This is a genomic window from Billgrantia antri (assembly GCF_019430905.1).
Classification (GTDB): domain Bacteria; phylum Pseudomonadota; class Gammaproteobacteria; order Pseudomonadales; family Halomonadaceae; genus Halomonas; species Halomonas antri.
Map to the genome: position 1 here is coordinate 346,793 of NZ_JAHYCA010000001.1, position 451,269 is coordinate 798,061.

The 451,269-nt window shown below is 64.3% G+C and carries 415 protein-coding genes, 1 tRNA gene, 6 pseudogenes, 1 riboswitch and 1 other annotated feature (2 of these 424 only partly in view); of the genes and pseudogenes, 196 read left to right on the forward strand and 226 right to left on the reverse strand.

Features of this window, described 5'->3' with window-relative positions; genetic code table 11:
• The 5 genes from KPL81_RS01585 to KPL81_RS01605 form a co-directional block, all read right to left on the reverse strand.
• Nucleotides 1-44 carry the start of an NAD-dependent succinate-semialdehyde dehydrogenase gene (locus KPL81_RS01585; protein WP_219790413.1) on the reverse strand. It extends 1,456 nt beyond the left edge of the window, so only the first 44 of its 1,500 coding nucleotides appear in the window; its start codon is at nucleotides 42-44; its stop codon lies off the left edge, out of view.
• Between the two features lie 192 nt (nucleotides 45-236).
• Entirely contained in the window at nucleotides 237-3,041 is a 2,805-nt protein-coding gene (locus tag KPL81_RS01590) for an aminotransferase class I/II-fold pyridoxal phosphate-dependent enzyme (protein ID WP_240549004.1), read from the reverse strand.
• Nucleotides 3,042-3,081: 40 nt separating this feature from the next.
• Nucleotides 3,082-4,065 (reverse strand): C45 family autoproteolytic acyltransferase/hydrolase, encoded by a 984-nt coding sequence (locus tag KPL81_RS01595; protein WP_219790798.1) that lies wholly within the window; start codon nucleotides 4,063-4,065, stop codon nucleotides 3,082-3,084.
• Nucleotides 4,066-4,106: 41 nt separating this feature from the next.
• The gene (locus tag KPL81_RS01600; RefSeq protein ID WP_209473647.1) at nucleotides 4,107-5,579 is read right to left on the reverse strand and encodes a biotin carboxylase; all 1,473 of its coding nucleotides are present in this window, start codon (nucleotides 5,577-5,579) and stop codon (nucleotides 4,107-4,109) included.
• A gap of 136 nt (nucleotides 5,580-5,715) precedes the next feature.
• On the reverse strand, nucleotides 5,716-6,585 hold the full coding sequence (locus KPL81_RS01605; RefSeq protein WP_219790414.1) for a carbon-nitrogen hydrolase family protein: 870 nt from the start codon (nucleotides 6,583-6,585) through the stop codon (nucleotides 5,716-5,718).
• 648 nt (nucleotides 6,586-7,233) lie between these two features.
• Between KPL81_RS01605 and KPL81_RS01610 the strand changes: the two genes are divergently transcribed.
• The 6 genes from KPL81_RS01610 (at nucleotide 7,234) to KPL81_RS01635 (ending at nucleotide 13,899) form a co-directional block, all read left to right on the forward strand.
• A complete protein-coding gene (locus tag KPL81_RS01610) occupies nucleotides 7,234-8,316 on the forward strand; it encodes a coiled-coil domain-containing protein (RefSeq protein WP_209473649.1) in 1,083 nt (360 codons plus the stop codon).
• 129 nt (nucleotides 8,317-8,445) lie between these two features.
• Nucleotides 8,446-9,567, forward strand: a complete 1,122-nt coding sequence (locus tag KPL81_RS01615) for a hypothetical protein (protein WP_219790415.1) — start codon at nucleotides 8,446-8,448, stop codon at nucleotides 9,565-9,567.
• 67 nt (nucleotides 9,568-9,634) lie between these two features.
• Nucleotides 9,635-11,575 (forward strand): AAA family ATPase, encoded by a 1,941-nt coding sequence (locus KPL81_RS01620; protein ID WP_209473651.1) that lies wholly within the window; start codon nucleotides 9,635-9,637, stop codon nucleotides 11,573-11,575.
• On the forward strand, nucleotides 11,572-12,924 hold the full coding sequence (locus KPL81_RS01625; RefSeq protein ID WP_219790416.1) for a DUF6638 family protein: 1,353 nt from the start codon (nucleotides 11,572-11,574) through the stop codon (nucleotides 12,922-12,924). The genes KPL81_RS01620 and KPL81_RS01625 overlap by 4 nt, the downstream gene beginning before the upstream one ends.
• Nucleotides 12,925-12,974: 50 nt before the next feature.
• Nucleotides 12,975-13,241 (forward strand): hypothetical protein, encoded by a 267-nt coding sequence (locus tag KPL81_RS01630; protein ID WP_219790417.1) that lies wholly within the window; start codon nucleotides 12,975-12,977, stop codon nucleotides 13,239-13,241.
• Nucleotides 13,242-13,251: 10 nt separating this feature from the next.
• Nucleotides 13,252-13,899: a DUF1523 family protein gene (locus KPL81_RS01635; protein ID WP_276314012.1), complete on the forward strand. Its 648-nt coding sequence runs from the start codon at nucleotides 13,252-13,254 to the stop codon at nucleotides 13,897-13,899.
• Nucleotides 13,900-13,989: 90 nt separating this feature from the next.
• Here the strand turns inward: KPL81_RS01635 and KPL81_RS01640 are convergent, their stop codons facing one another.
• The 3 genes from KPL81_RS01640 to doeA all read right to left on the reverse strand — a co-directional run bounded on the left by KPL81_RS01640 (nucleotide 13,990) and on the right by doeA (nucleotide 16,839).
• Nucleotides 13,990-14,469, reverse strand: a complete 480-nt coding sequence (locus KPL81_RS01640; RefSeq protein ID WP_209473655.1) for an Lrp/AsnC family transcriptional regulator — start codon at nucleotides 14,467-14,469, stop codon at nucleotides 13,990-13,992.
• Between the two features lie 41 nt (nucleotides 14,470-14,510).
• On the reverse strand, nucleotides 14,511-15,524 hold the full coding sequence (gene doeB / locus KPL81_RS01645) for a N(2)-acetyl-L-2,4-diaminobutanoate deacetylase DoeB (protein WP_219790419.1): 1,014 nt from the start codon (nucleotides 15,522-15,524) through the stop codon (nucleotides 14,511-14,513).
• Nucleotides 15,525-15,639: 115 nt separating this feature from the next.
• On the reverse strand, nucleotides 15,640-16,839 hold the full coding sequence (gene doeA, locus KPL81_RS01650) for an ectoine hydrolase DoeA (RefSeq protein WP_209473657.1): 1,200 nt from the start codon (nucleotides 16,837-16,839) through the stop codon (nucleotides 15,640-15,642).
• A gap of 215 nt (nucleotides 16,840-17,054) precedes the next feature.
• Between doeA and ehuR the strand changes: the two genes are divergently transcribed.
• Nucleotides 17,055-18,461, forward strand: a complete 1,407-nt coding sequence (gene ehuR, locus KPL81_RS01655) for a MocR-like ectoine utilization transcription factor EhuR (RefSeq protein WP_219790420.1) — start codon at nucleotides 17,055-17,057, stop codon at nucleotides 18,459-18,461.
• Between the two features lie 46 nt (nucleotides 18,462-18,507).
• Nucleotides 18,508-19,443, forward strand: coding sequence for a 2-hydroxyacid dehydrogenase (locus KPL81_RS01660; protein WP_219790421.1), 936 nt, complete (start codon nucleotides 18,508-18,510; stop codon nucleotides 19,441-19,443).
• 74 nt (nucleotides 19,444-19,517) lie between these two features.
• Here KPL81_RS01660 and KPL81_RS01665 read toward each other — a convergent pair whose 3' ends face one another.
• Nucleotides 19,518-21,512: a methyl-accepting chemotaxis protein gene (locus KPL81_RS01665; protein WP_240549005.1), complete on the reverse strand. Its 1,995-nt coding sequence runs from the start codon at nucleotides 21,510-21,512 to the stop codon at nucleotides 19,518-19,520.
• A 399-nt stretch (nucleotides 21,513-21,911) separates the two neighbouring features.
• Between KPL81_RS01665 and KPL81_RS01670 the strand changes: the two genes are divergently transcribed.
• The 11 genes from KPL81_RS01670 (at nucleotide 21,912) to KPL81_RS01720 (ending at nucleotide 33,962) form a co-directional block, all read left to right on the forward strand.
• Nucleotides 21,912-22,601: a hypothetical protein gene (locus KPL81_RS01670; RefSeq protein ID WP_219790422.1), complete on the forward strand. Its 690-nt coding sequence runs from the start codon at nucleotides 21,912-21,914 to the stop codon at nucleotides 22,599-22,601.
• Nucleotides 22,602-22,698: 97 nt separating this feature from the next.
• Nucleotides 22,699-23,625, forward strand: a complete 927-nt coding sequence (locus tag KPL81_RS01675; protein WP_209473661.1) for a LysO family transporter — start codon at nucleotides 22,699-22,701, stop codon at nucleotides 23,623-23,625.
• Between the two features lie 184 nt (nucleotides 23,626-23,809).
• Nucleotides 23,810-25,075: an ABC transporter substrate-binding protein gene (locus tag KPL81_RS01680; RefSeq protein WP_209473662.1), complete on the forward strand. Its 1,266-nt coding sequence runs from the start codon at nucleotides 23,810-23,812 to the stop codon at nucleotides 25,073-25,075.
• Between the two features lie 16 nt (nucleotides 25,076-25,091).
• Nucleotides 25,092-26,069, forward strand: a complete 978-nt coding sequence (locus KPL81_RS01685) for a carbohydrate ABC transporter permease (RefSeq protein ID WP_219790423.1) — start codon at nucleotides 25,092-25,094, stop codon at nucleotides 26,067-26,069.
• The gene (locus KPL81_RS01690) at nucleotides 26,069-26,911 is read left to right on the forward strand and encodes a carbohydrate ABC transporter permease (RefSeq protein ID WP_209473664.1); all 843 of its coding nucleotides are present in this window, start codon (nucleotides 26,069-26,071) and stop codon (nucleotides 26,909-26,911) included. The genes KPL81_RS01685 and KPL81_RS01690 overlap by 1 nt, the downstream gene beginning before the upstream one ends.
• 91 nt (nucleotides 26,912-27,002) lie before the next feature.
• Nucleotides 27,003-28,613, forward strand: a complete 1,611-nt coding sequence (locus KPL81_RS01695) for an alpha-glucosidase family protein (protein ID WP_219790424.1) — start codon at nucleotides 27,003-27,005, stop codon at nucleotides 28,611-28,613.
• 90 nt (nucleotides 28,614-28,703) lie between these two features.
• The gene (locus KPL81_RS01700) at nucleotides 28,704-29,810 is read left to right on the forward strand and encodes an ABC transporter ATP-binding protein (RefSeq protein ID WP_219790425.1); all 1,107 of its coding nucleotides are present in this window, start codon (nucleotides 28,704-28,706) and stop codon (nucleotides 29,808-29,810) included.
• Between the two features lie 94 nt (nucleotides 29,811-29,904).
• Nucleotides 29,905-30,960 carry a LacI family DNA-binding transcriptional regulator gene (locus KPL81_RS01705; RefSeq protein WP_219790426.1) on the forward strand — a complete coding sequence of 352 codons (1,056 nt, stop codon included), beginning with the start codon at nucleotides 29,905-29,907 and terminating at the stop codon, nucleotides 30,958-30,960.
• Nucleotides 30,961-31,075: 115 nt separating this feature from the next.
• Nucleotides 31,076-32,500: an ATP-binding protein gene (locus tag KPL81_RS01710; protein ID WP_209473667.1), complete on the forward strand. Its 1,425-nt coding sequence runs from the start codon at nucleotides 31,076-31,078 to the stop codon at nucleotides 32,498-32,500.
• A 12-nt stretch (nucleotides 32,501-32,512) separates the two neighbouring features.
• Nucleotides 32,513-33,232: a response regulator gene (locus tag KPL81_RS01715; protein WP_219790427.1), complete on the forward strand. Its 720-nt coding sequence runs from the start codon at nucleotides 32,513-32,515 to the stop codon at nucleotides 33,230-33,232.
• A gap of 85 nt (nucleotides 33,233-33,317) precedes the next feature.
• Complete coding sequence (locus tag KPL81_RS01720) at nucleotides 33,318-33,962, forward strand: hypothetical protein (RefSeq protein ID WP_219790428.1); 645 nt, start codon at nucleotides 33,318-33,320, stop codon at nucleotides 33,960-33,962.
• A gap of 83 nt (nucleotides 33,963-34,045) precedes the next feature.
• Here KPL81_RS01720 and KPL81_RS01725 read toward each other — a convergent pair whose 3' ends face one another.
• From KPL81_RS01725 to KPL81_RS01735, 3 genes are all read right to left on the reverse strand, one after another.
• The gene (locus tag KPL81_RS01725; protein WP_219790429.1) at nucleotides 34,046-35,365 is read right to left on the reverse strand and encodes a TRAP transporter large permease; all 1,320 of its coding nucleotides are present in this window, start codon (nucleotides 35,363-35,365) and stop codon (nucleotides 34,046-34,048) included.
• The gene (locus KPL81_RS01730; RefSeq protein ID WP_240549049.1) at nucleotides 35,362-35,958 is read right to left on the reverse strand and encodes a TRAP transporter small permease subunit; all 597 of its coding nucleotides are present in this window, start codon (nucleotides 35,956-35,958) and stop codon (nucleotides 35,362-35,364) included. Before KPL81_RS01730 ends, KPL81_RS01725 begins: the two co-directional genes overlap by 4 nt.
• A gap of 109 nt (nucleotides 35,959-36,067) precedes the next feature.
• Nucleotides 36,068-37,291: a TRAP transporter substrate-binding protein gene (locus KPL81_RS01735; protein WP_219790430.1), complete on the reverse strand. Its 1,224-nt coding sequence runs from the start codon at nucleotides 37,289-37,291 to the stop codon at nucleotides 36,068-36,070.
• Nucleotides 37,292-37,770: 479 nt separating this feature from the next.
• On the opposite strand from KPL81_RS01735, the gene betT reads away from it, so the two are divergent.
• Together betT and dauA are read left to right on the forward strand one after the other, a co-directional pair.
• Nucleotides 37,771-39,819 carry a choline BCCT transporter BetT gene (betT, locus tag KPL81_RS01740; protein WP_219790431.1) on the forward strand — a complete coding sequence of 683 codons (2,049 nt, stop codon included), beginning with the start codon at nucleotides 37,771-37,773 and terminating at the stop codon, nucleotides 39,817-39,819.
• A 158-nt stretch (nucleotides 39,820-39,977) separates the two neighbouring features.
• The gene (gene dauA / locus KPL81_RS01745) at nucleotides 39,978-41,723 is read left to right on the forward strand and encodes a C4-dicarboxylic acid transporter DauA (protein ID WP_219790432.1); all 1,746 of its coding nucleotides are present in this window, start codon (nucleotides 39,978-39,980) and stop codon (nucleotides 41,721-41,723) included.
• Nucleotides 41,724-41,730: 7 nt separating this feature from the next.
• Here the strand turns inward: dauA and KPL81_RS01750 are convergent, their stop codons facing one another.
• The 8 genes from KPL81_RS01750 to pedF all read right to left on the reverse strand — a co-directional run bounded on the left by KPL81_RS01750 (nucleotide 41,731) and on the right by pedF (nucleotide 50,376).
• Nucleotides 41,731-42,150: a secondary thiamine-phosphate synthase enzyme YjbQ gene (locus KPL81_RS01750; protein ID WP_219790433.1), complete on the reverse strand. Its 420-nt coding sequence runs from the start codon at nucleotides 42,148-42,150 to the stop codon at nucleotides 41,731-41,733.
• Nucleotides 42,151-42,299: 149 nt separating this feature from the next.
• Complete coding sequence (gene adhP, locus KPL81_RS01755) at nucleotides 42,300-43,328, reverse strand: alcohol dehydrogenase AdhP (RefSeq protein ID WP_219790434.1); 1,029 nt, start codon at nucleotides 43,326-43,328, stop codon at nucleotides 42,300-42,302.
• Between the two features lie 163 nt (nucleotides 43,329-43,491).
• Nucleotides 43,492-45,012 (reverse strand): acetaldehyde dehydrogenase ExaC, encoded by a 1,521-nt coding sequence (exaC, locus tag KPL81_RS01760; RefSeq protein WP_219790435.1) that lies wholly within the window; start codon nucleotides 45,010-45,012, stop codon nucleotides 43,492-43,494.
• 268 nt (nucleotides 45,013-45,280) lie between these two features.
• On the reverse strand, nucleotides 45,281-47,050 hold the full coding sequence (locus KPL81_RS01765) for a PQQ-dependent methanol/ethanol family dehydrogenase (RefSeq protein WP_219790436.1): 1,770 nt from the start codon (nucleotides 47,048-47,050) through the stop codon (nucleotides 45,281-45,283).
• Between the two features lie 205 nt (nucleotides 47,051-47,255).
• Nucleotides 47,256-48,173: a quinoprotein relay system zinc metallohydrolase 1 gene (locus tag KPL81_RS01770; protein WP_219790437.1), complete on the reverse strand. Its 918-nt coding sequence runs from the start codon at nucleotides 48,171-48,173 to the stop codon at nucleotides 47,256-47,258.
• 23 nt (nucleotides 48,174-48,196) lie between these two features.
• On the reverse strand, nucleotides 48,197-48,967 hold the full coding sequence (locus KPL81_RS01775) for a quinoprotein dehydrogenase-associated SoxYZ-like carrier (RefSeq protein WP_219790438.1): 771 nt from the start codon (nucleotides 48,965-48,967) through the stop codon (nucleotides 48,197-48,199).
• Nucleotide 48,968: 1 nt separating this feature from the next.
• On the reverse strand, nucleotides 48,969-49,895 hold the full coding sequence (locus KPL81_RS01780) for a substrate-binding periplasmic protein (protein WP_240549006.1): 927 nt from the start codon (nucleotides 49,893-49,895) through the stop codon (nucleotides 48,969-48,971).
• A 43-nt stretch (nucleotides 49,896-49,938) separates the two neighbouring features.
• Entirely contained in the window at nucleotides 49,939-50,376 is a 438-nt protein-coding gene (gene pedF, locus KPL81_RS01785) for a cytochrome c-550 PedF (RefSeq protein WP_219790439.1), read from the reverse strand.
• A 267-nt stretch (nucleotides 50,377-50,643) separates the two neighbouring features.
• Here pedF and KPL81_RS01790 point away from each other — a divergent pair, with 267 nt between their 5' ends.
• The 4 genes from KPL81_RS01790 (at nucleotide 50,644) to KPL81_RS01805 (ending at nucleotide 54,427) form a co-directional block, all read left to right on the forward strand.
• Nucleotides 50,644-51,813 carry an ABC transporter substrate-binding protein gene (locus KPL81_RS01790; protein WP_219790440.1) on the forward strand — a complete coding sequence of 390 codons (1,170 nt, stop codon included), beginning with the start codon at nucleotides 50,644-50,646 and terminating at the stop codon, nucleotides 51,811-51,813.
• A gap of 75 nt (nucleotides 51,814-51,888) precedes the next feature.
• The gene (locus KPL81_RS01795) at nucleotides 51,889-52,857 is read left to right on the forward strand and encodes a YVTN family beta-propeller repeat protein (RefSeq protein WP_219790441.1); all 969 of its coding nucleotides are present in this window, start codon (nucleotides 51,889-51,891) and stop codon (nucleotides 52,855-52,857) included.
• Nucleotides 52,854-53,630 (forward strand): ABC transporter ATP-binding protein, encoded by a 777-nt coding sequence (locus KPL81_RS01800; protein WP_240549007.1) that lies wholly within the window; start codon nucleotides 52,854-52,856, stop codon nucleotides 53,628-53,630. The genes KPL81_RS01795 and KPL81_RS01800 overlap by 4 nt, the downstream gene beginning before the upstream one ends.
• Nucleotides 53,630-54,427, forward strand: a complete 798-nt coding sequence (locus KPL81_RS01805; protein ID WP_219790442.1) for an ABC transporter permease — start codon at nucleotides 53,630-53,632, stop codon at nucleotides 54,425-54,427. Before KPL81_RS01800 ends, KPL81_RS01805 begins: the two co-directional genes overlap by 1 nt.
• On the opposite strand, the gene KPL81_RS01810 is transcribed toward KPL81_RS01805, so the two are convergent.
• The 9 genes from KPL81_RS01810 to KPL81_RS01850 form a co-directional block, all read right to left on the reverse strand.
• Nucleotides 54,424-55,371, reverse strand: coding sequence for a beta/alpha barrel domain-containing protein (locus tag KPL81_RS01810; RefSeq protein ID WP_219790443.1), 948 nt, complete (start codon nucleotides 55,369-55,371; stop codon nucleotides 54,424-54,426). The genes KPL81_RS01805 and KPL81_RS01810 overlap by 4 nt on opposite strands.
• 5 nt (nucleotides 55,372-55,376) lie before the next feature.
• Nucleotides 55,377-56,486: a 3-phosphoserine/phosphohydroxythreonine transaminase gene (gene serC / locus KPL81_RS01815; RefSeq protein WP_209473690.1), complete on the reverse strand. Its 1,110-nt coding sequence runs from the start codon at nucleotides 56,484-56,486 to the stop codon at nucleotides 55,377-55,379.
• 10 nt (nucleotides 56,487-56,496) lie between these two features.
• Entirely contained in the window at nucleotides 56,497-57,000 is a 504-nt protein-coding gene (locus KPL81_RS01820; protein ID WP_209473691.1) for a urate hydroxylase PuuD, read from the reverse strand.
• A 103-nt stretch (nucleotides 57,001-57,103) separates the two neighbouring features.
• Nucleotides 57,104-58,246: a pyrroloquinoline quinone biosynthesis protein PqqE gene (gene pqqE, locus KPL81_RS01825; RefSeq protein WP_219790444.1), complete on the reverse strand. Its 1,143-nt coding sequence runs from the start codon at nucleotides 58,244-58,246 to the stop codon at nucleotides 57,104-57,106.
• Nucleotides 58,209-58,508 (reverse strand): pyrroloquinoline quinone biosynthesis peptide chaperone PqqD, encoded by a 300-nt coding sequence (gene pqqD / locus KPL81_RS01830; protein WP_219790445.1) that lies wholly within the window; start codon nucleotides 58,506-58,508, stop codon nucleotides 58,209-58,211. The genes pqqE (KPL81_RS01825) and pqqD (KPL81_RS01830) overlap by 38 nt, the downstream gene beginning before the upstream one ends.
• Before the next feature lie 100 nt (nucleotides 58,509-58,608).
• Entirely contained in the window at nucleotides 58,609-58,683 is a 75-nt protein-coding gene (pqqA, locus tag KPL81_RS20860; RefSeq protein ID WP_114477445.1) for a pyrroloquinoline quinone precursor peptide PqqA, read from the reverse strand.
• 255 nt (nucleotides 58,684-58,938) lie between these two features.
• Complete coding sequence (locus KPL81_RS01840; protein WP_219790446.1) at nucleotides 58,939-59,607, reverse strand: ABC transporter ATP-binding protein; 669 nt, start codon at nucleotides 59,605-59,607, stop codon at nucleotides 58,939-58,941.
• On the reverse strand, nucleotides 59,600-60,364 hold the full coding sequence (locus tag KPL81_RS01845; RefSeq protein ID WP_209473695.1) for an ABC transporter permease: 765 nt from the start codon (nucleotides 60,362-60,364) through the stop codon (nucleotides 59,600-59,602). Before KPL81_RS01845 ends, KPL81_RS01840 begins: the two co-directional genes overlap by 8 nt.
• The gene (locus KPL81_RS01850) at nucleotides 60,361-61,386 is read right to left on the reverse strand and encodes an ABC transporter substrate-binding protein (protein ID WP_219790447.1); all 1,026 of its coding nucleotides are present in this window, start codon (nucleotides 61,384-61,386) and stop codon (nucleotides 60,361-60,363) included. Before KPL81_RS01850 ends, KPL81_RS01845 begins: the two co-directional genes overlap by 4 nt.
• A 137-nt stretch (nucleotides 61,387-61,523) precedes the next feature.
• On the opposite strand from KPL81_RS01850, the gene KPL81_RS01855 reads away from it, so the two are divergent.
• The gene (locus KPL81_RS01855) at nucleotides 61,524-62,120 is read left to right on the forward strand and encodes a rhodanese-like domain-containing protein (protein ID WP_209473697.1); all 597 of its coding nucleotides are present in this window, start codon (nucleotides 61,524-61,526) and stop codon (nucleotides 62,118-62,120) included.
• A gap of 52 nt (nucleotides 62,121-62,172) precedes the next feature.
• Nucleotides 62,173-62,853, forward strand: a complete 681-nt coding sequence (locus KPL81_RS01860) for a response regulator (protein WP_209473698.1) — start codon at nucleotides 62,173-62,175, stop codon at nucleotides 62,851-62,853.
• Here the strand turns inward: KPL81_RS01860 and KPL81_RS01865 are convergent.
• The 13 genes from KPL81_RS01865 to KPL81_RS01925 form a co-directional block, all read right to left on the reverse strand.
• Entirely contained in the window at nucleotides 62,813-65,383 is a 2,571-nt protein-coding gene (locus KPL81_RS01865; RefSeq protein WP_209473699.1) for a hybrid sensor histidine kinase/response regulator, read from the reverse strand. The two genes, KPL81_RS01860 and KPL81_RS01865, sit on opposite strands and share 41 nt — an antisense overlap.
• Nucleotides 65,370-66,569, reverse strand: a complete 1,200-nt coding sequence (nosP, locus tag KPL81_RS01870) for a nitric oxide-sensing protein NosP (protein ID WP_219790448.1) — start codon at nucleotides 66,567-66,569, stop codon at nucleotides 65,370-65,372. Before nosP ends, KPL81_RS01865 begins: the two co-directional genes overlap by 14 nt.
• A 110-nt stretch (nucleotides 66,570-66,679) precedes the next feature.
• Complete coding sequence (locus KPL81_RS01875; RefSeq protein ID WP_240549008.1) at nucleotides 66,680-67,828, reverse strand: porin; 1,149 nt, start codon at nucleotides 67,826-67,828, stop codon at nucleotides 66,680-66,682.
• Nucleotides 67,829-68,003: 175 nt separating this feature from the next.
• Nucleotides 68,004-69,737, reverse strand: a complete 1,734-nt coding sequence (locus KPL81_RS01880) for a PAS domain-containing hybrid sensor histidine kinase/response regulator (RefSeq protein WP_219790449.1) — start codon at nucleotides 69,735-69,737, stop codon at nucleotides 68,004-68,006.
• Nucleotides 69,738-69,753: 16 nt separating this feature from the next.
• Nucleotides 69,754-70,917, reverse strand: coding sequence for an alcohol dehydrogenase-like regulatory protein ErcA (ercA, locus tag KPL81_RS01885; RefSeq protein WP_219790450.1), 1,164 nt, complete (start codon nucleotides 70,915-70,917; stop codon nucleotides 69,754-69,756).
• A gap of 120 nt (nucleotides 70,918-71,037) precedes the next feature.
• Nucleotides 71,038-72,192, reverse strand: coding sequence for a pyrroloquinoline quinone biosynthesis protein PqqE (pqqE, locus tag KPL81_RS01890; RefSeq protein ID WP_219790451.1), 1,155 nt, complete (start codon nucleotides 72,190-72,192; stop codon nucleotides 71,038-71,040).
• Nucleotides 72,185-72,460, reverse strand: coding sequence for a pyrroloquinoline quinone biosynthesis peptide chaperone PqqD (gene pqqD / locus KPL81_RS01895; RefSeq protein ID WP_209473705.1), 276 nt, complete (start codon nucleotides 72,458-72,460; stop codon nucleotides 72,185-72,187). The genes pqqE (KPL81_RS01890) and pqqD (KPL81_RS01895) overlap by 8 nt, the downstream gene beginning before the upstream one ends.
• Nucleotides 72,457-73,224 (reverse strand): pyrroloquinoline-quinone synthase PqqC, encoded by a 768-nt coding sequence (pqqC, locus tag KPL81_RS01900; protein ID WP_219790452.1) that lies wholly within the window; start codon nucleotides 73,222-73,224, stop codon nucleotides 72,457-72,459. Before pqqC ends, pqqD (KPL81_RS01895) begins: the two co-directional genes overlap by 4 nt.
• A 57-nt stretch (nucleotides 73,225-73,281) precedes the next feature.
• Complete coding sequence (pqqB, locus tag KPL81_RS01905; protein ID WP_219790453.1) at nucleotides 73,282-74,211, reverse strand: pyrroloquinoline quinone biosynthesis protein PqqB; 930 nt, start codon at nucleotides 74,209-74,211, stop codon at nucleotides 73,282-73,284.
• Nucleotides 74,212-74,283: 72 nt separating this feature from the next.
• Complete coding sequence (pqqA, locus tag KPL81_RS01910; protein ID WP_209478690.1) at nucleotides 74,284-74,355, reverse strand: pyrroloquinoline quinone precursor peptide PqqA; 72 nt, start codon at nucleotides 74,353-74,355, stop codon at nucleotides 74,284-74,286.
• Between the two features lie 198 nt (nucleotides 74,356-74,553).
• Nucleotides 74,554-76,737 (reverse strand): ATP-binding protein, encoded by a 2,184-nt coding sequence (locus tag KPL81_RS01915; protein ID WP_219790454.1) that lies wholly within the window; start codon nucleotides 76,735-76,737, stop codon nucleotides 74,554-74,556.
• 27 nt (nucleotides 76,738-76,764) lie between these two features.
• Complete coding sequence (locus tag KPL81_RS01920; protein WP_240549009.1) at nucleotides 76,765-77,304, reverse strand: putative pterin-binding protein; 540 nt, start codon at nucleotides 77,302-77,304, stop codon at nucleotides 76,765-76,767.
• A gap of 94 nt (nucleotides 77,305-77,398) precedes the next feature.
• A complete protein-coding gene (locus KPL81_RS01925; RefSeq protein WP_209473709.1) occupies nucleotides 77,399-78,211 on the reverse strand; it encodes a DUF2189 domain-containing protein in 813 nt (270 codons plus the stop codon).
• Between the two features lie 237 nt (nucleotides 78,212-78,448).
• On the opposite strand from KPL81_RS01925, the gene KPL81_RS01930 reads away from it, so the two are divergent.
• Complete coding sequence (locus tag KPL81_RS01930) at nucleotides 78,449-78,820, forward strand: c-type cytochrome (RefSeq protein WP_219790455.1); 372 nt, start codon at nucleotides 78,449-78,451, stop codon at nucleotides 78,818-78,820.
• Between the two features lie 10 nt (nucleotides 78,821-78,830).
• Complete coding sequence (locus tag KPL81_RS01935) at nucleotides 78,831-80,147, forward strand: NAD(P)/FAD-dependent oxidoreductase (RefSeq protein WP_219790456.1); 1,317 nt, start codon at nucleotides 78,831-78,833, stop codon at nucleotides 80,145-80,147.
• Between the two features lie 17 nt (nucleotides 80,148-80,164).
• Here KPL81_RS01935 and KPL81_RS01940 read toward each other — a convergent pair whose 3' ends face one another.
• From KPL81_RS01940 to KPL81_RS01960, 5 genes are all read right to left on the reverse strand, one after another.
• Nucleotides 80,165-80,593, reverse strand: a complete 429-nt coding sequence (locus tag KPL81_RS01940; protein ID WP_219790457.1) for a universal stress protein — start codon at nucleotides 80,591-80,593, stop codon at nucleotides 80,165-80,167.
• A 12-nt stretch (nucleotides 80,594-80,605) separates the two neighbouring features.
• On the reverse strand, nucleotides 80,606-83,203 hold the full coding sequence (locus tag KPL81_RS01945; protein WP_219790803.1) for a TRAP transporter permease: 2,598 nt from the start codon (nucleotides 83,201-83,203) through the stop codon (nucleotides 80,606-80,608).
• Nucleotides 83,204-83,331: 128 nt separating this feature from the next.
• Nucleotides 83,332-84,312 (reverse strand): TAXI family TRAP transporter solute-binding subunit, encoded by a 981-nt coding sequence (locus KPL81_RS01950; RefSeq protein WP_209473713.1) that lies wholly within the window; start codon nucleotides 84,310-84,312, stop codon nucleotides 83,332-83,334.
• Nucleotides 84,313-84,594: 282 nt separating this feature from the next.
• Nucleotides 84,595-85,983, reverse strand: a complete 1,389-nt coding sequence (locus tag KPL81_RS01955; protein ID WP_219790458.1) for a KamA family radical SAM protein — start codon at nucleotides 85,981-85,983, stop codon at nucleotides 84,595-84,597.
• Between the two features lie 211 nt (nucleotides 85,984-86,194).
• Entirely contained in the window at nucleotides 86,195-86,425 is a 231-nt protein-coding gene (locus KPL81_RS01960) for a DUF2798 domain-containing protein (protein WP_209473715.1), read from the reverse strand.
• A 153-nt stretch (nucleotides 86,426-86,578) separates the two neighbouring features.
• On the opposite strand from KPL81_RS01960, the gene KPL81_RS01965 reads away from it, so the two are divergent.
• Nucleotides 86,579-87,094 (forward strand): macro domain-containing protein, encoded by a 516-nt coding sequence (locus KPL81_RS01965; protein ID WP_219790459.1) that lies wholly within the window; start codon nucleotides 86,579-86,581, stop codon nucleotides 87,092-87,094.
• Here the strand turns inward: KPL81_RS01965 and KPL81_RS01970 are convergent.
• The 3 genes from KPL81_RS01970 to KPL81_RS01980 form a co-directional block, all read right to left on the reverse strand.
• Entirely contained in the window at nucleotides 87,082-88,386 is a 1,305-nt protein-coding gene (locus KPL81_RS01970; RefSeq protein WP_219790460.1) for a TRAP transporter large permease, read from the reverse strand. The two genes, KPL81_RS01965 and KPL81_RS01970, sit on opposite strands and share 13 nt — an antisense overlap.
• A complete protein-coding gene (locus KPL81_RS01975; RefSeq protein ID WP_209473718.1) occupies nucleotides 88,376-88,855 on the reverse strand; it encodes a TRAP transporter small permease in 480 nt (159 codons plus the stop codon). The genes KPL81_RS01970 and KPL81_RS01975 overlap by 11 nt, the downstream gene beginning before the upstream one ends.
• 70 nt (nucleotides 88,856-88,925) lie before the next feature.
• A complete protein-coding gene (locus tag KPL81_RS01980; RefSeq protein ID WP_219790461.1) occupies nucleotides 88,926-89,936 on the reverse strand; it encodes a DctP family TRAP transporter solute-binding subunit in 1,011 nt (336 codons plus the stop codon).
• A gap of 191 nt (nucleotides 89,937-90,127) precedes the next feature.
• Here KPL81_RS01980 and KPL81_RS01985 point away from each other — a divergent pair, with 191 nt between their 5' ends.
• A complete protein-coding gene (locus tag KPL81_RS01985; RefSeq protein WP_219790462.1) occupies nucleotides 90,128-90,985 on the forward strand; it encodes a DMT family transporter in 858 nt (285 codons plus the stop codon).
• Here KPL81_RS01985 and KPL81_RS01990 read toward each other — a convergent pair.
• From KPL81_RS01990 to puuE, 10 genes are all read right to left on the reverse strand, one after another.
• Entirely contained in the window at nucleotides 90,974-91,480 is a 507-nt protein-coding gene (locus KPL81_RS01990; protein WP_219790463.1) for a DUF192 domain-containing protein, read from the reverse strand. The two genes, KPL81_RS01985 and KPL81_RS01990, sit on opposite strands and share 12 nt — an antisense overlap.
• A 4-nt stretch (nucleotides 91,481-91,484) precedes the next feature.
• Nucleotides 91,485-92,234: a GntR family transcriptional regulator gene (locus KPL81_RS01995; RefSeq protein WP_219790464.1), complete on the reverse strand. Its 750-nt coding sequence runs from the start codon at nucleotides 92,232-92,234 to the stop codon at nucleotides 91,485-91,487.
• Nucleotides 92,235-92,339: 105 nt separating this feature from the next.
• A complete protein-coding gene (gene pyk / locus KPL81_RS02000) occupies nucleotides 92,340-93,827 on the reverse strand; it encodes a pyruvate kinase (RefSeq protein ID WP_219790465.1) in 1,488 nt (495 codons plus the stop codon).
• A complete protein-coding gene (locus KPL81_RS02005) occupies nucleotides 93,824-95,128 on the reverse strand; it encodes a glycerate kinase type-2 family protein (protein WP_219790466.1) in 1,305 nt (434 codons plus the stop codon). The genes pyk and KPL81_RS02005 overlap by 4 nt, the downstream gene beginning before the upstream one ends.
• 220 nt (nucleotides 95,129-95,348) lie before the next feature.
• Nucleotides 95,349-96,362, reverse strand: coding sequence for a 2-hydroxy-3-oxopropionate reductase (locus KPL81_RS02010; protein WP_338035582.1), 1,014 nt, complete (start codon nucleotides 96,360-96,362; stop codon nucleotides 95,349-95,351).
• Between the two features lie 100 nt (nucleotides 96,363-96,462).
• Nucleotides 96,463-97,236, reverse strand: a complete 774-nt coding sequence (gene hyi, locus KPL81_RS02015; protein ID WP_219790468.1) for a hydroxypyruvate isomerase — start codon at nucleotides 97,234-97,236, stop codon at nucleotides 96,463-96,465.
• Between the two features lie 79 nt (nucleotides 97,237-97,315).
• Complete coding sequence (gcl, locus tag KPL81_RS02020; RefSeq protein WP_219790469.1) at nucleotides 97,316-99,091, reverse strand: glyoxylate carboligase; 1,776 nt, start codon at nucleotides 99,089-99,091, stop codon at nucleotides 97,316-97,318.
• Nucleotides 99,092-99,265: 174 nt separating this feature from the next.
• Nucleotides 99,266-99,751, reverse strand: a complete 486-nt coding sequence (locus KPL81_RS02025) for an ureidoglycolate lyase (RefSeq protein WP_209473727.1) — start codon at nucleotides 99,749-99,751, stop codon at nucleotides 99,266-99,268.
• Between the two features lie 202 nt (nucleotides 99,752-99,953).
• Nucleotides 99,954-100,787: a bifunctional allantoicase/(S)-ureidoglycine aminohydrolase gene (locus KPL81_RS02030; RefSeq protein ID WP_219790470.1), complete on the reverse strand. Its 834-nt coding sequence runs from the start codon at nucleotides 100,785-100,787 to the stop codon at nucleotides 99,954-99,956.
• A gap of 180 nt (nucleotides 100,788-100,967) precedes the next feature.
• Nucleotides 100,968-101,900, reverse strand: coding sequence for an allantoinase PuuE (gene puuE, locus KPL81_RS02035; protein WP_219790471.1), 933 nt, complete (start codon nucleotides 101,898-101,900; stop codon nucleotides 100,968-100,970).
• A 571-nt stretch (nucleotides 101,901-102,471) separates the two neighbouring features.
• On the opposite strand from puuE, the gene KPL81_RS02040 reads away from it, so the two are divergent.
• The 3 genes from KPL81_RS02040 to KPL81_RS02050 all read left to right on the forward strand — a co-directional run bounded on the left by KPL81_RS02040 (nucleotide 102,472) and on the right by KPL81_RS02050 (nucleotide 106,248).
• Complete coding sequence (locus KPL81_RS02040) at nucleotides 102,472-103,218, forward strand: aspartate/glutamate racemase family protein (protein ID WP_209473730.1); 747 nt, start codon at nucleotides 102,472-102,474, stop codon at nucleotides 103,216-103,218.
• A 119-nt stretch (nucleotides 103,219-103,337) separates the two neighbouring features.
• Nucleotides 103,338-104,714 (forward strand): NCS1 family transporter, encoded by a 1,377-nt coding sequence (locus KPL81_RS02045; protein ID WP_240549010.1) that lies wholly within the window; start codon nucleotides 103,338-103,340, stop codon nucleotides 104,712-104,714.
• 76 nt (nucleotides 104,715-104,790) lie between these two features.
• Nucleotides 104,791-106,248, forward strand: coding sequence for an NCS1 family nucleobase:cation symporter-1 (locus tag KPL81_RS02050; RefSeq protein WP_219790472.1), 1,458 nt, complete (start codon nucleotides 104,791-104,793; stop codon nucleotides 106,246-106,248).
• A 136-nt stretch (nucleotides 106,249-106,384) separates the two neighbouring features.
• On the opposite strand, the gene KPL81_RS02055 is transcribed toward KPL81_RS02050, so the two are convergent.
• From KPL81_RS02055 to uraH, 3 genes are all read right to left on the reverse strand, one after another.
• Nucleotides 106,385-107,131, reverse strand: a complete 747-nt coding sequence (locus KPL81_RS02055; protein ID WP_219790473.1) for a GntR family transcriptional regulator — start codon at nucleotides 107,129-107,131, stop codon at nucleotides 106,385-106,387.
• Between the two features lie 122 nt (nucleotides 107,132-107,253).
• Complete coding sequence (locus tag KPL81_RS02060) at nucleotides 107,254-108,456, reverse strand: urate hydroxylase PuuD (protein WP_219790474.1); 1,203 nt, start codon at nucleotides 108,454-108,456, stop codon at nucleotides 107,254-107,256.
• 79 nt (nucleotides 108,457-108,535) lie between these two features.
• A complete protein-coding gene (gene uraH / locus KPL81_RS02065; protein ID WP_219790475.1) occupies nucleotides 108,536-108,889 on the reverse strand; it encodes a hydroxyisourate hydrolase in 354 nt (117 codons plus the stop codon).
• A 192-nt stretch (nucleotides 108,890-109,081) separates the two neighbouring features.
• On the opposite strand from uraH, the gene uraD reads away from it, so the two are divergent.
• Complete coding sequence (uraD, locus tag KPL81_RS02070; RefSeq protein WP_219790476.1) at nucleotides 109,082-109,606, forward strand: 2-oxo-4-hydroxy-4-carboxy-5-ureidoimidazoline decarboxylase; 525 nt, start codon at nucleotides 109,082-109,084, stop codon at nucleotides 109,604-109,606.
• Between the two features lie 130 nt (nucleotides 109,607-109,736).
• Here uraD and KPL81_RS02075 read toward each other — a convergent pair whose 3' ends face one another.
• Nucleotides 109,737-111,401, reverse strand: a complete 1,665-nt coding sequence (locus KPL81_RS02075) for a methyl-accepting chemotaxis protein (RefSeq protein WP_219790477.1) — start codon at nucleotides 111,399-111,401, stop codon at nucleotides 109,737-109,739.
• Between the two features lie 419 nt (nucleotides 111,402-111,820).
• Here KPL81_RS02075 and KPL81_RS02080 point away from each other — a divergent pair, with 419 nt between their 5' ends.
• A complete protein-coding gene (locus tag KPL81_RS02080) occupies nucleotides 111,821-113,212 on the forward strand; it encodes a uracil-xanthine permease family protein (RefSeq protein WP_219790478.1) in 1,392 nt (463 codons plus the stop codon).
• A gap of 186 nt (nucleotides 113,213-113,398) precedes the next feature.
• Here the strand turns inward: KPL81_RS02080 and KPL81_RS02085 are convergent, their stop codons facing one another.
• Both KPL81_RS02085 and KPL81_RS02090 read right to left on the reverse strand, forming a co-directional pair.
• Entirely contained in the window at nucleotides 113,399-114,250 is an 852-nt protein-coding gene (locus KPL81_RS02085) for an outer membrane protein OmpK (RefSeq protein WP_219790479.1), read from the reverse strand.
• A 110-nt stretch (nucleotides 114,251-114,360) separates the two neighbouring features.
• Nucleotides 114,361-115,779 carry a uracil-xanthine permease family protein gene (locus tag KPL81_RS02090; RefSeq protein WP_219790480.1) on the reverse strand — a complete coding sequence of 473 codons (1,419 nt, stop codon included), beginning with the start codon at nucleotides 115,777-115,779 and terminating at the stop codon, nucleotides 114,361-114,363.
• 315 nt (nucleotides 115,780-116,094) lie between these two features.
• On the opposite strand from KPL81_RS02090, the gene KPL81_RS02095 reads away from it, so the two are divergent.
• Nucleotides 116,095-116,706, forward strand: coding sequence for a phosphoribosyltransferase (locus KPL81_RS02095; protein ID WP_219790481.1), 612 nt, complete (start codon nucleotides 116,095-116,097; stop codon nucleotides 116,704-116,706).
• A 94-nt stretch (nucleotides 116,707-116,800) separates the two neighbouring features.
• Here the strand turns inward: KPL81_RS02095 and KPL81_RS02100 are convergent, their stop codons facing one another.
• Both KPL81_RS02100 and KPL81_RS02105 read right to left on the reverse strand, forming a co-directional pair.
• Nucleotides 116,801-117,154, reverse strand: a complete 354-nt coding sequence (locus KPL81_RS02100) for a phasin family protein (RefSeq protein ID WP_209473740.1) — start codon at nucleotides 117,152-117,154, stop codon at nucleotides 116,801-116,803.
• A gap of 119 nt (nucleotides 117,155-117,273) precedes the next feature.
• Entirely contained in the window at nucleotides 117,274-117,981 is a 708-nt protein-coding gene (locus KPL81_RS02105; protein ID WP_209473741.1) for a glutathione S-transferase N-terminal domain-containing protein, read from the reverse strand.
• Nucleotides 117,982-118,342: 361 nt separating this feature from the next.
• Between KPL81_RS02105 and KPL81_RS02110 the strand changes: the two genes are divergently transcribed.
• A complete protein-coding gene (locus tag KPL81_RS02110; protein WP_219790482.1) occupies nucleotides 118,343-120,046 on the forward strand; it encodes an L-lactate permease in 1,704 nt (567 codons plus the stop codon).
• A gap of 33 nt (nucleotides 120,047-120,079) precedes the next feature.
• Here KPL81_RS02110 and KPL81_RS02115 read toward each other — a convergent pair whose 3' ends face one another.
• A complete protein-coding gene (locus KPL81_RS02115) occupies nucleotides 120,080-120,592 on the reverse strand; it encodes an FCD domain-containing protein (protein WP_338035583.1) in 513 nt (170 codons plus the stop codon).
• 97 nt (nucleotides 120,593-120,689) lie between these two features.
• Nucleotides 120,690-120,911 (reverse strand): annotated as a pseudogene (locus KPL81_RS20815) (GntR family transcriptional regulator); the annotation flags it as partial.
• Between the two features lie 145 nt (nucleotides 120,912-121,056).
• Between KPL81_RS20815 and glcD the strand changes: the two are divergent.
• From glcD to KPL81_RS02140, 5 genes are all read left to right on the forward strand, one after another.
• Nucleotides 121,057-122,553, forward strand: coding sequence for a glycolate oxidase subunit GlcD (glcD, locus tag KPL81_RS02120; RefSeq protein ID WP_209473744.1), 1,497 nt, complete (start codon nucleotides 121,057-121,059; stop codon nucleotides 122,551-122,553).
• Between the two features lie 12 nt (nucleotides 122,554-122,565).
• Nucleotides 122,566-123,657 carry a glycolate oxidase subunit GlcE gene (gene glcE / locus KPL81_RS02125; RefSeq protein WP_219790483.1) on the forward strand — a complete coding sequence of 364 codons (1,092 nt, stop codon included), beginning with the start codon at nucleotides 122,566-122,568 and terminating at the stop codon, nucleotides 123,655-123,657.
• An 18-nt stretch (nucleotides 123,658-123,675) separates the two neighbouring features.
• Complete coding sequence (gene glcF, locus KPL81_RS02130; protein ID WP_219790484.1) at nucleotides 123,676-124,923, forward strand: glycolate oxidase subunit GlcF; 1,248 nt, start codon at nucleotides 123,676-123,678, stop codon at nucleotides 124,921-124,923.
• A 186-nt stretch (nucleotides 124,924-125,109) separates the two neighbouring features.
• Complete coding sequence (locus KPL81_RS02135) at nucleotides 125,110-125,511, forward strand: GlcG/HbpS family heme-binding protein (RefSeq protein ID WP_219790485.1); 402 nt, start codon at nucleotides 125,110-125,112, stop codon at nucleotides 125,509-125,511.
• Nucleotides 125,512-125,729: 218 nt separating this feature from the next.
• Nucleotides 125,730-125,981, forward strand: coding sequence for a hypothetical protein (locus tag KPL81_RS02140; protein WP_219790486.1), 252 nt, complete (start codon nucleotides 125,730-125,732; stop codon nucleotides 125,979-125,981).
• A gap of 54 nt (nucleotides 125,982-126,035) precedes the next feature.
• Here the strand turns inward: KPL81_RS02140 and KPL81_RS02145 are convergent, their stop codons facing one another.
• Entirely contained in the window at nucleotides 126,036-126,950 is a 915-nt protein-coding gene (locus KPL81_RS02145; protein WP_219790487.1) for a choline sulfate utilization transcriptional regulator, read from the reverse strand.
• A gap of 137 nt (nucleotides 126,951-127,087) precedes the next feature.
• Here KPL81_RS02145 and betC point away from each other — a divergent pair, with 137 nt between their 5' ends.
• The 7 genes from betC (at nucleotide 127,088) to KPL81_RS02180 (ending at nucleotide 135,354) form a co-directional block, all read left to right on the forward strand.
• The gene (betC, locus tag KPL81_RS02150) at nucleotides 127,088-128,614 is read left to right on the forward strand and encodes a choline-sulfatase (RefSeq protein ID WP_219790488.1); all 1,527 of its coding nucleotides are present in this window, start codon (nucleotides 127,088-127,090) and stop codon (nucleotides 128,612-128,614) included.
• A gap of 2 nt (nucleotides 128,615-128,616) precedes the next feature.
• Nucleotides 128,617-130,287 (forward strand): SulP family inorganic anion transporter, encoded by a 1,671-nt coding sequence (locus KPL81_RS02155; protein WP_240549011.1) that lies wholly within the window; start codon nucleotides 128,617-128,619, stop codon nucleotides 130,285-130,287.
• A gap of 129 nt (nucleotides 130,288-130,416) precedes the next feature.
• Nucleotides 130,417-132,066, forward strand: coding sequence for a BCCT family transporter (locus KPL81_RS02160; protein ID WP_240549012.1), 1,650 nt, complete (start codon nucleotides 130,417-130,419; stop codon nucleotides 132,064-132,066).
• A gap of 138 nt (nucleotides 132,067-132,204) precedes the next feature.
• Nucleotides 132,205-132,471: a DksA/TraR family C4-type zinc finger protein gene (locus tag KPL81_RS02165; RefSeq protein WP_209473751.1), complete on the forward strand. Its 267-nt coding sequence runs from the start codon at nucleotides 132,205-132,207 to the stop codon at nucleotides 132,469-132,471.
• Nucleotides 132,472-132,591: 120 nt separating this feature from the next.
• Nucleotides 132,592-133,491: a DMT family transporter gene (locus tag KPL81_RS02170; RefSeq protein ID WP_209473752.1), complete on the forward strand. Its 900-nt coding sequence runs from the start codon at nucleotides 132,592-132,594 to the stop codon at nucleotides 133,489-133,491.
• Nucleotides 133,488-134,069, forward strand: a complete 582-nt coding sequence (locus tag KPL81_RS02175; RefSeq protein ID WP_219790489.1) for a gamma-glutamylcyclotransferase — start codon at nucleotides 133,488-133,490, stop codon at nucleotides 134,067-134,069. Before KPL81_RS02170 ends, KPL81_RS02175 begins: the two co-directional genes overlap by 4 nt.
• Before the next feature lie 115 nt (nucleotides 134,070-134,184).
• Entirely contained in the window at nucleotides 134,185-135,354 is a 1,170-nt protein-coding gene (locus KPL81_RS02180) for a GGDEF domain-containing protein (protein ID WP_240549013.1), read from the forward strand.
• Nucleotides 135,355-135,419: 65 nt separating this feature from the next.
• Here KPL81_RS02180 and KPL81_RS02185 read toward each other — a convergent pair whose 3' ends face one another.
• From KPL81_RS02185 to KPL81_RS02205, 5 genes are all read right to left on the reverse strand, one after another.
• On the reverse strand, nucleotides 135,420-136,187 hold the full coding sequence (locus tag KPL81_RS02185) for a glutaredoxin family protein (RefSeq protein WP_219790491.1): 768 nt from the start codon (nucleotides 136,185-136,187) through the stop codon (nucleotides 135,420-135,422).
• 53 nt (nucleotides 136,188-136,240) lie between these two features.
• Nucleotides 136,241-137,083, reverse strand: a complete 843-nt coding sequence (locus KPL81_RS02190; RefSeq protein ID WP_219790492.1) for a carbohydrate ABC transporter permease — start codon at nucleotides 137,081-137,083, stop codon at nucleotides 136,241-136,243.
• A complete protein-coding gene (locus KPL81_RS02195) occupies nucleotides 137,080-137,967 on the reverse strand; it encodes a carbohydrate ABC transporter permease (RefSeq protein WP_219790493.1) in 888 nt (295 codons plus the stop codon). The genes KPL81_RS02190 and KPL81_RS02195 overlap by 4 nt, the downstream gene beginning before the upstream one ends.
• Before the next feature lie 187 nt (nucleotides 137,968-138,154).
• A complete protein-coding gene (locus tag KPL81_RS02200; RefSeq protein WP_219790494.1) occupies nucleotides 138,155-139,474 on the reverse strand; it encodes an ABC transporter substrate-binding protein in 1,320 nt (439 codons plus the stop codon).
• A complete protein-coding gene (locus tag KPL81_RS02205) occupies nucleotides 139,471-140,757 on the reverse strand; it encodes an ABC transporter ATP-binding protein (RefSeq protein ID WP_219790495.1) in 1,287 nt (428 codons plus the stop codon). Before KPL81_RS02205 ends, KPL81_RS02200 begins: the two co-directional genes overlap by 4 nt.
• A gap of 205 nt (nucleotides 140,758-140,962) precedes the next feature.
• On the opposite strand from KPL81_RS02205, the gene KPL81_RS02210 reads away from it, so the two are divergent.
• The 3 genes from KPL81_RS02210 (at nucleotide 140,963) to KPL81_RS02220 (ending at nucleotide 144,197) form a co-directional block, all read left to right on the forward strand.
• A complete protein-coding gene (locus tag KPL81_RS02210) occupies nucleotides 140,963-142,534 on the forward strand; it encodes a bifunctional GNAT family N-acetyltransferase/carbon-nitrogen hydrolase family protein (RefSeq protein WP_209473760.1) in 1,572 nt (523 codons plus the stop codon).
• A 4-nt stretch (nucleotides 142,535-142,538) separates the two neighbouring features.
• Entirely contained in the window at nucleotides 142,539-143,351 is an 813-nt protein-coding gene (locus KPL81_RS02215) for a M90 family metallopeptidase (RefSeq protein ID WP_219790496.1), read from the forward strand.
• Between the two features lie 162 nt (nucleotides 143,352-143,513).
• Nucleotides 143,514-144,197 carry a TVP38/TMEM64 family protein gene (locus tag KPL81_RS02220; RefSeq protein ID WP_219790497.1) on the forward strand — a complete coding sequence of 228 codons (684 nt, stop codon included), beginning with the start codon at nucleotides 143,514-143,516 and terminating at the stop codon, nucleotides 144,195-144,197.
• 4 nt (nucleotides 144,198-144,201) lie between these two features.
• Here the strand turns inward: KPL81_RS02220 and KPL81_RS02225 are convergent, their stop codons facing one another.
• A complete protein-coding gene (locus KPL81_RS02225) occupies nucleotides 144,202-145,527 on the reverse strand; it encodes a glycosyltransferase (protein ID WP_219790498.1) in 1,326 nt (441 codons plus the stop codon).
• Nucleotides 145,528-145,550: 23 nt separating this feature from the next.
• A complete protein-coding gene (locus tag KPL81_RS02230; protein ID WP_219790499.1) occupies nucleotides 145,551-146,480 on the reverse strand; it encodes a LysR family transcriptional regulator in 930 nt (309 codons plus the stop codon).
• 112 nt (nucleotides 146,481-146,592) lie between these two features.
• Between KPL81_RS02230 and KPL81_RS02235 the strand changes: the two genes are divergently transcribed.
• Nucleotides 146,593-147,666 carry a tartrate dehydrogenase gene (locus tag KPL81_RS02235; protein ID WP_219790500.1) on the forward strand — a complete coding sequence of 358 codons (1,074 nt, stop codon included), beginning with the start codon at nucleotides 146,593-146,595 and terminating at the stop codon, nucleotides 147,664-147,666.
• Nucleotides 147,667-147,851: 185 nt separating this feature from the next.
• Nucleotides 147,852-148,652 carry a PRC-barrel domain-containing protein gene (locus tag KPL81_RS02240; protein ID WP_219790501.1) on the forward strand — a complete coding sequence of 267 codons (801 nt, stop codon included), beginning with the start codon at nucleotides 147,852-147,854 and terminating at the stop codon, nucleotides 148,650-148,652.
• 96 nt (nucleotides 148,653-148,748) lie between these two features.
• On the opposite strand, the gene wrbA is transcribed toward KPL81_RS02240, so the two are convergent.
• Both wrbA and KPL81_RS02250 read right to left on the reverse strand, forming a co-directional pair.
• Nucleotides 148,749-149,345 (reverse strand): NAD(P)H:quinone oxidoreductase, encoded by a 597-nt coding sequence (wrbA, locus tag KPL81_RS02245; RefSeq protein WP_219790502.1) that lies wholly within the window; start codon nucleotides 149,343-149,345, stop codon nucleotides 148,749-148,751.
• A gap of 114 nt (nucleotides 149,346-149,459) precedes the next feature.
• On the reverse strand, nucleotides 149,460-150,359 hold the full coding sequence (locus KPL81_RS02250) for an SAM-dependent methyltransferase (RefSeq protein ID WP_219790503.1): 900 nt from the start codon (nucleotides 150,357-150,359) through the stop codon (nucleotides 149,460-149,462).
• Between the two features lie 202 nt (nucleotides 150,360-150,561).
• Between KPL81_RS02250 and astE the strand changes: the two genes are divergently transcribed.
• From astE to iadA, 7 genes are all read left to right on the forward strand, one after another.
• Complete coding sequence (gene astE, locus KPL81_RS02255) at nucleotides 150,562-151,557, forward strand: succinylglutamate desuccinylase (protein WP_219790504.1); 996 nt, start codon at nucleotides 150,562-150,564, stop codon at nucleotides 151,555-151,557.
• Between the two features lie 222 nt (nucleotides 151,558-151,779).
• Entirely contained in the window at nucleotides 151,780-152,550 is a 771-nt protein-coding gene (locus KPL81_RS02260) for an ABC transporter ATP-binding protein (RefSeq protein WP_219790505.1), read from the forward strand.
• Between the two features lie 11 nt (nucleotides 152,551-152,561).
• The gene (locus KPL81_RS02265) at nucleotides 152,562-153,263 is read left to right on the forward strand and encodes an ABC transporter permease (RefSeq protein ID WP_219790506.1); all 702 of its coding nucleotides are present in this window, start codon (nucleotides 152,562-152,564) and stop codon (nucleotides 153,261-153,263) included.
• 1 nt (nucleotide 153,264) lies between these two features.
• Nucleotides 153,265-153,999 (forward strand): ABC transporter permease, encoded by a 735-nt coding sequence (locus tag KPL81_RS02270; RefSeq protein WP_219790507.1) that lies wholly within the window; start codon nucleotides 153,265-153,267, stop codon nucleotides 153,997-153,999.
• A gap of 120 nt (nucleotides 154,000-154,119) precedes the next feature.
• On the forward strand, nucleotides 154,120-154,887 hold the full coding sequence (locus KPL81_RS02275) for a transporter substrate-binding domain-containing protein (RefSeq protein WP_219790508.1): 768 nt from the start codon (nucleotides 154,120-154,122) through the stop codon (nucleotides 154,885-154,887).
• Between the two features lie 358 nt (nucleotides 154,888-155,245).
• Nucleotides 155,246-156,031, forward strand: a complete 786-nt coding sequence (locus KPL81_RS02280; RefSeq protein WP_219790509.1) for a transporter substrate-binding domain-containing protein — start codon at nucleotides 155,246-155,248, stop codon at nucleotides 156,029-156,031.
• A gap of 63 nt (nucleotides 156,032-156,094) precedes the next feature.
• Nucleotides 156,095-157,243 (forward strand): beta-aspartyl-peptidase, encoded by a 1,149-nt coding sequence (iadA, locus tag KPL81_RS02285; protein ID WP_219790510.1) that lies wholly within the window; start codon nucleotides 156,095-156,097, stop codon nucleotides 157,241-157,243.
• Between the two features lie 18 nt (nucleotides 157,244-157,261).
• Here iadA and cadR read toward each other — a convergent pair whose 3' ends face one another.
• Complete coding sequence (gene cadR / locus KPL81_RS02290; protein WP_209473778.1) at nucleotides 157,262-157,717, reverse strand: Cd(II)/Pb(II)-responsive transcriptional regulator; 456 nt, start codon at nucleotides 157,715-157,717, stop codon at nucleotides 157,262-157,264.
• Between the two features lie 84 nt (nucleotides 157,718-157,801).
• Between cadR and KPL81_RS02295 the strand changes: the two genes are divergently transcribed.
• Together KPL81_RS02295 and KPL81_RS02300 are read left to right on the forward strand one after the other, a co-directional pair.
• A complete protein-coding gene (locus KPL81_RS02295) occupies nucleotides 157,802-160,033 on the forward strand; it encodes a heavy metal translocating P-type ATPase (protein ID WP_219790511.1) in 2,232 nt (743 codons plus the stop codon).
• 95 nt (nucleotides 160,034-160,128) lie between these two features.
• On the forward strand, nucleotides 160,129-161,736 hold the full coding sequence (locus tag KPL81_RS02300) for a gamma-glutamyltransferase family protein (RefSeq protein WP_219790512.1): 1,608 nt from the start codon (nucleotides 160,129-160,131) through the stop codon (nucleotides 161,734-161,736).
• Between the two features lie 77 nt (nucleotides 161,737-161,813).
• Here the strand turns inward: KPL81_RS02300 and KPL81_RS02305 are convergent, their stop codons facing one another.
• The gene (locus KPL81_RS02305) at nucleotides 161,814-163,016 is read right to left on the reverse strand and encodes a cation:proton antiporter (RefSeq protein ID WP_219790513.1); all 1,203 of its coding nucleotides are present in this window, start codon (nucleotides 163,014-163,016) and stop codon (nucleotides 161,814-161,816) included.
• 163 nt (nucleotides 163,017-163,179) lie between these two features.
• Between KPL81_RS02305 and KPL81_RS02310 the strand changes: the two genes are divergently transcribed.
• On the forward strand, nucleotides 163,180-164,430 hold the full coding sequence (locus tag KPL81_RS02310; RefSeq protein ID WP_219790514.1) for an NAD(P)/FAD-dependent oxidoreductase: 1,251 nt from the start codon (nucleotides 163,180-163,182) through the stop codon (nucleotides 164,428-164,430).
• A 19-nt stretch (nucleotides 164,431-164,449) separates the two neighbouring features.
• Here KPL81_RS02310 and KPL81_RS02315 read toward each other — a convergent pair whose 3' ends face one another.
• The 8 genes from KPL81_RS02315 to KPL81_RS02350 form a co-directional block, all read right to left on the reverse strand.
• Nucleotides 164,450-165,169, reverse strand: coding sequence for a glutamine amidotransferase-related protein (locus KPL81_RS02315; protein ID WP_219790515.1), 720 nt, complete (start codon nucleotides 165,167-165,169; stop codon nucleotides 164,450-164,452).
• Nucleotides 165,170-165,268: 99 nt separating this feature from the next.
• Nucleotides 165,269-166,450 carry an iron-containing alcohol dehydrogenase gene (locus tag KPL81_RS02320; protein ID WP_219790516.1) on the reverse strand — a complete coding sequence of 394 codons (1,182 nt, stop codon included), beginning with the start codon at nucleotides 166,448-166,450 and terminating at the stop codon, nucleotides 165,269-165,271.
• Between the two features lie 19 nt (nucleotides 166,451-166,469).
• The gene (locus tag KPL81_RS02325; RefSeq protein WP_219790517.1) at nucleotides 166,470-167,855 is read right to left on the reverse strand and encodes an aldehyde dehydrogenase family protein; all 1,386 of its coding nucleotides are present in this window, start codon (nucleotides 167,853-167,855) and stop codon (nucleotides 166,470-166,472) included.
• Between the two features lie 164 nt (nucleotides 167,856-168,019).
• Nucleotides 168,020-169,399, reverse strand: coding sequence for a glutamine synthetase family protein (locus KPL81_RS02330; RefSeq protein ID WP_219790518.1), 1,380 nt, complete (start codon nucleotides 169,397-169,399; stop codon nucleotides 168,020-168,022).
• Nucleotides 169,400-169,512: 113 nt separating this feature from the next.
• Nucleotides 169,513-170,571 carry a TRAP transporter substrate-binding protein gene (locus tag KPL81_RS02335; RefSeq protein ID WP_209473787.1) on the reverse strand — a complete coding sequence of 353 codons (1,059 nt, stop codon included), beginning with the start codon at nucleotides 170,569-170,571 and terminating at the stop codon, nucleotides 169,513-169,515.
• Nucleotides 170,572-170,650: 79 nt separating this feature from the next.
• The gene (locus tag KPL81_RS02340; protein ID WP_219790519.1) at nucleotides 170,651-171,973 is read right to left on the reverse strand and encodes a TRAP transporter large permease; all 1,323 of its coding nucleotides are present in this window, start codon (nucleotides 171,971-171,973) and stop codon (nucleotides 170,651-170,653) included.
• Entirely contained in the window at nucleotides 171,970-172,497 is a 528-nt protein-coding gene (locus KPL81_RS02345) for a TRAP transporter small permease subunit (protein WP_219790520.1), read from the reverse strand. Before KPL81_RS02345 ends, KPL81_RS02340 begins: the two co-directional genes overlap by 4 nt.
• 180 nt (nucleotides 172,498-172,677) lie before the next feature.
• Nucleotides 172,678-173,661, reverse strand: coding sequence for a LysR family transcriptional regulator (locus tag KPL81_RS02350; protein WP_240549014.1), 984 nt, complete (start codon nucleotides 173,659-173,661; stop codon nucleotides 172,678-172,680).
• A 69-nt stretch (nucleotides 173,662-173,730) separates the two neighbouring features.
• On the opposite strand from KPL81_RS02350, the gene KPL81_RS02355 reads away from it, so the two are divergent.
• The gene (locus KPL81_RS02355) at nucleotides 173,731-174,531 is read left to right on the forward strand and encodes a TraX family protein (protein ID WP_219790521.1); all 801 of its coding nucleotides are present in this window, start codon (nucleotides 173,731-173,733) and stop codon (nucleotides 174,529-174,531) included.
• Nucleotides 174,532-174,537: 6 nt separating this feature from the next.
• Here KPL81_RS02355 and KPL81_RS02360 read toward each other — a convergent pair whose 3' ends face one another.
• Nucleotides 174,538-176,877, reverse strand: a complete 2,340-nt coding sequence (locus KPL81_RS02360) for a putative bifunctional diguanylate cyclase/phosphodiesterase (RefSeq protein ID WP_219790522.1) — start codon at nucleotides 176,875-176,877, stop codon at nucleotides 174,538-174,540.
• Nucleotides 176,878-177,075: 198 nt separating this feature from the next.
• Between KPL81_RS02360 and KPL81_RS02365 the strand changes: the two genes are divergently transcribed.
• On the forward strand, nucleotides 177,076-179,097 hold the full coding sequence (locus tag KPL81_RS02365) for a PhoX family protein (RefSeq protein ID WP_219790523.1): 2,022 nt from the start codon (nucleotides 177,076-177,078) through the stop codon (nucleotides 179,095-179,097).
• Between the two features lie 104 nt (nucleotides 179,098-179,201).
• Here the strand turns inward: KPL81_RS02365 and KPL81_RS02370 are convergent, their stop codons facing one another.
• The 5 genes from KPL81_RS02370 to KPL81_RS02390 all read right to left on the reverse strand — a co-directional run bounded on the left by KPL81_RS02370 (nucleotide 179,202) and on the right by KPL81_RS02390 (nucleotide 184,499).
• Nucleotides 179,202-180,341: a 5-(carboxyamino)imidazole ribonucleotide synthase gene (locus KPL81_RS02370; RefSeq protein ID WP_219790524.1), complete on the reverse strand. Its 1,140-nt coding sequence runs from the start codon at nucleotides 180,339-180,341 to the stop codon at nucleotides 179,202-179,204.
• 10 nt (nucleotides 180,342-180,351) lie between these two features.
• Complete coding sequence (gene purE / locus KPL81_RS02375; RefSeq protein WP_219790525.1) at nucleotides 180,352-180,861, reverse strand: 5-(carboxyamino)imidazole ribonucleotide mutase; 510 nt, start codon at nucleotides 180,859-180,861, stop codon at nucleotides 180,352-180,354.
• 118 nt (nucleotides 180,862-180,979) lie between these two features.
• Nucleotides 180,980-182,998 (reverse strand): TRAP transporter permease, encoded by a 2,019-nt coding sequence (locus KPL81_RS02380; RefSeq protein ID WP_219790526.1) that lies wholly within the window; start codon nucleotides 182,996-182,998, stop codon nucleotides 180,980-180,982.
• 10 nt (nucleotides 182,999-183,008) lie between these two features.
• Nucleotides 183,009-183,533 carry a DUF1850 domain-containing protein gene (locus KPL81_RS02385; RefSeq protein WP_240549015.1) on the reverse strand — a complete coding sequence of 175 codons (525 nt, stop codon included), beginning with the start codon at nucleotides 183,531-183,533 and terminating at the stop codon, nucleotides 183,009-183,011.
• A 6-nt stretch (nucleotides 183,534-183,539) separates the two neighbouring features.
• Complete coding sequence (locus KPL81_RS02390; protein ID WP_209473796.1) at nucleotides 183,540-184,499, reverse strand: TAXI family TRAP transporter solute-binding subunit; 960 nt, start codon at nucleotides 184,497-184,499, stop codon at nucleotides 183,540-183,542.
• Nucleotides 184,500-184,780: 281 nt separating this feature from the next.
• Here KPL81_RS02390 and KPL81_RS20695 point away from each other — a divergent pair, with 281 nt between their 5' ends.
• From KPL81_RS20695 to KPL81_RS02410, 4 genes are all read left to right on the forward strand, one after another.
• Complete coding sequence (locus KPL81_RS20695) at nucleotides 184,781-185,062, forward strand: XRE family transcriptional regulator (RefSeq protein ID WP_209473797.1); 282 nt, start codon at nucleotides 184,781-184,783, stop codon at nucleotides 185,060-185,062.
• Nucleotides 185,063-185,317: 255 nt separating this feature from the next.
• Nucleotides 185,318-186,094: a sulfate reduction electron transfer complex DsrMKJOP subunit DsrO gene (dsrO, locus tag KPL81_RS02400; RefSeq protein ID WP_219790527.1), complete on the forward strand. Its 777-nt coding sequence runs from the start codon at nucleotides 185,318-185,320 to the stop codon at nucleotides 186,092-186,094.
• The gene (gene nrfD / locus KPL81_RS02405) at nucleotides 186,078-187,286 is read left to right on the forward strand and encodes an NrfD/PsrC family molybdoenzyme membrane anchor subunit (RefSeq protein WP_219790528.1); all 1,209 of its coding nucleotides are present in this window, start codon (nucleotides 186,078-186,080) and stop codon (nucleotides 187,284-187,286) included. Before dsrO ends, nrfD begins: the two co-directional genes overlap by 17 nt.
• A complete protein-coding gene (locus tag KPL81_RS02410; RefSeq protein ID WP_219790529.1) occupies nucleotides 187,279-190,380 on the forward strand; it encodes a molybdopterin-dependent oxidoreductase in 3,102 nt (1,033 codons plus the stop codon). Before nrfD ends, KPL81_RS02410 begins: the two co-directional genes overlap by 8 nt.
• An 87-nt stretch (nucleotides 190,381-190,467) precedes the next feature.
• Here the strand turns inward: KPL81_RS02410 and KPL81_RS02415 are convergent, their stop codons facing one another.
• The 4 genes from KPL81_RS02415 to KPL81_RS02430 form a co-directional block, all read right to left on the reverse strand.
• Complete coding sequence (locus KPL81_RS02415) at nucleotides 190,468-190,656, reverse strand: hypothetical protein (protein ID WP_219790530.1); 189 nt, start codon at nucleotides 190,654-190,656, stop codon at nucleotides 190,468-190,470.
• A gap of 104 nt (nucleotides 190,657-190,760) precedes the next feature.
• Nucleotides 190,761-192,446: a dihydroxy-acid dehydratase gene (ilvD, locus tag KPL81_RS02420; protein WP_219790531.1), complete on the reverse strand. Its 1,686-nt coding sequence runs from the start codon at nucleotides 192,444-192,446 to the stop codon at nucleotides 190,761-190,763.
• A gap of 105 nt (nucleotides 192,447-192,551) precedes the next feature.
• The gene (locus KPL81_RS02425; RefSeq protein ID WP_219790532.1) at nucleotides 192,552-193,994 is read right to left on the reverse strand and encodes an APC family permease; all 1,443 of its coding nucleotides are present in this window, start codon (nucleotides 193,992-193,994) and stop codon (nucleotides 192,552-192,554) included.
• A 200-nt stretch (nucleotides 193,995-194,194) separates the two neighbouring features.
• A complete protein-coding gene (locus KPL81_RS02430) occupies nucleotides 194,195-195,583 on the reverse strand; it encodes a sodium:solute symporter family transporter (protein WP_219790533.1) in 1,389 nt (462 codons plus the stop codon).
• Nucleotides 195,573-195,681, reverse strand: a riboswitch (TPP riboswitch). It overlaps the preceding gene by 11 nt.
• 116 nt (nucleotides 195,682-195,797) lie before the next feature.
• Between KPL81_RS02430 and KPL81_RS02435 the strand changes: the two genes are divergently transcribed.
• Entirely contained in the window at nucleotides 195,798-196,466 is a 669-nt protein-coding gene (locus tag KPL81_RS02435; protein ID WP_219790534.1) for a hypothetical protein, read from the forward strand.
• Nucleotides 196,467-196,475: 9 nt separating this feature from the next.
• Here the strand turns inward: KPL81_RS02435 and KPL81_RS02440 are convergent, their stop codons facing one another.
• From KPL81_RS02440 to KPL81_RS02450, 3 genes are all read right to left on the reverse strand, one after another.
• Nucleotides 196,476-197,066: a peroxidase-related enzyme gene (locus tag KPL81_RS02440; RefSeq protein WP_219790535.1), complete on the reverse strand. Its 591-nt coding sequence runs from the start codon at nucleotides 197,064-197,066 to the stop codon at nucleotides 196,476-196,478.
• Between the two features lie 90 nt (nucleotides 197,067-197,156).
• The gene (locus KPL81_RS02445; protein ID WP_219790536.1) at nucleotides 197,157-199,007 is read right to left on the reverse strand and encodes a sensor domain-containing diguanylate cyclase; all 1,851 of its coding nucleotides are present in this window, start codon (nucleotides 199,005-199,007) and stop codon (nucleotides 197,157-197,159) included.
• A gap of 144 nt (nucleotides 199,008-199,151) precedes the next feature.
• The gene (locus KPL81_RS02450) at nucleotides 199,152-200,651 is read right to left on the reverse strand and encodes a CoA-acylating methylmalonate-semialdehyde dehydrogenase (protein ID WP_219790537.1); all 1,500 of its coding nucleotides are present in this window, start codon (nucleotides 200,649-200,651) and stop codon (nucleotides 199,152-199,154) included.
• Nucleotides 200,652-200,838: 187 nt separating this feature from the next.
• On the opposite strand from KPL81_RS02450, the gene KPL81_RS02455 reads away from it, so the two are divergent.
• On the forward strand, nucleotides 200,839-201,783 hold the full coding sequence (locus tag KPL81_RS02455) for a LysR family transcriptional regulator (protein WP_219790538.1): 945 nt from the start codon (nucleotides 200,839-200,841) through the stop codon (nucleotides 201,781-201,783).
• On the opposite strand, the gene KPL81_RS02460 is transcribed toward KPL81_RS02455, so the two are convergent.
• The 3 genes from KPL81_RS02460 to kynA form a co-directional block, all read right to left on the reverse strand.
• The gene (locus KPL81_RS02460) at nucleotides 201,757-203,667 is read right to left on the reverse strand and encodes a sensor domain-containing diguanylate cyclase (protein WP_338035584.1); all 1,911 of its coding nucleotides are present in this window, start codon (nucleotides 203,665-203,667) and stop codon (nucleotides 201,757-201,759) included. The genes KPL81_RS02455 and KPL81_RS02460 overlap by 27 nt on opposite strands.
• Before the next feature lie 344 nt (nucleotides 203,668-204,011).
• A complete protein-coding gene (gene kynU, locus KPL81_RS02465; protein WP_219790539.1) occupies nucleotides 204,012-205,259 on the reverse strand; it encodes a kynureninase in 1,248 nt (415 codons plus the stop codon).
• Nucleotides 205,256-206,128, reverse strand: a complete 873-nt coding sequence (kynA, locus tag KPL81_RS02470) for a tryptophan 2,3-dioxygenase (RefSeq protein WP_219790540.1) — start codon at nucleotides 206,126-206,128, stop codon at nucleotides 205,256-205,258. The genes kynU and kynA overlap by 4 nt, the downstream gene beginning before the upstream one ends.
• 141 nt (nucleotides 206,129-206,269) lie before the next feature.
• Here kynA and KPL81_RS02475 point away from each other — a divergent pair, with 141 nt between their 5' ends.
• On the forward strand, nucleotides 206,270-207,172 hold the full coding sequence (locus tag KPL81_RS02475) for a LysR family transcriptional regulator (RefSeq protein ID WP_219790541.1): 903 nt from the start codon (nucleotides 206,270-206,272) through the stop codon (nucleotides 207,170-207,172).
• Nucleotides 207,173-207,175: 3 nt separating this feature from the next.
• Here the strand turns inward: KPL81_RS02475 and KPL81_RS02480 are convergent, their stop codons facing one another.
• Both KPL81_RS02480 and KPL81_RS02485 read right to left on the reverse strand, forming a co-directional pair.
• Nucleotides 207,176-208,654, reverse strand: a complete 1,479-nt coding sequence (locus KPL81_RS02480) for a protein adenylyltransferase SelO (RefSeq protein ID WP_219790542.1) — start codon at nucleotides 208,652-208,654, stop codon at nucleotides 207,176-207,178.
• 89 nt (nucleotides 208,655-208,743) lie between these two features.
• Nucleotides 208,744-209,427: a GntR family transcriptional regulator gene (locus KPL81_RS02485; protein ID WP_219790543.1), complete on the reverse strand. Its 684-nt coding sequence runs from the start codon at nucleotides 209,425-209,427 to the stop codon at nucleotides 208,744-208,746.
• Nucleotides 209,428-209,596: 169 nt separating this feature from the next.
• Here KPL81_RS02485 and dctP point away from each other — a divergent pair, with 169 nt between their 5' ends.
• The 6 genes from dctP to KPL81_RS02515 all read left to right on the forward strand — a co-directional run bounded on the left by dctP (nucleotide 209,597) and on the right by KPL81_RS02515 (nucleotide 216,456).
• On the forward strand, nucleotides 209,597-210,592 hold the full coding sequence (gene dctP, locus KPL81_RS02490; protein ID WP_219790544.1) for a TRAP transporter substrate-binding protein DctP: 996 nt from the start codon (nucleotides 209,597-209,599) through the stop codon (nucleotides 210,590-210,592).
• 65 nt (nucleotides 210,593-210,657) lie between these two features.
• Nucleotides 210,658-211,179 carry a TRAP transporter small permease subunit gene (locus tag KPL81_RS02495; RefSeq protein WP_219790545.1) on the forward strand — a complete coding sequence of 174 codons (522 nt, stop codon included), beginning with the start codon at nucleotides 210,658-210,660 and terminating at the stop codon, nucleotides 211,177-211,179.
• 1 nt (nucleotide 211,180) lies between these two features.
• Nucleotides 211,181-212,515: a TRAP transporter large permease gene (locus tag KPL81_RS02500; protein ID WP_209473813.1), complete on the forward strand. Its 1,335-nt coding sequence runs from the start codon at nucleotides 211,181-211,183 to the stop codon at nucleotides 212,513-212,515.
• 13 nt (nucleotides 212,516-212,528) lie between these two features.
• Complete coding sequence (locus KPL81_RS02505) at nucleotides 212,529-213,893, forward strand: malonyl-CoA decarboxylase (protein ID WP_219790546.1); 1,365 nt, start codon at nucleotides 212,529-212,531, stop codon at nucleotides 213,891-213,893.
• Complete coding sequence (locus KPL81_RS02510) at nucleotides 213,890-215,407, forward strand: malonate--CoA ligase (protein ID WP_219790547.1); 1,518 nt, start codon at nucleotides 213,890-213,892, stop codon at nucleotides 215,405-215,407. The genes KPL81_RS02505 and KPL81_RS02510 overlap by 4 nt, the downstream gene beginning before the upstream one ends.
• A gap of 125 nt (nucleotides 215,408-215,532) precedes the next feature.
• Nucleotides 215,533-216,456: a siderophore-interacting protein gene (locus KPL81_RS02515; RefSeq protein WP_219790548.1), complete on the forward strand. Its 924-nt coding sequence runs from the start codon at nucleotides 215,533-215,535 to the stop codon at nucleotides 216,454-216,456.
• 12 nt (nucleotides 216,457-216,468) lie between these two features.
• Here KPL81_RS02515 and KPL81_RS02520 read toward each other — a convergent pair whose 3' ends face one another.
• On the reverse strand, nucleotides 216,469-218,607 hold the full coding sequence (locus KPL81_RS02520) for a methyl-accepting chemotaxis protein (RefSeq protein ID WP_219790549.1): 2,139 nt from the start codon (nucleotides 218,605-218,607) through the stop codon (nucleotides 216,469-216,471).
• Between the two features lie 223 nt (nucleotides 218,608-218,830).
• On the opposite strand from KPL81_RS02520, the gene KPL81_RS02525 reads away from it, so the two are divergent.
• From KPL81_RS02525 to KPL81_RS02535, 3 genes are all read left to right on the forward strand, one after another.
• Nucleotides 218,831-219,433: a 2-hydroxychromene-2-carboxylate isomerase gene (locus KPL81_RS02525; RefSeq protein ID WP_219790550.1), complete on the forward strand. Its 603-nt coding sequence runs from the start codon at nucleotides 218,831-218,833 to the stop codon at nucleotides 219,431-219,433.
• 177 nt (nucleotides 219,434-219,610) lie between these two features.
• On the forward strand, nucleotides 219,611-219,892 hold the full coding sequence (locus tag KPL81_RS02530) for an EF-hand domain-containing protein (protein WP_219790551.1): 282 nt from the start codon (nucleotides 219,611-219,613) through the stop codon (nucleotides 219,890-219,892).
• A gap of 214 nt (nucleotides 219,893-220,106) precedes the next feature.
• A complete protein-coding gene (locus KPL81_RS02535) occupies nucleotides 220,107-220,646 on the forward strand; it encodes a helix-turn-helix domain-containing protein (RefSeq protein WP_219790552.1) in 540 nt (179 codons plus the stop codon).
• A 35-nt stretch (nucleotides 220,647-220,681) separates the two neighbouring features.
• Here KPL81_RS02535 and KPL81_RS02540 read toward each other — a convergent pair whose 3' ends face one another.
• Nucleotides 220,682-221,296, reverse strand: a complete 615-nt coding sequence (locus KPL81_RS02540) for a flavin reductase family protein (RefSeq protein WP_209473820.1) — start codon at nucleotides 221,294-221,296, stop codon at nucleotides 220,682-220,684.
• A gap of 58 nt (nucleotides 221,297-221,354) precedes the next feature.
• The gene (locus KPL81_RS02545) at nucleotides 221,355-222,299 is read right to left on the reverse strand and encodes an AraC family transcriptional regulator (RefSeq protein ID WP_240549017.1); all 945 of its coding nucleotides are present in this window, start codon (nucleotides 222,297-222,299) and stop codon (nucleotides 221,355-221,357) included.
• Between the two features lie 242 nt (nucleotides 222,300-222,541).
• Here KPL81_RS02545 and KPL81_RS02550 point away from each other — a divergent pair, with 242 nt between their 5' ends.
• Together KPL81_RS02550 and KPL81_RS02555 are read left to right on the forward strand one after the other, a co-directional pair.
• Nucleotides 222,542-223,264, forward strand: a complete 723-nt coding sequence (locus KPL81_RS02550) for an SDR family oxidoreductase (RefSeq protein ID WP_219790553.1) — start codon at nucleotides 222,542-222,544, stop codon at nucleotides 223,262-223,264.
• Between the two features lie 68 nt (nucleotides 223,265-223,332).
• A complete protein-coding gene (locus KPL81_RS02555) occupies nucleotides 223,333-223,605 on the forward strand; it encodes an EF-hand domain-containing protein (protein ID WP_219790554.1) in 273 nt (90 codons plus the stop codon).
• A 111-nt stretch (nucleotides 223,606-223,716) separates the two neighbouring features.
• Here the strand turns inward: KPL81_RS02555 and KPL81_RS02560 are convergent, their stop codons facing one another.
• The gene (locus tag KPL81_RS02560) at nucleotides 223,717-224,709 is read right to left on the reverse strand and encodes a 5'-nucleotidase (protein WP_240549018.1); all 993 of its coding nucleotides are present in this window, start codon (nucleotides 224,707-224,709) and stop codon (nucleotides 223,717-223,719) included.
• A gap of 170 nt (nucleotides 224,710-224,879) precedes the next feature.
• On the opposite strand from KPL81_RS02560, the gene recC reads away from it, so the two are divergent.
• Nucleotides 224,880-228,473 carry an exodeoxyribonuclease V subunit gamma gene (gene recC, locus KPL81_RS02565; protein ID WP_219790555.1) on the forward strand — a complete coding sequence of 1,198 codons (3,594 nt, stop codon included), beginning with the start codon at nucleotides 224,880-224,882 and terminating at the stop codon, nucleotides 228,471-228,473.
• Between the two features lie 9 nt (nucleotides 228,474-228,482).
• Here the strand turns inward: recC and KPL81_RS02570 are convergent, their stop codons facing one another.
• Nucleotides 228,483-229,391, reverse strand: coding sequence for a polyprenyl synthetase family protein (locus tag KPL81_RS02570; RefSeq protein ID WP_219790556.1), 909 nt, complete (start codon nucleotides 229,389-229,391; stop codon nucleotides 228,483-228,485).
• A gap of 189 nt (nucleotides 229,392-229,580) precedes the next feature.
• Here KPL81_RS02570 and fni point away from each other — a divergent pair, with 189 nt between their 5' ends.
• From fni to crtB, 5 genes are read left to right on the forward strand one after another with little or no spacing between them, the layout of a single operon-like run.
• Nucleotides 229,581-230,627 carry a type 2 isopentenyl-diphosphate Delta-isomerase gene (gene fni, locus KPL81_RS02575; protein ID WP_219790557.1) on the forward strand — a complete coding sequence of 349 codons (1,047 nt, stop codon included), beginning with the start codon at nucleotides 229,581-229,583 and terminating at the stop codon, nucleotides 230,625-230,627.
• Nucleotide 230,628: 1 nt separating this feature from the next.
• A complete protein-coding gene (locus KPL81_RS02580) occupies nucleotides 230,629-231,888 on the forward strand; it encodes a glycosyltransferase (protein WP_219790558.1) in 1,260 nt (419 codons plus the stop codon).
• Nucleotides 231,885-233,102 (forward strand): lycopene beta-cyclase CrtY, encoded by a 1,218-nt coding sequence (crtY, locus tag KPL81_RS02585; RefSeq protein ID WP_219790559.1) that lies wholly within the window; start codon nucleotides 231,885-231,887, stop codon nucleotides 233,100-233,102. Before KPL81_RS02580 ends, crtY begins: the two co-directional genes overlap by 4 nt.
• Nucleotides 233,099-234,586, forward strand: a complete 1,488-nt coding sequence (locus KPL81_RS02590; protein WP_219790560.1) for a phytoene desaturase — start codon at nucleotides 233,099-233,101, stop codon at nucleotides 234,584-234,586. Before crtY ends, KPL81_RS02590 begins: the two co-directional genes overlap by 4 nt.
• Nucleotides 234,583-235,518: a 15-cis-phytoene synthase CrtB gene (gene crtB, locus KPL81_RS02595; protein ID WP_219790561.1), complete on the forward strand. Its 936-nt coding sequence runs from the start codon at nucleotides 234,583-234,585 to the stop codon at nucleotides 235,516-235,518. The genes KPL81_RS02590 and crtB overlap by 4 nt, the downstream gene beginning before the upstream one ends.
• On the opposite strand, the gene KPL81_RS02600 is transcribed toward crtB, so the two are convergent.
• Entirely contained in the window at nucleotides 235,457-236,008 is a 552-nt protein-coding gene (locus KPL81_RS02600; RefSeq protein ID WP_219790562.1) for a sterol desaturase family protein, read from the reverse strand. The two genes, crtB and KPL81_RS02600, sit on opposite strands and share 62 nt — an antisense overlap.
• Entirely contained in the window at nucleotides 236,005-236,472 is a 468-nt protein-coding gene (locus tag KPL81_RS02605; RefSeq protein WP_219790563.1) for an FAD/FMN-containing dehydrogenase, read from the reverse strand. The genes KPL81_RS02600 and KPL81_RS02605 overlap by 4 nt, the downstream gene beginning before the upstream one ends.
• A 192-nt stretch (nucleotides 236,473-236,664) precedes the next feature.
• Here KPL81_RS02605 and recB point away from each other — a divergent pair, with 192 nt between their 5' ends.
• From recB to KPL81_RS02620, 3 genes are all read left to right on the forward strand, one after another.
• A complete protein-coding gene (gene recB / locus KPL81_RS02610) occupies nucleotides 236,665-240,594 on the forward strand; it encodes an exodeoxyribonuclease V subunit beta (RefSeq protein WP_219790564.1) in 3,930 nt (1,309 codons plus the stop codon).
• Entirely contained in the window at nucleotides 240,591-242,948 is a 2,358-nt protein-coding gene (gene recD / locus KPL81_RS02615; RefSeq protein ID WP_219790565.1) for an exodeoxyribonuclease V subunit alpha, read from the forward strand. Before recB ends, recD begins: the two co-directional genes overlap by 4 nt.
• 208 nt (nucleotides 242,949-243,156) lie before the next feature.
• On the forward strand, nucleotides 243,157-243,912 hold the full coding sequence (locus tag KPL81_RS02620) for a phosphatase PAP2 family protein (protein ID WP_219790566.1): 756 nt from the start codon (nucleotides 243,157-243,159) through the stop codon (nucleotides 243,910-243,912).
• A 220-nt stretch (nucleotides 243,913-244,132) separates the two neighbouring features.
• On the opposite strand, the gene KPL81_RS02625 is transcribed toward KPL81_RS02620, so the two are convergent.
• From KPL81_RS02625 to KPL81_RS02645, 5 genes and pseudogenes are all read right to left on the reverse strand, one after another.
• Nucleotides 244,133-244,771, reverse strand: a complete 639-nt coding sequence (locus KPL81_RS02625; RefSeq protein ID WP_219790567.1) for a hypothetical protein — start codon at nucleotides 244,769-244,771, stop codon at nucleotides 244,133-244,135.
• Between the two features lie 317 nt (nucleotides 244,772-245,088).
• Nucleotides 245,089-248,799, reverse strand: coding sequence for an NACHT domain-containing protein (locus KPL81_RS02630; protein ID WP_219790568.1), 3,711 nt, complete (start codon nucleotides 248,797-248,799; stop codon nucleotides 245,089-245,091).
• Between the two features lie 62 nt (nucleotides 248,800-248,861).
• Nucleotides 248,862-249,143 (reverse strand): dsDNA nuclease domain-containing protein, encoded by a 282-nt coding sequence (locus KPL81_RS02635; protein WP_219790569.1) that lies wholly within the window; start codon nucleotides 249,141-249,143, stop codon nucleotides 248,862-248,864.
• Between the two features lie 482 nt (nucleotides 249,144-249,625).
• Nucleotides 249,626-250,480, reverse strand: coding sequence for a DUF6544 family protein (locus tag KPL81_RS02640; protein WP_219790570.1), 855 nt, complete (start codon nucleotides 250,478-250,480; stop codon nucleotides 249,626-249,628).
• 98 nt (nucleotides 250,481-250,578) lie between these two features.
• Nucleotides 250,579-250,976, reverse strand: a pseudogene (locus KPL81_RS02645) (GFA family protein).
• Between the two features lie 125 nt (nucleotides 250,977-251,101).
• Between KPL81_RS02645 and KPL81_RS02650 the strand changes: the two are divergent.
• The 3 genes from KPL81_RS02650 (at nucleotide 251,102) to KPL81_RS02660 (ending at nucleotide 252,854) form a co-directional block, all read left to right on the forward strand.
• Entirely contained in the window at nucleotides 251,102-251,755 is a 654-nt protein-coding gene (locus tag KPL81_RS02650) for a DsbA family oxidoreductase (protein WP_219790571.1), read from the forward strand.
• 85 nt (nucleotides 251,756-251,840) lie between these two features.
• Complete coding sequence (hmuQ, locus tag KPL81_RS02655; protein WP_167113393.1) at nucleotides 251,841-252,173, forward strand: heme-degrading protein HmuQ; 333 nt, start codon at nucleotides 251,841-251,843, stop codon at nucleotides 252,171-252,173.
• A 27-nt stretch (nucleotides 252,174-252,200) separates the two neighbouring features.
• Entirely contained in the window at nucleotides 252,201-252,854 is a 654-nt protein-coding gene (locus KPL81_RS02660; protein ID WP_219790572.1) for a 5'-methylthioadenosine/S-adenosylhomocysteine nucleosidase, read from the forward strand.
• An 11-nt stretch (nucleotides 252,855-252,865) separates the two neighbouring features.
• Here the strand turns inward: KPL81_RS02660 and KPL81_RS02665 are convergent, their stop codons facing one another.
• Complete coding sequence (locus tag KPL81_RS02665) at nucleotides 252,866-254,122, reverse strand: MFS transporter (protein WP_219790573.1); 1,257 nt, start codon at nucleotides 254,120-254,122, stop codon at nucleotides 252,866-252,868.
• 107 nt (nucleotides 254,123-254,229) lie between these two features.
• Between KPL81_RS02665 and KPL81_RS02670 the strand changes: the two genes are divergently transcribed.
• Complete coding sequence (locus tag KPL81_RS02670; protein WP_219790574.1) at nucleotides 254,230-254,676, forward strand: winged helix-turn-helix transcriptional regulator; 447 nt, start codon at nucleotides 254,230-254,232, stop codon at nucleotides 254,674-254,676.
• A gap of 78 nt (nucleotides 254,677-254,754) precedes the next feature.
• Here the strand turns inward: KPL81_RS02670 and trxC are convergent, their stop codons facing one another.
• From trxC to KPL81_RS02690, 4 genes are all read right to left on the reverse strand, one after another.
• A complete protein-coding gene (gene trxC / locus KPL81_RS02675) occupies nucleotides 254,755-255,201 on the reverse strand; it encodes a thioredoxin TrxC (RefSeq protein ID WP_219790575.1) in 447 nt (148 codons plus the stop codon).
• Nucleotides 255,202-255,322: 121 nt separating this feature from the next.
• Nucleotides 255,323-256,198 (reverse strand): amidohydrolase family protein, encoded by an 876-nt coding sequence (locus KPL81_RS02680; RefSeq protein WP_219790576.1) that lies wholly within the window; start codon nucleotides 256,196-256,198, stop codon nucleotides 255,323-255,325.
• 60 nt (nucleotides 256,199-256,258) lie between these two features.
• Nucleotides 256,259-256,657: a RidA family protein gene (locus tag KPL81_RS02685; protein WP_219790577.1), complete on the reverse strand. Its 399-nt coding sequence runs from the start codon at nucleotides 256,655-256,657 to the stop codon at nucleotides 256,259-256,261.
• A gap of 16 nt (nucleotides 256,658-256,673) precedes the next feature.
• Nucleotides 256,674-257,636, reverse strand: coding sequence for a Bug family tripartite tricarboxylate transporter substrate binding protein (locus KPL81_RS02690; protein ID WP_219790578.1), 963 nt, complete (start codon nucleotides 257,634-257,636; stop codon nucleotides 256,674-256,676).
• Between the two features lie 392 nt (nucleotides 257,637-258,028).
• Between KPL81_RS02690 and KPL81_RS02695 the strand changes: the two genes are divergently transcribed.
• Genes KPL81_RS02695 through KPL81_RS02730 form a run of 8 tightly spaced genes read left to right on the forward strand, consistent with a single transcriptional unit; the run spans nucleotide 258,029 to nucleotide 264,548 of the window.
• Nucleotides 258,029-258,613, forward strand: a complete 585-nt coding sequence (locus KPL81_RS02695; RefSeq protein WP_219790579.1) for a flavin reductase family protein — start codon at nucleotides 258,029-258,031, stop codon at nucleotides 258,611-258,613.
• Entirely contained in the window at nucleotides 258,610-259,458 is an 849-nt protein-coding gene (locus tag KPL81_RS02700; protein WP_219790580.1) for an IclR family transcriptional regulator, read from the forward strand. The genes KPL81_RS02695 and KPL81_RS02700 overlap by 4 nt, the downstream gene beginning before the upstream one ends.
• Nucleotides 259,459-259,479: 21 nt before the next feature.
• Complete coding sequence (locus KPL81_RS02705; protein ID WP_219790581.1) at nucleotides 259,480-260,166, forward strand: fumarylacetoacetate hydrolase family protein; 687 nt, start codon at nucleotides 259,480-259,482, stop codon at nucleotides 260,164-260,166.
• Nucleotides 260,163-260,909, forward strand: coding sequence for a fumarylacetoacetate hydrolase family protein (locus KPL81_RS02710; protein ID WP_219790582.1), 747 nt, complete (start codon nucleotides 260,163-260,165; stop codon nucleotides 260,907-260,909). The genes KPL81_RS02705 and KPL81_RS02710 overlap by 4 nt, the downstream gene beginning before the upstream one ends.
• A complete protein-coding gene (gene hpaH, locus KPL81_RS02715) occupies nucleotides 260,909-261,712 on the forward strand; it encodes a 2-oxo-hept-4-ene-1,7-dioate hydratase (protein ID WP_219790583.1) in 804 nt (267 codons plus the stop codon). Before KPL81_RS02710 ends, hpaH begins: the two co-directional genes overlap by 1 nt.
• Before the next feature lie 10 nt (nucleotides 261,713-261,722).
• Entirely contained in the window at nucleotides 261,723-262,526 is an 804-nt protein-coding gene (gene hpaI / locus KPL81_RS02720) for a 4-hydroxy-2-oxoheptanedioate aldolase (RefSeq protein ID WP_219790584.1), read from the forward strand.
• 47 nt (nucleotides 262,527-262,573) lie between these two features.
• The gene (locus KPL81_RS02725; protein WP_219790585.1) at nucleotides 262,574-263,017 is read left to right on the forward strand and encodes a tripartite tricarboxylate transporter TctB family protein; all 444 of its coding nucleotides are present in this window, start codon (nucleotides 262,574-262,576) and stop codon (nucleotides 263,015-263,017) included.
• A gap of 4 nt (nucleotides 263,018-263,021) precedes the next feature.
• Nucleotides 263,022-264,548: a tripartite tricarboxylate transporter permease gene (locus KPL81_RS02730; RefSeq protein WP_219790586.1), complete on the forward strand. Its 1,527-nt coding sequence runs from the start codon at nucleotides 263,022-263,024 to the stop codon at nucleotides 264,546-264,548.
• A 54-nt stretch (nucleotides 264,549-264,602) separates the two neighbouring features.
• Here the strand turns inward: KPL81_RS02730 and KPL81_RS02735 are convergent, their stop codons facing one another.
• A complete protein-coding gene (locus tag KPL81_RS02735) occupies nucleotides 264,603-265,634 on the reverse strand; it encodes an Acg family FMN-binding oxidoreductase (RefSeq protein WP_219790587.1) in 1,032 nt (343 codons plus the stop codon).
• A gap of 206 nt (nucleotides 265,635-265,840) precedes the next feature.
• Between KPL81_RS02735 and KPL81_RS02740 the strand changes: the two genes are divergently transcribed.
• The 4 genes from KPL81_RS02740 (at nucleotide 265,841) to KPL81_RS02755 (ending at nucleotide 268,791) form a co-directional block, all read left to right on the forward strand.
• Nucleotides 265,841-266,329, forward strand: a complete 489-nt coding sequence (locus KPL81_RS02740) for a pyridoxamine 5'-phosphate oxidase family protein (protein WP_219790588.1) — start codon at nucleotides 265,841-265,843, stop codon at nucleotides 266,327-266,329.
• 181 nt (nucleotides 266,330-266,510) lie between these two features.
• On the forward strand, nucleotides 266,511-266,846 hold the full coding sequence (locus KPL81_RS02745) for a hypothetical protein (protein WP_219790589.1): 336 nt from the start codon (nucleotides 266,511-266,513) through the stop codon (nucleotides 266,844-266,846).
• A gap of 197 nt (nucleotides 266,847-267,043) precedes the next feature.
• Nucleotides 267,044-267,610, forward strand: coding sequence for a TetR/AcrR family transcriptional regulator (locus tag KPL81_RS02750; RefSeq protein ID WP_219790590.1), 567 nt, complete (start codon nucleotides 267,044-267,046; stop codon nucleotides 267,608-267,610).
• A complete protein-coding gene (locus KPL81_RS02755; protein ID WP_219790591.1) occupies nucleotides 267,607-268,791 on the forward strand; it encodes an MFS transporter in 1,185 nt (394 codons plus the stop codon). The genes KPL81_RS02750 and KPL81_RS02755 overlap by 4 nt, the downstream gene beginning before the upstream one ends.
• Here KPL81_RS02755 and KPL81_RS02760 read toward each other — a convergent pair whose 3' ends face one another.
• The 3 genes from KPL81_RS02760 to nfsA all read right to left on the reverse strand — a co-directional run bounded on the left by KPL81_RS02760 (nucleotide 268,792) and on the right by nfsA (nucleotide 270,145).
• Nucleotides 268,792-269,007, reverse strand: coding sequence for a hypervirulence associated TUDOR domain-containing protein (locus tag KPL81_RS02760; RefSeq protein WP_219790592.1), 216 nt, complete (start codon nucleotides 269,005-269,007; stop codon nucleotides 268,792-268,794).
• A gap of 65 nt (nucleotides 269,008-269,072) precedes the next feature.
• Nucleotides 269,073-269,414 carry a DUF427 domain-containing protein gene (locus KPL81_RS02765; protein ID WP_219790593.1) on the reverse strand — a complete coding sequence of 114 codons (342 nt, stop codon included), beginning with the start codon at nucleotides 269,412-269,414 and terminating at the stop codon, nucleotides 269,073-269,075.
• A complete protein-coding gene (gene nfsA / locus KPL81_RS02770) occupies nucleotides 269,414-270,145 on the reverse strand; it encodes an oxygen-insensitive NADPH nitroreductase (protein ID WP_219790594.1) in 732 nt (243 codons plus the stop codon). Before nfsA ends, KPL81_RS02765 begins: the two co-directional genes overlap by 1 nt.
• A 155-nt stretch (nucleotides 270,146-270,300) precedes the next feature.
• On the opposite strand from nfsA, the gene KPL81_RS02775 reads away from it, so the two are divergent.
• Nucleotides 270,301-270,690, forward strand: coding sequence for a GFA family protein (locus KPL81_RS02775; protein ID WP_219790595.1), 390 nt, complete (start codon nucleotides 270,301-270,303; stop codon nucleotides 270,688-270,690).
• A 47-nt stretch (nucleotides 270,691-270,737) separates the two neighbouring features.
• On the opposite strand, the gene KPL81_RS02780 is transcribed toward KPL81_RS02775, so the two are convergent.
• A complete protein-coding gene (locus KPL81_RS02780) occupies nucleotides 270,738-271,643 on the reverse strand; it encodes a LysR family transcriptional regulator (protein ID WP_219790596.1) in 906 nt (301 codons plus the stop codon).
• Nucleotides 271,644-271,814: 171 nt separating this feature from the next.
• Here KPL81_RS02780 and KPL81_RS20700 point away from each other — a divergent pair.
• Nucleotides 271,815-271,946: pseudogene (locus KPL81_RS20700) on the forward strand (SDR family oxidoreductase); the annotation flags it as partial.
• 115 nt (nucleotides 271,947-272,061) lie between these two features.
• Entirely contained in the window at nucleotides 272,062-272,604 is a 543-nt protein-coding gene (locus KPL81_RS02785; protein ID WP_338035588.1) for an SDR family NAD(P)-dependent oxidoreductase, read from the forward strand.
• Nucleotides 272,605-272,687: 83 nt separating this feature from the next.
• On the opposite strand, the gene KPL81_RS02790 is transcribed toward KPL81_RS02785, so the two are convergent.
• The 4 genes from KPL81_RS02790 to KPL81_RS02805 form a co-directional block, all read right to left on the reverse strand.
• Nucleotides 272,688-273,152, reverse strand: a complete 465-nt coding sequence (locus tag KPL81_RS02790; RefSeq protein WP_219790597.1) for a DUF2846 domain-containing protein — start codon at nucleotides 273,150-273,152, stop codon at nucleotides 272,688-272,690.
• Nucleotides 273,153-273,468: 316 nt separating this feature from the next.
• Entirely contained in the window at nucleotides 273,469-274,092 is a 624-nt protein-coding gene (locus tag KPL81_RS02795) for a LysE family translocator (protein ID WP_240549019.1), read from the reverse strand.
• A gap of 55 nt (nucleotides 274,093-274,147) precedes the next feature.
• Complete coding sequence (locus KPL81_RS02800; protein WP_219790598.1) at nucleotides 274,148-274,978, reverse strand: AraC family transcriptional regulator; 831 nt, start codon at nucleotides 274,976-274,978, stop codon at nucleotides 274,148-274,150.
• Nucleotides 274,979-275,091: 113 nt separating this feature from the next.
• Complete coding sequence (locus KPL81_RS02805; protein ID WP_209473859.1) at nucleotides 275,092-275,667, reverse strand: nucleoside deaminase; 576 nt, start codon at nucleotides 275,665-275,667, stop codon at nucleotides 275,092-275,094.
• A 99-nt stretch (nucleotides 275,668-275,766) separates the two neighbouring features.
• On the opposite strand from KPL81_RS02805, the gene KPL81_RS02810 reads away from it, so the two are divergent.
• Nucleotides 275,767-276,300 (forward strand): YgjV family protein, encoded by a 534-nt coding sequence (locus KPL81_RS02810; protein WP_219790599.1) that lies wholly within the window; start codon nucleotides 275,767-275,769, stop codon nucleotides 276,298-276,300.
• Between the two features lie 113 nt (nucleotides 276,301-276,413).
• Nucleotides 276,414-276,881 (forward strand): bacterioferritin, encoded by a 468-nt coding sequence (bfr, locus tag KPL81_RS02815; RefSeq protein WP_209473861.1) that lies wholly within the window; start codon nucleotides 276,414-276,416, stop codon nucleotides 276,879-276,881.
• A gap of 57 nt (nucleotides 276,882-276,938) precedes the next feature.
• On the opposite strand, the gene KPL81_RS02820 is transcribed toward bfr, so the two are convergent.
• Entirely contained in the window at nucleotides 276,939-277,304 is a 366-nt protein-coding gene (locus KPL81_RS02820; RefSeq protein WP_219790600.1) for a YciI family protein, read from the reverse strand.
• A gap of 153 nt (nucleotides 277,305-277,457) precedes the next feature.
• Between KPL81_RS02820 and KPL81_RS02825 the strand changes: the two genes are divergently transcribed.
• From KPL81_RS02825 to KPL81_RS02850, 6 genes are all read left to right on the forward strand, one after another.
• Nucleotides 277,458-277,877 (forward strand): VOC family protein, encoded by a 420-nt coding sequence (locus KPL81_RS02825; RefSeq protein ID WP_219790601.1) that lies wholly within the window; start codon nucleotides 277,458-277,460, stop codon nucleotides 277,875-277,877.
• Between the two features lie 32 nt (nucleotides 277,878-277,909).
• Entirely contained in the window at nucleotides 277,910-278,380 is a 471-nt protein-coding gene (locus tag KPL81_RS02830) for an anthrone oxygenase family protein (protein ID WP_219790602.1), read from the forward strand.
• Nucleotides 278,381-278,501: 121 nt separating this feature from the next.
• The gene (locus tag KPL81_RS02835; protein ID WP_219790603.1) at nucleotides 278,502-278,984 is read left to right on the forward strand and encodes a YbaK/EbsC family protein; all 483 of its coding nucleotides are present in this window, start codon (nucleotides 278,502-278,504) and stop codon (nucleotides 278,982-278,984) included.
• 97 nt (nucleotides 278,985-279,081) lie between these two features.
• Nucleotides 279,082-280,473, forward strand: coding sequence for a YfcC family protein (locus KPL81_RS02840; protein WP_219790604.1), 1,392 nt, complete (start codon nucleotides 279,082-279,084; stop codon nucleotides 280,471-280,473).
• A gap of 8 nt (nucleotides 280,474-280,481) precedes the next feature.
• Nucleotides 280,482-281,183, forward strand: coding sequence for a DUF1028 domain-containing protein (locus KPL81_RS02845; RefSeq protein ID WP_219790605.1), 702 nt, complete (start codon nucleotides 280,482-280,484; stop codon nucleotides 281,181-281,183).
• A gap of 15 nt (nucleotides 281,184-281,198) precedes the next feature.
• Nucleotides 281,199-282,458, forward strand: a complete 1,260-nt coding sequence (locus tag KPL81_RS02850; RefSeq protein ID WP_219790606.1) for a M20 family metallo-hydrolase — start codon at nucleotides 281,199-281,201, stop codon at nucleotides 282,456-282,458.
• A 19-nt stretch (nucleotides 282,459-282,477) separates the two neighbouring features.
• Here KPL81_RS02850 and KPL81_RS02855 read toward each other — a convergent pair whose 3' ends face one another.
• From KPL81_RS02855 to KPL81_RS02870, 4 genes are all read right to left on the reverse strand, one after another.
• Complete coding sequence (locus KPL81_RS02855; protein WP_219790607.1) at nucleotides 282,478-283,224, reverse strand: FadR/GntR family transcriptional regulator; 747 nt, start codon at nucleotides 283,222-283,224, stop codon at nucleotides 282,478-282,480.
• Between the two features lie 89 nt (nucleotides 283,225-283,313).
• On the reverse strand, nucleotides 283,314-284,294 hold the full coding sequence (locus tag KPL81_RS02860; RefSeq protein ID WP_219790608.1) for a lysylphosphatidylglycerol synthase domain-containing protein: 981 nt from the start codon (nucleotides 284,292-284,294) through the stop codon (nucleotides 283,314-283,316).
• Nucleotides 284,295-284,312: 18 nt separating this feature from the next.
• A complete protein-coding gene (gene clsB / locus KPL81_RS02865; RefSeq protein WP_219790609.1) occupies nucleotides 284,313-285,512 on the reverse strand; it encodes a cardiolipin synthase ClsB in 1,200 nt (399 codons plus the stop codon).
• Complete coding sequence (locus KPL81_RS02870; RefSeq protein ID WP_422674093.1) at nucleotides 285,509-286,327, reverse strand: endonuclease/exonuclease/phosphatase family protein; 819 nt, start codon at nucleotides 286,325-286,327, stop codon at nucleotides 285,509-285,511. Before KPL81_RS02870 ends, clsB begins: the two co-directional genes overlap by 4 nt.
• A 143-nt stretch (nucleotides 286,328-286,470) precedes the next feature.
• Here KPL81_RS02870 and KPL81_RS02875 point away from each other — a divergent pair, with 143 nt between their 5' ends.
• Nucleotides 286,471-286,683, forward strand: a complete 213-nt coding sequence (locus tag KPL81_RS02875) for a DUF3820 family protein (RefSeq protein ID WP_219790610.1) — start codon at nucleotides 286,471-286,473, stop codon at nucleotides 286,681-286,683.
• On the opposite strand, the gene KPL81_RS02880 is transcribed toward KPL81_RS02875, so the two are convergent.
• The 5 genes from KPL81_RS02880 to KPL81_RS02900 all read right to left on the reverse strand — a co-directional run bounded on the left by KPL81_RS02880 (nucleotide 286,678) and on the right by KPL81_RS02900 (nucleotide 289,878).
• Nucleotides 286,678-287,034: a hypothetical protein gene (locus tag KPL81_RS02880; RefSeq protein WP_219790611.1), complete on the reverse strand. Its 357-nt coding sequence runs from the start codon at nucleotides 287,032-287,034 to the stop codon at nucleotides 286,678-286,680. The genes KPL81_RS02875 and KPL81_RS02880 overlap by 6 nt on opposite strands.
• On the reverse strand, nucleotides 287,031-288,323 hold the full coding sequence (locus tag KPL81_RS02885) for a M20/M25/M40 family metallo-hydrolase (protein ID WP_219790612.1): 1,293 nt from the start codon (nucleotides 288,321-288,323) through the stop codon (nucleotides 287,031-287,033). The genes KPL81_RS02880 and KPL81_RS02885 overlap by 4 nt, the downstream gene beginning before the upstream one ends.
• 175 nt (nucleotides 288,324-288,498) lie before the next feature.
• Complete coding sequence (locus KPL81_RS02890; RefSeq protein ID WP_219790613.1) at nucleotides 288,499-288,954, reverse strand: PRC-barrel domain-containing protein; 456 nt, start codon at nucleotides 288,952-288,954, stop codon at nucleotides 288,499-288,501.
• Complete coding sequence (locus KPL81_RS02895) at nucleotides 288,951-289,451, reverse strand: DUF3618 domain-containing protein (RefSeq protein WP_219790614.1); 501 nt, start codon at nucleotides 289,449-289,451, stop codon at nucleotides 288,951-288,953. Before KPL81_RS02895 ends, KPL81_RS02890 begins: the two co-directional genes overlap by 4 nt.
• Before the next feature lie 100 nt (nucleotides 289,452-289,551).
• Nucleotides 289,552-289,878: a thioredoxin family protein gene (locus tag KPL81_RS02900; RefSeq protein WP_209473875.1), complete on the reverse strand. Its 327-nt coding sequence runs from the start codon at nucleotides 289,876-289,878 to the stop codon at nucleotides 289,552-289,554.
• A gap of 155 nt (nucleotides 289,879-290,033) precedes the next feature.
• On the opposite strand from KPL81_RS02900, the gene KPL81_RS02905 reads away from it, so the two are divergent.
• Nucleotides 290,034-290,810: a DUF1499 domain-containing protein gene (locus KPL81_RS02905; protein ID WP_219790615.1), complete on the forward strand. Its 777-nt coding sequence runs from the start codon at nucleotides 290,034-290,036 to the stop codon at nucleotides 290,808-290,810.
• A 113-nt stretch (nucleotides 290,811-290,923) separates the two neighbouring features.
• Here the strand turns inward: KPL81_RS02905 and blaOXA are convergent, their stop codons facing one another.
• Entirely contained in the window at nucleotides 290,924-291,712 is a 789-nt protein-coding gene (gene blaOXA, locus KPL81_RS02910; protein ID WP_219790810.1) for a class D beta-lactamase, read from the reverse strand.
• A gap of 161 nt (nucleotides 291,713-291,873) precedes the next feature.
• Between blaOXA and KPL81_RS02915 the strand changes: the two genes are divergently transcribed.
• Nucleotides 291,874-292,767 (forward strand): LysR family transcriptional regulator, encoded by an 894-nt coding sequence (locus tag KPL81_RS02915; RefSeq protein ID WP_219790616.1) that lies wholly within the window; start codon nucleotides 291,874-291,876, stop codon nucleotides 292,765-292,767.
• A gap of 11 nt (nucleotides 292,768-292,778) precedes the next feature.
• Here the strand turns inward: KPL81_RS02915 and KPL81_RS02920 are convergent, their stop codons facing one another.
• Complete coding sequence (locus KPL81_RS02920) at nucleotides 292,779-293,411, reverse strand: SDR family oxidoreductase (protein ID WP_219790617.1); 633 nt, start codon at nucleotides 293,409-293,411, stop codon at nucleotides 292,779-292,781.
• Nucleotides 293,412-293,551: 140 nt separating this feature from the next.
• Between KPL81_RS02920 and arfB the strand changes: the two genes are divergently transcribed.
• Both arfB and KPL81_RS02930 read left to right on the forward strand, forming a co-directional pair.
• On the forward strand, nucleotides 293,552-293,965 hold the full coding sequence (gene arfB / locus KPL81_RS02925) for an alternative ribosome rescue aminoacyl-tRNA hydrolase ArfB (protein WP_219790618.1): 414 nt from the start codon (nucleotides 293,552-293,554) through the stop codon (nucleotides 293,963-293,965).
• A gap of 57 nt (nucleotides 293,966-294,022) precedes the next feature.
• Entirely contained in the window at nucleotides 294,023-295,027 is a 1,005-nt protein-coding gene (locus tag KPL81_RS02930) for an ion transporter (protein WP_219790619.1), read from the forward strand.
• 16 nt (nucleotides 295,028-295,043) lie between these two features.
• Here the strand turns inward: KPL81_RS02930 and KPL81_RS02935 are convergent, their stop codons facing one another.
• The gene (locus KPL81_RS02935; RefSeq protein WP_209473881.1) at nucleotides 295,044-296,087 is read right to left on the reverse strand and encodes a proline racemase family protein; all 1,044 of its coding nucleotides are present in this window, start codon (nucleotides 296,085-296,087) and stop codon (nucleotides 295,044-295,046) included.
• Nucleotides 296,084-297,250 carry an alcohol dehydrogenase catalytic domain-containing protein gene (locus KPL81_RS02940; protein WP_219790811.1) on the reverse strand — a complete coding sequence of 389 codons (1,167 nt, stop codon included), beginning with the start codon at nucleotides 297,248-297,250 and terminating at the stop codon, nucleotides 296,084-296,086. Before KPL81_RS02940 ends, KPL81_RS02935 begins: the two co-directional genes overlap by 4 nt.
• Nucleotides 297,251-297,671: 421 nt before the next feature.
• On the opposite strand from KPL81_RS02940, the gene KPL81_RS02945 reads away from it, so the two are divergent.
• Complete coding sequence (locus KPL81_RS02945) at nucleotides 297,672-298,598, forward strand: diacylglycerol/lipid kinase family protein (RefSeq protein WP_219790620.1); 927 nt, start codon at nucleotides 297,672-297,674, stop codon at nucleotides 298,596-298,598.
• On the opposite strand, the gene KPL81_RS02950 is transcribed toward KPL81_RS02945, so the two are convergent.
• Together KPL81_RS02950 and KPL81_RS02955 are read right to left on the reverse strand one after the other, a co-directional pair.
• The gene (locus KPL81_RS02950) at nucleotides 298,595-299,083 is read right to left on the reverse strand and encodes a metallophosphoesterase family protein (protein ID WP_219790621.1); all 489 of its coding nucleotides are present in this window, start codon (nucleotides 299,081-299,083) and stop codon (nucleotides 298,595-298,597) included. The two genes, KPL81_RS02945 and KPL81_RS02950, sit on opposite strands and share 4 nt — an antisense overlap.
• A gap of 138 nt (nucleotides 299,084-299,221) precedes the next feature.
• Nucleotides 299,222-299,644 carry a CBS domain-containing protein gene (locus KPL81_RS02955; RefSeq protein ID WP_219790622.1) on the reverse strand — a complete coding sequence of 141 codons (423 nt, stop codon included), beginning with the start codon at nucleotides 299,642-299,644 and terminating at the stop codon, nucleotides 299,222-299,224.
• A 239-nt stretch (nucleotides 299,645-299,883) separates the two neighbouring features.
• On the opposite strand from KPL81_RS02955, the gene KPL81_RS02960 reads away from it, so the two are divergent.
• The gene (locus KPL81_RS02960; protein WP_219790623.1) at nucleotides 299,884-301,440 is read left to right on the forward strand and encodes an alpha/beta fold hydrolase; all 1,557 of its coding nucleotides are present in this window, start codon (nucleotides 299,884-299,886) and stop codon (nucleotides 301,438-301,440) included.
• Nucleotides 301,441-301,694: 254 nt separating this feature from the next.
• Nucleotides 301,695-305,327, forward strand: coding sequence for a S41 family peptidase (locus KPL81_RS02965; protein ID WP_219790624.1), 3,633 nt, complete (start codon nucleotides 301,695-301,697; stop codon nucleotides 305,325-305,327).
• A gap of 11 nt (nucleotides 305,328-305,338) precedes the next feature.
• Here KPL81_RS02965 and KPL81_RS02970 read toward each other — a convergent pair whose 3' ends face one another.
• Nucleotides 305,339-305,662, reverse strand: a complete 324-nt coding sequence (locus KPL81_RS02970) for an antibiotic biosynthesis monooxygenase family protein (protein WP_219790625.1) — start codon at nucleotides 305,660-305,662, stop codon at nucleotides 305,339-305,341.
• Between the two features lie 111 nt (nucleotides 305,663-305,773).
• On the opposite strand from KPL81_RS02970, the gene KPL81_RS02975 reads away from it, so the two are divergent.
• Nucleotides 305,774-306,931 carry an MFS transporter gene (locus tag KPL81_RS02975; protein ID WP_219790626.1) on the forward strand — a complete coding sequence of 386 codons (1,158 nt, stop codon included), beginning with the start codon at nucleotides 305,774-305,776 and terminating at the stop codon, nucleotides 306,929-306,931.
• A gap of 6 nt (nucleotides 306,932-306,937) precedes the next feature.
• Here KPL81_RS02975 and KPL81_RS02980 read toward each other — a convergent pair whose 3' ends face one another.
• On the reverse strand, nucleotides 306,938-308,170 hold the full coding sequence (locus KPL81_RS02980) for a DUF3422 domain-containing protein (RefSeq protein ID WP_219790627.1): 1,233 nt from the start codon (nucleotides 308,168-308,170) through the stop codon (nucleotides 306,938-306,940).
• Between the two features lie 94 nt (nucleotides 308,171-308,264).
• Complete coding sequence (locus KPL81_RS02985; RefSeq protein ID WP_219790628.1) at nucleotides 308,265-309,188, reverse strand: alpha/beta hydrolase; 924 nt, start codon at nucleotides 309,186-309,188, stop codon at nucleotides 308,265-308,267.
• 129 nt (nucleotides 309,189-309,317) lie between these two features.
• Between KPL81_RS02985 and KPL81_RS02990 the strand changes: the two genes are divergently transcribed.
• A complete protein-coding gene (locus KPL81_RS02990) occupies nucleotides 309,318-310,379 on the forward strand; it encodes an acyltransferase family protein (protein WP_219790629.1) in 1,062 nt (353 codons plus the stop codon).
• A gap of 64 nt (nucleotides 310,380-310,443) precedes the next feature.
• Here KPL81_RS02990 and KPL81_RS02995 read toward each other — a convergent pair whose 3' ends face one another.
• The gene (locus KPL81_RS02995; protein WP_219790630.1) at nucleotides 310,444-311,163 is read right to left on the reverse strand and encodes a DUF3581 domain-containing protein; all 720 of its coding nucleotides are present in this window, start codon (nucleotides 311,161-311,163) and stop codon (nucleotides 310,444-310,446) included.
• A 456-nt stretch (nucleotides 311,164-311,619) separates the two neighbouring features.
• Between KPL81_RS02995 and KPL81_RS03000 the strand changes: the two genes are divergently transcribed.
• From KPL81_RS03000 to KPL81_RS03015, 4 genes are all read left to right on the forward strand, one after another.
• Nucleotides 311,620-312,054, forward strand: a complete 435-nt coding sequence (locus KPL81_RS03000) for a type 2 periplasmic-binding domain-containing protein (protein WP_209473896.1) — start codon at nucleotides 311,620-311,622, stop codon at nucleotides 312,052-312,054.
• A 73-nt stretch (nucleotides 312,055-312,127) separates the two neighbouring features.
• Nucleotides 312,128-313,222, forward strand: coding sequence for a hypothetical protein (locus KPL81_RS03005; RefSeq protein ID WP_240549021.1), 1,095 nt, complete (start codon nucleotides 312,128-312,130; stop codon nucleotides 313,220-313,222).
• 45 nt (nucleotides 313,223-313,267) lie between these two features.
• A complete protein-coding gene (locus KPL81_RS03010; RefSeq protein ID WP_219790632.1) occupies nucleotides 313,268-316,105 on the forward strand; it encodes a bifunctional diguanylate cyclase/phosphodiesterase in 2,838 nt (945 codons plus the stop codon).
• Entirely contained in the window at nucleotides 316,086-316,886 is an 801-nt protein-coding gene (locus tag KPL81_RS03015; RefSeq protein ID WP_219790633.1) for a PEP-CTERM/exosortase system-associated acyltransferase, read from the forward strand. The genes KPL81_RS03010 and KPL81_RS03015 overlap by 20 nt, the downstream gene beginning before the upstream one ends.
• On the opposite strand, the gene KPL81_RS03020 is transcribed toward KPL81_RS03015, so the two are convergent.
• Genes KPL81_RS03020 through KPL81_RS03030 form a run of 3 tightly spaced genes read right to left on the reverse strand, consistent with a single transcriptional unit; the run spans nucleotide 316,829 to nucleotide 319,420 of the window.
• Nucleotides 316,829-318,013, reverse strand: coding sequence for a DUF3541 domain-containing protein (locus KPL81_RS03020; RefSeq protein ID WP_219790634.1), 1,185 nt, complete (start codon nucleotides 318,011-318,013; stop codon nucleotides 316,829-316,831). The genes KPL81_RS03015 and KPL81_RS03020 overlap by 58 nt on opposite strands.
• A gap of 1 nt (nucleotide 318,014) precedes the next feature.
• A complete protein-coding gene (locus tag KPL81_RS03025) occupies nucleotides 318,015-318,785 on the reverse strand; it encodes a trimeric intracellular cation channel family protein (protein ID WP_219790635.1) in 771 nt (256 codons plus the stop codon).
• A 50-nt stretch (nucleotides 318,786-318,835) separates the two neighbouring features.
• Nucleotides 318,836-319,420, reverse strand: a complete 585-nt coding sequence (locus tag KPL81_RS03030; protein ID WP_338035586.1) for a helix-turn-helix domain-containing protein — start codon at nucleotides 319,418-319,420, stop codon at nucleotides 318,836-318,838.
• Between the two features lie 213 nt (nucleotides 319,421-319,633).
• Here KPL81_RS03030 and tdh point away from each other — a divergent pair, with 213 nt between their 5' ends.
• The 5 genes from tdh to ugpC all read left to right on the forward strand — a co-directional run bounded on the left by tdh (nucleotide 319,634) and on the right by ugpC (nucleotide 327,621).
• Nucleotides 319,634-320,662 (forward strand): L-threonine 3-dehydrogenase, encoded by a 1,029-nt coding sequence (gene tdh, locus KPL81_RS03035; protein WP_219790636.1) that lies wholly within the window; start codon nucleotides 319,634-319,636, stop codon nucleotides 320,660-320,662.
• A gap of 1 nt (nucleotide 320,663) precedes the next feature.
• Nucleotides 320,664-321,854 (forward strand): glycine C-acetyltransferase, encoded by a 1,191-nt coding sequence (gene kbl, locus KPL81_RS03040; RefSeq protein WP_209473908.1) that lies wholly within the window; start codon nucleotides 320,664-320,666, stop codon nucleotides 321,852-321,854.
• Nucleotides 321,855-321,999: 145 nt separating this feature from the next.
• On the forward strand, nucleotides 322,000-324,705 hold the full coding sequence (gene malT / locus KPL81_RS03045; protein WP_219790637.1) for an HTH-type transcriptional regulator MalT: 2,706 nt from the start codon (nucleotides 322,000-322,002) through the stop codon (nucleotides 324,703-324,705).
• A gap of 136 nt (nucleotides 324,706-324,841) precedes the next feature.
• Nucleotides 324,842-326,518: an alpha-amylase family glycosyl hydrolase gene (locus KPL81_RS03050; protein WP_219790638.1), complete on the forward strand. Its 1,677-nt coding sequence runs from the start codon at nucleotides 324,842-324,844 to the stop codon at nucleotides 326,516-326,518.
• A complete protein-coding gene (gene ugpC / locus KPL81_RS03055; protein ID WP_219790639.1) occupies nucleotides 326,506-327,621 on the forward strand; it encodes a sn-glycerol-3-phosphate ABC transporter ATP-binding protein UgpC in 1,116 nt (371 codons plus the stop codon). Before KPL81_RS03050 ends, ugpC begins: the two co-directional genes overlap by 13 nt.
• Nucleotides 327,622-327,662: 41 nt before the next feature.
• Here the strand turns inward: ugpC and KPL81_RS03060 are convergent, their stop codons facing one another.
• The 8 genes from KPL81_RS03060 to copM form a co-directional block, all read right to left on the reverse strand.
• On the reverse strand, nucleotides 327,663-328,898 hold the full coding sequence (locus KPL81_RS03060; protein ID WP_219790640.1) for a WD40 repeat domain-containing protein: 1,236 nt from the start codon (nucleotides 328,896-328,898) through the stop codon (nucleotides 327,663-327,665).
• Nucleotides 328,882-330,774, reverse strand: coding sequence for a hypothetical protein (locus KPL81_RS03065; protein ID WP_219790641.1), 1,893 nt, complete (start codon nucleotides 330,772-330,774; stop codon nucleotides 328,882-328,884). The genes KPL81_RS03060 and KPL81_RS03065 overlap by 17 nt, the downstream gene beginning before the upstream one ends.
• Nucleotides 330,771-331,574 (reverse strand): DUF4123 domain-containing protein, encoded by an 804-nt coding sequence (locus KPL81_RS03070; RefSeq protein WP_219790642.1) that lies wholly within the window; start codon nucleotides 331,572-331,574, stop codon nucleotides 330,771-330,773. Before KPL81_RS03070 ends, KPL81_RS03065 begins: the two co-directional genes overlap by 4 nt.
• Nucleotides 331,565-333,718, reverse strand: coding sequence for a type VI secretion system Vgr family protein (locus tag KPL81_RS03075; protein WP_219790643.1), 2,154 nt, complete (start codon nucleotides 333,716-333,718; stop codon nucleotides 331,565-331,567). The genes KPL81_RS03070 and KPL81_RS03075 overlap by 10 nt, the downstream gene beginning before the upstream one ends.
• 157 nt (nucleotides 333,719-333,875) lie before the next feature.
• Nucleotides 333,876-334,766, reverse strand: coding sequence for a maltose ABC transporter permease MalG (gene malG, locus KPL81_RS03080; protein ID WP_219790644.1), 891 nt, complete (start codon nucleotides 334,764-334,766; stop codon nucleotides 333,876-333,878).
• Between the two features lie 20 nt (nucleotides 334,767-334,786).
• Nucleotides 334,787-336,400 carry a maltose ABC transporter permease MalF gene (gene malF, locus KPL81_RS03085; RefSeq protein WP_219790645.1) on the reverse strand — a complete coding sequence of 538 codons (1,614 nt, stop codon included), beginning with the start codon at nucleotides 336,398-336,400 and terminating at the stop codon, nucleotides 334,787-334,789.
• 62 nt (nucleotides 336,401-336,462) lie between these two features.
• Complete coding sequence (malE, locus tag KPL81_RS03090) at nucleotides 336,463-337,650, reverse strand: maltose/maltodextrin ABC transporter substrate-binding protein MalE (protein ID WP_219790646.1); 1,188 nt, start codon at nucleotides 337,648-337,650, stop codon at nucleotides 336,463-336,465.
• Between the two features lie 223 nt (nucleotides 337,651-337,873).
• Nucleotides 337,874-338,437: a CopM family metallochaperone gene (gene copM / locus KPL81_RS03095; protein ID WP_219790647.1), complete on the reverse strand. Its 564-nt coding sequence runs from the start codon at nucleotides 338,435-338,437 to the stop codon at nucleotides 337,874-337,876.
• Nucleotides 338,438-338,531: 94 nt separating this feature from the next.
• On the opposite strand from copM, the gene KPL81_RS03100 reads away from it, so the two are divergent.
• Both KPL81_RS03100 and KPL81_RS03105 read left to right on the forward strand, forming a co-directional pair.
• Complete coding sequence (locus tag KPL81_RS03100; protein WP_219790648.1) at nucleotides 338,532-338,981, forward strand: NfeD family protein; 450 nt, start codon at nucleotides 338,532-338,534, stop codon at nucleotides 338,979-338,981.
• A gap of 75 nt (nucleotides 338,982-339,056) precedes the next feature.
• Nucleotides 339,057-340,106 carry an SPFH domain-containing protein gene (locus tag KPL81_RS03105; RefSeq protein ID WP_209473951.1) on the forward strand — a complete coding sequence of 350 codons (1,050 nt, stop codon included), beginning with the start codon at nucleotides 339,057-339,059 and terminating at the stop codon, nucleotides 340,104-340,106.
• Here the strand turns inward: KPL81_RS03105 and zapE are convergent.
• On the reverse strand, nucleotides 340,103-341,239 hold the full coding sequence (zapE, locus tag KPL81_RS03110) for a cell division protein ZapE (protein ID WP_219790649.1): 1,137 nt from the start codon (nucleotides 341,237-341,239) through the stop codon (nucleotides 340,103-340,105). The genes KPL81_RS03105 and zapE overlap by 4 nt on opposite strands.
• Nucleotides 341,236-341,712: a GNAT family N-acetyltransferase gene (locus tag KPL81_RS03115; RefSeq protein ID WP_219790650.1), complete on the reverse strand. Its 477-nt coding sequence runs from the start codon at nucleotides 341,710-341,712 to the stop codon at nucleotides 341,236-341,238. The genes zapE and KPL81_RS03115 overlap by 4 nt, the downstream gene beginning before the upstream one ends.
• Before the next feature lie 168 nt (nucleotides 341,713-341,880).
• Between KPL81_RS03115 and KPL81_RS03120 the strand changes: the two genes are divergently transcribed.
• Nucleotides 341,881-342,900 carry an SDR family oxidoreductase gene (locus tag KPL81_RS03120; protein ID WP_219790651.1) on the forward strand — a complete coding sequence of 340 codons (1,020 nt, stop codon included), beginning with the start codon at nucleotides 341,881-341,883 and terminating at the stop codon, nucleotides 342,898-342,900.
• Between the two features lie 31 nt (nucleotides 342,901-342,931).
• On the opposite strand, the gene astB is transcribed toward KPL81_RS03120, so the two are convergent.
• The 8 genes from astB to fabV all read right to left on the reverse strand — a co-directional run bounded on the left by astB (nucleotide 342,932) and on the right by fabV (nucleotide 351,879).
• Nucleotides 342,932-344,299 carry an N-succinylarginine dihydrolase gene (astB, locus tag KPL81_RS03125; RefSeq protein ID WP_219790652.1) on the reverse strand — a complete coding sequence of 456 codons (1,368 nt, stop codon included), beginning with the start codon at nucleotides 344,297-344,299 and terminating at the stop codon, nucleotides 342,932-342,934.
• A complete protein-coding gene (gene astD, locus KPL81_RS03130) occupies nucleotides 344,296-345,765 on the reverse strand; it encodes a succinylglutamate-semialdehyde dehydrogenase (protein ID WP_219790653.1) in 1,470 nt (489 codons plus the stop codon). Before astD ends, astB begins: the two co-directional genes overlap by 4 nt.
• Complete coding sequence (gene astA, locus KPL81_RS03135) at nucleotides 345,762-346,808, reverse strand: arginine N-succinyltransferase (RefSeq protein WP_209473963.1); 1,047 nt, start codon at nucleotides 346,806-346,808, stop codon at nucleotides 345,762-345,764. Before astA ends, astD begins: the two co-directional genes overlap by 4 nt.
• Nucleotides 346,808-347,881, reverse strand: a complete 1,074-nt coding sequence (locus tag KPL81_RS03140; RefSeq protein ID WP_209473965.1) for an arginine N-succinyltransferase — start codon at nucleotides 347,879-347,881, stop codon at nucleotides 346,808-346,810. Before KPL81_RS03140 ends, astA begins: the two co-directional genes overlap by 1 nt.
• A gap of 53 nt (nucleotides 347,882-347,934) precedes the next feature.
• Nucleotides 347,935-349,149, reverse strand: coding sequence for an aspartate aminotransferase family protein (locus KPL81_RS03145; RefSeq protein ID WP_219790654.1), 1,215 nt, complete (start codon nucleotides 349,147-349,149; stop codon nucleotides 347,935-347,937).
• Between the two features lie 150 nt (nucleotides 349,150-349,299).
• A complete protein-coding gene (locus KPL81_RS03150) occupies nucleotides 349,300-350,274 on the reverse strand; it encodes a GlxA family transcriptional regulator (RefSeq protein ID WP_219790655.1) in 975 nt (324 codons plus the stop codon).
• 142 nt (nucleotides 350,275-350,416) lie between these two features.
• Nucleotides 350,417-350,626, reverse strand: coding sequence for a hypothetical protein (locus KPL81_RS03155; RefSeq protein WP_209473971.1), 210 nt, complete (start codon nucleotides 350,624-350,626; stop codon nucleotides 350,417-350,419).
• A gap of 56 nt (nucleotides 350,627-350,682) precedes the next feature.
• Nucleotides 350,683-351,879 (reverse strand): enoyl-ACP reductase FabV, encoded by a 1,197-nt coding sequence (fabV, locus tag KPL81_RS03160; protein ID WP_219790656.1) that lies wholly within the window; start codon nucleotides 351,877-351,879, stop codon nucleotides 350,683-350,685.
• 163 nt (nucleotides 351,880-352,042) lie between these two features.
• Here fabV and KPL81_RS03165 point away from each other — a divergent pair, with 163 nt between their 5' ends.
• Nucleotides 352,043-352,435 (forward strand): DUF7079 family protein, encoded by a 393-nt coding sequence (locus tag KPL81_RS03165; RefSeq protein WP_219790657.1) that lies wholly within the window; start codon nucleotides 352,043-352,045, stop codon nucleotides 352,433-352,435.
• 40 nt (nucleotides 352,436-352,475) lie between these two features.
• Here KPL81_RS03165 and KPL81_RS03170 read toward each other — a convergent pair whose 3' ends face one another.
• Complete coding sequence (locus KPL81_RS03170) at nucleotides 352,476-352,970, reverse strand: glutathione peroxidase (RefSeq protein WP_209473976.1); 495 nt, start codon at nucleotides 352,968-352,970, stop codon at nucleotides 352,476-352,478.
• A 219-nt stretch (nucleotides 352,971-353,189) separates the two neighbouring features.
• On the opposite strand from KPL81_RS03170, the gene KPL81_RS03175 reads away from it, so the two are divergent.
• Nucleotides 353,190-354,842, forward strand: a complete 1,653-nt coding sequence (locus KPL81_RS03175; RefSeq protein ID WP_219790658.1) for an isovaleryl-CoA dehydrogenase — start codon at nucleotides 353,190-353,192, stop codon at nucleotides 354,840-354,842.
• Here KPL81_RS03175 and KPL81_RS03180 read toward each other — a convergent pair.
• From KPL81_RS03180 to KPL81_RS03195, 4 genes are all read right to left on the reverse strand, one after another.
• Nucleotides 354,782-356,020, reverse strand: coding sequence for an EAL domain-containing response regulator (locus tag KPL81_RS03180; RefSeq protein WP_219790659.1), 1,239 nt, complete (start codon nucleotides 356,018-356,020; stop codon nucleotides 354,782-354,784). The genes KPL81_RS03175 and KPL81_RS03180 overlap by 61 nt on opposite strands.
• 80 nt (nucleotides 356,021-356,100) lie before the next feature.
• Nucleotides 356,101-356,718, reverse strand: a complete 618-nt coding sequence (locus KPL81_RS03185; protein ID WP_219790660.1) for a LysE family translocator — start codon at nucleotides 356,716-356,718, stop codon at nucleotides 356,101-356,103.
• 37 nt (nucleotides 356,719-356,755) lie between these two features.
• Entirely contained in the window at nucleotides 356,756-357,169 is a 414-nt protein-coding gene (gene rnk / locus KPL81_RS03190) for a nucleoside diphosphate kinase regulator (protein WP_219790661.1), read from the reverse strand.
• Between the two features lie 158 nt (nucleotides 357,170-357,327).
• A complete protein-coding gene (locus tag KPL81_RS03195; RefSeq protein WP_209473986.1) occupies nucleotides 357,328-357,486 on the reverse strand; it encodes a hypothetical protein in 159 nt (52 codons plus the stop codon).
• 150 nt (nucleotides 357,487-357,636) lie between these two features.
• Here KPL81_RS03195 and KPL81_RS03200 point away from each other — a divergent pair, with 150 nt between their 5' ends.
• The gene (locus tag KPL81_RS03200) at nucleotides 357,637-358,026 is read left to right on the forward strand and encodes a YkvA family protein (protein ID WP_219790662.1); all 390 of its coding nucleotides are present in this window, start codon (nucleotides 357,637-357,639) and stop codon (nucleotides 358,024-358,026) included.
• 704 nt (nucleotides 358,027-358,730) lie between these two features.
• Here KPL81_RS03200 and KPL81_RS20550 read toward each other — a convergent pair.
• From KPL81_RS20550 to KPL81_RS03225, 3 genes and pseudogenes are all read right to left on the reverse strand, one after another.
• Nucleotides 358,731-359,486, reverse strand: a pseudogene (locus KPL81_RS20550) (IS3 family transposase); the annotation flags it as partial.
• Nucleotides 359,096-359,212: a sequence feature (AL1L pseudoknot), on the reverse strand. (Overlaps the previous pseudogene by 117 nt.)
• Before the next feature lie 49 nt (nucleotides 359,487-359,535).
• Nucleotides 359,536-359,882 (reverse strand): annotated as a pseudogene (locus KPL81_RS03220) (type I glyceraldehyde-3-phosphate dehydrogenase); the annotation flags it as partial.
• Between the two features lie 26 nt (nucleotides 359,883-359,908).
• Nucleotides 359,909-360,334 carry an arsenate reductase ArsC gene (locus tag KPL81_RS03225; protein ID WP_219790666.1) on the reverse strand — a complete coding sequence of 142 codons (426 nt, stop codon included), beginning with the start codon at nucleotides 360,332-360,334 and terminating at the stop codon, nucleotides 359,909-359,911.
• Between the two features lie 132 nt (nucleotides 360,335-360,466).
• Between KPL81_RS03225 and KPL81_RS03230 the strand changes: the two genes are divergently transcribed.
• From KPL81_RS03230 to KPL81_RS03255, 6 genes are all read left to right on the forward strand, one after another.
• Nucleotides 360,467-360,817 (forward strand): ArsR/SmtB family transcription factor, encoded by a 351-nt coding sequence (locus KPL81_RS03230; protein WP_219790667.1) that lies wholly within the window; start codon nucleotides 360,467-360,469, stop codon nucleotides 360,815-360,817.
• 6 nt (nucleotides 360,818-360,823) lie between these two features.
• Nucleotides 360,824-361,237 carry an arsenate reductase (glutaredoxin) gene (arsC, locus tag KPL81_RS03235; RefSeq protein WP_219790668.1) on the forward strand — a complete coding sequence of 138 codons (414 nt, stop codon included), beginning with the start codon at nucleotides 360,824-360,826 and terminating at the stop codon, nucleotides 361,235-361,237.
• A gap of 11 nt (nucleotides 361,238-361,248) precedes the next feature.
• Complete coding sequence (arsH, locus tag KPL81_RS03240) at nucleotides 361,249-361,962, forward strand: arsenical resistance protein ArsH (protein ID WP_219790813.1); 714 nt, start codon at nucleotides 361,249-361,251, stop codon at nucleotides 361,960-361,962.
• 13 nt (nucleotides 361,963-361,975) lie between these two features.
• Nucleotides 361,976-363,043 (forward strand): ACR3 family arsenite efflux transporter, encoded by a 1,068-nt coding sequence (arsB, locus tag KPL81_RS03245; protein ID WP_219790669.1) that lies wholly within the window; start codon nucleotides 361,976-361,978, stop codon nucleotides 363,041-363,043.
• Between the two features lie 666 nt (nucleotides 363,044-363,709).
• A complete protein-coding gene (locus tag KPL81_RS03250) occupies nucleotides 363,710-364,789 on the forward strand; it encodes a PDC sensor domain-containing protein (protein ID WP_219790670.1) in 1,080 nt (359 codons plus the stop codon).
• Nucleotides 364,790-364,819: 30 nt separating this feature from the next.
• A complete protein-coding gene (locus tag KPL81_RS03255) occupies nucleotides 364,820-365,857 on the forward strand; it encodes a GGDEF domain-containing protein (protein ID WP_219790671.1) in 1,038 nt (345 codons plus the stop codon).
• Nucleotides 365,858-365,960: 103 nt separating this feature from the next.
• Here the strand turns inward: KPL81_RS03255 and KPL81_RS03260 are convergent, their stop codons facing one another.
• The 5 genes from KPL81_RS03260 to KPL81_RS03280 all read right to left on the reverse strand — a co-directional run bounded on the left by KPL81_RS03260 (nucleotide 365,961) and on the right by KPL81_RS03280 (nucleotide 371,044).
• On the reverse strand, nucleotides 365,961-366,101 hold the full coding sequence (locus KPL81_RS03260; RefSeq protein WP_219790672.1) for a hypothetical protein: 141 nt from the start codon (nucleotides 366,099-366,101) through the stop codon (nucleotides 365,961-365,963).
• A gap of 1,043 nt (nucleotides 366,102-367,144) precedes the next feature.
• Nucleotides 367,145-367,840: a FadR/GntR family transcriptional regulator gene (locus KPL81_RS03265; protein ID WP_219790673.1), complete on the reverse strand. Its 696-nt coding sequence runs from the start codon at nucleotides 367,838-367,840 to the stop codon at nucleotides 367,145-367,147.
• A 163-nt stretch (nucleotides 367,841-368,003) separates the two neighbouring features.
• Nucleotides 368,004-369,521, reverse strand: coding sequence for a tripartite tricarboxylate transporter permease (locus KPL81_RS03270; RefSeq protein WP_240549022.1), 1,518 nt, complete (start codon nucleotides 369,519-369,521; stop codon nucleotides 368,004-368,006).
• Entirely contained in the window at nucleotides 369,521-369,991 is a 471-nt protein-coding gene (locus tag KPL81_RS03275) for a tripartite tricarboxylate transporter TctB family protein (RefSeq protein ID WP_219790674.1), read from the reverse strand. The genes KPL81_RS03270 and KPL81_RS03275 overlap by 1 nt, the downstream gene beginning before the upstream one ends.
• Nucleotides 369,992-370,078: 87 nt before the next feature.
• Nucleotides 370,079-371,044 carry a Bug family tripartite tricarboxylate transporter substrate binding protein gene (locus KPL81_RS03280; RefSeq protein ID WP_219790675.1) on the reverse strand — a complete coding sequence of 322 codons (966 nt, stop codon included), beginning with the start codon at nucleotides 371,042-371,044 and terminating at the stop codon, nucleotides 370,079-370,081.
• 449 nt (nucleotides 371,045-371,493) lie between these two features.
• Between KPL81_RS03280 and KPL81_RS03285 the strand changes: the two genes are divergently transcribed.
• Both KPL81_RS03285 and KPL81_RS03290 read left to right on the forward strand, forming a co-directional pair.
• Nucleotides 371,494-372,270, forward strand: coding sequence for an SDR family NAD(P)-dependent oxidoreductase (locus KPL81_RS03285; protein ID WP_219790676.1), 777 nt, complete (start codon nucleotides 371,494-371,496; stop codon nucleotides 372,268-372,270).
• 209 nt (nucleotides 372,271-372,479) lie between these two features.
• Nucleotides 372,480-374,060, forward strand: a complete 1,581-nt coding sequence (locus KPL81_RS03290; RefSeq protein WP_219790677.1) for an aldehyde dehydrogenase (NADP(+)) — start codon at nucleotides 372,480-372,482, stop codon at nucleotides 374,058-374,060.
• 523 nt (nucleotides 374,061-374,583) lie between these two features.
• Here the strand turns inward: KPL81_RS03290 and KPL81_RS03295 are convergent.
• The 10 genes and pseudogenes from KPL81_RS03295 to KPL81_RS20555 form a co-directional block, all read right to left on the reverse strand.
• On the reverse strand, nucleotides 374,584-376,110 hold the full coding sequence (locus KPL81_RS03295) for a tripartite tricarboxylate transporter permease (protein WP_219790678.1): 1,527 nt from the start codon (nucleotides 376,108-376,110) through the stop codon (nucleotides 374,584-374,586).
• Nucleotides 376,111-376,172: 62 nt separating this feature from the next.
• Nucleotides 376,173-376,694 carry a tripartite tricarboxylate transporter TctB family protein gene (locus KPL81_RS03300; RefSeq protein WP_219790679.1) on the reverse strand — a complete coding sequence of 174 codons (522 nt, stop codon included), beginning with the start codon at nucleotides 376,692-376,694 and terminating at the stop codon, nucleotides 376,173-376,175.
• A gap of 181 nt (nucleotides 376,695-376,875) precedes the next feature.
• Entirely contained in the window at nucleotides 376,876-377,883 is a 1,008-nt protein-coding gene (locus KPL81_RS03305) for a Bug family tripartite tricarboxylate transporter substrate binding protein (RefSeq protein WP_219790680.1), read from the reverse strand.
• Between the two features lie 53 nt (nucleotides 377,884-377,936).
• Nucleotides 377,937-378,683, reverse strand: coding sequence for a ribonuclease activity regulator RraA (locus KPL81_RS03310; RefSeq protein WP_219790681.1), 747 nt, complete (start codon nucleotides 378,681-378,683; stop codon nucleotides 377,937-377,939).
• A gap of 584 nt (nucleotides 378,684-379,267) precedes the next feature.
• A pseudogene (locus tag KPL81_RS03315) lies at nucleotides 379,268-379,705 on the reverse strand (JAB domain-containing protein).
• Between the two features lie 11 nt (nucleotides 379,706-379,716).
• A complete protein-coding gene (locus KPL81_RS03320; protein WP_219790682.1) occupies nucleotides 379,717-380,328 on the reverse strand; it encodes a lambda exonuclease family protein in 612 nt (203 codons plus the stop codon).
• A gap of 113 nt (nucleotides 380,329-380,441) precedes the next feature.
• Nucleotides 380,442-381,230: an ERF family protein gene (locus KPL81_RS03325; RefSeq protein ID WP_219790683.1), complete on the reverse strand. Its 789-nt coding sequence runs from the start codon at nucleotides 381,228-381,230 to the stop codon at nucleotides 380,442-380,444.
• Nucleotides 381,231-381,241: 11 nt separating this feature from the next.
• Nucleotides 381,242-381,427, reverse strand: coding sequence for a hypothetical protein (locus tag KPL81_RS03330; RefSeq protein ID WP_219790684.1), 186 nt, complete (start codon nucleotides 381,425-381,427; stop codon nucleotides 381,242-381,244).
• Nucleotides 381,428-381,540: 113 nt separating this feature from the next.
• Nucleotides 381,541-382,509: a DUF932 domain-containing protein gene (locus KPL81_RS03335; protein WP_219790685.1), complete on the reverse strand. Its 969-nt coding sequence runs from the start codon at nucleotides 382,507-382,509 to the stop codon at nucleotides 381,541-381,543.
• A 104-nt stretch (nucleotides 382,510-382,613) separates the two neighbouring features.
• On the reverse strand, nucleotides 382,614-382,793 hold the full coding sequence (locus KPL81_RS20555; RefSeq protein WP_240549024.1) for a hypothetical protein: 180 nt from the start codon (nucleotides 382,791-382,793) through the stop codon (nucleotides 382,614-382,616).
• A gap of 609 nt (nucleotides 382,794-383,402) precedes the next feature.
• On the opposite strand from KPL81_RS20555, the gene KPL81_RS03345 reads away from it, so the two are divergent.
• Complete coding sequence (locus tag KPL81_RS03345; protein ID WP_219790687.1) at nucleotides 383,403-384,089, forward strand: YagK/YfjJ domain-containing protein; 687 nt, start codon at nucleotides 383,403-383,405, stop codon at nucleotides 384,087-384,089.
• Nucleotides 384,090-384,271: 182 nt separating this feature from the next.
• The gene (locus KPL81_RS03350; protein ID WP_219790688.1) at nucleotides 384,272-384,625 is read left to right on the forward strand and encodes a helix-turn-helix domain-containing protein; all 354 of its coding nucleotides are present in this window, start codon (nucleotides 384,272-384,274) and stop codon (nucleotides 384,623-384,625) included.
• A 111-nt stretch (nucleotides 384,626-384,736) separates the two neighbouring features.
• Here KPL81_RS03350 and KPL81_RS03355 read toward each other — a convergent pair whose 3' ends face one another.
• Both KPL81_RS03355 and KPL81_RS03360 read right to left on the reverse strand, forming a co-directional pair.
• The gene (locus KPL81_RS03355; RefSeq protein WP_219790689.1) at nucleotides 384,737-386,293 is read right to left on the reverse strand and encodes a hypothetical protein; all 1,557 of its coding nucleotides are present in this window, start codon (nucleotides 386,291-386,293) and stop codon (nucleotides 384,737-384,739) included.
• Between the two features lie 237 nt (nucleotides 386,294-386,530).
• Nucleotides 386,531-387,136: a hypothetical protein gene (locus KPL81_RS03360; RefSeq protein ID WP_219790690.1), complete on the reverse strand. Its 606-nt coding sequence runs from the start codon at nucleotides 387,134-387,136 to the stop codon at nucleotides 386,531-386,533.
• 364 nt (nucleotides 387,137-387,500) lie between these two features.
• Between KPL81_RS03360 and KPL81_RS20865 the strand changes: the two genes are divergently transcribed.
• From KPL81_RS20865 to KPL81_RS03375, 3 genes are all read left to right on the forward strand, one after another.
• Nucleotides 387,501-387,839, forward strand: coding sequence for a helix-turn-helix domain-containing protein (locus tag KPL81_RS20865; RefSeq protein ID WP_219790691.1), 339 nt, complete (start codon nucleotides 387,501-387,503; stop codon nucleotides 387,837-387,839).
• Nucleotides 387,840-387,865: 26 nt separating this feature from the next.
• A complete protein-coding gene (locus KPL81_RS03370; RefSeq protein ID WP_219790692.1) occupies nucleotides 387,866-388,705 on the forward strand; it encodes a tyrosine-type recombinase/integrase in 840 nt (279 codons plus the stop codon).
• Between the two features lie 848 nt (nucleotides 388,706-389,553).
• The gene (locus KPL81_RS03375) at nucleotides 389,554-390,357 is read left to right on the forward strand and encodes a hypothetical protein (RefSeq protein ID WP_219790693.1); all 804 of its coding nucleotides are present in this window, start codon (nucleotides 389,554-389,556) and stop codon (nucleotides 390,355-390,357) included.
• A gap of 290 nt (nucleotides 390,358-390,647) precedes the next feature.
• Here the strand turns inward: KPL81_RS03375 and KPL81_RS03380 are convergent, their stop codons facing one another.
• From KPL81_RS03380 to KPL81_RS03435, 12 genes are all read right to left on the reverse strand, one after another.
• Nucleotides 390,648-391,286 (reverse strand): DUF2569 family protein, encoded by a 639-nt coding sequence (locus KPL81_RS03380; protein ID WP_276314016.1) that lies wholly within the window; start codon nucleotides 391,284-391,286, stop codon nucleotides 390,648-390,650.
• 473 nt (nucleotides 391,287-391,759) lie between these two features.
• Nucleotides 391,760-392,239 (reverse strand): hypothetical protein, encoded by a 480-nt coding sequence (locus KPL81_RS03385; RefSeq protein WP_219790695.1) that lies wholly within the window; start codon nucleotides 392,237-392,239, stop codon nucleotides 391,760-391,762.
• Nucleotides 392,240-392,256: 17 nt separating this feature from the next.
• Complete coding sequence (locus tag KPL81_RS03390; RefSeq protein WP_219790696.1) at nucleotides 392,257-392,541, reverse strand: anaphase-promoting complex subunit 10 family protein; 285 nt, start codon at nucleotides 392,539-392,541, stop codon at nucleotides 392,257-392,259.
• A complete protein-coding gene (locus KPL81_RS03395) occupies nucleotides 392,534-393,472 on the reverse strand; it encodes a hypothetical protein (protein ID WP_219790697.1) in 939 nt (312 codons plus the stop codon). Before KPL81_RS03395 ends, KPL81_RS03390 begins: the two co-directional genes overlap by 8 nt.
• Nucleotides 393,469-394,977, reverse strand: coding sequence for a YfjI family protein (locus tag KPL81_RS03400; protein ID WP_219790698.1), 1,509 nt, complete (start codon nucleotides 394,975-394,977; stop codon nucleotides 393,469-393,471). The genes KPL81_RS03395 and KPL81_RS03400 overlap by 4 nt, the downstream gene beginning before the upstream one ends.
• A complete protein-coding gene (locus tag KPL81_RS03405) occupies nucleotides 394,974-395,933 on the reverse strand; it encodes a toprim domain-containing protein (protein ID WP_219790699.1) in 960 nt (319 codons plus the stop codon). Before KPL81_RS03405 ends, KPL81_RS03400 begins: the two co-directional genes overlap by 4 nt.
• Before the next feature lie 101 nt (nucleotides 395,934-396,034).
• Entirely contained in the window at nucleotides 396,035-396,334 is a 300-nt protein-coding gene (locus KPL81_RS03410) for a hypothetical protein (protein WP_219790700.1), read from the reverse strand.
• Complete coding sequence (locus tag KPL81_RS03415) at nucleotides 396,331-396,735, reverse strand: hypothetical protein (protein WP_219790701.1); 405 nt, start codon at nucleotides 396,733-396,735, stop codon at nucleotides 396,331-396,333. The genes KPL81_RS03410 and KPL81_RS03415 overlap by 4 nt, the downstream gene beginning before the upstream one ends.
• Before the next feature lie 272 nt (nucleotides 396,736-397,007).
• Entirely contained in the window at nucleotides 397,008-397,202 is a 195-nt protein-coding gene (locus KPL81_RS03420) for a helix-turn-helix transcriptional regulator (protein WP_219790702.1), read from the reverse strand.
• A gap of 106 nt (nucleotides 397,203-397,308) precedes the next feature.
• Nucleotides 397,309-398,010: a hypothetical protein gene (locus KPL81_RS03425; protein WP_219790703.1), complete on the reverse strand. Its 702-nt coding sequence runs from the start codon at nucleotides 398,008-398,010 to the stop codon at nucleotides 397,309-397,311.
• A 107-nt stretch (nucleotides 398,011-398,117) separates the two neighbouring features.
• Complete coding sequence (locus KPL81_RS03430) at nucleotides 398,118-399,401, reverse strand: tyrosine-type recombinase/integrase (protein ID WP_219790704.1); 1,284 nt, start codon at nucleotides 399,399-399,401, stop codon at nucleotides 398,118-398,120.
• A gap of 101 nt (nucleotides 399,402-399,502) precedes the next feature.
• Nucleotides 399,503-399,589 (reverse strand) — tRNA-Leu (locus KPL81_RS03435).
• Nucleotides 399,590-399,727: 138 nt separating this feature from the next.
• On the opposite strand from KPL81_RS03435, the gene queA reads away from it, so the two are divergent.
• The 5 genes from queA (at nucleotide 399,728) to secF (ending at nucleotide 405,340) form a co-directional block, all read left to right on the forward strand.
• Nucleotides 399,728-400,768, forward strand: coding sequence for a tRNA preQ1(34) S-adenosylmethionine ribosyltransferase-isomerase QueA (gene queA, locus KPL81_RS03440; protein WP_219790705.1), 1,041 nt, complete (start codon nucleotides 399,728-399,730; stop codon nucleotides 400,766-400,768).
• A gap of 84 nt (nucleotides 400,769-400,852) precedes the next feature.
• Nucleotides 400,853-401,971, forward strand: coding sequence for a tRNA guanosine(34) transglycosylase Tgt (gene tgt, locus KPL81_RS03445; RefSeq protein WP_209478706.1), 1,119 nt, complete (start codon nucleotides 400,853-400,855; stop codon nucleotides 401,969-401,971).
• 92 nt (nucleotides 401,972-402,063) lie between these two features.
• Complete coding sequence (yajC, locus tag KPL81_RS03450; RefSeq protein ID WP_197448524.1) at nucleotides 402,064-402,393, forward strand: preprotein translocase subunit YajC; 330 nt, start codon at nucleotides 402,064-402,066, stop codon at nucleotides 402,391-402,393.
• Nucleotides 402,394-402,543: 150 nt separating this feature from the next.
• Complete coding sequence (gene secD / locus KPL81_RS03455; protein ID WP_219790706.1) at nucleotides 402,544-404,394, forward strand: protein translocase subunit SecD; 1,851 nt, start codon at nucleotides 402,544-402,546, stop codon at nucleotides 404,392-404,394.
• 22 nt (nucleotides 404,395-404,416) lie between these two features.
• Nucleotides 404,417-405,340 carry a protein translocase subunit SecF gene (gene secF / locus KPL81_RS03460; RefSeq protein WP_219790707.1) on the forward strand — a complete coding sequence of 308 codons (924 nt, stop codon included), beginning with the start codon at nucleotides 404,417-404,419 and terminating at the stop codon, nucleotides 405,338-405,340.
• A 113-nt stretch (nucleotides 405,341-405,453) separates the two neighbouring features.
• Here the strand turns inward: secF and KPL81_RS03465 are convergent, their stop codons facing one another.
• Entirely contained in the window at nucleotides 405,454-406,248 is a 795-nt protein-coding gene (locus tag KPL81_RS03465) for an inositol monophosphatase family protein (protein ID WP_209473996.1), read from the reverse strand.
• A gap of 194 nt (nucleotides 406,249-406,442) precedes the next feature.
• On the opposite strand from KPL81_RS03465, the gene trmJ reads away from it, so the two are divergent.
• The 15 genes from trmJ (at nucleotide 406,443) to KPL81_RS03540 (ending at nucleotide 420,661) form a co-directional block, all read left to right on the forward strand.
• Entirely contained in the window at nucleotides 406,443-407,261 is an 819-nt protein-coding gene (gene trmJ, locus KPL81_RS03470; protein ID WP_240549025.1) for a tRNA (cytosine(32)/uridine(32)-2'-O)-methyltransferase TrmJ, read from the forward strand.
• Nucleotides 407,262-407,362: 101 nt separating this feature from the next.
• On the forward strand, nucleotides 407,363-408,220 hold the full coding sequence (gene cysE / locus KPL81_RS03475; RefSeq protein ID WP_219790708.1) for a serine O-acetyltransferase: 858 nt from the start codon (nucleotides 407,363-407,365) through the stop codon (nucleotides 408,218-408,220).
• A gap of 131 nt (nucleotides 408,221-408,351) precedes the next feature.
• Entirely contained in the window at nucleotides 408,352-408,822 is a 471-nt protein-coding gene (gene iscR / locus KPL81_RS03480; RefSeq protein ID WP_209474000.1) for a Fe-S cluster assembly transcriptional regulator IscR, read from the forward strand.
• 38 nt (nucleotides 408,823-408,860) lie between these two features.
• A complete protein-coding gene (locus KPL81_RS03485; protein WP_219790709.1) occupies nucleotides 408,861-410,009 on the forward strand; it encodes an aminotransferase class V-fold PLP-dependent enzyme in 1,149 nt (382 codons plus the stop codon).
• Nucleotides 410,010-410,045: 36 nt separating this feature from the next.
• A complete protein-coding gene (locus KPL81_RS03490; RefSeq protein WP_209474004.1) occupies nucleotides 410,046-410,372 on the forward strand; it encodes a HesB/IscA family protein in 327 nt (108 codons plus the stop codon).
• A 346-nt stretch (nucleotides 410,373-410,718) separates the two neighbouring features.
• Nucleotides 410,719-411,144 (forward strand): nucleoside-diphosphate kinase, encoded by a 426-nt coding sequence (gene ndk, locus KPL81_RS03495; protein WP_209474006.1) that lies wholly within the window; start codon nucleotides 410,719-410,721, stop codon nucleotides 411,142-411,144.
• A gap of 76 nt (nucleotides 411,145-411,220) precedes the next feature.
• Nucleotides 411,221-412,345, forward strand: coding sequence for a dual-specificity RNA methyltransferase RlmN (gene rlmN, locus KPL81_RS03500; protein ID WP_209474008.1), 1,125 nt, complete (start codon nucleotides 411,221-411,223; stop codon nucleotides 412,343-412,345).
• 133 nt (nucleotides 412,346-412,478) lie between these two features.
• Nucleotides 412,479-413,204: a type IV pilus biogenesis/stability protein PilW gene (pilW, locus tag KPL81_RS03505; protein WP_219790710.1), complete on the forward strand. Its 726-nt coding sequence runs from the start codon at nucleotides 412,479-412,481 to the stop codon at nucleotides 413,202-413,204.
• 30 nt (nucleotides 413,205-413,234) lie between these two features.
• A complete protein-coding gene (locus KPL81_RS03510) occupies nucleotides 413,235-414,212 on the forward strand; it encodes a RodZ domain-containing protein (RefSeq protein WP_219790711.1) in 978 nt (325 codons plus the stop codon).
• Nucleotides 414,213-414,217: 5 nt separating this feature from the next.
• Nucleotides 414,218-415,333: a flavodoxin-dependent (E)-4-hydroxy-3-methylbut-2-enyl-diphosphate synthase gene (gene ispG, locus KPL81_RS03515; protein WP_219790712.1), complete on the forward strand. Its 1,116-nt coding sequence runs from the start codon at nucleotides 414,218-414,220 to the stop codon at nucleotides 415,331-415,333.
• Nucleotides 415,334-415,361: 28 nt separating this feature from the next.
• A complete protein-coding gene (gene hisS, locus KPL81_RS03520) occupies nucleotides 415,362-416,669 on the forward strand; it encodes a histidine--tRNA ligase (protein WP_276314018.1) in 1,308 nt (435 codons plus the stop codon).
• A gap of 35 nt (nucleotides 416,670-416,704) precedes the next feature.
• Nucleotides 416,705-417,349, forward strand: a complete 645-nt coding sequence (locus tag KPL81_RS03525) for a YfgM family protein (protein WP_219790713.1) — start codon at nucleotides 416,705-416,707, stop codon at nucleotides 417,347-417,349.
• Nucleotides 417,346-418,512 carry an outer membrane protein assembly factor BamB gene (gene bamB, locus KPL81_RS03530; RefSeq protein WP_219790714.1) on the forward strand — a complete coding sequence of 389 codons (1,167 nt, stop codon included), beginning with the start codon at nucleotides 417,346-417,348 and terminating at the stop codon, nucleotides 418,510-418,512. Before KPL81_RS03525 ends, bamB begins: the two co-directional genes overlap by 4 nt.
• On the forward strand, nucleotides 418,509-419,912 hold the full coding sequence (der, locus tag KPL81_RS03535; protein WP_219790715.1) for a ribosome biogenesis GTPase Der: 1,404 nt from the start codon (nucleotides 418,509-418,511) through the stop codon (nucleotides 419,910-419,912). The genes bamB and der overlap by 4 nt, the downstream gene beginning before the upstream one ends.
• Before the next feature lie 110 nt (nucleotides 419,913-420,022).
• On the forward strand, nucleotides 420,023-420,661 hold the full coding sequence (locus KPL81_RS03540; protein WP_240549026.1) for a hypothetical protein: 639 nt from the start codon (nucleotides 420,023-420,025) through the stop codon (nucleotides 420,659-420,661).
• On the opposite strand, the gene KPL81_RS03545 is transcribed toward KPL81_RS03540, so the two are convergent.
• The gene (locus tag KPL81_RS03545; RefSeq protein WP_219790716.1) at nucleotides 420,662-421,531 is read right to left on the reverse strand and encodes an ATP-binding protein; all 870 of its coding nucleotides are present in this window, start codon (nucleotides 421,529-421,531) and stop codon (nucleotides 420,662-420,664) included.
• A 120-nt stretch (nucleotides 421,532-421,651) separates the two neighbouring features.
• Between KPL81_RS03545 and KPL81_RS03550 the strand changes: the two genes are divergently transcribed.
• Together KPL81_RS03550 and KPL81_RS03555 are read left to right on the forward strand one after the other, a co-directional pair.
• Nucleotides 421,652-422,452 (forward strand): M48 family metallopeptidase, encoded by an 801-nt coding sequence (locus KPL81_RS03550; protein WP_209474023.1) that lies wholly within the window; start codon nucleotides 421,652-421,654, stop codon nucleotides 422,450-422,452.
• Nucleotides 422,453-422,462: 10 nt separating this feature from the next.
• Nucleotides 422,463-422,723: a hypothetical protein gene (locus KPL81_RS03555; protein WP_219790717.1), complete on the forward strand. Its 261-nt coding sequence runs from the start codon at nucleotides 422,463-422,465 to the stop codon at nucleotides 422,721-422,723.
• A 3-nt stretch (nucleotides 422,724-422,726) separates the two neighbouring features.
• Here the strand turns inward: KPL81_RS03555 and aroE are convergent, their stop codons facing one another.
• From aroE to KPL81_RS03580, 5 genes are all read right to left on the reverse strand, one after another.
• Nucleotides 422,727-423,539 carry a shikimate dehydrogenase gene (gene aroE / locus KPL81_RS03560; RefSeq protein WP_219790718.1) on the reverse strand — a complete coding sequence of 271 codons (813 nt, stop codon included), beginning with the start codon at nucleotides 423,537-423,539 and terminating at the stop codon, nucleotides 422,727-422,729.
• Entirely contained in the window at nucleotides 423,536-424,465 is a 930-nt protein-coding gene (gene hemF / locus KPL81_RS03565; RefSeq protein ID WP_219790719.1) for an oxygen-dependent coproporphyrinogen oxidase, read from the reverse strand. Before hemF ends, aroE begins: the two co-directional genes overlap by 4 nt.
• Before the next feature lie 63 nt (nucleotides 424,466-424,528).
• Nucleotides 424,529-425,086 (reverse strand): L-threonylcarbamoyladenylate synthase type 1 TsaC, encoded by a 558-nt coding sequence (gene tsaC / locus KPL81_RS03570; RefSeq protein ID WP_209474031.1) that lies wholly within the window; start codon nucleotides 425,084-425,086, stop codon nucleotides 424,529-424,531.
• A gap of 78 nt (nucleotides 425,087-425,164) precedes the next feature.
• Nucleotides 425,165-426,220: a DNA-processing protein DprA gene (gene dprA, locus KPL81_RS03575; RefSeq protein ID WP_219790817.1), complete on the reverse strand. Its 1,056-nt coding sequence runs from the start codon at nucleotides 426,218-426,220 to the stop codon at nucleotides 425,165-425,167.
• Nucleotides 426,221-426,279: 59 nt separating this feature from the next.
• Nucleotides 426,280-427,383 carry a LysM peptidoglycan-binding domain-containing protein gene (locus KPL81_RS03580; protein WP_209474033.1) on the reverse strand — a complete coding sequence of 368 codons (1,104 nt, stop codon included), beginning with the start codon at nucleotides 427,381-427,383 and terminating at the stop codon, nucleotides 426,280-426,282.
• A 181-nt stretch (nucleotides 427,384-427,564) separates the two neighbouring features.
• Between KPL81_RS03580 and def the strand changes: the two genes are divergently transcribed.
• The 7 genes from def to KPL81_RS03615 all read left to right on the forward strand — a co-directional run bounded on the left by def (nucleotide 427,565) and on the right by KPL81_RS03615 (nucleotide 435,079).
• A complete protein-coding gene (gene def, locus KPL81_RS03585; protein ID WP_219790720.1) occupies nucleotides 427,565-428,077 on the forward strand; it encodes a peptide deformylase in 513 nt (170 codons plus the stop codon).
• Between the two features lie 101 nt (nucleotides 428,078-428,178).
• Nucleotides 428,179-429,165 carry a methionyl-tRNA formyltransferase gene (fmt, locus tag KPL81_RS03590; protein WP_219790721.1) on the forward strand — a complete coding sequence of 329 codons (987 nt, stop codon included), beginning with the start codon at nucleotides 428,179-428,181 and terminating at the stop codon, nucleotides 429,163-429,165.
• Nucleotides 429,165-430,514, forward strand: a complete 1,350-nt coding sequence (gene rsmB, locus KPL81_RS03595) for a 16S rRNA (cytosine(967)-C(5))-methyltransferase RsmB (protein WP_209474039.1) — start codon at nucleotides 429,165-429,167, stop codon at nucleotides 430,512-430,514. The genes fmt and rsmB overlap by 1 nt, the downstream gene beginning before the upstream one ends.
• Nucleotides 430,515-430,556: 42 nt before the next feature.
• A complete protein-coding gene (locus KPL81_RS03600; RefSeq protein WP_149328065.1) occupies nucleotides 430,557-430,763 on the forward strand; it encodes a dodecin in 207 nt (68 codons plus the stop codon).
• Between the two features lie 113 nt (nucleotides 430,764-430,876).
• Entirely contained in the window at nucleotides 430,877-432,250 is a 1,374-nt protein-coding gene (gene trkA, locus KPL81_RS03605; protein ID WP_209474041.1) for a Trk system potassium transporter TrkA, read from the forward strand.
• Between the two features lie 43 nt (nucleotides 432,251-432,293).
• Nucleotides 432,294-433,742, forward strand: coding sequence for a TrkH family potassium uptake protein (locus KPL81_RS03610; protein ID WP_219790722.1), 1,449 nt, complete (start codon nucleotides 432,294-432,296; stop codon nucleotides 433,740-433,742).
• Nucleotides 433,743-433,840: 98 nt separating this feature from the next.
• A complete protein-coding gene (locus KPL81_RS03615; protein ID WP_219790723.1) occupies nucleotides 433,841-435,079 on the forward strand; it encodes a TraB/GumN family protein in 1,239 nt (412 codons plus the stop codon).
• A 21-nt stretch (nucleotides 435,080-435,100) separates the two neighbouring features.
• On the opposite strand, the gene KPL81_RS03620 is transcribed toward KPL81_RS03615, so the two are convergent.
• Nucleotides 435,101-436,120, reverse strand: coding sequence for an alpha/beta hydrolase family protein (locus KPL81_RS03620; protein WP_219790724.1), 1,020 nt, complete (start codon nucleotides 436,118-436,120; stop codon nucleotides 435,101-435,103).
• A 139-nt stretch (nucleotides 436,121-436,259) separates the two neighbouring features.
• On the opposite strand from KPL81_RS03620, the gene KPL81_RS03625 reads away from it, so the two are divergent.
• Nucleotides 436,260-437,264: a helix-turn-helix domain-containing protein gene (locus tag KPL81_RS03625; protein ID WP_219790725.1), complete on the forward strand. Its 1,005-nt coding sequence runs from the start codon at nucleotides 436,260-436,262 to the stop codon at nucleotides 437,262-437,264.
• A gap of 77 nt (nucleotides 437,265-437,341) precedes the next feature.
• Here KPL81_RS03625 and KPL81_RS03630 read toward each other — a convergent pair whose 3' ends face one another.
• A complete protein-coding gene (locus tag KPL81_RS03630) occupies nucleotides 437,342-437,767 on the reverse strand; it encodes a transcriptional regulator (RefSeq protein WP_219790726.1) in 426 nt (141 codons plus the stop codon).
• Between the two features lie 182 nt (nucleotides 437,768-437,949).
• Here KPL81_RS03630 and KPL81_RS03635 point away from each other — a divergent pair, with 182 nt between their 5' ends.
• Nucleotides 437,950-439,353, forward strand: a complete 1,404-nt coding sequence (locus KPL81_RS03635; protein ID WP_219790727.1) for a sensor domain-containing diguanylate cyclase — start codon at nucleotides 437,950-437,952, stop codon at nucleotides 439,351-439,353.
• A gap of 6 nt (nucleotides 439,354-439,359) precedes the next feature.
• Here the strand turns inward: KPL81_RS03635 and KPL81_RS03640 are convergent, their stop codons facing one another.
• The 3 genes from KPL81_RS03640 to aceK are packed head-to-tail and all read right to left on the reverse strand — an operon-like array spanning nucleotide 439,360 to nucleotide 442,711.
• Nucleotides 439,360-440,160 (reverse strand): tRNA-uridine aminocarboxypropyltransferase, encoded by an 801-nt coding sequence (locus KPL81_RS03640; protein ID WP_219790728.1) that lies wholly within the window; start codon nucleotides 440,158-440,160, stop codon nucleotides 439,360-439,362.
• A 49-nt stretch (nucleotides 440,161-440,209) separates the two neighbouring features.
• The gene (locus KPL81_RS03645) at nucleotides 440,210-440,944 is read right to left on the reverse strand and encodes an SIR2 family NAD-dependent protein deacylase (protein WP_209474051.1); all 735 of its coding nucleotides are present in this window, start codon (nucleotides 440,942-440,944) and stop codon (nucleotides 440,210-440,212) included.
• A 21-nt stretch (nucleotides 440,945-440,965) separates the two neighbouring features.
• Nucleotides 440,966-442,711, reverse strand: coding sequence for a bifunctional isocitrate dehydrogenase kinase/phosphatase (gene aceK / locus KPL81_RS03650; RefSeq protein ID WP_209474053.1), 1,746 nt, complete (start codon nucleotides 442,709-442,711; stop codon nucleotides 440,966-440,968).
• 186 nt (nucleotides 442,712-442,897) lie between these two features.
• Between aceK and KPL81_RS03655 the strand changes: the two genes are divergently transcribed.
• Together KPL81_RS03655 and KPL81_RS03660 are read left to right on the forward strand one after the other, a co-directional pair.
• Nucleotides 442,898-444,061 (forward strand): glycosyltransferase family 4 protein, encoded by a 1,164-nt coding sequence (locus KPL81_RS03655; protein WP_219790729.1) that lies wholly within the window; start codon nucleotides 442,898-442,900, stop codon nucleotides 444,059-444,061.
• Nucleotides 444,033-444,575: a phosphatase PAP2 family protein gene (locus KPL81_RS03660; protein WP_209474056.1), complete on the forward strand. Its 543-nt coding sequence runs from the start codon at nucleotides 444,033-444,035 to the stop codon at nucleotides 444,573-444,575. The genes KPL81_RS03655 and KPL81_RS03660 overlap by 29 nt, the downstream gene beginning before the upstream one ends.
• Nucleotides 444,576-444,577: 2 nt before the next feature.
• Here KPL81_RS03660 and KPL81_RS03665 read toward each other — a convergent pair whose 3' ends face one another.
• Nucleotides 444,578-445,243 (reverse strand): SDR family oxidoreductase, encoded by a 666-nt coding sequence (locus tag KPL81_RS03665; RefSeq protein WP_219790730.1) that lies wholly within the window; start codon nucleotides 445,241-445,243, stop codon nucleotides 444,578-444,580.
• 177 nt (nucleotides 445,244-445,420) lie between these two features.
• Between KPL81_RS03665 and KPL81_RS03670 the strand changes: the two genes are divergently transcribed.
• Complete coding sequence (locus KPL81_RS03670; RefSeq protein WP_219790731.1) at nucleotides 445,421-446,839, forward strand: hypothetical protein; 1,419 nt, start codon at nucleotides 445,421-445,423, stop codon at nucleotides 446,837-446,839.
• A 26-nt stretch (nucleotides 446,840-446,865) separates the two neighbouring features.
• Here the strand turns inward: KPL81_RS03670 and KPL81_RS03675 are convergent, their stop codons facing one another.
• The gene (locus KPL81_RS03675) at nucleotides 446,866-448,608 is read right to left on the reverse strand and encodes a bifunctional diguanylate cyclase/phosphodiesterase (protein ID WP_219790732.1); all 1,743 of its coding nucleotides are present in this window, start codon (nucleotides 448,606-448,608) and stop codon (nucleotides 446,866-446,868) included.
• A gap of 210 nt (nucleotides 448,609-448,818) precedes the next feature.
• Here KPL81_RS03675 and KPL81_RS03680 point away from each other — a divergent pair, with 210 nt between their 5' ends.
• The 3 genes from KPL81_RS03680 to tcdA form a co-directional block, all read left to right on the forward strand.
• Entirely contained in the window at nucleotides 448,819-450,117 is a 1,299-nt protein-coding gene (locus KPL81_RS03680; RefSeq protein ID WP_209474063.1) for a Glu/Leu/Phe/Val family dehydrogenase, read from the forward strand.
• Nucleotides 450,118-450,197: 80 nt separating this feature from the next.
• A complete protein-coding gene (locus KPL81_RS03685; protein ID WP_219790818.1) occupies nucleotides 450,198-450,965 on the forward strand; it encodes a pseudouridine synthase in 768 nt (255 codons plus the stop codon).
• A gap of 28 nt (nucleotides 450,966-450,993) precedes the next feature.
• Nucleotides 450,994-451,269, forward strand: partial view of a tRNA cyclic N6-threonylcarbamoyladenosine(37) synthase TcdA gene (gene tcdA, locus KPL81_RS03690; RefSeq protein ID WP_219790733.1) — the 5' end (the start) only. 564 nt of this gene lie beyond the right edge of the window; only the first 276 of its 840 coding nucleotides appear in the window; it begins with the start codon at nucleotides 450,994-450,996; the stop codon falls past the right edge of the window.

The following is a 451,269-nucleotide window of genomic DNA, read 5'->3' on the forward strand; positions in this document are numbered from 1 at the left end:
TCGTCGAGCATGGTGGACAGTGTATTGGTCAGCTTCATGTTCATGCGGCACCTCCCCTGATCTCGGCTCCCTCATCGACGGCGCCGAGCGTGGCAAAAACGAGTGAGCAGCCCGTGGCTGCTCGATGGGTACAGGGTAAGGGCAAAACCAGGGCGGGACTTTTCGTTAGCCCACGGGACGTATGCGCTTTTTTTTGTCCTCCATGGGTAAGTTGCGTTTTTTTCTGTGCACGGCGCTCACGTCTCTGGCGGTGCTGCCAGGGCCTCCTCGGTGAATACGATCAGGCCCAGTTCGGGCCGGTAACCATGGATCTCCTTGACGTCGAGCGCCTGCAGGAAATGCAGGATCTCCTCGCTGATCACTTGCCCCGGCACCAGCACCGGGAAGCCCGGCGGATAGGGAATCACGAAGCTCGCCGAGACCACGTCACGGCCGGCACGCATCTCGGCCTGGAGTTCGCCGTTGTCGAAGCGCAGGTACTCGGTGTTCTCCTCGTCGTAGCTTAGGAAGTAGGCGCGGCGAATGTCGCCCTCGGGCGTCTCGCTGCACTGGCGGAAGGCGTCGTGGAAGCGACTGAAGTCGGGCAGCGGTGGCAATTCACGAGTCAGCGAATGAACCCGGCGCTCGATGATCTTGCGCTCGGGGCGGCTGCTCTCCTCCCAGCGGTACTCGAACTCCTTGGCCAGCTTGATCAGCACGTCGAGCAGATAGGCAATGGAACCTCGGGTGGTACCGATGTTGGTCATGAACAGCACGGTATTGCGCGAGGTCTTGTTGATCTGGATGCCGTACTTGTTCATCAGGTACTCGTTCTTGAACGCATCGCCATCCACGCCGGTATTGCCGATGGCGATGGTCACCCGGGTGGGATCGACCACGAACTCGTCCCGTGCCCAGGCCTCCTCCATCTGGTTCCAGCCGGTTACCGGGTCGTAGTAGGACTCGACTCCCGACTCGCGGTACTCGGCGGGCACCATGTCGATGTTCTTGAGCACGCGGAAGTACTTCTGCAGCAGCGGATGGGTGTAGAGCTGTTCGCGCAGCGACAGCGCCGCCTCCACCTGGGCGTGGACCAGCTCGAACCCTTCCATCTCGGCCTGCATGCGCCCCACGTCCAGCGAGGCGAGGATCTGGTAGTTGGGCGAGGTCGAGGTGTGGGTCATGTAGGCCTCGTGGAACGGGGCCTCGACGCGCTGGCGGAACTCCTGGTCGTAGACGTGGATCATCGAGCCCTGACGCAGCGAGGTCAGGGTCTTGTGGGTGGAGTGGGTGGCATAGGTGCGAATACGCACCGTATCCGGGTCGGGCAGCAGCCGCTGTTCGAGCCAGGTAGCATCGTCATCGGGGTCGAGCGCGTCGAATGCCTCCTTCCACGCCGCATACTCCTCGCGGTAGGCCTCGCTACGGTAGCGGTCGCGCAGGGTGCGGGCAGCATGCATGGCGGTGCGCGGTCGGTAGGTGGGGTTGAAGGTGGCGAAGGCGAACCACGCCTCGTCCCACAGGAACACCAGGTCGGGCTTGATCGCCAGGCACTCCTCCATCATCCGGCGCACGTTGTAGACCACGCCGTCGAAGGTGCAATTGGTCAGCAGCAGCATCTTGACCCGGTCGAGTTCGCCTGCACGCTTGTAGGCGAGCAAAGTCTTCTTGATTTCGCGCAGCGGCACCGCGCCATACATGGAGTAGTCGTTGAGCGGATAGGAATCCAAATAGTTGACGTGGGCGCCGGCCAGTACCATGCCGTAGTGGTGCGACTTGTGGCAGTCGCGGTCGATCAGCACGATGTCGCGCGGCTTGATCAGCGCCTGCACCACGATCTTGTTGGCAGTGGACGTGCCGTTGGTGACGAAGTAGCTCTGGCGCGCGCCGAAGGCCCGGGCGGCGTACTCCTGGGCCTTCTTGATCGGTCCATAGGGCTGCAGCAGCGAGTCGAGCCCACCGGAGGTCGCCGAGGTCTCGGCGAGGAAGATGTTGATGCCGTAGAAGTCGATCATGTGGCCCGCCCAGTGCGAGCGGGTTACCGACTTGCCCCGCGAGATGGGCATCGCATGGAATACCCCGGTGGGCTTCTTGCTGTATTCGCGCAGGGCATCGAAGAACGGCGTGCGGTAGCGGCTGTCGATGGCCCGCAGGATGGTGTGATGCTGCTCGATGTAGTCGGTTTCGCGGTAGAAGATGCGGTTGAAGTGGCGAATGTCGCGACTCGCCGTGGCCTCCACGTCGCCGCTGGTGACCAGGAACTGGTCGATCTCGGGGCGCAGTTCATGGATCATCGAACTGAGCAGAATGCTGCGCTCCGCCTCCGACTGGTGCTCCAGCTCCTGCTCCGAGAGTCCCTCCAGGTAATTGCGCAGGGCGCTGAGGTTGTACTTGGACTTGTAGGGAAACTCGTAGCGGATCAAGCAGGCCTGGATGTTGGGATTGACCAGCACCGCGATCAGCGCGTCCTCGAAGCTGCGCACCGTGACCACGTCGTAGACGAAGCGGTCCTCCGGCCGGCGCAGGCTGTGGAACGCCTCGCGCACCACCTCCTCTTCCTGGGCCGAGAGGTTGTCGACTATCAGCAGCTCGAAGTAGGGCTGCGCCGAACTGTTGGAGGCCGGGTGGCCGTGGCGCAGCTGCGCCAGAGCGTCGAGGGTCTCGAGATCCTCGGCGTCGGCATCGGTCTCGCTGAGATCGACGTGACGCCGCCGGTAGGATTCACTGATCAGCGCCCGCACCAGGCGCTTGACCACCTTCTCCAGCAGCACGTACTCCTCGCGGTCGAACAGCGACCAGAGATGGCGAAAGTCCTCCTTGGAGGGAAAGGCATGATAATCCTCGATGATCTCGAGCCGCGTCAGCTTGACGTCGATCGCCTTGACCAGGTTGCGCACACGGCTCTCGTCGCTGAGCCGCACCAGTTGCCCCAGGTCGCGCTTCAGCGCGTTCCAGGTATCGGCGCGAAGCTGGGAGATCTTGTGATAGAAGCCCAGCGCAGTATAGGGCGTTTCGGTATGGCTGCTCTCGTGCATGGCGACACCCCTTCTATCGTTGTTCATTGTCGTTCTTCCAGCGTCGGCTCGCGGCCGCCCACACCGGCTATCTGGGGCCGTAACGAACCCTCAGTTGCCTTTCGGGGAAGTGCTCGAAGGACAGGTCGAGGGTCTCGCCCGGCCAGCGATAGCTCACCCGTCCCGTCACCGGCCAGTAGGCCGCGGTATAGATGGTCCCCAGCCCTCGCGTATAGTCGCGGCGGAACAGCGGGGGTGCGGCAAAAGCCTCGAGCAGGCGCGCCTCGGTGGTGGCCTCGTCATCCACCAGGATTGATAGCTGGCGCTCGCGGATCAGGGTCTCCGAAGCCAGTGCGTGGGCGTACCACTCGATCCTCTTCTGATGGTTGGTGGCCACCGGCACCCGGCGGATGCTGGCCCGACGATCGGGGGCGATCATCGCCGTGACGTAGCGCCCTGCGGCGTCGGTCAGGGTGATGTTGTAGGCCATGTGGGTGGGCACACGGGCCAGCACCTCGGCGGCATGGGGTACGTCATCGCAGAACTCCAGCAGGTAGCGCAGGATGATGGGGGCGCCGAAGCCTTCGCCTACCGCCTTGCGCCCGCCGAAGGCCAGCGATACGGCGAGGCCATGCTCGTTCATGCCGTCCAGCACCCCCCACAGGCAATCAGTCATGGCGATCACGCCGCGCCCGTTCCAGCGGGTATGCAGGACGGTGCCCTCGCACAGTTCCGGCGGGTAGTCGTAGTTGCGTGCCAGCAGGGGCGCGCCGGGACGTGCCAGTACCGCCTGGGAACAGCCGGTGATGTAGGGCGGCGGCTGGTAGAGGCTGAGAAAGCGCGCCGCCAGGTCGCCCCCGCCGGCCAGTTCGCAAAGAGCCCGGTAAGTCTCGAGCAACTCCGGCATGTGCCGGCGCAGGGCGTTGTAGCAGCTCAGGTAAGCCGGCCGTTCACGCTCGCCCTCGGCCAGGTACCATGCCTCGTAGGCCGGCCAGTGGTAGTCGAACAGCGACTGCCACTTGGGCCCCGGCAACGCCTCCTGCAGGGTACGGAATACCAGCGTTTTCTCCATTTCCACCTGCCGCGCCTCGTAATGCCCTGCTACCCCGATGTTCACAGGATCTTGAAATTGCCGCCGCCGATGGCGTGGGTCACGGCGACCTCCTCTACCGCCGGGTCCTGCAGCGGCTGGCCGGCGTATTCGCCGCGAATGCCCTCGATCCAGGCCTTGGCACGCTCGGTAAGCTGGAAATCGTCATCCATCAGGCGGCCGCGAGTGATCAAAATGCCCAGGTCGGCGCCTTCGTAGCGAAAATCGCCCGGCCCGCTGATGCGCAGGAAGAAGGCTTCACGCTCATTCTCTGCGGCATGGGGGTGGTAACTGTAGTGGTCGTAGCCGATCTTGCCATCCTCGGCCATACGCCAGACACCGGTGCGCGGCGCCTGGGTCAGCAGGTCGACGCTTTCGTCGGTGTGCTTGATCACCAGTTGGCTCCAGCTGTCGACGCTCTCGGGATGCGACCAGCGCTCGTTGATCTCCTCGATGTCCAGCTCGAAGTCGACCTCCGAGAATTCCAGTAGGTGAAAGAGGAACAGCGGGATATCGGAGTGGGCGAAGGCCGCCACGTTGGTCAGCGAACTGGCGCCGGTGACGCGAGGGTTGAGCTCGCCCAGGTAAACCTCGCCGTTGTCCATGTCGATGAGGAAGTCGAGCTCGAAGTAGCCGCGATAGCCCTCCTCGCGCAGCGCCTCGCCGAACTTGAAGGTGTACTCGCGCGCCTTGTCGCGGACCTCCTGGCTGAAGGCGCCGGCGAACATTTCGTTGCCGCACCAGCCGCCCTTGTAGGGTGTCAGCGACTTGAAGCCGACCAGTTCGGTCATCAGCGGACCGACCACGGTGCCGCAGCGGGTGGCACAGGCCTCGATCGCCGAGCCGCGGCAGTTGATGCGCTTCATGATCTTGACCTCGGGTTCGGCCTCGATCTCCTCGGCATGCTTGTAGTAGTCGTCCTCGCTGGCGATGAAGAAGGTGGTGTGCCCGGAGTCGCCGTAGGCAGTCTGCACCACCAGGTCGTCGCCCAGTTCCTTGCTGACCTCGAGCAGCTCCCGGTAGCTGCCGACCTTGGCCAGCACGTTGGGCACGCTGGGCACCCCGGCCTTGTTGCCGATACGCACCGTCTCGATCTTGTTGTCCATGCGGCTGCGCAGCGCCGCCGGCGGGAAGGCGACGCGCAGGCCAAGCTGCCGGCAGATCTCCTCGGTGTGCTCATCGAACATCAGGAAGGCGGCCACCCCGGCGTTTTCGCCATCGGCGCGCGACTGGATGAAGTCGATGACCTCCTTGTGCTCGAGCAGGTAGTTGTTGATGTCCTCGATACTCTCGAAGTCGCGCGGGAACTTCTCCTTGGGCACGAAGACGTTGCGCTGCTGACCGTCGAAGCAGTCGATGTAGTTGATGTGGCGAAAGCTACCCACCCAGTCACCGATGCCGAGCAGGTTGAAGTTGGTGGCGGAAATAAAGTAGACCGGCTCCTTGTTGTTGCGGAAATGGCGACGCACATCGGCAATGCTGGTGATCTTGTTCATTGTTGTCGCTCCATCGATGGCGGAAGGGGTGGCAGCGGCGCGCCTCGGGCGAGCCGCTGACGGGAGGGAGCCCCGAGGCCGGAAGAATCGTTGCATCAAGCGAATCAGGAACTCCCGCATGGCGGCCTCCTAGTGGTCAATACTCCTCGATATCGGTGCGCTGCGGTTTGGCCAGCGGCCCCAGACCGGCCAGGAACGGCGTGGGCCCCTGCTCGAAGCGGTAGACGGAGAAGTCCACTTGGCGGTCGCGAAAGCTCTTGAGCGGCTGCCCCAGGCCACGCAGGCCGGTTTCGCGCTCGCGCCGCACACGGCTGAAATCCACCTCGATGGGCATGATCTCCTCGCCGGAGCCAGCCTGGTGGATGACATCCCCCGAAGGCCCCACCACGATCGAGCGGCCATTGCCGATGGCACCCGCGCCGTTGATGTCGAAGAAGTAGCACTGATTGACCGCGGCGTTGGTCCGGGCGATGGAGAGTTCGATGTCGCGGTCGATGGTATCGGTCATGGTCGGGTGGAGGATGACCTCGGCACCCATCGCTGCGAGCGTCCGGGTAGTCTCGGGAAACCACATGTCGTAGCAGATCGACACGCCGAAGCGGCCGACGTTGGGTACGTCGAACAGCACGAACTCGCTGCCGCTCTCCACGCCCGCCTCGTAGGGGCGAAAGGGAAACATCTTGCGATAGCGCGCCACTACCTGGCCGCTTGGGTCGATCACCGACAGGGTGTTGTAGATACCGTGCTCGGTGCGCTCGAACATCGAACCGGGAATCAGCCAGATACGGTACTGCTCGGCAAGCTGGCAGAAGAATTGCTCGACATGGCTCGGCAGCGGGTGGGCATGGTGCGGCGAGGCACCCAACGCCATCAGCTCGCTGAACAGGACCATCTGCACCTGGGGGAAGCGGCTCATCAGCACGTCGACCCGGTGGCGCATGGCCTCGGTATTGTCACCGTGATGCAGGGCCTGCATCTGCACCCCGGCGATGGTGAAGTAGGACATGGGCATCTCTCTGCGTCAGGCGATCTCGTCTCAGGGCGCTAATCAACTCGTCCGGCACCACGATGACGTGCCGGAAGATCGCCCGGCCAGGTGAACTCCTGTTCACCCTCGCCTTTAGCTTATGCCATGGATGCCGCCGGCGTATCAACGTTGAGTTCGCGTTGGCTGCCTTGCAGCGCCCGCCTTAGGGGCCTTCCACCGCAGCCAGCGGCATATGCCTCCCTTCACAAGGGTTGCACCACTGGCGCCAAGCTTCTGCCTATGTCGATGGGGGTTTCTGTCGCCTCACGACTGCGAGCGAATCGCCTGCGTCGGCTCGCTCCGTCACGTACGACATGGCTGCCATTCGTGTACGTCAAACAGGAATGTTTCTGTAAGACATTAGCCATAAACGTGTAAGCCAAACCGACCTGCACAGGTCAGGGGGCACAATCCCCCCACCCCGTTGCGGAGCAGCAAGGCGAAATGTCGCTATCTGCCGGCATTCTCAGGCGCGCAAAGGTGCCTGACATCGGCGCTCGGCGCCCACATCGGGGTGGCGTTTCCGCCTCCCTGAAACACAACGTTACGATTTGACACCGAATCGAAAGCCCCCTAAATAAGCCGCTCTCCAGGTGACCGTTCATTCGTCTTTAAAGGAAAGGAAGCATGAGTTCCTCGCAGTTCGACAAGCTGATTCAGGAATCCGAAGAGAAGGTCAGGGACTCACGGGCCAAGATCGCCGCCGTCACTTCGCGTATGGAGACGGCACGCAACAAGATCGAAGCGGGCGAAGATGCCAGCATCGATATCGAGAACGCGACCCTCGACGACGTTCAAGCGCATGCCGAGCTGATGAACGCCAATATCGCCGAACTCATCATGGGACTGGATGACACCACGGCGGCCTTCTCGAAAGACTTCGACGACATGCGTGGCAAGACCGGCTGGGAGAGCTTCGTCAGCTTGTTCAGCAAAGGCAAATCGGAGTCGATGCGCCAGGAGCGCATTCGCACCGCCAACATCGATGACAAGCTGCAGGATCTGATCTCGAAATCCGACGTGATCGTCAAGCTGCTGCAGGAACAGCTCGAAGCGCTGGAGGAACAGCGTGAGAGAGTGCAGCAGAACCTGGCAGCGACCCTGGATGACAGGGAGGCGACGGTACACGAGCTGGAAGCCGTGCGCGCCGACATCCTGGCGCTGGACCCCAGGATCGTCGAGCTCGAGAACCGCATTGCCGTCGAACAGGATGCCGCCGGCAGGGCCAAGCTGGAAACCGAGCTGGCCGAGGTCAACGAGACGTACAACGCCATGGTCCAGGAGGAGCAGGTCAAGATCGCCAAGTCGCAGACCCTGGAGCGCTATGTCGAGAAGGGCAAGACCTGGGTCGACAGCCTGCAGAACCAGGCGGCAACGCAGATGGTGCTGATCAACAAGCTGCAGACCGACACCCAGCAGCGCGTGGTGCTCTACGATGCCCTGACCAAGTCGCTCAAGACGGCCCAGCAGCAGGAAGTCGCCCATCGCATCAATGAAATCGGGGTAGAAACCGACAAGGAAGCCCAGACCGCCATGGCGGCGATCGGCACCGCAACCAATCAGCGCATGGCCGATATGCTCGAAGCCCATGAAGGTCACATGGTGTATTCCCGCGACGTACTCGAGAAGAAGGCCAAGGCGGACGAGCGCTTTGCCCGTCGATTCTCTGCCATCGTCGAGAAGCACGACAAGAACCTCTACGGCGGCTGATAGCCGGCACTCCAAACCGCGCCCCTACAGGCAACGACTCCCGACCCCTGGCGGCGCCCGCACCGGTGGTCGGGCTTCATGAACGTCCGGGGAGTCAGAGCGGCCCGCTGCAACCGGAGAGAGACATCGATGACGGATCCTAGTCTGGAGCATGGCGAACTGACCGATCCCTTTGCCTCGCGACGCTATTTCCGCAAATTCAAGCAGATCCTCCAGCACCTGAGACGAGTCGCCGCCGCCATGCATTCGGAGGGCCGGCTCGACAAGGTCGAGGTGAGGTTACTGACTCGCTACCTGGCACAGCTCAACTACAGCTTCCAGGCACTGAGCATGAAGTATCTCTTGGCCGGACAGGAGGGTGGGCGCCTGTCCCACAGCCTGAAGGTGGACAGGAGCGACAGTGGTTTCCCGCTGGCGCTGGAGCTGCTGCATATGGCAAACGATGCCCAGCAAGCCCAGAAACATCTGTCCCATCTACCCTCCGCCGGCAAGCTCAAGGAGCAGATGGTTCGCGCCATCCTCAGCGAGCGCAAGACGCCGACTCGGCTGCAACATGCCCTGTCCCAACGGCTCTATTACGAGGAGCTGCTCAAGGGCGAGCTGTTCTGGGCCCAGAATCACCCTGAGTGCGAATGGCTCGGCAATACCGGCGCGGGCCGTCGCCGGTTCATGCTCCATTGGGCCGCCTACGACAGCCAGATCAATCTGCCGGTGATCTATCTGGCCGACGTCGAGGACAGCGGCAAGACCGCCCTGCCCCAGGATCTCGTTCGCTGGCTGGACGTGCAGGAGCACCTGATGGCCCAGTCCCTGGCCGGCTTGAAGCTGCTCACCATTGCCCGCGGTTTCGATGAGGATTTTCACTGCCTGCATCCCAAGCGACTGCTGCGCTTCCACGTGGGGCCGATGTATTCCTCGGCCTATACCGAGCAAGCCGGCCCGCTGCGCCGCGTGCTGGAGGACGCCCGTGCCGGCGAAGGACAGGATTGGGTGCTGGCCTGGACCATGGAAGCGCTGGAAAGCGAGGACGTTCGCGACGAGAGAGTCGGCTGGTTCAACAAGGTGGAGCGCGAGGTCTTCGCCCTGGATCCCTTCGGCGGACGCGGGGCCGACACCGGCGCCACTCGAACCGAGCGGGCGATCATCCTGCCCCAGCGCCCCTTTCAGGCGCTGGCCGAGCTCGCTCCGCCCGGCTTCTCGGACGTGCATAAGTTCGTGGTCAACCCCAACGGACAGGTATTGAGCTATTGAGCTTGCGTGAAGGCCAAGCAAGCCGGTGATACGACAAGGGGCAGGATCGCCCCGAAGTGAGGATGCCATGAGTTTTACCAGCGATCAGATGGAGCTTCGTGAAGAGGAGATCCGCAAGCATTACGTTGCCGCCACGGCCATGCTGGAAGGGATCGACCATACCCCGCGCATTGCCAGGCCACAGGTCGATGCCGCGGATCCGGAGCGTTCCCCGGGAGTTGGTCGCACCCGCCGCTTTCGTTCCACCACGCCGGGGCTGGTGACTCGCACCACGGCCCGCCCAGAGGGCGTTCACCTGCGCGCCCGGGTCGAGGCAGCAGACGATGACGACCCGCTGATGACGCCTCTGCAGGCCACCGCCTTGCACCTGCTGCGTCGGGCACTTGCCACTGCCCTGGCAATGGGCGAAACCTACTCCGTGGGTTCGGGCCTGGCCGAGCTGAAGCGGGCCAATCTGTCCGGCACCCTGGACACCGCCCGCAAGGCCGAATTCACGCAGCTTCTGGCCGCCGAAGCCTTGACCGTGCTGCATGTCTTCGCCAACGCCACCGCCTTCCTGCTGGCGCCCCATGCCGGGGAAGTTCAGGTCGAAATCGGCGAGGTCGAGGAAGTGCTGACCGACAACGCCCAGCTTGCGCTGCATGGGGCGCTATGGGAGCTGGACCAGAAGCTGGCGCTGCATGCCGCTGACGATGCCAGGCTGATCGCGACCCTTTCCGCTTTCGCCGAACAGGCCATGGAGAAGGTCGCTCTACGCGCCCAGAACGCGCCTCGGCTGGCGCCCTTCACCGACGCCGCCTGGCGCGTCGAGGCCGACGACCTGACCCTGCGCGGCTTCGAGCCGGCGACCAAGGCGAGATCCACCACCTTCACCATGGCGTTCAAGAAACCCCACGAGGTGGTCGGCAACCACATCGCCAAGTACCAGGCGCTGCGCCTGGCCAAGATGCTGATGGCCTATGACTTCGACCGCCGCCTTAACCCTTTCGCCGACATGGGCGGGTTCATCTTCACCTTCATGGGCGACGGCAAGCCGGGAACGGGCAAGACCACCCTGATCCAGATGATGGCGGGCCTGCTGCACGACTATTGTCAGGTGGCCGGATACCCCTTTCGCTACCAGAACTTCGGCATCGACAACATCGACAGCTATCAGGGCAAGTCGGGCCAGAACGCCAAGGCTTTCATCGATGCCGTGATGGACCCCGGTGTGATCGGCTTCGGCACCGTGGACGATATCGACCAGATCGCCGGCAAGCGCGGCGACCGCCAGTCGTCTGCCGGCCAGCAGGAAGTCACCGCCGTGCTCATGGATGCCTTCGCCGGGGCCAACACCCTGGTCCGGGGCAACTGCACCTTCGGCATGTTCTCCAACTACCCCGAGAACGTCGACGACGCGCTGCGCCAGCGCTCGGGCGCCCGCTTCCTGGTGGATGGACCCCAGACCCGGGAGGACTATATCGACGTGCTGCACCTGTTGCTGGGCAGCAATCACCAGATTGCCCTGGGCGAGCACGATCTGTATGCCGCGCAGGAAATCAGGCAAGCCGTGGCCCGCTCCTTCGAGTCCCACAATCGCCCGCAGGAGGAGGCCTTGCTGGCAGTGTTCGACCGCGTGCACTCCCGAATCGGCGAACTCGACACCATTGCCAAGCTCGGCACCTACCTGAAGGCGATCCAGGAAACCGACGAGCGCTTCACCGGTCGCGCGATCAAGAACATCACCGATGCGGTAAAGGTACGCTCGATGGATTTCGAGCTGCCCGACGAGTGGATGGAGAACCCTGAACTGTTCCTGTTCCAGGATTACGACACCAAGGCGGCCATGATCGCCGAGCTGAGAGTCCCCATTACCACCGAAATGGTACTCCAGGAGATCAACCGCTACGCCGACAGCGAGTTCCGCTATGCCGGCAAGTCGGACGAGGCAGCGATCGAGGCCATGGTACGCGACCTCGGCCGCCAGGCGGAGGCCAAGCGCCGCTACCTGGAGGAGCGCACGGCATGAAGCGCCTGATCGAGAAGGGCCTGATGTTCGGCAATCTCTTTGCCGTCGACTCACCGGCCCTGGTCGAGCGTTACAACCGAGCCCTGCGACACCTGACGGGCTTGGCTACCGCCTTGACCGAGTTTCACCTCGACATCTCCGGCTACTCGCCCGAGATCGGCGACGAGCTCGACGATCACCACTACCTGAATCACGGCGGCGTGAATCGACAGTTCATCCTGCTCTCGACCGAGCAGAGGCACTGCCCTCTGCTCAATGCCGAATTCTCCACCAGCCGCGACATCCTGCGCCGTTTCATCGAGGCCAACGAGCAGCAGCTTTTCGCCCTCACGGCCACGGACGCGGTGGCCGGCGAGCTGGAGAACTCGGTGCTCGCGGTGTCTACCCCCGAGCACCTGTTCGATATCCGGCGTATCGTCGTCGAAGCCGACACGACCGCCGGCACCCTCGCCCACGCGGAGCGCCTGGAGGCGCTGATCGAGCGCTTCATGGGCGAGGAAGACGCCTGGCTCGACGAAGCCCTGATCGGCGAAATGGTGGAGACGGCCAAGCTTACCGGCGACATCACGCGCAATCCGGTGCGCCTGCGGCATGTGGCGTTCGAGCAGAAGAATTTCTGGACGGCGCATTTCGGCGGGCTCTACCTGTTCCAGGACGTCAAGCGCTCGGCCCTCATCGCCAGCACCAGCAAGCCGGTGGGAAGACTGCCCCTCAACGCCAACCTCAGCCTCGGCGACCGCAAGGGGATCGCCAGATTCCTCAGGGACAACCAGCTCGCCGAGCCCATCGTCAAGCGTCACGGGGCCGACGAGGTCGCGATCCTGCGCCAGAAGATGGACTTCATCATCGCCGACGCCCTGGCCAACGATAGCGTTGACCTTACCGACCTGTCGCGCTCCGACATGCGCCGCCTCGCCGCCCGCTACGCCGATAGCCTTCCCAAGGAGTACGAGGGCCTCGCCGCCATGGTCCGCTGGGCCGAGACGCGAGGGGCAAGGCCCAAGATCGGCCTGGAGCACCCGAGCTATTTCTACCTGCTGCGGGCCACGGACAGCCCTGACCGGGATCTGGTCAACATGCTCCTGGCCGAGCTGACGGTGCTGGACGTTCGTCAACTGTTCATCTGCCACAAGGAGGCGTTCTACCGTCACTACCGTACCTGGCCCGAGACCAAGAAAGCCTATGTGGCTGATTTGCTGGCGCGGGAATACGCCATGGACAAGGCCGGGGCTCGCGCCTACCTGTTCGGCGACGAACCCGACATGAACGGTGGCGTCCCCACGACCGGCCTTGGTGCGAGAGCCGGGATCCGCGACGACGCCCTGGGCCAGGACACGCAATTCGCATGATAGGCAGGCCTGGTCGAAACCCTGACAGCGTCGCGCGAGGATTCCGCTAGATGTTCGCCTTCCTGCGGCTCGTGCTTACCTTCGTCGTCATCCTGGCACTGCTCTACGCTGCGCTCTCGCTGCATATGCGCCTGCGCTACCGCGCCAGGCTCAGGCGTCACCTGGACGCGCAACATGCAGACGGCGACCGGGCCTTGTTGTTTCGGGAAGGCATGCAGCGATACGACCGCTCCTTCCAGCGCAAGCTGACCCACCTGGCCTATGTCCTGCCGCCGAGCGCCATCCTGCTCATCATCTACGTCATCAACTTCCTGTGAGGGACCCGCGATGGTCTACGTGAAATGGTTGTTCTGGATCATGTTATTGGCCCTCCTCGGTGCCTTCCTCCACTACAGCCTGCCCCAGTACGATGTCGTGCGCATCGTCAATACCTACGAGAAGCGCCAGGATCTCGACGACTGGACGCGCATTTTCTGGGCGGATCCGGACGAGCAGTCCAGGCGACTGGTCAATCGTGACGTGCAGTTCATCCAGGCTGTGCGTCCCGATGGCCGCACCATCGTCTACCGCAACGAAGACACCGGCTGGGGCTGGCCGCCCTACTTCAAGTTCGACACCGCCAACCTCTATACCGAAGCCAGCGATCTCGTCTCCACCAAGGCCGACCCGAAGTGGGTCGCCATCATGCACTTCGGCTGGCGCAACATCTTCCTGTCGATCTTTCCCAATGCCATTTCCATCACGCCGGTGGAAGGGCCCGAGGACAAGCCCTTCAATTGGTTCACCAGCGTCTTCCTGGTCGGGATGGCCCTATTCGCAGGCTACGTCTACTTGCGCTGGCGCCGGTTTCGTCGCAACCGGCTCGATCCCGTGCTGGAAGGTGTCGAGGAAGGCCTGAATGCCGCCAGCGGCGCCATCTCGGCAAGGCGGAGCCGCCTCCAGGCCTGGCTCGACACCTGGAAGGCGAAGAAGTAGGCGATCGATGAAAAAGGGGCGGCGCTACGGCGCCGCCCCATGGGCTTGGGCGAGGAGACTGCCGGCGCCGGGCTTGGCCCAGCGCAAGCGTTAGAACGCCTGGACGTCGCCCCGCCCCAGGCCGGGAGAGGGACGCTTGACCGTCTTGGTCACGATGTAGGTGAAATAGCGCTCGATGCCGGCGTCGGAGGTCAGCCAGTCGTCGATCAGCCGCTGGTAGGCGTCCACGGAATCGGCCTCGACCTTGAGCAGGTAGTCGACCCCGCCGCCCACCGCCACGCACTCGGTGACCTCGGGGGTCTCGTGGACCAGCGCTTCGAAGCAGGCAAAGCTTTCGGCATTATGCTGCTTGAGTTCGATCTGCACCCATACCGGGGTGCGCTTGACCAACGCCTGGGGGTTGAGTCGGGCACTGTAGCCCTCGATGATGCCTGCCTTCTCCAGCCGCCGAACCCGCTCCCAGCACGGGCTGACCGAGAGGTTGATCGCCTCGGCCAGCCTCGACTTGGTGATGCGTCCGTCGCGGGACAGGATCTCGAGTATCTTCAGGTCATAGCGATCAAGTTTCATCGTTTTCTCGTTTCATTCAATCGGACGCTGCCAGATCGCCTTCAGCCCAGCGAATCCACGACCTCGGCGATCACCGCAATGGTGTCGCCCATGTTGACCAGGGCCGGGAAACGCCGCGCGGCCAGAATGCCGTCGCGGCCCGCTCGGTACTCCACCGGGGCACTGCCGCTGCGCGTCATGTCGTAGATGCGGGCGATGACCTGCCCCTTCTCCACCCTGTCGCCCAGCGCCAGGGTCAGCTCGAGCAGGCCACTGTGCTCGCTCTGCACGTAGCAACTGGCATCGGGCATATCGAGGAAGACCTGAGGCTCGTCGGGCATCGCGACTTCGCCTTCGATGAGCCCGAAGTGAATCAGGAAGTTGCGCACGCCTCGTTCGGTAATGGCCAGGCTTTCGGGCGTCGAGGTGCCGCCTCCGCCCAGCTCGGTGGCGACGAATACCTTGCCCTGGCTCTCCACCGCAGTATCGAACAGCGCCGCCGCGTCGAGCTCGAACATCATCATGGCATAGGGTGCGCCGAAGGCCTTGGCCCCCTCCAGCGCCTGGCGCTGCTGCTCGGGGTCGTCGAGCACGTGGGAGGCTCCGAAGGGAATGATGTCCAGGGTGCGCCCACCGGAGTGCAGGTCGAGTACCACGTCGCACATCGGTACCAGGCCACGGGTGAAGTAGTCGGCAATCTTCTCGGTCACCGTACCGTCGGGGTCGCCGGGAAAGCTGCGGTTGAGATTGCCGCCATCCATCGGCGAGGTGCGCTTGCCGGCCATGGCCGCCGGCACGTTCATCATCGGCACGATTATCACGCGCCCATGCACCTCCTCGGCGCTCAGCTCACTGGTGAGCTTCATCAACGCGGTGATGCCCTCGTACTCGTCGCCGTGGTTGCCGCCGGTGAGCAGCGCCGTGGGGCCCTCGCCGTTCTTGACCACGGTGACCGGAATCATCACCGCCCCCCAGGCCGACTCGTCGGTGGAGATCGGCAGCTTGAGGAAGCCGTGCTGGACGCCGTCGGCATCGAAATCCACGGTGGCGCTGATCGGGCTGGGTCGTTTGGTCATGTTCCTGGAACTCCTTGTACTATGGGCAACTGCTCGGGGCTACTCCGGCAACAAACCTATTTCCTTCCTGGACTTGTCCCCGGCGCCCCTCGCTACAGCAGCTGTCGCTTGTTACTCATCGCACAAACAGCTGGCGCGGGAAGCTGGCCAGCGATTCGCAACCGGTTTCGGTGATCAATATGCTCTCGGTAATCTCGAGCCCCCACTCGTCCTGCCACATACCCGGCATGAAATGGAAAGTCATGCCGGGCTCGAGAATGGTCTCGTCCGAGGGACGCAGGCTCATGGTGCGCTCGCCCCAGTCGGGCGGATAGCTGATACCGATGGGGTAGCCGCAGCGTGCCCCGCCGCGGTCGAAGCCGTACTTGTCCATCGCGGCACCCAGCGCCATGGCGATATCGGCCGTGCGATTGCCCGGCTTGGCGACGGCCAGACCGTTCTCGATCCCCTCGAGCAGCGCCGACTCGGCGCGCACGAACTCCGCCGGCGGCCGACCCAGAAACACGGTGCGCGACATGGGCGCGTGGTAGCGCTTGTAGACGCCGGCAATCTCGAAGAAAGTGCCTTCGCCCTCGAGGAAGGGCGTGTCGTCCCAGGTCAGGTGCGGCGCGGCAGCATCCTTGCCGGTGGGCAGCATGGGCACGATGGCAGGATAGTCGCCGCCGTGAACCCGGCCCTGCGGGTCGACCCAGCCCTCGATGCCGACCCGGTAGATCTCGGAGACCAGCTTGCTCTTCGGCAGCCCCGGCTCGATCACCTCGAGGATGCGCGAGTGCATGCCCTCGACGATCTTGCCGGCCACACGCATGTAGGCAATCTCCTGGGGCGACTTGATCGCGCGACACCAGTTGACCAGTGAGTTGGCATCCATGAAGCGCGCATGGGGCAGCTCGCGCAGCAGGCTCTGGTAGGCCTTGGCCGAAAAATAGTAGTTGTCCATCTCCAGCCCCACGACCCCTTCGTGCCAGCCGCGATCGGGCATGATCGACTGCGCCAGGTAGTCCATCGGATGCATGTCCGGATTCTGGACGTAGTAGTCAGGGTAGTAGGTGATGTTATCGGGATCGATCCAGCAGGTGCGCAGCGCCCCATTGGCATCCATGCGCCGTCCGTACCACACCGGCTCTCCCTCCAGCCCAACCAGCACGCACTGGTGTACGTAGAAGGACCAGCCATCGTAACCGGTCAACCAGGCCATGTTGGAGGGATCGCTGATCACCAGCACGTCGATTCCGCGGCTGGCCATTTCGGCACGCACCTTCCATAGCCGGCTTGCGTATTCTTCACGAGTGAAGGACAGGGATACCTGAGTCATGAGGCCACTCGCCATCGAATCACCAAGAGCCAGCCATCTCCAAGGGGAGAAGGCCGGGCCAAAGGGGTAGTCGGTCATTCGTCGGTCGGGAAAGAGGACCGTTGCCGTAGATTGTCATGAATCACTCTAATGAAAAGCATGACAATTCCAGGCCAATGCCGCTAAGCTGATAGTAGCACTCCCCCTTGGCTGGCGGTCAAAGGCTTTATTGAATCATGACAATTGATCTAACTCCGTACCTGACGGAGAAAGGCCCCAAGTATCTCGCCATCGCACGAGCGCTCTCTGAAGCGGTGCGTCAAGGCGAGCTCGCCCCCGGCACCCGCCTGCCGCCTCACCGTCAGCTCGCCGAGAACCTGGGAGTCAGCGTACAGACCGTGTCGCGGGCCTATGCCCAGGCCGAGAAGATGGGCCTGGTACAGGCCAGGATCGGCAGCGGCACTTGGATCAATGCGCTGGACGATGCGCGGGAGTCGGCTTACCTGCGTGGGCACGAGGCACGCCAGGAGAGCCCCCTCATCGACCTGTCGATCGCTCACCCGGTGTGCACGCCGAGCCACCATCTGCGCTTCCGCCAGGTGCTCGCGGAACTGGCCGAGCAGGCCAGCCCCGAGGTGATCACCGCCTGCCGGCCGATTGCCGGACTCGCGCATCAGCGCGAGCGCGCCAGCCACTGGCTGCACTCCCGCCTGCACGTCCCCGGCGACCTCGACGACCGGATCCTCTGCAACGGCGCCGCCCATGGCCTGATGCTGGCGATCTCGAGCGTGGTGCAGCATGGCGACCTCGTGCTGACCGAGGCGCTGACCGATCACGGCCTGATCGCCTTGTCGCGCACCCTGGGCTTCCAGCTTCGCGGCATCGCCATCGATCACGAGGGCATCGTGCCCGAGGCCCTGGACCTGGCCTGCCAGCGCTTCAAGCCGCGCGCGCTCTACCTGACACCGACTCAGCTCAATCCTACCGGGGCGACCATGAGCGAGGCGCGCCGGGACGCCGTGGCCGAGGTCCTGGCCCGTCATCGGGTATGGTTGATCGAGGACGACGTGCACGCCCTGCTGGAAGCGCCGGGCTTCACGCCGGTGACGGCGCGCATCCCACAATTGAGCTTTCATGTCACCAGCCTGACCAAGGTGACCGTGCCGGGCCTGCGCGCCGGCTATCTCACCGTGCCGCGCGGCCAGCTGCATCACGTGCTGCCTCGCATGCGCGCCACGACCTGGATGGCCACCTCGCTGGTGTTCGAAATCGCCGATCGCTGGCTGGCCGACGGCACCGTCGAAGCCATGGCCGGCGAGCAGCGCCGACTGCTCGGCGAACGTCAGCAACTCATTCGCCATCGGCTCGGTCACCATGCCCTGGAGTCGCGCCCCACCAGCCTGCATGTGTGGGTATCGCTGCCTGACGCCTGGCGCGCCGAAGAGTTGCAGCAACAGGCCGAGCAGGAGGGGCTGGCAATCACCACCGCGGTACCGTTCATGGTCGAGCGAACCCCGCCGCCACGGCGCATCCGCGTCAGCATCGGAGCCGAACAGGACTTCGCCCGCTTCGAGGAGGGGGTCAAGCGCCTGGGCGTGCTGCTCGACGAGGCACCGCCGCCCATGATGCAGATCGTCTACTGAGCGATCCGGGATCGAAAGCCAAATGGATCGCAAGAGAGGAACCAACATGCGCATACTGCTGCACATCGACGACATCGAGGCCTGGCGCGACGCGCTGGCCGAACGCCTGCCCGAGGCCGAGATCGTCACCGCCGACGACCCCGCCGAACGGCGCCGTAACGCCGACTACCTGGCGGTGTGGAAACCATCGGAGACGCTGCTCGCCGAGCAGACCCGTGCCCGCGGCATCGTCAACCTGGGGGCCGGCGTCGATGCCCTGCTCAACAATCCCGCCCTCCCCCGGGACGTGCCCATCGTCAAGCTGCGCGATGCCGGCATGAGTGAACTGATCGGCGACTACGTACGCTATGGCGTCCTGCATTTCCAGCGCGACTTCGACCGCTATCGTCGTCGGCAGGCCCAGCGGATGTGGCATGAGTATCCTCTCGTGGACAAGCGCGACTGGCCGGTCGGTGTGCTGGGTCTCGGTGCCATCGGCGCCAAGGTGGCTGCCATGGTCGCCGCCGACGGCTTTCCCGTGCACGGCTGGAGCCGCTCGCCCAAGTCGCTCGATGGAATCACCTGCCATCACGGCGACGCAGGCCTCGCCGAACTGCTCGGCCGGGTGCGAACCCTGGTGCTGCTGCTGCCGGGCACGCGCTCGACCCGACATATCGTCGATGCCGAGGCACTGAGCGCCCTGCCCGAGGGTGCCAGCCTGATCAACCCCGGTCGCGGCAGCCTGATCGATGAAGTGGCGCTGCTCGACGCCCTGGGGGAAGGCGAGTCCGAAGGCCGGCTGCGCGGGGCGCTGCTCGACGCCTTTGCCGAGGAACCCCTGCCTACCGACAGTCCGCTATGGTGCCATCCGCGCATCTGGGTGACGCCGCACATGGCCGGCCCCACACCGCTGGGCGAAGCCGTCGACCAGGTGGTCGAGGCGATCCGCGCCCTCGAGGCCGGCGACGAGGTGGAAACGGTCGACCCCGAAGCGGGCTACTGACGGGTTCGGCCTATGGCAGATAGCGCAGCGGCGGGCCTCGGCCCGCCGCTGTTCTCCACTACCGTCGCCATTTCTCAGGCCGGCTGCGGCAGGCGCCTGACCTCCCGGCAGTTGAGTACCGCGACGTCCACGATGTCGTCCCGCTCATGCTCCAAGGCCGCGCTGACGCGGAAACGCGCGATCAACCGAGCCATCTCGCCGGCCTGATCGTCGAGCGAGCGGCTGGAGGTCGCCACCTGCTCGACCAGTGCCGCGTTCTGCTGCGTGGTGGCCTCCAGTTGGCTGACCGCCTGGTTGATCTGCTCGATGCCCGCAGACTGCTCGATGCCGGCCGATGAGATCTCTGCCACCAGGTCGGCCACCCGACGAACGTCGCGAGAAATTGCCATCAGCGCTTCCGAAGTCTGCCCCACCAGCCCATTGCCGGTTGCCACTCGCTGGGACGTGTTGTCGATCAGTTGACGAATCCGTTCGGCCTCCTCCGCACTGCGGCTGGCCAGCTTGCGCACCTCGCCAGCCACCACGGCGAAACCTCGGCCGTGCTCGCCGGCGCGCGCTGCTTCCACCGATGCGTTGAGCGCCAGCAGGTTGGTCTGGAAGGCGATACCGTCGATAGCCTCGACGATGGCGGTGACCTGCCGGTTGGCCTCGAAGATCTGCTGCATGGCCTGGCGCGCCTCTTCGGCAACCCGACTGGCCTGCTCGGCTTGAGTGACGGCCTGCTCGCTCATGGCACTGGCCTGGCGGGCATTGTCGGCCGACTGACGCACGGTAGAGGTCATCTGCTCCATGCTGGTGGCGGTTTCCACCAGCGAGGCGGATTGCTCCTCGGTACGACTCGCCAGGTCCTCGTTGCCCTGCGCGATCTCGCTGCTGGCCGAGCCGACGCCGCGCGCGCCCTGCTGGATCGAGGCCACCAGCGCTTCCATGCTGGCGGTGGAAACGTTGAAGGCGCGGTAGAGCTGGGAGAGTTCATCGGAGCCTGGCTCGGCCAGGCGCTGGGTCAGGTCACCGCCACGCGATTCGATCCGAGCCAGGGCAAGACGCAGCGGCCCTACCATGCTGCGCACCAGAACGATGGAGAGCAGGATGGCCATCACGATGGCCAGCGCCGCCAGTCCGGCGAAAGTGGCTAGTTCCAAACGCGCCTCTGCCGCCAGCGCTGCGGCACGCACCTGCACGGACTCGGCCAGCGCGAGCTCGACCTCGCGCATCCGCTCCAGCTTCCCGGTCTGGGCTTCGAACCAACGCTCGGGCTGGATGCCATAGCCACCTTCGATGCCCTGGCGCATGGCAATCTGGCGCATCATGTACAGTTGGCCATGTGCCTCGTGCTCCGTGGTGGCGGCGCGATAGCGCGTGGCGATGTTCGTATCCGCCTGGACGGTGAAGTTCTCCTCGAACGCCTCCTCCTGGCCCAGCAGGCGCAGGAACCGATAGTAGACGTCGGGTGACATGCGGTTGGCGGCAAAGGCGCTGGCAAGTAGCGCCCGTTCGATGCCGGCACTCTCCTTGATCTCGAGCAGGGCGTAGTAGGCCCCCAGGTGGCGGGACAGTTCCCCGGCGTTACCGAGCCCCCCAAGCCTGCCCACGATCTCGGCCAGTCGCGCATTGATCTCGGTGTAGAAGTCGAGTGCCGACAGGTTGTCGATGGCCAGCTCATCGACCTTGCGACGCATGGCGGCGATCTCGCCCAGCAGCGCCTCGACCTCTTCCTGCCGCTGCGCAATGCCGGCGTCGCCGCTGTCGGCCAGCCCCTCACGGAGGGTGCGGTAACCGGCCAACTGCTCGTCGACCCTGGTGCGTTGGGCCATGAGGCGCTCGCCGAACGTTTCGCCACGGCTGCCTATGAAGCCGACCGAAAGGCCACGCTCGACCTGGAGTTCATGCAGGACGCCCCCCAGTTGGGCCGCCAGCCCGGCAAAGCGGTCGACCTGTTGCATGTCGTCGGTCAGCCGCTGGCGCTCCATGATGCCACCGGTCGCCAGCCAGACGATGACACAAAGCGGAAACGCCAGTGCCAGCATGAATTTGCGTGACACCGGAATACGGTGAAGAAGGTTTTTCATGTTCATGATTCCTGCCGAACTCAGTGATATCGGACGGTCGGGACGTGGCTGGCGTAGCTGAGCCGTTGTAGTTGTGATATCCGTCGGCCTTGTTGCTAATGCGCTGTATCAGCAATCGCGTAACGCTTTTTCGGCCATGGAGAGCGAAGCTTTAGATCGTCTCTTCGGGGTTTTGCCGAATGTTGATCGGGATCACGCTTTCGTTGCCGTGCCCGACTCGCGATAACGATTGAGCGCCGGATAACGGCATCGGGTGGCAAGGCCGATCTGGCCATAGTGGAAACGCACACAGGCGCGGCTTGGCGGCATCAACCGTGAAACAACCGTGCATCGTGGAACCTGCTGGCCTTTGTCGGGCTCACAGCTACTGTCGCCCTTCAGCCCAGCGGTACCCCCGACATGCACCAACCCCTGCGAGCCATCGTGCTTCTGCCCTTTCTCGTCCTGATGCTGGCCGGAAAGGTCGTTGCCACTCCTGCCGCCGTGCCGCAATTCCAAGCCCTGCTGCAGCCGTTCCATGCCAGCTATCGGCTGGAGGTGAAGGGCTGGCCCAATGCCACCATCGAGCATCAGTTGAGCCGTGAGAGCGGTCATTGGCAGAGCCACATGCAGGCCGCCATCGCCGTGGCCCGCGGCAACGAGCGCAGCCGCTTCATTGTCACCCCGGAGGGCGTGCGTTCGGTGAACTACTCGAGCGGCTACTCGCTGTTGGGCGTGGGGGACGACTACCGCCTGGACAGCAGCGAACTGGCCAGGCTGCCCGATCGCCAGGCGGCCCTGGTAGAACTCTCGCGCCGCGCCTTGAACGGTGGCTGTGAGGCGACGCTCTGCCGCCTGGTCTATCTGGATCACCGCGGCCGCGAGGAAGTCCTCGACTACCGCCTACTGGAGCCGGAACGGTTGACTCTCCCCATCGGCGAGTTCGAGGCGGTCAGGATAGAAGTGAACGATCCGGAAAAGCCCGAGAGGTCGATGTTGTTCCATTTCCATCCCCAATACCCGGGGCTATTGCTGGGCGTGGACTACCTTCGTGACGGTGAGCGCAAGAGCCGTCTCACGCTCACCTCGCTGAAAATCGAGCCTCGTTGAACGTGGCCTGAAGACGCTGACACCGGCGCAACGCGCAAAAGCCTGATAAAGTTGGCGGCTTTCGCCGCCATGGGCGGCCTCGGTGAAGGGAATCGCGATGCTTTCCGGGCTTTTGATCGTACTGCTGCCACTGCTGCTCGGCTATCTGGTGCCGGTACGCCACAACGGCGTGATGAACGGCATCAACCGAGGCGTCAACGCATCGGTCTACGTGATTCTACTGCTGATGGGCATCAGCCTGGCAGGTCTCGACGAGCTCGGCCGCGAACTGTCGCACATGGGCAGTCAGGCGCTCAGGCTGTTCGCGGTCATCACTGCCTGTAACCTGGTCGCATTGTGGTGGCTATCGCGACGCCTGGGGCTACGCATGGGTCACTCGCCGGTGGTGGCTAACGCCCCCACGACAAAGCTGGCCGCACTGCTCGGCTCACTGTCGCTGGTCGCCATCGTGGCCGGCGGCGTGCTCCTCGGACTCGCGCTCGCCTGGTTGGGGGGAGACATGATCTTCCTGCATGCCGAGCAGTGGGCCGAATGGGTGCTCTACGCCCTGCTGGCGCTAATCGGCTGCCAGCTGCGCAACTCGGGGATGCCACTGAAGCAGATCCTGCTCAATCGCCACGGTCTGGCGATTGCCTCGGTCCTGGCTGTCAGCTCGCTGGTTGGCGGCCTGCTCGCCGCGCCTCTGCTCTCGTTGCGCTGGCAGGAAGGGCTGGCAATGGCCTCAGGCTTCGGCTGGTACTCGCTTTCGGGCATTCTGGTCGGCGATCGACTCGGTCCGGTGCTCGGTGGGGTGGCCTTCTTCAATGACCTGACCCGCGAACTGCTCGCCTTTCTTCTCATTCCCATGACGATCCACCGCCATGCGCCGCTCGCCATCGGCTATGGCGGTGCCACCTCAATGGACTTCACGCTACCGGTGATCCAGCAGCATGGTGGCGTGGCATGCGTGCCCATGGCCGTGGTCAGCGGTTTCCTTCTCTCGTTGCTGTCGCCGCCGCTGATCCTGTTCTTCCTGTCGCTTTAGGGTGTGTTCGCGGCCTCGGCTATGCTGAGATGAGCTCCATGACGTCGCTCCTTTAGCCAAAAGTCTAGGTTGATCTCGCATCGAAGAAACGGCTAACTGGGCGCCGGACAACTTAATCGTTTAAGTTTCTCCAGAAACCACTCAAACCAGGTCTCGATAACAACAAGCCGACAAGGATTTCCTCATGTTCAAGAAGTCGTTGATCCCGACCCTCGTCGTCGCCGGAGCCGCCAGCCTCAGCCATGCCCAGGCCGCCGACCTGACCATCTCCTGCGGCGCCGTCGGCGCCGAGCTGCAGCTGTGCCAGCAAGGCGTGGAGGCGTGGGAGGAGCAGACCGGTCATAGCGTCGACGTGGTCTCGACGCCCAACTCCTCTACCGAGCGCCTGTCGCTCTACCAGCAGATTCTCTCCGCCAATTCCACCGATATCGACATCATGCAGATCGACGTGGTGTGGCCGGGTCTGCTCGCCAACCACCTGCTCGATCTTCGCGAGGTGCTGGGCGAAGACGTCGGCGAGGGGCATTTCTCCGCCATCATCGAGAACAACACCATCGACGGTCGCCTGGTAGCCATGCCCTGGTTCACCGATGCCGGCGTACTCTACTACCGTGCCGACCTGCTCGAGCAGTACGGCCACGAGCCGCCCCAGACCTGGGAGGAACTCACCGAGATCGCGCGCGAGATCCAGAACGCCGAGCGCGAAGCGGGCAACGACCGCATGCACGGCTTCGTGTTCCAGGGACGCGCCTATGAGGGGCTGACCTGCAACGCCCTGGAGTGGGTGGCCAGCCACGGCGGCGGCACCATCGTCGATGCCGACGGCGAGGTCACCATCGACAACCCGCAAGCGGCCGCGGCTCTCGATCGCGCCGCCACCTGGATCGGCGACATTGCTCCCGACGGCGTGCTCAACTACACCGAGGAGGAGGCCCGCGGCGTGTTCCAGGGCGGCAATGCCGTATTCATGCGCAACTGGCCCTATGCCTGGGCGCTGGCCCAGAGCGACGGCAGCGAGGTGCGCGGCAAGGTCGGCGTGACCCAGTTGCCGCACAGCGGTGAAGGCAGCAGTGCAGCCACCCTGGGCGGCTGGAACCTGGCGGTCTCCAAGTACAGCGAAAACGCTGAGCTCGCCGCCGAGCTGGTGGCCTTCCTCGCCGGCGAGCAGGAGCAGAAGCGACGCGCCATCGAAGGCGCCTACAATCCGACCCTCGAATCGCTCTACCAGGATGAGGAGGTGCTCGAGGCGGTGCCCTTTTTCGGCGAACTCTATGACACCTTCGTCAATGCCGTGGCGCGCCCGTCGGCTCCCACCGGCGACGCTTACGGCCGCGTCAGCAACGCCTTCTTCAGCGCCACCCACGACGTGCTCTCCGGCAACAGGAGCGGCGAGCAGGCGGTGAGCGACCTCGACCGCGAGCTGGCCCGCCTCAAGCGCCGCAACTGGTAACCCCCTGGAGCCCGAGATGTCGACTCCCGTGACCGAAAGCGCGCCGATCCCGGCGCGCCCCCTGCCGGCCAGTTATCGCAGCACCAAGGTGCGCCGCCAGCGAGTCAGGGCCGCCTGGTATTTCCTGGCGCCGATGCTGGTGACGCTGGCCATGGTGGCCGGCTGGCCGCTGCTGCGTACCTTCTACTTCAGCTTCACCGACGCCTCGCTGTCGGACATGGGCGATACCCTGTTCATCGGGCTGGAGAATTACCTGATCTATGACGACGGCCGCTGGTTCGGTGTGCTGGCCGACCCCGCTTGGTGGCAGGCGGTGTGGAACACGGTCTACTTCTCGGTGGTCTCGGTGTCGCTGGAAGTGGTGTTCGGCGTCATCGTGGCATTGATCCTCAACGCCGAGTTCAAGGGTCGCACCCTGGTGCGGGCCGCGGTGCTGATCCCCTGGGCGATTCCCACCATCGTCTCGGCACAGATGTGGGCGTGGATGCTCAACGACCAGTTCGGCATCATCAACCATCTGCTCATGGGCGCGGGGCTGATCGACAGCCCCATCGCCTGGACCGCCGATGCCAGCTACTCGATGTGGGCGGTGATCATGGTCGACGTGTGGAAGACCACGCCGTTCGTCGCCCTGCTGGTGCTGGCCGCGCTGCAGATGCTGCCCAAGGACTGCTACGAGGCCGCCGAAGTCGACGGCATCCATCCACTCAAGGTGTTCTTCCGCGTCACTCTGCCGCTGATCACTCCGGCGCTGATGGTGGCGGTGATCTTCCGCCTGCTCGATGCCCTGCGCGTATTCGACGTGATCTACGTGCTGACCTCCAACTCCACCAGCACCATGTCGATGTCGATCTACGCCCGCCAGCAACTGGTGGAGTTCCAGGACGTGGGCTACGGCAGCGCCGCCTCGACCCTGCTGTTCCTGGTCATCGCCCTGGCCACCGTCGCCTATCTCTATCTGGGCCGCAAGCAACTGCAACTGGGAGGTGAGTGATGAGCTCGCGCCAGCTTTCCAAACTCACTGCACGCTTCGGCTTCTGGCTGCTGGTGGCGCTGGTCGTGGTGATGGCGGTGTTTCCGTTCTACTACGCGATCAAGACCTCCTTCACGCCTTCCGGCGACCTGTTCCAGGTCGAGCTGTGGCCGACGCGGGCGACACTCGCCAACTACCTGCAGATCTTCTCCCAGCGCAGCTTCCTGCAGGCGATCTTCAATTCGGTCGTGGTGGCCACCAGCGTGGTATTCATCGCCCTATTGCTCGGCATCACCGCCTCCTACGCGCTGGGCCGGGTGCGCTTTCGCGGGCGCACCACGGTGCTGCTGGTCATCCTCGGCGTCTCCATGTTCCCGCAGGTGGCGGTGCTGTCGGGGCTGTTCGAGGTGATCCGCGCACTCAACCTGTACAACAACCCGGGCGGATTGATCCTGAGCTACACCATCTTCACCCTGCCTTTCACCGTATGGGTGCTGACCACCTTCATGCGCCAGCTGCCCATGGAGCTCGAGGAGGCCGCGATCATGGACGGCGCGACGCCCTGGATCACCATTACCCGGGTCTTCCTGCCGTTGATGTGGCCGGCCATGGCGACCACCGGATTGCTCGCCTTCATCGCCGCCTGGAACGAGTTCCTCTTCGCCCTGACCTTTACCCTGACCGACAGCCAGCGCACGGTACCGGTGGCCATCGCCCTGCTCTCCGGTGGCAGCGCCTACGAGCTGCCCTGGGGGCCGATCATGGCCGCCTCGGTAGTGGTCACGGTGCCATTGGTGGTGCTGGTGATCATCTTCCAGCGGCGCATCGTCTCGGGGCTGACCGCCGGCGCGGTGAAGGGATAACGACTCGATGGAACCCGGCGTGCAGCACATTGTCCACGCCGTCTCGACCGGACGAACACCGTATAAACCGAGGCCTGACCAAGGGAAAACCATGCAAGACAACACCTTCTGGTGGCGCGGCGGCGTCATCTACCAGATCTACCCGCGCAGCTTCATGGACAGCAACGGCGACGGCGTCGGCGATCTGCCCGGGGTGACCGAGCGGCTCGAGTACGTCGCTTCGCTCGGCGTGGACGGCATCTGGCTGTCGCCCTTCTTCACCTCGCCGATGCGCGACTTCGGCTACGACATCAGCGACTACCGCGACGTCGATCCGCTGTTCGGCACGCTCGGCGACTTCAAGCGGCTGCTGGAGCGCGCCCATGCGCTGGGTCTCAAGGTGATCATAGACCAGGTCATCAGCCACACCTCGGACCAGCACCCCTGGTTCCAGGAGAGCCGCATGACCCGCGGCAACCCGCGGGCCGAGTGGTACGTGTGGGCCGACCCCAACCCCGACGGCACGCCGCCCAACAACTGGCTGTCGATCTTCGGCGGGCCGGCGTGGACCTTCGACAGTCGGCGCCAGCAGTACTACCTGCACAACTTCCTGTCGAGCCAGCCGGACCTCAACTTCCATAACCCCGAGGTGCGCACCGCCCAGCTCGACAACATGCGTTTCTGGCTGGAGATGGGGGTCGACGGCTTCCGCCTCGACACGGTGAACTTCTATTTCCACGACCAGCACCTGCGCAGCAATCCGGCGCTGACCATCGATGCCACCCGCACCATGGGCGCGCCCAAGGAGAACCCCTACACCTGGCAGCGCCATGTGTACGACATCAGCCGCCCCGAGAACGTCGACTTCCTGCGTGAACTGCGCGCCCTGATGGATGAGTACCCCGGTACCACCACGGTAGGCGAGATAGGCGACGACACGCCGCTCGAGCGCATGGCCGAGTACACCTCGGGCGGCGACAAGCTGCATATGGCCTACACCTTCGATCTGCTCAACTCGCCGCGCTCGCCGGCCTACATTCGCGACGTGCTGCAGCGCTTCCAGCAGTTCGCCGGCGATGCCTGGCCGTGCTGGGCGCTGTCCAACCACGACGTAGTGCGCAGCGCCACGCGCTGGGGCAGCGAGGAGTGTGCCTTCGCCTATCCGCGGGTGGCGCTAGCGCTGCTGTTCTCGCTGCGCGGCAGCGTGTGCCTCTACCAGGGCGAGGAGCTCGGCCTGCCCGAGGCCGACGTGCCCTTCGAGCGCATCCAGGACCCCTACGGCCTGCCTTTGTGGCCCGACTTCAAGGGCCGCGACGGCTGCCGCACGCCGATGCCGTGGGACGACACGCCGCTGGCCGGCTTCTCGACCATCGAGCCGTGGCTGCCGGTGGCCGAAGCGCACCTGCCGCTGTCGGTAGCCCGCCAGCAGGCCGATGCCGAGTCGATGCTCAACGCCACGCGGCGCCTGCTGCGCTTCCGCCACCAGCACCCGGCGCTGTTCGACGGCGACATGGAACTGCTCGAGCTGGGCGAGGCGCTGGTCGCCTTCATCCGCCAGCGGGGCAGCGACAGGTTGCTGTGCGTGTTCAACCTCACCGGCCAGCCCCAGACCGCGACGCTCCCCGAGGTACGCGAAGCGCTGGAGCACCACGGCTTCCAGTACGAAGTCAGCGGCGGCACGCTGCACCTGCCGCCGTATCAGGCGGCCTATTTCCGCCTCTAAAAAATGGCTGCGCTTCGCTCGCCGATTTTTAGACAAGTGGCAACGTCTTGAACAACAATGACCGGCCGAGTACGGCCGAGGATGGGTCAAATGGCAAGCGTCACCCTCGACAAGATCAACAAGGTCTTCGGTAGCACCCACATCATCAAGGACGTGGACCTGGCGATCGGTGAAGGCGAGTTCGTCGTCTTCGTCGGCCCCTCCGGGTGCGGCAAGTCGACCCTGCTGCGCCTGATCGCCGGGCTGGAGTCGATCACCGACGGCGAACTCTCCATCGGCGACCAGGTGGTCAACGAGCTGCCGCCGCGGGAGCGCGGCGTGGGCATGGTGTTCCAGTCCTACGCCCTTTACCCGCACATGACGGTCTACGAGAACATGGCCTTCGGTCTCAAGCTGGCCAAGACTGCCAAGGAGACCGTGCACGAACGGGTCATGGCCACCGCCCGCATCCTGCAGCTCGAAGAGCTACTCGAGCGCAAGCCCAAGGCGCTCTCCGGCGGCCAACGGCAGCGAGTCGCCATGGGCCGCGCCATGGCCCGCGAACCGCGCATTCTGCTGTTCGACGAACCGCTCTCCAATCTCGACGCCTCGTTGCGGGTGCAGATGCGCAACGAGATCGCCCGGCTGCACAAGCGGCTCGGCTCGACCATGGTCTACGTCACCCACGATCAGGTCGAGGCGATGACGCTGGCCGACAAGATCGTGGTACTCAACGGCGGCCGCGTGGAACAGGTGGGCAGCCCCCAGGAGCTCTACCAGCGCCCGGCTACCAAGTTCGTTGCCGGCTTCATCGGCTCGCCGACGATGAACTTCCTGCCCGCGCGGCTGGTCGGTGCCGATACCCACGGCTGCCGCGTCAGCGCCGCCGGGCTGGACGAGCTGGCGCTGCCTCAGGACGCCTCGGGTCACGCCCAGGGCGATGGTCTGACGCTGGGCATACGCCCCGAGCACCTGCGGCTCACCGAGACCCAGAGCAGCGAAGGCTTCGAGATCGTCAACGTCGAGTACCTGGGCAACGAGGTCTACGTCTACCTCGACCCCAAGGAGGGCGACACCTTGCTGATCCAGCGCGGCGAGGCTCCCACGCCATGGTCAGTGGGCCAGCGGGTGGCGCTGGCGCCCGACCCCGAGCATGTCCATCTGTTCGATGCCGGCGACCGAGCCCTGCCGGTCAGCCCGGCACGTGCCGCCGCCTGACACCGCGGCATCGACACGAAAAGCGGCGATAGGACTGTCCCGGCCATGACCGGGACGGTATCCTTGGGTCAGTCTCATTAGCAGGGAAACCAACGTGTCGCCACCGGTCCGTCGCATCACCCTCAAGGATCTGGCTCGCGAGCTCGGCGTCTCCACCGCCACCGTCTCCAATGCCTTCAACCGGCCGGACCAGCTCTCGCCCAACCTGCGCGAGCGCATCCTTGCCGAGGCCAAGCGGCTGGGCTATCGCGGCCCTGACGCCAAGGCGCGCAGCCTGCGCACCGGGCGCTCGCGGATCATCGCGGTGATCCTCGCCGAGAGTCTCACCTATAGCCTCAACGACGCCGTCTCCAGCGAATTTCTCTCGGGCGTTGCCGAAGTGCTCGACACCCAGGGGCATACCCTGCTGCTGCTCTCGGCGCGCCAGGCCAAGTGTCAGCTGGTCGACTCGGCGAGCATGGCCGACGGCTTCATCGTCTACGGCCTGATGCCCTCGGACGAACTGTTCGATTCGCTGCCGCTCGACGCCTCGCTGGTGGCCGTCGATTTCAACGTCTCGGGTCACCCCTCGGTGCACGTCGACAACGAGCCGGCCAGCCTGGCGATCGCCGACCATGCCCTGACGGCGACGCCTCGCCGACGCCCCGCCATCGTCAACCTGCGCCTCACCCGCGAGCCCTGCAACGGTCGCATCGCCCCCGGCTATACCCTGCTGCCGGCCGAGCGCACCATTACCCGTTCGCGTCTGTCCGGTTTCCACCGCGCCCTGGAGAAGCACGGTTTCGCCACCGGGCAGGTACCGATGTGGAACGTCGAGGAAAATACCTTCGAGGTCTGTGCCCCGGTGATCGAGGAGATCCTCGACCTCCCCGAGAACGAGCGTCCCGACCTGCTGCTGTGCATGTCCGACCGCATCGCCCTGACCGCGCTGACGCTGGCAGAGAGTCGGGGTTTGCGCATTCCCGAGGACATTTGCCTGATCGGCTTCGACGGCATTGCCGAAGGCCAGTACCGGGCGCCTCGCCTGACTACGGTGCGCCAGGAGAGCGGCGAGAAGGGGCGCCTGGCGGCACGCATGATCCTCGGCCTCGAGCCTGGCCAATCGCGCCTGCTGGGCACCGAGCTGCTGCTCGGCGAAACCTGCCCCTGAGCCGTCTTTGACCTCGCTTGCACACTGCTTGCACTCTCCGTGACCATTGGTTGCATCGCCCTGCGCGATGCTGCCTCGCAGGCACGTTTCACAACGCCACTCAGGAGCCGACACGATGAGGCCACGCCTGCCTCGCCCCCCTTTTTCGCACCTGGGCGTCAAGCTGTTCGTCATCATCCTGTCGGTCAACGTGGTAATCGCCGGGCTGGTGTTCCTGGCAGTCTCGCGCAGCCTCGACCGCGGCTTTCTCGACTATCTCGAGACCACCCAGGCCAACCGCGCCGAGACCCTGGCCGATGGCCTGGGCCAGGAGTGGGCGCGCCGCGGCGGCTGGCAGTGGCTGCGCAACTCACCGCCGGCCTGGGAGCGCCTGGTGCGCCAGCAGCTGTGGCCGGGTGAGCGCCCGCCACACGGCATCGAGCGCCGCCTGGGCGATGCCCGCGACTTCGTGCTGCACGATGCCGAGGGGCTGCCGGTGATCGGCCTACCCCCCGACGACCGCGAGATAGCCGCCGAACTGCACTGGCTGCCCATCGAGTACCAGGGCCAGAGAGTCGGCACCCTGGGCTATCGCCCGCCACAGCAGTTGATGGCACGCATGGACCGTATCTTCCTTTCTCGCCAGCAGCGCAACCTGGGCATCATCGTCGCCGCCCTGGGCCTAGCCTCGCTGCTGCTGGCCGGCGGACTGGCCTGGTGGCTGGGGCGCCGCACCCGCAGCATGGCGCTGGCGACCCGACACCTGATCGAGGGCGACTACAGCGCGCGACTGCCGGAGCGTGGCCGTGACGAACTCTCTCGCCTGGCGCGCGATTTCAACATGTTGGCCGCAACGCTCGAGGCCAGTCGCGAGGCGCGCAGCCGCTGGGTTTCCGACATCGCCCACGAGTTGCGCACCCCGCTGGCGGTATTGCGCGGTGAGATCGAGGCCATGCAGGACGGCATTCGTCCGCTCGATCAGGACAATCTTCACTCGCTGGCGCAGGAGGTAGGACAGCTGGAGCGCCTGGTGGCCGACCTGCGATTGCTCTCGCAGAGCGATGCCGGGGCACTCGAAGTACAGCTCGCACCGCTCGACCTGGCGGCGAGCCTCTCCTCGCGTCTCGAAGAGGCGGGTGGCTGGCTTGACGACTGCGGTATGGCCGTGTCCACCGACATCCAGGGGCCGGCCTGGATTCGTGGTGACGCCCGGCGGCTGCGCCAGCTGTGGACCAATCTGCTCGACAACAGCTGTGCCTACACCACTTCCCCCGGGCTGCTCGAAGTTCGCCTGGAACAGGCGCATAACCGGGTAAGCGTGATCTGGCAGGACAGCCCGCCGGGCGTGCCCGAGGCGGCACTCGGCCGGCTCACCGAGCGGCTCTACCGGGTCGAGGGCTCGCGCAGCCGGGCCAGCGGCGGCAGTGGCCTTGGGCTCTCCATCGCCAGCGCCCTGGTCAAGAGCCATGGCGGCACCATGCAGGCCTCCGCCTCCCCGCTGGGTGGGTTATGCTGGACCCTCGAGTTTCCTGCCCTCGATGCCGAAGAACGAACCCGATGAGGAAAGGCACCCATGCACGACTTCGACACCCCGCGTGACACCCTGCTGATCGTCGAGGACGAGCCCAAGATCGCCCGTCTGGTTGCCGACTACCTGGAGGGCAGCGGTTTCTCCACCCGGCATATCGACCACGGCGACCAGGTCCTGCCCTGGCTGCAGAAGCAGCACCTCGACGAGCAGTTGCCGTCGCTGGTACTGCTCGACCTCATGTTGCCCGGCATCGACGGCCTCACCCTTTGCCGCGAGGTTCGCCAGCGCTGGCCCGGTGTGGCGATCATCATGTTGACGGCGCGAGTCGAGGAAGTCGACCGCCTGCTGGGCCTCGAACTCGGCGCCGACGACTATATCTGCAAGCCGTTCAGCCCTCGCGAGGTGGTCGCCCGAGTCAAGGCGGTATTGCGCCGCAGCCAGGCGCTGCGCGATCCCGCCTCGATCAGCGGCAGCCAGCTCGAGCTCGACGACGAGGGCTGGCGGGCGCTGGCCGACGGCCAGGACCTAGGCCTGACCGCTGTGGAGTACCAGTTGCTCAAGGTGATGATGCAGTCTCCGGGACGCATCTTCACCCGCGACCAGTTGATGGATCGCATGTACCGCGACCATCGCATCGTCTCCGAGCGCACCGTCGACAGCCACGTCAAGAAACTGCGGCGCAAGATCGCCGATATCTGGCCCGAGCGCGAGATCATCCGCTCGGTCTATGGGGTCGGTTACAAGTACCAGCCGGAGGAATGACCCCGGTTCTTCCACGATTGCTGCAAGTTGATTGCACAGCGACGTACGACACTGCCAGCATCCCCAATGCAATGGAGTGACCGAAATGCGCCGTCCCATTACCCGTAATCTGCTGATTCCCGCCTTGCTTGCCGTAGCCATCGCCCCCCTGTCGCTGGCTACGATGGCCGCTCCCGGCCAGGGCGAAGGCGGCTGGCACGAGCAGCGCCACGAGCGCTTCGAGGAGCGCCGCCAGGAACTGTTCGAGCACGCCGGCCTCGACGAGGAGACCCGCAGTGCCCTGGAAGAAGCCCACAGTGAACACATGCAGGCGCTGCGTGAGCTGCACGAACGGCACCGTGAGCGCATGGACGAGATCCTCGACGAGGAGCAGCGTGAAGCCCTGCGCGAGGCCAAGCGCGACATGCACCAGGAGAGGCACGGCGAGCGCCATCAGGGTATGCAGGAGCGCCTGACCACCCTGGTCGACAGTTGGGAACTCTCGGACGAGGAGCGTGAGCGGCTGACCGAGCTGCGCGAAACCCTGTATGCCGACATGCAGGAGCTGCGCAATCAGGAATTCGACTCACGTGCAGAACGCCGTGAGGCATGGCAAGCGCTGCGTGCCGGGCATCGGGAAGCCCTCGGCGAGGTGCTCACCGATGAGCAGATCGCCGCCCTCGAAGCCTTCATGCAGCCCCGCCACCCCCACGGGCACGGCAAGCATCACGGCGAACGCCACCGCGGATGAGCGATGGCCAAGGCGGTGAAACGCAGCGGGCCCGGCATTGCGCCGGGCCCGCTGCGTTCCGTGTGATGGGCGTCGAGAAAGACTCAGTTATAGAGCACCCCCGGCAACCAGAACACGATGCCCGGCACCATGTAGAGGATGAACATGGCGACGAACACCATCAGCAGGAACGGCGCGATGCCGATGAAGATGTCGCCCAGTTGTATGCCCTTGGGCGCAATGCCCTTGAGGTAGAAGGCCGACATGGCCATGGGCGGCGTGAGGAACGAGGTCTGGATGTTGAGCGCCACCAGTACGCCGAAGAACAGCGGATCGATGCCGAACATGTGCAGTAGCGGCAGGAAGATCGGCACGAAGATGATGATGATCTCGGTCCATTCCAGCGGCCAGCCGAGCAGAAAGATCATCAACTGCGCCAGCAGCAGGAACTGCAACGGCGTTAGCGACAGACCGCTGATCCAGTGTTCGATCAGCGAGTGTCCGTCCAGTAGCGAGAACACCGAGGAGAAGATCCACGAGCCGACGAATAGCCAGCACACCATGGCGCTGGTGCGGGCGGTAAGAAACACTGCCTCGCGCAGCCGGGCGAAGGTCAACTGCCGGTAGGCCGCGGCCAGTACGATAGCCCCCAGTGCGCCGATGCCGGCCGCCTCATGGGGGGTGGCCAGGCCGAACAGAATGGCACCGAGCACCGCCATGATCAGCACGAACAGTGGTATGAAGGAGGTCAAAAGCCCCCAGTAGACCTCCTTTAGCGGCACGTCGAGGCTCTCCGGCGGCAACTTGGGGGCCACCTTGGGATTGACCATGGCCCGCCCCATCACGTAGAGGATGTAGAGCCCCGCCAGCAGCAGTCCCGGGATCAGTGCCGCGGCATAGAGGCGCACCACCGAGACCCCCGCCATTGCCCCGTAGAGAATCAGCATGATGCTCGGTGGTATCAGAATGCCGAGACAACCCCCGGCACAGATAACCCCACTCGACATGCGCTTGTCGTAGCCGGCATTGAGCATCGCCGGCAGCGCCAGCAGCCCCATCAGTGTTACCACTGCACCGACGATGCCGGTGGCGGTGGCGAACAGCGCGCAGGTGATCAGGCTAGCCACGGCGAGCGAGGCCGGCATGCCGCGTGCGGCGAGCTGCAGGCTGGAGAAGAGGCGGTCGAGGATGTTGGCCCGTTCCACCATGTAGCCCATGAACAGGAACAGCGGCACGGCGATCAGCACATCGTTGGACATGACGCCGTAGGCACGCTGCACCAGCAACGGGAAGATGATGTCGCCGATGGCGAAGTAGCCGAAGCCGATGCCCATGGCGATCAGCGTGAAGGCGATGGGGAAGCCGAGCATGATCAGGATGACCAGCATGCCCAGCATCATGATACCGATTTGCGGTTCGCTCATGGCTGCTTGTCTCCTGGCTCCTGCTGGGCGGTCTTGATCTCGGCCTCCTTGTTGACGGGAATATCGATCTCCTCGACATCCTCAAGGCGTAGCGGCCACTTGCCATGCCTGAGGCACAGGAAGCAGCGCGTCACCTCGGCCATGCCCTGAATCGCCAGGAAGGTGGCGCACGCCGGTATGACGAACTTGTAGGGCCAGATCGGCGGTCCGCCCGGGGTGAAGGAGCTGTGCTCGTCCTGGCGAAACGAGACGCTGAAGAAGTCCCAGCCGCTCCACACCAGCGCCAGGATGCCGGGATAGAAGAACAGCAGGTAGAGCGCCAACTCGACGCCCGCCTGCCAGCGCGGCGAGAAGTAGCGCGACACCACGTCGGCACGCACATGGGCGTTGTGCGCCAACGCGTAGGCCCCGCTCATCATGAACAGCGTGCCGTAGAGCATGTAGCTGGTGTCGTAGGCCCAGGTGGTCGGCGCTCCCAGGGCGTAGCGCATGAAGACCTCATAGCTCACCACGAAGGTCAGCAGCAGGATCGCCCAGGCGAAAGCCTTGCCCACCCACGTGCTGAGATGGTCGATGAAGAACACGAAACGCATGATCACCTCTCACCTCCACGCGCCACCCACGGGATGGCGCGGCACGGACTCGAACCCGGCAGCATCCTGCACCGGGATAACAGGGTGCCGGGCCCGCAGGCCCGGCGGCTTACAGGATGGTCGAGGTGTCGGTCGGCTCCTTGCCGAAGAAGTGGCGGTACGCCGGCGTCTTGGGTGCCGTCCCTTCGAGATGCCAGCCGACCACGCGCTCGCAGTACTCGCGCTGATGGTCGATGACCTTCTTGAAGAAGGGGTCCTGGGACTCGTTCTCGATCACCGTATTCCACGCATCGAGCTGCGCCTGAAGCACCGAGTCGGGGGTGATGTAGGTCTGTACCCCCTGCTCCTCACGCATGGCCTGCAGATCCTTCGGGTAGCGCTCCATGGCCTTCCAGTACATCTCGGAGGAAGCCGCCTTGGCGGCGTACTGCAGGATGGCCTGGAACTCCTCCGGCAGGCTGTCGTGCTTGGTCTTGTTGAAGATGATCTCGAAAGCCTCGCAGTCCTGGTGGTAGCTGCGCAGCATCCAGGTCTTGCTGACGTCGGGGAAGCCGAGCAGGCGATCCGAGGATGGATTGTTGAACTCGGCACCGTCGAGCAGGCCACGATCCATGGCCGGCACGATATCCCCACCGCCCATGATGGTCACCGCCGCGCCGAACTCACGCATCAGGTCGGCGGCCAGGCCCACGGTGCGATACTTGAGCCCGCGCAGATCTTCGGCGCTGGCGATGGGTTCCTTGAACCAGCCCAGCGCCTGGGTCGGCATGGGACCGGTCTGGTAGCCCACCAGCGGCAGCTCGAGGTTGGCGAGCAGCTCGTTGTAGAGCTCCATGCCACCGCTGTTCCAGAACCAGGCAAGAAACTGATGAGCATCCCAACCAAAGGGCGGCGGCGTGCCGAACAGCGAGAAGGCCTTGTGCTTGCCGTACCAGTAGGCCGTCACGCCATGGCCGCCATCTAGCGCCCCGGAGATGACCGCATCCTGCAGCTGCAGCGCGCCCACCACGGCACCGGCCGGTAGCAGGTTAAGCCGCAGCCGGCCGCCCGACATCTCGTTGACGATGCGTACATAATCGGCGGCGAACTCGTGGAAGATGTCCTGGTTGGGCCAGGTGCTCTGGAAGCGCAGCGTGGTGGTCTGGGCCACGGCAATGCTGGGAAAGCCCACTGCGGCGGCGGCACCGGCCCCCACCGCCGCCGCCGACCCGGTGAGGAAGCGGCGCCGCGAAGTGCGGGTGGACGGGTTGTCGGTGGAGTTGCTGTTGCTGTCGCTGTCGCTGGCGCTTTGCCCATCGGCCTGGGCCATGGGCGTGTTCTTGTCATGAACCATCGGATACTCCAGAAACGATTGTCGTTGTACTTCTGGCTGCCTGAACCGGCACAGGCCGATCACGCAGTCGTCCCGAAAGCCTCCCTGTCAGGTGCTGACACAGCGTGCTCTCTCCCTGAAGCGCAGTCGGCTATATCAGGTATAGCTTGGGTAAGCGCAGGCGCAAGCGCCGCTTCCTATGTTCTATTAACGTTGTTGCCGAATCTGTTAACGCAGGGTTGAAGGGCAAAGGTAAAGTGCGTATTTTATTTGAACGTTCATTCAAAAAAACAAAGAACGGCTTCCCGCCGGAGTCGTCAGTCCTGACGCCATCCCAGACACACGTGGCCGTGTCCCTACATGACCGTGAATGGCTGCGTCAGGCCTGAAAACACTGGGTTATCTTCAGGCGTGCTTTCGATTGCGAGGAACAATCCTCAGCGCGTCTCGGCAAGGAATCGGCGGGAAGGGTCATTCATCCCTGAAAGGAGCACGCCTGCATGGCGCATAACCTACCCCTTACCGAGCGACGCGACCGACTCAACCCTGTGGTGTTCCACGGTTCGGTCGCCGGGATCCTGGTCTTCCTCGTGCTCACCATGAGCTTTACCGAACAAGCCGGCGCCTTCTTCGACGCCGGCCTGGCCTGGGTCAGCGAGACCTTCGGCTGGTATTACATGCTGGCGGTACTGGCCTACCTCGTCTTCGTCGTCGCCATCGGCATGTCACGCTTCGGCCGGATCCGCCTGGGCCCGGATCACTCGCGGCCCGAGTTCTCGACGCTGTCGTGGGCGGCGATGCTGTTCGCCGCCGGCATCGGTATCGACCTGCTGTTCTTCAGCGTCGCCGAACCGGTGGCTCACTACTTGGCACCACCGGACCTCACCCCCGAAAGCCAGGAGGCAATGCGCTACGCCGTGGTGCAGACCTTCATGCACTGGGGGCTGTCAGGCTGGGGGCTCTACGTGCTGATGGGCATGGCCCTGGCCTACTTCAGCTACCGCCATCGCCTGCCGCTGGCGATCCGCAGCGCGCTCTACCCGCTGCTCGGCAAGCGAATTCACGGCCCCATCGGCAATGCCGTGGACATCACCGCCGTCATTTCCACCGTGTTCGGCATCGCCACCAGCCTCGGCATCGGCGTGATGCAACTCAACTACGGTCTGAACTACATGTTCGACGTGCCCGAGAGCCTCTCGGTCCAGGTGATCCTGATCGTGCTGGTGATCGTGCTCGCCACCATCTCGGTGGTCAGTGGCGTGGAGAAGGGCATACGTCGACTGTCGGAGTTCAACATGCTGTTGGCGCTGGCCTTGCTGCTGTTCGTGCTGTTCCAGGGCCACACCCTGCGGCTGCTCGACATGGCGGTCAACAACGCCGGCGACTACTTCACGAGCTTCGTCGCCAAGAGCTTCGACACCTACGCCTTCGCCGGTGAAGGCGCCAACGAGTGGAAGATGTGGTGGACGATCTTCTTCTGGGGCTGGTGGATCGCCTGGACGCCGTTCGTCGGCCTGTTCCTGGCACGCATTTCGCGTGGGCGTACCATTCGCCAGTTCGTTGCCGGCGCGCTGTTCATCCCACTGGCCTTCATGATGGTGTGGATGTCGGTATTCGGAAACAGCGGCATCGAACTGGTCGCCAACCAGGGCGTTGCCGAACTCGGCGAGCAGGCGCTGAACACGCCGCAGACCACCATGTACACGCTGCTCGAATACTACCCCTGGGTCGGCGTCACCGCCGCCGTGGTGACCGTGCTGGGCATCGTGTTCTTCGTCACCTCGGCGGATTCCGGCGCGCTGGTGCTGGCGAACTTCACCTCGATTCTCTCCGACGTGAACCATGACGCGCCGATCAGGCTGCGCATCTTCTGGTCGGCGGTAATCGGCCTGGTCACCGTCGCTCTGCTGATGGCCGGGGGGCTCAACGCCTTGCAGAGTGCGGTGGTGATCACCGCCCTGCCCTTCTCGCTGGTGATCTTCGCCATCATGGTCGGCATGTACAAGGCGCTCAAGCTGGAAGGCAGCAAGGCCGAGGCGCGCCGCCGCATCGCCGGTACCGCCCCAGGCGGCGACTGGCGCGAGCGCCTCGATCGCGCCCTCGACGTCTCCAACCGTGCCGGCGCCGCCGCCACCATCGAGCATGCCATTCGCCCGGCGCTGACGCAGTTCGCTCAGGAACTCGAGAGCCGTGGCCAGGAGGCCAACGTGACCGAGGAACAACTGGAGGGCGAATCGCTCCCCAGCCTGACCCTGCAGGTGGACCTGGAGAATGCGGCGAGCTTCGTCTATCAGGTATGCCCGCATCGTATGCGCACGCCGAGCTTCCTGCCGGCGGACGACGACTATTACCTGCGGCTCGACGTCTACCTCGCCGAAGGCGGCCAGGAGAAGGATCTCAACGGCTTCACCCGCGGCCAGGTGATCGCCGACGTGCTCTCGGAATACGAGCGCCACCTGCACTTCCTGGCCCTGACCGACCAGGGCGGCAACGTGCAGGCGATGCCGGGAGCGGTAGGCGAACCGCCACTCGACGCCAGCCCGGCCTGATCGAGCATTCTCCCTCGCCACGGCGGCATCCTTCGGGTGTCGCCGTTTTGTTTGCAAGCGCAGACAGTTTACGGGCATGGCCTAGACCTTGGCCGGCTTGTGGCGCCGCAATATGCAGGAGTAACGTCATCGTTACCTTGCTTCCATTCGGTACCGCCATGGCTCGCTCACGACGTTCCACCCGCTACCGGCCCCCGCTGCCCGGCAGTGCCCTGCTTGCCGCCTGGCGCCAAGGCTATGGCCTGGCCGAACTCAAGCGCGACCTGCTGGCCGGGTTGACCATCGGCATCGTCGCGGTGCCGCTCTCCATGGCATTGGCCATCGCCACCGGCGTGCCGCCCCAGCACGGGCTATACACCGCGATGGTGGCGGGTGCCGTCATCGCGCTGACCGGCGGCTCGCGGTTCAATATCTCCGGCCCCACCGCCGCCTTCGTGGTGATCCTGTTTCCCATCGTCGCCAGTCATGGCCTCGGCGGGCTGCTGATCGCCACTCTGATGGCCGGCCTGATCCTGGTGGCGCTGGGGCTGGCCCGGCTGGGCAACCTGATCCAGTTCGTGCCCTATCCGGTGGTGCTCGGCTTCACCGCCGGCATCGCCGTGGTGATCGCCCTGTTGCAACTGCCCGACTTCCTGGGGCTCGAGAGCGTCGCGCTGGGCGACAGCACGCTGCACAACCTGGCGGCCATCGTCCGTGCCTTGCCCTCGCTGGCGCCTGCCGAGCTCGGCGTCGGGCTGCTCACGCTGGCCACGCTGATCCTGTGGCCACGCCTGAAGCTGCCGCTGCCGGCGCCGCTGGTCGGCCTGACGGTGGGCACGCTGGCAGCGCTCGCCGTGGCACCACTGGGCGTGGAGATCGAGACCATCGCCTCGCGCTTCAGTTGGGAATACCAGGGTCAGGTTGGAAGCGGCATCCCGCCCTTCGCGCCCGAGCTTTTGTTGCCCTGGCGCCTGCCGGGAGCGGACGGGGCACCGCTCAGCGTGAGTTTCGCCCTGATTCGCGAGCTGCTCGGCCCGGCGCTGGCCATCGCCATGCTGGCGGCCATCGAATCGCTGCTCTGCGCGGTGGTGGCCGACGGCCTGACCCGCACCCGCCATGACCCCAACGCCGAGCTTATCGGCCAGGGGTTGGGCAACATGGCCGCCCCCTTCTTCGGCGGCATCACTGCCACCGCGGCGCTGGCACGTACGGCCACCAACATCCGCAGCGGCGCAGTCTCGCCGCTGGCGGCGGTCGTGCACGCGCTGGTGGTGCTGTTGGCAGTGGTGGCGCTGGCCGGCGTGCTCGCCCTGGTGCCAATGGCAGCGCTGGCCGCGCTGCTGTTCGTCATCGCCTGGAACATGAGCGAGGCGCGCCACTTCATGCATATCCTGAAGAGCGCGCCAGGCAGCGACGTGGCGATACTGGTGATCTGTTTCCTGCTCACGGTGGTGTTCGACATGGTATTGGCAGTGGCGGTGGGCATCGGCCTCGCTGCGGCGCTGTTCATTCGCCGCATGGCCCACCTGACCCACGCCCGACGCCTCGAGCCGGGTGGTGACGATGCTAGCCACGACCTGCCGCGCCAGGTGGCGCTCTATGACGTCAACGGCCCGCTGTTCTTCGGCGCGGCGGAGAAGGCCGTTTCCTCGCTGAGAGTGGTCGATCCCGAGGTCCGCGTGGTGATGCTCGACATGCGCGACGTACCGAGCCTGGACGCAACGGCCATCGTTGCCCTGCAGTCGCTGGTCGAGGAGCTGGGCACGCGCCAGGTGGGGCTGATTTTCGTCGGCATGCCGCCGCGCATGGTACTCAAGCTCAAGCGTGCCGGTGTCAAACGCCAGGCCGGCCGGCTAGCCGCCGTACGTCAGCCGGCTCAGGCCCGGCGGCTGGCACAGCGTTGGCTGGCCGCAGCGACTACCTGATGCCGAGCTACTCGCCCTGAAGCGTGGCGATCAACCGCCGCGACCCGCCATGTTCGCGATGCTCGCCGAGCCAGATACCCTGCCAGGTACCCAGCGCCAGGCGACCGTTGCGCACCGCCAGGGTAAGCTGGGTGCCAAGCAGGCTGGCGCAGACGTGCGCCGGCATGTCGTCGGGCCCCTCCAGGGTGTGGCGAAAATAGGGCAGGTCCCCCGGGATGCGCTCGCGCAGAAAGGCGTCGAGGTCGTGGCGCACATCCGGGTCGGCGTTCTCGTTGAGGGTCAGCGAGGCCGAGGTATGCAGCAGCTGCAGGTGTAGCAGGCCGACCTCTACCTCACGCAACTTATCCAGCGCTCCAGCGATCTCGTCGGTGATCAGATGAAAGCCGCGCGAACGCGGCGCCAGGCGCAGTTCCTGCTGATGCCACATGGCGTTTTCCCTCGTCGTGCAGACAACGGTTCAGTATAAGCGACCATGCTAGTGGTTCAGCCGGCCCCGTCCCAAGTCGGACATAAAAAAAGCGCGACCTGGGTCGCGCCTGAAAGCCGCCAGCGATTGACGACGAGAGAGCATTCGTTTCAGCCGGCCAGGTCGAGCACCACCCGGCCTTCGATCTTGCCTTCGTGAAGACGCTGGAAGACGTCGTTGATGTTCTCCAGACGGTCGGTGCTTACCGTGGCCTTGACCTTGCCTTCACCGGCGAAGTCCAGCGACTCCTGCAGGTCCTGGCGGGTACCGACGATGGAGCCACGCACGGTGATACCGTTGAGCACGGTCTCGAAGATAGGCAATGGAAAATTACCGGGGGGCAGGCCGTTGAGCGAAATGGTGCCGCCACGGCGCACCATCCCCTGGGCCTGCTCGAAGGCCTTGGGAGACACCGCCGTGACCAGCACGCCGTGGGCACCGCCAATGGCTTGCTTGAGATAGGCCACCGGGTCGGTCTTGGCCGCATTGACCGTGACGCTAGCCCCCAGTCGTTCGGCCAGCGCCAGCTTGGCATCGTCGATATCGACGGCGGCGACGTTGAGGCCCATGGCCTTGGCGTACTGCACCGCCATATGTCCGAGACCACCGATGCCCGAGATCACCACCCACTGGCCAGGCCGGGTATCGGTGACCTTGAGCCCCTTGTAGACGGTAACGCCCGCACACAGCACCGGAGCGATCTCGACGAAGCCCACGTTATCTGGCAGATGGCCGGCGTAGTCTGCCACTGCCAGGGTGTAGTCGGCGAAGCCGCCGTTGACTGAGTAGCCGGTGTTCTGCTGCGATTCGCACAGGGTCTCCCAGCCTCCCAGGCAGTGCTCGCAGTGGCCACAGGCGGAGTGCAACCAGGGCACACCAATACGATCACCTTCCTTGACGTGTTTGACGCCGGCACCGACGGCGGCCACATGGCCCACGCCCTCGTGGCCGGGGATGAAAGGCGGGCTGGGCTTGACCGGCCAGTCACCGTGGGCGGCGTGCAGGTCGGTATGGCACACCCCCGAAGCGGCGATCTTGACCAGCACCTCGCCGGGACCGGGCCGCGGCACCTCGACCTCCTCGATGGCAAGCGGCTCACCGAACTTGCGTACCACGGCGGCTTTCATCGTCTTGTCCATTGCCTTGCTCTCCTTATCTATCCTGTCGTGCCAGGCGGCAGGCTGCCGACCGACGGAATCAATGTAATCGCCAGGGCCTGGAGTGGTTGGCCACTCTCTAGAAAGGGGACAGAAAGCCGCCCGACAGGGGCCGGGCGGCAGGGGTGGTTCAGAACAGGCTGGCTCAGAAGAAGCCGAGCGGGTTGATGTCGTAGCTCACCAGCAGGTTCTTGGTCTGCTGGTAGTGCTCGAGCGCGACCTTGTGGGTTTCGCGACCGACGCCGGACTTCTTGTAGCCACCGAAGGCGGCATGCGCCGGGTACTGATGGTAGCAGTTGGTCCACACGCGGCCGGCCTGGATGCCGCGACCCATGCGGAAGGCGACGTTGATGTCGCGGCTCCACACGCCGGCGCCGAGGCCGAACTCGGTGTCATTGGCGATGGCCAGCGCCTCTTCTTCGTCCTTGAAGGTGGTCACCGCCACCACCGGGCCGAAGATCTCCTCCTGGAACACGCGCATCTTGTTGTTGCCCTTGAGCAGCGTCGGCTGGATGTAGTAGCCCTTGTCGTAGGCCGGGTCGAAGCTCTCCTTGTCGCCGCCGGTGAGGAACTCGGCGCCCTCCTCGCGAGCGATGTCCATGTAGGACATGATCTTGTCGAACTGTTCCTGGGAGGCCTGGGCACCGACCTGGACATCGGTATCCAGCGGATTGCCGCGCTTGATCTTCTGCACCCGCTCCATGACCTTGGCCATGAAGGTGTCGTAGATACTCTCCTGGATCAGTGCCCGTGATGGGCAGGTGCAGACCTCACCCTGGTTGAAGAAGGCCAGTACCAACCCTTCCGCCGCCTTCTCGATGAAGGCCGGCTCGGCATCCATGATGTCGGCGAAGTAGATGTTGGGCGACTTGCCGCCCAGCTCCACGGTAGAGGGAATGATGTTGTCGGCTGCACACTTGAGGATGTGCGCGCCCACCGGGGTGGAGCCGGTGAAGGCAATCTTGGCGATGCGCTTGCTGGTGGCCAGGGCCTGGCCCGCTTCAGCGCCGTAGCCGTTGACCACGTTGACCACGCCCGGCGGCAACAGGTCGCCGATCAGCTTCATCAGCTCGAGCACCGAGGCCGGGGTCTGCTCGGCGGGCTTGAGCACCACGCAGTTGCCGGCGGCCAGCGCCGGGGCCAGCTTCCATACCGCCATCAGCAGCGGGAAGTTCCACGGGATGATCTGCCCCACCACGCCCAGCGGCTCGTGGAAGTGATAGGAGACGGTATTGGCGTCGATGTCTGCCGCTGTGCCCTCCTGGGCGCGGATGCAGCCGGCGAAGTAGCGGAAGTGGTCGACGGCCAGGGGCAGATCGGCGTTGAGCGTCTCGCGTACCGCCTTGCCGTTGTCCCAGGTCTCGGCCACGGCCAGCATCTCGAGGTTCTGCTCGATGCGGTCGGCGATCTTGAGCAGGATGTTGCTGCGCTCGGTGGCGGAGGTCTTGCCCCAGGCGGGAGCGGCGGCATGGGCGGCGTCCAGCGCCTTTTCGATGTCCTCGGCGGTGGAGCGGGGAATCTGGCAGAACGCCTCGCCGTTGACCGGGCTGACGTTGTCGAAGTATTGCCCCTTTACCGGCGGTACGAACTCCCCACCGATGTAGTTGCCGTAGCGCGATTCGAAGGAAACGACGGAACCGGGCTGACCGGGATTGGCATAGATCATGATGGATGCTCCTGGGTTGCGTTGTCGTTGCTCTGTGGTGGCAGAAGGCAGCGCTGGCTGACAACTGCGCGATCACCGAATGCTTTTTCCTGCCTGGTGTCCCCCTGCTTTGCTGATCCGGTGCGCCAGTGGTTCCCGTTGGCGTAACCGACCTCAGTTCGCAGTGTAGATAACCTTGGGGGGTGTGCCTTATCCTTCGTTGGGGGTGTTGAAGAGGGTCTTTGGTCGTAGTCTGCCAGGCCCGCATGGAGCCCGGCAGGCTCATGGGTCACTGCGCGCCGTTTTCGCTAGGCAGTTTGAAGGTCCACAACATGCCGCCCTGGTTGAAGTCCTTGACCACCTTGGCGACTTCGCCGCCCCACAGCGGCACCGCCCCGCCCCAGCCCGAGGCAACGGAGACGTACTGCTCGCCGTCCATCTCCCAGGTAATCGGCGTGCCGACCACGCCCGAGCCGGTGTTGAAGCGATACAGCTCCTCGCCGGTGCGGGCGTCGAACGCCTTCAGGTAGCCCTCGGGCGTGCCGGTGAAGACCAGGTTGCCGGCGGTCGTCATCACCCCGCCCCACAGCGGTGCGCGGTTTTCGTGGCGCCAGACCTCCTCGCCGGTGCTCGGATCGATCGCCCGCAGTACCCCGATGAACTCCTCGTTGGCCGGCTTGATGGTGAAACCGGCGCCGAGGTAGGCCGCGCCCCGCTTGTAGGAGACCGGCTCGTTCCAGATATCCATGGACCACTCGTTGGAGGGCACGTAGAATAGACCGGTAGTCTGGTTGTAGGCCATCGGCATCCAGTTCTTGCCACCGAGGAAGGCCGGGCGCGCCAGCACCGGCTCGCCCTTATCCTCCTCGGTAGCGGCAGGATCGCCCGGACGCCCGCCTTCGGTATAGATCGGCCGACCGTTCTCGTCGAGCCCCTCGGCCCAGGTGATCTCGTCGACGAAGGGGAAGCCGCGGATGAAGCTGCCGTCGGTGCGATCGAGCACATAGAAGAAGCCGTTGCGGTCAGCGGTTGCTGCCGCCCTGACCAGCTCGCCGTTCTGCTCGTAATCGAACGAAATCAGTTCGTTGACCCCATCGTAATCCCAGCCATCGTTGGGGGTGGTCTGGAAATGCCACTTGATGCTGCCGTCGTTGGGATCGATCGCCAGGCGCGACGAGGAGAACAGGTTGTCGCCGGGGCGCAGGTGAGAGTTCCAGGGCGCCGGGTTGCCGGTGCCGAAGAACAGCGTATCGGTATCAGGGTCATAGGTGCCTCCCAACCAGGTGGCGGCCCCGCCGGTCTCCCACATGTCCCCGGGCCAGGTAAGCCCCGCCTCGCCCCCCGAGATACCGTTCTCGACGGCTTCGCCGTCCTGGTAGACGTAGCCCATATGGCCTTCGACGGTGGGCCGCGTCCACAGCAGGTCGCCGGTTCGGGGGTCGTAGGCTTCGACCTTGCCGACGATGCCGAACTCGCCACCGGAAACGCCGGTGATCAGCTTGCCGTTGACGATGATCGGCGCCGCGGTGATCGAGTAGCCTTCCTGGTAGTCGGCGACCTGCTTGACCCATACGACCTTGCCGGTGTCCTTGTTCAGGGCGACGAGCTTGGCGTCCAGAGTGCCGAAGATGAACAGGTCGTCGTACAGCGCACCGCCGCGGTTCACCACATCGCAGCAAGGCATGATGCCGTCGGGCAGGCGCGCGTCGTACTGCCAGATTTCCTCGCCGGTACGGGCATCGATCGCATAGGCGCGCGAATAGGAGGCCGTGACGTACATGACCCCATCCTTGATCATCGGCTGGGACTCCTGACCGCGCATCTTCTCGCTGCCGAACGAGAACGCCCATACCGGCTGCAGCGATTGGACATTGTCAGCATTGAGCTGGTCGAGGCTGCTGTAACGCTGGCCTTGAAGGCCCATGCCATAGGTCACCACGTCGTCGACGGTGGCATGGTCGTTGAGGATGTCCTGGTCGGTTACCGCCTGGGCGCCGAGAGAGACTGCCATGGCCAGGGTGCCAAGGGTAAATCGTGTGCTGATCGAGCGATATGTCATGGTTGTATTCTCGCTTCTCTTGTCATGCGTTTTTGCCGAAGGCCGTAAGGCCTTTCCAACCCTTTCGTCATTCTTGGCGGGCGTTGAACGATCAACAATGAACCTCTTGGACGACTTCCTTCGTCCCTTGGTAGTAAGACCTGCGCTTACGAAAAAACCGCAGCCATGCTGCGGTCGTCACGTCATTAGAGAACCATGTCGGGACTCATTCGAGGAGCATGAGAGCGGCCTTCTCGTAAGCTGGATAGAGGTGCGTCACCGTTCTGGTCAGCTCGTAGCGACTCCCTTCCAGCGCATCGAACCGAGATGGTATGTCCATTGCAGTGACTTCCGTCATACTCCATCCCTCGGACGCCGCACGGGTCAATGCTTCGTCCAGCCAGGCGAGATAATCACGCGTCTGCTGCAGCGCCATATTGCCCATGCTGGGCGCGCCGTGACCTGGCACCAGCCAGCGGAAAGGCAGCGCTTCCAGCAGCTCGAGATCCTCTATCCAGGTTGTCAGACCGGGGCTCTGCGGTGTAGTCAATGCTCGGTCATGAAATACGAGATCGGCGGCAAAAAGAACCTTGCTCTCCTCATCGAAGACCACCAGGTCGGAGCCAGTATGGCCGGTAAATTCGAGCAGATGCAGGCGACGGTTTCCCACTTCCCACTCGCCGGGGTGCAGGGTCTTTTCCGGCATGATGATCTCGGTGCCGCGCATCCAGTCACCGACGAGGCGATACATGTTGTCGGCGAACGCCTCACCGTCCCGTCGCAGCAATTCTTTAGCCGTATCGAGCATGTAAAGGGTATCGGGATCAAAGGCCTGGTTGCCGAAGACATGATCGGGATGGTGGTGAGTCAGCAGGACATGAGTGATGGGTTCATGCGTAGTACCCTCGATCAGACGTTTTAGCGCTTCGCCGTAGCGTCTCGAGGGCCCCGTGTCGATGACCACTACCCCGGCCCCGGTCTCGAGAAAGGCGGTATTGACGATGTTGCCCCCGTTCTCGCGCGAGAAGTTCTCCGTGCTGCCCTCCACGACCCATACGCCTGGCTCGATCTCCATGGCTTCCAGGGCATAGTCCGTCCCAGCCTGTGCCGTGGCACACGCCAGGCCAACAAGTATCGGAGCCATGAGCCGCGATAAGAAATGTCGCATCATCCTGTCTCCCCCTCGAGGCGTCGTTCGAAGACGTTGCCGTGGTTGTCGCGCATCCACAGCCGGGGGGCAGCCAGCGGATGCGGCAACTCGAAGACAAACATCGGGTTTTCGGCGGCGGACTCGGACAGCATCAGTCGCAGAAGGAGTTCGTCTTCTCCCCCATCGCGCAGCTCCACTTGCTCGATGAAGAAGGCCGGGATGTTATCGACCATGCCGGAATCCATGGGATGCATGACGCTGGTCTTGTAGCGAAGATGATCGCCACGCGAAAAAGCACGGCCGCGGATCGTGCCAAAGCTGCGCTCCCAGTCGGGGTTGGCTGCCGTCAGGCTGGGTGCCGTACAGCCGCCTCCCGCGGCATCCACATGGGCGCTGGCGACGTGCCAGATGCCCTCGTCGTCCTGCACGGCGGCTCGCACCGTCGTCGCCTGCTGGACCCGGAAGTTCAACGCAATGAGCCGGAGCGGAGTGACACCGGGCTCGTAGGTGAACAAATGCGGTACCGGATTGAGATCGACCCAGGCGATGATCCGCTGCGGCCGGTGGGGAAAGTTCGCCAGGTCCAGCGTGAGCGGAACCTGCGCGGAGTCCTCGGCGAAAGCGGGCACCTGAAGATCGATGCGTGCGTCGTGACGCACCTGGACATCGGCACCCAGGTAGCGCTCGAGATTGTACTCCCACATGGGAGAGCCGAAGGGGTCGGCCGGCACCCCGGCGTGGGCCTGGAGGCCTGCCCACAGCAACACCAGCAGCCACCAACGACTCATGTCACGTCTCCTCGTCCATTTCCAGGATGCCGTCGTAGTAAGCAGGCACGCTGTAGCGCAGTCCGTGACGGGCGAAGATATCGGCGATCTCCCCCTCGCGCACCATGCGGTCGACGATCGCCTCGATCACATGCCCCAGCTCGCGATGGGTATGCTTGACCGCCATGCCGACATCCCAGCTCTGCTTCACCAGCCCAGGGAAGCCATTGGTGGCCGATCGGAAGGGCCGATCGGCGTGGCGCGCCAGCTGATGGTCGATCTCGGCGCGGGTGCTCATGACGGCATGCACGCGGCCCTCGAGCATGGCGTCGAAGGCACGTTCAACGTTGCGGAAATGCTGCGTGCTGTCGCGCAGGGAACCGCCGAACGCTGAGCTGAGGTAGGTGTCGGGCAGCGTATCGATCTCCACGCCGATGGGGTGGTACTGGAATACCGCCATCGTCCTTACCGCGTCGAGGGCCTCGGCATCATGGGCGATCTGCCAGTGCTCCTGCTGATAGGGGCCGAACATCACCACCTGGTCGTTGACCACCTCGCCTGTGGAATCGCGCATGTAGGCAAAGCGGCGGTCGTAGGGCACCCGCAGCATGACGTCGGCGATACGCCGTTTCGCCAGGTAATGTCCCTTCCAGACGTTATTGCGCAGATCGTCTTCCAGGGTCTCGTCCGGAGTGATCCAGTGCACGCGGAACTCTACACCCAATTCTTCGGCGATACGTTGGCCGATCGCCACATCGACGCCTGCAGGTTCGCCGTTCTCGAGGTAGGAGTAAGGGGGAAAGTCGCGATAGAGCCCGACATTGAGGTAGCCCGACTCGACGACGATATCGTAGGTCCGCTCCGGCGGGCGATCGAGGACAGCGTCGCTCGCCTGGGCGAGCGAACTCAGTGTCATCAGCAGCATTAACCACCAGTAAATCGCGTTCATGGCGCCTCCCTCATTGGCGAGAACACACGCCCCTTCCTAGCGCCTATTCCTTGACCGATTCGACGTAGGTCTTGATCGCCCAGATGGCGTTCTGATCGAGATTGTTCTTGAACGAAGGCATCCCCTTGTCGGTACCGTTACGCACGCGCCCGATGAAGTACTCATCGTCCCACTCCTCGAGTTCACGCAGATCGGGCGTCAACCCGCCAGACATTGCCTGGATGCCGTGGCAGACGGCACAATTGCCGGCATAGCCGCTCTCCCCGACCCTGACCGCTTCGTCATAAAACTCGCCATGCTCGTTGCCGGGCCGGAAGGGGTTCTGGCTCAGCGGCTCCGCCCCCAGTTCAGGCAAGCTGCCGGTATCGACCTCCTGCGGTGTCACGTCGCCGTGCCCCATGGCGACGACCGACAGGCTGTAGAACCCGAGCGCAATGCCGGTTCGAGTAATGCGGTTTCTGAGCAGGCTAGTGGCTTTCATTTCGGTCGCCTCCGGCTTGGAATTGTTGAACGCTTGGGGTCGCCTTTTCGCTGCGAGCTTGGCGAGTCTGATCCAAGTCTAGGAAGCCGCCTCGACCCGAGGAATGGCACTTTCGGCCGCGAAAACCACTTCCTTGGTAGTAGCCATCCCCCTCTGAGACCTAGGGCATAGTGCTTTGGTACCGCCTCATTGCGACCATGGAAATATTCTTCCCCCTGCCCGGCTTGCCTAAGGTCAGGGGGATGGAATTCCACCGGGGAGCGGCCCATGTCCAACCACGCCAAGCGACTCGCCCTTGCCCTCATCTGCTGGCTGGCCCTGCCCGGTGCGGCCACGGCCCTGGATGTACGCATCGGCTATGTGCAATGGGTTCCGGACGCCGGCCCCGTGCTGTCCAACGTAACCCCCGAGCCCGAGGATGCCGGCCTGCGCGGCGCCGAGCTCGCCATCGACGACAACAATGCCAGTGGGCGCTTTCTCGACCAGCACTACGTCCTGGAGTCGCACATGGCCGAGAGCGAGGAGCAGGCGCACGCCGCCTTCGAGCGGATGCTCGAGTCGGGAATCGAGCTGTTCGTGCTGCGGGTACCTGCCGAGACGCTGCTTGCCATGGCCGACACGGCCGCCGAGCGGGCGCTGCTCTTCAACGCCGGTGCCAAGGAGGACACCCTGCGTACCGGCGATTGCCGCGCCAACATGCTGCACACCCAAACGAGCTTCGCCATGCTCACCGACGCCCTCGCCCAGTGGCTCAACCTGCGGCGCTGGCAGCAGGCGTTTCTCATTACCGGGCCGACCGATGACGACCGCGCCTGGGCGGATGCCTTTCGCCGTTCGGCGGCACGCTTCGGCGTCGAACTCGTCGCCGACAAGACCTGGACCTTCGACGCCGACCTGCGGCGCACGGCATCGCGCGAGCTGCCGCTGTTCACCCAGGCGAGTGACTACGACGTGGTGGTCGTCGCCGATACACGCGGCGATTTCGGCGAGTACGTACCCTTCAACACCTGGCTGCCACGCCCCGTGGTGGGCACACAGGGCATGATGCCGGTGGCCTGGCACCGGGTGGTGGAGAGCTGGGGTGCCGCCCAGCTGCAGAACCGCTTTCGCGAACTGGCCGGGCGCGACATGAACGGTGACGACTATGCCGCCTGGGCGGGTGTGCGCTCGGTGGGCACGGCGGTCACCGAACTCGGCGTAGCCGAGCACGGGACACTCCGCGACGCCATCCTCTCCGAGGATTTCCAGCTGGCCGCCTTCAAGGGTCGCCGCCTTGGCTATCGCCCATGGAACGGCCAGCTGCGTCAGCCGATTACGCTGGTTCATCCGCAGGGCCTGGTGATTACCGCTCCCATCGAGGGCTTTCTGCACCCGGTCACCGATCTCGACTCCCTGGGCTACGACGCTGCCGAGAGCGACTGTCGCATCCACCCTTGAGAGCGGCGCCCCTGCCCCGAATCTGGTCGGGACGACGTTAGACGCTAGCCACAATGAACAACAAGGAAACCGACGATGAAGACTCTGCTTCGCACCGCCCTGGCCTCGACGCTGTTGGTCCTCGCCTCCCCCGCCCTGGCCGGACTGGCTTACGTCTCCAACGAGAAGGACAACAGCATCTCGGTGATCGATACCGAATCGCTCGAGGTGGTCGAGACGATACCGGTCGGCAAGCGCCCTCGCGGCATCCTGCTCTCTCAGGACCATACCAAGCTCTATATCTGTGCCAGCGACGACGACACCGTGCAGATCCTCGATCTCGAGACCCACGAGATCATCGACACCCTGCCCTCGGGTGAGGATCCCGAGCAGTTTGCGCTGCACCCCAACGACCGCTGGCTGTTCATCGCCAACGAGGACGACGCCATCGTCACCGTGGTCGACGTGCCGACCAAGGAGGTGCTGGCCCAGATCGATGTCGGCATCGAGCCGGAGGGCATGGCGGTCAGCCCCGACGGCCGCTGGGCGGTGAATACCAGCGAGACCACCAGCATGCTGCACTGGATCGACACCGAGGACTTCACGATCAAGAAGAACATGGTGGTCGGCCAGCGCCCCCGTCACGTGGAATTCAGCGACGACGGCAAGGTGGCCTGGGCCTCGGCCGAGATCGGCGGCACGGTCCATGTGATCGACGTGGAAGCGCTGGAAGAGATCGCCACGCTCGACTTCGCCATTCGTGGCGTCAACCAGGACAAGGTGCAGCCGGTGGGCGTCGCGCTCACCTCCGATGGCCGCTACGCCTTCGTCGCGCTTGGCCCTGCCAACCACGTCGCGGTGGTCGATGCTCAGACTCTTGAGGTACTCGACTATCTGCTGGTGGGGCGTCGCGTCTGGCAGCTCGCCTTCAATGAGGACGAGAGCCTGCTCTTCACCACCAACGGCATCAGCGGCGACGTCTCGGTGATCGATGTCGAGCAGTTGGCCGTGACGCGCTCCATCGAGGTTGGCCGCTACCCCTGGGGCGTGGTCGTCACGCCATGAACACGTCTATCCAGGCCCCTCATGCACCGATGCTCGAGATCGACGAGGTCGAGCACCGCTACGGAGCCCGCTGCGCCCTCGCCGGGGTGAGCTTTGCCCTGGCTCGCGGTGGCTTTCACGCCCTGCTCGGACCCAACGGGGCCGGCAAGAGTACGCTGATCGGGCTGATGACCGGCCTGCTGCGCGGTCAGGCCGGCGAGATTCGCATCGACGGCCATTCGCTGAATCGTGATCCTCGCCGGGTACGGCGTCAGTTGGGCGTGGTGTTTCAGCAGCCGACGCTGGATCTCGACCTCAGCGTACGCCAGAACCTGCTCTATCACGCCTCGCTGCATGGGCTGGGGCGGCGACTCGCACGCCAGCGCTGCGACCGCGAACTGGCGCGCCAGGGGCTCGAGGCGCGCGCCGGCGAGCGGGTGCGCCAGCTCAACGGCGGTCACCGACGCCGGCTCGAAATCGCCCGGGCCCTGCTCCACGAGCCTGCGCTGCTGGTGCTCGACGAAGCCAGCGTCGGACTGGACGCCGCCAGCCGTCAGGCGCTCAACGAGCATGTGCGCGCACTGTGCCGCGAGCGCGGCATGACGGTACTGTGGACGACCCACCTGCTCGACGAGATCGCCCCCGACGACAACGTGGTGATGCTGTGCGCCGGCAGCGTGGTGGCCTCCGGCCGCGCCGACGCGCTGTGCCGCCGCACCGAAAGCCGCACCCTGCAGGACGCCTTCCGTCGCCTGACGACCCTGCAGGACATCCCCGCAGAGGAGCGCTGCTGATGCTTGCCGCCTACTGGCACTGCTTCCTCGGCGTCGGCGGCCGCGAGTGGCGCCGCTTCGTCCAGCAGCGCACGCGCTTCTTCAGCGCTCTGGTGCGTCCCTTGCTGTGGCTGGTGGTGTTCGCCGCCGGCTTCCGCGCCGTATTGGGCATCTCGATCATGGAGCCCTACGGCACCTATATCGTCTATGAGGTCTACATCACCCCCGGGCTGTGCTGCATGATCCTGCTGTTCAACGGCATGCAGGGCTCGCTGTCGATGGTCTACGACCGCGAGATGGGCAGCATGAAGGTGCTCTTGATGAGCCCGCTGTCGCGGCCCTTCCTGCTGCTGTGCAAGGTGCTGGCGATCTCGCTGGTGTCGCTGGTCCAGGTCTACGCCTTTCTCGCCATCGCCTGGGGCTATGGCATCCGCCCGCCGCTGGTCGGCCTGGCCACGGCGATGCCGGCGCTGCTACTGGTGGCGATGATGCTCGGCAGCCTGGGCCTGGTACTGGCCAACGCCGTGCGCCAGCTGGAGAACTTCGCCGGGGTGATGAACTTCGTGATCTTCCCGCTGTTCTTTCTCTCCTCGGCGCTCTATCCGCTATGGAAGATGCAGGAGGCAGGCCCTTGGCTCTATTGGCTGTGCGCCAACAACCCCTTCACCCATGGCGTGGAGCTGGTGCGCTTCGCCCTCTACGGTAGGCTGGCGCTCGAGCCGCTGCTGTGGTGCCTGGGGCTAACGGTGCTGTTCGCCAGCGTCGCGGTATTCACCTTCAACCTGCAGCGCGGTCAGGGCCTGGCACGTCCGGGTTAAGCGCGCCCAGGGGCGGCATTGCCCAGAGCACGAGCGACCCATGGCCCCTCATAGACCAGCGCATCATGCAGTTGTACCAGCATAGCGCCGGCATCCAGACGCGCCGTGACGTGCTCGGCCGTGGCGATACCGCCCACCGAGATCAGCGGCAACCGGCCGTCCAGCAACTCAGCGGCCTGGGCCACCTGATGGCACGCTTGGCGCTGTCGCTCCGGCAGGCGCCAGTCGGCATAGCGCTGCAGCGTCGCCGGCGGCCCGGCATCGCATGCCAGGATCAGCCCCTCGAAGCCCAGCGCTTCCAGGTGTTTCACGATGGGCGGCGGTGCCGTCGCTTCACGCTCCATGCGCAGCTTTATCGCCAGCGGTACCCAGTTGCCGCTGCAGTCCGCCAGCCGCCGCTGCTGCCCTTTCAGCGAACCCAGCAGCCGCTGCAGCTCGCCCAGTCGGGAGGGGCACAGCAATGCCGCGGCCTGGGGACTGCCGAGATTGACGGCGACATAGTCGGCGTGACGCCATGCCTCGCGCAGGCCGGCCAGCAGGTCGTCGAGCGCGTGAGTCGTCGATGTGCGTGGCCCCAGGCCGACGTTGATGCCCAGGACGGCGTCGCCCGCCGACGGGGGATGGCACAAAGCGGCTCCCGCATGCGGCGACCACGAGCCGATCTCGATACAGCCGAAGCCCAGCGCCGCCGCCCGGCGTCCCAGCCGCCCCCGGCGGTCGAAGCCGGCGGCGATACCCAACGGATTGGGAAACGCCAAGCCCATGGCCTTTACCGGCGCCGGCGGATCGCCATCGCCGCCAGCGGGCCGGCCCGCTCGCACGGGCGGGCTGCCCAGGCGAGCGGCCCAATGCACACGCGCCTGAGCGATGCCGCGGCCCAGGCGCGGCGCTTGCCGCATCAGCGCGGCCATCAGCCACCGGGGCAGGTCACGATCGCGAGGCAAGGCGGCTAACCGCAGCGCCTTCGCGCACGTCCATGGCGTGCGGCGAAGGTCTCCATGAAGGCGATCAGCGCATCGACACCCGCTTCGGACATGGCGTTGTAGAGGCTGGCGCGCAGACCGCCCACGGCGGGGTGGCCCTGCAGGTTGAGCAGGCCCTGGCAGCGCGCCTGCTCGACGAACTCAGCGGTCAGTGTCGGCACGGCAAGGTGGAAGCAGACGTTCATGCGTGAGCGATCGGCCACCTGCCGGTCGCAGGCGTAGAAGTCGCTGGCATCGATGTAGCTATAAAGCGCCTCGCTCTTGCGCCGATTGCGTGCGGCCATCGCCTTCAGCCCACCTTGCGAGCGCAGCCAGCGAAAGACCAGCCCGGCCAGGTAGATCGCCTGGATCGGCGGCGTATTGAAGCGGTTGTCGCTGTCGATTTGGACGCGATAGCTGAGCGCGGCGGGACACGCCGGCCATGCCGTTTGCAGCAGATCGTCGCGGATGATGACGAGGGTCAGCCCCGCCGGCCCGACGTTCTTCTGAGCGCCGGCATAGATCACACCGAAGCGCTCGACATCAAGTGGGCGGGAGAGGAAGTCGGAGGTCATGTCGGCCACCAGCGGCACGCCCCGCGTGTCGGGCAGGCGGTGGTAGGCCAGTCCATCGGCGGTCTCGTTGCTGGTGATGTGGCAATACCCTGCCTGGGGGTCGAGCTGCCAGTACCGGCGGCACGGCAGCCGGCTATAGCCGTGCTGGGCGCCGCTGGCGGCCACGTTGACCGACACGTAGCGCCGGGCCTCGGCGATCGCCTTGCGCGACCAGTGGCCCGTATCGACGTAGTCCGCGCGGCCGTCCGGCGGGAGCAGGTTCATCGGCAACAGCGAGAACTGGGTCGACGCCCCGCCGGGCAGGAACAGCACATGGTAGTGCGGGGGTAGCTCGAGCAGCTCACGCAGGTCGCGCCGTGCCTGGTCAGCGATATTCTGAAACTCAGCTCCCGTGAACGGCATCTCGAGTATCGACATGCCGCTGCGGCGGCAGTCGAGCAGCTCCCGCTGGGCCTCGAGCAGCACCTCCCGCGGCATCACGCCGGGGCCCGCAGCGAAATTGTAGACCGATGAGGCGTGCATCGCGGCGCGCCTAGAAGAACTGCAGGCCATGCCCACTGGCCAGCATCAGGAACAGCAGCGGCATCGACAGAATGGTGTTGGTCCGCGACGACAGGAAAGTGATGCGCGAACAGCGCACCCGTTCTTCCATCGGCGCGGGCACGAAGCCAAGTACCTTCTTCTGGTGCGGCCAAAGCACCAGCCACAGGTTGAGCAGCATCAGCGTGCCGATCCAGGCGCCCATGCCGATCACCGCCAGCGGCCCCTGCAGCAGCAGCGCGTCCGGCAGCCAGCCGCGATACCACAGCATGCCCATCCCAGTGGCCCAGACCACGATCGAGGCATAGCGGAAGGTACCGTGCTCGCGCTGCATCCGCGCTTCCAGGTCGGCGCTGCGTGATGGCTCGTCGTGCTCCATACCGAGCGGCCTGAAGGTCGGCTGCTTTACCACGTTGGCGTAGTTGTGTCCGATCCAGACGAGGGCGAACAGCAGGTGCAGCCAGCGCAGTATAAAGTCAAGAATCGAAGCGAGCATGACGGGCTCCTGGACTAGACCATCGTGCGCAGCAGCAGATACAGCGCGGCTGTCAGCGTGATGCCGGCGGACAGCGTGCCGGCCAGCGAATCGTGGGGCAGCCTCATGCGCCACCGCCCCCGGATGCCAACCCGCCCTGGCGAGCGATCAGCGTCCCCGACCCTGCCTTTGCGGCCTGGGCCCGTTCGACGGCCTCCTGAATCACGTGGTGATGCGGTGACCTGCTGCAGGCAGGGTCGGCGTTGGCGGCGTCGCCGGTGAGCAGCAGCGCCTGGCAGCGGCAGCCGCCGAAGTCGTGCTCGCGCTCGTCACAGCTGCGGCAGGGCTCCTTCATCCACTCGGCGCCCCGGTACTTGCGGAAGGTGGGCGACTCCCGCCACAGCCATTCGAGGCTGTGCTCGCGCACGGTGGGGAAATCCAGCGTCTCGAGGGTGCGCGCCTGGGAGCAAGGCAGCGCCGCGCCATCCGGCGCAATGGTCAGGTGGATCGAGCCCCAGCCGTTCATGCACGCCTTGGGGCGGCCTTCGTAGTAGTCGGGAATGACGAAGAAGATGGTCATCGTGTCCCCCAGCCGCCGGCGCGCCTTGGCGACCTCGGCTTCGGCCCAGGCCAGTTCCTCGCGGGTGGGCAGCAATTCGTCACGGTTGAGCAGGGCCCAGTTGTAGTACTGGACATTGGCCAGCTCCAGGTATTCCATGCCCAACGAGCTGGCCAGCTCGATGATCTCGGGAATCTGCGCGATGTTGTGGCGGGTGATCGGTACGTTGAGCACCATGGGAAAGCCGTGGGCCTTGATCTCGCGCGCCATGGCCAGCTTGCGATCGAAGCTGTCCACCCCGGCGAGCCAGTTCGCCGTCTGCCGGTCGCTGGACTGAAAGCCCAATTGGATATGCTTGAGCCCCGCCTCCTTGAGCGCCGCCAGGCGGCGTGAGGTCAGGCCGATCCCCGAGGTAATCAGGTTGGTGTAGTAGCCCAGTTCGTTGGCCTCGGCCACCAACGTCTCGAGGTCCTTGCGCAGCGTGGGCTCGCCGCCCGAGAAGCCGATCTGCATCGCCCCCAGGTCACGGGCCTCACGCATCACCCGCTTCCACTCGGCGGTGCTCAGCTCCTCCTCGCCGTAGCGCTCGAAATCCACCGGATTGCTGCAGAAAACGCACTTGAGCGGGCATCGATAGGTGAGTTCCAGCAAGACCCAGATGGGCTTGCCCTCACCGTCGAGGCTCGGCACGGATCCAACCCTTGGCATGGGCCACCTCCAGAAACTTGACGACGCCCTCGGCAACGGCATCGCGCTTGGCGTCATAGCATGTGGCGAGCGCATCGATCATCGCCGTCACGGTGGTATCGCCGTCGCAATGCGCGAGGATACTGCCACCGGTCTCGTTCAGCTTGACGATGCCTTCGGGATACAGCAGGACGTGAGCATCCTGGGACGCTTCCCAGCGAAAGAGGAACGTCGGGTGGATCGAATAGCAGGCCGCCATGTCGATGTTCGTTTGGTCAGTCATCGTCTCCCCCCCCCCCGCCCTTTGCTTTGTTTGATCTTGCGGCGTGCCCGCTTCGTCTCGGAAAGCGGGAGTGGCGCCTGCCATTCCCGCCCGGTCTCGATCAGCGAACGTAGACGTAGGCCGTCACTTCAAAGCCCAGACGCAAGTCGCAGAATGCCGGATCAACCCATTGCATGGCGCACCTCCCGTGATGCGGTTCATTGACTGCAACGACAGTGTTGCCTTACCGAGGCTAGGCGGGTCGCCAGGCTGTCGAAATGGCACTTTGGCCGCGACCGGATACTCCTTTCGTACTGATTTTCCAGAATTTTTTTGAAAATCACGGCACTTCGAGACAAGATTGACGATGCTCAAGATTGTCTGTCCCGGGCACTTTCATCCCAGTGATTTTGCACGGGGAATGGCGCACCTTTCGGGGCCGATACCGACGTCAGATGGCTTCGGCCAGCCGTGACAATGTCTGCACTACCGCGGCCCGATCGTCGGCATGTTCGAGCCTCTCGTCCCAGCGCAACTGCGCCGGGCAGCCATCTAGATACCAGACCCTGTTGGCCAGGCGCGCCGCATCCTGAGCATCATGCGTCACGCAGATCATCGCCATCTGCGGTCGCTGCTCCAGCAGCGCCGCGAGACAATCGCGCAGCGACTGGGCGCGGCGCGTGTCGAGCGACGCGAAGGGTTCGTCGAGCAGTAGCAGGTCGGGTTCGACGGCCAGACAACGTGCCAGCGCCGCCCGGCGCGCCATGCCCAGCGAGAGTTGATCCGGCAGGTAGTCGCCGTGACCGGCCAGGTCGACCCGGTCCAGCAGCGAGTCGACGTCATCCGGCGCGGCACCGACCAGCATCAGGTTCTGGCGCAGCGTGCGCCACGGCAGCAGCCGGTGCTCCTGGAACAGGTAACCGACCCGCAGCGTCGCGTCGCGCCTCACGCCGTTTCCTGAGGATGGCACGCCCAAGCCGGCGATCAGATTGAGCAGCGTGGTCTTGCCGCTGCCCGAGGGGCCCAGCAGGCAGATGCGCTCGCCTGCGGTGACTCGTAGGGAGAGGCGGCCTAGGATCGCCCGTGGCGTGCCGTGATAGGCGACGTCCAGCTCAAGCATGGTGCGGCTCCCCGACTCTGCGCCAGCGCGAGGAGCGACGCTCCAGTGGGCGCAGTACCACCTGTTCGACCAGTTGCACTACGGCAATGAACGCCAGACTGTAGGCCAGGATGGTGGCCACATCGAAGACCTGGAAGGCCATGTGCAACTGGAACCCGACCCCGTCGGAGCGGCCGAGCAACTCCACCACCAGCACGATCTTCCACACCAGCGCCAGGCCGCTGCGGGCCGCCGCCATCAGGTAGGGGGCCAGTTGCGGCAGCCACACGTGTACCAGGCGCCTGCCACGGCCGAAACGGTAGATATCCGCCATCTGCTCGAGGCGCACGTCGAGGCTGCGCGCCCCCTCGCGTACCATGACCGCCACGTTGGGCACCTTGTTGATCACCACCGCCAGCACTGCCGCGGCCTCGATCAGGCCGAACCATACGTAGAGCAGGATGATGGTGACCAGGGCCGGCAAGTTGAGCAGCGCCACGAGCAGCGGGTCGAGCAGGTCGTCGGCGAGCCGGCTGCGTCCCATCCAGACCCCGAGCAGCGTGCCCAGGGCCATCGCCAGGAAGAAGCTGATGACCACTCGCCGCAACGTCACGCCCAGGTGATGCCAGAGCTCACCTGTTCGCTGCGCCTGCCACAGGGTATCGAACACGGCTCCGGGTGTGGGCAGCAGAGCGCTGTCCAGCAGCCCGGCGACCAGCCACCAGGCGAGCAGCAGCGTCGGCAGACCGACCCAGCCGGCCAGCGCGCGGACGCTCACGGCGTCTCCGTTCGCGCAGCATGACGGTAGAAGAGTCGGGACGGCAGCAGCCGCTGCGCGTCGGCCCCGGCCAGTTGCAGCAGCGCCTGGAGATCGGCGATACGCCGCTCGTCGAGCGGTGCGGGCACGCCGTCGAGAAAGCCGCGGCGAAACGCCTCGAATTCGGCATCGCTCTCTACGCGCATCAGCGGACGCAGCTCGTCCCAATGGGACTCGCTCTCCGCCAGCGAGCGCTTGGTCTCGGTCAGGGCTGCGGCGAAGCGGTCCAGCAGCGCCCGGTTAGCGCGAACCCAGCTTTCCTGGAACACATAGCCCAGCACCGGCAGGTCGCGCTCGAGCGCCAGGGCATCGAGCAGGCCCGCCATCGGCATCAGCCGGCGAGCCTCGCCTGAGGCCTCGAGCCGCGCGGCGAAGTGCCAGTAGGTCACCAGCGCATCGATGCGCCCTCGACGCAGCGCTTCGCTGAGCAGCGGCGGCGCCGCGTACTGCACTTCGGCCTCCCGCTCCAGCTCGAGGCCGCGCTCGGCCGCCACCCGGCGCAGCAGGATCCAGCCCTTGCTGTCGGGCCCGCCGGCCACGCCGATGCGCTTTCCACGCAGCCCCTCCAGCGAGTCGATGGCCGAATCCGGCGCCACCAGAATGGCCCCGATCTGCGAGGAGAACGGCAGGAAGAGATATGGCTCGCCCTGCTCGAAACGCGCCTGGACCCAGAGCAGGTCGGCAACGGCTCCCGCCACCTCGCCACTGGCAAGCGCAATGCGCGAAGCCGGCAGATGCGGCACCAGGCGCACCTCGAGCTCGAAGCCGGCCTGCCGGTCCAGGCCCTGACGCTGCATGTGCTCGAGCTCCCAGTGGGCGGTGCCCGACTGCAGCACGCTGAGCCGCAGCGTCGGCAGTGGCTCGGCGTTCACGGGCGGGCTGCCGAGCAGCCACGGGCCGAGACCGAGCCCGATCGCGAGCACGATTCGACAGAGGGCATGGCGCAGCGCGTGCGGCCACAAGGCGTGAGTACGTATCGTCATGCCGCCACGATACGAAGGGCATGGCGACCCCAGAATAGTACCTTGGTACCTGCCACGTTGAGACAATGGTGGCATTCCCTGGCGCGCAATACCTGTCGTTCAATGAGAGCAACATAACAATACGTCGAGGTGCATCCATGGCATTCAGGATCCTCCTCGCGCTGACGATGCTGGCCGGCGCCTTCGCCGTCTGCAGCACGAGCCTGGCGGACGACGACCAGAACGACGTTGGCGAGCCTCTGTTCAATGCCGATGGCTATCGCGTCGACCGCTACCGGAGCCCCACTCCGTCGCATCTCGAAGGCGCCGAGATACTCGATACCGCGTCCCTGGCCCAGGCCCTGGCGAGCCCAGCCCCACCACTGCTGATCGATGTCTACAACCTGCCCTGGCGGGGAGATCGCTTCGTCGCCAGCCAGCCCCACGCCTCGCTGCCGGGCGCCATCTGGCTACCCAACACCGGCCTCGGCGAATTGTCGCCGGCATGGCAGCAATATTTCCTGCACCATCTGACCCGGCTCACCCGCGACGACGGGCAGCGTATGCTGGTGTTCCTCTGTCGCAGCGATTGCTGGCTGTCGTGGAACGCTGCACGCCGCGCGCTGGCACATGGCTTCGACCATGTCGGCTGGTATCCGCACGGCGTGGACGGCTGGGAAGCCGCGGGGCAGCCGCTGGAGGCGGCCGAGCCCGCGGCGCCGGTATCCGCCCTTGCCGGGCATGACGGACCGTGACGCGCCCCTGGCGCCTGTTTACCATGACAACGACAACTCTCGGGGCCTGCCCATGTACAAGCTGCTGATCGCCGACGATCATCCTCTCTTTCGCGAAGCCATCTGCCGCGTGATCCGCGACGGCTTCGAGGACGCCGAGGTACTCGAAACCGAGGACCTCGAATCGACGCTGGTGCTGGCACAAGAGCAGGAGGACATCGACCTGATCCTGCTCGACCTCAACATGCCGGGCGTGCACGGCCTCTCCGGGCTGATCCAGCTGCGCAACGAGGCTCCGACCATTCCGGTGGTGATCATCTCGGCGGAACAGGAGAAGCAGGTGATCCTGCAGGCGGTCACCTACGGCGCGGTCGGCTTCATCACCAAGTCGTCGCCGCGCGAGCAGATGACCCAGGCCATCGCCCAGATCCTGGAGGGCAACATCTACCTGCCCTCGGACATCATCCGCGCCAGCGGCGGCTCATCGCGTCCCGCCCGCGGCGAACCGACGGTGACCTCACGCCAGCTGGAAACGCTGACGCGCAAGCAGCTGCAGGTGCTCGAGCACATGACCCGAGGCGAGTCCAACAAGATGATCGCCTACCACCTGGAGATCGCCGAGACCACCGTCAAGGCACATGTTTCGGCGATCCTGCGCAAGCTCGGCGTGCACAACCGGGTCCAGGCCATTCTCTCGGCCAGCGACATCGACTTCAGTGTCTATCACAAGCGTGCTCCGCGACTAGACGACTGAGCGCCACGCGCAGCTTGAGCGGCTTGACCGGCTTGTGCAGCAGGGCATAGCCGAGTTCACGCATGCGCTGCTTGAGTTCGTGGCTGTGGTTGGCGGTAATCGCCATGACCGGCAGCGGCTCGCGGCGCCGGGCATTGATGCGCTCGGCCAGCGCCAGGCCGGTGTCGCCGTCGTCGAGGTGGTAGTCGACGATCAGCACGTCGGCCGGCGTCTCGCCCGGCACCACCTGAGCCGCCAGGGCGGCCTCGCTGTCGGCCACGCACACCTCGCAACCCCAGCGCGACAGCAGCACGCGCATCGCCTCGCAGATGTCGGCGTCGTTATCGACCACCCAGATGCGCTTGCCCTCCAGCACCGCCTCGTCGGCGACCGTCGTCGCCAATTCGGTCGGCCGGCGGCGTGGCGCCAGCTCCGCATAGGGCAGCAGCACGCTGAAGCACGAACCGCGACCGGCGACCGACGCCACCCCCAGCGGATGTTCGAGCATGCGCGAGATCTTGTCGGCGATTGCCAGTCCCAGCCCCAGGCCGCGATCCTGTCGCCGCCCGGCAGCGTGGGAGCGACGGAATTCCTGAAAGATCGCTCCCAGTTCCTCCTTCTCGATGCCCAGGCCGGTATCGCCCACGACGATCTCGAGTCCCGTCGCGCGGCGTCGGCAGCCGAGCAGAATGCGCCCCTCACCGGTATAGCGAATGGCATTGGACAGAAAGTTGCGCAGCACCCGCGTGAGCAGCTGGATGTCGCTGCGCACCACGGCGCGGCTCGGTACGTAGTGGAACGCGAGCCCCTCGCTGGCGGCCACCTGACGATATTCGCGGGCCAGCCCGTCGAGCAGCTCCGCCACCGCGAAGGCGTCCGGGTCGGGTGTTACCACCCCCGCGTCGAGCTTGGAGATGTCCACCAGGGTGCCGAGCAGGCTCTCGACGTCCTTGAGCGAACGCCCCGCCTGCTCGATCAGCTCGTGATGCTCGGGCGCCACGTCCTGCTCGCCCAGCGCGCCGATGAACAGCCGGGCGGCATTGAGCGGCTGCAGCAGATCATGGCTGACCGCAGCGAGGAACTTGGTCTTGGAGAGGTTGGCCGCTTCTGCCTCCGCCTTGGCCTCGCGCAGGCGCTGCTCGATCGCCGCGCGTTCTGCTATCTCCTCGCGTAGCTGGCCGTTGACCTGCGTCAGCTCGCCGGTGCGCTCGCGCACGCGCTGCTCCAGGTTCTGGTAGGCCTGATGCAGGGCCTCGGCGGTGCGTCGGCGCTCGGTGATGTCGCGAATCAGCACGAATAGCCCGATCACCTCGCCGTCGCCGTCGAAATGGGGAACATAGGCGCGCAGCAGCACCCGTCGCTCGCCGCTGCCGCTGACCTCAGGGAACTCGAAGGAGACGCTCTCGCCGGCCAGCGCGCGGGTCAGGTAAGGGCGCAGCTTGGCGCAGTGCTCGGCACTGTGCAGGGCGTCGAGCTCGCCGCCCAGCAACAGGTCGCGCGGCCAGCCGTACCACTCCTCGTAGACGCGATTGGTGAAGACGTAGCGCAGGTCGCGATCGAGGTAAGCGATCATCGCCGGCAGCTCGTCGGTGATGGTGCGAATCCAGTGCTCCCGCTCGCGCAGCGTCTCGGCATGGCGAATGCGTTCGGTGACGTCGGTAAAGGTCAGCACCTGACCGCCGCCGGGCATGGCATGCCCGCGCACCTCCACCACGCGACCGTCGCCGAGATGCCGTTCGCAGGCCTGCGTCACACCGCGAGCATCGCCGGCATCGATCAGTTCGCTGCGGTGACACAGCGCCTCCAGGTCGTGCGGCACCTCTAGCGCCAGCAGGCCGGTCAGTTCACGGAAGCGCTGGTTGCACATCTCGAGTAAGCCACTCTCGGCAACCACCGCTACGCCCTGCGACAGGCTATCCATGGTGGCCTGCAGCAGTCGGGTCTTCTGCGCCAGGGCATGCTCGCGCTGGGCGTGCTCGTGACGCTTGAGTTCGGTAATGTCGACGTAGAGGAACACCCGGCCGCCGCCACGGGTGGGCCGCTGGTGAACTTGCACCCAGCGATCGTTGTGCAGGCGGTAGATCGTGCGTCGGTCGCGATGGCCGAGCTGCTCGCTGATCACCAGTCCCGAGCTCAGCGCCAGACGGCGCAGGTCCTCGAGCTGCATGCCCTGGCGGATGCGGATCCCCGCCGGACGCCAGAACTCGGCGAAGCGGCTGTTGTAGCGCAGAATGCGCTGGTCGGCATCGAACAGCACGAAGGCGTCGGTGATGCTCTCGATGGCATCGGCCAGGTACTGACCGGCGGCTTCCGCCCGCTCGCGCGCCTCGGCCAGCAGGCGGTTGCTGGCGCGCAGCTCGTGGGTGGTCTGGTTGAGCGCCTGGGTGCGCTCGCGTACCTGCTCGGCGAGCAGCACGGCATGCTCGAAGGCGGCGTAGGGCGCGCTGCGCGGCAGGTTGCTGGCTTCGACGCGCTCGATCAGTGCCGCATTGATGCGCTTGAGCTTGGCGATCTCGCGTTCCAGCGCCTGCTCGCGCTCAGCGGGATCCATTGCTCCGGCGCAGCTGGCCGATGACGACGCCGGTGAAGGTCTGGTTGAGGTGCATGCCATTGCACTGCTCTCCGTAGGTGTTGAATCCCACCACGCGATAGTCGCGCAGCAGCGCCGAAGCGGCGTCGCCGATGCCGTCGGCCTCGATCTCCAGGCGTCGCAGGAAACAGTCGCAGCCGATCACCAGGCGCGGCGGCCCCAAGCGCTCGCGGATCTCATCCAGCGCCGCGCGAAGGTCGTCGAGTATGGGCGCGGCACGCATGGCCGTCAGCACGATGCCGTTCTCCACGGCGCAGTAGAAGCTCAGGCTGAGATCCTCGTTGACCCGCTGGATCGAGCGTACGTAGGCATGGTCGTGCAGACGCACCGCCAGCGGATGGCGGGCGAAGGTCTCCTCATCGAGCTCGTCGACCCGGCACCCCACCAGGCGCGCGTACTCTTCCGCGGCCGGTTCGGCATTGAGCTCGATGACCCGGCGATGCTCGCGGTCCGCCGCGGTGACCACCAGCTTGTCGTCGAGCGGGCGCAGGTGATGGGTGGTGAAGACCTCGAAATCGAGCGTGGTGTTGATCATGATCACCACGGCAGCACCGGTGCGAAAGCGTCCGTTGCCGTAGACATGGGTACCGGAAAGGCGGTTGTCGTCGCCAGCGCTGCCGCCGAAGTGCGGGATGCTGCCGAGCGCCGCATTGAGCGTCGCCAGCACGCGCTCCTCACTGGCCGAGAGGCCATCGAGCAGGGTCAGGGCGAAGGTATGCCCCTTGATCGGAGCGATGCCCGCCTGCCGACAGCGTTCGAGGAGACCGTCGGTGAGCTGCTGCGCGGCGAGCAGCGAGACCTGGTCCAGGTCGTCGAGCAGCGCATGGTCGAGGGCGAAATCGCGCTGATCGAAGCCGATGGCGGTAATGCCGCCACGACCGTAGCCGGCATCGGTGATCTCGCCGGCGGTGGTGCAACCGCACAGGGTCACGCCGCCGAAATGCTGCTCCATGGCCTGGCCGAGCGCCTCGAGGTCGTACTCCGCCGAGCAGAAGAACAGCACGCCGCCGAGACAAGGATGCAGCAGCCGGCTCGCCAGGTCCTGGGCGGCCATGTCGGGGTCGCGAGAGCCGCTGTGGGCAACCAGTACCGCCTCGTGGCGATCCGGGTTCGCGGTAACGTAGGGCGTGGGAAGTTCGATGTCCATGGGGCGCTCGCAGTGTATGGCCCCTCAAGTATAGGAAGCGCCCGGGCGCGGGGATATGCCACTTGGGTGGCGTCCTTGACGCCCAGTGGCATACCTAGGTAGTAGACGGCCTACCAGGACATGGTGACGCCCAGCGCCACGGTGTCGGTCTGCTCGACGTCACTGCCACCGTCCAGCGCGGTGATGTCGTGGCGATTGACCTCGCCGACCAGGGTCAAGTAGTCGTTGATGTCATGGAACAGCGCCAGGCCGCGCGTCTGGAACTCGAGCCCGCTCTGCTCGTCCTCGGTCTCGCCGAACGACAGCGCCACGCGGTTGGCACCGAAACGATAGCCGCCCTGCAGCAGGTAGCCGTCGCTGTCCACTTCGCGCAGCGCCGCATTGCCCACGTTGTTGGTGAAGAAGGCATTGATGCCTTTGGCATTGAACCCCGACGCGCTAAGCGTGAGGGGCCCCATGGCGGCCTGCACGCCATAGCCCAGACCGCGCGACGTCACCTCGTCCACATCGTCATCGCTGTTCTCGGACGTCTGGTACTGACCGTTCAGCCAGGTGTAGACATCGATACCCCCCAGCGTGGTTTCCCAGGTGAGCTCGGACTCGAAGCGCGGCGCTTCTTCGTAGCGGCGTCCCAGCGGGCTCTCGTCGGCGGTATGCACCGGGTCGAAGATACCCGCGGCCAGGCGCAGTCCACCGGCCTTGGGCGTACGATAGGTGATCTGGGCGGAGGGAAACGGATAGGGGTAGCCAGAGCCGATGTTGCCGAACGAGACGCCACCGAAATCCACCAGCCCCAGGGTGTCGCTGACCTGTCCATGACCGGACAGCAATTGGTCGAGGAAGATATTGGAACGGGCGAAAAGGCCGAAGTCCTTGCCCACCAGCACCTCGCCCCAGTCCCCCTCGATGGTACCGTAGAACTGACGCACATCGATGCCGGTCTCGGTACCGTTGTCGTCGCTGTCGTTGATGGTCACCCAGAAGGAGGAACGGGCCGCCAGCGTCAGCGCACCGACCTCCCGCGAGGCATTGAAGCCGATCCAGTTGGGCAAGAAGCCCATCTTGACCCGCGACTGGCGCCGGTCGAAGCGAGAGTCGGCCGCATCGACCTCGGTATTGACGTAGAAGGCATTGATGTAGCCATCGGCGCTGAAACGGGTGCTATCGCCCTCGAAGAGGGTGATCTCCGCCTGGGCGGTATGGGCAGCGGCGGCCAACACGGCGGCCAGGCCCAGCGACAATGGGGTTTGCATACGCATTTTGATTGTTCTCCCTTTTCCTTGCAGGACCACGGATTGCGGCCCCCGGGAGGGAGTATCCGGAGCGCTTTGCTTCACCTCCATGCCTCCTGGGAGGGAGGGATGACTGGCCTTGGTGGCTGATACCGAAGCCTTACGCCTCGGTACGCAAGCAGGACATTGGCGGCATGTCGCCCTATGGGTCAACTCCGCTGGAGAGCAGTTGGCTGAGCACGGCCCGCAGCTTGCCTGGGCGCAGCGGCTTGTTGAGATACGGCAGGCCAGCCGCGCGCAGGCGCTGCAGCCAGGCGTCGCTGCGCTCGGCGGTGAGAACGACCGCGGGCAGTCGTGGGTGATCCCAGTGCTCGCGCAGGCGCCACACCAGTTCGTCACCGGTCACCCCGTCATCCAGGTGCAGGTCTACCAGCAGGAGATCCGGCGGCGATACGGCGAGCGCTTCCTCGGCATCCACCGCCAGCGAACAGGTCATGCCCCAGCCTTCCAACAGCCCTTGCATGCTGGCCAGGATACTCGGCTCGTTGTCGACCACCAGCACCCGGTAGCCGCTCAGATCCGATTTGGGCAGCATAGCTGGCGCTGCCAAGCGTGGCTGGCAGCCCGGCGTGCCCAACGGTACGCGCACCGCGAAGCAGGAGCCCCGCCCGGGCCAGGAGCGTACCGTCACCTCATGCTCGAGTCGTGCGACGATGCGTTCGACGATGGCCAGGCCCAGCCCCACCCCCTTGCGGTCACGGGCGTGGCGCGATTCGACCTGGTGGAATTCGCGGAAGATCGCGTCGAGCTGATCCGCCGGGATCCCGGTGCCGCTGTCCCAGACCTCGACCCACAGCGCACCGCCGCGACGACGCGTCCCCAGCAGTACCCGGCCCTGGGGCGTATAGCGACAGGCATTGGAGAGCAGATTGCGCAATACCCTCGCCAGCAGGCGATAGTCGCTGACGACCCAGGCATCGGCAACGCAGTTACGCAGCGCGAGCCCCTGGCTGTCGGCCAGCGTGGTGAACTCCGCCGCCAGGGATTCGGTCAGTTCGCGCAGGGCGAAGGGTTCCAACTGCGGCTCGACACGGTCCTGATCGAGACGGGCGATATCCAGCAGGTCGGTCAGCAGCTCCTCGGCGCCCTCCAGCGATAGATGGATGCGCTGCGCCAGCTCCTGCACCTCGGTCTCCAGACGACGTTCGAGCAGGGTGGCGACCAGCAGGCGCGCGGCGTTCATCGGCTGCAGCAGGTCATGGCTGGCGGCGGCCAGGTAGCGATCCTTGCTGCGGTTGGCCTGCTCCGCGGCGTCACGCGCCTCGCGCAGCTCGACCTCGATGCGACGACGCTCGGCGATTTCCTGGCGCAGTTCGTCGTTGAGCCGTTCCAGCTCACGGGTACGGTCCTGGACGCGCGCCTCGAGTTGCTCGTTCAGTTGCTCGAGGCGACGCCTGGCCTGCTCGCGCTCGGTGATGTCGGCGACGAAGGCCTCCATCACCAGCTCGTCGTCCGCCGATGGCTTCTGTACCACCGTCATGGCCACCGGCACACTGCGCCCTCCCTCGCCGCGCAGGTGCGTCGTGTAGCCCACGACCCGACCTTCATCGAGCAGTCGCCGTTGCACCTCGCGGGCATCCGCGGGGTCGACGAACAGGGCCGCCAGGGTGGTACAGCGCGCCAGGGTGGTAGCAACATCGCCGTCGCCCAGCATGCATGCGAGTGCGGGGTTGGCGGCCCGCAGCCCGCCGTTCAGCGATGCCTGGAAGATGCCGTGCAGGGCATTCTCGAACAGCCACTTGTAGCGGTTGCGCTCTGCCTCGAGCTCTGACATGCGTGCCGTCAGCTCGGGGTAGTAGCTCTTGCGCGCCGACTGGCTGCCGAGACCGATCAACTCGCTGACCGAGAGTCCATCCGGGTCGGAAGGTTTCTTCAAACGGCCTCCCAAGGCGCTAGAGTGCCTCTTCGTAGACCACCGCCACGTCCCGCAGGCAGGAGCGCCGCGGGTTAGTGAGGATGCAAGGATCCTCCACGGCGTGTTCGGCCAAAAACGGCACGTCGCTGCTGCGCACTCCGGCGCTGCCCAGCGTTCCGGCGAGCCCTACCGCCCGCTTGAGTTCGACCAGATGAGCGATGAGCCGCTGCTTGATGCTCTGCTGAGATAGCCCGCGGCAATCGATGCCAAGCGTCTGCGCCACCCGAATGAAGCGCTCCGGAGCCGCCTCGAAGTTGAAGGCGACCACATGCTCGAGAAGCATCGAGTTGCACAGCCCGTGGGGCAGGTCGAGAAAACCGCCCAGGCTGTGCGACATGGCGTGTACCGCCCCCAGGATGGCATTCGAGAAGGCCAGCCCCGCCTGCATGCTGCCCAGCATCACCTGGGCTCGCAGCTCCCCGTCGTGTGGATTGTCCACCAGTGCCACGAGGTTGGCATTGATCAGGCGCATCGCCTCCAGCGCATGGCTGTCGGTCAACGGTCCGCTGCCGGTGGAGACGAAGGCCTCGATGGCGTGCACCAGCGCATCGACCCCGGTACAGGCGGTGAGGAACGGATCCATGGTCAGCGTGACCTGGGGATCGATCAGCGAGACGTCGGGCACGACCGACTTGCTGATTATCGAGAACTTCATGCGCCGCTGGGGATCGGAGATGATCGCGAACTGGGAAACGTCGGCCGAGGTGCCCGCCGTCGAAGGAATGAAGATCAGTGGCGGAATCGGCACGCGAATGGTGTCGACCCCCTCGAAGTCGAGAATGTGCCCGTCGTGGGCCACCACGATGCCGATGCCCTTGGCGCAGTCCATCGGGCTGCCACCGCCCACCGCGACGATGGCATCGCAGCCATAGTCGCGGTAGACGCGAGCCCCTGCCATGACCTCCTCGGCGCGCGGATTGGGCGACACCTGCAGGAAGCGATGACAAGGGATGCCGCAGGCGGCCAGATCGGCCTCGACCTCGGCGACCCAGCCGGCGGCCAGCACCCCCGGATCGGAAACCAGCAGGATGCGGTGCGCCCCGAAGGTCTGGGCGTAGTTGGCAACGGCATGACGAGAGCCGTCACCGAAGATGATTTCCGGAGCCACGAACTTGCGTAACTGGGCGATGCTGTTCGACATGGCGCCCGCACCTCGTTGTCGTTGTCATGGGTGTCATCGCTGAGAGTACCCGATGCCATCGGGCGCTTCCCTACATCCATGGTCTCAGCCTCATGCGCACCGGCAGAGTCGCATGACGACTCACTGGCGACAGAACACCCGCGACGCACGCACGCTGCGCTGGGTCAATTGCTCGACACGACGTTGATCGGCCTCTGCCTCGCGGCGAGCGGCCTCGACCAGGTGGTGGTCCGGCGACAGCGAGCAGACCGGATCGGTGGCGGTGGCGTCGCCGGTGAGCAGGTAGGCCTGGCAGCGGCAGCCGCCGACGTCCTGGTGGCGCTCGTCGCAGCTGCGGCAGGGTTCGCGCATCCAGCCGTCGCCGCGGTAGCGATTGAACGCGTCGCTGTCGTACCAGATCTCCCGGAGGCCCCGGTCGCGCACGTTGGGAAAACTCATCGGCAGCATGCGCGCGCTATGGCAGGGCAGCACCGCACCGTCGGGCGCCACGGTCATGAAGATCGCGCCCCAGCCGCCCATGCACGCCTTGGGCCGCTCGGCGTAGTAGTCGGGCACCACGAACAGCAAGCGCATGTCGCGGCCACGTTCGGCGAGACGCTCGCGCCAGCGTGCGGTGGTGGCCTCGGCCGTTTCGAGCTGCTCGCGGCTGGGCAGCAAGCCCTCGCGGTTGAGGTGGGCCCAGCCGTACATCTGGCAGTTGGCCAGCTCCACCGCGTCGGCGCCCAGCTCGTCGCACAGGGCGATGATCTCGTCGAGGCGGTCGATGTTGTGGCGGTGCAGCACCACGTTGAGCACCATGGGATAGCCGGCCGCCTTGACCGATCGGGCCATGGCCAATTTCTTGGCGTGGGCCTTGGGCGAGCCGGCCACCGCCGCGGCGACGTCGGGATCGGAGGCCTGCAGGCTGATCTGGATATGGTCGAGCCCGGCCGCGTGCAGCGCCTCGATGCGCGCCTCGTCGAGCCCCAGCCCGGAGGTGATCAGGTTGGTGTAGAAGCCCAGGCGGCGCGCCTCGGCCACCAGCGTCTCGAGGTCGCGCCGCACCAGCGGCTCGCCGCCGGAAAAGCCCATCTGCACGGCGCCCATGGCGCGGGCCTGGGTCAGGACATCGATCCACTCCTCGGTGGAGAGCTCCTCCTTCACCGCGGCGAAGTCGAGCGGGTTGGAGCAGTAGGCGCACTGCAGCGGGCAGCGGTAGGTCAGCTCGGCGAGCAGCCACAGCGGTTGACCGCTGCCGCTTGCCTCACCGGCCTGGGAGCGGGCGATCTCAGACATGGCGAATCCAGCCCTGTTGCATGGCGTCGACGCAGAAATCGATGACGTCCTGGGCGAGCTCTTCGCTCGACGCCTCGGGGTAGCGCCGGCTGAGCTCGTCGATCAGCGCGGCGACATCCCGTTCACCGTCGACCAATGAGAGGATCGCGCCGGCACTCTCGTTGAGCTGCACCATGCCCTCGGGATAGAGCAACACGTAGCGCTCCTGGGCCTGTTCCCACTGCAAACGCCAGCCGGGGCGTAGCGTCGGTACATCGCGTGCGTTCATGCCAGCCCCCGGTGGTACACGGCTTGGTCGGTGACGCTGTGGTAAGGCGGTCGCTCGAGCTGGTAGGCCAGGGTCATGGCATCGAGCATGCTCCACAATACGTCGAGCTTGAACTGCAGGATCTCCAGGGCGCGCTGCTGGGTTTCCACGCTGGTGCATACCGTCAGTGCCACCTCCAGCCCGTGCTCGACGTCACGCCGCGCCTCCTTCAGGCGCTTGCGGAAGTAGCCGTAGCCGGCCTCGTCGATCCAGGGGTAGTGGCCCGGCCAGGTGTCCAGCCGACTCTGATGTGCCAAGGGAGCGAACAGCTCGGTCAGCGACGAGATGGCCGCCTCCTGCCAGCTCGCCCGGCGCACGAAGTTGACGTAGGCGTCCACGGCAAACCGAACGCCCGGCAGCACATGCTGCTGGGACATCAGTTCTTCGCGGGACAACCCCACCGCTTCGCCCAGTGCCAGCCACGCCTCGATGCCGCCGGCGTCGTCATCACGACCGTCGTGGTCGAGCAGGCGCTGGATCCAGCGGCGGCGCGTGGCGGCATCGGGGCAGTTGGCCAGCAGCGCCGCGTCCTTCTGCGGAATCATCACCTGGTAGTAGAAGCGGTTGGCCACCCAGCCGCGAATCTGCTCCGGGGTGGCGCGCCCCTCGGCCATGTCGACCTGGTAGGGGTGGTGAATGTGGTAGTAGGCCCCCTTGGCCATCAGCGCCTGGCGGAAGGCCTCGGGCGACAGTGCAGCGGCGTTTGGTGTTTGAGCGACGTTCATCTCGCGCCCCCTTTGTGGTTGTTGGTAGAGGTCTGTGGCGAGGTGCTGGCCCGGTCGCTACAGGGTGAACTGCATGCCGTCATGGGCCACCTCGATGGCGTGCTGCGCGAGTACGGCGCGCTCGGCGGAGGTTTCGTCGAGGATGGGGTTGGTGTTGTTGATATGAATCAGAATGCGCCGTGTCGAAGCCGGCAAGGCATCGAGCTCTTCGATCATGCCACCCTCCCCGGCCAGCGCCAGATGACCCATTTCGCTTCCGGTGGCGTCGGTGATGCCAAGGCGTATCATCTCGTCGTCGTGCCACAGCGTGCCATCGACCAGCACGCAGTCGGCCTCGGCCATCAGCGCCCTTGCCGCGGCGCTCGGCTGCCCCAGGCCGGGGGCATAGAACAGCGTCTTGCCCGTCGACCGGTCGCGGAACAGCAGTCCCAGATTGTCGCCGGCCGCCGGTGCTCCGCGACGCGGCGAATAGGGTGGCGCATTGGAGTGCAGCGACAGGGCCGTGATGTCCAGCTGCGGGCAGCTTGGCACCTGGAAGGTGCAACTCGGCGCATCTTGGGTCATGGGAATCTCGTGCCAGGCCAGGCCACCGTTCCAGTGGGAGAGCATGGGAAACAGCGGGAACCCCTCGACCAGGTCGCCGTGAACGCTAGCGGTACACCAGACGTCCAGCGGGCAGCCCTCGCGCAGCGACAGCAGCCCGCTGACGTGATCGATCTGGGCATCCACCAGCAGCACCTCGGCGATGCCGCTGTCACGCAGGCCACGGGTCGGCCAGAGCGCCGGATGAGCATTGAGCTGCGCGCGGATATCGGGCGAGGCGTTGCACAGCAGCCAGCGCTCGCCGTCCATGCTGACGGCGATCGAGGATTGCGTTCTGGGGCGCAGGCCGGCGCGCCCCTGGCGCACCCCGCGGCAGTTGTCACAGTTGCAGTTCCACTGCGGAAAGCCGCCCCCGGCGGCCGAGCCGAGTATGAGCACCTGCATGACGTCTCCCCCCCCTCGAACAGAACGGGGCCATTCAGCCCCGTTCGCAGATGACATGATCCACAATCGAGATCAGCGATTGGCGATATACAAGGTGACCTCGAAACCGAGGCGCAGGTCGCGATAGCTGGGCTTGGTCCACATGGTGTCTCTCCTGTCGGCAGGGTGGGTGACAGCCGTGCCTTGCGGCAACGACTCGAACCCAGTAAAGCATTCAGGGAGAGTTCGGGGGGCAGTACTTTGGAGGGAGGCTGCCTCCTACATTGGCGTCAGTCGGGAAGTTGGGAGCGCACTCGCGGCAGGCGCGACGCAGACCAAGCCAGGTATCTGCGCGAGTCCCGGCTAGCGAGACTCCACGTGGGCATTCCGCCACTGCTCGAGTGCCTCGAGCGTGACGGGAATACCGGCCAGCAAGGCGCGGAGCTCGATACCCGCCTCGTGATGCTGCCCAGCATGGGCGTATCGCTCCAGGCGCTGGGCCATTGCGGCCAGCCGGCACCCGCCGACGCTGCCGGTCTCGCCCTTGATACGGTGTGCGCTTTCCTCCAATCGCGTCATGTCGCCGCACTCCCAGGCGGACCGAAGGTTGTCGATATGCTGCTGCAGTTGCTCGCGGTGGACACCGAACAGTGTATCGAGCGCCTCCGCGCCCAGTATTGCCCGCAAATCGACCAGCACGGCCTCATCCACGATACCGTCAGGCGAGTTCTCCTCCACAAGCAAAACCGGCAAGTCAGCCCTCGCTCGCCCGCCCAGGCCATGCCGAAGCGACGCCGCCAGTTCATCTCGCCGCAGCGGCTTGGTCAGGTAGTCGGTCATCCCCGCGGCCAGGCAGCGCTCGCGCTCGGCGCCCGGTCCGCCTGCGGTCATTGCCACGATCGGCACTCTGGCACTCCAGCCAGTGGCCGCCCGCAAGCGCCGGGTAGTTTCCAACCCATCCATGCCGGGCATCTGCACGTCCATGAAGATCAGATCGAAAGTCTCTCTGGCGGCCAGTGCCAGCGCCTTGCTACCGCTCTCCGCCACACGCACCTGGCAACCATGGCGCTCGAGGAGCGCTACCGCCACCTGCTGGTTCACCGGGTCGTCTTCCACCAGTAATACCCTGACACCTATCGCCGGCTCCAGCTTCGCCGGCTCGGGCGCTTCCGGCTCCTGTTCGTCGTGGGACGGCTCCAGCGGCAGCTCTAGCCAGAAACGGCTACCGCGGCCGAGATGGCTATCGACGCCGATGCTGCCCCCCATGGCCTCGGTCAGGCGTCGGCAGATGGCCAGCCCAAGCCCGGTACCGCCATAGCGCCTTGCCGTCGAGGCATCACCTTGCCGGAAGGGCTCGAAGAGCCACGCCTGCTTGTCCTCGGGTATGCCAGGGCCGGTATCGCAGACCGCCAGGCTCAGGCGTCCTTGCGCACTCACCTTGGCTTCGATACGGATCTCGCCCTGTTCGGTGAACTTGATGGCATTGGAAAGCAGGTTGAGCAGCACCTGGCGCAAGCGTGTCGGGTCGCCCATCAGCGGCTCGGGCAGGTCAGGCGACACATACGTGACCAGCTCCAGCCCCTTGGCCCTGGCGCGGGGGGTGAAGAGTTCGCAGGCATCCCTGATCAGCGCAGTCAGGCGGAAGGCGCGTCGCTCGAGTTCCAGCTTGCCCGATTCGATCTTGGAGAAGTCGAGAATGTCATTGATCAACTCGAGCAGACGCGCCGCGCTGACGTGCAGCGTGCGGGCATACTCGCGCGACTGTGCGTCGATCGGCTGGTCCAGGAGCAGATCGCTCATGCCTATGACGCCGTTGAGAGGCGTGCGAATCTCGTGGCTGACCGTGGCCAGGAATTCCGACTTCGCCTGGCTGGCGGCCTCGGCCCGACGGGCAGTGGTTTGCAGCTTGCGACTCAGAGATTCCAGCGAGCGGCGCGCCTGGGCATTGTCACGCGCCTCGCGTACCAGAAAGACGATCACCAGCATGGCGGCCAGGCTCATGGCAAGGATCAGCGCCAATAGCAGGGCGTAGAGGGTCTGCAGCACCTTGCGATCATGAGTCGCCGATTCGGCAAGATGGCCGTTGACGGCAATGATCAACTGCTCGGTCAGTCCCCCTACCCGCTCCAGCCGGTCGGACAAGACCCAGCGCTCTTCCTCTTCCAACTGCCCGATCTCTTCAAGCAGGCGATCCAGGTCATCGATACGCACGATCAGGTCGGACAGCAATCGGTCGGCCAGGGGCACCTGGGCGACCGCTCGGCTGATGTCGCCGCGCTGCAGCAGATTGACGCGGCTGTAGATCAGTTCGAAACGCAGCCTCACCGACGACAGGGAGCGCGCATTGGCCGCTTTCAAGGCCAGGTCGCTACGCAGTTGCGTAACGTCACGATCGAGTTTGTAGGCGTGCCAAGCCGCATCTTCGATCACGCTCTGGTGGAGCTGCTCCTGGCGCCAGGCTGCCAGCCCCACCACCACCAGAGCGGCCGTGAAGAAGATCAGCGCCGCCGCTGATACCAGCTTCAGGCGTAGCGGATAACGCAGCATGCGACGATGCCTCGCATCGGGCCAAGATTACGGGACATGGACGCTGCCCACATGCCACACCGAGCGGTGGCGAATGGTCTCGTTGAGCAACTCAGGGTGCTCATCGAAGGGGTAGAGGACGAACATAGGACCCAGATCACGCACGGCAATGGGCGCCCCATCACGTTTCATCGCCAGAATCACGCCGTACTGGTGAAAGTCGGCTACCGGCACCTCGGCTTCGTAATCGTTCAACGCCCGGATCCGCACATGCTCGCTGTCAACACCGGCCACTTCAAGCAGAGCCCGTAGCAATGGACCCTCGAATCGACCGACGCCCTCGGTCCAGGGCGTGCTCGTCTCGATCACGCCCTGGTCGAGCGCCATCAGCATCGCGCGGTCGAGGTGCAGCTCAGCTCCGACGTTGGGATGGTCGAGGTCGCCCGTGACCCTGAGCAGCACCTCGCCTTCCGGGGGAGGCAGGGACTCAGCCAGCGCGGCGGTCGTGATGCTGCACAGGAGTAGGCTAAGGGTCAGGACGGCGCGGCAGGGCCACAGGGCATGCATCGGTGGGGCTTCCGTATTCATGATGAAGCCCCAAGCCTACTCGAATCCCAAGAGAAGTTCAGTTCCTCAGCGGCAATGTCGAGCCGCAGGGGGCGATCCCCCTGCGGCCCCATCGTCACGGATTCCCGTCTCTCTGCTCACAGCGCACCAGATCCTCGTAGGCGTGCCAGCTGGCATGTCCCAGCACGGGCAGTATCAAGGCCAAGCCGATATAGAAGGTAAGCACGCCCACCAGGACGCATGCAGTCAGGATGAGGGCCCACAGCAGCATGGGACGAAAATTGCGTGCGACGGCACGTATACTGGCCTCGATGCCCTCCATGAAGGTCAGATCCTGATCCATCAGGGTCGGGATGGCGACCACACTGATCGTAAAGGCACCGAAAGCCAGCACGGCCCCCACCGCGGTTCCTACCGCTATCAGGCCAAGCCCGTCGGGGGTGGTCAACAGCGAAGCGTAGAGCTCCGTCGCCCCAGGCGCCTCGAAACCGAAGAAGAGCGCGAACAGCAGCGTGGCCAGGCGAATCCAGGCGAGGAAGAAGATCATCATCATCACGCCCATCATCGCCAACTGCCCGGCGTGCGGACGCCAAGCACTGAAGGCGTCACCCAGATGCGGAGCGCGGCCCTCCTCGATGGCACGACTGATACCGTAGGAACCGACCGCTACCAGCGGCCCCAGGAACATGAAGCCTGCCACCAGCGGCAGCAGCCAGTGCCACAGGCCAAGCACGATGGCACCCGCCGTGATGGCGATACTCAAACCGACCCAGAACATGCCGTAGGCGAGGCTGACGGCGGCGGCCTGGCGGAAATCCTCGAAACCGGCAAGCAACCAGGCCTTGGGCCTGTCCATGCCAATCGAGTTGATGATGATCTTGACGTTGGGAGTGGAGGGTTGTCCGGCGCTTCTTGCGGCTGCGTTCATTGTCGTACCCCGTCTGGTCGCCATGAGAAGGACGATGCGAGCGTTCTACCGGCCGGGAGGTCCGGATCACGTCTTGTTGTCTTAACGCAGTTTTAATGTAGTTGACCGAACGCAAGACTGCCGCGCGAAGTTGTCAACGCAACAGGTCGACCTGCTCAACTCATGCATGTCGTCCTCACATGAACGGGCACGCCAAAGGCGTGGTCCAACCAAGAACATGCTACTCAGGACCTGCCGATGAAACGGACTCTTCACCTGGCATCCTCGGCGCTGCTCGTTGCGCTATCGGGAGTTGCCCTCCCCTGCCTTGCCGAGGCCACCTCCTCCACCGAACGTACCGCCCTGATGGCCGACAGCTGTGCCAATTGTCACGGCACCGACGGACAGCTGATAGGCAGCGTACCGACGATTGCAGGGAGACCGGCGGCCGTTCTCGAAGCGCGGCTGCTCGCGTTCAAGCACGACGAAGCGAGCGATGCCACCATCATGGATCGCATCGCCAAGGGCTTCACCGACGACGAGCTGGCCGTACTGGCCGAGCATTTTTCCGCTATCGACCCGGAAGAAGCCGACGACACCGGGGATACCGAACCACAGCAGCAGGAGTGAGACGTACGCCATGACGCAGCATTCCCCACGTTCGGGCCTCGACCGGCGCCAGTTGATCAAGGGTCTTGGGGCCGCCTCGCTGCTGCCCCTGCTCGGCAGCGTGCCCCCTTTCACCATCGGCAATCAGCATGCCGGTCAGGTGGTCGTGGCGGGCGGAGGCTTTGGTGGCGCCACCGCCGCCAAGTATCTCAAACGGGCCAATCCCGCCATTGAAGTGATACTGGTAGAGCCCGCCGAGATCTTCCACACCTGTCCCGGCAGCAATCTGCACCTGGGCGGGTTACGCAGCATGGAGTCCATCGCCCAGGGCTATGACGAACTCAAGGATCACTATGGAGTTCGCGTGATCCATGCCAGCGTGGATGATGTCGACCCCACCGCCCATACGGCGAGACTGTCCACCGGTCGCGAGCTGAAATACGACCGTCTGATTCTCTCGCCGGGAATCGACTTCCGCTGGAGCGCGCTGGAGGGCTACGATGAGACAGCCGCCCAGCAGGTACCGCATGCATGGAAAGCCGGCGCCCAGACGGAGCTGCTGCGCTCCCAGTTACTGGCCATGGAAGAAGGCGGTACCTTCGTCATGGTCGTCCCGGCCAACCCTTACCGCTGCCCACCCGCCCCCTACGAGCGCGCCAGCCTGGTGGCCAGTTTCCTGGCCCGGTACAAGCCGAAAGCCAAGGTGCTGATTCTCGACGCCAAGGACAGCTTCTCCAAGCAGGCGCTGTTCCAGCAGGGGTGGGAGGAGCTTTATGGCGATCGCATCGAGTGGGTGGGGCATTCGGACGGCGGTCGCGCTATCCGGGTCGATGCCGCACGCCGGGAGGTCGAGACCGAGTCCGGCACCGTGCATCGGGCCGACGTGCTCAACGTGATACCGCCGCAGAAGGCCGGCACGATCGCCGAGCGTGCCGGCACGACCGACGACTCAGGCTGGGCACCAGTCAAGCCCGAGACTTTCGAGTCGCAGCACGTCGAGGATGTCTTCGTCATCGGCGACGCCGCCATTGCCGACCCGATGCCCAAGTCGGCCTTCTGTGCCAGCGCCCAGGCCAAGGTAGTGGCGGCAGCCGTTGCCGCCTCACTGGAGGCACGCCCGGCGCCGGAAGCGTACTGGACCCATGCCTGCTACAGCCTGATTGGTCCCGAGTATGCCGTCTCGGAGGCGGGCGTCTATCGCGTTCAGGACGGCGTCATTGCCGAGGTCGCAGGAGCCGGCGGCCTGAGTCCGCAGGATGCCTCCAGGACCACTCGCGCCCTGGAAGCCGAGTACGCCATCGGCTGGTACAACGCGATCTGCCAGGACACCTGGGGAACCAAGGCCTGATGTCCCGGCACGCCAGCTCAGCGCACGATCATCACCGACATCTTCGAGTGGTGCACTACGTGTTCGGCATTGGGTCCCAGCACGTAGTCGGCGAACTTGCGCTTGTTGTGCGAGGCCATGACGATCAGGTCGACCTGGAGCTTCTTGGCCGCCTTGACGATCGCCTCCCAAGGTGAGCCGTCGACGATCACCGACTGCACCTTGACGTCATCTGGCACATGCTCCTGGATGAAGCGATGCTGCGCCTGCGACAGGGCCTGGTGCGCCTTTTCCTCGAAATCGCTGGGGAAATAGGAACCGACCAGCGGCATGTGGTAATCCGGCAGCACCGTCACCACGTGCAACGAGGCACCGAAGGTACGGCACAGGGTCAGCGCCGTGGGCAGTGCCTTGGCCCAGGAGGCTTCCTCATTGAGGTCCACCGGCAACATTATCTTGTCGTACATCTTCTCCCCTCCTCAAGCTGCCTGGGCGGTCGACGGCTGCCGTTGGCGCCGCCGACGCTGCAACAGCACTACCAGGCCGAACACCAGGAAGCCCGGCAACCACATCCACTCCTTGGCCCAGCGATCCACCGGAGCCAACACCTCGACGATCTCCTGGTCGAAATCGAAGCCGAGATCTTCGGCCGTGCTGCCGAACTCGACGAAGTCGACGAGGGTTCGATCGTCTTCGGTCAACAGCTCGAGTCCCAGACGCTGCATGCGCTCTTCGGCAGTGTCGCCGCGGGGTACCGGTACCTGGATATAGGTGGTCATGGGCTCGCCGTAGGGGTTCAGGCCCTCGATCTGCACCCTGAGCTGGCTGTCTTCGTCGACATTGCCCAGGGCCTCGACGAACTGCTGCGGCGGCACCGACCGGTAGGGATCGTGAATGCGATCCATCCAGAAGCCGGGGCGGAACAGGGTGAAGGCCACCAGCAGCAGCAGCAGCGACTCGTACCAGCGACTGCGCACCAGGAAATAGCCCTGGGTGCCGGCGGCGAAGATGAGCATGGCGATCGTCGCGATGACAAAGATCACCATTCCCTGCAGCCAGTTGACCTCGATCAGCAGCAGGTCGGTATTGAAGATGAACAGGAACGGCAGCGCCGCGGTACGCAGGCTGTAGTAGAACGCCTGGAAGCCAGTGCGCAGCGGATCTCCCCCGGACACTGCGGCCGCGGCAAACGAGGCCAGCCCCACCGGTGGCGTCACGTCAGCCATGATGCCGAAGTAGAAGACGAACAGATGCACCGCGATCAGCGGCACGATCAAGCCATTCTGCTGGCCCAGTAACACGATGACGGGGGCCATCAGCGCCGACACCACGATGTAGTTGGCGGTGGTGGGCAGCCCCATGCCCAGGATCAGGCTGAGCAGGGCGGTAAACAGCAGGATCAGCAACAGGTTGCCCATGGCCAGGATCTCGACCACGTCGGCCAGTACCAGGCCCACGCCGGTTTGGGACACCGCCCCCACCACGATCCCCGCGGTCGCCGTAGCGATGCCGATGCCGATCATGTTGCGCGCACCGGCGATCAGCCCGTCCCACAGGTCGACGAAGCCCTCCTTGATGTCGGCAGCCAGGCGGCTACGGCCACGGAAAAAGGCGGTGATGGGCCGCTGGGTGAGCATGATGAAGATCATCAGCACGGTGGCCCAGAAGGCCGACAACCCCGGCGAGAGGCGCTCCACCATCAGGCACCAGACCAGCACCACCACCGGCAGGATGTAGTGCAGGCCAACCATGACCGTTGGCCGGGTCTGCGGCAGGTTGATCACCGGCGAGGCAGGGTCATCGAGTTCGAGCTCCGGATAGAATGAGCCAAGCTTGAGCAGGCCGACATAGACGACGGCCAGGATGATCCCCACTACCCAGGGCGTGGCATCGCCCAGCACCGGCTTGAGCCAACCGAGGCCATAGTACACGGCAAACGAGAGCCCCATGAGCAGCAGCAGGCCGGTCAGGAAGCCAATCGCCTTGTTGAGGAAGGGGCGCGCGGGATTGCTCGACGGCAAGCCCTTCATATTCGCCTTGAGCGCCTCGAGGTGGACGATGTAGATCAGTGCGATATAGGAGATCAGCGCCGGCAGGAAGGCATGCTTGATCACCTCCACATAGGAGATGCCGACGTATTCCACCATCAGGAAGGCCGCAGCCCCCATGACCGGCGGCATGATCTGGCCGTTCACCGAGGACGACACCTCCACCGCACCAGCCTTCTCGGCCGAGAAGCCGACCCGTTTCATCATCGGAATGGTGAAGGTACCGGTGGTCACGGTATTGGCGATGGATGAGCCGGAAATCAGCCCCGTCATGCCGGAGGCCACCACCGCGGCCTTGGCAGGCCCGCCCTTGTAGTGGCCGAGCAGCGAAAAGGCCACCTTGATGAAGTAGTTTCCTGCGCCCGCCTTGTCGAGCAGAGCCCCGAACAGCACGAACAGGAACACGAAACTGGTGGAGACGCCCAGGGCAATGCCGAATACGCCCTGAGTAGTCAGCCACTGGTGATTGATGAGCCCATAAAGGCTGACCCCACGGTGGGCCAGGATGCCCGGCATGTAGGGACCGAGCAAAGTATAGAGGATAAAGACCGAAGCCACGATCATCAGCGGTGGGCCGAGAGCGCGCCGGGTCGCTTCGAGCAGGACCAGTATACCGGTGATACCAACGATCACGTCCTGCAGGATGGGGGCGCCAGGTCGCTGGGCCAGTGCGTCGTAAAAAATGAAGATATACAGGCTGCAGAAGGCACCGACCAGGGCCAGTCCCCAGTCCGGCAGCGGAATGCGATCGCGCGGTGAGCGCTGGAACGCCGGATAGGCCAGGAAGGCCAGAAAAATGGCGAAGGCCAGGTGAATCGAGCGCGACTCGGTTGCGTTGAAGACACCGAAGCCGACCATGAAAGGCAGCGGCGAGGCGATCCAGAGCTGAAACAGCGACCAGGCGGCGGCAACGCCGACCAGCAGCCTGCCTGGCGCGCCGAGCGGCTTGCGAGCACCCGAGTCGCTCGAGGCCACCATATCCTCGAGATCCACCTCGGACTTTTGTGGATTTGTCTTTTCGTCAGTCATTACCGTCATGCCCCACGATCGCTGCAGCCCTCAAGGGCTTTGGTAGTCTGTGCAGGTCCAAACGGACGCGCGGACCCTTCAGGGTCCGCGCATCTCAGCAGAGGGACGCCTTACCCCTCAGTACCGGATCACTCGATCCAGCCACGCTCACGATAATAGCGAGCGGCACCGTCGTGCAGCGGTGCGGTCAGGCCGTCCGAGATCATTTCTTCTTCGCTGAGATTCTCGAACGCCGGGTGCAGGCGCTTGAAGCGATCGAAATTCTCGAACACCGCCTTCACGGTTTCGTAGACGATCTCTTCGTCCACTTCGGCTGAAGTCACGAAGGTGGCTGCAACGCCGAAGGTCTCGACGTCCTCGTCGTTGCCACGATACAGACCGCCGGGAATGACCGAACGGGTGTAGTAGGGATGCTCCTCGATGAGGGCATCGATCTCCTCGCCGGTCACCGGGACAAGGCGAGCGTCGATAGTGGTAGTCGCTTCCTGGATGGAGCCATTGGGATGTCCCACCACGTAGACCATGGCATCGATGTTGTTGTCGGCCAATGCCGCGGCCTGCTCGGCGGCATCGAGCTGAGAGGCCAGCGAGAAGGTGTCGGTGTCCCAACCCATCGCATCCATCACCACGTTCATGGTGTTGCGCTGGCCGGAGCCCGGGTTGCCGATGTTGACACGCTTGCCGGGGAAGTCGGTGAAGTGCTCGATGCCGGAGTCGGCGCGCGCGACCACGGTCAGCGGCTCGCCGTGCATGGTGAAGACGGCACGCATGTCTTCCCAAGCGCCGTCTGACTCGAAGTTGTCCTCGCCGTGGTAGGCGCGATACTGGACGTCGGATTGCACCACGCCCATGTCGAGCTCGCCGCTGCGCATGCCATTGACGTTGGCCACGGAGCCCCCCGTGGACGGGGCGTTACAGCGAATGTTGTGCTCGTCACTGCCGCGATTCACCATGCGGCAGACGGACTGGCCCACGACATAATAGACGCCCGTCTGGCCACCGGTACCGATGGTGATGAAGCGTTCCTGGGCCACGGCCGGCGCGGAGAACATGGCGGCGCCCAGGAGCGCTCCCGAAAAGGCTGCCGCGGAAAAAGCATGGCGTTTCATTAACACACCTCTTTGACGTTATTGGCGAGTCGTCATTGCTGACGAGCTGATCCCTGAGTTGCCAGTCGCTGACGCCACTGGCTGGCGGAAACAACCGCTCCTCTCTACTTTAGCGAAAAAAACGTCGGGATGATGGGTCTTTTTCCATTCGACTAAGTTTAGTCCGACTTTCCGTTAAGTGTGCGTTAATTCCTCATATGCATGCCCCATGAGCCCCTTAATCCTTCGCGCCGGCAAGCCCGCCGACTGGCGGAAGCAGGCGAGGCCGCTCGACGAAAGCTCTCAGGATGCCGTCATGATCAGCGCCTGCTTCTCCTCCTTCATCGCGGCGAAGCCGGCCTCGAAGAAGAACTCGCTCTCTCCCAGTGCCGGTTTCAGGTGATTGAGCCAGGTGGCGGCCTCGTCGTACCTGGCAAAGAACGGCTGCTGCACCCAGTCACTGTCACGGCCCTGGATGAAGCGCAGCACGAAGACCTTCTCGCCGCGGATCTCGGCCACACCCTGTATCTCGACCTTGCCCGGATCGGCGGACATCGACGGTCCGCGGGCGGTGCGCGCCAGCCCCGGCACCTGTTTCATCGCCTCACGGTAGATCTCCCAGGCGCGCACCAGCGGCACTTCGAAATAGTGGCGGGCGCCGGTATCGCGCTCCACGAACATGTAATAGGGGATCATGCCCAGGCGAACCTGGGTGGTCCACATGCGCGCCCACTGCTCGGCATCGTCGTTGATGTGCTTGAGCAGTGGCGCCTGGGTGCGGATTTCGGCCCCGGTGGCACGAATGCGGCGGATCGCCTCACGGCAGATGGGGGTGTCCATCTCCTTCCAGTGGTTGAAATGTGCCATGAAGGCCACATGCTTGCCGGCGACGGTCAGTTCACGAAACAGCGCCAGGATGTCTTCGGCATCCGGGTCGGTGACGAAGCGATAAGGCCAGAAGGTCAGGCTCTTGGAGCCGATGCGAATGTCCTGTACGTGGTCCAGCTCAGGCGCCATCAACCCTTCCAGATACATGCGCAGATGCTTGGCCTTCATCACCATCGGGTCGCCACCGGTCATCAACAGGTCGGTCACCTCGGTATGCTCGGCCAGGTAGCGGTGCAGGGAATCCGCCTCGCTGGAGGCGAACTTGAGATCCTTGTCGCCGACGAACTGCGCCCAGCGGAAGCAGAAGGTGCAATAGCTATGGCATACCTGTCCCTGGCTGGGGAAAAACAGCACGGTCTCGCGATACTTGTGCTGCATGCCGGGGAGCGGCTCGCCATCGAGCAATGGCAGATTGAGGTCCATCTGCCCCGCCGGGTGCGGATTGAGTTCGGCACGAATGCGCTCGATGACCGGCTTCATTTCGTCGGCGCCGGCGTCGCGGCGAACCAGTTCGGCAACCTCAGCGTAATGCTCGGGCAGCAGCATGCCGCGCTGGGGGAAAGTGAGCTGGAAGATGGGATCGGCCGGCACATCGTCCCAATCGATCAGCTCCTCGATGACGTATTCGTTGACACGAAACGGCAGCACCTGGCTGACCACCCGCATGTCGAAACGCAGGTCGTCAGGCAGACGCTGGATCGCCTCGATCTTGTCCAACTGGCGATGGGTATAGACCTTGAATTGGCGGGCCTCGATGGCCTCGACCCCAGCGTTGCCGAGATCGAGATTCACATGCTGGTTCATGTCTCCTCCTATTGTCGTGGGCCATGGCCGGCAACCCTGCATTGCGGCGCAGCAACGCCGACACGCCAAGCGGGAGTCGGCGAGCCGTGGCTTATCGGGGGGGAGCACATTGGTACCGCCTAGACAGGCGAGTTGCAAGTTTTCGCAGCCTTTTGCAACGAATGTCGCGGAAAATAGCAAAAACGTTACGCAGCGTCTCGTCCGGCCTCGTCTAGTCCTTACGCACCAGACGCCCCACCAGCCGCTGGAGGCGCGGCGCTCCGAGCAGGATGAGGGCAAAGGCTATCGGCCAGGCGATATAAAAGGCGCGCCACCAGCGTGCAAGAAACTCAGCATCGAGTCCGGTATTGACCCACGTGATGACGAAAGTCATCAGCGTCACCATGTAGATCGACATGAGCAGTGCAAAAGTCAGCGGCGCGTAGCGCGGAGCAATCGACATCGTTCGCCTCCGTCATAAGATTAATATAACCATATAACCGTAATGACATCGCTCAAATACGGCACGATGCCGCAGCTTCTCGCATGGCGGCGCGCCTTGGACATCGGCGCTTCATACCGCCACACTCAAGGCTCAGGCAAGAGGAGACCGCCCATGACAGGCCAACTGGAGTGCCGCCAGGGAGATATCGCCCGGCAGTCCGACATGGATGCCGTGGTCAATGCCGCCAACGCCGAACTGCGCCCCGGCGGGGGCGTGGCCGGCGCCCTGCACCGGATGGCCGGGCCGGAGCTGGAGCAGGCCTGCCGCCCGCTGGCGCCGATCGTGCCGGGCCAGGCGGTGCTCACCGAGGCCTTCGGCCTGCCCAACCGCTACGTCATCCACTGCCTGGGACCGGTATACGGCCGCGACACGCCGGAAGCGGAACTGCTCGCCGCCTGCTATCGCAACGCACTCGAGCTGGCCGAACGCCATGGGCTAGCCAGCGTTGCCTTCCCGGCCCTGTCGGCTGGCGCCTTCGGCTACCCCCTCGAGGAAGCGGCCCGGATCGCCCTCGCCACGGTTCGCGAGACGCTGCCGCGCTGCCCAGGCATTGAAAAGGTGCGCTTCGTGCTGTTCGATGCCGGCAGCACTCAGGTTTTCCAGCGCATCCTGGATCAGACGTTGTAGCCGAGTGTCCTCGGTAACCACAGCGCAATCTGCGGAAAGATCGCCACCAGCGCCAGGGCACTGGCCATGGCAAGTACGAACAGCAGTGCCCAGCCCAGGGTCTGCTCTAGACGGATCCTGGCAATCTCGGTGGTTACCATCAGGTTGACTGCTACCGGCGGGGTAAACTGGCCGATGGCGATGTTCATCGCCAGGAGAATGCCGAACCACACCGGGTTCCAGCCGAAGTGCTGCATCACGGGAATGAGGATCGGCATCATGATCAGATAGATCGAGATGGCATCGAGCAGCATCCCCGCCAGTAGCACCGCCAGCATGACCAGGATCAGCAGCAACGCGCCGTTGTCTGACAGGCCGATGACCCACTCCGCCAGGTGGCGGAAGGTTCCAAGCATGGTGCCGGCCCAGGCGAAGATGCCGGCCAGGGCGATGATCAGCATCACCACGCCGGAGATGACCGCCGCCTCGCCGAGCAGATTCCACAGATCGCGCAAGCCGATCTCACGGGTCAGCAACAGCCCCACCATGGCACCGTAAGCTACCGCCACCACGGCCGCCTCGGTCGGCGTGAACAGCCCCGAGCGCAGCCCGCCGAGGATCAGTACCGGAGCGAACAGCGCCGGCAGCGCCTGCTTGAAGGTCTCGCCCACTGCGAGGCGTTCAGCCCTCTCCCCGGGCGTGCCCCCCTCCCAGCCGTAGCGCCGGGAGACCACCAGCGCCGGCAGCAGTAATGCCAAGCCAGCCAGCACGCCGGGGAAGAGCCCGGCCGCGAACAGGGCCCGCAGGTCGACCCCGGGCACCACGATGGAGTAGAGAATCAACGCCACCGAGGGCGGGATCAGGATCGCCGTGGAGGCGGAAGCGGCGATCAGCGTGGCCGAAAAAGGCCTGGGGTAGCCCGCCTTGGTCATGCTCGGCAGCATCACCATGGCCACTGCCGCAGCATCCGCCGGACCGGAGCCGCTCATGCCGCCCATGATCATGCATACCAGTACCGCCACCAGGGCCAGGCCGCCGTGACGGGGACCGATCAGCGCCTGGGCGAAGCGCACCAGGCGCAGCGCCACCCCGGCTCGCTCGAAGATCAGGCCGGTGAGAATGAACAGCGGAATGGCAATCAACGGGTACTTGGCAATGCTGTTGTAGGTATTGGTACCGAGCGTGGCCAGCATTGCCGGCGAGAGGCCCGAGAGAATGCCCACCGCACCGGCCAGCGCCAGCGAAAAAGCCACCGGCACACCGGCGACCAGCAGCCCGGCGAAGGCCAGAATCATCCACAGGTCAGGGTTCATCGTCGAGCCTCCCGCGCAGGCGGTCGACGGTCTGCTGTACCAGCCGAACCAACATCGCCGTCGTCAACAGTGGCAGCCACGCCAAGTACCACCACTGGGGCAGACCGAGTCCCGGCGACAGCGATTCCCACTGGTACTCCTGCCAGGTCAACTTGGCGCCGTACCAGATGATCAAGCCCAGCACGACGGCGGTACACAAGCCCTGAAACAGGATCAGCACCCGGCGCGGCACGTCCGGCAGCGCACGCTCGAGCATCCCGATGCGGATATGGCCGTTTCGCCGCAGCGCTACCGAAGCGCCGGTGAAGGTCAACACCACCAGCAGAAACACCGAGAACTCCTCGGTAAAGGCCAGTGAGCCACCGGTCACGTAGCGCGTCACGACATTGCCCAGGCTGATCAGCGAAATGATCGCCAGCGCCAGTGCGCCCAGCCAGCGCTCCGGCCTGGCGTCGGGGGAGAATTTCATCGCAGCCTCGCGGTCACAGGCCCGGCGTCGTGGAAGACGCCGGGATCAGGCTTGTTGTACCACTAGGGTCTCAGCGCGACTCGATGGCCTCACGCGCGGCATCGACCAGTTCCTCGCCGATACGCGGGGTCCACTTTTCGTGCACGCTCTGGGTCGCGTTGACGAACGCCTGATGCTGCTCCTCGGTTAGCTCGGTGACCTCCACGCCGCGCTCTTGAATGGCGGCCAGACGCTCGCTCTCCTGCTCACGGGTCATGGCAATCTCCCACTCCCCCGCCTCGACGGCGGTCTCGCGCAGGATCGTGCGCTCCTCCTCCGAAAGCGTCTCCCAAACCTGTTGATTGACGGCGAAGACCAGCGGATCGTTCATGTAGTTCCACAGCGTCAGGTATTGCTGGCCAACCTGGTCGATACGCGCCACGTCGAACACCGAGAGCGGATTCTCCTGGCCATCCACGGCACCGGTGGTCAGCGCCGGCTTGGCATCGGCCCAGCTCATCTGGGTCGGGTCGGCACCGAGCGCGGTGAAGGTATCCTGGAACAGCGGCGAGCCGACCACGCGAATCTTCAGGCCATCGAGGTCAGCGGGCTCGTCGATCGGCCCGCGGGAGTTGGAGAGCTGGCGAAAGCCGTTCTCTCCCCAGGCTAGCGGGATCACACCGCGCGACTCGATGGCTTCGAAGATCATTTCGCCGGACGCACCGCTGGTCACGGCGTCCACGGCCGCTTCATCAGGCATGAAGAACGGCAACGAGAAGAGATTGAGTTCGGGAACCTGGGGCGACCAGTTGATGGTCGAGCCCACGGCCATGTCGATCAGCCCCGAACGCATGGCCGAGAACTCCCGTGTCTGGTCGCCGGCGACAAGCTGCGAGTTGGGGTAGACGCGCAGGGTGAGCTCTCCGCCGGTACGTTCCTCCACCAGTTCGGCCCACTTCTCCGCCGCTTGGCCCCAGGGGAACGCATCGGAGAGCACGGTGGAGACCGAGAGTTCACGCGCCTGGGCGGAGAGAGCAGCGGTCAGCACGGCGGCACCGGCAACGGCCGCGGCGATACGGGAGATACGGCTTGCTGATTTCATGGCGTGTCCTTGCGACTGAGGCCGGCTGCGATATCACCGGCCATGATTATCGTTCTGGCGGGCAGCGACGAATGTAACATCACGACTCGACATTCTACGATGTCACGCGTTGAATGGTAGCCCGTTAACGATATTGGCCGACGACGGGCACAAGACGCTACCCGGCCGAGCCAACGACATGAGGAACCACCGTGCCGCTGCGCGACCTGCTGCTTGGCCTAGCGATCGTGGCGATCTGGGCCTTGAACATCATCGTCATCAAGCTGGGCGTCACCGAGCTGCCGCCGCTGCTGCTGACGACCCTGCGTTTCATCCTGGTCGCCGTCCTGCTGGTGCCCTTTCATCCCGTGGCGCGCCACCAGCTGCCCTTCCTCGTGCTGATCTCGGCGACCTTCGGCACCCTGCACTTCGCCCTGCTGTTCATCGGCCTGGGACAGGCGGAGGCCGGCACCGGGGCACTGCTGGTGCAGATGGGCACCCCCTTTGCCACCCTGCTGGCGGTCATCTTCCTGGGCGAAAGACTGAGCGCCAAACGGCTGGCCGGCCTCGCGCTGTCGTTCGGCGGGGTGGTGGTACTCGCCGGTGGCCCCAGCCTACCTTCGCCGTTGCCCATGACATTGCTGCTGCTCAGCGCTTTCGGCTGGGCGGTCTCGCAGTTGCTGATCAAGAAAGGACCCAATCTCGCCCCCATGGCACTGGCGGGCTGGACGGCACTGTTCGCCGTGCCCCAGGTGGCGCTCGGCTCCTGGTGGTTCGAGCAGGATCAGGTGGGCGCCTTGTACACGGCTGGCTGGTTCGGCTGGGGCGCGGTGTTCTATACCGCGGTGATGTCGTCGATCGTCGCCTATGGGATGTGGTACGGCCTGCTGCGCCGTCATCCGGTGAGTCGACTGGCGCCACTGAGTCTACTGGTGCCGGCGGGCGCCGTGGTGCTTGGCATCGTACTGCTGGATGAGACCCTCAATGCGCACATCGCCGTTGGTGGGGCCATGGTCATCGCCGGAGTGGGGTTGATCGTGATTCGCTTCCGCGCGCTGCTAGGGCGTTGAGCGGCAACCGCCCTGTCGCCCGGACCAGACGATGCAGGCCCCCTCCTCGATCCCACGCGCCTCGAAGTAGCCGGCATTGACCTCCAGCGCGGCATGATAGTCGGCGCCGGCCACGGTGACCGGGCAATCATAGGGGTTGCTCGAGGTACAGGGCTGCATGGTGTGCATGGCGACGACAATTCCCTCGGCGTCGAGGAAGGCGATGTCCAGCGCAATACGGGTGCGGTACATCCAGAAGCCTGCCTGTGCTGACTGGGTCTCATCGTAGAGGAACAGCATGCCGCCATCCTCGGCGAGATGGTCCCGATCCATCAGCCCCCTGCGCCGTTCGGCTGCCGTACGTGCCAGCTCTACCTCCAACCGGTAGCTCTCATCCTCAACATGGATGACCAGTGGGGCACGCGGAAGCGCTGACGACACGTCGGCCCAGACCGGCGATTGCCAGGCCAGCAGCATCGTCAGCCCGACGACAGAAAGCATGCGCTTGGCAAGCATGACGTCACCCCCTGCTCAGGCTCATCCGGGCTCCCTCACCCTGCCCGAGGATCGCCATCAGGTCGATACGCGTCTCACGGATGGACAGGTCGAGCAATCCCTCGAGTGCCTGAAGATGCTCGTGGATGCTGCGCCTTGCGGCCTCGGCATCACCGCTGCGCAAATGGGCAAGCAGCGCCGGATGATCCTCAGCCAGGTAGCAGCTGGCGAGTCCCGCGCGCTTGTACAGGGCAATGACGATGGAAGTGCGCAGGATCAGGTCGGTGAGCATGGCGCCGAGCACGCGATTGGGTGAGTGCTCGGCGAGCAGATGATGGATGGCCAGCGAATGCTCGATGCGCGCCGGTTCGTCACCACGAGCATGGGCCTCGGCCTCACGTTCGACCAGCAGGGCGATCTCCTCCAGCAGCGTCGGAGTACTCCCCCCGGCCAGCAGTGCCGCCACCTCGCCTTCCACCAGGCGGCGGGCGGCGAAGGTCTCGCGGGTCTCTTCGATGCTGGGCGCGCGCACCCGGGCCACCTGATTGGGCTGCTGGCTGACGACATGGTCGGCAGCCAGCCGGGTCAGCGCCTTGCGCACCACCGAGCGGCTGACGCCGAAGATCTCGCCCAGCGCCACTTCCGGCAGGCGTGTACCCGGCGGCAGGCGCTGGGTCAACACGGCAGCACGCACCTTGTCGACGATGAAACGATCGCTGATCCGTCTCCCGGCGCGTGTCTCGGCGGCGATCTCGTCCTGCCAGGTCGTGCTCATGGGTCACCCTCGTCTCCCTCGTTCATGAGCTTACCTTCGCACGTTTCGCCTATCCTGGCCACACGAAAGCCAACCTTATGTATACAAAAATTCAGGTCCCGAAACTCAGGTCTCGGCGTGCCTCTCGGAGACGTCGAGTATCTTCAAGGTATTGGTACCGCCGTGGGCGTTCATGTGGTCGCCCCGGGTCAGGATGACATGATCGCCGGGTTCGGCAATGCCCTGTTCCACCAGCAGCGCCAGGGCCCGGTCGTTGAGCTCGCTGGCCGCCATCGCCGTGGTGTCGAACGGCAGCGAGACCACCCCGCGATAGAGCGCCATGCGGCGCTGGGCGATGGGGCTGTGGGCCAGCCCGACGATGGGCAGCCCCGAGCGGATGCGCGAGGCGATCAGCGGGGTATAGCCGGTGGAGGTCATGCAGGCGATGGCGGCCACCCCGGTGAGGTGGTTGGCGGCGTACATGGCGGAGAGTGCGATGGTCTCGTCGATGCGCGAGAAGCCCTCGTGGATGCGGTGGCCCGACTCCTGGGCGACGCGCTCGCGCTCGGCGCCGAGGCATACCCGGCGCATGGCCTCCAGGGTCTCCACCGGGTAGTCGCCGGCGGCGGTCTCGGCTGAGAGCATCACCGCGTCGGTGCCGTCGAGCACGGCGTTGGCGACGTCGAACACCTCGGCGCGGGTGGGCAGCGGCGAGGTAATCATCGACTCCATCATCTGCGTCGCGGTGATCACCGCGCGGTTGAGCGTGCGGGCGCGCTTGATGATGCGCTTCTGCATGCCGATCAGCTTCTCGTCGCCGATCTCCACGCCGAGGTCGCCGCGCGCCACCATCACCGCCTCGGAGGCCTCGATGATGCCGTTGAGCGTGGCGTCGTCGGCCACCGCCTCGGCGCGCTCGAGCTTGGCCACCAGGCCGATCTCGCGGCCCGCCTCGCCCAGCAGGCGCCGCGCCTCGTGCATGTCCTCGGCCGAGCGCGGGAAGGAGACGGCGAGATAATCCACGCCGATCTCGATGGCGGTCTCGAGGTCGGCCTTGTCCTTGTCGGTGAGCGCCGGGGCCGAGAGCCCGCCGCCCTGCTTGTTGATGCCCTTGTTGTTGGAGAGCTTGCCGCCGGTGACCACGGTGGTGTGGACCTGCTGGCCCTCGACCCGCTCCACCGTCAGTACCAGGCGGCCGTCGTCGAGCAGCAGGCGGTCGCCGGCGGTGACGTCGTCGGCCAGCTGGGTGTACTCGCAGCCGACGCGGCTGGCGTCGCCGGCCTCGGTGTCCATGCCCATGTCGAGGACGAAGGGCTGGCCCTCTTCGAGCACCACCGCGCCGTCGCGGAAGCGGGCGATGCGGATCTTGGGCCCCTGCAGGTCGCCCAGGGCGGCCACGCTCCTGCCCAGGCGCTCGGCGATCTGGCGCACGGCGATCAACCGGCGGCGGTGGTCGGCGGCGCTGCCGTGGGAGAAGTTGAGGCGCACCACGTCGACGCCGGTGCGGATCATTGCCTCCAGCACGCCCTCGCGGTCGCTGGCCGGCCCCAGGGTGGCGACGATCTTGGTACGGCGGATGGGGTCGTGAATGGGAGCGTGTGGCGGAAGCGTCATGGTGTCCTCGGCAAGACCAGAATGGCACGGAAGTCGTTGACATTGGTACGGGTCGGCCCGGTGACGATGAGTCGATCCAATGCCTGGAAGAAAGTATACGCGTCGTTGCGTGACAGGTAATCGGCGGGGTCGAGGCCTTGTTCCTTGGCGCGGGGCCAGTCGTCCGGCGAGAACAGCGCGCCGGCGTTGTCCTCGGAGCCATCGATGCCGTCGGTATCGATGGCCAGGGCATGGATGCCTGGAGCACCTTGCAGCGCTTCGAACAGCCCCAACAGGTACTCGACGTTGCGCCCGCCACGCCCGTCACCACGAACGGTGACGCTGGTCTCGCCGCCGGACAGGATCAGCAGTGGCGAAGCGATCTCATCGCGCGCCTCGAGTGCCATGCGCGCCTGGTCCCGCCCCAGTTCACGGGCCTCGCCCTCCAGGTCGTCGCCCAGCACACGTACCAGCACGCCTGCCTCCTCCGCCGCGTTCCTGGCGGCTTCCAGGGCGTCGCGGGCTCGCGCCAGGGTTACGCTGTCATCACGCTCAAACGCCTTGTCTTCGGGCGAGGGAGCAGAGCGATCCCGCTCGAGATGCTGGCGCACATGAGCAGGTATCGCTATCGCGTAGCGCTCGAGTACCGCCAAGGCATCGGCCGGGGTCGAACGATCCGGCAGGGTCGGCCCCGAGGCGATCTGGGTGGCCACATCGCCGGGAATGTCGGAAATCAGCCAGGTCACCACCTGGGCGGGATGTGCCGCCGCCGCGAGGCGACCGCCCTTGATCGCCGAAAGATGACGACGCACGGTGTTCATCTGCCCAATCGGCGCTCCGCAGCGCAGCAGCTCGCGGTTGATGGCCTGCTTGTCGGCAAGCGAAATGCCCTCGGCCGGCAGCGTCATCAGCGCCGAACCGCCGCCGGAGATCAGCGCGATCACGCGGTCGTCCTCACCCAGGTCCGTGACTGCCTCGAGCATGCGACGGGCCGCCTTTTCGCCCAGATCGTCAGGCATCGGGTGAGAGGCCTCCAGTACCTCGATCACGTCGCAGTCGGCACCGTGGCCATAGCGCGTGACCACCAGGCCGGTGAGCGGTGCGTTGGGACAGCGCGACTGCCAGGCGCGCTCCAGCGCCGCGGCCATGGAAGCGGCCGCCTTGCCGGCCCCCACCACCACGGTACGCCCCGCAGGCGGATCGGGAAGCAGGTCGGCGACCAGGGAATCGGGATGTACGGCGGTCACGGCCACATCGGCGAGCCGGCGCAGCCAGTCCGCCACGTCCCATTCAGGATCGAAGGATGGGAGTACAGAAGTCATTCTTGGCACACCTCGCAGGCGACAGGCTTCGACGTTAACAGCCGGAAGGGGCAGAAAAAAGCCCGACGGCGGGCGGGGTCCAGCCGGGGATCCCGCCGCCGGGTAAAGCCGTACAGGGTACGGCCGGTTGGCGAGCGCCGAACCGACGCCCGCCGGAGGGAAATTTGGCCTACCGTCTGCGCGACTGGCGGACCGAATAGCACCTCCTCGTTGGTGACTGTCAGCTACCTACCTCATGGCCGGCCAGCGACTCCAGCGCGCGCAGGATACCGGCGTGATCCCACTCCTCTCCGCCATGCGCGGCACAGGCCTGGAACAGCTGCTGGGCATTGGCGGTACCGGGCAGCGCCAGGTTGAGGCTGCGTGCCCCTTCGAGCGCCAGGTTGAGATCCTTCTGGTGCAGCTTGATCTTGAAGCCCGGGTCGAAGGTGCGCTTGAGCATGCGCTCACCGTGCACGTCGAGGATCTTCGACTGGGCCAGGCCGCCGAGCAGCGACTCGCGCACCTTGGCCACGTCGGCGCCCGCCTTCGAGGCGAACAGCAGGCCCTCGGCCACCGCCTCGATGGTGAGTGCCACCACGATCTGGTTGGCCACCTTGCAGGTCTGGCCGGCACCGTGGCCGCCGATGTGCGTGATGGTCTTGCCCATCACCTCGAGGAGCGGCTTGGCACGTGAAAAGCCCTCTTCGGTAGCGCCGACCATGATCGTCAGCGCCGCGTTGATGGCGCCGCCCTCGCCGCCGGAAACCGGCGCATCGACGTACTCACCGCCGGCTTCATGGATGCGCTTGGCGAAGCCCTGGGTGGCAATGGGCGCGATGGAGCTCATGTCGATGACCAGGGTGCCCGGCTTGAGCCCCTCGGCGACGCCGTCCTCGCCGAACAGCACCTGCTCGACGTCGGGGGTATCCGGCACCATGGTGATGACCACCTCGGCCTGCTCGGCCACGGCGCGGGGGCTGTCGAGCTCGCGCATGCCTTTCTCGGCCAAGGTGGCATCCAGCGTGCCGCGCTTGACGGTGATGAGTTCGTGGCCGGCATCCAGCAGATGCCCCGCCATGGGACGGCCCATGATGCCAAGGCCAATAAAACCGATCTTGCTCATGATGGTTCTCCTTTCAGCTTGTCTTTGACGTTTCAAACTACCCGACGGCTGTTGCAGACATCGTCGCCACTCGGGGCTGAGCCGTCGTCGGGCGGAAGGGGACCGGTCGAAGAGGAGGTCTTTTGCCATGGATGGCAAAAGTAGCGCCCAGGGATGGGTTCACAGCGCCTCCTCGCAGACCGGTCGCCGACGCCCCGCGCCCTGCTCCGTTGCCTGCTCCCGCTAGCCTCTATGACCGATCGAGCCAGCCCAGACCTTCTTGGGTTGTCGTGGCCGGCTTGTACTCGCAGCCGATCCAGCCGTCGTAGCCCAACCGGTCGAGGTGGGCGAACAGGAACGGGTAGTTGATCTCGCCGGTGCCCGGCTCGTGGCGCCCCGGGTTGTCGGCCAGCTGCACGTGGGCGATGCGCTCCAGGTGCTTCTCGATGGTCGGCGCCAGGTCGCCCTCCATGATCTGCATATGGTAGATGTCGTACTGCAGCTTGAGGTTATTGCTGCCCACCTCGTCGAAGATCGCCAGGGCCTGCTCGGTGCGGTTGAGGAAGAACCCGGGAATGTCGCGAGTATTGATCGGCTCTGCGAGCAGCAGGATGCCGGCGGCTTCGAGCTTCTCCGCAGCGTAGCGCAGGTTCTCCACCAGGGTGCGCCGCGCCTGCTCCAGGCTCACCCCCTGCGGCTGGATGCCGGCCAGGCAGTTGACCTGCTTGCAGCCGATCGCGGTGGCGTAGTCGATGGCCTTCTCCACACCGGCACGAAACTCCTCGACGCGATCCGGGTGGCAGGCGATGCCGCGCTCGCCGGCACCCCAGTCGCCCGCCGGCAGGTTGTGCAGCACCTGGGTAAGGCCGTGCTCGTCGAGACGCGCCTTGATCTCGGTGGCGGGGTAATCGTAGGGAAAGAGATATTCCACCCCCTTGAAGCCCGCCTCGGCGGCGGCCTTGAAGCGGTCGAGGAAATCCTCCTCGGTGAACAGCATGCTGAGGTTGGCGGCAAACTTGGGCATGTTGGGTCTCCCTCTATTTGTGTTGTCGAGTATGGAACGTTGCCGCGTCACCGTCCCCACGATGACGCAGCGCAAGGCGTTAGGTGAGCGCCGCGATCGAGGTCGGCGCATCCTCGCGGTTCTCGGCCAGCGCCTCGAATTCGTTGACGCCGTCGAGGTCGGTGCCCATGGCGATGTTGGTCACCCGCTCAAGAATCACCTCGACCACCACCGGTACCCGGTGCTCGGCCTTAAGCCGCTTGGCCTCTTCCAGCGCCGGGGCGATTTCCTCGGGCCGGGTGACGCGCAGCGCCTTGCAGCCCAGCCCCTCCGCCACCGAGACGTGATCGACGCCGTACTCGTTGATCTCGGGGCAGTTGATGTTTTCGAACGAGAGCTGCACGCAGTAGTCCATTTCGAAGCCGCGCTGGGCCTGACGGATCAACCCCAGGTAGGAGTTGTTCACCAGCACGTGGATATAGGGCAGCTTGAACTGGGCGCCGGCGGCGAGCTCCTCGACCATGAACTGGAAGTCGTAGTCGCCGGAAAGCGCCACCACCTCGGCGTCCGGGTCGGCCTTGCACACGCCCAGCGCGGCGGGAATGGTCCAGCCCAGCGGACCAGCCTGACCGCAGTTGATCCAGTGGCGCGGCTTGTAGACGTGCAGGAACTGGGCGCCGGCGATCTGCGACAGGCCGATGGTGCTGACGTAGCGGGTGTTCTTGCAGAACACCTTGTTCATCTCCTCGTAGACCCGCTGCGGCTTCACCGGCACGTCATCGAAGTGGGTCTTGCGCAGCAGGGTGCGCTTGCGCTCCTGGCAGGACTCGGCCCAGGCGCTGCGATTCTTGAGCGTGCCTGCCGCCTTGCGCTCGCGGGCCACCTCGACGAACAGCTCGAGAGCTGCCTTGGCGTCGGACACGATGCCGTAGTCGGGGCCGAAGATGCGACCGATCTGGGTCGGCTCGATGTCGACGTGGACGAACTTGCGCCCCTTGGTATAGGTCTCGAGGTTACCGGTATGGCGGTTGGCCCAGCGGTTACCGATACCCATCACGAAGTCGGACTCGAGCAGCGTGGCGTTACCGTAGCGATGTGAGGTCTGCAGTCCCACCATGCCGGCCATCAACGGATGGTCGTCGGCGATGCTGCCCCAACCCATCAGGGTGGGGATGACCGGCACGCCGGTAAGCTCGGCGAACTCGACCAGCAGTTCGCTGGCATCGGCATTGATGATGCCACCTCCGGCAACCAGCAGCGGACGCTCGGCTTCGTCGAGCATGGCCATGGCCTTCTCCACCTGGGCCCGTGAGGCGCAGGGCTTGTAGGCCGGCAGCGGTTCGTAGGTGTCCGGGTCGAACTCGATCTCGCTCATCTGCACGTCGATAGGCAGGTCGATCAGCACCGGGCCCGGGCGCGAGCTGCGCATCAGTTGGAAAGCCTGCTGGAAGGCGCGCGGCACCTGGGCCGGCTCCAGTACGGTCACCGCCCACTTGGTCACCGGCCCGGCGATGGCCTGGATGTCGACGGCCTGGAAGTCCTCCTTGTGCAGCTTGGCACGCGGCGCCTGGCCGGTGATGCACAGGATCGGGATGGAATCCGCGCTGGCCGAGTAGAGCCCGGTGATCATGTCGGTGCCGGCGGGGCCCGACGTGCCGATGCACACCCCGATATTACCGGCCTGGGTACGGGTATATCCCTCAGCCATGTGCGATGCCCCCTCGACGTGGCGGGCCAGCACATGGTCGACGCCACCGACCTTGCGCAGGGCAGCGTAGAACGGGTTGATGGCGGCACCGGGCACGCCGAAGGCAACGTCGATTCCCTCCTTGCGGAGCACGTGAACGGCGGCCTCTGCTGCTGTCATTCGAGCCATGACGGTTCCTCCCGTGAGTGGCGATCGGATTGTTTTTGGAAAATATTTCTGTATTACGAGATTAGGAGCCGACACGCACCGCGTCAACATTTTCTGGAAAATATTTTTATAAAATCAATAAGGCACAAAAAACCCAGGCCAAAACAGCAACCTGGGAAACTCTAGACCGAAAGCTTAGAGCGTGACGCGTATCGCCAGCGGGTACTCGTCGCAGTTATTGCCCTCGCCGCCGCGATCGACGACCAGGAACTCACCCTCCCGCTCCAGCACCGACTGGATGGCATGCCAGGTACCGGCGCGATAGTTGACACCCTGACGGCCATCGGTGACGAAGGCGCGAACCTCGGCCGGGTCGATGGTCTCGCCGGGTGGCGCCACCACGATCACGAAGCGCTCCTCGTGCAGCGGCATGAAGGCCTGGCTGCCTTGGGGGTGGCGCTCGAGGAAATCGAGCTCCAGCGGGATCGAGACCGGCTGGCTGACGAAGATGCTGATCAGCGCCCTCGCCTGCTCGCCCAGGGTCTCGACCCTGGCCAGGTCGTGGTAGCGCCGGGTACGCCCGGCGTTGATGTGAAAGTAGTCCGCCGTGCGCGTATCGATGACGTCGCCGAAGGGCGCGAAGGCCTCCGGCGTCAGCGGCTCGGCTTTGAGATCCAGCATGTCAGCCTCTCGTTTTTTCGGCAGTCGCCCATATCGCCGGGGCTGTTCCGGCGGCAGGCCTGCGAGGAAGCGCTGTGAACCCATCCCTGGGCGCTACTTTTGCCATCCCTGGCAAAAGACCTCCTCTTCGGCCTGCCCCCGGCGCCCCTCACGTCGCTGAGATTCGGAAAACTCGGTGATACTAATGCAAGTCCGCTACGCCTTAGCGAGCACCAAGCCGCAGCGCCGCGTGGCGGTTCACGTCCTTATAGAGCAGATAACGGAACGGCCCCGGCCCCCCGGCATAGCACGCCTGCGGGCAGAAGGCGCGCAGCCACATGAAGTCGCCGGCCTCGACCTCGACCCAGTCCTGATTGAGATGGTAGACCGCCTTGCCCTCGAGCACGTAGAGGCCGTGCTCCATGACGTGGGTCTCGTCGAAGGGGATCACCCCGCCGGGCTGGAAGGTGACGATGTTGACGTGCATGTCGTGGCGCACGTCGGCCGGATCGACGAAGCGAGTGGTGGCCCAGCGTCCCTCGGTATCGGGCATCTCGTTGGGCGCTATGTCGTTCTCGTTGGTGACGAACGCCTCGGGTACCTCGATGCCCTCGACGTACTCATAGGCTTTGCGCACCCAGTGGAAACGTACCGGCGCATCCGACTCGTTACGCAGCTGCCAGTGGCAGCCCGGCGGCAGGAAAGCGTAGCCGCCCGGAGTCATCTCATGGCGCTCGCCGGCAATGGTCAGGGTCATCTCGCCTTCGACCACGAACAGCACGCCTTCGGCGGCGGGGTCGAGTTCGGGACGCTCGCTGCCGCCACCCGGGCCCACTTCCATGATGTACTGCGAGAAGGTCTCGGCGAAGCCGGAGAGCGGACGCGCCAGCACCCACAGCCGGGTCTCCTCCCAGAACGGCAGGTTGCTGGTGACGATGTCGCGCATCACGCCCTTGGGAATGAAGGCGTAGGCTTCGGTGAACACTGCCCGGTCGGAGAGCAGCTGGGTCTGGGGCGGATGACCGCCGTGGGGGGCATAATAGGTGCGTTGGCTCATGAAAGTTCCTTAACGATGAAGTTGGCCAACCTTGTGGCACTCGGGGCTACCCCGGCGACAGACCTTTGAGAAGGCGCTGTGAACCCGTCCCTGGGCGCTACCTTCGCCATCCATGGCGAAGGACCTCCTCTCCGGCCTGCCCCGGCGCCCCGCATCAAGCAGTCCTGTCGGGATGCGGCGTTATCGACCCGGCGCCGGATGGTGCTCCATCCAGTGCCTGGCGATATCCACTCGGCGTGTCACCCACACCCGGTCGTGGGCCTCGATATGGTCGAGGAAGCGCTGCAGGGCGCGGAAGCGGCCGGGGCGACCGAGCAGCCGGCAGTGCATGCCCACCGAGAGCATCTTGGGCGCCTCCTCGCCTTCGGCATACAGCACGTCGAAGGCGTCGCGCAGGTAGGTGAAGAAGTGGTCGGCGGTATTGAAGCCCTGCGGCGCGGCGAAGCGCATGTCGTTGCTGTCCAGAGTGTAGGGAACGATCAGGTGGTCATGCTCGTTGCCCTGACTGTCCGCGGCACGGGTCCAGAACGGCAGGTCGTCGCCGTAGTTATCGCTGTCGTAGAGGAAGCCGCCCTCATCGAGTACCAGCCGGCGGGTATTGGGGCTGTCGCGTCCGGTGTACCACCCCTGCGGCTTCTCGCCGTAGAGACGCTGGAAGATCTCCATGGCGTGCTGCAGATGCTCGCGCTCGACGTGCTCCGGCACCTCCTGGTAATGGATCCAGCGGTAGCCGTGGCAAGCGATCTCGTGGCCCAGCTCCTTGAAGGCGTGGGCGACCTCGGGATGGCGCTCCAGCGCCATGGCCACCCCGAACACCGTCAGCGGCAGGCCACGACGCTCGAATTCCCGCAGGATGCGCCACACGCCCGCACGCGAGCCGTATTCGTAGATCGATTCCATGCTCAAGTGGCGGTCGGGAAAAGCCGGCGCGCCAATGATCTCGGAGAGGAACTGCTCGGAGCCGGCATCACCATGCAGGACGCAGTTCTCCCCACCCTCTTCATAGTTGAGCACGAACTGGACGGCGACCTTGGCTCGCCCCGGCCAGTTGGCATGAGGCGGATTGCGGCCATAGCCGATGAGATCACGGGGGTAGTCAGGGCCAACGCTCATGAGCACTTCCTCTTGTTTTTGCTGCTGTTGCGCGGCTCGGCATCGCTCTCAGCAGCCTCTCGCAACACCTAATGTATACAATAAATAAGATAGACTGTATCCCACGTAGCTGCAACCAAGCGCCGACTGTTCGTATGGTCTTTCACAGCACTTGGGTCACGCCTGCAAGATGCGCTCGCTTCTCCTTGTGCAGGCGATGGTAGAACGCACTCGCACTTTGTATACAAAAAATACCCCCACTTGCAACTGTGCTTCAAGTCCAGCTGCCCCCTGACTCTCATTCTCGCTTTCTTGCGGCTCAGACCGGGCAGGAGCGCACAGAAAATCCAACAAATTGTATACATTTGCATAGATAAATAGTCGCCACTCAATCCTTTATTATCGCAACTTCGACCTAAGTCTAGGTACAAGAAACCTCCCCCATCAAGAAAAATAAATCCTAAGTTATTGAATAAAATTGATTTTTTCAGGATCAGCCAGATGGAACGAAGTACTTGCGCCCGGTGCTTGCAGCGCCTATTTTGTGTACAAAGAGATTTTTTATTGTTCACATGAAGACTTCGGAGTTCGCATGCGCCTACGCATCATCAATCCCAACACCACGGTCGCCATGACCCGAAAGATCGGTGAAGCGGCACGGCGCGTTGCCGCCGCCGATACCACCATCGTGGCGACACAGCCGGCGGACGGCCCGGTGTCGATCGAGAGCCACTTCGACGAGGCCATCAGCGCGGTTGGCGTGGCGGAAGAAGTGCTGGCCGGAGAAAGGGATAGCACCGATGCCTACGTGATTGCCTGTTTCGGTGACCCGGGCCTGCTGGCGGCGCGCGAGCTGACCCGCGCCCCGGTAATCGGTATCGCCGAAGCGGCTTTCCACGCCGCCACCCTGATCAGCACGCGGTTCTCGGTGGTGACCACCCTCTCGCGCACCGGCATCATCGCCGAACACCTGCTGGAGCAGTACGGGTTTCGCCACCATTGTCGCCGTGTCCGCGCCGCGGAGATTCCCGTGCTGGACCTTGAGGAGAACGGTTCGGCGGCGCTTTCGCGCATCGTCGAGGAGTGCCGCCGGGCGCGCGACGAGGATGGCATCGGCGCCATCGTGTTGGGTTGCGGCGGCATGGCCGACCTGACCGACACCATTTCGCGCGAGGTCGGCCTGCCGGTGATCGAGGGCGTCACGGCCGCGGTCAAGCTGGCCGAGGCCCTCGTCGGCCTGGGACTCGGCACCAGCAAGCATGGCGACCTGGCGTTCCCGCGCCCCAAACCCTTCACAGGTCGCTTCGAGAGGTACTCGAACCTGACGCCGGAACACTGAGATTCCCTGACCAACAACGACATTCATAACAACATGCCTTGAGCACGTCTCGCCACAGAGCCCGAGAGCAGCAGCGGGCACAACCACAACACAGAGCAACGACTCGCGAGGACAGACCCATGCAACATACCAACCCACACAGCACGGCGGCCGACCCTGCCTCCTTGGCTGCCTCCGAGCCCGGCGCCTCCAAAGCGCTTGGCGAGGAGTCGCTGGCGCCCCAGAAGACCCGCATCATGGGGCGTACCTCCTACTTCCTGGCATGGTTCGGTGGCTGCGTGTCGATCGGTACGTTCGCCATGGGCTCCAGCGTGGTCGGCACCCTCAACCTGATCCAGGCAACCCTGGCCATCGCCATTGGCTGCTTCGTGATCGGCATCGCGCTGGCGATCAATGGTGCCGCCGGCTACAAGTACGGCATTCCCTTCATGGTGCAGGCACGCAGCGCCTTCGGCTTTGCCGGCACTAGGCTGCCCGGCCTGGTCCGGGCGGTGCCCGCGGTGGTGTGGTACGGCTTTCAGAGCTGGATCGGCGCCGGGGCGCTGAACATGGTCTCGGCGACCCTGTTCGGCTTCGACAACCTGGTGTTCTACTTCATCACCTTCCAGTTCCTGCAGATCGGCCTGTCGGTGATGGGCTTCCAGGGCATCAAGTGGCTGGAGAATATCGGCAGCGCCTTCATTCTCGCCTCGCTGACCTACATGTTCTATGCCACGGTGCAGCGCTACGGTGACGAACTTTCGGCCAGCCTGCTGACCATGGAAGGCTCATGGGGCATGCCGTTCTGGGGCGCCACCATGCTGTTCCTGGGCATCTACAGCACCATGATGCTCAACGTCAGCGACTACTCACGGGAGCACAAGCACGGTACCGGGCCAGGCATCCTGACTACCATCTATGCCATGTCCATTCTTCCCTGCACGCTGTTCATGGGTCTGATTGGCTACATGGTCTCCGAAGCCACCGGCACGGCCGACCCGATCCAGGTGTTCGCCAATGCCGTGGACAACACGCCGCTGCTGATGACCACGCTGCTGTTCATCGCCTTCGCCCAGGTCACTACCAACGTGCTCAACAACGTGGTGCCGCCGACCTATGTGCTGATGGATGTGTTCAAGCTGAAATTCTCCACTTCCACGGTCATCGTCGGCCTGCTGGCCTTCGCCACCTTCCCCTGGAAGCTGGTGCAGCCCGATTCCGCCGCCGGCCTGCAGCTGTTCGTGCAGACCTATTCCGCCTTCCTCGGCCCGATCTTTGCCATCCTGGTGGTCGACTATTATCTGATCCGCCGCCGTACCCTCGATCTCGGCAAGCTCTACGACGAGAACGGCCCCTACCAGGGTGTCAACAAAGCGGCGCTGGTCGCCACCGCTGTGGGCATCGTCGCGGCGTTGTCCTTCTCCGCCGTCTCCTGGTACGCCAGCCTGGTCCCGGCAGGCCTGACCTACTATCTGCTGATGAAGCACTGGGCCCCCTGCCAGCGCTTCCGCCAGTAGTTCCGCGCGCCCCTGCTTCGCCCTCCCGCTCATGGCGGGGGGGCGAACCTGCCTAATAACGACAATGGTGACGACGATGCAAGACAACGAGCTGAACATTCAGAACATCGATCCCACGCTATATAACGAGGACCTGGCCCCGCTGAAACACAAGGATCGCAGCTGGGGCGCCTTCGAGATCTTCAACGTCTGGTCCAACGACATTCAGAGCCTGTTCGGCTACACCCTGGCCGCCTCGCTGTTCCTGACCTATGGGCTCAACGGCTGGGCGGTCATGGCGGCGATCATCCTGGCAGGCTTCATCGTCATGTATCTGGTCAACCTCACCGGCAAGCCCAGCGTGAAGTACGGCATTCCCTTTCCGGTCATGGTCCGTGCCAGCATGGGCGTGCGCGGCGCCAACCTGCCGGCCATGCTGCGCGCCATCATCGGCATCTTCTGGTACGGCGTGCAGACCTACTTCGCCTCCACCGCGGTGGCACTGTTGATTACGGCATTCGTCGGTGCCGGCGATGGCAGCACCTTCCTCGGCCTCTCCGGCGTCGCCTGGGTCTCGTTCGTGATCGTCTGGCTGTTCCAGATCGCGATCTTCTGGTCCGGCATCGAGCGCATCAAGCACTTCCTCAACTGGGCGGGACCGCTGGTCTACGTGGTGATGGTGGCGCTGATGATCGTGGTCTGGTACCAGGCCGGCGACGAGCTGCTGCCCGCCATCGACACCATCTTCAGTGCCGATGGCGAGCGCAGCGGCAGCTCGGTGGCGGCCTTCCTGGCCATCGTCGGCACCATGGTGGCCTACTTCGCCGCGGTGGTGATCAACTTCGGCGACTTCACTCGCTTCGTCAGGACCGAGCGCCAGATGAAGCTCGGCAACCTGCTGGGACTGCCGCTCAATGTGGCCTTCTTCTCCTTCATCGCGCTGATCATTACCGCCGGTACCCTGGTACTTTTCGGCGAGGCACTGACCAACCCTGCGGATATCGTCGAGCGGGTCGATTCGCTGCCGCTGACCATCATCGCTGCGTTGACCTTCTTCGCCGCCACCGTCGGCATCAACCTGGTCGCCAACTTCATTCCGCCGGCCTATGATCTGGCCAATCTGTTCCCCAGCAAGATCAGTTTCAAGGTGGGCGGTCTGATCACTGCCATCGTGGCCTTCTTCGTCGGTGCGCTGTGGGTCTCGCTGATCAGCCAGATCGGCGTGCCCGGCTTCGTCAATGCGCTTGGCGCCGTCGTGGCCCCCTTCTACGGCATCATCGTGGTGGACTACTATCTGGTAAAGCGTCAGCACCTCGACATGCAGCAGCTGTTCTCCTCCGAGCCGGGCAGCGCCTACTACTACGTGAAGGGTTGGAACTCACGTGCCCTCGCGGCGTTCGGCGGCGCCGCGCTGTTCTCGGTATCCACCGTTGTCGTGCCGGCACTCTCCGGCCTTGGCGGCTACGGCTGGATGATGGGCGCCGCGCTCGGCGGCCTGTTCTATTACGGGCTGATGGCCAGCCATCGCCCCATCACGGCCACTCCCGCGGCCTGACAGGCTCGGCTTCCACACGCCCCGGCGATAGCTGGGGCGCACTACAAACGATAGCCGATGGGGGTAACCGCAACGAGAACCGCCGAAGGCAGAAGCTTCGGCGGTTCTCGTTGCGTATCGAAGGTAGCAGCGCCGCTCAGGCGCCGAAGATACGCTGCAGGTCCGGCGTGTCTTCCTCTTCCTCGACGATGGAGAGCGAGGCTTCGATGGCCTTGAGGTGTCGACTCATGAAGGCGGCAGCACGCTCGCCGTTGCCGGCGTCCAGATAACCGATCAGGTCGTCGTGATCATGGGATTCGCAGCCCAGGTGCCCCGAGCTGCCGTAGACAGCGAGAATCAGCGACGAACGTGAACAGAGCTGGCCGACGAAAGACGCCAGGGTGGCATTGCCGGAAAGCTGGGCGATACGTTCGTGGAAGGCGGCGGAAAGCTTGATCGCACGGCTCTGCTCACCCGACTTGAGCGCCTCGCGCTCGCGTCGGGCCATGTCACGCAGTTCGCGCACGTTCTCGGCGGTGATGCGACGAGCCACTTCGGGCATCAGTCCGCATTCCACCATCTGGCGCGCGTCGAAGACATCCTTGGCCTCGTCGGCGGTCGGACGGGTGACGCTGGCTCCGCGCCGCGGCGTCAGGGTGACCAACTGCTCCAGGGCCAGGCGCTGAAGAATCTTGCGAATGCCGGTGCGGCTGATGCCGAACACCTCGGCCAGGGCATCCTCGCGCAGGCGCGCTCCGGGGCGCAGGCGGTGCTCGATGATGGCATCGCTGATCGTGCGATAGATCGCCTCGTGGCGCTCCGCCCCATCGCCGTTCTTGCCCAGGCGCCGAGGCTTGGCCTTGCTCGAATCGCCCGCCTCGGCCAGGCTCTGCCGCTGGTTCATGGTCGCCCTCCTCGCATACCGTCACTGCCAATCATTGTATACGTCTTCCGCCAACTATCGAACCAGAAGCCCCCAGCACCGTCGACAAGCGGGCTGGGGGCCAGCGGATCAGCCAACGCGGTCTACTCCGACCAGGCGGCGATCGCGTCGCGCTCCTCGTCGGTCATTCCGGTCATATTGCCAAGTGGCATGTACTTGCTGGCCACGACCTCCTGGATCTTCTCGCGATGCCCCTCGATCTGCGCCGTGGTGTCGTAGATCACCCCTGCCGGCGCCGAACCGAAGCCCGCCTGGGTCGGGCTGGCCGAATGGCAGGCGACGCAGCGTGACTCGATGATGGCCTCGACCTCAGCCAAACTCGGCCCCTCGCTGCTTGCAGCCCCCTCAGACGCACTGTTGGCCGGCATGCCGATCCAGAAGGCCACGGCGATCAGCGCCGCACCGGCCACCGGGTAAGCGGGCTGGATCTTGCCGGCGTGCATCAGCACGAAGAACTGGCGAATCAGCGCACCGGCGAAGATGAACAGTGACATCAGCACCCAGGCGTATTCGTGGTTGTACACGAAGGAGTAGTGGTTGCTGATCATCAGCAGCACGACCGGCAGGGTGAAGTAGGTGTTGTGCACCGAGCGCTGCTTGCCGCGCTTGCCGTCCAGCGGATTGGGCGCCTCGCCCGCCTTCATGGCCTTCACCATGCGCCGCTGGCCGGGAATGATCCAGAAGAAGACGTTGGCCGACATGGCGGTGGCCATGACGGCACCGGTGAGCAGGAAGGCGGCACGACCGGAGAACAGGTGCACGCTGAGGTAGGACACCACGACCATCAGCACGGCGACCGCCAGGCTCAGGATCCCGTCGCGATCCATGTTGGGACTGATGCGCTTGCACATCTCGTTGTAGACGACCCAGCCCCCCAGCAGGAATGCCAGCGCCAGTATGTTGGCCTGCCAGCCGCTCAAGTCGGCGGCCCACGCCCAGTCGCTGTTGGGGTTGACCAGGTAGAAGCCCGGGTTGGCCATGTACAGCAGCACGAACAGGGCGAAGCCGGAAAGCCAGGTGGTATAGGCCTTCCAGAACGACCAGTGCAGGTCTTCCGGCAGTTTGGCGGGCGCCGTGGCGTACTTCTGGTTGTGATAGAAGCCGCCGCCATGCACGGCCCACATCTCCCCGAATACGCCCTTGTCGCGATCCTCGGCTGCCTTGGGCTTACGCAGGCCGTTGTCCAGCATCACGAAGTATATCGACTCGCCGATCCAGGCAATTGCCGCGATGACGTGAAGCCAGCGCAGCATGAAATTGACGAACTCCAGTAGGTAAGCTTGCATCTGAGGGGTCTCGATCGGTGTTGTTGTTCAGTGGCCCGGGGCCAACGCAGCGACTCTCAAGGCGAAGAGATGCCCTTTCCTAGCTGCCGCGGTAGGTGGAATAACCATACGGGGAGAGCAACAGCGGCACATGGTAGTGCTGCGAATCGTCGGCCACGCCAAAGCGCAGCGGGATGACGTCGAGGAAGCGCGGTTCGTCCGCCTGGATGCCCTGCTGGCGCAGGTAGTCACCGGCATGGAAGACCAGTTCGTATTCGCCGGCCTTGAAGTCGTCCCCTTCCAGGATGGGCGCATCGCAGCGGCCATCGTCGTTGGTCGTGACCGTCTTGAGCGGAGTGCGCTGCGCCCCCTCCAGGCGATAGACCTCAATGCGAATGCCTTCTCCGGGGCGGCCCTGGGCGGTATCCAATACGTGCGTGGTCAGTCGTCCCATTTCGTTACTCCCATCGTTAGCCCGGTAGCTGCCGGCTCCGGGTCGAGCCAATACCTGGCGGGCTTGAGCCCGCCCCTCTATCATGAAGACAGTTTTAGCTTGTTATATGGTACATTTCAAAGATTTTTTGTATACACTTTGAGTATGACACGCTACGAGCACTCTCTTGCAGCCCGACCAAGGAGGATCACGATGAACGATAAGAAACTGACGCCACGCCCCAGCACGCTCGACCGCGATGACTTCGTCACCAGCTTCGGCGACATCTACGAGCACTCACCCTGGGTGGCGGAATTGACCTGGGAACGCGGCCTGACGGATCAGCACGACACGCCGTCCGGCCTCGCCGATGCCATGGGCACAACGCTGCGCAGCGCCACGCCGGAGCGTCAGCTCGAGGTGATTCGCGCCCACCCCGACCTGGCCGGCAAGGCCGCCATTGCCGGTGAACTGACCGACGACTCCACGCGCGAGCAGGCCGGCGCCGGGCTCGATCAGTGCACCCCCGAGGAAATGGCTCGCTTCGAGCGCCTCAATGCTGCGTACAAGGACAAGTTCGGCTTTCCCTTCGTCATGGCCGTGAAGGGCAGCGACCGGCATGCCATTCTCGCGGCCTTCGTGACCCGCCTGGAAAATTCCCCCGAAGAAGAGCGCCGCACCGCCATCGAGCAGATCAACCGCATCGCCCGCTTCCGGCTCGACGACCGCGCGCGCTGACCCTCACCATGACGCCAAGACCCGTGGGGCTTCACCGCGGGTCGTGGTGTGTACGAAGTACCGCTCGCCAGCCCTCCCGAGCTGCGCCGGTGCTGCCGGACCGTCACAGCGTTAGGTACGAGTCAGCCAATCAACCAGCCGGCTGAGTGGTGAGATCCGGCAGGGCGGCACCGGCGAGGCCATGTGATGATGAGGGGGGAGCCGCATCCCCGTGGTCATGCGCTCGCGACGAATCTTGCTCGCCAAGCCGGAAGCGCTCAACGGCCGTCTGCAGATCGCCAGCCACGCCGCTCAGCTGATTGGCCGCCTCACTGGCCTGCAACACCATGGCGGCATTCTGCTGCGTCGTGTCGTCCATGTCGGACACAGCGCGATTGATCTCGTCGATGCCGGCTTCCTGCTCGCGCGAGGCATGGGCGATCTCTCCCATCAACCGGTTAACCTCGTGGATCGACTGCCGGATGGCCTCCACGGCTTCGCCGGCCTTGTCGGCGCTCGCCGTCCCCGCCCGGGTCTGCTCGACGGAATGCACGATCAGCGATCGAATTTCGGCGGAGGCGTCCGCACTGCGGGTGGCCAATTTCCTCACTTCATTGGCGACGACGGCAAAGCCTCGCCCGTGCTCACCCGCACGTGCCGCCTCGACCGAGGCGTTAAGGGCGAGAATATTGGTTTGGAAGGCGATCTGGTCAATCAGGCCGATGATGTCGGTAATGCGCTCCGCCCCTTCGCGAACCTGATGCATCTGCTCGACGAGACCGGCCACGATACTCCCGCCCTCCTCGGCCTGACCGGCGGCGCGCTCCGCCATCTGGCTCGCATCGGCGGCATTCTGGCTGTTGCTTCTCACCGTCGCCGTAATCTCCTCCATACTCGAGGCGGTCTCGGTCAGCGCAGCGGCCTGGCGCTCGGTGCGCGCCGAGAGGTCGCGATTGGCACTGACGATTCGGGATGCACCGGCATACACCTCGCCACTGCTATCCCGCATCCGTGAGACCGTGTCGCGAAGTGCGGCCTGCATGTCGTCGAGAGCGGAGAGTAGCTTGCCGATCTCGTTACTCCCCCGGCGCTCGACCACTTCGGCCAGGTTACCCTGGGCCATCTGCTGGAAATGTTCGATGACCCGCTCGAGCGGACGGATGAGGTGCTGGGTCACGCCCCAGAAGACGACCACGATCATGACGATCACACCGATGAAGACGACTATGATGGCCTTGCGCGTGACATCGACCACCCAGCCGAAGTCGCTGGCCCGTGCGGCCCCCTCCGCCTCAGCTGTACGAAAAAACCCTACCGCTGCCTGGTAGAAGTCGTCGTAAGCGGCATAAGCGACATCCCTCGAACGCGCATAATCCTCCCACCTGCCTTCGGCCAGGGCACTTAACTGGGGCTCCACGGCTCTCTCCAGCAACTGGGCAAAGCGATCCTGGACAGGCGTAATGAGCGCATCCTGCCCCGGCTGTCGCGGCAGCGATGTGAACTCCCCGAAGACCTCCGAGGCCATGGCCAAACGCTGCTGCAGGTCGTCTAACGGCTCCCTATCGACCCTCTGCCGGTTCTCCAGGGCCTGCTCATAGTGCCGTGCCATGTCGAGCCGTACGCTCTGCAACATCGAATTGGCACGGTTCAGGGTTGCCTGCTGGTTCACGTTTACCGCCTCGAACGCATCGAAGTTCCGCTGGCTATGGGTAACGGCCCACAGGCCGATGGCACTCAAGGCCACCAGCATCGTCAAGAAACCCAGCAACACCAGGAACCAACTGGCCCGCACCGTCAGGTTGTGTAGTTGTCGCATATCGATAACCCTGTATCCATTTTTTGTATACAACAATCTCTGAAAGCATACCGTACCATGCCTCGCCCAAGAGACCTTTCAACGCTGCACAAGATCGTCAGATTGTGAGAATTGAACAATAATATCAGTTATTTACCATTGAAAATATCAGCGTTGACAAGCCCATTGAGGCCAATGGTGGCCTCGCACTTCGCCTCTCTCCAGAAAGGTCTTGGCCTGACCAATCGGTCAATTAATTTCTTATAAGCCACTGTTTCAAAAGAAAAAGTAAAATAAATCCGCCCTGTACACGACAATTGTCTTTTAAAAAAACAAGCATTGTGTACATTTACTATTGACTCTGACGCACAGAGGTAAAGGCAGACCGCCAGTCCTCAACCAGGCATCCCTCCCAACAACAACGAATCGTGAGCTTGAACATGTCCACAACCCGCTCCGCACCTCATCCCCAGCGTAATCCCACACGCACCATCAATCAGGACCCTGACGCCATGCCGCCGCTGTCCAAGGCCATCCCTCTCGGCCTGCAGCACATCATGGCCATGTTCGCTGGCAACGTGACCCCACCGATCATCATTGCCGGCGTCATCGGTGCCAGCGCTGGGGAGCAGATCTTCCTGATCCAGGTGGCCCTGTTCGTGGCAGGTGTCTCGACCTTGATCCAGACCATTGGCGTCGGCCCGATTGGCGCCCGCCTGCCGATCGTCCAGGGCACGAGCTTCGGCTTCCTGCCGGTCGCCCTACCACTGGCCAAGGCCTTCGGCCTGCCCGCGGTACTCGGCGCCTCGTTCGTTGCCGGCTTGCTGCAGGTGGTACTCGGAACTTTTCTGAAGAAGATTCGACACTGGTTCTCTCCGGTGGTGACCGGCATCGTGGTACTGCTGATCGGCATCACCCTAATGCCCGTAGGTCTCAAGTACGCGGCTGGCGGCGTGGGCTCCCCTGACTTCGCTTCGCCAACGAACCTACTGCTGGCGCTGTTCGTGCTGGTCGTGTGCATTGCCGTGCACCAGTTGGGGCGCGGATTCGTCAAGGCCTCCTCGATTCTCTTCGGCCTGCTGGCCGGTTATCTGGCAGCGATTGCGCTTGGCATGGTGGACTTCACCAACCTGCGCGAGGCGAGCTGGTTCGCCCTGCCCAAACCGCTCGAATACGGTATGGAGTTCTCACTTACGGCTGTCGTCGGCATGGCGCTGATTATGTTCGTGGTGGGCCTCGAGACCATCGGCAACATTTCCGCCATCACCGCCGGCGGCGCGGGGCGTGCGGCCAAGGACCGCGAACTCTCCGGTGGCGTAATGGCCGATGGCGTGGCGACATCGTTCGCGGCGGTTTTCAACACCCTTCCCAATACGGCCTACGCTCAAAACGTCGGCTTGATCACTCTTACCGGCGTGGTCAGCCGACACGTGGTAACCATTGGCGGGTTGTTGCTCATCGCCATGGGCCTGTTCCCCAAGCTGGGCGGTCTGGTCGCTGCCATGCCCCATGCCGTGTTAGGAGGCGCCGGCATCGTCATGTTCGGCATGATCGCCTCGGCCGGCCTCAAGATCATCCAGGAGTGCGAATTGGATCAGCGGGCCATGTTGATCATCGCCGTATCGCTGAGCCTGGGCATCGGTCTGCCCGCGGTGGAGGAGATTTCCCAGACTCTGCCCGGTCAGGTCGGCCTGCTGCTCAAGTCCGGCCTGGTGCCGGCGGCTGTGGCTGCCTTGCTGCTGGATGCGCTGCTGCCCGGAAAGCCTCGCCGTCAGCGCGGTGGTGAGGAACCGGCCACCGGCGAAGCGGAGAAGACCGGCGCCGAAGTCTGATCGTCCCTTTGTCATCACGTGCCGCCGGCAAGCTGGCGGCGCACCGTCGTCTTCTATCCTCTTCTCCCGTTCGGCACCGCTCGACGACACCACGACTTGCATCACCAAACTGACCGCACCCCAGTGCTTCGAAATAAGTAGGGCCGCCTTCTGGGCGGCCCTGCTCGTTGTCGATAAATGTCTGATTTAGAAATGCCACTCCAGCTGCAGGGTGGCCGCATCGGTATCGACGCCCGGTTTGTCATGGTTGCCGAACTTGTTGCGCCAGTATTCATAGCCGACCCCGGCCCATAGGCGATTTTCCTCGCCCCATGCCAGTTGGCCCACGTCAAGCATCAGCGCCGTACGCAGCAGTTGCTCGGCCTCGGTGGCGTTGCCTTGGTAGTCCTCGCCCTTCTCGTGGTTATAGTTGTAGAAGCCTTGAAATTTCATCGGCAGCGCCCCCACGGAGAAGGGCAGCCCCCATGCCAGGTTGAGCTGGTAATAGGGGTCGAACTCGATCTCGTTGATCTCACAGAATCCCGCACCGCAGTGATTCCACTCATGGGCATAGAACAGGCTGAGATCGAGGAAGCCCTTGGGCACGTCGAATTTAAGGGTGGGGCCCGCCACCAGCATGCGCTTACGCGGAGCGAACTCGGTGTTCTTGGTGTTGAGGTCGAACCCGCCGGTTAGCCCCACCTCCTTGACCGGGCCGAAGGCCAGCGGCTCGCCGAACAGCTTGCCGAAATGAAGCTGGTGACGGTAGGTGAGGTAGGCCTCGGTGGCACCGCTCTCGCCGCCGCTGGCCGGATCGGTACTGTCCGACTGCAGCACGTCCACGTTCAGGAAGTTCTGGCCCAGTGTGTAGCCACTTACATGGGTGAACTGAAGGATGTGCTTCTCGACATCATTCGGATTGCCCGGCTCCGTGAACCGGGTGCCATAGCGATAACCGAGGAAGGTATCGCTCCAGGTGGCTGCCTGAGCCGTGCCGACCGACAGGCCGCACAGCAGCGCGACACCAGTGGCAAGACGCCAAGTCGTTCGATCATGCATGGGTAGATCCTTTGTTGTGATTATGAGGCTATAACTGAATACATTTTCCGCTTCCCATGAAAACTAAAATGTATACAGAAATAGTTTCCAAAAAAATAACGTGCTGAAGGTCAGCCACGCGGCGCCTTGCCGAGCGGTTGGCGCATCTCCTGTCGCGCCCCACAGCCAGACTCCCCCTTGTCATCGCTTGCCATCGCCTCGCGCTCGCGAGCCTCGTCGTCCAGGGTCACGTTCGGCAGCAGCAGGTTGAGCACGAAGGCGGTAATGGCGGCCACCACGATGGGTGCACCACCGACCAGGTTCTGCAGCCATTCGGGGAAGCGTTCGATCGCCGCCGGCACCTCGGCGATACCCAGGCTGAGCGCCAGTGCCAGGCCCACGATGGTCATGTTGCGGGCGGAGAGTTCGTCCTTTATCAGCAGCTTGATGCCGGTCATGGTGATCATGCCGAACACGGTGATGGTGGCTCCGCCGAGCACCGGATAAGGGATGGTGGTCATGATCGCACCGAATTTGGGGCTGAGGCCCGCCAGCAGCATGAAGCCGCCGGCCAGCGCCAGCACGAAGCGGCTGATCACCTTGGTCATGGCGACAATGCCCACGTTCTGGCTGAACGTGGAGGTAGGCAGGGCACCGAAGAAGGCGCTTGCCGTCGTGGTCAGGCCGTTGCCCAGCAAACCGCCGGTGAGTTCCCGCGTCTTCAGCTCGCGATTCATGCCACCCACGGTGGTCGCCGAGAGGTCGCCAATGGTCTGGACCGAGTTGATCACGCAGATGACCACCATGGCGGCGATTGCCGAGGCATGGAATTCCATGCTGAAGGGCATGAGCTGGGGCACCGCCACCCAACTGGCTTGGGCCACCGTACCGAAGCTGACCATCCCCAGCGCCAGCGACAGAAGATAGCCCACCAGAATCCCCACGATGATCGCCGATAGCTTGATCACCCCCCTGCCGAACTGCGAGGCGACGAGCACCGTAACCAGCGTTACCAGGCCCACGGCCCAGTTTTGCGGATCGCCGAACCCGGGAGCGTTGACGTTGCCGTTACCGGCCATGTAGCGCACCGCGATGTCGTAGAGCGACAGGCCGATCACCAGCACCACCGTGCCAGCCACCACCGGCGGAAACAGGTGGCGGATGTACTGTATGAAGTACCCCACCACCATCATGGTGATACCGCCAATCAGTTGAGCGCCGAGGATTCCCTCGATGCCGAACTGTGCGCCCACTGCGATCAGCGTAGGCACATAGGCAAAGCCCACGCCGAAGATTGCCGGCAACCGGGCACCGAATTTCCAGACGCCGTAAAGATGAAACAGCGTGCAAACGCCCGAGGCCAACACGGCAATTTGTATCAGCAAGAGCTTCTCTTCCGGCGTTGCGCCCACCACGCCCGCAATGATGATCGGTGGGGTGATGACACCGGCAATCATGGCCAGCACGTGCTGCAGCGACAAGGGTAGGGCCTTGGTCAGCGCAGGCCGCCCATGAAAGTCGAAAATCGAAGTGTTCTGAATCTTTCGCATGGATCCATCCAGTCGTTGTTGTGTTTCTGTATACGGAGAGCCGGCACCGTGATTTGTTCGAATTGCGGCCAGAGACTTTCCAGTACACGCCGAGCTAACCGCGCCCGTTGCGACTCGCATTTCCTGTCCAATCGGTCAAAAAATGTATTCCAAATCGCGCCCCAATGAGCGACAGTACATCAATTTATTGTATACAGAAATTATTTCCACCTCTTTCTCACTCCGCTCCTGATCCAGCCGCCTGGTACCGCCTCTCTCACGAGAAAGGGCCAGCTACACTGGGAGAGAATCGGCAGCGGAGGAAAGGAGAGCGACATGTTTCGTGATCGACTGGACGCGGCAGAGCTACTCGCCGAGCGCCTGTCACACCTCAAGGGTTCCAATCCGCTGGTACTCGCCATCCCTCGTGGTGGGGTTCCCATGGGGCGTCACCTGGCCGATGCCTTGGAGGGTGAACTCGACGTGGTGCTGGTACGCAAGATACGCGCCCCTGGCAGCCCCGAGTTCGCCATCGGCGCGATCAGCGAAGACGGCACCATGAAGCTCGACGAGGCTGCCTCGCACTTCTCGAAAGAGGCGATCGAGCGCGAGGCCGAGCAGCAGCGCAAGCTGCTCGAGGAGAGGCGTCGACGCTACAGCCCGGTGCGCCCGCCGATCCCACCCGAGGGCCGGATCGTGGTGATCGTCGACGACGGCAGTGCCACCGGCGCGACCATGGAAGCCGCGCTAAAGACCTTGAAGGATCGCGCCGAACGACTGATCGCCGCTCTCGGCGTAGCCTCGCCCAGCGCCGTCACACGGCTGGAGGCGATTGCCGACGAAGTGGTCTGCCTCGACGTGCCGCAGCGCTTCATGGCGGTGGGCCAGTTCTATGCCGATTTCGGCCAGGTGGAGGAAGAAGAAGTGATGGAGCTACTTGGCGAATGACGGGACTGGCAACGAGTTGGCGGACGCTACCCACGAGAAAAGGCCGCCGCCCGGAGGGCGACGGCCTTTCGATGTCAGCGGCGCACGCTGCGACTTACTTGGTCGCAGCGCTGGCGGCCTTGACGTTCTGCTCGGTCAGTTGCTGACCCTTCTGCAGGAACTCCTGGCTCAGGTCGACGACCTTCTTGGTGTCGCCCTGCAGACGCTCGCCCAGTTCCTTGACGGCTTTCTGCTGGGTCTCGAGCACCTGCTTGAGGCCCTCGGAGTCCTTGACGTCGACCCAGGCACGGGCTTGGGCCAGGCTCAGGTCGGAGTAGCTACGGAAGGCATCCAGTTGTGCCGACAGCAGCTTCTCGTAGTATTCCAGGGACAGCGAGCCATAAGCGCGCGCCGGGGCGAAGAACAGGGTTTCGAACTGCTGGGTCGCCTTGTCTTGGGTCTTGCTCATGAGACACCTCCTACGTTGCGTTGCCAAGGCAGGATTGCGCCTTGTTGCAATGCAACATAGCAGCTCTTTTTGTGCAGTGCAACATTCTTTGAGCATCCCCTTCCAATAGCTTCATCCCTTCAGCGGTAAGCCCCCTCGATATCGGTAATCCGCATCGCCTTTCGACCCAGGCCGTCATGCAGGTCGAGCATGCGCTCGATCCAGCCGTAGACCGGGTCGGCGTTGGACACCAGATCGGCTGTGGAGACCACCCTCGCCCACATGAAGCTGCCGAACACCAGATAGTCGGCCGCCGCCGGTGCCTCGCCGTCGAGGAAGTCACTCTCCTGCAGTTGGCCACGCAAAGGTGCCAGAGCGGCATCGAGCTGGGCCAGCCCCTTGGCCGGCGAGTGGAACTCCTCGAGTGTGCGGCCGAAGCGCTTCTCGCGGCTCTCGCGGAAGTAATCGCGATCCTTGGGATCGATGGCGTTGAGCAGATCCATGATGATGGTGCGCATCATGGCCGGCGCCAGCGCCCGCTCGGCGTAGTGCTTGAAGAAGCGCGCCCGGGCTTCAGCCATGTCATCACCCAGCAGGGGCGCCTCGGGATAGGTCCGGTCCAGATAGCGCAGGATCGCGTAGCTGTCGGTGATCGTCGCTTCGCCATCGACCAATACCGGCACCTTGTCGTAGTCGGCGAAGGCCAGTGCTTGCTTGTCGGTGAAGTGCCACGGGCGCATCTCCGCCTCGAGCCCCTTGTGGGCCAGCGCATAGCGTACCCGCCAGCAGTAGGGGGAAAAGCGCAACCCTTCGTCGATACCGCAGAGGTCGTAGAGAACCCGTGCCATGCATCACTCCTGAGAAATCCGTTGGTCGTCCTCGGATAGTGCCAGCCTCCCCGAGCAGATGCCAACTGGTTCAGGCTCGGCCTGGCCGTGACCGCCTTCCTGTCCATTAGTCTAATAACGAGTAAAGAAGATACTCTTATCAGCAGCAAGAAAGCCACTCTAAATCATTGATTTCAAAGAAATAAACCTGGACCACCCGGCACAGTGACAAGGCCTTCATATTGGTAAGACCAATGAACCGTGGATAGCAACTTACCAGCACTCTCCGTATCGTTGCCGCCTGGCCGGCCACGGCAGAAGCGCCACGCCGGGTGACCTTCGCCCTGCCGGACGCCAATAAGGAGACATCCGAGGAAACGTCATGACGGATACCACCCTAGCACTTCTTGCTTTCACGCCACTGATCCTGGCTGGCGTGCTGCTCATCGGTTTTCGCCTGGCGGCACGAACCGCCATGCCGATCGTCTTCGTGGTCACCGCCCTGATCGGGCTGTTCGCCTGGGAGATGAGCTTCAACCGGGTACTGGCCTCCACATTCCAAGGCCTGCTCCTGACCGTGTCGATCCTGTGGATCATCTTCGGCGCCATCCTGCTGCTAAACACGCTGAAGCACTCCGGCGGCATCGCGGCCATCCGCAACGGCTTTTCCGGGATCAGCCCCGACCGTCGCGTGCAGGCACTGATCGTCGCCTGGCTGTTCGGCTGCTTCATCGAAGGCGCCTCGGGCTTCGGCACCCCGGCGGCGGTGGCAGCCCCGCTGATGGTTGCACTGGGCTTTCCCGCCCTATCCGCCGTGGTGGTGGGCATGATGATCCAGTCCACGCCCGTCTCCTTCGGCGCGGTGGGCACCCCGATCGTGGTCGGCGTGTCCGGGGGCGTCAACATGAATGCCATCACCGAGCAGCTCGAGGCGGGCGGCTTCACCTGGCTCGAGTACTTCCGTCTGATCGCCGCGGAAGTCGCCATCGTGCATGCCATCGTCGGCATCCTGATGCCGTTGATCATGGTGGTGATCATGGTGCGCTTCTTCGGCGCCAATCGCTCCTGGAAGGAGGGGCTCTCGATCACCCCGTTCGCCCTCTTCACCGGCGTGGCCTTCGTGGTGCCTTATGCCCTGGCGGGTGTACTGCTGGGGCCGGAATTCCCCTCGATGATCGGCGCCATGGTGGGGCTTGCCATCGTCGTGCCCGCGGCACGCCGCGGCTTCCTGCTGCCCAAGGACAGTTGGGACTTCCCCGAGCGCGACGCCTGGCCGGCCGGCTGGATCGGCAAGATCGAGATCAAGATCGACGACATCGCCGGCAAGACGCCGCTCTCCACCTGGATGGGCTGGCTGCCCTACGTGCTGCTGGCGCTGTTCCTGGTGGCATCTCGCGTCATCGACCCGCTGCGTGAGGCGCTCACCGCCTTTGCCTTCGGCTGGAGCAACATCCTCGGCGAAACCGGCGTGTCCGGCAGCATCGCCCCGCTCTATCTCCCCGGCGGTATCCTGCTGATGGTGGTGCTGGTCACGGCGGTGCTGCATCGCATGCGCATCGGCGAGCTCAAGGCCGCCTTCGGCGAATCCTCACGCACCCTGCTCGGGGCCGGCTTCGTGCTGATCTTCACCATTCCCATGGTGCGCATCCTGATCAACTCCGGCGTCAACGCCGCCGACCTGGTCTCCATGCCGGTCGCCATGGCCCAGTTCGTGGCCGACAGCGTGGGCAGCGTCTACCCCTTCTTCGCCCCCGCCGTGGGTGCGCTGGGCGCCTTCATCGCCGGCTCCAATACGGTATCGAACCTGATGCTGGCCGAGTTCCAGTTCAACGTGGCCCAGCAACTCGGTCTTTCCACCGCCTTCATGGTGGCGCTGCAGGCCGTCGGAGCCGCCGCCGGCAACATGATCGCCATCCACAACGTGGTGGCGGCATCGGCCACCGTGGGCCTGCTCGGCCGCGAAGGCGAGACGATCCGCAAGACTATCCTGCCGACGCTCTACTACCTGGTATTCGCCGGCGCGATCGGCTTGATCGCCTTCTATGCACTCGGGGTGTCGGATCCGCTGATTCAGGTCGGGGGGTAATCCCCCGACGCCGCTGCCATCAGGGCAGCGGCGTCACTCCCACTCCTGCAACCGCATGGCCGAGCGCTCCAGGCGCTGATCCTCGGCCTCGATCTCTCTCAGCTCCGCTTCGATCGCCGACAGGTGATCGAGCGCGGCGCGCCGAGCTGCCTGGGGCTTGCCTCCCATCACGGCCCGGTAGAGCCGGGCGTGTTGGCGGTTGATCATCTGCCGCGGCGCCTCGCGGTGATAGAGGTTCTTCACCGAGGCGAATACCGAACTCAACAGCAGGTCGGTGAGCGACTGCAGCGTGTGCACCAGCACCGGGTTGTGCGATGCCTGGCAGATCGCCAGATGGAAGGCGTGGTCCAGGTGCGCCAGCCGCTCCACGTCGATCTCCTGTCCCGCCTCGACGTACTCGACCATCGCCTCGTAGCGACGCTGGATCAGCACCCGATCCGCCGGCGTGGCGCGCTCCGCTGCGAGACTGGCCGACTCGCCCTCCAGCAGCGAGCGCACTTCCAGCAAATCGAACAGCGTACGAGGGTGGTCGCGAAACAGGTGCATCAAGGGGCTGTCGTCCCCCCCCCGGCACCAGCGCCGCCACCACCGATCCGCGTCCTTGACGGGTGACGATGATGCCCTTGCTGCGCAGCACCCGCAGGCCCTCTCGTAGCGAGGTCCGCGAAACGCCGAGGCGATCGCACAGGCGTCGCTCGGAAGGCAGTAACTGCCCAGGGCGAAAGACGCCATCGAGTATCAACTCCTCCAGACGCGCCGCCACGGCATCGGGCGTACGCATCGGCGACAGCGGCTCACTATCCTCAAGCATGGGCTCCTCCGGCACGCAAGGCAGCGACTTGTATCCGTCGAGCGGTTGGGCCATGGTGTGACATGAAAATATTTTCCAAGATAGCTGGAAATAACTGGTAATACCAGTGGACCGGATGCTGGACAGGACGACCGGCTGGGCGCAAATTGGGCCCTGCACCAGGACAACCCTGCCGCCAAGACTCGCAACGAGGCGCTAGATGAACATCCTCTACGATGAACGACTCGACGGCCCGGCCCCCGAGCAGGACAGGGCAGCTATCCGCGACAGTCTCGCCCAGGCCATTCCGGACATGACCCTGTTGCACCGCGAGGAGGACATGCGCCCCTTCGAGTGCGATGGCCTTTCCGTCTACCGCACCCTGCCCTTGCTGGTGGCGCTACCCGACTCCCTCGACCAGGTCCAGCGCCTGCTGGTGGAGTGCCACCGCCTGGGCGTACCGGTAGTCACCCGTGGTGCCGGAACGGGGCTTTCCGCCGGCGCCCTGCCGCTCACGCATGGCGTGCTGCTGGTGATGTCGCGCTTCTCGCGCATTCTCGAGATCGACCCCGAGGCGCGTATCGCCCGGGTCGAACCCGGCGTGCGCAACCTGGCCATCTCCGAGGCGGCTTCGCCCTACGGGCTCTACTACGCGCCGGACCCCTCGTCGCAGATCGCCTGTTCGATCGGCGGCAACGTTGCCGAGAACGCCGGCGGCGTGCACTGCCTGAAGTACGGCCTCACCGTGCACAACGTGATCAAGGTCGAGATTCTCACCATCGAAGGCGAGCGCATGACGCTGGGCAGCGATGCGCTGGATGCGCCCGGCTTCGACCTGCTGGCGCTGTACAACGGCTCCGAGGGCATGCTCGGCGTGGTCACCGAAATCACCGTCAAGCTGCTGCCCAAGCCGGAGGTGGCCAAGGTGCTGATGGCCAGCTTCGATGACGTGGAGAAGGCCGGCAACGCGGTCGGCGCCATCATCGAGGCCGGCATCATCCCCGGTGGCCTGGAGATGATGGACAAGCTCGCCATCATCGCTGCCGAGGATTTCATCGGCGCCGGCTACCCGGTGGATGCCGAGGCGATCCTGCTGTGCGAGCTCGACGGTGTCGAGGCCGATGTCGACGATGACTGCGAGACCGTGCGCCGCGTGCTCGAGAACGCCGGCGCCACCGGTATCCAGCAGGCCCGCGACGACGCCGAGCGCGCCAGGTTCTGGGCCGGGCGCAAGAACGCCTTCCCCGCCGTGGGGCGCATGTCGCCCGACTACTACTGCATGGACGGCACCATCCCGCGGCGCGAGCTGGCCCGCGTGCTCAAGGGCATCAGCGACCTCTCCGAGCGCTACGGGCTCAAGGTGGCCAACGTCTTCCATGCCGGCGACGGCAACATGCACCCGCTGATCCTGTTCGACGCCAACCGCGAGGGCGAACTGGCCGTGGCCGAAGCGCTGGGTGGCGAGATCCTCGAGCTGTGCGTCAGAGTCGGGGGCACCATCACCGGCGAGCACGGGGTCGGTCGCGAAAAGATCAACCAGATGTGCGCCCAGTTCCGCCCCGACGAACTGGCCACCTTCCGCGCTACCAAGGCCGCCTTCGATCCACGCGACCTGCTCAACCCGGGCAAGAACATCCCCACCCCGGCGCGCTGCTCGGAGTTCCGCACCATCAAGAGTGCGAGTGCTGATACCGCGCCCGGCAAGTTGCAAGGCTGAACGGGAATGACCATGGCTAACACAACGCATCTCACTGACCATGATGCCAGCGCCGCCCTGGCCGAGCGCATCCGCCAGGCCGGCAGCGAGGGCACGTCGCTGCGCATCGTGGGTGGCGACACGCGCTTCTTCTATGGCCGCGAGGTGGCAGGCGAAGTGCTCTCCACCCGCGAACACCGCGGCATACGCTTCTACGACCCGGTGGAGTTGGTAGTGTCGGTGCGCGCCGGCACCCCGCTCAGCGAACTCGAAGCCACCCTGGCCAAGCATGGCCAGATGCTGCCCTTCGAGCCGCCGCGCTACGGCGAGGTCAGCACGGTCGGAGGCATGGTCGCCACGGGGCTCTCCGGTCCGCGTCGCCCCTGGGCCGGCAGCGTGCGCGACTTCGTGCTGGGCGCCCGGGTCATCAACCACGAAGGCATCGAACAGCGCTTCGGCGGCGAGGTGATGAAGAACGTCGCCGGCTACGATCTGTCGCGCCTGATGGTCGGCGCCCAGGGCACCCTGGGGCTGATCACCGAGGTCTCGTTCAAGGTGCTGCCGATGCCCGGCGCCACCCGCAGCCTGCACTTGGAGCTGCCGCTCGACGAGGCCCGCCAGCGCCTGGCCGAGTGGGGCCGCGAGCCGTTGCCGATCAGTGCCGCGGCCTGGCTCGATGGCGCCCTTCACCTGCGCCTGGAAGGCGGCCCCAGCTCGGTGGCCGCCACCCGCGCACGCATCGGTGGCGACGACCTCGAAAACGACTTCTGGGCCGCCCTGCGCGACCAGCGCCTGGCGTTCTTCCGTGCCGGCCAGGCGCCGCTGTGGCGCCTCTCGCTGCCCCACCGCACGCCAGCGCTGGACCTGCCCGGCATCGACGAGAGCCACATGATTCACGATTGGGCCGGTGCCCAGCGCTGGCTACGCGCCGAGCTGGATGCCGAGGCCGTGCGCCGGGCCTGCCAGACAGCCGGCGGCCATGCCACCTGCTACGGCCCACGTCCGACCGCGATAGAGCCCTTCGCGCCGCTTCCCGAGGTACTGATGAAATATCACCGCAACCTCAAGGCCCAGCTCGACCCCAAGGGAATCTTCAACCCCGGCCGGCTCTACGCGGCGCTCTGAGAAGCACAGGATCTCGACATGCAGACGCACTTCACCGAGGAAGCCCTCAAGCAGCCGCACATCCAGGAGGCCGACCGCGTCCTGCGCAGCTGCGTGCACTGCGGCTTCTGCAACGCCACCTGCCCTACCTACCAGTTGCTGGGCGACGAGCGCGACGGGCCACGCGGGCGCATCTACCTGATGAAGCAGATGCTGGAGAACCCGGACGACAGCGAGAACGTCACCGAGCAGACCCGCCTGCACCTGGACCGCTGCCTGACCTGTCGCAACTGCGAAACGACCTGCCCCTCGGGCGTGGAGTACCACAAGCTGCTCGACATCGGCCGCGCCGAGATCGAGCGCCGCGTGCCGCGCAGCACCGCCGACCGCGCCCAGCGCTACGTCCTGCGCAAGACCCTGGTCGAGCCCAAACGCTTCCAGGCGCTGCTCAAGCTGGGCCAGACCTTCCGCCCGCTGGTGCCCGGCAAGCTCAAGGACAAGCTGCCACCCAAGCCGGTGGATGCCGGCACGCGCCCCGACCACCAGCGTCATGCGCGGCAGATGCTGGTTCTCGAAGGCTGCGTGCAGCCGGGCCTCTCGCCCAACACCAACGCCGCCACTGCGCGGGTGCTCGACCGCCTGGGCATCGGCCTCACGCCGGTGGCCGAGGCCGGCTGCTGCGGCGCCATCGACTTTCACCTCAATGCCCAGGACGACGGCCGCGCCCGTGCACGGGCCAACATCGACGCCTGGTGGCCGCATATCGAGGCCGGCTGTGAGGCCATCGTCCAGACCGCCAGCGGCTGCGGCGCCTTCGTCAAGGAGTACGTCGACATCCTCAATGACGACCCCGCCTACGCCGACAAGGCCAGGCGGGTGAGCGAACTGGCCAAGGACCTGGTCGAGGTGCTGCGCGAAGAAGACCTGCAAGGCTTGAAAGTCGACGCGGGCCGCAGGCTGGCCTTCCACTGCCCCTGCACCCTGCAGCACGCCCAGCGGCTCGGCGGCGCGGTGGAGGGCGTGCTGGTCAAGCTCGGCTTCACCCTGACCCCGGTAGCCGACGCCCACCTCTGCTGCGGCTCGGCAGGCACCTACTCGATCACCCAGCTGGAGCTGGCCACCCAACTGCGCGACAACAAGCTCAACGCCCTTGAGGCCGGCAACCCGGAAACCATCGTCACCGCCAACATCGGCTGCCAGACCCACCTCAACGGCGCGGGGCGCACACCGGTCAGGCATTGGATAGAAGTTGTCGATGACGCATTGGCACCGCCCGTAAGCAGCTAGCTTCGTCGGGTAGCGAGTAAGAGAGCATTCAGCACCGCATCCGATGAGCGACGGGGACAAGCCAAAGCGAGGGTCTTTTGCCATGGATGGCAAAAGTAGCGCCCAAGTACGGGTTCACAGCGCCCTCGCGTGGCTTTGTCGCCGGGAAGCTCATCACCGACAACATTGCGACTCAAGGAGAGTCCCATGAAGACCAAACCCGTACTCACCCTGACCGACGTCAACGCCATCCTCGACGCGGCCCAGCAAGAAGCCGAAGCCAACGACTGGAAAGTGACCATCGCCGTGGCCGACGACGGCGGCCACCTGCTCGGCCTGCGCCGCCTCGACGGCGCCCCGGCCATGACCCCCGACATCGCCACCCAGAAAGCCCGCAGCTCGGCGCTCGGTGCCCGCGAAACCCAGGCCTTCGAGGACATGATCAACGGCGGCCGCAACGCCTTCCTCTCCGCGCCGATGCAGGGCCTGCTCGCCGGCGGCGTGCCGGTAATGGTCGAGGGCCAGATGGCCGGCACCGTGGGCGTTTCCGGCGTCAAGCCCGATCAGGACGTACAGGTCGCCAAGGCCGGCATCGCCGCCGTCGGTTGATCTCCTCTCGCCATCAATGCCATGCGCCCTGCCCGCTCACGTCGGCAGGGCGCTGTCGTTTCGGTATGAATCGCTACGGCGATCTATACTGACAGCGCCCGACCGCAGCTCCACCACCTGGCCAGCAGCCGGAGCACGACTGGGCAACTGACGCGAGGCATTCATCGGGGGCCCGGCCTGGGTAGCATCGTAGGCCGCGCCCAACGGGAGGAACCACAATGATCAAGAAACTCTTTGCCGCCCTGGTGCTGATGGCTTTCATGGCACCCGCCTGGGCGCATATGTGTCCATCGCTGTTGTCCGATATTGACCAGGCACTGGAGGATGATGCCAAGGTTTCCCAGCTCAGCGAGGACGAGCTGGCCCAGGTACGCGACCTGCGCGAGCAGGGCGAGAAATATCACAACGATGGCGACCACGACCAATCGGTAGAGGTTCTGAACCAGGCCAAAGAGATCCTTGGCGTCTGAGCTATGCCGGGCGTGAATTAACCGCGCCCGGCATTCCTCTCCCAGCAGTTCTCTTCAGACTTCCGCCTGAGCCGCACATTCCAGCACCCACTCCTGTAGCGCCCGCTTAGCTTCACCCGGCGAATCGGGGCGCGCATCAATCAGCCCATAACCCTGCGTCGAGCGCAGCATCAGCTCGTGCAGACCGACCAGCATGCCGCCGTCGAGCAGGTCGTCGACCAGGCCTCGCCAGCCCATGCCGATGCCCTGCCCGGCAATCGCCGCCTGGATCAGCAGGGTGTAGTTGTTGAAGGTCAGCTCCGACGCTTCCTGATAGTCGATGCCCGCGAGTTGTTCGAAGTAGCGCGGCCAGTCCAGCCAGCTCTGGCCCTGGTCGGCGGTCAGGGTCAGCAACGGTAACTCGACCAGCCGTTGCGGCGAGTCGATGGGCCCAGCCTGCTCTAGAAACCCCGGACTGCAGACCGGCAAGACCAGCTCCGGGAACAGCCGCGGCACCCCGGAAGCCAGGGTGCGCTCATCACAGAACAGGATGGCCACATCGACTTCCTGGGCCCGCCAGTCAAGCACGCCCTGGTTGGTCACGATACGCACATCGATATTCGGATGCCGCTCCCGAAAGTGCGGCAGCCTCGGCATCAGCCAGTAAGCCGCGAACGAGAAGTCGGTCAGGATGTTCACGTGGGGGTGGCGATGCTTGTGCTGCAAGCGATCGATTGTACGGTCGATGGTCGCGAAGCCCTCCTGCACGCTGACGAACAGCGCCTGTCCCGCCTCGGTCAGCCTCACTCCACGATAGATGCGCTCGAACAAAGGCAAGCCGAGCTGTTCTTCGAGGCTGCGAACCTGCTGGCTGACGGCCGACTGGGTCGAGCGAAGTTCACGTGCCGCGGCGGTGAAGCTCAGGTGCCGGGCAGCCGCCTCGAACACACGCAGGCTATTGGGCGAAGCCGCCCTGGCTATCCATGACATTAGTTAGGCTAATGCCTCCCATAAAAATTCATCGAGTTTACAGACAATGAGATTAGCAGGGAGACTGTTTAAAGAGCCTGCCACGGTGTGGCTCGAGCATGACATACCTGTGCGCAGCGACAAGCAAGAGAGGCCCCATGACCCGCAAGCAACCCAATATCCTGTTCCTGATGGCCGACCAAATGGCCGCATCGGCGCTGCCCATCTACGGCCATTCGCTGGTCAAGACACCCAACCTGTCGCGCCTGGCCGCCGAGGGCGTGGTGTTCGACTCCGCCTATTGCAATAGCCCGCTGTGCGCGCCCTCGCGCTTCACGCTGATGGCCGGCCAACTGCCTTCGCGTATCGGCGGTTATGACAACGCCGCCGAATTCGCCTCAGACATTCCCACCTATGCCCACTATCTGCGCGATGCCGGCTATACCACTGCGCTGTCGGGCAAGATGCACTTCTGCGGACCCGACCAGCTGCATGGCTTCGAGGAGCGCCTGACCACCGACATCTATCCGGCCGACTACGGCTGGTTCGTCGACTGGGAGAACTTCGAAATACGGCCGAGCTACTACCACAATATGTCATCGGTGATTCAGGCCGGCCCCTGCGTGCGCTCCAATCAGCTCGATTTCGACGACGAGGTCACCTTCCGCGCCAAGCGTTTCCTCTACGACTACGTGCGCAACGGCGAGCCGCGACCGTTCTGCCTGACCGTGTCGCTGACCCACCCGCATGACCCCTACACCATTCCGCAAGAATACTGGGACCGCTACGACCACGACGCCATCGACATGCCGCGCGTGCCCTACTCGCGCGAGCTGATGGATCCCCACTCCCAGCGCCTGCGTCATGTCTATCAGCTCGACGAGGACACCATCAACGACGAGCAGATCCGCAACGCGCGGCACGCCTACTACGGAGCGCTCAGCTACGTCGATGATCAGATAGGCGAGGTGTTGAAGACCTTGAAGGAGACCGGTCTCGATGAAGACACCATCATCGTGTTTTCCGGCGACCACGGCGACATGCTCGGCGAGCGCGGCCTGTGGTACAAGATGAGCTGGTTCGAGGACTCGGCACGGGTGCCGATGATCTTCCACGCTCCCGGCCGTTTCTCCCCGGGACGCGTGCGCGAGTCGGTGTCGACCATGGACCTGCTGCCGACCTTCGCCGAACTCGCCCATGACGGCGCTGCACCGGAGTACGCCGTACCCGTCGACGGGCGCAGCCTGCTGCCGCATTTGAGCGGCAACGGCGGCCACGACGAGGTGATCGGCGAATACTTCGGCGAGGGGGCCATCGCGCCGCTGCTGATGATTCGCCGCGGCCGTTACAAGTTCGTCCACTCCGCGCCTGATGCGGACCAGTTGTTCGATCTCGAGGCAGACCCACTCGAACTCGACAATCTGGCCGAGGATCCCGCCCACCTGGACCTGTGCAAGCAGTTTCGCGACGAAGTCGCCAGGCGCTGGGATTATGCGCGGCTGCACGACGAGGTAATTGCCAGCCAGCGTCGCCGCAAGCTGGTGTCGCGTGCGCTCATGAAAGGCAAGGTCACGCCCTGGGATCACCAGCCGGCATTCGATGCCAGCACCCAGTACATGCGCAACACCATCGACCTTGACGATCTCGAGCGGCGAGCACGCTTCCCGGTAGCTGCCGCCGAATAGTCATGATGACGCCACCGACCTCAATCCACCGGCACCCAGCCAGACTGCAACGCTGGTTGCCGTTTCTCGGCTGGCTGCCGCAGCAGACCCCGCGTTCGCTGCGTGACGATGCCGTTGCCGGTTTGACCGGTGCGGTGCTGGTCGTGCCTCAGGGGGTAGCCTACGCCTTGCTGGCCGGGCTGCCTCCCGAGTATGGCCTGTACGCCGCCATCGTGCCGACGATTCTGGCCGCCCTGTTCGGTTCCTCGCGATACATGATCAGCGGACCGACGGCGGCGCTGTCGATCGCGCTGTTCGCCACTCTGCAGCCCTTTGCCGAGGCGGGAAGCGGCGAGTTCATCGTCCTGGTGCTGACGCTGACCTTTCTCGCCGGTGTCTTCCAGCTCTTGCTGGGGCTGGCACGTTTGGGCGTACTGGTCGATCTCGTCTCGCACTCGGTGGTGACGGGGTTCACCGCTGGCGCCGCGCTGATCATCGCCACCAGTCAGCTACCCTACGCGCTGGGGCTTGCCCCCCTGGGAAGCAGCGGTTTTATCGCCACATGGCCACAGCTATTGGAACGGCTAGACAGTATCCGCCCCGATAGCGTGCTGCTCGCCGGATTCACGCTCGCCGCCTGCCTGGCGTTTCGGCATTGGCTGCCACGCTGGCCGGGCATGCTACTGGCACTGCTGGCCGCCTCGTTGCTGGCCGCCTGGCTCGACCCGGCGCATGCTGAGATACTGCGCATCGCGGCGATCCCCACCGGCCTGCCTCCGCTCTCGATACCAGACCTCTCGTTGGAAACGCTGCGCCTGCTGACGCCCGGCGCCATCGCCCTGGGGTTGCTGGGATTGGTCGAAGCCGCAGCGATTGCACGAGCACTGGCAGCCCGCACCGGCCAACGACTGGACAGCAATCAGGAGTTCATCGGCCAGGGACTCTCCAACATCGGCGGCGCCTTCTTCTCCGGCTATGTCTCGTCGGGGTCCTTCACTCGCTCGGGACTCAACGCCAGCGCCGGGGCCTGCTCGCCGTTGGCAGCGATTTTGTCAGCGCTGTTCCTGGTGCCGATCATGCTGCTGGCGGCACCACTGCTGCATCACGTGCCGATGTCGGCCATGGCAGGCCTGTTGCTGCTGGTCGCCGCTCGGCTGATCGACTGGCACAGCATTCATGAGGCACTGACCACCAGCCGTTCGGAGATGGCCGTCTTGCTGGTCACCTTCATCAGCACGCTGCTGTTGGCGCTGGAATTCGCCATCTATTTCGGCGTGCTCGCCTCGCTGGCTCTCTACCTGCGCCGCACTACCCGCCCGCCTGTGGTGAAAGACACGCTATCCCAGGCGCCCCAAGCGATCCAGCAGGCCGTGGAAGCGCCGAGCTGCGACGTCGTCAGGATCGATGGATCACTGTTCTTCGGTGCCTGCGAGTCGATCACCCGACGACTCGACAAGTACGACCGACCGAACCTGGTGGTCCTGGCAGCGGGCATCAACTTCATCGACCTGAGCGGCATTCACCTCCTCCAGCGCCAGGCACACCGCTGCCATGCCCGCGGTGGAAAGCTGTACCTGGCCTGGATCAAACCCGACGTGTTAGCCCGCTTGCAACGGGGCGGTCTCGTCGACAACGATCACCACGATGACAAGCCATTGGCACTGGCAATACGAAATACGAGAGGAGGCTCATGACGGATGAACCATACAGGCAGAGGAATTACCTGCAGCGGCTCCATGTTCTTCAAGGTCTGCTTATGACAGTTAATTCAATGCCCTACAATTTATAATAACTCTATATCTTATAATAAGGAGTGTTTCCCCATGACTCTATCAAGCGACTCGACGTCGCCCCCCGCACCAAGCGACATGCAGACGGACTACGTGGTCGGGCAGGACAATATTTCCGGGCGACTTGGCCCTATCGGCTTCGATATCCACAACCGTGTCTTCGTCGTATCGGCACTCGCTTCGGTCATCTTCATCGTCCTTACACTGCTGTTTCCGGAAAGGGCGGGGAGCCTGTTCCAGTCCATCGTCAGCTTCTCGACCGGGACGCTGGACTGGTATTTCATGATCGTGGTGGATTTCTTCATCCTGTTCTGTCTGGCGCTCATCGTCCTACCCTATGGCTCGGTCAGGCTGGGAGGGCCGGATGCCCGACCGGAGCACAGCTATTTATCCTGGTTTGCCATGTTGTTTACCGCTGGCATCGGCATCGGGCTGCTGTTCTTCAGTGTGCTGGAGCCGGTCTACCATGCCAACGTCTCGTTGCCATTGAGCATTCCCTCCCCTTTTGGAAGCGAGGGCGAACTGAACGCGGAGGCCATTCCCCAAGCCACCGCCCTGGGCCTGGCCGGCACTTTTCTGCACTGGGGCATCCATGGCTGGGCCGTCTATGTAGTCATGGCGTTGGCGCTTTCCCTTTTCACCTATAACAAGGGCCTGCCCTTTTCCATCCGTTCGGCGTTCTTCCCCATCCTTGGCGAACGTGTCTGGGGCTGGTGGGGTCATGTGATCGACATCCTGGCGGTATTCTCCACCCTGTTTGGCCTGGCCACGGCGCTCGGGCTCGGTGCACAGCAGGCCAATGCTGGGATGAATTTCGTCTTCGGCTTGGAGATCAGCACCACCTTCCAGGTCATCGTCATCGTGCTGGTGACGGCGGTGGCCCTGGTATCGGTCTGGCGCGGACTCGAGGGCGGCGTGAAGAAGCTCTCCGAGATCAACATGATCCTGGCCGTGCTGTTCTTCTTCTTCGTACTGTTCGCCGGCCCGACCCTGGTGGGTCTGAGCGGATTCTGGACGGGACTTTCCACCTACTTCACGGACTTCATCCCGTTATCCGCTCCCTTTGGACGTGACGATGATGCCTATCGCCAAGCCTGGTCGGTCTTCTACTGGGCCTGGTGGGTCAGTTGGGCGCCGTTCGTCGGCATGTTCATCGCCCGGGTGTCGCGTGGCCGCACGGTACGGGAGTTCGTGATCTGTGTACTGGTCATTCCCAGTCTGTTCATCTTCATCTGGATGGGCGTGTTCGGCGGCATCGCGCTCGACCAGCTCTATGCCGACCCAGCGGGCAGCCTGATCAAGGATTATGTGATTGACAATTACAGCCCTGAGCTGTCGCTGTTCGGCATGCTGAATGGACTGCCGCTGACGGGCCTGATGTCGACCCTCGGCATCACCCTGGCGTTGATCTTCTTCGTCACCTCGTCGGATTCCGGCTCCCTGGTGATCGATACCATCACCGCCGGTGGCAAGATCGACGCCCCCAGGCCCCAGCGGATGTTCTGGGCCACGGTGGAGGGCCTGATCGCCATCGTGTTGCTGCTCGGCGGCGGCCTGTCGGCGCTTCAAGCCGGGGTGACGGCGACGGCGATCCCGTTCTCCATCGTCATGCTGCTGATGTGCTACACCATCATCAAGGCGCTCAATGGCGAACTGGGCCAACTGCGCCGCAAATCCGCCTGAAGCATCCGGCACATGTGATAACGACTCGCTCCCCTGGGCTCCGTCGAGATGGGCCCCGGGGAGTGGTCCGAACCGTTCGGATGGCCCAGAATGTCAGGATGAGTAGACGGCGCCTCGAGGGCCGAAGGAGACGACATCATGGCAGGTGGCTGGTCGCGCGACGGAGCGGTGCAAGAGCAGATCGACAGCACCGTGGAGGATGCATTGCAGCGGGCACGCAGCGAGCTGCCCCGGGGCGAGAGCCTGACCCACTGCGAAGAGTGCGACGAGCCCATTCCCCAGGCCCGCCGCGAGGCCATGCCCGGCGTACGCCTGTGCATTGCCTGCCAGAGCGAGCGCGACAAGCAGCGCACCACCTACAGCGGCTACAACCGGCGTGGCAGCAAGGACAGCCAGCTGCGCTGAGCGTCGCACTCGGAAAACCTCTTAGCCTCCTTATCATTTGCACCGCTGCGACGGCTCGATATCATGGCGCCATTGCCGGCCCCGGTACCAGCGGGGCTTCTTTATGCTCATGAGGCCGCCATGCCGCTGCTCTACTTCCTGCCACCGCTGGGTGCCGTGCTGATCTGGTCAGGCAACATGACCATCAATCAGCTTACCGTCGGGGCCATCGCGCCTAGCAGTATCGCCTTCCTGCGCTGGGTACTGGCACTCGCCGTGCTCACGCCGTTCCTGCTCCCGGCCGCCTGGCGCCACCGCGATGCGCTGCGCCGCGAGTGGCCCAAGCTGGCCATACTGGGCCTGCTCGGTATGGGGCTGTGGCAGGGGCTCGCCTATATCGCCGCCGAGACCACCACCGCCACCAACATGGGCATTCTTGCCGCCATGGTACCGTTGCTAACGGTACTGCTCAGCGCCTTGATCCTGCGCGAGGCGCCCAGCCTCGGCGGTACGCTGGGCGGGCTTGTTGCCCTGTTCGGCGTGCTGGTGCTGCTGGGAAGGGGTGATCCACTTGCATTGCTCGACCTTGAAGTGGCACTCGGCGACCTGCTGATGGTGGTCGCCGCCACCTGCTACGCGCTCTACGGCGTGATGCTCAAGCGCTGGCCGTTGGGCCTGCCGCCCTGGGTGGTACTCTATGGCCAGGTGGTTTTCGCCGTGCTGTTCCTGCTGCCGCCCTACCTGATGGGGCCGATGACGCCAGTCGACGGCCATAACGTATGGCTGATCCTGTATGCCGGTATCCCTGCCTCGATCATTACGACCTTCCTGTGGATGCGCGCCATCCGTCAGATCGGCGCCAGCCAGGCCAGCATCTTCATCAACCTGATGCCGCTGTTCAGCGCGCTGATCGCCATGGCCTTCCTCGGCGAACGGATCTCGTCCTTCCACTTCATCGGCGGGACACTGGTGCTGGCCGGGGTGATCATGGCCCAGACGTTGACTCAACCACTCGTACGCAGAGCCACGCGCAGCCAATGACCCACGACACCACTCTGTTGAATCGAGAGAGGAACTTCTTCACTGACGGCGAGACACTGTGGCTGTTCGGCTACGGCTCGCTGATCTGGAAGGCCGAATTTCCCTTTCACGAGCTCCGCCCCGCCCACATCGAGGGTTGGGCCCGACGCTTCTGGCAGGGCTCTCACGACCACCGCGGCACGCCCGCAGCCCCAGGGCGTGTAGCGACCCTGGTCGAGTCGCCCGGCGCGATATGCCAAGGCATGGCCTACCGTATCGACGCCGAAACCCTGGGCCCGCTGGATGTGCGCGAGAAGAACGGTTATCTGCGTGAAAGGGTGATGCTGCACTTCCACGACGGCAGCCACGCCGAGGGATTGATCTATCTTGCAGGCGAACACAACGCCGCCTTCCTCGGCGACGCTCCGCTCGATGCCATGGCCCGGCAGATCGCCACCGCGCAGGGCCCAAGTGGCTTGAATTGCGATTACCTGCTGAAGCTTGCTGCCGCGCTGGAGGACCTCGGTGCCCAAGATGCACACGTATTTGCCTTGGTGGAGCGTGTAAAGGAGATAAAGAAGAGAGCAACAAAGAAGTAAAGTTAGGTCTTTTTTGGCCGATAACCCTTTCAGAGCACCAAGCCAAAAAATGGTGCCATCATGTGAGGGGGGGCCGGCTGTGAAAGAAACCTTGCTACAAGCCGTTGAGTTGGACTTGAGCAGGCCCTGGCATCGCTTGCGCTTCAGCCACGCCGTGGAGACACGCTTCGAAGCCGATACCTCCGTTCAGCGCGGTCGTCACTTGGTGATCGCCGGTATCATGGCGTTGGTCATCTACGACCTCTACATCATCAACGACTATGCCTTCCGCCCTGAAGCCGTGCACATTGCCGCCTGGATCCGCTTCGGCCTGATGACACCCTTGGCTCTCGCAGTGTTTTACTGCATACGCCGCGGGCTACCGTCGCTCCTGCGCGAGGCGGCGATGGCGGCCACCATCGTCGTGGCCATGCTGCTCTCCAACGTGATCTTCTTCCTGTCCAAGTCCCCCTATTCGTTTCTCGATACCTTCTCGTTCGGGTTGATCCTGCTGGTCGGCAATATCGTGCTTTCGCTGCGTTTCGCCTTTGCTGTCGGCTCGTCGCTGTTCTGCGCTCTGATCGTGGCTACGTTCGTGGTGACCTACGAGCCCATGCCAACGGAAGTGAAGATCAATACCCTCGTCGTCTTTACCTCAAGTGCGCTGTTTACATTAGTGGCCAACTTCCGCCTGGAAGCCAGCGAGCGGCAGTCCTATCTGCTGCTCCTGCGCGAGCAGTTACGCAACCAGGCCGCCCGGAAGGACAACCAGGTCTTGGCCAAGATATCGATTACCGATCCCTTGACCGGGGTCGCCAACCGACGCCATTTCGACACCATGCTGGAACAGCGCTGGGACGAAGCCATCGCCGAGAGAACAATGCTCGGCATGCTGGTCATCGATATCGACTATTTCAAGCATTACAACGACCATTATGGCCACTTGAAGGGAGACGCCTGCCTGCGCCAGGTTGCCCAGGAGATACAGAACCATATCCGCCAGGAGGATGATCTGGTGGTGCGTTATGGTGGCGAAGAATTCGTCGTGCTGCTGCCCAACGCCTCGGCTTCCTCGGCGATGCGCGCTGCCCAGCGCATCCGGCAAGGCATCGAGGCACTCGCCATTCCCCAGGCTGGCCCCGGGGTGATTACCGTCAGCGTCGGCGCAGCGGCCGTGCAACCCTCCGAAACCATGGATCCCACCATACTGCTCTCGATCGCCGACGAAGCGCTCTTCCAAGCCAAGCGGGCAGGGCGCAACCGCAGCGTACTGGCGCCGCTACAGGATGGCCCGCTGCCCGCATAAGCCATCGTGGGCCCGACGATACGACTAAGACCCAGCCGGTACGCCAAGTCGGCACCCGGCACGCCTCACAGTACGTACATGCGCAGTGGCATCCACAAGCCCATGCCGATCATGATCAGGTTCTCGGTCAGCGAGACGAACCCCAGCGGAACCTGGCTGTCGCCGCCCACGCAGGCGCACTTGAGTTCACGCTTGTCGATATAGACCGCCTTGAACACCGAGACGGCGCCCACCGTGCCGATGAACAACGCCACGGGCGCGGCCAGCCACACCAGGGCACCGGCCAGCATCAGGATGCCGGCCAGCGTCTCGGCATAAGGGTAGACGTAGCCGTAGCGCACCTGGCGCTGGGCCAGCAGGTCATAATTGAGGAACATGGTGCTGAAGCTCTCCACGTCCTTGAGCTTCTGCAGCCCCAGCAGGGTCATGGCGATGGCCACGAAGTACTCCGGCATCCTCGCGCTCACCAGCGAACCGGTCGCGGTCCAACTGACGGCCAACCCCATCAGCAGCGCCGTGGCAAACAGCGCGATCACCGGCTGGTAGGTGGTTTCGTCCTCGCCCGGCAAATCCTTGCCGAAATACTCACGCAGCTCGTCGTAGCCGCCGATGCGCTGACCGTCGATGAAGGCCTGAGGCGTCGTATCGACGTCGTGCTTCTGCTTGAACTCCTCGGTCTCCTCCCGCGTGGTCAGGTGATGGTCCTCCACCGCGAAGCCCTTGCGCTCCAGCAGGTCCTTGCTCTTGAGGCCGAAGGGGCACAGGTGCTCCTCCATCACCATGCGGTAGAGCTGGGCGTGCTTGCCCTGTTCTGCCGTCTGTCCTTGTGCCATGACATCTCTCCTTGGGTCATGCATTCACCCCAAGGGTAGTCAATTGACCTTTATCAGCGAATCCCCGCCCTGAGGAACGACTGCACGAACTGGCGCTGGAAGAGCAGGAAGGCGACCAGCAGCGGGGCGATGCTGAGCAGGGTGGCGGCGCTGACGGTGGCCCAGTTGACGCCGGTTTCCGGCGCCGAAAAGATGCCCAGTCCCACGGTCAGCGGGCGGCTGTCCACCGAGTTGGTGACCACCAGCGGCCACAGGAAGTTGTTCCAGTGGTGGCTGATCGAGACCAGGCCGTAGGCCAGGTAGGTGGGCTTGGCCAGCGGCACGTAGACCTTGAGCAGGATCGCCATCCAACCGCAGCCCTCGACCCTGGCAGCCTCCTCCAGCTCACGGGGGATGGTCTTGAAGGTCTGGCGCAGCAGGAAGATGCCGAAGGCGCTGGCAACGTACGGCAGCCCGATGCCGGTGATGGTGTCGACCAGTCCCAGACCGCTGGCGATGCGGTAGTTCTCGACGATCAGCACCTCGGGAAAGACGAACAGCTGGATCAGCACCAGCATGAACAGCACGTCGCGGCCGGGAACGGGAAAGCGGGCGAAGGCGAAGCCCGCCAGGGTGCAGACCACGAACTGTGCCAGCACCACCCCGGTCACCAGCAGGAAGGTGTTGAGGTAGTAGCGGGCGAACGGCGCCTGGACCCAGGCGTCGGAAAAGTTGTCCAGCGTCAGCGGCGCGAGCAGGTCGAAGCGCACCATGTAGGCCGGCGGGTGGAAGGCGGCCCAGACCGCATAGACGAGCGGAAAGATCCAGACGATCGCCAGTAGCCAGGCCGCCGTCGTCTCCAGGCTAGGCACTCGCCAGGCAAGGCGTCCGCGATGAGTGCTGATGGCTTGGTTCATTGATAGTGCGTCCTGCGGTCGAGCACGGTGAACTTGAGCGTGGCCACCACCGCCAGCACCAGCAGGATCACCACGGTGATGGTGGCGGCGTAGGTGCGGTCGAAGAACGAGAAGGCGTTTTCGTAGACGTAGTAGAGCAGCAGGTTGGTGGCGTTGTTGGGCCCGCCCTTGGTCAGGATGAACAGGTGATCGACCACCCGCACCGCATTGATCAGCGCGTTGATCAGCACGAACAGCGTGGTCGGCATCAGCAGCGGGAAGGTCACCCGCCAGAAGAAGCTCCAGCGGCTGGTACCCTCCAGGTCCGAGGCTTCCTTGAGTTCCGGCGGAATGCTCTGCAGCGCCGCCAGGTAGAAGATCATGAAGAAGCCGGCCTCCTTCCACACCGTCATCACGATCACCGAGGTCAGCGCAACACCGGGATCGCCCAGCCAGTTGACACCCGAAAGCCCCAGCGCTCCGAGCAGCTTGTTGAACAGGCCGATCTGCGGGGCATAGAAGAACATCCAGATATTCGCCGCGGCGATCATCGGCAGGATGGTCGGCGTAAAGTAGGCCATGCGTACCAGGCCGCGCCCCGGCAGGCGGGCGTTGACGAACAGCGCCATGCCCAGCGCCAGGGCGATGGAAGTGGGAATGGTGCCCAGTGCATAGAGCAGATTGTTGCGCGCCACTTTCCAGAATGTGGCGTCCTCGACCAGCATGGCGTAGTTCTCGAGCCCGACGAATTCAGGCGGCGCACCGCGAAAGCCGGGAAGGAAGAAGCTATTGATCAGCGTGGCCACGGTGGGCAGGTAGGCAAAGGTGCCGAGCAGCACCGCCGCCGGCAGCAGCAATAGCGCGCCATAGATCTGCATGCGTCTGTCGGCGTTGTGGATCAGCATGGCTTGCCCCTGCTTCCCTTTGCCTCTCTTTGTTGAGTCCACGAAAGGAAGCGCTGCACAAATAGGCGAGCGAGATGAAGCGCAAGGCGCACGGAGCACAGGAACCGGAGCCTATGGGGTATAGGTGAGGATTCCGAGCACCGCGCAACGCCGCGATTCGCTCGCGCAGCCATTTGTCAGTGTTTCCTCAACGTGAACGCGCGTAGCGGCGCAAGGCAGCATCGGCCTCCGCCTGGGCCTGCTTGAGCGCCTCCTCCGGCGACATCTGGCCGGTCAGCGCCGCCTGCACGGCATTGTCCAACGCCCGGCGTACGCGTCCGCCCTGGTAGGTGGCCAGCTCCGCGGTGGCGTGCTCGAGCTGGTCGCGGGCCACCGCCGCCGGCGGGAACTCCTCGACGTAGTTGCGCAGCGCCTCGGTCTCGTAGGCCGCCGGGCTCACGCCCATGTAGCCGGTCTCGATCGACCAGGCCGCGGCGCGCTCAGGATCGGTCATCCAGCGGATAAAGGTCATCGCGGCGTGCAGCTCCTCCTCGCTGGCGCCCTTGAACAGATAGAAGTTGCCACCGCCGGTGGGGCTGCCGCGCTGTTCCTTCATCGGCAGCATGGCCACGCCGAAGTCGAAGGAAGCCTCATTGCGTACTGCGGTCAGGTTGCCGGTGCTGTGCCACATCATGGCGGTCGACTCTTCGAGGAAGTTCTGGCGCAGGGTGCCCCACTCGATGGCGCCATCGGGCATCGCTTCGTGCTCCTCGGCCAGCGAGACCCAGTACTCCAGCGCCTCGATGGCGGCCGGATCGTCGAAGTAGACCTCGGTACCCTCTTCGTTCATCAGCCGGTGGCCGTTCTGGAAGGCGAAGGCTTGGAACATCCAGTAGGGATAGCCGGTCGAGGGCACCATCACGCCCCACTGCTCGCCGCCGCTGGCCTCACGCACCGCGGCAGCCATCTCGGCCATCTCCTCCCAGGTCTCGGGCGGCGTTTCGGGGTCGAGCCCGGCCGCCTCGAAGGCGTCCTTGTTCCAGTAGAGCACGATGGTCGAGCGCTGGAAGGGAATGCCGTAGGTCTGGCCGTCGATCCGCCCGTTCTCCATCAGCCCCGGATAAAAACTGTCGAGCCACTCACGCTCCTCGTCGGTCTCGATGACCTCGTCGAAGGCGATGATGGCGTCCTGTTCCAGCAGGTCGAACAAGTCGATGGAGAACAGCACCGAAAGCTGCGGCGCCTCACCCGCCTCGATCGCCGACATCGCCCGCACCCGGGTGTCGTCGTAGTTGCCGGCGTAGATGGCATTCACCGAAATGTCCGGGTGCTCGTTCTCGAACTCGGCCACCAGGCCGTCGATGACATCGGTCAAGGCACCACCCACGGCGACCGGGTAGTACATGGTCAGTTCGGTCTGCGCCTGGGCATTCAACGAGCCGGCTGCTAGTAGACCGGCTACGGTCGCTGCCCCCACTCGATTGGCCTTGGAAAGCTTGCCGAGTACCAAAGAGAAGCGTGCGTTCATCGGTTCACTCCTGAAGAGTCGTTCCCTGCATGGTTGGATGAGGCCCGGGCCTCGCCGTCTTGCACTGCCGTGGCTGCCGTCGCCCTGGCCCCGCCCGACGCAAAGCGATGGCGACCCGAAGGTGCGGCAAGGTCATGCCCTGTGATCGCCAGCCTCCGGCCGCTGCCCGCATCGAAGAAGTGCGCCGCCTCGTGCCGCCACTGCAGGCAACAGGCAGAGCCGACCGCCAACTCCGGCCTGCCTTCGAGTCGTGCGCGCAGCCGCTGGCCGCCGACCTTTAGGCTCACGATACTGTCAGCCCCCAGGTACTCGGTATCGATCACCTCGGCGGGTACGCCGGGGGCGTCGGCCGGCAGCAGGCGAATATCCTCGGGGCGGACGCCGAGCCAGTGGCCCTTGGCCTCGTGCGCCGCCACGCTGCAGTGAGGCTCGCCGTCGATCACCGCCCCGTCGGCGGCAGCGGCGAGCGTCACCAGGTTCATCGCCGGGCTGCCGATGAAGCCGGCGGCGAACGCCGTCGCCGGGCGGTCGTAGAGTTCGTCTGGCGTGCCGTCCTGCACGATGCCGCCGTCCTGCATCAGGATCACCCGGTCGCCCATGCTCATCGCCTCGACCTGATCGTGGGTGACGTAGATCACCGTCATGCCCAGGCGCTGCTGCAGCGCCTTGATCTCGCGGCGCATCTCGCCACGCAGTCGGGCGTCGAGATTCGAGAGAGGCTCGTCCATCAGGCAGATGGGATGTTCGGAGATGATCGCCCGGGCCAGGGCGACCCGCTGGCGCTGGCCGCCGGAGAGCTGGGCAGGTTTGCGCTCCAGGTAGGCCTCTAGGTCGACCAGTTGGGCGACGCGTGCCAGCCGCTCACGGCGCTCGGCCTTGGGCACCTTGCGGCTGCGCAGGCCGAAGACGATGTTGTCGGCCACGCTCAAGTGGGGAAACAGCGCGTAGGACTGAAACACCATGCTGATGCCCCGGTCGCCCGGCGGCAGATGGGTGACGTCGCGCTCGCCGATATGAATGCGCCCGGCACTGGCCTGCTCGAGGCCGGCGATCATGCGCAACGTGGTCGACTTGCCGCAGCCCGAAGGGCCGAGCAGGATGACGAACTCCCCTGGCGTCACGTCGAAGCCGATGGCGTCGACGGCCACCGTGTCGCCCCACTGCTTGCTCACGGCCTCGAGCCGGATGCGCTGGCGCTCCCTCGAACCCCTCTGTTGGCCTGCTGGCTGGTGCCGCAGGCTCGGCTCCGGGGACTGGCCCTGGTTGTTGTTGTCTGGATTCATGCTGCGTCCGCGTTGCCGGTTAAGGCATGGCATGGCTGTCATCGACTCTCCCGAACTCAGCGTAGCCGCAAATTCGACGATGTGCGGCCCATCCTGGCGTCTTCCGGTGACGGCGCAGTGACAAAATGGAGACAGAACGGTAACAATCGGCCGCTCAGCCGAGCATGCTAGAATGCGGGCTTCACCCTGATCAGGACCGAGCGCAATGTCCCTAGACGACCTGCACCTCAATCTCCGCAACCTGACGCAGGACGATTACCCGCAGCTCAAGCAGCTGATGGATGCCGTCTACGACGACATCGGCGGTGCCTGGCCGCAGCACTCCATCGACCGGCTGATTCAGGAATTCCCCGATGGCCAGATCGCCATCGAGGACGACGAGCGGCTGGTGGGCGTGGCGCTCACCGTACGGGTCGACTACGACGAGTTCTCCAACCCGCACCAGTACGACGATCTGGTGGGCAATCGCGAGATCATCCTCAACGACCCGGAAGGCGACGCCATGTACGGGCTGGACGTGCTGATCCACCCCGACTATCGCGGCTACCGCCTGGGCCGGCGCCTCTACGAGGCGCGCAAGGAACTGTGCCGCTCGCTCAATCTGCGAGCGATCCTGGCCGGGGGGCGTATCCCCAATTACCACGCGCATGCCGGGGAGCTCTCGCCCACGGAGTACATCGAACGGGTGGCGCGCAAGGAGATTCACGACCCGATCCTCTCCTTCCAGCTCGCCAACGACTTCCAGGTCAAGCGGCTGCTGCGCAAGTACTTGCCCGAGGACGAAAAATCCCAGGGCTTCGCCACCCTGCTGGAGTGGAACAACATTCTCTACGAGCCCGCCGATCGGGTGCTGGAGAACCGTCCGACCCAGGTGCGCGTGGGGGCGGTCCAGTGGCAGATGCGCGAGTGCGCCTCGGTGGAATCGGTGCTGCAGCAGGTGGAGTACTTCGTCGACGCCATCTCCAGCTACCAGAGTGACTTCGCCGTCTTTCCCGAGCTGTTCAACGCGCCCTTGATGGGGTTGCAGGACCGCGCCACCCAGCAGGACCAGCTCGCCGCCATCCGCTACCTGGCCGGCTTCACCGAGCAGTTCAAGACCGAGATGTCGCGCATGGCGGTCTCCTACAACATCAATATCGTCGCCGGCTCGATGATCGAAGTGGGCGAGGACGACCGGCTCTACAACGTCAGCTACCTGTGCCACCGCGACGGCGACGTCGAACAACAGTCGAAGCTGCACATCACGCCCCAGGAGCGCCGCGAGTGGGTGATCGAGGGCGGCGACGAGCTGCGCGTGTTCGACACCGACGCCGGGCGCGTCGGCATCCTGATCTGCTACGACGTGGAGTTTCCCGAGCTCGGCCGGCTGCTGGCCGACCAGGACATGGACATCCTCTTCGTGCCGTTCTGGACCGACACCAAGAACGGCTACCTGCGGGTACGCCACTGTGCCCAGGCGCGGGCCATCGAGAACGAATGCTACGTGGTGCTGTGCGGCAGCGTGGGCAACGTGCCGTCGATCCGCAACCTGGACATCCAGTACGCCCAGTCGTCGGTATTCACGCCCTCGGACTTCGCCTTCCCCCACGACGCGGTGCTCTCCGAGACCACGCCCAACACCGAGATGGTGATCTTCTCCGACCTAGACCTCACCCGGCTCACCGTGGTGCGCGCCGAGGGCTCGGTGACCAACCTCAAGGACCGGCGCAAGGATCTGTTCGACCTGCGCTGGCGCGATTGGTCGTGGAAATCGGGGGCACGGCAGGAAGAGAGCTGAAGCCATGTTTGGTCGCCTGCGCCGCTGGCGGGCCGAGCGCTTCGAGACCCGCCACCCGTTACCCGCTAACGCCTGGGCCGAGGCCCGCGCGCGCCTGCCGCTGCTGACCTGCCTCGGCAGCGACGAGGCCGAGCGTCTGGGGCGGCGCGCGTGGCGCTTCGTGCATGCCAAGCGGCTGAGCCTGCACCCCGAGCTGGCTTCGAGCACGCCCTTCGATGAACCCGCCCAACTGGCCCTCGCGGCCCAGGCCTGCCTGCTGACGCTGGGCTGGTCGGATGACGATCACGACGAGGCGTACAGCGGTTTTCACGAGATCCTGATCCTGCCCGAGGCCTTCCACCGCCAGGTGGAGGAGATGGATGAATTCGGCGTAATGCACGCCTATGAGGACGAGCGAGCGGGGGAGACCTCGCATCAAGGCCCGGTGGTGGTGGCCTTTCCCGACCTGATGGAGAGCGGCGACTTCAGCGGCTTCAACGTAGTGATCCACGAACTTGCCCACAAGCTCGACATGGGCAACTCGCTCGATGTCGACGGTTTCCCCCCGCTGCCGCGCGATATCAACCCAAAGGAGTGGCACCGCATCTTCACCGCGGTATGGGACGACCTGCAGGCGCACCTCGAACGTGGCGAAGCGCCGCCCATCGACGACTACGCCGCCACCCACCCCGGCGAGTGCTTCGCGGTCTGCTGCGAGCACTTCTTCACCGCCCCCGACGTGCTCGTTGGCGCCTATCCCGAGCTGTACGACCTGCTCAGGCGCTATTTTCGTCAGGACCCGCTAGGCCGCCTGCCCGACGCCACCGCCGATGCTTGAGTTCAGTGCCGCCTGCGAGCGTTTGGCATGGCCGGCGTGCCCGTCCCATAACCCGCTCGATGCCGTCGCCGACCGAGCGTCCCCGTCCCAACGACCCTTCGCATTTGGCCGCAGCCAACGGCGCGCCTATGCTGAAGCCACTCCTCCGCGCAGGCCATCCGCATGTCCCGCAAGGTTCTTCTCGCTCTCGTCGCTTTAGTGCTTCTCGCCCTGCTGGGGTTCCTGTGGCAGTGGCTGGCGGCACGCGACCTGCTCGATGCCAATACGCTGTTTGCGCTGATGCAGGGCTCGCTATCCTGGCGCGAATCTCCGTTGGCGGGAGCGGTGGTAGTGGCGGCGTTCCTCGCCGCCTCGCTGACCATGTTCCCGCTCAGCGTGCTGGTCGTCCTCGCCGGCCTGCTGTTCGGCCCCGTCTGGGGCTTCGTCTACTCCTTCGTCGGCACGCTCGCCGGCTCGGTCGTCACCTTCTGGGTGGGACGCCGGCTGGGACGCGATGCCTTGCTGCGTCATGGCGGCACGCGTCTTCAACGCCTGTCGCGCTATCTGGCCGGACGCGGCATTCGCACCATGACGCTGGTCAGCCTGCTGCCACTCGCCCCCTTCACGCTGACCAACATGATGGCCGGCGCCTTCCGCATCCGCTTTCGCGACTACATGCTGGGAACTGTCATCGGCCTGACCCCGGGACTCGCCGGCATCATTCTGCTAGGCAGCCAGCTCGGCACGCTGCTGACCGCCGAGAATCGCCGCGAGCTGGCCTGGGGAGCAGGCGGCATCGTCGTGGCCATCGTCCTGCTCTATGGGCTCAAGCGTTATGCAGAGCGACGCCGCAGGCGGCGAACCTGAGGACTCACTTGGGCGGCAGCTCCGATTCCCCCTCGCGCCGCCCCGGCCACCAGCTCGGGCGCTCCTGATCCCACTCTTCCTGGACCAGATGCTTGAGCAGCCGACCGCGGTGACGCAACATGCGCCACTCGGCGCCGAGCCGAGCGCGCATGCGGTCCCAGCCGCCTTCATCGGCATGCGTATAGGGGCCACCCTTGGCGATGGCACGCCGATAGACGGCCAGGCAGCCCTCGGCGCAGCGCGCCTCGTCCACCGCCTCCGCCATCCTGCGTGCCGCTGCCGCCATCGGCCGGTGCCGCTCGGTATCGCTCAGCTCTACCAGCGCCTGTGCCATGGCTTCGGCATCGTCCCGGGCCAGCAGGCGGCCATTGCGCTCGTCGATGATCATCTCTCTGACACCCGGCGCATCGACCGCAACCACGGGCAGCCCCGTGGCCATGGCCTCGGCGATGACCATGCCCTGCGTCTCGCTATGGGACGCGAAGGCAAAGACATCCATCGCATGGTAGGCGTCGACCAGGGTCGGGCCTTGCAGGCTGCCGGTGAAGTGTACCCGCTCGGCAATGCCCAGTTCTTCGGCCAGGTTCTGCATGGCCTCGCGGGCGTCGCCGCTGCCGACCACCAGAAAGTGCGCCTCGGGCAACCGTCTCAGGGCCCGGCCCACCGACTCGGTCAAAAACAGCAGATTCTTCTCCCGCGCCAGCCGACCGAGGTGGCCGATCACATAGCTACCCTTCGGAATGCCGAGCCGCTCGCGCCACGCCTGCGCATTCCCCGTGGCGAAACGGGCTACGTCCACACCGCTCGGCACCACCGAGATCGAGGCATTGGCCCCACGCTCGATCAGCATGTCGCGAATGCTCGCGCTGGGGGCAATCACTTCGTCGCACATGTGCGAATACTCCGTGGCCAGGGCCTTGGCGAAGCGCTGCATCAGGGGTGAGTCGCCGGGAACGTAGTGCGTGTAGTGCTCATACAGGGTGTGATGGGTGAAGACCAGCGGCAGACCGTAGGTATCGGCGACCCGGGCTGCGGTATCACCCAGCAGGAAAGGATGATGAGAATGCACCACATCGGGATCGAAGGCTTCGACCGCCTCGATGAGCTGCCCGGGGATCGGTACCGGCAGTGAAAAGTCGCTGCCGTTGAAGTGCTGCATGGCCACCACCCGCACGACATCGTCCTCGCCTAGCGGCTGACCTTCGAGGCGAGGCGCCACTATCAATACTTCATGCCCCGCTAATTGCAGTTGCGCCTTGAGACGCTGTACGGACTCGCTGACCCCGCCCACGATGGGTGCATAGGTATTGGTGAACATCAGAACGTTCAAGGAAGCAGGTCTCCTGTAGCGGCTCACTTGGCCTGTTCCGGACGACCCGGCGCAGGCACACGCCGAGGCATCTCTTGCTCAAGATAGGCAACGAAGGCACGAATGCGCGCCGGTACGTGGCGGCGCTGCTGATAGACGGCATGAAAATCGGCACGCACACCCTGCCACTCGGGCAGCAGTTCGACCAGCCGACCGCTCTCGAGGTGCCGGTGGATATCCCACCACGAGCGCAGCACGATACCACGCCCGTCGAGTGCCCACTGCACGACCGCCTCGCCATCGTTGGAAGACATGGGTCCAGCCACCTTGACCGCCTGCTCCGCTGAGCTGTCGCACTGGCGAAAGCGCCATACGGCATAGTCACTTTCGTTCTCCCGAAGCACCAGGCAGGGGTGGGCGGCAAGATCGGCAGGCACCTTCAGGTCCGGCATGTGGGCCACATAGCCGGGCGCAGCACACAGTATTCGCCGGCTGGCGAGGATGCGCCGGGCCACCAGCCGCGAGTCGGGCGGTTCGCCCACGCGAATGCCGACGTCGAAGCCCTGTTCGCCCAGGCTCAGCGGATAGTTGGAGAGTTCCAGCGTCGCCTCGACGCCCGGATGGCACGCGCAGAATGCCGACAGCAACGGCGCCACGTGGCGTCGGCCGAAGCCGAAGGTGGCATTGACCCGCAGCGGACCCGAGAGCGCCGCCTGCTGCTCGCCCAGCGCCTCCTCCAGCTCGGCCAGCTCCTCGAGGATCGACGCCCCGCGCTCCAGATAGCGCTCGCCCTCGGCGGTAAGCGACAAGCGCCGCGTGGTACGGCTGGCCAACTCCACACCCAAGCGCGCCTCGAGCTGCTTGAGCCGCTTGCTCACGGCCGACAGCGACAGCCCCAGGTCGCGCGCCGTGGCGGTCAGGCTCCCCGCACGCGCCAGTTGCTGGAAGAAGACCAGGTCGTCGAGCTGAGCCATGCCACTCTCCACTCACATTCAACAATGGCTTTCCATTCAGCCCGATTATCTCCACGAAGCCAAGGGCTAGACTGCGGCAGACACTTCCTTTCTTCTTTCAGAGGAACCGACCATGACCCAGCGTATCGCTGTGATTCCCGGCGACGGCATCGGCAACGAAGTAATGCCGGAAGGCCTGCGCGCTCTCGAAGCCGTTGCCAAGCGCTTCGACATCGACCTGGCCTTCGAGCACTTCGACTTCGCCTGCTGCGACTACTACGCCAAGCACGGCAAGATGATGCCCGACGACTGGTTCGAGCAGCTCAAGGATTTCGACGCCATCTTCTACGGCGCGGTGGGCTGGCCCGACACAGTGCCGGACCATATTTCGCTGTGGGGTTCGCTGCTGCAGTTCCGCCGCCAGTTCGACCAGTACATCAACCTGCGTCCGTGCAAGCTGCTGCCTGGGATCAAGAGCCCGCTGGCCGACCGCAAGCCCGGTGACATCGACTTCTACGTGGTGCGCGAGAACACCGAGGGCGAGTACTCCAGCGTCGGCGGCAAGATGTTCGAGGGTACCAAGCGCGAGGTAGTGATCCAGGAGACGGTGATGACCCGCCACGGCACCGACCGGGTGCTCAAGTTCGCTTTCGACCTGGCCCAGAGCCGGCCGCGGAAGAAGCTCACCTCGGCCACAAAGTCCAATGGCATCGCCATCACCATGCCATGGTGGGACGAGCGGGTCGCGGCCATGTCGGGCAACTATCCCGAGGTCAGCGTCGACAAGTTCCACATCGACATCCTCACCGCCAACTTCGTCATGCATCCCGACTGGTTCGACGTGGTGGTGGCCAGCAACCTGTTCGGCGACATCCTCTCCGACCTGGGCCCCGCCTGCACCGGTACCATCGGCGTAGCCCCCTCAGCCAATATCAATCCCGAAGGCACTTTCCCCAGCCTGTTCGAACCGGTCCACGGCAGCGCCCCGGACATCGCCGGCAAAGGCATCGCCAACCCCATCGGCCAGATCTGGTCCGGCGCCATGATGCTGGAGCATCTGGGTCACAAGGAGGCCGCCGACGCCATCGTGGCCGCCTTCGAGGCGGTACTGACGGAGGCCGACCCGGCCGTGCTGACGCCGGACATTCGCGGCCAGGGCACCACCCAGACACTGGGGCAAGCTATTGCCGAGCGGGTCGCCGGTTAGGTGCATTTCATTCACTACCACTTCGCCCGGCCAGCCATGGCATCGTGGCTGGCCGGGGCACTTACGGGTCACTGTTTGATGGCTTTACGTTACCCTCCGTAATCGCCGGCTTTTATTGTCGATTTGTCGTCTAGCCTGATCAGTGCAAGCCCACAAGGCAAGCCAATGGAGAAAGGAGAAACGGCATGAAAAGGACAGCAATTGCCATCGCGGTGGGTGCCCTGAGCACCGGTCTGAGTCATGGGCTCCTGGCACAGGAGGTCCAGGACGAGGAGACCCAGCCGCTGAACGAACAGCAGCAGATGAGCGAAGATAACGCTCAGAGCCAGTCGGGCAGCCAAGCCGAGATTCAAGTCGAGCAAGATCCCGCCGACGTGAATGTCGATCAGCAGCCGGCCGAAGTTCAGGTCGAGCAAGAGCCACCCGATGTGACCGTCGAGCAGCAGCCGCCGGAAGTTACCATCGAACAGAAGGATCCCAACGTCAGCGTGGATCAGGCCGAGCCCGATGTCACCGTCAAGAAGACAGGCGAGGCCGACGTTGAAGTCCAGCCCGCCGAAGAGGCCGAAGCAAAGCTGCGCAACCCTGACGAACAGGAGCAAGAGCAGCAGAACTCGGACCAGGCGGCTCAAGACCAGGCCTCCCAGGACCAGGCTTCGCAGGGCGATGACCTGATGAGCATGGAGGTCAGCGAGGTCAAAGGACAGGCCGTCTACAGTCAGCAGGACGAAAAGGAAATCGGTGACGTCGAGCGCGTCGTGCGCGACACCGAGAGCGGTGATGTCTCAGTCGTGATTTCCGAAGGCGGCTTCCTCGGTTTCGGCGAGGACGAGATGGGCTATCCCATCGACGAGTTGAAAGTCCGCAGCGAGGGTGAGCTGGTCGTTCAGTCCGGTGACAGCGGCGAATCCGGAGACTACGGCAGCGACCAGTATGAAGAGGTCGATGGTAGCCAGACGCTGCGCGAAGCTATGCAGAGCAACTAAGTCTGGTCCAGACAGGCTGAAACATGACCCAGCCAGCGGTCATGCCTGACAAGGCGCGGCTCATGCCGCGCCTTTTTTCGTGTCGCTCGCGGCCGCTCAGGAAGCGAGCTTGAGCGCCACGTCGGCCACGCTTCTGCCCTGCATCCTGGCCAGTTCCAGCTCGTGCTCGGTGGGCTGACGCGAGCCGTCGGGGCCGGCAAGCGTCGATGCCCCGTAGGGCGAGCCACCCTGCACGCTGGAAATGTCGAACTGCGACTCGAGCCCATAGCCGATCGGCAGGATCAACATGCCGTGGTGCGCCAGCGTGGTCCATGAGGTAAGAATGGTGGTTTCGTTGCCACCGCCGGTGCCGGTCGAGGTGAACACGCTCCCCACCTTGCCGCGCAGCGCTCCCTTGGCCCACAGGCTGCCGGTCTGGTCGAGAAAGGTACGCATCTGGCCGGTCATGTTGCCGTAGCGGGTCGGCGTGCCGAAGATCACCGCGTCGTAGTCGGCCAGCTCCTGGGGGGTGGCCTCGGGGGTATCGAAGGTCTTCCCCCCGGCCTTGGCGAAAGCCTCGGGATCCATGGTCTCGGGTACACGCTTGACCCACACTTCGGCGCCCTCCACCTGACGCACACCTTTCGCCACGGCCTTGGCCAGGGTATCGATATGGCCATACATGGAGTGGTAGAGCACGAGTACCTTGATCATCTTGCGCCTCCTTTCATGGTTGCCGTCCAAACGCCGGGATCGCCGGCGAGTGACTACAGCATAGAAAGGAACGCGCTCGAGAAAAGCGAAGCATTTCGTCCGGGGGCTACGAATCTATCGACGCACGCACCGCCAGACCCCTGAGAGCACTCGCACCTTGCCGGCGCCGAGGTTGTCGCGCAAGTTACGCCCCATCAGGACGAAATCGCTGCCAAAGAGCGATGTCGGTCCCGGCGGCGCGACGGCTTTCTGCGCTGTCTCAGCGGGACGACTCTCGCGTCGGCTGTGCTCCTGACGCCAAGCCAGGGCCGTATCAGTGATGTCCTCCACCGCGAGAGGCTCGAAGCCGGCCAGCGCCATGGCGCGCTCGAGCTGCTCTCGACTTCGCAGGTGGCTGGTGGCCTGGCTGCGCGCCCAGGGCACCGGCAGCGCCAACGGCTCGGTGTTTTCCCCGGCCACCAGCTCATGCAGCAGCACACGACCGCGCGGCGCCAGCAGACGCTGCCACTCGGCCAGCACACGCGGCACGTGGGGCATGTTCATCAGCGCATGCTGGCACCACACGACATCGACGCTTTCCGACAGCGGAACGTTGGCGGCATCGGCACACAAGAAACGCGTACGCTCGGCCAGCCCGGTGGCCGCGCTGAGCCAGCTCGCCACTTCGATGAAGGCTGGCGTGATGTCGACCCCGACCACGTCGCAACCAAACTCGGCGGCCAGCAAGCGGCTCGCACCACCGGTGCCACAGCCCACATCGAGCACCCGTTCGCCGGCGCGCAGTTCGCCCAGTATCGCCAGGGCGCGGCTAGCGCTGCGCCCGCCAAGGTGCAGCTGATCGATGCCGGCCACGTCATCGAGGCTCAGCCGATCCAAATCGCGTCCCGCGGCCCTGAACGCCACTTGCAGCCTCGCCAGCAGGGCCTCGCCTTCGCTTGCGGTAGCAGCATCGTAGTGCGCATTGAGCTGGTCGACGTAGTCGTCGAATCCCGGCTCGGCTCGATCGGTGGGCATGGTGGGCTCCTGGCGGTCATGGATATGGCTGCTGCCAGCTTAGGCTGCGCATGGCCTTGAACCCATTGGCCAAAGGTCGGCTCGCCCAGTTTCAATATCGCACCCGGGCTTTCACCAGCCCGACGTGCGATCTTGCGATGTCGCCCCGTGCGCAGGATGGTGGCCGTGGTCTCACCGTACTCACAACCGACCCGGACATCCCATGCTGTCGGAATGGATCGAACTCAGCCTGGAAAGCACCGCGCCAACGTCACGAGGCGGCAAGCTTCCCGGCGGCACCTATACCCTGCACGCGGCGGGCGTCCTTGAACTCACGCCCACCGAGTGCCGTAGCGAGGCGCATGCCTGCGTACTCTCGGCAGGGATTCACGGCAATGAAACCGCCCCCATCGAACTGCTGGGCGAGTGCCTCGCTCGCCTCGAAGCGGGCCTGCTCGCACTGGGCGCACCAGTACTGATGATCCTGGGCAACCCCGAGGCGATGCGCCGCGCCGAACGCTACGTCAATACCAATCTCAATCGCCTGTTCCGTCGCGACCTGGACGAAAGCGGCATGGAGCCGGACCGCGCCCGCCTGCTGATGCGCGCCGTGGACGATTTTTTCTCTCGTTACCCCGAGCACGAGCGCCTGCACTACGACCTGCACACGGCAATCCGTGACAGCCGCTACCCGCGCTTCGCGGTCGAGCCCTTCGCCGAGACTGCCACACGTCACGAACAGTGGCGCTGGCTGGCGGCGGCGGACATCCAGGCGGTGCTGCACCAACATCAGCACAGCTGGACCTTCTCCCACTACTCCAAGCATCATCACCAGGCTCAGGCCTTCACCCTGGAGCTGGGGCGCGCCCTGCCTTTCGGCCACAACGACCTTGCGCCACTAGCACCCATGGCACGGCTGCTCGAGGCACTGCTGGAAGGGCGCAAACCGTCAGGCGATACTCCTGAACGCATGCGTTTCTTCCGCGTAGCCCACGAGCTGATGCGTCATTCCGAGGACTTCCGGCTGTGCTTCGCCGACGACACGCCCAACTTCACTGAATTCGCGCCCGGCACGCAGCTCGCCGAGGACGCCGAGGCCGGTTCTTTTGTCGTCGAGAGCGAACCGCTCAGCGTGGTGTTCCCCAACGCTGCTGTGGAACTGGGCGCCCGTGCCGCGCTACTGGCCCGACCGGCACCAGCGCCGACTGACCCCGGATAGCTTTCAAGAACGAATATTTCCAGCGATTTTGCTACTTCAGAACAATAATCAGGAGCCTTCCAATGACACCTCCTCTCCACAATATCGACTATCGTCCCACGGCACGGACTCACCTTCCTTCTGCTGAAAGCCCTCAGGCCTGTTAGAATCGCCCCTTTTTTCGCGCCTGCCCGCTTAACCGGCCGTCGCCCCGGCGACTCGTCCCGATCTGGAGTCCGTTCCATGGCCGATACCCAAATTCCCCTCGAAGTCCGCAACATCAAGAAGCGCTTCGGCGACACCGAAGTCCTCAAGGGTCTCTCGCTCAAGGCCAACAAGGGTGACGTCATCACCCTGATCGGAGCCTCCGGCTCCGGCAAGAGCACCTTCCTGCGCTGCATGAACCTGCTCGAGCAGCCCGACGAGGGCGACCTGATCGTTCACGGCGAGGAGATTCGCTTCAAGCAAACCAGGCATGGCCGCGAGCCCGCCGACTGGAAACAGGTCGTCAGCATGCGCGCCAAGCTGTCGATGGTCTTCCAGAGCTTCAACCTGTGGGCGCACATGACGCTGCTGGAGAACATCATCGAAGCGCCGGTGCACGTGCTCGGCAAGCCGAAGAAGGAAGCCGTCGAACAGGCCCGTGCGCTGCTCGAGCGGGTCGGCCTGACCGCACGCGCCGACGCCTACCCGGCGCAGATGTCCGGTGGCCAGCAGCAGCGTGGCGCCATCGCACGGGCGCTGGCCATGGATCCGGAGGTGATGCTGTTCGACGAACCCACCTCGGCGCTCGACCCGGAGCTGGTCGGCGATGTGCTCAAGGTCATGCGCGATCTGGCCGAGGAGGGGCGCACCATGGTCGTGGTCACTCACGAGATGGGCTTCGCTCGTGACGTGTCGAGTCAGGTCGTCTACCTGCACCAGGGCGTGATCGAGGAGGCCGGGGCGCCCCAGGACGTGCTGGTCCATCCCAGTTCGCCGCGGCTCCAGCAGTTCCTGGCGCCGAAGTACTGAGGGAGAGAGTCATGCTCGATCTACAAGGCTACGGCCCGCGCCTGCTGGAAGGCGCAGGCGTCACCCTGCAGCTGGCGGTGCTCTCTTTGGCACTTGCCGTCCTGCTCGGCCTGTTGACCGCCAGCGCCAAGATGTCGCGCAGCTGGCTGCTGCATCGCACGGCCACGCTCTACACCACGGTGATTCGCGGCGTACCCGACCTGGTGCTGATGATGCTGCTGTTCTTCGGCGGCCAGATGGGGCTCAACCTGTTCACCGACATGCTCTACGATCAGTTCGGTGTGGACTGGTTCTTCAATCTCAACGCCTTCGTCGCCGGCGTGATCACCATCGGCTTCATATTCGGCGCCTACATGGGCGAGACCTTCCGCGGCGCCTTCATGGCCGTGGATGAGGGTCAGATCGAGGCGGCCAAGGCCTACGGCATGGGGTCCTGGCTATTGTTTCGGCGCATCCGCTTCCCGCTGATGATGCGCCACGCCCTGCCGGGACTCTCCAACAACTGGATGGTGCTGCTCAAGACCACCGCGCTGGTTTCTGTGATCGGCCTCACCGACATGGTGCGCGTCGCCGCCGAGGCCTCCCGCGCCACCCACGAGCCGTTCACCTTCCTGATACCCGTGGCAGCCATCTACCTGCTGATTGCCAGCGTGTCGGAGTGGATCTTCGCCCGTTTGCAGAAACGCTACGACGTCGGTTTCGGGGAGCACTGACATGGACCAACTGAATCAATGGCTCGCCGGCCTGCTGGAAGGCAACGTCATCTTCACCCCGCAGACCCTCGGCTACTACTGGACCGGGCTGGTCACCACCTCGCAGCTGGTGTTCCTGTCGCTGATCATCGGCCTGGTGCTCGCCGTGCCGCTGGCCATCGGACGCAGCTCGCGCCATCGCTGGGTCAGCCTGCCCATCTACGTCTACACCTACGTGTTCCGCGGCACGCCGCTGCTGATCCAGCTCTACATCATCTATTACGGCGTGGTATTCGTGGAGGGAATCCAGGACAGCATGTTTTGGCCGATCCTCAAGGAGGCCTTCTACCCGGCCCTGATCGCCTTCACTCTCAACACCGCCGCCTACACCACCGAGATCTTCCGTGGGGCGATCAAGGCCACGCCACGCGGCGAGATCGAAGCGGCTCGCGCCTACGGCATGTCGCAGAGCCTGACGATGCGCCGCATCGTGCTGCCCAGCGCCTTCCGCCGCGCCCTGCCGGCCTATGGCAACGAAGTGATTTTCATGCTGCATGCCAGCGCCATCGCCAGCGTGGTCACGCTGATGGACCTCACCGGTGCGGCCCGCTTCGTCTATGCGCGCTTCTATGCCCCCTTCGAGGCGTTCATCTTCGTTGCCGCGATCTATCTCTGCCTGACCTTTGCCATTCTGTATCTCTTCCGCTACCTGGAGAAGCGATTGCTGGCACATCTCAAGCCGTTGGGCGGGAACTGATCAACGTCAAACAGGCGTTGGAAAAACTGCGCTCGGGGACTTTCGGCCCCGGCGTGGCTGCGCTAAATTCAGGCGCGACGTCATCTTAACGATGCACGAACGACAACAAGGAACTGAACGATGAAAAAACTGTTGACTGTATCCCTGCTGGGCGTCGCCATCGCCGCCGGTACCGCCCAGGCCCGTGACTACGATCACGTACGCTTCGGCGTCGACGTACCCTACGAGCCGATGGAGTACCGCACGCCCGAAGGTGAGCTGACCGGTTTCGACATCGAGCTCGGCAACGCCATGTGCGAAGAGATCGGCATCACCTGCGAGTGGATCGAGCAGGAGTGGGACGGCATCATTCCCGGCCTGCTGTCACGCAAGTACGACGCCATCATGTCGTCGATGACCATCAACGACGAGCGTCGCCAGACCGTACTCTTCTCCGATCCCTACATTACCCCGCCGTCCGCCTGGTTCGCTCCCGAGACGCTCGATGTCGAGGAGCCCAGCACCGAAGCCCTCGACGGCATGAGCATCGGCGTACAGCGCGGAACCCTGCAGGACAACTACGTCACCGACATGTACGGCGACGTGGCCGATATCAGCCGCTACTCCACCGCCGACGACATGGTGCTGGACATGGAAGCCGAGCGTCTCGACATCGTCTTCCTCGACTTCCCGGTCGGCAAGTCCACCCTGCTCGACAGCGAAGAGCGCCAGTACAAGGTTGTCGGCGAGCGTATCACCGAGCCCAAGGAGTACTTCGGTGACGGCTTCGGCATCGCTTTCCGTCCGCGCGACGAGGCACTGGCCGAGCGCTTCAACGAGGCCCTGGCCACGCTGAAGGAAGACGGTACCTATGACGAGATCTACGCCCGCTACTTCGGCGGGGAGTGATCGCAGCCCCCTCTCCGGCCTGCCGGGGAGGGGGCGTACGCTTGACCGTCCAACGCGATTGTCGGAAAGTAAAACCTGTCAAAGCCATCGAATCAGGACCCCGTCCATGATCGATTCCGCCGTCCACATTCGCCAAACGCTCGAGGCCTATCGCTGTTTCTTCGACAGCTTCTACCTCAGCGAATGGTTCGACGAATAAGCCCTTCCTGCGGCCTTCCTGGCCGTATCGGCACGCCCGTGCCACCCGATGCATCACGGTCCTTGCGCCCGTGATCGCATGATCCGTTGCCGCCCGCTTGCGGCACATCCGTAACCACCGCAACACACCACAACAAACGCCTTCCCGGGAGGAAGACTCATGCGCCATATTTCTCTGATCCTGGCCGCCGGCCTGGTTGTCGGCCTGTTCACCGGTGTCGCCCAGGCCCGCGACGACGACACCATTCGCCTCGGCGTCGATGTCCCCTACGAGCCCTTCATGTTCCGCACCCCCGATGGGGAGCTGACCGGCTTCGAGATCGAGCTGGGCAACGCCGTATGCGACTACCTCGAGGCGGACTGCACCTGGGTCGAGCAGGACTGGGACGGCATCATCCCCGGCCTGCTGGCACGCAAGTACGACGCCATCATGTCATCGATGGCGATCACCGAGGAGCGCGCCCAGCAGGTGCTGTTCTCGGAACCCTACTACACCACGCCGAGCGCCTGGATCACCGCCAACGATCGTGAGATCGACATCGAAGACCGTGACAGCCTCGAAGGCATGGCGGTCGGCGTGCAGCGTGCCACCCTGCAGGACAACTACGTCTCCGAGCTCTACGGCGACATCGTCGAGATCCGCCGCTACACCAGCGCCGACGACGTGGTGACCGACCTGCGCGCCGGCCGCCTCGACCTCACCTTCATGGATTACCCCGTGGCCGAGTCCACCATCGCCATCGATACCGCGGGCAGCGACTTCAAGCGCATCAGCGGCTTCATCAAGGAACCCCAGCACATCTTCGGCCAGGGCGTGGGCGTGGCCTTCCGCCAGCGCGACCGCGAGCTGGCCGAGCGCTTCAACGAGGCGCTTGCCGCGCTCAAGGAGAACGGCACCTATGACGCCCTGATGGAGAAGTACTTCAACTACGATATCAAGCTGTAACGCGGCCTGACCCACCTGCGAACGCCGGTCTCCACCGGCGTTCGCCTTCCCTGAGGAGCCAGCATGCTGACCCTGCTGAAGAACGCCCGCCTCTACGCACCACGTGCCATGGGGCTGTGTCACCTGTTGATCGCCGACCGCCGTATCGCCGCCGTGGTAGCGGCCGATCAGGGAGCCCCCGCGAGCGGCATGGCCGTCGAGGAGATCGATCTCGAGGGCCGACGGGTGATCCCCGGGCTGGTCGACCCGCTGGTACATTTCACCGGCGGCGGCGGTGAAGGCGGCTTCGGCACGCGCACCGCCGAGCTGACGCTCGAGGATGCCCTGGCCTCCGGCGTCACCACGCTGATCGGTGCGCTGGGCACCGACGCCCTGACCCGTACCCCGGCCAACCTGCTGGGCAAGGCACGTGAGCTGGCCGCAGGCGGCTTGACCACATACTGCTATACCGGCTCCTACCAACTGCCCCCGGTCACGCTGACCGGCTCGGTGGGCAGCGACATCCTGTTCATTCCCGAATTCATCGGCGTGGGCGAGGTGGCGATCAGCGACCACCGCGGCTCACAGCCCTCCTCCTTCGAGCTGGCCCGACTGGCGTCGGAGGCGCGTACCGCGGGCATGCTGGCGGGTAAATCGGGCATCGTCTTCATCCATACTGGCGACGCCCCGTCTCATCTTGAACCACTGCGCGAGGCGGCCCGCGACAGCGCCATTCCCCTTGCCCAGTTCCTGCCGACCCATATCAACCGTACCCCGGCGCTGTTCGAGGATGGCCTGCGCTTCGCCCGCGAGGGTGGCCGCATCGACTTCACCACCAGCACCACGGCGGAACTGCTGGCGGGCGGCGAAGTGGCCGCCGCCGAGGCCGTGGCCCGCGCCCTGCAGGCCCGTGTCGAGCCGTCGCACATTACGCTGTCATCGGATGCCAACGCCTCACTACCCCGCTTCGACGATCAGCGCCGCTTCGTAGGCCTCGAACCCGGGCGGCTCGCCAGCCTGTTCGAGGTACTCGGCCAGTGTGTCGAGGAGCATGGCATTGCACTTGAGCAGGCCATCGGCATGGCCAGCACCCATGCCGCCGAGGCGCTAGGGCTACCCGCCAAGGGGCGGCTAGAGCCAGGCCGTGACGCCGACCTGCTGGTGCTGGCCGAAGGCGAATGGGCCATCGACGAGGTCTGGGCGCTGGGCCGCCGGGTGTATCACAGCGGCTGAGTCGACGAACCCTGTGCTTCAGTGGCCGTGCGGCCCCGGCACATGGCTGGGCTCGTCGTGAATGGCGGGCAGTTCGCGCGGTGCCGGCTGGGCCAGCTCCTGAAGAATGCCGCAGTGGCTGGAATCGGACTCGCCTTGGCAGCGCGAGCGTAGCGTCGCCAGTGCCTCGCGTAGCGCCTGGAGCTGTTCGATGCGTGCCTCCACGTGGGCCAGGTGGTCGTCGATCAGGCCGTTTACGGCGTTGCAGGGCTGGCGCGGGCGATCGTGGTAGTCGAGCAGGGTGCGGATCTCGTCCAACGTCATGTCCAGTGTGCGGCAATGCCGGATGAAGCGCAGCCGCTCGGCATGGGGCTCGGCATAGAGCCGGTAATTGGCGCTCGAACGGGCAGGCTCGGGCAACAGCCCCTCGCGTTCGTAGTAGCGGATCGTTTCCACCGGGCAGCCCGTGCGGTTGGCAAGCTCGCCGATCTTCATTGCATGCCTCCTCAAATAACCGCTTGACCCTGTAGTGACTACAGGGTGTGTCATTACCATAACCGATGACACGGAGCCTTTGCCATGGCAGAACGATCCTGCTGCTCGAGCTGCAACCCAGCCGATACCGCCACAGTCCCGCCAAAGCGGGGCGCCCCCTCTCCTGATGCTCCCTACCCTGATGCCCAGTCGCTGCGCCTGCGCATCGAGGCGATGTGCTGCCCCACCGAGGAAGGGCTGTTGCGCCGGGCACTCGAAGACATGCCGGGCATCGAGCGGCTCGATTTCGACCTGATCGGCCGCAAGCTCACCGTGCACCATCGGGATGTCGGCGAGGAGGCCATTCGGCGCCGAATCGCCGCCACCGGCATGACCGCCGAGCGCGATGACCCAACCCAGCGCACGGCGCCGGCTGCAAGCGACGAGGAACCGTGGTGGAAGATCGGCGCCGCCGCCGCCCTCGCCCTCGCGGCCGAGGCCAGCCACTGGCTGTCGCTGGCCGAGCCCTGGCTCGCCGCTGCGCTGGCGCTGGCGGCCATCGCCCTGGTCGGGCTGCCCACCTGGAAGAAGGGCTTCATCGCCCTGCGCCATCGTACCCTCAACATCAATGCCCTGATGAGCGTGGCGGTGACCGGCGCGCTGCTGATCGGCCAATGGGCCGAAGCGGCCATGGTGCTGGTACTGTTCACCCTTGCCGAGCGCATCGAGGCACGCTCGCTGGGCCGGGCGCGCAACGCCATTCGCGAGCTGCTCGACCTGGCGCCGGAGCGCGCCAGCGTACAGCAACCGGATGGCAGCTTCCGCGCCCTCCCGGCCGCCGAGGTCGCCATCGACAGCCTGGTACGCGTGCGTCCCGGCGAGCGCCTGGCGCTGGACGGCAACGTGGCCGAGGGTCACCCGGCGCTGGACGAATCGCCCATCACCGGCGAAAGCCTGCCGGTGGACAAGACACCGGGCGACGCCGTATTCGCCGGTAGCGTCAACCAGGGCAGCGAGTTCCTCTATCGCACCAGCAGAGCGGCGAGCGACACTACCCTGGCCCGCATCATCTACACCGTGGAGCAGGCCCAGGCCAGCCGCGCGCCCACCCAGCGCTTCATCGACCGCTTCGCCGCCGTCTACACCCCAGCGGTGTTCGGTATCGCCCTGCTGGTGGCGATCACCTGGCCTTGGCTGTTCGGCATCGGCTGGTTCGAAGGCACTTACCGCGCCCTGGTCCTGCTGGTGATAGCTTGCCCCTGCGCGCTGGTGATCTCAACCCCGGTAACCATCGTCAGCGGCCTGGCCGCCGCCGCCCGCTCCGGCATCCTCATCAAGGGCGGCAACGTGCTCGAGCAGGGCTACCGGCTGACCACCCTCGCCTTCGACAAGACCGGCACTCTGACCCGGGGCCGACCCTCGCAGCGTGCCTGGCACCCGCTCGATCCGAAGCTGGACGAGCCGGCACGAGCCAGGCTACGCGCCCTGGCGGCAGGGCTCGCCGGGCGCTCGTCGCACCCGGTGTCGGCGGCCCTGGCCCGCGCCGCCGAGGCGGATGGCGTCACACCAGAAGAAGTGAGCGACGTTGAGGAGCTACCCGGCCGCGGCGTGATTGCCCGCCTGGGCAGGCACAAGTTCTGGCTCGGCAACCGTCGGCTGATGCAACAGTTCGCGACGCTGGACGAGACATTCGCGGCCCATCTGGCCGAGCATGAAGAGCGCGGTGAAACCCTGGTGATTCTGGGCGACGAGACCCGCCCGCTGGCACTTTTCGCCGTCGGCGACCCGCTGCGCGAGGAGAGCCGCGAAGCCATCGAGGCGCTGCACCGCCTGGGCGTGACCACGCTGATGCTGAGCGGTGACAACCCGACGAGCGTGGCCGCCGTGGCTGCCCAGGCCGGCATCGACGAGGCCCACGGTTCGCTGCTGCCCGAGGACAAGCTGGCGATGATCGAGGCGCGCACCAAGCAAGGCCCGGTTGGCATGGTCGGCGACGGCATCAACGACGCCCCGGCACTGGCCCGCGCCGACATCGGCTTCGCCATGGGGGCGCTCGGCAGCGATGCTGCCATCGAGACCGCCGATGTGGCGCTGATGGACGACGATCCTCGCCGCCTGGCCGACTTCCTGCGCCTGTCGCGGCGCACGCGCTCGCTGCTGATGCAGAATATCGCCATCGCCCTGGGCCTCAAGGCGGTGTTCATGGCACTTGCCTTCAGCGGCCACGCCACCTTGTGGATGGCGGTGTTCGCCGACATGGGCGCCAGCCTGATCGTGGTGGCCAATGGCCTGCGCCTGCTGCGCAGGGACGAGCAGCCAGCTCCGTCACGCGCGTGATGCGCCAACACTGGGTGTCGTCAGCCACGAAGGGAACCGTAAAATGCAACGACTGCAGGCCCAGAGCCCGGCCAAGCATTCCAAGGAGCCTTTTCATGAAGTACGACGCCCACCATTATCCCAGTGCCTCACGCCGCATGGTCACGTTCGGTAGCCGCGGCATGGTCGCTACTTCACAAGCGCTCGGGTCACAGGTGGGCATGCAGATCTTGCAGCAGGGCGGCAATGCCGTGGACGCTGCCATTGCCGTCGCCGCGGCCCTCACCGTCGTGGAGCCGACCTCCAACGGTCTGGGCAGCGACGCCTTCGCCATCGTCTGGATCAACGGCAAGCTGCATGGGTTGAACGCCAGCGGACCGGCCCCCCGGGCAGCGACCATCGAAGCGATCAGGGCACAGGGGCATGAGAGGATACCCGATCATGGCCTGCTACCCGTCACCGTGCCCGGCGCACCGGCCGCCTGGGTCGCCCTTTCCGAGCGCTTCGGCAAGCTGTCCTTCGTCGACCTCTTGGCCCCAGCCATCGCCATCGCGGAAAGCGGCTTCCCCGTCTCGCCTGTCGTCAGCCAGCTGTGGGAGGAAGCTTTCGCAGACTACCGTCGCTACGACGATGACGTGTTCAAGCCCTGGTTCGCTACCTTCGCCCCCAAGGATCGCGCCCCTCGGCCTGGCGAACTCTGGACGGCACCCGATCACGCCAGCACGCTGCGCGCCATTGCCGAGAGCCATGGCCGGGCGTTCTACCAGGGCGAGCTGGCCGAGCGCATCGACGCCTTCATGCGGGAGCATGGCGGCCTGCTGCGCCGCGAAGACCTCGCTGCCTTCCAGCCCGAGTGGGTCGATCCGATCAGTACCCGCTATCGCGGCCACGACATCTGGGAATTGCCACCCAACGGCAGCGGGCTGATCGCCTTGCAGGCGCTAGGAATCCTCGAGCGCCTGGGCAAGGAGGGCCGCGACCCGGTGGAGACGCTGCATCGCCGCATCGAGGCCACCAAGCTCGCCTACATTGACGGCAAGCGTTACATCACCGAGCGTGACGCCATGCAGCCCAGCGTGGAGCAGCTACTTGCTGACGACTACCTGCTGGCGCGTGCCGGGCTGATTGGCGAGCAGGCGCTCGATCCCAGGCACGGCAATCCGATCAAGGGGGGCACGGTGTACCTCGCCACCGCCGATGGCGACGGCAACATGGTGTCGTTCATTCAGAGCAACTACATGGGCTTCGGCTCGGGTGTCGTCATACCGGGCACCGGCATCAGCCTGCAGAACCGCGGCTGCTCCTTTTCCCTCGACCCGGAGCACGCCAACGTCCTGGCACCGGGCAAGCGCACCTACCACACCATCATTCCCGGATTCATCACCCGCGACGACGAGGCAGTGGGGCCATTCGGCGTCATGGGCGGTTACATGCAGCCGCAGGGACATGTCCAGATGGTCACCGCCATGCTCGAAGATCGGCTGAATCCCCAAGCCGCGCTCGACCTGCCACGCTGGAAATGGACCGAGGGCAGGACAGTCGAAGTGGAACCGCACTTTCCTGACCATCTTGCCCAAGCCTTGGCACGACGCGGCCATCGGATCGTGAAAACGACGCATTCGACCGGTTTCGGCCGCGGGCAGATCATCCTTCGCGACAGCAGCTCCGGCGTGCTGTGTGGCGGCACCGAACCGCGCTCCGATAGTGCCGTTCTTCCCTGGTAATGCCAGGACATGCCGGTATCCCGAGAGCGGCCACCTGCTCGTATCCGTGGTGCGCCGCCCCATCGTCCAAGCCTGGATCAGCGCAGCACCCGCCGCACCATGAAAGGCCCGAGCACCTCGAACACCACGGTGGAAGCCACCACCGCGGAGAGCAACGTCGCCCCCTGCTCGGGGTAGCGCTCCACCACCAGAAGCGCCATGCCCATGGCAATTCCGGCCTGCGGCGTCAGCGCGAGACCGATGTCGCGCGGCAGCGCCACCTCTCGGGAGCGCACCAGGCCGCCACCGACAACGCCTCCCAGGTAACGCCCCAGCGCACGCAGGACGATATACGCCAGGGTGAGCCACACGGCACCGCCAAGGTAGCGCAGGTCGATGCTCGCCCCCGAGAGCACGAAGAAGAACACCAGGAAGGGCCATTCGATGTGCTCGATCTCGTTGAACGAGCGAGTATGATGGCGGGAGAGATTGGCCACCAGCGCACCGGCGAGCATGGCCGCCAGCAGCGCCGAGACCTCCAGCCACTCGGCCAGGCCCGAGAGCAGCAGAATCAGCGCCAACGCCTCGACCAGGGTCGGCTCGCCGGGGCGTAGTCGCCCTGTCAGCCAGGCGGCCGGAGCCCCTACCGCCGCGCCGAGGAGCACCGCCCCGCCCAGCTCCCACAGCGACAGTAACAGGGTTCCTCCCCCATCGCCCGACAGCTGCCAGCCCAGCAATGCCATGGCCAGGCCGAAGGTCAGGATGCCCCAGGCATCGTCGATGGCGACGATGCCCATCAGCAAGCGTGCAGGCAGGCCCGTATCGCGCTTCTCGTGGATGACCTCGCGCACCTCTGCCGGGTCGGTGGCGACCGATATCGCCGCCAGGCTGACGGCGATCAGCATCGAGTAACCCATCAGCAGAAGCCCAGCGCCGACCACCACGATGCTCACCACCAGCACCGCGAGCGACAAGACAAAGATCAGCCGGCCGGTGCTGCGCAATCGCTCCAGGGTCAGTTCACCGCCGAGCAGGAAGGCCACCATCACCAGGGCGACCTGGATCAGCGGCTCGCCGAGCCCCTCCAGGGGGCGCCCCCCTTCCTGCCCCAGCCCCACCTGCTGAACGACGGCGACGCCTACGCCGACCAGCACCAGCAGCGAGATCCGCGGCAGCCGGGTACGGCTGGCCACCGTATCGGCAAGGATGCTGAGGCTCAGGATGAGACCCAGCAGGATCAGGTTGGTCGTGGCAAGATCGAGGTGTCGGACGGCTTCGTGCCAGGCTTCGCTCAGGTTCATCTCCTAGGGTCTCCTTGTCACGCTAGGGGCTCCGCGCTGGGCCAAAGCGTATCCTTCCGCCCGCCGCAGCGCGATGCCGGGCTAGCTTGCCGCTCAACGCAACGGCGTAAGAGAATCGCTGAAGAATTACACGGCGAGACCACCAGCATCCAGGCGACAGAACATGAACCAGCCCACTCAGCACGCCGAAATCGTTATCCTCGGCGCCGGTATTGTCGGCCTCGCCTGCGCCTGGCACCTGCACCAGCAGGGTTACGAGATCACCGTGATGGACCCCGAGCTTCCGGGCACGGGGGCGTCGTCGGGGAACGCCGGCCTTCTGGCCAACTTCGCGATCGAACCCTTGGCGCATCCACAACTGTGGCGCGAGATGCCACACCTGCTGCTGTCGCCACACTCGCCCTTCCACCTGCGCTGGCGTCACCTGCCCGGGCTCTCCCCTTGGTTATGGCGCTTCCTTCGGGCCACCAACCGCCGACGGGCCGAGCATGCCACGCGGATACTGAGCGAGCTGTTGGCGCCTTCGGTGAATGACTGGGCGACCATCTTCGACGACCTGGAGGATAACGGTGCCCTTCTGCAGCGGCGCGGCAGTCTGTGCTTCTACCGCAGCGAGCAGGGCTGGCGGGCAGCCCAACGCGATGCTGCCGCACGCAAGCGCTTCGGTGTCCGGCAGGAGCATCTCGACGCACGTGCCCTGGCGGCTCTCGAACCCGCCCTCGAAGGCCTGGCCAGAGGCGGCATCCTGTTCCCTGAGGCCTGCCACGTCAGCGATCCGCTGACCCTGGCCCAACGTCTGGCCGAACGCCTGCAAAGCCGCGGCGTGCGTCTGGTACGCGCCAAGGCCAAGGGGCTCGCTTCTCACAGGGGTGGCGTCGGCATCGATACCGATCGAGGCTCCTGGCAGGCCGACAAGGTGGTGGTCGCCGCGGGTGCCTGGTCGCAACCGCTGGCCCAGGACGCCGGCGATCGCATCCCGCTGATCTCCGAGCGCGGCTATCACCTCGAATATCCCGCCGCCAAGGAGCTGGTCAGCCGCCCTTGCAGCCCCGGGGAGTACGCCTTCTATCTCACGCCGATGCAGGACCGCCTGCGCATCGCCGGCACCGTGGAGCTGGGCCACAACGACGACCCGATCAATCCCCGGCGACTCGACTACATTCGCCGTCACGCCGAGAGCCTGTTCGGCTCGCTCGGCGAACCCAGCCATACCTGGCTCGGCCTGCGCCCTTCGCTGCCCGACTCGCTGCCGGTGATCGGCCCCGCCTCCTCGCTACCCGGCGTCAGCTACGCCTTCGGCCACGGCCACCTGGGCCTGACCCTGGCGGCCACCACCGGCCGCCTGCTGGCGACCAGCATCAACGGCAAAGCCCCCGAATGGCTGACGGGCTGCGGAGCAGGCCGCTTTCGCTGAGCATAATGGGCGTTGGACTTCAACCGCGTGCCGTTATGGCGCGTTGCAGGAAATTCAGGATCCAGCGCGCCATCAGCGTGTCGTCGACCGTCGCGATGAGCGATGTCTCGCCTTCGCGCACGCGTTCGTCGCCGACCAGCTCGCGGCGCAGCGCCATCAGGTCGCGGGAGTAGGCCTTGGTGAATTCGGGGTGGCCCTGCACGCCGAGGAAGTGGTTGCCGATCTGCATCAGGTAGTGGGGGCAGAAGTCGCTGCCGCCGACGACCGTGGCCTCGGGCGGCAGCGCTTCTATCTGGTCCTGGTGGCTGACCAGCAAGTCGAGCCCCGGCTGCCAGGGCTCCATCCATTCCGCCCGCGCCGTGACACGGTTGAACGACATGCCCACGCCCCAGCCACGGTCGCTCTTGACCACTTCGCCGCCCAGCGCCTTGGCCATCAGTTGATGGCCGAAGCAGATGCCCACCAGCGGCTTGTCGGCCCGCCACAGCTTGCGCACGAAGTCGCACAGCTCATCGACCCAGGCCAGCCCGTCATTGACGCCATACTTCGAGCCGGTGGTCATCCAGGCATCGACGGCGTCGATGTCGTCGGGTATCTCGCCGTCCAGGCAACGCCACACCTGGAACTCCAGCGTCGGATCGACACGCTGGAACAGGGCCGCGAACATTTCCGGATAGTTGCCGTGGGCCTCGCGCAGTTCCGGCGCCACGTCATCGCACTGCAGTAGTCCGATGCGCATCGGTGAATCTCCTTTCAAGTGACCTTCCCTGGCTCCCGGCGTACCGAGCACGGCGTCGCCGGATTACTGCCCAGGACTCGCCTGACGGCATGACGCTGCCTACAGACGGCCCTCCACGGCGGCAACGAAGATGCCGCGATACTCGTCGGCGTCGAAGGCGACGGGATTGCTGCCCGACGAGGGGTCCGCCACCGCCATGCGCCCGACCTTGTCGGCCTGGCGCGTGTCGATACCCAGCTCGGCCAAAGTGTGCGGAATGCCGAGCCGTTCGCGCAGGCCCAGCACCCAGTCGATCACTGCCGCCGTGCCAGGCTGCTCCAGGTTGAGGTAGCGTCCCAGGCGCACCATCGGCTCGCCGATGGCCCGCTCGTTGGCGCGCAGCACGTAGGGCATCAGTACCGCATTCAGAGTTCCATGATGAGCGTCGTAGAGTGCTCCGAGCGGATGCGCCAAGGCATGCATGGCCCCCAGGCCGCGCTGGAAGGCAGTAGCCCCCATGCTCGACGCCACCAGCATGTTCATGCGCGCCTCGAGGTCGCTGCCGTCGCTATAGGCGCGCAACAGGTAGAGATCGATGCGGCGCATGCCCTCGACGGCGATGCCCTCGGCCATGGGATGATAGAGCGGTGAGCACCACGCCTCCATGCAGTGCGACAGCGCATCCATGCCGGTGGCGGCGGTGACCTTGGGCGGCAGTCCCACGGTGAGCTCGGGGTCAAGAATCACCGTGGCCGGTACCATGCCGGGGTGAAAGATGATGCGCTTGACGTGTTCCGCCTCGTCGGTAATCACTGAGGCGCGTCCCACTTCGGAGCCGGTGCCGGCGGTAGTGGGTACGGCAACGACAGGGGCAATGGCCTGGGCATCGGCGTTCTTCCAGTTGTCGCCGATATCCTCCAGTGACCACAGCGACAGTCCCTCGCGCTGGTTGGCCATCAGCGCCACCGCCTTGGCGGCATCGAGTCCCGAGCCGCCGCCGAAGGCGATCACGCCGTCGTGGCTGCCGCTGCGGAACGCGGCCATGCCGTCGAGCACGTTGCGCCCGGTGGGGTTGCCCTTGACCTGGCTGAACACGGCAATGCGCAGGCCGGCATCCCGGCACGCCTGTACGCAATCCTGCACCATCGGCAGCGCTGCCAGGCCGGGATCGGTGACCAGCAGCGGTGCGCCCATGCCCAGTGCCTTGCAGGCGTCGGGAAGGTCGCGAATCCGCCCCGCCCCGGTGAGGATGTTCGAGGGATAGTTCCAGCCCATGGTGTAGTGATTCATGTCGTGGCTCATGGCGGTCTCCTGGGCCAGCTCAGGCGTGTTTGAGGTGGAACGACTTGGGCCGTGTCAGCGTCTCGTAGCCGACGCGCGACAGCGAACAACCGCGCCCCGACTGCTTGACGCCGGTCCAGGCCAGCTCCGGGTCTAGGTAGTCGCAGCGATTGGTGAACACGGTGCCGGCTTCCAGTCGCCGGGCGATGGCCTCGCCCGCGGCGACATCGCGGGTGAACACGGCAGCCGTAAGGCCGAAGTCGCTGTCGTTCATCAGGCGTACGGCCTCGTCGTCGTCCGCCACCGGCATGATGCCGACCACCGGACCGAAGCTCTCCTCGTACATCACCCGCATCGAGTGGTCCACGCCAGTCAGCACCTGCGGTGCCAGGTAGGCGCTGCCCGGCCGCGAAAGCGGATACTCCCCGGGGTCGATCCATGCCTTGGCGCCGGCGCTGACCGCCTCCTCGACCTGGCCGCGTACGAAGTCCGCCGCCGCCGGGCGCACCAACGGCCCCAGGGTGGTATCGGGGTCGGTGGGGTTACCGAGCTTGAGCTGGCGCACCCAGGCCACTGCGCGCTCGACGAAGTCGTCGAAGATCGTTTTGTGCACATAGATCCGCTCGATGCCGCAACAGCTCTGGCCCGAATTGAAGAAGGCGCCGTCCATTACCCCGGGCACCGCCTCGTCGAGGTCCACGTCGGCGCGGATGTAGGCCGGGTCCTTGCCGCCCAGCTCCAGGCCCGTGGCGATGAAGCGCCCGGTGGCATTGCGCTCGACCATCGCTCCGCCCGCCACCGAGCCGGTGAAGGAGACGTGGGCGATGCGGGGGTCGCGAATCACTGATTCCGCGGCGTCATGGGAAAGGTGCAGGTGCTGGAACACGCCCTCCGGCAGCCCGGCTTCGTCGAAGGCCTGCTGGAAGCGTTCGGCACACAGCGGGGTCTGGGCGGAGTGCTTGAGGATCACTGCATTGCCGGCCATGATCGCCGGCACCACCGCATTCACCGCGGTCATGAACGGGAAATTCCACGGCGCGACGATAAACGACACGCCCAGCGGCTCGCGGGTAATGTAGCGGGTGAAGCCGGGCTTGTCGGCCAGGCGGATCGGCGCCAGGGCCTCCTCGGCCAGGGCGATCATGGTGCGCGCGCGATCCTCGAAGCCGCCGATCTCGCCAGCGGCCACGGCGATCGGCCGCCCCATCTGCCAGGTCAGTTCCTGTGCCAGTTCGTCGCGCCGGGCGACGAAAGCATCGACCATCCTCGAGCACAGCCGTGCACGCTCGGTCAGACTCGTCTCACGCCACTTGCGCTGCGCCGCTACCGCCTTGTCCAGCGTCGCCTCGACCCGGGCCGGGTCGGCCAGCTCCCGCTCGACGTAGACGGAGCCGTCGATCGGAGAAATCGTTTTCTGAATGGCCACTTGGCGTTCTCCTGCTAATTCATTGCCTCAAGTACAAGGTGAGCGCTGAGCGAGCGGTTCGCAGGCAAGGCGGAGCGAAAAGGAGCGAGCGGAGTTGACTGTAGTCAATGAGCATCGCGAGTTTTCGCACCAACACAGCCTGCGGATCGCGCAGCCAGTGCGGATCAAATAATCTCGAAGTAGCGATCGAGCTCCCAATCGGTAATGTGGCGTCGGAACTGGCGCTCCTCCCACTCTCGCGTAGCCGCGAAGTGCTCGACGAAGGCATCGCCAAACAGGCTGCGTGCCGCCTCGGAGGCCTTGAGCCGTTGGGCAGCCTCCCACAGCGTGCGCGACAGCGCCTGTTGCTCGGGGTGCGCCAGCTCGTAGGCATTGCCAGTCACCGCCTCATCCGGCTCGAGCTGGTGCTCGATGCCGTAGAGCCCCGAGCCGATCGCCGCGGCCAGTGCCAGGTAGGGGTTGGCATCGGCGCTGCCCAAACGGTACTCGACCCGCTGCGACTTGGCGCTGCCGGGTATCACGCGTAGTGCGGTGGTACGGTTCTCCACTCCCCAGGTCGCGTCCGTCGGCGCCCAGAAGCCGGGAATCAGGCGGGTGTAGCTGTTTACCGTGGGGGCGAACATAGCCAGGAACTCCGGCATCAGCTGCTGCTGGCCGGCAACGAAGTGGCGCTGGATGTCGCTCATTCCGTGGGGCTTGTCGGCATCGAAAAAGGCCGATTCGCCGCTGTCGGTGCGATTCAGCGAGAGGTGGATGTGGCCGCTCTGGCCGGGGTAGTCCGGCGACCACTTGGCCATGAAGGTGGCCATCAGCCCGCGGCGCTGCGCCCATACCTTGGTGAAGGTCTTGAACAGCGCGCCCTTGTCGCCGGAGGCCAGCGCCTCGTCGACGCGGATCGCTGCCTCCAGTACGCCGGGACCGGTCTCGGTGTGCAGCCCCTCGATGGGGAAATCCATCGCCTCGGCCATGCCCAGCAACTCGTGGTAGAGCTCGCCGTGGACAGAGCTCCGCAGCATCGAATAGCCCATCATGTCGGGCGTCAGCGGCTTGAGGTTGCGAAAGCCCTTCTCGCGCACCGATTCCGGGGTTTCCTGGAACAGGAAGAACTCGTACTCCAGCGCCCCGCAGGCAGTGAAGCCCATCGCCTCGGCCTTGGCCAGCACACGGCGCAGCAGTCCGCGCGGGCAGATCTCCCCGGCCGGGCCGGTGAACTCGGCCAGGAACAGCAGCATGTCGCCCTCGCAGGGCAGCTCGCGGCAGCTCTCAGGAATCACCCGCAGGGCGGCGTCCGGGTAGCCGGTATGCCAGCCGGTGTACTTCACGTTGTCGTAAAGCTCGTCCTTGCTGTCCCAGCCCAGCACCACGTCACAGAAGGCGAAGCCATCGCTCAACGCATGAAAGAACTTGTCGCGGCGCATGTACTTGCCGACCATCACGCCGTCGATGTCGAACATGCCGACCTTGACGTGGCTCAGGCCACGCTGTTCGACGATCCGCCGGGCATCGTCGGCACTCTTCACGTCTCTCGCCTGGAGTCGGCTCATCGCTGCTTCCTCGTCCACCCTTCGTTGTCTTTGTTCTTCAAAACCGTTCTTCGAAACCGTTCGATGAAAGCCGGCGGGAGCGCCGAACCGAGGCCGGCACTCCCGCCCCTCGTTCAACCGTAGCGGTAGGGAGGCCCGGCCTGCTGCATGGTCTGGCGGTAATCCTTGAGGATCTGAACCACTCGCGCATTGCGGTCGCTCTCCTGCGCGATCTCGTCCCAGAAGGACAACGCCTCGTCCTCCAGCCGCTGCCATTCCGACTCGGGAATCGAGGTCAGTTCCAGCTTGCCACCGGTGGTGCGGTAGTGCGCCTCGCCCCACCAGTACCAGTGCTGCCGATAATAGTGGGAGCTGTCCATGCACAGCTTGAACAGGGTCTTGAGGTGCTCGGGCAGCTCATTCCAGCGTTCGGTGTTGGCAAAGTAGGAGCCTGCCCAGGCGCCGGAGATGTTGTTGGTCAGATAGTAGTTGCTGACATCGGCCCAGCCCACGGTATAGGCCTCGGTGATGCCGGCCCAGGCGATGCCGTCGAGTTCGCGGGTCTGCATGGCGACCTCGATGTCCTCCCACGGCAGCGTCACCGGCACCACGCCGAATCGGCTGAGGAAGCGACCCGCGGTGGGGAAGGTGAAGACACGCTTGCCCTCGAGGTCGTCGAGACTCCGGATCGGGTCGCGGGTGACGAAGTTGCACGGATCCCAGGCACCCGAGCCCAGCCAGGTGACGCCTTCGACCTCACCGTAGGCCTCCTCCCAGATCTCCTTGAGGCCGTAGTGGTGGAACAGCGCCGGCACGTCGAGGCTGTAGCGCGAGGCGAACGGGAAGTAGCCGCCAAACACCGAGACGTCGACCGGGGCGTTGATCGAGTCGTCGTCGCTCTGCACGGCATCGATGGTGCCGCGCTGCATGGCACGGAACAGCTCGCCGGTGGGTACCAGCTGGTCGGAGTAGTAGAGCTCGATCTCCATCTCGCCATTGGCGGCCTTGTTGAAGGCATCGATGGAGGGCTTGATCACGTGCTCGGCCAGCGCCGGCCCCGCGTAGGTCTGCAGCCGCCAGCGGATCGGGCTGCGTGACTGGGCATGCACGTAGGGTGCCGAGAGCGTCGTGGCCCCGACGGTGGCGGCGGTGGCTAGCCCCGCCTTCTTGAGAAAATCGCGACGATTGGTCATGTCTCTTCTCCTGCTGTTTTGCTTGTTGTGGGAAGAAAGTCGGTCTTCGTTCGTCGTGCCGTGGTTCACCTCCTGGGAGTCAGTAGCCGCGATAGAGCTGCGGCAGCCACAGCGCCAGCTGCGGGAAGATCGTGATCAGCGCCAACCCGATCAGCATGATGCCGACGAAGGGCCAGACGCTGCGGTAGATATCGCCCAGCGAGATCTCCGGCGGCGCCATGGCGCGCATCAAAAACAGGTTGTAGCCGAACGGCGGGGTCATGTAGGCGATCTGCACGGTGATGGTGTAGAGCACGCCGTACCAGATCGGGTCGAAGCCGAGGCTGATAACCAGCGGCACGTAGAGCGGCGCCACGATCACCAGCATGGCGGTATCGTCGAGGAACATGCCGAGCAGGATGTAGGAGAGCTGCATCATCACCAGTATCTGCCACGGGCTCATGCCGATACGGTCGAGGAACACGTTCTCGATGGCGCGCACCGCGCCGAGGCCGTCGAACACCGCGCCAAAACACAGGGCGGCAAGGATGATCCACATGAACATGCAGCTGATGCCCAGCGTCTTGTGCACGGTGCTCTCGATCACCTTCCAGGTCAGTCGGCGCTTGATCAGTGCTGCCAGGGTGGCGGCCAGAGCCCCTACCGCCGAACTCTCCACCAGGCTGGTCACGCCCATCAGAAACAACCCGGTCATGAAGAAGAAGATCAGCAGCGGCAGGATGCCGGCGCGCAGCAGCTTGAGCTTCTCGGCCAGGCTCATGCGGCGTCCCTCGGCGGGCAGCGCCGGGCCAAGGTGGGGCTGCAGGCGGCAGCGAATGACGATGTAGATCACGAACAGCGCCGCCAGGATCAGCCCGGGGATAGCCCCCGCCAGCCATAGCTGGCTGACCGGCTGGCGCGCGATCATGCCATAGAGCACCAGCACCACGCTGGGCGGCACCAGGATACCCAGGGAGCTGCCGGCCTGGATCACGCCGGTGACCATGATCTTGTCGTAGCCGCGGCGCAGCAGTTCCGGTAGGGCGATGGTAGCGCCGATGGCCATGCCCGCCACGCTCAGCCCGTTCATCGCCGAGACCACCACCATCAGGCCGATGGTGCCCACCGCCAGGCCACCCTTGAGCGAGCCCATCCATACGTGGAACATCTCGTAGAGTTCGCTGGCGATGCCCGACTCGGAGAGCATGTAGCCCATGAAGATGAACAGCGGCAGGGTCAGCAGCGGGTACCAGTTCATCAACTGAATGGCGGCACTGAAGGGCATCTCCACCCCGCCCTGGCCCCACAGCAGCAGCGCCGAGGCGGCGCCGACGAAGCCGATCACGGCGAACACGCGCTGCCCGGTCAGCAGCAGCAGCATCATGGTGGAGAACATCAGCAGCGCGATCATCTCGTAGCTCACGGGCGCGCCTCCCCATCCAGTGCCATGCCGCGTGCTCGGGCCACGTCCTTGAAGAAGGTAGAGAGACTCTGCAGCAACATCAGGAAGATGCCGAAGGTCATGATGATCTTGATCGGCGCCAGCGGCGGCGCCCAGGAGGTATAGCTCGTCTCGCCGTAGCGCAGGGCGTACTCGGTGCTGGAGATACCGCCGGCGAGCAGCGCGCCGAGGAAGACGAACAGCAGCACGATGGTCAGCGCATCGACGATGGCCCGCGTGCGGTCTGACCAGCGCGAGTAGAACAGATCCATGCGCACATGGGCGCCCATCTGCATGGCGTAGGCGCCACCCAGCAGGTAGTAGGCGGCCATCATGAACTGCGAGACTTCGATGCTCCAGATGAGCGGGCTGTTGAAGGCGGTACGCGCTACTGACGAGAAGAGCAGCACACCGATCATCACGAAGATCATGAACATGACGATGCGACCCACCACGCGGTTGAACGCGTCCACCCAACGCACATAGAGCGTTATTATTCTTGGCATCTTTCAGCACCGATCGCTTGGGTTTCGCTCCAGTCTTCGCGGCGAATCCAGAAATGCGCAATCTGCATCGGTATCGCTGACGCCTGGGGTATCGATGAAATCGATAGTGCTCGCGAACGGTTCGCCTGTGCCTCCCGACGCACCGACACGGAGCGCGTAGACCGCACTTGGAAGGAGGAATCAGACCTGGGTGACGACCTCGGCGGAGAGCCAGGGCAGCGAGCGCTCCAGTTGGGTGCGGAAACGCTGCTCCAGCAGGCGACGGCTGTCGCGGGCCAGCAGGGCGGGCAGCTCGCCCAGCTCATCGCGCCGGGCTACCAGCGTCAGTTCCCGGTTCAGCGGCGCCAGCGGCAACGGCGCCACCGTGACACGGAGGTCATCGAGGCCGGCCTGATAGAGGCATAGCGGCGTGGTAATGGTCCATCCGGCACCGGCCCCGACCAGGCGCAGTACGGCGAAGGTGTTGTCGAGGTGAAGCCGAGCCGGCAGCTCGAGTCGATTCAAGCGCAGATGTCGCTCGATCGCCTGACCGATCAGCGACTGCGGCGTGTAGCGCACGAAGTCCAGGTGGCGCGCCAGCCAGCGCAGGTTATCGAGCGGACCGTTCCAGGAGAGCGGCACCACCAGTACGAAGGGCTCGCGCAGCAGGGCGTGGCGCTCCAGGCCATCGTAGTTTTCCAGCCGATCATCGGAAATGATGATATCGACATGACGCGTCAGCAGGGAGTGGCCATGCATGTGCGACAACCCCGTGGTCAGGGTATAGTCGCGGGTATGGCGCCGGATCAGTTCGATCAACGGCTGTCCCACCGCCGTGGCCAGCGAGTCGACCAGCGCCAGGCGCACCTGGTGGAGCTGACCGAAGCCGCCGCTGACCAGCTCGCGCCGGGTGTTGCGCGCATCGTCGAGCAGACGCCTGGCCCGATCGTAGAAAAAACGCCCTGCACTGGTCGGCTCCAGCGGTCGGGAATGCCGCTTGAACAGCGTCACTCCCATGCTCTCTTCCAGGTTGGCCAGGCTCTGCGACACCGAGGATTGCTTGAGTCCGAGTCGCCTGGCCGCCGCGCTCTGGCTGCCCTGCTCCAGGGTCTCGACGAATATCTCCATGCTGCGAAGATCGAAACCGAAGCCGCTGCGCATCTGTCTGCCCTCATCACGAGTCATCCGGACGCCGGAACTCCCACCCTGGCGCACCGGTCTGAAAGGCTGTCGTCACCATGACAGGGAGGTGTCATGACCGTACAGGCCGTCAATCCGGCGGTGCCCGAGCGCCCCGTTTCCACCTGGACCGGCTGGGGTCAGTGGCTGGCGCTCGCCACCATGACCATCGACCACCTGACCCGCTACGTCCTGCCCGCCGGCTGGGAGCTCGGCTGGGCGGGCTCGTCGCTGGGCCGCATCGCCTTCCCGCTGTTTGCCGCCATGGTCGCCTGGCATGGCCTGTTCAATACGCGCAACCCGCTGCGCTACGCCCGGCGCATCCTCGTCATCGGGCTGGTCGCCCTGCTGCCCTACATGCTGATGCCGCGGGCCTCTGACGCTTTCCTGCTCAACGTCTGCTTCACCCTGGCATTGGGCCTCGCCTGGGGCGCCTGGCTGCGCGATCTGCTCGCGCGCCAGCGCAGTGGCAGCCTGGGCAGCGTCTGGCTGGCGGCGGCGCTGGCCGCCTCGCTGGCGGTCTGGTACCTGCTCGGCGAGTGGGTCGAGTACGGCCATCGCGGCCTGCTGCTGGTTCCACTATTCATGCTCGCCCTGCATCACCTCCATACAGCCGGCGAGACACTAGCCGAGCGCCTGCAGGCCGTGGCCATGTCGGCGCCGCTGCTGATCGTGGCAGGGCTGATGAACAGCTCCGACATGGCCAAGTCGTTCACGGTCGCGACCTGCCTGGCGATACTATGGCTGGCCGCCGGCGCCCACCGCCTGACACCGGTCGTACCTGCCGCCATGCCTCGCCGGCTGTGGCTGGCATGGTACCCTGGCCATTTCGCCCTGATCGCCCTGTGGCTGTGGGCCAGCGGCGGTCTCGGCTGAGCGCTGTCAAACGGCATCCGACCCCACTCGCTCGGCCAATAGCCGCTCGAAGTCTTCGAGCGGCATCGGGCGATGAAAGAAGAACCCCTGAAACAGACGACAGCCTCGCATCAACAGGAAATCCCGCTGCGCCCTGTTCTCCACCCCCTCCGCCACGACATCGATGCCGAGGTGCTGGGCCATGGACAGGATCGTTTCGACGATGGCGGCATCGCTGCCGTCGGCATCGAGGTTGCTGACGAAGCTGCGATCGATCTTGAGCTCGTCCAGCGGCAGCGACTTGAGATAGGCAAGCGATGAAAATCCCGTGCCGAAATCGTCCAGGGCCAGGTGCACTCCCAGCCGCTTGAGCGCCCGCATACGCTCGACGGCATCCGCCACGCCGTCGATCATGATGCTCTCGGTCAGCTCCACGACCAGCCGTGCCGGGTCGATACCATGGGTACCAGTGACCCAGGTAAGCCCTTCGACGAAGCCGGGCTGGGTGAAATGGCGCACGCTGATATTGACCGACAGGCGAGGCAGGACGTCGACCGGCAGACGCGACAACAGTTCGCAGCAGCGATCCAGCATCCAGGTCTCGAGTTCGACGATCAGGTCGCTCTCCTCGGCAATGGCAATGAACACTTCGGGCGAGATCCAGCCATGTCGGGGATGGTGCCAGCGCATCAGCGCCTCCCCACCGATGACCCGTTCACGTTCGTCGAGCTGGGGTTGGAAGGCGATGCTGAGCTGCTCCTCGACCAGTGCCAGCCGCAGCGCCTGCTCCATCTCCAGGCGCCAACTCATCTGAGTCTGCATGGAGGGCTCGTAGCCGCAGATCTGCGCTCGTCCCTTCATCTTGGCCTGGTACATGGCGGTGTCGGCATGACGCAGCACGTCGCCCACATCCTCGTCGCCCAGCGGGAACAGCGTGTAGCCGATGCTAGGCGTCACGCTTATGTGCTGTCCGCCCAGGTCGTAGGCCCGACGCAGGGTCGAAAGCAGACGCTCGGCACGGTGCTCGGCCCGGCGCAGCTCGGCTTCGCGATCGGCGCTCAGAGCCGGCATCAATACCACGAACTCGTCGCCGCTGAGGCGCGCCGCCATGGCCTCCTTGTCGAGGCTCAGCAACAGGCGCTTGCTGACCTGACGCAGCAGCTCGTCGCCGACCGCGTGCCCCAGGGTGTCATTGATGATCTTGAAACGATCCAGGTCGAGGAACATCACCAGCCCGACGCGGCCATCGTCGCGCCGGTCGCGAATGGTCGACGCCAGGGTCTCGATCAGCAGGCGCCGATTGGGCAGCTCGGTGAGCGGGTCGAAGTAGGCCTGACGATGGATGGTCTCCTCGGCCAGCTTGCGCTCGGTGAAGTCCTCGAGGATCGCCACGCCTCCCACCACCTCGCCCGCCTCGTTGCGCAGCGCACTGTAGAAGGCGCGCAGCGGCGTCTGCTTGCCGCTGACCACGGTGCGATAGGTGCCTTCGAAATAGCCGGTGCCGCTCTCCAGAGCGTCGCGTATCGCTCCGGTCACGCGCTCGTCGTTGAGCTGCGTCAGCAGATTCATCCCCAGCAGGCGCTGACGGCTGGTACCGAGGATATCGAGGCACATCTCGTTGCAGTCGACCACTTGCCCCTCGCGATCGAAGTGCAGCACGCCCAATGGCGTATGGCGGAAAATCGCGCGGTAGCGCGCCTCGCTGACACGCAGCTGCCGCTCGCGCGAGGAGACGATGAGGCGCAGGGAGATGTTGTCGGAAATGGTGCGATGCAGCCGCCGGTTGATCGTCAGCACCAGCCCCAGAAAGAGCATGACCATGGCGGCTAGCAGCAAGGAGAGGGAAGTGCCCTGCAGCAACAGCTGACCGAGCAACGGCAGCATGGTCGGCAGTACGAACAGCGGTGCCATCCATACCACCGAAGAGAGCGTGGTGACGCCGCCCGCGGCGATTCCGGTCAAGACGATCGCCAGCGCCGCCAGCTGCCCATGGTGCTCCATGGTGAACATAGCCGCGCCGGCAACTCCCCATAGCGTCCCGGCAAGCCCGGCGCCCCAGGCAAAGCGGTACAGCCAACGCCGCCGAAGCCGCCGCTTCGCCGGCTGGCGCTGATAATGCCAGGCCAGCCACAGGCGACCGCCCGACACCACGATCAGCGCAGTCAGCCAGCCCACCAGATAGCTCGGCGGTATGACCGACCACATTGCCCCCACCAGCAGGCAAGCCGCCAACGTACTGGCCAGCACCGGCTGCCACAGACGCTCGTAGAGCAGGCGCACCTGCTCATGGGCCAGTTGACGGCGGTGAGAGACATCCGAAAGCGCTGCCACGTCGTGCTCGCGTTGTTCCTGCAGGGGGAGGGACATGCCGGGGTCCGAGTCGGTTATTGTTGTCGCCGCCCTATCATGACTCGATTCCGCCAGGTTTGGCGAGGCAGTCTCTCAACGCAATTCGGCTACGCTTTTCAGGCGTCACCAAACCGCCTCCATTCGTTCATGCCGATGCAACAATGCGCCACCAAGATCGGGGGTTCATTCGATCTCCCATCCCGCACGAGGCCACTCATGGACCAGTCGTACAAGCCCGGGTACGTCGACCCGATCCTCGCCGCCGGCGACGAACCGGCGAGCAATGCTTCACGCAACGCCTACTTCGGCGACATACTCGAGGCACGCATGAGTCGCCGCACGCTGCTGCGCGGTAGCCTGGCGGCGGCGGTCGCCGCCGCCATGACCACCAGCCTGCCCTTCGGCCGCGCCCTGGCCGCAGGTAATGGCACACCATCACCGAGCATCGGATTCCAGGCGATTCCGGTTGGTACCGGCGACAACGTGGTGGTACCGGAGGGTTACCGGGTACAGACCTTCATTCCGTGGGGCACGCCGATCAGCGGCAACATGCCGGCCGCCTCGCCTGAGGCCAGCGGCGATGACCAGGCCCACCAGGTGGGCAGCCACCACGACGGCATGCACTTCTTCCCGCTGGAAAGCAGTTCCCGCGATGGCCTGCTGGTGCTCAACCACGAATACGTCGAGCCTCGCTTTCTGCACGCCGCGGCCAGCGGCCTGGCGCTCGACTCAGAGGGCTTTCCACAGCGCGAGGACGGCTCCCGTGATGCCGACCAGGTGCGCAAGGAGCTCAACGCCCACGGCGTCTCGGTGGTCCGGGTGCGTCAGGGCGATGACGGCCAGTGGCAGGTGGTCGAGGACGACCACAATCGTCGCATTACCGGCCTGACCCCGATGCGCCTGGCGGGGCCCGTGGCCGGCACCGAACACGTGATGACGAAGTACAGCCCCGACGGCAGCATGACCCGCGGCACCCTCAACAACTGCGCCAACGGCGTTACGCCGTGGAACACTTACCTTGCCTCCGAGGAGAACTGGGCCGGCTACTTCGCCAACGAGGACGCCGAGATCGACCGCCGCCAGGCCCGCTACGGCATCACCACACGCGACGAGGGGCGCTATCAATGGCACAAGGCCCAGGGTGGCGCCGATGAATTCGTGCGTTTCGATGCCACCGCCCGCGGCGCCTCGCCCAGCGACGATTACCGTAACGAACCCCACGGCTTCGGCTATATGGTGGAGATCGATCCCTACGACCCCGCGAGCACACCGGTCAAGCGCACCCACCTCGGCCGCTTCGCCCACGAGGGCGTGGTCTTCGCCCCTGCCGTGGAAGGCCAGCCGGTGGTCTGCTACTCCGGCGACGATGCCCGCTTCGAATACATCTACAAGTTCGTCTCGGCCCGTCCCTACCAGGCGGCCAGTGCCGACGGCTCGCTGCTCGATGAAGGCACGCTCTACGTGGCCCGGTTCAACGACGATGGCAGCGGCGAATGGCTGGCGCTGGCCCCGGGCGAGAATGGCCTGACGCCGGAGAACGGCTTCGCCGACCTGGCCGACATCCTGGTCAATGCCCGCAGCGCCGCCGACCACGTCGGGGCGACCAAGATGGATCGCCCCGAATGGGGCGCGGTCGACCCCGCCACCGGTCAGGTCTACTTCACCCTGACCAACAACACTCGCCGCAGCGAGGAGCAAGTCGACGCCGCCAACCCCCGCGCCGAGAATCAGTTCGGCCATATCATTCGCTGGCAGGAGAATGGCAGCCACGCCGCCGAGCGCTTCGAGTGGGACATCTTCCTGCTGGCGGGCGACCAGGAGAGCGGTCGCGACCTGAGCGGCGAACCGCTCGATCAGGATGGCATTCTGGCCTCCCCCGACGGGCTATGGATCGATCCCGACCGCCGCGTGTGGATTCAGACCGACATCAGCGAGTCGGTGGTCAACCAGGGCGACCACGAAGTGTTCGGCAACAACCAGATGCTCGTCGCCAATCCCGAGAACGGCGAGCTCAAGCGCTTCCTCACCGGGCCCATCGGCCAGGAGATTACCGGCATCGCCATGACGCCCGACCAGCGCACACTGTTCGTCAACGTGCAGCACCCCGGCGCCACCACCTCGGCCGAGGCATTTGCCGCGGGCGAGCTGACCAGCCACTGGCCGGATGGCGGCAACGCCATTCCGCGCTCGGCCACGCTGGTGATCAGCCGCGAAGACGGCGGCATCATCGGCGCCTGAGAGTCGTCACCTGCCGAGCCAATCGCTGCCGAGAGGCTTGAGCACTGCCCCAAACGCAGCAGGCCCCGCCATTGGCGGGGCCTGCTGCATTACGTCTTGCGACGTTACAGGTTGCCCTGACGGAACGCGTCCTCGAAGCTGAAACGCGGCTCCGGCGCCTCGGGCAGCAGCCAGGCGCAGGCGTGCACCTTCTCCAGCAGTTCGCCGTGAGTTTCGGCCACCAGGTTGACGTGCCCCAGCTTGCGCCCGGGCCGCTCGCTCTTGTCGTAGCGGTGCAAGTGGGCATCGCCGATGGCCAGTATCGCCGCCGGGTCACCCTCCTGGCCGATCACGTTGACCATGCAGGTAGGTTGCCGCGCCGAGGTGTCGCCCAGCGGCAGGCCCTGGATGGCGCGCAGGTGATTCTCGAACTGGCTGGTAACGGCGCCGTCCATGGTCCAGTGGCCGGAGTTGTGCACCCGCGGCGCCATCTCGTTGGCCAGCAGCTTGCCGTCACGGGTCTGGAACAGTTCCAGGGTCAGCACCCCGACGTAGTCGAGCTCGTCGAGCAGCGCACGAATGTAGCCGTCGGCGGTCTGCTGAACCTCGTCGTCGAGGTCCGGCATCGGCGCCAGCGAATAGCGCAGGATGCCGTCGACGTGCAGGTTCTCGGCCATGGGGTAGAAGGCCACCTCCCCATCGCGCCCACGCACAGCGATGATCGACACCTCACGCACGAAGTCGACGAAGGCCTCGACGATCAGCTTCGGATGATTGATCGAACGCCAGGCCTCCGCCGCCTCGGCCGGGTCGCGCAGCACCGCCTGGCCCTTGCCGTCGTAGCCCTCGGTGACCGACTTGGCCACCACTGGCGTGCCCAGCTCGCGGGCCGCCGCTTCCAGTGCCTCGGCGCTCTCCACGATGCGGTAGGCCGGGGTGGGAATGCCCAACCGGTCGAACAGTGCCTTCTCCTCGGCGCGGTTCTGACAGATGCGGATCGCCTCGCTCGACGGGTAGACCGGTTTGACCTCCTCGATGGCCTGGACCAATGCCACCGGCAGGTGCTCGAACTCATAGGTGACCAGATCGACCTTGGCCAGAAAGTCGTCGAGCAAATGGTGTTGGTCGGTATACACCATGACGTCACCGATCCCGGCGCTGGGGTGACCGGTGGTGTCGAGGAAAGTGAAGCGATTGGCCAGCGGATAGCCGGCCAGAGCCAGCATGCGGCCGAGCTGGCCGGCACCGAGCACGCCGATATTCATGTCGGGAACCTCATTCGGGCTGGGGACGCGGGTCGGGATTGTCGAGCACGGCTTGAGTCTGCTCGGCGCGGAACGCCTCCACGGCAGCCCGCACCTTGGTATCCTGCAGGCCGACGATCTGCGCCGCCAGCAGGCCGGCGTTGGTCGCCCCGGCCTTGCCGATGGCCAGCGTACCCACGGCGATGCCACCGGGCATCTGCACGATCGAGAGCAGCGAGTCGAGCCCCTTGAGTGCCTTGGACTCCACCGGCACGCCGAGCACCGGCAAGGCCGTCTGGGAGGCCACCATGCCCGGCAGGTGGGCGGCGCCGCCGGCCCCGGCGACGATCACCTGCAGGCCACGTTCGGCAGCGCCCTTGGCATAGTCGAACAGCAGATCCGGCGTGCGGTGGGCCGAGACCACGCGAGTTTCATGCGGGACCCCCAGGCGCTCCAGCATCGCCACCGCGTGCTCCATGACCGGCCAGTCGGACTTCGACCCCATGATCACGCCTACGCGTGGCTGCTCGTTGGACTGCATGTGCGGCTCCCGGAAGTAGCGCAGAGAATTCGAAGGGCAAGTATTCTAACGGCGCCCGCAGGCGCCGTCATCTTGACCAATCGGGCAGAAGCTTTCCGCCCACAATCGACCACATCGCTCAGGCCGGTCCTGCTCCGGCAACGTTGGCCTCGCGCCGACTGGCCAGCCAGTTGCCGCCCATCGCCAGAATCATCACAACGACGCCAGCGACTTCCAGCATCAGGTTGGGATAGAAGGCCGCCACGATCGCCGGCAACAACACCAGGCGTACCGGCCACGACATCCAGGTGAAGAGGAACCCCTCCAGGGCCGCAGCGAAGGCGCACAACGCCAGGAAGCCTATGACAGCCGTCCATACCAGCACCGGTATCGAGCCCCCCATGATGATTTCCGGGTTGTAGACCATGAACAGCGGGATCAGATAGAGCCCCTTGGCGAACTTCCAGGCCTGGAAGCCAGTGTCCATGGGCTTGGCCCCCGCAATCGCCGCACCGGCAAAGCCCGCCAGCGCAATGGGTGGGGTTACGTTGGAGTCCTGCGAGTACCAGAACACCACGAGGTGAGCGATCAGCAGCGGCACGCCGAACTCAGCCGTCAGTGCCGGCCCCACCAGCACGATCAGCACGATGTAGCTGGCGGTGACCGGAAGGCCCATGCCCAGCACCAGGCTGGCCAGCAGCACCATGACCAGCGCCAGCAGCAGGTTACCGCCTGAGAAGGCCATCATCATGGAGGAGAACTTCAAGCCCAGCCCAGTGAGGCCCACCACGCCGACGATGATGCCGGCCACGGCACAGGCCATGGAGACGGCCACCGCGTTGCGCGCACCCAGCTCGAGACCGCCAACGAGCTTGATCAGGCCCGCTTTCACCGCCTCTCGCAGCGTCTCGGCGGTCACTTTCTGGCCGTTGCGCGGAGCGATGAAAAGGAACCATACAGCGAAGCGCAGCACCGCCACGGCCAGCATGGTGAGGATGGCATAGTAGCCTACCCGCATCGGCGACATGTTCATCACCAGCAGCCATACCAACACCAGCAGCGGCAGCAGGAAGTGCCAGCCCTCCTGCATCACGTCGCGCATTTGGGGAAGCTCGGAGCGCGCCATACCCTGCATGCCCTGCTTGAGGGCGATGATGTGCACGAACAGATAGACGGTGGAAAAGTACATGATCGCCGGCAGAATGCTGACCTTGACGATCTCGAGATAGGGCATACGGGTATATTCGGCAATCAGGAAGGCCCCAGCGCCCATCAGCGGTGGCATGATCTGGCCGCCAGTGGAGGCGGCCGCCTCGATGCCGCCTGCCTGGTGAGGCTTGTAGCCCAGGCGCTTCATCAACGGAATGGTGAAGGCCCCGGTGGTCACCACGTTGGCGATGGCACTGCCCGAGATCGACCCCATGCCGGCCGAGGCGATGACCGCAGCCTTGGCCGGCCCGCCGCGCTGGCGCCCGGTGGCGGCATAGGCCAGGTCGATGAAGAACTTGCCGGCGCCGGTGATTTCGAGGAAAGCGCCGAACAGCACGAAGATGAAGATGTAGGTGGCGGCCACGCCCATGGGCAGGCCGAATATCCCCTCCTGGCCCAGATAGAGCTGACCCACCAGCCGGTCCAGGTTGTAACCGCGATGTTCGAGAATGCCGGGCAGGAACGCGCCCAGCCAAGGCAGCTCGCCGCGCGGGCCGGCAAAGGCATACAGGATCGCGATGATACCGATCACCGTCATGCCCAGCCCCACGGCTCGCCGCGCTGCCTCCAGCACGGTGAGCGTGGCGATGCAGCCGACCAGGATGTCGGTCTGACTCCAGAACCCGGCGCGATTGATGATCTCGTCGAGGAAGAGCACCAGATAGCCGCCGGTCAGCAACGCACCGGCGAAGAAGACCGTATCGATCAGCCCCGTGACGATGCCGCGGTCGTGCTTGGGCCCGAGCAGCGGAAACATCAGAAAGGCCAGCATCATGATCATCATCAGATGGATGCTGCGCTGATAGAACAGGCCCAGCGGCTCGATGCCGGCGGAGTAGAGCTGGAACAACGACAGCCCCACCGCCACCAGGGTGATCAGCCACAGCACCGGGCGGGAATGGTTCGCCTGGCTGCCGGGAATGACAGGGGAGGTTCCCGTATCGCTCATTGTGGTTCTCTCACTGGGTTTGTCGTGCCTCGGAGGCGTCGGGAGTCAGGGTCAATCGGATCGTCACCCGTTGGTTCTCGGCCAGACTGCTCAGGCTGATCCGAGTATTGTCGATCACCAGGCGATGGTCGACGCGCATCGAGCCTACCCGCAGGCGATAGGCGTTGCCCGGCACCGCCTCGTCGATATTCTCGATCCAATAACCGCCCTCGCCATCGGAAACCTGAATCCCCCGTCCCGGGATATGATCCAGCCCTGCGGCGAAATCGGGCAAGTGGCTGCGTTCCAGGACCATGCGTCCGTCGCGGTGACGATAACAGTCCAGCACCGGGAAACCCTCGACAGAGTGATTCCACTCCAGGCACCAGCCCTCGCCTTCGGGCATCGGCAGACTCACCAGACGCTCGTCATCGCTCCTCACGACCTCCAGCACGGCCTCATCGGCAGCGGCCACCTGGCTGACTGCCGCCAGGCTCATGCAAAACAGCAGGGCGGGCAGCCAGGCCCGCCCTGCGTTCAGGCGTAACACGCTCATGTCGCGTCAGGGACGCTGATGATCCGCGATCTCGGCGCCCACTTCCTCGTAATAGCGCAGCGCTCCCGGATGGAAGGGTACCGGGGTCGATTCCACGCTGAACTCCACCGTGGTGTCGTTGGCGGCCGGGTGGATGGCGATGAGTTCGTCGGTCTGCTCGAACAGCACCTTGGTGATCTGGTAAGCGAGTTCCTCGTCCATCTCGCTGCTCACCGCCAGAACGTTGGGAATGCCAATGCTCTGCACGGCCTCGTCCATTCCTTCATAGAGTCCCGCCTTGAGCTGGTACGCGGCGAACACGGGCTCGGCTTCCTTGGCCTTGTCGATCTCCTCCTGACTCAGACCGATCAGGCGGATATCACGGGTAGTGGCCAGGTTCATGATCGAGCTGGTGGGCGGACCCACGCTCCAGAAGCCGGCGTCGATGTCGCCATCACGAATGGCGTCAGCCGTTTCGTTGAAGTTGAGACGGCGCGGATCGAAATCCTCATAGGTGATGCCGTTGGCCTCGAGCAGGGCCCGGGCATTGAGCTCGGTGCCACTACCGGGGGCGCCGACGGAGACCGTCTTGCCCTTGAGGTCGGCTAACGACTCGATGCCGGAGTCCGCCAGCGTGACGATCTGAACGGCATTGGGGTAGATCGAGGCCAACGCGCGAATGTTCTCCAGCTCGCGCCCCTCGAAGTCACCGGTGCCGTTATAGGCCTGATAGACGGTATCGGCCAGCGCCAGGGCGAGGTCGGAATCACCGCGCCAGACCAGGCCCATGTTCTCTACCGAGGCGCCTGTGACCTCGGCCACGGCGTCATAGCCCTCGATGTGGTTGCCGATCAACTCGGCCAGGCCGCCCCCATACGGATAATACGTCCCACCGGTACCGCCGGTGGCGATAGATAGTTGCTGGGCACTCGCCAGCGGGGCAACGGCCAGCAGCGAAGCGGCTGCTGCAAATTTGAGAGCTCGCATGGAATCCTCCGTCCTGAAACCGGATCGTTTATGGTTGTTTCTCGGAACGTACCGGACAAAGCCGGCGGTTTACCTGACAAAAACTAGCACGCCCCTGCGCTGAGGGGCTAATCGACAGTTTCTACGTTCTTGTAAATTTTCGGCAATCCCACCAAGGTCGGTCAGTTGGGCCCCGCCGGACAGCGGTTCTCACGGCATCGTGAAAAAGTCACGAATGGGTACTGGCAAAATCGCCGAAATGGCCCCATGATGTGGATGTCGCAACCGCCCACTGGAGCATCATGAGTACGGCACGACATTCTTCCAACGCGGAACTTCTCGACCCCCCGCGAAGAATCCCTGACCTCGATGTCAGGGATCTGGAAAAGCGCACACGCCTAATGCGCATCGTTACACGGCTGATCGCCGTCTCCGACCTAGGCTGTCGCGAGATCGCTCGACGCGCCGGGCTTCCGGCACAGAAGATCAGCGACCTGCTGGCAGGCCGCCTCGAGCACCTCTCTCTCGACGAGCTACGATTGGTCTACCATACGGTCGACCCGGATGGCGCACTCAACTACTAGCCGACGCTGGCGAATACATGCCAATACGGCCGAATACGAAACGCCTCGCCACTGTGCGAGGCGTTTTTTTTGTTTCGCCCGCCTCGAATTTTTACTTCCGCAGCAGTCAGTTAATGCAACATTAACCGAACATTAAGAGCTTGCTAACTATCTATTGATGCAAGTCAAGCGCGTCGACTTTGGCCGCAAGTAGCCTTCCGGTATTCACCCTCACCCAAGTGCGAAAACCCACCGCACCCAGCCACCGGAGGCGCCATGGATTCCATTCGCCGCACCCTTCTCGGCCAGTTGGCCCGCCTCAGCGCGGGTGCCGCCTTGATACCGCTCGCCAGCGTCGCACGTGCCGCCATCAACCGGCAGCCGCCCCGCCGAGAAGGTGATTCCTCCAAGCGCTACGGCATGCTCATCGACCTGCGCCAATGCATCGGCTGCCAGGCCTGCACCGTGTCGTGCCACATCGAGAATGCCGCCCCGCTGGGCAGCTTCCGTACCACCGTTTCCCAGTACGAGGTCGAGCATGAGGAAACCGGCGAGATGGCCACCTTCATGCTCCCACGGCTCTGCAACCACTGCGAGGATCCGCCCTGCGTGCCGGTCTGTCCGGTGGAGGCCACCTTCCAGCGCCAGGATGGCATCGTGGTGGTGGACAGCGACCGCTGCGTGGGCTGCGCCTACTGCGTCAATGCCTGCCCCTACGACGCTCGTTTCATCAACGAGCGCACCCAGACCGCCGATAAATGCACCTTCTGCGCCCACCGTCTGGAAGCCGGCCTGCTGCCGGCCTGCGTCGAGAGCTGCGTGGGTGGCGCGCGGATCATCGGCGACATGCGCGACCCGAGCAGTCAGATCAGCCGCATGATCGATGAACATCGCGACGCGCTCATGGTGCTGCAGCCCGAAAAGAACACACTGCCTCAGGTCTTCTACCTCGGCATGGACGAGCGCTTCGTCACCCGTCCCCTGGCCGAGCCGGTGGCCCTGGAAGTCCTCGACCCCAACGGCAAGGAGATGGGCTATGAATTCTGCCATTGAGCTACTCGCCCCGCGCTATGACATCGCCTGGTACCCCTGGGCAGTGCAATACTTCTTCCTGATCGCGCTCTCCTACGCCACCCTGTGGCTGGCCGCCCCCGCGCTGGTATTCGGCAAGCCGACATGGCTACCCACCGCTCGCCTGGCACTGCTGGCCTGCCTGAGCACCACCCTGGTGGCGCCGGTGGCGTTGCTTGCCGACCTGCACCAGCCGCTGCGTTTCTGGCACTTCTATGCCTACTCCAACACCCATTCGTGGATGTCCGTCGGCAGCCTGATCCTGCCGCTCTACGTGGTGGGTGTCGTCGTGACGGCATGGTTGGCCTGGCGCCCGGCGCTGCAAGCCAATCGCCAGGCGCCCGGCTTCGCCGGCCTCATCGCCCGCTGGCTGTCGCTGGGTGACTCACCCACTCCCCGCGCCCTGCTGGTGCTGGTGGGCCTCGGCACCCTGGTCCTCTCCACCGGTATCATGCTCTATACCGGCGCCGAGGTGGCCATCGTCAAGGCCCGTCCCCTGTGGCACACCGGATGGCTGCCGCCGATGTTCGTGGCCACCGGCTTCATCGCCGCGGCAGGGCTACTGATGGTCCTGAATCGGGTCAGCGGCCTGCATAACCTCAGCGTCACGAGACAAATGCTCAAGGTGATGCTGGGGGCCTGCCTGGTAGCCGGCCTTGTCGCGATTAGCTGGTTCCTCGATGGCATCAACGCCCACGTTGGCTCGGTGGTAGCGGCCATGGAGTCGGTGCGCGGCAGCGCCGAGTGGCGCAGCACGGCTCTGTGGGGTGGCCTTACCGGCGTGGCGCTGCTCGGCGCCGTACTCTACCTGCTGACCCGGCCCGCCGCACATCGCCCGGCCCTCTATGCCTGGACCTGGGTAGTAGGCCTGGTCGCCCTGCATGTGGGCTGGATGTTCCGCTGGGTGGTTCTGATGGACGTGCAGACCGTGGCCCGCCATAGTGCCGGCTTCCATCATTACGGCATTCCCGCCGGTTCCTCCGGCATCCTGGGGATTGTCGGCACCTTCGGCCTGTGGCTTACCGCCATTCTGCTGGTCGAACTCTTCGTGCCATGGCGTCAGGCCCGACAGGGCGGCAGCGTCGCCGAAGCCTCACCCGCGCCCCCCGCCGCTACCCACACTGCCGTCGAGAACACGGCGAACAACATCGAAGGAGCGCCCCGCCATGGCTAAGTCTTCCGTAGATACTTCACGCCGTCGTTTCATGAAAGGCACGGTCGCCGCCGGCGGCGCCGCCACCTTCGCCGTTGGCTATTCCGACCCGCTGCTCAAGATGAGCAAGGGCGTCACCGGCAGCGCCGGCGAGAAACCCAACCATCGCATTCACGGCAATTCGCTGACGCCCGAATACACTGTCGACCCGGTGAGCGGCGAACTGACCCTAAACCCGGACCAGCGCGTGGCCTTCACCGTCTGCTACGGATGCACCACCAAATGCGGCGTACGGGTGCGCGTGGACAACGACAGCGATCGGGTGCTGCGCGTTTCGGGCAACCCCTACCACCCGCTCTCCGCCGACGAACACCTGCCGATGCGTACCCCGGTGGCCGAGGCCCTGCGCGGGCTGAGCGCCTATGACGACCAGGGCCAGCAGAACCGCTCAACCGCCTGCGCCCGCGGCAACGCCATGATGGCGCAGATCGACAGCCCCTTCCGCGTCACCCACTGCCTCAAGCGTGTGGGTGAACGCGGCGGCCGCGAGTGGCAGAAGATACCCTTCGAGCAGCTGATCGAGGAGATCTGCGAAGGAGGCGACCTGTTCGGCGAGGGTCATGTGGAGGGACTTCGCGCCATCCATGACCACGACACGCTGATCGATCCCGAGAATCCCGAGTTCGGCCCGAAGGCCAACCAGCTGATGGTGATGGAAGCCACCGACTATGGCCGATCCGCCCTGCTCAAGCGCTTCACCATGAATGCCTTCGCCACCCGTAACTATGGACATCATGGCTCCTACTGCGGCCTTGCCTACCGCATGGGTGCCGGGGCGGTGATGAACGATCTGGAAAAAAATGCCCATACCAAGCCCGACATCCAGCATGCCAGCTTCATCCTGTACGTGGGGACCGCCCCTAGCCAGGCCGGCAACCCCTTCAAGCGCCAGGGCCGATTGATTGCACAGGCACGGGCTCAGGGCACCCTGGAATATGTCGTAATCGACCCCGTGCTGAATACCTCCGCCTCGCACGTAGCAGACAACAACCATTGGGTTCCGATCCGCCCGGGGACGGACAGCGCCCTGGCCATGGGCATGATCCAGTGGCTGCTGAACAATGAGGGCTACGCCAAGGCATTTCTCGGGCTGCCCGGCCAGCCCGCCGCCGACGCCGCCGGTGAGGTCACCTACACCAATGCCACCCACTTGGTCATCGATACCGAGGACCATCCGCGCCGTGGCCACTTCCTGCGCGCCAGCGACCTGGGCCAGGCCGACACCGGCAGCGATGCCGACGTGCCCATGGTGGTGGCCAACGACGAGCTGGTGCAGAGTACCCAGGCGATGGCCGCTGAACTGTTCGTGGCCCGTGAGATCGAGCTTGGTGACGGCTCGAGCGTCGCGGTGAAGAGCAGCATGACCCTGCTGCGTGAAGCGGCCAACGAGCACAGTCTGGCCACCTACGCCGAACAATGCGGTATCCCCGAAGCCACCATCGTCGACCTGGCTCGTCGCTTCGCCAGCCACGGGCGTCGTGCCGTGGCCAACTCCCACGGCGGCATGATGTCGGGGCATGGCTTCTATGCCGCTTTCGGCCTGCAGATGCTCAATGTGTTGGCCGGCAACCACAACCGCAAGGGCGGCAGTGCCGTAGGCGGCGGCCAGTTCAACGGTGTGGGCGAGGGGCCGCGCTACGACCTGGCCAACTTCCCCGGCAAACGCGGCCCCAAGGGAGTGTTCCTGTCGCGCTCGCGCTTTCCCTACGAGAAGTCCTCCGAGTACCAGCGCAAGGTCGCTGCAGGAGAGAATCCCTACCCGGCGCGAGCGCCGTGGCGCTCTCTGGCGCCGCCCACCCTCACCGAGCACCTACCCTCGGCCCTGGACGGCTACCCCTATCCGATCAAGGCGGTGATCGGCTGCATGGCCAACCCCGTCTACGGCCAGGCGGGCCTGGAGGCGCTGATCTCCGACAAGCTCAAGGACCCGAAGCGCCTGGGCCTGTTCGTGGCCATCGACGGATTCCTCAACGAGACCAACCGCTACGCCGATTACATCGTGCCGGACTCGGTGATGTACGAAGTATGGGGGTTCTCCGGTGCCTGGAAAGGCACCCTGGGCAAGATGACGACCGCCTGCTGGCCGGTGGTGGAGCCGCGCCAGCAGAAGACCGAGGAAGGCGAGCCGGTCTCCATGGACAGCTTCTTCATTGCCGTGGCCAAGCGCCTGGACCTGGCCGGTTTCGGCGACGAGGCGATCCCCGATGCCGAGGGCAACCTGCACCCACTCAACCGCGCCGAGGACTTCTACCTGCGCGCCGCCGCCAACTTGGCCATGCAAGGCGAGCCGCTACCCCCCGCCAATGAAAGCGACATCGTCCATGCCGGCCTGGCCCCGCTGATGCCGCGCATCGAGCGTACCCTGAAGCCCGATGAGCACGGCCCGGTGGCCTATCTCTATGCTCGCGGTGGACGCTTCGAGGACTTCAAGGATCACTTCAAGGGCGATAACCTCAGCGGCGCCTGGAAGCGCACCCTGTGCGTCTACAACGAACAGGTCGGCACCAGCATCGACACGCGCAATGGCGAACTCAACCGCGGCGTGCCCTTCCATAGCCCGCCCAAGCTGGCCGATGGCCGGGCCATGCGCGAGGTATTCACCGAAGAGGAGTGGCCGCTACTGGCTTTCTCGTTCAAGTCGAACCTGATGAACTCCTACGCCATCGGTCTCGAGCGGCTGCGCATGATCAAGCCCTACAACCCGGTGATACTGCACCGCCAGGACGCCGAACGCTTCGGGATCCACCACGGCGACACCATTCGCATCGAGAGCCCGGGGGGCAGCGTCGTCGCCCTGGCTCTGATCGGGAACGGAGTGATGCCGGGCTCCCTGGGCATTGAACACGGCTACGGCCACCGCGATCTGGGGGCGACACCTCACGTGATCGACGGTGAATCCCAGCCGGATCTCGAGTGGCTGCGAGCCGGCATCAACATCAACGACCTCGGCTTCAAGGATCCCACCCGCAGCGTGGACGGCACCTGGCTTGAGCCCATCAGCGGCGCTGCCGTGCGCCAGGGTCTGCCGATTCGGGTCAGCCGCATCGAGCTCTGACGGGACCCGCGGCCATGAAAGCGCATCGCCCCTGGGATTGACCGGCGGGGCGATGCTCATTGGGGATACGTTCGGCCAAGCCGGCGCTCACTCCTCGCGCTGCTCGTACTCCTCGGCGGCCTTGAGCGCCTCGACCTCGGTGTCGTGCGCCGAGACGACGATCTCGTTATCGGGGTCCGTCTCGTCGATGACATTCCAGCCGGTCACCGGCAGATTGATGTCCTCGGCATCACGAATCGGCTCGATGCGTGCCTGCTTGGGTCCGCTCTTGGGCATGGTGCCTCCTTGCTGTTGCCTTCAGCTATCGGGACGACGCATTTACGCCGTGCACCCTCAACCTAGCCAAGACCCACGGGCATGCCAAACGCACCAAGAGCCCGTCAGTCGGGCAGGTCGGTCACTGCTCCGGTGGAGGCCGAACTGACCGTACGGGCGTACTTGGCCAGCACGCCACGGGTGTAGCGCGGCGCAGGCTGGCGCCAGGCTGCGGCGCGGCGGGTGAGCTCCGCCTCGTCGACATGCAGCTCGATGGTATCCGCCTCGGCGTCGATGGTAATGGTGTCGCCGTCCTCCACCAGCGCCAGCGGCCCGCCGTCGAAGGCCTCCGGCGAGACATGCCCCACCACGAAGCCATGGCTGCCTCCCGAGAAACGTCCGTCGGTAATCAGCGCTACCGAGTCGCCCAGCCCGCGCCCCATGATGGCCGAAGTGGGGGTGAGCATCTCGCGCATGCCGGGGCCGCCCTTGGGCCCCTCGTAGCGAATCACCACCACGTCACCTGCCATGACCGTGCCGTCGTTGATGCGCGCCTGGGCCTCCTCCTCGGAGCCGAACACTCGCGCGCTGCCGGAAAAGCGTGTGCCCTCCTTGCCGGTAATCTTGGCCACCGCGCCCTGCGGCGCCAGGTTGCCATGCAGGATGCGCAGGTGGCTCTCCGGCTTGATGGGGCTTTCCAGCGGGGCAATGATCTGCTGATCGTCGGGATAGGGTGAGACCTCGGCCAGGTTCTCGCCCAGCGTCCTGCCGGTGACCGTCAGACAGTCGCCATGCAGCAGGCCGGCATCGAGCAGGGTCTTCATCAGCGGCTGAATGCCGCCGATCTCGACCAGCTCGCTCATCATGTAGCGCCCGCTGGGACGCAGGTCGGCGAGCACCGGTACGCGCCGACCGATCTCGGTGAAATCGGCAAGCGCGAGCGGCACGCCCACGGTATTGGCCATGGCGATCAGGTGCAGCACCGCATTGGTGGAGCCCCCCAAGGCAATGACCACGGTGATGGCGTTCTCGAAGGCCTCGCGGGTCATGATGTCGCTGGGCTTGATGTCGCGCTCCAGCAGCGTCAGCACCGCGCTACCGGCGGCCTCGCAGTCGGCGCGCTTGGCCTGGGACACCGCCTCCTGGGCCGAACTGCCCGGCAGGCTCATGCCCAGCGCCTCGATGGCCGAGGCCATGGTGTTGGCGGTGTACATGCCACCGCAGGAGCCCGGGCCGGGAATCGCCGTCTCCTCGATCTGCTTCAGCTCGATCAGATCAAGATCGCCGCGGCTATGGGCGCCCATGGCCTCGAACACCGAGACGATGTCGGTATGGTTGGCACCCGGCTTGATGGTACCGCCGTAAACGAACACGCTGGGACGGTTCAGCCGCGCCAGGCCCATCAGGCAGCCGGGCATGTTCTTGTCGCAGCCGCCGATCGTCACCAACCCGTCGAACCCCTCGCAGCCGGCCACCGTCTCGATGGAGTCGGCGATCACCTCCCGCGAGACCAGCGAGTACTTCATGCCTTCGGTACCGTTGGCGATACCGTCGGAAATGGTGATGGTATTGAAAATCACGCCCTTGCCGCCGGCCGCGTCGGCGCCGTCCCGGGCACGCTCGGCCAGTTCGTGAATGTGGCTGTTGCAGGGGGTGACCATGCTCCAGGTGGAGGCGATGCCCACCTGGGGTTTGCTGAAGTCCTCGTCGGAAAAGCCCACCGCGCGCAGCATGGCGCGGCTGGCCGACTTGCCGACGCCGTCCACCACCGGGGCGGAGTGACGACGACGAGGATCGGGGGAATCGCTCATGGGGCGGCCTCCGTTTCGGTTGCGCACCCCCTGAGGTTGGTCGTTGCGAAGGTTTCTGGCAAATCCAGGCCCGCCTGCGGAGCGCGCAAGCGGGCGGCGAGGCGATCAGCGTCCCGGATAGGGATCTGCGCCGGCCAGTTCCCGCTTCATCATCTGGTCGCTATAGGAAACGCCGTAGCGCTTTCGTGACCAAGCGTAGAGCACCAGGCCACCCCCCATCCAGCCGGCGAACAACAACCATTCGACGGGAGCCAGGGCAGAGGGACTGCCCGGCATGTACAGGGCGATGAGCCCCAGCGAGAGCAGCACCGACAGGCTGCCCACCAGTTTTCCTTGGCGTACCCGGAACGGGCGCGGCATCTCCGGTTCGCGACGGCGAAGCACCACGAACGAGATCGCCACGAACAGGTAAGCGATGACGATGCCGAGCCCGCCGGCCACCACCAGCCAGACCAGCGCCGGGCGGCCGAAGAACGGCGCGATCGATGAAAGCACTCCCATCACCAGGATGGCGTTGGTCGGGGTGCGATGCCTGGGATGCAGCTTACCCAGCCAGGCCGGCAGCATGCCGGAGTGAGCCAGCGCGTAGATCGCCCGCGAGCCGCCCACGTAGAAGGCGTTCCAGCTGGTGACGATACCGGCGATACCAGCCAGAATCATCAACTTGCCCGCCCATGGGGCCTGGAAGACGGCCTGCATGGCATCCGGCACGGCCAGGGAACTCGCGGCCAGTTGCTCGGGATTCAGCATCAGCGCGGTCCCAAGGATGATCAGCGAATACCAGAACACCGCCATGATCACCGAAATCATCAGAACGCGGCCGATCTCGCGAAAAGGCAGGTTGATCTCCTCGGCCGCCTGGGGGATGACGTCGAAGCCCACGAACATGAACGGCACCATGATGATCACCAGCATGATCCCGCCCACGACGCCCTCTTCGACAGAAAACAGCGGCTCCATGGTCGCGGTCTCACCCTGGAAGAGCGCGCCGGTGATGAACATGATGCCCACCACCAGGATCAGCAGCGTCACCAGCTTCTGCACCAGCGCCGCGGTGCGGATGCCTACGTAGTTCACCCACATCATCAGTACCGAGCCGGCCACGCCGACGGCCACCCAGGTTGCCTGAACGTCCCAGCCGGCAATCGTCCACAGGTGCCCCACGGCATAGTGGGGGAACAGGTGCTCGACGACGGTGGGCAGCGCAACAGCTTCGAAGGCCACCACGCTGACATAGCCCAGGGTGATCGCCCAGGTGCACAGGAAGGAGGCGAAATGGCCCAGGGCACGATAACTGTAGACGTGCTCGCCGCCTACCTGGGGCATGGCGGAGGCCAGCTCGGCATAGGTGAGGCCCACCAGCACGATGATCAAGCCGCCGATCAGAAAGGCCGTGATCGCCCCCAGGCTGCCGGCGGACTGTATCCAACTGCCCGTCAGCACGATCCACCCCCAGCCGATCATGGCGCCGAAGGCCAGCGCCAGCACATCCTTGCGGGCCAGCACGCGCGCCAGCTGCCCCGGTTCCATCGAGGTTTCCTGAGTCATATCGTCCTCACGCTTGTCGTTGTTGAGTGTAAAATATTTACCTCACCTTTAACAAAATAATCAACGAAAGAAAGCTTAGGCACGAGGATCTTATAGACCAATAGACTTTGGTCTGGAGAAGGAATGGGAAATGCGCCAGCCGGGAGCTGGCGCGACGACAGATCGAGATTTCATTAAGCGCAAACCGGCCAGGGGCCAATTCACTGCGTGCGGATACGCTCACGCGGTGCCGTCCATGCCACAGCCAGGCTGACCAGAGTGGAGGCCGCCAACGCGCCAAGAAACGGCGGCAGCGTGGGGATGCTGCCGGGGAAGCTCGCCGCCAGCACACCGCCCGCCAAGCTGCCCTGGGCGACCCAGCCGGGCAGGATCGCGCCGAGCAGGCCCGCTACGCCACCCGCCACTGCGGCCAGCGGCGTCATGCGGCGCCACAGTCCCAGCAGAACCGGTACCACGATGGCGGCACACAGCAGGTCGGCGATCAGGAACAGCCGCAGCACCGAGAGGCCCTGCAGTGCCACGATCACCACCGGCACCATTAGCCCTACCGTGACCAGCCGCGCCGCACCGATGGGCAGCCCGCGCCTGCCGGACCCCGCCACCACCAGCGAGGCGATGCCGTTCTGCAGGGTATCGACGCTGGAGGCGACCAAGGTCACTGCCAGAACCAGCGCCGGCAGCGCCAGCCAGCTTGGCGCCTCGCCGAGCAGAGCGAAGAACGGCATCGGCGGCTCGCCCAGTGCCACGCCGCTCATCGACGCCAGCATGCCGAGCCCGCCCACCATCGCGACCACCGCCACGGTGGTCGCGCCGCCCAGCCAGGCGCCCCGGTTGAGCGCACGCTCATCGCGGGCAGCCCACACCCGCTGCCAGTAGCCCTGATGGAACAGGTTGGCCGCCGTGACCGCGATGACCAGCGTCAGCGCCACGCCCAGTGCCCCGTCGACGGGAATCGACGGCAACGCCGCGCCTGCGGGCATCTCGGGCAGGCGCGCAAGCGCCACGCCGCCTACCACCAGCAGCAAAGCGATCAGCAGCCACGCCTGCCAGCGGTCGGTGGCCAGGCTAGCCCTCAGGCCACCGATGGCGGTGTAGAGCAGGGTGGTCACGGCCACGCCGATCACCACCAGTGCCGGCGGCACGTCGGAAAGCAGCGCGGTGATCGCGCCGATGGCCGTCAGCTCGGCAGCGAGAAAACAGGCCATATAGAGAATCGAGACCAGCGCCACCCAGCGCCGCACGCCGGCGCCGTAGCAGACTTCGGCGAACTCCCCTATGCTGCGCCCCTCGGGCAGGTGACGGCGGATCGCCGGGCCGTAGAGTCCCAGCACGATGAACGGCAGCGCCGAGCCGATGGCGTACCCCGCCAGCGCCACCGGACCGACGAAGGCGCCGATCTCCGGCGGCGCGAAAAGTATCCACGCTCCCATGCCAGAGGCCAGGAACGACAGCCCCAGGGTGGCGGCGGATTGGGAGTTGCGGGCGGTGATGTAGTCGTCGAGTGGACCGTCGGCCCGGCGGGCGCGCAGGCCCAGGAAAACAAAGCACAGCAGCGCCGCGCCGAGCACGGCTGACGTCAGATAGGACATGTCGCACTTCCTCCGCCGGCATGAACCGGATCAGGTTCCAGGGTCAGCGCCTGGCGCTCTCTCAGCCCCGCCGCAGCGAGACTCCCCTGGCGACAGTGAATGAATTTTGCGTCGCTAGACTCAAGCTGGCCCCACACGGGCCGATATGACTCAAGCCTCTGGAATGATATAACAACGAAAAAACCAGAACACTTCTCCCCCGCAGGGACCCACCATGTTTAGCGAAGCCAAGGAACACGCCCCCGGGCATCTTCATCAGATCTTTGCCGACCCCTACTCCGCCTTCGACAATCTTTCCGTCGAGCGGCAGTTGCACCTGAGGGTCGCCTTGCAGGCACTGGTCGGCGAGCCGCTGGCCAACGGCCGCCTGACGCTGCGAGTCATTCATGGCTGGGAAAACGGCGGCTTCGAGCCCGCCGATCTGGCCCATGGCGACTACCGTATCGCCTCGCTCGACGATCTGGCGCGAATCAGCAGCGACCATCAGCAGGCCATCGATCATGCCGCCCCGCTGCCGCGCGACGATGCCTCGCTGCTCGCCGAGCCACTGGCCGACGCCATCGCCGCCGCCGAGGCCAAGGGGCAGGTTCTCGACGAAGAGATGCGCAGCATTCCCGCCCGCTGGCCCGCCTTCGACCAGGGCCTCACTCTCTACACCTTCTTCAAGGTCTACCATCGCCTGACCTACGGCGAGGACGACACCTACCGCTCGATCCAGTGCCGGACGCCGGAAGGCCCTCGCGAGATCCATGAATTCCACCTCGAAGAGGGCGAGTTCGCCGTGGTCCGCCCCAGCCAGGATGCCCCCGGCAACAGCGTGCTGTTATTGCACGTCAGTCAGCTGGAACCGGTGCGGCGGCTGATGGAAGCCTGCCGCGCCTGACCTGACGAGTTACTTGTTCTCTCGCGGCACCCTACCCATCAGGTAGAACTCCGGATTGGGCGGGGTACCGGTGAGGGTGACCAGGCGGTTGGAGAGGCCGAAGAAGGCGACGATGGCACCGATATCCCAGATGTCGTCGTGGGTAAAGCCAACCTCGGTGAGACGGGCCTGCCATTCGTCGGTGAGCTCGCCCACGTCCAGGCCGCAGTGCAGGGCGAAGTCGAGCATTACCCGGTGGCGCTCACTGATCGGCGCGGTGCGGTGATTGATCGCCACCTGGTCGGCGAGCAGCGGATCCTTGCTGTAGATACGCACCAGCGCGCCATGAGCCACCACGCAGTAGAGGCAGCGGTTGCGCGCGCTGGTAGCCACCACGATCATCTCCTTCTCCGCCTTGGTGAGCGTGTCGGATTCACGCTCCATCAGCGCATCGTGGTAGGCGAAAAAGGCACGGAACTCGTCCGGGCGATGGGCCAGCATCAGGAACACGTTGGGTACGAAACCGGCCTTCTCCTGCACGGCGAGAATGGCCTCCCGAATATCCTCGGGCAGGTCATTGATCGACTCGGGGACGGGAAAGCGGCTGAGCGGTGCAGTCATGGCAAAACCTCTGGCGTCTTTGCGGTAACGACAGTTAACGTCAACGTAAAGATGATGTCCATGCGACATACGCGCATCCCGCAAGCAAATTCACTCCCAAGCCCCGGCCAGCGACCGGGTCACCACCCGGTTGCGGCTACGCTCCTTGGCTTCGTACATGGCCTGGTCCGCCTGGCGATATAGGGCTATGGCAGAGGGCACCTGTCGGCAGTCGCTGCAGCACACCAGGCCGAAGGAACCGGTCACCACGCCATGGCGCGACGTTTCGTGGGGAATCCGAAGCTGCTCCAGGGCCTGACGGAAGCGCTCCAGGGCGTGCTGGCCCGCCTCCAGGGAGTCGGCCTCGAGCAGGATACCGAACTCCTCTCCCCCGAGGCGGAACAACCGGTCGCCGGCGCGCCGGAAGTGATCGAGTAGCAACGTCGCCACCTGCATCAGCACCTCATCCCCGGCCTGATGGCCATGGGTATCGTTGAACAGCTTGAAGTCGTCGATATCCATCACCGCGAACAGCAGCGGCTGACCGCTGCGTCGACGCTCCTGCAGCTTCTCCTCGACCAGCTCATGGAACTGTCGGCGATTCAACAGGCCGGTCAGCGGATCCGTGCGCGCCAGCGCCATGAGCCGCCTGTTGGCTCTCTCCAGTTCGCGCGTGCGCTGCTCTACCACGACTTCCAGTCGTTCATTGAGGGAGCGCTGCAGCTCGAGCGTGGCACGCTCGGCGGCGAGCTTCTCGTTCTTGAACTGATTGATCTTCCAGGCCAACCCCAGCGAGAGCAGCAGGAACTCGATACCCGAGCCGACCTGGACGGCGTACTCGGTCACGAGGTTGTACGGCAGTACGCCCGCGACCCGCAGGAAGTACAGCGCGACGCCAACCAGCAGTACCCCCCACGCCACCAGATAGATCCTGGCCAGGGTGTCGCGCTGCCAGCTGCGCCAGACCGCCACGCCGAGCAGCAGGCCGGAGAGTACGATGGCGGCAGGAATCATCAGACGAAATACCGGCGCGTAATGGCCGAGCAGCGCAGGCAGCGAGCTCAACAGGCACAGCCCAGCGACGCCGAAAATCGCGCGAGTCACCCCCGGCGCATGTCGACGCAGATTGAGGAAACTGTTGCTGAAGACGGCGAGCGTAACGGCGAAGACACCGATGTTGATCGGCACCAACTGGTTGTTGAACTGAGGCAACGCCGGCCACCAGTGCTCGAAGGCAAAGCCACGCGCCGTAAACATCAGAACGAAGAACGATCCGAGATAGGTCACGTAGAGCAACAGCGAGCGCTCCCGGGTCGCTACGTAGAGCAGCAGGTTGTAGATCAACAGCGCCAGCAGCGCACCGAAGTAGAGGCTGAAGGCCATCAGCTCGCGCTGGGACTTGGCCAGGAAACCCGCATCGCTCATAAGCGAGAGGGGTGTGGCATCGTAAAGCCCGTCATGAGTGTCCAGCCGCAGGAAAATCTCTCGCGACGCACCGGCTGGAACATGGATGGGTAGCACGAAGGTGCGGTGGGCAACCGGGCGAGAATCGAAGCGGCGTCGGTCTCCGGTCTGCCAGCGGTCGACCGTATCACCCTGCTCGTCTACCACATAGGCATCGAGATAGTCGTGCAGCGGCATGGCCAGCTCCAGCAAGCGGCGCACTGGGGAACTGGCGTTATTTTCGAAGCGCAGCCGTAGCCACCACGCCGAGTCGGAGAAGCTGAAGTTGAGGGTCTCCTGTCGCGAAGGCTGCCACGCCAGGGCGCCCCCCTCGCCCACCAGCTGCTCGATATCGAGCTCTCGCTCGGCATCCTCGAGCAATTGGACATGCGGCCCCAGGTTCAGCTCCCCTGTCAGGGTGCCGACCTCGATAGCGGCCTGTGCATTGAGCGAGACGAGCCACAACGAGGCCAGCAGCCAGTGGAGCACCCCGACCACTGAGAAAGGAAGGTGAGGCATGCAGCAGGTTACCCAGTCATGGTGGTGCCAGTGTCTGGTCTAGATACCACGCTTGTTGACGGCTTGCTGCAAAAAAAACTTAGCCGCTGTAAACGCAGGCGCCCTCGCCGAAGAGGGCGAGGGCGCCTGCTTACCTGAGCCAGCTTAGCTCAGCGATATCGTGCTGTTGATACCGCTGGAAACGTTCTCGGGCTCGAACCAGCGCGCGGTGACGGTCTTGGTCTGGGTCCAGAAGGCGATCGCCTGCTTGCCGTTGGGGCCCAGATCGCCCAGTTTGGAGCCGCGCGAGCCGGTGAAGCTGAAGTAGGCCACAGGCACCGGGATCGGCACGTTGATGCCGACCTGGCCCACGTCGATATCGGTCTCGAAGCGGCGCGCCACCCAGCCGGAGTTGGTGAAGATCGAGGTGCCGTTGCCGTTGGGGTTGGCATTGACGAAGGCGATCGCCTCATCGAGCGTATCTACACTGACCACGCACAGCACCGGGCCGAAGATCTCCTCGCGGTAGATGGTCATCTCCGGCGTGACGTCGGCGAACACGGTGGGGCCGACGAAGTTGCCGTCCGGGTAGCCTTCCACCTGATAGCCGCGGCCGTCGACCAGCAAGCGGGCGCCCTCCTTCTCGCCGGCATCGATCAGCCGCACCACGCGGTCGCGGGCGGCCTTCGAGACCAGCGGGCCGAGATCGGCGTCGCGCTGGGTACCCGGGCCTACCTTCATGTTGCGCGCCCCCTCGACGATGTCGTCGAGCCAAGCCTGCGCCTCGCCCACCAGCACCACCACCGAGTTGGCCATGCAGCGCTGACCGGCGGCACCGAAGGCAGAGCCCAGCAGGTTGTTGATCGCCTGGCTGCGGTTGGCATCGGGCATCACCACACAGTGGTTCTTGGCCCCCATCATCGCCTGCATGCGCTTGCCGGCTGCGGCGGCACGATTGTAGAGCAACGAGCCCACGTGGCTGGAGCCGATGAACGACAGCGCCTTGATGTCGGGATGATCGGCGATCTGGTTGGCGACATCCGGGCCGCCGTGCACCACGTTGAGCACGCCCGCCGGCACGCCCGCTTCGTGGGCCAGCTCGACCAGGCGCATGGTGGAACTCGGGTCCTGCTCGGAAGGCTTGAGCACGAAGGTGTTGCCGGTGGCGATGGCCAGCGGGAACATGAAACAGGGCAGCATGATCGGGAAATTGAAGGCGGTGATGCCGGCGCCCACGCCCAGCGGCTGGTTGAGGGTATAGACGTCCACCTCGTTGGCGGCATTCTCGGCCACCTCGCCGAGCTGCAGCGAGTTGATCGAGCAGGCGTGCTCGACCACCTCCAGGCCGCGCCCCACCTCGCCGGCGGCATCGGGCAGGGTCTTGCCGTGCTCCTCGGTGATCAGCGCGGCGAGTTCATCGGTGTGCTCGCGGATCAGCGCCTGCAGCTTGAGCATGATGCGCTGGCGCTTGGCCAGCGGCGTCTTGCGCCACTCCTTGAACGCGGCCTTGGCACTGGCCACGGCGCGGTCGACTTCCTCGGCGCTGCAGAACGGCACCCGCGCCACCACTTCCTGGGTGGCGGGGTTGATCACGTCGCGCCACTCCTGGCTCTGGGACGGCACGTGCTGGCCGTCGATGAACATCGAGATCTCGCGAACGGACATGGCGATGTGCTCCTCTCTCGTGGTTGTAATCGTTATTCGGATTAGACTTTCTGTGTAGAAATACACGAAGCAAGTTAGCTTCGAGTCTATATATCCGTAAGCAGGCGTGACAACGCGTACTTCTTCACATGATTTGTGCAAGAATGCACAAGCAGATCATTCTCGGCCGCTCACCTGAGACACCCCCATGCTCGACTGGCAGGACATCCAGATCTTTCTCGAGGTCGCCCGCAGCCAGCGGCTGACGGACGCCGCCCGCCGCCTGGGGCTCGACCACTCCACGCTGTCGCGCCGTACCCGCCGCTTCGAGCAAAAACTCAATACCCAGCTCTTCGAGCGTAGCACCCATGGCTATCACCTGACCGAAGCCGGCCAGCAGCTGCTGGCTCACGCCGAGGAGATGGCGCGCCACGCCTTCGAAGCCGGCGAGAGTCTGGCCGACAAGAATCGTCAGCTCAGCGGCCAGATCCGCCTGGGCGTGACCGAGGGCTTCGGTACCTGGGTCATCGCCCCGCTGCTCTCCACCTTCTGCGAACGCCACCCCGGCATTACCCTGGACCTGCTTGCCCTACCACGAGTAGTCAACCTGAGCCGCCACGAGGCCGATCTCGCCATCACCGTGGAGCGCCCCGCGAGCCAGGGGCTGGTCATCTCGCGGCTGTGCGACTACCGGCTACGGCTATATGGTAGCCAGGGCTACCTCCAGCGCCATGGCCGCCCTGCGCGACTGGCAGAACTGAGCAAGCACCGCCTGATCGGCTACGTCGACGACCTGATCTTCAGTGAGCAGCTCAGTTACCTCGACCCGCTGCTCGACCCGGCGGTGGTCGGCACGGCGCCACACTTTTCGATACGCAGCACCAGCGTGACGACCCAGCACGCCGCCGCGCTGCAGGGCGCCGGGCTCGCCGTGCTGCCCTGCTTCATGGCCGAAACCGGCGACAGGCTTGAGAGCGTGCTGAATGACGAGGTGGAGATCGTGCGCCAGTTCTGGATCACCGCGCGCCAGGAGCAGCGACGCCTGGCGCGAGTGAGGCTGCTGTGGGACTTCCTGCGTGCGGCCCTGGAGGTCAACCGGGGCTTGTTGATGGGTGAGGCGGGCGAACTAACGCTCCCCGTCCCTATCGGTTGATCCACCAGGACTATTGCCAGTCGATGATGATCGTCTGGCGTGAGACGCATCGCTACCGTCTACGACTACCTTGTTGCGTCCTTGCTTCTTGGCGTCGTAACTCGCGGCATCCGCCCGCGCCAGAATCGAGTCGAGACTCTCATCCCCCTCCCTGAGAGCGGTGAGACCCATACTCGCCGTCACGAAGTATTCCTTGCCTTCATGGCTGACACTAACTTGGCTAATCGCGACACAAAGTGACTCGGCAATTGTAACGGCTTGGCTGAGCGTGCAACTCGGCAGCAACAGGCCGAATTCATCTCCTCCTTGCCTTGCTATGTGGTCGCTGCGCCGCACCTCCCATACCAGAACCTGCGCCACGCGGCGCAGCAGCTCATCGCCAAGCGCATGTCCTCCCTCATCGTTCACCGGCTTGAAGTGATCAAGGTCGAAGAGAATCACTGCCGCAGGCGTACCGAGCTTGGAGAAATCCGCCATGGCATCTTCAAGACGCCGATGAAAGCCACGACGGTTGAGCAGGCCGGTCAAGGGATCATGTTCGGCTTCCCAGCGTTGCAACGCTTCCTGATGCTGGCGTTCGGTGATGTCCTTGATGGTGCCCACGACCCCCAAGGATCCTCCGTCGCCCTGCACCCGGCTGGCATGGATTTCGACCCACAGCAGTGTGCCCCTGTCATCTCGCATACGAAGTTGGCGCAGGAATTCCCTTCCCTGATTCATGGCATGCAGCCACATATCATGAGCGTCTTTGCGATCATCTACATGAATGCGCTGCCAAAGATCATGCGTCGAGGCATCGGGTAGAAGTCTCAGCATTGCCGTAAGAGCCGGGTTCAGGTAAATGAGGTCGCCTTTTTGATCGGCAACGAACATACCGACTGGGGTCGAACCGAGTACGGCATCGAGAAAAGCCTCCCGTTGCTTCGAATGTTGCAAGGCATTCTTGCGCTCCTTTTCCAGACCATTGAAAGCCTCGGAAATTTGCGCCAACTCCCTCAGGCCGGTCGATAGCGCCAACTGATGACGAGCGCCGGAGCCGATTTCTCCTATTTGTCTTTCGAGCCGATGCAGCGGCTTGAGCTGGTGCCCAACCAACCAGCGAATGACGAACAACAGCACCAGAACAACCACCAGCCAGGTCCACCAGAGCCTCTCCAGAAAGCTCTCGAACGGCGCCAACATCGACTCGCGCGGCATTATCATGGCCACCACCCAGTCGGCTTCCCAGACCTGACGGTAGCCCACCAGCACATCCTCGCCATCCAGCTTATGGGACGTCTCGCCCTGCCACCCGTCGAGAGCCAGCTGAAAAGCCGGAGGATCGAGGTGCTGCAGCGATCCGACGAGGCGACTTATCGACCCCGGGACGAACAAGGGTTCGCCAGCGGAGGTAAAGATGGCAACGTGGCCACTATGCTCGAAGGTCAGCGAGGATATGCTGCTGAAAAACTGGCCATGAGCGAAGTTCAGGAGTCCACCGATGACTCCACCGAACTCTCCTTGCGCAGTCAAGCGAGGCACCAGCAGCATCACCAAGGGTTGATAGCTGGTCCTACCGAAGAAGGGCCGGCTGACATAAGGCCAGGGGGTACTGCTCACCATGCCAAAGTATTCGGTGTCGGAGATGTCAAAGCCAACTCGCCCCGGCACTTCGGGCAGATCGGCGATAAGCTCGCCATCGGCATTGCTGATGACGATGCCTTCGAAATAGGCAAGCAGACTGGGGTTTTTCTGTAGCAGAAGCGAAACGTCTTCACCCGAGACATTAGTCAGTTGTGAAGACAGCATCTCAAGTGCGGTAAAGCGTAAATTCAAGCGATCCCGTAGCTCACGACTCAATATTTCCGCTTGGTACCCCAAATGAGACAAGTTGGCTTCGTGCATGAGTTTCTGCCCGCTTATCCAGGCAACGAACAACAGAAGCCCGACTATGACAAGCCAGGTCATTACCAACCCACACAGTAAGCGCTTCTGCAGCGTATTTAGGCGGCGCCATAGCGCGCCGAAAATCGAACTTAGTGGCAAGCCGCTCTCTCTTTCTAACAATGGTGCAGGCAAGACCTGTTTCTCTGTGTAGCGTTAGAGTGGCAGCTTAACCATTTATTAACGTTATCTTTTTTAATAGGTTAGTAAGGAATTGTTATGCCAACAAGCTCGACTGAGCTCCATGCCCAAGGGCTCAACGCTATCGCACAGTGGCCCCTTTAGCGCTTGAGGCAGCGATTCCCTCACGTCACCGCACCGCGCTGCTGAAAGCGCGGGGCCAGGTACTCGCCTTCGCTCAGCACTTCACGTAGATGCTGCGCCGCCTGCCAGACGTCCTCATGACTCAGGTAGAGCGGCGCGAAACCGAAGCGCATCAGCCCCGGCTCACGGTAGTCGCCGATCACGCCCCGTGCGATCAGCGCCTGGACGATGGCGTAGCCGTGCGCTGGCGCCAACAGTCCCACCTGGCTGCCGCGCTGCGCCTCGTCCGGCGTGATGTCGCTGATGCCGCGCTCATCCAGGCAGTCGCTCAGCGACTCGCGAAACAACTCAATCAATCGTTGGCTCTTGTGGCGCAACGCGGCGAGGTCCACCTCCTGCCACAGGGTCAATGACGCTTCCAGCGCCGCAAAGGCCAGCGGCGAATGGGTGCCGGTACGAAAGCGCGAGATGCCCGGCGCGGGGGCATAGTCGGTCTCGAAGGCGAACGGCGCCGCGTGCCCCAGCCAGCCCGAGAGCGGCTGCCAGCCCCGGTCCTGGCAGTCGCGCCGTACGTAGAGAAAGGCCGGCGCGCCGGGGCCGCCGTTGAGATACTTGTAGGTGCAGCCCACCGCGTAGCGCACCCCGCAGGCGGCGAGGTCCACCGGCAATGCACCGGCCGAGTGGGCGAGGTCCCAGATCACCTCGGCGCCGCTGGCATGAACCTGCCGGGTGATAGCCGCCATGTCGCGCAAGTGCCCGGTGCGATAGTGCACGTGGCTAAGCACCACCACAGCCACGCGCTCGTCGAGGTACGCCTCCAGCGCTTCCCCTTCCGGCACGACCCGGTGCTCGAAGCCACCGAAGCGACAGAAGCCTTGGGCGATATAGCCGTCAGTGGGAAAGTTGCCCCCTTCACTGAGAATCACCAGACGCGTCCGGCCCTGCCCTTCGGTGATATAGCCCATTAGCTTGAACAGGTTATGAGTGATGGTGTCGGTCACCAGCACTTCGCCCGGCTCGGCCCCGAGCAGCGGCGCCAGCCGATCGCCGAGCCGCTCCGGCGCATCGAACCAGCCCTGGTTCCAGCCTTGGATCAGCGAGTCGCGCCACTGCACCATCAACCCCTCGACCGCTTCCACTGCAGCGCTCGGCTGGGCTCCCAGCGAGTTGCCGTCGAGGTAGATCGTGCCCTTCGGCAGGGCGAAGCGGGTCTTGAATGAGGCCAGCGGGTCCTGGCGGTCCAGCTCGCGGATGTCGTCGAGATCCAGAGGACGCTGGAGCAGGCTCATGAGGCACCCTCCTCGAGGGTGGTACGCACCGACCACAGCTCGGGAAAGAACTGCAGGTCCAGCGCCTTGGCGAGATACGAGGCCCCGCCGGTGCCACCGGTCCCGGGCTTCTGGCCGATGATGCGCTCCACCGTCTTGAGGTGGCTGAAGCGCCACTGCTGGAAGTGATACTCGGTATCGACGAGCTTCTCGGCCAGCTCGTAGAGTTCCCAATGACGCCCGATATCGCGATAGATGTCCGCCCAGGTCTGCTCCACCTCGGTGCTGGGCCGGTAGGGTTCCGACCAGTCGCGTTCGATCACCGACTCGGGAAGATCGAAGCCCCGCCGCGCCAGTAACTGTAGGGTGATGTCGTAGAGGCTAGGCGCGTGCAGCACTTCGCGGAGCCGCTGATAGTGTGCTGGATGCCGACGATGCACTTCGACCATCGCTGCATTCTTGTTGCCGAGCAGGAACTCCAGCTCGCGATACTGGAAGGACTGGAAGCCCGAGCTCTGGCCCAGGCTGTCGCGAAAGCGCGCGTAGTCGGCAGGCGTCATGGTCACCAGCACCTCCCAGGCGTTGATCATCTGCGCCTGGATCCTCGCCACCCGGGTGAGCATCTTGAACGCCGGGCGCAACCGGTCGGCGGCGATATGGGCGGCGGCGGCATGGGCCTCGTGCAGGCACTGCTTGAGCCACAGCTCCGAAACCTGGTGAATGACGATAAACAGCATCTCGTCATGTTCTTCGGTGCCCGGCCGCTGCGCCGACAGCAGCGGCCCCAGTTGCAGGTACTCGCCGTAGCTCATCGGCTGGTCCCAGTGGACGCCCTCCTGCGAGAGATCCAGCGCACCGCTGCGCGGCGGTGTTTTCTCCTGCCTGTCCATGGTCGCCTCCGCTTTCTGTCATTTGTTCCAGCGAACCGTCTTGACGAGCTACCCCGACAAGCTGCACTTGCCCCCAGTTTACGAAGCGTAGCCAGGCATTTAAATTTTATTTAAATACGCTTACCCATGAAATAAATTAATATGATGACGCGACTCAGCATTCGCCAGATGCAGATGATGGTGGCCATCTCCGACACAGGTAGCATGTCCGATGCCGCCGTACAGCTCGGCCTGACCCAATCCGCCCTGAGCCACCGGCTCAAGGAGGCAGAGCGACTGTTGGGAGTCGCCCTGTTTACCCGCGGTCAGCGCCGCTTGCACACTACATCGGCGGGTAAGCGACTGCTACACGCTGCACGCACCGTACTAGGCGAGCTGGAGCGCACCGAGCAGGACATCCAGCGCCTGGCCGTCGGCATCGAAGAGGTGGTGCGCCTGGGCGTCGAAGCGTGCGGCGGCTATCACTGGCTGCCCGAGGGGCTGTCGACCTTGGCCGAGCGTCACTCACAGGTCGGTGTGGAGATCGTGCCGGATGTGTCCCTGGAGCCCTGCAGCGCACTGCGCCGCGGCCACGTGGATCTGGCCCTGGTCGCCGCCAGCCATCCCCCCGTCGGCTTCGAAACGGTTTTACTACGACGTGATGAACTGCGCCTGGCCACCCCTCATGACCATCCCCTTGCCCAGCGTGACTGGGTCGACGCCGAGGACGTGGCCAGCGAACCCTACATCGCCTACCACACCACTCCGGAGAAGGGCCGCGAGTACGAGCAGCTGTTCAGCCCTGCCGGCGTACTCCCGGCCAAAGTCATCAGCGCCGGGGTGACCGACGCCGTGCTGTCGCTGGTACGCGGCGGCCTGGGCGTGAGCATTCTACCGGCCTGGACGCTCTTGCCGTACCTGGCGCAGGGCGACCTCTCTTCGGTCGCGCTGACCGATCGGGGGCTCTACCTCAATTGGTACCTGGTCATGCGACAGGGCGAAGCTGAGGGCTCGGCTACGAGGCGGCTAGCCCATGCGCTGCGTGACCGCCTCGGCAAAAGCTGACGCTCAAGTCCCGCAGAAGGTTCGGAAGACGCGTTCGGTGGGCTCGGCCGGCAGGGTGTACTCCTCGCGCTCGGGCTGGTCGTCATAGGGCCGGGTGACGATTTCGAGCAGCGTCTCGAAGGGGCCGAAGTCATTCTCGTCCATGGCCGCGGACAACGCTTGCTGCACGCGGTGGTTGCGCGGAATGAAGGCCGGGTTGGTCAGGCGCATTCGATGTGTTCGCTCACCTTCGGGCAGCGGTTCCTGGGCAAGCCGCTGGCGCCACTCCTCGAGCCAGCCGGCGACCTCCTCGGGGCGCTCGAACAGGGCCACCAGCGACGCCTCGGCCTCGGCATTCTCCGCCGCTTCGGCCAGGCGACGAAAGGTCAGGGTGAAGTCGGCACGGCCGCGATGCATGGCCGCCAGCAGCGCCTCGATCAGCGCTTTATCTTCGGGCCGGGCCTGCTGCAGGCCGAGCTTGGCGCGCATCTCTGCAAGCCACTCGTCCTCGTGTTGCCCGGGGAAGCGATGCAGAAGTTCAGTGGCGCGCTCCACCGCCCGGTCGCTGTCCTCGTCGATCAGCGGCAGCAGGGTCTCGGCCAGGCGCGCCAGGTTCCACTGGGCGATCCACGGCTGGTTGGTGTAGGCATAGCGCCCCCCCTCGTCGATCGAACTGAACACCATTCGCGGATCGTACTGCTCCATGAAGGCGCAGGGGCCGAAGTCGATGGTCTCGCCCGAGATCGAGGTATTGTCGGTATTCATCACGCCGTGAATGAAGCCGACACCCAGCCACTTGGCGACCAGTACCGCCTGGCGCGCCTGCACCGCCTCCAGCAATCCCAGGTAGCGCTCGCCACCCTCACGTTTCGTGAGCTCCGGGTAGTGGCGCTCGATGGCGTGATCGGCCAGTTCGCGCACGCCGTCGATGTCGCCGCGGGCGGCGAAATACTGGAAAGTGCCGACACGGATATGGCTGGCTGCCACGCGGGTGAGAATGGCTCCCGGCTCGGGTATGCCACGCACCACCCGTTCACCAGTCGTCACCGCGGCAAGCGCACGGGTAGTGGGAATGCCCAGGGCGTGCATTGCCTCGCTGACCAGGTATTCGCGCAGCACCGGGCCCAGCGGTGCACGGCCGTCGCCGCCACGGGAGAATGGCGTACGCCCCGCACCCTTGAGCTGAATGTCGCGCAGCCGGCCGTCGCGGTCGGTCACCTCGCCGAGCAATACGGCACGGCCGTCGCCCAACTGCGGTACGAAGCCGCCGAACTGGTGCCCGGCATAGGCCTGGGCCAGCGGCTCGGCGCCACGCGGCACCACATTGCCGGAGAACCACACCGCCGCCTCCTCGGCATCGAAGTCGGCAAGGTCGAAACCGAGCGTCTCGGCCAGTGGCCGGTTGAAGGCAATCAGGTGCGGCTCGCGCACGGGCACCGGTTCGAAGTGCGCGTAGAAGCGCTCCGGCAGGCGGGCATAGCGAAGGGTGAAAGGGGGAAACATGACGACTCCACTAACGTTCCTGCCCGTCACTTTAGGCGCGCAGAGAACGAAAATCGAGCGCACCGCCTCCTTGCATGCCGCTTTGCCGCCTAGCCGGTGGCGGAAACGGGGTTCTCGAAGGCGCGAATACTGGCGACGAAGTCGCTGAAGCGCTCGCCCTGGATCAGCACGTGGTCGCGCAGGGCATGCTCCGCCGCGGCCGGATCGCCGGCCTCGATGGCCGCCACCACGTCCCGGTGCTCGCGCAGCGAGCTATGCATGCGCTGGCGCACCTGTAGCTGCAGACGCCGGTACGGCTTGAGCCGCTGCTTGAGCTGGCGTGCCTCGCCAAGCAGGAAGGTGTTGTGGCTGGCGCGATAGATGCAGTCGTGGAAGGCTTCGTTCTCGTAGTAGTACTCGTCGGTATCCCCGGCCAGGGCAGCGGCCTCACAGCGCTCAAGTGCGCCGCGCAGCTCGGCCAGTTCCGCTTCGCCGATGCGTCGCGCCGCCAGGCGCCCACACATACCCTCCAGCTCGGCCATGACCTCGAACATCTCGATCAACTGATCGATCCCCACCTTGGCCACGAAGGTGCCCTTCTTCGGCGTGACCGTGACCAGCCCGCTGGCGACGAGCTGCTGGATCGCCTCGCGCACCGGCGTTCGCGAGACATTGAACTCACGACCCAGCGCTTCGGGATCGAGACGCTCGCCGGGCGCCAGGCGGCCATTGATGATGGCGTTCTCCAGCGAATCGCGCAGGCGCTGTGCACTCGAGCGCTTGGGGCTGGCCATGGTCACCCTCCTTATTTCTTCCCGGCGTCCCTCGAACGAACGCAACGTCTTTTTACTGTAACGGATTTGACATGAGTATACGCAAGCGCTATTGAAGTATACATCAGCCTCGCTGATAAACATCACAGAACAAAACCTACCACACAAGAACAACCCGTGGAGACGCCAAATGCAACGCCACATCCTCACTCCCCTCGCCTTGGGGCTGGCCCTCGCCTTCAGCGGCGCCGCCTCTGCCGAAACCGTGCTTCGCGCCTCGCACCAGTTCCCCGGCGGTCAGGGTGACGTGCGCGACGAGATGGTCCAGCTGATGGCCGACAAGGTCGCCGAGGCCGACGTCGACCTGAAGATCGAGGTCTACCCGGGCCAGTCGCTGTTCAAGGCCCGCGAGCAGTGGGCGGCCCTGTCGCGCGGTCGCCTCGACATCACCGCGCTGCCGCTCGACTACGCCAGCGGCCGCCACCCGGAGTTTTCCGCCACCCTGATGCCCGGCCTGGTGCGCAACCACGAACACGCCCAGCGCCTCAACGACTCCGAATTCATGGGCATGATCAAGGAGGTCATTCGCGAAGGCGGCGCTCGTGTGCTGGCAGACGCCTGGCTGGCAGGCGGCTTCGCCTCCACCGAGAACTGCATCACCTCGCCGGAGAGCGTCGACGGCCAGACCTTCCGCGCTGCCGGCCCCGCCTTCGAGCAGATGCTGGAAACCGCCGGTGCATCGATCGCCTCGATGCCATCCTCCGAGATTTACACCGCGCTGCAGACCGGCGTGTTGGATGCCGCCAATACCTCGTCGATGTCGTTCGTCTCCTACCGTATCTACGAGCAGGTAGAGTGCCTGACCGAGCCCGGCGAGCATGCCCTGTGGTTCATGTACGAGCCGATCCTGATCTCCGAGCAAGTCTGGCAGGAGCTCAACGAGGAGCAGCAGCAGGCGCTGACGGAGGCCGCCCAGGCCGCCGAGGAGTTCTTCGCCGCCGAGGCCGCCGGCCTGGACCAGCAGATGGTCGAGGTATTCCGCGAGAACGGCGTCGAGGTCGTCAGCATGAGCGAGGAGGACTACAACGCCTGGCTGGAGATCGCCAAGCAGAGTTCCTACCAGAACTTCGCCGAGAACGTCCCCAACGGACAGGCCCTCATCGACGCCGCGCTGGCCGTCGAGTGACGCCGATCTGCTCAGCCATCGGCACCGGCCCCCGTGGCCGGTGCCCCTGACTCCGGGAGGACGACATGGCCATGGCCAACACCTCACCCCTCGCCAGGCGAATGCCCCTCGTAGCCGGATACGTGCGCTGGATGGATCGCCTGTCCCGCTCCGCCGCCTACCTCGCCGCCGTCATGTTCATCGCCGGCGTGGCGGCGATCTGCCATATGGTCTTCGTGCGCTACGTACTGGGCATGAGCACCAGTTGGCAGACCGAATTCACCATCTTCTCCGTCACCGGCGCCATGCTGATGGGAAGCCCCTACGTGCTGATGACCGGCGGCCACGTCGCCATTACCCTGCTGCCCGACATGGTGGGCGGCATCGGCCAGCGCATCATGCAGTGGATCGCCTCGCTGTTCGGCCTGGTCTTCTGCGCGGCACTGACCTACGGCAGTTGGGTCTATGGTGCCGAAGCCTGGCACGGTCAGTGGACCACCGGCACGGTATGGAACCCGCCGCTGTGGCCGGCGCTGGTTCCCGTGGCCCTGGGGGCGACCCTGCTGACGCTGCAGTACGTGGCCGAAATGCTGCGCGGAGGGGAGTGACATGGATCCGATCACGCTGGGGATCATCGTTGCCCTGGGCCTCATGGCCCTGATGGCCATCGGCACCCCCATCGCCTTCGCCCTGGGCGGCGTCTCCCTGCTCGCCCTGCTCTACGACCGCGGCCTGCCCGAGCTGACCTACTTCGGCGAGACCTTCTTCGAGCGCATCGCCGAGTTCGGCTTCGTCGCCATTCCGATGTTCATCCTGATGGGCGCCGCGGTAGCCTCCTCGCCCACCGGACGCGACCTCTACCGCTCGCTCGACCTGTGGATGGGGCGCCTGCCCGCCGGGCTGGCGGTGTCCAATATCGGCGCCTGTTCGATCTTCGCCGCGCTTTCCGGTTCCTCGCCGGCCACCTGTGCCGCCATCGGCAAGATGGGCATTCCCGAGATGCGCACCCGCGGCTATCCCGACGGCGTGGCGGCGGGCTGCATCGCCGCCGGTGGTACCCTGGGGATCCTGATTCCGCCTTCGGTGACCATGATCATCTACGGCATCGCCAGCGAGACATCGATCGGCCGGCTGTTCATCGCCGGGGTGGTGCCGGGTTTCATGCTCGCCGGGCTGTTCATGATCTGGACCGTGATCGCCTGCAAGCTGGCCGGCGGCTATGCCAACCCGCTGGCCCAGGCCGCCGGGCAGATGAAGGAGACGGTCAAGGCCAACGTCGAGACCAACATGCGCGCGCTGATCCGCGTGCTGCCCTTCCTCGCCGTGGTGGTAGGCATCCTGTTCGCCCTCTACGGCGGCGTGGCCACGCCCTCCGAGGCCGCCGGCGTGGGCGCCTTCTTGTGCCTGGCCCTGGCCATCGTCATCTACCGCATGTGGCAGTTGGGTCCGATCAAGCTGATCATGCGCGATTCGCTGCGCGAGAGCGTGATGATCATGCTGGTGATCGCTTGCGCCGAGGTGTTCGCCTATGCCCTCTCCTCGCTGTTCATCACCCAGACCGTGGCGGGCGCCATCGCCGACCTGGAGGTCAACCGCTGGGTGCTGATGGGCGTGATCAACCTGTTCCTGCTGGTGGCCGGCTTCTTCCTGCCGCCGGTGGCGGTGATCGTGATGACCGCGCCGATCCTGCTGCCGATCATCCTCGCTGCCGACTTCGATCCCTACTGGTTCGCCGTGGTCCTGACCATCAACCTGGAGATCGGCCTGATCACGCCTCCGGTGGGACTCAACCTGTTCATCATCAAGGGGATCGCACCGGATATCTCGCTGCGCGACATCCTCATGGGCAGCCTGCCCTACGCGCTGTGCATGGTGCTGGCCATCGTCCTGCTGTGCTTCTTCCCGGGGATTGCCCTGTGGCTACCCAACCTGATCATGGGCTGACGGAGCAAGACGCATGAACATGTCATTCCTGCAAGAGCTGTTCAACAGCATCACCCAGCGCGATGCGCGGCTATGGCGTCGGCAGGGCGGGCTCACCGCACCCGACCACGCTCAGTTGCTCGACGCCTGCCGGGGGCTGCTGGAGAGCGACGGCGAGGCCTCGAGCATCAGCCTGGCCAGCCGTGCGCTGGCCATGTACCAACAGCTGACCGAAGACGAGCGTACCCGCTTCTTCGAGGGCCTTGCCCGCGATTTCGCCGCCGACCCGGCACGCATCGACGCGGCCTACGAGACCTATCGCGAGCAGCGCGACAACCCCAGCCTGCACGCCCTGTTCGAGGCCTGCGAACCGCGCCGCCAGGAGCTTTTCCGGCGCCTCAACCTGGCCAGCGAGGGTACTCATGCGCTGGTGCGCATGCGCGAGGGACTGCTCGAGCGGCTGCGCGAGCAGCCGGCGTTCAAGCCCATCGACGCAGACTTCGCCCACCTGTTCGGCTCGTGGTTCAATCGCGGCTTCCTGGTGCTCAAGCGCATCGACTGGAACACCCCGGCCTCGATCCTGGAGAAGATCATTCGCTACGAGGCGGTACATGAGATCCGCGACTGGGACGACCTGCGCCGCCGCCTCGACGCCCGCGACCGTCGCTGCTTCGCTTTCTTCCATCCGGCCATCGGCGACGAACCGCTGATCTTCGTCGAGGTGGCGCTGTGCAAGGGTCTTCCCGACCGCATCCAGCCCATCCTCTCGGGCGAGAGCGCCGGGCAACGCGACATCGACGACCCCGAGGCCGCCGACAGTGCCGCCTTCTTCGGCATCAGCAACTGCCAGACCGGCCTGCGCGGCATCTCCTTCGGCAACTTCCTGATCAAGCAGGTAGTGCAGGAGCTCAAGCTGGAACTGCCCCAGCTCAAGCACTTCGTCACGCTCTCGCCGGTGCCGGGCTTCGCCCACTGGCTCGCCGAACGGCGCGACGACGAGGCGCTGCCCGGCGAGCTGCGCCAGGTACTGCACGAACTCGACGCTTCCGACTGGCACCTCGACCCGGCCCAGAGCGAGCGCCTCAGGGCGGTCATCAAGCCCTTGGCCGCCCGCTACCTGGTCGAGGAGAAGAACGCCCGCGGCCTGCCGCTCAATCCGGTGGCCCGTTTCCATCTCGGCAACGGCGCCGAGCTGCATCGCATCAACTGGCTCGGCGACACTTCCCCCAAGGGGGTGAAGCAGGCGGCCGGGCTGATGGTCAACTACCTCTACGTACTCGATGACATCGAGCGCAATCACGAGAACTACACGGCCAACGCCACGGTGGTCTGTTCCAGCGAGGTCCGCGATCTCAACCGCCGCGCTCGCAAAATGGCCAAGGGAGAGCTTGCCAAATGAGTCACAACCTCTTCGACACCTTCGCCGCCCGCATGCGCGACCGCGGCGACGCCGATTTCATCACCACTCGCGAAGGCCGTCGCTACTCCTATCGTGATGCCTTGGGCGCCAGCGCCCGCCTGGCCGGTGCCCTGACCGAGCTGGGCGTGACCCCGGGCGACCGGGTCGCCGTGCAGGTCGACAAGAGCCCCGAGGCGATCCTGCTCTATCTGGCCTGCCTGCGCATGGGTGGCGTCTACCTGCCGCTCAATACCGGCTATACCGCCGACGAGATTCGCTACTTCCTCTCCGACGCCGAACCGGCGCTGTTCGTCTGCCGCCCCGCCGCCCTCGACGAGGCCCGCACGGTGGCCGGCGAGAGCGGCTGCCCGGCGGTGGAAACGCTCGGCACCGATGCCGATGGCAGCCTGATGGACCTGGCGCAGCGCACCGCCCCCTTCGACGCCATCGAGCCGCGCACCAGCGACGACCTGGCCGCGATTCTCTATACCTCGGGCACCACCGGGCGCTCCAAGGGCGCCATGCTGACCCACCGCAACCTGGGCTCCAACGCCGCCACTCTGAAGGAAGCCTGGCGTTTCAGCGCCGAGGACCGCCTGATCCACGCGCTGCCGATCTTCCATACCCACGGCCTGTTCGTCGGCTGCAACGTCACCCTGATGGCCGGCTCGAGCATGCTGTTCCTGCCCAAGTTCGATGCCGACGTGATCTTCGAGGAGATGGCGCACGGCACGGTGCTGATGGGCGTGCCGACCTTCTACACCCGCCTGGTCTCCGACGAGCGCCTCTCCCCGGAAGCGACCGCCAACATGCGCCTGTTCGTGTCCGGCTCCGCCCCGCTCACCGCCGAGACCCACCAGGCGTTCCAGGCCAAGACCGGCCACGCCATCCTCGAGCGCTACGGCATGACCGAGACCAACATGAACCTCTCCAACCCCTACGACGGCGAGCGTCGTGCCGGCACTGTGGGCATGCCGCTGCCCGGAGTGGAGTACCGCATCACCGATCGCGAAAGTCACGTGCCGGTGCCCCAGGGCGAGATCGGCATGCTCGAAATTCGCGGACCCAACGTCTTCATCGGCTACTGGCGCATGCCCGAGAAGACCCGCGAGGAACTTCTCGACGACGGCTTTTTCGTCACCGGCGACCTGGCCATGACCGACGAACAGGGCTACGTGCACATCGTCGGGCGCGACAAGGACTTGGTGATCTCGGGCGGCTACAACGTCTATCCCAAGGAGGTCGAACAGGTGATCGACGAGCTCGAGGGCGTGGTGGAGTCCGCGGTTATCGGCGTGCCGCACCCGGACTTCGGCGAGGGCGTGACCGCCGTGGTGGTGCCGCAGCCAGGCGCCGAACTCGAGGAGCAGCAGGTGCTCGATCATCTCGAGGGGCGACTGGCGAAGTACAAGCAGCCCAAGCGGGTGTTCTTCACCGACACCCTGCCACGCAACACCATGGGCAAGGTGCAGAAGAACGAGCTGCGCAAGCGCTACGAGGGCATCTATCGCTGATCGGTGGCGGCCGCCTGACGGTCAACAGGCGGCCGCGTTTCGCGCTCCGCTCGGCGGCGCAATAATATTGAGAATGATTATCGAGAATGCTAGCCTGCTGCCATCTCACGCGGAGTCCCGGCACCATGGCCAAGCAGAGCTACCAAGTCTTCGACATCACCCTTTCCCGCCGCACCCAGGTCAGCCCCTCGCTGGCCAGGCTCACCTTCACCGGCCCCGATGTGGCGCGCATGGCCACTCACGCGCCGGACCAGCGCATCAAACTGTTCTTCCCCACCGCATGCGGCAGCCTCGATGCCCTGTTCGACTGCGTCGAGGGCGAGCCCGACGACTGGTACGCCGCCTATCGCGCCATGCCGGACGACCTGCGCCCGCCGATGCGCACCTACACCATTCGCGCCCTGCGGGCCGAGCGCTGCGAGGTCGACGTCGAGTTCGTGCTGCACGGCGACGAAGGCCCCGCCTCGCGCTGGGCCATGCGCGCCCAGCCGGGTGACCGCCTGGCCATGACCGCTCCGGTCAGCGAGGTGGAAAACCTCGGCGTGGGCTACGAGTGGAAGCCGCCGCGTGGCGTGAAGCGCATTCTCGTCGTGGCCGACGAAACCGCCCTGCCGGCGGCGGCCGGGATTCTAGAGGAACTGGCTGCACGTGCCGACCAACCGCGGGTGGACGCATTGATCGAGGTCCCCCTGGGCGGAGATGCCCAGACTTTCCCCTCTCAGGCCAAGGTACGCTGGCTAGCTCGTGACACGAGGCCCGGCTGCGCCCATGGCGAGCAATTGCTGCGTGCGGTGCGCGATATCGACCTGCGCGCCGAGATCGCCAGCCTGGGCGGCCCGCCCGACAGCGCCGACGCCCACGAAGCACCCGACGACGGCCTGCTCTGGGAAGCCGCAACGACCGACGACGACGCCCCCTTCTACGCCTGGATCGCCGCCGAGAGCAAGGTGGCGCTGGGCATCCGCCGCTACCTGGTCAACGAGTGCGGGCTGCCCAAGCGCTACGTCAGCAGCATGGGCTACTGGCGCGAGGGCAAAGTGCTGGGTTGACTTGGCGACCGATCAATAGGCGCTCGCTTCGGTCCGCGGGGCAGGCAAGGCGGCGGGCGTCCATAGCGGAGCGCGGGCATTCGTATTGGCCAGGGTGAAGGCGCCCACCACCTCGGCCAGGCGCAACGACTGCTCCTCGAGGCGCTCGGCAGCGGCACTGGACTCTTCCACCAGGGCGGCATTCTCCTGAGTCATGCGATCCAGCTCAGCGACCGCCACATTGACCTGGCCGATGCCGTCGCTCTGCTCGCCGGTGGCCGCGGTGATCTGCTGGAGTACGTCGCTTACCCGGGAAACGCTGGTAACGATCTCGTTCATGGTCGCGCCAGCCTGGCTGACCAAGTCGGAGCCGCTGCGTACCTTGGCTCCCGAAGCGTCGATCAGGGCCTTTACCTCGCGCGCGGCGCTCGCCGAGCGGCTGGCCAACTGGCGCACCTCACCGGCCACCACGGCGAAGCCGCGCCCCTGCTCGCCGGCCCGGGCCGCCTCGACCGAAGCGTTCAGCGCCAGCAGGTTGGTCTGGAAGGCGATACCGTCCATCACCGTGACGATCTCGGCGATCTGGCGCGAGGCATCGGTGATCTCGTCCATGGTGGTCACCACCCGGGACACCACCTCACCGCCACGTGCCGCCACCTCTGAAGCCGACTGCGAAAGCGCATTGGCCTCGCGCGCCGACTCGGCGGTGTGCTCCACGGTACTGGTGATCTCCTCCATCGAGGCAGAGGTCTGCTGCAGGCTGGCGGCGGCAGTATCGGTGCGTCGCGACAGATCCTGGCCGCCGCTGGCGATCTCGGTGGCAGCGACACGTACCGCCTCACTACTCACCCGCACCTCGAGCAGCACGTCGTGAATCTTGTCGGCGAAGGCATTGAACTGCGTGGCCAGCTCGGCGCTCTCGTCGCGCCCCTTGATCGGCAAGCGCTGGGTCAGGTCACCATCGCCGGAGGCGATCTCGCGCATGCGTCCGGCCAGCTCGCGCAGCGGCCTGGCAATGCTGCCACCGACCAGCCAGATCGCCACCAGACCGAGGCCGGCGACGATCAGCCCGACCACCACCATGCCCAGCAGATGCTGGTTGCGCTGGTCATCCAGGGTACGCTGCAGGGCGCCGAGCTCGGCCAGCACCACTTCCCGCGGCAGGCGTATGAGCAGTACCCAGGGCGCTTGCGCTTCGGCCTCGCTGACGGAGAAGGGCCAGTAGAGTTCGAGCATGCCATCGGCATCCTCGACCTTGCGCATTTCGCCGCGCTGCTGGGTCTCGAGGATACGCTGGTGGACGGCATCGCCCAGCACCTCTCCGGCCGCGCCCCCCAGGGCTTCAGCATCGGCGGTATAGGCCGCCACGCTGCCCAGCGAGGCGATCAGCGCCATCTCGCCGGCGCCGTCATAGAGCCCCTGGTTGGCCTGGGTAAGGAATTCCTGGGTGAAGTCCACCGACAGGTCGACGCCGGCGATGCCGCGGAACTGGCCCTGCGCCAGGATCGGCACGTTGAAGGAGGTGACCATGCGCATGACACCCGCGTAGTCGTAGGCCGCCGGGTCGATGACGCAGGGCGCCAGGGTATCGCGTGGGCAGAGATAGTACTCGCCACGCCGCATGCCGTTACCCAGCGGCGCCTCGCTCTCCATGTTGTCCTCGTTGAGCAACCCGAGACGCATGCTGCCATCGGACTCGCGGACCCACCAGGGCCGGAAGCGCCCGCTACCCTCGCCGAACCCGGTCTCGGTATACCTGGCATCGGTACCGAAGGCATTGGGCTCCCAGCCGATATAGGCGTCCAGCAGTTGGGCATTCTCGGCCACCGTATGACGCACCAGTCGGGAGAGCTCTTCACGCCTCAGGCGAAGCTGAGGACGGCCGTCGTCACCCGGTATACCCATCAGGGCATTGGTATGGGCCAATTGGCTGGCCAGGGTCAGGGCCCGATCCAGTTCATTGCGAATGCGTTCGGCCTGGGCATTGGCCAGTGAGGCCAGCCGCTCGTCGATGCTGCTCTCGAGCAGCGACTGGGTGTGCTCGGCCACCACCTCCTGGGTACTCGATGCGGATACCAATGAATAACTGACCAGCGCAGTGGCCACGGCTAGAAGACAGGCACCAGCCAGGGCGACGACGAGCAGTCGAAGGGAGCGGAATCGGGAGCGCATGAGGGGGGACTCGTTCTTTTTGTAGGAATGATGAACCAAGGGCTGACCATAGTGCTTTCATGCGAGTAAAAACGTAGTCAAAACGACTGAGAGCTTGGTATTCGCGCCACTATCGGCAACCGCTTGCGTTAGTGCCGTCCGCTCATCGACGCAAAACCAGGACACCTTGCGCCAGGCGAGCTAGCCTCTGGAAACCGTATGCAACGGTCGAGAGGAGCCTCCCATGCCCAAGCGAATCACCTACTACTTCAGCCCGGTATCCCCCTGGAGTTACCTGGGACACGCCCGCCTCGGCGAGATCGCCGCCCGCCACGATGCCACGGTCGACTACGTGCCGATCACGGTAAGCGGCATTTTCCCCAGAACGGGCGGGGTGCCGTTGCCCAAACGCGCTCCTGAGCGCCAGGCCTACCGCCTGGCGGAGCTGAGACGCTGGCCCCGCCTGCTGGGCATCCCGCTCAACCCGCAACCGAAGTACTTCCCCGTCGACGACCGCCCCGCGGCACGCCTGCTACTGACCGCCAAGGCCCGTGGCCACGACATCGCCGAGCTGACGCTGGCCATACAGCGGGCCTGCTGGGCCGAGGAACGCGACATTGCCGACCACGCCACACTAGGCGAGATCGCCGATAGCTACGGCCTGGACGGCCGGGCGCTACTGCAGGAAGCGGACACGGAGTCGGGCCAGCAGCGCCTCGATGAAGCATGCGAGCAAGCCATCGCCGCTGGCTGCTTCGGCGCCCCCTGGTACGACGTCGACGGGGAGCCGTTCTGGGGTCAGGATCGGCTCGAACTGGTGGAAAGGAAACTGGCCGGCGAGCTTTGATCTCCTGCGGTGAAGAGCCGGCGTTCATACGGTCACGACGACTCTATCGTTTGGTGCAGCAGAAACGTGCAAACCGCCGTACGGCCGGGCAAGCCTGGCGGCAGGCAACGTCTCATGATGAATGAGACGAGCTGGCTTCGGCTCGTTACCCCTGAACCAAGACAGGAGGTCGCAACCATGAAGCTACGCACGCTGGCACTACTGTTAACTCTGGCGCTCGCCCCCGTCACGGCGTTCGCCGATCGCCCATCCCCCGAGGATGGACCCCTGGCGACCCGTAGCGGCACCATGCAGGCTCCTATGGTCAAGCGTCACTTCGAACAGCTCGATGCCGACCGCGACGGGCGGCTGAATCAAGCCGAAACCGTCGGGGTGTCGCTGACCGATTCATTCTGGGAGCTCGACCGCAACCGCGACGGCTTTCTCAGTCGTCAGGAGTATGACTACCATCCCAACTGATCGCGGTATCTCCGCCCGTACCGACGACGCGAGTGCCTAGGCACTCGCGTCGGTGCTTGGGGGAGACAATTCAGCTGACCGGAAGGCTCGAATGGGAATGGCTGAGGGTTGAGCTGGCCTATACTTCTTAACGACCCGTTCAACGGAACCAGACCCTCTGAGCGACAATATCTCTGCTTCGCCCAGGATGTCCGACACTTTCGGGGGCGATGCCATGACGCCGTTACCGGCCAGGGCGCCGCGTCTACCCAGCACCATCGAGGAAATGCGGGCAAGTGTGTTACACCTGCTCGACGAGGCCACGACGAGCCTGGCCAGGGATCAGGAGGCGGCGCGCAGCAGCCTGGCCCAGGCCCTGCTGCTGCTGGCCCAGGCGCCTTTGGCGACCGCACCGGCGCCGGCACTTCATGGCGGACTCGTCGGCTGGCAGATCCGGCGTGTCATCGCCTTTGTCGACACACACCTGGATGCCACGATCCACGTAGAGGATATGGCCGCCGAAACGCGCCTCAGCCTCAGCCACTTCTCGCATGCCTTCAAGCTGACCTTCGGCGAGCCACCGCTGGCCTACGTGACGCGACGCCGCCTGGCCTTGGCCTGCGAGATGATGCTGGCCAGCACCGCACCGCTGGCGCACATCGCCCACGAATGCGGCTTCTACGACCAGTCGCACTTCACCCGTCACTTTCACCGCCGGCTGGGCATGACGCCACAGAGCTGGCGTCGCCTGCACGCTGAGGAACCCGACGACTGAGGCAACCAAGAACCTGTCGCCCAGTCACCACCAGCTCACGCCGGACGCTCCAGCCCGAACAGATCGCTGGTGCGGGCATAGTCGCTGCCCGCCATGCGGCCGATGGGCTTGAGCGCCTCGACGCTCACGTGACGACCGTTCCAGATGGCATCATCGATGTGGATCGAGACCACTTCGGCCAGTACCAGGCAACCCGCCATGGGCTGGTCGCCGAAACGAACGATCTCACGCAGCCGACAGCCGAAGGCCACCGGGGCCGCCGCCACCCGCGGCACCGAGAGCCCCGGCATGGTCACCTTCTCCAGCCCCGCCAGAGCGAATTCGTCCTCTCCCGCCGGCAAGCTGGCGCTGGTGGCGTTCAGTTCATTGACCAGCGCCTCGCCGCTGATGTGCACCACGCACTCCGGTACCTGCTCCAGGTTGCGAATGGTGTCCTTGGGCTGGCCTTCGCCATTGAGCAGCGGAGAGAAGCCCAGCACCGGCGGCGCCACGCTCACCACGTTGAAGAAGGAGAACGGCGCCAGGTTGGTGTTGCCGTCTCGGTCATGGGTCGAGACCCAGGCGATGGGGCGCGGACAGATCGTGCCGCAGAACATGCGATAAATGGCCCCGCTGCTCAGCGGTGACTCTTCCAGCAGATAATCGCTCATGGCCAGCCCTTGCTAAATTCGGTAAAGGCCTTCCATCCTACACCCGTCGCGGCAGCGCTCAATGCGTCAGCGCCAGCCCCGCCGCCTGAGCCGGTGGCAACAACGCCAGCGAGGCCTTCATTTCGCGCACTTCCTCACCGGGAGGCCGGCCGAAGAAGCGCTTGAACTCGCGGCTGAACTGCGAAGGGCTCTCGTAACCCACCCGAGCAGCAGCAGCCGCTGCGGGCAGGCCATCACGGATCATCAGCAGCCGGGCCTGGTGCAGCCGCGTCGACTTGATGTACTGCAGCGGCGATGTCTGCGTTACCGCCTTGAAGTGCACATGGAAGACCGCCGTGCTCATGCCGACTTCGCTGGCCAGGCGCCCCACCTCCAGGGGCTCGGCATAATCCGCGTGGATGCGGTGCAGTGCCTTGGCGATCCTGCCGAACTGGCCCTGATGAGCCAGCGCTGCACGCACGCTTCCGCCCTGCTCGCCTACCAGTACGCGGAAACAGATCTCCCGCACGATGCTCGGCGCCAGCACCTGCGCCTCCAGCGGCGTGGCCAGCGCCTCGATCAGTCTGAACGTGGCATCCGCCATGGGTTCGCCCAGTGGGGTCGAAAGCATGCCTCGCGGCGGCGCCACCGAGCGCTCGCCCAATTGGTCCAACATGAACACCAGCTCCGCCACCACGGCCATGTCCAGGCGAATCGAAATGGCCAGCAGCGGCTCCTCCGGGCTGGCCTCGGTCTCGGATGCGAAAGGCAGCGGTACCGACAGTACGAGATAGTGCAGGGCATCGTAGAGATACACCTCATCGCCCAGATAGCCTCGCTTGCGCCCCTGGCACACGATGACGATGCTCGGCTCGTACAGTACCGGCGTCAGCTTCAATGAACGATTCGAGCGCAGGAAGCGCACCCCATCCAGCATGGATTGGGTGTAGCCCTCATGCGGCACGAGCCGATACAGCAGCTCGACCATTCGCTCACGAGGAAGGCTGGCGGGCCTCGATGTCATCGAACAAGCACCTTTTCACTTACTGACGGATTAATTTTTAGGCAACAATATTCTACATATTCCCGCACAAGAAAAGCCCGACCAATAGGATTAGGCAAAATTCTAATAGGATTTGCTCTGTCGGCACCCGCGCCGCCTCCGTAGGCTTGTTCCAACGACGCTCCCACCACAGGAATTCACGGATCGCTCATTGCGAGCTCGGTGGGAAAGTCCTCACAAGCCACCCATACGGAGCCTATCCCATGAGCAAAGTCATTCTTCTCACCGGCGCCAGCAGCGGCATTGGCGAAGCTACCGCGCGGTTACTGGCAAGTCACGGCCACCGGCTGGTCATCGGTGCACGCCGCACCGACAGGCTGGAAGCCCTGGCGCAAGCCATTCGCGCCGAGGGCGGCAGCGCGGATTACCGCGCGCTGGATGTCACCCAGCGGGATGACGTGCAGGCCTTCGCCGATGCCGCGCTGGAGATCCACGGGCGAATCGACGCCATCATCAACAATGCCGGCGTGATGCCGCTCTCCCCCCTGGCCTCGCTCAAGCTCGACGAGTGGGACCGCATGATCGACGTTAACATCCGCGGCGTGCTGCACGGCATCGCCGCCGTGCTTCCCACCATGCAGGCCCAAGGCAGCGGACAGGTGATCAATATCTCCTCCATCGGCGGGCTCTATGTGGTGCCCACCGCCGCCGTCTACTGCGCGACCAAATACGCCGTGCGAGCGATTTCCGACGGGCTGCGCCAGGAGCACGACAAGCTCCGCGTCACCTGCGTCTATCCCGGCGTGGTGGAGTCGGAGTTGGCCGACACCATCACCGATGCCGGCGCCGCCAAAGCGATGAAGAGTTTCCGTCAGATCGCGCTCAAGCCCGACGCCATCGCTGCGGCCATCGCCCATGTCATCAATCAGCCCGACGAGGTGGACACCAGCGAGATCGTGGTTCGCCCCACGGCCAGCCCGGCATGAGCCCGGGTGCGGTCGAGCAATCCACCGGCTCAACGTCATCAACCTACTTTTCGAAGGGAAATCAAACGATGAAAACTCTGAAAAGCGCACTGCTCCTGGCACTGGCCCTTGCCGCGGGTGCCACCCTGGCCGAACAGGGCGAAGGTCCCCTGGTTCTGCCGCACCTCGCCTCCTCCAACACAGCCGGCCAGGACAGCTTCGACCGGCTGAATCTGGATAGCGATGGCGATATCTCCCGGCAGGAAGCCCAGGCGGGCACGCTACCGGAGATCTTCGTGCTGATGGATCGCAACCACGATGGGCTGATCTCAAGGCAGGAGTTCCACTATCGTGCTCGCTGACAATTCGGCACAGCACAACGCAGAAGCAGGCAAGCAATAGCTTTCAGCTTGCACTTTGATTAAGGGGGCCCTAGGCCCCCTTCGTCGTTTTTTGGCAGGCCCCCGCTAATCTCATGGCAAATTCTCTTCAGGCAGGGAGCGAACAGCTCGGCTTGTCTCTTCCTCTCCGGAAACGAGGCCCTGGTTGAGCTGCCCGAACGGCACATGCACCGACGGCAGGATGTCGCTGGTGGCCGAGAGATGGGAGGCCTGATCGTCGAAGAAGATATGCGGCTTGATGATGCCGAGGACATGCTCCTTGGCAATGCCGCCGAGGAAATAGGCCTCGTTAACGGTCACGCCCCAGCTGCGCATGGTATGGATGACCCGTTCATGAGCCGGCGCGTTGCGGGCCGTCACGATGGATACCCTGACCTTGGGACGGTAGTCGCCCTGGGTTTCCTCCTCGCGCTGCTTCTCCAGCAACTGGATATGGGCCAGCTTGCGCAGGAAAACGGCCAGCAAGCCCGCCTCCGCGGGCACCTGTGCATTGGCCCGCTCGTAGTCGCGGAACGCTTCGATCCCCTGCTGCTGGTAGATGGTTTCGGACTCGTCGGTGACCAGCACGCCATCGAAGTCGAAGGCGATGCGCAGCTCCTCTTCGTCGGTCAGGTCGAGATCGCCCGACGACAGCACCTGTCCCGCCGGATGCCCGGCCAGGGTCGCCTGGTCGACGTCCTGGCGATTGGCCGACAGGAAGAGGCTGATGTTCAATGCCGGGATGAAGCGGTGGGGATAGCGCCCTTGCAGGAAGATGGCCCGCGTTATGCCCAGTTCATGGTGTTCGATGGATTTCATGACGCGCAGTCCGGTTTCCGGATCATTGCGCGAAAGCAGCACCACCTCGATGGGCGGGTTGTCCGGGCTAAGCTCGTTCAACGACAGCAGACGCTTGATGAACGGAAAGGCAACGCCAGTGTTTAACGGCTTGTTCTCGTTGTCCCGCTGATAGACGCGATAGGACGCCTCGCCCTGCTCGCGAAAGACCCGATCGGACTCCGCTAGATCGAACAAGGCGCTGGATGCCAGCCCGATTACCAGGCGTTCGCTGAGATCGTAGGCCATGGTCGTCCCTGATGAAGAAGTGCAATGCACGATCTCCAGACCATGCCTCAGCGCTCCCTGCCAGACAAGCGCCTATGCGTATAGGCGTCTCGGCTTGGAACCGCATGACGGTAAAAGCTTAAACCTGTAAAACTGCAAAACTGTATTCAAGTTCGCAGCAAGGACCCGCCATGCCGCTCGCCGCCCCGCTGGAGAATACGCTCACCCCCGGCTTCATGGTCGTTCACGGCAATCGCCTGGAGGACCTGCGCGGCGTGGCGGTGGAGTGGATGAAGCGCCACCCGCTCGCGCCGCTGGAAAACGAGACCATCCTGGTGCAGAGCAACGGCATCGGCCAGTGGATGAAGCTGGCGCTGGCTGCCGACGAGGCCGACGGCGGCAGCGGTATCGCCGCCGCGCTCGAAGTCACCCTGCCGGCGCGCTTCCTGTGGCAGGCCTACCGCGCAGTGCTCAACCACGTGGAAGGCGACCCCAACGCGGTGCCGGCCACCTCACCCTTCGACAAGTCGCACCTGATCTGGCGGCTGCTGCGCCTGCTGCCCGAACTGATGCCGCGCGACGAGTTCGCCCCGCTGCGCCGTTTCCTCGAAGGCGACAGCGACCTGCGCAAGCATCACCAGCTCGCCGAGCGCTTGGCCGACCTGCTCGACCAGTACCAGGTCTACCGCGCCGACTGGCTTGAGGCCTGGTCCCGCGGCGAGGACGTGCTGATCTCCGCCCGCGGCGAGGCCCGCCCGCTCGACGACACCCAGCGCTGGCAGCCCGCCCTGTGGCGGGCCGTGGTGAAAAGCGTCGCCGAAGACGTGGGCGATGACGGCGTAGCCTCCAGCCGCGCCATGGTGCACCGCCGTTTTCTTGACGCCGCCCGCGAGCTTCATGGAGGCGAATGCCCACCCGGCCTGCCGCGGCGGGTGATGGTGTTCGGTATTTCATCGCTACCGCAGCAGGCGCTGGAGGCGCTGGCCGCCATCGCCCGCTGCTGCCAGGTGGTGTTGTGCGTGCACAACCCCTGCCAGCACTACTGGGCCGACATCATCGAGCACAAGGACCTGCTCCGCGCCCAGCGTTTCCGCCAGCGGCGCAAGGCCGGCATGCCCGAGCGGCTCGATGTACTCGGTGATGGAGAAGGCGAAAGCGCCTTGCACCTGCACGCCCAGCCGCTGCTCGCCGCCTGGGGCAAGCAGGGCCGCGACTACCTGCGCCTGCTCGACGAGCACGACGACGCCCAGCAGTACGAGGCCTTGTTCAAGGCCGACTCGCTGCGCATCGACCTGTTCGAGCCCTTCGTGCGCGATGGCAACGGCAGGCTGCTGCAGCAGTTGCAGGACGACATCCGCGAGCTGCGCCCACTGCACGAGACCCGCGAAACCTGGCCGGCAGTGGACTCGGCCCGCGACGACTCCATCGTCTTCCACGCCACCCACAGCCCCCAGCGCGAAGTGGAGATCCTGCACGACCAGCTGCTCGCCGCCTTCAGCGCCGACCCCGACCTCAAGCCCCGCGACGTGATCGTCATGGTGCCGGACATCGACCACTACGCGCCGCATGTTCAGGCAGTCTTTGGTCAATATGCGAGGGGGCAGATCGAGCGCGACGATCCGCGCTACATTCCCTTCACGCTCTCCGACCAGGGCAGCCGCCACCGCCAGCCGCTGTTGATCGCGCTGGAGAAGCTGCTGCGCCTGCCGGAACTGCGCCTCTCTGTCAGCGACCTGCTCGACCTGCTCGACGTGCCCGCCCTGCGTGCGCGTTTCGGCATCCAGGAAGACGACGTACCGACCCTGCGTCGCTGGGTTGAGGGCGCCGGCATCCGCTGGGGGCTCGACGCCAGCCAGCGCGGCAGCCTCGACCTGCCCGCCGGCATGGAGCAGAACACCTGGGCCTTCGGCCTGCGCCGGCTGCTGCTGGGCTACGCCGTGGGCGAGGCTGCCAGCGGCCCATGGCAGGGCATCGAGCCCTTCGACGACATCGGCGGGCTGGAAGCGGCGCTGGCCGGCCCGCTGGCCGCGCTGCTGGATACTCTCGAACATCAATGGCGCAGCCTGCGCGAACCCACCGACGTGGCCGGCTGGGTGCAGCGCCTGCGCGCCCTGCTGGAGGCGAGTTTTCTGGCGGAAGCGCCTGAAGACAGCCTGATGCTGGCCCAGCTCGAACAGGCGCTGCAGAGCTGGCAGGAGAGCGCCGAGGAGGCCGGCCTGACCCGCGAGCTTCCGCTCTCGGTAGTGCGCGAGCACTGGCTGAGCCAGATCGACGAGCCAAGCCTGTCGCAGCGCTTTCTGGCCGGGGCGGTGAACTTTGCCACCCTGATGCCGATGCGCGCCATCCCCTTCAAGCGGGTGTGCCTGCTGGGCATGAACGACGGCGACTACCCGCGCAGCCACCCGCCGATGGACTTCGACCTGATGAACGGCGACTACCGTCCCGGCGACCGCTCGCGCCGCGAGGACGACCGCTACCTGTTCCTCGAGGCCCTGCTCTCCGCCCGCGAACAGCTCTATGTGAGCTGGGTGGGTCGCAGCATCGTCGACAACAGCGAGAAACCGCCCTCGGTGCTGGTCGGCCAGCTACGCGATCATCTCGAAGCGGGATGGCAGACGACCGACGGCAGCAACCTGCTCGAAGCCCTCACCACCGAGCATCCGCTGCAGCCATTCAGCCGCAGCTACTTTCCCAGCGAGGTGCAGCAGGCCGAGCGCAGCATTTCGGCCCAGCGATTGTTCACCTACGCTCACGAGTGGCGCGAGGTGCATGGAGAAACGGCGGCATCGGAAGCGGCCGTAGAACTCAAGGAGTTCACACATGAAGCTCCTTTGACGCTGGCACAGCTCGGCAATTTCCTGCGCGACCCGGCACGTGCCTTCTTCACTACCCGCCTCAAGGTTCATCTCGAACGTGAGGACATCGTCAGCCTCGACCACGAACCCTTCGCCCTGGACGGCCTGGCCAACTGGCAATTGCAGGACCTGCTGATTCGCGAACAGCGCCGCGCGGTGGACGAATGCCAGCCCCGCGAGACCGCCATGCTCGATACCCTCGACCGGCTACAGGGCCAAGGCGTGCTGGCCATGGGTGCCTTCGGCGAGCGCATGCGCGACCAGCTCATCGAACCCATGTCGGAGCTGTTCGAGTCCTACGAGGAAGCCCTGGCAGCATGGCCCCGTGCGGTGGAGGAACCCGAGCCAGTGCAGTTCAACGTACCCGGTGCACCGCCGTTGGAAGACTGGCTCGACGAACTGCGCGAAAGCGAAGCGGGTGAGCGCTGCCGCCTGGTGCTCGCCAGCAGTAGCCTGGTGAAGAAGGGCAAGTACCGCTGGTCGCATATCCTGCGCCACTGGGTCGCGCACCTGGCCGGGCACCTGAACGACAGGCCCATGACCACCCTGCTGCTCTCCAAGGCCGGCCACGTCACCCTGCTGCCCCTCGAGCCGGAAGGCGCCCGCGGGCACCTGCGCGAGATCGTCCGCACCTGGCAGGCCGGCATGCGCCAGCCGCTGCCGCTGGCCTGCGACACCGCCTTCGTGTGGCTGAGCAAATTGGGAACACCGGAAACCGAACGCGCCAGCGACGCCTGGCGCGCCGCCGCCAGCACCTACGAAGGCGATTCGTTCAATGCCGGTGAGGCGGGCCGCAACGCCTATCTCGCCCACCGTTGGCCGAGTTTTACCGCGCTCTATGAAGCCCGCCAGGACAGCCTCGGCTTCGCCGAACTCAGCGAACGGTTGTTAGCCCCGGTGCATCAGGCGGTCAAGGGGAAAAGATCTTGAGCCGTCGCCTCAGGTGGCACTCATCAGCCGCACGCAGAGCGCCTCGACGTAGCGCCGAATCGGCTGCTCCGGCGGGAAGACCGCCGCCAGATGCCGCTCGGCCTGCTCCAGCTGGCTGCCGAGCCGCCACCGCACCGTTTCCGCCCCGAGCAGGGCAATCAGCGTCGTCTTGCCTCGATCCTGCCCCGCATCCTTGCCAGTGCCGCCGCTCTCGTCGATGAGATCGTCGTAGTGCTGAAAGGCCTGGCCCAGCGCCTGGGCAAAAAGGCTCAGTTCGGTCGTGGCCCTTTCGTCCGCCTTGGCGACGACAGCCGCCATGAGCATGGCGGCTTCGAACAGCGCCCCCGTCTTGAGCGCGTTGGTGGTCGCCACGGCCTGCGCCGAACGCAGGCGCGGGTCGGCGTGCAGGTCACGATACTGCCCCTTCACCAGGCCCCGCATACCCGACGCATCGGCCAGCCTCGCGACCAGTTGCGCTCGCGCCTCGGCCGGTACACTCGGCGTCGAGGCTACCAGGCGAAAAGCCTCGGTCAGCAAGGCCACGGCGGCGAGCACCGCCACGTCCTCGCCGAACTGGCGGTGAATCGTAGGCTGGCCCCGTCGCAGTTGGGCGTTGTCCATGCAGGGCAGGTCGTCGAGTATCAGCGAAGCACCATGGACCATTTCCGTGGCGCATCCCAGATCCACCAGGGCTGAGCCATCGCTACCCAAGCCCTGCCCGGCCAGCACCAGCAGCATCGGCCTGATGCGCTTTCCCGGCGAAAGCAGGCACGCCCGCATGGCGAGCCCCACCGGATCTTCCTCGCCCTCCGCCATGGGCAGCAACGCTTCCAGTCGCACGACAAGGCGATCGCGAAGCTCGTCGAACTCATCAGGGCCCTGGGAAACGCCGTCGATACGTGGCACGGGTAGGTTCATTGCGCAATTCTCCTTCAGGCGCCAGCCAAGACGAGCTATAGATAACGCCATGGATACTGCTGGTTGACGCATCATGCTATTAGACTAGGATCTTATACAAGAGTTGCACAAGAACTATATCCTAGTAATATAGACGCTGATTCGACGAGACGCTCCGGCTCGGCAATTCTGCTTCCCGGGAGGCACATCATGGCCGACGATGACCTGGTCCACCGCAAGAACGATCACCTGAACATCGTGCTGGGCATGGAGCAGGCCGCTTCCCAGGTATCGAGCGGCCTGTCGCGCTATCGCTTCCGCCACTGCGCCCTGCCGGAGATGAACCTCGACGCCATCGACCTCGGTACGACCTGGTTCGACAAGCCGCTTCGCGCCCCGCTGTTGATCAGTTCCATGACCGGCGGCGCCACCCGGGCGGCAGCGATCAATCATCACCTTGCGGAGGCGGCCGAGGCTCTGGGAATTGCGCTGGGGGTGGGCTCGCAGCGTGTCGCCCTGCAGTCCGGCGCCGATCATGGCCTGACCCACGACCTGCGGCGCTTCGCCCCCAACGTGCCGCTGCTCGGCAACATCGGCGCAGCGCAACTGCTCGAGCCCCAGGGGATCGAGTGGGCCAGACGCGCCGTGGGGATGATCGCCGCCGATGCGCTGATCGTGCATCTCAACCCGCTGCAGGAAGCCGTTCAGGCCGGTGGTGACCGCGACTGGAGCGGCGTGCTGCAGGCCATCGAACGCCTGGTCCTGACACTCGACGTGCCGGTCGTGGTGAAGGAGGTGGGCGCCGGGATATCGGCCCCGGTGGCACAGTCGCTGGTAGCGGCCGGTGTGGCAGCCATCGACGTGGCGGGCGCCGGCGGCACCAGCTGGGCCCAGGTAGAGGGCGAGCGTGCCAGGAACGAAAGTGCACGACGGGTGGCGATGGCCTTCGCCGACTGGGGCATTCCCACGGCCGAGGCACTGGTGAGCGTGCGCCGGGAACTGCCGGATACCCCGCTGATCGCTTCGGGCGGCATCCGCAACGGCGTTGAAGTCGCCAAGGCGATCCGCCTGGGAGCCGACCTGGTGGCGCAGGCCGCCGCGGTACTGCAGAGTGCCATGCACTCGACCGAGGCCGTCATCGAGCACTTCCAGGTCGTCATCGAGCAGCTGCGAATCGCCTGCTTCTGCACCGGCAGCGCCAATCTCGCCGAGCTGCGCCGTGCCCCGCTGTTACCGCCTGACGAACTGCCGTCCTGACATGGCACGCCATATCGGTGTCGTCGCACCGCCCTTTCCCAGCCACTTCCGCGCCCTGCAGGCCCTGGCGGACGCGCTGATCGAACGTGGCCACCGAGTCACCTTCCTGCACCAGCAGGAGGCCGCCCGCTGGCTCGACTCTCCTCAGGTTTCCTTCAGTGCCGTGGGTCATACCAGCCATCCGCCTGGTGCCCTGGCACGTAGCCTGCGCCTGGCGGCCCAGCCGGGCGGACCGCTGGGGCTGCGCCGCCTGATCGCCGACCTGAGCCACACCACCGACATGCTGTGTCGCGAGCTGCCCCGTGCGCTCGACGAGCTTGGCATCGACGCCCTGATCTGCGACCAGATGGAGGCGGCCGGCGGGCTGGTGGCCGAGGCCAGCGGGCGGCCCTTCGTCTCGGTCGCCTGCGCCCTGCCGGTCAATCGCGAGCCCGGCCTGCCGCTGCCGGTGATGCCGTTTGCCTATGGTCGCAGCGAGCGGCACCAGCAGGTCTATGCCGGTAGCGAGCGAACCTACGACCTGCTCATGGCGAAGCATCGCCGCACCGTGGCCCGGCATGCCGCGTTGCTCGGTCTATCCCCGCGGAGCGGGCTGCATGAGTGCCTCTCGCCCTACGCCCAGATCAGCCAGACGGTAGCGGGCCTCGAGCTGCCCCGCCGCGACCTGCCCGCGCATTTCCACCATGTCGGCCCTCTGCGCCCTTCGGCGACCTCCCAGTGGGAGACGGAGCCAAGGCTGTCCCCCGACAAGCCCGTGATCTTCGCCTCGCTGGGCACGCTGCAAGGCCATCGCTTCGCGCTGTTCCGCCGCATCGTGCGGGCCTGTGCTGCCTTGGACGTACAGCTGCTGGTGGCGCATTGCGGCGGCCTTGATCGCAGGCAGGAGGAGAGACTCCTGCAGGAGGGAGCCATCCAGGTGACGGACGTCTTTCCACAGCGTGCCGTACTGTCGCGCGCCGATGCGGTGATTACCCATGGCGGGCTCAACACGGTGATGGATGCTCTGGTGGCGCGCACGCCGATGCTGGTGCTGCCCCTAGCCTTCGACCAACCGGGTGTCGCCACGCGCGTTCAGCATGCCGGCGTGGGGCTGCGCGCCTCGCCACGCGTCGACGGTCATCGCGCATTGAGCGGCAAATTGAAGACATTGCTCGGGGAAACCGGCTTCGCCACCGCCCTGGCGCGCCTGGGAGAGGAAGTCGAAGCCGCCGGCGGCACGCCGCGGGCGGCGGACATCGTCGAGGAGGCCTTGCGCTCATGACGGCCCGGCACGATCTGATCCTGGTGGGGGGCGGCCTGGCCAATGGCTTGATCGCGCTGCGTCTCAAGCAGGTCCGACCCGAGCTCGACGTACTCTTGCTCGAACAGGACGCTGCGCCGGGCGGCAACCATACCTGGTCGTTTCACGACAGCGACCTCACGCCCGCGCAGTGGGAGTGGATCGGCCTGCTGGTAGGGTGTCGCTGGGCACATCACGAGGTGCGATTTCCCCAGCGCCGGCGCACCCTGCACAGTGGCTATGCCAGCATCTTCTCGCAGGACTTCGCCCGCGTGCTGCGCGAAACGCTCGGCAATGCCCTGCGGGTCGAGGTGCGCGCCTCACAGCTCGGCCCCACCCAGGTGCGCCTGGAGGATGGCCACACCCTGCATGCCAGTGCGGTGATCGATGGGCGCGGTGTGGCGACGAGCCCGCATCTGGCGCTGGGCTACCAGGCCTTTCTCGGCCAGGAACTCAGGCTAACGCAGCCCCATGGTCTCTCGGGACCCATCCTGATGGATGCCACGGTAGCCCAGGGCCAGGGCTACCGCTTCGTCTACGTGCTGCCCTTCACCCGGGACACGCTGCTGATCGAAGACACGCATTATGTTGATAGCAACCAGGTCGACACTAGTCAGGTCGACCGTGGCCGGGGCGACAAGGGGAGGCTCGATCCGCAGCATCTTCGCGACAACATCGCCGACTATGCATACGCCAGCGGCTGGCAGGTGCAGGCGATGCTGCGCGAGGAAAGCGGCGTGTTGCCCATCACGCTGGCCGGCGACGTCGAGGCCTTCTGGCGCGACGCTCATTCACAGCCGCGCAGCGGCCTGCGTGCCGGGCTGTTCCACCCCACCACCGGCTATTCGCTGCCCCATGCCGTGCGCCTGGCGGATCGCATCGCCCGCCTTGACGACCTGAGCGCACCGGCCCTGTTCGACGCCATTCGTCGCGAGGCGCTCGGCGAGTGGCGGCGCCAGGGCTATTTTCGCCTGCTCAACCGCATGCTGTTCCTGGCCGGGCGCCCCGAGCAGCGCTGGAGGGTCATGCAACGCTTCTACGGCCTGCCGGAACCTCTTATACAACGCTTCTACGCCGAGCGACTGACCGCCCTGGACAAGTTGCGCATCGTCAGCGGCAAGCCCCCTGTGCCCATGGGCGAAGCCCTGCGTGCCGCGCGGCTCGGCTCCCCTCATCAGATCAGGACAGCCAAATGACAGATTCTCCTCGCGCCGTCGTCATCGGCGCCGGTTTCGGCGGCCTGGCGCTCGCCATTCGCCTGCAGACCGGTGGCTATCGCACCACCCTGCTGGAGAAGCGCGACAAGCCCGGCGGGCGTGCCTACGTCTATGAGGACAAGGGCTTCACCTTCGACGCCGGCCCCACGGTGATCACCGACCCCAGCGCGCTCGAGGAGCTGTTCGCCCTGAGCGGTCGACGCATGGCCGACTACGTCGAGCTGCTGCCGGTCACGCCCTTCTATCGCCTGTGCTGGGAGGACGGCCCGGCCTTCGACTACCTCAACGACCAGGCCGAACTCGAACGGCAGATCGCCCAGCGCAACCCCGCCGACGTGGAGGGCTATCGCCGCTTCCTGGCCTATTCGCAAGCGGTATTCGAAGAGGGCTATCGCAAGCTCGGCGCAGTGCCGTTCCTCAGCTTTCGCGACATGGCTCGCGCCGGGCCACAGCTCGCTCGGCTGCAGGCCTGGAGGAGCGTCTACGCCATGGTGTCGCGCTTCGTCCGCGACGAGCACCTGCGCCAGACCCTCTCCTTTCATTCGCTGCTGGTGGGCGGCAACCCCTTCGCCACCTCGTCGATCTACACCCTGATCCATGCGCTGGAGCGTGAATGGGGGGTATGGTTCCCGCGTGGCGGCACCGGCGCGCTGGTGCAGGGGATGGTGACGCTGTTCGAGGAGCTTGGCGGCAAGCTCGAACTCAACGCCAGCGTGGATCGCATCGAGGTCGAACAGGAGCGAGTGACGGCGGTACACCTTGCCGACGGTCGTCGCTTCGAGACCGACGCCCTGGCCTCGAACGCCGACGTGATGCATACCTACGGCCACCTGCTGCGCGGCCACCCGCGAGGCGTCGGCGAGGCCAGGCGCCTAGCCGGCAAGCGTTTCAGCATGTCGCTGTTCGTGATCTACTTCGGCCTGGATATGCCACCCCCTCCCGGGCTGGCGCATCATACCGTCTGCTTCGGCCCGCGCTATCGCGAGCTGATCGACGAGATCTTCCACGCCAAGACCCTGGCCGACGACTTCTCGCTCTACCTGCACGCCCCCTGCGTGACCGACCCCTCGCTGGCCCCTCCCGGCGGCAGCGCCCACTATGTGCTGGCGCCGGTACCGCACCTGGGCAATGCACCCATCGACTGGGCACGGGAAGGGCCGCGCTACCGCGATCGCATCCTCGACTACCTGGAGCAACACCATATACCGGGCCTGCGCGAGCACCTGGTCACCTGTCGCCACTTCACGCCCGAAGATTTCCGCGACGAACTCAACGCGCACCTCGGCTCGGCCTTCTCGCTGGAGCCGATCCTCACCCAGAGCGCCTGGTTCCGCCCGCACAACCGCGACGACCGGATCGAGAACCTCTACCTGGTGGGCGCCGGCACCCACCCCGGTGCCGGGGTACCGGGAGTGATCGGGTCGGCCAAGGCGACGGCCGGACTGATGCTGGAAGGGATATGAACGAGACCCTCGCCGCTCACGCCGACCGTACCATCCAGGCCGGCTCGAAGAGCTTCGCCACCGCCGCCAAGCTGTTCGACCTCGCCACCCGTCGCAGCGCCGTGATGCTCTACGCCTGGTGCCGCCACTGCGACGACGTGGTGGACGGCCAGTCGTTGGGGTTTGCCGACGAGCCAAGCGACGCCCGCCATGGCATGGAAGGCCGTCAGCGCCTCGCCGAACTGCGCGACCTGACCCGCCGCGCCTACGCCGGGGAAGCGATGAGCGAACCTGCCTTCGCCGCCTTTCAGGACGTGATACAGCGACACGCCATCCCCGAGCGCTACCCGCTGGAGCATCTGGCGGGCTTCGCCATGGACGTCGACGAAACCCGCTACGTCAGCTTCGACGATACCCTGCGCTACTGCTACGGCGTGGCCGGTGTGGTGGGGATCATGATGGCGCACATCATGGGAGTGAAAGAGGAGGCGACGCTGGATCGCGCCTGCGACCTGGGCCTGGCCTTCCAACTGACCAACATTGCCCGCGACATCGTGGAGGATGCCGGGATGAACCGCTGCTACCTGCCCGCCGAGTGGCTGCGCGAAGCCGGCATCCCCGAAGGCGAGGTCGCCGACCCGGCGCACCGCCCCGCCCTGGCGAGACTGGCGGCGCGCCTGGTCGATGCCGCCGAGCCGTATTACGCCTCCGCACGCGGCGGGTTATCCGCCCTGCCGCTGCGCTCGGCCTGGGCGATCGCCACGGCCCACGGCGTGTACCGGGAGATAGGCATCAAGGTGAAGCGACGCGGCCCTCACGCCTGGGACAGGCGGGTCTCGACAGGCAAGGCCGAGAAGGTGAGGCTACTGGCCCAGGGCGCGAGAATGGCCGTCACGTCTCGCGGCGAGACGCCTGCCCCGCGTCCGGCGTCGCTGTGGCAGCGTCCTCGCTAGCCAGCGGCCCGCCATGCTGCTCGCGCAGCTGGCGCTTGAGCCTGGCGACCGGAGGCGCGAACAGAAAGCCGAACGACACGCAGCCCTCGCGGCCGCGCACGGCATGGTGCATCAGGTGGGCCTGGTAGAGCCGCTTGAGATAACCCCGGCGCGGCACGTAGCGAAACGGCCAGCGCTGGTGCACCAGGCCATCGTGGGCGACGAAGTAAAGAAAGCCGTAGGCGGTCATGCCCGCCCCGATCCACTGCAACGGGTATTTCCCCGCGGTGCCCAGCGCGATCAGCACGATGGCGATGCTGGCAAACACCACGGCGTAGAGATCGTTCTTCTCGAACCAGCCGCGTCGCTCGGGGGAACCGGGCGGCTCATGGTGCGACCGATGCCAGCCCCATCCCCAGCCGTGCATGATGTACTTGTGCGCAAACCAGGCGAACAGCTCCATGCCGACCACGGTCAGTACTACGATCAGGACGGGGGCGATCACGCTCATCTCGGCAACGCCTCCAGGGCCTGGCGCAAGGCCTCCGGCGAATCGAAAGTGCGCCGCTCCTCGACCACCAACCCCTCCAGGCCAAGCCACAATACCTCGTCGCCCTGGCCGAGATGCGCCGGCGCCACCTTGCTATCGTAGTCGAGCAGAACACGGTAGGACGCCGAGCGCATCGCGGGCACCATCACCATGCGCGTGATCATCTTGGGCATTCGCGAGACATCGGCCACGTAAAGCGCCATGTTCGACTCGAGGAAACCCTCCGGCAGCCCCTCCAGTGCCTCGTTAACCACGTCGGCCGCCTTGCGGCTGCTGGCCACCAGCAGCAAGCGGGTGCCGGGGGCGATCATCACGTCATCGCCGAACTGATCCTCCAGCGTCCATGCCCTTACCCGCTCACCTTCCGACTGGGCCTGCACGGCAACGCTGCACAGCAGCAGAAGCAAGATGGCCAGGAGTCTCATCGACGCCTCCTCATCAAGTTGACCGTCACGTCTACATGGTAACCCAGTGCCCGTCACTTGGCGCTCCAGGTATGAAAATCTCGTCGGCGCACAGGCGAGCCTGCATTTATCGCCTCGACGTTTTGCGGCAACATAACCCGGCAGCGCCGTATGAATCGGCCCGTGATGGGCATAACCAACAGGGGAACAAGCATGAGCGAGGTAACGCAGCTCGATCCATTGGCCTTTCCCCTGCACGGCAGCCGCCTGATCGAAGCCAGCGCTGGCACGGGCAAGACCTTCACCATCGCCCTGCTCTACGTGCGCCTGGTACTCGGCGCCCGCTCGGCCGACGACGATACCGCCTTCGAACGCCCGCTCACGCCGCCCGAGATCCTCGTCGTCACCTTTACCAACGCCGCCACCCAGGAGCTGCGCGAGCGGATACGTGCGCGGCTGGTGGAAGCTGCCAATGTCTTTCTCTCTCCCCAGGCGACCGGCACTGCCCAAGCTTCGGGAGCAGGATGTAGCGGAGGTCCTATGCCAGGGATGGCATCGGTAGCGCCCAGGGATGGGTTCACAGCGCCTCCGCGAAATCCTGCTGACGAAGCGGCCCACCAGAGGCCTAACGCAGGATCATCCCTGACGCCACAAGATCCGCTGCTCCTGGCCCTCCGCGATCAATACGATCCCGCCACCTGGCCCGCCTGCGCCCGACGCCTGCAGCTCGCCGCCGAATGGATGGACGAGGCCGCCGTCTCCACCATCCACAGCTGGTGCTACCGCATGCTGCGCGAGCACGCCTTCGACAGCGGCAGCCTTTTCTCGCTCGACCTGGAAAACGACCAGACCGAGCTGGAACTCGAGGTGGTACGCGACTACTGGCGCAGCTTCTACTATCCGCTGAGCACCGACGAGCTGGGCAGCGTGGTACGCCACTGGAACACGCCCGAACAGCTCCACGCCGCCGTGCGCGGCCTGATGCCCGAAGCCGAAGCCCTCGACAAGGGCGCCCCGCCGCCGGAAGTCAGCGTAGCCAACGCTCAGCACGAGACCGCCGAGCGCCTGGCTCAGCTCAAGGCCCCCTGGCCCCAGTGGCTCGACGAGTGCGAGGCGCTGTTCGAAGAAGCCGCCCAGCAGAAGGCCTTCAAGGGCCAGAGCTTCAACGCCAAAAGCCGCGCCAACTGGCTCGGCGCCCTGCGTGAATGGTGCCAAGGCGAGGCCACCTGGCCCGGCCTGACCGATGCCGCCTGGAAGCGCCTCACGCCCCAGGGCATGGCCGATATCTGGCTCAAGGGCGAGCCGCCGGATCACCCGGCACTGGCCGCGCTGGAAAAGCTGCAGGACGAGCTCAACTCCCTGCCCGATCCCTACGCCGACCTGCTCACCCACGCCGTGCACTGGTGTCGCGCGCGCCTCGACCGCGAGCAGGAGCGCCGCGCCGAGATGGGCCCCAACGAGCTGCTCACCCATCTCGACCGGGCGCTCACCGGCCCCAATTGCGAGGCGCTCGGCGCACAGATCCGCCGCCAGTTCCCGGTCGCACTGGTCGACGAGTTCCAGGACACTGACCCGGTGCAGTACCGCATCTTCGACTGCGTCTACCGCATCCGCGAGAACCACCGTCAAAGCGGCGTCTTTCTGATCGGCGACCCCAAGCAGGCGATCTACGCCTTCCGCGGCGCCGACATCTACACCTACCTGCGCGCCCGCCGCGACACCCAAGGCCGCCACGTCACCCTGGGCACCAACTTCCGTTCCAGCCGCGAGATGGTCGAGGCGGTGAACCGCTGCTTCGCATTCGCCGAAGCGCACCCGCCCGGGGCCTTCCTGTTCAAGCAAAGCGATGGCAGCAATCCGGTTCCCTTTGTGGCGGTAGGCGCCAAAGGACGCAAGGACTCACTCACCCGCCAGGGCCAGCCGCTGCCGGCCATGACCCTGTGGCAGCTCGAGTGCGACGAACCGCTCTCCAAGACCGCCTACCACGGCGAGATGGCCGAGCGCTGCGCCTCCACCATGGTCGAGCTGCTCAACGAGGGGCTAAGCGGCCGCACCGGGTTTCAAGAAGAGGGAACGCTCAAGCCGCTCAAGCCCTCCGACATGGCGGTGCTGGTCAACGGCCTGGGGGAGGCGCGGGCGATCCGCCAGGCGCTGGCCCGGCGCGGGGTGAAGAGCGTCTACCTCTCGGACAAGGACAAGGTCTTCGCCTCGCCGGTCGCACGGGATCTCGACGCCTGGCTGCGCGCCTGCGCGGCGCCCGACGACGACAGGCTGCTGCGCACCGCCCTGGCCACCCCGGTGCTGGGGCTCGACATCGCCACGCTGGATAAGTTGAACGAGGACGAGCTGGCCTGGGAAGGCCGCGTGCTGCAGTTCCGCGACTACCACCGGCTGTGGCAACGCCAGGGCGTGCTGCCGCTGGTGCGCAAGATCATCCACGACTTCGACGTGGCACAGCGGCTGCTCTCCAGCGGCCCCGCCAGCGAGGGTGAGCGCTTCCTAACGGATCTGCTGCATTTGGGAGAACTCTTGCAACACGCCAGCCAGGAGCTCGACGGCGAACACGCGCTGATCCGCTTTCTCGCCGAGGCCATCGCCAACCCCGAGGGCCATGGCGACACCCACAAGCTGCGCCTGGAGAGCGACGCCGACCTGGTGCAGGTCATCACCATTCACAAGTCGAAGGGGCTGGAGTACCCGCTGGTGTTCCTGCCCTTCATCTGCAGTCACCGCGCGACGAAAAAGGAAGACTCGCCGCTGCGCTGGCACGACGCCGAGGGCCGCCTGCGCATCAGCCTGGAGGCCGACGAGGAGACCCTGGCCACCGTCGACCGCGAGCGCCTGGGCGAGGACCTGCGCAAGCTCTACGTGGCGCTGACCCGCGCGCGCCACGCCACCTGGCTCGGCATGGCGCCGCTCAAGGGCGGCGAAGGCAGCGCCATCGGCCAGCTGCTGGCCAACGGCGACCTGCTCGGCCCCACTGGATTCAGCGAAGCGCTCGCACGACTCAAGGGCGACTGCGCCACCATCGAGATCACCCCGGCGCCGCCCGCTCACGCCCAGATCGTCTCCCTCGACCAGCGCGACGACGCCCTGGGCGAAGCGCGCATGCCCACGCGTCCCGCCCGCGAACACTGGTGGATCGCCAGCTACTCGGCGCTGCGCCTCTCCGGCGAGATCGCCACCGTCGCATCGGCCAGCGCCCCAGTAAGGACTGACTCACCTGTTAAGCCCCATGACAGCGAAGCACCGCGAAGCGGCAGCCTACCGGAACCGGCCACCGCCATGGAAGCCACCGCGCTGGAGGTGCTGGAGGAGCCCCGCGACAGCGGTCAGAGCGAACCGTTGCCTTCCTTACATCGGTTCCCCCGAGGCCCCGGGCCCGGTACTTTCTTGCACGGGATTTTAGAATGGGCCGGCGAGCACGGCTTCGCCCGCGTGGCCCGCGACCCGGCCCTGCGCGAGGAGACCCTGGCGCGGCGCTGCCAGGTGCGCGGCTGGCAGCCGTGGCTGAACACCCTGCACGCCTGGTTCGGCACCCTGCTCGCCGCCCCGCTGCCGCTGCCCAACGGCGCGGGCAGCCTCAGGCTCGAAGCGTTGACGAGCTATCAGGTCGAGATGGAGTTCTGGTTCGCCTCGCGCCAGGTCGACACCCGTCGGCTGGACGCCCTCGTAAGTGCTTACACACTGGCAAGCCTGGATAACAGCCCGGGTGCCGGCCTGTCCCGCCCCGCGCTGGATGCCGACACCCTCAACGGCATGCTCAAGGGCTTCATCGACCTGGTGTTCGAGCATGAGGGGCGCTACTACGTGGCCGACTGGAAATCGAACCACCTGGGGCCGGACGACAGCGCCTACAGCCAGGAGGCCATGCGCCAGGCGGTGGCCGCCAAGCGCTACGACCTGCAGTACGCGCTCTACCTGCTGGCCCTGCACCGGCTGCTCAAGGCGCGCCTGCCGGACTACGACTACGACCGCCATATCGGCGGCTCGCTCACCGTCTTTCTCCGGGGCGCCAATGCGGAGAGCCGCGGCGTCCACGCCGAGCGCCCCCCGCGGGAGCTGATCGAAGCGCTGGACGCGCTGTTCCAGGGCGACGCCCGAGCGGCAGGCACCCACACCACCACGGAGGCGCCGGCATGAGCAAGCGCAGCAAGCACCACGACGACGCCACACCGGACCTGTTCGCCGATCTCGGTGAGGAACCCGCAGGCAGCCGCCAGGCAGCCGACGAGGGCGCCGAACCTGAACCGCCCCAAGCCAAGCCGGAACCATCCCCAACCACGCTGGGCAACGTACAGGCCGCGCTCACTGACACCCAACCACTGTTCGCCCTGCTCGACCGCTGGGTGGAGCGCGGCTGGCTGCGCGCGCTGGATCGGGCGCTGGCGAGCTTCTTCCAGCGCGAGGTGAACGACGCCCCGCCCCTGCTGCTGCTCGCCGCGGCGCTGGCCAGCCATCAGCTTGGCCGCGGCCACGTGTGCCTCGATCTCGCCCAGACTCTCGCCGCCCCCGACCTGGCGCTCTCGCTGCCGCCGGAAGGCGACGACCTGAGCGACCCGCCACCGCTGCCAAGCGAGCTGCTGGCCGAGCTGGATCTCGCCACCTGGCGCGATGCGCTGCGCCATCACGCCCTGGTGGCGGACGGCAACGAGCCGCCCGGCAACACCCCGCTGGTGCGCAGCGAGCGCGACGGCAACGTGCAGCTCTACCTGCGCCGCTACTGGCAGTACGAGCAGGACATTCGCGGCCTGATCGGCGCCCGGCTGACAGCCACCACCGACGCAGAAGCCGATACCGCCACCCTGGCCCGGGCGCTGGCGGCGCTCTTTACCCCGGGGCATGAACTCGACTGGCAGCAGGCCGCCTGTGCCCTGGCCAGCCGCTCGCGCTTCGCCGTGATCACCGGCGGCCCCGGCACCGGCAAGACCACCACCGTGGTCAAGCTGCTCGCTTTGCTCCAGGCGCTGGCCCTGGGCGAAACCACACAACCCGGCGCCGGCGCCCCGCGCCCACTGCGCATTCGCCTGGCCGCCCCCACCGGCAAGGCCGCCGCCCGCCTCAACGAATCCATCGCCAAGCAGGTGCAGAACCTCTCGCTGGTGGAACTGGCCGCCGCCGTGGGCCAACAGGGTGTGGATATCTCAACCCTGCGCGACAGTATCCCGACGGAGGTCACCACGCTGCACCGCCTGCTGGGTTCACGACCGGATACCCGCCACTTCCGCCACCACGCCGGCAACCCGCTGGCGCTGGACGCCCTGGTGATCGACGAAGCCTCGATGGTGGATATCGAGATGATGGCCGCCGTGCTCACCGCCCTGCCGCCCAAGGCGCGGCTGATTCTGCTCGGCGACAAGGACCAGCTCGCCTCGGTGGAGGCCGGCGCCGTGCTCGGCGACCTGTGCCAGCGCGCCGAAGGCGGCCACTACACCCCGGCCACCTGCGACTGGCTGCAACGGGTGAACGGCACGCCGATACCCGAGCAATACCGCGACGAAACCGGCCAGCCGCTGGACCAGGCCATCGCCATGCTGCGGGTAAGCCACCGCTTCGATGCCAAGAGCGGCATCGGCCAGCTTGCCGAAGCGGTCAACCGCCCGCTAGGCAACGGCCAGGCTGAGAAGGAAGGGCAGAAAGAGAAGAAACGCGCCGTACGCGAGATTTTCCAGCAGGGCTATGCCGATATCGCCCGCCTCGCCCTGGCGGACGCCGACGACCCAGCGCTGGATCGCCTGGTGGTGAACGGCCACCCGGCCGGATTCCTCAACAGCGGCGAAGGCCGCCACGACCGCCGTGGCGAGCCCATCGTCCCGCCCCGCGGCTACGCTCACTATCTGGAGGTGGTGCAGGCAGCGCGCCCCACCCAGCCCTACTTCGGCGAAGGCGAAGCGCGCCAGCCCTACGACGACTGGGCCCGCCAGGTACTCGCCGCCCACGGCCACTTTCAGTTGCTGTGTGCGCTGAGGAAAGGCCCCTGGGGAATCGAAGGCCTGAACCCGCGCATCGGCCGCGCCCTGCGCCGCGCCGGCTGGCTCAAGGCCAGCGACCTGGAGCTGGAGCAGGGCTGGTTCGAAGGCCGCCCGGTGCTCGTCACACGCAACGACTACGGCCTGGGGTTGATGAACGGCGATATCGGCATCACCCTCGCCGTGCCCGAAGCCCGCAGTGCCACCGACACACCCGGCCGTACCCTGCTGCGCGTAGCCTTCCCCGCCAGCGACGGCAGCGGCGACATCAAGTGGGTGCTGCCCAGCCGCCTGCAAGCGGTGGAAACCGTGTTCGCCATGACGGTACACAAATCCCAAGGCTCGGAATTCACCCACACCGCCCTGCTGCTCCCCGACGCCCCCAACCCCATCCTCACCCGCGAGCTGGTCTACACCGGCATCACCCGAGCAAGGGACTGGCTTACGCTGTTAGAGACGGGCCGCGGGATGCTGGATGAGGCGGTGACGAGGGAGGTGGTTAGAGTGAGTGGGCTGGGGAGGTTGTAATAACGCAGCCACACTAGGCTCTGTTGAAAACTGGCTACGCTCGGTCATACGGCGTTAAAAATCGGCTCAAGGTACTCATTTACACCCCGTAAACTCCGCCCTTTCGCCGATTTTTGCCTTGTCTGGCCTTCGCTCGCCGACTTTTCAGACAGAGCCTAGGGTTATCTGGAAATCGACATGTATAGTTATCCAAGCAAGGGAGCTGCAAATGAAGCATTACAGAAAAATCGAACATGTGAGACGCCACGGGCTTTCCCTGCTGGCTAGGCTGGGCCGCTACGAGTTGGCAGTGCTGCTGTGTGTCTCGGTTCTTTCCGGTGGGGTCTGGGGGTTCATCGAGCTGGCCGATGCCGTCACCGAGGGAGAGACCCAGAGCATCGACGAGACCCTACTGCTCTCCCTGCGCAACGCTGCCGATCACACCGATCCGCTCGGCCCGGGCTGGGTCGAGGAAATGGGGCGAGACTTTACCGCGCTCGGTGGGGTCGGCGTGCTGGTCGTGATCACCCTGGGCGCCCTGGGCTACCTGCTGCTCGCCCGGCACTATCGCGCGGCGCTCTTTGCCTCGGTCGCGGTGCCCGGCGGCATATTGCTCAGCACGCTGATGAAGATGGGCTTCGATCGTCCACGGCCCGATCTCGTGCCGCATGAAGCCATGGTCTACACCGCGAGCTTTCCCAGCGGCCACTCGATGATGTCTGCCGTCACCTATCTCACCCTGGCCGCCCTGCTCATCCGGGTACAGCCGGCGCTGAGGCTGAAGGCCTACCTGCTGATACTGGCGATACTGCTCACCCTGCTGGTGGGCATCAGCCGTGTCTACCTCGGCGTGCACTGGCCGACGGATGTACTCGCCGGCTGGACCGCCGGAGCGGCCTGGGCCGCACTGTGCTGGCTGGTGATGCGCTGGTTGCAGCGGCGCGGGCAGGTAGAGACAGAGGAGAGTCAGCCGGGCACCGAGTAGGTACTCAAGCGATGGCAGCCGCAGCATCAAGTTGTGCTACCCAGCGGGCTGGGGTTGTAGAACAGCCGATATCTCCTATGGCTGGTGATATCGGCTTTCGGCCAGAAGCTGCCTTTAAGACAATTCTGATATAATGCTATGTTCAGGTGCTTTTAGCGCCAGATCGAGCCTTACGTGAGCAAAAGTGAGATCCGGGTCAAACGCCACTCCCCACGTATTATTAAAATTCATTTTTCGCGAACTTCTTCCAAGCTTCATTCTCCACCAAAGTAGACCTGTAGATCTTTAGCTTGCTGCATCCTCGTATGGCTCGAAGGGCCGACTTAACCTGACTTGCGACTTCCTTAGGGAGCCAAGGGCTTAGCATGATTCGACTGATTGTGTCGAGACTAACTGGAATCTTGAGTGTGACTGTTTCGTGATTGGCGCGAGCTACGAAAAGACGATACTCCATTTCATCGCCGAAGGCGTGTCGCTTAATAAATGGAAGTTCCTCGGTTTCTGGCGGCTTCGAACGCATATCATCTAACGTTCTGTATATGACTGGCTCTGCTCGTAAGCCTTCCACTCGCTTCACGCGATCCAAAAACATTCCTTTATGAAACTCGATGCAGACGCCACTGGCTCCATGTGAAAAAACCCTCCAGTGATGATAGGTTTCGTTAGTTTCGGTTAGGCAAAGTGAATAGATTGAGCTAAGCCCAGTAGCTTCCCCATATTGCTGCAAGTAATATGAGTCATTACGATCATCCCAAGACTTCGGATTGAGAAGTGTGATATTTTTTGTTTCGAGAAAATCGATCAGAAACGGTAGCTCCGTGTACCGGCGAAGAAACCGTCCCTTGGCACTGTCTTTCATAATGCATAACGCCTTAATTAAAAAATAAAATAGTGGTGGGTAGGCAAAAAGGTGTACGTCCCTGATTGCCCCACAGCTTTGGGTAATCAGCTGCCGTGCCATATCTATCAGCGTAGCCTAAAGTTCGATATCAGGCCAGAAGCGAACGCTAGGGACATGCTGATATAGCTAAGCTGTAGCAAAATCCAATTTTAGGGCACATTTTCTACGCATTAGGAACATGATAATTCACCACAGCGGAACCTCAAGGCAAACATTCATCTTAGTGTTTTCACCACTATCACGTCTCTCTAGCTGCTCTTGCTTGAGCCTAAACCTCAAAAATTCCATTGATATCGTAAGTGAGATAATATTTTTTCTAGCTCATTATAGTTGCCAATCCCAAGTGTCGGAAGGATGGCAGACAACATGTCAACCAATTTAACCTGGTCAGAAACATATTTCTGATCTATTGCTTTATTTATTTTATCTTCATGAAGAGTTGGGAGGTTTAACAAAAAGCGCTGGCGCCCCAAAATAAATTTCCATTTCTTCTGCAACCAAGGCAGTAAATGTTCACCGACCAGACGAGAATTTCCGGTCGCATTAGCTATCTGCATAACCTTAAAGGCCAGTTCAAAAACCTGTCTTGGAGAGACTGCTTGTGACTCAGACAAACCACGAGCGTGCTCCCGAATTAATTTCGCAAAGTCCTGATAATAGTCTTCAACCATACCGCTGCTTTGCAAATGGTTAATTAGCACAGAGCGCAGTTCAAAACCACTCGCGCTATCTAACTCTTGTAACGCCTCTTCGATTTTGTCGACATCTTCTTTTATGATGCACATTGCAAAATAGAGAAGAACCATTTGCTCCGTTAAGTCCCGAAGGTCTTCCTGCTGGTCCTTTGTAGCCAACGGTAAAGTGCCGTAGCTCAGGTTCTTAATATCAAGACCGCCAGGCCGCTTATGGCTAGTTCGCGCGAACGCCATACAAGATATAGTATCCTTTAGAGCATCAATAAAAAACTTTGCATCAAGCCGAGTCATGGATTTGTGAACCTTAGCCGGACTTAAAAGCATTTGCCCTTCAAGCACAGGCCCATTAGGCAAGAATCGTTCAAGGTTTTCAGTTATACCCGCATCAAGAGATGCATAATTTTCGACCGAAGCGAGCATGTACCATGCCATCTCAATCGGTGCAACATAGCGCTCTCCAATCTTTGGATGAGGCTCTGGATTGCTCACACAACCAGCATAGATTCTTGTTTCCTCTCCATTTTCTAAAAACCTAGTTTCTCCAGTTGCGTCTTGAGTCAGCCATAGCAACACATGCCGAGTAAGAGCATGGCAATGCGCAGTACGCAATGTCTCATTCGACTCGAATTTATTTAGTTCAATGAGGACAGCAACGAAGTCCTGCAAGCATGTTAATCTACAGCCCTGATGCCAACTTACCAACGCTGCATCAGCCAACAGTCCCACCCTCATGGCAGCCATATCTGAAACGTTTGACTTCTTTGCTGCACCGCTACCGTAGAGATAGTAGCGACGCGCTGTTTTAAAATCGCCTTGCTTCTCGGCGCTGATCGCTGCGTCCCTTCCTAGGAACGCCTTTTCGACCTCGTTCAAAGGTGCATCGCCTTCGATCAATGCTTTGGAAAGCTGAAGGCTTCCTTTGTGGTCGTCTGACCGATAGAGGACTTTTGCTTTTGCACGTACAAGTTCAGAATTTGTCTGTCCAAATATCGAAAGACCTTCATCAAGTACTTTAAGTGCTTTATCTTTGTCGCCTCCGCACTCATCTATAATTATCGCCTGATACTTCCGACAACATACAGCGAGGTCAACTTCGCCCCAGCTAATGGCTTGTTCCTCTAATCGCGCAAAGATCGCGCTGTGAATCGGTGAGTCAATGGTTCCATGATCATGCTCACGCAACCAAGCACCTGCAACAAGTATATCCACTTCAAAAGCGTCTTGTCTGAAAGGCGCTAGTAGTTTCGACCGCAAATCGGATGGGCTACTATCAAGAAAATCAAAAACATGTCGGAGATCCTCGATTTTTTCGAGTTGGTGCGCTTGATTCAAGAACATGGCACCTATTGCGGAGACACCTTCCTCTTCGACGTGTCGAATGCTGTCCAGTACCTCAGTCGGAAGCGCCTCGCCATTCAGCAAGTGATCGAGCTCAGTTATAATCTCAGTAAAGTTCGTACCCAACCCAGTTTTGGGTGTCTGGAGCAGCAGCTTTGAGTAGACGATAATGTTCATCGTCGTGCGCATCTCGTCATGCTCAACGTTCGCTGCTTCCTCAGCGAAACAACGCAATGCATCGTTAATTTTGTTCGGCGAGTCGCTGTCTTGGTTCAGAAGAAGAAGCTGTGCACCTCTGAACATATGACTAAGCGATGCGTTGACAGGGTATGCTATCTTATCCGTCCTAAACAGAGTAAACATCGACAGGTGGGGCGCTAGCATTTTCATTTCTGAAAAATCAGAACCGAGTATAGCCATGCAAAGCTTTATAAGAACTCGTTCGTTCCCGCTCGACCAAGCAGCTATAAAAGCTGAGTCCATATCGGTAACGTCGAGCGTACGACTTTTCGTCAACGAATCCGCGATTGTGCTTTCGATTTTCTTCTTTTCGTCAACACCGAGTGTTTTTGCAGCGAGTCCCGACAGCAGAGGTGAAAGGCTGAACCTATTGCCCTCTTGCTGATCCACCCAAGAGCCAATCAGTGTCTCCAGAATTATCCCTGTATCTAGGACCGCTGGCAGAACTTTACCAAGATCAAAAGCCAGCTCCCTGGTGAACCCACCAATTTTGAGTGAAAGCCTTTCGAGCAGTAGCCGGCTAGAAGGAGGAAGATCGTTCAACAAACGTTCTCGAGTTCGCTTCCTTACGTCTTTAACAGCAGGTGAGCCCTGCAACAAGGTATCTAAAATTTGAAACTCTGAAGAATTCCAGCCCGATATAGCCATGCTCTGGACAAACGCCATCGCAAGTTGAGGATGGCCACCCCCAGATACCAAGTGGGCGTACTTTGCCCAATTAGCGTCACTCACTCCAAACTTTTCAAGAATCTCACGAATGTCTTCTTCTGAGAATTCCGACAAAGTATGCGCAACTCCAGCATGAAGATCACAGGAGAATAGAAACTCATTGCTTGGAAGGTCAGATGAGTTCAAAATCAGAAGGACATCTGAGCGTTGAGATGAGAAAAGCAGGTAGCACAGACTGTCAAGCACTGAAGGGTCTGTAATCCAAGTCAGATCATCGATGATCAGGCCTTGGCGGCCAAAATCTCTTATTGACTCCGCTGACTGAAATAACACCTGTGCAACTTGCTCGCGAGACCGCCCCCTCAAATTTATGCTGGACCAGTCGCCTCCAAGGCTGTTTGCAAGAACACGAGCTGCGACTGTCTTGCCCATACCGGCAGCCCCGAAAATCCAGCAAACCCCGAATTTATCTAAGATTTTTTGCAGTTGCCGAATTGCCTCTGTTCTATTTGCAAGAGCCTTGGGCAGCGGTGTTTCAGAAACCGGGCTAGGCCGGACAGGATGAGCGCCCGAAAGATCGGCCGCTGAAGGTACGGAAGCTGACAAGGCTCTCGCCATGAGCTTGTTCTGTTCCTCGAATTGGGCCCTGTTTAGAGTAACCTGTGTCGCCGTCTCCAGAATCTCTTCTAGGCCATTTCGGTCGATGACACGTTCATCTCGATTGGGGTTTGTAGAAAGCTTTAAAACGACTAACAGTATATTGGCTGTGCATGCTTGCGCTTGCGAATGCACTCCACCTCTATCCAACAGGAGCTTAGAGATTCTCGTATTTATTTGCCGTGCCAGAAAGCGAGATTCATTGGCTCCACAATCAAAGTGAATTCTCTTGAGGAATTTCTCTCGAAGACTGTTATCATCAAGGCCATCTACAAATTCTTTCGTTTTCCTGGAGAGCTTAGAGTTTTTAATGACTCGACGCAACTCGGTCAGATCCCCTGATCTTGCTAATTTTCGCCAAGCGTCAAGAGTGGGCATATCGCTCACTCGATCCTCAATTTTCTTCTCTTTTCCAATAGTGGAGGTTGTAAGGTGACGCAGCGTGACTTTCAGGCTCGGATTTTTTCTTGCAACTGAACAAAGCTGTCAATGCTAGCAACAATATCGTCTGAGTTTATTGTAACACGCCCATGAGTTTCCTTAACTTGCACGGCTTGAAGCGCATTTTTTGCCGCGACAGCGTAGTCCTCGGCCACTTCTAGAAAAAGAAACTCATCCTCTTTCAATTCTGTCCAAGAAAGTGCCGATTGGTAGATTTGGTAAACATACCCTCGAAGTGAATCGATAGCCTCTCGCGCTGTATCCCCGACAGGAGTCTCTTCTGGCGACATTATTTTCTCAACTCGATCATTGGTACCTTATAGATTGCATCACCATAGCTGTGGGCACAATCACCTGTCGTCTATTGAAGCGAGAATTTAGCTCGAATGGAAGCCCGCTATCTCTCTCCAATTAAACTGGAGTTTGACGGCGCAGCGAACGACCGAATACTGTTCTCTGTGATAGTGATGCCAAGGGTCGCGATCCCCAGAATGGACGTCCGCTTTGGGTCGATACCGGACAGCATGACCTGTAGCCGCTCTCGCGAAACTCGATAACAGCGAAGGTATCGTCAGGCAGTGTCCACCGGCCATAACCTGCACTAGACGGTCAAACGGCTGAACCCTAATACTACTCTCGGTGGCTTCCCTATCCATATGGGCTGTCCCTGCGCGTACGGATGTGTCGTTATGTGTCTTTGCGTTTCAGCCTAGCACCGAAGCATGAGTTGTCCCATGGCAGGAATCAACGCAGCCCTACGAAAGGATCAGCTTTACAGCACAGGAAACCTCACCTCCTCCACCCTCGCCCGAAAGAAAGGAAAGTACGCCTCTGTACCGAAGTGATTGCCTCCGTCGACCCGGGTGGGCAGGGTGAAGCCTTCGAAGTTTTGGAAGTCGTCCAGGTAGCCGCCGAAGGGCTGGAGCCGCCACTCCTTCTCGGGGTTGGCGTTGCTCCAGCGCTGGAACTTCACCCAGCGCGGTTGGCCGTTCTCGGCCACGGCGATTTCTATCGCTTGCTCCAGGGTGCCGTGGGTGATGATCGCGCGCGCCAGGTTGGGCTCGCCGGCTTCTTCCCAGTGCACTCCGTGCTGGGGCAGCAGCGCTGCCGGGGCCCAGAAGGCGGCTTCCGCCACGGCTCGGCCGAACGAGGCGCGCAGGTGGTTGTCGTCACCCCCGGCCCTGGCAACAGGTAGAGTGCCGTTGAGCCAGAAGCGCGTCCAGGAGCGGCCGTTCGCCATGCCGTCCGAACCGCTCATCTGCATCAGGCCGGCGCCGGCCCGTTCGAGGTGCCAGATGAAGCCATGCGGCGGGGCGAGGATCTGGCGAGCCTGCATGGGGCGATAGCCGGGCGCTCCCTTGGTGCCCAGGCCGATCTCGCCGCTCATGCGGATCTCGCTGACCACGTGAAGCGGCGTGCCTGGGGCGATGGTGTAGAGGAAGTAGCGCCGGGCCGCCTCGGGCAGGGCTTCCACCATGGCGGGATCGAATTCTTCGACGGTACTGGGCGCCTGGGATTGCAGCCAGGCCCAGGCCTTGTCCCTCGCGCGGGTATCGGCCAGGCGCCACGCCTGCATGGCCAATGCCGCTACCAGCAGCAGACCCACCGCCGTTGCCAGGTACGCCATCCGGTCTCTCCTGCGCTCAGCTCTTGTTCTCAGCTCTTGTTCTCTTCTCGTTCCGCTCTGCCCTACTCTGTGCCCTTCTTGTGCGGGGCACTGATCACTCAACGGGCGGATTCGGGATACTTGGGCAGCTCATCGGCGAGCTCGAACCACTCTGCCTTGGACGAGACCCAGGCGTGGTAGCGCTTGCTGGGTGTTACCGGCGTATCCAGGGTGCCCAGCCTCAGGCGTTTGACCTCGGGCCGGTCGTCGCGGGCGCTGTAAAGCGGACTGCCGCACTCGGCGCAGAATACCCGTGCCTTGTTCGGCGTGGCGCGGTACTCCTTGAGGTATTCCGCGCCCTGGGTGATGCGAAAGTCGGCCGAGCGAATGGCGCCACGGCGGCAAAGGCCGAGCCCTGGGCCTTCCGGCACTGCTGGCAGTGGCACATGGAGACTTCATCGATCTCGCCGCGGTACTCATATGTCACTTTCCCGCACAGGCAGCTTCCCTGGTGCATCGGCGTCTCTCCCCGGTGGCTTTCACTTACGATACCCCTTTCGTTACTCGATGGCTGAAACCGGCGTCAAACGCGACCGGGAGATGCTAGGGTTCGAGGGAACCCTACCCAATGGCGCAGCGACCATGCCCCACGTCGATATCACCGTGATCTCCGATGCCATCTGCCCCTGGTGCTTCATCGGCAAACGCCACCTCGACCTCGCCTTGGCCGAACTGCCCGAGGACATCAGCATATCGGTGGCCTGGCACCCCTTCGAGCTCAACCCCGACATGCCCACCGAGGGCCTGTCGCGGCGTGACTACCGCACCGCCAAGTTCGGCTCCTGGGAGCGCTCCCGGGCGCTTGATGCCCAGGTGGAGGCCGCTGCCGCCCAGGCCGGTATCGAGATCCACCACGAACGCATGACGCGAACTCCCAATACCTTCGATGCCCACCGGGTGATCTGGCTCGCCGGGGAGCATGGCGTTCAGACAACCGTGGTCGCAGCGCTCTTCCACAGCTACTTCGTCGAGGGTGAGGATATCGGTGACGGTGCGGTACTGGCCAAGGCAGCCCGAGACGGCGGGCTGGAGGATATCGACATATCTGCCTTTCTCGCCAGCGACCAGGGTAGAGCCGAGGTCAGAGCCGGCCTCGACGAGGCGAGGCGCCTGGGCGTGAGCGGTGTGCCCACTTTCATCATCAATAACGCAATCGGCCTGTCGGGTGCCCAACCGCCCGAGACACTGCGCCAGGCGATTCTCGAGTCGAGCGGTAGCGGTCGAGCGCCAGACTGAACCGCCTCTACCTGCTTGCCACCTATCGGCGTCGGTGTCATCGTCGTTGGTGATCATCAGCCGCCTGAATCACAAGGAGCTTATCGTGTTCATCGCCATGAACCGTTTTCGGGTCAACCCCGAGAGAGTGGAAGAGTTCGAGCAGATCTGGCTGGAGCGTGAGACCCACCTGCAGGGTCTGCCCGGTTTCGTCGAGTTCCACATGCTGCGCGGCCCCGAGAAGGAGGACCACGTGCTCTACGCCTCGCACACCATCTGGCGCTCGCGCGAGGACTTCGAGGCCTGGACCCACTCCGAGGCGTTCCGCAAGGCCCACGCCAACGCTGGGCAGAGCAAGCGCGAGGGGCTCTACCTGGGTCCTCCGAACTTCGAGGGCTTCGAGGTCATCCAGACGGTTGGCAACGATGGCGATGCCTGAGGCCATGCAGCGTATGAGGACCGGCGCATGAGCGCGGCACGGCGCACGCCGCCGCTGACGCGCCTGGGCGGCCATGACGTGCTGTTCGCGATGGCCGCGGAGGCCGAATACGGGCCGCATCTCAGGCAGCGCTTCACTCCGATCATGACCGGCGTCGGCCCGGTGGAGGCGGCGGTGGAGCTCACCGCTTCCCTGGCCGCCCTCGCCCGTGAAGAGCGCCTGCCGAATCTGGTGGTGTCACTGGGCTCGGCGGGCAGCCGGACGCTCGAGCAGACCGAGATCTACCAGGCGACCTCGGTCGCCTACCGCGACATGGACGCCTCGCCGTTGGGCTTCGAGAAAGGCACCACGCCCTTTCTCGACCTGCCCGCCATCGTTCCCCTATCGCTGCGTATTCCCGGCATACGTGAGGCCACGCTTTCCACCGGCGCAAATATCGTCTCGGGCGAGGCCTATGCCGCCATCGCCGCCGATATGGTGGACATGGAGAGCTACGCCTGTCTGCGCGCCTGCACCCGCTTCGAGGTGCCGCTGATCGTGCTGCGCGGCATCTCCGACGGCAAGGCGGAGCTGCACCACGTGAATGACTGGACGGAGTACCTGCACGTCATCGACGAGAAGCTGGCCACCGCCGTGGACCGCCTCGCCGAGGCGCTTGCCGAGGGGCTGTTGAAACGATGACGGTGCGCTGGCTATCCCTTGCCTTCAACCAGTGAAGTCGCGGCCGGCATGTATCGCCGGGTGGTTGCCCAGAACGTGAGTGCGACCAGGCTGACCGACGCCCCCAGGACACAGACACCCTGCCAGCCGGCATGGGCGTAGGTGGCTGTCGTGCTGATCGCTCCCGCCCCGCTGCCGACTGCATAGAACAGCATGTAGAGGCCGATCAAGCGGCTGTGCGCCTCCGGCCGGGTGCGCAGGATCATGCTTTGGTTGGTCACGTGCAGCGCCTGTCCGCCGAGGTCCAGCAACACGATCCCGATCACCAGCGCCCAAAGCGACCACTCCATCAGCGACAAGGGCCACCAGGCCAGCAGCAGCAGTACCAGGGCAGCTGCGCTGCTGCGTTGCCCCAGCCCTCGGTCTTCCCATTGTCCGGCACGCGCGGCGGCCAGCGACCCGACCACGCCGACCAACCCAAAGGCGCCGGTCACGGTATGCGAAAACTCGTAGGGCGGCGCGCTCAACGGCAGCACCAGTGCACTCCAGAAGATGTTGAAGGCAGCGAACATCAGCAGCGCGAGCACGCCGCGGATTTGCAGTGCCCGTTCTTCTTTTAGCAGTTCCAGCATCGAAGCGATCAGGCTCGCATAGCGCATGTTGCCCGGTGCGGCAGCAAGCGCCGGCAGCCGTCGCCACAGCGGTACCGCGAGTGCCAGCATCAACGCGGCGGCACACAGGTACACGCTTCGCCAGCCGGCCAGGTCGCTGACGCCGCCCGCGAACACGCGAGCCAGCAGCAGGCCGATGAACACGCCGCCTTGTGCCGCACCGACCACGCGGCCCTGCTCGTGGGGCGCGGCGGCACTGGCGGCATAGGCAATCAGACCTTGCGTCATCGCCGTACCCAGTAGACCGACAGCCAGCATGCCAGCCAACAGCACCCAGGCGGCTTGGGCCAGCCCTACCACGCCCAACGCGGCAGCCAGCGCCAGCAGTTGCCCGGTCATGAGACGGCGACGTTCCACAAGATCCCCCAGCGGCACGAGGAATAGCAAAGCCAAGGCACAGCCAACCTGGGTAGCCGTGATCACGCCGCCGACGGCCGCATGGCTGATACGGAATTGCACGGCCAGGGCGTCCAGCAAGGGCTGCGCGTAATAGACGTTGGCAACGCTCAAGCCACTGGCCACCGAGAACAGCCATACCAAGCCACCGGCCATGCCCGCATGGGGCGAGACGGTGCTGTCGTGGCACGGCGATGCCGTCGGGAGATGGGTAGCCTTCATGATCCTCAGCCTCATATCGGTTTCAAAATGAAACTCATTGAATGCTGGATCATGCAGTTTTAAAATGCAACCACTAGACCCTTAGGCGAACCCGAAAGGGAGGTCCCATGCCTCGCCGCAAGTCCTCGAGTGACGATCCCTGTCCAGTGGCGCGCTCCGTCGACGTGATCGGCGATCGTTGGTCGCTACTCATCGTGCGGGATGCGTTTGACGGGGTGCGTCGCTTCGGAGACTTCCAGCGCAGCCTGGGGGTCGCGCGCAATATTCTCTCCGACCGCCTGCATCAGCTTGTCGAAGCGGGCATTCTGGCAACCCGGCCAGCATCGGACGGCACGGCGTACAAGGAGTACGTGCTGACCGAGCAGGGAGAAAGGCTGTTTCCCGTGGTGGTGGCGTTGCGCCAATGGGGGGAGCACCACCTGTTCGCGCAGGGTGAGCCGCACTCGCGCTTGGTCGACAGGAAGACGGGCAAGCCCATTCCCTTCATGGCCCCCAGGGCCGACAACGGCGACGAGCTGGCACCCGGCGAGGCCGAGGTGCGGAAACTGACGTAGCCACACGGCTATCGTCGACTGGCCCGGCCATGGCCTGAGAGGCAGGCATTCAGGGTCGGGCAGTTCCCATCGAGTCGTTTAGGCTGGCGCCCCGATCAGGTACGGCTCTAGCCAGCGCTTGAGCTGCGAGCCCTGCATCAGCCCGGCCTGCCGGGCGATCTCACGCCCCTGCTTGAACACGATCAGCATAGGAATGCTGCGGATGCCGAAGCGCCCGGCCAGGGCCTGTTCCGCCTCGGTGTCGAGCTTGGCGAAGCGGATGCGCGGCTCCAGCTCGGCGGCAGTCTGGGCGAAGATCGGCGCCATCATCTTGCAGGGGCCGCACCAGCCGGCCCAGAAGTCGACCACCACCGGCAGCTCGCTGCGCTCGATCAGCGCGGCGAAGTTGACGCCGGTGAGTTCCAGGGGTGTCCCGGTGAACATTGGCTGCTTGCACTTGCCGCAGCGCGAGGCAGCGAGGCGCGCCGTGGCGACGCGGTTGATGGCCAGGCAGTGTGGGCAGGCCAGGTGCAGGGAATCGGACATGGAAAGGGCTCCAAATGGGTGACATTGACGAGAATATGGTGTCACCCGGGTAGTTTCTCCAGTCAGAATTAGGTCGGAAGACCGCAGATATGTCAGGCCAAGGTTCTAGTGAGCTGGAGCCTCAACGTTCGAAGCCGAAGAGTTCCGCTGGATTGTCGACCAAGATCTTTTGTCGTTCCGCGTCATCGGGTGCGTAGCGATAGAGTAGCTCGAGCAATTCAGCATCGTTGGGCGGCGGTGACTTGGAAAGCGGATGCGGCCAATCACTGGCCCACACCACACGATCAGGGGCGGCATCGATATAGGCCCGCGCGATCGGCAGGACGTCATCCCAGGGATACCCTTGAGTGGAAATCTTCTCGCCCAACGAGAGCATCACCCAGAAATTGCCCTTCTTGAGCAGCTCTATGGTCTTCTGAACATTGGGGTCGGCCACACCCAGGTCGGCATCGGCCCGCCCCAAGTGATCGATGAGCACTGGAGTATCTATGTTTTCGTAGAGTTCGACGCTTTCCAGGATGCCATTTTTCTCCGGCTGGATTTTCATGTACCAGCCCATTTCTCGAAGGCGATCTGCGGCGAGCCGGAACTCCTTCGGCGACAGGCCGACGCCCAATTCCTTGCGAAAGGTGAACCGCGCGCCGCGCACACCCGCGTTGTGCAGCGCTTCGATGTACGCCTCCTCGCGTTCCTTGAGCACGATGGCATTGGCGCAGCCACGATAGTTGGGGCCGGCCTGCTCAAGGGCATCCAGAATGACGCTGTGGTCGGCGCCGTAGGTGGTGGCTTGAACGATAACCCCGCGTTCGATACCCAGGGCACGGTGCATCTTGAGCGCCGCCCCAATAGTTGCTGACGGCATGTTGAACGGTGCTTCCGGACGCGGCGGATAGACGTCCGTAGGACCGAACACATGGAACTGGGCGTCGCAGCTGTTCATCGGCGGCGCCTGCTGGGCCGCGCGAGGTTCCGGGTTGAAAGGGTAGTACTCGGGCATGGTGGCTCCTGCCGTTATCGAGGCAATTGATCGCATCGGGTGCGACCAGGGCTGCGTACATCAGAGTGCGCCCGGCTGGCCGATCACCGCGAGCACGTCACACTGAATCAGAAACTTCGACTCGACCGGGTTCTGGATGGCGTGCCGTGCCGGCCTGGAGTCTGGGTCCGGGAACATCTTCAGCCATTCGGCATTCAAGGCGTCGCGCTGCGAGCGGTCCTGAAGCCAGACCGTCATCTTCAGAATGTCCTCCGTGCTGCCACCGGCGGCTTCGACGATGTTGCGTACATGACGGAACATGTAGGCGCACTGGGTTGCCAGGTCGGCACCCAGCTCCCCGGTTTCAGGATCGGTGCCGTTGATCACGCCGCTGGCCAGCAGGCCACCGATCCGGCTCGCGGCCGGAATCGGGTTGGCGTGCTGAAAACCGGTGCTGTGGACGCTTTTACGTCGTGACATGCAGGGCTTCCTCTATCTAGAGCTGGATATCAGCGCTGCGGATCAGGGAAGCCCAGCGGTCGTACTGCTCATCAAGGAAAGCCTTGAATTCGTCGACGTCCATGGATCGAGCATCGGCGCCGGCGTTATCGAACCTGGTTGCTACCTCCGGGTCGCTGAGGATCGTCTCCAGGGCCGCATTGAGTTTCCCTACGATTTCCTCAGGCATACCCGCCGGACCGAACAGTCCGGTAAAGGTTTCCGTTACCGCTTCGGAATAGCCCAGTTCCTCAAGGGTGGGGACATCCGGCAGGGAAGGCAGGCGCTCAGGGGAGGAAACGGCCAACGCATGCAGCTTGCCGCTGGTAATGTACTGCTTGGCTACGGTGTACTGGTCGAAGTTGAAATCCACCCGGCCGCCAAGCAGGTCAGTAGTGGCCGGGGCGTTGCCCTTGTAGTGCACCGTGAGCCACTCGGTCTCCAGCTCACGCTGGAGCATTTCGCTGATGAGGTGGTTCTGGGTGCCCGCGCCGGGGGAAGCCATGGTCAGCTCGCCAGGCTGTGCCTTGGCTCGTTCGAACAGCTCCTCGGCGCTCGTCAAACCCAGCTCTGGATGTACCTGCAGCACGAGGGGCACGAAGGAGATGGGGCCAATGGGCGTAAAGTCGTCCCGCCAGAAATAGTTCTCCTGGCGGAACAGCAGCGGACTGAATAACACCGGACCGTTGGGAGCGACGAATAGCGTGTAGCCGTCGTTATCAGAATTGACGACATGATTCGCAGCAATCATGCCGCCAGCACCGGGGCGATTCTCTACCACGAATGGCTGGCCAAACTCCGCCTCCAGGCCCTCGGCGACGATGCGAGCAGCAAAATCGACGTTACCGCCCGGCGGATAAGGCACGATCAGGTGTACCGGCTTCTCCGGCCAGGATGCCTGGACTCCGCTGGCCAAGCTTAATAAAAACAAGAGCAAAGTCGCTGTCTTGAGCAGGCGCATTTTTGTTCTCCTAAATTGACGACTCTTATGTCATTCGTTCGACTTCGGGCGGGCGAGCCACCTCGAAGCATCAGGATTACTTTCCTTAATCTCTTGCTGCGCCTTCAACCCTGACGGCTCGATAAAGTCCACCTGACGGACTTGCCTGGCCACGCATTGCGAGTACCGCCTACCCACCCCTTACCAAATGGATGGCCCACAGCGAGTTGAGAAAAGCCTTATCCAAGCCCACACCTCTACGAGAGTCCACAATGTGGACTTATCTGTCAGCGCTTCGTTGACCGTTCGCAAGCAGTGCGATTAGCTTCCAGGCATCCCTTTTCGATCGGCTACGTGAAGAACTGCTAATGTAAATAGATACCAGCCTTCTCTCGCCACAGGAATGCTATCGCTTGATCAGCGGCATCGTGGTGCCCAGGCCGATTGCCTGGATCACCAGTCAATCCCAGCAGGGCGTAGTCAATCTGGCACCGTTCAGCTGCTTCACTTTCGTCTCCAACAGCCCGCTGCTGGTAGGCGTGAACATCGGTCGCAAAGCCGGCCTCGAAAAGGACACGGCACGCAACATCCGCGCGCTGGATGAGTTCGTGATCAATATCGCTGACTGGTCAATGGTGGAAGCCGTACATGCCAGCGCGGTGGAATACGATGCTCATGAAAGCGAGGTGGAAAGCCTGGGACTGACGGTACTTCCGTCGGAAACCGTCGCCCCGCCGCGCCTGGAAATGGTGCCGATCAGCCTGGAGTGCCGCTTGCACAGCGTCACCGCTTACGGCGATACAGGCGCCGAGTTCTTCGTTGGCCAGGTCTGCCAAGTCCATGTTCAGGACAGGCTCTACCAAGACGGTCGCATCGATACCCTCGCCTTGCAGCCTGTGTGTCGCATCGCTGGCGCCAACTACGCCACCCTGGGGGAGGTTCGTCAGCTCAAGCCGGTGGCACAGACACCCAAGACCATCATCGAGGCCCGACAATGAGCCATGACGACGGCACCCTTCCGCCTGAAGTCCACTCGGATATTCACTCCGACGACATGGCCGAGGGCGGCAAGACCTTGGGCGCGCGCAGCATCCGGCGAGCATTGGCGATTCTTCGGATACTCGCTACCGGCCAGGAGCATGGCGTACGCATCACCGATATCGTCCGCGAAACCGGCCTCAACCGGCCCACGGTGCATCGCATCCTGCGCACCCTGATCGAGGAAGGGGCAGTGGAACAGGATCCGAACACGCGGCGCTACATGGTCGGCCCGGAGCTCTCCCTACTGGGAATGTCGCGAGCCGCCCGGGTGCCGGTGAAGTCGGTGGCCGAACCCTACCTGCGCCACATTGCGGAGCAGTGTGGTGACAGCGTTTTCCTGACCATCCGCAGTGGGTTCGATTCCATCTGTGTCGACCGCAAGACGGGAAGTTATCCGGTCAAGGTGCTGTCCATCGAGGTGGGAGCACGCCGGCCTCTCGGCGTAAGCGTCTCCGGCCTGGTGCTGCTGGCCTTCGCCGACCCGGACGATAGCGAAGAAGTCATCCTGGGGAACGAGCAGCGTCTCGCCAGCCATGGCCTGGACCTGAGCGAGGTGCGTCGGCGCATTAACGAAACCCGTTCTCTGGGATATGCCTACAGCAAGGTGGGCGTCGTGCCCGGCACACGAGCACTGGCACTGCCGGTATTCGATGCCAACCAACAGCTGGTGGCTTCGGTGGCGGTATCCGCCTTGGCCGACCGCCTCAGCCCGGAGCGGCTCGCCAGCCTGATACCGCTGATCCGCCACCAGGCCGAATTGATCGCCAAAAGGCTTGGTGAAGTTCAGGCCCGCCGCCACTAGGCCCATGCTTAAGGAGAGACTATGACATCCGATATCTTGCGCCCGGGTGGGGCCTTACTGAGCGGCTCCGTCTACGGCTGCTTGCTCAACGTCCAGGAAGAACTGGATCGGCTTGGCGATGCCATCTACGAAGCACCTTATCATGGAGTGCCTACCGGCCCCGTGCTGTACGTGAAGACTCCCAACACCCAGATCGCCGCCGGCCAGCCGGTACCGATCCCCGACGATGTGGATCAGGTGCGAGTGGGCGCGGCCCTGGGCATCGTGATCAAGACGACCCTGACCCGTGCCAATGCGGCGCAGGCCCTTGAGGCGATCGCCGGCTACACGCTGGTGAACGACATCACCGTGCCCCACGACAGCCTGTTTCGGCAGCCACTCAAGCATAAGTGCCGTGATGGGTTCTGCCCTATCGGTCCCCGGCTGGTGAGCGCTTCCGACCTGCCGGACCCAGCCACCTTCATCGTTCGCACCTATGTGAATGGCGTGTGCAGGCATGAGTTTCGTCTCGATCAACTGGTACGGCCGGTGCCTACGCTGCTCGCCGAGATTTCCGATTTTACCAGCCTTTATCCCGGCGACCTGATTCTAGCCGGCGTCTCCCCGAGTGCGCCGCTGGCCGGCGTCGGCGATGTCGTAGCGATTGAAATCGACGGCTTGGGCCGTCTGGAGAGCCCTCTGGTACGCGAAGGGGAGCAAGCCGCATGAAGCACGCACGGATCGCCTATGAAGGCCGCGTCCAGCAGGCCTGGGAAGACAGCGGCATGGTACGCCTGGCGGATGGCCGGCGCGTGGCGGAAACCGAGGTGGTGTGGCTGCCGCCGGTGACACCGGGCACGATTTTGGCGCTGGGCTTGAACTACGCGGACCATGCCGCGGAAATCGCCTCCCAGGCACCGGATGAGCCCATGGTCTTCCTCAAGGGCGCCAACACCCTGGTGGGCCATCGCGCCTTCACGCCACGCCCGGACGATGCCAGCAACATGCATTACGAGTGCGAACTGGCAATCGTGGTGGGCAGGCCGGCACGCAACGTGACCAAGGCCGACGCCTACGCTTACATCGCCGGCTACACGGTGGCCAACGACTACGCGGTACGCAACTATCTGGAAGGCTTCTATCGGCCCAACTTCCGGATCAAGAGCCGCGACAATTGCACTCCCATCGGCCCATGGCTGGTAGACGCCGCGGATATTCCCGACCCCATGGACCTGAGCCTGACCACCCGCGTCAATGGGGTCACTACTCAGGAAGGTACTACCAGGGACATGCTCTTCGACGTGCCCTTCCTGATCGAGTACTTCAGCAGCTTCATGACCTTGCAGCCCGGCGACCTGATCCTCACCGGCACTCCCAAAGGCACCGTCAACGTGATGCCTGGCGACGAGGTGGTCACTGAGATCGAGAGCATCGGCGCCCTATACAACACGATAATCGCGAGGAGACCGTGATGCTCAGCGACGACGCCATCCGCACTGCGGCCGAACGGCTCGACCGCGCCGAGAACGAACGCACCCAGATCGATCACCTGACCCTACAGTATCCGGAACTGGGCTTCGAAGACGCTTACGCCATCCAGCGCTCCTGGGTCGATATTAAGGTAGCACGCGGCCAGCGCGTGATGGGTCACAAGATCGGCCTCACCTCCCGGGCAATGCAGTTGTCCGCACGCATCGACGAACCGGACTATGGCGTACTGCTCGACGACATGTTCTTCGAGGATAACGTCGAGATCCCTGTAGAGCGGTTCATCGTGCCGCGCCTGGAAGTCGAGTTGGCGTTCGTACTCGCGCGGGACCTGACTGGCCCCGACTGCACCGTACTGGACGTGATGCGCGCGACCGAATACGTGATACCGGCGCTCGAAATCATCGATGCCCGTGTGCGTCAGGTGGATCCGGCCTCCGGTGCACCGCGCAAAGTGTTCGACACCATTTCCGACAATGCCGCCAACGCCGGCGTGGTGCTGGGCGGCCGCCCCATCCGCCCGTTCGACATCGACCTGCGCTGGAGCGCAGCGGTGTGCAGCCGCAACGGTCTGGTAGAGGAAACCGGGGTGGCCGCCGGTGTACTCGGCCACCCCGCCAAGGGCATCGCCTGGCTGGCCAACAAGCTGGCCCCCTACGACGTCACTCTGAAGGCCGGGGAAATCGTGCTGGCCGGTTCCTTTACCCGCCCGGTGGCGGCATCCGCCGGCGACACCTTCCACGTGGACTACGGCCCGCTGGGAGCTATCGGCCTGCGCTTCGTCTAGAGGAGGCGTCATGAAACTTCCGATGAACGGTTTCAAGCAAGCCCTTGCAGAGGGTCGACCTCAAATCGGTTTGTGGTGCGCCCTGGCGGACGCCTACGGCGCCGAAATCGCCGCCTCCGCCGGCTTCGACTGGCTGCTGATCGATGGCGAGCACGGCCCCAACGACGTACGTTCGATCCTGGCGCAGCTGCAGGCGGTGGCTCCCTACGCCACCCATCCGGTGGTGCGGCCGATAAACGGCGATGCCGACACCCTCAAGCCGTTACTCGACATCGGCGTACAGACGCTACTGGTGCCGATGGTGGAAAGCCGCGAACAGGCACGTTGTATCGTCGAGGCCACCCGCTACCCACCGCATGGGCGTCGCGGCGTGGGCGCCGGCCTGGCGCGGGCGTCGCGCTGGGGGCGAGTGCCGGACTACATTCACTGCTGTCATGAGGAATTGTGCCTTCTGCTGCAGGTGGAAAGCCGTGCAGGGCTCGACAACCTGGAAGAGATTGCGACGGTGGAAGGCGTTGACGGAATCTTTATCGGTGCCGCCGATCTGGCTGCGGACATGGGGTATCTCGGCCAGGCCGGCCATGCGGCGGTGAACGCAGCGTTACTGGACGCTTTCAAGCGTATCCGGGCGACAGGCAAGCCCGCCGGTGCGCTCACCGTCAACGAGGAGCTGGCCCGCGAGCATCTCGCCGCCGGCTGTCGGTTCCTGGCCGTGGGGGCCGATACCGCCCTGCTGGCCCGCGCTACGGACACGCTGCTGCGCCGCTTCAAGGACCCGGATTCATTGTCGCCATCCATGGCAGGCGCTGACTGACGCCATTCTCACAAGCTCTAGGTGCGCATCCGAGAGGAGAACAATAAATGACACGTCCCATTAACGGCTTACAGCTCGGCGCCGCGTTGCTGCTGGGTCTGCTGGGGCTCTACATCATCTGGCAGGGAAGCAGCTACGATATCGGCTCGCTGCGCCGCATGGGGCCGGGGTTCTTTCCGATAATGGTCGGATCAGTACTGTTATTGTTCTCCGTCCTCTTGGCAGCGGAGCAGTGGCGTACGGAAAAAGAACAGGATTTCTGGATTCCCCGCCCAATTCTCATGATTTCTGCCGGTTTTGTGGCATTCGCTGCGTTACTGGAGCGCACCGGCCTAGTGCCCGCCACCCTGGCTCTGGTCATGCTGGTGTCTCTCTCCGAAAAACCGGTGCGTCCGTTGGCGGCAATCGCTACCGCGGTGTGCCTGAGCGTACTCGGCGTTTCGGTCTTCATATACGGCCTCGGTATTCCGGTCGCCGCGATTCGATGGTGAGCTGATGGATATCTTCCAGAATCTGGCGCTCGGCGCCGAGATCGCGTTCTCCTTGGAAGGCCTGCTGTTCTGCTTCGTAGGCGTTCTGGTCGGCACCTTCGTGGGCGTGCTGCCGGGCATCGGGCCATTGGCGGCAATTTCCCTGGCATTGCCGATGACCTACTACCTCTCTCCGCCAGTCGCACTGATCATGCTCGCCGGGATCTTCTACGGCGCCCAGTATGGCGGCTCGATCGCTGCGATCCTGCTCAACCTTCCGGGCACCGCCTCGGCGGCGGTGACCTGCCTCGATGGCAACCAGCTCACCAAGCAGGGACGTGCCGGTGTGGCGCTGTTCACGGCCGCCATCGCCTCCTTCATCGGCGGCATCGTCGCTATCTTCATGGTGCTTGGTTTCACGCCGGTGATTGCTTCATTCGCCATGGGTTTTGGTCCCGTGGATTACTTCTCGATCATGCTGCTGGGTCTGGTAGCCGCATCCACCCTGTCGGTAGGGTCGCCGCTCAAGGGGATGGCCATGGTGATCGTAGGCATCGCGCTGGGGCTGGTGGGTACCGACGAGACATCTGGCGCCTTGCGCTTCACTTTCGGCGCCCTGGCCCTGGCCGACGGCATCAGTCTGGTGGCGCTGGCAATGGGCCTGTTCGGCGTTGGCGAGATTCTCGCCAACCTGGGACAGGAGAGTCATACGCCGCCAAAGGCCAGCGGCCTGACGTTCAAGTCCATGATGCCCAAGCCGGCGGAATGGCACGGACTTTTGAAAACCATGCTGCGTAGCTCCGGCATCGGCACCTTCGTCGGTGCCTTGCCCGGTTCCGGCCCGGCGATCGCCGCCTTCATGTCCTACGCGGCGGAGAAAAAGCTGGCGAAAAATCCGGAAAAACTCGGCCAGGGTGAACTGCGCGGCGTGGCCGCGCCGGAATCCGCTAATAATGCGGCGGTACAGGCGGCATTCATTCCCACCCTGAGCCTGGGTATTCCCGGTGACGCCGTCATGGCGGTACTACTCGGTGCGATGATTCTCCACGGCATTACTCCCGGGCCAATGCTGATAACCAGCAATCCGGAAATGTTCTGGGGTCTGGTGGTCAGTTTTGGCGTCGGCAACATCATGCTGCTGATACTCAATGTGCCATTGATCCGCCTCTGGGTGCGCATGCTGTCGATTCCCTACCACATGCTGTACCCCGCGATGCTGTTTTTCATCTGCATCGGTGTGTATTCGGTGCGATCCAGTGTGTTCGATATCTACACGGCACTCTTCTTCGGCGTGATCGGCTACTTCCTTATCCGTCTTCGCTATCCAGCCGCACCACTGCTACTCGGCTTCATTCTCGGCCCTATGATGGAAGTGCATTTCCGACGTGCCCTGTTGATGTCGCGTGGGGATTACATGACGTTCTTCGAGAGCGTACCAAGCACCGCTTTTCTCATTCTCAGCATGCTGTTCCTCTTGCTGCCGATCTGGACCATGTTGCGTAAACGTAGCGCTCGTGTAAGGAGGTCGCGTGAGGCAGATCGGTCCTTCTAGGGAGTAGGGAGAAATCGTGCCTAGCCGAATGGTAGACGGTTCAGGCATGCCATCCTATGCGCTGGCGGTGGTGACGAGCACCGACTCCACCGGCCGGCGCAGCGAGCGCGGCATCGCTTTGCCCCGGCCGAACCGCACCACCAGGTCGGGGCGGCCGCCGACGATCCCCAGCGCATCGGCAAACGCCGGGCGCACGCTCGCTTCCTCGACCGGCTGGTTGATAAAGGCGTTGCAGATACCGAGCGTCGTCGCCTGCAGGGCGAAGCGTTGGTAGCAGCGCCCGGCTTCGACCCAGTGCGCCTGGTCGTCGGCTTGTGAGATGAACACGGCAATGCCGGCGGAGCTGCGCACCTGACGGGCGACCTTGGCGTTCTCGGCGCCTTGCCGCAGCAGCGCACGGAACAGCCAGCGGCCTAGCCAGCGCGGGGTCGGTGGGCTCCCCATCGAGCGGGCGAAGAGCCCATCCCCGGCCGTGATCGCCTCTTGGTCCCCGAAGCGGATCCAGGTCTCGAGTTCCTGCCGAAACGCCCGGTTGCCGATCTGTCGGCCGTTGGCAAGCAGCACGTATTCCAGCACGTTCTCGATGGCTTTCTTCTCGGTCAGCAGGCTGATCGAGACCCCCTGCCCGGTTCCCGCAGCCTGGAGCAGGTAGAGTTGCTCGTCGGCGATGGGCGAGCCGTCATAGTCGGTGCGTGAGCACTGGCGGGCCGGAATGGCATCGAATAGTGGGGAAACCTCGGGCTGGCAGGGCGCCAGCGTGACGCGCACCTCCCCGGCCCCTTCGGCATGGAAGCTGACCTCGCCCTGCATGCCGAGCGCCCGCGCCGCCAGGCTCAGGTTCTCGGCGGCGCATCCCAGCGAGACGTAGAGGTGGTGGTCATCCGGATCGACGACCGGGGTGCGCCGGGTGAGATCCGGCAAGATGGATATGGCATCCTCGGCGATGCGAAAGCGCCAGCACTGGGTGTTGTGGCCGGAGGGGGCCAGGGTGGCATAGCGAATGAGCTCCTTCACCCTGGCGGCCTGGTCGGGCAGCTGCCCGTCGCCATGGCGCCAGAGGTTCTTCACCACCTGCTCGTAGTTCATCGCCTGCCCCATCCCGTCGTCGCCCCCTGCTGACTTCAGTTTAGCGCCAACATTGCTCGCGAGCGCAGGTGACACGCCATGTTCGATGTACTGCCTTGCCAGGTCATTTGCCGGGGTGGCTCCGGGTTACTAGGCTGATCTCGTCATGTTCGGCATTGCCGGATGACGCCTATTCGCCGCACCGTTTTCGACAGGAGGTTGAAGCCATGTCCAGCCCTGAGCACAAGCAGAAGATATGGAAGATGATCAAGGAGATACAGGTCGGCATGCTGGTCACACTGGATGGCGACATGCCCCGCGCCCGGCCGATGCATCTGGTGCAGGACGAGTACGACGGCACGCTGTGGTTCTTCACCCGGCGCAGTGCCGAGAAGGTTTCCGAGACCAATCGCGACCACGACGTCTGCCTCAGCTTTTCCGACCAGGAAGAGGGGGTATACGTCTCGCTCTCGGGCAAGGCCAACCTGACCGCCGACCGCAGGCTGATCGAGAAGTACTGGAATCCGTTCGTCGCGGCCTGGTTTCCCGACGGCAAGGACGATCCTGATCTTGCGCTGCTGGAGGTCAAGGTGACCATGGGCGAGCACTGGAAGGCCAAGGAGAGCAAAGTGTTCCAGCTCTATGAGTTCGCCAAGGCCAATGTCAAGAAGGATGCCACGCCGAACTTGGGCGAGAACGAGAAATTCGGCGGCTGACGTCGTGCGCGGGCAGCCCTTGCAAGGCCCTTGCCGCGCGGCTTCGCCATGGCTCCGCAGAGGTGTGCGGGTGAGCGGAGACTTACATTTTTTCCGTTGAGCCCGCCGCCTTGCCTCAGGCAGGATGAAGGTAGAAAAGCAGGTTGGTAGACAAGCAACGGCATACCGCTGGAGGAGCCACATGCAACCGCTGAGCTATTACTACTACAACGTGCTGGAAGGTCTCGAAAAGCCGTGCGACGTGCCGTCATCCCAGCTGCAGGAGGGCTACGACATCCTGTATCGACATGGCGGGCGCATCGAAATGGACCTGATGCGCAAGGCCGAGGATAGCAATGCCCAGGGCGCGCCCTACCACTGGTACGAGGCCCTCGATGAAGAGCAGCGGGCGAAACTGCACAAGGCCCTGGACGACGAGAACCCCGCCAAGATTCTCAAGATCATTCAGCGCAACGGCTATGCTGGCGTGCTCTACCATCATGCCTGGCATAACTTCCGGGAGCCGGGAGCGGCCTGAACCGCTATCGAAAATCCCAGCATGTCGGGTAGGTGATACCGACTGCTAGATAAGTCATCCGTAACGTACAGGGCCGCTTTCCCAGGGAAGCGGCCTTTTTGTTGCCCAGGTCAAGGCGTGACGGTTTGACACCGTCGCCGCTCTGTATTTAACTGCTCTCAAGTTTATATAGATCGGTCTATATAGGAGCGTCTTCAATGCCAGCCTCAAAGCGCGATCAGCTGCTCGCCACGGCCGAGCGTCTCTTCTATGAGCAGGGGTTCCACGCCACCGGCATCGACCGCATCGTGGCGGCGGCCGGCGTCGTGCGCATGACGCTCTACAACCACTTCGCCTCCAAGGAGGCCTTGGTGGCGGCCGTGCTGCAGGCCCGCCATGAGCGCTTTATCGCCAGCCTCGATGCGGCGGTGGCCTGCGCCCCGCCGGGCGAGGCGACACGGGCCCTGGTCGAGGCCCATGGGCAATGGCTGGAGTGCAACAGCCAGCTGGGTTGCATCATGGTCAAGGCGATGGGCGAGTTCGCCGAGCACAGCGCCGAAGTCCATGCGCTGGCAATATCCGCCAAGCGCGACCTGCTGGCACGCCTCGAAGCCGCGGTGGCACGCGATGGCCTCGAGCGTCAGGACGACCTGGCGCGGCGGCTCTTCATGGTGCTCGAGGGAAGCAATACGGCCGTGGTGCTGATGGGCATGCAGAGGGCCCTGGACGATACCCGGGCGGTGACCGACGCCCTTCTCGATACCGCCCGGAGCGGTACGCCATGAGGCCTCTTTCTTCTCTCGGCATGGCGGCCCTCGGCAGCGGGGTCATCGCCATCACCTACGGTCTGGCCCGCTTCGTGTTCGGCCTGTTCCTGCCCTCGATGCGCGACGAGCTGGCGATCTCCGCGACCATGGCGGGTGTCATCGGCGCACTGCCCTTCCTGAGCTTCGTCTTCGCCATCCTTGCCGCGCCCTGGGTGACGCGCCGCCTCGGGGTTCGCCGCGCGGGAGTAGCGGCCGCCGGCCTGGCCGGGATCGGGCTGTTGACGATCGCGCAGGCACCGTCGGCGCTGTTGCTGGCCGCCGGTGTGCTGATCTGCGGCATCAGCACCGGCCTGTCGTCGCCGGTCATGGTGCAGGCGGTGTTCCGCGTCGTGCCGCCCGAGCTGCGCGGACGCGTCAACGCCACGATCAATGCAGGTACGAGCCTCGGTATCGCCCTCGCCATGCCGGCAGTATTGCTCTGGGCCGAGGCCTGGCGCAGCGCCTACACCGGCTTCGCTGTCCTGGCGGCCCTGGCTGCCCTGTCGGCGCTTTGCTATCTGCCTCGGGACGAACAGCGCATGTCGCTTTCGCGGCCCCGCCTGCTGGCCATGCCCGTCAGCCGGGCGCAATGGCTCGGGATCGCCCGTCTGAGCGGCCTGGCAGTCTGCATGGGATGCGTGAGCGCGGCCTACTGGGTGTTCGCCCCGGATGCGGTAATCAACGCCGGGGGACTCACCCCGAGCAATACCGCCTGGATGTGGCTGGCGGTCGGCCTCGGGGGGCTGACGGGTGCCGGTGCCGGGGATCTCATCTCGCGCTTCGGGCCGGCCGCGAGCCATGCCGGCAGCCTGACGGTGATGTCCGCCAGCCTTGCGCTGCTGGCCATCGATCCCGGCAACTTTGCCTTCGCCATGACATCCGCGGCCCTGTTCGGCGCCGGGTACATGATGCTGACCGGCTTCTACCTGGTCAGGAGCACCCAGATCATGACCGAGGCCCCCGCCTTCGCCCCGGTGCTGCCGCTGCTGGCCACCTCGGTGGGCCAGGTCGCCGGTTCTCCACTAGCCGGCTGGCTGGTCGGTAGCGAAGGCCATGTCATCACCTTCCTGCTCTTCGCCGTTCTGGGACTCGCCGTCGCCGGGCTGGGGTCGTGGTTGCTCAAGGAGAGAGCAACCGCGGGCTTGCGCGCTCCCGGATAGCTAGTCCTTTAGCTTGGTCAGCGCCGAGTCCTTGTGCATGGCGATGTGATCGGTCTTGTCGCTCTGGATCTCGTATTGCGGCTCGTTCTCACTGGCGTGGCGCTTGCGCCCCTTGAACTCCGTCTCCCGGGTGTGGACGCGGATGATCTTGCCACTTACCCGGCCCGCCTCGGAGTTCCAGCTGACGTGATCGCCCACCTTGAAGCGTTTGGCCATGCTCACCTCTCCCTGGGGTATGTTCCACGAGCTGAAGCATAGCCCAGGCCCCGGAGGCCTTCCGCCTAGGGGACTTCCGTCACGAGCGCCTTGTCGTCATCGAACGCCAGGTATCCCGCGATCACCTCCATGCCTTCCAGCGGCCGCTCGTAACTCCATGCCACATCGGCCCGGTCGCCAAACGAGAAGTAGGCGGCATCGCCCTTGAACGGGCAGTGGGTCACGGTATCGGAACGGGTCAGCCGGTCCATGCGCACGTCTTCGCGGGGAACGTAGAACCGCGGCGGGTAGCCGCGCTCGCGCAGCTCGAGAACGCGTGTGGTATCGGCGAGCCGGGTGTCGCCGATTGTCACCTGTACCCGGTGCCTCAGCGGATTCAGGGTGATACGAGGCTCGGTGGAGGTCATTACTTCATCTCGAAGCCGCGTTGGGTCAGGAAGTCGCGCATGTGGGCGCGCAGCTTGCTGTCGAACAGCGGGGTCAGGTTCTTCGACCAGTTGGCATCCTTGTTGCCGCCGCGACGCTCGCCGTAGTAGCGCTGCATGGCGTCGTCGAAGGCGGCGACCTGATCGCTGTCGTCAGTGTAGAAGTCCTCCTTGAGGATCGCTTCCACCGGCAGGCGCGGCTTGACGTCGGGGTCGGCGTCCGGATAGCCGAGGCACATGCCGAACACCGGGTAGACGTGCTCAGGCAGGTGCAGCAGGTCGCTGACGGCCTGGGGGTTGTTGCGAATGCCGCCGATGTAGCAGATGCCGAGGCCCTCGGATTCGGCGGCGATGGCGACGTTCTGCGCCATCAGCGCGGTGTCGACGCTGGCCACCAGCAGTTGCTCGGTCATGCCGCGCACGACATTGGCGCCGGTGCGCTCCGAGGCCTCGGTGGGCCGCTTCATGTCGGCGCAGAACACCAGGAAGTCGGAAGCGTTGGCCACGTAGGCCTGGCCGCCGGCCAGCTCGGCGATCTTCTCGCGATTTACCGGGTTCTTAACGTGGATGACGGTGTAGGCCTGGACATGGCTGGATGTCGCGGCGGCCTGGCCGGCGCGAATCAGCTCGACCAGCAGCTCGTGCGGGATCTTCTGGTCGGTGAATTTGCGAATCGAGCGGTGGGATTTCAGCAGTTCGATGGTGGGGTTCATGTCGCCTCACGGTATGCGTGTCGTTTCGTTACCTTGCTCATTATCTTTCATTCCGGCACGCATTGCATTTCGTCGGGCGTGGGCTGACCGCTATCCTTGGCGTTATCGTCTCGAAGGGCGCTTTGCCCCTTGAGCTCATACGCAGGAGGCGCAACATGGACCAGCACACCGGCGGTTGCCTATGCGGCAACGTGCGCATCGTGGCGTCGGGGCGCCCCTACCGGGTCGGTATCTGCCACTGCCTGGACTGCCGCAAGCATCATGGCGCGCTCTTCTATGCCTCGGCGGTGTTTCCCCAGGAGGCGGTAACGATTGAAGGCGAGACCCGCGACTACCAGGGGCGTTTCTTCTGCCCCCGTTGCGGCTCGTCGGTGTTCGCCCGCACCGGAGATGAAATCGAGGTGCACCTGGGCGCGCTGGACTTCCCCGATCAGCTGAAACCCACCTACGAGAGCTGGGTCGTGCGCCGCGAGACCTGGCTGCCGCCGTTTCCGTACATGAAACGCTACGACTGCGATCGCGACGAAACAGGGCGGGCTGAGTAGCAGTAAGGAGCAAACGGCCACGTTGGCTGGCGGCTCAGCGGGACAGACTATGTGCCTGACGCCTTTACCAGATCGATAAAGGCGCGTAGCCCCGCCGGCACGTGGCGATGCCCCGGGTAATAGAGCATCAGACCGGGGTACGGTGGGCTCCAATCTTCCAGCAGCGCCACCAGCTGGCCCGAAGCGAGGCGCTCGCTGGCGACGATTTCGGGCACGTAGGCAATGCCGAGGCCGTCGGCTGCCGCTTCGGCCATGAGCTCGTTGTCGTCGAGCGTCAGCGCGCCGGGAACATCGATGGCGATTTCCTGTCCTCGCCGCTCGAACTCCCAGCGGTAGCGCTTGCCACTGGGTAGCCGCTGGCGGATGCAGCGATGCTTGTGCAGGTCGTCGGGCACGCCCGGCGTGCCGAAGCGGTGCAGGTAATCCGGCGAAGCCACCGCCAGGAAGCGCATGGTGTCAACCAGCTTCACCGCGATCATGTCCTGGGGCACCGCCTCACCCAGCCGAATTCCGGCATCGAACCCCTGCTCGACGATATCGACGAGCCGCCCTTCGCTGACGAGGTCAAGTTCCACCGCCGGATAGCGGCGCAGGTAAGCCGGCACCACATGGGCAAGCAGCAGCCGAGCCGCTGCCCTGCTTGCATTGATGCGCAGGATGCCGCTGGGCTCGCCGCGGTCGTCGGCAAGGGTATCCAGCGTGGCGTTCAGTTCACTCAAGGTCGGCGTGATACGCGCCAGAAACCGGCCGCCCGCATCGGTCAGGGAGACGCTGCGAGTGGTGCGGTGGAGCAGGCGCACGCCGAGCTGCTCTTCCAGATGTCGCATTCGGTGGCTCAACGCCGAGCGCGAGACGCCGATGACATCGGCAGCGCGGCGAAAGCTGCGTTCGGCAGCCACCACTGCGAAGGCCTCCAGATCGGCCAGGCTTGGCTTCAGGGTCGGCTTGGTCATGTTCGATCTCGTCATTAGTGAAATTCTCTCACGGATCCATACAACAGTAGCCTACTTCTGCATTCCAATCGGCAGCGCCACCATGGCTTCGTCAATCCACCCGAAGGAAGGAACGGAATGATGAGCAAGACATGGTTGATTACCGGGGCAAACTCGGGCCTCGGCCGTCTGATGACGGAAAGCCTGCTGGCACGTGGCGATCGCGTGGTCGCCACGCTGCGCCGGGAAGGTGCGCTCACCGAACTGCAGCAGTCCCATGGCGAACGCCTGATGGTGTTGAAACTCGACCTTACCGATGTAACGAGGATTCGCGAGGCCACGCGCGAGGCTTTTGCCCGGATGGGCAGGATCGATGTAGTGGTAATCCAATGCCGGCTATGGGCTCTTCGGCGCCGCCGAGGAGCTCAGCGATGGGCAGATCGATCATCAGATCGCTACCAACCTCACCGGTTCGATTCAGCTCATTCGTGCGGCTCTGCCCTACCTGCGCGATCAGGGCGGCGGGCGCATCGTGCAGGTCTCCTCAGAAGGCGGCCAGAAGGCCTACCCCAACTTCTCGCTCTACCACGCGACCAAGTGGGGTATCGAGGGTTTCATCGAGTCAACGGCCCAGGACGTCGCGCCGTTCGGGATCGACTTCATCATTGTCGAACCGGGCCCCACCGCGACCGACTTTGCTGCGGGCCTCGTGCGTGGAACGCCAATGGCCGTCTATGACGCCACTCCCGCCGGCGATGTCAGGCGCGCCCTGGCAGATGGCAGCTTCGAGATAAAAGGCGATGCCGGCCGAACTGTGGAGGCCATGATCGCCGCTGCCGATGAAGCTCATCCGCCCTTTCGGCTGGCACTCGGCAGCACGGCCTATACAGGTATCAAGCAAGCCCTGGAAGAGCGGCTCCATGCGCTCGAGGCACAGCGCGATGTGGCCTACTCAGCCGATGTTGGAGATGTCGTGGCGTAACACGGCGTCGATGATAGGTCCTGGAAACAGGACTCTCGCCGAGAAGTGTTGAAGCGCCGCCGTAAGGCGGCGCCCTCTTTGGCTTACTGGCTACAGTTTCCAGATGTTGCCATGCTCAGCTTGCTCACCTCTTCCATGCCCTGCTCTTCATCGACGAGCCGAAGGTTGGCACCACCGACGAACGCCCCAATCTTGATGTACTGCTCGACAAAATAGTTATTTCCCGACTCCGTCATGAGGCTCAGCGTATTGGGAGAAAACTCCGACTCGGTGGCAACCTCGTGTTCTTGATCACCTTCTACTTGGTGATAGAAGAAAACGCCTCGGGCGCTTTCACCTATGCACTCGCCGTCGATCCAGATATCTTTCTTAAGCGCAGCCCCGAAAGGGGATTGTTTGCGAAAGACATACACACCTGCCATACCCTCTTCCGGGGCTTCGAACTGCTTGGCTTGAGATGACTCCTGCTGAGACGCCATATTGACCGAGGCGCACCCCGTCATCAGAGCCAGTACCGCCATGGCAGCTGTGGTTTTAAGTAGCTTCATTTCAGTTCCCTTTCTTTTGCGTTTCCAGCAGCTTCAAGCCGCTTTTACTTGCTGGCCCCACAGGACCGCGCTCTTTGGCTGTTGCCAAAATCCTTCCATTAGAAAAAAGATGCCACGCTTCGCTCTCACTATTTCCGAGAGCGAAGCGTGGCACTCTGGTCGTTTTCCTTGAATCGACAAGTATGATGATAAGAAGTCTGGGCAATCGCTTATCACTGGGCATCCTTGCGCGCGCTATTGTGTATTGGCAACAAGATTACCATTCCCGGCCGTAAAATCCGGTGCGCCAAGTCAACGGAAACCAACGAAGTCAGCGTCAGGATCTGACCATGAAACCCTCCCCAGCCAACGGTAGCCACACGTGCTCGTAGCCGATGGTGATCGCGACCCACACCAGCAACGCCGCCATGGCAAGGCTGAACCCCTTCAGCAGCCAGGGATTGGCAATCCGGTGGCCCACCACGGTGCCCATCAGCGCATAGCTGCCGGGTGCGCCAAAGGCCAGTACAGCCAGCCCCAGCGACCAGAACAGCAGGCTCACGCCATGGATGCCGGCGGCGGGGAACTGGAGGGTGACGATCGGCAGGGTCGCGACCATGGCCTTGGGATTGCACAGCTGCATGATCAGGCCGTCGCGAAACTGCAGCACACGCGGCGCCTGCCGAGCGGCACCCAGCTCTATGGTGGAGCGGGCGATCTTGATCGCCAGGTAGAGGATATACCCGCAACCCACCGCCCCCACCACGGCGAGAATGTCGCCACGCATCCAGGCCGCGCCGGCCCAGCCGAACAGCAGGAAGAGCGTGAGCATGGCCAGCCCCACGCCGACGAAGAAGCCGAGGGAAGTTCTGGCCTGGCCGTTGAGGCCGGCGTTCAGGCCGAGCAGATTCACAGGCCCAGGCGTGTACATGACGCCCAGGGCATAGGCGACGATCTCCATGGGAGTCTCTCCGACAGAAGTGTGTTGGAAACCGAGCAATAGCAGCCAAGCGCCGCTAGGTGACGCTGCGCTGGTACTGATGCGGCGTCTTGCCGTAGATACGCTTGAAGCGGCGGTTGAAATGACTGAGGTCGGTGAAGCCGTAGCGGAGAGCCACCTCGTTGGGAGCCTCACCGGCCTCCAGGGCGCTGCGCGCGGCATTGACCCGGCAGCTCAGCACGTACTGGTGCGGCGTGATACCGAACTGTTGCCGGAACAGACGCAGAAAGTGGTATTTGGAGAGGTGAGCGGCTTGGCTGATGTCATCCAGCGAGAGGTCCGCCTCGAGATGGGCGAGCACGTACTCCTTGGCCCGTAGCAGCAGCGCATCGGGTCGGCTCACCTTGCCACCGGGCTGGAACTTGCCGGCGCGCTGCACCAGGCGGGTCGCCATGCGGTGCAGGGCGTGCTCCTGGTCGATACGCGTGCCCTGCCGGTGAATCATGAGGCCCGCCAGCTCCAATATGGCGTGGCGCAGCTCGGGGTCGGCCAGTAGGGTCTCGCTGCCGTGGAACCGAGCGGCACGCGGGCACCCTGCCGCATCGGCGAACGAGGCCTCGAGCTGGGCGGCGGGGACGTAGATCATCACGTAGCCCAGCGTGGTGTCATCCCCCGGGTGGCCGTCGTGCACCTGCTCGGGGTTGAACTGGATGACATTGCCCGGCGGGCTGCGGTGAAACTCACCGCCGCTGAAGAAGTCCTGCCGCCCGGAAAGCGTCACGCCGAAGGCGTATTCCTCGTGGGCATGGCGGTCGTAGCTGAAGTCGCTCAGCGACGCCTGGAGCACCCTGAGCTCGGGTACCTGCCGGCTCTTGTAGTAATCAAAGCGGCTGGATTGCTTGACCATGCCACACCTCCCTGGACGCCATACAGGCATAGCCTAGGCCGAGCCCCGGGAGAAGGCTTGGACATTATTGCGGAAACGCCGGCAGCAGCCATCTGCACTGAGCCGTTACTATGTCATGGCTTGCGCGTTGCCCTCACGCCCTTCCAGTCTTCGAGGTCCAGCTCGGGCCGCTCGGCGCGGAAGCGGGCGTAGAGATCGATGCCGCGCGTGTCCTCCAGAATATCCACCTGGATGCCTTTTTCACGCAGTAGGGTTTCCGTGCCCGAGGCGTTGGTGACATCGCCCACCACCACGCGGGAGAAGCCGCGCATGTGGAGCAGGGTCGCGCAGATCTCGCAGGGGCTGAGCGAGGTAAAGAGCGTGGTCTGGCTGAAGTCGAGGCGTCCGGCATCGCGGATGGCGGAGGTTTCGCCATGATTGTAGGGATGATTCTCCTGCACCAGGGTGTTGTGTCCCTTGCCGAGAATGCGCCGCGAGGCGTTGTCGACGATTACCGCGCCGATCGGACAACCGCCCTCGTCGTGGCTCTTCTGCGCCAGCAGTACGGCAATTCGCATGAGGTCGGCGTCGGTCAATCGCTGGGCGAACGCTTCATCCATCAATACCGGCAGGCTCGCCGTCGGCATGTGGGCGATGGCGGCCAGCGCGGCCTGCGTTATCTCCGTGCGAGAATCCAGCAACGTTTCCATGGCGCCTCCGATAAATGGTCAGGTAGGGGAAAGCGTACCAGCAAAGCCCGTCGCTGCCGTGCTAATCTCCAGTCCATTAGCTACGTAATGGAATTCATCATGGAAGAGATCGGCCTGAGATGGCTGCTCGGCCAGGGTGTCAGCCTGGTGGCCCTGACCCTGTGCATCGTGGCCTTCGCCAGCAAGCGCGACGACCGGCTGTTCGTGCTGCTGCTGTTCGCCAACGTGGCCTTCGCTGCCCAGTTCGCACTGTTCGAAAGCTGGGTGGCCGCCGGCATTTCGGCGCTGATCGTGCTGCGCATTGCCCTCGTGCGCCGCTTCCGCCGCAACCGCGCCTTCATGCTGGGCATGCTGCTCGCCACCCTGGCGGTGGCTGCGCTGACCTGGAGCGGCCCACGTGACATCCCGGCGCTGGCCGCGGGCCTGCTGGGCACTTACGGCATGTTCATGCTGAGTGGCATTCCCATGCGCATCGCCCTGGCCGGGGCAGCATTGTGCTGGGTCGCCAGCAATGTCCTGGCAGGTTCCATTGGCGGCACTATCGCCGAAAGCCTGATCTTCCTGACCAACGTGATCACCATGCTGCGCTTGAGGCGCGATGCTCGAATCCAGTACCCGGCAAGCGAAACCTAATGCGAATCGCATGCAAAACAATTACAACCATATGAATTTAAAGAGAAATTGACCAACTCTGCGATTGGCCATAGGATACCCTCATTCCCCTCGCGCTAATGGAAAGGTTCCGCATGAAAGGCAAGCAGAACATCATCGACGCTCTGAACGGGCTGCTAGCGGCGGAGCTCGCCGCCATGGACCAGTACTTCATTCACTCCGAGATGTACGCCGACTGGGGCCTCACCAAGCTCTACGAGCGCATCGCCCATGAGTTCGACGATGAAAAAGGGCATGCCAAGCAGCTGATCGAGCGCATCCTGTTCCTGGAAGGCAAACCCGACATGCATACCCGCACCCCGGTGCGCATCGGCCAGGACGTGGAGGAGATGCTCGGCAACGACCTCCAGCTCGAGTATGAGGTGGGCGACGCTCTGAAGGAAGCAATTGCCCTGTGCGAACGGGAGCAGGACTTCCAGACGCGCAACGTGCTGGTAGGCCTGCTGGCCGACACCGAGGAGGACCACGCCTACTGGCTGGAGCAGCAGCTGCGGCTGATCAAGATGCTGGGCAAGCCGAACTACCTGCTCTCGCAGATGTAATCTCTATTCGCCCGATAGAGCCCGACGGCCCTCTGCCGCGGGCTCGACTGGCGGCAGCTAGAATGCCGGCCGCGGTTGAGCGAAGTCCACCACGGGGCGAACCTCGATGGCACCGATGCTGGCCAGGGGGTGACCGCTGGCAACCCGGACGGCGTCTTCAAGATCCTCAGCCTCGATGAGAATGATCCCGCCCAGTACCTCCTTGGTTTCCATGAAGGGACCGTCGGTCGCCAGTACTTTTCCATCTAGCTTTCGCAGCACCCGAGCCGTTTCGGGCAGTTCCAGGGCCTCCCCCATGACGAAATGGCCGCTCTCCTTCACTACTTCGTCATAACTCGTGCATTTTTCCAATGCGTCGTTGGCTTGTGGGCTTCCGCCAAATAGCAGCTTGGGATCGTAGTAGATGAAGCAGGCATAGCGCATGCTGTTGCTCCTTGCATTGTGTGGAGGGTCATTATCGTTTTGGCGCTCATGATTTCGACATGGCATGCCCTGTCGAAATTACAGCGACTCAACCGAATACCAGGAGTCAGCACAATCGACTAAACCTCTGACACCACCCTATGGAGTTTGCTTATGTCGCGCATGATCTTCGTAAACCTGCCCGTTGCCGACCTCACGAAGTCGATGGCGTTCTACGAATCGCAGGGCTTTACCAATAATCCGCATTTCACCGACGAGACTGCGGCGTGCATGGTATTGAGCGAGACGATCCACGTGATGCTGCTCACCCACGCCAAGTGGCGCACCTTCACCGACCGCCCGATTCCGCCGGCCGATACCAGCGAGGTAATGCTCGCCCTCTCGTGTGAGAGCCGCGTGGCGGTAGATGCCATGTGCGAGGCAGCTTCAGCCAATGGCGGCACGGCGGATATCAACCCGCCACAGGATCATGGCTTCATGTACGGTCGTGCGCTGGCGGACCCCGACGGTCACGTCTGGGAGTCTTTCTGGATGGACCCAGCGGCCATTCCGTCGGATGCAGCTGCAAACTGACAGGAGCGCTACAACCCAAAGAGGCAGAACGCATGCTGACGTTGATCCTGTGGTTTTCCGCCATCGGCTGTGGCCTCGTCGCCGGGCTCTACTTCGCTTTCTCAGGCTTTATCATGCGAGCCCTTGGCCGCATCGACCTAGGAGCCGGCATCAACGCCATGAACGCGATCAACAAGGTCATCCTCGGCTCCTTGTTCATGCCTCTGTTCTTCGGCACGACGCTCGCCAGCGCTGTGCTAGCCGCCCTCGCCCTGTTGCGCTGGGACGAGCCGAGCGCAGCGCTGATGTTCACGGGCGGGCTGGTCTACGTGGTTGGCATGTTCGGCGTCACGCTGGCTTTCAATGTGCCCCTCAACAATGAGCTGGCCAGCGCTGCCGAAGTTGATGATGCAACAGCCGTCTGGTCGCGCTACCTGAAGCATTGGACGCTCTGGAACCATGTGCGTACGGTCGCCTCGACGATCGCTTTCAGTTGCTTCATCGCGGCGCTGCTGGCGGTCTGAGCCAGAAGTCGAGCCGTGGGTAGATACCACTCGCCTTGCACGCTTCAGGCACACCACGGCTGCCCCAACGGGCGATGGCGCGTTAAGCTGGTCGTCTTGCCATTTCCCGAGGAGAGAACCGATGAGCCTTGAGAGCGTGCGGACCTTTCTTGCCGAGCATGCACCCGATCTTGAAATCATCGAACTCGAGGCCAGCACTTCCACCGTGGCGCTGGCCGCCGAGGCCCATGGTGTCGCCCCTGGGCAGATTGCCAAGACTCTCGCTTTTCGGGTCGGTGAGCGCCAGGTGCTGGTCGTGGCCGGCGGCGATGCGCGCTTCGATAATCGCAAGCTGCGCGCCACCTTCGGTGCCAAGGCCAAGATGCTCGATGCCGAGACGGTGCTGGCACTGACCGGCCATCCGGTGGGAGGGGTCTGTCCGTTCGGCCTGGCCAAGCCGCTGCCGATCTATTGCGACGCTTCGCTCATGTCTTATGACGAGGTGCTGCCCGCTGCCGGCTCGCTCAACAGTGCGGTACGTATCGCACCGGAGCGCTTGGGTAAGTTGGTCGGCGCCGAATGGGTCGATGTCTGCACGCTGCCGGAGCCAGCCGAGAGCGACTGAGCCCGTCCCGTTCCTTGACCCGCCAATTTATCATGATAAATTTCATGGTATGCGTCGGTACTCCCCTCGCCGGCGCCCGGCGAACAAGGACAACGACATGAGTACAACCGAGCAGGCGCTGACACAGCGCAATAAGAAGTGGTACCAGACGGTACCCGACCCCATGGTTCTGATCTTCATGATCCTGCTGGCCACCTACGCCCTCACCTTCGTGGTGCCGGCAGGTGAATACGAGCGGGTCGAGCAGGACGGCCGCACCCGCGTGGTGCCCGAGTCCTTCGAATACCTTCCCGATGTGGGCGTCATCTCGCCCTTCGATATCTTCGTGGCGGTCCCACGTGGCCTCAACGAGGCATCGCTCTATCTGTTCATCGTGTTCATCGCCGGCGGCCTGTTTCATATCCTGCAGCGCACCGGTGCCCTGGAAAATGCCATCGGCGTGGCGGTGAACCGAGCCGGTGTCGAGCGACGCAACATCATCATCACCGCCGGCACCTTCATCTACGGCTTCTTCGGCGTGGCCGTGGGCTTCGAGAACAACATTGCCCTGGTGCCCATCGCTGTTCTGATCGCCAGCGCCATCGGCTGCTCCAGTCTGGTCGGTACCACCATGGCCGTCGGCGGCATCGGCATTGGCTTCGCGCTGTCGCCGATCAACCCCTATACCGTGGGTGTGGCACAGGGGATCGCCGAACTCCTCACCTTCTCGGGCGCCTGGCTGCGCACCCTGCTGGTAGTCTCCTCGCTGGCCCTGCTCTCGCTCTACATCTGCAAGTGGGTGGTCAGAATGGATTTCGAGGAGCCGGATAACACCAAGGCCATGACCAAGTCGCTGGATGAATACCGCCTGACCCGGCAGAACAAGCTGACCCTGGGCGTGTTCATCCTCGGCCTGGCAGCCATGCTGGTGGGCGTGTTCACCCAGGGCTGGTACATCAACGAAATCGCCGGCATGTTTCTGCTGATGGCCATCGTGATCGGTATCGTCAACGGGCTTTCGGCCAACGAGATCGTCAAGCAGATGATGGAAGGTGCCTCCAAGGTCACGCCCGGCGCCCTGGTAATCGGCCTGGCAGCTTCCATTCAGGTGATTCTCAGCCAGGCCCAGATCATCGATACCATCGTGCATGGGCTGAGCGGCCTGATCGAGGGAATCCCCGGCGCCATGTCGGCGATCATGGCCAGCGTGGTGCAGGGGGCGATCAACCTCTTCGTGCCTTCCGGCTCCGGTCAGGCCCTGGTCACCATGCCGATCCTGATCCCGGTGGCGGATCTGGTGGGCATGAGCCGCCAGTTGATGATCACTGCCTTTCAGGTGGGCGATGGCCTGACCAACCTGATCGTGCCCACCTCCGGCGGTACCCTGGCCATGCTGGCCCTGGGGCGGGTCTCCTACGTGAAATGGCTGAAGGCCATCCTGCCCTTCATGGTGCTGGTTTATGTCCTGGCCTGGCTCGGTCTGGTCATTGGCCACTACGTCGGCTACTGAGCCGTCTCATGACCTTGTCACTCATCCACGTGCAGCCGGCAACCGGCACGGTTGCCGCGCTGACTGCCACCGGCGGGGTGGCGGTGGGCGGCTATGTGCACCACGCCTGGCGGGGGCTGGGCGCCTGCGCCACCCAGGGGCTGGCGACCCATCCCTGGTATCCCGAGGGTGTCCGCCATGCGCTCGAGCGAGGACATACGGCACAGGCGGCACTCGATCAGGTGACCCGGCCGGACGGCGGCGCAGCAAGGCGCCAGTGTCTGGTGATGGATGCCAGCGGTCAGGCGGCGCTGCATTCCGGTGACGACAACATCGCAGTGGTGGCCGCCGAGCTGCGCCCGACGGTGGCCGCGGCCGGCAACATGCTGGCCGACGAACAGGTCGTGGGAAAACTGCTGCAAACCTTCCTGACGCTGACCTGCGCCAACCCCGACGAGGCCTGGACACAGGCAGCCGCCCCGCGCTACCGCAGCGGCTACGAAAACCACCTGCTGGAGACCTTGGTCGAGAGCCTGGAGGCAGCGCTACTGGCCGGTGGCGACAAGCGCGGTACGCGCTCGGCCGCCCTGCGCATCGAGTCCTTCGATGCGGCCCCCATCGACCTCCGCGTGGACTGGGACGAGGAACCCGCCCGGGCGCTTCGAACCTTGGCAGGGCACGTACGCGACCCGGCGTTCGCTGCCTTCCTCGCCTCGCTTCCCACGCGTTGATTCAAGGAGATATGCATGTCCGATACCACGATGCAGGCGGCACTCGGCCAACAGCTGATGGCGCGGCTGGACGACGCTGCACGCCACTCCCAGCCCGGCCCTGGCGTCACGCGGCTGTTCTGCTCCGACGAGCACCGGGCGGTGCTGGAACTAATCGCCGACTGGATGCGCCAGGCCGGACTGAGTCCCGAACTCGATGCCTCCGGCAATCTGGTGGGGCGCAATGAGCGAGCCCGGCAGGGCGAAAGGACCCTGATCATGGGCTCGCACCAGGATACGGTAGCCGAAGGCGGCAAGTACGATGGCATGCTGGGTGTTGCCCTGCCGCTGCAAGCCCTGCAGGCGCTCAAGGAAGCCGGCACCGAGTTGCCCTATGGTGTCGAGGTGGTGGCCTTCGGCGACGAGGAAGGCACCCGTTTCCAGTCGACCCTGATCGGCAGCCGGGCCCTGGCCGGCACCTTCGACCCCGAGAGCCTGAACGCACGCGACGCCGATGGCGTGACGCTCGGCGAGGCCCTCAAGGCCTTCGGCGGCAACCCGCAAGAGATCCCCCATTTGGCACGCAGGCCCGAAGCGGTCATCGGCTTCGTCGAGGTGCACATCGAGCAGGGCCCGGTGCTGGAACAGCGCGACCATGCGCTGGGTGTCGTCACCGCGCTGACCGGAATCGAGCGCCACCGCATGGTCGTGATGGGCAAGGCCGGCCACGCCGGCACCACGCCGATGCCGGGCCGTCGCGACGCCCTGGTCGGCGCCGCCGAGATGGTGGTGGAAGCGGACAGGATACTGAACGCCACCGACGATCTGGTTGGCGTGGTCGGCAAGCTGGAGGTACGGCCCAACGCCGTGAACGTGATTCCCGCCGAGGTGAACTTCACGCTGGAGCTGCGCTCGCCCCATACCGGGTTACGCGAGCAGGGTCGCAGGGAAGTTCTGGAAGCCTGCCAGCGGCTTGCCCAAGCGCGCGGGCTCGAGTTGTCGAGCGAGCGCACCTACCAGGCCGAGGGTGTCGACTGCGCCGATTGGCTGGTCGAGGCCCTGGAACAGGCATGCCGAGGCTGCGAGGAGCCCGCCGAGCGCATGTTCAGCGGTGCCGGCCACGACGGCCTGGCCATGCACGGCCTGACCGACATCGGCATGCTCTTCGTGCGCTGCCGGGACGGCCTGAGCCATCACCCGGACGAAGCCATCAGTGTGGAAGATGCCGGGCGCGCTACCCAGGTGCTGATGCGCTTTCTCACCGACCTGGGTAAGGATGCACGCAGCAGGCGCTGACAGCGAGCCGGGCACGCCGTCAGTCGGTCAGGAAACCACGTCGCACCTGGGCCTCGTTGTCGTTCATCACCGCCTGGGCCGAGAGCATGTGCTCGCGCATCAGCTCACGCGCCAGCTCGGCGTCCCCGGCCTCGATGGCGTCCAGCAGCCGAGCGTGATACTGGCAACCGGTGGGGCCGATCTGGTGATCGCCCGGCTCGTAGAGCCGCCGATAGACGGTAAGGTCGGAGAGCACCTGCACGGTGAAGCGAATGATGAAAGACAGCAGAGGATTGCCCCCGGCCAGTTCCGCCAGCATCTCGTGAAAACGCAGCGAATCGATGTGCTGCTGGCGTTCGGTCTCCATGTCGGGGGCCGGCGTGGCGTAGCTGTGCAGGCTTGCGCGCAGCCGGGCCAGGTCGGCGGCGCCGACCCTGCCGGCCAGCGACGCGGCGAGCTCCGGCTCGAGCGCCACGCGGATCTGATAGATGTCGCGGATCGAGATGTCCTGGAAGTAGAAGTAATGGCTGAGCAGCGACGTCGCCTTCGCCTCGCTCATCTTGCATACGAAGACGCCGCCGCCTGGGCCGGTACGCGTCACTACCAGGCCCTGTGCTTCGAGTACGCGGGTACTTTCCCGAATGGTGCCCTTGGACACGCCAAGGGTTTCCATCAGCTCGGCCTCGCTGGGCAGACGGTCTCCCGGCATCAGCTGGCGATCCACGATCCAGCCCTTGATGGTATCCGCGACGTGATAGGGTAAGCGACGCGATGCAGAACCCGCCATTTCTTCTCTCATGCCAACATCAGGATGCCAAGGGTAAGCCATTCGCCGTCAAGCGAACAGATCGTCCCGCCGATCCGCCCCTGGCGATGTCATCCATGCTGACTGACCTCTTCCCGCTTTCGTTGCCGACCCTTTCGTTCCAGCAGCAGGTAGACCACGCACGCCACCGTCAGGGGCAGCAGGAAATAGAGGGCGCGATAGGCGATCAGCGCGGCAAGAATCTCGCTCTTGGCAATCTGGTGCTGCAACAGCGCCAGGAACACCGCTTCCAGCACACCGAGACCCGCGGGAATGTGGGTAACCACCCCCGCGATGGAGCTGATCAGCAGGATGCCGAGCACGCTGGGAAAGAACATTCCCGACGGCAGCAGCAGATAGATCAGCGCGGCCATCAGGGTCCAGTTTGCCGCACCCAGCAGCGCCTGCATCAATGCCAGCCTGAGCGGGGGCAGCACGATCTCGTGGCCCCGCACGTGCCAGACGCGGCGCCGGGAAAAGCGACAGGCAGCCAGGTAGGCGAAGGAAAGCGCCAGGAGTCCGACGCCGATGAGCTGCAGGCCCGCGGCGCCGATTTGCCAGGACGGCGGCAGGCCGAGCAGCCGAAAGGAAAATACCGTGCCGGCAAGCAGCATGTAGCCCAGCCAGTTGGCGATCAGGCTCACGCTGAGGATGCGTGTCACGGTGCTCACGCCGAGGCCCAGTCGAGTGTAGAGGCGGTAGCGCATCGCCAGGCCGCCCACCCAGGCTCCCAGGTTCAGGTTGAAGGCGTAGCACACGAAGGCCACCAGCAGGACACGCGGGGCTGACAGTAAGTGGCCGGTGTATCGCTTGCCCAACAGGTCGTAGCTGCTGAACACGGCGTGGCTGGCCACGGTTATGCCCGCTCCTGCCAGCAGCAGCAAGGGACTATAGCCACGCAGCGTCTCGAGGACCTGGGTCCAGTCGACATTGCGGGCCAACGAAAACAGCAGCACCGCGACCAGCACGAAGAAGACCAGCGTGGCCCCCCGCTTCAGCCAGCGACGCCAGGTGCGGGATGGCTTGAGCCTGTCGATGTCGGAAACCTTCATGGCGTTACCTCGCTGGCCTCAATGCAGGGCGCGCTGCTTCGAGTGCTCCTTCGGCGTCAGCGGCTCGAGCCGAGGCGTATGGCCAGGGCTCCAGCCTGCGCTGAGGGGAAAGTGGCGCAGGAAGTGGAAGCTCACGAACATCAGCGGGGCGCGCCACCAGCGCCCCTTCTCCGCGGCCTCGGGGGTGATCAATCGGCAACTGTTCTCGATCAGCTCGGTCAGGTGTTCGCGGATCTGCCGATTGAGGCCGGCATCGTGGATGAACAGGTTGGCCTCGAGATTCAGCGACAGGCTGAGCGGATCGAGGTTGCTCGACCCCACCGTCGCCCAGTCGTCGTCGGCAATGGCGATCTTGCCGTGCAGGGGATGCTCCTGGTACTCGTAGATGCGAATGCCATCCTTGAGCAAGTAGCTGTACAGCGAACTGGAAAACATCCGTGCCCAGGGCATGTCGGGGCGCCCCTGGAGAATGAGCGTCACCTCGACTCCTCTCCGCGAGGCGTTACGCAGCTCACGCCAGAGATGGTAACTCGGGAAGAAGTAGGCATTGGCGATCAGCAGCCGCGACTTGGCCGTTCGGATCGCCTCCAGGTAGTGGTCCTCGATGTCGGTACGATGCTGGTCGTTATCGCGAATGGCCAGGCGCATGGCAGCCTCCCCGTGGGGAGAGGTCTCGACGAGCCGGTGGGGCAGCCCCTCGACCGCCTGGTGTTCCAGCAGCAGTGCCGTGGCGGCGCGACGGATATCCGCGACGATCGGCCCACGTACGCGAATACCGTAATCCTGCTTGCCCATGGTGTACTTCTCGGGCAGGTGGTCCCAGCCGAAGTTGATCCCGCTAATGTAGGCGACTTCGCCGTCCACCACCACGATCTTGCGATGCAGGCGGCGAAACAGGTTGGTGCGCATCCCCAGGCGGCGGGGGCGAGGATCGTAGATGTGCATGTTCACGCCGGCCTCGGTCAGCTCGGCAATGTAGTCGTCGCCCAGGTCGGCCGTGCCGTAGCCATCGACAGTAACCTCGATGCGAACCTCCCGAGCCGCGGCCTCGAGCAGGGCCTCCTTGAGCGCCCGACCGACCTCATCGTCGAAGATGATGAATGTCTCGATCAGGATTTCCCGGCGCGCTGTACGAATCGCCTCGAACACGTCGGGAAAATACTCGCTTCCATTGATCAACAGCTCGGCTTGATTGCCTTCCTTCCATTGGAATTTCACAGGCCTATCTCTGCTATGAGTGGAACATGATCGGAGAGATGCGACCACGGCTTGCGATAGAGGGCTTTCGGATTCCGGCAGGTGGCGCTGCGGACGTAGATACGGTCCAGGCGCAGCAGGGGCCAGTGAGCCGGAAACGTCTTTGCCGGGCGCCCCTGGCAGTTCGCGAATGCCTCTTGCAAGCCGCATTCGGCCAGCACGCCGTCGGCCTTGAGGCGCCAGTCGTTGAAGTCACCGGCAACGATCACAGCCTCGTCACTGGGCAGTGAGTCCATCAGCTCGCAAAGCAGACGCATCTGCTGCAGGCGATGCTTGTGGCGCAGGCCGAGATGGACGCAAATGGCATGCACCGTCGCTTGCCCCGGAACCGCCAGCCGGCAATGGAGGAGGCCTCGCCTCTCGGTGCCGTGAATGGAGACATCCCTGTTTTCGTACTCGCGGATTGGATAGTGTGACAGCAGGGCGTTGCCGTGATCGCCGTCGGGGTAGACGGCATTGCGGCCATAGGCGAAGTCGGGCCACATGCTATCGGCCAGGTACTCGTACTGCGGCACGCCCGGCCAGTCACGGTAGCGCAGGGAATGCTTACGGTGCTCGCCGTGCACCTCCTGCAGAAACACCAGATCGGCCGAGAGGGTCGTGACGGCATCACGCAGCTCCGGCAGGATATGACGCCGGTTGAATACGTTGAATCCCTTGTGCACATTGAGCGTCATCACCCGCAGCGACCTCACGGGCGCTGCCTGCTGGAGTTCCTGTCGCGGCTTCCCTTCCGTCACACTCACTGCCGACATCCTTTTCCCGCGTTTTGACATGGCGCATTCGGCCATCCGGTCAAAGAAAGCGTAGCAGTTGAAGCGACGACAAGCGTAAGGCCGGCGGGCCGTTCACTGTGACTTGCCCCTGCCTGGGTTTGTTGGTTGGATACGAATCGGTGAACCGACGCGGGAGTGAGCGAGTGAAGCCCGAAGACTTGGAAAAGCTGGTTATCCGCAGAATGCCGTTCGGCAAGTACGAAGGCCGGCTGATCGCCGACCTGCCGGGGCCCTACCTCAACTGGTTCGCCCGCGAGGGTTTCCCGTCCGGCGAGATCGGCGAACTGCTGCACCTGATGCATGAGATCGACCACAACGGTCTCGGCACCCTGCTCGATCCACTGCGCCGGTCATGAGCCCGGGGCGGCGGGCAGCCGCTCGGCCAGCGCCCGCTGGAACTCCTCGCGGTGCGCCTCGGCATGCCGGGCCGGGTCGGCGGGGAATCGGCCCAGTTGCACGGCCAGTTCGAAGAAGCCCGGCGCCGGCAGGCCATCGCGCTGGCTGACCACCAAGGCGGCGACGAACGGCCGGCCCCGCTCGGCATCCTCGCGCATCAACGCTTCGAGCGCCTGGGTCACGCGCTGGATGGTGCGCGGCGGGGTGAGCCCCAGCGCCTCTGCGAGCTGCCGGTAGGTCATCGGCAGCGCCGATGACGGGGTCGCCTCGAGCAGGCGGCGAACCGGCGCGGCCAGCAGGAGAGCGGTCATGAGGGGTGCTTCTGTTGAACGTCCCGTTGCTGGCGCCTGTCGCTCTGGTTGTCCTCGGGCTTTGCCGAGCCCCGATGTACCAAGCGTTCCGCCTGGTCGAGCCGCGGGTGGTTGTCGAGGAACTCGCGGTGCGGATCGGGCAGCGCATCCAGCGTCTGGAGCGTGTGTGCGAGTACGTGGATGGCGGCCAGCACGTCCTGGGTGTTGCCGGTCTCCGAGATGGTGTGCATGTTGCGGATCGGGAAGCCGATGGAGGTGGCGGCGCAATCCACCGCAGCGAGTACGCCGGCCATGCCGTCGGTACCGGTATCGGCGCCGACGATGTCGCGCTGCATGGGAATACCATGCGCCCGGGCGGTGCGCTCGACGATGGCGTTGAGCTGCTCGCTGGCGATGGCCCCAACCGACAGGGTGAAGCCCTTGCCCATCTCGAGCGGTTGCATGCGTTGCTCGCCGATGCCGGGCGCTGCCACGTAGTCGTGGTTGACATCGACGCCGATGATCACGTCGGGCCTGAGTTCGCCGGCCAGTACGCGGCTGCCGAAGCGACCGATCTCCTCGTAGCTGGCAATGGCGAACAGCACGCGTACCTTCTCGGTGCCGCCCGCTTCGGCAATCAGCCGCGCCACTTCGGCGGTGACGAAGCAACCCAGCCCATTGTCCAGGTAGGCGCCGTAGAAGGTGTCGGGACTGAAGCCGTGACGGATGGGACGGTCGAAGATGATCGGGTCACCGGGGCGCACGCCGAGATTGAGCACCTGCTGCTTCTTGTTCTCGCCGTGGATCTGCAGGTCGAGGTAGATCTGCTCCTTCTTGATGCCCTTGCTGCCTTCACGCTGCGCGGCGTCGGAGAAGTGGATGGCGCCCAGCGCCTCCACGGTGCCGCCCTGGATGATACGGTAGCGCCCCGCAGCCTCGGGGTCCTCGCTGAACAGCTTGACCTCATGGCCGACCAGCACGTTGGGCAGGAAGGCATCGGTGTTGATCCATATCTTGCCGTCATCACCGATGCTGCGTACCTGCATGCGAATCTTGTCGGCATGGCCGATGATCATCACCTTGAACAGGTCGTCGCGGTCCGGGTGGGTGTCCCACACCACGCCAGCATGCCCCTTGTACTGGTGCATGCGCCACCCCGACGGCGCAAAGCTCTCGAAATGGGGCTTGAGCACGCCATAGGTCATGGCACCCTCCAGCCCCACGGGGCTGGGGGCATCCAGAATGCGCCGCATCAGGGTGAACTGCGTCTCCGGCATGGGCTCGGCCCAGGGCGTGTGCGTCTCGCTCATGTGGCTTCCTTTCTCGAATCGTTTGGATATCAGCGTAGTTTGCCAGATGTCACGAAGCCTGGCCTGGCGGGTCAGTCGCATCGCGGCCACTTCGACGATGCAGTGCGAAGACAAGGCCAGGCGGCCTTGCCTTCGCTGTCACGGCTCGCGGTGCCCTTGCGCCATGGGGAAGGACTCAGCGCTGCATTGCCTCGGACAAGGTCATGCCGCCATCGACGTGGCTATAGCGATCCTCGTCGTAATCGGTGCCTAGGGCATCGAGTTTTTCCTTACCTATGTGCTCCTGTAGTACCAGTCGCTCACTTTCGAGCTTCATGTCGGCCAGGGGCAGAGCGACGTCGGAGCCACCAAAAATCCAGAAACCGTTCACCGTGACGAGGGCATGCAGGCCGCCAGCAACGTCATGACGCAGCACGTTGCGGACTTCGCCGAGCGTTTCGCCTTCGGCGTTGACGATGGTCATGCCTTCGATGTCATCGGGCGTCAGGTCAGCGAGGCTGGGATCCAACGAGACACTTGCCGGCCCCCTCTCCTCGAAGCCAGCCTGTGCGCTTTCCGCTTCGGCCTGCACGCCGCCAACGAGACCGGCATAGAGAGCACCGGTGGCAATGGCCAGCAAGGCCTTGTTCATGACACGTCCCCCTTGGACGGATGGACGTAGCCTTGCCAGCCCTGGCCGGTGCCAAGGTGCGTGGCTTCGCCGATCACATCCGGCCGATGCGTCGAGACGTGATTTCGTCCCTGCTGGGTACCGAGGTGGGTGGCCACCATGCGCTGCGGCGCCTCCTGCAGGGTCGGCAGCGTCGTGCCTCGCGGCATCGGCAGACCAGCCCCTTCTTCGCGCCCATGTCCCGCGGAGCGAGATCGCAGTTGAGAGGTTATCAGCCAACCCAGGCCGACACCGGTCACCAGCACGGGCAGGGGGTTCTGGCGAATCGAATGCCCCAGTCCAGCCAGGAAGCTTGGCTCCTCGCCATGACGCCTGGGTAGGTGTGCCGATACGTCCCGCTTGAGTCGAGCCGGTGAAAGACGCTGCTCGAGTTCATGAAGAGTGTCGCTGAGATGGGCGCGGGATTGACGAATGTCTGTCTCGAGTTCGTCTACCCGACGCGGCTGATAACGGCTCATGTCACGCCTCCTTGGCTTCACCGTTGACAATGTTTCCCTGAATGCAAGCTGGCCCCGGGAACCGGAATCGTCAAGTCGATCGCGAAACCGCCCGGCTACTTCAGGCCGCCACTCGCTCGAGGGTCTGTTGGATGGCTTCACCGCTGGCAGGACGCACCAGCCGCGCCACCTCCTCACCGTCCTGCAGAAAAACCAGCGTCGGCCATAGCTTGACGCGAAACGCTCGTCCCAGGCGTCGGCCCGGGCCATCCTCGATCTTGAGGTGATGCACGTCGTGGTGCCGCGACAACGCTTCCTCGAGGCCGGGTTGGGCCATCTGACAGAAGCCGCACCAGGGGGTACCAAACTCGAGCACGGTGACACCGGCAAGGGAGCGCACCTGCTCGAGACTGGGGGCCGGCACCATGTATTCAGCCTGCATGGTCATGCTTCGTCCTCCTCGGCCGCGCTAATTCCATGCCTGAGGAGAACGATAGCAGCCGCCGGCTCCGGTGAGGCGTTGCAAAATGCAACACAGGAGTCGGCAGGCCGGTACCGCGCGGATATGCTAAAGGGATCGTTCTAGCGCTAGCGGAGGAAGCCATGTCCGTACTGAATCGCCAACGTCGCCAGCGCGGCGGGCGATGGCCATCACGCATCGCCGGGTTCAGCCTCTTGCTACTGGTGGCGGCCGCGCTGGGGCTGGCCGGTGCCGGGCCGGCCTATCGGCTGGACCTGTTGACACTGGGTGGTGCCTTCAACCTGCTGAGATTGGGCGCCCTGCTCGGCCTGGGCGCCATCGCGGTCGCCCTGCTGGCACTGCTGGTGGCGCTACTGTGTCGCCGCAAGGGGGTCGCCTGGATGTCGCTAGTCACGCTGGCGGCGACCATCGCCCTGCTGGCGGTTCCCTGGATGTACTGGCAGCGCGCCCAGTCGGCGCCGCCGATCCACGACATCACCACCGACCTGGAAAACCCGCCCGAATTCGTCGCCCTGGCCCCTGCACGCGAGGCCGCCCCCAACGCCGTCGACTATCCCGGCGAATCGTTCGCGCGCCGTCAGCGCAACGCCTATCCCGATATCCAGTCACGCCACTTTCCCCTGCCCCTGGCAACCGTGCGCGCCGCCGCCGAGGCCGCCGTGCTGGACATGGGCTGGGAGATCGCCGAAATCAGCATCGGCGCCGTTGATACCATCGAGGCCACTGCCACCACGACCTGGTTCGGTTTTCAGGATGACGTGGTGGTACGGCTGACCCAGGAGTCCGACGGCATACGGGTCGATGTCCGCTCGGCCTCGCGCCTGGGGCGCGGTGATGCGGGCACCAACGCTCAACGGATTCGCGATTACTTCGAGGCGCTGCAACGACGCACCGGTTGACGACCCCACTCGACCGCCAACCGGCAAGGACACCTGTGCGTGGGCCCCGACCGACGAAACGAACACCGAGTGGCTCCCGGCCAGCCCGAGTGGCCGGCCGGGGCCCGGTTGCGTCATGCTTCGGGCGGAAGCGCCTCAATGGTGCGCAGCGCTTCGCCGACGATGCCCTGGCGCTTGGGCAAGTCGGCCATGCGGTTGGGCGTTTCCATGTTGAGGGCGAAGAACACCGGGCCGGTGGGGCGTTCCACCCAGCCCACCCACCAGCCGAGCTGACCGGTCCAGCCGGTCTTGCCGCGCAGGATCCAGTCGTTGCCGGCGCCGACGATCATCAGGTCCTTGACCAGCCGCTGATCCGCCTCGTCGAACGGCAGCTCGTTGCGGTAGAGCCGCTCGAGGAAGGCAATCTGCTCCTCGGCGGAGATTTCCAGCAAGTCCTCCTCCAGCCAGAAGTGCTCGAGGCGGTCGCCGATATCGGCATTGCCGTAGTCGAGCCTCTCCAGGTAGTCGCGCTCGCGCTCCTCGCCCAGCTCACGGGCGAAGTGCTGGTAGAGCCAAACCACCGAGTTGCGCATGCCTGAACGCAGATCCTGATCGCCGTTCCACGGTGGGAACTCTCGCTCGATCCCGTCCCAGGCGAAGACCTGGAACTCGTTCTTCACCACGCCGGCATCCAGGGCGAACAGGGTGTGGGGAATCTTGAAGGTGGACGCCGGTACGAAGCGTTGCCGGGCCCGTTCGCCGTCATGTACCAGCGTGGCGGTGGTGCCGTCGCGCTTGTCGACCACCAGCAGCGTGCCGCTGGCCTCGTTGGCACGGAAGATTTCGCCCCAATCGGCACGTTCCTGCCAGGTTTCGGCCGCGGCGCTCAAGGGCATCAGCGCCAGCAACAGGGCACCGGCCATCAATGTTTTTAAGGGTGTCGTTTTCAGGATCATGGTTCCTTCCACTCGTCATGGTTAGGGCATTCAGGGGTGGGCGACGCGTCGGATGGCAGATTAGCGGGATGGCATCCAAGGCCACAAACCATGATATCTTGCATGAGCCATAAACTGAGTTTGGGCTTATGACGAGACCTTACCTGCCGCTGAATGCGCTGCGCGCCTTCGAGGCCTCGGCCCGGCACTTGAGCTTCACCCGCGCCGCCGACGAGCTGAACGTGACCCAGGCGGCGGTGAGCCATCAGGTCAAGCTGTTGGAGGAGCGTCTGGGCACGGCGCTGTTCAAGCGCCTGCCGCGCGGGCTAATGATCACCGCAGAAGGCGAGGCGCTACTGCCGGTGATGCGGGACGCCTTCGACCGCATGGCAGACATGCTGGAGCGGCTCGAGGGCGGCAAGGTACGCGACATTCTCAACGTCGGGGCGGTGGGCACGTTTGCCGTGGGCTGGCTGCTGCCGCGCCTGGCTCGGTTTCAGGCCAGCCATCCTCAGATCGAGGTGCGCCTGTCGACCCACAACAATCGAGTCGACATGGCCATCGAGGGGTTGGACGGTGCCATTCGCTTCGGCGACGGCGCCTGGCACGGCCTCGAGGCACAGCGGCTGTTCGCTGCGCCGCTCTCCCCCTTGTGTGCGCCGCGCCTGGCGGCCTCCCTCGAGACACCGGCGGACCTGGCCCGCCATTCTCTACTGCGCTCCTATCGCGAGAACGAGTGGCCGCACTGGTTTGCCGCCGCCGGCGTGTCACGGCCACCAGCACGCACCCACGGCGTGACGTTCGACTCTTCGCTGGCGATGATGGAGGCTGCGGTTCAAGGGGCGGGGGTAGCCCTCGCCCCGCCACGCATGTTCGCCCGCCAGCTGGGCAGCGGTGAGATCGTTCAGCCGTTCGAGATCCACGCCGCGCTCGGCAGCTACTGGCTCACCCGGCTCAAGTCGCGCCCACCAGGCTTCGCCATGCAGGCGTTCGAGACGTGGCTGTTCGACGAGGTGCGCCTGGCCTACGGCGAAGCGGCTTGAAACTCCCTCGCTCAGCTCAGCGCCTCGGCGATGGGCCGCTCGCCGTCGAGCAGCACGAACTCCCGGTTCATCAGGTCGCGCGCCTGGGCCAGGTGCACCAGGGCATGGGCGACATTGGCTCGCGAGACGCTGTTCTCGCCGCCGGCCTCCTCCAGCGAAGTGGCAACGCGCTGCGTGGCGGGCTCATCGGTCAGTCGCCCCGGCTTGAGGATCAGGTGAGGCACGGCCGAATTGCGCAGGTGGGCATCCGCGGCGTGCTTGGCCGCCATGTAGGGACGCAGCTTCTCAGGCGCTGCGAGCGGCTTCTCGGCGCGCATGGCACTGACCATAAGAAAACGCGACAGGCCGAGTTCGCAGGCCAGGTCCACGGCACGAATAGCGCCGTGGAGGTCGATCAGCAGCGTCTTGTCGGGACCGGTGTGCGGTCCCGAACCGGCGCTAAACATTACCTGATCGCAGCCATCGAAGGCGTGATGCAGCTCGCCTTCCAGATCGGCGGTCACGGTTTCGATCTCGCGCTCGTCGAACCATGGCCGCTGGCCGGAATCGCGAATCATCGCCCGGATGGGTAAGTCCACGGCCTGGGCCAGTTCACAGAACTGACGGCCGATTTGGCCGTTGGCGCCGATTACCAGTGTGGTCATGCCTTCCTCCTCCAAGTCAGCTCTCGTGGAAGCATCGGGCAGACTAGCTCACCCCATGACGGCTCACCAGGCAAGGAGTGTCGCGGTTGTGCTAGCCTTTGTTGCTGCTCGACGACCCACACCGTACGCAAGAGGCCCACATGCTGCGACTCTCCCATAACGTGGAGCTGGCCGAGCACGAGATCGAGATCAGCCAGATACGCGCCCAGGGCGCGGGCGGCCAGAACGTCAACAAGGTGGCCTCTGCGGTTCACCTGCGCTTCGACATCCCCGCTTCGAGCCTGCCTCCGTTCTACAAGGAGCGCCTGCTGTCGCTCTCCGACCAGCGCATCACCAAGGAGGGCGTGGTGGTAATCAAGGCTCAGAGCCATCGTACCTTCGAGCAGAATCGGGAGGATGCCCTGGAACGGCTCAGAATGTTGATTCAGGAGGCGGTGAAGACGCGCAAGGCACGCAAGCCGACCAAGCCGAGCCGAGCCGCGAAACGCCGGCGCATGGATCACAAGACGAAGAAGGGACAGACCAAGGCGCTGCGCGGCAAGGTAAAGCTCTAGTCACGCGACGACTGCTAGGCTTAACGCAATGTCGAGCGTCGCTGCCGAGGAGAGACCATGCCTGAGACGAGCGTCTCGCACCCGCTGAGTCCCGGACTGGAGCGCCTGCACCTGGCCTGGGACCTGCTCATCCTGGTGCTGGTAGTGGCCAATCTGGCGCTGATCCTGTTCGACAGCCTGTTCCTGCTGCCGCCCCTCAACGACGCCTTCGCCACGCTCGCCCCGGGCCTGCACGAGGCCTATGACCGCCACGTGCACGCCAACTTCATCGAGATCGACCTGGTCTTCGTAGCAGTATTTGTGCTCGACGTGCTGCTGGGCTGGGCCGCGGCCATCGCCGAGCGCCGCTACCACCGCTGGTTCTTCTACCCCTTCGTGCACTGGTACGACGTATTGGGCTGCATCCCGCTGGGCGGCTTTCGCCTGCTGCGCGTGCTGCGGATCGTCTCGCTGCTTCACCGCTTGCAGCGCCTGGGCCTGATCGACGTGCGTCGCTGGCAGGTCTATGCGTTCTTCGCCAAGTATTACGACATTCTCATGGAAGAGCTGTCCGACCGCGTGGCACTTCGCCTGCTCGACAACATGCAGGAGCAGATCCGCTCCAGCGACTCGCTGTCGACGCGGGTCATCGACAGGGTGGTGATGCCGCGCAAGCAGCAGTTGATCCAAGAGCTCAGCCAACGCCTGGAGGCGATGGCCGGCAATGCCTATGCGCGCAACCGCGAGGAAACGATGCGCTACGTCAGTGCGCTGGTCGGCCGCACCGTGGCGGAGAGCCAGGAGATACGCCGCCTGCGCCGCCTGCCGATGGGCGATGTCGTCGCCCGCGGGATGGCGTCGAGCCTCTCGGATCTGTCTTGTCGCCTGGTGCACGAGGCGCTGGAGGGGCTGCGCTCGCCGGAGTTCACCGCGCTGGTGGAGCGCCTGGCCGAGAGCGGCTTCGATACCTGGCTGCAGGTCGACGAGCACACCGACCGGGTGACCGAACAGGTGCTCGTCGACATGCTCGAGCTGATGAAGGAGCAAATCGCCGTCAAGCAGTGGCGTCACCGCTACGACTGACGGCGAAGTAGCTCCCTCAGGGATGGCGGGAGCTGAGGATATGATGCACCCCGCCACAATCGACCATCGGATCGTCACAGTTGACCACGATCTCCGAGCGCGCCAGCACGTAGCTCTTGCCGGTGATGGTGTTCTCCACTACCTGATGCTTGCCGCCGGCCTCGCGCACCGCGACGACTTCGCCGATGAAGCCGGTCTCGCGTAGCGACACGGTTTCCAGCTTGTCGCCGGGCTTGACGGTGCCTTCGTAGTGCATCAGCGCCAGCCGCGCCGAGGTACCCGTACCGGTGGTACTGCGGCAAATCACCCCGGGATGCACGTAGGTCGTCGAGCGCGAGCGGTAGAAGTCGTCGGCGATCTGCTCCACCGGCCCCATGAAGTGCAGGAACGGCAGCGGCCCCACGTCGCCCAGCGTATAGTGCGAGAAGCCGCTGTGAGCCTGGATCGCCTCGACGATGCGATGTGCGCACTCGGCCAGGGCCCGCTCCTCCTCACGCTTGAGCGAAAAGCCCAGTTCCTCGGCGTCCACCAGCGCATAGAAGCCGCCGCTGTAGGCGATGCTGTAGGTCACGTCGCCTACCTCGGGGACGTGAATGCGTGCTCGATGGGTGTCGATGTAGCTGGGCAGTCCGCCACAGGTGATCGCCTCGACCACACCATTTTCGACCCGCGCCTCGATCTGCACCAGCCCGGCCGGGGACTCCAGCGTGAAGTGCTGGATCCCCTCGCGCTTGGGGATCAGTCCCGTCTCGAGAAGTGCGGTGGCGGTGCAGATCGTGTTGGAGCCGGAATAGACCGGGTAGCCCATCACTTCCATGATGATGTAGCCCATCTGCGCCTGGGGATCGCAGGCCGGCACGATCAGGTCCACCGACATCTCAGGGATGCCGTAGGGCTCGTTCAGCAGCAGCTTGCGCAGGCCGTCGGCATCGTTCTCCAGGTACTCCATCTGCTGGCGCACGGTATCGCCGGGCAGCGGGTCGATGCCGCCGATCACGATGCGGCTGACATCGCCGCCGGCGTGGGTGTCGAGCAGTTGCAGGGTGAGTTCGTGACTCATGCGTTGTCCTTGAAAGCGGTGCCCTTGAAAGCGTCGTTCTCGAGTGCGAAGGGAGCGCCGTGATCGTCCCATTGGGCATCGGGCACGATGACGATCTTGCCCAGGTAGTTGCTGCCACGGTTGACGAAGTAGCGCTCTGCCTCGTGCAGCTCGGAAAGCTTGAACGCGGCATGCAATACCGGCTTGAGCTGCCCCGTACGAATCCACTCGACTAGCTGCTCGGCCTCTTTGCGGGTGCCGTGGGAGACGCCGAAGATCTGCACCTGATAGAGGTAGATGCGGGTCCACATGATCTCGCTGAGGTTGCCGCCGCTGGCGCCGGCGATGGAGAGCCGCGGGTAGGTGCTGCGCGCCTTCATGTCGCTGATCATGGTGTCGATGAAAAGATCGGTCATCGCGCCGCCGACCAGATCCATCACCGCATCGATGGGCGCCCCGCCGGTGGCCTCGAGCACACGCTCGACGAAGGTGGACAGGTCACCGCGGTCGATCACCGCCTCGGCGCCCAGCGCCAGCAGCGCCTCGGCCTTGTCGGGCTGGCTCACGGCGTAGGGAATCGCACCGACGATGCGGCACATCTGAATCAGCGCCGCCCCCACGCCGCCGCTGGCACCGCTGACCAGCACCCGTTCGCCCGCCGCGACCCTGGCCGAGGTCATCATGTGGTAGCCGGTCTGGTAGGAGCACATGCCCATCGCCGCCAGCTCGGCGTCGGCGAGTTCGGGGTTGGGGACGTGGTGGAACTGGTCGGACGGCACGGCGATGTACTCGGCATAGCCGCCGTCGGCGCCGTGGCCGTAGTAGTCCGGCGTCAGGTTGATGTCACGCCGCGCGTCGGGATAAAGGTTGAAGTCGAGCAGGCCACGTTCGCCGATGCGCGAGGCATCGACTCCCTCGCCCACCGCCACCACGCGTCCGGCCACGTCGGCGCCCTGGATCCGCGGGAAGGTCAGGGTCGGCTCGCCACCCATGGCGAAGGAGGTCACCTCGCCCTTGTCCTTAGTCGGATAAAGCCCCTCACGAGCCTTGCGGTCGGTGTTGTTCTTGGCCGTGGCGGTAACCTGCACCAGCACTTCGCCCGGGCCCGGCCGTGGCGTGGCAACGTCGTCGCGGTAAACCAGCTTGTCGATGTCGCCGTGGCCGGTCAGGACCATGGCGTGCATGGTAGCCGGAATGGTCGAAACGTTCTCTGTGGGCACGGGATCCTCCTGGCAGAGTCTTGATGCGGTCGGTATTCACGCTCGGGCCGGCGCCACAAATCCTCATCGGCTCGGCGATTCCAGACAACGACATACCGAAGAGCCAGCGCAACGCGCCGACCGGGTGTCGAGATGGAAGCGGGATGACGATCGAGGTGGGGGGCAGCCTGTTGGGCGTGTCGATATGCCAGTGATTGAAACACGCCCGAGCAACGGCTGCATACCGTTGATGATTGGGTATTTTTTCTGTTTTTGGCGGCTCCAACTGGGGTTTCTTTCTTCCACCCGTCAGCGGCGAAGCGAACCGGCTATACCTATGCTAAGGCGCATGCAGCACTTGCTCGCTATCCTTGAGAAAGGACGCCATGGGTGTAAGGAGGCACCGATGAAACACTGGCTGATGGCCAATACCGCTGCCGGCGACGGCAGCCACAACACCGCCTTCTGGCGAGAGCATTTGCAGGCGGCGGGCCTTGCTGACCCACAGGTGCGAGACATTGCCGAGAGCGACTGGCATCGCCAGGTCGAGCCCGGCGACCGGCTATTGGTGGCCGGCGGCGATGGCTCGGTCAACCAGGCGGCTTCCATCTGTATCGAGCGCAGCGCCGTGCTTGGCGTGCTGCCTTCCGGCACGGCCAATGACTTCGCCCGCAACCTGGGGCTTCCCGACGACCCCGTGGAGGTGTGCCGGGTAGCGCTCGGGGCGGATACGGCCAAGGTCGATGCGGCCTGGATCAATGGTCAGCTCTATCTCAACGTCGCCCATATCGGGCTTGGCACCGTGCCCGCCCGGGAGGCCTCCCCGGGAGAGAAAAGGCTCCTGGGACGCTTCAGCTACCTCGCCGCCCTGGCAAGAAAATTCGGCATGCAGCAAGGCTTTCAGGGACGCATCGAGGGCGATGACCAGGCCGTCGAGGGCCGCTGGCTGACCATCGCCATCGCTTCAGGGGCCTATTTCGGTGGCGGCCACGGCATTGCCGGGGCGCGGATCGATGACGGTCAACTGGACATCGTGGCGGTGCGGCAGCGCGCCTGGTTTCACTTGCTGCTCTCTTACCTTTCGACGCGCCTGTTGGGACATCCTCCCCAGGGCGACGATACCGTGGTTCACCTGCGCTCACCCCAGTGCCACGTGCAGCTTCGTCACGCGCATACGCTGACCGCCGATGGCGAAACCCTGGGACGCATGGCCAACGTTTCGGCCATTACCCGGCGCGCCGTGCTGGAAGTCGCCTGTCAGGACGTAATCGGTGCAAGCGACAGTGCCCTGTCGGGGGAGGCACGAGACGTCGCGAGCGGCCTGTCCTCCTAGAGCGGCAGGTGAAGTATCGCCCCACGCAAGCCATGCGCATCGGCCCATAGCTTGCCCAGGGTGAGCGGTAGCCGGAAGCGGCGCTTGCCCGCCGCCCCCGGGTTGAACAGCAGTCGCTCGTGGTGCCATTCGTTGCGCGGCTTGTGGGAGTGGCCATGCAGCACGGCATCGCACGCGGTGGCCGGGTCGAAATCGGCCAGGTCATGAACCAGATGGAGGCGCCAGCCGTTGACGACGAGATCCCGGTGCGGCGGCAGCGACTCGGCCCAGCCAGCCGTGTCGATATTGCCGCGCACGGTGTAGAGCGGAGCCAGTTCGCCCAGGCGTTCGAGTATGGCGATATCCTCCGGCTTCGCTCCCACGTCGCCCAGGTGAAGGATCAGCTCGCAGCCCGCCAGCAGCGTCAACGCCTCGTCGCGCAGCAGGCCGTGGGTGTCGGAAATCACGCCGACGGGCGTGGCGATATCGAGACGAACGGATGGCATCGCGCTTCTCGTGCAGGAACCTTTCGCCACGCTAGCCTAATGCCTCGGCGGTGTCATTGCCCATGCGAAAGGGCATCGCCGAGGCGATGCCCTTGCTGCACAGGATGTGCCGTCTCGCAGCGTCGTGTCGGGGACGGCTCAGTGATAGTGCTTGCTGCAGTTGGCGATTTCACGTGCCATCTGGTCGTCGGCGCAGCGGTCGGCAATGTCGCTGAGCGTCACAACTCCGACGAGACGCTTGTCACTCTGGTTGTTGAGCACCACCAGGCGCTGTACATGCTGCTCCTGCATGTTGCGCAGCACATCCTTCACGTCCTGGTCCTCGAAGGCATACAGCACCTCCGAGGTGGCGATGGAGCTCGCCTTGTCGTCGGGGTTCTTGCCTTCGGCAAGGGCGCGAACCGTGAGATCGCGATCGGTCACGGTACCCACGATACGATCTCCCTCGACCAGGGGCTCGAAGCCCGAGTTGTCCTGGCGCATGCGCTCGGCCACCTGACGAATGGTGGCATCGGACGGGCAGTAATCCGGGCGCTGAGTCATCACTTCGCGTACTTGCATCTCGCACCTCCTTTCATCGATGTGTCGCACGGCGAAAGCCGCGCCGCTTCCTGCTTTGCGATGTCTTACCTTCAAAAAAGTAGTTGCCTGGCCGACGAGCTTCAAAACCCTCTCTGTCTTTGTTTATTGCCATGGGTTACCACAGGTTTCGGCGTTGACGCCCCTCCCCCGGCTGCTAGCTTGACTAGCGAAACCCAGCCGAACCCGAGATCGACAACTACAATCGAGAGGGACGCATCATGACCACACAGGATGCTCGAGTGTGGCGGTGCGGCGTCGCGCCGCTGGCTCTGCTGCTTGCCTCCTCAGCCTTGGCCCAGACGGACAGCGACGAGCTGCCTCGCCTGCAGAGCGCAGAGTGCCCGACCCAGGCGCTGCGCGAGCTGGACGCCACCTGCCATACCTTTCATGCCCCCGAGAACTGGGAAGACTCCAATGGCAATACGATCTCGCTGCCCGTGGCGGTGATCGAGCCGGAGGGCGGTGCAGCGGACGAAGACAAGCTCCCGGTTTTCTTCTTTCCCGGCGGCCCCGGTTACTCGTCACTGGGCGAGCGGGAGTACATGGAACAGCTGCTCGAGGACATCGGCGAGCGCACCCTGGTCACCATGGACCATCGTGGTTTCATCCATGCCGACCCGTCCCTGGAATGTCCGGAGTACGCCGCCGTCTCTCCCTACCACAACATCATCCATACCCCCGCAATCACCGCCTCGCTCGAGCCGATGCACCGCCTGTCCATCATTACCTCGGAAGTGGAGGCGTGCCATCGCAAGCTGACCGCCGAGGGACACGATGTCAGTCAGTACAACAGCCATGCCGTCTCGCGCGACGTGGACGAGATCCGCCGGCTGCTCGGCTACGAGCGCATCGACGGCTTCGGTTCTTCCACCGGCAGCGGCACCCTCGCCTCGTTCATTCAGTACCATCCCGACAGTATTCGCGCCGCCATCTTCGGCTGGCCGTGGTTCAACCACCTGCGCAATCGACCACCGGTGGACGAACTCTACACGGCCAAGCAGACTTTCACCGATACCTTGGCGCTGTGCGTCGCCGAAGATCAGGCCTGTCGTGAGCTGCTGCCCAACTGGATGCAGTCCATCGATCGCGCCCGGCGAAGGCTGGATGCCCGTCCCTACGTGGCCCATGTCGCCACGCCCTACGGCCGCACCCAGACACTCTATTTCGATGGTGCGGCATTTCTCGACACTCTCTATCTGACTCTGGCCAGCGACTACGCCGAGTTGCCGAGCCTGGTAGCCGATATCGAGGCGGGCGACTATGCACGGCTCGAAGATTTTTTTCGCATCGAAGACCATGACCCCAACCCCGAGGCACCCAACTATGCGTTGGGCTACTTCCTCGCCCACGTTTGCAGCGACATGGGAAGCAACCGCCCAAGCCCGACCGACTCCATCGCGGCCGTCGAGCGCGACCCCGCCGTGCTCGGCTTCGAGCCGCCCTGGCTGTGCGCTTGGTGGGGCGAGGATGGCGACGTACCCGCCGAGCACAATGACCCACCGGTCAGCGAGATACCCGCCTTGGCGATTCACGGCCAGATGGATCCCTGCTGTGGCACGCGCTGGAGTCGGCATCTGCAACGCACCATGCCCAACCTGCAGTTCGTCGAGCTGCAAGCACTCGGTCACAATCCGGTCAACGAGTGTCGCTCGAGCATGATCCAGGCCTTTCTCAACGATCCGGAGCGCCCCGTCGACGCCAGCTGTCGCGAGGAAACCGCCCGCGAGCCATGGGTGACCGAGCCTCCCGGGGCCATGGAAAACGACGACGCATGAAATGACCGCCCCCGATCGTCGACGGCAACCGCCGTCGGCGGTCGCTCGAAGCACGCCACCACCTGCCTGACCGGCACGAGAGGCCAGCGCACTGTCCCTATTCCCCACTCCCACGCGGCCGCGTCAGCCGCCAGTCGGCACCGACTCGGCCGGGATGACGTGCGCGGCTGTTCGATGGCTTGTGGGTTTATTGCTACGTTGGGGGCATGGTGGGAAAGCATGGAGAAAAAGCATGGCAGTTCTAAAGGATTAGTATGAGACAGCAGTTCACCCATCGCACTCAAACACTGCGCCGTGCGGCGAACCGGTCTGCGCTCCCGATCCTCCTGGCTGGCCTGCTGGCCAGCGTACTGATGGCGGCCAAGGCTCACTCCGGCCAGGTCGGACTGCCTCGCTTCCCCTCGATCAGCCCCGATGGTTCGGAACTCATCTTCAGTTGGCGCGGCGACCTGTGGCGAGCCTCCAGCGAAGGCGGCGTGGCGGTGCGCCTGACCCGCCACAACCTCGACGATCTGCACTCCAGCTGGAGTCCTGACGGCGAGTGGGTGGTGTTCGCCTCGATGCGCGACGGCTATCTCAACCTGTGGCGTATGCGCCGTGACGGCAGCGAGCTCAGCCAACTGACCCATGGCGACCAGCACCTGCGCAACCCTTCCTACGCCATCGACCGGAATGGCGAGCCGGTGATCACCTTCTCGGGCATGCTCGAGGCCGACGTCTACCGCGACCAGCGTCCTTACCGGATCTCCCCGGAAGGTGGCGATTACGACCGGCTGCACGATGCCTTTGGTTCCGAGCCCCAGCTCTCACCCGACGGTCGGCGCGTCATCTTCACCCGCGGCGGGGCCTATCACGACTGGAACCGACGTCACTACCGCGGTCCGGACGCCATGAACATCTGGCTGCACGAGTTCGGGACCGGGCGTTTCGAGCCGTTGACCGAACGCGACGGCGACGACGGCATGGCCCGCTGGGTCGATGAGGACACCCTGCTGTTCATGTCGGACCGCGAAGACCAGACGGTCAACCTGTACCGCATGGAGCTCGACGCCGAGCGCTCCATCGAACGACTCACCGAGTTCGACGAGCACGACCTGCAGCATTTCGATGTGTCGCGCGACGGCAGCACTGCCGTGCTGCAGGTGTGGGATAACTTGCTGACCCTCGACCTCGAGGCGCCTGATGCCGAGCCCGAAGCCATTTCGCTGCGGGCACCGGAGGATGGACGCGACCTGTATGCCTTGCGTCGCATCGACCGCGACGTGAGCGAAGCGGCGCTGAGCCCCGACGGCAAGACCATGGCCTACATCGCCTATGGTCGCGTCTATGTGCGGTATGTCGACGAGCAGAGCCCGACGCTCGCCGTGACCCCCGGCACCCATGCTCGCCACGAAGATCTTGCCTGGTCGCCCGATGGCCTACGCCTTTACTTCGTCAACGACGCTGACGGCACCCAGTCCATCCATGAGGCGCGTGTCGCCCTGACCCGCGAAGAAGTTCGCCGGGTGCACGACCGGCAGCAGGGGCGCGGGCGTGCCACCTCCCGGCGCTGGGATGGCGACTCCACCGTCTCGCTCGCGACGGCCACGCCTCCCCCCGAGCCGGCCACAGAGCAGGCCGAAGAGGTACCCGATGCCGACCTGGATCCGGACATTCGGGTGCGCGGGGAAGAACCCGAGGACCCTTTCGCCCCGCAGGACCCAGGCCTTGTACTGGACCCCATCGTGACGCCGATGCCCGCCGACCCGCCGACCTTGCCCGAACCCACGCAGCAGACCCAGGAGAATATCGGCAGCATTCCCGAGGAGGATCTGGTGGAAGAGACCGACGACGTCCCGGAGGATCGCGACCCAGCCCGCTGGCACGACGCGATCCAGTTCGAGGTTCGCCCGGTGGTGGCCGGCGAGCACAACGACCGCGACGTCTCGCCCTCCCCCGACGGTCGCATGCTGGCCTTTCGTCGTGGACGCGGCGATCTGGTCATTCACGACCTCGCGAGCGGCGAAACACGTACCCTGGTCGAGGGCTGGGATAGCTTCATTCACTGGCGCTGGTCTCCCGACAGCCGTTACATCGCCTACTCGCAGAATGATCTCGACTTCAGCGCCAACATCTTCGTGGTGCCGGCGGACGGCTCGGCGGAGCCGGTCAATATCACCCGTCATCCACGCAACGACCTGAACCCACGCTGGTCGGTCGACAGCCGTAAGCTCAGTTTCATCTCCAATCGCTCCGGCGAGAACTACGACCTCTACCGGGTCTACCTGGACCGTGAACTCGAGACGCTGACACCGCGCGAGATCACCACCTATTACCGCGATGCCAGGGAGGCGACACGTGACGCATCGCCACTGCCAGTGGAGGGGCAGGACGGTAATACCGCGGCAGCGGACACTCCCGAATTGGAGCTGGACGATGCCTGGCGCCGCATCGAACCGGTCACGGCATCGCCGGTCCACCACACCGGCAACGAGATGACGCCGGACGGGAGTCGCTATGTCTTCAATGCTGGCGGTGAAGGACTCGTGGCGATGAACTGGGATGGTCGCCAACGCACCCGTATCGCCCCAAGCGCCAACGTCCAGCAGCTCAACCTGAGCGGCGAACAGGTCGTCTTCATTCGCGGCGGACGAGTCGGTGTGGCCAACCTCACGGGCAGCGGCTCACCGCGCTACCTGAATATCAGCGACCGCATACGCATCGATCGACGCAAGCAGGCGCTGCAGAAATTCCATGAGGCGGCACGCGTCATCGGCGTCAACTTCTATCGCCAGGACATGAAGGGACTGGATTGGCCGGAGGTAGTAGCGGATTACGCCAGCCTGATCCGTCGCGCCCGCACACCGAGCGAATTCAGCGATATCACCAACGGCTTGATGGGTGAGCTGGCCGCCTCGCACATGGGCGTCTCCAACCCCGGCCCGGTGTCGGCATTGCGCGAACCCTCGGGCCGGCTGGGCATCGAGTACGAGAGCATTGTCTCCCAGCAGGATGAACGCCAGGGCTATCGAATCACCGAAGTGATACCGGGGGGGCCGGCCAGTCGCGGCCCCATGCCGCTGGAGCCGGGCGACATCATCACCGAAATCGGCCTGCAGCCCTTCGCGGAGGGCGAGACCCTGCTGCAGCGCTTGCGCGGCCAGGTAGACCAAGAGGTAGTGGTCACCTTCGACCGCCCGGGCCGCAATGGCTACACCGAGTATCGCACCATTCTCACGACGGTGGACCTGGCCGATTTCGCACGCCTGAAATACGATGCCTTTAGGGAAGAGAGCCGCCGCCAGGTCGACGAGCTCTCCGACGGGCGACTGGGCTACCTGCACATCCAATCGATGAACCAGACCTCTCTGGAGGGTTTCCAGGGGGATCTATATGCCGCGGCCGCCGACAAGGACGGCTTGATCATCGATGTGCGCAACAATGGCGGCGGCCATACCACGGACCGTATTCTCACCTCGATCATGGCCGAAGAGCACGCCTACACGATCCCGGCGGGTGCCGACCGCGACAACACCGGTCACTACCCACAAGACCGGCTCGATGCCCCGCGCTACACCTTGCCGGTCAACATGCTGGCCAACGAGAAGAGCTACTCCAACGCCGAGATACTGGCCCACGCCTTCCGCACCCTGGAGCGTGGCCATCTCGTAGGCGAGCAGACCTACGGCGGCGTGATCTCCACCAACAGCCATACCTTGATCGACGGCGCCACCGTACGGCGCCCCTTTCGCGGCTGGTATCTTCCCGACGGCACTGACATGGAACACAACGGCGCCATGCCCCTCCTGAGGGTGGAACAGACGCCGGAGGACGAGGTAGCCGGGCGTGACCGGCAGCTCGAGGCGGCGGTGGATGACCTGCTGAAACGCATCGACACCGGTGAGTGAGCCAGGTCGGCTCACTCGCCGAAGCCGTAGTCGCGCTCCACACGGGCCACCCGCACCCGGTAAGCCGCGTACCACTCGCTGCGTCCCAGGCGCTGGGCTTCGCGGTGCTCCACCTGCTGCTTCCAGCGCTGGATCGCTTCGAGGCTGTCCCAGTAGGAAACCGTCACGCCCAGCGCCTCGCGCGCCGACTCCATGCCGAGAAAACCCGGCTGCTGGGCGGCCAGTTCGGTCATGCGCTCGGCCATCAACCCGTATCCGTTGTCTTCTGCGGTACGGAGTGACGTGAAAATGACGGCGTAATAGGGTGGCTCGGGGGTATTCGCGATGCGTGTCATAAGGCCTCTCGTAAGTCATGATCGATAGAGGGTGTTTCCCCTGGCGCCATTCTCGGAGAGTATAAGCGCGCGCGCAGCCCGCGCGCTCCTACCTCTGCTGCGGGAGACGGCATGCTGACGCTGGATCATGGAAGACGGGTCACCCTGAGCTATTTCGTCGTCTTCATTGCCATCGGCATGTGCGTCGGCCTGCTCGGCCCGACGCTCCCCTACCTCGCCGACATGACGGGATCGGGCATGAGCCAGATCGCCATCCTGTTCACCGCCCGCGCGCTGGGAACCATGCTCGGCTCGGTGCTCTCCGGGATACTGATCGACCGCTTCGACGGGCACCGCGTGCTGGCGACGATGCTGCTGCTGCTCGCGGCTGGGCTTGCCGCCGTGCCGTTCAGCCAGGCACTGGCCCTGTTGACCGTCGTGCTGTTCCTGCTCGGCCTGGCCGAGGTGTCGGTCAATGCCGGGGCCAACACGCTGCTGCTGTGGACTCACGGCCCCGCGTCGCCGCCCTGGATCAGCGCGCTGCATTTCTGCTTTGGCCTCGGCAACATGTTGATACCGCTCGTACTAGTGGTAGTGCTACGCCAGGGGTTCTCGTTCGCCTGGGCGTTCTGGCTCGTCGCCCTGTACGTTACGGCACTGTCGTTTCCACTGCTACGTCAGTCGAGTCCGAAGCCACCCGATATCGCCATCACCCAGCGCAGCGCCCCCCCGACCCGGGACGGCTGGCGGCTGGCCATCTTCCTGCTCATGTTTGGCCTCTACGTCGGCATGGAAGTCACCTTCGCCGGCTGGGTGACCGCCTATGGCGTACTCAGCGGCACGGCGCCGGCGGACGCCGCCTTGCTGGTGACTCTGTTCTGGCTGACGCTGTCGGCCGGGCGCCTGCTGGCCATTCCCCTGATTCGCCTGCTGTCGCCCTGGAAGGTCTTGCGCGGCTGCCTCGCACTAGGCCTGTTTGGCGCCCTGGCGCTGCACTTCCTGTGGCTGCCGTTACCGTTGGTGGCCCTGCTCTTCGGCCTGGCGTCATCGGCCATCTTTCCCACCCTGTTTGGCCTGAGCAATCAGCTGATGCCCAACAGCGGGCGTACCACCGGCTGGATCTTCCTGGCCAGCGGGCTCGGCGGCATGGCGATCCCCTCACTGACCGGGCCACTGCTGGAACGTGCCGGGACGAACGCCTTTCCCATCCTGCTGATCGCCCTGGTCGGCCTGTTACTGCTGGGGCTCACCCTCCTCCGCGCCAGGGTCAAGCGCGGCGCTGTATGCTGAACGCTCTCAGTGCTGTTTCACCCGCCAGATACGCCATGCCAGCAGACCGATGATCATACCGCTCAAGGGTCCCAGGATGAGCGCCGCCGTATGCGGCGGGATGGCGATGCCGAGCGCTCCCAGGCTCTCCAGCCCCAGCTTGAACAGGCTGAACACGTAGTAGCTGATGACGATGATCGACAGCCCCTCCACCGCCTTCTGGATCTTGAGTTGGCTGCTGGCCCGCTCGTCGAGGCTGTTAAGAATGCTGGAGTTCTGTTCCTCGATCTCGACCTGGGCCCGGGTACGCAGCAGGTCGTTCAAGCGCGCGGCACTTTCAGCCAGGCTCTCCTGGCGCTGGTGAATGGCGGCACAGTAGTGCACCGTGGGCCGGAAGCGGCGCAGAAGAAAGGTGCCCAGACGCGGGCAATGGTCGACCCGCGCCTCCCTGAGTTCCTCGATGCGGGAGAAAACGATGCGTGCATAGGCTTCGGTGGCACTGAAGCGCTGGCGCGAGCGAGCACCGCTGCGCTCAAGTCGCGCAGAGAGCAGAGAGAGAGCCGTCAGTAGAGGGCGTGGATTGGCATCCTCCTGTTCGGCATTGCGATCGGACAGTTCGCCCAGCTCCAGCTCATAGGCCTGCAGCTCGAACGCCAACTCCTTGGCCAGGGGCAGCGACAGCGAGGCCATCATGCGGTAGGTCTCGATTTCGAATAACCGGCGCACCATCCGCCCGAGGCGAAAGGCATTGAGGCCATGATTGAGCAGTAGCAGACGGGTGTAGCCTCCCGCATCGAGACGGAAGTCGCCCCAGATCGTCGCGTCGCCACCGCCGACCTGCGAGCCGGCCGGGTCGCTGAAACCGTAGGCCTCGGCGCTGCCCCGCCAGGCATCATCGCCTTCCACCAGCACCAGCGTGGCGTTGATCAGCGCATCGCTCTGGGATTCGACGACCGAAGCCAGCCACGCCGGGGGTGCCGCCCAAGGCTCGAGGCCCGCCGCCTTGGGCACCATCACGGTAAGCGTCGAGAACTCGGTGTGCCGCTCCCATTTCAGCACCTTGTCATCGAGCGTGAGAATCTGTTGGACGGCCTCGTCGTCGAAGGCGAGACCGGTGGCCTCTGCCAAGTGGGACAGGAGCTCGGTATGCGCCTGGGCATCGGCCAGGAAGGCATAGTGGTAGAGATGGGCCGGCTCCGAGAAATAGATCGATGGTCGGGCGTGCAGTTCGTTATGCAAGCGTTCGCGTTGTGAGTGCATTCGATGGGCCTGAAAGGGGATCGATCCTTGAGACTAAGGTCTAAAGAGCGCGCCGCCAACCCCGCTTTCGACTGCCATGGCACACGCTTTGGTACTAGCGAGACCTCGTGCCGGCGGAGGAGGGTTCGGCAACGCCTTCATCGACCAGGACCTCCAGCGGCACCGGCCCCTGCAAGAAGCGCCCGATCCAGGCCAAGGCACTGGGCAGGCTGGCGCGCCACACACGCCAGGTATGACCGCCGCTCAGCACCTCCATGGCCACTAGGTCCGGCTGGTGCGGTGCCAGCGCCTGGCGCACGAGCCGCGTATGATGCTCGGCATTGTAGACGTCGCGATTACCGGCACTGAGATAGAGAGGCACTACTGCGTCTCGTTCCAGGTAGCCTTCCAGGTGGGTAGTGTAGTTTCGGCGCTGCCACAGCGTCTCGTCGAAGTCGCCCTTCTCGTCGAGGAAGGCGGGGTGCCGCCAAGCCGATGAGTTACGCGGTGGCAACGGATGGTAGCTGGCCGGACTGAGGGCCGCCGCCGCGGCGAACAGGTCCGGCCGCTCGAGCACGAAGTTGAGCGTGCCGTAGCCGCCGGCCGAGAGCCCGCCAATGGCACGCCACTCGCGCCGGGGCACGACCTGCCAGGTCTCCTCGACGGTGGGCATGAGTTCCTGGAAAAAGGCCGAGCGCGCCGACTCGTTGTGACCGTCGATCCACCAGCTCTCGCTGCCGGGCATGACGATGACCGTGGGCGGCATGAGGCCCTCGCGAATCATGTGATCGGCGGCCTGCTCGATCCCTCCGCTCTCGACCCAGTCCCTTTCGCTGCCGAACGAACCGTGCAGCAAGTAGAGAACCGGGTAGGCCTGGTTCGTCTCGTGGTAGCCATCCGGCAGGTACAGGGCGTAATGATAGTCACGCCCCAGTATCTCCGAGGCGAAGCGGTGGTACGTGATGTCGCCGGCCTGTGACGCGCCCCCCCACAGGAGGGCGATGCCCAGTGCGGCGGCAAGCGCACGTTTGAGGGTCATGGCACGGGGCTCCTTGTGCCGAAGTGCAGCGCCATAAGCGAAGCCTATCGCGGAATCTCTCCGTCTCGTCATGGTCCGACAATGTATCGACGGTCGGTGTTCCTCGCTCCCAAGGAAGGAAGGGCGCTCATGCAGAGGATCGAAGAAATCTACTGGCTACGCTTCTACGGCTGCCTGGCCGTGTTCGGCTACCACTTTCTCGACCGCTTGAACCAGTACCTCGACAATGTCTATCTCGACCTGGCCCGCATCCCGACCGTGCTCGGCACGCCCATCTTCATCTTCATCTCGATCTTCCTGTTCTCGGCCCGCTACGGCGATCGCCCTCCTCCCGGCTTTCTAGTCAAGCGTCTGCAGTACGTCATGGTGCCGTATGTCGTCTATGGGCTGATCTATGCCCTGACCAAGTACACGAACCTGCGTCGGGAGGGCGTGCCGGCCGGCCTCATCGATACGCTCATCGAATACCTCCTGTACGCCGGCTGGCACGGTTATTTTCTGATCATCGCCATGCAGTTCTACGCCTTCTACTGGCTCTACTCCCGCTATGGCCTGGAGCGATGGTTGCCACCTGGCCCTTGGCTGGTAGCGGGGTGCCTGATCAGCATCGCCTACTGGGGCCTGACCCGACACTTCGACATCGAACCGCCAGGCTACCTGCTCTGGATCGCTCCACTCGGCTGGATCTACCTGTTCTTTCTGGCCATGCTGGTGGTGCGCCACTACCCTCGACTCGCCCCCAAGCGCCTGGCGGAAGTGGCCTGGCTAAAGTGGCTGTCGCAGCCGGCGCTCCTGCTGGGCTTCGTCGCCGCGGTCGTGCTACTGACCCTGCGCGGCGACCTGGAGTACTCCTCCAAGGAGACCTGGGTCGTGCCGTTCTTCGTGCTGTTCACGCTCTACGCCGTCACGCGGCTGCGCAACGTGCGAGCCACTCCGCTGGTCAAGTTCATCAACCGCTATTCGTTCGGCATCTATCTCGCCCACCCCATGTTCTTCGCCATGGTCGACTTCGCCCATGAGTTCGTCCCCTTCTCGCTGCTCCTATATTCGCTGCTGCTGCTCATGGTAGGCATGGCCGGCTCGATTGCCTTCAACCGGGCCGTCAACGGCATCCCCTGGGGCGGCATGCTGTTTGGCAAGACGCTTTACGTGCCCGAAGCGCAGCACCGGACGGAGACGCAGGCACGCTAGGCAGATGGCGGATCTGGTCGAACGTCGCGGCGAATGCGGAGGGTGAGGCCGCACGAACCAGGCGTCAGGCTTGATGAGTGCCCTCGTAGGCCGATTTCAAGCGATAGAACTCGGCAACAATGTCGTCCATGGCGGCAGGGTCATAGTCGCTGAGCCCGCTGACGACCAGTTTCTTCGAACCACTGCCGACCGGCCGGCCACGATCGGTGATGCGAAACTCCAGTCTCACGTCGCCACGCTTGCCGATCACCTCGAGGCTCGAGTCGACCAGTTCAAGGCAAGGAGCAACCAGATCGAGCCTGTCGAGCGAAAAGCCCATGCTGTCGTAGATGACCAGTGGACGCTTGGGATTGAACATCACGCCCCGCGACTCCAGCAGCGGCTTGAGGACATGGGGAAAGTTCTTACCGGAGAAGGACACGTAGCAGCGGGTAAAGGCTTCGATGACCGCAGCATCGAGACTGGTATCGCCTTCGCGCCCGACTTCGAGGTACTGCTTCCCCTCTTCGTCCCTGACCACGAGCTGTCCCGACTCCTTCTCCTCGACATGCAGCAGGATTCCGTCACCCACCATGCTGCGGAAACGAAAATCCATGTGCCGGGAAAGACCGAACCGACTCAGCACCAGGGCAAACAGCAGATCACCGGGCACGCAGAATCGTCGAGCTCCCGCGTCATGGATGGGGTTGAAATCTCCGGCGACACGTTTGGCGAAGTCGCTTGCCTGTTGCGCGGAGATGCGGAAGCCCACGTCCGCTGGCGTATGGTACGGGTCGAGAAACATGCGTGTTCAGGCCTGTCCTTGGTTGGAAGAACTCAAGTTGGCGATAATGCCATTTTTTACCTCGACGCGGCCACTTCGGACCGGGAAGTGCCATCTCGCAGCCACGGCTCCCGTTGCTGGCGGATTCGCAGGCCGGAGTATAAGCCTTTGAATTCATGCCCCCGCGGGAAAAGGATGCGAATGGCCCCATGGTTGATTGGCCCCTTGCCCTTACTCGTCATTCTTGTGATATACGTATATCGTACAACAAGGCTCAGCAGCTAAGTGCGATACATAATCATCAGATAGCCTATCGCGACTGACTCGGCCGCTTCAGCAGAGTAAGGGATCGGGGGATAACACTATCGATACGCGCAGGAAATCCTGGCCAGCCATCCTCTCCGTTGTGCCAGGCAGAGGAGCCGTCTTTGCAGGTCAGGCCGGCTCGGTGCCATCACTCATTGGGGACGTCGGCGCGTGGCGGGATTGACACGTTGGCTGATGCTGCCGCTGGTGCTGGCACTGTTGAGCGTGCCCGCGCAGGCCAATGAGCGTCAGATCGTCCTGATCGCGCACCCGAACGTGGTCGATGCCGCCCTCACCCGCGACACCACCCGGGCAATCTTTGCCATGCGACAGCGCAGCTGGCCTGATGGCCAGGCCGTCCGCGTGTTCGTGTTGCCCAGCACCCACCCTGTCCACGCTCGCTTCGCCAAGGAGCGTCTTAGCGTTTACCCCCATCAGCTGCAGTTGGCCTGGGATCGCATGGTGTTCTCGGGGACGGGCCAGGCCCCAAGTCAGGTCGACAGCCAATCAGAAATGCTGGAACGCGTCGCCACGACGCCTGGCGCCCTTGGGTATCTGGAAAGGGAGTATCTGGATGATAGAGTCCAAATCATTACCATGGAGTAGACGCCGCCGTTCACACTCCGTGTGCGTGGCGCTGGCTCTCGCCTGGGCTCCCATGGTCGAGGCGGATGGTGTCATGGACACCCTGCAGGTACACGGTTTTCTCAGCCAGGCGCTCGTCATCACCGACGACAACGATTTCTTCGGCCCCAGCAGCAATGACGGCAGTCTCAAGTACACCGAGATCGGCGCCAATGCCTCGATCCGGCCTCGCCCCGACGTGCTCGTGGCGGCTCAGGTACTGAGCAGACGCGCCGGGGGCGACGGTAGCGATGCCCGCCCAGCCTTGGACTATGGCGTGGTCGACTACCAGCCATACTCCGACCAGCGGCGAACCTTGGGCATCCAGCTCGGGCGCTTCAAGAACCCCTTCGGCTTTTACAACCAGACGCGGGATGTGGCCTTCACCCGCCCCAGCATCCTGCTGCCCCAGTCGATCTATTTCGACCGCACCCGCTCTCTCGGGCTTTCCGCCGATGGCGTCAGCCTGTATGCCGAGGAGCGGATGGAGCACGGCACGCTGCGCTTCACCGGAGGCGTCGGCACCCCTAGCACGCGCGACCTGGATGACCAGCTCTTTCCCGCTCACCTGGGCATGGACGTGAGCGGGAGTACGTCTTCCATCGCCCAACTGCGCTATGAGCACTCGGGAGGACATTTCACGGCCGCCCTCAGCGCCGCGGACGTCAACCTGGACCTGGGACTCGGCCCCAGCGAAGGCGAACTAAACTTTCAACCCTGGATACTCTCGCTACAGTACGACAAGGAGCATTGGGCGTTAACCGGCGAGTTCGCCCTGCGCAGGGTATCGACCACCGATACCGGCCCCTTGCCCGGCTCCGACGTCACCGGTGAGAGCTGGTACATCCAGTACACTCGTCGCTTCCTCGACAATTGGCAGTGGCTGGTTCGCTACGACAGTCTGGTCAGCAACCGCGACGACCGCTCGGGTCAGGCCTACGAGGCCCAGGGGCGAGGCCCCGCCCATGCGCGCTATGCGGATGACATCACGTTCGGGCTACAGTGGCGGGTCAACCCCCGCGTGCTGGTGGCTGCCGAATACCATCACATCGACGGCACCGGCTGGTTGCCGTTACGCGACGAACCGGATCCCGCCGAGACTCAGCGGCGCTGGAACATGGTGCTTTTTCAACTCTCATTGCGCTTCTGATCAACGAACCCACTACTCTTCAAGAATCGGCCAGGGATTGCCAGCATGAGCGCTTTCTCACCACAAGCACCTCGTTCGCGAATGAGCCTGACTTGGCGAGTGCTTGCTCTGAGCAGCCTGTTGCTGCTGGTGCTGGCGGGGCTATTTACCTGGCTGGGCCACGCCAACCTGACCCGCCAGTTCGAGGAGAGCCGCCGGGAAAGCAACCAGCGAGAAACACGTGAAATCCAGCTGGCCCTGCAACGCTCCGAGGCGAGCCTGCTGCAAATCGCGGCGCTGACGGCCGCCTCTCCCGACCTGGGCCCGGCGCTGGCCAACGACGAGCGCACGGCGCTGATCGGCTCGCTCTCGTCACAGTGGCCGACGCTTCAGCTCGAAGCCGGCATCGACGAAATCCTGGTGTTCGATGCCCAAGGTCGCCAGCTGGCCGAGTGGGGCGAAGCCCAGGCCGACAGGGAGCGGCCCGTGCAGGACTGGGTTAACCAGGTCATGGAAACCGAATATCCGTTCTCCGCGCTGCGCTGTGCCAACGACTGCCGGCAATATGCCGCCGTGCCCATCCTGGTCGAAGGCGAAAGCGTCGGCATGGTGGTGCTGTCCCGCTCCCTGGCCGACGTGACCCGCCAGGCCCAGCAGGTTTCCGGCAGCGACGTCGCGCTGTTGATCACCGGTGCGCACAGCACTGAGGTGGCATCGGAGCGGCACCTGGCGAGCTGGAACGGTAACCTTGTCGCGCTGACACATACGAGCGAATACCTGCCCTTACTGCGACGGGCAGCGCAGCAGGCCATGCTCAGCGACATTCTCGCCACCCCATTGCGCCTGCGCCATGAGGGCCGCGCTTATGAACTGTCCGCCGTACGCATGGAGGCCGAGGATAGCCGGCGCAGCACCGGCTTCTTTCTCCTCGCCGCGGACATCACCTCCCAGATCCGAACCATTCAACGGGATACGCGTAACCTGATGTTGGTCAGCATCGGCGGCTGGCTTGCAGCCGAGTTGCTGCTGCTGGCCATCCTGCTGCGCCCGATGGCCAGGCTGCGGCGGCTGGCCGGCGTCCTTCCCGTCCTGGCTCATGGAGGCTTTGCCAAAGCCCGCAGCGCCATCCCCGTCCCACAGGGCCGCTTCGAAGACGAAATCGACGTCCTCGAGGGCACGACGCTGGCCCTTTCCGATCAGTTGGAAGCGCTGGAGAAGGAGGTCACGGCTCGGGGGCTCCAGCTTGCCGAGCGGGTCGACGAGCTGGCCCGCGAGCGCGATTTCGTCGGTAGCCTACTGGATACCGCTCGCGTTTTCATCGTCACCCAGGATGATCAAGGCCATATCACGCTGATCAACGACTACGCTCTCACGACCCTGGCCATGCAGGAGGAGCGCCTGCTGGGCCGTGCATTCGACGATGTATTCACGCCACGCAGCGACAATGAGCCGGACAAGGAAGTTTCCCAGGAGGAACGCAGCCTGGTAACGGCGGACGGACGACAGCGAACCATTGCCTGGTACCATGCGCCGCTGGCGTCACACAGCGACTCCCGGGCGGCCCGCATTTCGGTCGGTCTCGATATTACCGAACGCAAGCTGGCCGAAGCGCGCCTCACCTGGTTGGCCGAGCGCGATCCGTTGACGGAGCTGTACAACCGGCGTTATTTCCAGGAGGCGCTGGGGCAGGCGATGCGACGAGGTCGCTGCGGTGCGGTGCTGTTACTCGACCTCGATCACTTCAAGGACGTCAACGAGCTCAGCGGCCACCACACCGGCGATCAGCTGCTGCGCATGGTGGCGGATACGCTGTTTCAGGAGTTCGGCCATCACGGCGTCATTGCGCGACTGGGGGGCGACGAGTTCGCGATGCTGTTGGAGGGCGCCGACACCCGGCGAGCCATCAGTATCGCCAAGCAGATCACTCCGCTGCTCGACAGCACCGGCCTGGATGCCGGCGGACAGCGCCACCGGGCTACGGCGAGCCTGGGCATCGCGCTGTTCCCGACACATGGCGACAACCCTGCCGATCTGATGGCCAATGCCGACCTGGCCATGTACAAGGCCAAGGAGAGCGGTTCCCAGCGCTGGCATCTGCTTTCGACACTCGAGCGCGCCAAGGACGAATTGCAGGAGCGGGTCTACTGGGTGGAGCGGATCCGCCAAGCCATCGACGAGGAAGGCTTCGAATTGATGGTGCAGCCGATCGTACGCCTGAGCGATGGCGACGTGCGCCACTATGAGGTGCTGCTGCGAATGCGCGGCCCGAAGGGGGCGCTCATCTCCCCGGCGCACTTCATTCCGGTGGCGGAGCGCAGCGGCCAGATCGTGCATATCGACCGCTGGGTGCTGCGCCAGAGCCTGCGCGCCCTGAGCCGCGTGCAGGCCCAGGGGATCAGCCTCGCCGTCAACCTTTCGGGCCAGACCCTTCATGACGAGGGTCTCAAGCAGTTTCTGATGGAAGAACTGAAGACCACCGGCGCAGACCCGCACCACCTGATTCTCGAGATCACAGAGACGGCTGCCGTCACCGACTTTTCCAGCGCGCGCGGAGTGCTCCAGGCCCTACGCGACCTGGGCTGCCGCACCGCCCTCGATGATTTCGGCGTCGGGTTCAGCAGCTTCCACTATCTCGGCGAGCTGCCTGTCGACTTCATCAAGATTGACGGCGCCTTCATTCGCACCCTGAGCACGAACGCAGACAGCCAGGTCATCGTCAAGGCCATCGCCGACATCGCGGCTGGGTTCGGCAAGCAGGCCATCGCCGAGTTCGTTGATCAGGAGGTTCTGATTTCCCTTTTGACTTCCTACGGCATCACTTACGGCCAGGGCTACCAGCTTGGTCGTCCCACCCCTCTGGCTGAGGCCATTCCGGGAGTTTCACATGGAGATACCACGTCATAAGTCGAACATCAGCGAGCGTGGCGTGCCCCAGAGCGATCGGGTGCGAGAGTTCGTCGAGCAATACCGTTTCATCATCGCTCGTTGCCGGGAGAGTCGGTACCGAGCCTACGCCTTGCGTCACAAGGTCTTTCGCGAGGAACTCGAATATGCCCTGGGGGATGATGTCGACACTCCCTTCGAGAAGGATGCCCACGACAAGCATTCGATCCTCTGCCTGCTCCACCATGTCGGGAGCAACCGTGACGCCGGTTGTCTACGGGTGGTCCTGCCCATCGACAATGACGGGCAGCCAAGGACCCTGCCACTGGAGGAGAGCTGCGCCCATGGCCTGACCGACCCACAGCTGCATCCGGATCGGTTCGAGCGCAACTCGCTCTGCGAGGTCTCACGCCTCGCCGTGCATCCCGACTTTCGCCGCACGCGAGAATGTGCGCTGGGCCTACGCGAACAGGACCTCCAGCCGCTCGAAGAAAACCGCTTGCCTCCCCCTTCCCCGTTGGTGACCCTGAGCCTGTTCCTGGCCGCCACCGCTATCGTCGGCCTTTCGGGCAGGCGCCATGTCTTTTCCATGATGGAGCCGCGCTTTGCACGCCTGCTGAAAATCTCCGGCTTGCAGTTCCGCCAGGTCGGCAATGTCATCGATTACTGCGGCCCCAGGGCGGCCTACTACATCGACCAGCACCAGGCCGAACGGGATCTCCAGCCCAGCCTGCAGCCGCTCTATCAGCACATATGGACGTCACTGGCGCCGCAAGTCGAGAGCGCTACCCCTCTCGTCTGACGCGGGGATGTCAGAGCCTGCGCGGGCGGGCGTCGCGGTGCGCCCGCGGGCGAAGGCACACTTGCCGACAAGTCAGGGCCGGAGTACAGCCGGCCCGGCCAGGTGAGCACCATCACCGCCAGTACGTTGCGATGCTCGCCTCGCACCAGGTCGGTCTCGCCTCGCAATGAGGGGATAATACCGGCCCTTGGGTCGATCGACTCCATCAGGCGCTGGCGAATTCTGGTCACGACAGGGTGATCTTCGTTTCCCGTCAGCAGGAAGACGAGTGCCACCTCGGCCTGAATGTCCTCGGTGGCCTGGTCGAGGATGCGTTCGATCTCGGCAGCAAGCGCCTCGAGGATCCAGGCATGCCGTTCGGCCGGGACCCAGCGCTGATAGTAGAGGCTGTCGGCGATCACGATATGGGTCATGCCATACAGGCGATTGCGGTAATCGGCTTCGTCCAGGGCCGCCACGGTATCCAGGGGAAACGTGGCCTGGAACGCATCGCGCATCTCGTGGCGCAGATCGACGATACCCAACTGGTGCAGGAACCAGGCCTGATTGGCTACCTGAGCGGTATACAGGCGCATGACCTCGGGGTCGGTGAGGAAGCGCTGCCAGGCCAGACTCCCCAAATAGTCGAGCGCGCGCTCATGATCGGGCACAGCATCCAGCAAGTTGTAATAGTCCGCCTGAACCAGGCGAAAGAGCAGCTGGCGGCCGAAGGCTATCTCGCCCCACTTCGCCAGCATCTCTTTCCTGGCCCGCTGCTTGGCCGTGCGGAGTGGATAATTGGCCACTGCCTGCTGGGCACGAGCCGCTGCATAGCCCGGCTCGGCGAGCCCTTCGATGTCACGCTCGAGCTGGGCCAGCAGCCGCCGGCCGTGGGCTTCGATGAGCGGCAGGTAAGCCTGATCGCCGCTGATGCGATAGAGCCGCTGGGCATAGTGACGCTGCTTGTCGCGAGGCAACTCGGGCAAGGCCGCCTCATAGACGGCCTGGATCGCCTGACCGGTGGCCGAATAGTCGCGGGACGGCTGCGCGGGCTCGGCGGCACAACCGGAAAGCCATAGTAGCAGTATCAGCAATGCGGCACGCCAGTGACCCGTTGCCAGCCGAACCGGGGTCTGGGCTACGTTCATGTCATCGTTCCTTCTGCCGGCGGCGCTGCCCACGCTGCTGCCTGGGCGAGATCATGCGCACCCTGACCTTGGGGCGCACCGGCGAAGGCCCGCCCTGCCCATCGCCTGACAACGGCTCGGCGCCAGACGATGGCGCTGGCTCCCTGGGCGGATGAATGGTGACCCAGGCAAAGACGGGCAGCGTCAGGCCCCAGTGAATGGCTGTCAGGCGCAGGCCCAGCGTCACCGCAAGCGCCAGGCCAATGGCGATCCCCGGCATGACCTCCAGCGCCCCCAGCCCCACATAGGCGATACCGCCGGCAATGGAGGCGGTGGCATACACCTCCTGGCGCAGCACCATGGGTACGCGGCGCGCCAGTACGTCGCGTACCATGCCGCCGGCCACACCGGTCAACAGGCCCATCAGCACCGCCACCACGCCGGGCGCCTCCAGTTGCAGCGCCTTGTGCGCCCCGATCACCGTGAACAGCGCCAGGCCGAAGGCATCGGCCACCGGCAGGAACACGCGGGAGAGGCGATGAATGTAGTGGAAGCCGACGATGGAGAGCCCCACGGTACCAAGAATGACCCACAGATAGGTCGGGTCGGCGACCCAGAACACCGGGCGCACGCCCAGCACCAAGTCGCGCAGAGTGCCGCCGCCGATACCGGTGACCGCCGCCAGTACCAGCATGCCGAACGGATCCATGCGCGAACGACAGGCGAGAATCACGCCCGAGAGGGCGAAGACGACCACCCCCGCCATGTCCAGCCAATACACCAGAGCCGTCAAGTCCTTCTCCTGCAATGCGGGCCGTGAGTTGGGGGCAAACTATCGTGCCTTCACTGATAGGTCACGACGAGAAAGCTCACCAGTTCCCCGTCGCCACGATTCTCGATGGTGTGCTCGAGATCGGCATGGTAGTGGGCCGAGTCTCCCGGGTTCAGCTCGCAGCGATTCTCCCCTGCCATGACCAGCGCCTGTCCCTGAGTGACGGTCAGCAGCTCGCGGGTACCCTCGAAATGCGCAGCGCTCTGCAGCCGTGCTCCGGGCGCCAGACGAATCTCGTAGAATTCGACGTTCTTTTCCATGTGCAGCGGCGAGAGCGTACGGATGCGGCAGTCGCGGTCGTCGCGGAACAGTTGGCTGGCGTCGTTGCCGCGCACCACCTCTATGCGTGAGGCCGTCCACGGCTGATCCACCAGGTCGCCGATGTTCATGTCGAACGCCTGGGCAATACGCAGCGTGACCGCCAGCGTCGGATTGGCCTTGCCGCGCTCGATCTGGCTGAGCATCGAACGGCTGACGCCAGAGGCCGCCGCCAGCTGCTCCAGGGTGAGCCCACGTCTCTTGCGCAGCTCGATCACCCGGCCGGCAAGACTGCCGGCTTCCGTTTGCGCTTCGTCTACCATGGTGGTGTCACTCACTTCGCATTTCCTCTATACCCAAGGGACAGCTAGACCCGAGAGACGGCTGACCTCGGCGAACAGATTCCATTATGCAGGAAAAAAATCTTGCAAGAGAGATTTATTCTGCAATACTGGAATTCGTTCTCTCATACTAAACCCAACGTAGTGAATTGCCAGCATCACCCGCACCTTCGCCTGAACCCTTCAACCACAAGTCAGGAAGGTAGACACATGAAAGCACTGATCAAGAAGGAGGCCTCACCCGGCCTCTGGCTGGACGAGGTGCCCGACCCACAGGTCGGCATCAACGACGTGCTGATCAAGGTGAAGCGCACCGCCATCTGCGGCACCGACGTACACATCTACAAGTGGGACAGCTGGGCGCAGAAGACCATTCCCGTGCCCATGGTGGTGGGCCATGAGTTCGTCGGCGAGATCGTCGAGGTCGGTTCCAACGTCAACGACTTCCACCCGGGGCAGCTCGTCTCCGGCGAGGGCCACGTGGTGTGCGGGCGCTGCCGCAACTGCCTGGCCGGGCGCCGTCACCTGTGCGCGCATACCAGCGGCGTGGGCGTCAATCGTCCCGGCGCCTTCGCCGAGTACGTAGCGCTGCCGATGTCCAATGTATGGGAGCACAAGCCGGGAATCGACCTCGACGTGGCCGCCATTTTCGACCCGCTGGGCAACGCCGTGCATACCGCGCTTCAGTTCGATCTGCTCGGCGAGGACGTGCTGATCACCGGCGCCGGGCCGATCGGTGCCATGGCTGCGGCGGTGTGCCGCCATGCCGGGGCGCGCCACGTGGTGGTCACCGATCTCAACCCGGGCCGCCTCGAACTGGCCGAACGCCTGGGTGCTACCCGCACCGTGGACGTTCGCCACGAGACACTTGCCGACGTGCAGCGCGAACTGGGGCTGACCGAAGGCTTCGACGTGGGCCTGGAGATGTCCGGTAGCCCGGCCGCCTTCCGCGACATGCTGGCCAACATGTGTCACGGCGGCAAGGTGTCGATGCTCGGCATTCCTACCGAGGAGATCGCCATCGACTGGAACACGGTGATCTTCAACATGCTGACGCTGAAGGGCATCTATGGCCGCGAGATGTACGAGACCTGGTACAAGATGTCGGTGATGATCGAGTCGGGCCTCGACATCTCGCCGGTGATCACCCACCGTCTGCCCTATAGCGAATTCCAGCGCGGCTTCGACGCCATGCTCAGTGGCGAAGCGAGCAAGGTCGTTCTCAACTGGGAGACATGACATGTACGGAGCCTTCAAGCAGCACCTGCGCGGCGAGCTCGACGCCATTCGCCAGGCCGGGCTGACCAAGCACGAGCGCCAGCTGACCACCCCCCAGGGTGCCCATGTCGGCATCAACGCCGGCACCGAGGTACTCAACCTGTGTGCCAACAACTACTTGGGCCTGGCCCAGCATCCTGAGGTCAATGCAGCCGCCAGGGCCGGGCTCGAGGAGTGGGGCTACGGGCTGGCCTCGGTGCGCTTCATCTGCGGTACCCAGAGCCTGCACAAGCAGCTCGAGCAGCGCCTGACCGACTTTCTCGGCACCGAGGACACGATCCTCTATCCCTCCTGCTTCGACGCCAATGGCGGGCTGTTCGAAACGCTGCTCGGCGCCGAGGACGCGGTGATCTCCGACGAGCTCAATCACGCCAGCATCATCGACGGCGTACGCCTGTGCAAGGCCCGGCGCTACCGCTACCGCAACAATGACATGACCGACCTCGAGGCGCAGTTGAAAGCCGCCGATCGCGACGGCGCGCGCTTCAAGCTGATCACTACCGACGGCGTGTTCTCCATGGATGGGTACATTGCCCGGCTCGACGAGATCTGTGACCTGGCCGAACGCTACGGTGCCCTGGTGCACTTCGACGACTGCCATGCCACTGGCTTCCTTGGCGAGGGCGGCCGCGGCACCCACGAGTACCGCGGCTGCATGGACCGTATCGACATCACCACCGGCACGCTGGGCAAGGCGCTGGGAGGCGCCAGCGGCGGCTATACCAGCGGTAAGCGAGAGATCGTCGAACTGCTGCGACAGCGTTCGCGTCCCTATCTGTTCTCCAACACCGTGGCACCACCAGTGGTCGCTGGCGCGCTGAAGGCCATCGAGCTGGCCGCCGAGTCCGGCGAGTTGCGCAACCGGCTAACCGTGAACACCGCCTTCTTCCGTGAGGGCCTCGAGCGTCTGGGCTTCGAGCTGCTGCCCGGCGAGCACCCCATCGTGCCGGTGATGCTGCATGACGCCGGGCTTGCCGGGCGCTTCGCCGAGGAGATGCTCAAGGAAGGCGTCTATGTGATCGCCTTCTCCTACCCGGTGGTCCCCCAAGGCAAGGCGCGAATCCGCACCCAGATATCCGCCGCGCTGAGTCGCGACGATCTGGAGTTCGCCCTGGCTGCCTTCGGTCGGGTCAAGGAGCGCCTGGGGCTGTGACGGGCCTTTTGTGACGAGCTTTGCCTGAATGCCGCGCCGCTGCGGTGAGAATGGCGCGGTTTCTACGCCCTTGGTCGAAGCCTGTCCTTTCGATGAGCAATAGCAGGCATACTGACTGAATCGTTACAGAAAAGTACCGGTCGCCATGCCTCTGCTCCAGGAAAAGCTAACTCCGCCTGCCCTGCCCGTCAGCGTCGTCGCCCGGGAGCGGCTAAACGACCGCTTCGCGCTGACCGAGCGGGTGCGCCTGCTGGTGGTCCAGGCCCCCCCGGGGTACGGCAAGAGCGCGCTGCTGGCCGAGCGTCTGCCGCAGTTGGACCAACCGGCGGCCTGGCTGCGCCTGGATGCACGCGACGACGCCCCCGAACGCTTCGCTGCCTACTTTCACGCCACCCTGGCCGAGCTCTGCCGCCGGCTCGGTCTCGCGCCGGCGCTCCCCCCGCCGGGCGACCTGCCTGCCGCCATGGAGGCGTGGCTCGCCGCCCTGCCGCACGAGGCCCCACCCGCCAGGCTGGTGCTCGATGACTTCCACCACCTGCGCAATCCACGGACCCTCGAGGCCCTGCGCCACTGGCTCGACCACCAGCCGCCCTGGCTGACCCTCACCCTGGCCTCGCGTACCCGCCCCGCGCTGGGTACGGCGGGGCTGCGGCTGCGTGGTGAGCTGGAGGAGATCGGCGTGACCGAGCTGGCCTTCGAGCTGGAGGAGGCCCAGACGCTGTGCGCCGAGCAGCTCAGCTTCCCGCCGACGCGCGTGAGCCTGGAACGCGCCCTGCGCCGTACCGAGGGCTGGCCGCTGGCGCTGGCCTGGCTGATCGAGCGCACTACCACCCGGGCCGCCTTCGATAGCCTGCTCGAGCGCCTCGACGGCGCTCATCCCGACTACGTCGCCTGGTTCGACGAGCTGCTCGAGGACAGCGTCGACGAGCAGGACCGCCAGCTATTGCTGCAGCTCGGCGTGCTGGAACGCTTCTCGCCGACTTTGACGGCTCGGCTGTTGGAGGGGGAGCGGCTTTCTCAGCGACTGGAGGCGCTCGAACAGGGTAGCCTGTTCCTCGAGCGAGTCGAACCTCACTCGCAATGGCTGCGCTTTCATCCGCTATTCGCCGGCTATCTGCGTCATCGACGTCACGAACTCAGCCTGGCGACCCAGCGTGAGCTGCACCAGCGCGCCAGCATCGCCTGGCTGCGCCTGGGCAACCCGGCCCTGGCGCTGGCCCAGGCAATCGAGGCCGAAGCGCCCGATGCGCTGGCCGAACTGCTCGAGCAGCAGGGTCCCACGCTGCTGGCCAATGGCCACTTCGCCCTGCTGGCCCGTGGACTCGCTGCCCTCGGCGACACCCGCCTGGTCGACTCGCCGCGGCTGACACTGCTGCACGGCTGGGCCTCCCACGCCCAGTACCACTTCGACCGCACCCGCCAGGCCATCGACTGGATCGAGGCACAGCTCGAGGCCCCCGAATGGGGGGAGCTGGGCGCCGAGTTCGCCACCCTGCGCGCCCAGTTGGCGATCAACGAGGGCAACGCCGAGCGCGCCGCCCCGCTGGCCGAGCAGGCCGTGATCCTGCCGCCCCGTTACCTGGCGGGCACCCCGCTCACCGCCGCGTCCATTCTCGCCGAGGCGCGCTTCGTCCAGGGAGAGCTGGCCGAATCGCTCGAGCGGACCCGCCGGGTGGAGCACGAAGCGGCGCGCCTCGGCGACGAGCAGCGCCGGCTGTGGGCGCTGTGCCATCAATCCGAAACGCTGGTGGCACAGGGGCGCCTGCAGGCTGCCTTTGACGTGCAGGAGCGCGCCATGGCCCAGGTCGAGCGCTGCGGCCTCGACCGCCTGCCGGTGGCGGAATTCCTCTATCGCATCCGCAGCCAGCTGCTGTGGGAGTGGCAGCGCCTCGACGAAGCGGAGCAGGCGGCGCTGAAGGGCATCGAGGTGCTCGACACGCAAGGCGAACGCTGGACCCTGCAATGCCACGTCGGCCTGGCCAAGGTGGCCCTGTCGCGGGGCGACCCGGCCCAGTGCGCCGACCATATTCGCCGGGTACGCAAGATCCTGGTCCAAGGCGACTACCACATCGACTGGCAGGCCAACGCCCATGCCACCCTGCTCGCCTGGTGGCAGGCCAACGGCGACCTCGACGCCGTGGCCCGCTGGCTGCAGGAGGCACCGGCGGGAGATCCGGCGCGGGCCAGCAACCATTTCGCCCAGTGCAATCTGCGCAATCATGCCCGGGCACTGACCCTGGTCGGTCGCTTCGACGAAGCCGGCGCCCTGCTCGCGGCACTGGAACGCCAGACCGAGCGGCTCGGACTTGTCACCGACGCCAACCGCAACCGCCTGTGCCTGGCGGACCTGGCCTGGCAGCGCGATCGCCACGACGAGGCGCAGGAGCATCTGCGCCAGGCGCTGACGCTGGCCACCCGCACGGCACTGGCCGGCAGTTTCCTGCGCCTGGGCCGGGCACTGCCCGATATGCTCGCACCGCTGCTGGAGGACGAAGGCCTCGACCCGCTGGCCAGGCATCATGCCGAGCGGCTGCTCGAACTCGCCCGGCGCCAGCGTGAGTTCGGCCGCGCGGTGCGCCTGCTGCTCGACGACTCGGTGATCGAAGAGATCGTCTCCCGTCCCGACGTGCCGGAGCTGATCCGCACCTCGCCGCTGACCCGTCGAGAATGGCAGATCCTCGGCCTGATCCACGCCGGGCTCTCCAACGAGCAGATCGCCGAACAGCTCTCGGTGGCGCCCACCACGGTCAAGACCCACATCCGCAGCCTCTACCAGAAGCAGCACATCCGCCGCCGCGAGGAGGCCATCGCGCTGGCCGGCGAGCTGCTCATACGCATCCAGGCGGAGTAGTTGCCGGCCTCCCCTCTCTACACCTCCTCCCCCCTGCTACGCCTCAAGCATCCCGGGAGTAGAGGATTCCCCCCGCGGCCCACGACGTCACCATCGATCCTACGTTTCCCCGTATGGCAAGCGACAAGGACAACGCATGAACGCACAGCAGATCTACGGCAGGCAGGGTCAGGAGTGGTGGCGTGGCGCGGTGATCTATCAGATCTATCCGCGCAGCTTCATGGACAGCAACGGCGACGGCATCGGCGACCTGTGCGGCGTGATCGACAAGCTCGACTACATCGCCTCGCTCAACGTCGACGCCATCTGGCTCTCCCCCTTCTTCACCTCGCCGATGAAGGACTTTGGCTACGACGTCGCCGACTATCGCGGCGTCGACCCCATGTTCGGCACGCTGGAGGATCTCGACCGCCTGGTGGAGGCCGCCCACGCCCGTGGGCTCAAGGTCACCATCGACCAGGTGCTCTCGCACACCTCCGACCAGCACGCCTGGTTCAGCGAGAGCCGGGCCAGCCGCGACAACCCCAAGGCCGACTGGTACGTCTGGGCCGAAGCCAAGGCCGACGGCTCGCCGCCTACCAACTGGCAATCGGTATTCGGCGGTAGCGCCTGGCAGTGGGATACCCGCCGCTGCCAGTACTACCTGCACAACTTCCTGGCCAGCCAGCCGGATCTCAATTTCCACCACCCCGAGGTGGTCGAGGCGATTCTCGACGAAGTGCGCTTCTGGCTCGATCGTGGCGTCGACGGCTTCCGCCTCGACGCGATCAACTTCTGCACCCACGGCGAACTCAAGGACAATCCGCCCCGCCACGAGGCGGTAGAAAGCTTCCTCGGCACGCGGCCGGACAACCCCTACGGCTTCCAGCAGCATCTCCATGACAAGACGCAGCCCGAGAACCTGATCTTCCTCGAGCGGCTGCGGGCCCTGTTCGACGAATACCCCGGTACCACCAGCGTCGGCGAGGTAGGCGATGACGACTCGCTCAACGTGATGGCGGCCTACACCCAGGGCGGCAACCGCCTGCACATGGCCTACTCCTTCGACCTGCTCGGCGAGCGCCACGACCCCGAGTTCCTGCACCGGACGATGACCGCCATGGAGGCACGCATCGGCGACGGCTGGCCGTGCTGGGCGCTGGGCAACCACGACGTACCACGCCTCGCCACGCGCTGGCACGCCGAGGGCGATGCCGCCCGGCTGCGCCTGTACCTGGCCTTCCTGCTGACCCAGCGCGGCAGCGTCTGCCTCTACCAGGGCGAAGAGCTGGGCCTGCCCGAGGCCGAGCTGACCCTGGAGCAACTGGTCGACCCGGCCGGCATCACCTTCTGGCCCGCTTACAAGGGCCGTGACGGCTGTCGCACCCCGCAGCCCTGGTGCGCCGACACACCCCATGGCGACTTCTCACGCAGCGCCCCCTGGCTGCCAGTGCCCGACGAACACCTGGCGCTGGCCATGGACCGGCAGGACGACGATCCCGATTCTCTGCTCAACGCCTACCGCGCCTTCCTCGCCTTCCGTCGCGAGCATATGACACTGGTGAAAGGCGACGTGCACTACCACCCCTTGCGCGACGAGGTGCTCTGCCTGGAGCGCCGCCATCCCGGCCGGGCGCCGAACGAACGACTGCTGGTGGCACTCAACTTCAGCGCCGAGCCGCGCACCCTGACCGCACCGCGCGAGGCGAGTCCGCTCGACAATGCCCCGGCACTGGTCAACGGTATCTGGAGCGATGGCAAGGTCCATCTGCCGCCCTGCGGCGTCGCCATCGCGCGCTGCCCGGTCGGCGAGGAGGTCACATGGGACGTCTGACGCTCAGTGGTATCGGCAAGGATTACGCGGGAGTCGAGATCTCCCGCGACATCGACCTGGTCATCGAGGACGGTGAGTTCGTCGTCTTCGTCGGGCCCTCCGGCTGCGGCAAGTCGACCCTGCTGCGCATGATCGCCGGGCTAGAGGAGATCAGCCACGGCGAGATGCGCCTCGACGGCGAGCGCATCAACGAGGTACCGCCGCAGGAGCGCGACATCGGCATGGTGTTCCAGTCCTACGCGCTCTACCCGCACATGACGGTGGCCGAGAACATGGCCTTCGGCCTCAAGCTGGCGCGCACCGACAAGGCCGAGATCCGCCGCCGGGTGGAGCACGCCGCCGAGATGCTGCATCTCGGCGAGCTGCTCGAACGCAAACCCAAGGAGCTCTCCGGCGGCCAGCGCCAGCGGGTGGCCATCGGCCGCACCCTGGTCAAGGAGCCGGCGGTGTTCCTGTTCGACGAACCGCTCTCCAATCTCGATGCCGCGCTGCGGGTCGACATGCGCGTGCAGATCGCCGAACTGCACCGGCGCCTGGGCGCCACCATGATCTACGTGACCCACGACCAGACCGAGGCGATGACCCTGGCCGACCGCATCGTGCTGCTGGCCGGCGGCCGCATCGCCCAGGTCGGCGCCCCCCTCGCGCTCTACCATTACCCGGCCACGCTGGAGGTGGCGCGCTTCATCGGCTCGCCGCGCATCAACACGCTGCCGGTAACCGTCATCGACCCTGGCCGCCAGCGCACCGCGGTGCGCCTACCCGACGGCGAAACGCTGGCCGTTGCGGTCGACGGCACGCGTCTCGAGGCCGGCGATACGGCCACGCTGGCGGTACGCGCCGAGGACTTCGTCACCCCGGCCGAGGCCGAGGTACGCCTCGCCGCACGACTGCTGGTGGCCGAGAAGCTCGGCTACGAGACGCTGGCCCACCTGCGCGTGGAAGGTGTCGGCGAGCCCCTCGCCCAGCGCCTCGACGGCCTGGCCCACCTGGAGGAGGACCAGCACATCGAGCTTGGCCTCTCGGGCGAGCGCTGCCATTTGTTCGGCGCGGACGGCATGGCCTGCCCACGTCAGGTGCGAATTCCGGGCGTTACCCATTGAACCGCCCCCCTCGAACGCGGCCAGTGTCGCAAGGGGGCATCTCATCGCCCCACCCACTCCTTGGTCAGGGTGCGCGCCTCGGGGTCGTAGCGGTAGACGCTAATCCCGCCCTCGAAGGCGTGCCCGGTGACCAGCAGGTTGGCCTCCGGCGCCGAGTCGATGCTCAGGTTGCGGGAGTAGTCGTTGACCGAGGGGAAAGGATCGGTGCCGAGGTCCAGGTACGCCTGCGGCCAAGGATTGCCCGCCTCGAACAGCGCGGCATAGGTACGACTCATGCCCCCGCTTTCATAATGCGCGTAACCAATACGCAGGAACTCCTCGCTGCCGTTGATAAAGGCGATGGCCACCGTCGTTGGCGTCGCCAGGGAACGGATACTTCCCCACTTATCAGGCTGGCTAGACTCTGGAACAGGAATCAGTTGGCTCTTATCCCAATATTCATTTTCTTCAAGCCCTTCCGGCAGGTCTTCAAGCAAAATTCCATGGTTATAACTTGCCATCCGGTGCCGATCTCTAGGCGAGTCTGTATGCCAGAATAGCCCAATGGTATTTTCGTCACCGCTAACCACCCACTGCCCATCCGGGCTAATGGTGGCATAGGTCTTGGAGGAATTGCCGGGCAGCTTCGCCACGGGCGCGAGGGTATCGAGACTCCATAGCGTGACACCACCATAGCTGGAGGAAAATCGGAACTCTTCCTCTTCGCGCACGGGGGGGGAATCTTCCAACTCCCCGCCGGGGCTGCCCGAGCCGCCGGAGACGAAATAGCGGCCGCCGAGCGACAGGTTCAACACCTGCCCCGTCCCCGTGAAACTGGGGCTACGGCTGTCTCGCAGCACGGGACGCAGTGCCTCGCCGTGGCCGTGGTAGATGTTCCAGGTCTGGTTCGCGGAGAGGTAGTGCTCCCGGTCGCGGGACATGACATGGCCATAGGTGGGAAAGTGCTCGAAGGCCTCGATCACTTCGCCGTCGACGCGCTGAACGCGAACGACGTTGTCCAGGTCCTGCCACAGGAAGGCATCGCTCTCTTCGATGAAATAGGCGCTATAGAGATTGGCCGACTCGGACAGGACCTCTCGCTTACGCTGCTCCAGATCCCATAGCACCAGTTTGGCATCCTCATGGGCGCTGACCACGTATCGACCATCCGTCGATACGCTTAGCGAGGTCACGGGCTCCAACCGAGTGGAAAAGAGGAAGCCGTAAGCAGCTACGCCAAAGATCAGGGCTGTCCCAGCAATCAGCGCAACCAGTTTACTCTTATTCGTAACGACCAAAGCGAGATGACTCCTTGATGCGATCGTAGATGCCTTCCTTGTAGCTCTTTTCAAATACCTCTTCGCTGGGTATACGCATACCCGAATGATCAAAAAGCCAGAGCGTTTGATCGACAAAATCGAAGGTTTTATTTCCTAATTTTCTCTCAATGAGCGGATTTTCCTTACCCACCTCTTCAAACCCCACATGCCCCAGTGCCGCACGCGGCATCTTACCTGCCCGCCAGTGCCTGGCCACCAGCGCCTGCAGAGAATCGACATACTGGGCCGCACGCGCTTCCGTAATCACGGCATGGTGCGCCAGCGGCGCCAGCAGATGGTAGGTGGGCAGCACGTCACCACTGGCCAGGGCGTCTCGCGCCTCCTGAATCGCCTGCTCCCGGAACGCCTGCCAGCCTCGGGCGGCGCGCTCCCTGCCGTAGGGATCCGGGCCCACCGGCGGCTGGTGGGCAACCGGCGGCCTCACGGTGTCGGCCGGGGCCTTGTCGTCATAGTACTGGGCGATGGGTGTCGACAGGCCGCTGGGGAAGACCCACCACTTCTTGCCGTAGGCGCCGCCCGCCGTACCGATCAGCTCGTCCAGCCAGTCGTCGGCGCCGAACGTCTCCAATGCCCAACGCATGCCCCGCATGGCAGGGTTCACCTTCTCAGCCACTTGCTGCCAGAAGGAGCGCGTCCCTTCCGGCGGCGGCCCGAGAATGCCATCTTCCTGCGAGAGCAGCACCACCGCCTTGCGCACTGCCTTGTGAGCGTCGGGGAAGACCCCCATGCCCAGCGGGTGGCTGTCCTGCGTGGGGTCGTTCACCAGCGCGTTGTCCGCCACGGCGGGCTGCCACAGGTAGAGGTTGTCCAGCACCTGGTAGCGGCCTTGCTCGCCAAGGATATTGAGGGCGGTCAGAATGACCCGCGCCCCCAGCGAGTGGCTGATCACGTTGATCGCGATGCCGGCTTCGTGGAGCTGGCTCAGCAGTGCCACCAGACGACGCCCCGCGGCCATGGCGTTGAGCTCCGCCTGGAAGAAGTCCACCGCGCCGGTATCCCCGGACCAGGCCACGCCGACGATACGGGTGTACGGGCGCCAGTCGTCGTCCGTCATGCCGGCCGCGCTATTGAGCCGGTACTCCATGTGCAGGCACCAGTTGTGCGCCGCCGAGCCATTGAGAAAAGCTTCCCTCTGGTCGGGGTTCGCCTGGTAGGAAGGGGCGTAATGGTTTCCTCTTGTCTGCGAGGAGACGAGAATGGATACCCCCTCCGTCTCCTGCCGAACGGTCGCGATGCGTGCGCTTCCCGAAGGCACCAGCAGGGGGCGCTCGGTCACGTCATCGCGCTGCTCCCAGTTGGCGAAATGTCGATAGCCGCCATAGGGAACGTTATAGCCATGCAGGAACAGGGTGGCGTTGTTGCCGGCCAGGCGCAGCTGTTCCAGTTGCTCGTCGCTGAGCAGGACCGGCGATGCCGCACCCACATCCTCGCGCAGGTTGACGAGGATGGGAGGCGGCAGATAGATCGCCCGTAGCGTGGTTTCGTCCGCGGCGACAACGCATTCCGGCGGGGCCGCCGCCGCCAGCCTCGGATCGCAGGGCTCATCGTCTACGTCGACGAGGTGCCGGCCCTCGCAGCCCAGCAGTTGCCATGCCACCTTGCCGGGCGTCACCCCCTCGTGGCGGCTGACACCATCCGCGTCGATGCGTGCGGTATACGACCGTCGGCTGATATCGCAGAGCTCCACCTGGGTGCCTTCCGGCAAGGGGCGGCCCAGGGTATCGCGATGCTCGATGAGCACCGTCACGCTCACGCAGCAGTGGGCGAGCAGGCGGCTTCCCGAGGCGGATGACCGGCTGGGCTGAAGCGCGGGCGGGGCCAGTGTGTCGCTCATGCGTGCACCTCGTCTGCTTCGAGTGGGGTCGTCACTAGCGTCTGCAGGTGTTCGAGACGTTGCTGCCATGGGCCGTCATGACTAAGCAGGCTGGCCATCTGGGCTGGAGAGAGCGGTGCCCGCTGGCCCGCCTCGGCAAGGAGGCGGCACCCTTCCCACCGGGCATGTTCGGTCGGCAGTGCCAACGTTTTCATTTGCTCCAGCCAAACAGTAACGCTTGCTTCGGCCACCCCATGCTCGCCGGCCAGTTGACGACTGTAGACACCTTCTCGCCAGGCCTGAATGGCCCGCTCATGCGCCGTGGTCAGCACGAACTCCTCGCCTGCGGGCGAAAGCGGGCTACCGGGCGATTCGAGGCACCAAGCCTCGCCGGAAGCGATACCTCGCATCAGATGGGCGGGCCCCAGCAGCCGGGCGATATCGTTTGGGCTCAGCGCCGCCCCGAGGCCGGCATACAGGCGCGGATCGGCATAGCGAAACAGCCCCAGCGGCCCCTCTTGGCGCCGTACCTGTGTCAGGCCGCGCCAGTGCTCGACCAGCGCGGAAAAAGGGTGAGGCGAGTGGATCTCGATGGCCACGCCCTGCTCGACCCAGCGCTCCAGTTGCGCTTGAGCATTCGTCGTGGACGGCCGTATCAGCAGCGGGCCATGCGCCGCGTGCTGACGATACGGGGTTTGCAAATAGAGCAACTGATACGTCGGCGAGTCGTCCGCCTCGAACATTCTCTGCTGCGCCTTAGGGTGAAGCGCCTGATCGGTCAGGTAGCACACCTGCCCCTCGAGAGAGGTGATCAACGGCATGGGCAGGCCTCCCCCAGCGCGCAGCTCTCGGCACTGGCCGCATCGCCCGTAGCCAGCCGCTGGCAGATCTCGATTACTGCCGCCCCCTGCATGGCCGCTGTGAGCAGTTGCTCGTGCCGAATGGGATCGATCGCTTCGTGGACTTCCGCTGCCGCATCCCCCGGCAACAGCGCCGCCACCGCCCCCTGCCCGCTTCCCGAGCCGGGGCTGCCGCCGGAATTGATCCTGACCTGGGCGCCGACGATGGTGATGCCGCTGGGGTCGAGCTTGAGGAAGCTGCCGCCAGCCTTGAGGGTGATCTCGGCGCCGGCGTCGATCACGGTCTTGCTGCCGGCCTTGTGGTGCACTTCCTGGCCGGCTTCGACGAGCTGGGCGCGAGCGGTCTTGTCGTGGCGGGTGGCGCCGACGATGAGGTGGTCGTCGCCGTCGACCTGGGTATGCCGCTGGCCGTGTACGGTGAGGTGATCGTTGCTGTGGATCTCGCTGATGCGGCTATGGTGCACGGTGAGGTGGCTGTCGTTGCCGATCTCTTCGGTGCGGTCGTTGTTAATCAGCAGTTCCAGGTCTTTCTGGGCGTGCAGCCAGATTTGTTCCTGGCCGGCCTGGTCTTCCAGGCGCAGCTCGTTGAAGCCTTCGGCCTGGTGACTCTGGGTGCGGATGACGGTACGGGTCTTGTTCTCGGGCAACGCATAGGGCGGCGTGTTGACGGCGTTGTAGACCCGCCCGGTGATCAGCGGCTGGTCGGGGTCGCCTTCGAGATAGCTGACGATCACCTCGTGGCCGATCCGCGGAATCGCCATACTGCCGTAGCCGCCGCCGGCCCAGTCCTGGCTGACTCGGAGCCAGGCACTAGCGGTTTCGTTGGGCTCGGCGTAGCGATCCCAGGGGAACTGCACCTTGACCCGGCCATGCTCGTCGCAGTGGATCTCCTCGCCTTCGGGGCCGACGACGAAGGCGACCTGGGGGCCGTCGACGCGGGGCCGAGGGTTGGGCTCGGGGCGCCAGGCCAGGTCGGCGGGCATGAGGACCAGTTCGTTGTAGTACTTGGTCATGGCTTCCGAGCCTGCCCGACCCTGCAGGCTGGCAGCGCTGCCCCCGTCATGTTCTTGAACGATGCCGTCCTCTTCCAGGGCCTGGGGCTGCTTGCCGTGGTGCACCACGCCGAGCACCTGCCAGTCCTGGTTGAGCTCGTCGAGGTCGTGGTCGGTGAGGGTGAAGCGCAGCCCCGGGGCAAGCTCGGGCAGGTCGCTCTCGGCGTCGGCGGTGTTGGCACTGCGGCGCAGGGATTCGAGGCGGATGCGGGTGAAGGCCTGGCCGGAGGCGTCGGCCTTGTAGCGGCCGGGGTAGTCGTAGTGTTCGTAGTCGACCCTTTGCGCGTGTTCTTCCAGCCCGTCGGCGAGGTGGTCGTGCAGCTGACCGTAGGCCGGGCGCTTGAAGGAGTAGTCCTTGAGCGTGGTCGAGGCCGGGGCGACACGGGCGTGCTGCTGCAGCTTGCGCACGTGGCGGCGCGGCGGCGTGCCCCCGGCGCGGCTGTGGTAGCTGCGGCTGCCCAGGTGGGTGAGCACCTGGGGGGCGTCGGCGAAGACCAGGCGATGGGCGGCGCTGGCGCCCTCTTCACCGCTGACCTGGAAAAACTCGTGGAAGTAGAACAGGCCTTCTTCGGCGGCCAGGCGCTGGACGAAGGCGAGATCGGTCTCGCGGTACTGCACGCAGTACTCGCGGGACTCGGGTTCCCGGGTGGCGGCAAAGGCGATGTCGGTGAGGTCGTGTTCGTCGCACAGGGTGTTGAGCACCGTGAGCGGCGAGACTTCCTGGAAGATGCGCGAGTTCTGCCGCAGCGAGAGGCGCCACAGCGCGGGCTGGATCGTCACGCGATAGAAGGTGCGGCGGTGGCCACGATCGCCGCGGGCGAACTCGCTGACGATGCCGTGGACGCGGCGCAGCGCCTCGCCCTGCTGCCAGATCGTCAGGGTGGCCTCGCGGTCGAGGATATCGCTGGCGGAGAGGCTGCCGTCGCGGCTGGCGAAGCGCACCGTCAGTTCGAAGGGCTGGGACAGCGCTTCCTTGTGCGTGAATTCGATGACCGCCAGGTCGTCGGCCCCGGCCAGGGCCAGGGTAAATTGCCATCCGCTTGCGTCAGCCATGGGCTCCGTCCCTGTGCAATCGTTTGAAAGGCAAACACGCAGGTAACGGAAGATTACGCAAGCAAGCCGAGCTAACAAGCCCCGGACGGCACGAAGCGGGCATCTCTTACAGGGTATATCGGCAATGTCTTACATCGAGATGCCCGCTGCGGCCCCATCACCCCTTCACTCCCCCCGCGGTAAGCCCACCGATGATCCAGCGCTGGCAGATCAGGAAGGCCACGGTGATCGGCAGGCCGGAGAGTACCGCCGCCGCGGCGAAGTTGCCCCAGCGCTGGTTGTGGTCGGCCAGGTACTGCTGGGCGCCGACGGCCAGGGTCAGCTTGTGCTCGTCGACCAGCAGCACCGAGGCCATGGGGTACTCCATGATGCTCATGACGAAGGCGAGGATGAATACCACCATCAGGATCGGCAGCGACAGCGGCAGCAGGATATAGCGGAACGCCTGCCAGGCGCTGGCGCCATCGACCATGGCAGCCTCTTCCAGCGAGCCGTCGATGGATTCGAAGTAGCCCTTGATGGTCCAGATATGCAGCGCCACCGCTCCCAGCGAGGCGACGATCAGCGCGCCGTGGGTGTTGATGCCGAGCCAGCCGACGAACTGCCCCAGACGGTCGAACAGGGCATAGAGCGCCACCAGCGAGAGCACCGCCGGGAACATCTGGAAGATCAGCATGCCCTTGAGGCTCGGCCCCTTGCCGGCGAAGCGCATGCGGGCGAAGGCGTAGGCGCTGGTGGTCGAAAGCAGCACGATCAGCAGCGACGAAACGAGTGCCACCTTGACCGAGTTCCACAGCCACAGCAGCACCGGGAACGGTGGCTGCACCACGCTACCGTCGGTGCGCTCCCAGGGGATGCCCAGCGCCAGCGCCCAGTGCTCCAGCGAGAAGTTCTCGGGAATCAGGCTGCCGGTGGCGAAGTTGCCCTCGCGAAAGGAGATCGAGATCACCAACAGCAGCGGAAACAGAATCAGCGTGAGAAAGCCGCACAGGCTGAGATGGGCCCCCAGCTTGCGTAAACGGATCGAACGCGGTTGAACCATGGCCATGACGATTCTCCTGTAACCGATCAGACCCTGACCTTGGCCAGGCGCAGGTTGAGCAGCGCCAGCCCCGCCACCAACACGAAGATCAGCGTGGCGATGGCGGCGGCCAGGCCGAAGTTCTGCCCGGCGTCCTGGAAGGCGATGCGGTAGGTGTAGCTCACCAGCAGATCGGTGGTGCCCGCCGGGGTGCTGGCACCGAGAATGTCGGGGTTGCCCCCGGTGAGCAGGGCGATCAGCACGAAATTGTTGAAATTGAAGGCGAAGCAGGCGATCAGCAGCGGTGTGAGCGGCTTGATGATCAGCGGAAGGGTGATCTGGAACAGGTTGGTGAGCGGGCCGCCACCATCCACCGCCGAGGCCTCGTAGAGATCCTTGGGGATCGACTGGATCAGCCCCATGCACAGCAGCAGCATGTAGGGATAGCCGAGCCAGGTGTTGACGATCAGCAGCATGCTGCGCGCCAGCCAGGGGTCGGTGAACCAACTGGGACGTACGCCGAACAGGGCGTCGAGGATCAGGTTTATTTCGCCGAAGTGCTGATTGAACATGCCCTTGAAGATCAGGATCGAGATGAACGCCGGGACCGCGTAGGGCAGTATCAGCAAGGTACGGTAGAGCGCCTTGCCGCGCAGCTGGTCCCACTGCAGCAGCGAGGCGAGCACGAAGCCGACCATCAGCGTGAACAGCACCGTGAGCCCGGCAAAGGCGAAGGTCCAGACGAAGATCTGAATGAAGGGCCCGCGGATGTCGGGGTCGAGAAAGATATTCGCGTAGTTGTCCAGCCCCACCGCCACCGGCCAGCCCGGGGTGATGCGTTCACCGGTATCGGCGACGAAAAAGCCGGTCTCGTGATCGGCGGTCAGCAGGAGATCGTCGCGGCGGTCGTACAGACTGCCGTCATCGCGCGCTTCATAGCGATCGAGCATGGGCGCGAAATGGCGCAGCCCGACCATGCGCAGCTCCAACCCGTCGGGGGTGGTCAGCACCAGGTTCTGCAAGGCATCGCGCTTGGCGATCACCTCGCGCATGGCCAAGGGCTCGCCGGCCGGCTCGCCTCCGGGGTGGATCTGCACATGGCGCTGCCCCTCACCCTCAAGCGCAATCGGCCCCGTGGTAAACCGTGTCACGCCACGCAGCGCTGCCTCGGCCTGAGCCTTTCCCGCGTCCACCGCCTCGCCCGAATCGCCCTCGCGCTCCAGAAAGAGCCGAACGCCCGCCTCGGTGCGGTAGAGCTGAAAACCGAAGGTGGCGCTCTCCTCCTGATAGGTACGCGAGAGCAGTTGGGAGCGCACCCGCTCCTCGCTGAGCAGGTTGCTGGAGCTGTAGTTGCTGAAGCTGATGCCGACGGTGTAGAGCAGCGGAAAGATGACGAACAGAGCCATGCCGGCCACGGCGGGAAAGATATAGCGATGACTCATCAGCCGGCGCCGGCTGAAGACCACCCCCAGCGCGACGCCGAGCATCAGGAAAAGCAGCGCAAAGATCGGCTGGCCGTGGAGGTGGAAGGCCAGCACCAGCCAGAGAGTGGCCAGCACGACGAGAGCGACCAGCGCACGCAGCGCCCAGCGGCTATAGCGCTCGGCAGGGTAGCGAGAGCGGTGCCGGGGCAACCCCCGGGAGGCATTAGTGGTGTACATGGGTAGCGTCCTGCGCCGGGCCGGCGGCATTGGCCGCCGGCCGGGCTTCGAGCGAGGTGGACTTACTGGCGCATGCGGCGGGCCGCGGCGTCCAGCGCTTCGCGAGGCGACTGACGACCGCTGCCGATGTTCTGCAAGGCCGGCTCCATGGCGGCCCAGAAGGCGCCCATCTCGGGAATGTTGGGCATCGGCATGCCCAGCTCGGCATTCTCCAGGGTGGCGGCGATGTTGGGGTCGCGCTCCAGCTCCTGCTGGTAGCCGATGTGGGCCACCGCGCCCAGGGTGCCGTCGCTGTTGAAGGTGCGCATGCCCGCCTCATCGAGCAGGTAGTTCTCGAGGAACTCGACGGCCAGGAAGTCGTTGGGCGAGGCGCTGTTGATCATCGCCGTCATCACGCCGAACATCGGCTTGGCGCGCTCCTCGCCGACCCTGGGCAGCAGCGCCACGCCGTAGTCGATGCCGCTGCGCTCGAGATTGCTCCAGGCCCAGGGGCCGCTGATCATGGCTGCCACCTCGCCGCGGTTGAAGCGCGTGTCCATGATGCTGTAGTCGGTACCGCGCGGCAGCACGCCGCTCTCGATCAGCTCCGCCAGTTGCTCGGCGCCCTGGATGGCGCCCTCGTTGTTGACGCCGATATCGGCAACATCGAAGCCCTCCTCGGTCTGGCGGAAGGGGTAGCCGCCGTTGGCGGCCAGCAGCGTCCAGCCATAGTAGGGCTCGCCGTAGTCGAACAGGATCGCCTTCTTGCCCTGCTCGGCGAGCTCGGCATCCAGCGCCGCAAGCTCGGCGAAGCTCTCCGGCGGTGTTTCGACCAGTGCCTTGTTGTAGATCAGCCCCAACGCCTCTACCGATATGGGGTAGCCGTAGTGCTCGCCGTTCCACAGGCTGGCGTCCCAGGTGAAGTCGAAGTAGCGCTCGCGGAAATCCGCGGAGGGCGAGACGGGGGCCAGCAGCCCGCTCTGGGCCCACTCGCCGGTGCGGTCGTGGGCCCAGATCACGATGTCCGGCCCCTGGCCGCTGCCGGCGGCCTGCTGGAAGCGGTCGGTGAGGTTGTCAGGGTTGACGATGTCGACGGCAATGCCGGTGTCGTCGGTGAACTGGCTCGCCACCTCGCGGATGCCGTCGTAGCCCTTGTTGTCGCCCATCCAGATCGTCAACCGATCATCGTCGAAGGCGTAGGCGGAAAAGGCCAGGCCGCTGCCGAGCGCGGCCAGCAGGGTGACGCTCACAGCATGGCGTGTCCAAGGCATGAGAGAACCTCCGGGTTGTTGTTATCGATGCCGCTGCCGTTGCGGCACGGCGAAAGGAACTCGCCTAGGCTCGCCAATCGCGGCGCAGGCGTCCTCCTCCCCGGGGGGCGTAGCGATGGCGTATGGGTGGGGCGTAGGAAAAAGGGCGGGGTAGGAATCGGCGGCATGAGAGACATGCCGCCGGCAGGTTCAACGCGAACCGGACGCTGTCACACGCTGACCCTCATTCGGCTTCGTCGTCGCCGTTCCGGGCCAGCCAGTCGCGCAGGAAGGCGATCTCGGCACCCTGGGCCTCGATGACCTCTCGCGCCAGGTCGCGGATGGCGTCGTCCTCGCCATGCTCCAGCGCCACGCGGGCCATGTCGATGGCACCCTGATGGTGGACGATCATGCCACGGGCGAAGTCGACGTCGGCGTCACCGCTGAACTCCGTCAGCATGTCGGCGTGCATGCGCGCGGCTGTGTCGCGATAGGCCTGTACGGCCGGATTGTCGGCGTGCTCATCCTCTTCAGGCTCGGCGGCAGGCTCGTCGTGCCCCGCATGGTCACCCTCTATGTTCGCCTCTCCGGCCCCCGCCTGTTGCTTATCGTCCTCGGCTACCGCTGCGCTGTCATCTAGTTCGCCCTGCTCCCGCTGTGTCTCAACCTGCTCAGGTGCGGCCTGTTCGTTCCGATCCTGCGCCTGGGCTTCCTCTTCCGCCGCCGGAGCGGGGGTCGCCAGCACAGCGCCACCGGCCAGGACGAGTGCCGCCGCCGAGAAATGGCGAGTTACCAGGGTGTGCAGCATGGCGCTCTCCTATACCATGGGATTACGTTGTAACATGGTGTTGCGCAGGTCCTGCAATTGCGCGACAGGGATACTCTTCATTAGCGAGACTACCATGGACTGGCACCCCGCCCTCATCTGGCTAGCCATCGCCCTGTTGCTGGGCCTGGCGGAACTCACCTCCGGTGTCCTGGTACTGCTGTCACTGGGTGTCGCCGCCGCCCTTACCTCGGCCGTCGCGGTACTGGGGCTGACACTTCCCTGGCAACTGCTGGCCATGGGCGTGTTCTCGGGCATTCTGCTCCCGCTTACGATCAAGGTCATCCGTCCGTGGTTTTCTCCCAGCGGGGTGGCCTACGGCACCACCGGCACCGGCGTGGAGCAGGGACACACCTACACCACCCTCAAGCGCGACTTCGACGACGCCAGCGGGATCAAGATCAATGGCGACTTCTATCGCCTGCGCGTGGCCGAGACCGGCGCCACCGAACTCCCGGCAGGCACTCTGGTGACCTTCGAGCGCTTCGACGGCACCACCGCCATCGTCAGCCAAGTGACGTCTTAGCGCGCTCAGGCACTACCTTCGCGGGGTCGCTGAGCGGCCCCGCCTCATACGCAACCGCAAGGAGTGAAAGCGAACATGGACCTCCCGATCAACCCGGGGCTGCTGCTGGCCCTGATCGTCGTCGTCATCGGTATCCTGATCATCGCCAAGGGGCTGGTGATCGTGCGCCAGTCGGAGGTGATGGTGATCGAGCGCCTGGGCTCGTTCAACCGGCTGCTGGAGAGCGGCATCAACATCATCATCCCGTTCATCGAGCAGCCCCGCGCCATCACCATGATCCGCTACCAGAAGCGCGGCGAGGAGTTCTTCCCGGTGACCACCAGCGAGGTGCGCATCGACCGCCGCGAGACGGTGATGGACTTTCCCGGCCAGCCGGTGGTCACCACCGACAACGTCACCGTGCGCATCAACGGCGCGCTCTACTTCCAGATCATCGACCCGCGCCGCTCCGTCTACGAGGTGGAGAACATGAGTCAGGCGGTAGAGGTATTGGCCAAGACCACGTTGCGTTCGGTGGTGGGCAAGATGGAGCTCGACAAGCTGTTCGAGTCGCGCGCCGAGGTCAACAACGAGATTCAGGCCGCCATGGAGGAGCCGGCTTCCAAATGGGGCGTGAAGATCTCGCGGGTCGAGGTGCAGGACATCGCCATGCCCGAGGAGGTCGAGGAAGCCATGCGCCTGCAGATGGCCGCCGAGCGCAAGCGCCGCGCCACCGTGACGGAGGCCGAGGGCGAGAAGGCCGCCGCTATCGCCAAGGCCCAGGGCCAGCGCGAATCGGCGATTCTCAACGCCCAAGGTGACAAGGAGTCGGCCATCCTGCGCGCCCAGGGCGAACAGGAGTCGATCAAGCTGGTACTGAGCGCAATCGGCGACAGCGACGAGCACAAGCGCACCGTGGTGGGCTACCTGCTCGGCCAGAGCTACATCAAGGCGCTGCCGACCATGGCTCAGGAGGGCGAGCGAGTGTTCGTGCCCTACGAATCCTCCGCCCTGCTCGGCTCCATGGGCATGTTCCGCGAAATGGCCGGCTCACCCGAAGATAGCGTGGCGCAGCACCTGCGCGGCGGCGAGCGCCAGAGCGGCCTGCGAGGCGGTATCGTCGGCGGAGCGGGCAACGCCAGCTAGGCAATAGCACCAAACCTCGCCAACTGCATTTCGCGCAGGCGGCTGAGGGTGCGTCGGAAGGCGAATTCCAGATAGCCATGGGCGTAGAGTTCGTCCATGGCGACCTCGGCTTCGATATGGAGCGGCACACGGCGGTCGTAGCACTCGTCGACCAGGGCGATGAAGCGGCGCACGCCATCGTCGCGCCGCGACAGCGGCGGCAGCTCCCGCTCCCCGGCTTCGATGCGCTCGGCCCCGTCCTCGGTGCCGCGAGCGATTCGTCCCACCGAAGCCGCGTCGCTCAGGCGCGGCACTTCGCTGAGCAGGACATGGTCGAATTCGTCGGCCAGCGCGATGAAGTCAAGCGCCGCCAGCGGTTGCTCGCACAGCTCGGCATAGCGACACCACACCACTCGCTCGCTGCGCCGCTCCACCGCGATGCGTCGATGTCCCAGCTCGATGGGCTCGGCGCTGGTCGGCTGATCCCCACTCAGGCGCTCGAATACGGCCGCCAGTGCGCTCGGCTGGTCGGCTTCCGCCACCCAGTAGCGCCGGCAAGCCCGACCGGGGTGCAGACGATGGTCGAAGCCACCATCCAGTTCCACCACCTCCATGTTGCGTTCGATGGCGGCGATCGCGGGCAGGAAACGCTCGCGATTGAAGCCGTCGGCATAGAGCCGGTTCGGCGCCTGGTTGGAGGTGCATACCAGCACCACGCCGTGATCGAACAGCGCCTGCAGCAGGCGCCCGAGCAGCATGGCATCGGCGATGTCGCTGACGAACAGCTCATCGAGACACAGCACACGCACTTCCGAAGCAAGTTCCTTCGCCAGCGCCGTGAGCGGGTCGGCAGTACCGCCAAGCTGGAACTGACGCTGGTGCACCCAGCGCATGAAGTGGTGGTAGTGCAGGCGACGGGCGGGCACGTCGAGATGCCGATGAAAGCCATCCATCAGCCAGGTCTTGCCGCGCCCTACCGGGCCCCAGAGATAAACGCCGGCGATCGCGCGACGACCCACTGAGGCAGCTTCGTCGTGCAGCGCATGGAAACAGGCATCAAGCCGATTGGCCGCCGCACGCTGGGCCTCGTCCGGGGCGAAGCCGTGACGCTCCACCGCCTCGCGGTAAAGCCCAAGGGGCGTGGCTACCGTCATGCCTCGAGCTGGCGCCGCATGATGGTGACCTCTTCACCGCGGTAGCTCAGCTCCTCGTGGTCACGCCAGCCGAGCCGACGGTAGAGCGCCTGCTGGTCGGGGGTGAACAGATAGAACCGATGCACGCCGCAGTCGGTGGCTTCCTGCTCGACCCGCCGGATCAACGTCGAGGCGATGCCCTGCCCACGCCACTCCGGCAGCACGAACACCGAGGCCAGCCAGGGCGTGAGTTCGCGGCGGCTGTCCATGTCCTCGGCCAATAGCGCCGCAGTCCCCACCGGCTGATCGCCTTCCATAGCCACGAACACCGATGGCACGCCGCCGTCGCCGCATTCCCGGCGCAAGGCCTCGCGCCAGGTGTCGGCCGCATAGCCGGGGTTGAGGTGTCCCCACTCGGCGAAGGTCCAGCTCGCCACGGTGGCGACATGATCCGAGTCGGGGCTCAGGCGTACGATAGTGATGGGTTGGTTCATGCGCATTCCTATTGCTGAACAACGGGCGGCACCCGCTGCGGGGGGTTTCGTCGAGCGTTCGCCATCGTTCTCCGCTGCGCTTTGGCAGATGACACAGAGCTTCTATCCTGAGACGAGATCGACCGATGAACGCCATGGCGCACTGGGTGCGCAGGCAAGGAGAGCATTATGGCATTGCAATTGAAGCAACTCGAAGATCAGACCCTCGTCATCACCGGTGCCACCAGCGGCATCGGCTTGGCCACCGCCCGACTGGCTGCCGATCGCGGCGCTCATCTGGTCGTCGCCGCCCGCGATGAGAGCGCCTTGCAGACGCTGGTGGAAGAGTTACACCAGCGTGGTGCAGATGCGGCATACGTGGTGGCCGACATCGGCGACCCCGAGCAGGTCCACGATATTGCCGAAACCGCCATCCATCACTTCGGCGGCTTCGATACCTGGATCAACAATGCCGGGGTTTCGCTGTTCGGCTACCTGACCGACCAGCCCCTCGAGGATCAGCGGCGCCTGTTCGAGACCGATTTCTGGGGTGTCGTCCACGGCTCGCTGGAGGCCGCCCGTCACCTGGGCATGCGCGCCGAGCGGCACGGCGGTGCGATCATCAACCTCGGATCGGTGGTCTCGGATCGCGCCATCCCGCTGCAAGGCATGTACTCGGCCTCGAAGCATGCGGTCAAGGGCTTCACCGATGCGCTGCGCATGGAACTCGAGGCGCTGGGAGCACCGGTATCGATCACCCTGGTCAAACCCGGCAGTATCGCCACTCCCTTCCCGCACCACGCCGGCAACCATATGGACGTCGAACCCACTCTGCCACCGCCCCTCTACGAGCCGAGCGTGGTGGCCGAGGCCATTCTGCACTGCGCCGAGCATCCGCGGCGCGACATCCGAGTGGGCGGCGCCAGCCAAGGCATCGCACTGCTGGGCCAACTGGCACCGAGACTGGCCGATCGCGTCATGGAACGCAGCATGATCCGCCAGCAGCAAACGAACCGTCCGCCCCAGCACGTCGGCGGCCTGCACCGGCCCGCGCCGGGCGTCTGGCAGCGAGCCGAGTACGGTCATCGGGTCGCCAGCAGGAGTCGTTATACCCAGGCGGCGATGCATCCGGCGCTAACTGCCACAGCCATCGTCGGTGCCGTGCTCGGCGTCGCGGCCCTCACCGGCTCGGCGCGCCGCAAGCGTTAGTAATTTCCGGCACGCGCTCTTCGTTGGTGGACTACCCCAGCTGGAACGGGTAGACCGAGCCGATCTCGAGGAGGCGCGTCAGCTCGTCCAGCGCGGTGAGGGTCTCGTCGGCCAACTGCGGGTCGGCGAGGTCGTCGGGCGCCAACCGGTCGCGGTAGTGACGCTCGACCCAGGCGGTCAGCTCATCGTGCAGGGTATCGGTGAGCAGTACCCGTCCGGTCAGCGCGGCACGCTCCTCGGCGGAGAGCACCACCCGCAGGCGCAGGCAGGCGGGGCCGCCGCCGTTGCGCATGCTCTGCTTGACGTCCTTGACGATCACCTCACCGATTGGATTGTGACCGGCCAGCAGCAGGTCCTGGATGGTGCGCCACACCGCCTCGCGCTCTTGGCACTCGCCGGGAACCACCAGGGTCATGCTGCCGTCGGGGTTGCTCAGTAGCTGCGAATTGAACAGGTAGGAGGCCACGGCGTCTTCCATGCTCACCGCCTCGCTGGGCACCCGCACCGGAATCAGCGGCGTCGACATCTTGCTGCGCAGCTCATCGAGGGTGGCCTGCTCGTCGAGGAAGGCCATCTCGTGGTAGAGCAGCACCGGTCCGTTGCCCACCGCGATGACGTCGTTGTGGAATACACCGGCGTCGATGGCATCGGGATGCTGCTGGGCGAAGACCGTCTGCGCCGTAGCCAGGCCGTGCTGGCGGGCCACCGCCTGGCTCGCTTCCAGGGTCTGGCGTGCGGGAAAGCGCTGGGGCTCGCGACTCTCGCCAGGGCCGCTGCCGAAGGCCTGGCGACCGTAGACGTAGAGGTGCACGCCGGGCTCACCGTGCTCACCACACAGCCGGGTGTGGTTGGCCGCGCCCTCGTCGGAGAAGGCGGGGGTGGCCGGCAGCACCGGATGATGAGCGAAGTGGGTCTCGTGGCGGAAGATCGCCGCCAGCACGCGGCCGGTGGTTTCCGGTTCCAGGAAACGATGGAAGCTCGACTGCAGGTTGGCCGGGGTGAAGTGCACCCGGCCGTCCGGCGCGTCGCGGCTGGGTGTCACCGTGCCGGCGTTGGCCGTCCACATGCTGGAGGCCGAACACACCGCACGCAGTACCTGGGGCGCCTCTTTGGCCGCCCGCGCCAGCACCTCGCGGTTGCTGCCAGTGAAGCCGAGCGAGCGCAGCGCACCGAGGTCGGGGCGCTGCTGGGGCGGCAGCACGCCCTGAGCGTAGCCGGCGTCCATCAGCGACTTCATCTTGGCCAGACCCTGCAGCGCCGCCTCGCGGGGATTGGAGACCAGCCCACCGTGACGCATCGAGGCCACGTTGCCATGGGCCAGGCCCGAGTAGTTGTGGGTCGGACCCACCAGGCCGTCGAAATTGACTTCCCGGTAGTCGGCGTGCGTCGTCTGGCTCATAACACCACTCCCGGCGGCAGGTTGTCGGGCAAGCTCAGGGTTTCGGCCTCTATCGAGGCTACCGGATAGGCGCAGTAGTCCGCCGCGTAATAGGCACTGGGACGGTGGTTGCCGCTGATGCCCACGCCGCCGAAGGGTGCGTCGCCGGAGGCGCCAGTGGTCTGGCGGTTCCAGTTGACGATGCCGGCACGGATGCGCAGCAGGAAGTCGTCCCAATCGGTGCGCTCGCCGCCAATCAAGCCGGCGGCCAGCCCGTAGCGGGTATCGTTGGCGAGCCGCAGGGCCTCGCCCCAGTCGTGGTAGCGATAGACCTTGAGCAGCGGGCCGAAGTGCTCCTCGTCGGGAACGTCGAGACCGGTGACATCGATCAGCGCCGGCGACAATAGGCTGGTGCCCTCCTGCAGGCACTCCATGCGCGCCAGTACCACGCCGCCCAGTGCCTCCAGCTCCTCCTGGGCCTTGAGCAGGCCCTGGGCTGCCTCCGGGCTGACCAGGCCGCCGTAGAACGGCGCCGGCTCCTCGAACTGCCCGGCCACCCGCAGGCGGGCGATGGCGTCGACCAGTGCATCGAGCAGGTGGTCGCCGACCTGGCCCTCGGGCACGATCAAACGCCGGGCACAGGTGCAACGCTGCCCACCGGAGAGGAAGGCCGATTGCAGGATGGTGAGCACCGCGGCGTCCTGGTCGTGCACTTCCTTGACCACCAGCGGGTTGTTGCCGCCGAGTTCCAGCGCCAGGATCTTCTCCATCTGGTCGGCGAACTGGCGATTGAGCAGACCACCCACGCGGGCGCTGCCGGTGAACAGCAGCCCGTCTATGCCCGGGTGCGAGGAGAGCGCCTGGCCTACCGGCGCCGCACCCTGTACCAGGTTGATCACCCCCGCGGGCAGGCCCGCCTGCTGCCAGCACTGCAGGGTCAGATCGGCGGTCAGCGGGGTCTGCTCGCTGGGCTTGAACACCACCGTGTTGCCCGCCAGCAGCGCCGGCACCATGTGACCGTTGGGCAGGTGGCCGGGGAAGTTGTAGGGGCCGAACACCGCCATCACGCCGTGGGGGCGATGGCGCAGCACGGCGGTGGTGTCGCCGACGTCGCGGCTACGCTCGCCGGTGCGCTCCTGATAAGCGCGCGCCGAGATCGCCACCTTGCCGATCATGGCGCCCACCTCAGTGCGGGCTTCCCACAGCGGCTTTCCGGTCTCGGCGGCGATGGCGCGGGCCAGATCCTCGCGGTGGGTCTCTAGCCGCTCGCGGAAACGCTCTACCACGCTCAGGCGTTCGGCGAAGCCGAGCCGGGCCCAGCCTGGAAAAGCGCCGCGGGCGGCCTCCACCGCCTCGGCCACCTGACTGTCGCCGGCCGCCGCGCCCTGCCACAGGGTCTCGCCGGAAACCGGGTCGCGCTTGGTGAAGGAGGTCGCCTCGCCCGGCTGCCAGGTGCCGCCGATCATCAGCTGTTGCATCGCTTTCATGAAATCTCCTCGGTATCCAGTACGCGCAGCGCATCGCCGGCCGTCACGCCCAGGCGCTGTGCCTCCGCCTCGCTCAGGGTGAGGGTGCCCTCCCCGTCGGGGCCGTGGGCCACCCAGGCGGCACGAAAATCGGCCATCACGGTGCTCGCCGCCAGCCAGCGCGGGCGTGAGGGGGGCGGCTCGTCGCTGGCACGGATCTCGACCCGGCAACGGCGCGACTTGCGCACCGCGCGCACGTCATCGATGTAGGCCTCCACCGTCGGACCGCCGTCGAAGATGTCGATGAAGCCCTCCCAGCGCAGCCCCTCCTGCTTGAGCATGGCCAGCGCCGGGCGGGTGTCGCGGTGAACCTGACCGATGCAGGCCCGTGCCTCATCGGAAAGAAACGGCGTGTAGATCGGGAACTTGGGCATCAACTCGCCGATGAAGCTCTTCTGCCCCAGCCCGGTGAGGCGGTCGGCCTCGTCGAAGTCCATGGGAAAGAAGTGGCTGCCCAGGCACTCCCAGAAAGGGCTCTTGCCGCGCTCGTCGAACACCCCGCGCATCTCGGCCAGCACCTTGTCGGGGAACTGGTCGCGGAACTCGGCCATAAACAGCCAGCGCATCATCGACAGCAGCGCACCGTTGCGCTGGTGCGCGCGCGCCTTGCCGCGAAAGCCGGGACGCAAGAACAGCGAGGCCACCTCGGCATCGCCGGTGTGATCGGAGCTGAGGAACAGGGTGTCGATGGTGCGATGCAGGTCGAGCTGTACCGACGAGTGGGCCAGCGTGCCCACGCGATAGTGATAGAACGGCACCTCGCGCCCCACTTGGCCTTCTATCGCACAGCAGCCGGCCAGCTCACCGCTGTCCTCGTCTTCCAGCACGAAGAAGTAGTTGCGCCGGTCGGACGGGGTGCGCTGCTCGAAGGCGGCAACCGCGGCGGTGATCTTGTCGCTGAGAAACTCACGGTTGTCGGGCAGCGAGGTGAAGCCGACCCCGGTTTCGCGGGCGATCTTCTGCAGTTCGTCCAGGTCGCCCTCGGCAATCGGTCGAATACGCATCACAGCTCTCCCTCGTCGAAACCCGCTTCATCCTCGCCGTTGGACGGCAGCGCCAGCGGTGCGGCGAGTACCGCCCGCCCCTCCTCCACGCCGAGCAGCTCGGCGTGCTCCGGGGAGAGCATCAACTGGCCGGTGGGCGACAGCGCATAGCGCGCCACCACGCAGCGGAAGTCGGCCAGGCGCTGGTTGGCGATCATCGCCGGCTCGGCGTCCGGCAGCGCATGGGCCGGCCGCACCCGTACCGGATGCCAGGCGGCACGGCGGAAGGTTTGCAGGCGGTCGCGCTCGCCCTTGATTACCGGACCGGCGTCGAACAGGTCGACGTGGCGCGAGCGCATGAAGCCCTCGGCCAGCATCTCGGCCATGGCCGCCTCGTGGGCGGGGTGCTCGCGGCCGATGGCGGCGCGCGCCTGGGGGGTGAGCAGTGCCAGATAGAGCGGAAACTGCGGCATCACCTCGGCGATGAAGCTCTTCGAGCGCACCCCGGCGAGATAGTTGATGTCGTGGTAGTCGCGCACGAAGAAGTGGCGCCCAACGCTGTTCCAGAACGGCGATTCGCCCTGCTCGTCGAGATAGCCTGGAAAGGCCATCGCCAGCACCTCGGCGAAACGCTCCGGGTACTGGGCAATGAACATTAGCCGCGCGCGGCGCAGCAGGCTCTCGGCGCTGGTGCCGCGGTAGCGCGGGTCCAGCGACAGCGCACACAGCTGGGTGGTCTCGGAGACCTCGTGGGAGAGCGACAGGGTCTGCACCTCGCGACGTACGTTGAGCTGCTGCGAGGCGTGGATCAGCGTCTCCTGGCGGTAGGTGTAGTAGGCCTCCCGCGCGCCGGCCTCGGCGCGCAGGGTGGCGGTACCCACCACCTCATCGCGCTCGAGATCCTCGAGCACGAAGGTGTAGTGCTCGTCGCCGGGGAAGTCCACCTCGCGCCCGAACGACTGCCGCGAGCGGGCAATGCGCTCCTCGAGGCGGTCGCGATGCGCCGGCAGGTTGGTCAGGCTCGGCGTGGCCAAGCCCGCCAGCCGCTCCAGGGCCGGCAGGTCGGCCGGCCGAACGGGGCGTACGACCATCATGGCGGGATCTCCTGGTCGATTGGCGGTGGCGTGTTGCATGGCTCGGCCAGCTTTCACTTGGCTGCCACCATCCGCTCGATGGCACGCTCCAGCCGCGCCATGCCCTCGGCGATGTCGGCCTCGGGGATCACTAGCGAGGGGGCCATGCGCAGCACGTTGGGGCCGGCGATCAGGGCCATCACGCCCTCCTCGATGGCCAGCGGCAGGATGTCCTTGGCCCGGCCCTCGTACTCGGGTGTCATCTCGGCGCCGATCAGCAGGCCCATACCACGGATCTCCTTGAACACGCCGTGCTTGCGGTTGATCGCCTCGAGGTGCTCGCGGAACAGGTCGTGGCGCTGCTTGACCCCGTTGAGGACTTCGGGCGTGTCGATATGTTCGACGGCCGCCAGGGCCACGGCCGAGGCCAGCGCGTTGCCGCCGTAGGTGGAGCCGTGAGTGCCGATGGCCAGCGCCGGGGCGACCCGGTCGGTGGTCAGCATGGCGCCGATGGGGAAGCCGCCGCCCAGCGCCTTGGCACTGGTGAGGATGTCCGGCTCGATGCCGTACTCCATGTAGGCGTAGAGCGAGCCGGTCCGCCCCACGCCGGTCTGCACCTCGTCGAAGATCAACAGCGCGTCGTGGGCATCGCACAGGTCGCGCAGCCCCTGCAGAAACTCCTGGGTGGCCGGCATGATGCCGCCCTCGCCCTGCATCGGCTCGACCATCACCGCACAGGTGTCGTCATTGATCAGCTCGCGCACGCTGTCGAGGTTGTTGAATTCTCCGTGGACGATACCGCCCGGGACCGGACCGAAGCCCTGGGAGTACTTGGGCTGCCCCCCGACGCTGACGGTGAAGAAGGTGCGGCCATGGAAGGACTGGCGGAACGACACGATGCGATGCTTGTGCTCGCCGAAGTTGTCGTGGGCCCAGCGCCGTGCCAGCTTGAGCGCCGCCTCGTTGGCCTCGCCGCCGGAGGAGCAGAAGTAGGCCTTGTCGGCGAAGGTGCGCTCCACCAGGGTCTTGGCCAGCTTGAGCGAGGGCTCGTTGGTGTAGACGTTGGAGAGGTGCCAAAGTTTATTGCCCTGCTCGGTGAGTGCCTCGACCAGTACCGGATGGCAGTGACCCAGGGAGTTCACGGCGATACCGCCGGCGAAATCGATGTATTCACGCCCCTCCTGGTCCCAAAGACGGCTGCCCTCGCCGCGCACCGGAATGACTTTCTGCGGAGAGTAGTTCGGCACCATGTACCGGTCGAAGTCGGCGCGGGTCGGGGTATGGCTCATCTCGGTCTCCATTCGTGCAAGGGGAATTAGCAACGCAACGATGTCACTCGAGTATAAGGAGCCAGGCCGGCGCCGGCTTTCAGCAATGAGACCCCGATTTGTATAAAAGGGCTGTCGTCTTGAGGAAAGACACGCTGCGAACCCGGCCCGTCAAAGGCGCTCTTCGCGTGGGGTCACGCCGAAGTGGTTGCGGTAGGCGGTAGAAAAGTGGGCGGGTGAGGAGAAGCCCGTTTTCATGGCGATCTCGCCGGCGGGCAGGTCGCTCTCGCGCAGCAGGCGCCGCGCTTCCTTCAGGCGCAGGTCTAGGTAGTAGCGTCCCGGCACGGCCTGCAGGTACTTCTTGAACAGCCGCTCGAGCTGACGGCGAGAGATGCCGAGATGCTCGGCCAATTCATGGGTAGTCAGCGGCTCCTCGATGTTGGCCTCCATCAGCATCACGGCGTCCACCAGCGGTGCCGGAGCGTGCCCCAGGCGGGCGCGCAGCGGCACCTGCTGCGGCTCGTCGGCCATGCGCACGCGCTCCAGCACGAAGTGCTCGGAGACGCGCTCGGCCAGTTCGCTGCCATGGTGGGACGCGATCAGCGTCATCATCATGTCCATCGCCGCGGTGCCGCCGCCGCAGGTGAGCCGATCGCGGTCGATCTCGAACAGCTGCTGGGTGAGACGCACACGAGGGAAGGCGCGGGTGAAAGCGGCGAAACGCTGCCACGGGAGCGTGGCCCTATAGCCATCCAGCACACCGGCACGGGCCAGCAGTTCGGTTCCCCCACCGACCCCCACCAATACCACACCGCTGCGCCCGAGCAGGCGCAACTGGCCAGTCAGGACGCTCTCGTGGGTGGCTGGCAACGGGCTCGGGGCGCAGACGATCAGCAAGTCCAGTTCGATCGATGCCAGTTCGAAGGGCGTGCAGGCCGCCTGGCTGATATCGGCCATGCTGACGACCTCGCCGCCCTCGGGCGTGAACGCCTGGAGTCGATACAGCCGCTGACCGGTCAGCTGGTTGACCACCATCAACGGCTCGAGTGCGCAGGCCTGGGCCAAGAGCGAAAAGCCCGGTAGCGTCAGTACGCCGACCCAGCGGGTCTTGGCCAAGCGAGAAGGGACGGTGGGGGTGTGAGGCATTGCGCAGCGCCATGTGCCGGAGCGAAGCAGAAATGGTACTCGATCGGCCGCGTTGGCAATACCATGCACGTGGCCCGCCCCGGCCACAGGCACCGTCCCGCCATGGGGACAGCCCAGGCCTGGGCGAACCGATGACAGCGGATCAGCCCGCGATCTTAGGGAGCAACACGAAAAGCAGGAAGCCGGCCACCAGGATCGCTACCCCCAGTACCAGCCAGTGCCAGCCCTTGGCCGGTCGCTTGGCCTCGGGCTGCTCGGCGTCGGGCTCGGGGTGCGCAAAATCCTCAGGCAGCTTCTCCTCCTTGAGGTGTTGCTTCTTCTCCTCCGCAGTCTTGCTCTCCCGGGTATCCATGGGGCATCTCCTTTGACGCTGGATTCGCCCGCCATGGATCGTGCCCTATGGCGGGCCTATAACGTCACGACATCGAAGCTGACATCCGGGTTCACATCGGCCTCGTAGTCGACATCGTCGCGTTCGAACCCGAACAGCTTCAGAAACTCGTGCTTGTACCCAGCATAGTCGGTGATCTGGAAGAGGTTCTCGCTGGTCACCTGGGGCCACAGCTCCTGGCACGCCTGCTGAACGTCGTCGCGCAGCTCCCAGTCGTCCAGGCGCACCCGCCCCGCTTCGTCGGTCGTCATTTCCCCGCCATATAGCCGTTCGCCAAACAGCCGGTTGAGCTGCTCGATGGTGCCCTCGTGCAAGCCCTTCTCCTTCATGATCCGATAGGACATAGCGATGTAGAGTGGCATGACGGGAATGGCGGCGCTGGCCTGGGTCACCACCGATTTGAGCACCACCACGTTGGCGCCGCCGCCGGAGCTGTTGAGCCGCTCGTCGATCTCGCCGGCCGCCCGGTCGAGATCCTCCTTGGCCTTGCCCAGCGCGCCGTGCCAATAGATCGGCCAGGTAATCTCGGTGCCGATATAGCTGAACGCCACGCTACGGGCCCCCGGAGCAAGAACGCCGGCCTTGTCCAGGGCGTCGATCCATAGCTCCCAGTCCTCGCCGCCCATCACCGCAATGGTATCCTCGACTTCCTGCTCGGTGGCGGGCTCGACCTCGGCCTCGATGATGGTGTCCTTGTTGGTGTCGATGGCGGTGGCACGATAGGTCTCGCCGATCGGCTTGAGCACTGAGCGCTTGACCTCGCCCGAGTCGGGCAGCCTGCGCACCGGCGAAGCCAGCGAGTAGATCACCAGGTCGACCTGACCCAAGTCCTGCTTGATCATCTCGATGGCCTTGTCGCGAGCCTCGTGGGAAAAGGCATCGCCATTGATCGACTTGCTGTAGAGCCCTTCGGCCTTGGCGAACTTGTCGAAGGCGGCGGCGTTGTACCAGCCGGCGGTGCCGGGCTTCTTCTCGCTGCCGGGCTTCTCGAAGAACACGCCCAGGGTGTCGGCACCGTAGCCGAACGCCGCGGTGATACGTGCCGCCAGGCCGTAGCCGCTGGAGGCGCCGACCACCAGCACCTTCTTCGGCCCGTTGGCCTTGTCGAACTGACGGGCGCGGGTTGCTTCGATCTGCTCGAGGACGTTCTTCTCGCAGCCGACCGGGTGGGTAGTGGTACAGATGAAACCGCGGACCTTGGGTTTGATGATCACGACAGACCTCGTTATTGGTGTTGCAGCGCCGCCCAGGGCGCCGAATCGGTACGAATGAGCAGTGGCGACATTCTAGCGACCATGCTGGCATCTGTCCGCACTTGAGCGACAATGCCACCTGGGGCACGATGCTACCCGGCAACGCCATGGCAGGAGGTGAGGTATGAACGCGCAGGCGCTGGTGGACGAACGCGGCGAGCTGTGGCTGGCATTGGCCCCGCTGTGGCTGGAACGCGAACCCAGCGAGAGCGACTTCGCGCATATGGTGGGGGTCATTCAGCGTCAGGACCTGACGCTGCGCGAGCTGGAATGGATCTTCCGCCTGGAGCTTGCCCCGGTACTGGTGCGTAACCAGGTGTCGATCGCCGGCCAGTGGCGCAACTTCGACGACTATCGGTTGATGCAGCAACTGGTCGCCCACAACCTGCGCCTCAAGGGGTGGCGGCGCAAGACCTGGGCGCTGTTCTCGGGGCTGACCACGATGATGACGCGGCACCGTTGGAACGAGCTGATGGCGCGCGTGATGATGGCGCGGGGGGAGTCGCCTCACACCTGACTCAGTTGCGTCGGTACGATCGCCACGAACCGTCACCCGACTAGAGCTGGAACTTCTCGTCGAGTGCCTCTTCCAGGGCTCGCTCCAGCTCCTGACCGCTCGCGCGCGGCGAGAAGCGTTGAATCACCCGGCCGTCCCGGGCCACCAGAAACTTGGTGAAGTTCCATTTGATCAGCCGGGTGCGCATCACACCCGGTGCCTCGCGCTTGAGCTCGACGAACAGCGGATGCGCGCCGGTGCCGTTGACCCTGACCTTCTCCATGACCGGGAACGTCACGCCATACTGGCTAGAACTGAAGGCACAGAAATCCAGCGCCGTCTCCGGCGACTGGCGGGCAAACTGATTGCAGGGAAAAGCCAGCACGGTGAGGCCGCGGTCGCGATGGCGACGATAGAGACGCTCCAACTCGCCGAGCTGCGAAGTGTAGCCGCAGCGGCTGGCGACGTTCACGATCAGCAGCACTTGTCCCCGCAAGGCCCGCAGATTGAAGGGCTCACCGCGGAAGGTGCGGCATTCGTGCTCGTGGATGGCCATGTGTTCGCCTGCCTCGCTGTCCTCTCACCATGCCACGTCTTACACGTAGCACCACTCAGCGCACCGAGGCAACCTGCCTCGGGCCTGCCCAAGCCAGGCTATCTTGCACGCTGCCCTCAAGCCTACCGAGAAGCGGCGGCGGCGTCACGTTCGCTGCGCGTTGACCGCTTCCGAACGACTGTTCATGCTGAAACGACAGCGATACGGAGGACAGCTGCCATGCGCGACAATGCCCCCCGCTGCCATCTGGCGACCCACGAGGTGCTCAACCAGCCCGACACGCCTAGCGACTGCGATCTCATCGCCAGCGACCTGCCGCTGCGCGAAGCGCTGGAACGTGAGGCGCCGTCCTGGGTTGCCGAACGCCTGGCAGCGCTGGGTCGCGATCTCGGCAGTGCCCACGTGCAGGCATTGGGCGAAACGGCCAACCGCCACCCGCCGGAGCTGCGCCTGTTCGACCGCCACGGCCGGCGGCTGGACGAGGTACGCTACCACCCCGCGTATCATGAGCTGATGCACTTGGCCATCGATAACGGCTGGCACGCCGTGGCCTGGCACGAAGAGGGAAACGGCGGGCACCAGGCGCATGTCGCCGCGCTCTACCTGCTGACCCAGGCCGAGCCGGGCTTCTGCTGCCCCGTCACCATGACCCATGCCGCCATGCCGGTATTGCGCCGCAGCCCCGAGATCGAGGCCGAATGGGCCGCTGGCCTGCTGGCCAACGCCTACGACCCCCGCGCCCTGCCCGCTCAGGAGAAGCGCGGCCTTACCTTCGGCATGGCAATGACCGAAAAGCAGGGCGGCAGCGACGTGCGCCGCAACACTACCCGCGCCGAACGCGACGGCGAGGGCTGGCGGCTCACCGGCCACAAGTGGTTCTGCAGTGCGCCGATGTCCGACGCCTTTCTCACCCTGGCCCAGACCGACGCCGGCCTCTCCTGTTTCCTGGCGCCACGCTTCACACCGGACGGCGAACGCAACGCCATCGAGATCCAGCGGCTCAAGGAGAAGTGCGGCAATCGCGCCAACGCCTCGGCGGAGATCGAGTATCGCGGCGCCTGGGCCACCCTGGTCGGCGAGCCCGGCCGCGGCGTGGCCACCATCATCGACATGGTGCAGCAGACCCGCCTCGATGCCGCCACCGCCCCGGTGGGCATGATGCGCCAGGCCTTGTCCGAAGCGTGGCGACACGCGCGCCAGCGTCACGCCTTCGGCCGGGCACTCGCCGAGCAGCCGCTGATGCAGGCAGTGATCGCCGACCTGGCGCTGGAAGTGGAAGCCGGCCTGGCGCTGGCCCTGCGCACCGCTCGCGCCTTCGACGGCGACGCCCGCGGCGAGGCCCACGAAACCGCGCTTGCACGAGTGCTGCCGACGCTCGCCAAGTACTGGCACAACAAGCGCGGACCGGGGTTCATGGCCGAAGCCATGGAGTGCCTGGGGGGGATTGGCTACGTGGAAGAGACACCGCTGGCACGGCTCTATCGGGAGGCGCCGGTGAACTCAATCTGGGAGGGCTCGGGCAACGTCATCTGCCTCGATCTGCTGCGCGTGCTGACACGTCATCCGGAATCGATCGCCGCCCTGCGCCGGGAGTTCAGCGCCGTGCAAGGCATGCAGCAGGATCTCGACCTGGCACTGGCCGGGCTGGAACGCGACCTGTCGCAGCCTGCCGAAGCGCTAGAGCCACGTGCTCGCTGGCTGGCGCAGCGCCTGGCTCAGAGCCTGCAGGCGGCCTTGCTGCTGCGCCACGCGCCGAACGAGGTGGCCGAGACCTTCTGCCGCTCGCGTCTCGGCGTGGAGGCCAGTCCGGCCTATGGCGTACTGCCGGAAGGCTCACCGCTGGCGACGATCCTGGCGCGGATCGGGGACTGATCGCAGGCCAGTCGGGGGATCTCATCCGCCGGCACCGGCCGCGACAGGCCGAAGCCCTGCACATGGGTGCAGCCGAAGCGGGCCAGCGTGGGCAGGCAGTCGAGTTCCTCGACCCCCTCGGCCACCACGCGAATGCCCAGGCGTCGGCCGAGCAGGGCGATGGCCTCGACGATCGCCGCGTCCTGGCTATCCTGTTGCAAGTGACGGATGAAGCTGCGGTCAATCTTGAGCTCGCTGATCGGCAGCATCTGCAGCCGTGAGAGCGAGGAGAAGCCGACACCGAAGTCGTCGACCGCCACCTCCATGCCGCTCAGATGCAGTCGCGCAGCAATCTCCGACCCCAGCAGCTCGTCGTCCATGGCTGCCGTCTCGGTGATCTCGAGCACGACCAAGGGCGAATCGCCCGGGGCCAGCTGGCGGGTCAACGCCGGCAGCTGCGACGCCATCAAGTCGTCGGCGGTGACATTGACCGAGAGTGATAACAGCACGCCCTGCTCACGCCAGCGCTGGGCATCGGCCAGCGCCTGCTCGAGCACGTGGCAGGTCAGGCGCCGGCTCTGTGCCGCCGTGAGCATGGGCAGGAAACTGGCCGGGCCGATCAGCCCGATCTGGGGATGCGACCAGCGCACCAGGGCCTCGACGCCGCTCAGGCGACCGCTCGCCAGTTCGAACTGCGGCTGATAATGCACGGTGAGCTCACGGCGCTGGAGCGCCGATTCCAGCTCATCGGCGGAAAAGAAAGGACTGTCTTCGGGTACGATGGCCGGCTTGCGCCCGGGACGCAGCCGATCGAGACGCTGCCTGAGCTCGGCCAGCCGCATCGGTTTGTCCAACGAACCGAGCATCTGCAGCCCCAGGGTATGGCCGACCCTCTCGGCAATGCGCGAGATCTTGCGCTCGACGCCGCCCAATAGCAGCACCCAGCCAGCGAAGCGCTGCTCGGCCAGCAGCCGAAGCAGCTCGATGCCATCCGGGTCGCCGAACTCGAGCCCCATGATCACCAACTGCGGCGCACACTCGTCGAGCTCTGCCAGCAGCGCATCGGCGCGTCGGTAGCAGCGGCTCTCCAGGCCCAGCACATGCAGTTGCAGCGACAGCACCGCCACCACATCGGGATCCTCGTCGAGCACCAGGGCCAGGGCTCGCTCTTCTTCGTCGTATTCCGCCAATAGGTTCATCAAGGGATCCCGCTCACGAATTATCCTGAGACTACCATCATCCCTGACGACCAGCCGGCTCAGCTATCAACGCTTGACCTTCAGCCGAGGGGGCCGATGACCACACGCAGGGCAAGTGCCAGCAGCATCATGCCGGTAATGCGATGAATCCAATGCGCCCGGGCCTGCAGCCAGGGCAAAACGCGGGAGTGGGTCAACGACACCGCCACCAGCACGTACCAGCCGCCATCGATGACCATTGCCGTAGCGACGATGATCGCCTTGGCCGCCAGGCTCATTTCCGGCGTGACGAACTGGCTGAGCAGCGCGACGAAGAACAGGATCAGCTTGGGATTGCCCAGCGCCACCAGCATACCCTCGCGGGCCGCCTGGCGACGGGTAGTCGCCACGCCGGCCGCTTCGAGTGCCGCTGCCCTGCCGGCACGCAACGCCTTGATCCCGAGCCAGGCCAGGTAAGCCGCTCCAACCCAGGTGATCGCCTGGAACAGTGTGGGAAAGCGCACGATCAGCGCTCCCAGCCCGAGCACCGTGAGCAGGGCATAAAAGCCTACCCCGAGCGCATGCGACAGCGCCGCCACGATGCCGGGCGAGCGGCCGCCGCCCAGCGTATGACGCAGCACCAGGGCCAGGCTCGGCCCGGGTGACATCGCCCCCATGGCGCACACCGCCACCAATGACATCCAGAGTGAAAGCGGCATTCCTGCTCCTCTTCGGTTGAGCGCCAGGCGCGTCGGCTCAGCGGTGGTACTGGCCTTCCCGTTCGGGCTGCCACAGGATCGCATCGATGCGCAGGCGCGCCTCGCCGCCGCCCGGCAGCGGCCAGTCGATCTCGTCGCCGATGCGCAGGCCGATCAGGCCGGCACCGATCGGGGCCATCACCGAGATGCCGTCCTCGGTGGCCGCCAGTGCATGGGGATAGACCAGCGTACGTATCATCTGCCGGCTGCGTGTCAGATCGGTGAACTGTACCTGGCTGTTCATGCTGACCACGTCCGCCGGAATCTCCTCGGGGTCGATCACCTCGCCGCGCTCGAGCTCCTCTTCCAGGCAGTCGGCAACGAAGCGATCCTTGTCGTTGGCCTGATCGATCAGGCGCTGCAGCCGCTCCGCATCCAGGCGGTTGATGATGATGGGGGGACGGGATGACATACGACCTCCTTGGCACCGGCAGCGCCGCTCTTGGCAATGGGGCCGCCGGCCATGCAACGAAAACAGCCCTTCGCCCCGGGCGGGGAGAAGGACTGTGACTCTTACTATCATAAGCCCAAGCATGGGGAATGTCAGGCCCGCCAGACGCCTCCCGCTGCCTAACGTTGGGGCCGCCGCTTCGACGTCGCCAGCAGCACGCCGGCCAGCGCGATCAACGCCACACCGACGAAAGCACCCGGACTCCGCTGTTGCCAGCCAAACAGCGCCAGCCCCACCCCAAGAGCGCCGAGCGCCCAGGCAAACCGCTTCACACCCATACCGCCTCCTCATTGTTCTCGCTCGACAGCATGCCGTGTGCAGCGCGGGGACATCAAGACACTTGCCGATGGCACTGCCTGTACGCCAAGGCGAACGTGGCGCCCGCTCATGCTGTCAAAACGCTGGATGAGGCAAACACGGGATCTCGCATGAAGGCACACGACTTCCAGCGTGACGGCGGCGAGCCGAACGTTATCGAGGGCACCCTCGAGGCGAACGCGGGCCACTATTCCGAAGAGGGTTTCTGGGACAAGGTCGGCCACAGCGCCCGCCGAGCGGGCAAGCAGACCCTCGAGCCCGCCCTGAAGATGTACTACTCGGCCCAGGACCCCAGCACACCGCTGTGGGCCAAGACCGCCATCTATGGTGCGCTGGGCTACTTCATCTCGCCGATCGACGCCATCCCTGACCTCACACCGCTACTCGGCTATACCGACGACATGAGCATACTGGCCGGCGCATTGGCCATCGTCGCGGCCAAGATCAACGACAAGCACCGGCAGAAGGCCAAGGCCACGCTGGCAAGGTGGTTCGGGTAGGGTCTTTAGACTTAGAGATACCAAAAACGCAAACAGCCGCTCGTAAGCGACTGTTTTCTAAGTGGTACCGGCGGTCGGACTCGAACCGACAAGGGCTTGCACCCGGCGGATTTTGAATCCGTATTTTGACAACATTAGGCCGCGCTTGCTACGGGCTTTTGTCGAAAAAATCAATAACTTGAATTTTTACACTGGTTACACACAACACGTGATTTCGCTACGACCTGCGACCAAACTGCGACCACGTTGCACCAGCCATTGCAGCGGACGAGCGTCGGCTGCGCCCCTGGTATCCGGCAGCCTTGCGTGCTTTCACTCACTGGCCAGCCAGCTAAGTCAAAGTCAGTGATAAGACGAATTCTCACATTCGCTACGGAGGCAGCCTAAAGGTAAGTAAAGCTTGAAGAGCTCATATGTGCGGTCGCTTCGCCTCCTAAAACGTCTACCCCAAGCACGCCCGCAGGCTAGGCGTCATAGCGACAGATGAATCGCCTTCACCCCGCTACAACATACCGCCAGGCACTTGGATCTCCGGATTTCGTCAGGTCTCACTGCAGCACCGCCAACATGCGCAGCGCGCCGTCAGTCAGCGTGAATGCCCAGTAGTTGCCAGTCACCAATAGGTACTGACGCACCTCAAATGGCAATTCCCTTAGACGGCAACAAACGACTTTGCCATGCCCCGCCTGCCCACCCTACCTTCAGAAACCCTGCCAGGTCGCGACATAGGTGAAATCCGACCCCCACAGCGCATTTGGCTGAGCTGGCTGAAATTGCCGTCGCACCAAGTCTGCCGGCGAAGCCTTGTTGGGATCTGGCACCGTTGTACGGATCGGCTTGCCTCTCTTCACGCCACGCAGCCCCATCCGACGAATCAGGCGCTCGACGGTACAGCGAGCCGTGGGAATCGCTTCTCGATGCAATTGGCGCCAGACCTTGCGGATGCCATAGACACCGAAGTTCACCTCCCAAACGCGCTGGATCTCGGCGCTCAGCCAGCGATCACGCTGAAAGCGGAGTGGCGCGCGATCTGGCTTGGCATCACGGGCCTTGGCTCGTAGTAGGTCGACGGGGCGATCGGCAGGGCGCGGCAGATCGGCTCGGCCCCGTACGACTCCCGGTGATCATCGATGAACTCGATCATCACTTGCCGCGGCGGTCGAGCTCCGCCTGGGCAAAATACGCGGCGGCCTTACGGAGAATCTCGTTGGCCTGCTTCAACTCGCAGTTCTCGCGCTCCAGGGCCTTGATCCGCTCGCGTTCAGTAGTGATCGTGTTCCCGATGTCCCGCATCACGTTCGGCCTGACGGACCCAGCTACGCAGCGTCTCGGGTGTGCAGCCGATCTTGGGGACAATGGCACCGATAGCGGCCCACTGGGGGGTAGTCGGCCTCGTGGTCGAAGACCATGCGGACGGCCCGCTGACGGACCTCAGGTGCATATCGCTTGGAAGTGTTCATGGCTCCATCCACTCAAGGTTTGGAGCCTCCGGGAATCCCGGTACGGTTCATCGGTTCGGTAGTCGATGGAGACTAGCGGGCACTCCTCGTAGCCCAGGATACCGGCAAGTTCACCCTCGGCGGCAGCCTGGAGTGCCGCATTGACCTCCTCCACCATCACCTCGCGCTCAAGCTCGAAGACCATGTCGGTGAGCGAGGCATTGGCCAGGAGCACGCGCACGGCGTGGCCGTTCAGATTGCCCTTGAGCGCGTGAAAGATCGCCATGATAGCCTTGGCCGGTCACGGTCAGGAACAGGGCTCATGCCGAAGGCCCGCACCCGCCGCAGGTCCTTGTGCGGCGCGTCCAGGATGGTCTGCGTATTGGTGATGTCGTGCACGGTCATCATTAAGCCATGGCAGGATGGGGCGCAATGCGCCTGGCTCAGCGCTCGAAGTCGTCGCGCCCCTTGATCTCCAGCCACAGCATCAATCCATGACGTATCTCGACCAGCGCCTGCTCGTAGGCATCCCATCGCTCGATCAGGCGCGGATCGCGGATATCCCAGTAAAGATACTCATCGCTCCCCCCGGTCCAGTCGCGGCACGCCTGCTGGGCCTTGTCGCAGAGCACGATCACCGTATCGAAATGCTCACCGGCGAAGTCGTCCAGGGGCTTGCTGGCGAGCCCTTGAGTATCGATACCTTGCTTGCTCAAGGCAGCCAAGGTCAGCTCATGGGGGTGATCAGACTCAGAGCCAGCACTGAACGCCTCGAAGCGGTCGCCAGCCAGATGACGTAACAGGGCTTCGCCCATCAGGGATCTGGCCGAGTTGGCATTGCACAGGAACAGAACACGTCGCTGCTTCATCAAGTGGCTCCTCGTTGATCCGAATTAGCATGTATCCGAGTAGAGTGGCGTTGTACGCTGCCGGGACGTACGACGTCTCCCCTTCGGATAACGACCTTGACGCGTCTTCAATAATTCCATATTTTTAGAAATATGGAAACATCAAACGTAATCGAGAGCTTTTCCGCTCTGGCCCAGGCGACACGCCTAGATATCTTTCGCCTACTGGTACGGCAGGAACCGGATGGGCTCCCCGCCGGCGAGATCGCAAGGCAGCTATCGGTGCCACACGCCACGATGTCGGCGCACCTGTCTGTGCTGTCGCGGGCAGGGCTGGTGGTATCCCGTCGCCAGGGGCGCTCGATCATCTATCGGGCGAATCTGAGCCACATGCAGGAAGCCATCCGCTTCCTGGTGCGCGACTGCTGCGCGGGGCATCCGGAGGTGTGTGGCCCCTTGGCGGAGTCCCTGATCGGTTGCACTCCGAATCAAGATAGGGAATGAGACGCTATGCTCCCCCAGATCTATCACAACCCGAACTGCGGCACATCGCGCAATACCTTGGCGATGATGAAGGCCTCTGGTGAACCTCCCGAGATCATCGAATACCTCAAGACGCCCCCAAGCCGGGAACGTCTCGTGGAGCTGCTGGCGATGATGGGTATCCGTCCTCGGGATCTGCTGCGGCGCAAGGGAACCCCCTATGAGGCATTGGGGCTGGACGACCCGGCATTGACGGATGATCAGCTGATCGATGCCATGCTGGCGGAACCGATTCTGATCAACCGGCCGATCGTGGTGACACGGAAGGGCGCCAGGCTATGCCGACCCTCGGAGACGGTGCAGGATCTCCTTGACCATCCAGTAGCGCACTTCGTCAAGGAAGATGGTGAAGTCATCCATTACCCAGGAATCGCGCCATGAGCGACATCAAGATGCTGGCAGACCTCCCCAATATTGATCCTTCGCAGTTGCGTCCCATCGACCCGACACTGTTGGTAGGCCCCGAGGCCCCCCAGCATGCGCCACGCATTTTAGTGCTCTACGGTTCCCTGCGAGAACGCTCCTACTCGCGTTTCGTTGCCGAAGAAGCCGGACGGCTGCTGCGTTGGTTCGGATGCGAGGTGCGAACTTTCAACCCCAGTGGCCTGCCCTTGCCGGATGATGCCGGAGCTGACCACCCCAAGGTTCAGGAGCTACGCGAGTTGGCCGAGTGGTCGGAGGGCATGCTGTGGGTCAGTCCCGAACGCCATGGTGCCATGACGGCCATCATGAAGGCCCAGATCGACTGGATTCCCTTGTCGCTGGGCGGCATTCGCCCGACCCAGGGCAAGACCCTGGCCGTGATGCAGGTATCAGGCGGGAGCCAGAGCTTCAATGCTGTCAACCAGATGCGCATCCTCGGCCGTTGGATGCGCATGGTGACGGTACCCAACCAGTCTTCGGTGCCAAAAGCCTTCACCGAATTCGATGACGCTGGCCGCATGAAGCCCTCCCCCCTGTACCTCCGCATTGTGGATGTTTGCGAGGAGCTGACCAAGTTCACCCTGATGATCCGGGGACGAAGCGACTACTTGACAGACCGCTACTCTGAGCGAGTGGAAAGCGCAGAAGACGTTTCCCGGCGCGTGAATCAAGGTGCCATCTGACAGGAGTCACACTATGACCGCACATCAGGCATCCGAGGCACCCATCACGACGGAGGGCATGGGGCTCTTCGAGCGCTACCTCTCGGTGTGGGTGGCGTTGGCCATCGTCGTCGGGGTGCTGCTCGGCCAGTTTGCCCCGGCAGTGCCCGAGACGCTCTCGCGCTTCGAGTATGCCAAGGTGTCGATCCCGGTGGCGGTCCTGATATGGGCGATGATCTTTCCCATGATGGCGCAGATCGACTTCTCCGCCGTGCTCGGCGTGCGCCGCCAGCCCAAGGGGCTCGTCATCACCACCACGGTGAACTGGCTGATCAAGCCCTTCACCATGTTTGCCATCGCCTGGTTCTTTTTGACGGTGGTGTTCGCCCCGCTGATACCGGAACACCTGGCCAGCCAGTACCTGGCCGGCGCTATCCTGCTGGGGGCAGCGCCCTGCACCGCCATGGTCTTCGTCTGGAGCTACCTGACTCGCGGCGATGCCGCCTACACCCTGGTGCAGGTGGCCCTCAACGACCTGATCATGCTGTTCGCCTTCGCCCCCATCGTGGTCTTCCTGCTCGGCGTCTCCAACATCCAGGTGCCCTGGGACACCGTGGCGCTGTCGGTGGTGCTCTACATCGTCATCCCGCTGGCCGCTGGATACCTGGCCCGGCGCACCCTGATCGCCCGCCACGGCGCCGAGTGGTACGACAACGTCTTCATGAAGAAGGTGGGTCCGATCACCCCCGTCGGGCTGATCATCACCCTGGTGCTGCTGTTCGCCTTCCAGGGCGAGGTGATCCTCGAGGCGCCGCTGCATATCGTGCTGATCGCCATCCCGCTGATCCTCCAGACCTTCCTGATCTTCTTTATCGCCTACGGCTGGGCCAAGGCGTGGAAGGTGCGCCACAACGTGGCGGCTCCCGGGGCGATGATCGGGGCCAGCAACTTCTTCGAGCTGGCGGTGGCTGCCGCCATCGCCCTGTTCGGCCTGCAGTCCGGCGCGGCGCTGGCCACGGTGGTCGGCGTGCTGGTGGAGGTGCCCATCATGCTCATGCTGGTCAGAATTGCCAACAACACACGGGGCAGGTTCCCCGAATAATAAAATCGGCCCGTGTTTTTGAAACACGGGCCTCAATGCATGATGAGAAAGTCAACGCCTAGCCGAGAAGGAACGAGATCAGCGTAGTCTGGGTCGAGCCGCCACCCAGCGTAGTCCCTCTTGCCCTGGTCAGTTCCGAAGCTTCCCGAGTATGAACCAGGTAGCCCGGTTCTCCTAAGCCTTATCAGCGGCGGCCAAGTTAGCGGCTATGGCTTCAAGTGTGGTTATGTAGGGCCTATCAACCAGTTAATCCGTGGTAAGTTTTACTTGCAGCCCACCTTACAATCTCGCATAACAACCCGATAATCCGGATACCCAAAATCCACAATCTGCCGATAATCAGCCAAACCGAATCAAACACCTAGATAACCAATGAGCGTCTCATGTGTCCTCACTCCCGCCACCAGCACCTCGCATTCCGCCTGGCAGTAGTCCTTGCCGTCATCTCGGTGGCGCAATCATAGCCGGCAGTTGGTGGCTTTCGGCTCCGGTGCTGCGCCTGCCTCTGGCCGAGAGGGGCTAGCGACGGAGCTTATCGGCGGCATCGCTCTGGCTCTTACGGGTATTGCTGCGGTGTCTGGGTTCTTCGCCAGCATTTGGAAACGGGTGTCGCAGCTGGCAAGCTCGCTCGTTCTGCTCATCGTCCTTGGGAGCCTGAGCAGCACCATGACCGACTGGCCTGCGGCTTACGGAGCGGCACCCTTGTCACCGCCATCCGTGTTCACGTTCCTGTTCTTGGTAGTCGGCACCTTGGGCCTCCAGACAACCAGACGCCGCCGCGTCATGGTGACAGTCGTGGCAGCACTCGTCGCCCTGCTCACCAGCTTCTATAAGCTGGCCATCTACACCTATTGGCTGCAGGACCCGTCCGGTCGAGTACTACTTCTCTCGCTGCCACCTCAAACTGCTGCGCTTCAGGCGCTGCTGGCTCTGTCGCTGTTAAGCCACTCGATCAACACGTTGCGAAAGCTGACGGACAAGGCTCCAGCGCTGGTATTGGGCTCGTACGGCCTCATGGCCGTCATCTGCGTATTGGGCTGGGCCTACTTCACCAACCTGGAGAGCCGGACCATCCGCAAGGAGTCGGTGCAGCTGGCCGCTAACATCTCGCGCGTGCTCGAGGAGCATGTCTACCGCAGCCTGGACCCGATCGACCTCCTTTTCGTTGACATTGCCCGTCAAGTTGTCACCAACGGAATGACATCGGTCACGGAATCGAAGACCGAATGGCGCTCACTCAAGGCGATGGCCGACGCGCTCCCCCAAGTCAGCGCGCTGCTCATTTTCAGCGCCGAGGGCGAGCTTCGTTCATTCACCCAGCAGTTTCCGCCTCCCAGCGGCAACTACAGCTTCCGAGACTACTTTCAGGCGCACCAGGCTGGCAAACGCCGCCACCACCTGGGTGAGCTGGTCGAGGCCGCCACCTCGGGCAAGCCCATTTTCACTTACAGCCAGCGCCTCACGGACGACGACGGCAACTTTGCCGGTGTTATCCTCGCATCGCTAGAGATCGATTACTTTCGGTCGTTCTACCGCTCACTCGACCTCGGCCCCGGCGCAGCGGTCGGCCTGTGGCGTCGCGATGGCAATCTATTGATGCGAGAACCGTTGCTGCCCAACATCGCCTGCCAGCACCTTGATCAGCACCCGATCTACACCACCCTTATCCACGAAAGCCCCACCGGTATTTTTCTCGGCTATTCACCCTATGATGGTGAGCAAAAGCTCGCCTATTACTTCGCTTAGGACGAACTACCCTTCGTCATCAATACCGTCTTGGGCACGGATCACCTGATAGCGCATTTCGAGCGCCGGTTTCTGTACGCCACTTCGATCCTGGCGCTGCTCCTCTCGCTCCTGATGGCGGTGATGCTTGCTCAGCTACGAGCGATCACACGAAGTGCACAAGCGCATGAGCGGATCAGGCAAAGCCAGCAATCTACTCAAGCCGTGCTGAATTCGGTGTCCTTAGCCATCGCAATCCTTTCCTCCCAGGGAGTGATCGTCAGTGTCAACGCCGCCTGGCGACGCTTGGCGCAGGAATATGGATCAAAAGACGCGGACGGCTTTGTCGGCCAGAACTACTTAGCGATCTGTTATAGCGCCCAGGATGAGACCATGGAAAGGGTTGATTCTCTTGCGGAGGGCCTCTCCGCTGTTCTTGCGGGTAAGCGTCTTGCGTTCGAGCACATCTACTCGCTCCCTGGCTCAGAAGGTGAGCGCTGGTATCGTATGAAGGTGCTCACCATGAGCGACAACAGTGGTCGCGTGGTCGTGAGCCACGAGTTGATTACGGCCCTCAAGCGTGCCGAAGCGGCTCTGAGGACTGCAGCGTACACGGATCACCTCACGGGCCTGAACAACCGACGCGTGCTGAGCGAGGCAGCCGAAAGGCATCTAGCTAACGCTCACCGCCACCAGCTTCCGCTCTCGGTCATGATGCTCGACTGCGACCACTTCAAGCAGATCAACGATACCTTCGGGCACGCTGGCGGCGACGAAGTGCTGCGCTCGCTCGCCCAGGTCATGCGTGACACCAGTCGAACTGGTGACATTCTGGCTCGCTTCGGCGGAGAAGAGTTCGTTGCCGTGCTGCCCCACACAACATCAGAAGGTGCGGCAGCCCTGGCCGAACGCTTACGCCAGGCAGGGGAGCATGCGCTGACTCCACACGAGGGCTCCCATATCACTTTCACCGTCAGCATCGGCGTGGCGAGCCTGCAGCCAGGGATGAGTTTCGGTGAACTCCTGAAACACGCAGACGACGCTCTCTACAGGGCCAAAGCCAACGGTCGAAATCGTGTAGCGACGTAGGAGCGTGCCGACATGACCAACTCCAGGGGCATGATTCTGGCCAGGTTGCGGGCAGCGTTGTGGCGATTTTGCGTCAAGACTTGGTTAGTACATGCCGCGTACGTCACGCTACCAGCTCGCGGGCTTGCAGCAGCTTCAGCCGGCCGGTGTCGAATGCACTAGGGTCGGGGTAATACACGTTCCCGAGGATAACCGCCTCAAGAACGATGGTGTGCCCCACCGCCACTACATCGATCCCACTCACCGGCGTGGTGTCCTGGCGGGCGATGCGCCGGCGCCCCCACTAGCTGGTGCATCAACGCCAGGTTCGCGGCTTACCGTGCGAACCTGTCCGGTCCGTCCGGTTAGTCAGCCCTACCGATCCCGCCTCCAGACTAGACGGAGCCAGTGCCAGCCGGCTTCAACATTATCCGACATTAAATCGGCACCTTCGGCACCTCGAAACCGCTCAACCAAGCGAGTCTTCATGTGGTACAGCTGACGGTCAAGTGTACGAGAAAAATAACGGCTGGACGGGACTCTGCGCCTCCTCAAGTCTAGTAGCCGCCACTTAGCTTAATTTAAACGAAGAAGCCAAGGCCTTCCACTCAGGCAGGGGCGCTGTGCCCCTCAAGCTGACCGTTAGGAGGGAGTACAACACCCGTTGGTAAACCAGCCACAGCTGCAACGCACACCGACAAGCGGTCACTTTGCAGGGAGTATCGAGAGTCGTGCAAATATCTCGTCGGTAGTCGTAGGTATCACGGAGGTCATGGGAATGACGATCCGGGCATACCAGTTGGTGCTATGACGACTGCGCGTCAGGTTAGTTCCGAAGGGCATGTCAGATTTTGAGGGTGGATCACCAAAGTGCTACACCTTAGGGTCTGAAGATTGTATGCTACCGGCGGCCAGGATTCAAACCCTGGATTCATAGAATAACCGCAGCACTTTGGGCACTTTCCGATAAACCAACCAGTTCTTCTCTTACACTGGTTACACGGAGCGTGGTTTCGCTGCTATCTGCGAACAAACTGCGGCCACATTGGGTCGATTACTGCAACAAATAGGCGTCCGCTGCGTAGGCAGCAGTACTGGTTCGTAAGCATGCCCAACAACCTCATTGAACCGTAACCGAAAACTTTACCATTATCTCTGGTCAATTTTTGGAAATATCTTGTTGGCCCTGTCAAGCAGCAATCCTAGGCGATTGCTCTGCATAGTCCAAAAAGCATACTTGCGCGTATTCAGAATTCATCGTTAATATGCTCAGCTCCTGATATCCCTATCATACCAGATAGTGTCAAACTACTGAGTGCCTTCGAACATCCGGTGGCGGGCGTTGTCGATATGCGAGCGCATCGCGGCCTCTGCCCGCTCGCCATCTTTGTCGCAGATAGCCTGCACGATGGCCAAGTGTTCATCTTGCACCATCCGTAACCGTTCCTGGGACGCCATCAACGATAGGCCCCGGGTCAGGTTCATGCCTTCCTTTATGCTCTCGTTAAGCGATTTCATTACTGTGATGTAGTAATGGTTGTTAGCCGCCTCTGTGATCGCTAGGTGAAAGCGGTAGTCCTCGTCAGTTGCCAGATCTTGTCGGGCATTGGCTTCGTCAATGATATCGTAGCACCGACGAATCTGATCAAGTTGCTCCGGAGTGCGCCGCAGCGCCGCCAGATGTGCCGCTCGCGCTTCGACGTTGGTGCGAAATTCAAAGCAGCGCTGGATATCGGCAATGCTGGAAATCGGCGCAAACTTGAGCACGGCACTGTCGGGTTGACGGATCACGAAGCTGCCTGAGCCCCGCCGGGACACCACCAGTTCGTCCTCCTTGAGCCGCGCCAGGGCGTCACGCAGCACCGGTCGGGAGACTTCATAGCGCTGGCAAAGCTGCGCCTCGGTCGGCAGCTTCTTGTTGACTGGATACTGACCTTCGATGATCGCTTCAAGAATCTTTTCGTAGACCACCAACGCCAGTGAAAACTTCTCGTCTTGTGCCATCCTGCCATGCTCCGGTTTTGTGTTACCCAAAGACCACCCCGAGGCGGTACATCACTTTTACCACTGCAAAAAACGCCCCGTCTTGGTCCTGTTGACCACAGAGGGGCGCCTTTGGCATTTTGTGACAGCTTTTTGTGCTGACTCGATACCCCATACCGCTGGGCTAGGAGGCCTCGGCCTCAACCTTAGCGCTCTTACCGGCCTTACGTTCCTTCCAGATGCTATTGGCGATGATCAGGGTCCAAGTCAGAATCGCCAGCCCCGCCAGCACCATGGCGATGGGTCGATCGACAAAGGCCATCAGGTCGCCGTCGGACTTGAGAATCGAACGCATGAAACTGCTTTCAATAATCGGGCCGAGAATAAACGCCAGAATCAGTGGACCCAGCGGGAAATCGTTTTCCATCAAAAAAACACCGACCAGCCCAAGGCCAAGCATCACCCAGACGTCGAACATGCTGTTGTTGGCGGAGAAGGCACCCACAATACAAAACATCAAGATCAATGGGTAGAGAACCCCGGTGGGCACCGCCAGCAGCCTGCCTGCACCCTTGATGGCCATCAGACCCAGCGGCAGCAGCAGCAGGTTGGCCAACACGAACACCATAAAGATGGCATTGACCAGCGCGCCTTGCTCGGTAAAAACGTCAGGCCCCGGGGTGATGCCCTTGGTGGTCAACACGCCGATGATGATGGCAGTCACGGTATCCCCGGGGATGCCAAACACCAGTGCGGGGATATAGGCGCCGGATAGGGCCGCATTGTTGGCGGCGCTTGCCGAGACCAGCCCTTCCGGGTGGCCGGTGCCATACTTCTGCGGCTCCCGGGAAAGCTTGCGGCTGATGGCATAGTTGATCCAGGACGCGATATCCGCTCCGGCCCCCGGCAGTGCGCCGATCATAGTGCCGAGGAGTCCGCCCCGAGCGACCCCGCCTTTGTAGCGCCAGATGGTACTGGCTGCGCCATCGAGCGGCTTGCCCATGGGGGTCTCCACCCGTGATGAGCGCTGTCCCACAGTGGGCAGGCTACGCAGCAATTCGGTGATGGCGAACAGTCCGATCAAGACTGGCAGCAGCGAAATGCCGGCGAGCAGGTCGTAACTGCCCATGGTGAAACGCACCTGGCCGGACACGCTGTCCATGCCGACCATGGCCAGCGACAGACCGATCAACATCGAGATGGCACCCTTGAGCGGATCACCGCCAGCCACAAGAATAGCGCAGGACAGGCCAAGCAAGGCCAGCCAGAAGTATTCGTCGCTAGTGAACTGCAGGGCGAATTCGGCGATACGCGGGGCGAACAACGCCAGCACCGCAACTCCGATGATGCCGCCCAGCATCGAGCAGGTGACGTTGATACCTAGTGCCAGGCCAAGCTTGCCCTTCTTGCCCATCAAATAGGCTTCATCGGCATAGACCGCCGAGGCCGGGGTGCCCGGCATACGCAGCAACGCGCCGGGGATGTCGCCGGCGACGATGGCCATGGCGGTGGCGGAGACGATGGCTGCGATGGCCGGCAGCGGCTCCATGAAAAAAGTCACCGGCACCAGCAAGGCAGTAGCCATGGTGGCGGTTAGGCCCGGGATCGCGCCCATGAACAGCCCGAACAGAGAGGCTGCGATGATCACCAGGATCACCTCCCCGTTGAGCACCATAGAAGCGGCTTGCATCAGTTCGTTCATTAGTAGAGCACCTGTTCAAGCAGCCCTGGTTCCAGCGGCACATGCAAGAGCTGGGCAAACAGCATCCAGACCGCCGTCGTGGCCACCACCGCGATCAATAAGGCACGGCCCCAGCCACGACGGTGATAGGCGCGGAACAGCAGCGTCAACAGCGTCACCGCGACGAGGGGGAAGCCTACCAACGGCGTCAGCACCACGTAGACGACGACGCTCGTCACCACCGCAGCCAGTGCCAGCAGAAACGGACGTCCGGCCACCTTGGATGACCAGCGAACCCATGCCTGTCGCTGCCTGAGCCCTTTGATCACCAGAAGCCCACCCATCAATAACAGCAGGGCTCCCACTACCTTGGGGAAGGTGCCGGCGCCATAAACCTGGCGTGGCAACGGGCTCAAGTCCGCGGAAGCAACAATGAGGGCGGCCCCGAGGGCCGCCGCTATAGTTCCCGATACCGCATCACATGTGCGCATGATGACTATCTCCCGGGCGTTGCAACGCCTCAGTCAATGCGCCGAGGACATGGCGCTTTATCGGGCGTATTACAGTGCCTGCGCCTGTCACTGAGCCAGGCCAAGCTTATCGATGATGGATTCATTGTTTGCATCCTGCTCGGCCATAAACGCCTCGAAGCCTTCCGGGCCTTCCCACACGGCACCGAAGCCACGGCCTTCCATAAAGGACTGGAAGTTCTCGGAGTTCCACACCGCCTCGGCGGCGCTAAGCAGACGCTCGGAGACGTTTTTGGGCAGCCCCTCAGGACCAACCAGGCCACGCCAGGAACCGTGGGACCACTCGTCTTCAGTCACTTCCTTGGCTGCCGGTATGTTGGGAAAGGCATCCTGGCGCTCATTAGCCAGCACGGCCAGCGTGCGAACACGACCGGACTCGCGCATGGATTCGACTTCAGGAAGCGACGAGAACACGATGTCTACCCCACCGGCCGCCAATTCTTGCAGCCCCGGAGCCGCGCCCTCGCTGGGTACAAGACTGACCGTATTGGGATCAATGCCCTGCTGGTCGAGGAAGCCGGCAAAGGACAGATGATAGGCAGCTCCCGGCGCAGACCCGGAGACAGTATACTCATTGGGTGAGTCAGCGATATCGGAGAGCGCCTCGTCCAGAGTCTGCCAGGGCGAATCGGCGTTCACAGTGAAGGATGCGTAATCCAAGTTGAGCAGCGCGATCGGCGTGAAGTCCTCGTAGGACAGATCGGCGGTACCGATATGCTGGTAAGTAGCGATCTCGGCAGTACCCAAACCCAGGGTATAGCCATCGGGACGCGCCATCTTCATCGCCATGTGCCCCACAACGCCGGAGCCACCTGTACGGTTAACCACGTTGACCGGCTGCCCCAGCTCCTCTTGCAGGCCGGCGGCAAACTGCCGGCCCACGGCGTCAGTACCGCCACCGGCAGACCAGGGGACGATCAGAGTGATGGGCTTGGAAGGATAGTCGTCACCGACAGCAACTGTGGAGGTGGCAACCAGCAAGGAAGCGCAAAGCAGGCGCGGAAGGGTTCGCATGAGTTATCTCTCTTGTAGTCGAGCGTTTGAGAAACCGGTCAAGGCCAACGAGCCCCGCTACCGGAGGGAACGCTTGCAAGAGTGCCTTTACGGCATCAAGCATACAAGTTATTACAACTTATACTTTATGCTAATTCCGCGTGAAACAGGCTCATCATGCTGCAGGTGCGAAAAACTTAAGCGGCGAGAGAGAATGAAATTATTAAATGAAATCATACATTTATAATATCTTATTGCATCGTGAATGTCGGTTGAAAGGTAGCCCTACAGAATCATCCCCGCAGCAAAAAACCAAAGAATCACACTTATTTGTCATTATTTGTTTGAAGTCGACCAGACCCTAGGCTAAGGTTGAGCGCACATACACAGGCTGGTCGCGCTGCGCCCCCCCCACCATCAACCCCCATGATGCGGCCTGCTGCAGGCCCGATTTTGTTCAGGAGCACTCTATGTTCGCCGACCTAAACCACAAGACCGTTCTTATCACCGGCTCCACCAAGGGCATCGGTCGCGCCGCCGCGGTGGCCTTCGCTCGCGAGGGCGCCATTGTCGGCATCAACAGCCACCAGAAGGACGAAGCTGCAAAGGATCTGATCGCGCAGCTGGAAGCTGAAGGAGCCCGCTTTGCTTACTACGAGCGCGACCTCAAGAAGAGCGGCGAATGCGAAGCGCTGGTTAAGGCCTTCGTCGAGCAGTTCGGCAGCCTCGATGTGCTGGTCAACAATGCAGGTGGCCTCGGTGTGCGCAAGGGACTCGAGTCCCTCGAGGACGATGACTTCAACCTAGTGATGGACCTGAACCTGCGTTCAGTGATCATGACTACCCGCTTCGCCATGCCGCACCTGAAGGCCTCCGCCGAGGAGCGTGGCGAGACCGCCAGCGTCATCAGCACCGGCTCCATCGCCGGTCGCGAAGGCGGCGGCTTAGGCGCCTCTCTGTACGGCGGCTCCAAGGCCATGCTGCACAACCTGCACCGCAACTGGGTGAAGGAGTTCACCAAAGACAACGTGCGCTTCAACATCGTCGCCCCGGGCACCATCGACACCGCCTTTCACGCCGACAAGAGCCCCGAGCTGATGGAGAAGATCGCATCCACCATCGCCATGGGTCGCGTCGGTACCTCCGAGGAGGTCGCACCGTCCTTCCTGTTCCTGGCCTCCCACGCCGCCAGCGGCTACATCACCGGCCAGGTAATCGACGTCAACGGCGGCCAAATGTGCCCCTGAGGCATATCGTACGGACCCCGGCCGACGGCGTAACGGCTATGGCGACGCCTGCCCGTGAATCCCGAGCGACCGGCTTGTCTCCGGTCGCTTTGCTGTCCGCCCCATTGCTCGGCATTCTCGCAATGCCTTGTTGTCCCCGGCTCCATTTTTGTCACTCCCCTACCGAACACCATCCACCACCTATCATCCCTATTATCAGGAGACCCCTCATGACACTTGAAGGCCATCATTTGATCGGCTTCACATCGCAGGGCGGTTCTAACGACGCCAGCGGCATATCGGCAGTTAACCCCGCCTCCGGCGATACCCTCGCCCCCCAGTACCCGATGGCTGGCCAGGCCGAGGTAGAACTCGCCTGTCAGTTGGCCGAGGACGCCTTCCTGCCCTACCGTCGACTGACCCCGGCCGAGCGCGCGACCTTTCTCGAGGCCGCGGCCGACAATATCGATGCCCTCGGCGACACCCTGACCGCGCGCGCTATGGCCGAGACTGGATTGCCCAAGGCGCGCCTTGAAGGCGAGCGCGGCCGCACCTGCGATCAGCTCAGGCTGTTCGCCGAGGTTCTGCGTAGCGGTGACTACCTGGATGTGCGCGTCGAGGATGCCCTGCCCGGGCGCACACCCATGCCGCGTCCGTCACTCGCCCAGCAGCAGGTGCCGCTGGGCCCGGTGGCGGTATTTGGCGCCAGCAACTTTCCGCTGGCGTTCTCGGCGGCCGGCGGTGATACCGCAGCCGCATTGGCCGCGGGCTGCCCGGTGATCGTCAAGGCTCACTCCGCCCACCCCGGCACCTCCGAGCTGGTCGGGCGCGCGGTCCAACAGGCGGCCCGGAGCTGCCACATGCCGGAGGGCGTATTCTCGCTGCTCTACGGCAGCGGCAGCGAGCTCGGTCAGGCGCTGGTCAAGGACCCGCGCATCCAGGCGGTGGGCTTCACTGGCTCACGCAATGGCGGCACCGCCCTGCTGCGCACCGCCCAGGCACGCCCGCTACCGATCCCTGTCTATGCTGAGATGAGCAGCATCAACCCGGTACTGCTGCTGCCGCAGCAACTGGAGGCCAACGCTGAGGCCCTGGGTGACGCTTTCGTCGCCTCGCTGACCATGGGCGCCGGTCAATTCTGCACCAATCCCGGGCTGATCCTGGCGCTATCCAGCACAGCACTAGAGCGCTTCGTCGAGCAGGCCAGCGGGGCGGTGCGCGAAGCCGAGCCCCAGCTGATGCTGACCCCGGGCATCCACGCCGCCTATCAGCAGGGCGTGGCGCAACTCGCCGACCAGCCGGACGTCTCTCTTGTCGCCAAGGGCAAGGCCACCGATCAACTCGCCTGCCCTTGCCAGCCACACCTGTTCCGCACCACCGCCAATGCCTTCATCGGCAATGACGCCCTGCACGACGAGGTGTTCGGCGCCTGCGCGCTGGTCGTGGAGTGCGACTCGGTGGCCCAGATACAGCAGGTGCTGACAGCCTTGGAAGGCCAGCTGACCGCCACGGTGCACCTCGAGGAGGCTGACTATCAACTTGCTGACCAGCTGATGCCGCTACTCGAGCGTCGTGCCGGCCGCATCCTGTTCAACGGCTGGCCCACCGGCGTCGAGGTATGCCACTCCATGGTTCACGGCGGCCCCTGGCCCTCGACTTCCGACTCTCGCACCACTTCGGTGGGAAGCGCCGCGATCCAGCGCTTCCTGCGCCCAGTGTGCTACCAATCGCTTCCGGAGGCGCTGGCCCCAGACAGCCTCAAGGCCGACAACCCCCTCGGCCTGCCCCGGCAAGTGAACGGCAAGCGCTAGCTAGGGGCACCTTGGACAACAGTGCCAGGAAATACCCCTCCTTGGCTCGCCACCCTACACGACAAGGCCCTCACCACCGGTGAGGGCCTTTGTTGTGGCCTTCGTCGTTCAGCACTTCTTTCCCAGCTCGGCCTGCCGTGCATGCCCCTGGTGCTGGTCTAGTGTGTGGCATAAAGGCTGCGTACGAGCCAGGGGACGAACCTAAGGCCCCGTCTTTCGATTCAACCGCTCACAAGCGGTACGCTCTAGAAGAGCAGTCGCGGTCCTGATGAATTGTCCGTCATAGGCACCGGCAACATCACTCCTGCCGGGGAAGCTCGAGAAATCTGATTCGATGATAGGTTTCATGGAAGACTGGCGACTTAGCGGATCGTGAAAAGCCCGGTGGTCGGTGTCAAGTCATCCTAACGATCACGACCTAACACTCGAACGTTATAATCGCGAACCCAAAAAAGGCGCCTGACCATGGCGGTATGCCGTGGACCAGGCGCCAGCATTTCGTTCTATTGATCGTTTACCGGCCTCAGGTGGCGCTTTCACTCTTCAACTGCACCGGCTTACGAATTGCCAGGAAGTAGACGAAAATTCCGGTCAGCACGATGAAGAACAGGCTGTCGGGCTGGGTCACGAAGACTGTCAGATCGCCGTTGGACAGCGTCAGGGAACGACGCAGATACTCCTCCAGGCCTGGACCGAGGATAAAGCCTAACAGCAGGGTCACCACCGGATAGCCGTACTTTCTTAGGTAGAAAGCCAGCACTCCCATGGCCAGCGCCATCATCATCTGGAAGGTCGAGTAGGTCGCCACGTAGCTGCCCACCACCGCTAGCATGGCGATAGAGCCGAACAGCACGTCGCGACGAATGCGCACGATCCGGATGAAGTAAGGCCCCAGCAAGTACATGGTAAGCGGGATCAAAATCAGCGCGCTGAAGATCAATGCTGCCAGCATCGGCGCGATCAAGCCGGCCTGGGATTCCATCAGCTGGGGCCCCGGCTGGATACCATTGATCACCAAAACGCCGAGCACGATGGCAGTGATCGGGTCCCCCGGAATACCGAAGGTCAGCATCGGTACCAGAGCACCGCCACAGACCGCGTTGTTGGCGCTTTCCGCTGCCGCGATGCCCTGAGGGTTGCCCTTGCCGAAACTGTCAGGCTCACGGGAGGTCCTTACCGCTTCCACGTAGGCCAGAAAGCCGCCCATGGAGCCTCCGGCGCCGGGCAGTGTCCCCACTAGATAGCCGATGATAGAAGACTTCAGGTAGCAGGCCGCACCGATGCTCCGGATCGCCGAACGCGACGGGATGAAGTCGCGGCGGCGAATCTTCGCCACTTTCTTTAGCTTCTCGCGGATGCGCTTGGCCTCGTTGTTCTCGGCCAGCTGGGTCAACAGCTCACTGATGGCGAAGGTGCCGATGATCACCGGCATCAGGTCGATCCCCGCCGCCAGCTCCCCCAGGCCGAAGCTGAACCTGGCCACCGGCACCATGGCATCTAGCCCCACCGTGGCCAGCATCAGGCCAAGACAGGCGGCGATGGCAGCACGGCGGACATTGCCTCTCTGGGCGATGACGATCACGATCAACGCGAACAGAATCAGCGCGCACTTGCCGGTGGTCTGCACCAGCAGCGACAGATCGGCGATCAAGGGCGCCAGCAGTACCAGCAGTACCGCACCGAATACCCCGCCGATCATCGAACCAAAGGAGGCATGCCCAAGCGCCAGGGGCCCCTCGCCACGCTGCTGCATCGGGTAGCCCTCCAGCGCCGTCATCATCGACGAGGGAGCACCGGGAATATTGATGGTGGTGGCGGTGATGCTGCCACCGCACATGCCGGCCATGTAGATGCTGGCACAGGCCATCAGCGCTGTGGTCACATCCAGACTGTAGGTCAGCGGTAACAAGAGGGCCAGCGCTAGGGTCGCAGTCAGGCCAGGAATAGCAGAAAAAACGGTGCCGATCAAAAAACCGGCTACCACATAGAACAATACCGTGGGATTGAGCAGCAGGCCGAAGCTCGCCACCACCTGTGTCAGAAAGTCCATGGGTCACCCCCGGAATATCGCCCTGCGGAGATCACCGAGCGGGTTGCATCAGTCGTCATGGCTCACCCCCACAGTGTCGGTAGACGGACGTTGAAGACCTGGTTGAACAGCACGAAGCCCACCGCGGTGATGGCAAGCGCGATCGCAACCTTACTCAGCCATTTACCAAGCCCCGAAAACAGCAACATCACCCCCAGCACATAAACCAGGGTCGACAGCGTATAGCCCAGCCACTGAAACACTAGCACGTAGACAAGTGTAGCCAGCATCAGGGTTAGCTCCGGCGAGAAGCGACGACCAGAGGCGTTGCCCTCCTTCGTATCGGCGTCGACAGATGCATCGGCCAGAGTATTGGCCCCAGTACCGCGCACAGAGGACCACCACTGCAGGGCACAGAGTACCGTTGCCAGCATGCCGATAAGCAACGGGAAGAAAGACGGAGTCAACTTGCCAGCCTCGAGGGGTGGGCCCATCGCCAGGCCACCGATCAAGTAGCCCAGCGCCAGTAGCGCCAGTACCCCATGGAACCGGGCCGTCCCGGTGCCTAGCGCACGCGCCAGAAGGGAAGAAGATGAACGAGACATGCGAAACCTCTCTCGGCCTCTGCACATTGGAGACCGACAACACAGTGATCTAGGGAGGAGTGGATCGTTGTCGGAGATCAGTGGATCCGGACAGAAGCGCCTTTAAGCGCCAAGCGCCCTGCTCGGTTAATCCCTTACCATCGGCGAGAGGCCCCGCCGATGGCCCTGACCTCCTTTGGGCTTACAAGTTCAGCTCATCCATCGCTTCAAAGGTCCGCTCCTGATAGCTATCGATCCACTCGTTGACTTCCTCGCTACCGAGCCAGCCTGGGGTGACACCGATAATGGTAACCCATTGCTGGAACTCGTCGCTCTGGTAGGCCTCGTGGTAGGCCGACTCCAGAGTTGCGATGGCGTCTTCCGGCGTGTTGGCGGGCGCCGCCAGCACGATAAAGCTACCGGTTTCGAGCTCCACGCCGAACTCGGAAATCGGCGGAACATCGGGATAGGCGGGATTCTGAGAGTCGGACAGCTCGACCACGCCCAGCGCGTCACCGGATGACAGGATTCCAGAGAAGTCACCTAGGCTCGAGATGGCGGCGTCAATCTCGCCGGATAGCAGCGCCTCGGCCTCGGCAGTGGAAGAGCCAGGGTAAGAGATCACATTGAAGCTCACCCCGGTGGCCGCCTCCAGGCGACGCACGGCCAGGTAGGGACCGGAGCCTTGGGGCGCCACACCGATGCGCACCGTGCCAGGATTCTCCTTGGCCGCCTCGATCAGTTCCTCGTAGGAAGAATAGCCGGACTGCTTGGACACTACGATGGCGTCAGCCTCCTGGGTGACGCGAGCGAAGGGTTCGAGCTCTTCCAGCGAGTAGCCCGGCACCATGTTGCCCCGCGGCAGGGTGACAACGCTGTCGTAGGTCAACACACCGATGGTATGACCATCAGGACGCGCCTTGGCCAGCTGCATCAGGCCGGTAGCGGTCACTGCGCCGCCGATGTTCTCGACGTAGATTGAGGTGGGCAGGGACTGCTCGGCCAGGTTGCTGATCTTGCGTGAGATGGCATCGGCACCACCACCGGCGGGCCAAGGTACGATCATGCGAATATCACGCTGAGGAAAGTCTGCCTGGACAGCAGGCACAGCTACCACTGCGGCCAGCACCGCACCGGCAAGAGTCGCCCCGGTCGCACCTTTGACGAGGCGCTGGCGCAGGGCGGCGTTGAAGGGGTTGAGAGCAAACATGACGGCTCCTTACAACATTGATTGTGATTGGGTAGTATCGAGGCGGCGCTCTTTCAGCCGCGGGACTCCTGCTGGCGCAGGTAAGCCTGGTATTCCTCCTGGGCCTGTTCATTGGGAGGATATAGACCGATGACCGCCGCGCCCGCGTTGACCTTTTCCAGCACGTAGGCTTCAAAGGCCTCCATGCCGCTAGCTTCCTCGGCGATTTCGTCGGCCAGTTCCAGCGGCACCACGATGACACCGTCGCCGTCACCGACGAGCACATCGCCGGGATAGACCGGCACACCACCGCACCCGATGGGCTGCTGAATATCCACCGCATGGTGTTTGGTCAGGTTGGTCGGCGCGCTAGGCTTGGTGCAGAACACCGGCATGGACATGGTTTCGGCGTATTCGGAGTCACGTACCCCCGCATCCGACACGAAACCCGCACATTCGCGCACTTGGAGGCGGGTCAGTAGGATGCTCCCAGCGCTGGCGGCACTGGCGTCCTGACGACAGTCGGACACCAGCACGCGGCCCGGGGGCACGCTCTCCACCGCCAAACGCTGGGGGTGCTCCGGATCACGGAAGGCGGCGACCACATCCAGATCCTCCCGAGCCGGGATATAGCGCAAGGTATAGGCCTGCCCCACCATCTTGACCTGGCTGGTGTTCATGCGGCCGACATTCTGGATATACGTGTTCTTCAATCCCCGCTTGTGCAGCAGGGTATGCAGCGACGCTGTAGACGCCCGCATCAGGCGCACGCGGGTCAGGTTGGACAGCTCTGCATGGGGGTATTCGTTGATGATGCTCATGGCTCCGCCTATAGCTGGCAACTAGGTTCCTTGGGTGGCGGGATCACTATAGGAAGCCACGGGCGACACTTCAAACAACTTTTTACAAATTTTGCGAATAGATGCAGGCGACTGACTCAAAGAAACATCCGGACAGAATCAGATTAATATATTTTTTTATTTAAAATCATCGACTTAATCTTAAATACACATACCTGCTTGGCCACGGAACCAACCCCTTAGACATAGGTATAAGAAGCGAATATTTGTATATTCTCCATAACAAGAGCGCAAGGCAGGAGGTGAACACCCCGCAGGCGTCAGAGTATCTCCGCCTGGTACGAAGCATAACCGACCACCACGACAAGCTATGTACCGGCTAGCAGGAACAGGTCGCAACAAGGGCTGGTAATTGGCTTACAAGGCCAATACCGCCAAGCGCAGACACCCTAGCAATGACCAGAAGCACTCTATCCCTCATCAAAAAAACCCTACAGCCCACCGGTGCTGCCCCAAAGGGCAGCACCGGTGCTCTGATGTGTCCAGCTTTAGTCCCTCGTCCTTCAAATTGCCCCGTTATACGATCGCTGCCAACTACGGTGTGGTTAATGTCCCGTACACCCACCAGCCCAACGCCTCCCTATGGCGCTCGGTGATGCGCTGATCGTCCTCGCTGGGCTTGGGGTCACCGGAAGGTGGTTGTGTGCGAAGATGACAGCGGCGGTGTTATGCGTCAGTGCACGCTTGACGACTTCCCGAGGCTAGACGCTGGTCGAGTCGATGGTACCGCGGAACAGCTCCTCGAAGCTGATCACGCGGTGTTGGCTGTCAAGGAAGATGGCACCGAATAAATCATGCTCGTGGTCCTGCAACAGAATCTGCAGGTACTCGAAGGCCAGCGCCGGCTGGGTGATCTTGCGTCCCCGGGCCAGACGGCGACGGGCGAAAGCCTTGGCGATGCTCAAAAGTTCCGCTTCGGTGACGGTGTCGGTGATTCGGTAGGTGCCGGCGGTCTCGCCGGCATGCAGTTTGCGATGGTTCATGATGTATCTCCTCAAGCAGCCATGACCATGGCCATGCGGCGCTCCATTTCCTCGTAGAACGCCTCGACCCGTTCGGCGATGGTGCTGATCAGCGCCTCGTCCCGATAGGCGCGCTTGACGAACAGCGGCATACCCGGCCAGTAGCTGACGAAGTCGATCCACTCCCGTTCGCTGACCCACAGGCCTCCCTGGCATTGCGCCACGTGCTCCTGGGGCAGCTCTCCCTCGAGCAGCAGCTCGATCTGGTACTTGGGCAGCTTGGTCTTGATCTCGGCCAACCCCTGGCTGTCCACGAGGCAGTCGGGCGAGTAACCCACCCCGTGGTTGAGAATGATGCCCACCTGCTCGAGGCGTGGCAGGCCAGTCGCTTCCTGATAGAGCTCCCGGGCCACCGGTTCCAGTGCATGGCCGCGTTGGGTGTGGGCATTGCCCTGGAAGGCATTCGAGGGCTCGCCGGTGATGCGCTCGCCGATCAACTGATGCATGTAGCTCAGAGCCCCGGCGCCGAAGCCTTCCGGCCCTTTGCCCTGGACCAGTAATGTCTTCAGCTCGGACATGGTGACGATACCGAGGCGTGCGGCATGCCACTCGGGCGTGCCCTGTTGCAGTGTCAGGATCTGCATGACGAACCTCCTTCAAGACACCACGGCATAGCGGCGAGGGAGAGCCCTCGCCGGTATATGCAGGCATCATGGATTGAGTGATGGTGGTAGGGGGAAATGGGTTCTGTGGTCGTTCAGTGAGGTTGACGCTTAGGCACGGCGCGTTTCTGCAAAGAGGCACACAGCTTATCGAAGTCGCTGCGCGGCACCTGCGCCACGTCGCCGTACTTGCCGACGAACCACTCCTGGGTAGTCACAGGGCAGGCATTGATCAACTGCTTGAGTTGACTCGCCTGAAACGGCGTGACCACCTTCACCGGGAGTGCAGCGCCATGACCATTGTCGTCCTGCCCGCGGGTGGTGATGTTGAGCAATGCGCACAGCACGTAGCGCTTGCCATAGCTGGTCGAGGATCCGAAGGCTTGTACGGCATTCTTGCTGCCGCTGGTATCGGCCGGCAACAGCATGCTGGTCTCCTCGCGGTGACCGTCTTTGTGCATCAGCACGCCGGTCACCTGGATGCCGCGCTCTTGGGTCTGAATACGGAAGCTCACCGCGAAGCCGTGCTGCTTCATGATCGGCCGCACGGTGTCGACGATATCCTCCAGGGTGGCGTAGGCGCCGTTATTGCCCTGTCCACGCTCGGCGATGCTCGGCAGCTCCGTCTGCATAGCCGCCATGGCGGCGCTGTAAGCCATCAGCGCCTGGCGGTCGAGCACGCGCTCCTGCATCTGCAGCAGGCGCTCCATCTTGTCGATGTCGACCTCGGGATTGAGGGCGGCACGCTCAATCACCTGAATGATCGCGGTGCTTTCCTGAAGCGGTGATGTCGGGACCGGTACCGCCTCGGTGACCGGGGCCTTGCGGGTAGCCGGAGCCCGGCAGTTGGTCTTGCTACGTGAGGGTTGGCTGGGTGTGGTCATGTGACCTCCTTTTACTGGTAGTGCTTGAAGACATCCTGAAGCTGATCGGCAGGCACCGGCTCCAGCGACACGACCACGCGAAACACCCGGCCATGGGCCATCACGTGGGTCTGGGCTTGCTTCTCGCCAGCGCCGAGCAGTTGACGAGTCAGCTGCGTCAGCGCCCGACAGGCCTCCAGTGAGAGGGGCAGTGGCATGGGACCTCCAGATTCAAAAACGCCCGACCTGGTGGGGTCGGGCGCTATGCCGTGAAAGGGAAATTTCAACCTGCTGGACTGGACCGCAAGGGATCCGTCATGTCAGGTGAGGCTCAGGCCACCAGGGCCATGGCGGACTCAAGCGCCTTGTCCTTGAGACTCGCTCCCTGGCCAAACCAGGCGGAGTCCATGCGGTAGTCGTTGCTGCGCGCCCGCTTCTCGTGGTCGACGTACTCGGTGATGGCGTTCAGCAGCCCCCAGGCGGTGCCCTGCGCCGTGCACAGCTGCGAGCCTCGCCCCTCGCTGTGGTAGAGCTTCTGAACCCGATTGAGGGCACGGTAGTTAGGCAGCTTGGAAGGATCGTCCAGCGGTTCCTCGGTGTTGCAGATCACCGCCTGGAAGTAGGTCTTCACTTCCTCCTGACTGACCTTGCGCTCGGCCAGGGTTTTCATGCAGTACATGAAGTCGTCCCACTGCGAGACCGAGATGCCCAGCTGCTGCTTGACCCGCTTCGGATTGAACTCGGTGCTGTGGGGTACCTTCACCCCCTGGCTCATGCCATCCACGGCAATGGTCAGGGTGTTGTTACAGACCACCCGCACCGAGGTGGGTGTGGCCACGGTGGACAGCGACCCGTCACAGGAGGTCGCCAGCAGCAGATAGGCGTTGACCTGATCCTGCCCCTTCAGCGCCGTGCCCAGGCCGCTACGGGCCAGGGCCCAGAACTTGCGGCCGCCCTTGAGCACCCCGGCGGTCTCCAGCTCGTAGCCGGCGTACTCGGTCAAGTCACGGTAGAACTCCAGCACCTCCTCCGGCTGAACCACCTTGTAACGCTGCGAGACCACCGACAGCGGCGCCCGGGTATCGGAACGGTAGAGCACCTTCTGCTCCGGGAAGGAGTGGATGCTGCCCAGATGCCCGGCGCCATCGGCGATGAAGCGTACCGGGGACTCCTCGATATGCCAGTCCATGCCCGCCTGCTGCCGCCACACCTCCAGCGGTTGATGACGCGAAAGTTGCTGCCCGAGGCCATGCCAGGGGGTGTCGCCGACGTAAGCCATCTGTTCGATCTGATGTGCCATGGGTATTGCTCCTTGATTGTCGAGATCACGGCATAGCAGCCCGCCACCTAAGGGCAGCGGGCCATGCGCGCGCGAGTTGAGGGAAACAGGGATGAGCGTAGGGGTCAGTCCACCACGGGACGGAAAGAGTGGCCGCAGTCGCGGCACAGATGGTTGTCGAGCACCTTGTCGTCAAGCTGTGCGCCGAGACGTGCGCCGGTGACGCCGCCAGCGGCGCAGCCAATCAGGCCGCCCAGGACGGCGCCGGTGATGCTCCCGACACTGATACCAATAGGACCGGCCATTGCTCCTACGATGGCGCCAGTCTTGGCACCGCTGAAGGCACCAGCCGATCCTGAAGCCATGCCGGCGGCAGCGCCGGTAACACCGCATACCTTGCGGCCGTGATGTCGAACAATGACGTGATGTGAGCCACAGCTTGGGCAGCTTGTGGACATGGGAGTACCTCCATGATGAACACTGAGAACCCAGTCGTTTGGGGCTTCATCGTGGTAGTACAGGGCTGAGATTTTTTTGAATCGTGTCCAGCGAATGGCCCTGGTGTATTTTTCTACACCCACAATCAATGCAATGAGCAGGTAATATAAATCAAGAGCAAATCTTTAAGAATTAAGTAAGAGCAGGCCTAGATTTTTTATGAATTCCCAAGTAAACCGCGGCACACTTACTGCACAAGCTTTAGGATATCGTTAATATATACATTTAGCAACTCCCACCAAAAACTAATAAATTACGACATGGAAATATCGACAAATAGACCGATCTATCTAGAAAGATTTAATTAAACGCAATGATCTCACAACACTAATCAAAACCCATTAAATCCGAAAAACGTTTTGGTGAGCCTTTAGGGGAAAATCGCCAGCATGGAATAATGACAAGGAGGCATAGGGATGTCTTATCAGAAAAAACGGTCTACAGAGAACACCAATCATACTCTTCACTACGCACCAACGTTTGAGCCCGAGCCTGGCGTATCCCTCCCTGTCCTGACAGAGAAAGGGCCTTTAGTAACAAGCTACCTGGACACGCTGTACAGGGTGGTTAAAGATGCCATGAATGATCATGGCCGAGTGCTCCTTGTGCGATGCGACCTTTACTGCCCCAGAGAGATGCCACTTTCTGACAACGCACATACCAATGAGTTTGCAGATAAATTCATTGCCTCAGTCAAGAGCAAGGTTAAAGCGGACATGCGCCGTAAGAAAAGCCCTCACAAGCCAGCTGTCCGCTTTGTAATGGCACGAGAGTACAGCACATGCAACCGGCCACACTATCACCTGGCGCTGCTTCTTAATGGACACGCTTATCGCGCACTGGGAACATTTGACTATAACGGAGACAATCTCTTTTGGAAGATTGCAGAAGCGTGGGCGAGCGCATGGAATATACCGGTTGAAATGGCGATGACTAGAGTTTATTACCGTTGGGGAAAGCGTGGCGTCTCAGTATATCGGCTAAACCCAGAAGATAACTATGTAAATTTTCCTGCTGCATTCCAACGTTGCAGCTACTTGTGCAAGGCTGCTACTAAGCGCTTCGGAAATGGCTCCAGGGGGCTACTCTCTAGCAAATCTTAAGAATTGAAATTTAGTACACCTTATATTTATTATATGGAACATTACGGCAGTCACGGGAAAAAGCAGGGTTTTACGCTGGCCGACGACTAATGCCGGATTTTAGAATCCGTTTCACTACACAAAACTATTAACCTGCCTTCAATTAGAACTGTTCATTTTTAATCACCAATAAGGAGTTATCCATGCACCCCTTCCGTTTCCGGACAGACACCAACCGTATCTTCACAGGCCCCGCTCGGACAAGTGTAAGACCATCTAACAGCCCATTACCTTGGCAGGATCGTACCAATGCTAAGGACGAAAGCCAACGGCGACTTGATGTGATGGAGCGAGATGAACCCAAGCGACGGCTGATCCGGGATGCCAAGGCGCTGGCCAAAATCCGTAAGATTACCCAGGCACAGATGGCCGAGGAGATGGGAGTGCCGCATCGCACACTGGAAGAATGGCTGCAGTTCCGGCGAATGCCGAAATCACCGGGCACGACGCTAATCCGCCGGTGGGTCGACACCCACCGGAGCAAAACAACTGGATGACTTGCCGAGGAAATACCCCTGAATCACGTAAAAACATGGCTTTTATGGCAAAAAAATCACTCAAGACATCCAGCCATCCTGCCTACAGGCGCGCATCACGCCTGTATCCTGCTAGATACTACTCAGAGGGGTAGTGTTCCACTGGTGGTATAACTGCGAGGGACATTTCTCAATCCTGCGATAAAAAACTCCATGCTTACCCTTTCGCACGGGCGGACCTACCCGCACACCATGCGCTTCCAACAAGGCACCACAGCTATCCAGTTTAGCTCCCAAGTGACGAGGGCTACGCGGCCAATCCTTTTCCTCAGTATGATCAGGACGGTAGTCATTTAGTCTCTCAAGAAACTGCCCTACGGGTATATCCAGGCAGTCCTCGCCGGAAGCGCCCAGAAAATCCCTGACAGCGACGGCGACAGGATGCTCAGAGAGCTCTAGTGAAAATCTTCGCTTCATGCTCGCCTGAACCTGATAATCAAAATCTTCGGCACTACAACCAAGTGCTTCTGCCACACTAATGCCAATACGGTAAAAATCAATCATACCAGCTGGGCATGATGTCGGGCTGATAGATTTCCAGTTGCCATGAACGTACCCCAACAACTTCACCAAGCTCGCAAAAGCGAAACTCGCGTGGTGACCCACTTGGTTAAAGTAATTCTCTTTGATATTTTCGATTCGAGGTAACTGAACAAGAAGGCTGCGATCTGCCAAGTCGGGCCAAGTGATAACACTTTCAGAACTGTTCAACAAAATCGGATGAGAAAGCATGACATTTGCAACTATCTCCTTCTTGGATGAGCTAATATCAGTTAATTTCCCCTCAAGCAGTGACAGGAGTGCACCCTGAACTTTTTGGCTCAGCTCATCGACCTTATCTAAGCTAATAACATTATCTCGCTTTCCAATCTCATTTACTTGCTTAAAGGTTGTGGGTGTATCAACTATCAAATATTCAAAGCTTGGATCAATTAAATCCTTCAGAATAGTTTGCAAAGTGCTTTTACCACTGCGGCGCTCCCCAACGATCTCCAGAAGAACATTATTGGCCTCAGGGTGAAGGCTGGTTACAAGCCACGCCGCCACCAATAACCGGCTATTATTAGGAACATTTAGCTTATCCAAAAGACACAACAATGGCTGGAGTTGCACTTCCCCAAAAAATGCCTGGTAGCACGGAGGCTTAGCATTATTCAAACGAATATACCCTATCGCACAGGGGATATGGTTGGGACGGAAATATCCTCCGTTTGGCTGGATTTCTATCACCCCACCAGGGGTTATCAAGAATAGCTGACCCTGATCACCACAGACCGTCAACCCTATAGCTACAAGGAGATTGGGAGTTTCGGTCGTATCCCCTTCGATAACCCCAAGCGCTTGCTCTATATCACCTTTATTAACTGAAATTCCAGAAGCGTGATATGCAATGCTCTGAACGACACTGACCAATTGCTGCGCCTCTAAGGGAGTCGCCTGCAGTGTTTTACGGTTGACCAATAATGATGTACCTCGTGGCGTGACACCTTTATAGAAACTTTCCCGCAGCAGCCCGTAAATAGCCTCTACCTTGCGATCCTTGCGATTGCGTCGAGGCAGTTGGCTACCTTGTGGCTGAAGCTGAACACAGCCAACCTGACCTGAAGATCCTATTACTTCATGAGACAAACCCTCATCTACCCTTTGTCTAGTAGATAAAGTAGTCCTACACTCACCTATTTCGGAGTTGTGATAATAAATCCCGCTAACTCTGCCCACAGCTCACCCCTCATACCGACCTCGGCCAACCATTTTAGCCTGTAACACTTAAGCCCAAGCAAAACGCTCTCTGTGCAATCAGGTTTTTCTGGCCCGGGAGATGGACCATATCGGCCATCTTAAATCAAGCACACAACATGCCCGACATCATTTTATTCGATGCTTTTCCTGCCAGTTTTTACTTTTGATGTTATCTTCCAGACTTGCGGGTATAAGCTCCTTTCCTGGCTCACCTGGAAGCAGGCTACCTTGCTGTATAGTTTCAATCCTTTCAATTGCTTGCCTATTCACTACAACAGTAAGGTCAGCAACCATCGGCACCCAGTCAACCACTACGCCTAGCTCCTTCACTTTCACCTTGAAGGTATGCCATGTATCTGAACGCATGGTGACTCCCGGCCTTTCGCCGCGGGTGACGATGGCTTTAGTCAACCCGATGCAGTCAGCAAAGTCTTGCTGGTTCATGCTAAGTGCTGCGCGGGAAATTCGCATGGCCGCTGCATCAAGCTCTCCCCCTGTCATATAGAGCCTTACGCTATCAAGCGTGCTAAATACATCCAGCTCTACTCCCCTTTGCCGCAAGACGTAAATCAACCTGACGAGGGTGTCTGCACGCATAGCCATGTCGGGCTTTTCATTGCGCGCGATAACTATTTTTGTAACCCCTAGCTCGGCCGCCAACCCACTCTGCGTCAGTTGCACCGCTGCCCTCGCCATACGAAGCCCGATGGCCAATCTCGTCGTCTCGTACATGTCGCTTGACTCCTCCGCAAAGCCCTCTATGATGTCTCAATAGTATCCGATCGATATGTTTTGTGGCAACAGTCGGAGTCAGGAGAGTCACCATGAGAGCCGAAGCATACGTCAAAACAAGCCAGCTCTACCGGAGGTACGGCCGCTCAACACGCACGCACCACCGCTGGCAGCGCTCGCTGGGCTTTCCCATGCACGCCATCCCCGGAAACCACGATGCTGAGTCACGGTGGAAAGAGAGGGTGTCCAATTCTGGGTAGTTCGCCATCCACAATTGCCCGCGTGATGTAGCAAAGATAACTAATCCCATGGCTTTGCCGTCGACAGCAACAGCAAATTAAGCAACCTAGTGAGGGGGGCACGTATGACTAAAGGGTTACTGCGCCCGGATCAGGTCGCTGAATGGTTGGGCATGAGCCCGAGCTGGGTGTACGGCAATAAGCACCGCATCGGCTTCGTCCAGATAGGCACCGCTGTGCGCTTTGAGCATAGCGCAGTAGAGAGGTACGCTGAGAGCTGCAAGCGCGGTCCTCAGCCTGAGGAACGCGACACATGGGAATCACAGTCAGATACAGGGAAAAGAGGAACCGGTGGGTGGTCACGGAAACGTACCACGGTCACCGATATCAACGAACGTTTGCGGGGAATCGAGAGGGGGAGCGACAGGCGAGGGAGTACGCAGCGAAGCGCCAGGCGGAGCTGAACGAAGCGGCTTTCCAGGGTGAGGCTATGGGGCGCCAACCGCGGCGCACCTTCATCGAGGGGCTCGAGCGATGGATCGACGAGTACGACGTGGCCAGTCAGACGAAGGCCATCCGCCCGGTGGCACGCTACATGGGCGACCGGGTACTGCTCGGAATGGACAGCGTCGACAAGGCCCGCGAGATGGCCCGAGACCTTCGCAAGCAGGGGCGTGCACAGAGCACCATCAACAACCATTTGCAGGTGGTCAAGCGGGTGCTGAACCTTGCCTATCGGGAATGGGGCTGGCTGGACCGCCCCCTGGGCGACAAGATTCGCAAGAAGATGCCCAAGAACGAACGGCATGTGTACCTGACCATCGAGCAGGTGAGCCAGCTGCTACAAGCCATCCCCGATCACTCGATTGTCGAGAAGCGGGTGATCGCCCTGGCAGCGCTCACCGGGCTGCGCCAAGGCGAGCTGCTGGCTCTGGACCCCCAGAACGTCCAAGGTGGTCGCATTCTGCTGCGACCAGACCAGACGAAGAGCGGCAAGGCCCGAGTGGTGCCGGTACCGGAGGATGCCAGGCCCTGGCTGGAAGAACTGCCCTTCGCTACGACCTATCATCGGCTGCGAACGGTGTGGGAACAGGCTCGCCAGGCCGTGGGGCGGCCCGATCTACGCTTTCACGACCTGCGCCACAGCTATGCCAGCATGCTGGCCCAGGCCGGCGAGAGCATGACCACGGTGCGCGACCTGCTGGGGCATTCCAGCCTGATTGTCACCAGCCGCTACTCGCACATGTTCGATGCGGGTCTGGACGATATCGGCTCCCGCCTGCCGAGCTTGAGCGGGGCCTTCTGCGACCAAACTGCGACCACGCACTAGAAAGAGGGAGTGTAGAAACACAAACAGCCGCTCGTAAGCGACTGTTTTCCAAGTGGTACCGGCGGTCGGACTCGAACCGACAAGGGCTTGCACCCGGCGGAGTTTGAATCCGATACAAAGACATTTAAATCAAAGGTTTATGCAATACATTTAAGAAAATACCAATACCAGTCCCAATACTTAACGTGTGCTTGGGTGATCTCGGATGCCACCTCCTGCCACGCTTGCAAGCCACTCGGAAGCGCGATGCGTTCGGTCGTGGGCTGCTCGAGCTCCTGGCTCGTCAGAAATAACGGCTCCCCCATTCCCTGCCTCGGTAGCTGCCATAAAGCCCGAAGGTAACGCCACATGTGCCACCAGCACCTGGGCGAAGTCAGTCCAAGACTTACCATCTCCCCTTCACGGGGGAGTGGTAGACTGGCACCAGTCATGCCCGTCGTGAGACGCGCTCCTCTCCTGGTCAACCTCGACCTCTCCAGGTCCGCATCTCCTAGGGCGTGCTTCATCAGCACTAAGCAAACCTTCGAGAGGATGAAGATATGGGTTGGGGCAGCGAAGCAGCAACGGAAGGACCGGGTAGCGGCTACGGGGGCGGACACAACAGCACGGATGCTGGTGGTCGCGGCGGTGGCGGCTATGACGGCGCTGTGGGCCATGGCATCGATTCCGCACACGGGGGCACCAGTACCGTCGGTCCAGATGGCAGTGTCAGTGGCTTGGGAGGGGGATCCTCAGGCAACAGCGGGACCAGTCGCGGGGACTCTCGGGCGAGTCAGGCGGGACGAGGCCTAGGCACCGATGATGGGGTTTCATCCGCCGCCATCGATGCTGCCAAAAGCGTTGCCAGCATGTCGATGGAAGCGATCACCGACGGCGCCATTGCCAGCTTCATGGACGCTCTGGAGACCGATGGCCGATATGGCACCTTTGCGGAACAGATGGATGCTCAGTTGGGTCCCGAAAACACGCCATATGGCAACACCGCCTACTCGGGCAACAACGCGATCGCCAACGCCTCTCAGGCGGCTCAAATGACACGCGACCAGCACACCCAATCACTACAGAATTCGGGCATGCTGGAAGGCATCCAGGCCAGGGCCAGGCCATCCACAATTGGGCGCGCAGCGGCCATTGCGCTCGGGATAGCGAACCCGGTCGCCGGGTTGGTTGCGGATACCTTATCTCGCTCACATGCGGCTTCGAGCACAATCAGCGGCATCAATGATGCCTTCGGCACCTCGCTTGATGACAGCTTCGGTCACAGTTTTGGCCAGCAGTCCAAGGGCGCCCTCGGCGGCTACGCGGGAAGCCGAGCTGGCGGTCTGCTTGGAGGGCGCATAGGGGCTGCCCTTGGCGGTCTGCCAGGCGCTGTTGCCGGCGCTGTGGGTGGCAGCACGCTGGGAAGCCATACAGGACGGAGCGTTGCCATGGGTGACACGACTGCAGATCCGTCTGCCACAAGCGCGGCTCCTGGCTCAGGCGTGGCTGACCCGGGTTCCCAAGCGGGATTGGGTGGCGGTGCAGGAGGCGGACTGCTCGCCAGCGGTATGAACAGCCGATCTCCCGCCCCCCGGGCAGTCGCCTCATCGCCGGTTCACGGCCCAGTCAACCTGGACAACTACGCCAGCTACGCCATTTCGTTCTTTTCCTGAGGTGCCGCAGCCCCCGTGCCAGATTCTCAGGCCGGGGGTGTCAAAAGGTCACCGATTCCCACCGTCCGGTTTTTGTGTCTGGTTTGTCCGGTTAATCCTGCCTTGAGATCTCAACAGTAGGCCCAGTGAAGCAGGAGCCAACGACTGCACCAGCATGGCCAAGGGTCTGGGTGCGAGATAATGGCAAAGGTTTGCCAGGTATCATGCTCGAGGTTATGCCTCAGAAGATCTCGCCACGAGTTGGCCCGAGGGACCTTTGGTAGCAAGGCCCTGCGCTGCAAGGGCTTGTGTCATTGACCGGCGCGTTGAGCCTCCACCTGCGCTTGTGGATACGTGTTGCGGACTCTTTGGGAGCGGCTGAGATATGAGGTCCAAACAAGGGAGAAGATCGCGCCCCCGAGGATCGCTCCAACCAGAGGGACCCCAGTCGGTCCGATGTAGTCGTACATCAGCATCTCAGCTTCATGCATCATGAACGGAATCAGGCCATTGGTTACGATTGCCGCGATGGGTCCGATTACCCACAGTATTGAGCACACCGCCTCAACGTCCCGCGCTGACTTACCATGCAGCAGACGCAGGCTGGCGTACACGCTTAGCCCAGCGGCACAGCCCACGGCCAGCCACATCCAAAGCAGATACCAATCCCAGCCTGGCGTACCGACCAGGGATGGGTGAAGGTGCTTCAGGATGGCGAGGTTGCTCAGTAATGACCCGACGCCGACCAGGGGTACCGCGACCATCAGAACGCCAACCAGCACCAGCAACCAGCCTCCAATACCAGCCGGCGATGCAGCCTGGCCCTGTATTTCCTCCGTGACAGCCTTCGCCGGAGCAGAAGGCTCCCCCTGTGGCAGCCTGCTTCCGCAAGCATGGCAGTACCTCGCGTCGAGAGTGGATACTAACTTGCTGCATTGTGGGCAAAACATATCCAAGTCCTCGTTCCCTTAGTTGTGTCGTTGTTTTTCTCGCTAAGGCTTAGGCTATCACCTCGAAGCTTTCCGAGTTCGGTTGCGGATAGCGCACACCTTGGTCAGCACCTCTGAATCGTTGCGTTGAGCCGTTGCCTTCGTTGCACTGTTGCGGGCCAGGTCGATGAAGAAAGCCAGGCGTGGAGCGGCCTCCAGGGCGGTTGTCGGTCAATGCTTGCAGCAGATGCGTCGATGAGGGTCATGGCTTACACTGTCCTCAAGCCTTCGCGCTGGTGAACCACTCCCGGGCAATTGGAGCCCTATGAGTCGTACCAGCCGGAGGTTTCTCAAAGCCCTGAGATGGCGTACCCCCACCCAGCAATTGGTGCCGGGGTGTCTGGGACCACTCGGGGCTTTGTCATTTCAGGCATGACGGCAACGAAACGCCCCCCAGCGATTGCCAGGGCCGGTGGGTGCTCGGGTTGCTCAGGTCAGTGCAGCGGGTGAACGTGGGGGGTAGTGCTCAGCTTGTCTTTCAGCCCCATGGCCTCGGCACGCGCCAGCAACTCCTCCTCGGGCACGTCCAGGGCGGCAGCGATCTTAGCCAGGCGGTAGACCGGCTCGCCCTTGTCGTTGACTCCGGAGGGCGTCAGGTCCGGCAGGCACTCGACCATGCCCTGGCGCAGCGTCTGCAGTATAGGCGCTCGCAGGAACATCGGTTGCGCCTCGTCGTGGGCCACTCGAATGATCGACTCGGTATCGTCGCGGTCGGTGCTGGCGAAGAACTTGCGGGCGGCCACGCGCTCGACGTTCTCCAGCAGTGCGGCGATATGCGGCGCCAGCGGCTTCTCCAGGCGCTCAGGCGGCATGGCCAGGCGATGGGCTGCCCATGCCTGCCCTGGGCTCAGGTGCGCGATGCCGGTGCCTTCCTGGGCGGCCTGGGCCAGTGAGTTGCGGGTGATGGTCGTCATGGTGGTGTCCTCCAGGGTCAGGCGGCAGATGGTGGCGTCGGGGTGTCGTCCTGCATCGCGGTGACGATGCCGGCCAGGTTGCGAATGCGGACCCGCACGAACCCGGCCAAAGCGCCGTGGGGCAGGTTGGCGTCGATGCGCTCCAGGGCGTCGGCCACGAAGTCCAGCGTGTGGTGGCTGGGGTTGCCGTGCTCCAGGGCAGACAGCGCCAGCTCGGCCTCGTCCACCACCTCCCGGTCGGCACGCATCGAGCGCAGGCTGGCCAGCAGGCGACTAGCCTCACGGATCGAGTCATCAAGCATCGGTCAGCACCTCCACGTCAGCATCAGGCCAACGAGCGCAGGCAGATGCCAGCGCCTCCTCCTGGGTCATCGGTCGCCCGGCAATCGCCAGGCGCCTACCGTCCACGCGAAGCGTCCAGCTCATGCGCACGCCAGCCGGCAGCGGCTCAGGTGTGCCGTTCTGCTGCTGCCGCGGGTGATGGGTCGCCTTGGCCAGCGTTGCCGCCCTAGGCGTCAGCAGTGAAGCGTTCGCGGCCCTCCTGCCTGCATTCTCCTGGCGGTGGGTCTCGGGCTCGTCGGCAGCGGCCTTCGCCCATGCCTGGGCATACCAGCGGCAGGTGGTGGCCAGCTTTGCCGGCGCCAGCCACTTCAGCCGGTCGGCCAGGTGGCGACGGTCGTCGGCATTGATCGGACAGCGGACCTCGATCCAGTCCAGCCAGTCGTCCAACGCTGCTGGTGGTGGGTCTCCCACCCTGCCCCGGATCGCCTGGGCGGCCTGCTCTCGGGCCTGCTCGATATCAGGGGTAGCCTCGAAGGCATCGTCGATCTCGGCGGCCAAGGCAGCGCGGGTGCCACGGTCCAGTGGCCCCATGGCGCGACGCATTAGGTTCTCCAGGTCAGAGCCAAGGTCTCGCCCCACCTTCTGCACCAGCACCTCGATGATGCGCTCGACCTCCTGCAAGGGGGCAGGTACCCCCTTCGGCTCGGCAGGCTCCGGCGTTACCACTGAGGCCAGCGGGCTGTCCTCGGCCACGGTCGGTGCTGGGGCCGGTGGCACTTCCTCCAGGTGCTGGGGCGCCTTGTTCAGCTTGGCCAGCCAGCGGTTGCCCGATGCGTTTTTTTCCTCAAAAGCGCCGGGTGGGGCACTGCCAAAACTGACAGAACCTCCTTTTGGCACTTTTGGCAGTTCACTACCGGGCGCATTTCCCAGTTTTTCCAGCCAGCGGTTCATGACTCCCCCTCCTTCGGCGCAAGGCTCGGATGCCAGTAGAAGACGGTCTTCGGTCGCCCGGTCTCGGCAGGCACCTCGAAGCGGCGAACATGGTGGTAGTCCTCCAGCACCTCGATGGCCTCGCGGACCTCCTCGACGCTGGCCAGGCCAGCCCAGTGCTTGCGGCGCACGTCTCGGGCCGTGAACGGCTGGGGCAGCTTGTCGCGGCGTTGGTGGATCAGGTGGGCGCCTGCAACCTGGCTGCCGGTGACGGCGCTGTACAGGCGGGCCGTGTGGCTGCGCAGGAACTCGGCCCATGCCAGGGCGCGGCAGGTGGAGGCGTGGCCGACTTCGCCCTGCTCGCCGTCCACCAGGGCGAACAGCAGCGCCAGGGCGCAGACGGTCTTGGGCATCTTCAGCAGGTGGGATTCCAGGGCGGGGGGCAGCTCGCCGCTCCGGGCTTCGGCGTGAAGCTCCTCCATCCACGTGATGAACTCGGCCTGGGCGTGATCGCTGAAACGCCAGGTCGGCGGCTCGCCGTCCTCAGTCTCGAATGACATAGCGTGGAGCGCATAGAACGCTTGCCGGTAACGGTCCTTGGCCTCAGCCGATGGTGCCCGGTCCACCCACTGCCAGTGCTTGGGCTGGTCCGGCCATACCGCCATCTGGAACCGCTGAATCAGGCCGTCATCGTCAGTGCCCTTGGCCACGCCTCGCACTAGCGGGGCAATCTTCGCCGGCTGGATGCCGCCGATGATGGACAGGTTGCAGTTCTCGATGGCGATAGTGCCGCGCCCGATGCGGTCATAGGTGTAGCGTCCATCGCCGTTGAAGCACTCCAGATAGAACGCTCGGTCAGCGGCGTGCTCCTCCTGCTGCATCTTGGCCAGCCAGCCGGACATCTCATCGCGCACCAGCGTCAGGCCGTTGGGGTTCTCGTTCAGCCGCTCGCCCAGCGCCTCGACGCTGGCGTCATTCACGGTCAGGCGCGGCGGCGACTCGGGTGGTTCCTCCAGGCTGGCCACTTTCTCCAGCTCAGCACGGGCGCCGTCACGGTCGCCCTTCTCCGCTTTCTGCTTCGCCCGCTTCTTCGCAGCCTGGCGTTCCATCTCAACAATCTCAGCATCGTTGGTGTGCTGGGCCAGCGCCGACTCATGGGATTGGCGTAGATCAGCCTCGATGGCATCCAGGGGGAAGCGCATTGCCTTGAGGGTGGGCGACTTCATAGAAGATGGCCCTCCAATGAGTGCACCCCATAGGTTCGGCGTGACGGTCCAATCGTCGTAACGCTTCGGGCGCATCAGCACCTTGCGGCCTACCACGCCGGCCAGGCCGACCAGGGCCACCACGGCGCAATATTCCGGGGCCGACTGCTGGCGCTGGGCCACGTCCATGACATAGGCACGGATTGCCTCGGGCAGCATCTCTGGGCTAAACGGCTCTACGGGAGGCAGGCTTGTCGGCAACTCTCTGGGCCTTTCGAGAGTTGCGGTGGTGTCGTGCAGCTGGGTAAGGATGGAAGTCATGCGGCAGCCTCCTTGCGGCCTTCACAGGCGGCGAGGTCATTGAAGTCGGAACAAGCGCAGTCCTCGCAGGGGAAGCGAGGCCAGGTGATGTCGGCACCGATGATCTCGGCGGCGTGGCGGCCGTACGTCAGGCCAGGATTACCAGGGGTGCGCCGATCGTTGTCGGCGGCGATGGTGATGCCGATATGGGCGGCCAAGTTGCGGCGCAGGGTGCGGGCCACGGGCTCCAGGTTGTTGGCGGCCATGGTCGCCACTACCGGGCAGCCGCTCGCCTCATGGATCGTCGCCGCTGTCGCCCATCCCTCGGTGACATAGACGTGCCCAGCGCCAGCCAGGTGGCCCACCAGGGAAGCGGCGCCCTTGATCCTGCCCCGCTTGAGGAACCGCTTTGTGCCGTCCGCTCGGATGCGCTGGAGGTTCACCAGCTCGCCTTCGGCGTGCAGGGGCACCAGTAACACGTCTCCCTGCTGGCGCAGGTTGTGAGGCTGTACCACCTTGGCGGCCAGATAGGGGTGACGATGGTCAGCCGGTCCGGCAGCGGCCCACTCCTGGCGGGCCTGCTGGGCGGCCTGGGCCTGCTCCTGCTGGCGCCTGGCCTCTCGCTCGCGTCGCGCCTTCGCGGCAGCCTGGCGGGCCTGCTCGGCGGCGATGGGGTCATGCTCGCCGGCCAGAGTGACAGTCTGCTGCTCGCCGGTGTGCCAGAAGCCGAACACTGCCACCTCCAGGGTTGGGCAGATATACCAGCCGGCCAGGTTGCCCCGGCGCTTGTCCGGGGCATCGAATCGGTGAACGTCTCCATCGGTGCGGATCGCCAGGCTTGCCACGCCGCGGGTGGCCAGGGCATCGGCCAGTGCGGCCTCGATGGTGGTATGCTTGTTGTGCGCTGGGTGTGGCGCATCGTATCGGGTCCGGCTTCCCATTACTGGGGACCGGGCCTTTCTCGTTTCGGTCTGCATGAATCACTGCTCCTTCGCCTCACGGCGGTGGTAGTGAACGGGCTGGCGCTTGGGTCGGAGCATACTGGTCAGCCAGTTCAGCGCGTCTATGGAGGTGCGCGCTAGCTTGTACATGTCGCACCTCCGTGCCGTCTCTGCCGATCGCGGATCTGCTGGTAATACTCACGCAGTGCGGCGGCGGCCTTTTCGGCGGTATCAGAGCAATAGCCACCAGGAACAGGAAATGCCTCGCCCTCAGCAACGCAGGCCATGAATCGCTTTTTGGGCTCGTTCATCGGAATGTGGAGCACGATGAAGCACGGTTCTGGCGCCTGCTCGAGAGCAGCCATCCAGTTATCGGCCTCAATATGGTGGAGTTCGTTTGATTCGAGGGAGGCGCACGTCCAGATGCACTGGCTCATGACTCCACCTCCCGGCTACGCTCGGCCCCGTCAAGAAAGGCGACCACAGTGGCGAGGCCACGGCTAAGGTCCACATCGGTAACGATGAAGGGGGAGTCAGGATCGAAGGCCAGGTCATACTTGCCGGGCTCGAAGATCTCGACCAGGCAAGCGTCGGCCCTGCCAGTGCGCTTCACAGCCTGCTGCCAGGTCTCGGCGCGAACCTCCAGGCGCTCCCCGGTGCGAGCCAGGTAGATCGTGAAGGTGGGCAAACTGGCCTGGGCCTCTAGGCGGCAGGCTTTCTCAGTATGGTGGTTGTAACGCTTCAGGCGGGTGCTGGCGCTGGAATCAGCGAACAGCGCAGCGCGGGCCATTGCCCGGTGGGCGGCGGCGCGTGCAGACGGATTGCGGGTAGGGAACATAGGTGAAGCTCCTAGAGTTAAGGAGCCGTCCCCGGATGCGGCCAAACATCGGATGGGGGCGACTGTACGCAGGTTGGCCGACCGGGACTCTAGGAACCCGGCACACCCGAAGGTGTCCCGCGCACAGCCGCCATTGCGCATGGCAGGCACAAAAAAAGCGCCTGTCATGGTGGTGGCGCTGGTGCGCCTAGAGTCGTTCGACCGGCCAAGGTCGGCTGCTGAATTTGCAGCAGCCCCCAGAGCATAGCGATACGGGATGACAGGGGCAAGCATCAGGCGGCCTCCCGCTTATCTTCCCATTGCTCCAAGTCTGCCAGGCGCCATCTGGTGCAGTTGTCACCCAGCTTCTTCGGCTTCGGGAAGTCTTCTCGGTCGCGTGCCCAGCGCCAGATGGTGGCGATGCCTACTTCATAGCGGGTGGCGACTTGCTTGGCGGTGAGCCAGGGGCGGATAGCCTCGGGTGTCATGCGTTGATACCTCTCGGTATGGGATTGCACGACCAAGACTAGGAGGAGGGACGCGCCCCAAAAAGGGGCGCGTGTACGGAAAAGGGGGTTTCTTGTGCCCGGGGGGTTATTTTCTGGATGGGCGCCCTGGCCTTGTGGCGTAATCAGGTGCCACAGGGCGAATGGCCTTACGGATTTTCTCAAGGGACTTGGGCCACTTCCTGACAGACTCATCGCGCATGGATTCTCTCTCCCTGGCCTCCTCATTCACCAAGCGCTGAACTTTGGCCGCGACTTCGCCGATAAGAAGCTCCCTGGCGTGGTCCTGCTCCCATATCTCGCTGGCGCGATCCCTCATCCACTGGCGCCCGCGTTCGCGCTCTGCCTCAACGCTCGATGGCCCTACCTGCCGGCGAATGTCTGCGATTGCGTGCTTTATAAGTTCTCGGTGCTCGTGACGCCGTGGCATAGTCAACTTGCCGTAGATGTAGGCCAACAGAATAGCCTTGAGCCCAACGCTGTCAGGTTGGAAATCATCTGCTGACGCCTGATCGAGCACATCTTCAGCCAGCTCAATTGCAAAGTCGGCGCCCAGACTTGTAGCCGTTGGCTTGGCATTGAGAGGCGTGGCCATTTGCTGCATCTCGGCCAGCATTTGTTCCATCAGTGCCTTGCCATCGAGGCTGGCACCGTCGTCGTCGTACAGCTCGAGGTGGTCAGCCATCAGCTTCGGTGGGGGGTTCTCCATCGCGCCAGCAATCAACCCTCTACCTCGGCGCTGGGCATGGGCCGGTATGTCGAGCCCGAACCGCTGCTCCTCGTCAGACATCGCGCTACTCCTCGCGCACTCCAGATGGGGAAGGCTGGCGGGCATGGTGGAGTCGCCATGCATTCGGGTGATCGGCCCTAGCCAGCCAACAGGGGCGGTGGCGCCAGCTACTTGTCGGCCACCTTGTTCTCTCGGATCGCCGTCACCTTGCCGCTGGCGCTGACAGGGGTAGCCAGGAAAGTCGCCCATTGCTCCATCACGCGGGCACGCTTGGCCATCAGGTCGCCGCGCCGATAGGCGGCCTCGGCTTGGTTGCCAATGGCGTGCGCCAGGATCATCTCGGCAACATCATGCGGGGTCGCGGTGCGCTCACTCAGCCAGTCGCGCAGGGTGGACCTGAAGCCGTGAACGGTCGCCCGTTCTTTCTCGCCCATGGCGGCCAGTAGGTCAGTCATCGACCGGTCGCTCAGCTTACGGCCAGGGCCGCGTGTGAACACCAGCCCTTCCACGGCCTGAGGCAGTGATCGCAGCAGCTCGACAGCGGCAGGTGCCAGCGGGACACGATGCTCACGCCGGCCCTTCATGCGCTCAGGCGGGATGGTCCAGGTGGCGTTGGCCAAGTCGATCTCCTCCCAGCGGGCGCCCAGCACCTCGCCGGACCGGCAGCCTGTCAGGATCGTGAACGCCAGCGCTTGGGCGGGAGTGTCGTCACGCTCTCGCAGCCGTGCCCAGAACTCGGGCATGGCGTCGATGGGCGTGGCGCGATGGTGGACCTTCTTCTGAATCTTGCCCGGTGCCGGCAGCACGGCATCTAAGTTGCCTTTCCAAGCTGCAGGGTTGGGGCCGGCGCGATGGCCGTGGGCAGTCGCCCATGCCAGCACGGATTCGATCCGCTGGCGCACGCGGGTGGCGGTGGTGGGTTTGCTCTGCCAGATAGTCTCGAGCGCCTGCTTAACGTGGACCAGCTCAATATCGCTCACTGCCATGGTGCCAAGCTCGGGAACTGCATAGGTGGCCAGCGAGGTTTCCCATTGGCGGGCATGCTTGGCATTGCTGGCCTCGGCCTGCTTGATCTTCACCACGGCTTCAACCGCCTGGGCGAAGGACAGCCGGCGCAGCTCAGCGGCTCGGCGTGCCTGCTTGGCGGCCTTCTTCTCGGTCAGAGGGTCGATGCCCTCTGCCAGCTTCTCGCGGATCGCCTCGGCCTTCTTGCGGGCGGTAGCCAGGCTGGTATTGGGAAAACTGCCCAGCCCAATATCGCGGTAGACGAAGAACGGCTTACCGTTGGCAGACTCCCGCTTCTCTCCGGTGGGGTAGCGTAGCACCCACGACCTGCTGCCAGCCTGAGTTACGCGCAGGAATAGGCCATCGGCACCACCCACAGCGTGGCGGCCTGGACTGGTGAGGCGTCTCACCTCAAGGGCGGATAGCTCGCGGGCTTTTCTCGGCATATCGACTTGTCCCAATATCTGTCCCAATAAGGAACTGTCATTGGAAGATATGCCTTGATAGCAGGTGATGCAAGGAAGTGCAGGTAAGCTGCTGTTTTAAGTGGTACCGGCGGTCGGACTCGAACCGACAAGGGCTTGCACCCGGCGGATTTTGAATCCGCTGCGTCTACCAATTCCGCCACGCCGGCAGCGCCGAGCATTATACGTGGCCGGTGCGGCAGGTCAATCGCCAGGCCTGACGCAGGCGACGATTTTCGGTATCCTTGCCGGCTGTTTGCGGCTGCCCGGCAGCCGCCCGTATCGACCTATTCGCGGACCCGACCTGCATGCAGCGCGCCGACTTCCACTATGAGCTTCCCGAGGAGCTGATCGCCCGCTACCCCTCCGAGCGGCGCAGCGACTGTCGCCTGCTGTGCGTGAACGGCGAGAGTGGCGAGCTGGCCCATCGCCGCTTCACCGACTTGGTGGAACTGCTCGAGCCCGGCGACCTGCTGGTATTCAACGACACCCGGGTGATCCCGGCGCGACTGCACGGCCACAAGGCCAGCGGCGGCAAGGTGGAGATGCTGCTGGAGCGCCCGCTGGACGCCCACCGCGGCCTGGCCCATCTTCGCTCCAGCAAGTCGCCCAAGCCCGGCACCGAGCTGATCTTCGAAGGCGACGTTCGCGCCGTGGTCGAGGGCCGCCGCGAGGCGCTGTTCGAACTGCGCTTCCTCGGCGAGACGCCGCTGATCGAACTGCTGGAGCGTCACGGCCACATGCCGCTGCCGCCCTATATCGACCGCGCCGACGAGCTCGCCGACCGCGACCGCTACCAGACCGTCTATGCCCGTCGCGACGGCGCCGTGGCGGCTCCCACCGCCGGTCTGCACTTCGACGAGCCGCTGCTGGAGCGCCTGGCGGCGATGGGCGTCGAAAGTGCCTTCGTCACCCTGCACGTGGGCGCCGGCACCTTCCAGCCGGTGCGTGCCGACGACATTCGCGAACACCAGATGCACAGCGAGTGGATCGAAGTGACCGAGGCGGCCTGTGCCAAGGTGCGCGCCGCCCAGGCGGCAGGTCGCCGGGTGATCGCGGTGGGCACCACCAGCGTGCGCTGCCTGGAGAGCGCCTGTGCCAAGAGCGCCGACGGCAGCATCGCACCCTACAGCGGCGAGACCGACATCTATATCTATCCCGGCTACGAGTGGCACTGCGTGGACGGCCTGATCACCAACTTCCACCTGCCCGAGTCGACCCTGCTGATGCTGGTCGCCTCGTTCGCCGGCTACGAGACGATCATGGCGGCCTATCGTGAAGCGGTAGCCGAACGCTATGCCTTCTTCAGCTATGGCGACGCCATGCTGTTGACCCGCAAGCGCTGCTGACCCAAAAGAACTGCTGACCCGCGAGACGTCCGCCGTCGCGACGCCTTGCCGAAAGAAGAGAGTTTCATGCGCAACGAATGCTTCATGTCCTTCGAGCGGCTGGCCAGCGATGGCCGGGCGCGCCGCGGCCGCCTCACCTTCCCCCGGGGCACCGTGGAGACGCCGGCCTTCATGCCGGTTGGCACCTACGGCACGGTCAAGGGCATGACGCCCGCTTCAGTGGAAGAAATCGGCGCCGAGATCATCCTTGGCAATACTTTTCACCTCTGGCTGCGCCCAGGTACCGAAGTGATCGAGGCTCACGGCGACCTGCACGACTTCGCCCAGTGGCACAAGCCGATCCTCACCGATTCCGGCGGCTTCCAGGTCTTCTCGCTGGGCGAGATGCGCAAGATCACCGAGGAGGGTGTGCATTTCCGCTCGCCGGTGGATGGCGCCAAGGTATTCATGGGCCCCGAGGAGTCGATGGCCGTGCAGCGCTCGCTGGGCTCCGACGTGGTGATGATCTTCGACGAATGCACGCCCTACCCGGCCACAGAAAAGGAGGCCGAGTTCTCCATGGAGCGTTCGCTGCGCTGGGCCAAGCGCTCACGCGAGGCTCACGGCAGCTCGCCCTCGGCACTGTTCGGCATCATCCAGGGCGGCATGTATCCCGAGCTGCGTCGTCGTTCGCTGGAGGGCCTGCTGGAGATCGGCTTCGACGGTCTGGCCATCGGCGGTCTCTCCGTGGGCGAACCCAAGGAGGAGATGATCAAGGTGCTCGACTACCTGCCGACCTGGATGCCCGAGGACAAGCCGCGCTACCTGATGGGGGTGGGCAAGCCCGAAGACCTGGTCGAGGGCGTGCGCCGCGGCGTCGACATGTTCGACTGCGTGATGCCCACGCGCAACGCCCGCAACGGCCACCTCTTCACCGCCGAGGGAACGATCAAGATCCGCAACGCCAAGCATCGCCACGACACCCGCCCGCTGGAAGACGACTGCGACTGCTACACCTGTCAGCACTTCTCCCGCGGCTACCTGCACCACCTGGATCGCTGCGGCGAAATGCTCGGCTCGATGCTCAATACGATCCACAACTTGCGTTATTATCAGCGCCTGATGGCCGGTTTGCGCGGTGCCATCGAAGCGGGTACATTGGCTGACTTCGTGGCAGGCTACTATGCGCAGCGGGGGCTGCCGGTACCTGACGCGCCCGATTGACAGCCGGCCGGTGGTAGCAGGCCAAGCGCCACCGGCCGTCAACGACTAGCTCATTCGCGACCCAACTTACCTTCTCAGGAGAGACGCTTCTCATGCTGGATTTCTTCATCTCCCCGGCCATGGCCCAGGACGCCGGCGCCGCGGGCGGCGGCATCGCCCAGATCGTCATGCTGGTCGGCTTCGTGCTGATCTTCTATTTCCTGCTGTGGCGCCCCCAGTCCAAGCGCGCCAAGCAGCACCGCGAGCTGGTCGGTGGCCTGTCCAAGGGCGACGAGGTGGTGATCGGCGGCGGCCTGGTGGGTCGCATCACCAAGGTGGGAGACGAGTTCCTCACCCTGGAAATCGCCGACAATACCGAAGTCAACGTACAGAAGAACGCCGTGGCCAACGTGCTGCCCAAGGGCACCATCAAGTCTATCTGACGTCGATGCTCCTCGCCCTTGCCGGCGGCTCTTCTCCGGGCCGGGTAACGGCGAGGGTCGCATGGCGGCCAGGCCCCTTTCCCCACGGATAGGGCGCTTGTCCGCACTGCCGTCCCGTAGCCTTCTTTACGCAACCTAGGCAGGGCTCCCATGCTCAACCGTTATCCCCTGTGGAAGTATCTGCTGATACTCATCGTGCTGCTCGTCGGCCTGCTCTACTCGCTGCCCAATCTCTACCCCGAAGACCCGGCGGTTCAGATCAGCAGCGACCAGGGCGACTCCACCCTCGATGAGACACAGCTCGAGCGCGTCCAGCAGTCCCTTCGCGACGCCGGCATCGAGATCAAGGCCATCGAGCGCGATACGACCAGCGTGCTGATTCGCCTCGACGACCCCGACCACCAGCTGCGCACCCGCGATCTGGTCGCCGAGCAGCTCGGCGACGATTTCGTCGTCGCGCTCAACCTTGCCGAATCCACCCCCGCCTGGCTGCAGAGCCTGGCCGCCTCGCCCATGACCCTGGGCCTGGACCTGCGCGGTGGCGTGCACTTCCTGCTCGAAGTGGACATGGAGGCTGCCGTCCAGCAGCGCCTCGAGGTCAATGCCAGCGCCATGCGCGAGCAGCTGCGCAGCGAGCGCCTCCGCTACCGGGGCACCGACATCGATGACCGCACGCTGACCATCACCTTCGCCAGCGAAGAGGATCGCGACAGCGCGCGCCGGCTGATCAGTCGCGAGTTCCGCGACTTCGAATACCGCAGCGAGCAGGATGGCCGTGCCTCGCTGCTGGTGATGACGCTGACCGAGCAGGCGGTGGCCGAAATTCAGGACTACGCCATCAACCAGAACCTCACGACCCTGCGCAACCGGGTCAACGAGCTGGGCGTGGCGGAACCGCTGGTGCAACGTCAGGGCCCCGATCGCATCGTGGTCGAGCTGCCCGGCGTGCAGGACACCGTGGCCGCCAAGCGTGTGGTGGGCGCCACCGCCAACCTAGAGTTCCGCCTCGAGGCGCGCCCGGATACCCCGGACGCCGAGACCGAGACGTTCACCTTCCGCAACGACCCCAACCGCACCGCCGACCTGATGCGCGACGTCATCATCACCGGTGACAGCGTCTCCAGCGCCAGCCGCAGCTTCGACGAGAACGGCCGCCCGCAGGTCAACATCAACCTGGACGGCACCGGCGGCACGCTGATGAACCGCGCCACGCGCACCAACATCGGGCGCAACATGGCGGTGCTGTTCATCGAGCACAAGACCCGCGACCGCACGGTGATGGAGAACGGCGAGGAAGTCACGGTTCGCGAACCCTACACCGAACGCGGCCTGATCAGCCTGGCCACCATCCAGAGCGCCCTGGGCAACAGCTTCCGCATCACCGGGCTCGATTCGCCCACCGAGGCGGCGGAGCTCGCCCTGCTGCTGCGCTCCGGCTCGCTGGCCGCCCCCATCTACTTCGTCCAGGAGCGCACCATCGGCCCGAGCCTCGGCGCCGAGAACATCGAGCGCGGCCTGATGTCGGTGCAGATCGGCCTGCTGCTGGTGGTGCTGTTCATGTTGATCCGCTACCGGGTATTCGGCGTCTTCGCCAACGTCGCCCTGGCACTGAACCTGACCCTGCTGGTGGCCGCCATGTCGCTGCTCGGCGCCACCCTGACGCTGCCCGGCATCGCCGGCATCGTGCTGACGCTGGGCATGGCGGTGGACGCCAACGTGCTGATCTTCGAGCGCATACGCGAGGAGCTGCGCAGCGGCCTCTCGGTGCAGCAGGCGATCCATGCCGGCTACGAACGCGCCTTCAGCTCGATCGTCGATGCCAACATCACCACCCTGCTGGTGGCGGTCATTCTGTTCTCGATCGGTACCGGCCCGGTCAAGGGCTTCGCCGTGACCCTGTCGCTGGGGATCCTCACCTCGCTGTTCACCGCCCTGATGGTGACGCGTGCGATGGTGAACCTGACCTACGGCGGCAAGCCGGTCAAGAAGCTCTGGATCTAAGGCTCACCAACTTGAGGTGGTTATGAAGACCCTCGTCAACCGACAGTTCGACTTCATGGGCAAGCGCCGGATCGCCTTTGCGCTCTCCGGCCTGATGATCCTGGTGTCGATCGCCGCGCTGCTATTCCAGCAGCTCAATCTGGGCCTCGATTTCACCGGCGGCACCCTGGTCGAGGTCCGCTACGCCGCGGCGCCCTCGCTGGATGCGGTACGCCAAACCCTCGAGGCCGCCGAGTTCCGTGACGTCTCGGTGCAGACCTTCGGCGCCTCCAATGAGGTACTGATCCGACTGCAACAGGCCTTCGACGCCGATGTCGGCGACCGCGTGGTCCAACTGCTGCGTGCGCAAGGCGATAGCGTGGAGCTGGTGCGTGCCGAGTTCGTCGGCGCCCAGGTCGGCGAACAGCTGCGCGACCAGAGCGGCCTGGGACTTCTGGTGGCCCTAGGCATCGTGATGCTCTACGTCGCCTTCCGCTTCCAGTACAAGTTCGCCATCGGCGCGCTGCTGGCGTTGATGCACGATGTGATCATCGTGGTCGGCGTCTTCGCGCTGTTCCAGCTCGAGTTCGACCTGACCGTACTGGCGGCCCTGCTGGCGGTAATCGGCTACTCGCTCAACGACACCATCGTCGTCTACGATCGCATCCGCGAGTCGATCCGCACCTCGCGCATCGACGACATGCCGGCGATCTTCAACGAGGCGATCAACCTCACCCTGTCACGCACGCTGGCAACCTCCGGCACCACCCTGCTGGTGCTGCTGGCACTGCTGATCCTCGGCGGCGACATGATCCGCTACTTCTCGATCGCCCTGATTCTCGGCATCGTGGTGGGCACCTTCTCCTCCATCTATGTGGCCTCGGCCCTGTTGCTCACCGTGCACTTGGAGCGCAAGGATCTGATTCCACCCAAGAAGGAAATGGACGAGGAGGAGCAGCTTCCCTAGGCAGGCCCCATGACTTGTCGCGCCCCGATGCCTTTTCGGCATCAGGAGCACGCAACGCAAACCGCCCCCGCAGCAGCGCTGCGGGGGCGGTGTCGTTTCAGGGCGACCGAGGCCTAGAAGTGCGGCTTGAGCTGCTGCACCAATGCCTTGTACAGGCGCGGCCCGGCGGCCATCAGTTGCCCCTCGGTCTCCAGGCTGGGCTGACCGTCGGGCGTGCCCATCAGGGCACCGGCCTCCTTGAGCAACAGGCTGCCGACCAGGCGGTCCTGCTCCTCCAGCCCCAGCACGAAGGCGGCGTCGACACGGCCTGCGGCCAGCTCGGCCATGTCGAGCAGGCCGCTGCCGCTGGCCACCTGGGTCTCGACCTGGGGGGCCAACTGCTGGATCAGAGTCAGGTAGGCGGGCAGATGGCGGGAGCGCTGCCAGCTCTCGGGCAGGCTCATGGCCACCCGGGTGCCGGGAATGGCGCTGGCCTTCGGCACGCGGATTCGTTTGCCGTTGTGCTGCGCACCACGACCGCGACTGGCCAGGTATTCGTTGTCACTGAAGGGGCAGATCACCACCGCATGCTCCGGACGTCCCTTCACCAGGCACAGCACCGACAAGGCGAAGCCGCTGCCGGCGACCTCCAGGCTGGAGTAGCCATGAAAAGGCTCGATGCGCCATTCGACATCGCGTCCTTCGCCTTCCCCGGCGCGGTGGGGCGTGAAGCGACCGGCGACCCCGTGCTGGGGATAGCCGCGGTTGAGCTGACGCACGATCAGCGTTTCGGCATTGCGGGCAGTGTCCTCGAGCAATCGCTCGAGGTTGTGTTCCTCGTGAGCGTTCTCGATGCGCTCACGGATGCGCAGGAACTGTTCGGCGGCGCTGCGCGTGGCACGCAGGGCGAATTGGACCATCGGATGCATGATCGGGCCTTGGAGCGTCGGTGATGTTAAAGAACGGACAGGTTCGAGCGCGAAATCGGATCGAACGCGGCGTGCGCGGTCGCACGCATGGCGCGCATCCTAGCAGAATCGCGCCACCGGCGCCATTGCCGCGCCTCGACATGGTAGACTCCCCCCGACCATCCCCGGACCACGTCAACGGCAGAGGCAGTTCCATGCTCGACCGCATACGCATCGTGCTGATCGGCACCAGCCATCCCGGCAATATCGGCGCCACCGCCCGCGCCATGCATAACATGGGGCTTGCCGACCTGGCCCTGGTCGCGCCGCGTTGCGAACCCCTGACCAGCGAGAGCATCTCGCGTGCCTCCGGAGCCGATCACATCGTGCATGCCGCTCGGATCGTGGAGACCCTGGAGGAAGCGGTCGCCGACTGCACGCTGGCGGTGGGCGCCAGCGCCCGCTCACGCACCCTGCCCTGGCCGATGATCACCCCTCGCGCCCTGGGCGAGCGCCTGCCGCAGGAGTTGGCCGGCCCCGCTTCGCGGGTAGCGCTGGTCTTCGGCCGCGAGGACAGCGGCCTTTCGAATGCCGAGTTGCAACGCTGCCACGCCCATGTGCATATCCCCACCAACCCCGACTTCAGCTCGCTCAATCTGGCCGCCGCGGTGCAGGTGTTGGCCTATGAATGCCGCCTGGCATCGCTCGACGCCGACGACAACGCAGTCGGTGAGGACGACGAGCCGCTGGCCAGCCACGAGGAGCTGGAACACTACTTCGCCCACCTCGAGCGGACGCTGATCGCCATCGGCTTCCACGACCCCGCCACACCGCGCCAGCTGATGGCACGCCTGCGCCGCTTCACCCTGCGCGCCCGTCCCGAGCGCATGGAACTCAACATCCTGCGTGGCATCCTGTCGGCCACGGAAAAGGGCGCCGCCACGCACGAGCCGGATACCCGGGGGGCACCAGCCGACGAGCCGACATGTCGCCGCGGCAGCGCGGATCGCGACCCTAACCATTCGGCTGAATGATGACGCCTTGAACGTTGCCCGTTGCGTCCCCATATGATCAAACTGTTACATGAAGGCTCTCCCGCCACCCAGGCCGCCCCTCCTTGACCAAGGACCGCTGCATGTTTCAACGACTGCGCGAGGACATCAATAGCGTATTTGCCCGCGACCCGGCGGCACGCAACTTTCTGGAAGTGCTCACCAACTATCCAGGCTTGCATGCGCTGCTGCTGCACCGGCTCGCCCACTGGCTGTGGCAGAAGCAGCTCAAGTGGCTGGCCCGCACCCTGTCGACCTTCTCGCGCTGGCTCACCGGCATCGAGATTCATCCCGGGGCGAAGATCGGACGGCGCTTCTTCATCGACCACGGCATGGGGGTGGTCATCGGCGAGACCGCCGAGGTGGGCGACGATGTAACGCTCTACCAGGGCGTGACGCTGGGCGGCACCAGCTGGCACAAGGGCAAGCGCCACCCCACCCTGGAGGATGGCGTCATCGTCGGCGCCGGGGCCAAGATCCTCGGCCCCTTCAGCGTCGGTGCCGGCGCCAAGGTCGGCTCCAATGCGGTAGTGACCAAGGAGGTGCCCGCCGGCGCCACGGTGGTCGGCATCCCCGGCAAGATCGTCAAGCGCACCGATCCCGATATCGCCGAGGCGCTCGAGGTCGATCCCGAGCGCCGTGAGGCGATGCGTCGCAAGTTCGGCTTCGACGCCTACGGCGTGAGTGAGGACATGCCCGACCCGGTGGCGCGCTCGATCCAGGCCATGCTCGATCACATGCACGCCGTGGACGAGCGTATCGAGCGCATGTGCGGCACCCTGCGCAAGCTCGACGCCAGCTATCGCGAAGGCAAGCTGCCCGAACTGCGCGACGAGGACTTTGCCGACATCCTGTCCGATGTCGATGCCTGCTGCGGTCCCACCGGCAGCGAGCATGACCGGGATCAGGGCGGCCCGGAGTCGCCGCGGGGGAATGGTTGACCTCCGCACTCAGGCTTTACCATAATGGCGAATCGATCCACGGCTCGCTGCCAGCGGCGAGCGCTCGCTGACCTCCCGGCCCCGTTTCGCAGGCCCGAGGAAGGCTTCCCGATGCGCCTGAAGAGCCTGCCATGCGTTTGACTACCAAGGGACGCTACGCCGTCACCGCCATGCTCGACCTGGCCCTGAACGCTGACAAGGGACCTACCTGCCTGGCCGATATTTCGCGCCGCCAGGAAATTTCCCTGCCCTACCTGGAGCAGCTCTTCGCCCGCCTGCGCCGCGCCGGACTGGTCAACAGCGTACGCGGCCCGGGCGGCGGCTACCTGCTGGCGTTGCCGGCGGCCGAGATCTCGGTGTCACGGGTGATCGCCGCCGTCGACGAATCGGTCGACGCCACTCGCTGCCAGGGACTGTCGGATTGTCAGCAAGGCGACACCTGCTTGACCCATCACCTCTGGTGCGACCTCTCCGAGCAGATCCGCGGCTTCCTCGACGGCATTACCCTCGGCCAGTTGGTCGAGCACGGCGACGTGCGCCGCATCGCCGCGCGCCAGCGCAGTCGCCACGACGACAATACCATCCTGACCTCCTCGCCTTGATGCCGGCCGAGGAACAGATTGGAGATCTTCGCGAGACCATGAGCGCCCTCGTTTATCTCGACTATGCCGCCACCACCCCGGTCGATCCCCGGGTCGCCGAGGCGATGAGCCGCTATCTCACCCTCGACGGCACCTTCGCCAATCCCGCTTCGCGCAGCCACATGCTCGGCTGGCAGGCGGAGCAGGCGGTGGAGAGCGCACGCCGCCAGGTCGCCGACCTGATCGCGGCTGACCCACGCGAGATCGTATGGACCAGCGGCGCGACCGAAGCCGACAATCTGGCATTGATCGGCTTCATGCGTGCCAACCGTGAGCGCGGCCGCCATCTGGTGACCTCCGTCATCGAGCACAAGGCAGTGGTGGATACCGCCACGGCGCTCGAACAGGAAGGCTTCGAGGTGACCTGGCTGCAACCGGGACGCGACGGTCGCATCAGCCCCGCGCAGCTGCGCGAGGCGATGCGCTCCGATACCGTGCTGGTGTCGCTGATGGCGGTGAATAACGAACTGGGCTGCATCCACGACCTGGCGGCACTGGCCGAGGTCGCTCATGCCGGTGGCGCAACGTTCCATGTCGATGCCGCCCAGGGCGTCGGGCGCATCGACCTCGACGTAGACCGTCTGGGCGTCGATCTGATGTCGCTCTCGGGGCACAAGGTCTACGGTCCCAAGGGTATCGGCGCGCTTTACGTGCGACGCAGCCCGGACCTGCGCATCGAGCCGCTGATCCACGGCGGCGGGCATGAGCGCGGCATGCGCTCCGGCACCCTGGCCACCCACCAGATCGTCGGCATGGGCGAAGCCTTCCACCTGGCCGCAGCCGAGGGCGAAGCCGACCAGGCGCGCATCCTGACGCTGCGGAACCGTCTGCTCGACGGGCTGTCGGAGCTGGACGGGATACACCGCAATACCGCCATCGAGGTGGCGGTGCCCAATATTCTTAACCTGGCCTTCGAGGGCGTGGATGGCGAGTCGCTGCTGATGGCGCTGCGCAGCGTTGCCGTATCGACCGGCTCGGCATGCAATTCCGCCAGCGTCGAGCCATCCTATGTATTGAAGGGCATCGGCATACCGCGCTCGTTGGCTCTGGCCTCGCTACGCTTCAGTTTCGGCCGCTTCACCACCGAGGCCGATGTCGATGCGGCGCTCGAGGCGCTGCATCATGCCCTTCCGGGCCTGCGACGCTAGTCGTCGCCCAGCCACTTTCGCTGCAGGAGAATGCACATGGCGCACCTTTCCATCACCACCAACGCCGCCGAGCAGATCCAGCGAGTGCTGGAGGAACGCGGCCACGGCCTGGGCCTGCGCGTCTCGGTCAAGCCCAGCGGCTGCTCCGGCTATAGCTACGTGCTCGACTTTGCCGACGAGGCCGCCAATGACGACGCGGTCTTCAAGGAGCACGGCGTCACCGTCTTCGTCACCCCCGAGGCGCTGCCCATGCTAGATGGCAGCGAAGTCGATTACGTGTCGGAGGGGCTCAATCGCTTCTTCCGCTTCAACAACCCCAACGTCAAGGACCAGTGTGGGTGCGGCGAAAGCTTCACCGTCTGAAGAAAAATTGTACAAGCGTCTGCGCGGGCAAATCGCTGCGCTGCGTGCGCCTTGCGACCCACAGGGATATGGGAAGTGCGATGGTTCGTCGGGAACGCACCCAGCCGCCTCACTCCGCTCGCCGACCTGTGCAGCGTTTCTTTCCGCAGGGGTGACGATTGTTCAACGGCCGTCGGCAGCGGTATACTCTGCGCCCACAGATTCCTCGCGCTGACGCGCCGCGTGCGGCATTCCCGGCTCGCGGGGACGAACGCATCCAGATCCGTAGCGCCACGCCGTACCGACCCGCCTGCGGGTGGGTACGGCGTGGCGCTATCACCTACCCATGTCAACGGAGACAGGCCACATGGCAACCGAACGCACCCTTTCCATCATCAAGCCCGACGCCGTCGCCAAGAATGCCATCGGCGAGATCATCTCCCGCTTCGAGAAAGCCGGTCTCAAGGTGATCGCCGCCAAGATGCTGCAGCTCTCCGAAGAGCAGGCCGGCGGCTTCTACGCCGAGCACAAGGAGCGCCCCTTCTTCAAGGATCTGGTGGGTTTCATGACCTCGGGCCCGGTGGTGGTGCAGGTGCTGGAAGGCGACGACGCCATCGCCAAGAACCGTGACCTGATGGGCGCCACCAACCCCAAGGAAGCCGCCCCGGGAACCATCCGCGCCGACTTCGCCGAGACCATCGACGCCAACGCCGTGCACGGCTCCGACTCGCCGGCTTCCGCCGAGCGTGAAGTGGCCTATTTCTTCAACAGCGACGAAATCTGCCCGCGCTGAACCACTCCCGGCCAGCCGGCATTTCGCGGGGGCGCTCCTGCCCCCGCTCTCGTCCCGCCCCGACCTGCGTGAAATCATGACCGCCACCACCGCCCAACGTAGCAACCTGCTCGGCATGACCCGTGAAGAGATGGAAGAGTTCTTCCTCTCCATCGGCGAGAAGAAGTTCCGTGCCGCCCAGGTGATGAAGTGGATTCATCACGAGGGCTGCGACGACTTCGCCTCCATGACCAACCTCTCCAAGGCGTTGCGCCAACGACTCGCCGAGGTGGCCGAAATTCGCGGCCCCGGGGTGGTCTACGAGGGCACGTCCAGTGACGGCACCCGCAAGTGGGTGCTGGAAGTGGAGGACGGCAGCTATGTGGAAACGGTGCTGATCCCCGCCGACAACGGCAAGCGCCGCACCCTGTGCGTTTCGTCCCAGGTCGGCTGCTCGCTCGACTGCAGCTTCTGCTCCACCGGCAAGCAGGGCTTCCAGCGCAATCTCACCGCCGCCGAGATCATCGGCCAGGTGTGGGTCGCCCAGCGCAGCGTGGGGCCGCGCAAGGATACCGCCAATCGTCCCGTCACCAACGTGGTGATGATGGGCATGGGCGAACCGCTGATGAACTACGACAACGTCGTGCCGGCGATGAAGCTGATGCTCGACGACAACGGCTATGGGCTCTCCAAGCGCCGCGTGACCCTGTCTACCTCGGGCGTGGTCCCGATGCTCGATCGGCTGGGCGACGAGCTCGATGTGAGCCTGGCCATCTCGCTGCACGCCGCCACCGACGAACTGCGCAGCGAACTGGTGCCGCTCAACCGCAAGTACAACATCCGTACCCTGCTGGACGCCTGCCAGCGCTACCTGGCCAAGTGCGACGACACGCGCATGATCACCATCGAGTACACGGTGATCAAGGACGTCAACGATCAGCAGGAGCACGCCCGCCAGCTCGCCGAACTGCTGCGCGAACTGCCGTGCAAGATCAACCTGATCCCGTTCAACCCCTTCCCCCACTCCGGCTACGAGAAGCCGTCGCGCAACCAGGTGATGCGTTTCCAGCAGTGGCTCTACGAACTGGGATACACAGCACCGATCCGCAGCACCCGCGGCGACGACATCGATGCCGCCTGCGGCCAGCTGGTCGGCCGGGTGAAGGACCGCACCCGGCGCCATGAGCGCTACATCCGCTCGATCCAGATCGACGCCGACTGAAGCGGGGGTCGCCTTGACTTCAACCCGTCACGGCGCTTTGATGGACAGGCTTTTTTTGTCCCTGGGCCGCGCCACTCGGGCGCCAGGCACGCCAGACAACGACAGTACGACAAGGCCCGACCATGAGGATGTCATGACGCGCTCCCCCTATCTGCCAAGCCGACGCATGCCGCTGGTCGCGATGGCGGTCGTGGCGTTGTGGCTCTCCGGCTGCGCCAGCCAGTCCGGGCAGCAGGTCGATGCGGACCCGGCCGAGGCCTTCACCGAGCTGGGCATGGCCTACCTCGAGCGCGGCAACCTGCCACGCGCCATGACGGCACTCAACCGCGCCCTGGAACGCGACCCCGAGGATCCCGAGGCGCTACAGGCCATGGCCATCGTCTACCAGCGCCAGGGTGAACGGGAGCAGGCCGAGCGGATGTTTCAGCAGGCCATCGCGGCCGATCCGGACAACAGCCGGGCGCGCAACAACTATGCCGCCTTTCTCTACGAACAGGGCCAGGCACGTCGCGCCTGCGAACAGCTAGAGCTGGCCTCCCAGGATGTCCGCTACGCCAACCGCGCTCAGCTGTTCGCCAACCTGGGACAGTGCCGATGGGAACTCGGCGAGATCGAGCAGGCACGCCAGAGCCTGGCGCGGGCCCGCAGCCTCGACCCGCGCGACCCGAGAAGCTACTTCACCCTCGCTGCGCTGGAGCTGGAGCAGGGCAACCCGGAGCGCGCCCAGCAGCAGCTGGAGATCTTCGTCGGGCTTGCCGGCATGACGCCCAACGCCCGGGCGTTGGCCCAGCAGATCGCCGCCAGCAGACCGGACACGACCGTCACCCCCGGCGCCGATACGCAACGTGACGCACCCTGATCAACGACTTTAGACGAAGGATGCTCAGCCATGAGCGACAATCAAGACATCGATGCCGTCGGCTTCACATCCTCGGCCTCTCCCGGGGAGCTGCTGCGCCGTGAGCGCGAAACGCAAGGGCTGAGCCGAGAGGAAGTCGCCACGGCATTGAACCTCCGCCCCGCCGTCGTCACCGGCATGGAGGAGGACAGCTACGAACAGGTACCGGTGGCCACCTATCGCCGGGGCTACCTGCGCGCCTATGCCCGCCTGCTGGGCATGGACGACCGCCCCGTGCTGCAGGCCTACGCCGATCGCTTCGGCAGCCAGGAGAACGAGCAGCGGGTGACGCCGGTTCAGGTGACCAAGCCGCCGTCGCGCATCGGCGCCTGGCTGTTCAAGCTGGTCACCCTGCTGGTCATCGCCGGTCTGATCGGCCTGACCCTGGTGTGGTGGCAGAGCCGCGACGGCAACGAGCCGCCGGCCGTCGACGCCAGCGGTCCGGTTTCGGTCGAAACGCTGGATGGCACCACCACCATCGAGGAAGAGCCGGCCCCCGAGGTCGAGGACGCCCTGCCGCCGCTTCCCGAGGAAGGCATCGATCCGCTCGATGGCGAGACCCCGGCACCGGCCAGCGAAGTCGACCCGACCGGCGCCGAGCTGATCGCAGGCATGGTCGAGGAAACACCGGTCACGCAGGGCGAGACCAGCGTGGAGGCGCCCGCGGAGCAGCCGAACACGGTCGAGGAGGAGCCGGAGGTCGCCGAGACAGCACCGCCCGCCGACCGCACCGAGCTGCAGTTGACCTTCAACGAGCAATCGTGGACCGAGATCTTCGACGCCAACAATCGGCGTGTTTTCGTCGGTCTCCAGGAACCTGGCACCACGGCAACCGTCGAAGGGGAGCCCCCCTTCCGCCTGACCATCGGCAATGCCACCGGCGTCGAGCTGAGTTGGGCCGGCGAACGCGTCGACCTCTCCGCACGCGCCGGGGCCAACAACGTCGCCCGATTCACCCTGGGAGAGTGATACCTATGCATTCCCCGTCGCCCATCGTTCGTCGCAAGTCGCGCCAGATCCATGTCGGCAAAGTACCGGTCGGGGGTGATGCCCCGATCTCGGTGCAGAGCATGACCAACACCGACACGCTGGACGTCGCCGCCACCGTGGCGCAGATCGAACGGCTGGAGGCCGCCGGAGCCGACATCGTGCGTGTCTCGGTGCCGACCATGGACGCAGCCGAGGCCTTCGGCCGCATCAAGCGTCAGGTCAACGTGCCGCTGGTGGCCGACATTCACTTCGACTACAAGATCGCCCTACGCGTCGCCGAGCTCGGCGTCGACTGCCTGCGCATCAACCCCGGTAACATCGGCAAGGAGGAACGCGTACGTGCCGTGGTCGCCGCCGCTCGCGACAATGACATCCCGATCCGCATCGGCGTCAATGCCGGCTCGCTGGAGAAGGAGCTGCAGCGCAAGTACGGCGAGCCGACGCCGGAAGCACTGGTGGAATCGGCAATGCGCCATATCGACCATCTCGACCGCCTCGACTTCCAGGAGTACAAGGTCAGCGTCAAGGCCAGCGACGTGTTCATGGCCGTGGCCGCCTACCGCCAGCTGGCCGGGCTGATCGAGCAACCTTTGCACCTCGGCATCACCGAGGCCGGTGGGCTGCGTTCGGGTACCGTCAAGTCCTCCATCGGTCTTGGCATGCTGCTGATGGACGGCATCGGCGACACGATACGCGTATCGCTCGCCGCCGACCCGGTGGAAGAGGTCAAGGTCGGCTACGACATGCTCAAGAGCCTCCGCCTGCGCAGCAAGGGCATCAATTTCATCGCCTGCCCCAGCTGCTCGCGCCAGAATTTCGACGTCATCGGTACCATGAACGCCCTCGAAGAGCGCCTCGAGGACATCATGACGCCGCTCGACGTCTCGGTGATCGGCTGCGTCGTCAACGGTCCCGGTGAGGCCAAGGAGAGCGACATCGGCCTGACCGGCGGCAGCCCCGCCAACCTCGTCTACATCGACGGCAAGCCGGCCTCCAAGCTGCGTAACGATCGCCTGGTCGACGATCTCGAGTCCCTGATCCGCGAGAAGGTACGCGAGAAGGAGCAGGCCGAAAAGAACGTGATCGCCCGCGAGGCCTGAGCGGCCGTCGACCATCAAGGAGCCCCCGTTGAGCAAGCCCGAAAGTCGCAAGAAAAAGATCCAGGCCATTCGTGGCATGAACGACCTGCTGCCGGGCCAGTCGGCCCGGTGGCAATATTTCGAAGGTACCGTCCAGGCGCTGATGAAGCGCTACGGCTACGCCGAGATCCGCACGCCCATCGTCGAGCAGACCGCCCTGTTCGCACGCTCCATCGGCGAGGTCACCGATATCGTCGAGAAGGAGATGTACACCTTCGACGATCGCAACGGCGACAGCCTCACTCTGCGCCCCGAGGGTACGGCGAGCTGCGTGCGCGCGGCCATGGAGCACGGCCTGCTGCACAACCAGACCCAGCGGTTGTGGTACCAGGGTCCGATGTTTCGTCACGAGCGCCCGCAAAAGGGCCGCTACCGGCAGTTCCATCAGGTCGGCCTGGAAGCCTTCGGCCTGGAAGGGCCTGACATCGATGCCGAGGTGATCCTGCTCTCCGCCCGCCTGTGGCAAGAACTGGGGCTCATCGAACATGTCACCCTGGAGCTCAACTCGCTGGGCTCCAACGAGGCCCGCGCCGCCTACCGCGACAAGCTGGTGGCCTACTTCGAGCAGCATCGCGACCAGCTCGACGAGGACTCGCTGCGCCGCCTGACGAGCAATCCGCTGCGTATCCTCGACTCCAAGAACCCCGACATGGCGCCGATGCTGGCCGACGCGCCCCGGCTGATGGATCATCTCGACGACGCCTCGCGCGAGCACTTCGAGCAGCTCACCGCCCTGCTCGAGGCCGCCGGCATCGACTATGTCATCAACCCACGCCTGGTACGCGGCCTCGACTACTACTGTCGCACCGTGTTCGAGTGGACCACCACCGCGCTGGGTAGCCAGGGCACCGTGTGTGCCGGCGGCCGCTACGACGGCCTGGTCGAGCAGCTCGGCGGCAAGCCGACCCCCGCGGTGGGCTTCGCCATGGGCATCGAGCGCCTGATCCTGCTGCTCGAGACCTTGGAGCTGGTGCCCGAAGCCGCGCTCGACGAACTGGACCTCTACGTGCTGCCCATGGATGATGGCGCCACCGCCCAGGCCATGCTGCTCGCCGAAAGAATCCGCAGCGAGTTGCCCGACCTGCGCCTGCAGCTGCACTGTGGCGGCGGCAGCTTCAAGAGCCGCATCAAGAAGGCCGACCGCAGCGGCGCTCGGCTGGCGCTGCTGCTGGGCGAGGATGAACTGGCCCACGGCCGCGTGACGCTGAAATTCCTGCGCGAGGAGCGCGATCAGCTGAGCCTGGCCCAGGATGCCCTGGCCGAGGCGCTCACTTCGCTGATGGACGAGTGCGCCTGAACGAACCGCATTTTGCTGTGTAAAGGAGACCGCCCGTGGCGGAGCTGAGAACCGAAGAAGAGCAGCTGGAAGCCATCAAGCGCTGGTGGAAGGAGAACGGCACGTCGCTGATCGCCGGAGTCGCCATCGCCATCGCCGGCGTGGTGGGCTGGAATACCTGGCAGAGCTATCAGGACAACCAGGCGGAAGCGGCCTCGATGCGCTATCAGCAGCTGGTCAGCCTGGCCGACAGTGACAACGTCGATGAGGCCCGCGGCCTGATCAGCGAGATCACCGATCAACACGGCCGCACGCTCTACGCCGACCTGGCACGCCTGATCGACGCCAGCCTCGCCGTGGAAGAGGGCGACCTGGACGCGGCCCGTCAGGCGCTCGAGGGCGTGATCGAAGCCAGCGACCGTCCCTACGTTCAGGGCTTGGCCCGTCTGCGCCTGGCCCGGCTGCAGGTGGCCGACGGAGAGGCCGAGGCCGCGCTCGATACCCTGGCGCGAGACGTACCCGCCTCCCTGACCGCCCAGCAGGCCGACGTGCGCGGCGATGCGCTGCGTGCCCTGGGCCGCGACGACGAAGCCCGCCAGGCTTGGCAAGAGGCCCTCGCGGTCGCCGAACAACGTAACCAGCCGATCTATGGCGTCCAGCTGAAGCTCGACGACCTGGGTGCCGAAGAGGCCATGCTATGAAGATGACACTCGCACGCAAGTTCAACCTCGCCCTGACGGCGACCCTGGCCCTTGGCCTGTTGGCCGGCTGTGCCAACAAGGCGGAGCCGCGCTACAGCCCCAAGGAACTCAAGCGCTTCGACGCCCGCGTCGAGCTTGAAAGCGACTGGCGCCAACAGGTCGGCAAAGGGCTCGGTCGGGCCACCTACCCCATCACGCCGTCGCTGGATAGCGGCGTGATCTATGCCGCCGACGAGCGCGGCCGGGTCATGGCGGTGGAGGCTCAGAGCGGCGAGCGTCGCTGGCAGATCGACCTCGAGGTCGGCGTCTCCAGCGGCCTGACCGCCGTGGCCGGGCAGGTCTATCTCGGTACCCGCAACGGCGAGGTGCTGGCGCTGAGCCAGGCCGACGGCGACGTCAGCTGGCGCACCCGAGTCTCCAGCGAAGTGCTCGCTCCGCCGCAGCCCAACCAGCAACTGCTCATCGTGCAGAGCGTGGACGGCACCGTGACGGCGCTGGACCGGCTCAGCGGACGTGAGCGCTGGGTACATACCACCACCGAGCCCGCCCTCACCCTGCGCGGCACCGGCACCCCCATGGTGATCGACCCGGTCACCTTCGCCGGCTTCGCCAACGGTCGCCTGGTCACGCTGGACAACCGCAACGGCCAGCCGCTATGGGAGCGACGCATCGCCGTGCCGCGCGGACGCAGCGAGATCGATCGCATGGTCGACCTGGGTGGACAGCCGGTGCTGACCCCCGACGGGCGGCTTTTCGTGACCAGCTACAACGGTCGCCTGGTGGCACTGGAAGCGCCCAGCGGCGAGGTCCTGTGGGAGCGCGAGCACTCCGGCTACCACACGCCGGTGCTGGTGGGCGACCGCCTCTTCGCAGTCAACGAAGCCAGCCACGTGATCGCCTTCGATGCGCACAGCGGCGAAGAGCTGTGGCGCAACCGCGACCTCGAGGGCCGCTGGCTGACCGCCCCCGCCTTCGCCGATGGCAACCTGGTGCTGGGTGATTTCGAAGGCTACCTGCACCTGATCGACACCCAGGACGGCCGTTTCTCGGCACGGACGAAGATCGACGGCTCCGGCATCAGCCTGCGCCCGGTCACCGATTCCCGCCGCATCTACGTGCTGGCCAACGACGGTCGCCTCGAGGCCCTGGAAGTCAATCGATGACACCCGTGATTGCCCTGGTCGGCCGCCCCAACGTGGGCAAGTCGACCTTGTTCAACCGCCTGACCCGTAGCCGCGATGCCCTGGTGGCGGATTTCCCCGGCCTCACCCGCGACCGCAAGTACGGTAACGGCATGCTCGGCGACAAGGCCTATACGGTGATCGATACCGGCGGCATCAGTGGCGACGAGGAGGGTATCGATGCCGCCATGGCCGAGCAGTCGCTGGCGGCCATCGACGAAGCCGACATCGTGCTGTTCATGGTCGACGCCCGGGCCGGCCTGCAGGTAGCCGACGAGGCTATCGCCAACCACCTGCGGGTCAACCAGAAGAAGACCTGGCTCGTCGTCAACAAGACCGACGGTCTGGAAGAGCACTCGGCCATGGCCGACTTCTGGGCCCTGGGCCTGGGCGACCCCCGCCCCATCGCCGCTGCCCACGGCCGCAACGTCACCAGCCTGATCGAGGAAGTGCTCTCCCCCTTCCCCGAGCGCGACCTGAGCATTCCGGCGGATACCGGCACCAAGGGCATCCGCATCGGCGTCATCGGCCGGCCCAACGTCGGCAAGTCGACCTTGGTCAACCGCCTGCTCGGCGAGGAGCGGGTGGTGGTCTTCGACGAAGCCGGCACCACCCGTGACGCCATCGAGATCCCCTTCGAGCGCCGCGGCAAGCCCTACGTGCTGATCGATACCGCCGGCGTGCGGCGACGCAAGAACGTCAGCGAGATCGCTGAAAAGTTCTCGATCATCAAGACGCTGGAGGCGATCAAGGAGTGCCACGTCGCGATCATGGTGCTCGATGCCCGCTCGGGACTGGTCGAGCAGGACCTGCACCTGCTCGACTACGTACTGACTACAGGTCGCGCGCTGGTGCTGGCGGTGAACAAGTGGGACGGCCTGGAGCAGGAGGCCAAGGAGAAGATGCGCGCTGAGATCAAGCGCCGCCTGGGCTTCGCCGACTACGCCGAGCTGCACTTCATCTCGGCGCTGCACGGCACCGCTGTCGGCGACCTCTATCCATCGATCGAGCGCGCCTTCGCTTCGGCCAACAGCCACTGGTCGACCAACCGGCTCACCACCCTGCTGCAAGATGCCGTCAGCCAGCACCCGCCGCCGCTGGTCCACGGCCGCCGGATCAAGCTGCGCATGGCCCACCAGGGCGGCAGCAATCCGCCGATCATCGTCGTCCATGGCAACCAGACCGAGGCCCTGCCCGAGGCCTACAAGCGCTTCTTGACCAACACCTTCCGCAAGGTGCTGAAGGTCAAGGGCACGCCGATCCGCTTCGAGTTTCGCTCCGGCAGGAACCCGTTCGATCCATTGGCCGGTGCCAGCGACCGGGAGAAAGCCAAGCAGCGCGAACTGGGGCGCACCCGCGCCGCCCGCAACAAACGTCGTTAACCCCTTGTCCAACCCCGGTCGCCAAGGCCGGGCCGTCATCCCCACCGACAGGCCGCCCTGGCCGAGCCCGTACCCCGTTACCGAGCCGCTTCGTCCCACAGGAGGAGCCGATGTTCCTGAGTCGTTCGTTGTCCTTCGTCCTACCTCGCCGCCGCTGGCACCTGCTTGCCCCGCTCAGCCTGGCCATGCTGCTCGGCGGCTGCCTGGCCCTGCCCCAGACCGGGCTGTTCGCCTTTCGCCTGGCCGTGACCTCGCTCGGCATCGAGGATGTCCGCATCGGCCCCTACTCGATCCGGGCCGGCCTCGACACCAGCGACATCGCCTCGCTGGTGGCTTCGTCCCTGGGCATGGGCAGCCTGCCGGTGCAGGCGACCGTGGCCATGGGCCTGTCACTGCCCGTCGGCATGCCAGCGGTGGAAATGTCGGGGTTTCGCTGGACCCTGGACGTTCCCGGCGCCGAGCCGGTCAGCGGCAACTACCAGCAGGACGTGACCCTGACCTCCCGCGACGACACCAAGCTGCGCCTGCCCGTGGCCTTCGACGTGCTGGCCACCGACAGCAAGCGCCTGGCCCCCATGGTGGAACTCGCCACCCAACTGGCCAGCCAGGGCGAGCTCCCCGCCGGCAGTGAGCTGGCCATCACTCCGGGCAACCTGCGAGGCCTCGGCGTAACGCTGCCGGCCGGGCTGTGGACGCCGACCCTGCGCTTCGCCGTGGGCCAGGATGGCGAGCTGACTCCGCAGCGTTGATCACACCGACTCGTGCAGTCGTCGGCGACCGACCCACTGGCAGGCGAACTGCCAGGCGCCGCGGCCGCTACGGCCACCGCGCAACGTGGCGTAGCGGATCGCCTCGGCGCGCGCCTCGGCATTCCAGTCCCGCTCGCCGCCCAGTTGCGTCACCCAGTGGCAGCAGGCTTCGAGATAGGTGTCCTGGTTGAAGGGGTAGAAGCCGAGCCATAGGCCGAAGCGGTCGGAGAGCGAGATCTTCTCCTCCACCGCATCGCCATGGTGAAGCTCTTCCCCGACCAGCTGCGTGTCGGCATTGTCGGCCAGCGACTCGGGTAGCAGGTGGCGGCGGTTCGAGGTGGCGTAGAGCAGCACGTTGGGCGGCGGGCCGGTCAGGGCACCGTCGAGCACGCTCTTGAGCGCCTTGTAGGCGTCGTCATGGCCCTCGAAGGAGAGGTCGTCGCAGTAGACCACGAAGCGATGCGGCTGCCGGCGCAGCTGCTCGACCAGCATGGGCAGGCCGGCCAGATCGTGACGATCGACCTGCACCAGGCGCAGCCCCTCCGGCGACAGGCTGTTGAGCAGTGCACGGATCAGCGACGACTTGCCGCTGCCCCGCGAGCCCCACAGCAGGGCATGGTTGGCCGGCCACCCCTGCAGGAAGGCGCGGGTATTGTCGACCAGAGCCAGCTTCTGGCGCTCGATACCCAGCAGGTCGTCGAGCGACAGGGCATCGCGAGGCGGCACCGGCAGCAGGCGGCCGCCCAGTACGTGGCGCTGCCACAGCGCGGCCACGTCGCGCTCCCAGTCGACCTCCTGCGGCGCCGGGGGCAGCCAGTGCTCCACGTGATCCAGCAGGCGGCTAAGGCGGCGGCTCAGCTCGGCATCCATCGACATCTCCTTGGGACTTTCACGGTTCACGGTTGACCTTGTTACGCTTCAGGGTATCTTGTGGCGAACCGTCACCCCCGTCCAGGGTCTCAAGGGATCTGAACGAACGAGGTATCGAACATGCGCTGGATTCGCTGTGCTGCCGTGGCCACCCTGGCCCTGACTCTTACCGCCTGCACCACCTCGCCAACCGGACGTCAGCAGCTCACGCTGATGTCGGATGAGCAGCTCAACCAGATGGGCCAGGAGGCCTTCGCCCAGTACCAGCAGGACCTGCCCCCGGCCGGTCAGGCCCAGCAGCGCTACGCCCAATGCGTGGCCGAAGCCATCGTCGCCGTGCTGCCGGAGCGCGAGCGCAATCAGGAGTGGCAGATCCGCGTGTTCCAAGCGGAACAGGCCAACGCCTTTGCCCTGCCCGGCGGCTACATGGGCGTCAACACCGGCCTGCTCGACATTGCCGACAATCAGGATCAGCTCGCCTCGGTGATCGGCCACGAGATCGGCCACGTACTGGCACGCCATGCCAACGAGCGTGTCTCGACCCAAACCTCGACCCAGCTCGCCCTGTCGGTGCTGTCCTCGGCGGCCGGTCTCGAGGGGCCGGGCGGCGAGCAGCTGATGGGGGCGCTGGGCCTCGGCGCTCAGTACGGCATTCTGCTGCCCTTCTCGCGCCGCCACGAGAGCGAGGCCGACGTGATCGGCCTGCGGCTGATGGCCGACGCCGGCTTCGACCCCCGGGCCAGCATCGCGCTGTGGGAAAACATGAGCGCCCAGGGCGGCGCCCGCCCGCCGGAGTGGATGTCCACTCACCCCAGCCACAGCGGGCGCATGCAGGGCCTGCAGGCCGAGATGGACAACGCCTTGGCCCGCTATGAGCAGGCCCGTCAGGCTGGGCGGCAGCCAAATTGCCCGCGCCCCTAGGGGAACACTGATGCTGAGACTTGGCCTGCTGCTGTTGATCCTGCCCATCTTCGTGCTGATGGGGGTCTACTTCTGGGAGCTCAACGACGTGCGTGAATGCGCGCTGATCCAGGGGGGGCATTGGGACTATCTGGCCGGCGTATGCCGCGAGTCGCCTCAGCCCTTCGTGCCCTGGGTGGAACGCCATCCGTGGCTGGTCAACGGCGGCGTGCTGCTGTCGCTGGCCGGTGTGGTGATGTGCATGCTGGGGCTCTACGTCAAGCGCCGCTGACCCTCACAAGGACCGTCTCAGCATCTCGAGTACCGGGGCAGTATCGGGGCGCTTGCCACGCCACTGGAAGAATGACTCGGCGGCCTGCTCCACCAGCATGCCCAGGCCATCGACACCGCGAGCGCCGCGCTCCCCTGCCCACTGAAGGAAGACGGTGGGCTCGGCGCCGTACATCATGTCGTAGGCGGTGGCACCGCCCGCGAACAGGTCGTCGGGCAGCGGTGGCAGGTCGCCGGCGAGGCTGGCGCTGGTGCCATTGATCACCAGGTCGAAAGGTCCCGAGATGCTATCGAAGCCACCGCCGCTGATAGCGCCAAGGTCGCGAAAGTCGCTGGCCAGCGCCTCAGCCTTCTCGGCGGTACGATTGGCGACGAACAGGCTGGCCGGCTTTGCCGCGAGCAGCGGCTCGAGCACCCCGCGCACCGCCCCTCCGGCACCCAGCACCAGAAGGCGCGCCCCGGCGAGCGTGACAGCGTGACGCTCGAGATCGCGCACCAGGCCGATGCCATCGGTGGTGTCGCCATAAGTCTGGCCATTCATTCCCAACAGCAGGGTATTTACCGCTCCGGCCCGCTGGGCACGCCGGCTCAGGGTATCGCAGAGCTGGAACGCCTCCTCCTTGAACGGCACGGTGACGTTGGCGCCCCGTCCTCCCTCGGCCGTGAAGCGACGCCAGGCGCCGGCAAAGTCGTCGAGCGGCGCGGCGATGGCGGTGTATTCGATGGTCTCACCGGTCTGTTCGGCGAAGGCGGTGTGGATCGTCGGCGACTTCGAGTGCGAAATCGGGTTGCCGAAGACGCAATAGCGATCGGTCATGCAGTGGGCTCCTCTTCCCCCAGCCAGTCGCGAGGGCGCAGGTAGTTCCGGTACAGGGTTTCCTCCGCGCTGCCTGGTTCGGGCTGCCAACCGTACTCCCAGCGGGCCAGCGGCGGCATCGACATCAGGATCGACTCGGTACGTCCGCCGCTCTGGAGTCCGAACAGGGTGCCGCGGTCCCATACCAGGTTGAATTCGACGTAGCGTCCGCGGCGGTAGAGCTGGAAATCGCGCTCGCGCTCGCCCCAAGGCGTGTCGCGACGCCGCCGTACGATGGGCAGGTAGGCGTCGAGAAAGGCATCGCCCACCGCACGCTGGAAAGCGAAGCTGGCATCGAAGTCCCACTCGTTGAAGTCGTCGAAGAACAGCCCACCCACGCCGCGCGTCTCGTCGCGATGCTTGAGATAGAAATAGTCGTCACACCATGCCTTGAAGCGCGGGTAGACGTCGGGGCCAAAAGGGGTGCAGGCATCGCGAGCCACGCGGTGCCAGTGCAACACGTCCTCGTGCACCGGGTAGTAGGGCGTCAGGTCGAAGCCGCCGCCAAACCACCATACCGGTGCCTCGCCCGGCTTCTCGGCGATGAAGAAGCGCACGTTGCCGTGGCTGGTAGGCACGTGGGGGTTTTCCGGGTGCAGCACCCAGGAGACCCCCACGGCGTGGAAGCCGCGCCCGGCAAGCTGGGGCCGGGCCGCCGTGGCCGAGGGCGGCAGCTGGTCACCGTGGACGTGGGAAAAATTGACGCCGCCCTTCTCGAACACCCGGCCGTGCTCGATGACCCGCGAACGGCCTCCCCCTCCCGCTTCACGCTGCCAGCTCTCCTCACGAAAGCTGGCGCTGCCATCCTCGGCGGCGAGTCCGTTACACAGCCGGTCCTGCAGGTCGAGCAGGTAGCTCTTTACCGTATCGAGATTGGCGTGCGCCATGCTGCTCCTCGCTGTCATTGCCCTTCGACGTTGCCTGCCCCGTCTGACCAGGACGTTTCGCGCTCAGGCGCGCAGCACCCGACCGCTGCGCAGGTCGCGAATGGTGCTGGGACGGTCCAGCCCCCCCAGTTCACCTTCGACGATGGCATCGAGTTCGTCGCCGAAGATCGCGCGAACCTCGGCGGCGCTCATGGCCGAGGGCTCGCTGGCCCGATTGGCCGAGGTCGAGACGAGCGGTCCGCCGAATGCCCGGCACAGCGCCGCGACTCCGGGGTGGGCGCTGACCCGCAGCGCCACGCAATCGTGGGCACCGCGCACCAGCGCGTGGCTGCGGCCATTGTGCGGCACCAGCCAGGTGTTGGGGCCCGGCCAGCTGGCGACCAGCGGAGCATGCAGCTCCGGCGCCAGGCCCTCGAGCCAGGGGCCGAACTGTTCGATGGAGGCTGCCACCAGGATCAATCCCTTGGCCGGGTCGCGTTGCTTGAGCCGCAGCAGGCGGGCCACGGCCTCGTCATTGTCCGGGTCGCAGCCCAGTCCCCACACGCCCTCGGTGGGGTAGGCAATCACGCCGCCGCCACGCAGCGCGGCAACGGCGGCATCGAGCGATTCGGCCACGATCATGGTCTCCTGCAGGTGATTCGGTACGCGACCGCCAGGGTGGCCAGGACGGTCGCGACGAGGGCCTCTATGCTAGCACGCCTAGGCGTTCTCAGGCAGACGCACCCAGCCCCCGGGCGCCTGGGCGGCACGCCCCTCGAGCTCGAGTTCCAGCAGCCGCCGCTGGCAATCGGGCACGGCCAGCCCGGTCAGGTTCACCAGTGCATCGAGCGGCGAGGGCGCGTCGCTGAGCCAGCGCAGCAGCGGATCGCCGCCACTGGCATCCGGTGTGCTGGCATCCGATGGCTTGCGCGGGGAATGGCACGACGCGGCCCAGTGGGTCAGTTCCTCGAGGATGTCATCGGTATGGCGCACCAGTACGGCGCCTTCGCGAATCAGCTTCAAGCAGCCCCTGGCCTGGGGGTTGTGGATCGAGCCGGGCAGCGCGAAGACTTCGCGATTCTGCTCGATGGCGAGCCGGGCACTGACCAGCGAGCCACTTTTCTCGGCAGCTTCGACCACCAGCACCCCCAGCGAAATGCCGGTGACGATGCGGTTGCGGCGAGGAAAGAATCCCGCTCGCGCGGGCGTCCCGGGGGGATGCTCCGAGAGGATCAGTCCGCCCTGCTCGAGCAGTTGATGATAGAGCCTGGCATGACGAGGCGGATAGATCACGTCAGCGCCACAGCCGAGCACCGCCACGCTGCGACCGCCGGCCTCCAGCGCCGCCTGCTGGGCTGCCCCGTCGACGCCCAGTGCCAAGCCGCTGACGACGCACCAGTCGCGGCTGGCCAGCTCGCGGCCGAAGGCGGCGGCATTGGTCAAGCCTTCACGGGTGGGGCGTCGCGAGCCGACGATGGCCAACTTGGGCGGCTGCAGCGCCGCCAGGTCGCCCAGCGCCCAGAGTACCGGCGGCGGGTCGCCGATCTGCTCGAGCAAGGTCGGCCAGGCGGGATGCCCGGGGTGCAGCAGCTCGCGTTCGGGCGCGGCGTCCAGCCAGGCCAGGTCTGCCTCTACCTTAGGGGCCAGTGGGCTGCGGCCCGGATGGTCGAGCCACAGCCGCAGCGCCAAGGACGCCTGACGCGGCAGGCATGCCAGCCACCCTTCGGGCCAGTCGGGCGCGGCCGCCACCATCTCGGCCAGCCTCGCCGTCCCCATACCCGGCAACTGAATCAGTGCCAGCCAGTCGCGCTGGCTCGGCCTGGAGCGCGCCTCACTCACCGCTGCGCCACCCCCACCCCACGCCGGGGGTTGTAGAGACGATCGCCGACTTCCAGCGTCCGGGTTGCCTGCATCACCAGGCCATAGCTCATCTTCTCGTAGGGCCGGAATACCATGACCAACCCGGCGTCCGTCCCGGGCAGGCGCAGCGACTCGCCGGTACGCGGGTCGACGACTCGCTCGCCCTGTTGCTCAACCTGCAGCACATGCCCCGTTTCAAGCCCGTCACGACGCCCCCGGTCCAGCGCCACCACCTGCAATCTGCCGATGAAACGCACGCCGCCCGGCACGGCAAGGATAGTGCCCTCGATATCTCGATCCGGCGCGCGGGGCACGAATTCGCTGACCAGCTCGCGCTCCTCCAGCGGCAGCACGATATCCTCGTTGCGCACCTCCTGGCTGGCGGAGAGGACTTGCATGAGCGCGATATCATCCTCGCTGCGCTCGGCCTGGGCACGTCCGATGCTGATCAACTCGAGGCCCAAGGCCTCGCCGCTGGCCGCATCGTGATAGCGCTCACCGACACGGTAGATGCCGTAACGCTGTCCGCGCTGCAACTCGCCGCGGGCATAGATGCGGTCGCCGGCGCCGCTGATGATGCGCCGGTCGTTGCCGGCCACCACGTAGGCCAACTCATCGAGCGTATCAGGATCGTCGACGACCCGGTGGTCACGCAGGAAGTGGCGTACGGTATCCAGCGGAATCGGTTCGATCGCTTCACGCACTGGGACACGGCGCACCTCGGGCGAGAGCCGCACCACGTTCTGGCCACGCTCGAGGCCGAGGCACGGCCGGCCATTGCAGTCCTGCAGGGTGATCACATCACCGGGGTAGATCAAATGCGGGTTGCGAATCTGCGGGTTGACCTGCCATACCTCCGGCCATTGCCAGGGGTGGCGCAGAAAACGCCCCGAGATGTCCCAAAGGGTATCGCCGCGCACCACCGTGTAACGCTCCGGCGCGTCACTACGCAGCCCATGCTCCCAGCTCAGCCCCTGGGCCTGGGCCAGCGTCGCCGCCAGCCATAGCGCTAGACCGCCCGCCCACGTTCGCCGCCACTTCGGCGGGCCGTCCTGCCGACGCTTCGCCTGTTCGTCCATCCCGTCCCCCTGCCTCGCCGCTACCGGCCCTCTGCGCGTCCACCCACGTCGGGAACCGGAGCACAGTGCGATAGTCCAATGCTATTGGAATGATAATGCATGCCAGCGGTTTCCCCCTGGCCTGCCGCCGCCTAGAATAGGGGCAATTCCCGAATGACAGCATAACGGTGATTCCAACGCCATGGCCAAATTGACGATCCTCGAATTTCCCGACGAGCGGCTGCGCACCAAGGCAGCGCCGGTCGAAGCGGTTGACGACGAGGTGCGCCGACTGGTCGACGACATGCTCGAGACCATGTACGACGCTTCCGGCATCGGCCTTGCCGCCACCCAGGTGGATGTGCACCGTCGCGTGATCGTGATGGACGTCAGCGACGACCGAGCCAACCCGCTGGTGCTGGTCAACCCCGAGTACGTTCCCATCGGCGAAGAGCGTGAACTGATGTCCGAGGGCTGCCTGTCGATTCCCGAGTACTATGCCGAAGTACCGCGGGCGCTCAAGGTTCACCTCAAGGCGCTGGACCGCGATGGCAAGCCCTACGAGCTCGAAGCCGACGGTCTGCTGGCGCACTGTATTCAGCATGAGTGCGATCACCTCGAGGGAGTGCTGTTCGTCGATTACCTCTCGCCGCTCAAGCGCGACCGCGTGCTGAAGAAGATGCAAAAGCGCCACAAGCAGATGCAGACAGCCTGACCCCCGACTTACCCAAGGCCGACGTTTCGATGTCGGCCTTCGTCGTTTGGGCCTGCCTCCGTTAAGATGAGGGGCAACCGTTCACAGGCAAGGCTCGATCCATGTCCCGTTCCCTGCGCGTCATCTTCGCCGGCACCCCCGATTTCGCCGCCGCCAGCCTCGCTGCCCTGCTGCACAGCCGGCACTCGGTAGTGGCCGTCTACACTCAGCCCGACCGCCCGGCGGGCAGGGGCCGCAAGCTGACCGCCAGCCCGGTCAAGTCGCTGGCTGTCGCGCACGAGCTGCCGGTCCGCCAGCCCGAGACGCTCAAGCGCGACGATATCCAGGCCGAACTGGCCGACTTCGAGGCGGACGTCATGGTGGTGGTGGCCTACGGCCTGATCCTTCCCCAGGCCGTACTCGACATTCCCCGACTCGGATGCCTCAACGTCCATGCCTCGTTGCTGCCGCGCTGGCGCGGTGCCGCCCCGATCCAACGCGCCATCGAGGCGGGCGACAGCGAGAGCGGCGTCACCATCATGCAGATGGACGCCGGGCTCGATACCGGCGACATGCTAATGGTGAGGCGCACGCCCATCACCCCGACCACCACCGGTGGCACGCTGCACGACACCCTGGCCACGCTCGGTGGCGAGGCGATGGTCGAGGTACTCGATGCCTTGGCCGGTGATGGGCTGACCGCCACACCCCAGCCCGAAGCAGGCGCCACCTACGCCGCCAAGCTCTCCAAGGCCGAGGCCGAACTCGACTTCACTCGCCCCGCCAGCGAACTCGCCGCCAGGGTGCGCGCCTTCAACCCCTGGCCGGTGGCCTGGTGCGCCTGCGGTGATGAGCGGCTGCGCCTGCTGATGGCCGAGGCGGACCGCCTCCACGAGGGCGAACGGGCCGTCATGCCAGGCACCCTGCTCAGCCCAGACGCCGACGCCCTGCGCATCGCCTGCGGCCCCCGCGGCGACGTCGTATTGCGGGTCACCCGCGCCCAGTTACCGGGGGGCAAGCCGCTGGCGGCACGTGACCTGCTCAATGCGCGTGATGCGCGCCTGCAGGCCGGGCGCCACTTGGGTCGTGCGAATGAGGAGAGCCTCTGATGCATCGCTCCACTCCCTCCACCCGCGCCGGCAAGAGCGTCCAGGACGGCGGCCAGGCGGTACGCGCCAGCGCCGCCCGCGCCTTGGTTCCCGTCATCACCGGCAAGGGCTCGCTGAACGAGCTGGACGATCACCAAGTGGTAATACGCGATCGGGCCCTGTTCAGAGCGATGTGCTACGGCGTGTGCCGCACGCTGCCGCGTCTCGAGGCGCTGGCCGAGCAACTGCTGAAAGCCCCTTTCAAGGCGCGTGATGCCGACATCCAGGCGCTGCTGCTGCTGGGTATCTTTCAATTGCTCTACCTGCGCATTCCGGCACATGCCGCAGTGGGCGAAACCGCCGGTGCCGCGCGCCAGCTGGGCAAGGAGTGGGCAACCCGGGTGCTCAACGGCTGCCTGCGCCGGCTGACCCGGGAATCCGCGGCGCTGCAAGCCGAGGTCGACAAGGATCCCGCAGTGGCGCTGCTGCACCCGCGCTGGCTGCTCAAGGCGCTGCGCCAGGCCTGGCCCGACGACTGGCGCGCCGTTGCCGAGGCCAACAATCAGCCCGGTCCCATGACGCTGCGTATCAATCGTCGTCACGGCGATCGCGAGGCCTACCTGGCGAAGCTGCTCGAGAGCGGCATCGAGGCCCGGCTGTGCACGCACTCGCCCGACGGCCTGACGCTGGACAAGCCCTGCGACGTGCAGGCGCTGCCCGGCTTTGCCGAGGGCGACGTCAGCGTGCAGGACGAGGCCGCCCAGCTCGCCGCTGAGCTGCTTGGACCGGCACTGGCGCCGCGCCCCGGCGGTCGCGTGCTGGACGCCTGCTGTGCACCCGGCGGCAAGACCGCCCACCTGCTCGAGCTGTTCGATATCGAACTGCTGGCGCTCGACAGCGATGCCGTGCGCCTGGCCCGGGTCGAGGAGACGCTCGAGCGTCTTGGCCTGTCGGCCACGCTGGTGCATGCCGACGCCACGCAGCGCGACTGGTGGGACGGCACGCTGTTCGACGCCATCCTCCTCGACGCGCCCTGCTCGGGCACCGGCGTCATTCGTCGCCATCCTGACATCAAGCGTTTGCGGCGTCCCGCCGACATCCCCAGGCTGGCCGAACTGCAGGCGCGCCTGCTCGACAACCTTTGGCCGCTGCTGCGCCCGGGCGGGGCGCTGCTCTACGCCACCTGCTCCGTGCTGCGCGAGGAAAACGATCTGCAGGTACGCGCCTTCCTCGAGCGCACCCCCGATGCCGAAGCCACTACCCCCGGGGAAGTCAGCTGGGGCCAGGTGGCCGGCGCCGGGCGCCAGCTCCTGCCGCAGCCCGACAGCCATGACGGATTCTTTTATGCCAGACTGAGAAAGCGGGGTTGAACCGGCCCCACCATCGTTCGTTCACTTGAGCAAGGAGCCCCTATGAGCGATCACGTCTACAAGCATATCGAACTGACCGGCTCTTCGGAGAAGAGCATCGAGGACGCTATCCAGCGTGCGCTCGACAAGGCCTCGCAATCCCTCCACGGCATGCGCTGGTTCGAGGTCGTGGACACCCGCGGCCACATCGAGAACGGTCGCGTCGGCCATTGGCAGGTCACGCTCAAGGTGGGCTTCACCCTGGATTGACGACGCCCGTTACCACACGAACCTGTTACATCACCTGCGGCTGGTTTATGCTAGCCACGAATGCTGCGACGCCATAACGGCGTCGCAGAGTCGTTTGACGGGCCTGATTGCATATGAAGATCATCATTCTGGGCGCCGGCCAGGTCGGCGGCACGCTGGCCGAACACCTGGCCCGCGAGGAGAATGACATCACGGTGGTGGATACCGACGGCGAGCGGCTGCGAGAGCTGCATACCCGACTCGACATCCGCACCGTGGTCGGTCCCGGCTCCTACCCGGTGGTACTGCGCCAGGCTGGCTGCGAAGACGCCGACATGCTGATCGCGGTGACCAGTCAGGACGAAGTCAACATGATTGCCTGCCAGGTCGCCCATACGCTGTTCCGCACTCCGACCAAGATCGCCCGGGTCCGCGCCACCGCCTACCTCACTCGCAAGGGGCTGTTCGCCCACGAAGCGGTGCCCATCGACGTACTGATCAGCCCCGAACAGGTGGTCACCGATCATATCCGCCGCCTGATCGAGCATCCCGGCGCTCTGCAGGTGCTCGAGTTCGCCGGCGGTCTGGTACAGCTGGTGGCAGTCAAGGCCTACTACGGCGGGCCGCTGGTGGGCCAGGACCTCGGTTTTCTGCGCCGCCACATGCCCAGCGTCGACACCCGCGTAGCGGCCATATACCGGCGCAACCGGCCGATCATTCCCCGGGGCGACACCGTGATCGAGGCCGACGACGAGGTGTTCTTCATTGCCGCCCGGCGCGACATCCGCGCGGTGATGAGCGAATTGCGCCGTGTCGATCGCGACTTCCGCCGGGTGATGATCGCCGGCGGCGGCAACATCGGCGAGCGGCTCGCCGAGCATCTCGAGCACAGCCATCAGGTCAAGATCATCGAGCACGGCCTGGAGCGCTGCACCACCCTCTCGGAGCGGCTCAATCGCACCGTGGTTCTGCACGGCAGTGCCACCAACAAGCGCCTGCTGGAAGAAGAGAACATCGAAGACTGCGACATCTTCTGCGCCCTGACCAACGACGATGAGGTCAACATCATGTCGTCGATGCTGGCCAAGCGCATGGGGGCCAAGAAGGTGTTGACCCTGATCAACAATGCCGCCTATGTCGACCTGGTCCAGGGCGGCGAGATCGACATCGCCATCTCGCCGCAGCAGGCCACCATCGGCAGCCTGCTGACCCACGTGCGCCGTGGCGACATCGTCAACGTACACTCGCTGCGCCGAGGTGCGGCGGAAGCGATCGAGGCCATCGCCCACGGCGATAACCAGTCCTCCAAGGTGGTGGGCCGTGCCATTGGCGAGATCGACCTGCCCCGCGGCACCACCATCGGCGCCATAGTCCGCGGCAAGGAGGTGCTCATCGCCCACGACGACGTGGTGGTGGAGTCCGGCGACCACCTGATCCTGTTCGTGATCGACAAGCGCCGCATCCGCGACGTCGAGCGTTTGTTCCAGGTCGGGCTGACGTTCTTCTGATGGCCGCCATGACGACACTCCGCGACGCCGGGAGCGCCGCCCGATGAGCCTACGAGTCATTCTGCGTATCCTCGGCCTGCTGCTGATGATGTTCAGCCTGACCATGCTGCCGCCGATTCTGGTCTCGCTGCTGTTCGGCGACGGCCAGTGGGATGCCTACACCATCGCCATCCTGATCACCGTGATGACCGGCCTGGTGATCTACCTGCCCAACCGCAACGCCCACAAGGAGCTGCGCATCCGCGACGGCTTCTTGATCGCTGCGCTGTTCTGGAGCGTACTCGGGCTGTTCGGTTCGCTGCCGCTGATGCTGACCGGCGACGCTGCCCTGGCCCCCACCGATGCGGTATTCGAGTCATTCTCGGGGCTGACCACCACCGGCGCCACCGTGATCACCGGCATCGAGTTCCTGCCCGAGTCGGTGCTCTACTACCGCCAGCAGCTGCAGTGGCTCGGCGGCATGGGGATCGTGGTACTGGCGGTGGCGATCCTGCCGACACTGGGCGTCGGCGGCATGGCTCTCTACCGTACCGAGATTCCCGGGCCGTTGAAGGACTCCAAGCTGACCCCGCGCATCACCGAAACGGCCAAGGCACTGTGGTACATCTATGCTGCGCTGACGCTGACCTGCTTCCTGGCCTACATGGCCGCCGGCATGTCCTGGTTCGATGCCTTGGGCCATAGCTTCTCCACCGTGGCCATCGGCGGCTTCTCCACCTACGATGCCAGCATCGGGCACTTCGACAGTGCCCTGATCGAGCTGATCTGCATGTTCTTCCTGGTCATCTCGGCGATGAGCTTCAGCCTGCACTTCCTGGCCTGGCGCGGTCGCCAGCTGCGGCACTATCTGCAAGACCCCGAGGCCCGATTCCTGCTGATTTTCCTCTCCCTACTCGCCGTCATCGTCGTCGTCTCGCTATGGCTGACCGGAACCCATGACACCGAACGCGGGCTGCGGCACGGGCTGTTCGAAGCAATTTCCATCGCCACCACTGCCGGTTTCGGCGTGGATGACTTCTCGGCCTGGCCAGGCGCCCTGCCCTTCCTGCTGTTCATGGCGGCCTTCGTCGGCGGCTGTTCCGGCTCCACCGGGGGCGGCATGAAGGTGATTCGCATCATCCTGATTCTCAAGCAAGGTATGCGCGAAGTGATGCGCCTGATTCACCCCAGTGCGGTAATCGCGGTGAAGGTCGGCAAGGTGAGCGTGCCCGACGGCATCGCCCAGGCGGTATGGGGTTTCTTCTCGGTCTATCTGATGCTGTTCTTCCTGATGCTGGTGGGCGTCATGGCCACCGGGGTCGATCAGGTCACCGCCTGGTCGACGGTGGCGTCATCGCTCAACAACCTGGGACCCGCCCTCGGCGAGGCTTCCGAGAACTATGGCGAGCTCCCCCAGCTCGCCAAGTGGATTCTGGTGGTGGCGATGCTGCTCGGCCGTCTCGAGATCTTTACCGTGCTGGTGCTGTTTACGCCTGCCTTCTGGCGCAAGTAGTGCAAGCTACGCTAGAGCATAGAGAGACGCTTCGGGTTTGGCCCGCCAGCTGGCTTAGTGGATAATCGGATCTTCACTTCTTGCGAACCCGAGGGTTCATGACCGACTCCCAGGAATCCGTGACCGACCCGCTCCAGGAAGGTGCCTTCAGCGGCCCCCATCGCATCGTCGAAGTGGGCGGCACCCGCTATACCCTGCTGGGTACCGCGCATGTCTCCGCCGAGAGCGCCGAGGACGTGCGTCGGCTGATCCGTTCCGGCGACTTCGACGCCGTGGCCATCGAGCTGTGCGATGCGCGCCACCACAACCTCAGCAATCCGGACGCCCTCGCCCAGCAGGATCTGTTCGAGATCTTCCGCCGAGGCAAGGCCGGCATGGTGGCGGCCAACCTGGCGCTGGGCGCCTTCCAGCAGCGGGTCGCCGAGCAGTCCGGCATCGAGCCGGGGGCCGAGATGCGTGCCGCCCTGGAGGAAGCACGAGACCACGAGCTGCCGTTGCTGCTGATCGATCGCGACGTGGGCATCACGCTCAAGCGCATCTATGCAAACGTGCCGTGGTGGCAGCGCATGTCGCTGTTCACCGGCCTGCTCGGCAGCGTGATGTCGCGCCAGGAGATCAAGCCCGAGGAGATCGAGCGATTGAAGGAGGGCGACGTGCTGGAGTCGACCTTCAGCGAGTTCGCCGCCGAATCGGAGACGCTGTATACCCCGCTGATTGCCGAGCGCGACCGCTACATGGTGCTGCGCCTGGCGGAACAGGCGCCACCCGGCCGCTACCGCAACGTGCTGGTCGTCATCGGCGCCGGCCACATGAAGGGCATGGTCGAGCACTTCGACGCCCCGCTTCCCGCCGAGCCGGAAAGGGAACGGCAAACGCTGGAGGCCACCCCGCCGCCGTCAAAGCTCTGGCGCGCCCTGCCCTGGCTGATCACGGCACTGGTGCTGACCGGCTTCATCATCGGTTTCTCGCGCAATACCGATCTCGGCTGGCAGCTGGTCGTCGAGTGGTTCCTGATCAACGGCGTGCTCTCGGGAATCGCCACGCTGGCGGCCCTGGCCCACCCCGTGACGGTGCTGGCAACCATGGTGGCGGCACCGCTGACCTCGCTCAATCCCACCATCGGCGCCGGCTTCGTCGCCGCCGGGGTCGAACTGTGGCTGCGCAAACCCAAGGTGCGCGACTTTTCACTGCTGCGCCATGACGTCACCGAGCTCAAGGGGTGGTGGCGCAACCGGGTCTCACGCACGCTGCTGGTATTCCTGTTCGCCACCCTGGGCTCCGCCGCCGGGACCTGGATCGCCGGCTTCCGTATCGCCGGGGCGCTACTCGGTGGCTGACTCGCACGGCGCATCCCGCGTTCACGGCCCCAAGAAACGTGTAATCGTCGCGATAGCCTCTTGATGTACCTGACGACGGTCGGCGCCCTCCGGGTCACTACAAATAGGATCATCTCCCTCCTCGGCAAGCCAGGCCTCCCCCTCTTCGGTACATTCGGCCAAAAAGGTGAAGTGGTTAGCCGGGGCAATCTCCACATGGGTGGCGTTAGGCAGCCGTGTTGCCAGTGCGCTCCCCTGAGGGCCGAGTTCCACGGCCGACCAACGCGACGCAGCGGCACCCAGGCTGATGAGTAGTGTAGGGTGCTGCAATGCCGCTATGCTGGTATCGGTATAGGCATAAGCGAACCCAGGGTCAACGGCGATGGCCTGCATCACTCGTGGGTCGAGAGCATCCTGCTCGATACCGTCAGGCAGTGTGCCGGGTACGATTCCTCCTTTGGCAAAGAACTGGCAATCGACTTCATCCCCCCGTCCCCGCTCGCAGTAGTTGCCGAAGGCGGACCAGTCGACCCGTAGACCTGCCAGGTTCAAGGCCGTAGCACCACCCAGGGAGAACCCCAGCGCGGTGATACGGGAAGTATCCACGTAGGGGGCGAATAGGGGATCGTCCAAGAGTTGGTCGAGGGCTGCCGAAAGATCGTGAGCCCGCTCCCAGAGGCGAATCGAGCGACGTGGTGAACTATCTCCGGTGGTACTGCCCGGGTGGTTGACGGCCAGCACCATGATGCCCTGCCGTGCCAAGGCCGACGATAACCATGCCAGGCTATCCATGTTGCCGCCGGAGCCATGGGAAAGCAGGATGAGTGGATGGCGACCCTCGGCGATCGCTGCACCAACATAGGCCGACTCCCCCTGGAAAATCGGCCCACTGCCGATCACGCTGCGATAAGTGGTGGTACCAGCCGGATACCATAGCGAGCCTTCGACGAGATGAGAGCGATGGCTGGCAGCAATATCCAGCCGATCATATCCCGCTATCGGTTCGGCCAAGGCAGAAAGGGAATATGCACACAACACAACGACACAGCAGAGAGCTTTCATCACGATATCCTTTTATGCTGGGGATTCCGATACAGCGTCCGCCATCCGCCGTGCTGTAACGACCTAAATCCCGTTTCAGGTCGCGCACAACCGGTTCCAGGTCCATATAAGGGCTTTATATATCTGCGAAGCTTGACTCATGCCTGCTCTACCTATCCCACTGGTCGTCGCCGTAATACTCGGCTTTCTGTTCGTCAGGGCCATGATCCGTGAAGAACGGCCTTGGCCGTTCGCCTGGCTGATCCTCGCCTGTGCCATGCAAGGCGCCGTCATCTCGCTCAACCAGCATTACGGACTTGCACCTTTCGCCAAGGTCCAGCCGGTAACGGCAACCCTGATCCCGCCACTGGCCTGGATCACCTTCCAGACCACCGCCATTCGCACCTACGATCCGGTCCGTGACTTGCCGCACCTGCTTACGCCGGCCTTCATCGCTTTCTGCACGGTCTTCGTCCCGCAGGCGCTCGATATCGTCATTCCTGCCGTCTTCGTCAGCTATGGCACAGCCGTACTAATCGTGCTGGGAAGGGTAGCCGGCGACCTCCCACTGCCTCGGCTCGAAACCGGTAACCGTCCCGGCTTGATCTGGCGGGTTATCGCTCTGGCACTGATTGTTTCTGCGATTAGCGATGGTCTGATCGTACTTGACCAAGTGTTGGGCCAGGGGCACTTACAACCCTGGATCATTACCATGTTTTCCTCACTTGCTCTGCTGGCGCTCGGCACCCTCAGCTTGTCGCATAGCCTGATGAGGGTGCCAGACGCAGAAGAGAGGATGCCGGCGCCCATGGCAGAACCTGGCCAAGATCGGGTGCTGATGGAGAAACTCGAAACGCTGATCACCTCGCAGGCTCTCTTTCTCGACTCCAATCTGACCTTGAACAAGCTGGCCCGCAAGCTGGGAGTCCCCGCCAAACGACTATCCAGTGCGATCAACCGAATGACCGGCGAGAACGTATCGCGCTATGTCAATGCGTACCGGATTGAGCATGCCTGCGCGCGGCTCAGAGCGGGAGAGAGCGTCACCGCAGCGATGCTCGACAGTGGCTTCAATACCAAGTCGAACTTCAACCGCGAGTTTCTCCGCCTGAAGGGGTGTCCACCACAAGTGTGGCAAACGAACGCAAGGAGTGAGGGGAGCTAGAGCCAAGCGGGGCTACGGGTCGGACTTTAAGCCTTCTACTCGGTGTCCGACTCATGATGGTGCATTCCGCCCGCTCTTCAGTCGTCGCGGAGCTTGGCTGTTGGCTCAGGCGCAGGAGGGTGGGCCTGGGAGAAGGCCTCGATGACCTGGGCCACCACCTTGCGCTGTGCCACCGGCAGGGCCAGGTAGCGCTGCAGCACAAGGCGCTCTTCGGCGCTGACCGAGGCATCCCAGGCACCACGCGGCTCGCTGATCCGATAGCCGCCGCCCTCACCGAAGCGCAGCACTTGGGGCTCGATCCCGAGCCACTCGGCCAATACCTGCAGTTTCTCCTGCTGCGGCAGGGTCTCCCCACACAGCCAGCGCCGTACGCCCTGCAGCGTGACGGGTTTACCCCAATAACGCAGGTTGAATTCCCGCTCCAGTATGGCAGGGCGCGGTTCGTAGCCGGCAGCGCGCATGGCGGCGGCCAGCCGCTCGGCGAAGGCAATTTTCTCGTTCATCGTGGGAATGTGCCGCGCACACCGGACTAGCGGTTAAACCGCGGTTGATCTAATGTGACAACCAATGGTTTACTCCCGTCATGACATGATCCGCGTGTGCCGTGCCAGCCTTCCCGGCTGACGCGTCACGTGTTCAGGGCGGCAGCCACCCTCGCTGCCGGCGACACAACAGGAAAGGCTCCATGCCGGACTCGCTTGAAAGGGAACTCGATGCGAGCGTCTGCCCGTCAGCGGCGAACGCCACCCACGGTGCCATACAGCCTCATGGCTGCCTCATTGGTTTCGACAGCGACTGGCGAAGAGTGTGCCTCGCCAGCACCAACCTGCCGCGCTTCTTCGGCCTCGCATCGACCGAGGCACTCGGCTGCCCGCTAGAACGAGTCGTGGGGGGCGGCGCCACCGTTGCTCTGGAGAGGGCGCTGGCCTTGGGGTCGCCCGGCATCTCGCTGCCTGCCAGGCCCGCAAGTGGCGCCTTGCAGCGGCTCCATCTCTCCCTTCATGCCACAGGGCGACTCATCATACTCGCTGCCGAGCCCCTGGAGGGAACGGCACATGACCTGCCGGGGCTCGGCTATGCCTGGGGCACACGCCTTGCCCAAGCCGACAGCACAGGAGAGCTGGACGCGCGACTCCAGCAGGCCTTGCATGCTCTGACCGGCTTCGAGTTCTGCACCTTGTCCCAGCCGAAACGGGCGGGGCCGGCGACCGAACATCTCCCCGGCGAGCTGAGCCACAGTGACTACCCGCCACTGTGGCTGGTCGATAGCCGGGCGGTACCGGTCGAACTCCTCGCGACACCGGGCATCAATGCCGATCTCTCCGATTGCCCGTTGCATCTGCCTGCGCCGATGCTACACCGCTGGCTGGCCGACCGTCAGGCCCGCGCGGCGCTCATGCTTGACCTGCAGGCAGCCCGCCCGGAACGAAGATACGCCGTGTGCTGGGATCGCCGACCGCGCTCTCTTGCCCCACCCCTGAGGCATCTGTTGCTGCAGCTCGTCCAGACGGCGGCGCTGCGTCGGACGCTGCTTGACGAGACGCAGCAGACGCAACAACGATACCGCCTCCTGTCTGAGCGCAACAGTCGCCTCCAGCGGCTCGCCTATACCGACCCGCTGACCCAACTGGCGAATCGACACCGCATCGAGCGGGTGCTCGAAACCGAACTGGCGCTGGCCAGCCGCACGGATGCCCCCTTGGCAGTGCTGCTGTTCGACATCGACCATTTCAAGCCGATCAACGATACCCATGGCCATGAGACGGGCGACCGAGTGCTGTCTCAGGTCGCCCGGCAGGCCCAGTCACATCTGCGCGACTCCGACCACCTGGGGCGCTGGGGCGGTGAGGAGTTCATCGTCGTCATTCCGTGCTGCGAGCTGTCTCGGGCGCGTGAACTGGCATGGCGTATGTGCCGCGCCCTGGCGCAGCGCCGGATCGATCCCGTAGGGCAGGTCACCGCCAGCTTCGGCGTCGCCACCAGCCAACCCGGCGACAGCTGCCGCACCCTGGTGCGACGCGCCGATCAGGCCATGTACCTGGCCAAGCAGGCGGGACGAGCCTGCGTGCGAACCCAGGAAGCCGGCTGAGCTCTCTCACTCACCACGGTATGCCAGCAACCGACGCATCGCCGGCGTCGGCTGCTCGATCTTCTCGTAGCGGCGGCTGGCGGCATAGCTGACATTGAAGGCGTCGAAATAGTCGTCCAGCAAATGAGCCGCCTCGCCGTCGCCGCTCTGGCGCAGCAGCTCGGCGGCCACCTCGGCGGTGCACAGGTGGGACTGGGACGCCGGCTTGCGCAGCCGGTAGCGGGTCAGGCGCGTGGTGGCCAGCGGCAGCACCGGCAGCCGGTCGAGGTAGGGGCTCTTGCGGAAGATCCGCCGCGCCTGGCGCCAGGTGCCGTCGAGCAGGATGAAGACCGGCACCTTGCCCTGATGCTTGGCGACCTCGACGGCGTCCATGCCCACGACCCGGTCGGCATAGTCGGGCTGGTCGTCGGGGAAGATCACGAAGGGGGCGAAGTGCGGGTCATCGAGCAGTGCCAGCAGCCTTTCATCGGGGGCCGTCCGGTACCAGGTAAAGACCTCGGTATCCGGCAGCACATCACGGATCAGGCGCCCGGTATTGGTCGGCTTGAGATGCTCCAGCGGATGGGTGATCAGCCACACCCGCGCCTTGCTCTCGGCGCTGGCCCGGTAGGGGCATAGGCAGTTCAATACCGGCAGGTTGCAGCCAGGGCAGCGCTCGGTAAAACTGCCGCGTGCCTTGAATTCGCGCCGCGGCGGGCGTGGATGACCGGTTACGGGGTCATGAGAAAGCCCGGTTGCGGGGTCATGCGAAAGCCCGGTGACAGGCTCGCGGTCGCCAAGATCGGCCCGGTAAGTCTCATCCAGCATCATTGCGTATCCAGGGAGCGGCGGGGACGGCATTCTAGCATCCTGACGCTTACCCAAGCAGGATTTCCGGCACCCACAGCCGCCCCTCGCGCCGCCAGTGGCGAACCAATGCCGGCACTCCCTTGCCAGCAGACTGGCTGATGCGGGTCACGCCCGGTGGCGCCAGCGACTCGGCCTCGGGATCGACCAGCACACTGGGCGTCTCCAGCGGCGTGCATTCGAGCAGTGAGGCGGCCGGCATGACGGCCAGCGAGGTGCCCACCACCAGCAGCAGGTCGGCTTCGGCGACGATCTCGCAGGCGTCCGAAAAATGCGGTACTGCCTCGCCGAACCACACCACGTCGGGGCGCAACTGGCTGCCCTTGTCGCAGATGTCGCCCAATTCGATGCCGCCGCGCGGAAGCGGGTACTGCATACGGGCGTCCACCGTGGAGCGCGCCTTGAGGATTTCGCCATGCAGGTGCAGCACGTTGCGCGAGCCGGCGCGCTCGTGAAGGTCGTCGATGTTCTGGGTAATGATGCTGACCCGAAAACCCTGCCGCTCCAGTGCCGCCAGTGCTCGGTGGGCGGCATTGGGCCGCGCCCGGCGAACCTGCGCGCGGCGCAGGTTGTAGAAGTTCAGTACGCGAGCGGGGTCGCGCCGCCAAGCCTCGGGCGTGGCGACTTCCTCGATGCGATGCTCGGCCCACAGCCCGTCACTGGCACGAAAGGTCTGGATCCCGCTCTCGGCACTGATGCCCGAGCCGCTGAAGACCACCAGATGGGGGCGACTGTCGTTTGCCATCACTGCCCTCTTGTCGCGGCGTCAATAGACCAGACCGTTCTCTTCGCTGGCGCTGAAGCGCTGCTTGTTACGATAGGGATAGACGTCGATCACGCGCCCATCGACGATCGCCTGCTGCAGTCCCTTCCAGTAGTCGGCGTCGAAAAGTTCCGGATGCAGCTGGTTGAAGAGCTTGCGCAGCTTGAGATCGGCGAACAGGAACGGGCCGAATTCCTCGGGAAAAATATCATTGGGCCCTACCGAGTACCAAGGTTCGCCGGACAGCTCCTGCTCCGGGTACATCGGTTCGGGAATGTGCCGGAAGTTGCACTCGGTGAGGTAACACACCTCGTCGTAGTCGTAGAAGATCACCCGGCCGTGCCGGGTCACGCCGAAGTTCTTCAACAGCATGTCGCCGGGGAAGATGTTGGCCGCGGCCATCTGCTTGATGGCGTTGCCGTAGTCCTTGAGTACGGCGCGGGTCTCCTCCTCGCCGATCTGCTCCAGGTAAAGGTTGAGCGGGGTCATCATGCGCTCGGTGTAGCAGTGCTTGATGATGACCTTGTCGCCCCTGAGGTACACGGTGGAGGGTGCCACCTCCAGCAGATGCTCGAGGCACTCGGGCGCGAAGTGATCCTGACGCGCGATGAAGTTGGAGAACTCCTGGGTGTCGGCCATGCGCCCGACCCGGTCGTGGCGCTTTACCAGCCGATACTTCTCGCGCACCGTTTCGTGGCTCATCTCCTTGGAGGGATCGAAGCGGTCCTTGATGATCTTGAACACGGTGCGAAACGAAGGCAGCACGAACACCGCCATGACCATGCCGCGTACGCCGGGGGCGATGATGAACTTGTCCTCGCGCTTGGCCACCTGGCGATTGAGCGCACGGAAGAATTCGGTCTTGCCGTGCTTGAAGAAGCCGATCGCCGAGTAGAGCTCCCCCTCCGGCTTGTCGGGCATGAGCTGCTGGAGGTAATCGACGAACTCGCCCGGCACCTGGACCTCGACCTGGAAGTAGGCGCGGGTGAAGGAGAAGATGATCGACACCTCGTCCGACTCGATCAGCACGGTGTCCAGATGCAGCCCCTCACCCTGCTCGTGCAGGATCGGCAGCACCAGCGGCACCTGCTCGCCATCGCCACGGATGCGCCCCACCAGGTAGGCGCCCTTGTTGCGGTAGAACACGCTCTTCAGCAATTCGATCTCGGCGTCCGGAGCGCCAAGGAGCGTCGGCGGCAGGTGGCCACGCAGGAACTCGCCGCCCAGGCGCACGTCCCGCGTCAGGTCCTCGAAGGGAGTCTCGAACGGCGCCTCGGCCAGCGCCCAGCGGATCGCCTCCTCCCAGTCGCCCCCGACCCGCCGGCTCCGACACGGCTCGAGGCCCGAGTGGTGGGCTGCCCCATCCCGCGAACTGTAGACGAACATCCAATCGTTGCGGATGTGGCGGTGATGGAAGATCGAGCAGAACAAGGAGTTGAAGTAGGTTTCGGCCAGTTCGTAGTCGAGCCGCTCGCTGATCAACTCGGCATAGTGGTTGCGGGCTTCACGCCAGCACTCGCAGTGGGTCAGATCGTCCTCGTCCAGGGCGCGCTTGAGCCGGCCCAGGGTTTCGCCGACCTTCTCCTCGTAGAGGTTGATGCGCTCGGCGGAGGCTTGCTGGGCTTCGCGCCAGGCGGCATCGCGAAAGCGCCGGCTGGCATCGGCGGTGATCTCCTTGAAGCGAGTACGATACTCGTCGAAACCGTGCAGGATGGTGGCAGCGAGACGATAGGCGGGCGAATGCTTCATGGCGGACTCCGGGCAGCTTAGGCCCCCAGCTTCGCCAATTCTCGCCGATCGTGCGAGGCGACCAAGGTGGAGCGCGCTGTAGTGCCACGACAGCGGGCCTCGTCATCCTTTCATCACTGTCCTGTCGCAGAGCCGTCATCCCCGGCTGGCATGCTCGCTCACAAGCTCCCAGGCAGCGAGGATGCCATGCGAATCTGTCTAGTCAGCGAGACCTGGACGCCCGAGATCAACGGCGTCGCCCATACCTTGGCGCAGCTGAGCCAGGAGTTGCTGGCACGAGGCATGTCGCTGCAGCTCATCCGCCCCCACCCGGCCGATGCCAACGCGCCGCGCCGAACGCCGGGCATGCAGGCTGAACTGAGGGTGGCGGGCATGGCGATACCCGGCTATCGAGCCGTGCGCATCGGCATGCCCGCGGCACGGCGTATTCGGAGAATGTGGCACAAGCAGCGCCCCGACGTGGTCTATCTGGCCACCCAGGGGCCGCTAGGCTGGTCGGCACGGCGCGTGGCCCGGCGCATGGGCATTCCCCTGGTGGCTGGCTGGCACACTAACTTCGACCACTATTGCGGTGACTATGGCCTGCCCTGGCTGGCCCCGACCCTGATGCGGGGACTGCGCCACTTTCACAACGCCTGCCAGGCAACCCTGGTCCCCACGCGCCAGCAGGCGAACGATCTTTCGCGACAGGGCTTTCATGGCCTCGCGGTAATGGGTCGCGGCATCGATCATCAGCGGCTCTCCCCCGCACTGCGCTGTGCCGAACTGCGTCGCAGCTGGAACGTCGACGAACACTGCCCGGTGGCGCTGTATGTCGGTCGTCTGGCGGCAGAGAAGAATCTCGGGCTGCTGCGCGAGACCCTGCATGCCATGCGCAGCGCGCGTCCCGACATGGCCCAGGTGATCGTCGGCGACGGGCCGGCGCGCCGATCGCTGGAGAAAGCCCTGCCGGACGTGCGCTTCACCGGTTTCATCTCGCCGGAGGCCCTGGCCCGTCACTATGCCAGCGCCGACCTGTTCCTGTTTCCCTCGCTCTCGGAGACATGGGGCAACGTGGTCCCCGAGGCCATGGCCAGCGGTTTGGCCGTGGTGGCCTACCGCCATGCCGCCGCCGCCGAGCTGATCGACAGCGGCGTCAACGGCGTGACCGTGCCCGCCGGCGATGCCGAGGCGTTTCGCGAAGCCGCCGTGGCGTTGTGCCAGCAGCCGGCCCGCTATGCGCAGCTCGGCCGCGCCGCCCAACTGCGCAGCCAGGCCTGCCGCTGGTCGGTCATCGCCGATACCTTTCTGACCGTACTCGAGCAAGCCCGGGAGGTGAGCCATGCGACCACGCACCCTTGCGGTATTTGACCGTCTCGACCTGCTGGAGTGGCGGCTATGCCAGCGTTTCGCCAGCCTGAGCCTCTGCTCCCCGTGGCTGACCACCCTGCGCCTGGCCAGTCGCGTGGGCGACTGGCCGGCATGGGTACTGCTGATCGCCGCCCAGCCACTGCTTCAGCCCGAGGCCGGCTGGCACTTTCTGGTGCAGTATGCGGCAACGGGGCTCGTCGCCATCCTCGTCTATCGATTGATCAAGACCCGGCTGTGCCGCGAGCGTCCCTTCATCACCTTCGTCAATGTCATCCAGTGCGGCGAGCCGGCCCGGGACCGCTACAGCTTTCCCAGCGGGCACACCATGCATGCGGTGATGTTCTGCGTGATGACCGCCGCCCATGCCCCGTGGCTGCTGCCCCTGCTGATTCCGCTGGCGGTACTCATCGCACTCTCACGGGTCGGCCTGGGGCTGCATTACATCAGCGACGTCGCCGCCGGCGCCGCGATCGGCTATGGGTTCGCCCTGACCAGTCTCTATCTGGCCGGATGATGCTACCAGGGCAGCGCCTCGCCATTGCTGTGCCAAAATCCGCCGCTGGTCTCGAGCGTCAGTTCCGCGATGCGCGTCGCGATGCCGGCGGCGGCCTCTTCGGGGGGAATCAAGCCACCAAAATTGACCATGCGGGTCTGCACGTAGCCCGGATGGAGCAGAGCGACGGCGATGCCCTTGGGCTTGAGGTCGATGGCCAGCGACTTGCCGAAGGCATTCAGCGCCGCCTTCGAGGCCCGGTAGCCATAGCGCCCTCCCGAGTCGTTGTCGGCAATCGAGCCCATGCGGCTGGTGACGTTGGCCACCTTGCTGCCGGGGCCCAGGTTGTCGAGCAGTGCCTCGGTCACTCGCAGCGGGCCGTAGGCATTGACTTCCATCTGTCGCTGGATGGCAGCGAAGTCGAGCGAGCCCAGCGACTCGTCGTGAAGCAGGCCGGCATTGTTGATCAGCAGCTCCAGTCGTTGCCCGCGCACGGCCTCGGCGAGCCTCGCGACATCCTCGGCGCGGGTCACGTCGACTCCTTCGATCACCTGCTCGGCGATTTCGCCGAGTTCGGGCGACCCGGTGCGACAGACGCCGACCACCAGCCAGCCTTGTGCATGGTAGTGCCGGGCCAGCGCCAGACCGATGCCGCGATTGGCCCCCGTGATCAGCACGCGCGAAGACATGAACTAACTCCTCTGTGGGGTGATAGGTAGTCAGTGTGGCGCCGAGAGCCCGTAGTGCAAGCGCCGATTCGGCACATTTCCTTCAACGTAACGATGAGCATATAATGGTTACCCAATGTAATGCCCGTTCCAGGGCTCTTCACCCACCGATGCCTGCCATCGAACAAGGATGATTTCATGGCCAATCGCGCCTCTACCGTCACTCTCGCCGCCCTGGGCGGCGCTGCCGTCGGCCTGGTTGCCGGCTGGCAGCTGCCCGACCTGGTCCCGACCACGACGCCGATCATCGAAGAAGCGGCTGCCGAAACCGCCGCGTCGCCTGCCCTGACAGTGGGCGAGCGCCAGCGGGGTGAGATCACCTCGACCAGCGAGCTCAATGGCAAGGATGGCAGCCGCTTCCAGCGCTTCACCCTCTCGCTGGAGGAAGGAGCACTGATCGAGATCGAGCTCGACGGCCCGCTGCAGGGCACTCTCTCGCTCTATGACGGCGAGGAGAACCTGCTCGCATCGAGTGCCGATCCGGCCTACTACGATCCTTCCGCAGCCGCCTCGTTGCGTCGCCGTATCGACCAGAGCGGCGACTACATGCTGGTAGTCAGCGGCTACGATAAGCACAGCTATGGTCCTTTCACCGTGACCAGCCGGGAGATGGAGCTCACCACCAGCGATACGCTCGAGATGCCTTCGCATGCCGACGGCTGGCTGCAGGGTGACGGCGATACCTTCGACGTGACGATCGATGAGAGCGGCCTGTACCAGATCGAGATGCGCTCCAGTGACGTGGATGCCTACCTGGTGCTGGAAGGCCCCAATGGCTACCGCCGTGAGGACGACGACAGCGCCGGCAACCTTGACGCACGCATCGCCGACTTCCTCGAGCCGGGCGATTACCGCCTGACCGCGCGCGCCGCCTACGACCACGACGGCGGACTCTACACCCTGGAACTCGCGCCGCATGCCCAGGCCGATGGCGCAGCACTGCGCAACAGCGGCGAACTGACGTTCGACGAGCCGCTGCAGGGTTGGTTCAGCGGCGAGGCCCTGAGCTACGAGTTCACCCTCGAGTCACCGGCAGCGGTGACCATCGACATGCTTTCGTCCGACTTCGATGCCTACCTCGAACTGCAGGGCGACAATGTCTTCGTCAGTGACGACGATGGCGGCGATGAGCTCAACGCCCGCCTCTACTCTCCCCTCGAGGCCGGCAGCTACCGACTGACCGCTCGCAGCCATGCGGGTAACGGCAGCGGGCTGTTCGAGCTGCGCGCCAGCAGTATTCCGCTGGACGAGCTGCCCAGCAACGGACAGCTGGAGGTCGACAGCCCGGTACGCGCGCGACTCGATCCGGGTGCTCGCGACTACTATGAGGTCGTGGTCGAGGAAGCCGGCCGCTATCGCCTCGATCTGCTCTCGGACGAATTCGATGCCTACCTCGAGCTCGACGGTAATGGGCAGTATCTGCGCGACGATGACGGTGCCGGTGGGCTGAATTCACGTATCAGCAGTCATCTGGAGCCGGGCAGCTACCGTGCCACCGCCCGCGCCTACGGCAGTAGCGAGAGCGGCAACTATACCCTTCAGCTGTATCGCGAGTGAGGTGAGCCAGTCTCGCTGGCCGGCCACTAGCCATGGGCATGCTGGCGGCGCTCGACGAACAGGCTATTGCCGGCCTGTCGCTTGGCCTGCTGCTTGAGCTCGGAGAGTTCCGCGGCGATGGTGAGGGGATCGTGGCCACGCCCGTCCCCCACCGGGCGAGCCGCCAGCGATAGACTGACAAAGGGGTAGTGGGTGAGCCGTCCCTGGCGGCTCTTGACCCACACGCCCCCTCCCCGCCGATCTTCGGCATCATAGAAACCGGGCGCCATGTCACCGAACGCCTCGAGTATCGCGTGGCAACGGCGCTCCCAGCGCTCCCCGGCGAGCAGCAGCATGAAATCGTCGCCGCCGACATGTCCCAGGAAATCGTTCTGGCCGGCCTGCTGATCGAGCAACTGTGCCAGTGCCGTGATCACCCGATCGCCGCGCGCATAGCCGTAGGCGTCGTTGTAGGCCTTGAAGTTGTCCAGGTCGCAGTAGACCGCGGTAAAGGCCACCCCGGCTTCCAGCCACTCGCTTAACGTCTCGTTGATCAACAGATTGCCCGGCAGCCCGGTCAAGGGATTGGCATGCCGTGCCTGACGCACCTGAATGGCGGTGATCTCGCGCAGCAGGTCGACGATGTTGCCCATGCCGAGGTAGTCCCCCTGGGCATCGACGATCACGAAGTCCTCCTGTGGCATATCGCGACTGTCGGTGAGTTGCTGGCTGAGCGCGCTCAGCGGTGTCTCGTCCAGGGCGATCGGTACCCGCGGGTCGATCAGTTCCCTCACCTGGCGTTTGGCGAACAGGGCATGGCTATAGGGGTTGGTGAACAGGGTCAGGAACGCATTGCGCCGGATCACACCCAACGGACGCCCCGCCTCGACCACCGCCACGCAGCGCAGCTCGGGATCGGCACGAAAGTGGTCCGCCAGGTCAAGCACCGCCCACTGTGGCGTGATGGGCATCAGGGGCTTGAGGATGACACGGGCACTACGCACCTTTTCCTGGCGCAATGGGGCACCGATGCGAAGGAACGTCTCGATCTCGCGCGGCGGGTTGAGGCTGGGGCGCGCAAAGTAGTAACCCTGCAGCAGCGAAAGGCTTCGGTCGAGTTCCCACAGGCAGCGGTACTCCTCGATGGTCTCGACACCTTCGGCGATCAGCTGGCACCCCAGGCTGCGCGCCACATCGAGAATCGAGCGCAGAAATTCCCGCTTGCCCGGTTCGCGGTCGATGCCGGCGATGAAATGACGGTCGAGCTTGACGAAGTCCGGGCGCAGCTCGGCCCAGTGCCGCAGACTGGAATGACCGGCCCCCAGATCGTCCAGCGCCACCTGAAAGCCCATGTCCCGGTAATGCGCCACCGCCTGCCGCATCAGCGCATAGTCCTGGATCGGCACGTGCTCGGTCAGCTCGATCACTACCCGGTTGGGGGCCAGGCCCTGTTCATGCAGGTAGCCAAGAGTCAGCCCCTCGCGAAAGTCGCGATCGACGATGGTGGACGGCATGACGTTGAGAAACAGCCGCCCCGGCAGACCGAGCCTAGCGAAGGCGGCAATCGCCAGACGCCGACACATCAGGTCGAGATCGACCAACAGTCCCGTGCGCATCGCCACATCGAACAGCGTCAGCGGGGATTGCAGCCACGTGCCCTCCGGCCCGCGAATCAGTGCTTCGTAGCCATGCACCCGCTGCCGGCCCACATCGACGATGGGCTGAAAGCAAGGTGTGAGCCGTTCACCTTCGGTGATTGCCCTGAGCTCCTGTGCCTCTCGGCAGGCCATGGCACGCCCCCTCGGTTCCCATGGAAAGGGCAACGATGCGACATATTCGTGACAGAGTCGTGACATAGCCGACACACTCGTCTCACTGGCATGCACTCGATGCGTGGTCGACGACTGGCCGGTCGCTTGTCCCGCCTGCATGGATCGTTCTCTCCCCGGGGACTACCCTGAACCAGGCAAACGAGGAACCCGCCCATCAGGAGGAAGCCGATGCCAGGGCAAAAGGATCATGCCAACCTGTTCGACGATGCCCGCTCACGCCTGGAGGAGGTCTTCGAGGCCATCCACGTCCACGGCGATGCCAGAGAGCGCCTCAAGCAACCCAACCTGGCGATGCAGGTCAGCGTACCCGTCCGCATGGATGACGGCAGCCTCAGGGTCTTCCCTGGCTGGCGCGTGCAATACAACAACACGCTGGGGCCGGCCAAGGGCGGCATTCGCTTTCACCCCGACGTCAGCCAGGAAGAGGTGACCACGCTCAGCTTCTGGATGGCGGTGAAGTGCGCCGTGGTCGACCTCCCCTACGGCGGCGGAAAGGGCGGCGTCAAGGTCGATCCCAAGCGGCTATCGAAGCTGGAGCTGGAGCGTCTGTCGCGCGGTTATGTCCGCGCCATCGCCGACATCATGGGGCCCGACCGTGACATTCCCGCCCCGGACGTGAACACCAACCCCATGGTCATGGGCTGGATGGCCGATGAATTCGATCACCTGGCCCGCGGCAAGGTGCCCGCCGCCATCACCGGCAAGCCGCCGGCACTGGGCGGTTCATTGGGCCGCGTGGCGGCCACGGGGCGTGGCGCGCTGCATGTGCTCGACCTGTGGGCCTCCCGCGAGGGCCGCAAGCCCGAAGAGACCACCCTGGCCATCCAGGGCTTCGGCAATGCCGCCTATCACTTTGCCCGCCTGGCGCATGAGCGCGGCTATCGCATCGTCGCGGTATCCGACTCCCAGGGCGCCATCTACAGCCGCGATGGCCTTGCCCCCGATCCCATCATGGAGCAGAAGACCCAGCATCAGCGCCTGCACGAGATGGTCTACTGCGACGACTCGGTCTGCATCGCGGAAAACGTGGAGAAGCTCGAGCGTGACGAGCTGTTGAGCCTGGAGGTCGATATCCTGGTGCTGGCGGCACTCGAGAATCAGGTCCATGAACACAATGTCGATCAGGTGCAAGCCGGTGCCGTGCTCGAGATTGCCAACGGACCGGTCACCAGCTACGCCGACGAGCAGCTCGAGGCGCGCCGCGTGCCCGTGCTCCCCGACGTGCTGGCCAATACCGGGGGCGTGATCGTCAGCTACTACGAGTGGGTGCAGAACCGCAGCGGGGAGCGCTGGGCCGAAGAGGAAGTCAATGCGCGCCTGGCCGAACGCCTGGAGTACCAGAGCCGGCTCGTGCTCGAACGTGCCGAGCGGGAGGAGATTTCCTACCGCAAGGCCGCCTATCGCCAGGGCATCGAGCGCATTGCCGACGCGATCCAACTGCGCGGCAACTGTCAGGACAGCGAGTGAGCGACCGTGGCGGCGCGCAGGTGACAAGAGCCAAGGAGGGGGCGACAATGGCGCCCCTGACAAGCAATCGACGGGTCGCCATGACGCAGCACCTGACCATCCTTCATCGGGATGAACATCTGGTGGCGGTACACAAGCCGGCAGGACTCCTCGTGCACCGCTCCAAGCTGGCCGGTGGCGCGAGCGAGTTCCTGCTGCAGCGGTTGCGCGATCAGTTGGGCCAGCGCGTGTATCCGGCTCACCGTCTCGACCGTCCCACCTCGGGCGTGATGGTCTTCGCCCTGGAGCCGTCCACCGCGACCAGGCTGGGTGACGCCTTCGCCGAGCGCCGGGTCGCCAAGCGCTACCTGGCCGTGGTGCGCGGTATCGGCCCGGAGCGCGAGCGGCTCGACTATGCCCTGCGCGAGGAGGACGGCAGCCGTCCCAAGGCGGAGATGCCCGCGCAGGAAGCCATCACCGAGATCCGCCGGCTCGACAGCGTCGAACTGCCGATCCAGGTGGATCGCTACCCCACCAGCCGCTATTCGCTGATGGAAGTCCTGCCCATGACCGGTCGACGCCACCAGATTCGCCGCCACCTCTCGCGGCGTGGCTACCCCATCATCGGCGACGCCAAGCACGGCAAGGGCAACCATAACCGCTTCTTCGCCGAACATCTGGGCTGCCCACGGCTGCTGCTGGCTGCCGTCGGCATGGACTTCGAGCATCCCGTCAGCGGGCATCGGCTGGCACTGAGCTGCGCCCTGGACACCCCGATGACGGCGCTGTTCCAGCATCTCGGCTGGGCTGGCCATCTGCCGGTCGATAGCGCCCGATACCTCGACGCCCCACGGCCTGTCGCCACCTGACACCCTGAGCCGGAGTTCGATACGCCTCATGACCGCCCCACCCAGTCCGCACGATGTCGCGCCGCCAGCCCAGGATGACTATGACTTTCGCTTCGGCGGCATCCGGCGCCTCTACGGCGCTCGCGCACTCGAGCGCTTCCGCACCGCCCATGTGGTGGTGGTCGGCGTCGGGGGCGTCGGCAGCTGGGCGGTGGAGGCCTTGGCGCGTTCGGGCATCGGTCGGCTCACCCTGATCGACCTCGACGACGTCTGCGTCTCCAACGTCAATCGCCAGTTGCCGGCTCTCGACGGCACCATCGGCCGG

Excerpts from the sequence above, each read along its gene's own strand:
- KPL81_RS02820 (WP_219790600.1), bottom strand. The coding sequence starts at position 277,304 with ATGCGCTATGCCTGCTTCATCTACTACGATCCCAAGCTGCTATTTGGC.
- KPL81_RS01915 (WP_219790454.1), bottom strand. The coding sequence starts at position 76,737 with ATGCTGCGTTATCCGCTACGCCTGAAGCTGGTATCAGCGGCGGCGCTG.
- KPL81_RS02570 (WP_219790556.1), bottom strand. The coding sequence starts at position 229,391 with ATGAACCTACCCGTGCCACGTATCGACGGCGTTTCCCAGGGCCCTGAT.
- KPL81_RS03320 (WP_219790682.1), bottom strand. The coding sequence starts at position 380,328 with ATGCAGATCCTGACACTGCAACAGGGCACGCCCGAGTGGCATGCCGCA.
- KPL81_RS02560 (WP_240549018.1), bottom strand. The coding sequence starts at position 224,709 with ATGGCCTACGATCTCAGCGAACGCCTGGTAATCGGGCTGGCATCCAGC.
- KPL81_RS02880 (WP_219790611.1), bottom strand. The coding sequence starts at position 287,034 with ATGACCGCTCTCCTGCTGGCCGCGCCGGTTCGCCGCCTGCTCGAGGCG.
- KPL81_RS02345 (WP_219790520.1), bottom strand. The coding sequence starts at position 172,497 with ATGCCAAGAATAATAACGCTCTATGTGCGTTGGGTGGACGCGTTCAAC.
- KPL81_RS02640 (WP_219790570.1), bottom strand. The coding sequence starts at position 250,480 with ATGGCGTACCTGGCAACGGCGGTGGGTCTGCTGCTGGTAGCGGCATTG.
- KPL81_RS01725 (WP_219790429.1), bottom strand. The coding sequence starts at position 35,365 with ATGAGCGAACCGCAAATCGGTATCATGATGCTGGGCATGCTGGTCATC.
- KPL81_RS02965 (WP_219790624.1), top strand. The coding sequence starts at position 301,695 with ATGAGACAGCAGTTCACCCATCGCACTCAAACACTGCGCCGTGCGGCG.
- KPL81_RS02805 (WP_209473859.1), bottom strand. The coding sequence starts at position 275,667 with ATGGAAACGTTGCTGGATTCTCGCACGGAGATAACGCAGGCCGCGCTG.
- KPL81_RS02670 (WP_219790574.1), top strand. The coding sequence starts at position 254,230 with ATGCCTCGCCGCAAGTCCTCGAGTGACGATCCCTGTCCAGTGGCGCGC.
- KPL81_RS03200 (WP_219790662.1), top strand. The coding sequence starts at position 357,637 with ATGAAGGCACACGACTTCCAGCGTGACGGCGGCGAGCCGAACGTTATC.
- KPL81_RS03415 (WP_219790701.1), bottom strand. The coding sequence starts at position 396,735 with ATGTTCCCTACCCGCAATCCGTCTGCACGCGCCGCCGCCCACCGGGCA.
- pedF (WP_219790439.1), bottom strand. The coding sequence starts at position 50,376 with ATGAAAGCCACTAGCCTGCTCAGAAACCGCATTACTCGAACCGGCATT.
- KPL81_RS02710 (WP_219790582.1), top strand. The coding sequence starts at position 260,163 with ATGAAGCACGCACGGATCGCCTATGAAGGCCGCGTCCAGCAGGCCTGG.
- KPL81_RS03150 (WP_219790655.1), bottom strand. The coding sequence starts at position 350,274 with ATGCCTCACACCCCCACCGTCCCTTCTCGCTTGGCCAAGACCCGCTGG.
- pqqD (WP_219790445.1), bottom strand. The coding sequence starts at position 58,508 with ATGACTGACCAAACGAACATCGACATGGCGGCCTGCTATTCGATCCAC.
- pqqE (WP_219790444.1), bottom strand. The coding sequence starts at position 58,246 with ATGCCAAGGGTTGGATCCGTGCCGAGCCTCGACGGTGAGGGCAAGCCC.
- KPL81_RS03280 (WP_219790675.1), bottom strand. The coding sequence starts at position 371,044 with ATGCGAACCCTTCCGCGCCTGCTTTGCGCTTCCTTGCTGGTTGCCACC.
- KPL81_RS02330 (WP_219790518.1), bottom strand. The coding sequence starts at position 169,399 with ATGAGCCGACTCCAGGCGAGAGACGTGAAGAGTGCCGACGATGCCCGG.
- KPL81_RS02540 (WP_209473820.1), bottom strand. The coding sequence starts at position 221,296 with ATGAGCGATTATCTGCTGGAAGAGTCACCGCTGAGCAGCGGGGCCATT.
- zapE (WP_219790649.1), bottom strand. The coding sequence starts at position 341,239 with ATGACGGTAGCCACGCCCCTTGGGCTTTACCGCGAGGCGGTGGAGCGT.
- secF (WP_219790707.1), top strand. The coding sequence starts at position 404,417 with ATGAAGACCCTCGTCAACCGACAGTTCGACTTCATGGGCAAGCGCCGG.
- KPL81_RS02365 (WP_219790523.1), top strand. The coding sequence starts at position 177,076 with ATGGACCAGTCGTACAAGCCCGGGTACGTCGACCCGATCCTCGCCGCC.
- KPL81_RS01850 (WP_219790447.1), bottom strand. The coding sequence starts at position 61,386 with ATGACGATACGTACTCACGCCTTGTGGCCGCACGCGCTGCGCCATGCC.
- pqqC (WP_219790452.1), bottom strand. The coding sequence starts at position 73,224 with ATGAACGTCGCTCAAACACCAAACGCCGCTGCACTGTCGCCCGAGGCC.
- KPL81_RS02025 (WP_209473727.1), bottom strand. The coding sequence starts at position 99,751 with ATGCTGGATCTCAAAGCCGAGCCGCTGACGCCGGAGGCCTTCGCGCCC.
- trxC (WP_219790575.1), bottom strand. The coding sequence starts at position 255,201 with ATGTCCGATTCCCTGCACCTGGCCTGCCCACACTGCCTGGCCATCAAC.
- KPL81_RS02635 (WP_219790569.1), bottom strand. The coding sequence starts at position 249,143 with ATGTCGCCAGAAGAGACTCCTGTCGGGGATACAGCGCGAGAGGCTATC.
- fmt (WP_219790721.1), top strand. The coding sequence starts at position 428,179 with ATGTCCCGTTCCCTGCGCGTCATCTTCGCCGGCACCCCCGATTTCGCC.
- KPL81_RS02310 (WP_219790514.1), top strand. The coding sequence starts at position 163,180 with ATGAACCAGCCCACTCAGCACGCCGAAATCGTTATCCTCGGCGCCGGT.
- KPL81_RS02740 (WP_219790588.1), top strand. The coding sequence starts at position 265,841 with ATGTCCAGCCCTGAGCACAAGCAGAAGATATGGAAGATGATCAAGGAG.
- KPL81_RS02555 (WP_219790554.1), top strand. The coding sequence starts at position 223,333 with ATGAAAACTCTGAAAAGCGCACTGCTCCTGGCACTGGCCCTTGCCGCG.
- arsB (WP_219790669.1), top strand. The coding sequence starts at position 361,976 with ATGACCGCACATCAGGCATCCGAGGCACCCATCACGACGGAGGGCATG.
- KPL81_RS02855 (WP_219790607.1), bottom strand. The coding sequence starts at position 283,224 with ATGGCGGGTTCTGCATCGCGTCGCTTACCCTATCACGTCGCGGATACC.
- KPL81_RS02165 (WP_209473751.1), top strand. The coding sequence starts at position 132,205 with ATGGCAGGTGGCTGGTCGCGCGACGGAGCGGTGCAAGAGCAGATCGAC.
- arfB (WP_219790618.1), top strand. The coding sequence starts at position 293,552 with ATGCTGCGACTCTCCCATAACGTGGAGCTGGCCGAGCACGAGATCGAG.
- KPL81_RS02725 (WP_219790585.1), top strand. The coding sequence starts at position 262,574 with ATGACACGTCCCATTAACGGCTTACAGCTCGGCGCCGCGTTGCTGCTG.
- KPL81_RS03020 (WP_219790634.1), bottom strand. The coding sequence starts at position 318,013 with ATGAACGTAGCCCAGACCCCGGTTCGGCTGGCAACGGGTCACTGGCGT.
- KPL81_RS20865 (WP_219790691.1), top strand. The coding sequence starts at position 387,501 with ATGACTAAAGGGTTACTGCGCCCGGATCAGGTCGCTGAATGGTTGGGC.
- cysE (WP_219790708.1), top strand. The coding sequence starts at position 407,363 with ATGTTTCAACGACTGCGCGAGGACATCAATAGCGTATTTGCCCGCGAC.
- KPL81_RS03610 (WP_219790722.1), top strand. The coding sequence starts at position 432,294 with ATGAGCCTACGAGTCATTCTGCGTATCCTCGGCCTGCTGCTGATGATG.
- KPL81_RS03550 (WP_209474023.1), top strand. The coding sequence starts at position 421,652 with ATGCGCTGGATTCGCTGTGCTGCCGTGGCCACCCTGGCCCTGACTCTT.
- pqqE (WP_219790451.1), bottom strand. The coding sequence starts at position 72,192 with ATGTCTGAGATCGCCCGCTCCCAGGCCGGTGAGGCAAGCGGCAGCGGT.
- pilW (WP_219790710.1), top strand. The coding sequence starts at position 412,479 with ATGACGCGCTCCCCCTATCTGCCAAGCCGACGCATGCCGCTGGTCGCG.
- KPL81_RS01635 (WP_276314012.1), top strand. The coding sequence starts at position 13,252 with ATGGTCTACGTGAAATGGTTGTTCTGGATCATGTTATTGGCCCTCCTC.
- KPL81_RS02840 (WP_219790604.1), top strand. The coding sequence starts at position 279,082 with ATGAGTACAACCGAGCAGGCGCTGACACAGCGCAATAAGAAGTGGTAC.
- KPL81_RS01950 (WP_209473713.1), bottom strand. The coding sequence starts at position 84,312 with ATGAAACGCCATGCTTTTTCCGCGGCAGCCTTTTCGGGAGCGCTCCTG.
- KPL81_RS02370 (WP_219790524.1), bottom strand. The coding sequence starts at position 180,341 with ATGAATATCGGCGTGCTCGGTGCCGGCCAGCTCGGCCGCATGCTGGCT.
- hyi (WP_219790468.1), bottom strand. The coding sequence starts at position 97,236 with ATGCCCAAGTTTGCCGCCAACCTCAGCATGCTGTTCACCGAGGAGGAT.
- KPL81_RS01665 (WP_240549005.1), bottom strand. The coding sequence starts at position 21,512 with ATGAAAAACCTTCTTCACCGTATTCCGGTGTCACGCAAATTCATGCTG.
- KPL81_RS03285 (WP_219790676.1), top strand. The coding sequence starts at position 371,494 with ATGTTCGCCGACCTAAACCACAAGACCGTTCTTATCACCGGCTCCACC.
- KPL81_RS02545 (WP_240549017.1), bottom strand. The coding sequence starts at position 222,299 with ATGACATCGAGGCCCGCCAGCCTTCCTCGTGAGCGAATGGTCGAGCTG.
- KPL81_RS02390 (WP_209473796.1), bottom strand. The coding sequence starts at position 184,499 with ATGCGAGCTCTCAAATTTGCAGCAGCCGCTTCGCTGCTGGCCGTTGCC.
- malG (WP_219790644.1), bottom strand. The coding sequence starts at position 334,766 with ATGGCCATGGTTCAACCGCGTTCGATCCGTTTACGCAAGCTGGGGGCC.
- glcD (WP_209473744.1), top strand. The coding sequence starts at position 121,057 with ATGAACATCCTCTACGATGAACGACTCGACGGCCCGGCCCCCGAGCAG.
- kynU (WP_219790539.1), bottom strand. The coding sequence starts at position 205,259 with ATGAGCCTGCTCCAGCGTCCTCTGGATCTCGACGACATCCGCGAGCTG.
- secD (WP_219790706.1), top strand. The coding sequence starts at position 402,544 with ATGCTCAACCGTTATCCCCTGTGGAAGTATCTGCTGATACTCATCGTG.
- KPL81_RS03655 (WP_219790729.1), top strand. The coding sequence starts at position 442,898 with ATGCGAATCTGTCTAGTCAGCGAGACCTGGACGCCCGAGATCAACGGC.
- adhP (WP_219790434.1), bottom strand. The coding sequence starts at position 43,328 with ATGGACAAGACGATGAAAGCCGCCGTGGTACGCAAGTTCGGTGAGCCG.
- KPL81_RS01640 (WP_209473655.1), bottom strand. The coding sequence starts at position 14,469 with ATGAAACTTGATCGCTATGACCTGAAGATACTCGAGATCCTGTCCCGC.
- gcl (WP_219790469.1), bottom strand. The coding sequence starts at position 99,091 with ATGGCTCGAATGACAGCAGCAGAGGCCGCCGTTCACGTGCTCCGCAAG.
- crtB (WP_219790561.1), top strand. The coding sequence starts at position 234,583 with ATGAACGAGACCCTCGCCGCTCACGCCGACCGTACCATCCAGGCCGGC.
- KPL81_RS02665 (WP_219790573.1), bottom strand. The coding sequence starts at position 254,122 with ATGAAGGCTACCCATCTCCCGACGGCATCGCCGTGCCACGACAGCACC.
- KPL81_RS03490 (WP_209474004.1), top strand. The coding sequence starts at position 410,046 with ATGGCGCACCTTTCCATCACCACCAACGCCGCCGAGCAGATCCAGCGA.
- KPL81_RS02830 (WP_219790602.1), top strand. The coding sequence starts at position 277,910 with ATGCTGACGTTGATCCTGTGGTTTTCCGCCATCGGCTGTGGCCTCGTC.
- KPL81_RS03625 (WP_219790725.1), top strand. The coding sequence starts at position 436,260 with ATGCCTGCTCTACCTATCCCACTGGTCGTCGCCGTAATACTCGGCTTT.
- KPL81_RS03430 (WP_219790704.1), bottom strand. The coding sequence starts at position 399,401 with ATGCCGAGAAAAGCCCGCGAGCTATCCGCCCTTGAGGTGAGACGCCTC.
- aroE (WP_219790718.1), bottom strand. The coding sequence starts at position 423,539 with ATGACCGATCGCTATTGCGTCTTCGGCAACCCGATTTCGCACTCGAAG.
- bamB (WP_219790714.1), top strand. The coding sequence starts at position 417,346 with ATGAAGATGACACTCGCACGCAAGTTCAACCTCGCCCTGACGGCGACC.
- KPL81_RS02335 (WP_209473787.1), bottom strand. The coding sequence starts at position 170,571 with ATGACCAATCGTCGCGATTTTCTCAAGAAGGCGGGGCTAGCCACCGCC.
- arsH (WP_219790813.1), top strand. The coding sequence starts at position 361,249 with ATGCTGGCAGACCTCCCCAATATTGATCCTTCGCAGTTGCGTCCCATC.
- KPL81_RS02140 (WP_219790486.1), top strand. The coding sequence starts at position 125,730 with ATGATCAAGAAACTCTTTGCCGCCCTGGTGCTGATGGCTTTCATGGCA.
- KPL81_RS02650 (WP_219790571.1), top strand. The coding sequence starts at position 251,102 with ATGCCCCACGTCGATATCACCGTGATCTCCGATGCCATCTGCCCCTGG.
- KPL81_RS03670 (WP_219790731.1), top strand. The coding sequence starts at position 445,421 with ATGGCCAATCGCGCCTCTACCGTCACTCTCGCCGCCCTGGGCGGCGCT.
- KPL81_RS02915 (WP_219790616.1), top strand. The coding sequence starts at position 291,874 with ATGACGAGACCTTACCTGCCGCTGAATGCGCTGCGCGCCTTCGAGGCC.
- KPL81_RS03015 (WP_219790633.1), top strand. The coding sequence starts at position 316,086 with ATGGAGATACCACGTCATAAGTCGAACATCAGCGAGCGTGGCGTGCCC.
- KPL81_RS01960 (WP_209473715.1), bottom strand. The coding sequence starts at position 86,425 with ATGTCGATTGCTCCGCGCTACGCGCCGCTGACTTTTGCACTGCTCATG.
- KPL81_RS03065 (WP_219790641.1), bottom strand. The coding sequence starts at position 330,774 with ATGAGCGACACACTGGCCCCGCCCGCGCTTCAGCCCAGCCGGTCATCC.
- KPL81_RS02085 (WP_219790479.1), bottom strand. The coding sequence starts at position 114,250 with ATGCATGATCGAACGACTTGGCGTCTTGCCACTGGTGTCGCGCTGCTG.
- KPL81_RS02995 (WP_219790630.1), bottom strand. The coding sequence starts at position 311,163 with ATGTTTCTCGACCCGTACCATACGCCAGCGGACGTGGGCTTCCGCATC.
- KPL81_RS01790 (WP_219790440.1), top strand. The coding sequence starts at position 50,644 with ATGTCCAACCACGCCAAGCGACTCGCCCTTGCCCTCATCTGCTGGCTG.
- KPL81_RS03405 (WP_219790699.1), bottom strand. The coding sequence starts at position 395,933 with ATGCAGACCGAAACGAGAAAGGCCCGGTCCCCAGTAATGGGAAGCCGG.
- KPL81_RS01710 (WP_209473667.1), top strand. The coding sequence starts at position 31,076 with ATGAGGCCACGCCTGCCTCGCCCCCCTTTTTCGCACCTGGGCGTCAAG.
- KPL81_RS01995 (WP_219790464.1), bottom strand. The coding sequence starts at position 92,234 with ATGAGCACGACCTGGCAGGACGAGATCGCCGCCGAGACACGCGCCGGG.
- KPL81_RS02660 (WP_219790572.1), top strand. The coding sequence starts at position 252,201 with ATGAGCGCGGCACGGCGCACGCCGCCGCTGACGCGCCTGGGCGGCCAT.
- KPL81_RS02960 (WP_219790623.1), top strand. The coding sequence starts at position 299,884 with ATGACCACACAGGATGCTCGAGTGTGGCGGTGCGGCGTCGCGCCGCTG.
- KPL81_RS02315 (WP_219790515.1), bottom strand. The coding sequence starts at position 165,169 with ATGCGCATCGGACTACTGCAGTGCGATGACGTGGCGCCGGAACTGCGC.
- pyk (WP_219790465.1), bottom strand. The coding sequence starts at position 93,827 with ATGACGCTTCCGCCACACGCTCCCATTCACGACCCCATCCGCCGTACC.
- KPL81_RS02790 (WP_219790597.1), bottom strand. The coding sequence starts at position 273,152 with ATGAAGCTACTTAAAACCACAGCTGCCATGGCGGTACTGGCTCTGATG.
- KPL81_RS02845 (WP_219790605.1), top strand. The coding sequence starts at position 280,482 with ATGACCTTGTCACTCATCCACGTGCAGCCGGCAACCGGCACGGTTGCC.
- KPL81_RS02895 (WP_219790614.1), bottom strand. The coding sequence starts at position 289,451 with ATGAGCCGTTATCAGCCGCGTCGGGTAGACGAACTCGAGACAGACATT.
- KPL81_RS02260 (WP_219790505.1), top strand. The coding sequence starts at position 151,780 with ATGGCCGATACCCAAATTCCCCTCGAAGTCCGCAACATCAAGAAGCGC.
- def (WP_219790720.1), top strand. The coding sequence starts at position 427,565 with ATGGCCAAATTGACGATCCTCGAATTTCCCGACGAGCGGCTGCGCACC.
- kynA (WP_219790540.1), bottom strand. The coding sequence starts at position 206,128 with ATGGACAGGCAGGAGAAAACACCGCCGCGCAGCGGTGCGCTGGATCTC.
- KPL81_RS01765 (WP_219790436.1), bottom strand. The coding sequence starts at position 47,050 with ATGACATATCGCTCGATCAGCACACGATTTACCCTTGGCACCCTGGCC.
- KPL81_RS02005 (WP_219790466.1), bottom strand. The coding sequence starts at position 95,128 with ATGACTTCTGTACTCCCATCCTTCGATCCTGAATGGGACGTGGCGGAC.
- KPL81_RS02580 (WP_219790558.1), top strand. The coding sequence starts at position 230,629 with ATGGCACGCCATATCGGTGTCGTCGCACCGCCCTTTCCCAGCCACTTC.
- KPL81_RS03640 (WP_219790728.1), bottom strand. The coding sequence starts at position 440,160 with ATGCTGGATGAGACTTACCGGGCCGATCTTGGCGACCGCGAGCCTGTC.
- KPL81_RS02525 (WP_219790550.1), top strand. The coding sequence starts at position 218,831 with ATGCCCAAGCGAATCACCTACTACTTCAGCCCGGTATCCCCCTGGAGT.
- KPL81_RS02940 (WP_219790811.1), bottom strand. The coding sequence starts at position 297,250 with ATGCACGCCATGGTCCTGACCGGCCACGGCGACATCGACAAGCTGGTT.
- glcE (WP_219790483.1), top strand. The coding sequence starts at position 122,566 with ATGGCTAACACAACGCATCTCACTGACCATGATGCCAGCGCCGCCCTG.
- KPL81_RS02055 (WP_219790473.1), bottom strand. The coding sequence starts at position 107,131 with ATGAACCAGCGGCAGAGCCTGGCCGAGGCGGGCGATTCGAGCAAGGCC.
- KPL81_RS02605 (WP_219790563.1), bottom strand. The coding sequence starts at position 236,472 with ATGAGACTCCTGGCCATCTTGCTTCTGCTGCTGTGCAGCGTTGCCGTG.
- KPL81_RS02450 (WP_219790537.1), bottom strand. The coding sequence starts at position 200,651 with ATGTCCGTTCGCGAGATCTCGATGTTCATCGACGGCCAGCACGTGCCG.
- KPL81_RS01955 (WP_219790458.1), bottom strand. The coding sequence starts at position 85,983 with ATGAACCAGCATGTGAATCTCGATCTCGGCAACGCTGGGGTCGAGGCC.
- KPL81_RS03485 (WP_219790709.1), top strand. The coding sequence starts at position 408,861 with ATGAGCGCCCTCGTTTATCTCGACTATGCCGCCACCACCCCGGTCGAT.
- KPL81_RS02210 (WP_209473760.1), top strand. The coding sequence starts at position 140,963 with ATGTCCCTAGACGACCTGCACCTCAATCTCCGCAACCTGACGCAGGAC.
- KPL81_RS02920 (WP_219790617.1), bottom strand. The coding sequence starts at position 293,411 with ATGACCACACTGGTAATCGGCGCCAACGGCCAAATCGGCCGTCAGTTC.
- KPL81_RS02510 (WP_219790547.1), top strand. The coding sequence starts at position 213,890 with ATGAGTCACAACCTCTTCGACACCTTCGCCGCCCGCATGCGCGACCGC.
- KPL81_RS01920 (WP_240549009.1), bottom strand. The coding sequence starts at position 77,304 with ATGAATACGGAAGCCCCACCGATGCATGCCCTGTGGCCCTGCCGCGCC.
- KPL81_RS03290 (WP_219790677.1), top strand. The coding sequence starts at position 372,480 with ATGACACTTGAAGGCCATCATTTGATCGGCTTCACATCGCAGGGCGGT.
- purE (WP_219790525.1), bottom strand. The coding sequence starts at position 180,861 with ATGCAGTCCAACGAGCAGCCACGCGTAGGCGTGATCATGGGGTCGAAG.
- KPL81_RS02755 (WP_219790591.1), top strand. The coding sequence starts at position 267,607 with ATGAGGCCTCTTTCTTCTCTCGGCATGGCGGCCCTCGGCAGCGGGGTC.
- KPL81_RS01930 (WP_219790455.1), top strand. The coding sequence starts at position 78,449 with ATGAAACGGACTCTTCACCTGGCATCCTCGGCGCTGCTCGTTGCGCTA.
- hpaI (WP_219790584.1), top strand. The coding sequence starts at position 261,723 with ATGAAACTTCCGATGAACGGTTTCAAGCAAGCCCTTGCAGAGGGTCGA.
- KPL81_RS02800 (WP_219790598.1), bottom strand. The coding sequence starts at position 274,978 with ATGGTCAAGCAATCCAGCCGCTTTGATTACTACAAGAGCCGGCAGGTA.
- cadR (WP_209473778.1), bottom strand. The coding sequence starts at position 157,717 with ATGAAGATCGGCGAGCTTGCCAACCGCACGGGCTGCCCGGTGGAAACG.
- astE (WP_219790504.1), top strand. The coding sequence starts at position 150,562 with ATGCTGTCGGAATGGATCGAACTCAGCCTGGAAAGCACCGCGCCAACG.
- blaOXA (WP_219790810.1), bottom strand. The coding sequence starts at position 291,712 with ATGGCCGGTGCCCTGTTGCTGGCGCTGATGCCCTTGAGCGCCGCGGCC.
- pqqB (WP_219790453.1), bottom strand. The coding sequence starts at position 74,211 with ATGCAGGTGCTCATACTCGGCTCGGCCGCCGGGGGCGGCTTTCCGCAG.
- KPL81_RS03325 (WP_219790683.1), bottom strand. The coding sequence starts at position 381,230 with ATGACCACACCCAGCCAACCCTCACGTAGCAAGACCAACTGCCGGGCT.
- KPL81_RS02030 (WP_219790470.1), bottom strand. The coding sequence starts at position 100,787 with ATGAGCCAACGCACCTATTATGCCCCCCACGGCGGTCATCCGCCCCAG.
- KPL81_RS02625 (WP_219790567.1), bottom strand. The coding sequence starts at position 244,771 with ATGAAAGACAGTGCCAAGGGACGGTTTCTTCGCCGGTACACGGAGCTA.
- iscR (WP_209474000.1), top strand. The coding sequence starts at position 408,352 with ATGCGTTTGACTACCAAGGGACGCTACGCCGTCACCGCCATGCTCGAC.
- yajC (WP_197448524.1), top strand. The coding sequence starts at position 402,064 with ATGCTGGATTTCTTCATCTCCCCGGCCATGGCCCAGGACGCCGGCGCC.
- KPL81_RS03660 (WP_209474056.1), top strand. The coding sequence starts at position 444,033 with ATGCGACCACGCACCCTTGCGGTATTTGACCGTCTCGACCTGCTGGAG.
- KPL81_RS02795 (WP_240549019.1), bottom strand. The coding sequence starts at position 274,092 with ATGGAGATCGTCGCCTATGCCCTGGGCGTCATGTACACGCCTGGGCCT.
- KPL81_RS02460 (WP_338035584.1), bottom strand. The coding sequence starts at position 203,667 with ATGCACGAAGCCAACTTGTCTCATTTGGGGTACCAAGCGGAAATATTG.
- KPL81_RS01595 (WP_219790798.1), bottom strand. The coding sequence starts at position 4,065 with ATGGAGAAAACGCTGGTATTCCGTACCCTGCAGGAGGCGTTGCCGGGG.
- exaC (WP_219790435.1), bottom strand. The coding sequence starts at position 45,012 with ATGATCTATGCCAATCCCGGTCAGCCCGGTTCCGTCGTTTCCTTCGAA.
- KPL81_RS02860 (WP_219790608.1), bottom strand. The coding sequence starts at position 284,294 with ATGAAGGTTTCCGACATCGACAGGCTCAAGCCATCCCGCACCTGGCGT.
- KPL81_RS01935 (WP_219790456.1), top strand. The coding sequence starts at position 78,831 with ATGACGCAGCATTCCCCACGTTCGGGCCTCGACCGGCGCCAGTTGATC.
- KPL81_RS20555 (WP_240549024.1), bottom strand. The coding sequence starts at position 382,793 with ATGGCCGGTCCTATTGGTATCAGTGTCGGGAGCATCACCGGCGCCGTC.
- KPL81_RS01700 (WP_219790425.1), top strand. The coding sequence starts at position 28,704 with ATGGCAAGCGTCACCCTCGACAAGATCAACAAGGTCTTCGGTAGCACC.
- rnk (WP_219790661.1), bottom strand. The coding sequence starts at position 357,169 with ATGTCATCCCGTCCCCCCATCATCATCAACCGCCTGGATGCGGAGCGG.
- malE (WP_219790646.1), bottom strand. The coding sequence starts at position 337,650 with ATGCCTTGGACACGCCATGCTGTGAGCGTCACCCTGCTGGCCGCGCTC.
- der (WP_219790715.1), top strand. The coding sequence starts at position 418,509 with ATGACACCCGTGATTGCCCTGGTCGGCCGCCCCAACGTGGGCAAGTCG.
- astA (WP_209473963.1), bottom strand. The coding sequence starts at position 346,808 with ATGCGTATTCGACCGATTGCCGAGGGCGACCTGGACGAACTGCAGAAG.
- KPL81_RS02970 (WP_219790625.1), bottom strand. The coding sequence starts at position 305,662 with ATGACACGCATCGCGAATACCCCCGAGCCACCCTATTACGCCGTCATT.
- KPL81_RS01660 (WP_219790421.1), top strand. The coding sequence starts at position 18,508 with ATGCGCATACTGCTGCACATCGACGACATCGAGGCCTGGCGCGACGCG.
- nfsA (WP_219790594.1), bottom strand. The coding sequence starts at position 270,145 with ATGAACCCCACCATCGAACTGCTGAAATCCCACCGCTCGATTCGCAAA.
- KPL81_RS02975 (WP_219790626.1), top strand. The coding sequence starts at position 305,774 with ATGCTGACGCTGGATCATGGAAGACGGGTCACCCTGAGCTATTTCGTC.
- copM (WP_219790647.1), bottom strand. The coding sequence starts at position 338,437 with ATGCTGCACACCCTGGTAACTCGCCATTTCTCGGCGGCGGCACTCGTC.
- KPL81_RS03300 (WP_219790679.1), bottom strand. The coding sequence starts at position 376,694 with ATGTCTCGTTCATCTTCTTCCCTTCTGGCGCGTGCGCTAGGCACCGGG.
- KPL81_RS02985 (WP_219790628.1), bottom strand. The coding sequence starts at position 309,188 with ATGACCCTCAAACGTGCGCTTGCCGCCGCACTGGGCATCGCCCTCCTG.
- doeB (WP_219790419.1), bottom strand. The coding sequence starts at position 15,524 with ATGACCAAACGACCCAGCCCGATCAGCGCCACCGTGGATTTCGATGCC.
- KPL81_RS03465 (WP_209473996.1), bottom strand. The coding sequence starts at position 406,248 with ATGCATCCGATGGTCCAATTCGCCCTGCGTGCCACGCGCAGCGCCGCC.
- KPL81_RS02935 (WP_209473881.1), bottom strand. The coding sequence starts at position 296,087 with ATGAGTCACGAACTCACCCTGCAACTGCTCGACACCCACGCCGGCGGC.
- KPL81_RS01800 (WP_240549007.1), top strand. The coding sequence starts at position 52,854 with ATGAACACGTCTATCCAGGCCCCTCATGCACCGATGCTCGAGATCGAC.
- KPL81_RS01970 (WP_219790460.1), bottom strand. The coding sequence starts at position 88,386 with ATGAACCCTGACCTGTGGATGATTCTGGCCTTCGCCGGGCTGCTGGTC.
- KPL81_RS02050 (WP_219790472.1), top strand. The coding sequence starts at position 104,791 with ATGCAAGACAACGAGCTGAACATTCAGAACATCGATCCCACGCTATAT.
- KPL81_RS02300 (WP_219790512.1), top strand. The coding sequence starts at position 160,129 with ATGAAGTACGACGCCCACCATTATCCCAGTGCCTCACGCCGCATGGTC.
- KPL81_RS02990 (WP_219790629.1), top strand. The coding sequence starts at position 309,318 with ATGCAGAGGATCGAAGAAATCTACTGGCTACGCTTCTACGGCTGCCTG.
- KPL81_RS03350 (WP_219790688.1), top strand. The coding sequence starts at position 384,272 with ATGCACCCCTTCCGTTTCCGGACAGACACCAACCGTATCTTCACAGGC.
- KPL81_RS01605 (WP_219790414.1), bottom strand. The coding sequence starts at position 6,585 with ATGTCCTACTTCACCATCGCCGGGGTGCAGATGCAGGCCCTGCATCAC.
- KPL81_RS02690 (WP_219790578.1), bottom strand. The coding sequence starts at position 257,636 with ATGCGCCTGCTCAAGACAGCGACTTTGCTCTTGTTTTTATTAAGCTTG.
- KPL81_RS02870 (WP_422674093.1), bottom strand. The coding sequence starts at position 286,327 with ATGTCAAAACGCGGGAAAAGGATGTCGGCAGTGAGTGTGACGGAAGGG.
- KPL81_RS03170 (WP_209473976.1), bottom strand. The coding sequence starts at position 352,970 with ATGGCCATCCACGAGCACGAATGCCGCACCTTCCGCGGTGAGCCCTTC.
- nrfD (WP_219790528.1), top strand. The coding sequence starts at position 186,078 with ATGAATTCTGCCATTGAGCTACTCGCCCCGCGCTATGACATCGCCTGG.
- KPL81_RS02095 (WP_219790481.1), top strand. The coding sequence starts at position 116,095 with ATGTTTCGTGATCGACTGGACGCGGCAGAGCTACTCGCCGAGCGCCTG.
- dauA (WP_219790432.1), top strand. The coding sequence starts at position 39,978 with ATGGCTCGCTCACGACGTTCCACCCGCTACCGGCCCCCGCTGCCCGGC.
- KPL81_RS02550 (WP_219790553.1), top strand. The coding sequence starts at position 222,542 with ATGAGCAAAGTCATTCTTCTCACCGGCGCCAGCAGCGGCATTGGCGAA.
- KPL81_RS02445 (WP_219790536.1), bottom strand. The coding sequence starts at position 199,007 with ATGCCTCACCTTCCTTTCTCAGTGGTCGGGGTGCTCCACTGGCTGCTG.
- KPL81_RS01670 (WP_219790422.1), top strand. The coding sequence starts at position 21,912 with ATGCACCAACCCCTGCGAGCCATCGTGCTTCTGCCCTTTCTCGTCCTG.
- KPL81_RS02440 (WP_219790535.1), bottom strand. The coding sequence starts at position 197,066 with ATGACTGCACCGCTCAGCCGCTTTCCCGTCCCCGAGTCGATCAATGAC.
- queA (WP_219790705.1), top strand. The coding sequence starts at position 399,728 with ATGCAGCGCGCCGACTTCCACTATGAGCTTCCCGAGGAGCTGATCGCC.
- KPL81_RS02735 (WP_219790587.1), bottom strand. The coding sequence starts at position 265,634 with ATGAACTACGAGCAGGTGGTGAAGAACCTCTGGCGCCATGGCGACGGG.
- uraH (WP_219790475.1), bottom strand. The coding sequence starts at position 108,889 with ATGGGACGACTGACCACGCACGTATTGGATACCGCCCAGGGCCGCCCC.
- KPL81_RS02955 (WP_219790622.1), bottom strand. The coding sequence starts at position 299,644 with ATGCAAGTACGCGAAGTGATGACTCAGCGCCCGGATTACTGCCCGTCC.
- ugpC (WP_219790639.1), top strand. The coding sequence starts at position 326,506 with ATGGGACGTCTGACGCTCAGTGGTATCGGCAAGGATTACGCGGGAGTC.
- KPL81_RS03375 (WP_219790693.1), top strand. The coding sequence starts at position 389,554 with ATGTCGATGGAAGCGATCACCGACGGCGCCATTGCCAGCTTCATGGAC.
- KPL81_RS02110 (WP_219790482.1), top strand. The coding sequence starts at position 118,343 with ATGACGGATACCACCCTAGCACTTCTTGCTTTCACGCCACTGATCCTG.
- KPL81_RS02270 (WP_219790507.1), top strand. The coding sequence starts at position 153,265 with ATGGACCAACTGAATCAATGGCTCGCCGGCCTGCTGGAAGGCAACGTC.
- KPL81_RS03120 (WP_219790651.1), top strand. The coding sequence starts at position 341,881 with ATGGCATTGCAATTGAAGCAACTCGAAGATCAGACCCTCGTCATCACC.
- KPL81_RS02170 (WP_209473752.1), top strand. The coding sequence starts at position 132,592 with ATGCCGCTGCTCTACTTCCTGCCACCGCTGGGTGCCGTGCTGATCTGG.
- KPL81_RS02235 (WP_219790500.1), top strand. The coding sequence starts at position 146,593 with ATGACCCAGCGTATCGCTGTGATTCCCGGCGACGGCATCGGCAACGAA.
- KPL81_RS02750 (WP_219790590.1), top strand. The coding sequence starts at position 267,044 with ATGCCAGCCTCAAAGCGCGATCAGCTGCTCGCCACGGCCGAGCGTCTC.
- KPL81_RS02380 (WP_219790526.1), bottom strand. The coding sequence starts at position 182,998 with ATGAGCGATACGGGAACCTCCCCTGTCATTCCCGGCAGCCAGGCGAAC.
- KPL81_RS02215 (WP_219790496.1), top strand. The coding sequence starts at position 142,539 with ATGTTTGGTCGCCTGCGCCGCTGGCGGGCCGAGCGCTTCGAGACCCGC.
- KPL81_RS02835 (WP_219790603.1), top strand. The coding sequence starts at position 278,502 with ATGAGCCTTGAGAGCGTGCGGACCTTTCTTGCCGAGCATGCACCCGAT.
- KPL81_RS02355 (WP_219790521.1), top strand. The coding sequence starts at position 173,731 with ATGACCGTACAGGCCGTCAATCCGGCGGTGCCCGAGCGCCCCGTTTCC.
- KPL81_RS02900 (WP_209473875.1), bottom strand. The coding sequence starts at position 289,878 with ATGACCATGCAGGCTGAATACATGGTGCCGGCCCCCAGTCTCGAGCAG.
- KPL81_RS03275 (WP_219790674.1), bottom strand. The coding sequence starts at position 369,991 with ATGCGCACATGTGATGCGGTATCGGGAACTATAGCGGCGGCCCTCGGG.
- KPL81_RS03630 (WP_219790726.1), bottom strand. The coding sequence starts at position 437,767 with ATGAACGAGAAAATTGCCTTCGCCGAGCGGCTGGCCGCCGCCATGCGC.
- serC (WP_209473690.1), bottom strand. The coding sequence starts at position 56,486 with ATGCACGCCTCATCGGTCTACAATTTCGCTGCGGGCCCCGGCGTGATG.
- KPL81_RS02100 (WP_209473740.1), bottom strand. The coding sequence starts at position 117,154 with ATGAGCAAGACCCAAGACAAGGCGACCCAGCAGTTCGAAACCCTGTTC.
- KPL81_RS01630 (WP_219790417.1), top strand. The coding sequence starts at position 12,975 with ATGTTCGCCTTCCTGCGGCTCGTGCTTACCTTCGTCGTCATCCTGGCA.
- KPL81_RS01965 (WP_219790459.1), top strand. The coding sequence starts at position 86,579 with ATGACAGGCCAACTGGAGTGCCGCCAGGGAGATATCGCCCGGCAGTCC.
- KPL81_RS02730 (WP_219790586.1), top strand. The coding sequence starts at position 263,022 with ATGGATATCTTCCAGAATCTGGCGCTCGGCGCCGAGATCGCGTTCTCC.
- KPL81_RS01620 (WP_209473651.1), top strand. The coding sequence starts at position 9,635 with ATGAGTTTTACCAGCGATCAGATGGAGCTTCGTGAAGAGGAGATCCGC.
- KPL81_RS03380 (WP_276314016.1), bottom strand. The coding sequence starts at position 391,286 with ATGTTTTGCCCACAATGCAGCAAGTTAGTATCCACTCTCGACGCGAGG.
- KPL81_RS02220 (WP_219790497.1), top strand. The coding sequence starts at position 143,514 with ATGTCCCGCAAGGTTCTTCTCGCTCTCGTCGCTTTAGTGCTTCTCGCC.
- KPL81_RS01600 (WP_209473647.1), bottom strand. The coding sequence starts at position 5,579 with ATGAACAAGATCACCAGCATTGCCGATGTGCGTCGCCATTTCCGCAAC.
- KPL81_RS01775 (WP_219790438.1), bottom strand. The coding sequence starts at position 48,967 with ATGAGTCGTTGGTGGCTGCTGGTGTTGCTGTGGGCAGGCCTCCAGGCC.
- malT (WP_219790637.1), top strand. The coding sequence starts at position 322,000 with ATGCCTCTGCTCCAGGAAAAGCTAACTCCGCCTGCCCTGCCCGTCAGC.
- betC (WP_219790488.1), top strand. The coding sequence starts at position 127,088 with ATGACCCGCAAGCAACCCAATATCCTGTTCCTGATGGCCGACCAAATG.
- KPL81_RS02980 (WP_219790627.1), bottom strand. The coding sequence starts at position 308,170 with ATGCACTCACAACGCGAACGCTTGCATAACGAACTGCACGCCCGACCA.
- KPL81_RS03265 (WP_219790673.1), bottom strand. The coding sequence starts at position 367,840 with ATGGCACAAGACGAGAAGTTTTCACTGGCGTTGGTGGTCTACGAAAAG.
- KPL81_RS03635 (WP_219790727.1), top strand. The coding sequence starts at position 437,950 with ATGCCGGACTCGCTTGAAAGGGAACTCGATGCGAGCGTCTGCCCGTCA.
- KPL81_RS01625 (WP_219790416.1), top strand. The coding sequence starts at position 11,572 with ATGAAGCGCCTGATCGAGAAGGGCCTGATGTTCGGCAATCTCTTTGCC.
- trkA (WP_209474041.1), top strand. The coding sequence starts at position 430,877 with ATGAAGATCATCATTCTGGGCGCCGGCCAGGTCGGCGGCACGCTGGCC.
- KPL81_RS02145 (WP_219790487.1), bottom strand. The coding sequence starts at position 126,950 with ATGTCATGGATAGCCAGGGCGGCTTCGCCCAATAGCCTGCGTGTGTTC.
- KPL81_RS03545 (WP_219790716.1), bottom strand. The coding sequence starts at position 421,531 with ATGGATGCCGAGCTGAGCCGCCGCCTTAGCCGCCTGCTGGATCACGTG.
- KPL81_RS02385 (WP_240549015.1), bottom strand. The coding sequence starts at position 183,533 with ATGAGCGTGTTACGCCTGAACGCAGGGCGGGCCTGGCTGCCCGCCCTG.
- KPL81_RS02760 (WP_219790592.1), bottom strand. The coding sequence starts at position 269,007 with ATGGCCAAACGCTTCAAGGTGGGCGATCACGTCAGCTGGAACTCCGAG.
- arsC (WP_219790668.1), top strand. The coding sequence starts at position 360,824 with ATGCTCCCCCAGATCTATCACAACCCGAACTGCGGCACATCGCGCAAT.
- KPL81_RS02360 (WP_219790522.1), bottom strand. The coding sequence starts at position 176,877 with ATGTCCCTCCCCCTGCAGGAACAACGCGAGCACGACGTGGCAGCGCTT.
- KPL81_RS03225 (WP_219790666.1), bottom strand. The coding sequence starts at position 360,334 with ATGAAGCAGCGACGTGTTCTGTTCCTGTGCAATGCCAACTCGGCCAGA.
- KPL81_RS01860 (WP_209473698.1), top strand. The coding sequence starts at position 62,173 with ATGTACAAGCTGCTGATCGCCGACGATCATCCTCTCTTTCGCGAAGCC.
- KPL81_RS03645 (WP_209474051.1), bottom strand. The coding sequence starts at position 440,944 with ATGGCAAACGACAGTCGCCCCCATCTGGTGGTCTTCAGCGGCTCGGGC.
- fni (WP_219790557.1), top strand. The coding sequence starts at position 229,581 with ATGGCCGACGATGACCTGGTCCACCGCAAGAACGATCACCTGAACATC.
- KPL81_RS02425 (WP_219790532.1), bottom strand. The coding sequence starts at position 193,994 with ATGACTCAGGAAACCTCGATGGAACCGGGGCAGCTGGCGCGCGTGCTG.
- KPL81_RS01945 (WP_219790803.1), bottom strand. The coding sequence starts at position 83,203 with ATGACTGACGAAAAGACAAATCCACAAAAGTCCGAGGTGGATCTCGAG.
- KPL81_RS03050 (WP_219790638.1), top strand. The coding sequence starts at position 324,842 with ATGAACGCACAGCAGATCTACGGCAGGCAGGGTCAGGAGTGGTGGCGT.
- KPL81_RS02195 (WP_219790493.1), bottom strand. The coding sequence starts at position 137,967 with ATGCTGATCCACAACGCCGACAGACGCATGCAGATCTATGGCGCGCTA.
- KPL81_RS03620 (WP_219790724.1), bottom strand. The coding sequence starts at position 436,120 with ATGAAAGCTCTCTGCTGTGTCGTTGTGTTGTGTGCATATTCCCTTTCT.
- KPL81_RS03165 (WP_219790657.1), top strand. The coding sequence starts at position 352,043 with ATGAACGCGCAGGCGCTGGTGGACGAACGCGGCGAGCTGTGGCTGGCA.
- KPL81_RS01685 (WP_219790423.1), top strand. The coding sequence starts at position 25,092 with ATGTCGACTCCCGTGACCGAAAGCGCGCCGATCCCGGCGCGCCCCCTG.
- KPL81_RS03410 (WP_219790700.1), bottom strand. The coding sequence starts at position 396,334 with ATGAGCCAGTGCATCTGGACGTGCGCCTCCCTCGAATCAAACGAACTC.
- KPL81_RS01840 (WP_219790446.1), bottom strand. The coding sequence starts at position 59,607 with ATGCTTGAGCTGGACGTCGCCTATCACGGCACGCCACGGGCGATCCTA.
- KPL81_RS03360 (WP_219790690.1), bottom strand. The coding sequence starts at position 387,136 with ATGTACGAGACGACGAGATTGGCCATCGGGCTTCGTATGGCGAGGGCA.
- recB (WP_219790564.1), top strand. The coding sequence starts at position 236,665 with ATGAGCGAGGTAACGCAGCTCGATCCATTGGCCTTTCCCCTGCACGGC.
- ercA (WP_219790450.1), bottom strand. The coding sequence starts at position 70,917 with ATGTCGAACAGCATCGCCCAGTTACGCAAGTTCGTGGCTCCGGAAATC.
- KPL81_RS01770 (WP_219790437.1), bottom strand. The coding sequence starts at position 48,173 with ATGGCTCCGATACTTGTTGGCCTGGCGTGTGCCACGGCACAGGCTGGG.
- doeA (WP_209473657.1), bottom strand. The coding sequence starts at position 16,839 with ATGACTCAGGTATCCCTGTCCTTCACTCGTGAAGAATACGCAAGCCGG.
- KPL81_RS01925 (WP_209473709.1), bottom strand. The coding sequence starts at position 78,211 with ATGAACGCAGCCGCAAGAAGCGCCGGACAACCCTCCACTCCCAACGTC.
- KPL81_RS02700 (WP_219790580.1), top strand. The coding sequence starts at position 258,610 with ATGAGCCATGACGACGGCACCCTTCCGCCTGAAGTCCACTCGGATATT.
- KPL81_RS01990 (WP_219790463.1), bottom strand. The coding sequence starts at position 91,480 with ATGCTTGCCAAGCGCATGCTTTCTGTCGTCGGGCTGACGATGCTGCTG.
- KPL81_RS02515 (WP_219790548.1), top strand. The coding sequence starts at position 215,533 with ATGGCCAAGCAGAGCTACCAAGTCTTCGACATCACCCTTTCCCGCCGC.
- wrbA (WP_219790502.1), bottom strand. The coding sequence starts at position 149,345 with ATGATCAAGGTACTCGTGCTCTACCACTCCATGTATGGCCATATCGAT.
- KPL81_RS02745 (WP_219790589.1), top strand. The coding sequence starts at position 266,511 with ATGCAACCGCTGAGCTATTACTACTACAACGTGCTGGAAGGTCTCGAA.
- ndk (WP_209474006.1), top strand. The coding sequence starts at position 410,719 with ATGGCAACCGAACGCACCCTTTCCATCATCAAGCCCGACGCCGTCGCC.
- tsaC (WP_209474031.1), bottom strand. The coding sequence starts at position 425,086 with ATGATCGTGGCCGAATCGCTCGATGCCGCCGTTGCCGCGCTGCGTGGC.
- KPL81_RS02175 (WP_219790489.1), top strand. The coding sequence starts at position 133,488 with ATGACCCACGACACCACTCTGTTGAATCGAGAGAGGAACTTCTTCACT.
- hemF (WP_219790719.1), bottom strand. The coding sequence starts at position 424,465 with ATGGCGCACGCCAATCTCGATACGGTAAAGAGCTACCTGCTCGACCTG.
- KPL81_RS03555 (WP_219790717.1), top strand. The coding sequence starts at position 422,463 with ATGCTGAGACTTGGCCTGCTGCTGTTGATCCTGCCCATCTTCGTGCTG.
- KPL81_RS03390 (WP_219790696.1), bottom strand. The coding sequence starts at position 392,541 with ATGCTTGATGACTCGATCCGTGAGGCTAGTCGCCTGCTGGCCAGCCTG.
- KPL81_RS03420 (WP_219790702.1), bottom strand. The coding sequence starts at position 397,202 with ATGACACCCGAGGCTATCCGCCCCTGGCTCACCGCCAAGCAAGTCGCC.
- KPL81_RS01780 (WP_240549006.1), bottom strand. The coding sequence starts at position 49,895 with ATGAACGCGATTTACTGGTGGTTAATGCTGCTGATGACACTGAGTTCG.
- KPL81_RS02680 (WP_219790576.1), bottom strand. The coding sequence starts at position 256,198 with ATGCCCGAGTACTACCCTTTCAACCCGGAACCTCGCGCGGCCCAGCAG.
- KPL81_RS01590 (WP_240549004.1), bottom strand. The coding sequence starts at position 3,041 with ATGAACAACGATAGAAGGGGTGTCGCCATGCACGAGAGCAGCCATACC.
- KPL81_RS03370 (WP_219790692.1), top strand. The coding sequence starts at position 387,866 with ATGGGGCGCCAACCGCGGCGCACCTTCATCGAGGGGCTCGAGCGATGG.
- KPL81_RS01795 (WP_219790441.1), top strand. The coding sequence starts at position 51,889 with ATGAAGACTCTGCTTCGCACCGCCCTGGCCTCGACGCTGTTGGTCCTC.
- KPL81_RS01675 (WP_209473661.1), top strand. The coding sequence starts at position 22,699 with ATGCTTTCCGGGCTTTTGATCGTACTGCTGCCACTGCTGCTCGGCTAT.
- KPL81_RS01855 (WP_209473697.1), top strand. The coding sequence starts at position 61,524 with ATGGCATTCAGGATCCTCCTCGCGCTGACGATGCTGGCCGGCGCCTTC.
- KPL81_RS02825 (WP_219790601.1), top strand. The coding sequence starts at position 277,458 with ATGTCGCGCATGATCTTCGTAAACCTGCCCGTTGCCGACCTCACGAAG.
- hpaH (WP_219790583.1), top strand. The coding sequence starts at position 260,909 with ATGCTCAGCGACGACGCCATCCGCACTGCGGCCGAACGGCTCGACCGC.
- aceK (WP_209474053.1), bottom strand. The coding sequence starts at position 442,711 with ATGAAGCATTCGCCCGCCTATCGTCTCGCTGCCACCATCCTGCACGGT.
- KPL81_RS03510 (WP_219790711.1), top strand. The coding sequence starts at position 413,235 with ATGAGCGACAATCAAGACATCGATGCCGTCGGCTTCACATCCTCGGCC.
- bfr (WP_209473861.1), top strand. The coding sequence starts at position 276,414 with ATGAAAGGCAAGCAGAACATCATCGACGCTCTGAACGGGCTGCTAGCG.
- KPL81_RS02230 (WP_219790499.1), bottom strand. The coding sequence starts at position 146,480 with ATGGCTCAGCTCGACGACCTGGTCTTCTTCCAGCAACTGGCGCGTGCG.
- ehuR (WP_219790420.1), top strand. The coding sequence starts at position 17,055 with ATGACAATTGATCTAACTCCGTACCTGACGGAGAAAGGCCCCAAGTAT.
- KPL81_RS02765 (WP_219790593.1), bottom strand. The coding sequence starts at position 269,414 with ATGACCTCCACCGAGCCTCGTATCACCCTGAATCCGCTGAGGCACCGG.
- KPL81_RS03070 (WP_219790642.1), bottom strand. The coding sequence starts at position 331,574 with ATGCCGTTGATCACCTCTCTCGAGGGGCAGGTGTGCTACCTGACCGAT.
- KPL81_RS02135 (WP_219790485.1), top strand. The coding sequence starts at position 125,110 with ATGAAGACCAAACCCGTACTCACCCTGACCGACGTCAACGCCATCCTC.
- KPL81_RS02295 (WP_219790511.1), top strand. The coding sequence starts at position 157,802 with ATGGCAGAACGATCCTGCTGCTCGAGCTGCAACCCAGCCGATACCGCC.
- KPL81_RS01805 (WP_219790442.1), top strand. The coding sequence starts at position 53,630 with ATGCTTGCCGCCTACTGGCACTGCTTCCTCGGCGTCGGCGGCCGCGAG.
- KPL81_RS02505 (WP_219790546.1), top strand. The coding sequence starts at position 212,529 with ATGAACATGTCATTCCTGCAAGAGCTGTTCAACAGCATCACCCAGCGC.
- KPL81_RS02500 (WP_209473813.1), top strand. The coding sequence starts at position 211,181 with ATGGATCCGATCACGCTGGGGATCATCGTTGCCCTGGGCCTCATGGCC.
- KPL81_RS01610 (WP_209473649.1), top strand. The coding sequence starts at position 7,234 with ATGAGTTCCTCGCAGTTCGACAAGCTGATTCAGGAATCCGAAGAGAAG.
- KPL81_RS02945 (WP_219790620.1), top strand. The coding sequence starts at position 297,672 with ATGAAACACTGGCTGATGGCCAATACCGCTGCCGGCGACGGCAGCCAC.
- pqqD (WP_209473705.1), bottom strand. The coding sequence starts at position 72,460 with ATGAACGCACGCGATGTACCGACGCTACGCCCCGGCTGGCGTTTGCAG.
- KPL81_RS02075 (WP_219790477.1), bottom strand. The coding sequence starts at position 111,401 with ATGCGACAACTACACAACCTGACGGTGCGGGCCAGTTGGTTCCTGGTG.
- KPL81_RS03155 (WP_209473971.1), bottom strand. The coding sequence starts at position 350,626 with ATGGATACCCGGGAGAGCAAGACTGCGGAGGAGAAGAAGCAACACCTC.
- KPL81_RS01730 (WP_240549049.1), bottom strand. The coding sequence starts at position 35,958 with ATGCGTTTCGTGTTCTTCATCGACCATCTCAGCACGTGGGTGGGCAAG.
- uraD (WP_219790476.1), top strand. The coding sequence starts at position 109,082 with ATGAACGATAAGAAACTGACGCCACGCCCCAGCACGCTCGACCGCGAT.
- kbl (WP_209473908.1), top strand. The coding sequence starts at position 320,664 with ATGTACGGAGCCTTCAAGCAGCACCTGCGCGGCGAGCTCGACGCCATT.
- KPL81_RS02105 (WP_209473741.1), bottom strand. The coding sequence starts at position 117,981 with ATGGCACGGGTTCTCTACGACCTCTGCGGTATCGACGAAGGGTTGCGC.
- KPL81_RS02685 (WP_219790577.1), bottom strand. The coding sequence starts at position 256,657 with ATGTCACGACGTAAAAGCGTCCACAGCACCGGTTTTCAGCACGCCAAC.
- KPL81_RS02885 (WP_219790612.1), bottom strand. The coding sequence starts at position 288,323 with ATGAGCGAGACGCACACGCCCTGGGCCGAGCCCATGCCGGAGACGCAG.
- KPL81_RS03385 (WP_219790695.1), bottom strand. The coding sequence starts at position 392,239 with ATGACGACCATCACCCGCAACTCACTGGCCCAGGCCGCCCAGGAAGGC.
- KPL81_RS02590 (WP_219790560.1), top strand. The coding sequence starts at position 233,099 with ATGACAGATTCTCCTCGCGCCGTCGTCATCGGCGCCGGTTTCGGCGGC.
- KPL81_RS01735 (WP_219790430.1), bottom strand. The coding sequence starts at position 37,291 with ATGGTTCATGACAAGAACACGCCCATGGCCCAGGCCGATGGGCAAAGC.
- KPL81_RS03230 (WP_219790667.1), top strand. The coding sequence starts at position 360,467 with ATGGAAACATCAAACGTAATCGAGAGCTTTTCCGCTCTGGCCCAGGCG.
- rsmB (WP_209474039.1), top strand. The coding sequence starts at position 429,165 with ATGCATCGCTCCACTCCCTCCACCCGCGCCGGCAAGAGCGTCCAGGAC.
- KPL81_RS02535 (WP_219790552.1), top strand. The coding sequence starts at position 220,107 with ATGACGCCGTTACCGGCCAGGGCGCCGCGTCTACCCAGCACCATCGAG.
- KPL81_RS01980 (WP_219790461.1), bottom strand. The coding sequence starts at position 89,936 with ATGAAATCAGCAAGCCGTATCTCCCGTATCGCCGCGGCCGTTGCCGGT.
- tdh (WP_219790636.1), top strand. The coding sequence starts at position 319,634 with ATGAAAGCACTGATCAAGAAGGAGGCCTCACCCGGCCTCTGGCTGGAC.
- astB (WP_219790652.1), bottom strand. The coding sequence starts at position 344,299 with ATGAGCCAGACGACGCACGCCGACTACCGGGAAGTCAATTTCGACGGC.
- KPL81_RS03680 (WP_209474063.1), top strand. The coding sequence starts at position 448,819 with ATGCCAGGGCAAAAGGATCATGCCAACCTGTTCGACGATGCCCGCTCA.
- KPL81_RS03345 (WP_219790687.1), top strand. The coding sequence starts at position 383,403 with ATGTCTTATCAGAAAAAACGGTCTACAGAGAACACCAATCATACTCTT.
- KPL81_RS02520 (WP_219790549.1), bottom strand. The coding sequence starts at position 218,607 with ATGCGCTCCCGATTCCGCTCCCTTCGACTGCTCGTCGTCGCCCTGGCT.
- KPL81_RS01695 (WP_219790424.1), top strand. The coding sequence starts at position 27,003 with ATGCAAGACAACACCTTCTGGTGGCGCGGCGGCGTCATCTACCAGATC.
- recD (WP_219790565.1), top strand. The coding sequence starts at position 240,591 with ATGAGCAAGCGCAGCAAGCACCACGACGACGCCACACCGGACCTGTTC.
- dctP (WP_219790544.1), top strand. The coding sequence starts at position 209,597 with ATGCAACGCCACATCCTCACTCCCCTCGCCTTGGGGCTGGCCCTCGCC.
- KPL81_RS02705 (WP_219790581.1), top strand. The coding sequence starts at position 259,480 with ATGACATCCGATATCTTGCGCCCGGGTGGGGCCTTACTGAGCGGCTCC.
- KPL81_RS02115 (WP_338035583.1), bottom strand. The coding sequence starts at position 120,592 with ATGCACCTGTTTCGCGACCACCCTCGTACGCTGTTCGATTTGCTGGAA.
- crtY (WP_219790559.1), top strand. The coding sequence starts at position 231,885 with ATGACGGCCCGGCACGATCTGATCCTGGTGGGGGGCGGCCTGGCCAAT.
- KPL81_RS02775 (WP_219790595.1), top strand. The coding sequence starts at position 270,301 with ATGGACCAGCACACCGGCGGTTGCCTATGCGGCAACGTGCGCATCGTG.
- tgt (WP_209478706.1), top strand. The coding sequence starts at position 400,853 with ATGTCCTTCGAGCGGCTGGCCAGCGATGGCCGGGCGCGCCGCGGCCGC.
- glcF (WP_219790484.1), top strand. The coding sequence starts at position 123,676 with ATGCAGACGCACTTCACCGAGGAAGCCCTCAAGCAGCCGCACATCCAG.
- KPL81_RS02155 (WP_240549011.1), top strand. The coding sequence starts at position 128,617 with ATGATGACGCCACCGACCTCAATCCACCGGCACCCAGCCAGACTGCAA.
- KPL81_RS03185 (WP_219790660.1), bottom strand. The coding sequence starts at position 356,718 with ATGCCGCTTTCACTCTGGATGTCATTGGTGGCGGTGTGCGCCATGGGG.
- KPL81_RS02080 (WP_219790478.1), top strand. The coding sequence starts at position 111,821 with ATGTCCACAACCCGCTCCGCACCTCATCCCCAGCGTAATCCCACACGC.
- dprA (WP_219790817.1), bottom strand. The coding sequence starts at position 426,220 with ATGGGGACGGCGAGGCTGGCCGAGATGGTGGCGGCCGCGCCCGACTGG.
- KPL81_RS02430 (WP_219790533.1), bottom strand. The coding sequence starts at position 195,583 with ATGTCCTATCTGACGTCAGCCGTGCTCGGCGCGGCGCTGCTGTGCTTT.
- KPL81_RS02435 (WP_219790534.1), top strand. The coding sequence starts at position 195,798 with ATGTTTAGCGAAGCCAAGGAACACGCCCCCGGGCATCTTCATCAGATC.
- KPL81_RS03600 (WP_149328065.1), top strand. The coding sequence starts at position 430,557 with ATGAGCGATCACGTCTACAAGCATATCGAACTGACCGGCTCTTCGGAG.
- KPL81_RS03180 (WP_219790659.1), bottom strand. The coding sequence starts at position 356,020 with ATGAACCTATTGGCGGAATACGACGAAGAAGAGCGAGCCCTGGCCCTG.
- KPL81_RS02480 (WP_219790542.1), bottom strand. The coding sequence starts at position 208,654 with ATGTTTCCCCCTTTCACCCTTCGCTATGCCCGCCTGCCGGAGCGCTTC.
- KPL81_RS02320 (WP_219790516.1), bottom strand. The coding sequence starts at position 166,450 with ATGAGCCACGACATGAATCACTACACCATGGGCTGGAACTATCCCTCG.
- KPL81_RS02205 (WP_219790495.1), bottom strand. The coding sequence starts at position 140,757 with ATGAATCCAGACAACAACAACCAGGGCCAGTCCCCGGAGCCGAGCCTG.
- KPL81_RS02250 (WP_219790503.1), bottom strand. The coding sequence starts at position 150,359 with ATGCCCACCGATCGAGCCGAGCCGGGATTCGACGACTACGTCGACCAG.
- KPL81_RS02200 (WP_219790494.1), bottom strand. The coding sequence starts at position 139,474 with ATGAACGCACGCTTCTCTTTGGTACTCGGCAAGCTTTCCAAGGCCAAT.
- KPL81_RS03540 (WP_240549026.1), top strand. The coding sequence starts at position 420,023 with ATGTTCCTGAGTCGTTCGTTGTCCTTCGTCCTACCTCGCCGCCGCTGG.
- puuE (WP_219790471.1), bottom strand. The coding sequence starts at position 101,900 with ATGAGCGTTGGCCCTGACTACCCCCGTGATCTCATCGGCTATGGCCGC.
- KPL81_RS03250 (WP_219790670.1), top strand. The coding sequence starts at position 363,710 with ATGACCGACTGGCCTGCGGCTTACGGAGCGGCACCCTTGTCACCGCCA.
- KPL81_RS03140 (WP_209473965.1), bottom strand. The coding sequence starts at position 347,881 with ATGATGGTCGTACGCCCCGTTCGGCCGGCCGACCTGCCGGCCCTGGAG.
- KPL81_RS01975 (WP_209473718.1), bottom strand. The coding sequence starts at position 88,855 with ATGAAATTCTCCCCCGACGCCAGGCCGGAGCGCTGGCTGGGCGCACTG.
- KPL81_RS03425 (WP_219790703.1), bottom strand. The coding sequence starts at position 398,010 with ATGTCTGACGAGGAGCAGCGGTTCGGGCTCGACATACCGGCCCATGCC.
- KPL81_RS01715 (WP_219790427.1), top strand. The coding sequence starts at position 32,513 with ATGCACGACTTCGACACCCCGCGTGACACCCTGCTGATCGTCGAGGAC.
- KPL81_RS01720 (WP_219790428.1), top strand. The coding sequence starts at position 33,318 with ATGCGCCGTCCCATTACCCGTAATCTGCTGATTCCCGCCTTGCTTGCC.
- KPL81_RS02190 (WP_219790492.1), bottom strand. The coding sequence starts at position 137,083 with ATGAACCAAGCCATCAGCACTCATCGCGGACGCCTTGCCTGGCGAGTG.
- KPL81_RS01750 (WP_219790433.1), bottom strand. The coding sequence starts at position 42,150 with ATGTGGCATCAGCAGGAACTGCGCCTGGCGCCGCGTTCGCGCGGCTTT.
- KPL81_RS01820 (WP_209473691.1), bottom strand. The coding sequence starts at position 57,000 with ATGCTCGCTTCGATTCTTGACTTTATACTGCGCTGGCTGCACCTGCTG.
- KPL81_RS02905 (WP_219790615.1), top strand. The coding sequence starts at position 290,034 with ATGTCCGTACTGAATCGCCAACGTCGCCAGCGCGGCGGGCGATGGCCA.
- KPL81_RS02475 (WP_219790541.1), top strand. The coding sequence starts at position 206,270 with ATGATGACGCGACTCAGCATTCGCCAGATGCAGATGATGGTGGCCATC.
- ispG (WP_219790712.1), top strand. The coding sequence starts at position 414,218 with ATGCATTCCCCGTCGCCCATCGTTCGTCGCAAGTCGCGCCAGATCCAT.
- KPL81_RS02305 (WP_219790513.1), bottom strand. The coding sequence starts at position 163,016 with ATGAACCTGAGCGAAGCCTGGCACGAAGCCGTCCGACACCTCGATCTT.
- KPL81_RS02045 (WP_240549010.1), top strand. The coding sequence starts at position 103,338 with ATGCAACATACCAACCCACACAGCACGGCGGCCGACCCTGCCTCCTTG.
- KPL81_RS02620 (WP_219790566.1), top strand. The coding sequence starts at position 243,157 with ATGAAGCATTACAGAAAAATCGAACATGTGAGACGCCACGGGCTTTCC.
- recC (WP_219790555.1), top strand. The coding sequence starts at position 224,880 with ATGCCGCTCGCCGCCCCGCTGGAGAATACGCTCACCCCCGGCTTCATG.
- KPL81_RS02495 (WP_219790545.1), top strand. The coding sequence starts at position 210,658 with ATGGCCATGGCCAACACCTCACCCCTCGCCAGGCGAATGCCCCTCGTA.
- KPL81_RS03305 (WP_219790680.1), bottom strand. The coding sequence starts at position 377,883 with ATGTTTGCTCTCAACCCCTTCAACGCCGCCCTGCGCCAGCGCCTCGTC.
- KPL81_RS03195 (WP_209473986.1), bottom strand. The coding sequence starts at position 357,486 with ATGGGTGTGAAGCGGTTTGCCTGGGCGCTCGGCGCTCTTGGGGTGGGG.
- KPL81_RS02090 (WP_219790480.1), bottom strand. The coding sequence starts at position 115,779 with ATGCGAAAGATTCAGAACACTTCGATTTTCGACTTTCATGGGCGGCCT.
- KPL81_RS03115 (WP_219790650.1), bottom strand. The coding sequence starts at position 341,712 with ATGAACCAACCCATCACTATCGTACGCCTGAGCCCCGACTCGGATCAT.
- KPL81_RS02810 (WP_219790599.1), top strand. The coding sequence starts at position 275,767 with ATGGAAGAGATCGGCCTGAGATGGCTGCTCGGCCAGGGTGTCAGCCTG.
- KPL81_RS03665 (WP_219790730.1), bottom strand. The coding sequence starts at position 445,243 with ATGTCTTCGCGCGTGCTGATCACGGGGGCCAATCGCGGCATCGGTCTG.
- KPL81_RS02415 (WP_219790530.1), bottom strand. The coding sequence starts at position 190,656 with ATGCCCAAGAGCGGACCCAAGCAGGCACGCATCGAGCCGATTCGTGAT.
- rlmN (WP_209474008.1), top strand. The coding sequence starts at position 411,221 with ATGACCGCCACCACCGCCCAACGTAGCAACCTGCTCGGCATGACCCGT.
- KPL81_RS02240 (WP_219790501.1), top strand. The coding sequence starts at position 147,852 with ATGAAAAGGACAGCAATTGCCATCGCGGTGGGTGCCCTGAGCACCGGT.
- KPL81_RS02455 (WP_219790538.1), top strand. The coding sequence starts at position 200,839 with ATGCTCGACTGGCAGGACATCCAGATCTTTCTCGAGGTCGCCCGCAGC.
- KPL81_RS03295 (WP_219790678.1), bottom strand. The coding sequence starts at position 376,110 with ATGGACTTTCTGACACAGGTGGTGGCGAGCTTCGGCCTGCTGCTCAAT.
- KPL81_RS02890 (WP_219790613.1), bottom strand. The coding sequence starts at position 288,954 with ATGAACAAGGCCTTGCTGGCCATTGCCACCGGTGCTCTCTATGCCGGT.
- KPL81_RS03310 (WP_219790681.1), bottom strand. The coding sequence starts at position 378,683 with ATGAGCATCATCAACGAATACCCCCATGCAGAGCTGTCCAACCTGACC.
- KPL81_RS02600 (WP_219790562.1), bottom strand. The coding sequence starts at position 236,008 with ATGAGCGTGATCGCCCCCGTCCTGATCGTAGTACTGACCGTGGTCGGC.
- ilvD (WP_219790531.1), bottom strand. The coding sequence starts at position 192,446 with ATGAGCGATTCCCCCGATCCTCGTCGTCGTCACTCCGCCCCGGTGGTG.
- KPL81_RS01865 (WP_209473699.1), bottom strand. The coding sequence starts at position 65,383 with ATGGATCCCGCTGAGCGCGAGCAGGCGCTGGAACGCGAGATCGCCAAG.
- nosP (WP_219790448.1), bottom strand. The coding sequence starts at position 66,569 with ATGGACATCGAACTTCCCACGCCCTACGTTACCGCGAACCCGGATCGC.
- KPL81_RS02275 (WP_219790508.1), top strand. The coding sequence starts at position 154,120 with ATGAAAAAACTGTTGACTGTATCCCTGCTGGGCGTCGCCATCGCCGCC.
- KPL81_RS02410 (WP_219790529.1), top strand. The coding sequence starts at position 187,279 with ATGGCTAAGTCTTCCGTAGATACTTCACGCCGTCGTTTCATGAAAGGC.
- KPL81_RS01690 (WP_209473664.1), top strand. The coding sequence starts at position 26,069 with ATGAGCTCGCGCCAGCTTTCCAAACTCACTGCACGCTTCGGCTTCTGG.
- KPL81_RS03330 (WP_219790684.1), bottom strand. The coding sequence starts at position 381,427 with ATGCCACTGCCCCTCTCACTGGAGGCCTGTCGGGCGCTGACGCAGCTG.
- KPL81_RS02060 (WP_219790474.1), bottom strand. The coding sequence starts at position 108,456 with ATGCAAGCTTACCTACTGGAGTTCGTCAATTTCATGCTGCGCTGGCTT.
- KPL81_RS02160 (WP_240549012.1), top strand. The coding sequence starts at position 130,417 with ATGACTCTATCAAGCGACTCGACGTCGCCCCCCGCACCAAGCGACATG.
- KPL81_RS02930 (WP_219790619.1), top strand. The coding sequence starts at position 294,023 with ATGCCTGAGACGAGCGTCTCGCACCCGCTGAGTCCCGGACTGGAGCGC.
- KPL81_RS03100 (WP_219790648.1), top strand. The coding sequence starts at position 338,532 with ATGGACTGGCACCCCGCCCTCATCTGGCTAGCCATCGCCCTGTTGCTG.
- KPL81_RS02780 (WP_219790596.1), bottom strand. The coding sequence starts at position 271,643 with ATGACCAAGCCGACCCTGAAGCCAAGCCTGGCCGATCTGGAGGCCTTC.
- KPL81_RS02530 (WP_219790551.1), top strand. The coding sequence starts at position 219,611 with ATGAAGCTACGCACGCTGGCACTACTGTTAACTCTGGCGCTCGCCCCC.
- KPL81_RS02850 (WP_219790606.1), top strand. The coding sequence starts at position 281,199 with ATGTCCGATACCACGATGCAGGCGGCACTCGGCCAACAGCTGATGGCG.
- KPL81_RS03005 (WP_240549021.1), top strand. The coding sequence starts at position 312,128 with ATGGACACCCTGCAGGTACACGGTTTTCTCAGCCAGGCGCTCGTCATC.
- KPL81_RS03175 (WP_219790658.1), top strand. The coding sequence starts at position 353,190 with ATGCGCGACAATGCCCCCCGCTGCCATCTGGCGACCCACGAGGTGCTC.
- KPL81_RS03400 (WP_219790698.1), bottom strand. The coding sequence starts at position 394,977 with ATGACTTCCATCCTTACCCAGCTGCACGACACCACCGCAACTCTCGAA.
- KPL81_RS01875 (WP_240549008.1), bottom strand. The coding sequence starts at position 67,828 with ATGCGTATGCAAACCCCATTGTCGCTGGGCCTGGCCGCCGTGTTGGCC.
- KPL81_RS02485 (WP_219790543.1), bottom strand. The coding sequence starts at position 209,427 with ATGGCCAGCCCCAAGCGCTCGAGTGCACAGCGCCTGCGCGATTCGCTG.
- KPL81_RS20695 (WP_209473797.1), top strand. The coding sequence starts at position 184,781 with ATGAGTACGGCACGACATTCTTCCAACGCGGAACTTCTCGACCCCCCG.
- KPL81_RS03075 (WP_219790643.1), bottom strand. The coding sequence starts at position 333,718 with ATGGCTGACGCAAGCGGATGGCAATTTACCCTGGCCCTGGCCGGGGCC.
- iadA (WP_219790510.1), top strand. The coding sequence starts at position 156,095 with ATGCTGACCCTGCTGAAGAACGCCCGCCTCTACGCACCACGTGCCATG.
- KPL81_RS01680 (WP_209473662.1), top strand. The coding sequence starts at position 23,810 with ATGTTCAAGAAGTCGTTGATCCCGACCCTCGTCGTCGCCGGAGCCGCC.
- KPL81_RS02040 (WP_209473730.1), top strand. The coding sequence starts at position 102,472 with ATGCGCCTACGCATCATCAATCCCAACACCACGGTCGCCATGACCCGA.
- KPL81_RS01940 (WP_219790457.1), bottom strand. The coding sequence starts at position 80,593 with ATGTACGACAAGATAATGTTGCCGGTGGACCTCAATGAGGAAGCCTCC.
- KPL81_RS03105 (WP_209473951.1), top strand. The coding sequence starts at position 339,057 with ATGGACCTCCCGATCAACCCGGGGCTGCTGCTGGCCCTGATCGTCGTC.
- KPL81_RS02010 (WP_338035582.1), bottom strand. The coding sequence starts at position 96,362 with ATGGCAAAAGACCTCCTCTTCGACCGGTCCCCTTCCGCCCGACGACGG.
- betT (WP_219790431.1), top strand. The coding sequence starts at position 37,771 with ATGGCGCATAACCTACCCCTTACCGAGCGACGCGACCGACTCAACCCT.
- KPL81_RS02280 (WP_219790509.1), top strand. The coding sequence starts at position 155,246 with ATGCGCCATATTTCTCTGATCCTGGCCGCCGGCCTGGTTGTCGGCCTG.
- KPL81_RS03615 (WP_219790723.1), top strand. The coding sequence starts at position 433,841 with ATGACCGACTCCCAGGAATCCGTGACCGACCCGCTCCAGGAAGGTGCC.
- KPL81_RS03675 (WP_219790732.1), bottom strand. The coding sequence starts at position 448,608 with ATGGCCTGCCGAGAGGCACAGGAGCTCAGGGCAATCACCGAAGGTGAA.
- KPL81_RS02350 (WP_240549014.1), bottom strand. The coding sequence starts at position 173,661 with ATGACTCGTGATGAGGGCAGACAGATGCGCAGCGGCTTCGGTTTCGAT.
- dsrO (WP_219790527.1), top strand. The coding sequence starts at position 185,318 with ATGGATTCCATTCGCCGCACCCTTCTCGGCCAGTTGGCCCGCCTCAGC.
- KPL81_RS03010 (WP_219790632.1), top strand. The coding sequence starts at position 313,268 with ATGAGCGCTTTCTCACCACAAGCACCTCGTTCGCGAATGAGCCTGACT.
- KPL81_RS02950 (WP_219790621.1), bottom strand. The coding sequence starts at position 299,083 with ATGCCATCCGTTCGTCTCGATATCGCCACGCCCGTCGGCGTGATTTCC.
- malF (WP_219790645.1), bottom strand. The coding sequence starts at position 336,400 with ATGTACACCACTAATGCCTCCCGGGGGTTGCCCCGGCACCGCTCTCGC.
- astD (WP_219790653.1), bottom strand. The coding sequence starts at position 345,765 with ATGAAAGCGATGCAACAGCTGATGATCGGCGGCACCTGGCAGCCGGGC.
- trmJ (WP_240549025.1), top strand. The coding sequence starts at position 406,443 with ATGCTCGACCGCATACGCATCGTGCTGATCGGCACCAGCCATCCCGGC.
- KPL81_RS02185 (WP_219790491.1), bottom strand. The coding sequence starts at position 136,187 with ATGGCACAAGGACAGACGGCAGAACAGGGCAAGCACGCCCAGCTCTAC.
- KPL81_RS03270 (WP_240549022.1), bottom strand. The coding sequence starts at position 369,521 with ATGAACGAACTGATGCAAGCCGCTTCTATGGTGCTCAACGGGGAGGTG.
- KPL81_RS02265 (WP_219790506.1), top strand. The coding sequence starts at position 152,562 with ATGCTCGATCTACAAGGCTACGGCCCGCGCCTGCTGGAAGGCGCAGGC.
- KPL81_RS03145 (WP_219790654.1), bottom strand. The coding sequence starts at position 349,149 with ATGAGCCATACCCCGACCCGCGCCGACTTCGACCGGTACATGGTGCCG.
- KPL81_RS01615 (WP_219790415.1), top strand. The coding sequence starts at position 8,446 with ATGACGGATCCTAGTCTGGAGCATGGCGAACTGACCGATCCCTTTGCC.
- KPL81_RS03335 (WP_219790685.1), bottom strand. The coding sequence starts at position 382,509 with ATGGCACATCAGATCGAACAGATGGCTTACGTCGGCGACACCCCCTGG.
- KPL81_RS03685 (WP_219790818.1), top strand. The coding sequence starts at position 450,198 with ATGACGCAGCACCTGACCATCCTTCATCGGGATGAACATCTGGTGGCG.
- KPL81_RS03395 (WP_219790697.1), bottom strand. The coding sequence starts at position 393,472 with ATGAACCGCTGGCTGGAAAAACTGGGAAATGCGCCCGGTAGTGAACTG.
- KPL81_RS03580 (WP_209474033.1), bottom strand. The coding sequence starts at position 427,383 with ATGGACGAACAGGCGAAGCGTCGGCAGGACGGCCCGCCGAAGTGGCGG.